Origin of the sequence: Fluviicoccus keumensis (genome assembly GCF_004217445.1) — a bacterium.
GTDB lineage: Bacteria > Pseudomonadota > Gammaproteobacteria > Pseudomonadales > Moraxellaceae > Fluviicoccus > Fluviicoccus keumensis.
In genome coordinates this window covers 1-457,898 of record NZ_SHKX01000013.1, presented here as the reverse complement: position 1 = coordinate 457,898, position 457,898 = coordinate 1, and the positions used below count along the sequence as shown (strand labels likewise).

The following is a 457,898-nucleotide window of genomic DNA, read 5'->3' as shown; positions in this document are numbered from 1 at the left end:
GGCGAACAGGTTTATGCGCGCGGCAAGGGATTGGCGGTTGGCGACAACTATGGCGTATACCGCCGCGGCAATCTCTATCTGGATCCGGACACCCAGGAAATCCTGGGCATCGAAGCCATGGACATCGGCGCCGGCAGCATCACGGCTGTGCAGGGCGATGTCGGCACCCTCTCCGTGGCCCGCACCACCCAGGAAGTTCGTATCGAGGATCGCCTGCTGCTGAGCGAAGCCATGCCGGTGACCCCGGTTTTCCACCCGACCAACCCCGAGAACGTGAAGCCCGGCCGCATCCTGCAGGTCATGAACTCGCTGGGTTCCGGCGGTCTGAACAGCATCATCGTCGTTAACCGCGGCGAGCGCGACGGCGTGGTTCAAGGACACACCTTCGCGGTTTACCAGCACGGGGGCGTTGTGCGCGACCGCACCAAGGATGAACTGGTGCAGCTGCCTTCCGAGCGTTCCGGTCTGGCGATGGTGTTCCGCACCTTCAACAAGGTCAGCTACGCCATTGTGCTGAAAGCCTCGACCGTGGTGAAACAGGGCGACGAGATCCGTCCTCCGGTCAGCGGCGACTAAGGCTCCAACCCTTTCAAACGGTTTTACCGTTTTCGGGCTGTCTGGATAGACAGCCCTTTTTTTCGGCCGGAAAACGCCGGGACGGCGTGCAGGGATGTTATGGATACAGGTTTTGCCGGGCGGGAGTCCTGGCTGTTGTTGTGGCGATTGCTGGAACAGTCGCATACCGCCTTCCTCAAATTGTGGCGCGTGGCCGATAACCCGGCGGTGTTGTTGCAGGCCGATCCGGCGTTGTGGCGGCAGGCGGGCCTGTCCGCCGCGCGGGTGCGGGCGCTGGAGCAGTGGCGCGGCGGCGATGACCGCGTGGTCCGTTCCGATGTCGAGCGCGCGCTGCAGCTGATTGAACGGCACGGCATTACCGTGCTGACCTTGGCCGATACGGCCTATCCCCCCTTGTTGCGTGAAATCGCCGACCCGCCGCCGTTGCTGTTCTGCCGTGGCGAGGCGGGCCATTTGTCGTGGCCGCAGGTGGCGATGGTGGGCAGCCGCCGCCCCAGCCAGAACGGGCTGGCGACGGCGCGCGAATTCGCCGGCGAGCTGGCGCGGCAGGGGCTGGGCATCACCAGCGGTCTGGCGGCGGGTATTGACGCCGCCGCGCATCAGGCGGCGGTGCAGGCGGACGGCATCACCGTGGCGGTGCTGGGTTCGGGCTTGTGCGATCTCTACCCGCGCGCGCATGCGGCGCTGGCGGAGTCGATCGTGGCGCGGGACGGCGTGCTGGTCAGCGAGTTCCTGCCGCAGACCGCGCCGCTGCAATACCACTTCCCGCGCCGCAACCGCGTCATCAGCGGTCTCAGCCTGGGCGTGCTGGTGGTGGAGGCGGCGCTGCAAAGCGGCACGCTGATTACCGCCCGCCAGGCGCTGGAACAGAACCGCGAGGTCTGGGCCATTCCCGGCTCCATCCACAATCCGCAGGTGAAGGGCTGCCACGCGCTGATTCGCGACGGCGCGCGGCTGGTGGACGAGCCGGTGCAGTTGCTGGAGGATGTGGGGCCGAAACTGGCGCAGGCGGCCTCCGGCTCGGGCCGGGTGCAGGCTGCACCGCCGCCGCTGGACCTGCCGCTGGACGAGCGCGCCCGCGCCGTGCTGACGGTGCTGGGCTGGCAGGTGCAGTCCTTTGATGCGCTGGTGGAACAGAGCGGGTATGATGCCGCCACCATGGCCGGCCTGCTCCTGGAGCTGGAACTGGCCGGATGTATTGCGACGGTGGCGGGCGGTTACGAGCAACTGGCCCCGTCACGCTGACTGCGGGTGAATCATGTCCTTTCCTTCCGATATCCAGCTGCGCCAGGCCGTCCGGGTTCTGGATAACGGCGGCGTCATCGCCTATCCCACCGAGGCCGTCTGGGGGCTGGGCTGCGACCCCTTCAACCGGGCGGCGGTGCTGCGGCTGCTGGAGATCAAGCAGAGACCGATGCACAAGGGCCTGATCATCATCGCCGCCGAAGTGGGTCAGGTGCTGCCCTGGCTGGGCGGCCTGACTGTTGGCCAATGCCGCCGCGTTATAGAAACCTGGCCCGGGCCGAACACCTGGGTGGTGCCGGTCGGCCATGATTTTCCCGAGTGGGTGCGCGGTGACCACGCCAGCGTCGCGGTGCGCGTGTCGGCGCATCCGGGCGTGCAGGCGCTGTGCCGCCGTTACGGCGGTGCGCTGGTGTCGACCAGCGCCAACCGCACCGGCCTGCCGCCCGCCCGCTCCGCCTTGCAGGTGCAGTGCGGTTTGCGGGGGCAGGTGGATTACCGGCTGCCGGGCCGCCTGGGCGGCCAGAACAAGCCAACCCTGATCCGCGACGCCCTGACCGGGCAAGTCCTGCGTCCTTCCTGATTCCCGCTACCGGAGAGCCTCCATGTCCGTTGAAATTGACCTGAACGCCGCCAAGCAGGCCCTGATGGCCTTGCAGGACCGCATTTGCCGCGAACTGGAGGCCGAGGATGGCGGCGGCCGCTTCCGCGAGGACAGCTGGGTGCGCGCCGAGGGCGGCGGCGGCCGGTCGCGGGTGCTGGAAGGAGGTACGGTGATCGAGAAGGGCGGCGTCAACTTTTCGCACGTGCACGGCAACAAGCTGCCGCCGTCCGCAACCGCGCACCGCCCCGAGCTGGCCGGGCGCAGTTTCCAGGCGATGGGCGTGTCGCTGGTGATCCATCCGCGCAACCCCTATGCGCCGACCAGCCACGCCAACGTGCGGCTGTTCGTGGCGGAAAAGGAGGGCGAAGCGCCGGTGTGGTGGGTGGGCGGCGGTTTCGACCTGACGCCGTACTACGGTTTCCCCGAAGACTGCCGTGACTGGCACCGCCATGCGCAGGCCGTGTGCGCGCCGTATGGTGAGGATGTCTATCCGCGCTACAAGCAATGGTGCGACGACTACTTCTTCATCAAGCACCGCAACGAGGCGCGCGGCGTCGGCGGGCTGTTCTTCGATGACCTGAACGAGTGGGGATTCGAGCGCTGTTTCGCCTTCATCCAGGCGGTGGGCAACGGCTACATTGACGCCTACCGGCCGATCCTGGCGCGGCGCAAGGACACGCCTTATGGCGAGCATGAGCGCAACTTCCAGCTGGTGCGGCGGGGTCGTTATGTGGAATTCAATCTGGTCTATGACCGGGGGACCATCTTCGGTTTGCAGACCGGCGGCCGCACCGAGTCGATCCTGATGTCGCTGCCGAACCTGGTGTCCTGGCAGTATGACTTCCAGCCGGAGCCGGGATCGGTGGAATCCCGGTTCGTGGAGGAATTCCTGCGGCCGCGCGATTGGGCCGCAGGCTGAAAGCGGTCAGTTGTAGTTCGACCAGCCGTAAACGGTGAAGGGCAACGGGCTCTTCGCCAGCATGTAGCGGTCCTGGCCCATCATCCGCTGCATGCCGAGGATGACGCTGTAGGGCGCGCTGCGCTGCACGAAGTTGGCCGCCCAGGCGGGGACGGTGCCGCCCGCGTCGAAATAACCCTCGGCTTCCACATGGATCTTGTTTGGCGCCACCGGCGAGAACTTGACGGTGATTTCCTCGGCGGGCATGCGCACCAGACCGCGCTTCTGCGGCATGTAGTCCGGCGCGGCGGTCACTCGCAGCATCACAAAGGGCTTGGTGCGGGTCTGCGGTTCCAGCACGCCGCGCAGCACGGTGTCGCGGTCGGGCAATCCGGCCGGGGCGTTATGCACCATGTAGACAATGAATTCGGTGGGTGAGACCTGCTTCACCAGCTTCGATTCCCGGGTTTCCCAAAACCACTTGGTGTAGTTCTCGAAATCCAGCAACACGTGCGCCAACGAGTCGACCGTGCCTTCCAGTTCCGCTTCCACCTTGAACGAGCGATAGCGCTTGCCGTCTTCCAGCCGCGACCAGGTCTTGATGTTGCGGCGCTGGTCGTGGCGGGTCAGCCGCCATTCGTTGCCCAGCGGCGTGCGCAGTTCGTCGAGGTCGTCGTCGCCGTTGGCGAAAGCGGGGAGGGTTGGCATCAGGACGGCCAAGATCAGACCGAGGGCAAACAGGCGTGACTTCATGCGCGGTGACTCCATGCGTGGCGGAAGGCCCGCACCGGCCGAAGCCGAAAATGTGAGGGCGTTCTCATTCTTTGTTGTGATGTCGCGCAGGTTTATAGTGGTTAAAACCTGCACAGGCCATGACCGGACTGACAGTGGATGCGGTCCCGGGAGTCAATCGGTCCGGAAGCCGTTGCCGGACAACGCCCGCCGTTTATCTGACAGTTGACGCTGTTTCCTTGACGGATGGCATTGTATAGCGGAAAAAGTCGGTTTTTGTTCAGTCCAGGCTGCGCCGCACACTGACGCGGTTGCGGCCGTCCTGCTTGGCCAGATAGAGGGCGGCATCGGCGGTCGCCAGCATGCGCACGTCGTCATCGGTATCTTCCGGCACCACGCTGACCGCCCCGATGCTGACCGTGATGCGTATCGGGCCTTGCGGACCCGGGATCAGGGTTTGTTCCAGCGTGGCCCGCAGTTTTTCGGCCACATGCGCCACCCCGTCGCCGTCGGTGGAGGGCAGCACCAGGCAGAATTCCTCGCCGCCAAACCGCGCCACCGTGTCGCATTCCCGGTGTATCTCTCCCTGCAATACCCGGGCAATGGCCTGCAGGCAGGCGTCGCCGGTCGGGTGGCCCCAGGTGTCGTTGATGCGCTTGAAGTGGTCGGCGTCGATGATCAGCAGTCCCAGATGGTCGCCGCTGCGCAAGGCCCGCTTGACTTCCTGCCGCAGGACTTCGTCAAAGTGCCGCCGGTTGTGAGCCCCCGTAAGCGCATCGGTGATGGTCAGCTCCTGCAGGCGGATGTTGGCCTCCATCAATTCCACGGTGCGCGCCTGCACCCGCAGTTCCAGGGCGGTATTGGCTTCCTGTTGCATCCGCAGCATGTCGATACGGGCGTCCTCGCGGCGGCGGCGTTCCTGCTGTACCCGGTCGGCTAGCGCGAAGGACAGCAGCAGTATCTGCATGGACGAACCGATCGGCACCGCCACCACCGTGAGCGCCGAATGCGCGATCAGGCCGTATTTGTCCAGCGCCAGCACGATGCCGCTGAACAGCACGAAAGACCAGGCGGCGATGTAGAAACGGGCGGGTTTGTAGCCCTGCCAGGCGCGATAGACGGCGAAACTGAAGATGACCGGGATGCAGACGATGGCGCAGCCTTCCACCAGATGGATGGAAATGGTGTAGTGCGTCAGGAAGGCCGCCGCCGCACTGGCCAGGCTGCCCGCCAGCGTCAGCCGCATGGCCAGCCGGATGCCGCGTCCGGCGCGTTCGATGTGCAGGAAACTGCCGGCGAACAGGGCCCCGAAGAACAGCGTCAGCGCCAGGCTGAACACGATCACCCGGTCGTTCCAGATAGTGGCGTTCGGCCACAGGTACTGGAAGCTGAGGCCGTCCAGGCTGGCCAGGAAGACGGTGATGGCGGCGACATAACCGACGTACCACGCGTACTGGCGCTCGCGCAGGGAGAAGCAGAGGAAGCTGTTGTAGAGCAGCATGCTGAGCATGATGCCGAAATACATGCCGAGGATGAGGCCGGTCTGTTCGTCATGCTGGCGGAAGGCATCGGGTTGCCACAGGTTGACCGGCACCTGCACGCTGCTGCCGGTTTCGACACGGATCAGCAGGTCGACGCTGCCGTTGGCGGGCAGGGTGAGCGGCACCAGGAAATGCCGGTGCAGGATGGGGCGGGTGGCGAAGGGCAACTTGTCGCCCAGCAGCCAGGCCTGCGACGGTCCGGCCGAGGGTTGCGCCCAGATCTGCAGCTTGTCCAGCACCGGATAACCGATTTCCAGCAGGCGGTTTTGCGGGTGCGGCGAAGGGTTCAGCAGCTTGGCGCGCAGCCACAGGGCGCTGTGACTGTAACCGAAATTGGCCGTTTCGCCGCGCACCGGCTGCCAGTCCGTGCGACGGCCGACCTCGGACGGACTGAGGCTGCGACCGGGGTCGGCCAGATAATCGAGGTGATGACCGGGGGTGAGTCGCGGCGCGGCCGGGTCGACCACCAGTGTTCCCGCCAGGGCGGCGTGACAGACGCAGGCGCAGCAGAGCGCCAGCATCAGCAGCCGGAGGGCTCGGTGGCGGGTATGCAGTAGCCTGGACGTTTTCAGCATATTCTTCTTTTTGTTGTCATGGCCTATCCGGAGCCTATAGCGCGGCCGTCTTTCGGGCAGGCGGCATTATGACCAGTCCGCTAATGATCGCCAATGACCGCCACCGGGGTTCCGACCGGCGGCGCGACCATGGCGCCCGCCAAAACCCGTGGCTTGTCCATCGGGCCTTCCACCTTGAAGCGGAAGGGCAGGCGTCCGTCGGCATCCAGCAGCGCCGCCAGCGATGGCGCGGCTTTCAGCAGTTGCTGCGACCGCGTCGCCGAGAGCCGTGCGCTGACATCCCAGCGCACGAACAACCGGTTCAGGTCGAAAGAACCGGTGAACAACGCATCGGTGACCGTGCCGTCGCTATCGGCCAGTCCTTCCGCCGCGAAATTGCGGAAGCTGACGAAGCCGGTGTCGTAATCCATGACGCCGCGCACGGCGGCGGCGGTGAGGCGGTTGCCCGGGCTGATCACGGCATCCAGCTGGCGGGCGGTGAGGCGGTTGCCCAGCGCCAGCTTCAGGCCGTCCCGGAACAGCCAGGCGTTGAGCAGCGTCAGTTCGCGCCCGGTAACGTTGGCGCGCGCCTTGATGGTGAATTCCTTCGGCACCAGCCGGGCGGTGAAGCCGACCTTGAGGCCGGCTCCCGGCTTCTTCTCGAAAACATCGGCCAGGAACAGGCTGAGCCCGCCGGCATCCAGTGTGCCGTCGGAACCCAGGCCATCCATGTCGCCCTTGGCGTGCGCATCCAGCGCCACCGCGCCCTTGAACACCAGCCCCTTGGGCAGGTAGGCGCGGAAGAAGGGATAGATCTCCTCCATCGACGGCAGATCGATCGCGGCCGCGCGCATGTCCACATCAATCACCGGCCGTCGGGGAATGCCGCGCACCACGCCGTCCACGGTCAGCCGGTTCTGGCCCATGCTCACCGCCATGTTGTTGAGCGCGATCTGCTGCTGCTTCAGGGTGACGATATTGCGGCCGATATCCAGCGCCAGCGTGAACGGCTTGCCGCGCAGTGTACCGTCGCGCGAGACCAGCACCAGGTTGTCGAGGCGGATGCCGCCCTGGCTGCTCATCCCGTCCCAGGCGTTGCCCTTCAGTTGCAGCTGCATCGACGCCGTGCCGGCGGCGGGATAGGCGGTCAGGCCCTCGGGGATATAGGCGGAGAAAGGCAGGATCGGCGCCTGGTCGACCGTCAGCACGCCATCCAGCGGCACCTGCTCGGAGCGCACGGTATCGAGGATCGGCCCGGCAATGCCGCTCAGGCTGACATTGCGGGCAGCCGCCCCAGGGGTGCGCAGGCCGACATTCAGGTTGAATTTGTCCTTCAGCGCGAAGCCGGTGAAGCGCACGTCGATATCGTCGAAGGTCAGCCGGGCCGGGCCGCGCGCCGCCGTGGCATCCACCACCCGCACCGCGCCGTTGGCGGCATGGAAATCCTTGATCCGCAGCCAGCTCATCAGCGGTCCGCGCTTTTGCTGCATCAGGTCGCCGACGTTGAGGGTGTAGTCGCGGTCGACCAGCACATTGGCCTGGAAGTCGCGGATGTCCAGCTGGGTCACGGAAATGCGGCCGATCAGCAGCGGCAGCAGGTCGGCGGTCAGGCTGATGTCCTTCGCCGTGTAGAAATGCGGCCAGTCGCGCAGCGGATGATGCGCGAAGCGCTCGTTCTCGGAAATGGTCAGGTCGCTGACCCGGGCGCTGAAGGGCAGGAAGCCCAGCTTCAGCTTCTTGTAAGCCATCTTGCGCGGAATCACCGTCTGCACGGCGGCCTCTCCGGCCTTGCGCGCCTGCGCCTCGTCCACGGCGGCATGCGCGGCGGACAGGGGCAGGGCCGCGCAAAGGCAGGCGGTCGGCAGGACGAAGCGACGGAACAGGGATGGCACGATGGCGGCGGCTTCCGGAAAGTCTGCGGGTAATACGGCCAGTCTGCCACAGCCCGCCGCCTTGTGCATTGGGGGATTCGGCCGGAAACCGTCGTCGCGGCGGCCAAGGACGGCCTGTCCTTCCGGAAGCCGTTTCCTGTCCGTTCGGCGAGGTGTAGGACAAGCGGGAGGAGGGCTAGATTCAATCATGGCGGGAACCGTGGTTCGGATTCCTGCTCTTTTCACGGATTTGCAGTCCGGGCCGAGCCGCCCGGCACGAGGTGCATGATCATGATTCCCGCTCCCGAAGTGCGCGCCACCATCCTGCGGCACCCGCTGTTCAATCATCTGGACGTCGCCGTGCAGGAGCGCCTGCTGGCGTCGACCCGGGAATTCCACCAGCCCGCCGCCGCGCTGCTGATCCGTCAGGGCCAGCCCGCCAGCCATTTCTTCCTGGTGCTGTCCGGCAAGGTGAAACTGTTCCGCATTTCCCCGGACGGGCAGGAAAAGGTGGTGGAAATCATCCATCCCGGCCAGACCTTTGCCGAGGCGGTGATGTTCATGCAGCGCTCGGAATACCCGGTCTGCGCCGAGGCGCTGGAGCCGGTGCATCTGGTGAGCGTGCCGAACCTGCCGATGATGCAGGCCCTGTCCGAGAATCCGAAGGCCTGCATGCACCTGCTGGGCCACCTGAGCGTGCGCCTGCACCAGCGGCTGGGCGAACTGGAAACCCTGACCCTGCAGAACGCCACCCAGCGCTTTGCGTTGTACCTGATCCAGCAGCTGGAGGACCGTTCCGCCGACCGCGCCGAAATCGACCTGATGCTGCCGAAGCGGCTGATTGCGGCCCGGCTGTCGATGCAGCCGGAGACCCTGTCGCGGATTATCGGCAAGCTGCGCGAAGACCATCTGGTGGAGGTTCAGGGCCGCCATGTCTGCATTCCCAGCGTCGAAGCCTTGCTGGGCCGTTTCAGCGAGCCGATGGTGCAGCGGGTCAGCCTGCGCTAGGCGATCGCCTTCCCTTATGAGCCCACTTAACCGGACCTTGCCGTCCGGTTTTTTGCATCCCTCACTGCAAATGCTATTGATAACGATTATCATTAAGTTTAGGATGCGATCATCTTGCGGAGATGACGAGGGTCAAGCCGGTGTTTTACGCGACAGGTGGGCAAGCGGTGCGGCCGCAGCAGTGGCTGCTGGCGTTCGGGCTGGCGCTGGTGCTGGAGGCGCTGCTGCTGTTGGCGCTGGGCTGGAAGGCGGCGTTGTTGTCTTCGCCGCTGGCGCCGGAAGCCGAGGCGGGCGACGGCGACGACATGTCGATGGCGTTGCTGGCGGCATCCGGTGAGCCGCTGCGCACCGCCCGTTTCCTGTCCCTGCCCGCGCCCTTGCCAGCGCCTGCCGCCCCAACACCCGCCGCGCAGCCGGCGACGCCCCAGGCGGTGCAGCCGGTGATCCCGTCGCCGGTGAATCGCTCGGTGGCTGTCGTTCCGGCGGCCTCGACGGAGGCCGCTTCGGCCGCCACCGCCCCGGCGGAAATCGCGGCGTCTTCGGGAGAGCCGACGGTTGCCGCTGTCGCCGGGGGTGGCGAGACGGGTGGCGCGGCTGCTACGACGGCCCCGGCGGCCGGAGTCAGCGGTGGAACCGGCCAGACGACCGGCGGGGCGACGGGCGGCCTTTCCGGCAGCGGCTCCGGTGTCGGTTCCCGCCACGCCCGCCATCCCTATTTTGGCAAGCTGAAAGCCTGGCTCAACGCCCACAAGACCTATCCCGCCGCCCTCAAGAAAGCCAAGACCCAGGGCACGGTGCTGCTCACCTTCACCATCAGCCGCAGCGGCGAGCTGCTGTCGGCGCGCATTGTCACCGGCTCCGGCGAGCCGGGGCTGGACCAGGCCGCGCTGGACATGCTGCAACGCGCCAGCCCGATGCCGCCGCTGCCCGATGACCTGGGTCTGGACAAGCTGACGCTGACCATCCCCGTCGAATATTCGCTGATTACCCGTTAACCCCAGATCGCTCACCTTCATTGCAGGAGTTCATGATGTCCGCCAGTCCGATCCGCAAGCCCGCCTCGCTGCGCGCCGCCGCCCCGTCCCGTCCCGCCGTGATCCTGGGGGTTTCCGCCGCGCTGCTGTCGCCGTCGGTGCTGGCGGACGAGGCGGCGGTCAGTCTGGACACCTTGCAGATTGAGGGTCGCGCCATCGACACCAATCCCTACGCCCAGCCCGGCGCGCCCTACAAGGCACGGGTATCCGGCGACGCCCGCCATGCCGAGCCGCTGGCCGAGACGCCGCAGACCATCAGCGTGCTGACCAAGACGCAGATCGAGGAGTCCGGCCGTACCGACCTGCGCGAGATTTTGCAGGCGCAGCCCGGTATTACCCTCGGCACCGGGGAAAACGGCAATGCCTTTGGCGACCGCTACATCATTCGCGGCTATGAAGCGCGCAGCGATGTCTTCGTTGACGGTCTGCGCGATCCCGGCATGACCATCCGCGAAAGCTTCGCCAGCGAGCAGGTGGAAATTTCCAAGGGCCCCAGCGCCACCTTTGCCGGGCGCGGCACCATCGGCGGCGCGGTCAACAGCGTCAGCAAGCAGGCCGGCACCGAGTACGATTTCACCAAGCTGAAGGCGGGCTTCGGTACCGACGACTACCGCCGCATCGAACTGGACGCCAACCACCGCCTCAGCGACACTGCCGCCTTCCGCGCCAACCTGCTGCAGGCCTACGAGCAGATTCCCGACCGCGCCCCGGCCGACCGCGACCGCACCGGCTATGCCTTTTCGTTGCTGCTGCAACCGCTGGAGAAGCTGGAACTGCTGGCCGATGTCTATCACCTCACCGCGAAGGACAAGCCGGATCTGGGCACCTACATCGCCCCGAACGGCGGCACGCCGCGCGCCGATATTCCGGTCTATTTGCAAAACCAGGACTTCCTGACCGCCGATGTCGACGTGGCGACGCTGCGCGCCACTTACCGCTTCAACGACGGCCTGCGCCTGAGCAACAGCCTGCGGCGCGGCAGTTCCGAGAACGCCTATGTCACCACCGGCGCGCGCGGCATGGTGCGCGGCGCCAACGACAGCGCGCCCGGCATCGACACCATCACCCTCAGCTCGCACAACGGCTGGCAGCAGGTCGATTATCTGGCCGACCAGCTCAACCTGTTCCTCGACACCACGCTGGCGGGCAAGCTGCACAAGTTCATCTTCGGCGCGGAATACACCGACTCGCAGGTGCTGAACGGCGTCTATAACGGACTGACCGCGCCCAACAACGCCAATGCCAACTGCATTACCGGCACGGGGACGGCCAAGAACGCCTATTGCATCCTCGACGCCAATGGCAATGCCATCGGCAACATCGGCGGGCTGATGGGCCGCAGCCCGAACAAGGGCTTGTGGGACTCCGACTGGCGGATCAAGACGGTATCGCTGTCGGTGATGGACACCGTCGCGCTGAGCGACCAGCTGGAAGTGTTCGGTGGCGCGCGTCTCGACCGCTTTGACTACCGCAACACGGTGCAGAACACCGGCACGCTGGCGCAAACCGTGTATGCCTACGATGACAACCTGTGGAATTTCCACCTCGGCACCGTCTACAAGCTGACCGGGGAAGGCAACGTCTACCTGAACTGGAGCACCGCTTCCGAAATCAACGGCGGCGAATCCGATTTGGGCGCGAACTGCGGCTACGGCGGCGTCTGCACCGTCAACGGCGATCCGACGCTGGTGACGCAAAGCCGTCCGGAAAAGACCACCAATATCGAACTGGGCACGAAGTGGAACCTGTTCGACGAGAAGTTGCTGGCTACCGCCGCCGTGTTCCGCATCACCAAGGATGACGTGATGGAAGGCCTGAGCGCCAACAGCTACACCACCACCGGCACCCTCAACAGCGGCCGGAACCGGGTGCAGGGCATTGAGCTGGGCCTGAGCGGCAACCTGACCGAGGCGCTGAGCACACAGTTCGGCGTGGCGGTGATGACCTCGGAAGTGCTGGCGTCCGTCGCCGACCCGACCGGCGTCGGTCATACCCTCAGCAACTTCGCCGAGAACAGCGCCTTCCTGCAATTGCACTACGACGTCACGCCGAAATTCGCCTTTGGCGGCACCGTCACCTACGCCAGCGAGCGCTATGCCGGTCAGCCCGACAGCGCCGCCGCGTGGAACGCGACGACCGGAACCTACGCCTATGAAGTCCCGGCCTATACCGTGCTCGACCTGTTCGCCAGCTACGCCTTCACGCCTAAGGCCAGCGTGCGCCTGAACGTGGCCAACGTCACCGACGAGGACTACTACCTGGCCGCCTACCGCAGCGGCGCGTTCACCTACATCGGCGATGCCCGCCATGCCAACGTGACGCTGAGCTATGAGTTCTAAATCCCTGACCGTGCTGCCGCCGGGCCTGTTGACGGCGGCCGATTACGAACGCCTCGCGCCGCAATTCCTGGACGCCGGGACGCTGGCTTACCTCAACGGCGGCAGCGGCGCGGAGATCACGCTGCGTGACAACCTGGCCGCCTTCGCTCGCCACCGCATCCTGCCGCGCCTGCTGCGTGACTGCGGCGGCGGTTCGACGGCGCTGAGCCTGCTCGGCCGTCCGTTCCATCACCCGCTGCTGCTGGCGCCGGTGGCCTTCCAGCAGCTGGCGCACCCGGACGGTGAGCGGGCGACGGCGCGGGCGGCCGCCGCCACCGATACCGGGCTGGTGCTGAGCACCCTGTCGTCGGTGACGCTGGAGGCGGTGGCGGCGGAGACGCCGGGGGAGAAGTGGTTCCAGCTGTACTTCCAGCCTGACCGCGCCGCCACCGCCGATCTGGTGCGGCGCGCCGAAGCGGCCGGGTACGGTGCGCTGATGGTGACGCTGGACACGCCGGTGCAGCCCGCTGGTGAGCGGGCGACACGGGCCGGGTTCGTGATGCCCGCGTCCGTCCGCGCCGCCAACCTGACGGGCTACGCCCCGCCGCCGCGCCGTGTGCTGAATGCCGGGGGAAGTCTGCTATTTCAAGGTGTCATGGCCGATGCGCCGGGCTGGAAGGATCTGGAATGGCTGCTGGGCCTGACCCGCCTGCCGGTGGTGGTGAAGGGCGTGGCGCATCCCGATGACGCCGCGCGCATGAAAGCGCTGGGCGTGGCCGGGCTGGTGGTGTCGAACCATGGCGGCCGGGCGCTGGACGGCATGCCCTCCGCGCTCGACCTGTTGCCCGCCATCCGCTGCGCGGTGGGAGCGGATTATCCGTTGCTGCTGGACGGCGGCGTCCGCAGCGGCCGCGACGCCTTCATCGCGCTGGCGATGGGCGCGAACGCGGTGATGATCGGCCGCCCGCAACTGCATGCGCTGGCGGTGGCCGGGGCGCTGGGCGTGGCGCATCTGTTGCGCCTGCTGCGGCAGGAACTGGAATTGTGCATGGCGCTGGCCGGCTGCGCGACGGTGTATGCCATTGGGCCGGAGGCGTTGCATTCCCCGCAGTTGTAGGTCGGGTTTCAACCCGACAACGGTCTCCGATCGAAGGGCATTGTCGGGCTGAAGCTCGACCTACAGACATTGACCGAATGGAGCATCAGTATGCTAACCATCATTGAAAACATCCTCGACGCCGCGACGGTCCGCCGTTTCCGCGACGGCCTCGACCGTGCCGACTGGGAAGACGGCCTGCGCTCGGCCGGGTCGCTGGCGGGGACGGTGAAGCAGAACCGGCAACTGCCGGAGGATTCGGCGACGGCGCGGGAACTGGGCAACCACATCCTGAGGGTGCTGGGCAACCATCCCCTGTTCCTGTCCGCCGCGCTGCCGGAAAAGATCTATCCGCCGCGCTTCAACCGCTACCGCGACCAGGAGCATTTCGGCACCCACATCGACAGCGCCATCATGACCTTCGGCCCGGACCGCCGCACCCTGCGCACCGACCTGTCGGCCACCCTGTTCCTGACCGATCCGGCCGATTATGACGGCGGCGAACTGACCATCGAGACCCGTTACGGCGCGCAGGCGGTGAAGCTGGCGGCCGGGGATCTGGTGTTGTATCCCGCTGACAGCCTGCACCGCGTTACCCCGGTCACGCGCGGCGCGCGCGTCTGCGCCTTTTTCTGGATTCAAAGCATGGTGCGCGACGAAGGCGAACGCACGCTGCTGTTCGATCTGGACCAGTCGATCCAGGCGCTGACCGCCGCCCAAACCCCGCCGGAGGCGCTGTTGCCGCTGACCGGCATTTACCACAACCTGCTCCGCCGTTGGGCGAGCGTTTGATTGACCCGGAGAATTGCCATGAAACACATCCTGACTGCTGCTGCATTGATGCTGGCTTCCGGCCTGGCCTCGGCCGCCGCCGATTGCCCGAAGGCCCCGCAAAACCAGTGGCTGCCGGTGTTGGAGATGCAGAAGAAAATCGTCAACGAGTACGGATTCGCCATCAAACGCTTTGTGACGGATGGCAACTGCTACGAAATCTACGGCTGGGGACTGAACGAGGCCAAGACCAAATTCGTCGAGGTGGAGGTCTATTTCAATCCAGTGACCGGCGCCATCGTCAAGAAGAAGGCGCGGGACTGAGCCATGACGCTGACGGTGTGGCCGCTGGCCGTCCGGCTGTTCCACTGGACGAACGCCGCGCTGTTCCTGGCGGCGTACGGGCTGCTGGAGGGCGGGGAGGACTGGCACGCCCGCGCCGGTTACGGCGTGGCGGCGCTGGTGCTGTGGCGCATCGCTTACGGGCTGTTTGGCCGCGGTCCGGCGGCGTTCCGCGCCTTCTGGCCGACCCCGTCGCGGTTGCGGCGCTACATCGCCGTGTTCCCCGACCGTGACGGCGAATTTCCCGGCCACAACCCGGCGGGGGCGCTGATGATCCTGTTCCTGCTGGCGGGCCTGCTGTTGACGGCGCTGACCGGCTGGCTGCAGGAAACCGACCGTTTCTGGGGCGAGGAGTGGGTGCAGCGGCTGCATGAAGTCGCGGCCGATGCGGTGATGGCCGCCGTGGCGCTGCATGTAGCGGCGGTGCTGCTGATGCAGCGGCTGAGCGGCAAGCCCTTGCTGCGGGCGATGTTCAGGGGCTAAGCGGCTGTCATCAAACCGCCATGATTCTGTCATGGGGCGGTCAACCCGGCGGCGCATCCTGCGCTGGATGAAAAATATCCAACCCACCCAGGGTCGCCGGGCTTCCAGTTCGTTCCGGCATGTTGGACCCTGCAGCCGGAGAACCGTCCGCATGAACAAGCACAATCCGCTGTCCTCCATCCCCGTCGCTGACTGGGACCTGGCCTGGTGCCTGCGCTTCAACCGCTATTCCGCCCACCGCGCCATCGCCGTTTTCTTCAAGCACATCAGCCGCCTCGGTAACGGCCGTTTCTGGTACGCGCTCATCGTGCTGATTGCCGTGACGGAAGGCTTGCCCGCGCTGCCGCTGCTGGGGCAGACGCTGCTGACCGCCGGGGTCGGGGTGCTGATCTACAAGCTGCTGAAGCAGCGCACGCTGCGGCCCCGGCCCTATCAGGTGCACCAGGCGGTGGTGCTGGGCGAGCGGCCGCTGGACCATTTCAGTTTTCCGTCGGGGCACACGCTGCATGCGGTGCTGTTCACGGTGATGCTGGGCGCGAACTTCCCGGCGCTGCTGCCCGTGCTGCTGGTGTTCACGCCGCTGGTGGCACTGTCGCGGATGGTGCTGGGCCTGCATTACCCCACCGATGTGCTGGCAGGGGCTTTTCTGGGTGGCGGGTTGGGGGTGATGGGGTTGTGGCTGTTCTGAATGGCTGCTTCAGGCCTGCCGGTGCGGGCTGCGGCGGGCGGCCCATTGGCTGCCAAGGATGGCCGGAACGGCAATCACGGCGAACATCATCATCCCCATGGGCCACAGGTTGCCGATTTCGCGGTTGTTGACGGCCATGGCCACAAACTGGGACTCAAACACCAGCAGGCTGAGCACGGCGGGTTGTTGCGGATAGCGATGGCTCAGCAGGATGGCGGCGGCGATGGCGAGTGGGTAGGTGAACAGCCAGTAGGCGCTGTTGTCCCAAGGCTCGCGTCTGTGCGTGATGAGGGTGGTCAGCCCCCAGAGGGCGATGCCGGCCAGGATGGCCAGACTGGCCGGGGCGAGGGGGTGGCGGTCCGTGTTCATGGCCGGGTCCGGGGCGGGGGGGTGATGGGGATGATGCGGGGGTTTTTGAGGGGTGTCCAGTCGGTTTAAGACCGGCATCCGCCTGCCGCGGGCCTTCCTTTTTGTCTTGGCAAAAAGGAAGCAAAAACCGTGTCCTTCGCCAAAACTCGCGGGCCGGGATGCCTCCGGGCGGCCTTTCCGATTCCTGTGCTTCGGTGTCCGGCGTGTTGGCTCAAACAGTTGGCTGCGGACGGCGGGGGCTATGTCCTGATGCGGTTCCAGTATCTTGTATTGGCATCTGTCAGGTCTTCGTAGCTCACATTTATCCCCGGTGATAATGCGATTAGTATGGATTCATAAATGAGCTCCATTGTGCCGTTGACGCAACTGATAACCAGTGGATCCTCGTTTGTCACATAGAGAATTTCAGGGCTGAGTTGTGCGATTTCCTGAAGGTCAAAGGTCGGCAATGAGCCAAATTCGGTATACTTGAATAGCGAGCAATTAACCAACGTAATCAAGAAGCTATCCCCTGGCTCGGAAAACATGTTTCGCAAGTAGGAGATGTCAATTTCAAGATTGACAGTCTTGTGAATGCTTCCCCAAATACGCGAGATAGCGCCATCGTGAAATACGCCCCAAATATCTGAATTCACTTCTCTTAACCCCAAAACCCAACAAAGTTGAATTTCATACTGTAGATGACTGGTCTTGTCGTCAACCTTCCCCCCGCCTTGTCCTCCGTCATTTTTCCCTTGTCCCCTCCCGCCTAAAATCCCCCGCACTTCCCCTACGTCCCGCGCCCTCATGGATCTCTCGCAGTACGTCCACACCTTCGGCCACGATCTGCAGGCCCGTCACGGCCGCCGCGTGCACAAGGTCGCGCTGAATGTCGGTTTTACCTGCCCCAACCGCGACGGTACCAAGGGGCGTGGCGGCTGTACTTTCTGCAATAACGAGTCCTTCGCCCCCGAACGCCAGCCTTCGCGCAGTGTCAGCGAGCAGATTGGCAGCGGGGCGCTGGCGGTGCAGCGCCTGACCGGGGCGCGCAAGCTGATGGCCTATTTCCAGGCCTATACCAATACCTACGCCGAGATCGATCGTCTGCGCCGCCTCTATGACGAGGCGCTGGCCCACCCGGATGTCATCGGCCTGTCCGTGGGCACCCGGCCGGACTGCGTGCCGCTGGAGGTGCTGGATCTGCTGGCCGGATACCGCGACCAGGGCTACGAGGTGTGGCTGGAACTGGGGCTGCAAAGCGCGTTCGACGAGACGCTGGCGAAGGTGAATCGCGGCCACGGTTTTGCCGAATACGCGGAAACCACGCGGCAGGCGCGGGCGCGCGGGCTGCCGGTGTGCACGCACCTGATCCTCGGCTTGCCGGGCGAGAACGCCGACCATGCGCGTGAGACGCTGCGGCAGGTGCTGGACGTTGGCACCGACGGCCTGAAGCTGCATCCGCTGCATGTGGTGAAGGCGACGATGCTGGCCTTCCAGTGGAAGCGCGGCGAGTACACGCCGATGCGGGAAAGCGATTATGTGGAGCAGTGCATCGACCTGATCGCCCAGACGCCGCCGGAGGTGGTGTTCCACCGCCTGACCGGCACGGCGAGCGCCGACATTTTGTTGGCCCCGGCCTGGTGCGAGCACAAGTGGCCGGTGATCAACGCCATTACCCGGGGGCTGGCGGCGCGCGGGTTATCGCAAGGCACGGCGCTGGGTCGTCCTTATCGTCAGGAGAGTGCGCATGACGGCATCGCCGCTTGAACTGGTGTGCCCGGCCGGGTCGCTGGCCGCGCTGAAGACGGCGGTGGATAACGGCGCGGACTGCGTCTATACCGGCTTCCGCGATGACACCAACGCCCGCAATTTTCCCGGCCTGAATTTCGACGAGGCGACGCTGCGGCAGGCGGTGGATTACGCCCATGCGCGCGGCAAGCAGGTCTTCACCGCGCTGAACACCTACCCGCAGGCGGGCGGCATGGGTCGCTGGCGGTCGTCGCTGGACCGGGCGATGGCGGCGGGGGTGGATGCGCTGATCATTGCCGATCTCGGTTTGCTGCAATACGCCCGCCGCCAGTATCCGGATGCACGGCTGCACCTGTCGGTGCAGGGCTCGGCCACCACCGCCGGGGCGCTGGACTTCTATTACCAGCAGTTCGGCATTGCCCGCGCGGTGCTGCCTCGCGTGCTGTCGCTGGGGCAGATTGCCGCCGTGCTGCGGCAGACGCCGGTGGAGATCGAGGTCTTCGGTTTCGGCAGCCTGTGCGTGATGGTGGAAGGACGCTGCCTGCTGTCGTCCTACGCCACCGGCGATTCGCCCAACAACCATGGCGCCTGCTCGCCCGCGCCTGCCGTGCGCTGGGACCACGGCCCCGCCGGGCTGGAAACGCGGCTGAACGGCGTGCTGATCGACCGTTTCGGCGAGGGCGAGAAGGCCGGGTACCCGACGCTGTGCAAGGGCCGTTTCAAGGTCCACGACGACACCTATTACGCCATTGAGGAACCCACCAGCCTGAACACGCTGGAATTGCTGCCGAAGCTGATCGGCATGGGGGTGAAGGCGATCAAGATCGAGGGCCGCCAGCGCAGTCCGGCCTACATCGCCACCGTCGCCCGCACCTGGCGGCAGGCCATGGATCACGCCTTGCGCGACCGCGAGCGCTACATCGTGCGCAGCGACTGGACCACGGATCTGGACCGGCTTTCGGAAGGCAGCCAGCACACGCTGGGGGCCTATCACCGTCCCTGGAAATAACCGGAGTATGACCATGACCGCATCCGCCCGCCTGTCGCTGGGCCCCTTGCTCTACTACTGGCCGCGACAACAGATTCTCGATTTCTATGACGAGATGGCCTTGGCCCCGGTGGACATCGTCTATCTCGGCGAAACCGTCTGCGCCCGCCGCCACGAGCTGGAACTGGACGACTGGATCGGCATTGGCCAGCGCCTGCGCGAGGCGGGGAAGGAAGTGGTGTTTTCCAGCCAGGTGCTGCTGGAATCGGAAAGCGACGTGCGGCGGCTGAAGGCGCTGCTGGCGGCCTCGTCAGGGCTGGAAGCCAACGACATGACCGCCGTCAACCTGGTGCAGCGGGCGGAGGGCGGCTTTGTCGCCGGGATGACGCTGAACCTCTACAACGAGGACTCGCTGGCATTGATGGCAAGTTTGGGCGCGCGGCGCTGGGTAGCTTCGGTGGAACTGGATGCGGATCAATTGGGCCTGCTGGCCGAGTCGGTGGCCGGGGGGATAGAAACCGAGGTCTTCGCCTTCGGCCGCATGCCGCTGGCCTATTCGGCGCGCTGCTTTACGGCCCGCCATTTCAACCGCCAGAAGGACGGCTGCCAGTTTGTCTGCCGCGACTACCCGGACGGGCTGGAAATGCGCACGCAGGAAGACGAGCCCTTCCTGGTGCTGAACGGCATCCAGACGCAATCGGTGAAGTCCTGCGATTTCCTCGCCGATATTCCCGAGTTGCTGCGGCTGGGCGTGAACGTACTGCGCATCAGCCCGCAGGCGGCGCATACGGCTGAAGTGATCCAGCTGTTCCGTGACGTGCTGGACGGCCTGCTGGCCCCGCATGACGCCTTCCGCCGCGCCGACCGCCTGCGCAGCGCCGAACCCTGCAACGGCTACCTGCACGGCAAGCCGGGGCTGGATCTGGTGTTCCACCGCAGCGCCCAGAGTGTCTACGGATGAACCGCCGCCCGCTGTCCGCGCGCGCCGTGCAGGCCGCCTCCGCCGTCAACGTGCCGCCGCCGCTGACCCGTTTCCTGTTCCGGCTGCCGCAGTTCCCGCCGTCGCTGGCGCTGGCCACGGCGCTGAACCTGGCGCTGGGTGAATCCGGGATGTCGGCCATTCCGCCGGAGCTGACCGGCCGTCAGGTGCGGCTGGTGGTGACCGACCTGGGCATGGAACTGGCGCTGCTGCTGACCGCCAAGGGTTTCGTGCCGCCGCATCTGCCGTCGGCGAATCCGGAAGTGACGATCCGCGCCGGCAAGGCGGACTTCCTGGCGATGGCGGCGCGCACCGAGGATTCGGACACGCTGTTCTTCAGCCGCCGGCTGGTGATGGAAGGGGATACCGCGCTGGGACTGCTGGTGCGCAACCTGCTGGACTCGGTGGATTTGTCGGCGTTGGGCGCGCGCGAGTTTTCGCCGTGGCGGGTGGCGGGGATGGTGGGGGGATTGTTGCGGGGGCGGAAGGGGGAAAGGTGGGTGGTGTGGTAGCTGAAATCCTTCCCCCCTGTGGAACAGGGGGGAGCCGCGAAGGCGGCAGGGGGGTTGCGGGAGGTGGTGGGAACATTACCTAAGTTTCGTAAGGGATGTTCAGCGGACCGCCGTTGACCCCCCCGGCCCCTGCGGGCCTCCCCCCTACTGCGTAGGAGGGAAAGACATCAGCGACCCCAAGGTGTCCCATCCCCCTCCAGCCCCACCTGCTTCAACACCCGGTCCACCACGAATGCCACCAGCCCGTCGAGATCCGTCGGGCGGTGATAAAAACTGGGGCAGGGCGGCATCACCGTCACGCCCAGCTTCGCCAGCGTCAGCATGTGTTGCAGGTGGATCGCGGAAAACGGCATCTCGCGCGGCAACAGCACCAGCCGGTGGCCTTCCTTGATCGCCACGTCGGCGGCGCGCTCGATCAGGTTGTTGCTGAGGCCGGTTGCCACCGCCGCCAGCGTGCCCATGCTGCACGGGCAGATCACCATGCGTCGCGGCGCGCCGGAACCGGACGCGGCGGCGCAGCTCCAGTCGTGATTGGCGTAGAGGCGGATCAAACCGTCGCGGTCGCCGGACAGGTCACGGAAGCGGGCTTCGGCAGCGGCGAGATCGGCGGGAATCACCAGATCGTGTTCCAGCCGCAGTACCTCACGAGCGGCGTCGGACAGCAGCAGTGTCACCGCCTGGCGTCGGGCCACCAGCGCCTTCAACAGGCCGAGGGCGTAGGGCATGCCGGAGGCGCCGGTAAGGGCGAGGGTGAGGCGGTGGGGCATGGGGCAAACTCCGTGACTTGTACTCCCTCTCCCCTTGGGGGAGAGGGCCGGGGAGAGGGGTGCGGAAAGTCGCCCGAACACAACGCCAGTTCAGGCACCACCGCCGCACCCCTCTCCCTAACCCTCTCCCCCAAGGGGAGAGGGGACTTCCATTAAGGGGCTGAAATCCATGAAATTCCACGACCTCCGTCAATTCCTCACCTTCCTCGAACAGCGCGGCGAGCTGCGCCGCATTACCCGCGAGATCGACCCGCATCTGGAAATGACCGAGATTGCCGACCGCGTGCTGCGCGCGCACGGTCCGGCGCTGCTGTTCGAGAAACCCAAGGGCTATGCACTGCCGGTGCTGGCCAACCTTTTCGGCACGTCGCAGCGCATTGCCTGGGGACTGGGGCTGGAAAGTCCGGCCGCCCTGCGCGGGCTGGGCGAGACGCTGGCGAAATTGAAGGACCCGCAACAGGTGAACGACGCGGCCAGCCTGTTCAGCCATTTGCCGATGGTGAAACAGGTGCTGAACATGTCGCCGAAGCAGACCGGGCGCGCGCCCTGTCAGGAACGGGTGCTGGCGGGGGCTGAGGTGGATCTGAACCTGCTGCCGATCCAGACCTGCTGGCCGGATGACGCCGCGCCGCTGGTGACCTGGCCGCTGGTGATCACGCGCGGGCCGGAGAAGCCGCGGCTGAACGTCGGCATCTACCGCATGCAATTGCTGGGGCGCAACCGGCTGATCATGCGCTGGCTGTCGCATCGCGGCGGCGCGCTGGATTATCAGGCGTGGCAGGCGCGACATCCCGGCAAGCCTTTCCCGGTGGCGGTGGCGATCGGAGCCGACCCGGCGACGATGCTGGCGGCGGTGACACCGATCCCGGACACCATGTCGGAATTCGCTTTCGCCGGATTGTTGCGCGGCGGCAAGACCGTGCTCAGCGACTGCCTGACCCACGACCTGCAAGTGCCCGCCCAGGCCGAGATCGTGCTCGAAGGCTTCATCCGTCCCGGCGACACCGCCCCGGAAGGCCCCTACGGCGACCATACCGGCTACTACAACGAGGTGGCGGAATTCCCGGTCTTCACGGTCGAGCGCATGACGATGCGCCGTGACGCCATCTACCACAGCACCTACACCGGCCGTCCGCCCGACGAGCCCTCGGTATTGGGCGCGGCGATGAACGAGCTGCTGGTGCCGCTGCTGCAGCAGCAGTTCCCGGAGATTGTCGATTTCTGGCTGCCGCCGGAGGGCTGTTCCTACCGGCTGGCGATCATCAGCATCCGCAAGCAGTACGCGGGCCACGCGCGGCGGGTGATGATGGGCATCTGGTCCTTCCTGCGCCAGTTCACCTACACCAAATTCCTGATCGTCACCGACGCCGACATCAACGTGCGCAGCTGGGATGACGTGATCTGGGCGATGACCACGCGCATGGACCCGGTGCGTGACACCATGAGTGTCACCGGCACGCCGATCGATTACCTGGATTTCGCCTCGCCGGTGGCCGGGCTGGGGTCGAAGATGGGTTTCGATGCGACGAACAAATGGCCGGGGGAAACGGAGCGCGACTGGGGACGGCCGATCGAGCGTTCGCCGGAGATTGTGCGCAAGGTGGATGCCTACTGGCGGGAACTGGGGCTGCCGGGCGCGCCGCGCCGTTGAGGCGGCGGCCCTGAGAAGACGGAGTCAGAGTCCGGCGGTCAGCCGTTCCACGCGACGCCGCTCGCGTTGCAGGATGAAGGCGCGGGCGGTGCGGAAGTAACCGGCTTCCATCAGCTGCTGTTCCACCATGTCCTGCACCTGCGCGGTGTCCAGTTCTTTCAGGTCGGCCAGATAGACTTCAACCGCGTGCGCTAGCATCCACGCCATCGCCGGGCCGAATTCGTCAATACCTTCCCCGGCGGCGGTGATGGCGCGTTCAATCTTGTTGAGGTCAAAAGCAGCGGTGTCGCCGTTGCGTTTGCGCAGCGTGCTGGGACCGAGGCGGATGGCGGGGGTGGTCATGATGTCTGCTCCTGAAGCCGTCATTGTTGTTTTGCCGGAGGCCGGTTCACTTTAGCGCAGCTGACGGTCGATCAACTTGATGATGGTCAAGGGTAGAACGGCGGCATCCCGGCACACTGGCAGGTCGAACGTCCCTGTCCCGGACGGTTGCGGAGGCTGTCATGACCGATCATCACCTGCCCCTGGTGTATTCCTGTTCCGGCTGCTCCAACGTGGCGCAGCTGGCCAATTCGCTGGCGTTGCGGCTGGACCGCGCGTCTCTGGCGGAAATGTCCTGCATTGCCGGTGTCGGCGGCCATGTGCCCGCGCTGGTCAACAAGGCGAAGTCGGGGCGCTTGATCGTGGCGCTGGACGGCTGCGCGCTGCATTGCGTCAAAGGCTGTCTGGCGCAGCACGGCCTGAAGCCGGATGTGCACCTGACGCTGAGTGAATATGGGGTGCGCAAGCGTTATGGCGAGGAATGCAACGAAAGCGTGGCCGATGCGGTGTTTGCGGAGATCCGGGATGTGCTGGGGGATGGGAAGCAGGCGGTGGCCTAATCACACATAAAAATTATGGATTTAGCCGCGATTGTCACTTACCCGACAGACCGTCCCGGCCGGGCAGGCGCACCATCCGTTCATGTCCGGGGGACACCGCCCCCATCCTGAACCCGGAGGCCCATCATGTCCGCCGCGCTGGAAACCGAGATCGTCATCGCCGGCGGCGGCATTGCCGGCATCACCACGGCGCTGGAACTGCTGGACCAGGGTCGCCGCGTCACCTTGCTGGAGCGCGCGCCGCGCGAGCGGCTGGGCGGGCTGGCGAACGAGGCCTTCGGCGGCATGCTGTTCGGCGGCACCGGCCTGCAGCGCCTCAACGGCATCCACGATTCCCCCGAACTGTTCCGCGACGACTGGTACCGCGCCGCCGAATTCGGCCCCGACGACCACTGGCCGAAACGCTGGGCCGACACCTACATCGAACGCTGCGTGCCGGATGTCCATGACTGGGTGCGTGGTCACGGCGTGCATTATTTCCCCATCGTGCATTGGGTCGAGCGCGGCGACCACCGCGCGCTGAATTCGCTGCCGCGCTACCACGTGCTGTGGGGCACCGGCCTGCACCTGACGCAAACGCTGATCCGCGCCCTGGAAAACCACCCCCATCGCGACAAGCTCGACCTGCGCTGCGGGCATTACGTTGAAGACTTCCTGACGGATAACGGCCGCATCAGCGGCGTGCGCGGCCGGGCCGGGGATGTCCCGTTCACCCTCACCGCCGGGGCGACGGTGGTAGCCAGCGGCGGCATCAACGGCAACCTGCAACGGGTGCGTCAGGTCTGGGACCGCGAGCGCTACGGCCCGCCGCCCGCGCTGCTGCTCAACGGCGCGCATCCCGACGGCGACGGCCACCTGCACGAGGTGGTCACCCGGTTTGACGGCCGGGTGGTGCGGCTGGGGCAGATGTGGAACTACGCCACCGGCATCCGCCATCCGCAACCGCAGTTTCCCGATCACGGCCTGTCGCTGATTCCGCCGCGCTCGGCGTTGTGGCTGGACAGCGCAGGCTGCCGCATCGGCCCCGACCCGATGATCAGCGGCTTCGACACCCACCGCCTCTGCCGCCGCCTGGGCAACCAGCCCGACCAGTACGGCTGGCTGGTGATGAACCGGCGCATCGTGCTCAAGGAAATGGCCATTTCCGGCTCGCACATCAACCCCGCCTTCTGCCGGCGCGACCTGCTGCGGCTGGTGAAGGAAATCCTGCTGGGCAACCACGAACAATACGAACTGCTGGCCGGTCAGTGCCCGGATGTGGTCACCGCCACGACGCCGGAGGAACTGGCGGCGAAGATGAACGCGGTGGCGGGCGGCGACAAGGTGACGGCGGCCAACCTGCGTTCCGGCATCGGCCCCTATGACGCCCAGATCGAACGCGGCCCGACCTTTCACGACGACGACCAGCTGCGCCGAATCGCCCAGCTGCGCCAGTATCGTGGCGACAAGGCGCGCACCCTGAAATTCCAGAAAATCCTCGACGGCAGCGCCTTGCCGCTGGTGGCGATCCGCGTCATGCTGCTGTCGCGCAAGAGCATGGGCGGTATCGAAACCGACCTGTCGTCGCGGGTGCTGGACACGCGCGGCGAACCCTTGCCGGGGCTGTACGCGGTGGGGGAATGCAGCGGTTTCGGCGGCGGCGGCATCAGCGGCATCCGCTCGCTGGAAGGCACCTTCCTCTCCGGCTGCATCCTGACGGCGCGGCGGGCGGCGCGGGCGCTGGCCTGAAAAAAGAACCATACCCTCCTGTGCAACAGGGGGGAGCCGCGAAGGCGGCAGGGGGGTTGCGGGCAGCGGCCTGAACACGGCTTGGCATGACGGCCTGTTTGGCGGTCTGCCCTGACCCCCCGACCCCTGCGGGTCGCCCCCCTGTTGCACAGGAGGGAAAGAATCAGCGACGGACAAAACAGAGGAAACCTCATCATGCGAAAAACCGGCGCCCAGCTGCTGCGCTACGCCCTCGAACAGGTCGGGGTCCGTTTCACCTTCGGCATTCCCGGCGTGCACACCACCGAGCTGTACGACGAGCTCAACGCCAGCGAACACATCACGCCGGTGCTGGTGACGCACGAGGGCGGCGGCGCCTTCATGGCCGACGCCATCAGCCGCACCACCGACGCCCCCGGCACGCTGCTGGTGGTGCCCGCCGCCGGGCTGACGCACGCCGCCAGCGGCATTGCCGAGGCCTTCCTTGACGGCATTCCGATGCTGGTGATTTCCGGCGGCATCCGCACTGATTCCGGCCACCGCTACCAGCTGCACGACATCGACCAAAGCGCGCTGATGAAGCCGATCACCAAGGCGCAGTTCCGTATCCTGCGCCATCAGGACGTGGTGCCGACGCTGTTCGAGGCGGTGCGCATCGCCTATGACGGCGAGCCGGGGCCGGTCTATGTGGAAATGCCGCTGAACATCGCCGCCTTCGCCGGGGAGGTGGAAGGCGAGCTGCCGGTGTTCCGCCGCGCCGTCGCGTCGTCGCTGCCGCCGGAAGTGCTGGCGCAGGTGCCGTCCGCCGTGGAACTGCTGAAGCGCGCCAAGCGCCCCGGCATCTTCGCCGGCTGGGGGGCGCGCTTCTGCGAGGAACAACTGACGACGCTGGCCGAACTGCTGAACGCACCGGTCTCCACCACCTTGCAGGGCTTGTCGGTGTTCCCCGGCAACCATCCGTTGTTCGCCGGTTTTTCCTTCGGCCCGCACGCCGTGCCCGCCGCCGCCCATGCCTTTCAGGACTGCGACTGCCTGATCGCCATCGGCACCCGTTTCGCCGAGATCCCCACCGGCAGCTATGGCCTGAAGGTGCCGGAAAACCTGATCCACATCGACATCAATCCCCAGGTCTTCGACGCCAATTACCCGGCCAAAGTGAAATTGCCCGGTGATGCGCGCACGGTGGTGAAGACGCTGCTGGCGGCGCTGCAGACCTCCGGCTTTGCCAGCACGGTCGATGGCGTGGCGCTGGAAGCGCAGCTGCGCCGCGACAAGATCGCCTATCACGACGAATGGTTCGGCCATGACTCCGGCCACCGCGTCAATCCGGCGCGCTTCTTCAGTCATTTGCGGCATGTGCTGGCCGAAGACGCCATCGTCGTCGCCGATGACGGCAACCATACCTTCCTCACCGCTGAACTGCTGCCGGTGCATCGCAGCCGTCACTTCCTCTCGCCCAGCGACTTCAACTGCATGGGCTACTGCGTGCCCGCCACCATCGGCGCCAAGCTGGCGCATCCGGAGCGGCAGGTGGTGGGCATTGTCGGCGACGGCGCTTTCCTGATGACCTGCATGGAGCTGGTGACGGCGGCCTCGAACGAACTGGGCGTGGTGCAGTTCGTGTTCAACGACGGCGAGCTGTCGCAGATTTCGCAGGCGCAGGAAATTCCCTACAACCGCAAGGTGTGCTCGGTGCTGGGCGCGGTCGATTTTGCGGGCGTGGCGCAGGCTACGGGCTGCGAATACCGGCTGATTCTGGGCAACGGCGATATTGCCCCGATGATTGATGAAGCCATGAAACTGGCGGCGCAGGGCAAGCCGGTGGTGGTGGATGTGCGTGTGGACTATTCGAAGCGTACGCGCTTCACCAAGGGCATTGTCGCCACCAACCTGAAGCGCTTTGATACGCGCACGCAACTGCGCTTTGTCGGGCGGGCGGTGTGGCGGCGGGTGACGGGGTGAAGGAAAAGCGCATGACCACTCCCCGCATCTACTGCTCCGGCCCGCTGTTCTGCGCCGAGGAAATCGGCGGCATGAGCGCCATCGCGCAACAACTGGAACAGGCCGGTTTCCACACCTTCCTGCCGCACCGCGACGGCCTGGAGCCCTATGTGATGCGGTTGGGCAACACGCCGTTGCCGGGGCCGCTGTCCGGCATCCGCACCCGCATCGACCACGCCATCTTCGCGCTGGATGTCTACGAGCTGATCGAGCGCTGCGATGCCGTCGTCTGCAACCTCAACGGCCGCGTGCCGGACGAGGGCATGATCGTCGAGGCGGCGCTGGCCTATGCGGCGGGCAAGCCGCTGGTGCTGTTCAAGGATGACGTGCGCGCGCCCTTCGGCGGTTTCGACAACGCCATGCTCACCAGTCTGGTGAAGGGGCGGATTGTCGGCACGCTGACGGAGATTCCGGCGGCGGTGCGGGCGGAACTGGCCGGCAAGAAAAAGTCGGCGGTGGATTTGTCGGCCGATCTGGTCGAGGCAGTCCGTCAGGGAAGAAACATCAGCCGTGCGCTGGAATCCTTGCCACGCCGTCTGGGCAAGCAGCAGTGGGATGAATCGGTGGTGCGGCAGGTGATTGAGGCGGGATTGGACTGAAGTTTTCCCGCAGTTACGCCCTCCTGTGGAACAGGGGGGCTGCCCGCAGGGCTGGGGGGTAACTCCGGTGTGCTGAACCCGGCCTTGGTTGAAGCCGGTATGTCCCGGACTTCTTCACGCCGTTCGTCGGAAAAGGGGTGATTCCTACAATTTGGCACGTTCGTGCTTGATCGAGGACAAGACAGCTCCGGAAATTCGGCGTATAAATTCAGTGAACGAATGTACACAATCAAGTGTGCCCGAATTCCCTGAATCACGCGCGGCCCGTGCGCCGCCCCGGAGCCTGTCATGCAAACCCTGACCAACCTCGACGCTTCCTTCCTGCATCTGGAAAAAGACAGCACGCCGATGCATGTCGGCGGCGTCATGCTTTTCAGCGCCCCGGCCGACGGCGCGATGACCTTTGACCGCTTCCGCCGCCATGTCGGCAACCGCCTGCAAACCGCGCGCGTCTTCCGCCAGCGCCTGCACATCCCGCCCGCGCTGCTGGCCAACCCGGTGTGGATTGAAGACCCGGATTTCCGTCTCGACAACCACCTGCGCCGTCGCACCATCAACGGCCCGCTGACGCATAAATCCCTGGAAAGTCTGTGCGGCAAGTTCTTCAGCGCGCCGCTGCGACGCGACCAGCCGCTGTGGGAAATGATGTTCGTGCGCACCGCCGATGCCGCCGATGGCTTTGCGGTGCTGTTGAAGGTGCATCATTGCGCGCTGGATGGGGTGTCCGCCGAAGCGGTGATTACCGGCCTGCTCGACTTTACGCCTGAACCGCGCCCGATGGGCCCCGATACCTGGCAACCGGAAACCGCCCCGACCGTCCGCGAAGTGGCGCGCCGCCAACTGGCTGCCGCCAAGGACGCCCCGGCCCGACTGACCACCCTGCTGCAATCGACGGCCGACATCGCCGGGCGCATCGCCTTGCGCACGCTGACCGGCAAGGACCAGGGCATTCCCCACTATTTCGGGGCCCCGCGCACCGACTTCAACCGCCCCATCGGGCCCGAGCGCCGCCATTTCAGTGTACAACTGTCACTGACCACGGTGAAGGAAATCAAGAACACCCAGCCCGGCTTTACCGTCAATGACGTGGTGCTGGCGATCTGCGCCGGAGCTACCCGCCGTTACCTGAAGGACGTGGGCAGCCTGCCCGAAACCTCGCTGGTGGCGATGGCCCCGGTGTCGCGCCGCGCGGAAACGGCCAAGGGGCAGGGTGGCAATCAGGTGTCGTCGATGCTGATCCGCCTCGGCACCGACATCGCCGATCCGGTGCAGCGTTTGCGCGCCATCCACGCTAATGCGCAGCGCGCCAAGGAGCATAACCGCGAGGTGCCGGTGGACCTGCTGATGAACCAGCTGCCGTCGGCCGGGCCGGGCGTGGCGCTGACCGCTTACTCCCGCCTGAACCTCAGCCGCCGCCTGCCGCCGATGTTCAACATGGTCATCACCAACGTGCCGGGCTCGCCGTTGCCACTGTATCTGGACGGCGCCATGATGCGCAGCATCGGCGGCATGGCCGGCATCTATGACAACACCGGCCTGACGCTGGTGGTGATGAGCTATCTCGACAAACTCAGCATCAGCGTTACCGCAGCCCCGGAATCGGTGCAGAAACCGGAGCGGCTGGCGCAGTATCTGGAAGAGGCGCTGGCGGAACTGGCGAAGGCCGTGCTGCCGGAGAAGGTGATCGCGAAGTCGGCCGCCCGGCAGGCGCAACCGGCCTGAACGACGGGCAAGAAAAACCCCGCCTAGGCGGGGTTTTTATCATCTCAGCAGGGAATCATCCGCCCGCCTTGGCGATGTAGTCGTTGATGGCGGCGTAGAACTCCAGTTCATCGAAGGTGTCGGGACCGACGCCGACCACATCCAGGTGATCCTGCGAGATCACGCCGGTATGCGAGGTCATCGCCACGGATGAGGGATTGTTGAGATCGTCCACGGCCGTCACGGTGGTTTCGGTAATGGTATCCAGCATGCCGAGGATCGAGTTGTACTGCAGGCGTCCGCCCATCTGTTGCGAGTTGATGCCGACCAGGCCGTCGTCGTCCATGTCATAGACCGAACCGTCGCCGGTGCCCGCCGCGCCGTCGTTGTCGCAGTCGCCGGCGCAATAGCCGTCGCCATCGGCGTTAAAGCCCAGCAGCGTATGCAGCGCGCTCAGCGCCGGGTTGCGGTTGCCGTCGTCCTGCGCGGTGATCAGCGAGCGGAAGCGCACGGCGACATAGGCTCCGGCGCTGTTCTTCAGGTTGTACTTGGCGTTGAAGGCCTTGGCGCCGGTAGTGACTCCGTCATTGGGATCAAAGTCGTTGTACACCAGTTGCTTGCCCGCCGCGATGATGTTGTTGCGGGTGGTGACACTCTGCTGGTTCACGGCGTCGAACAGCGCATCGGCGATCTTGGTGATCAGTACGCCGCAGGGGTCATTGGCGGGGGTGCCGTCCCAGGCCAGGTTCCAGCAGAACGACGAACCGTTCAGCGCGTACTTGTCCAGCAGCTTCTTGGCATAGGGCGAACCGCGATGCGGCGAGGAAATGCTGATCAGGTTGTTGACGACGGTGTAACCCTTGCGCGACTTCAGCAGGTGCGCCGCCTTGCGGATGTCGAAACCACCCTGCGAATGGCCCACCAGGTTGATGTAGCTGACGCCCTTGGTGGTCATGTAGCTCTGCACCTTGTCGGCCAGCTGCGTGCCCCGGGTTTCAGAGTCGGCCAGCGAGGTGACCTGGAAGGCCTCCGCCAGCTGGCTGCCGTTGACGTCGTCATTGCAGCCGTTGATCTCCAGGAATTGGCAGCCGTCCAGCGCGAAGACGCCCAGCTCGTTGCCGAAATAATCCAGGCCCGCGATTTCGTCCCAGCCGGCCATGCCGTGCGCCAGGATGATCGGGTACTTGGTTTTCTGCGCCTCGGCGTGCGCCTGTTGCGCCGGGAGCGACAGCCCCAGCGACAACAGCAGGGAAGCGGCGACCGCCGCCAGTTTCTTGAAGTGCATGATGCCCACCTTGTTGTGTTGTTATGTATGGTCAGGCAACACGTCTGGCGGCAGCTGCAACCGGGTCCGTCCCGACCCTGTCCAGCCATCCCGGAGGATTTGCCGTCCCGCGCTTCTGGCGGTTCAACGTGTTGTGGCGTCCAAGCGAAATCACGGATTGGTGATTTTTTTAGTCATCCTGTCCGGAAAAAGATAGTGATCGCTCCGGGCAATTGCTTGTAAGTTTTCCCGCCGTTTGTCGGGAAAACCGCGCCTGTATTGTCAATGGGCGAAAAACTTACAAGTCGGTTTGTCGTGAATTGACTAATCTTGATGATGCCGATTCCCGCGCAGGCGATGAACCGGCCTGAAAACGGGGACACACCCGTCATAACAAAAAGAACAGCCTGAACAGCAGGCAGGGGGCAACATTGGGCATGGCTATTCCGTCGGGCGCCGTCCACGATCGCATGCGCGAGGCCGCCGCATTACCGGGGCCGATCCACCTTCATCTCTGGCAAGACCGCTCCTTGTTTCTGGGCGTCATTCCCGACCCGGTCGAATTCACCCCGGCCTGCGCCTGTCTGCTGGTCGGGCTGGACCTGCCGTTCCACATCGCCGTTGATGACGGCCCGATGGTCAGCACGCCGCTGGCGCTGGTGCCGCCCGGAGCAGAGGTTCGCTACTACTCCGAGTCCGGTCTGCTGGGTTGCTGTTTCCTGGATGTGTTGTGCCGGGATTACCGGTTGCTCTCATCGCGTCTGCATCCCGTCAGCGATAACCTGCATGGCGATGACGGCCCGTTTGCCGCCGCCGTGGTGGAATCCTTCCGACGCCTGTACCTGGACCCGGTTGATCCCGCCGGGGTCTATGACCGCCTGGTGGAAAGCCTGGCCCTGCCGTCGGCCGCCCCGGAAGGACGTATCGAGCAGGCGGTGGCCGGTGTCGTCGCGTCTGTCCGGTTGACGGCGGCGGCCAATCTGCCCAACAGCTATTATGCAAACGAGGCCGGGCTGACCGAGGAAGTGCTGTCGCGCTGGTTCCGCCAGCAAACCGGTCTTACCCTGCGCCGTTACCGTAACTGGCACCGCCTGTTCCTGTCGGCGTGGATGATGCAGCAGGGCATTTCCCTGACCGATGCCGCGCAGGAAGCCGGGTTCTCCGACGCCGCCCATTTCACCCACGTCTTCCGCGAAATGGTCGGCCTGAAGCCGTCCTTCATCCAGCGCGCCATGGCCTACACCCGTATCTATCTTGCGGGCATGCTGGCGGTGGATGGCGCGGCGGCCGGTAACGATGATGGAAGGAGACTGTCATGAGCCGCCGCCATCCCGCCGCACCGGCTGCAGTCACGTCGCCGCGCCGCTACCGCCGATGGGTGATGCCCGCCTGCGCCTTGCTGATTATGGTCAGTCTGGGCGTGCTGGTCTGGCTGGGCGAGGGCGGAGGCCCCGTGCTTCCCGCCGCTTCCGGAACCGCCGCCGCAATCGGCCCGGCCCGGCCCGCCCACGCATCAGCCGAGATTGCCACCACCGTGTCCGCCTTGCCGCCTGAGGAACAGCGCCTGGGCGTCTGGCTGCAGGGCCGCTATGGCAGCAAATTGGCGCATCCCTACTGGCGGCTGCAGGTGATCGAGTCGCTGAAGCGCTACCTGATGGAGAAATACCCCAACGACTGGCTGGCGCGTTTGAAAGCCATGCTCAAGCTGTTCTTTCCCGCCGACTACGAGCAATTGACGGCGTCGCTGGATGCGCTGGAGAGCTATAACGCCTGGCTGGCCGAGATCAAGCAATCGATGACCTTCAGCAGCAAGGAAGAAAGGCTGCGCGCCACTTGGGACAAGCGGCTGCAACTGTTCGGCGAGGACGCCAAGGTGATCTGGCAGGCGCAGCTGAAGCAGGAAAAGGTGGAAGCCGCCCTGCAGCAGCTGGATACGCCCGGCCTGCCGCTATCGACCAAGGTGGATCGCTATGTGCAGACGCTGGTGGATATTTACGGCAACGCCGCCACCAATCCCGACAAGTCGCACCCGGTGCAGCAAATGGAAGGGCTGCTGGCGCTGAACACGGTGCAGGACCAGTTGCACAGCCTGCCGCCCGAACGCCGCCAGGAGGAGTTGCATCACCTGCGCTCCGCCTTGGGACTGGATGCCGAGGCGGTAAAGCGCTGGGATGAACTGGATGCCGAACGCGCGCAACGCGCGGCGGCGGGTGCTTCCTACATGCAGGAGCGGGCGGCGCTGGCGAAGCAGTATGAGGGCGAGGCGCTGCAATTGCAGATACAGGCCTTGCAGAACCGCAAGTTCGGGCCGGAGGAGGCGCAGTACATCCGCAACGAGGAGGAAACCGGGTTTTACCGCTATCAGGAGCGGCAGCAGATCGGGATTAACTGACGGGTCGCCGCAACTGGCTGTCGGGCGGGAAAGGCGGCCTGTCCTGAAGTACAGGCCGCCGTATCTTAGGCATAGTGTGTGACTTGAGTCACGTTGTCGGCGGGAAGCTCATGGGAGCCTGACGGGGTTGATTGAGATCAATCCACGATTTTTCAGGTAACCGGAGTCATGATCATGAACCTTACACGCCGGGAGTTGACCGCCAGACTGGGTGCCATCGGCCTGTTGTGGTTGACGGCATTCGCCGCCCAGGCCATTTCCACCGATGCCGAAGCCATCAACAAGGCGGGACGTCAGCGCATGCTCAGCCAGCGCATCGCCCTCAGCTATTTCATGATCGGCGTCAACGCCAATGCCGCCGAGGCTGCGCAGCGCATTGACGCCGCCGTGGCCGAATTCCACGGCAACCTCATGGAACTGCGCGATTACGCCAAGGACCCGGCGGTGCAGGCGGCGCTGGACAAGGAGGCGCAGGTCTGGGGCGCGTACAGCACGCTGGCCGTGGCCAAGCCTAACCCGGCCCAAGGCGCGCAAGTGCTGGCGCAAAGCGAGCAACTGCTGGCCGCCTGCGAGGATGTGGTGCAGAAGCTGGGGGTGAAGGCGGGAACGGGGGCGGCGCGACTGGTCGGTATTTCCGGACGGCAGCGCATGCTGAGCCAGAAATTGGGCAAGTACTACCTGGCGATGGCCTGGAAGCTGAATGCGCCGGATCTGGAGAGCGGTTTCCAGAAAACCTTGCAGGATTTTGACGGCAACCTGCAGCAGTTGCTGGCCGCGCCGCAGAATACCCCGGCCATCACCACCGGCCTGAACCGGGTCAAGGCGGACTGGGCGCTGTCGAAGTCGGTGTTCACGCAGTACAAGCAGGGCCGCTTTGCGCCGTTGATCGTGTCTTCCACGTCCGAGTCGATCCTGAAGCAGATGGATGCCATTACCGGGCTGTATGTGGCGCTGGCGGCGGGGAAGAAGTAGCCGGGAAGCGCCCAACAAAAAACCCCGCCAAGGCGGGGTTTTTTGCTTGAGTGTGCGACTCGCTTAACGCGGCAGCACGCTCGAACCCATCAGGAACGCATCGACTTCGCGCGCGCACTGACGGCCTTCACGGATCGCCCAGACCACCAGCGACTGACCGCGACGGATGTCGCCGGCGGCGAACACACCCTTGACGTTGGTGGCGTAGCAGCCCGGACCGTCAGTGGTGGCGGCGGCGTTGCCGCGCGCATCCTTGTTGACGCCAAAGGCTTCCAGCACGCCGCCCACCGGGTTGGTGAAGCCCATCGCCAGGAACACGGCATCGGCCGGGATCTCGAACTCGGAGCCGGGAATCTCGGCCATCTTGCCGCCTTCCCAGGACAGGCGAACGCCTTGCAGGGCCTTCACTCGGCCGTTGCCATCGCTGACAAAGCCCTTGGTCAGCACCGAGAAGTCGCGGTCGCAGCCTTCGTCGTGCGAGCTGGAGGTCCGCAGCTTGATCGGCCAGTACGGCCACACCAGCGGCTTGTTCTCCTGCACCGGCGGCATCGGCATCACTTCAAACTGGGTGATGGATGCGGCGCCATGACGGTTCGACGTGCCGACGCAGTCAGAGCCGGTGTCGCCGCCGCCGATGACGACGACGTGCTTGCCCTTGACGTTGATCGGGTTGGCGACGCCGGTTTCCACTTCCTTGTTCTGCGGAATCAGGAATTCCAGCGCGTAGTGCACGCCCGCCAGCTCGCGGCCGGGGACGGGCAGGTCACGCGGAATTTCCGAGCCGCCGGACAGGATCACGGCGTCAAATTGCGACTTCAGCGTCTCGGCGGAAATCACTTCCGTGGCATCGTTGCAGATACCGGCGGGAATGGAGTCCGGGCCGACCAGCACGTTGGTGCGGAACACCACGCCTTCGGCTTCCATCTGCGCCACGCGGCGCTGGACGATGGTTTTTTCCAGCTTGAAGTCCGGGATGCCGCGACGCAGCAGGCCGCCGATGTGGCTGTTCTTTTCGAACACGGTCACGTCGTGGCCGGCGCGCGCCAGCTGCTGGGCGGCGGCCAGGCCGGCGGGGCCGGAACCGACCACGGCGACCTTCTTGCCGGTCTTGACGCTGGCGGGTTGCGGCGCGATCCAGCCGTTTTCCCAGCCCTTGTCGATGATGTAGTGCTCGATGGACTTGATGCCGACCGGCTCGGCGTTGATGCCGAGCGTACAAGCCGTTTCACACGGGGCCGGGCAAATGCGGCCGGTGAAATCGGGGAAGTTGTTGGTCGAGTGCAGCACGTCCAGCGCTTGCCGGGCGTTGCCGCGATACACCAGGTCATTCCAGTCCGGAATGATGTTGTTCACCGGGCAGCCGTTGTTGCAGAACGGAATGCCGCAGTCCATGCAGCGGGCGCCCTGGGTCTTGGCGTCGCTGTCGGAGAGGCTGCTGACAAATTCCTTGTAATGCTTCACGCGGGTGTCGGCGGCTTCATAGCCTTCGGACAGACGCTGGAATTCGATGAAACCGGTTGGCTTACCCATGGCTCAGGCTACCTCTTTCTGTTGCTGCGCGGCCATTTCGGTCAGCGCGCGCTTGTACTCGTGCGGATACACCTTGACGAACTTGTCACGGCTTTCGTCCCAGTTGGCCAGAATGGCCTTGGCAGTGGCGCTGCCGGTGTATTCGGCGTGGCGGCTGATCAGGTCCTTCAGCTGCGCCTCGTCCTTCAGGCCGCGATGCAGCGGCGCACCGGCCGGAGCGTCGGCGTCGGCCACGACCTTTTCCAGGGCGACCTGGGCCAGGTTGCAGCGGTCCTTGAACGCGCCGTTGGCGTCATAGACGTAGGCGATGCCGCCGGACATGCCCGCCGCGAAGTTGCGGCCGGTGTTGCCCAGCACCACCACGGTGCCGCCGGTCATGTATTCGCAGCCGTGGTCACCCACGCCTTCCACCACGGCGGTGCCGCCGGAATTACGGACGGCGAAGCGTTCGCCGGCGACGCCGGTGAAGAAGCCTTCCCCTTCGGTGGCGCCGTACATGACGGTGTTGCCGAGGATGATGTTCTTCGAGGTGTCGCCGCGGAATTCGGCGTGCGGACGGATGATGATGCGGCCGCCCGACAGGCCCTTGCCGACGTAGTCATTGCCTTCGCCCACCAGTTCCAGCGTGATGCCCTTGGCGAGGAACGCGCCAAAGCTCTGACCGGCGGTGCCGTTCAGCTTCAGGTGGATGGTGTCGTCCGGCAGACCGGCGTGGCCGTAACGCTTGGCCACTTCGCCCGACAGCATGGTGCCGGCGGTGCGGTTGACGTTGCGGATCGGCAGCTCGATGGTCACCTTCTTGCCGTGTTGCAGGGCCGGTTGCGCCAGCTCGATGAACTGGTGATCCAGCGCCTTGGCGATGCCGTGATCCTGGATCTCGGTGTGCTTGCGCGGCACGGAGGCGGGGACGGACGGCTGGAAGAAGACCTTCGAGAAGTCCAGGCCCTGCGCCTTCCAGTGGGTGATGCCCGCCTTGGTGTCGAGCAGGTCGGCGCGGCCGACCAGTTCGTCAAAGGTGCGCACGCCCAGCGAGGCCATGATTTCCCGCACTTCCTCGGCGATGAAGAAGAAGAAGTTGACCACGTGCTCCGGCTGGCCGGTAAAGCGCTTGCGCAGCTCGGGGTCTTGCGTCGCGACGCCCACCGGGCAGGTGTTCAGGTGGCACTTGCGCATCATGATGCAGCCTTCCACCACCAGCGGGGCGGTGGCGAAGCCGAATTCGTCCGCGCCCAGCAGTGCGCCGATGACGACGTCGCGGCCGGTACGCAGCTGGCCGTCGACCTGCACGCGGATGCGGCTGCGCAGCTGGTTCAGCACCAGGGTCTGCTGGGTTTCGGCCAGGCCGAGTTCCCAAGGCGCACCGGCATGCTTGATCGAGGACAGCGGCGAAGCGCCGGTGCCGCCGTCATGGCCGGCGATGACCACGTGGTCGGCCTTGGCCTTGGACACGCCAGCGGCGACGGTGCCGACACCGACTTCGGAAACCAGCTTCACCGACACGGAAGCGGCCGGATTGGCGTTCTTCAGGTCGTGGATCAGCTGCGCCAGATCTTCGATGGAGTAGATGTCATGGTGCGGGGGCGGCGAGATCAGGCCGACGCCGGGCACGGAATGACGCAGGAAGCCGATGTACTCGGACACCTTGTGGCCGGGCAGCTGGCCGCCTTCGCCGGGCTTGGCGCCCTGGGCCATCTTGATCTGGATCTGGTCGGCGTTCACCAGGTATTCGGCGGTGACGCCGAAACGGCCGGAAGCCACCTGCTTGATCGCGGAACGCAGGCTGTCGCCGGCCTTCAGCGTCAGGTCGCGTTCGATGCGGCCCTTGCCCAGCACGTCGGACAGTTGCGTGTCCTGCGCCACGGGAATGAAGCGCTTGGCATCTTCGCCGCCTTCACCGGTGTTCGACTTGCCGCCGATACGGTTCATGGCGATGGCCAGCGTGCTGTGGGCTTCGGTGGAGATGGAGCCCAGCGACATGGCGCCGGTGGCGAAACGCTTGACGATTTCCTTGGCGGACTCGACTTCGTCCAGCGGCACCGGGGTGATGCCGTCGGTGCGGAACGCGAACAGGCCGCGCAGCGTCAGGTGGCGCTGGGACTGGTCGTTGATGATCCGCGAGTACTCCTTGAAGGTGGAGAACTGGTTGGAACGGGTCGAGTGCTGCAGTTTGGCGATGGCGTCCGGCGTCCACAGGTGGTCTTCGCCGCGGATGCGGAAGGCGTATTCGCCGCCCGCGTCGAGGGCGTTGGCCAGCACCGGGTCGGTGCCGAAGGCGGCCTGGTGCATGCGGATGGCTTCTTCCGCCACGTCGAACACGCCGATGCCTTCAATCTTGGAAGGGGTGCCGGTGAAGTACTTCTCGACAAAGGCGCTTTGCAGGCCGATGGCTTCGAAGATTTGCGCGCCGGTGTAGGACATGTAGGTGGAGATACCCATCTTCGACATGACCTTGCACAGGCCCTTGCTCACGGCCTTGGTGAAGTTGTAGACGGCCTTCTCGCGCTTGGCGGCATCATCACCGGCCAGCGATTGCAGGGTCTCCAGCGCCAGGTACGGGTGCACGGCTTCCGCGCCGTAGCCGCCCAGCAGCGCGAAGTGGTGGACTTCGCGGGCGGAGCCGGTTTCCACGACCAGACCGGCGCTGGTGCGCAGGCCCTTCTTCACCAGGTGCTGGTGGATGGCGGACGTGGCCAGCAGCGCCGGGATGGCGACATTGGCGCTGTCCATGCGGCGGTCGGACACGATCAGGATGTTCGCGCCGGAACGCACGGCGTCTTCGGCTTCGGCGCACAGCGAGGCGAGACGGGCTTCAACGCCGTCCTTGCCCCAGGCGACCGGGTAGCAGATGTCCAGTTCCTGCGAGCGGAACTTGCCGCCGGTGTACTTCTCGATGTGGCGGATCTTCTCGATGTCGCCGAAGTCCAGCACCGGCTGCGCCACTTCCAGGCGGATCGGCGGGTTGACGTCGGTGATGCCGAGCAGGTTCGGCTTCGGTCCGATGAAGGACACCACCGACATCACCAGCTCTTCGCGGATCGGGTCGATCGGCGGGTTGGTGACCTGGGCGAACAGCTGCTTGAAGTAGTTGTACAGCGGCTTCAGCTTGGACGACAGCACCGGCAGGGCGGCGTCGTTGCCCATGGAGCCGGTGGCTTCTTCACCGCTGGCGGCCATCGGTTCCAGGATGAACTTGATGTCTTCCTGGGTGTAGCCGAAGGCCTGCTGGCGGTCGAGCAGGGAAACGGCAGACGGCTCGCAGGCTTCTTCGGTGACCGGCAACTCGTCCAGCTTGATGCGGATCTTGTCGATCCACTCGCGGTAGGGCTTGGCGTTGGCCAGCGAATCCTTCAGCTCCTGGTCGTCGATGATGCGGCCGGCTTCGGTGTCGATGAGGAACATCTTGCCGGGCTGCAGACGCCATTTCTGGACGATGCGCTTGTCTTCGATCGGCAGCACGCCGGATTCGGAAGCCATGACCACCAGGTCGTCGTCGGTAACCAGATAGCGGGCCGGACGCAGGCCGTTACGGTCCAGCGTCGCGCCGATCTGGCGGCCGTCGGTGAAGGCCACGGCGGCGGGGCCGTCCCACGGCTCCATCATCGCGGCATGGTATTCGTAGAAGGCGCGGCGCTTCTCGTCCATCAGCGTGTGCTTTTCCCACGCTTCCGGAATCATCAGCATCATGGCCTGGGCCAGCGAGTAGCCGCCCATCACCAGCAGTTCCAGCGCGTTGTCGAAGGCGGCGGAGTCGGACTGGCCGGGATAGTGCAGCGGCCAGACCTTCTTCAGGTCGTCGCCGAGGATGGGCGAGGAGATCGCCTGTTCACGCGCCTTGAACCAGTTGACGTTGCCCTGTACGGTGTTGATTTCGCCGTTGTGGGCGATCATGCGGAACGGGTGCGCCAGGTCCCAGGTGGGGAAGGTGTTGGTCGAGAAGCGCTGGTGCACCAGCGCCAGAGCCGACACGCAGTCCGGGTTTTGCAGGTCGAGGTAGTACTCGCCGACCTGGTCGGCCAGCAGCAGGCCCTTGTAGACGATGGTGCGCGCCGAGAACGACGTGACGTAGAATTCCTGGCCGTGCACCAGCTCCAAGGCCTTGATGGCGTTGGCGGCGCGGCGGCGGATGATGTACAGCTTGCGCTCAAGGGCATCGGTGACGATGACGTCCGGGCCGCGGCCGACGAACACCTGGCGGATCACCGGCTCCTTGGCCTTGACGGTCGGGGACATCGGCATGGTGCGCGAGACGGGAACATCGCGCCAGCCGAGCAGCACCTGGCCTTCGGCGGCGATGGCGCGTTCGATTTCTTCCTGGCAGGCCATGCGGGACGCGCTTTCCTGCGGCAGGAAGCACATGCCGATACCGTATTCGCCGGCGGGCGGCAGGATGACGCCCTGCTTGGCCATTTCACCGCGCAGGAACGCGTCGGGAATCTGGATCAGGATGCCGGCGCCGTCGCCCATCAGCGGGTCTGCACCGACCGCGCCCCGGTGATCCAGGTTTTTCAGGATCAGCAGGCCTTGTTCAATGATGGAATGGCTTTTCTGGCCCTTGATGTGGGCGATGAAGCCGACGCCGCAGGCGTCGTGTTCGTTGGCGGGGTCGTACAAACCCTGCCGTTCAGGTACTGCAGTTGCCTTCACACTCTGATCCTCATTAAAGCACAAACCCCGGAGCGCACTGTTGCGTGCACGCCGGCGGTCAAAAAAAGCCAGCGCGATGCCAGAAAGGGACTTACCCAGAAAGGGAGTAACACGGGGAAACATTTCATTATACCGTGAAAACGCTGGCATTCAAGAGCGGCATGGCTCATGCTCGTTGACGGCTGTCAATAATAGCCGTGTGAATTTCGCCTATGCTGCCGGTTTCCGGGGGTGGCGGGCGTCGGTAGTGCGCCGCACGGACCGGGATGTTGAGCGGAGCGTTCATGTCGGAATTCCTGAAAAAGGCGTTGGGAGCGGTACTGACACCGGTGTTTCTGGTGGTTTGCCTGGTCTGGTTGTGCATATTCCATGCCGCCCAGATCGCGGCCCTGCGTCTGGGTGGCGCCCGCGCCCACCGTCGCACCGTCGATGCCCTCAACGGCTGCCTGATCCGGTCCCTGTGGCTGCTGGGCAATCGTCCAAGGTTGATCGGGGCATTGCCCGCGCCGTCCTCCCGCCCACTGATCGTGGTTGCCAACCACCAGAGTACGCTGGATGTGGTGGGGTTGGGCTGGTACCTGCGCCGCCTGTCGCCCTGTTTTGTGGCCAAGCGTGAGCTGGGACGGGGCATTCCCAGTGTTTCCTATAACCTCCGCCACAGCGGCGCGGCGCTGATTGACCGCAGTGACGCCCGGCAGTCGTTGTCGGAAATCGGCAAGCTGGGCGCGCGCCTGCGCGAACAGGGCGGGGCGGTGGTGATCTTTCCCGAAGGCACGCGCTCGAAGCGCGGCGGCCTGAAACCCTTTGCGGCGGCGGGGGTGAAGATCCTGCTGAAAAAGTGCCCGGAGGCGTGGGTGCTGCCGGTGTGCATCCATGACACCTGGCGGCTGAACCGCTTCGGCAAATTCCCGATGGGCGTGGGCGAGCGTTTCGTGTGGAGCGTGCTGCCGGCGATCGACCCGGCGGGGATGACGGCGGACGAGGCGGTGCAACGGGCGGAGGCGGTGATCCGGGCGGAGTATGAGCGGTTGGGGGGCTAAACCCCCTCGCCTCAGCCAAACACCGGAAACCGCCGCTTCGCCGCCAGCCGGTCCATGCCCGCCTGAATCCGCGCTTCCACCTCGTGGTACATCCGCTGCACATAGGCGTCGTCATCAGCCATCGCCGGGTCTTTCGACAGCCGGATCGGCTCCAGGAATTCGGTGCGGATCTTGGCGGGCAGCGGCAGGTGCTGCAACGGCGTCACATGCACCGCCAGCCCCAGCGGCCAGCTCAGCGTCACTGGCGCCACTTCCGAGCGCAGCCATTTCTTCAGGTTCAGCCGCTTCGCCAGCCCGCGCCCTTCCGACAGCACGAACAGCGTGTCATGCCCGCCCACCGTCGCCACCGGCACGATCGGCCGCCCCGTGCGGATCGCCAGCTTGATGAAGCCGGTGCGTCCGCCCAGTTCCACGGTATCGCGCTTGCGCCAGCTGCGGAAGGCATCCTTCTCGCCGCCCGGCCACAGAATCACGTCATCGCCTTTTTCAAACGCCGCCTGGATATTGTCGCGGCTGGGGCTGATGACGCCCATGCGCCGGAAATAGCGGCCCAGGCCGGGGGTCTTCATCAGCACATCGTGGGCGGTGGCGTGCAGCGTGCGCCCGGTGCCGAAGCGCCGGTACCAGGCAAAACCGATGGTCCAGGCGTCCATGGTCAACGGGCCGCCGGAATGGACGCCGATCAGCAGCGCCGGTTCGGCGGGCAGGTTGGCCCAGCCGTCCAGTTCCAGCCGGAAGTAGCGGTCGAGCAGGAAGTCGGTGAAGCCGCGCTGCGTTTTCATCAGCCGGGGGTCAGGGCCGTTCAGTCCTTCCGGTGTCCAGGAGGCGGGGGCGGGAGCGAGGTTATCCGGCGGCAACCGGGACGGCGTTTTGGCCGCCGGCGCGGGATTCTTGACCACGGAGAGTCGCGCGCGGCGGGCTATCGTCGGGGTCGGGGCAAAACGTTGTTCGGCGGTATTCATGGCGGGAGCCTCCGGGGCGTGACCATCTGAGGGAGGAAACGGCTGTCTCCTCATTTGTGCACAAGTGTACACTTATTGATGGATAAAGCAGCTGATATTAGTCAATTAAGGCCGTTTTTTAAGGCTATGCGCTTGATTTATATTGGTACGAGCGTGCACTGAATTGGCGAGACTCTCCCTCTCCCAAGGTCTGGGAGAGGGTGGCGCGCAGCGCCGGGAGAGGGTTCGGCGGTGGCGACTTGGAGGTTCTTGTTCGGGGGACTGTCTGTTCCCCCTCTCCCTAGCCCTCTCCCCTCGGGTAGAGGGAACTTCTAGTTAGGTAATTTGATAAAAATCAATAACATTACTCTTGTCCAATCCACCTCCCCGCAAATGGCGAAAATCGTCAATAACTCGGCGAACTATGTCAATACGCCCGGTAATCCCGGGCAGATACTCAGGTCATTCCCGCTGTCCCGAGGAACTGACCATGACCGCTTCCATTACCGCTTTCCCCACCGCCGCCAACGACCTGATCCCTCCGCCTGGCGCGCGCGCCCTGCGCCTGAAGGCCGCCCTGCACGACGCCGGTTACTCCATCTGCCTGGAGCGTCCGCGCCTGCTGAAGGCCTTCCGCAAGTCCGGCGCGGGAAAGGGCGAACATCCCTTGGTACAACGCGCGCTGGCCTTGGCTTACGTGATGAAGCACCGCCAGCCGCGTCTTTATGACGACGAACTGATCATCGGCAACGTCACCTCGAAGCGGGTGGCGGCGAACTTCTACCCGGAAGGCACCTCGGTCAACATCATCGAGGACCTGTTCACGCTGGAAGACCGCCCGATCAAGCTGAAGCTGAGCCGCAAGGAAAAGCTGGAGCTGGCGGCGCTGGCCGCCGACAACGTTTTCACCAACATGGGCGCGCGCGCCTTCGCCAAGCCGGGCTATACTGGCGAGCTGCTGGAAATCCTCAGCCCCAAGCGCTACATCGTCACCGAGGAAGCCGGGGTGGGGCATCAGGTGGGCGACTACCGGCGGCTGGTGGCGGAAGGGCTGGTGGAAACCGATCGCATTGCCGCCCGCTGCCTGGAAACCCGCACGCTGCCGGACGGTTCCCCAGCCGACGCTGACCAGCTGGCGTTCTACCGCTCGCTGCGCATCACCATCGACGGTATCCGCGGCATGGCCGCCAATCTGGCCGACGCTGCCGAATGTGAAGCCCTGCGGACCGACATTGCCGACAGCCGCCGCGCCGAACTTCTGGCCGCCGCCCAGGCCTGTCGTCGTGTTCCCTATTACCCGCCCGCCACCTTCCAGGAAGGGTTGCAGGCCTGCTGGCTGCTGCACATCGCCATGCTGTTGGAAGATTTCGAGCAGGGCATGTCCTTCGGGCGGCTGGACCAGGCGCTGATCCATCTCTATGACGCCGACCTGGCGTGCGGCGCGCTGACCCGCGAGCAGGCGCTGGAGCTGTGGGTGAGTTTCGAGGCCAAGACCGGCGAGACCATCCCGCTGTATTCCAACCGCATGGACGTCTATTTCAGCGGCAACTGCGTCGGCCAGTCGATCACCGTCGGTGGCGTTGATGCGGAGGGTCGCGATGTCAGCAACGAACTTTCCGAGCTGGTGCTGGAAGCCTTCGGCCAGCTGGGCACCCGCGAACCGGCGCTGCATGTGCGCGTGCATGCCGACACCCCGAAGCGCCTGCTGGACAAGGCGGTGGCGGTGATGCAGCGCACCGGCGGCCGTCCGACGCTGATGGGCGATGAGACGGTGATCAACAGCCTGCAGCACACCGGCATGACGCTGGAACACGCCCGCGATTACGCCATCATCGGCTGCGTGGAACTGGCCAGTCAGGGCCGTACCTACAACTCCGCCGACGCCGCGCTGTTCAACCTGCCGCTGTGCCTGGAACTGGCGCTGAACCGGGGGGAAAGCTTCCGGGGCGAAAGGCTGGGGCTGCTGACGCCGCCGCTGGCCGCGATGACCGGTTTCGAGGACGTGCTCGCCGCCTTCCGTTCGCAAGTCGCCTTTCAGGTGGGACGGATGCAGCGCGCCATCAACCGGCTGGAAGAAACGTATCGCATCCATCGCCCGACGCCGGTGAATTCGATCATGACGCAGGGCTGCCTGGCCAAGGGCAAGGACGTGACCTGGGGCGGTGGCATGTACGACTTCACCTCGGTGCAGGCCGTGGGGCTGGCCGATGCCGGGGATTCGCTCTACGCCTTGAACAAGCTGGTGTTTGAAGACAAACGCTTCACGCTGCCGCAACTGGTGGAAATCCTGAATGCCGATTTCGCCGGGCACGAGCCGTTGCGGGTGGAACTGAGCCGCCGCTTCCCGCGTTTCGGCAACGGCGACCAGGCCGCCGACACCATGACCCAGCGCGCCGCCGACGCCTTCACCGACGCAGTGACGCCGCGCCGCAACACCCGGGGCGGCCAGTGGATCGCCGGGTTCTATTCCATGTCCTGCGGGGTGGGTTTCGGTCGTCATACCGGGGCGCTGCCGAACGGCCGCAAGGCCGGGCAGCGGCTCTCAAACGGGGTGTCGCCCAGTGACGGTTCCGACCGCAAGGGCCCCACCGCCGCGCTGCGCAGCGTCGCCGGGCTGGACAAGACGCACTGGGGCAACGCCCATGTGCTCAACATCAAGTTCGACAAGAAGCTGGTGCATGGTGAGACCGGCATCCGCAATCTGGGCACGCTGTTCCGCGACTACCTGGTGCGGCAGGACGGCATGCAGGTGCAGGTAAACGTGCAGGACGCCGAGATACTGCGCGCCGCCAAGCTGAACCCGGAGGCCTACCCCGACCTGCTGGTGCGGGTGTCCGGCTACTGCTCCTACTTCAGCGACCTGCGCCCCGAGGTGCAGGACGAAATCATCGAGCGCATGAGCCATGGCCTTTGAACAGATGACGGCCGCCGCGCCGTCGCGCATTCCCGTCACGGCGCTGACCGCCCCGACCTGCGCGGTGCAGCATTTCTGCATCCATGACGGCCCCGGCATCCGCAGTACGGTGTTCTTCAAGGGCTGCCCGTTGAACTGCGCCTGGTGCCAGAACCCGGAATCGATCTCGCCGCAACCGCAGCTGGCGTTCAAGGCGCACCTGTGCGTGGACGGCTGCCGCGCCTGCGTCGAGGTCTGCCCGACCGGGGCGATGACCGCGCCGGGGCAGTGGTCGGCGGCGAACTGTGACCAGTGCCGGGCCTGTGTCGAGGTCTGTCCGTCGCAGGCGATGGTGGGCTATGGCGAGGAACGCACGGTGGAGGATTTGCTGGCGGAGCTGGAGCCGGAATTCGGGCTTCACCGCTCGTCCGGCGGCGGCGTTACCTTCAGCGGCGGCGAGGCGACGATGCATCCGGAGATGCTGGCGGCCATGACGGCGCGGCTGAAGGACCAAGGCCTGCACCTGACGCTGGAAACCAGCGGCCAGTTCCGGGTGAAGGGACTGACCGAGGCGATGGTGCAGCCGGGCGGGGAACCGGATGCGCGGGTTGAGGCGCAACCGCTGTGGCAGGCGCTGCGCCGGCTGGATCTGGTGCTGTTCGACCTGAAGCTGTTCACGCGGGATGACCATATCCGCTTTTGCGGCGCGACCAATGTGCATATCCACGACAACTTCTACTGGATGACGGCGCTGGCGGCGCAGGGGCGGGGGCCGAAGGTGTGGCCGCGCATCCCGCTGGTGCCGGGGGTGACGGATACGCCGGAGAACCTGCGCGGACTGGCCGGACTGATCCGCGCCGCCGGGCTGGACGGGGTGACGGTGCTGCCCTATCACCCGCTGGGCAACAGCAAGCGGGAATGGCTGGGCGAGGCGGAGTTTGAGCAGCAGAAGATGATGAGCGAGGAGGCGGTGCGGGTGGCGCGCGCTATTTTGGAAGCAGAGGGGTTGAGGACGTATTTGGCGGGGGAGGAGGACTTCATGTCTTGGCACGTCATTAGGTGTCGCTCAGGTGAGGCGGAGTGCTTCCCTACCGGAGGTAGCGTGTTATCCTCAAATCGTTGTTCTAAATGATTAAAAGGAGATTTTATGAGTACCGGCGGTTCGTTCTATGTTTTGTCTGATGAAGAGTTGGAGCAGCTTCTGGATGATGGCGAAGAAGGTTTTGAGGCGTTCATGCACGATAGTCATGAGCGGGAGTATTTCTCCGAGCAGGAATGGTACTGGTACGAATTGACGGAACTGCTGGATGATGAAGGCGTTCGCGGTGAGCTGGCCGACTTTGCGGAGGACGTGGGATGCGGCGTGGGATATGCGTTCGCTGAAGATGTCCGCATCATCGCGGAAGCGTTGAGTAGGCTTACGGATGAAGACATCGGGGAGCGTTTCGAGGATATGCGCGACATCATGGGCCGAATGACCCTGGAAGAAATGCTTGAGCTGGTCAAGGGCTTGTCCGCCTTCTACCAAAAGGCCTCCAAAAACGGTGCAGCCATTCTGTTTGTAGCGATGTCTTAAACTTCGGGAGTGGTCAGGCCGTTACCGTGACGGAGAGGCCGCTCCTTTCAATCCCCATACTCAAACACCGGAAACGGAATCTTCTGCTTGCCGAAGTCCCCGCTTTCCATTACCCGCTGTGAGCCCAGCACAATCATGTACGGCGCCGAGCGCTGGATGAAATTGATCGCCCAGTTCGGGGCCTTGCCGCCCGGATCGACATAGCCTTCCGCTTCCAGCCGCAAGGTTTCCCGGTCGATGGGCGTGACGCGGATGATCATGTCTTCCGCGCGCATGCGGATGAACGGCGGATGTTCCGGCACCAGATCGGGAATGGCGCGCACCGCGACGGTGAGGGTGCGGTTGGTGGCGGTTTGCGGCTCAATGCGCAGCAACGCCGGCACATCGCGGTTGGGCACGCTGTGTGGCGCGCGGTGCTTCATGTAGAGCTGGTACTCGGTGGGGGAAATGCGGCGCAGCAGCTTGACGTCCATTACTTCCCAATACCAGCGCGGATAATTCTCGAAGTCCAGCACGGTGCGCACGAAGTCGCTCAAACGGCCCTTCAGCGCTGCCTCCACCTTGAAGGATCGGTAACGCTTGCCGTCTTCCTGTTTGACCCAGGTCTTGATGCCGCGCCGCCGGTCGTTCTTCACCGGCACCCATTCATTGCCCAACTTGGGCTGCAGCTCGGCCAGATCGCTGTCGTCGTCATCGGCGGCCGCGAACACGGCGGTTGGCAGGGCCAGCGTCAGCGCGAGCAGGCACACCGTTAGTCCCGGGCGGCGGGTCTTGGTCATCGGCGGAATCCGTGGAAGTGAGCAGGGGTATCTCCGAACATACCAGCCGCCCCATGTTGGGGCAATCTCCGGGCGCGGCACTTGACTGTTCACAAGGCTGTGACCGGCCGCGCTGGCTGGAGTTCTGCCGGCAGGAACAAAGCGGTGCGTTGAGGCTGTTCGAGGCGGTGAAGGGCTGACGGACGGCGTGATCGGGCGGGTTAATCCAGCGCCAGCCGGAGCGGCCGCATCGGGGATACGATAAAGCCCTGCCGTTCGTAAAAGCGTCGGGCGCTGTGATTCTCGACGTCCGTCAACAAGGTAATCCGACGGCAACCGTGAATGCGAGCCGTGGCAATGGCGTGTTCCAGTAAACGGCTTCCCAAGCCGCCGCCACGGGCTTCCGATGCCACGACCATATCTTCCAGCAGGGCAACCGGCGCTCCCAGTGCGGTGGAAACGGTATATAACAGGTTCACCATGCCCAGCACCTCACCGTTCTCTCTGGCCACCAGGATTTCCCCAATCTCGGGAGCGGTGATAATGCGGGTTAGCCCCCGGACTTGAGCAACCGGGTCCGGGGCGAACTCCGCTTCCTGGGTGAACAACAGGGACAGCAGGCGGCACAGGGCCGGAATATCTTCCACGGTGGCCGGGACGATGGACATGTGATGCTCCTGCAAAAGTACGGACGGGTTAGCCGCATTATCCACGATGGGGATCGGCCCGGTCAGAGGGCTATTCCGTTTTTCGCAATGATCCCGTCGGCCAGCGTCCAGCCGCCCGGATTTCTGCTGCATTACGCCGAAAGCGTGGCACACGAGGGACTGGATACCTGTCTGGCGGGATGCGCGGTATTCGCCATTTCACAGCGTGCTACTCCTGCGTCATAACTTGACGTGATGTCACCTGGCATCAGTGATATCGCATTGACCGAGTCGATTCGTTGATGCAACCATGACATGCTTATCCTTGAGGATTGAGCTGACGGACATGAAGCGAAAAATCAGAAACGTGGCATGCGGCGTCGCCCAAAAGTTTGCCGTCTCCGCCGAGCATTTTGCCTTTTTGGCGAGGGAAAGCGGCAATCATGAGGTATTCGTAGACTTGCTAACCGGCGGCATTTCGCCAGAGTGTTTCGATATAGAAAGAAACCGGATCCATGTTCGCCGTTGTGTTGAGTTCATTAAGTGGCACTTGGACGAAATTCCGGGTTGCCACCCGGCAAGTGCAGGATTGGTCGTTACGTTTTCCAGTTCTGATTCACCCGGTTGGTGCTTCAAGGCAGATTTCCGGGTGATTATTACTTCGCATGATGGTACGACATGGCATGGCGAGTTCCATACGCCTGAACAAATGATAGCCTGTTGATCCTCAGCCAGCCCTCACCGATACCTCGCCACCTGTTGCCGAAACGGCTTCCCCCGCGCCAGCACGACCCCGGCGGCCAGATAGCCACCCGACCAGGCCACTGCCCCCGCCCACAGCAGCGCCGGCGTCTGTTCCGGCCATGCCACCACCAGCACCCGCAACAGCGCCGCCGCCGCGAAAGCCGTCACCGTCAACATCACGAACCCCCGCCCCGGCAGCGTATGGCCATGCCGCGAGCCGTGCCAGCGCGCGATCACCCCGGTGGACAACATGCCCAGCGCCCCCATCGTCACCAGATGCGCCAGCGCCGGTTGATATACCCCGGCCGCCAGCGCCGCGCCGATGATCATCAGTCCCGCCGCCAGCCAGCCGTAGCCCAGCCCCAGCCCGTGCAGGTCGTAACGCCCCGGACAGGCCCACAGCCGCCAGCGCAGGCAGCGCGCCAGCGTGCAGGCTCCGGCCGCGACGGCCAGCGGTCCGCCGAGTCGGGGCTGTTCCGCCAGCAGCAGCGCCACCGCGGGGGGCAGGGTCAGCAGGGTGGCGGCTTCCAGCCGGGGTTGCACCCGGTTGGCAAGGTCGTCGCCCCGGTTGTAGAACTCGCCCGCCGCCGCCGGGGCAATCAGCCGCCCGCCGATGAAGGCCATCAGCATCCCCAGCAGCAACACCCCCGCCGCTCCAACATAGTGGCCGCCGCCACCAAAGGCCTGATGCAGTCCCCACAAGCCCGGCAGCAATCCCACTGTCGCCAGCAGCGGCGGCAACACGCGGTTGCGCCAGCGCCGGGCGGGCAGGAAGCGGGGCACGGCGCGCGCGGCCAGCACCAGTCCGAAGACGGCCGTGGCTGCCGCCGTCCATCCCGGCGGCAGTCCCGCCAGCGTCGTTAGCCGCGCGGCCAGCCACAGCGTCAGCAGTCCGGTCGCCGCCTGTCGTGACAACGGCCCCAGGGTGTAGCCCGCCACCAGCGCCAGCGCGAAGCCGCCCAGCATTTCCCGGGCATGGCCCGCCCCGGCCAGCGCCGGGAACAGGTCGGCATGGCCGGTGTTGGCCAGCACCGTCAGCGGCGCGAACACCAGCGCATGGCCGATGGCGGCGGGAAAGAAAACGGCCTGCGCCGGAATGCGGCGGGGGTTTCCCGGCGGTCGGGGCGGGGCGGCGGTCATAGCTCCCGTCCGTCCACCCGCGCCTGCCATAACATCGGCGCCAGGCGAAGGCCGATGCCGAGGAAGCAGCCGCTCCAGGCCAGGGCCGACAGATCGATCCACAGTCCGTAGTGTTGCGGCCACAGTTGTGTCGCCACCAGCCGCAGTACCGCGCCCGCACCCATCAGGCTGATCGCCGCCTTGTCGGTGGCGGTGAAGACGATGCGGCGGCCGGTGTGCCCCTGGCTGATGCGCACCAGCATGCCCGGAATCACCAACCCCATGCAGACAAAGGTGAAGATATGCACCGACAGCGAGCCGATGGCGGGAAAAACGCCGCTCAGGCGCAGCGCCTCGGCGAACAGGTTGGCGCTCAGGCCCAGATAGCCGACATACATGATGCCGGTGTCGAAACGCCGTAACCCGGCCAGCGGATGCCAGCGGCCAAAGCGGTACAGCAGCAACAGCCCCGCCGCCGTCATCACGGCGGCCGCCACGGCGGGCGGCAGGAAACCCGCGAACGCCGCCAGCAGCATCAGCCCCTTGATCGGCCAGTCCAGCGCCGGATGGCGGAACAGCGTCACGCCCGCCGTGTTCTTCATGAACTGGGTCAGGGTGCGCTCGAACATCACCACGAAGGCCAGGCGGAACAGGCCGATGGCCAGCATCCGGCCTTCCGTCACCCACGGCGGCAGCAACAGCATCAGTTTCGCCGCCAGCAATAGCGGCAGCGCCGCGATGAAGAAGCCGTTGTCCTTGAAGCTGTCCTGGCGGCGGTAGCGCACCAGTGTCCACAGCACATAACCGCCCACGCCCAGCACCGGCAGGCTGGCGGCGGCCAATACCGCCGCCCGCAGCGGCCAGGGGGTCGAGTCTGTCAGCGCCGGGAAGTGAAAGATCAGCACCCGCTCGGCCAGCCACAGCGCCGCCGCCAGCGCCAGCGGCCCGCCGTGCAGGCCGCGCACCCCCACCCAGTTCTTGCTGGCGGTCAGCAGGAAGCCGCCCAGCACCGCCCAGCCGAAACCAAACAGCATCTCGTGCGCATGCCATTGCAGCGGTGTCAGCCCGGCGGCGGGCAGGGCCACCGCGCCGGAGAACACCAGCGCCCACAGCGGCGGATACACCGCCCCGGCGATCAGGGCGAGCAGGAAGAACGGCCGGAACCCCGCCAGCCACAGCGGCGCGGTGAAGAAGCCGCGAGGACTCATGGGGGAAGAAGGAGGCATGGCGCGCGTGTCAAACCCGGTGCAGCAAGATCGTCACCAGCAGCGAGGCGTCGGTCAGCGCGCTGACGGCATGCGGCTCGGCGTCGTCCAGATAGACCAGATCGCCTGCCACCAACGTCTGGCGGCGGCCGTGCGCGTCCAGCGCCACCTCGCCCTCCAGGCACTGGATCGTGATCAGCCCGGCGGCCTCGTGCATCGGCGTGGTCTTGCCGGCGGGCAGCACGAAGCGGAACACCTCGAAGTGCGGGGCGCGCACCAGGGTGACCGATTCGGACGCGCGCAAGGCGCTCCCGAGCGGTCGCACACTGACAATTTCTCCGGAAGCCGCGTGGGTCAGGGCCATGACCGTCTCCTCTGCTTGCTGGTTGAAGGCGGGCGCTTAGTGGCAGCCGCCGCCGCCCGCACCGCCACCACCACCACAGCCGCAACCCTTGCCGCCGGGCACCGGCGCGGGTTCGGCGTTCGCCGGACGGGCCGCCAGTCCTTCAAACAGGATGTTGTTTTCCAGATGGATATGCTGGATCAGGTCGTCGCGGAAGGCGGCCAGTCCCAGGTACAGCGCCCGCCAGGTGTTGCAGGCGTTGACCGGCGGCGTGATGTTGTCCGTCAGCCGTTCAAGCTCAGCCAGCGCGCCGCCGTGCTGCACATGCTCGGCGCGCATCACCGCAATCGGGCCTTCCGGCAGGCCGCCGTGGCTGTTGGCCAGCATCGGGAACAGGATCTGTTCTTCCTTGGCCATGTGACCTTCCAGCTCCATCTGCATCTCCGCCAGCAGGTTGGACAGCCCCACCGGACATTCCGGCTTGGCGCCGTGCACGTATTCCACCCGTTGCGCCAGCCGCAGCAGCTCCGGCAACTGGGCGCGATGCTTCTGGTGGAAATTCGTCAGCAGGTGGTCGATCAGCTTGGCGTTACCCGCGCCGCGCCAGTCACCGCTGGGGCTGGCGCCGGTTTGCAGGCTTTCCAGGCGGGCGGCCAGCGCCGCCGCGTCCAGACCGCGCGCGGCGGCGGCTTCGCCCAGGCTGCGCCGCCCCTCGCAGCAGAAGTCCAGCTTGTGTTCGCGGAACAGCGCGGTGGCGCCGGGAATGGAGGTGGCGAGCGCGCCGAGGGGTTGTTGAAGCAGGGTCATGACGGTTCTCCCGTAACGGGTTGGAGTGAAACAAGGGATTCAGGCCGCATCAGGATGCGGCGCAGGGCGGATTCCCGGCCCAGCAGGTCGCGCAGCGTGTAACGGTCGAGGACGGCGTACATCGCCTCCACCGCTTCCAGCAGCGCCGATTTCAGCGTGCACACCGCCGCGATGCGGCAATCGGAGCCGCCGCATTCCAGGCATTCCACCAGCGGAATGTCCGCCTCGCAGCGGCGCACCACCTCGCCGACATTGATGGCTTCAGCGTCGCGGGCCAGGCGGATGCCGCCGCCATGGCCCCGGAAGGCCTCGATGTAGCCCTCGCGCGCCAGCCAGCCCGTCACCTTCATCAGGTGGTTGTCGGAAATGCCGTAGGCCTGCGCGATTTCCGCCCGTGTCGACAGCGTGCCGGTCTCCTGCAGGCCGAGGTAGATCAGCGTACGCAGGCTGTAGTCGGTAAAGGTGTTCAGTCTCACGGCGGCTAGGTCTCGGGGCGGGCTGATAAGTAGTATCTGAAATACATATTATTTGGAATTCGTTGTCATTGCCACGAATCCCGCCTTCTGAAAGCGCGACCTGACCATCAGGACAGGGGCGTCCCAACCGTTCAGCTAAAAACCACATTTTTTGTAGCAGATTGACCCCAAATGATAATTCCTGACACCAAATAACCTACAAAGCGTATGGTAATTGCCTCTAGGATTACATCGAACAGTGTTACAGCTTTTGATGACACTGATGCGCCTGACGACACATGCAGGCGGCGAGTGAACCTGAACCGAGAGACTCACCATGACAGAGCCACGCAAACACGTTGATGTCGCCATTATCGGAGCCGGTTTCGCCGGGCTGGGCACCGGGATTGAACTGAAGAACGCCGGGATCCTCAATTTCGTGATTTTTGAAGGGGAAGAGGGCGTCGGCGGTTCCTGGCGCACCAACACCTATCCGGGTTGCGCCTGCGACGTCCCCTCGCACCTGTACAGCTACTCCTTCGCGCCCAACCCGAAATGGCCGGAAGCCTTTTCGCGGCAAGAAGACATCCGCCGCTATATCGAAGAGTGCGCCAACCAGTACGGCATGGAGCCCTACATCCGTTTCTCCACCCGCGTCACCGACGCCAGCTTTGACGAGAAGTCCGGCCGCTGGATCATCACCACCGACGACGGTCAGATCACCGAAGCCCGCGTGCTGGTGCCCGCCACCGGCGCGCTCAGCCACCCCAAGTATCCCGAGATCAAGGGCATGGACACCTTCCAGGGCAAGGCGCTGCACGCCGCGCGCTGGGACTCGTCCATCGACTTGCGCGGCAAGCGCGTCGGCGTCATCGGCTCGGGCGCGTCAGCCATCCAGGTGGTGCCGAACGTGGCCGGTGAAGTCGCCGACCTGAAGGTCTTCCAGCGCACGCCGTCCTGGGTGATGCCGAAGTTCAACCGCACCTTCACCGAGAAGCAGCAGCGTGACTGGGCGAAGCACCCGTGGAAGCAGAAGGCGCACCGGCTGGGCCTGTACTGGACGATGGAATCGGCGCTGCCCGCGATTTTGTGGTATCCGCAACTGCTGAAAGTGGGCGAGCTGATGCACAAGCGCGCGCTGCACAAGCACATTAAAGACCCGGTGCTGCGCCGCAAGCTGACCCCGGACTACAAGGTGGGCTGCAAGCGTACGCTGGTCTCTGACGACTGGTTTCCCGCTTTCGCGCGGCCGAACGTGCACCTGATTACCGAAGGCATTACCGAAATCACCCCGGCGGGCGTGCGCACCAGTGACGGCGTGGAACATCCGCTGGATGTCATCATCTACTGCACCGGCTACGAGATCGGCGCACCGGCCTTCCCCTTCGCCATCAAGGGCATCGGCGGCGTGTCGCTGAGCGATTACTGGGGCGGGCAGGCCAAGGCCTACTACGGCATGAACGTGAGCCGTTTCCCGAACATGCTGCTGACGATGGGGCCGAATTCCGGACCGGGCCATACCTCGGTACTGATCTACCAGGAGGCGCAATACAAGTACATCGCCAAGTACACCAAGACCCTGCTGAAGCAGAAGCTGCGTTATCTGGACGTGAAGGAAGACGTGATGCAGGCGCAATTCGACGGCTTCCAGGAGCGCATGCGCAACAGCTCGTGGCTGTCGGGTTGCCAGAGCTGGTACCTGAACGCCGACGGCACCAATTCGACGATGTGGCCGGGCTTCAGTTTTGAATATGTGTTGCGGACGAAGAAGCTGGATATGGGGGCGTACAACGCGGTGGCGTGAGCGCCGTTAGATCGGTGAACCCTCTTTGGCCGCCCGATACAGGGCGGCACTTTTTGGGGCTCTGTTCATTTCCCTTCCGCGCGCATCGGTGTCATCCTAGAAAAACAATCTTTCTATCCAGATGCAGAGCCACTGCACACCCCGGGAGTTTTCCTCCATGCGTTTCACTTCGTACCTGAGCATGCTGCTGCTGGTGGCCATGCTGCCTCTGACGTTTCCCGCCGTCGCCCACGCCGCTGAGGATGATGACCTGGATGTGTTGCAGGACAAGCTGACCAATGAATGGCGGCTGGTGCGCAACGACCGCCTGCGCAACATCAAGACCTGGGTGAAGCAGGAGGACGGCAAGCGTTTCCGCTCCTTTAAGGCCGAAGCCGCGCTGGACGGCACCGTGGAAGCCTATGTACGGGTGCTGCTGGATTTTGATAACTATCGCAAATGGTATTGGGAAGTGCTGGACGCCAGGATTTTGAAGAAAAAATCGGATACCGAATACTATTTCTACATCAAGCACCGCGCCCCGCACGGCGTGCCCAACCGTGATGTTCCCGGTGTGTTGACGCTGGAGCCGCAAACCCGTGACAACCGGACGCTGGTGGTGCGGGTCAAGGCCTATCCCGACCTGATTCCGGAAGAGCCGCCGCTGGTGCGGATGAAGGCGGAGGACATGACCATCCGCATTTCGCCGCTGGCGGGTAACCGGGTCTTCGTGGAGGCGGAGGGCTATGTCGATCCGGGCGGGCGGGTGCCGGGCTGGGCGAACAACTTCATCCAGCGCGCCGCGCCGTACAGCATTCTGGTGGGCTTTCAGCGCATGATGGATTACAAGGCGTATCTGGAGGACAAAACGCCGTTGCCGTTCCCGGTGTTCAATACGCCGTGAGGGGGAAAATGGCGCGTTTTACGCCCTCCTGTGGAACAGGGGGGCTGCCCACAGGGCTGGGGGGTAACAGCGGTTAGCTGAGCACGAAGCCTTTTGCGAAGGAAGTGTTCGGGCTCCTTTCCGCAACCCCCCTGTCACTGCGTGACATCCCCCCTACTCCGTAGGAGGGAAGGATTCATCATCGGGGGGCAGGGGATTGCTGGTCGCATAGCTGCTGCAATCGGGTTAGTACCGCCTCGGTTTCCCGTATCACCTCCTGATTGGTGAAACGAAGTACGGTCAGCCCCAGACTTTGCAGGTACAAGGTTCGTTCCGCGTCGTAGGCTTTTGCCGCTTCATCGGCATGCGAGTCGCCATCTATCTCGATCACCAGTTTGAGTTCCGGGCTGTAGAAGTCCGCGATAAAACGGCCAAAGGGTCGCTGCCGTCGGAATTTGTAGGGCAGTCGCCGCAAACAGCGATGCCAGACATGGCGCTCGCCGGGCGTCATGTCAGCGCGCATGAGGCGGGCGCGGGAAATCAACGCGGAATTGTAGGTTTTCATGAAATCCCTTTTCATCACAATGCTTTTACGCCCTCCTACGGAGTAGGGGGGCTGCCCGCAGGGCTGGGGGGTAACAGCGGTTGGCTGAGCAGAACTCCCGTTTTAGAGAGCTTGTTCAGTGTCCCACCGTTGACCCCCCTGCTGCCTTCGCGGCTCCCCCCTGCGTTGCAGGAGGGAAGAAGTCGTGTTTGGGGCTCACCCCCGCCGCGCCGCCTCAATCTTGGCCACGTCGATTTTCCCCATCTCCATCATCACCTCGAACACCCGCTTGGCGGCGGCTGCATCCGGCCCGGCGATGGCTTCGGTCAGCGCCACCGGGGTGATTTGCCAGGAGATCCCCCATTTGTCCTTGCACCAGCCGCAGGCGCTGGCTTCGCCGCCATTGCTGATGATGGCGTTCCAGTAGCGGTCGGTTTCTTCCTGATCGATCGTGGCGACCTGAAACGAGAAGGCCCAGTTGTGGGCGACGCCGGGGCCGCCGTTCAGGCCCAGGCAGGGAATGCCCATGACGGTGAATTCGACGGTCAGCACGTCGCCCTGCTTGCCGGAGGGATAGTCCGCCGGAGCGCGATGCACGGCGCGGACGGCGGAGTCGGGGAAGGTTTCGGCGTAGAAGCGGGCGGCGGTTTCGGCGTCGCGGTCGTACCAGAGGCAGATGGTGTTTTTGGCGGGGGTTGGCATGATGGACGTCCCTGTTTTTTCGTTAGAAACCATGTTGATACAGCGCGAATCCAACGGCCGTCAAGGTGAGAGTGCCGCCGCAGGCGCCTGACCAATAAAGCAGCCGCTTTTTCCCGGTCATCGCCACGGGCATTTCATCATTGGGATTGTCAAAGCCGCCGGGCAAGACATCTTCCCAAGCCGCAATGGAAGCATTCAGGAAGATGGCTGCCCAGATGAAGAAGGTGGTGGAGAGAAAAGCCGCTGATGTGAAGTGAGAAATCATGAGCGCCAGAGCGGCGCTTATTCCCAAGCCACTGACGATGACAATCAGCAAATTTTTCATCAATAGCGTTCCCTAATCGGTTTTGCCGGTGGGGCGGCCGCCCCGGCATTCAGACCCGGATGGCGGCGGCGAACCCGGCCAGAAAGTCGCCCAGCAGTTTCTTGGTCGCATCATCCTGAATTTCGCCGTCCGGGCCGATCAGCTGGTGCGCGCGTGAAACCAGCAGCCGCCCGCCCGCCCAGTGTTTCATGCCCAGCGTTCGCAGCACGGGCAGCCAGGCATTCTGCGCCATGATGGTGCCAAAGCCGCCCGGCGAAGCGCCGATCACCGCCACCGGACGGTTGGCGAACAGTTTGCCGCCCGCCGCAGCCGGACGGGACAGCCAGTCGATGCCGTTCTTGAACACGCCGGGAATGCCGTTGTTGTATTCCGGGGTGGCGAACAGCAGGCCGTCGCTGGCCTGAATGCGGGCGCATAGCGCCGCCACGGCTTCGGGTTGTCCCTGCTGTTCTTCCAGGTCGCCGTCATACAGCGGGATGCCATGCAGGGTGGCGATTTCCAGCGTGATGCCCGGCAGCGCCAGCGTCTGCGCGGCGCGCAGCAGGGCGGTGTTGAAGGATTGGCGGCGCAGGCTGCCGGAGATGGCGAGGATTTTGACGGGCGGGTTCATGGCGGGTGTCCTTGTCCGGGGATGGTCGTCTTAGTGTAGAGGAATCGTTGGGGAAAGCTCGGCCTTGGCTGTTGTCGTTTGCCCCCCTACCAATAATTCTCCACCGCAATATTCCCCACCCCCTTCCGGTTCATGGTCAGCCCCCGCGCCATCAACGCCTGCCGCGTGTCCTCCACCATCGCCGGATTGCCGCAGAGCATGATGTGCGAACGGTCCGGCCGCAGGCTGAGCGCCGCCGCCTGTTCCAGCCCGCCATCGGCCACCAGCGCCGGAAAACGCTGATGCAGCGCCGCCTCCGGGTCACGGGTAATGATCGGTAAAAACCGGAATTCCGCGCCATTTTCGCCGAACGTGGCGGCAATATCCGTGATCTCCGGTTTATAGGCCAGTTCGTCCGCCGTGCGCACGCTGTAGGCCAGCACGATGCGCCGGTACTGCTTCCATACGTCGAAGTCCTGCAGGATCGACAGGAACGGTGCCAGGCCGGTGCCGGTGGCCAGCAGCCACAGGTCGCGCGGGGCGGGTTGCTGGAAGCGGGCCAGCGTCAGGAAGCCGTAGGGAATCTTTTCGAGCAGCAGCGTGTCGCCGGGCTGCAGGTGTTGCAGGCGCGAGGTGAACGCGCCGTCCGGCACCACGATGGAGAAGAATTCGAGGGTGTCGGCAAAGGGCGAGGACACGATCGAGTAGGCGCGGAAGACATCGGCTGCCGGGGTGTCGAGGCCGATGCGCGCGAACTGTCCGGCGGTGAAGCGGTAGCCGGGCGGGCGGGTGAGGGTGAAGCTGAACAGCTTCGGGGTCCAGCGCCGCACCGAGAGCACGGTTTCGCGGGTGTATTTGGGTTCGGCCATGAGGCGCACCGGAGGTTAAGCGTGTGCCGCAAGCATACTCCCGTTTGACGGTCGGTGCTGTGTGACAGACCGCCAAGCCGCCGGGTCAATGTTGTTGGGAGAGGGAAAAGCCCTTTCCGCGATTAACGGCGACATAGCCTTCAAGAGTGGGTGTTAATGGGTGTAGTATTGGTTGCATGCTACGTACAGACACTCTCCGGATCACCCCTGAGATCCTGAGCCTGATTGCCCGGATCGACGAATTCAAAGGCGCATGGCGGGCCTTGGGAACGCTCGCGCCCGAGCGCCTTTCGGCGCTGCGACGGGTGGCGACCATCGAAAGCATCGGATCAAGCACCCGCATTGAGGGCAGCAAGCTGACTGACCGCGAGGTCGAGCGCTTGCTGTCCAATCTGGCCATCCAGTCCTTCGACACCCGCGACGAGCAGGAAGTGGCGGGTTACGCCGAACTGATGGACCTGGTGTTCAGCTCGTGGCAGGACATCCCGTTCAACGAAAACCACATCCAGCAACTGCACCAGATACTGTTGCGCCATAGCGAAAAGGATGTGCGTCACCGGGGGCGGTACAAGACAAACTCGAACAGCGTCGCCGCCTTCGATGAAAGTGGTGCGCAGATTGGCATCGTTTTCGAGACCGCCACGCCGTTTGACACACCACGGCTGATGGCCGAATTGGCGGCGTGGGTGAATGAGGAGCGGGAGAAGGGGTATCTGCACCCTTTGTTGATCATCGCGATCTTCGTAGTGGTGTTTCTGGAGATTCACCCCTTTCAGGATGGCAACGGCCGCTTGAGCCGGGTGCTGACAACCCTGCTGCTGATTCAGGCCGGTTATGCCTATGTGCCGTACAGCTCGTTGGAGAGTGTGATCGAGCTGAACAAGGAAGCCTATTACCTGGCCCTGCGACAGACCCAAGGCACCATCCGCACGGAGGCTCCCGATTGGCAGCCCTGGCTGATGTTCTTCTTACGCTCGCTGGCCGAGCAGGTGCGGCGTCTGGAGAAGAAGGTTGAGCGTGAAAGGATTGTGCTGGCTGCGCTGCCCGAGCTGTCATTGCAAATTGTGGAATTCGCCCGGGAGCACGGGCGCGTTACGATGATGGATGCCATCAAGCTGACCGGGGCCAGCCGCAATACGCTGAAGCAGCATTTCCGCGACCTGACCGCGCGTAATCATCTGGAGCAGTATGGCAGTGGACGCGGGGTTTGGTATGGGTTGAAGTGAGGGGGGAAATGTTGCTCTGAGCGTCTTTATCTCTCTATTCTGCTCTGACCCTCTTTTCCCTCTTTTCCGATTCGGCGGCTGATCTGACTTGGACTGAAGGGGCGGTATATCGTGCTTGACTCCTTCCGCCTTCCCCCGTCATCACATCGCGTAGTGTGCATTGGAAATGCACCGATGGTAGTGCTGGGAAGGGGGATTGTGGTGCATCCATTGCACCTTACTTGGGCTTCAAGGGCGCTTGGGCTTCGCTGTACGGATATAGCCAGCTTTGTCATGAATTTCTAGACCTTTGGCTGTAATGACATATTTTGCGCCAAAGCGATCGCCTACCTTGGAGTATTCACTCCCTATGCGCTTTAATCGGTAACGGCTACCGCTGCCGTCACCATTGCGTCGCAATACAAAGTATTTTTCCCCCTCTTTCTCGATGACAAGAGTCGAATCTCCATATTGTGGAGAACCAAGATCGTCATACCAAATTCCTACAGTAGAGTGCTTATTTTGTGCGTAAGCACTCAGCGACAAGCTGGAAATTAGGCAGCAAGAAAGTATGATTTTTTTCATATTATTCCCAATTGACGTCTAACGTTGATTTCAAAAAGTGTTCACTCTTCTTCGTTCCAAATTAACCACTTGCAACGCATTGAAGCATTGCTTGGCGAACCAAATCTACGGGCTGGAATGCTTGGAAACTAGCAGCATGGAACACCCCAGTCAACCTACACACCTTGAAGCCTGTATTCCCCCTGTCAGCTAGACAGGCCATCCAAAACAGAGATCACATTCAGTAAAAATGGCGCACATCGTGCGCCCTACGGCCCCAAAATCATCTGAGCCTAAACCGCCACCCCCTCATTCAACCTCGACTGGAAATCATGCGTCCAGCTCACCGCAAACGGCTCCGCCCCATCCAGCCCCAGCGCATGCAGCCGTTGCGCCATCGGCTGCGCATGGTCCGGCACGCTCAGTTTCAGCGTACCGGGCAACGCCATCTTCGCCGCGCCGCGCACGTTGACCGTGGCGCGCAGCATCGTCCCTTCCCGTAACGACAACAGTGTCAGACTCAGCGGCGCGGTGGGGAAGGACGGCCCCATCCGCCCGGTCAGCTGCATCAGCGTGCCGCCTTCCGGCGTCTTCACCGCACAGTCGAAGTGACGGCCGTGCAGCGTGAACGGAATCTCGGTGACGAACTTGGGATAACCCCAGATCTCGCGCCCGGCGGCGTTGGCGGCGGCCGTGGTCACCGGCAGGTCGAGGATGTGGAAGGCGACACGGCGTTCCTCCGGCTGACGCAAGGTGGCCAGCAGGTCGCGCCAGCCGCCCAGCGGCAGCGTTTCGCCGGTGCGGGTGACGGCGGCGGCCAGGCCGACTTCGTTGTACACGCCCACCGAGGTGTCGCGGTACTCGAAGCAGGCCAGCGCCACCAGCGCCTTGCCGCCGACGGTCAGCGCCGGAGTCAGGCCGGTGCCTTTCAGCACGGCCTCCACCTTGGCTTTATCCACCAGGAAGAAGGCGTTCAGCGTCGAGGTGTCGTAATAGAGAATCGGCAGCTCCACCGCGCCCTGCGAGGTTTGCACGCGCTGGCGCGGCACCTGGAAGAAGGGGGCGTTACGCAGCAGGATGGAGATCGGGGTGCGGGCGTTCATGGTCAGGCTCCGGTGAAGGCGCGTCCGGCGCGCCGGGCAATACGGTCGAGGAGTCCGGCTTGCTGGTCTTCAATGACCGCCAGCCGGTTGATCTGGTTCGTGCCTTCAAAAATGCGGGTGAGGCGGCAGTCGCGGAAGGTGCGCTCCAGCCGGTTGTCGTGCAGCAGGGCGGCGGAACCCAGCAGGTCCATCGCGGTTTCAATGACGACCTGGGCGCGGTCGGTCGCCTGGAATTTGCAGAGCGCGGCTCCGTCCTGGCGCGGCGTCCAGCCCTTGGCGTGCTGCCACACCAGGGCGCGGATGGCTCCGGTTTCGGCTTGAAGATCGGCAATGACGGCCTGAACTTGCTGGTAGTGGATCAGCGGTTTTCCGGCCAGGGTTTGCGCGCAGGCCCAGGCGGTGGCGATATCCACGGCCTGCTGCGCGAAACCGACCGCCATCGCCGCCACCGGCAGCCGTGACAGGTTGAGGGTGGCGCGCGCCAGTCCCCAGCCGTTGCGCAGACCGCCGACGACGCGGTTGTCGGGCACGAAGCAGTCGTCGAATTCCAGTTCCGCCGCGCCGGAAGCGCGCATGCCCATCTTCAGTTCGCAGCGGGCGACGCGGAAGCCGGGCGTGGCGGTATCGACCAGGAAGCAGGTCCAGCTGTCATAGCCTTCGCCGTCCAGCGCGGCAAACACCGCCACGTAACGCGCCACGTCGCCGCCGCTGATGAACACTTTCCGCCCGCGCAGCGACCAGCCGCCGGGAACGCGCCGCGCCTTGACTCCGGCCTTCTGGTGCAACGCGCCGTGGCCTTCCTCGGCATCCGATCCGGCAGCGGGTTCGGTGATGGCGAAGGCGAAGATTTGAGGATTTCCAGCCTGCGTGGCGCGGAAAGCGGGCAGCACCACTTCGCGCAGAATGGTCAGGTCGCCGGAGAGCAGCAGCGGGCACAGGCCGAGGTTGTGCGCGGAGAGCAGCAGCATCAGGCCGCCGTCGACGCGGGCCAGTTCCTCGACGCGGATGGCCTGTTGCAGCGCCAGCGAGTGTCGGAACTGGAAGGGCGATGCGCCGCCGATCGGGGCGGGCAGCAGGTCGGTGAGCAGCCCGGCCTTGCCGGCCTGGGCCAGCAGTTGCCGCAGTTCGGCCCCGGCGTGGTGGCCTTCGCGCTGTTCGCGGTCGGTGGCGTTGGCCAGCGGCAGGCAGTGTTGCAGGGCGAATTGGCGCACGCGGCGGCGCAGGCGGCCGAGTGTGGCGGGCAGGCGGTCGGTTTCCACCTCCCACGGGTCGCGGGCGCCATAGGCGGCGACGGCGCGCAGCAGCGGTCCCCGGCGCAGGGCGGCGAAGGGTGACAACGCATGCCGGGGGGACAGGTAGCCGGGCAGATGGTCCTGTCCGGCGGCTTCGGCTTCGGGCAAGGCGGCGTGGTCGCTGGCCAGCCCGGCGGCCACCAGCGCCAGTTCTGGCGGCGAGCCGCCCAGCAGCCGCAGCGCGTTGACGGCGCGCAGCCGGTGTTCGATGCCGGTGTCGCGCATGTAGCCGATGCCGCCGTGCACCTGCATGGCGGCGTTGGCGGCGCGGGTCAGCAGCGGGATGGCTTCGCGGCGCAGCGCCAGCGCGCCTTCGGCGGACAGGGCGTGCCCGGCGGCGTCGCGCAGCAGCGCATCGACGGTCTGGCAGGGGGTGTCGAGGTCGGCGAGCAGCAGCGCGACGCTGTCATGCTGTTCGATGGTGCGCGCACCCTGCACCCGGATTTCGGCATAGCGGTGGGCCAGCGCCGCGGCCGCTTCCACCGCACCGCGCGCCATCGCCGTTTGCGCCAGTTGTTGGGCGGCGAACAGGGTGTTTAGCTGGTCGAGCGTCAGCGGGCCGCGTGACGCGGGCTTGGCGACCGGAGTCCAGCGCAGCGCGTTGCAGCCGTCGGGGCCATGCGGGAATTCGTCGCGCTCCACGGTGATGGCCGCCAGCGCGTGCAGTTCCAGTTGCAGGGCGCGGCCGCGATAACGCAGCGCCGCCAGCCGCGTGACGACCGGCGCGGCCACGGTCACGCGCGGACTGTCGCCATGGACATCGGCCAGCAGTTCGTCATCGCGCCGGTGCAGGGGGCGTCCGGCCAACAGGCGGCCGAGGGCGCTGCGGCCGATACCATGCGCGCCGTCCAGGCAGAAAACGGTGTCGTGGTCGCTGTCCAGCCCGGCGAAGCGCGCGGCCAGCGCGGCCAGCGCCACGCCGTGCAGGTGCCAGGCGGCGGAGACATTGGCCAGCGCCAGTTGCCGCAGCGCCATCAGCGTGAAGCCGGGCGCTTCGCCGCGACCGCATTCGCTCCACAGCCCGTAGCCCTGCTCGCTGTTGTCGAGCAGCCCGGCGGCGTCGGCGGCGGCGGTGATGGCGCGGAAGTCGTCGGCGGTCAGCGCCTGTTCGGGGCGCGGCGCGCGCGTCAGGATTTCCTGCGCGGCGAAAGCCGATATACCGCCCAGCAGGGCGTCCAGTTCTTCCGCCAGCAGGGTGGAGGGCAGGGCTTGCGGCAGCATGAGGACATCTCCACGGTGGCGGGGTTTACCGGGAGATTAGGGGTAACTGGTACGATAGTACTTGATGAGGATCAGTTTTCAGGCAATGGCGGCGGCAGGGAATTGATCGTTCCGGCCAGTCAGTCCAGAACCGGGGCGGCGGCGTTGTTGAAGGCGGTGATGTTGGCGACCTGGAAGGTGCCTTGCAGCGAGCGCAGTTCCGCCTCGTGCAGCGCCGCCAATCGCGCCAGGATGGCTTCGCCCTTGGGCAGCAGGTGCACTTCCATCTGGCGGCGGTCGGTCTGGCTCTTGCGCCGTTCCACCAGCCCGGCCGTTTCGCAGCGGCCCAGCAGCGCCACCGCGCCGTGCGGCTTGACCTGCAGGCGTTCGGCCAGCTCGCCCACCGTGGCCCAGTCGCGGCCGGGGAAGCCGCGCACATGCAGCATCAGCTGGTATTGCAGCGGCGTGATGCCCTCGCGGTCGGCGGCCACTTCGCTGAAATGCAGGAATCGGCGCAGCTGGTAGCGGAATTCCGACAGCGCCTCGTACTGCTTTTTGTTCAGCCCGTCGGAAGCCGGGGGTAGGGCGGCCATGCCGTTCTCCTGATATTTGTCATGTTGTGATATATTTGTCCGCCCTCATTATAGGCTGCAACGGCGCAGCCACGGTAAGGTTCCATGACAACGGGTTTGGGGCGGCTTCGGGCATTCATACCGCAACCGCTGCACGCGGGCAACCGCGAAATCTGGACGGCCTGCCTGGGCGTGGTGCTCAGCCTGGCGGTCACGGAGGCGGTCTGCCGCCATCTGCCCGGCGGCGGTCCGGCGCTGGTGGCGTCGATGGGCGCGTCGGCGCTGCTGGCCTTCGCGTTGCCTTCCACCCCGCTGGCGCAGCCCTGGGCGATGATCGGCGGCAATGTGATTTCAGCGCTGGTCGGGCTGGGCTGCGCTGTCGTCTTCCCGCATACCGGGCTGGCGGCGGGCATGGCGGTGGCGCTGTCGATCGCCGCCATGTTCCTGCTGCGTTGCCTGCATCCGCCGGGCGGCGCGCTGGCCCTGGCGATGGTGCTGGCTCCCGCCGCCGATCACGGGCCGGGCTTCATCTTCGGGCCGGTGCTGGCCAACGCGCTGCTGCTGACGCTGCTGGCCGACGCCTTCAACCGCCGGCTGCGGCGCGGACGCTTCCAGCCGCATGCGCCCGCGCCGGTCGCGCATCATACCGCCGACCCGCTGCCCGGCGAGCGCGTCGGTTTCAGCGCCGAGGATCTGGACCGGGCGCTGGATGAACACGGCGAGTTGCTGGACATCCGCCGCGAGGACCTGCTGGACGTGTTCCGCAGCGCCGAATGGCATGCCTATCACCGCCGCTTCGGGCAGGTGCGCTGCCTGGACATCATGGCGCGCGACGTGGTGCGCGTGCAGGAACAGGCGCCGCTGACCGAAGTCTGGGCGCTGCTGGCGCGGCACAAGGTCAAGGCGCTGCCGGTGGTGGATGCCGAGAACCGCCTGCGCGGCATCGTCACCGCCCACGACATCCTGCTGGGACGGCAAGGCCACGCCTTTGCGCCCGGCCTGCCGGCGCGCCAAGGCCGCGAGCCGGTCCGCGAGGTGATGACCGCCGACGTGCGCGCCGTCACGCCCGCGCAATCCATTGCCGATCTGGCCGGACTGTTCAGCGACGGCGGCCTGCACCACCTGCCGGTGATCGACGGCGAACGTCGTGTCGTCGGCATGATCAGCCAGTCCGATCTGGTGGCGGCGCTGTTCAAGGTCCGCCTCTGACCTTCCGGCCTGCCGCGCCCCCGTCATCCGGCGAGTATCCGACTGCCATGCTCGGATATATGCTGGTTCCATCCTCCTCCGGTTCCGGCCTGAAGTCCGCCGGAACCGCTTTTTATTCCTGGGTGCCGCCATGCAAGTAATCGACCGCAACAAGGCGATGGCCATCCCGCCCCTGTTCCGGCTGGGGTTCCGTCCCTTCTTCCTGGGCGCGGCGCTGCTGGCGCTGTTCGCAATTCCCCTGTGGCTGGCCGCCTGGCACGGCCTGCTGTCCGGCTGGCAACCGGCGGGCGGCTGGCTGGCCTGGCACCGCCACGAAATGCTGTTCGGCTTCGGGCTGGCGGTGGTGGCCGGTTTCCTGTTGACGGCGGTGCAGAACTGGACCGGGCAGCCCGGCCTCAGCGGCAAGCCGGTGGCGGTGCTGGCCGGGGTGTGGCTGGCGGGCCGCATCGCCTGGCTGGCGGATGCGCCGTTGCCGCTGCTGATTCCGCTGGAGCTGGCCTTTCCGCTGCTGGCCGCCGTGGCGATGGGCAGGCAATTGTGGCGGGTGCGGCAAAAGCGCAATTACCCGATTGTGGGCGTGCTGACGCTGCTGGCGGCGGTGGACGCCGAGGTTCTGGCCGGTCTGGCCCGGGGGGACGACAGCCTGCAACGGCAGGGCGTCTGGGCCGGGCTGTGGCTGGTGGCCGCGATGATCACCATCATCGGCGGCCGTGTGATTCCGTTCTTCACCCGGCGCGGCCTGCGTCGGCCCGGCGATCCCCTCCCGATGGTCCGGGTCGATCAGGCGCTGCTGGGGGGAACGGTCCTGATCGCGGTGCTGCAGGCGGCCGGTCCCGGCCTGTCGCCGCACCCGGCGCTGGCCGCGTTGTTCGCGGCCCTGGGCGCGGGTCATGTCTGGCGGTTGGCGCGCTGGTTTGACCGCGACGTGCGCACCGTGCCGCTGCTGTGGTCGCTGCATCTGGCCTATGCCTGGCTGCCGGTGGCCTGTTTCGGGCTGGCGGGCTGGCATCTGGGGCTGTTTGCCTCGCCCAGTCCGTCGCTGCATGCGCTGACGGTGGGTGGCATGGGCGGGCTGATCCTGGCGATGATGGCGCGGGTGACGCTGGGGCATACCGGCCGCGACCTGGCGCCGCCGTCGGGCATGGCGCTGGGCTTCGGCTTGCTGCACGCCGGGGCGCTGGCGCGGGTGGGGGTTGCGCCGCTGTGGCCGCTGACCGGGTTATGCGTGGCGGCGGCCTGCTGGGCGCTGGCCTTCGGGATTTTTGTGTGGCGGTACGGGCCGATGCTGGCGAGGGCGCGGGTGGACGGGCATCCGGGGTAGGGGTGTCTTCGGGCCAAAAGCACGCAACCTCATTAAACCCGGGATGTAAGTTGGTCGGCTGTCGCTGGCCGGACGATAATCCGTGTTGACGGGAATTCCCGCCTTGGCTAAGCTTGCGCCCAATACACCCGCCAAGCCTAGATTCACTTCGGTGAAGCTGCTCAAATCGTGCGGGTTTTTTATTACCCGCCGTTCACACTGGTGCCCGGAACCCAAGAGGTTGCTTCACAAAGCAGCCCCTGCCGCTTACAGGATGTAGGCATGCGCCGCTTCGACAAACCCGCACTTTCCGTCCCCGAGCAACTGGAGCTCCTCAAGTCCCGTGGACTGACCATCCTCAACGAAGACCGCGCCCGTCAGTTCCTGGAAGTCGTCACCCTGTTCCGGCTCAGTCCCTATATGCGGCCCTTTCAAGTGCCGAGCGACTCTGAACACCACTTCCGCCCCGACAGCACCTTGCGCGAAATCGTCAACATCTATCGTTTTGACGGAGCCATGCGCCATCTGGTCATGGATGCCATTGAACGGGTAGAGGTCGCCATGCGAGCCTGCATCAGCAATCACATGGCAACGGCTTATGGCGCACACTGGTATCTGGATTCGGCCAATTTCAAAACCGGCTATGCCCATGCCCGCCTGCTGGAAGACCTGACCAGACAACTTAACGATGAACAAAAGCAGTTCACCAAAGAGCAGGACAGAATCAACCTCAGCCGTGCCGATGCCACACTCAAAGCCAAGCGGATTGAAAGCCGCAAACGCGACAATTACCCCCGCTATTATGGCGCTACCTATGATGACCCGGCGCTGCCGCCGAGTTGGGCCATGCTGGAAATGCTGAGTCTGGGGCAATTATCCCAACTGTACAAAGGCATAGCCCGTGATGCCGACCGCAAGGCGATTGCCCGCCGGGTCGAGTTGCCGCAAGACGTACTGGAGTCCTGGCTGCACACCCTGACCTTTGTCCGGAATATTTGCGCCCACCATGCCCGGCTTTGGAACCGGGAGTTGGCGGTTCCACCCCGACTGCCTGCTGGACAGGCATGGATAATTCCCAAGGCCGCAGGCCGACCAGCCCCAGAGCGTAGGTTGTTTGTTGTATTGTCGATGCTGATTTATCTGATGCAGCGCGTTAGTCCTGAAAGTGGTTGGCGGGGTAGGTTGCTGAAAGAGCTCGTGAATGTGCCAATAACGTTACTTATTGCCATGGGCTTTCCCGAAAAATGGGATGACATGGTGCTATGGCGCGATTAACCGGATTGATCCACTGCCATTCCCCCCGATTCATGCTAAAACAGGGCGCATCTCCCACCCCTCAAAGGACGCCCTCATGAAAACCCGCGCCGCCGTCGCCTGGAAAGCCGGACAACCCCTCACCATTGAAGAAGTCGATCTGGCCGGCCCGCGCGCCGGCGAAGTGCTGGTTGAAGTGAAAGCCACCGGCATCTGCCACACCGATTACTACACCCTGTCCGGCGCCGATCCCGAGGGCGCGTTCCCGGCCATCCTCGGTCACGAAGGCGCGGGCGTGGTGCTGGAAGTGGGCGCGGGCGTCACCACGCTGAAGCCGGGCGACCACGTGATTCCGCTGTACACCCCGGAATGCCGCCAGTGCAAATTCTGCCTGTCGCGCAAGACCAACCTCTGCCAGGCCATCCGCAGCACGCAGGGCCGCGGCCTGATGCCGGATGGCACCTCGCGCTTCTCGCTGAACGGCGAGCCGCTGCTGCACTATATGGGCACGTCCACCTTCTCCAACCACATCGTGGTGCCGGAAATCGCCCTCGCCAAGATCCGCGAGGACGCCCCCTTCGACAAGGTCTGCTACATCGGCTGCGGCGTCACCACCGGCGTCGGCGCGGTGGTGTTCACCGCCAAGGTGGAAGCGGGCGCGAACGTGGTGGTGTTCGGGCTGGGCGGCATCGGCCTGAACGTCATCCAGGGCGCGAAGATGGTGGGCGCGGACAAGATCATCGGCGTCGACATCAACCCGGCGCGGCAGGAACTGGCCCGCCAGTTCGGCATGACCCACTTCATCAACCCCAACGAAGTCGAGAACGTGGTCGACACCATCATCCAGCTCACCGACGGCGGCACCGATTACAGCTTCGAGTGCATCGGCAACACCAAGGTGATGCGGCAGGCGCTGGAGTGCTGCCACAAGGGCTGGGGTCAGTCGATCATCATCGGCGTGGCGGAAGCGGGCGCGGAAATTTCGACGCGGCCGTTCCAGCTGGTCACCGGCCGGGTGTGGAAGGGTTCCGCCTTTGGCGGCGCGCGCGGCCGCACCGATGTGCCGAAGATCGTCGACTGGTACATGGACGGCAAACTGAACATCGACAGCCTGATCACCCACAAGCTGCGGCTGGACCAGATCAACGAAGGCTTCGACCTGATGAAGCGCGGCGAGTCGATCCGCTCGGTGGTGATCTTCTGATGTCCGGCCTGCAATTGTTGAGCGAGCACCGCTGTTTCGGCGGGTTTCAGCGCTTTTACCGGCACGATAGCCGCGAGATCGGCCTGCCGATGCAGTTCGCCGTCTACCTGCCGCCGCAGGCGGAGCAGGGGGCGGTGCCGGTGCTGGTCTATCTGGCCGGGCTGACCTGCACCGAGGAAACCGCGACGATCAAGGCCGGGGCGCAGCAGTGGGCGGCGCAACACGGGCTGGCGCTGGTGATGCCGGACACCAGTCCGCGCGGCGCGAATTTGCCCGGCGACAGCGACAGCTGGGATTTCGGCGTGGGGGCGGGCTTTTATGTGGATGCGACGGAACAGCCGTGGGCGGCGCATTACCGCATGGAAAGCTATGTGGTGCGCGAACTGCCGGAGTTGCTGAAGACGCTGCCGCTGGATGTTTCACGGATGGGCATTTGCGGCCACTCGATGGGCGGTCACGGCGCGTTGACGCTGGCGCTGAAATACCCGGGTGTGTTCCGTTCGGTGTCGGCCTTCGCGCCGATCGCCGCGCCGGGGCGCTGTCCGTGGGGGCAGAAGGCGTTTGCCGGGTATCTGGGGGAAGACAGGGAGGTGTGGAAGCGGCATGACGCCAGCGAGTTGATGGCGCAGGCGCGGAATCCTTTCCCCGAAGGCATCCTGATCGACCAGGGGCTGGCCGACAAATTCCTGGCGGAGCAGCTGTATCCGGAGGCGTTCGAAGCAGCTTGTGCGAAAGCCGGGCAGCCGCTGACGCTGCGGCGGCATGCCGGGTATGACCACGGTTATTACTTCATCCAGAGTTTCATGGCGGACCATGTGGTGCATCATGCGGGGGTTTTAAGCAAGTAAACGCTTTTGATTAATGACGTGAGCATTGATCGTTTTATGGCGGATTCCGTCAAGGAATGAAGCAGTCTAAGCATTAGCCTTCGTGTTGTTCAAAAACCCGCCTAAAATAATGATAGCGGTATAACGCCTTAATAAGCCCCCGGTTTGGACCCGCAAGGTTCGGCGGGGCTTATGGTGACCACCATGAAGCCCTCACGCCCGCTGGACATGAATGTCTCCGACATTCCCACCTTTGTTGTTGCACTCGCCATCGCGCATGCGCAGGAGCACGGGGTGCCGCCTGAGCGGCTGTTGTCCGGCACCGGGCTCAACCTGGACGACATCAAGAATGCCGGGATACTGATTTCGTTCCGGCAAGCGGCCACCATCATCCGGCGGATGGTCCGCGCCATTCCGGACGAGCCCGCCGGGCTGGCGGTCGGCGCCAAGGGAGCGCTGGGGTCCTTCGGCATCCTCGGCCTGGCCATGCTGTCCAGCATCAACATCCGCGAAGCAGTCGCCATCGGCCTGACCCATCACAAGGAGGCGGGCAGCCTGATGGACTTCTCGTCCGAACTGCGCGGCGATGAATTCGCCTTCATCCTGCACGAGCGTTTTCCCCAGCCCGAGTTGCTGCCCTTCCTGTGTGAAGAAGCGCTGTCCAGCATCATCAGCCTGCTGAGGCTGGCTCTGGGCGAGCAGGTCGCCCCGCGCCGGGTGGAATTCAGCTATGCGCCGCCGTCCTATGCCGAAGCCTGCGGGCGCTTCTTCCAGTGTCCGGTGCATTTTGGCCGCGCCGCCAACCGCATGGTGCTGGACGCCGCCCTGCTCGACATCCCGCTGACCACGTCCAGCCCGGCCATCCTGGCCTCCTCGCTCAAGGCCAGCGTGCAGGCGCTGCCCGTCGCCGAACCGATGCCGGATCTGGTCACTTCCGTCGAAAGCGTGTTGCGGGGCAACCTGCGTGAACGCCCGACCATGACGCGCGTCGCCGCTGAACTCAATATCACCGAGCGTACCTTGCGGCGCGGGCTGGAGGCGGCCGGTCAAAGCTTCAGCGGCATTCGTGACCGCCTGCTGGAGCGGCAGGCGCGCCTGCTGCTGGAGCAGCCCGGACAACCGATCGCCGCCATCGCCGTCGAACTGGGCTTCAGCGATGCGCGCGAATTCCGCCGGGCGTTCCATCGCTGGACCGGCGAGGCGCCTTCGCGGTTTCGCCAGGAATTGCCCCGCGCGGATAGCGAATAACGCGATTCAGCCCATTGCCTCCGGTGGGAATAACCGGGGCTGAATGTCCGGAAACCCCCGCCTTTTGTCCGTCCCCGCCCTCATTGGCCGGTTGTGCCTTTTGCTTAAATGCATGGTAGAGCTGATCGAGTCATTCGTGGCGGCCGGGAAGAATGCCGATGGGGGGTCAGCCCTGACGTTTATAACTACAAACTCTTCAGTGAGACTGAGTCATGACCATTCATAAAGATGTGCAGTACCAACATCACGCCGCCGGGCAGGCCGTCCGGTCGTCTTCCGGGAGGCGCGGCCTCAAGGGCGCGCTGGCCGCCACGGCCGCCCTCTGGCTTTCCTTCCATGCGCCCCAGGCTCTGGCCGACGACACCTGCGCCAAGCCCTTCGAACTGTCCAACAGCGGCCGCTACCTGGTCGATGCCTGTCAGAACCGTTTCAAGCTGAAGTCCGTGAACTGGTTCGGCGGCAGCGATACATCCGAGGCTCCGCTAGGTCTGAACAAGCAGTCGATAGCCCACATTGTCGGCCTGATCAAACAGATGGGCTTCAACAGCGTGCGCCTGCCTTTCTCGAACCAGGCCATCCATAACACTAATCCGGTCGACCCCACTTGGGTGAGCGCCAATCCTGAACTGATCGGCAAAACGCCGCTGCAAGTCTACGATACGGTCGTCAAAGGCCTGACCGACGCCGGTATCGTGGTCATCCTCAATAACCACACGACCAGTTCGGAATGGTGCTGCAACTACGATAAGAACGGCCTGTGGTGGGGGGGCAGCGGTTACTGGCAAAGCACCGAGCAATGGCAAGCCGACTGGGTCTTCATGACCAACCGCTACAAGAATAACGGGCTGGTGGCGGGCGCCGACTTGCGCAATGAAGTGCGCACCATGAAGGGCAATACCGAAATCACCCCCGAAAGCCCGACTTGGGGTAACCACGGGGGCAACGACTGGCGTCAGGCCGCCACTGACGCCGGTAACGCCGTAATCAAGGCCAACCCGAAAATGCTGGTGATCATTGAAGGTACGAACTGGGCCGGTGTGCCCATGCTCGGCGGTTATCGGCCGCTGCTGAGCCCGGCCTATGACACCCCCGTCGTTTTGCAAAAGCCCGATAAGCTGATGTATGCCGCGCACAATTATTACTATATCGGCCCGGAAGCCACCGGCGGCGGCGGTGTTGTCGACAGCGGCAAGGCGACCTATTCCTCCATGGATAAGGCAACGCTCTACGATAATCTCAACAAGGGTTTCGGCTTTGTCGCCAACCCCAACCGCACGTATACCGCGCCGGTGTGGGTCAGCGAATTCGGCATCGGTTTTGACAATTCGTCGACTGCGGACAGAACCTGGCTTGCCAACCTGACCCAATACCTGATCGACTACGATCTGGATTTTGCTTACTGGGCCTTGAACGGCACCCAGACCAACAATGTGGAAGGTTTCGGCCTGCTGACCGAGGATTGGAGCGCGCCGCGTAACGACTGGCGTAAACCCTATATTGATGCTTTGGTCAATGCACCGGGTAAAACCGGCAAGATTGCCGACACCGAGCGTTTCACTGCGCCTGACTATGGTAACGGCGATGAAAACCAGTCCGCTTCCTTGGGGGATTGGGCCAATGGCGTCAACAAGGCAACCTGCCCGGACGGCTACCACATGGCTGGCGCTGCCCGTTATGACCGTACCTGGTCCAACGGTCGCTTCCGCATCCTCTGCAGCAACCAGAATTTTGGCAATCTGTGGTCTGCCGGTGATGCCACCGCCACTTTCGGCGTCTACGAAAATACATGGTATCGCGGCTATGACTGGGCCTCCGGCTACACCAAGTACGAATGTCCGCAGGGCTATTACGCGGCTGGCATGGGCAAGTTGTGGTGGGGCAGTTCACATGTGATGTGCGCCAAGGCCAATCGCCCGCTTGGCAACAACTGCCGCACGGTCTGGTTCAATGGCGGCAGCAATCGCGGCTCGGAAAAAGGCGGCAACTGGGCTACGGGTGCTTACAAGGGGCAGGTGGGCAGAACGGAATATGTAGCGGGCTTTGCTCAGTACAACGGCATGGCGGCGGCCCTGCTGGCGTGTAGCGATCCGGCTGATTCGCCATCTGCTCCCACGTTGGGCACCGATACACCCAGCGTGAAGCAGGGGGCGGACATCAACTTCAACTATGCGGTTCCGGCCAACAAGCGGGCCGACAAGAACTGGATCGGCATCTACAAGCCGGGCCAGACGCCGGGCAATACCGGTTCCATTACCTGGCAGTACACGGCCGCCCCGGTTGGCGATATCAATTTCTCCACCGCCAACCTGAGCCCCGGCACCTACGTGGCGCAGTTCCTCTACAACGACGGCTACTCGGTACTGGCTGCGCCGGTGACGTTCACGGTGCAGTAAGGGCCAAAGCTACATCCCCTTGGGGCATGACATCATGCCCCTTTTTTTGGGGGATAGAGCCACCACGAAGACGTTGACGGTTCTACCGGCATATCCACGACAGGGAATTTGAACCCTGCCCCGCGTAGCACCAACACCCCGAACCAACCCCACCCCGACAAAAATTCCGGGCATAAACACCGATCGCACCGCCCTACCGTCCCGGTAGCAGCCCCCGGCTGCGCGCGACGCGGAGCATGGCGCGATAAACAGGGCGTCAAAGCGGCATGGACTCACAGAACATCTTTCCCGACAGTCGACTCCGGGCCGCGCTGGGGCTGATCCTGCTCCTCGTTTCCGGCCACGCCGGGGCGGACAGCGGAACTGACTCGCTGCGCCTGCTGCGGGAACAACAGCAACAGCTGGATCAGATGCGCCGTCAGGAGCAGGCCCGGCCGAGCGGCGCGGCCGATATTGCAAGCCCTGTCCCGGCCAGCCCGCTGAATTTGCCGACCGCGCAGTGCCTGGATGTCAAAACCTTGCGCTGGGAAGGCAATGCACCGCTCGCCGAAACCGTGCGCAAGCATCTGGCGCAGCAATACACCCCGCGCTGCCTGGATGAGGCCGCCCTGAGCGCGTTACTGCGGGACGCCAATCTGGCGCTGCTGCGCGCGGGCTATGTCACCAGTCGTGTCCTGCTGCCCGACAACGCTTTTCAGGAGGGCGTACTGCGTTTGAGTCTGGTGACAGGCCGTATTGCCGAGATCAAGGCCGACGGATTGAAGCCGCGGGAATGGTCAGCCGCCTTTCCGGGCCTGCGTGACGGGGCCTTCCGGCTGCCCGACCTGGAGCAGGGACTGGATCAACTGAACCGGCTGGCGTCGAACCGGGTGCAGGCCGAACTGCGGCCGGGCGTCAGGCTGGGCGAAAGCGGGTTATGGCTGAGCAACCGCCCCGCATCGCGCTGGCATGGCCTGGCCGGTCTGGACAACAGCGGCAGCCCGGATACCGGCAGGGCCGTGGCCATCGTCGGCCTCGCCCGGGACAACCTGCTGGGCAGCGGCGACTACTGGAATCTGGCGCTGCGCCGCAGCTTTTCCGGTGATGACAGCGCCTGGAGCCAGGGGCTCAGCCTATATGCCAGCCAGCCCTTCGGCTACTGGACCGGCAGCGCCAGTCTGGCGCTTGCACAAAGCCAAACCCCGCTGGTTCTGCCCGGCGTCACCCTGCACAGCCGCACCGTCACCACCATGCCCGGCGTGCGTCTGGAACGGGTGCTGCACCGGGATGCCCATGCGATCTGGAGCGCGCAAGCCGGTATCGCCCGCCGCAAAACCGACAGTCGCCTTGATGATGAACGGCTGGACATCAGCAGCCCGACGCACAGCAGTGTGGAGCTGGCCCTGCAATACGACGGGTTGTCGCCCCTGCCGTGGAGCGCGCGTCTGAGCCGGACGCAGGGGGTGCGCTGGTTTGGCGCGGATCACGATACCGATGAAACGGCCGCCGCCGGACTGCCGCGCGCCCAGTTTGAGAAGTGGCGGCTCGACCTGCATGCGCGTTACCGCGCAGGCAATTGGCTGTATCTCGCCGACGCGGCCGGGCAATACAGCCCGAACCGCTTGCCGGGCGCGGAGGAATTGATGATCGCCGACGCCGGCAGCGTGCGCGGCTTTCAGGATACCGGCGTGAGTGTCCGGCGCGGCTGGTATCTGCGCCAGACGCTGATGCATTTCTTCAGCCCGGCGCTGCAGCCCTATGCCGGGCTGGACGCCGGTCACGGGCTGACGCGGGAAGGTTCGGAGTGGCTGGGCAGTACAAGCGTGGGTTTGCTGGTCAGTCTCCGGAAACAGACACTGGACATCGCGTTCAGTCCGGGTTGGCGGCAGGGCGGTGCATTGCCCTCGCCGCAGTTGCAGGCGCGCTACAGCGCGTCATTTTAGTGTTGAGGCACATCATCCTATGGAGAACTCCATGACAATCACAAAACATGCGGGCATCAAAAGCCAAACCCCTCAAAGCCGCTTTTATGCGGTTGTTGTTGCCGGGCTTCTGATTCCGGCCTTCCCGCTCAGCGCGCTGGCGGCCGGCATCGCGGCGGTTTCGGGCAGCGGCACCACCGTTAACACCCAGAACGGGGTGCCGGTGGTTGCCATCGCCACGCCGTCAGCCGGCGGGCTGTCGCATAACCGTTACACCGACTTCAACGTCGGTGCGCAAGGCGCCGTGCTCAACAATGCGCTGACGGCAGGGACTTCGCAACTTGCCGGTCAGGTTGGGGCCAACGTCAACCTGCAAGGCAGGAATGCAAGTGTCATCCTGAACGAGGTGGTCAGCGCCAACCCATCACAATTGCTGGGCCAGCAGGAAGTGTTCGGTCAGCGTGCCGAGCTGGTATTGGCCAATCCCAACGGCATCAGCTGCAACGGCTGCGGCTTTATTAACGTCAGCCAGGCCACCCTGGCCGTGGCCACGCCGACCGTCGAAGGCGGCATACTGAAGTCGCTGCAAACCAGCAAGGTTGACGCCACGCTGCAAGTGGATGGCGTAGTGAGCGCCACCGGCACCGATATGCTGCGCCTGATCGCCCCCAGCGCCCGTATCGGCGGTAACGTCAAAGGCGGCCAGCAAGTGAGCATGGTGCTCGGCAACAACACCGTCGACGCCGCCAGCGGCCAGGTCACGGCCGGTACAGCGCTGGTCAACACCGACCGCCGTTATGACTCCACGCTGTTCGGCGCCATGCAGGCCGGTCGCATTTCCCTGCTGTCCACGGCTGCGGGCGTCGGCGTCAATCTCGACGCCGCCCAGCTCAACGCCACCGACATCGACCTCACCGCGGATCAACTCACGGTTCGCGGCAAGGTCAGCGACAGCACCGCCAAGGACTACCACTCCCACAGCAACTGGTGGAACTGGGGTCGCGCCGGTCGCGAGTACCTCGACATTGATGAAACCGACAAGCGCCAGAGCATGGCCCGCAGCCAGCTCAACGCCTGCGGCACGCTCAGCGTCAACGCCAACGACAGTCTGAATATCAACGCCGCCGACCTTAATGGCACGGACGTGACCCTGGCCGGCAAGAACGTGAACCTGAACACCCAGGCCACCACCGACAGTTACCGCTACTACTACCGCGACGCCATCAACTGGTGGAGCTATCAAAAGACCGAGTCGCGCGACACCACCACCCAGCACGGTGCGCGTATCAACGCCAGCGGCCAGTTGAACCTGGACGCGGTACAGAATGCCAGCCTGACCGGCGCCCAGCTTGTCAGCACGCAAGGCAATATCCGTTTCAATGTCGGCAATGACCTGTTGCTGAACGCGGCGGTCAATCGTGACCTGCGCTCGTATTACGAGAACGAGGCCAACAACACCATCATCAATAACAGCACCACCACCAACAATTATGACAACCGCTCCCTGCTCGCCAGCCGGGTGGATGCCAACAAGAATCTGGCGCTGGGTGCCGGTCAAGACCTGACGCTGAACGCCGCCCGGCTCAAGAGCGGCAGCGACAGCCTGCTGTCAGCCAGCGGGGCGCTGAAGGTCGACGCCCAGTCCTATCAAACCTCGCAAGCCGCCAGCGCGGTATATTCCAATACCGGCGGCTTGTTTGGCGGTTCCGACACCGGCAGCGGCGACAGCAAGACCCTGTATCAGGGTAGTGACCTGCAGGCGGGCGGCAAAGCCTATCTGACCGCCGACGGGGACGTGCGCGTGCGCGGCAGCCGCGTCAAGGCGGCCACCGGGGTGTACGCCTACAGCCGTACCGGCGGTATCGGCATCGACGTGGCCACGGGCCAGACCCTGGCCCAGACCAGCGGCTCCACCCAGACCGTCTTCGGCATTACCACCAGTTCCGGCAGCACCCAGACCCAGCAGCAGATCATCACCGGCAGTGATTTACACTCCGAGGCGGACATTCAACTGATCAGCGCCACCGACACCGCCATCATCGGCAGCCTGCTCAAAGCCGCCGGTGACATCGGCATCACGGCGGCCGGCGGCCTGACCATTGCCAACTCCACGGGGCAGGCCACCACCGCCACCACCGGCAGCGTGACCTCCGGCTATACAACCGGCGCGACCACTGATACCCAGGCTCAGGGCAGCGTGGGTATTCAAACCGTGACCACGACGGACACCACCGTCACGGGCGAGGTTACCGGCAGTAGTTTGCAGTCCGGCGGCAGCACCACGCTGAGCGCGGAGCAAACCGTAGCCATTACCGGTAGCAGCGTAGAGAGTGGCGGCACGACCAGCGTCAGCGGCGCCGATGTAACCATCGCTGCGGCAGCCAATACCTCGACTACTCAAAGCACGACCACGACCAGCAGTGGCGGACTCACCGGCATCGCCAGTACCGGCTCGGTGGGTGTCGGTGTGGAAGCCGGCGGCAGCACAACAACCGCCACCTCCAGCACCAGCACCGCCGTCACATCAACCGTAGAGGCCGATAGTATCACCGTATCCACCAGCGGCAACCTGACGCTGGAAGGTACGCAACTGAATGCGACGGGTGATGTCAACCTGAGTGCGGGCACGCTGACGGCTGATGTTGCCCAAACCCAGACCGCAAGCCAGAGCAGCACCACGGCGGGCAACGGCACTTTGGGCGTGAGCGTCAACACTTCGGCGACCGTTACAGTGGGTGCAACGGTTGCCGTGACCACCACCGACAGCAGCCAGTCCCAGACCACCCAGCAAGGGGCCGGCATCAGCGGCGATAATGTCACGGTGACGGTCGCCGGGGATACCAGCCTGACCGGCACCCAGATCCAGAGCCAGGGCGACACCCAACTGAGCAGCGGCGGCACCACCCTGATAGTTGCCGCCACCAACACCCAATCCAGCGCCAGCAGCACGGAAGGCGGCAGCGGTAGCGTTAGCGTCAGTGGTCAGCCCGGCATCAGCCCCTTGCTGCAACCCACGTTCACCGTCACCGATGTCAGTGTCGGCGGCAGCTATCAGACAGGTCAAAGCAGCAGCCTGGACACCCAGGCCGTCAACAGCACCATCACCAGTGGCGGCGACCTGCAAATCAGCACCGGGGGTGATCTGGTGGCCACCGGCACCGTCAGCGTTACCGGCGATGCCTCGCTCAGCGCCGGTGGTGATCTGGTGCTGGCGACTACCGCCGACACCACCTATACCCGGAGCGAAACCGAAGCCGCTTCGGCAACGGTCGGTGTCAGTCTCAATGGCGGCGATTTGCAGAGCCTGAGCGCCGATTTGGGCTTGCAAGCGACCAGTTACGACCAACGCTCCACCACGGTCAGCGGTGGAACCGTCAGCGCGGGCGGAACGCTGAATTTCAGCGGCGGCGGCGATACGACCCTGAATGCGACCCAGGTACAGGCGGAGGCGCTGACACTGAGCACCGGAGGTGAGATGGTGTTACAGGATGCCCAGTCCACGACAACGCTGAATACCAGTAGCACCGATGCCGAGCTGAACGTCATTGTTCCGCTTCAGGCCGATATCGGCCTCATGGCCGGGGCTGTCACGGCGATTGCCGGGAGTGGGGTTTCGGTGGAACTCAGCCAAAATGGTGACAGCACGCCCGTCACCGGTACGATCGTGATCCAGTAGTCCGGCTTGTCAAAGCGGCAGACTCACCAAAGATCCGGTGCTGCTGCCTCAGACAGGAACGCCCCGATTTCGGGGCGTTTTCAGTCAGTCGCGGTCGCGTAGCGGCTCAGCTTTCCGCCACCGCCCCGCCTGTCGTCAACCTCGGTCCCACCGGCCGGATGTTCCCCTTCATCACATCCTTCAGCACCGGCAGCATCTTGAAGCCGCCCACCGTCAGCGCCGTCAGCACGCCGCCCATCATCGCGCCCACCACGCCGCAGGAGAGGATGTCCTGACCGGTCAGGTACAAACCGGGAATCTTCGTCTTCGGCGTCAGCCAGTTCTGGCTGAAACGTTGCGGGTCGTGGTCGATGCCGTACAGCTCGCCGCGGTCATAGGCGTTGAAGTATTCGGTGGACAGCGGCGTCGACACTTCGTAGTAATCAACCTTGCCGCGCAGCTGCGGCAGCTTTTCATACAAGGCTTCCATCAGCCGCTCGCCCATCGCATTCTTCAGCGCGTCGTAGTCCTCGCCGCGCTTGCCCCAGACGGTGTTCTTCCACGGCTCGAACCATTCGTACGGGGCCGGGGCCACGATCTCGATGGTGGAGGTGCCGGGATGACGGCGGGCGTAATCGGGGTCCTTCGCCGAGGGGAAGGAGATGTAGACCACCGGCATTGGCGCGTTCTTGTCGTTGAAGAAGCGCTGCAGGTCATGGTCGTAGTCGTTGCTGGGGTAGATCCAGAAGTTGGTCTTTGGCAGGCCCAGCTCCTCCGGCGTACCCTTCAGCCCGGCGTAGATGCCGAGGTGGGCGCAGCTCTGGGTGACCTTCTTCAGGTACTGGTCATACCCGGCCTTCTGCACCACCGGCTTCGGCAGAAGTTTCTCGAAGGTGTTCATCACCCCGGCGCAGGAGATGACGACCTTGGATTCGATGCGGGTGCCGTCGTCCATCAGCAGGCCGCGCGCCTTGCCGCCTTCGACAAGGATTTCCTTGACCTTGGCATAGGTGAAGACTTCGCCGCCCGCCGCCTGGATCTTGGGGATGATGGTGTCGGCGATCTTCCAGCTGCCGCCCACCGGATAGAAGCCGCCGAACATGTAGTGGCGGGCGATCATGGCGTGGATGATGAACGAGGAACGGCTGGGTGGCAGGCCGTTGTCGCCCCACTGGCCGGTCAGCACGGCGATCAGGTCGCGGTTCTGCGTCAATTCACTCAGCACTTCCAGGGTGGTGCGCTGGAAGGTCTTGGGCAGCAGCCGCGACAGCACCGGCTGCGCGAATTTCAGTTGCGTGGGGGAGAGCAGGCGGCCCATGGTGTGCAGACGCATCGCCTTGCCCACTTCCGACAGCAGTTCCAGGTAACGGTCGATGGCGGCGGCTTCCTGCGGGAAGTCCTTCAGCAGGTTGGCGCGGAATTCGGCCTTGCCCGCCACGGCGTTGAACACCTTGTCACCAATGAAAAAGCGGTCGTATTCCGGATCCATCGGCGCCCAGTCCAGCTTGCCGCCGGAGAGGTAGTCCATGAAGCGGCGGCTCATGGTGTCGGTGCCCATGTCGCCGATGTAGTGCACGCCCACGTCCCATTCGTAGCCGTTGCGCTCGTAGCTGTGGGTGTAGCCGCCCGCCGTGTAGTGCTGCTCGAACACCGCCACCTTCCAGCCGAGGTCGGAGAGCAGCGCAGCGGTGGTGAGGCCGCCGATGCCGGAGCCGACGATCAGCGCGTCGTAGGGGCCTTTCAGGCGCGAGGCGCGGTAACGGTTGCCGATGCGCAGGGTGCTGGGTTTCAGGGCGGCCATGGGTGCTCTCCGGTGCGGGGTGGTTTTTCGCCAGTATATGCAATTTTTTGCATATGACAAGTGTGCTAGACTGGCTCATCCGACAAACGGTCAGACCTTTCAAGAATAGGGGAAACTATGTCATTGCGCCTCGCGGTCCTGGCGATGCTGGACCTGGAACCGGCTTCCGGCTACGCCTTGCTGCGCCGCTTCCAGAATTCGGCGGGCTTCTTCTGGCATACCAGTCACCAGCAGCTCTACAAGGAACTGCACGCGCTGCACGCCGAGGGGCTGATTGATTGCGCCGAGGTGGAACAGGACGGCAAGCCGGACATGAAGGTGTATACGCTGAACGAGCGCGGCGGGCGGGAGCTGGATGCGCTGCTGGCGGCGGCGGCGACGCCGCTGAAGATTCGCGACCCCTTGCTGGTGAAACTGTTCGCCGGACGGCGGCTGCCGCCGTCGGAACTGCTGGCCGAACTGGAGCGCCACCGTGACCAGCACCGGCGGACGCTGGCAACCTACGAGGAGCTGGTGGCCTATTTCGCGGCGGCGCCGGCCGAGCGCCGCCAGCGGTATTTCTTCCCGCAGCAGACCCTGCGCATGGGCGTGCTGTACGAACAGGCCTGGCTGCAGTGGTGCGAGGAAGTGATTGCCGGCTTGCCCCGGGCGGCCGGATGACGGGTATCGGGATAATCCTGATTATAATATAGGGAAAACCCTGATTTCCCTTGCAGGGATAATGCGGTAACGGCCTAATGGTAATATCCCGTCCATCATTATTTGTGACGGGATCGACTCGATATTCCAATAATTTTTGATAAAAATCAATGACACATCCAGTCTGGATTAGCAGTCTGTACCTCCGTTGGCGGTTATTTCGCCGTAAATAAAAACAGAATGCAGGGCTGATAACATGAATATATCCGGACGTTGTCATTATTATGCGGTTTGCCTGTTGGTGATGGCGGGCCTGGGATTATCCTCGCCGGTCTGGGCGGTGCTGAGCGACGCGCAGGCGGTGAACAAGGCCGGGGCGCAGCGCATGCTGGCGCAGCGGATCGCGCGCAATTTCCTGATGGTCGGCACCGGCGTGGATGCCGCGATCGCCCAGCGCGACCTGGACCAGAATACCGCCGATTTCGAACAGGGCATCCAGGAACTGGAAGAGTACGCCGCCGGCAAGGACAAGGAGGTGAAGGCGCGGTTGCAGCGCGTGCAGCAGGCCTGGTCGATGTACCGCGTGCTGGCCATTTCCGCGCCCAGCCGCGAGTCGGCGCTGGAGATCATGCGCGCCAGCGACGAACTGATGACGCGCAGCGATGAACTGGTAACGCAGGTGCAGCGCGCCGCCGGGTCGCAGCCCGCCAAGCTGGTCAACCTGTCCGGACGGCAGCGCATGCTCAGCCAGCGCATCGCCAAGCTGTACCTGGCCATGTACTGGAAAGTGCCGACGCCGGGGCTGGAAGCAGATTTCAACAACACCATGCAGGAATTCGAGAACGGCCTCAACCTGCTGGAAGCGGAAAAGACCAATACCGCCCAGATCAACAGCAGCCTGCTGAAACTGCGCGCGCAGTGGGATTTTTCGAAGTCGGGATTCCGGCAGTACAAGGACGGGCGTTTCCTGCCCAACATCATCGCCCGCACGTCCGACACCATCCTGAAGATGATGCAGGACATCACCCTGCTGTATGTGCAGGAAGCGGGCAAACCGGCGTCGGTGACCAGCAAGCCACTGGCGCGGAACTAGCCGTCGACGGATCGGGGCGGCGGGGCGCTCAGGCCTTGTCGCCCAGATACTTGCGCTTGATGCGTTCCACCAGCGACGTGCTGTCGTGATCCCAGGGATGGAAATCGCGCCGGTAATACTTCAGGTAACCGGGAATCATCTTGCGGAACACGCCCTTGCGCCCCCAGAAATAATCCATGCCCTTCAGCCACAGGCCCAGGTCGCGGCCATAACCGGAGTCGCGCATCAGCCGCCAGAAGTCATAGCTGGTGTAGCCGACAAACATCGCCGAGGTCAGCGCCATCTGCGACAGCCGGATCCATTCATCGCCGCTGACCTGCTTGAACACGTCGAAGGCCACCGCCTTGTGCTCGGTTTCCTCGATGGCGTGCCAGGCCCACAGTTGCGCCAGGCGCGGGTCCATGTCCCCAAAGATGCTGTCATCCTTCATGAAGCCTTCGGCCATGATGGCGGTGAAATGCTCGACGGCGGCGGTGTGCGCCAGCTGCCGTTCCGGACTGAGGCGCTCGCGGAACATCTGCGTGCCGATGGTGACGCTGCGCTCGATGCGGCCGAGGTTGTAGCCGCGCTGCTTCATCAGCCGGTTCAGCACGTCGTGTTCCTTGGAGTGGTGCGCCTCCTGGCCGATGAAGGCGGAAATGGCCTTCTGCAGTTCCGGGTCGCTGATGCGGTCGCGGAAGTGGCGCACCGAGTCAATGAAGAAGCGTTCCCCCTCCGGAAACCCGGCCGACAGCGTCGACAGCAGCAGGGTGCGGAAGGGGTCGTTGCCGTACCAGAATTCGGGAATGTCATCGGGGAAATCGAAGTCCATGCGGCGGACTTTCAGGGCATGCGCGTGCGGCGGTTGCAGACGGACGGCGGCGGTCATGGCGGGACTCCTTCTTAGGCAGGGGGAGTGCTTGTTATGACCTGAGCGTAACCAAGCATTTGCTTGGGGCGTGAGGGCGCGCGCGGACAAGTCGCTTGTCATTCGCGGTCAGGGGCGGCAAATGCAAGTTTAATGCGAATAACCCTTTGCATTATGCTGGACGGAATTCCAGCCCTGCCTTCGCGGAGACCGCCCGATGTCCACCCCCGCTGACCGCTTCACCCCGGAAGCCCTGCAACGCATGCGCCAGGTTTGCGATCCGCTGGCCGACGCCGTCGCCGCCCGCATCGAACGCCAGCGCCCCACCGCCATGCTGGAGGAAGTGGAGCGCCGCGCCCGCGAGGAGGGCGGGCCGTTCCGGGCTTTCCTCGACACCGTCAACACCGTGCCCGACTGGGTGGATTGGGACAAGATCGAGCAGGCGCGGCGCGTCAGCCTGGCCTTCACCAACGTGCGCTCGCTGGCGCTGCTGACCGGCTCGCTGGTGGAAGGCTACATGGGCGGCAAGGCGGTGCATGTGCTGGTGGCCACCGGCCGTTTGCAGCAGGACGTGCTGCACCGCCTGAACGAAACCGCGCAGATGAGCCACAACATGCACCAGCCCGACGGCATGCGTCCAGGCGGCGCGGGGCACCGCATCACGCTGGAAGTACGGCTGCTGCACGCCATGGTGCGCAAGTACCTGCGGGCGCGCGGCTGGGACACCACCCTCTACGACGAACCGATCAACCAGGAAGACATGGCCTTCACCGTCATCGAATTCGATTATCTGTCGGTGCGCGGCATGGAGCGGCTGGGGGCGTCGCTGTCGCGGGAGGACCGCGAAGCGCTGCATCACTTCTGGCGCTACGCGGGCTGGCTGCACGGCGTCGATGAATTCTTCCTGACCGATTCGGTGGAAGAGGAAATCGAGTTGTACGAGCGCGTCTGCGCGCACCAGTACCACCCCACCGAAGAAAGCCGGATGATGGCGCGCACGGTGTTGTCGGCCGTGGCCGGGCAACCGCCGTTCTTCCTCAAGGAAGGCTTCCTGCACGCGCTGGCGCGGGTGTGCCTGGGGCAGGGCGCGGCTGATTTCTACAACCTGCCCGAAGACCGGCGCTGGCAACCGGCCATTCTGGCCCTGCAAGCCGCCAACCGCGCCGCCACGCTGGCGCACTACCGCCTGCCCGGTTATGCCGCCGCCAGCCGCGCGGTCAATTTCCGCTGGATCCGCCGCCTGCTGCAAAACGGGCTGGAAGCGGAGCCGCGCAAGCGCGCCTTCAAGGAAATCGCCTGAGGCCGGTTGTCCCTCCGGCCCGCGACTTTGTCGCCCGGAGCATTGCCGGGCGCGGGCATTCGTGACAGTCTCGGTAGACAAGCGGCTTGTCATGGGTGGTCAAGGTGAGTCAACTGCGCGACAGGATGGACTGGGTGCACAAACCGCACATGCCGGTCGCCTATCCCAAACTGTATCTGGAACGCGCCCGCGAGCGCGGCGTGCCGCCCGAGCGGGTGCTGCAGGACGCCGGGCTGGTGCCGGAAATGCTGGCCGACCCCGCCGCGCGGGTGTCTCCGCTGGAATTCACGCAACTGGTGGCGTCGGTGCTGCGGCTGGCGGGCGACGAGGGCGTGGGCTTTGAAGTGGGCGCGCAGCAACCGCTGACCGCGCACGGCAGCCTGGGCTACCTGCTGATGTGCTGCGGCACGCTGGACCAGGCCGCCCGCTACCTGCAACGGTTCTGGCTGCTGCGCGGGCGCGGCATCCAGCTGGCCTACAAGGATGAACCCGACGGGCTGGTGTTTGAACTGCACAGCGAGCTGCCGATGCCGGACGCGCTGCTGCAGGTGATGTACCAGTTGATCCTGACCAGTTGTTACCGGGGCCTGCTGTTCCTGCTGGGCGGACAGAACCCGGAAGCCGAATTCTGGTTCACCAGCCCGCCGCCGCCTTATTTTGAGCGCTTCCGCCAGCGCCTGCCGCTGGTGCGCTTCGAGATGCCGTCCACCCGCCTGCGCATTCCCCGCCGTTTCCGTGATCATGCCCTGGAGATGTCCAGCCCGGATGCGCTGGAACTGGCGGTTGCGCAGTGCGAGCGCGAGCTGGCGCTGCTGGGCGTGGGCGAGGCGGGGGATGATGTGCTGTCGCAGGTGCGGGCGGCGATGCTGCTGGGGCCGGGAGGGTATCCGGACCCGGAGGCGCTGGCGGAGCGCTTGCACCTGTCGCCGCGCACCTTGCGGCGGCGCTTGCAGGCGCAGGGCGGCAGTTATTTGCGGCTGCTGGAGGATGTGCGGCGACGCGATGCGGTGCAGCTGCTGGAGAATCCGGCGCTGGAGATACGGCAGGTGGCGGAGTTGCTGGGGTATGCGGATCCGGCGAATTTCACGCGGGCGTTCCGGCAATGGACGGGGAGGACGCCGAGTGAGTTCAGGGGGATGCGGTTGGGGAGGTGAGGTTTCGGCCCGTTTCCCGTAGGATGGGTTGACGCAGGAAACCCATCACGTTGATTGTGTTCGGAAATGATGGGTTTCGTGCCTCAACCCATCCTACGTTCTACTACAGGTCCGGTGGACATCCATGCATTACAGCGCTGCTACTGCTCCGTTATCCTTAGGTTTTCTATTTTTTACAACGCCACACTTGTTGGTGGGGCTTTTTCTTCTCCATGCCACCTATACACGCAAGTGCTGGTTTAAGCGGGTGCGGGGGGTGTCGGAGCGTTTCGGACTAGTCATTCAAGGTTTTTGTGGACTCGTTTTTTTTGGTATCGTTGCCGCTAGTAATATCAAAGGTCTGATTGATACCTACCGCTGCCGCAATGCGATTTACAGTAATGAGACGCAATCGTTAACCGGCCCACTAACCATAACCGATCGCTTCTATAAGCCGGGCTACGGCTATGTCGTGTTTAGCGTTGGAGGTAGATCATTTCGCACCCAAATCGCGGGTGGCTGCGATTGTGGTTTTATCACCCCCTTGGGACATGCACTACGCATCAGGGACGACCCAAATGTCACGGTGAAGGTCTTCGAAGGAAAAATTTTGTCTCTACAATCAAATCATTTGCCCTAAACGAAACATCCGTGCGGATAAATCAGCCCGCAGCCCGCAGGATGGGTTGACGCAGGAAACCCATCACGTTGATTGTGTTCGGAATGATGGGTTTCGTGCCTCAACCCATCCTACGGTTTAACCCCCTCAAGCCGCCTCCATCGGCGGCAAATACTTGATCGCCGACAACGGAAACCCCGGCACCGGCTCGAAATCCAGCGGCAGGCGCGCAATGCGCCGCGCTTCCTCCGGCGCAATCCCCAGCAGCGTCAGCGACTGCTCCGCCACATCCGGAATCGCATCGTCCTGCACCTGGCCCAGAAACAGGTCCAGCAGGATCGCCATCACCCCGCCCGCAATCATCGACGCCGTCACCGACTCGTGCGCCACGTGGAAACGGCCGCTGCGCAGGCCCAGCTGCATGTCGGCCATGAAGCCCTGACGGGTCTGGTAGACATAGCGCGTTAACGGCAGGCCGCTGACGAACAGCAGGCGGCCGAATTCGCCGCCCGGTTTCATCCACACCAGCGTCTGCCGGATCGAGGCGGAGACGATCTCGGCCGGGTCGGTCAGGCCGGCGGTGATGCGCGTCATTGACTGCAGGAAGGACTGGATCAGCAATTCCACCACGGCGTCCGCCACTTCTTCCCGCGTGCGGAAATAGTTGTAGATGGTGCCCAGCGCCACTTCGGCGCGCTCGGTCAGCTGCTGGATGCCCAGCGCGGCGAAGCCCCCTTCCAGCATCAGTTCCTGCGCGGCGCTGAGCAGTTTTTCCCGGGTTCGGTCCCGCTTGCGGATCGTCATGGCTTTCCTCCCGTTCATCGGAATTCGGGCGTGCGCCCAAAAAACATTTGAAAGTCTTTCAAAAATGAAATAGTTTCATAATCACATCATACACCCGGAGTCCGGATATGTCTTCCTCATCTTTCGACCAGGATTCCCTGGCCCGTCTCTGCGCGGTGCCGCCGCGCGCTGATAACCCCGTGTGCAAGGTCAGCGGCCTGGCGTCCATCCGCCTGTCGCGTCCCGACCTGCAGCGGGCGGTGGCCTTCTTCAGCGATTTCGGCCTCACCTGCATCCACAACGACGGCAACCTCGCGCTGCTGCGCGGCACCGGCGACCAGACCGCCGGCGTAGTGATCGAACGCGGTCCGGCCCGTTATCTCGGTTTCAGCCTGACCGTGGACGACGCGGCCGATCTGGACAAGCTGGCGGCGGCGCACGGCGTGGCGGTGACGGACAACCTGCCGCAGCGCGGCGGCCGCCTGGTAGCCCTGCGCGATCCCGACAACCTGCTGGTGGAAGTGATGCACGGCTGGACGCCGCTGCCGGAACTGATGCATGGCGAGGCCGTACCCGTCAACCGGCCCGGCCACACGCCGCGCATCAACCGCACCGTGCGCCTCGATTTCGAACATCCGCCGCGCATCCACAAGCTCGGCCACACGGTGATGGGCGTGACCAGCTTCGCCGCCAGCCTGGCATGGTACCAGCAAAACTTCGGCCTGATCGTGTCCGACTTCCAGATGCTGGACGATGACCCGGTGCCGGTGGTGGCCTTTATCCGTTGCGATCGCGGCGATACCCCCAGCGACCACCACACCATCGCCATGGGTTCGGCGGTGGAGATTGGTCACCTGCATACCGCCTTCGAGCTGCCCGACCTGGATGCGGTAGTGGCGGCGGGCGAGCTGCTGAAGCAGCGCCGGCATCACCATACCTGGGGCATCGGCCGCCACATCCTCGGCAGCCAGATTTTCGATTACTGGCGCGATGCCGAGGGCGACATGTTCGAGCACTACGCCGACGGCGACCTCTTCGATGCCTCGGTACCCACCGGCTACCACCGTTTCGATGGCGAGGCGCTGCACCAGTGGGGTCCGGCCGTGACCGCCGACATGGCGGGCAAGACGCCGTCGCTGCATCTGCTGCAGACCGTCATTTCCCGGCTGCGCGACCGCGCCGGCGATGACCTCAGCCTGCGTCGTCTCATCCATCTGGTCCGCGCCGCCGGTTGAGCGGCTTTTACCCCCTGTTCCGGAGTTTGCGCCATGTCCCTGTCGATTGTCCGATTTGCCGAACCGAACCAGTCCGCCCGCTGGGGCGTCCTCCACGAACAGCGGGTAACGCCGCTGGCGATTCCCTGCGAGACCACGGCGGCGCTGCTGGCCGTGGGCGTTCCCGCGCTGCGCGAGGCGGCGGCGGGGCAGCCGTCCGTGCCGCTGGCGGGGCTGACGCTGCTGTCGCCGGTCACCCGCGACGGCAAGGTGATGTGCCAGGGCGCCAATTACCGCCAGCACATGATCGATTCCGGCGTCGACCCGGACGCCAAGCGCTTCAACATGTTCTTCACCAAGTCCTCGGCGTCGATCCACGATCCGGTCGGCGCGATTGTCCGTCCGCGTCATGTGACGCTGCTGGACTATGAAGTCGAGCTGACGCTGGTGCTGGGCCAGCGCACCAGCTCGGCGGTGACGGTGACGCCCGCCAACCTGCACGAATTCGTGGCCGGGATCTGCATCGGCAACGATGTCTCCGCCCGCTGCGTGCAGATTCCGCAGATGCAGTTCCACAAGGGCAAGAGCTACCGCACCTTCTGTCCGCTGGGGCCGGTGCTGTGCCTGCTGGAAAAGGACGACATGCCGCTGCTGGACGACCTGCGCCTGAGCCTGAGCGTGAACGGGCAGGTGCGTCAGAACGATTCGACCCGCAACCTGGTGTTCAAGCCCGCCGAGACGCTGACTGAGTTCTCCCAGATTGCCGACTTTAACCCCGGCGATGTGCTGATGACCGGCACGCCGTCCGGCTGCGCGCTGGGCCTGCCGTCGCCCGCCGTGGTGCGCGCCACCGCGCTGCTGCCCGATCCCGTCCGCTTCAGCCTGTTCCTGAAGGCGCAGCAGCGCCGTCCGCAGTACCTGAAGGACGGCGATGTGGTGGAGGTGCGTATTGTCAGCGCCAACGGCCGTCTCGACCTCGGCGTCCAGCGTCATACCATCGTCGGGGAGAATTGAGCCATGACCGCTTCCGCGAAGAAAGTCCGCGTCACGAATGACGAGAAGATCGTTTCCATTGAACAGGGCCGCCTGCCCGCGCATGCCGACGTGGTCATTGTCGGTTTTGGTCCAGCGGGGGCGGCGCTGGCCAACCTGCTGGGCCGCTACGGCATCGATACGCTGGTGCTGGACAAGGCCGAGGATATCCTGCCGATGCCGCGCGCCATCGCCCTCGACAACGAGGCGTTGCGCATCCTGCAAATGGCCGGGCTGGCCGAGGATGCCTTCGAGAAGATCGCCATTCCCCGCGTGCGTCTGCAATCGCCCTATGCCGGGGAGTTCGGCCGGGTGAATACTGCCGGTTGCCTGGATGGCCATCCGAAGCTGGTGACGTTCTACCAGCCGGAGCTGGAGCGCGCGCTGCGCCGCTCGCTGGCGGGCTATCCGAATGTGCGCACCGTGGTGTCTGCGGAGATGACCGACTTCATCGACCAGGGGCATCATGTTGTCCTGCAACTGGCGGTGGCGGGCGGCGCGCCACAGACCCTGACCTGCCGTTATCTGGTCGCGGCGGACGGCGCCGGTTCCACCATCCGCACCCGGCTGGGCATCGCATTCGGCGGCGACACCTACCAGCAGGACTGGCTGATTGTCGATGCCCGCAACGTGCGCGCGCCGATCAACGATATCGAATTCACCTGCGACCCCGACCGGCCGGTGCCGCACATGACCGCCCCCGGCGGCCGCGAGCGCTGGGAGTTCATGCTGAAGCCGGGCGAGACCCGCGAGCAGGTGCTGCAACCCGCCTTCATCCGCGACCTGCTGAAACCCTGGGCCAATGCGGATGACCTGGAAATCGAGCGCACCGCCGTCTACCGCTTCCACGCGCGGGTGGCGGAGTCCTTCAGCAAGGGCAATGTCTTCATGGTCGGCGACGCCGCGCACATCACGCCGCCCTTTGTCGGGCAGGGCATGGTGGCGGGGCTGCGCGACGTGGCCAATCTGGGCTGGAAACTGGCCTGGGTGCTGCAGGGCCGCGCCGCGCCCGCCATCCTCGGCAGTTACGACCGTGAGCGCCGTCCGCACGCGCGGGCGATGATCGATCTGGCGCGCGCCATGGGGCTGCTGATCAAGCCGGTCAACCCGGCGGCGGGGGCCTTCTCCTCGCAGCTGGTGAAGAACCTGCGTCGCCTGCCGCCGGTGCGGCCGCTGTTCGATGAACTGAAGATCAAGCCGCGCAACCGCTTCAAGGAGGGGCTGTTCATGCCGCGCGTCCGCCATCCCCGGCTGGATCGCGGCAACCACCTGCCGCAGGCCTGGCTGCGCGGGGCTGACGGGCAGGGCGCGTGGAGCGATGACGCGATGGGCGAGCAGCTGACACTGATCGGTTTCGGGGTGGATCCGCAGCGCCTGCTGAGCCCGGCGCAACGCGCCGCCTGGGAAGTGGCGGGCGGCGGTTACCTGCAACTGCGCCATCGCGGTCAGGCGGGCGGTTCGGGCTGGGAAGACCTGACCGGGCAACTGGTGCCGGAGCTGGCCCCGGTGGGCTGGGCGGCGGTGGTGCGTCCCGACCGGGTGATCGTCCATGACGGCCCGGCCGACCGCATCGACCGGCTGGTGGGTGAAAGCCTGGCCCTGCTGGCCGGACGGGGGTAAGCCGATCATGCCGATCCGCCGTCTTGACGATATCCGCGCGCTGGAAGCGCAGCCCCTGGACCCGGCGGCGCTGCCCGCCAGCACCTACGACGCCCTGCGCGAGGCGGCGCGGCGCACGCCGTCCGCCACGGCGCTGAGCTTCTTCCTCGACGCCGACCGCTTCGAGCGCGCGCACCGCTGGACCTATGGCGAACTGTTCGCCGACATCACCCGCGCCGCCAACGCCTTCCATGCGCTGGGTGTGACCAAGGACGATGTGGTGGCCTTCGTGCTGCCGAACCTGCCGGAAACGCATTTCACCATCTGGGGCGGCGAGGCGGCCGGGATTGCCATGGCGGTGAACCCGCTGCTGGAAGGCCCGCAGATTGCCGAGCTGGTGCGCACCGCCCGCGCCAAGGTGCTGGTGACGGTGGCCCCGACGCCCGGCGTCGATCTGTGGCCGAAGCTGAAGGCGCAGTTGCGGCAGATGCCGGACGTGCGCACCGTGGTCTGGGTCAATATGGCTCCTTACGTCGGGGTGAAGGGGCCGGTGCTGCGCTATCTGGCGATGCACGAGCGGCACAGCGTCCGCAACCTGACCCTCGTCGATCTGGGCAGCCTGATGAAGCGCCAGCCCGCCGACCGGCTGCTCAGCGGCCGCGTGATCCGGGCGGAGGAGCCGTCTTCGTACTTCTGCACCGGCGGCACCACCGGCCTGCCCAAGATCGCCGTTCGAACCCACGGCAGCGAGGTTTTCGACGCCTGGGCGGTGAACCGGGTGATGGAGGGCGAGGGCGCGGAACGCACCCGCACCATTTTCTGCGGCCTGCCGCTGTTCCACGTCAATGGCCAGCTGGTGACCGGGCTGATGAGCTGGATGCGCGGCGACCATGTCGTGCTGGGCACGCCGCAGGGCTATCGCGGCAAGAACCTGATCCCGCGCTTCTGGGAGATCGTCGCGCATTACCGCATCAACCTCTTTTCCGGGGTGCCGACGCTGTACGCGGCGCTGTTGCAACAGCCGCACGACCGCCTCGACATCAGCTCGCTGGAATTCGCCATCTGCGGCGCGGCGCCGATGCCGGTGGAACTGTTCCGCGCCTTCGAGGCTTCCACCGGCGTGCGCATCCTGGAAGGCTACGGCCTGACGGAAGGGGCCTGCGTGTCGTCGATCAACCCGCCGCACGGCGAGTCGCGCATCGGCTCGATCGGCCTGCCGCTGCCCTGGCAGGCGATGAAGGCGGTGCTGCTGGACGAGGACGGACAGTACGCGCGCGATGCCGCGACCGACGAGGTCGGGGTGCTGGTGATCCGGGGGCCGAACGTGTTCGCCGGTTACCTGAATCCGCTGCACAACCGGGGGTTGTGGGTGGAGATGGGCGGTGAGCGCTGGCTGAACACCGGCGATCTGGGCCGTCAGGACGGCGACGGCTATTTCTGGCTGACCGGCCGCAAGAAGGAACTGATCATCCGCGGCGGCCACAACATCGACCCGAAAATGATCGAGGAGCCGCTGCACGCGCACCCGGCGGTGGCGATGGCGGCGGCGGTGGGCATGCCCGACGCCTATGCCGGGGAACTGCCGGTGGCCTATGTGCAGCTAAAACCGGGCCAGCAGGCCGACGAGGCGGAGTTGCTGGAATTCCTGTCCGCGCGCATCGCCGAGCGCGCCGCCCTGCCGAAGACGATCCGCTTCCTGGACGCCATGCCGGTGACGGCGGTGGGCAAGATCTTCAAGCCGACCCTGCAGATGCGGGAGATCGAGGGGGTAATCCGGCGGGAGTGCGAGGCGCTGGGGGTGGAGCCTGCCGGGTTGGAGGTGTTCCAGGACAGCAGGCGCGGGCTGGTGGCGCGGGTGGAGGTGCGGGGGGAAGCGGCGTCGCTGCGGGAGGTGCTGGGGGGGTATGCGTTTGCGGTGGAGTGGGGGGAGGGGTGATTCACCGTTGTGATTCAGCGCCATGGACAGCGGTGGTCCATGGCGCTTTCAGGTTTACTCTTAATCCCTGATCCGGTACGGGCAGCGTTGGTCTGTGAGGTTTAAGGTTCGGCAGGCTACAGCACGCAAATGAACTGGGGTCAGCCTTTGCGATGAAGAAGTAGGCTCGTTACGTTTTTCGCTTGGGCCTGCTTTGAAAGGTCGTAGCCTGTCAATTGGGCGATGATTTCTTCACTGACCCCAAGAGAGTCGGCTATATCGAAGATAGAAACCCCCATTTTGCTATAGATGATGTCTAAAGCTGCGCCAAGAATCTCCGGATTCTCATAGGGAATCTCATCATCGTACTCTTCCGTTCGCCCTCCTTTACTGAGAAAAACGTTTGCGGTGCGGTATTGCTGGGCAGTTAGAAGCCCCAGATAGTTAGCCCTATAGATAATTGCCCGAGCACTCATCATCCAACGGCGCTTGAGGGAGTAAATCCTTTCCCAGCGAATACGTGTTGGCCCAACGCACCCTTCAAACTCTTTTAGAAATGCACTTCTCGGGAACAGGAATGCGCTGGCAAAACAATCAGCTTCTTTCTCAGTCTGGTTACAACCCGTCTCAAGCCCTTGATGCAGGATCAGGTGCCCGCACTCGTGTGCGAGGTCAAAGCGAATCCGGCAAGAACTACCCTTGTTACGGTTCAGGACCACTATGGGCCTTTTCCTGTTGATGGATAAGGCATCCACTTTGTCAGAGACATCATCAAAACTCGTGATGACTGCTCCTGCGTTTTCCAGCACTCTGACCATGTTGCTTATGGGAGCCATCAGCCCCAGATTCCAATGTTTCCGACACGATTCGGCTTCTCTCTCCAGCGCTTCAGCATCTGGATTATCGACCTGTGCAGCAGGGAAATCTGGCTCGGGCAATTCGAGATGGTGGTCAAGAATATCTACCAGAAGTTCGAAAATTGTTCCAAGCGCCAAGACGCGGTTGGCTAAACCGACAGGAGTTGTCTTCCTTTTCCGGAAATGGCATTGCTCGTATTTAACATCGTTGACGATGCTGTGGTTGAAGAAGCTAGGTTTTACCTTGAGCACTTCCGCGAGAGCTGCAGACACATCCTCAGCTGGGCTTTTGTCTCCACTTTCCATTTGATGAACAAACTGTCTGGACACGCTAACCCAATGACCCAACTCTTGTTGGGTCATTCCAGACATCAGCCGGGCCAGCCGTAACCGGTCGCCATGGAAGTTGTTAGTCTCCATTTGCGGAGTCGTCTTGTTTTTTGGGTTTCTTGGGGGCCAAGCGAGTTGCAGCCGAGGGCAACTCAATAGCCTGAGGACGGGAGTCGCTGACGGGCGCTATCTTGCTAGGAACGCCATTCAGGTTTATGTCATGTCTGGCACAAATTTCCTCTGAGTGGTCGTATGCGACGAAATGGACACGGTCAATGGTCCGCTTATCATTCCGGCCGAGGACGCAATACCAAATCAGATCCTGAGTCTGATCGGGGGAGTCCAATAATCCTAGCTGGAGGAGGGCCTCTTCAGATCTGATTAGCTTGCCTGAAGGGAGCTTTTCTGGCGATTCGCCACTCCAAAAACGCATCGGCGTTGATCCAATGGTGAAAGTAAATCGACCGCCAGGAGTTAGAATGTTCAGCCAGTCATGTTTGCTGCTTAGCCAGATGATATTGGTTTTCAGGCATTCATAGATACGCATACCTAGGGAGGTGTTTGTATCTCCGATCGTTGGATCATGTCGATCCACAATATTAGCAGTGATGTCAGCTAAGAGACGTGCTAGAAAGGTCAACTTGTCAAGTTGTAGATCGACGCAAATTTCCCAAGGCTTTTTCATGAAGACCGCCACTGTAGGTTTAAGTCGTCATTTTTGGGTAAAAATAAATATTTGTCAAGCTGTGTTAATTTTGGAAAGCGACAGCTTATGACGTCATTTGTCGTCCAAGATGCTTGTGTTTCAAAAGGGTCTTGAGCGAATGGTTCGCCTTGGTTCACTCCTTCTGCCTGATCCGGTACGGACACCGTTCATCCGCCTTCGCATAGCGCACCATGTCGCGCCCCCGCGCCAGCGTGTTCGCATACGGCATCTGCCGCTGGAAATAATTCACCAGCCAGGCGGGAATGGTGTTTCCACCCGGCTCGACATAGCCCTCGGTCACTTCCGAGCTGCGGCCGTTTGGCAAGGGCGTGAGCCGCGTCACCACTTCCCAGGCCGGCAAGCGCAGCAGCGGCGGCCTGGCGGGGATCTGGTGCGGCACGCCGGTGAAGCGGATCGTCAGCGCGCCGCTTTTGCCGGAGTAAGGCATCAGTTCCACATGCAGCGGGATATCGCGGTCCGGAAGTCCGAAGGGAGCCTTGAAGCGGAGGTAGAAGTAAAACTCGGTATCCGAGATGCGCCGCAACAGCTTGCTTTCCGCCGCATTCATGAACCAGCGGGGGTAGTTCTCCGTATCCAGCAGCTGGCAGGCCGAGACGTCCAGCGGCTGGTCGAATTCGGCCTCGACCTTGAATGAGCGGAAAATCTTGTGGTCTTCACGTTTGTAGTAGGTGGTCACGGCATGCCGTTTGTCCGTTTTCAACAGCCGCCATTCATTCGTCCCTGGATACTGGAGCGCCGCGAATTCCTGGTCCTCTTCGTCAACGGCATGGGCCGCCGATATCGCACACACCGCCAGCACCCCCAGTAACCGCTTGATCCGCCTGTCTTTCATGTTCAACCCCCGCACTCCATCGTAAACAGGATCGGGTGCGATCGCGCGCCCGTTCTTGATCGCCGTCAAGGGTTTGGCGGCGTGGGCGAACTATATTTGAATAATTTTCATTTATGAAGTATTTTCATTATTGTTCGGGAATTAACCGACAAATGGCGTTGGGCCACGGGTGAACGGGTTGGAGGTGCGGCATGAACAGTGGGCAATACACCCCATATACGGATGAGGAACGCCTGAAGATCGGCGAACGCTGGCGGCGCTTCTATGCCGCCTGGGACTGGATCGTAACCCCGGAATTCTCCGGGCACGAGCACGTGGACGCTGATCGGCCGTCTCTGTGGGTCGGCAACCACTCGATCCTCGCCTTTGCCGACGCCTCGCTGATGATGCGCGAGCTGTACCTGCGGCACGGCATCGTCATGCGCTCGCTGGGCCTGCACGCCCATTTCCGCATTCCCGGTTGGGGACCGTGGCTGACGGCCAACGGCGCGGTGGACGGCACGCGCGAGAATTGCGCGGCGATGATGCGGGCGGGGGAACACATCCTGGTCTATCCCGGCGGCGGCGGGGAAGTGATGAAGCGGCAGGGCGAGCAGCACACCCTGCGCTGGAAGAACCGCACCGGCTTCGCGCGGATGGCGATCGAGAACAATTACCCGATCCAGCCTTTCGCCACCGTCGGCGCGGACGACTGCTGGGACATCCTCTACGACAACGGCCGCTTGCAGGACACCCGCCTGGGCCAGTGGCTGCTGGAACATACCGACCTCAAGGCCGACGAGCTGCCGCCGGTGCTCAAGGGCTTCGGGCCGACCCTGCTGCCCAAGCCGCAGCGCATGTATTTCCGCTTCTTCCCGCCGGTGTACCCGGCGGAGTTCCGCCGCCTGCCGATCGAGGAGGGGGCGCTGGCGCTGCGCAACCGTGTCGAGGCGATTGTCAGCGGCGGCCTGCGCGACCTGCTGGCCGAGCGTGAGCAGGATCCGAAGCGGGAGCTGCGGGCGCGGATGGCGGGCAGGTTGGGACGGTAGGGAAAAAACCGGCGCGGGCGCTCAGCCGAATTCCGGCAGCAGCGCCAGCGTCACCTCGGTATCCTTCGCAAACTTCAGCTGCAAATCCTCCGCCAGCAGCTTGGCCAGCTTGCCGCCCAGCAGCGGCACATCCACCCGGATCTCGAAATCCAGCGTTTCCACCATCGCCCCGTCCGTTTCCGCCAGCGTCAGTCCGCAATCAATGCGCACCGGCAGCCCCGTGAATTCAATTTCCACCGAGCCCGTGCCCGACCGCCGATCCCAGCGGTCGGTCTGCACCAGCGTGATTTCCCCCGGAAACCAGCCGCGCGCAAAGGCCGGCACCGGAATCTCCGCCGGGACGGTGCGGCTGACGCGGATATGGAAACGGCCGTCGTCGTTGTCGGTGTCCAGCACCCGGATGTCGCGGGCGTCGGTGGCGGCGTACTTGGCGGGGTAGAAGGCCGGGTTGGCGTAGGCGCTCAGCAAGCGCCCGGCGGGCAGGCAGTGACGGATGGTTTCACGGAATTTCATGGCGATTGCTCAGGCCCGGCGGCAAGGACATGAGCAATGATAACATTTATTCCGGCATGACTTCATACGTACTGCGGCAGCATCCCCATCGTCACCGCCGTGTCCTTGGTGAATTTCACTTTCAGGTCATCCGCCAGCAGCTTCTCCAGCTTGCCGCCAATCAGCGGCACATTCACCTTGATGTCGAAATGCAGGTCTTCCACCGCCTGGCCCGCCACATCCTTCAGCAGCAACTCGCAATGTACCCGCACCGGGATGCCCACGAATTCGATATCCAGCGAGCCCGTGCCTTTCTCCAGATCCCAGCTGTCGGTCTGGATCAGTGTGATGTCCTGCGGCACCAGGCTGCGCGCAAAGGACGGGATGGGCACGTCGGTGGGCACCTTGCGGCTGACCTTGATCTGGAAGCGGCCGTTGCCCTTTTTCATGTCCAGCACGCGGATGTCGTGCGCGCCGGTGGCGGCATACTTGGCTTCGAAGAAGGCGGGGTTGCTGAAGACGGGCAGCAATTGGGCGCTGGTCTGCGGGTAATCGATGCGCTCGCTGTATTTCATGGGGGGTGCTCCGGGGGTGGGGCGGCGCGCATCCGATGAACGGGGCTTGCGGGCCGGAAAAGAATCGCACAATATACGTAACAACAATGTATCGTTAAATTAGCAGCGCCGCGCCGATCCCGCAATAGCCGCCCGTCGAAACTTCCCCGGAAGCCGCGGCCGGAGCGGCCGGTTCCGCGGCGGCGTATCGCAAAGGGGAAACGAAATGGCGGCACCGCGTCGAATAGTGATTACCGGCGGTTCGTCCGGTCTGGGACTGGCGCTGGCCCGCGCCTGCGTGCGGCGGGGCGATCATGTGGCCTTGCTGGCCCGGGATCCGGTCAAGCTGGAACGCGCCGCCGAGGAGCTGCGCTTGCTGCGGTCGACCGCGCGCGTCGCGGTCAGCGCCACCGATGTCCAGAACCCGGCGGGGCTGCAGCAGGCGTTTGAACAGATCGCCAAGGCGCTGGGCGGCATCGACATTCTGGTGAACTCCGCCGGGGTCTTGCGCGAGGGCTATTTCGAGACCTTGCCGCTGCGGGTGCATCGCGAGGTGATGGACATCAATTACTTCGGCACGCTGAATACCATTCACGCCGCCTTGCCGCATCTCAAGCAATCCGCGCAGCCGCGCATCGTCAACATTGCCTCCATCGCCGGGCTGACCGGCGTGTTCGGCTACAGCGCCTACTGCGCTTCGAAGCATGCGCTGGTGGGCCTGTCGGAAGTGCTGCGTTACGAGTTGGCGCCGCAGGGCATCACCGTGCAGCTGGTCTGCCCGCCCGAATTCGATTCGCCGATGGTCGATGAACTCGACCGCACCCGCACCCCGGAAAACCGCGAACACACCCTGACCATTCCCAAGGTGGCGGTGGAGGTGATCGTCGCCGAGGTGCTGCGCGCCCTCGACCACCGCCAGTTCCTGACCGTGCCGGGCCGCCTGGCGCGCCTGACCTCGCTGGGCCTGCGCCATTTCCCGGCTATCAGCCGTTTCATCGGCGACACGCGGGTGCGCAAGGCCTACGTCGGCCCCACCCTATAACCGGAGATTAAACATGTATGCATTAAGCGGAAAAGTGGTTGCCATTACCGGCGCGGGCAACGGCATCGGCCGGGCGCTGGCGCTGGCCTGCGCCACGCGCGGCGCGCAACTGGCGCTGAGCGACATCAAGGAAGAGCCCCTGCAGGAAACGGCGCGGCTGGTGGAAAAGCTGGGTGGCCGGGCGGTGATCCGCGTGGTGGATGTGGCGAAGCGCGACGAGGTCGAGGCCTGGGCGGCCGCCACGGCAGCGGAGCTGGGCGGGGTGGACGTGATCATCAACAACGCCGGGGTGGCGCTGCTCGACACGCTGGAAGACGTGCCTTACGAGGAATTCCGCTGGGTGTTCGACATCCTGTTCTGGGGCGTGGTGCACGGCACCCGCGCCTTCCTGCCGCTGGTGCGGGCGCGTCAGGGCGTGGTGGTGAATCTGGGCAGCATCCATTCCTTCATCGCCGCGCCCAACAACGGCCCCTACTGTTCCGCCAAGAGCGCGGTGCGCGGCTTCTGCGATGCGCTGCGGGAAGAAGTGCGCGCCGACGGCGTGCAGGTACTGCTGGTGATGCCGGGCGGCATCAAGACCGAGATCGTGCGCAATTCCAAGGTGCGCAAATTCATCAATGCGGGGGCGTCTCAGGAAGACGTGCACCGCGCCCACAACGCCGCCTCGCTGACCTCGCCGGAACAGGCGGCGCGCATCATCCTCGACGCCGTGGAAGCGCGGAATCCCCGGCAACTGGTCGGCATCGACGCGGTGTTCTACGACGGCCTGACCCGGCTGATGCCGTCGCTGGCGCACCGCCTCTATGCCTGGGGCGCGCGCCGCCTCGCCGTGCAGCACTGACCGTTTTGGAGACCGCACCATGTCCGTCATTGATACCCGCATTTCCCTGACCGGCCTGAAGCAGCGCTTCGCCACCGCCACCCTGCCCACCGAGGCGCAGCGCAGCGGCTTCTGGAAGGCGCGCTTTATCGGTCCGCTGTGGCTGCGGCTGGGCGGCATGCCCAGCTGCTATCTGGGCGGCCTGTGGGGCTGGCTGGGCAAGAAATTCCTGACGGCGGACAGCGCCACCAATGTGCTGGCGCGCGGCGCGGGCACCATCGACGCGCTGTCGATGCAGGCGCGGGTGCAGCCCTCGCTGCTGGACGGCAAGCCGGTGGTGGCGCTGACCTACGGCGCGTCCGGCCCGGTGCCCTGGCGCTGGGTCACCGACGAATTGCGCGCCCTCGACGAGCGCACGCTGCTGGGCATGACCCGCCTCGACCTGCCGCTGCTGCGCCGTTTTGTCTTCCCCTTCCTGCTGGAGCGCGAACCGTCATGAATACTGAATTCGATTACGACGTGCTGATTGTCGGCTCCGGCTTCGGCGGCAGCGTCAGCGCGCTGCGGCTGGCCGAGAAGGGCTGGAAGGTCGGCGTGCTGGAAATGGGCCGCCGCCTGACCACCGAGGATTTCGAGGCGGCGGCGCACAGCAACCGCGCTCTGACCTGGATGCCCGCGCTGGGCATGACCGGCTTCTTCGCGCAGGAAGTGTTCCGTCATGTCGCCATTTTGCGCGGCATCGGCGTCGGCGGCGGCAGCAATGTCTACGGCGCAGTGTTGCTGGAACCGAAGGAGGCCTTCTACCGCGACCCGGCCTGGGTCGGGCTGAACGCCGACTGGCGCGCCGAACTGGCGCCGCATTATGAAACCGCCCGGCGCATGCTCGGCATTGGCGACAACCCCTATCGCGGCATCCAGGACCAGTGGCTGGAGCAGGCGGCCGAGCGCTTGGGCGCGGCCCACACCTTCGGTCCGGTGCCGCAGGGCATCTTCTTCGGTTCGCCGGAATGGAAATCCCCCGACCCCTATTTCAACGGCAAGGGCCCGGAGCGTCAGGGCTGCACCCAGTGCGGCCGCTGCTTCACCGGCTGCGCCTACGGGGCGAAGAACTCGCTGGACAAGAACTACCTGTATTTCGCCGAACAGGCCGGGGTGCGGGTGATGCCCGAGCGCAAGGTGACGCACATCGAACCGCTGGCGGCGGGCGGTTACCGGCTGCACCTGCAGCATCCCTGGGACAAGGGCCTGAGCTACGCGCCGCTGACGGCGCGGCAGGTGATCCTGGCCGCCGGGGCGCTGGGCACGCAGGAAATCCTCTTCGCCTCGCGCGACCTGTACCGGACTTTGCCGAACGTTTCCCCGGCGCTGGGCGAGCATGTGCGCACCAACAGCGAGGCGCTGGTGGGCATCCTGTCGCGCGACCCGGATGTCGATGTCACCAAGGGCGCGGCCATTTCCACCCATTTCTACGCCGACGACAAGACGCACCTGACCCAGAACCGGCTGCCGCCCAGCTACGGCCTGATGAAGTTCTACATGGTGCCGATGGTGGACGACAATAACCCGGCGCGGCGCGCCCTGCGGACGCTGTGGGCCTACCTGCGCCATCCCTTCAACGCCTTCCGCGTCTATTTCGCCCGCAACTGGTACAAGCGCACCACCTACCTGACGGTGATGCAGCACGCCGACAACGAGCTGCGTTTCAGCTTCGGCCGCACGCTGCTGCGCGGCTTCCGCCATGCCCTGAAGTCGGAACTGGCCAAGGGCGGCCGCACGCCGTCCTTCCTGCCGCAGGCCAACGCCGCCGCCCGCGCCGTGGCCGAGGCCAGCAACGGCATTCCGCAGAACATGATCGTGGAAAGCCTGGGCAACATGTCGGTAACGGCGCACATCCTGGGCGGCGCGGTGATCGCCGCCGCCCCGGCAGACGGCGTCATTGACAGCAACCATGAAGTCTTCGGCTACCCCGGCCTGTACGTGGTGGATGGCGCGGCTATTCCCGCCAATGTCGGGGTCAATCCCAGCCTGACGATCACGGCGATGGCGGAACGTTTCGCGGCGAAGTTTCCGGCGCGCGTTGACGCCATGGCCGCCGTCACGGCGGACGAGGAACGGAATCTCACCCGCTTCATGCCGGCGGTGACGCTATGACCCGGCCGGTTACCCTGAACAGCACACTCCCGTGAGGTTTGCATGACTGTATTTTTCCGAAAGCGGCCGCTGCTGGCCGTATTGGCGGTATCCCTCCTTGTCAACGCCCCGGCCCGCGCCGCCGATGACGACCTTGATGAATTGCGCGCCGCACCGGATAGTAATGAGTGGCAGTTGATCAAGAATGACCGGCGGCACCAGATCAAGCTTTATGCCAAGCGCGATCTGGGCAAGCGGCTGCGCTCCTTCAAGGTGGAATACGAGGCGGAAGGCACGCTGGACGCGCTGGCGCGGGTCTCCTTCGACCTGCCGAACTATCCGCGCTGGTTCTTCCAGATGAAGGAAGCGAAGCTGCTGAGGCGCGTCTCTGACCGCGAATTCTATTATTACGCGGTGCATGATGCACCCGCGCCGCTGCCGGACCGCGATGTGGTGCTGCACGTCACCATCCAGCCCTACAACCCGAAGACGGGTTACGCCATGCATGAGGTGGTGTCGGTGCCCGACTACCTGCCGTCCAAGCCGCCCTATGTGCGCATGGTGGCGGAAAACTACTCGGTGAAATGGACGCCCATCGGCAAGAACCGCTGGCGCAATGTCTCGGAAGGCTATGTTGATCCGGGCGGCGTGGCGCCGGACTGGGCGATCAATTTCGTGCAGCGCACCGCGCCCTACCAGACGGTGCTGGGCGTCTTGCGGATGGTGCGGCTGGAGGAATTCGCCGACGGCAAGGAGCAGCCGGCCTTTTCTTACGGTCGCTATCAGGAGTAAACCGGGGCGCGCAGGCGCCCCTTAGCCCAGCAAGTCCTTCACCGCCACCGACTCATCCGCCAACCGTTCCGCATCCACGGCCAGGTTGTCGAGGATGATCTTCTTGCTGAGCATGAACTCCTGCGGCCGGTTGATGCAATCCGCCGCCAGCAAGCGCGTTCCCTGGAAATAGAAGGCGGCAAAACTGCGGCTGTTTGCCTTGTCGCCGCGAATCACCACCCGGTCGTAGCCCTGACTCAACCCCGCAATTTGCAGCTTCAGGTCATACTGGTCCGACCAGAACCACGGCAGGCTCTGATAGGGTTTTTTCAACCCGCAGATCGACGCCGCCGCCGCCTTGGCCTGATCCCCGGCATTCGGCACCGACTCCAGGCGCATCCGGCGCTGGTAAATGGCGTTGAAGTGGTTGGCGCAATCGCCCGCCGCCACGATATTGGGATCGTTGGTGCAGGCGAATTCATCCACCGTGATGCCGTTATCCACCGCCAGCCCGGCGGTCTGCGCCAGTTCGACATTGGGCACCACCCCCACGCCGATGATCACCAGATCGGCCGGGAATTCGACGCCGTTGGCGCACACCACCCGCTCCACTCGTCCGTCACCCGCCAGCGCCGTCACCGAGATGCCGGTCTGGATCTGCACCCCTTCTTCACGGTGAATGCGGCTGTAGAATTCCGACAGTTCGGGGGCGGTGACCCGTTGCAGGATGCGGTCGGCCATTTCCAGCACCACCACCGCCATGCCCTGCTTGCGCAGCGAGGCGGCGGTTTCCAGGCCGATATAGCCGCCGCCGATGATCACCGCGCGCTTGCCCGCGATCACCTCCGGCTGGATGCCCTGCACATCGGCAATGGCGCGCAGGTAATGCACCCCGGCCAGTGCCTCGCCGGGCAGACCGGCCTTGCGCACGCGCGCACCCAGGCACAGCGCCAGCTTGTCATAGGCCAGTGAGGTGCCATCGTCCAGCGCCAGCAGTTGCCGCGCGCGGTCGATGGCCGTGACCCGGCCCTGACGGAAGCGGATGTTGTTCTTCTCATAGAAGGCGGCGGGCCGGATGTACAGGTCCGCCACGGTCTTGTCCCCCGACAGGAAGGTCTTCGACAGCGGCGGATGCTGGTAGGGCAGGTAGCCCTCATCGCCCACCACGACAATATCGCCGTCCCAGCCTTCCAGACGCAGGCTGGCGGAGAGCTGGGCGGCGGCATGGCTGGCGCCAATGATCACGGCGGTCCGGGCGGTCATGGCGGCTCAGCCCGCGGTCTTGGCGGTGAGCTTGACCATCATCCTGGCGTAGCCGCGCACAAAGTTGGACTGGACGAGCTCCGGCTCGCTGATCACTTCAATGTTGTCGAAACGGGCCAGCAGTTCTTCCCAGAGGATTTTCAACTGCAATTCCGCCAGCCGGTTGCCCATGCAGCGATGGACGCCGAAGCCGAAGGACAGGTGGTTGCGCGCGCCCTTGCGGTCAATGATGAATTCGTCCGGCTGCTCGATGGCGCGTTCATCGCGGTTGCCCGAGACATACCACATCACCACCTTGTCGCCCTTGCGGATCAGCTGGCCGCTCAGTTCCACGTCCTCCTTGGCGATGCGGCGCATGTAGGCCAGCGGCGTCTGCCAGCGGATGATTTCCGACACCATGTTGGGAATCAGGCTTGGCTTTTCCTTCAGCTTGACGAACTCGTTGGGGAACAGGTTCAGCGCATAGACGCCGCCGGACATGGAATTGCGCGTGGTGTCGTTGCCGCCGACAATCAGCAGCGCCAGGTTGCCCATGAATTCCATGGGCTTGCGGATCAGGTCCTCGGTGTCCTTGGAATAGACCAGCATGCTCATCACGTCGTAGCCCATCGGCACGCCCGCCGCTTTCTGCGCCGCTTTCTGGTGCCACAGCTCCGAGAACTGCTTGGTCATCTCGATCGCCGCGCGATAGAACTCGTCGTTGCTGCTGCCCGGACCGCCGGTGGCCTGCGGGCTGCCGGCAATGATGTCGGACCAGTACACCAGCTTGTGGCGCTGTTCATACGGAAAATCGAACAGGGTGGCCAGCATGCGCGTGGTCAGTTCGATGGATACGTTCTGCACCCAGTCAAACGGCCGGTCCAGCGGCAGCCCGTCCAGCACATCCTGCGTCCGGGAGCGGATCAGCGACTCCAGCTCCTTCAGGTTCTTGGGGGCCACCACATCCTGCACCGCCTGGCGCTGCTTGTCGTGCTTCGGCGGGTCCATGGCGATGAACATCTCCGCCGGCAGGCCTTCCGGGGTCTGGCCGATGATGATGGCCGGCTCGGCCGAGAACAACTGATGGTTCTTGTCGACAAAGACAATGTCTTCATAGCGGGTGACGGACCAGAACGGGCCGAAGGGGCTGCTCTTCCGGTAATGCACCGGGCACTCGTCGCGCAGGCGCTTGAAGTAGGACTGCCACTTCTTCTGCTTATAAAGGAAGGGATTGCTGACATCGATATCTTCGAGCTTCAGGCTCATGACATCGGGAATGGGCTTTTCCACGAACTCTTCAAACGCCTGCGTCTGCAACACCGCATGCTTGACGTTCTGGAAGGTCTGGATGCCCTTGATCAGGATCGGCATCGGCACGTTGGCCGAGACGGTTTCGACCACCAGGTCGGTGGCTTTCTGGATGGCGGGTACTTTTTCGTTCAGCTCGGCGAAGGTCGTGGACGCTTTGTCGAAGGCGGTTTTCAGCAGGCTCATGATGGTTCAACCCCGGCGGAATGTTGGCTTAGGGAAGCGGATCGCGGATGGCGATGCGCCCTTACATCTGGAATTCCGGCAGATGGACGACCATGCCGTCCATGGCGTCGGTGGCCTTGATCTGGCAGGACAGGCGCGAGGCCGGCTTGCGCTCCGGGGTCATTTCCAGCATCTGCAGTTCCTCGGCGCCGGCCTTGCCCGCCACGTCCAGCCAGGCACTGTCGACGATGACATGGCAGGTGCCGCAGGCGCATTCACCGCCGCAATCGGCGTCAATGCCGGGCACGCCGTTGTCCATCGCGATCTGCATCAGCGATTTGCCCGCTTCCAGCTCCACCTGATGTTCGGCGCCGTCATGTTCGATAAAGGTAATGTTGCCCATGAATCTGTCCCCAGCGTTGAATTGAACAGGGCGGGGGCGGAAAGGTCCCCCGGTATCCTGTGGTTTAAGCGTAGTCAAGAGGCTCCCCTTACACGCAGGTCTTTTCTTGACGGTCAGGGGTCATTTAAAGACATCGTGCTTCTCAGGGACGCATTTTGGCGAAAACTCACGCATTCCGGGCGTCTTTCCCCAAGGATCGTTTGATTTTCGACAGTCGGATTGTACTACAACATTTGCGTTTGGATAGCCCTTTCGGTCCCGGGGACGTTTCTTGCCGGTCGGGACGAGCATCGATATCGGGAACTATGGAGGATCGGGGATTGAAAGGGGCGTTTTGAGGGGGAGGCGTCGGGATTCGGGGGAATGTTGAGGCGGTCAGGCGGAGGCTGCCGGCCTGCGGGCGCAGGCCTTGGGTTTGCCGCCCCGGTCTTTCGGGGCGGCTGCTATCCGGAGCCGGCCGGACTTACAGCCTGGGCAAACCGTGTTCTTCCATGGCCATGCGCAGCGCGGCCAGGCACATGCGCGTGGTCAACGCACATTGTGCTTCCACATCGGCCGGATTGAGGGGGTAGTGCCGGAACACCACCGCGCCCGCCGTTTCAATCCAGCCGACCAGGGTTTCAATCAGGCGCGGCGGCAGGGCGGTGAGGCCCAAACCTTCCGCCTGTTGGTTGATCAGCAGGATGGCCACGTTCAGCGTTTGCTGCCGATAGCGCTGAGCGATGGAGCCTTCCGTGAAGCCTTCACGATAGATGCCGGTCACCACCGGTCCCAGTTCCAGTCCCCAGTCAAAATAGGCGCGCACCCCGGCGGTAATGCGCTCTTCGCCGGTGTTGCACCGGGATACCGCGGTCATCAATCGCAACACCAGATCCGAATTGGCCTTGGCGATCAGCTGGTCGAACACCTGCTCCATGCCGCCGGGGAACCAGCGGTAGAAAGACGGCCGCGACGCGCCGGTTTCCTGCAACAGCAGCTCGACGCTGATATCGCCGGAGGCGCGTCCGGCCAGCAGCCGTCCGGCGGCGGCGAGCAGGGGGGCCTGACGGGCGGTCAGTTCGTCCCCCGCGATGCGCGGACGGCCGCGCGCGCGGGGCGGGGATTCGGGAGGGGCGGATTCAGTCATGCGGAGATGATGCCACAGTCGTCATCGCGGAAAAAAGCCAAGACCGGACGCCCGGTCACGTTCACAGCCGCAGCCCGCCGTTGCCGATGCGGGCGAACAGTTCGGCGGTCAGCGGCTCGTAGCCGCGCTGCCGGTCCGCCAGCACATACAGCGGCTCGCCGACCACGGCCGGGTCAAAGCCTTCCTGCTTCAGCTCCACCTTGCGGTACTTGAAGGTGCCGGTGGTCTGCTGTTCGGTCTGCAGCCGGATGAACAGCGGTACCGCGTAGGCGGGCAAAGCCGCTTCCAGCGACCGCGCCAGCGCCTGACCGTCAAAGGCCGTGCCGGGCTTCAGGGTGATGGCCGCCATGCCCGCGCGACCGTCGCAGCCCGGCACGCTGACACCGTAGACCACGCCGTGTTCGATCGCCGCTTCCTTCGCCAGCACGCCTTCCACCTCGCCGGTGGCCACGTTCTCGCCCTTCCAGCGGAAGGTATCACCCACCCGGTCGACAAACTGGATGTGGCGCAGGCCCTGGTCGCGCACCAGGTCGCCGCTGTTGAACCAGACATCGCCGTCCTTGAAGACGTTGCGGAACAGCTTCTTTTCCCCGGCGGCGGGGTCGGTGTAGCCGTCGAAGGGCCGCCGCGCCGTGACCTCGCTGATCAGCAGCCCGACGCCGCCCTTGGCCACCCGTTGCATGCGGCCGCGCGCATCGCGCAGCGGCGTTTCACTTTCGGCATCGAATTCGACAATGGCGAAGGGCAGCGGCGTGAAGCCCGCCGTCTGCGACACGCCGAAGGCGTTGATGAAGGCGATGTTGGATTCGCTGGCGCCGTAGAATTCGAAAATGCGGGTGATGCCGAAGCGCTGCTCGAAGGCTTCCCAGATTTCCGGGCGCAGGCCGTTGCCGGTAATGGCGCGGATGCGGTGGTTACGGTCGCCCGCGCTTTCAGGCCGGTTCAGCAGGTAGCGCAGCAGCTCGCCGATGTAGCAGAAGACGGTGGCGTCGAAATGGCGGACGCGGTCCCAGAAGCGGCTGGCGCTGAACTTGCGGTCCAGCGCCAGTGTCGCCCCGGCAGAGAGGATGGCGCTGAAGCACACCGTCAGCGCGTTGTTGTGGTACAGCGGCAGGCAGCAATAGAACACGTCGTCGCGGCGCAGGCGCAGCGTCAGGCCGCCCACCCCGGCCATGGCGGCCAGCCAGCGGTAATGCGTCATCACCGAGGCCTTGGGCAGGCCGGTGGTGCCGGAAGTGAAGATGTAGAAGCAGGGCTGGCTGGCGCGCACCTGACCGGTGGTGGCGGGATTGCTGTCCGCGCAGTGGGCGCTGGCGTCGTCCAGATCGCGCCAGCCCTCGGGCGCGGGGGTGTTGTCGCTGTCGCGGCACCAGAAATAGTCCAGCTCCGGGGTTTGCGCCGGGGTGAAGGGCGTGCTTTCGATCGCCTCGCGGCATTCGCTGCCCGTCACCAGCAATTTGGCCCGCACCAGGTTGACGCTGTGCGTCAGCACCTCGGCGCGCTGGTGGTGGTTGAGCATGGCGGCGATGGCGCCCAGCTTCATCGCCGCGATCACGCAGGCCAGCACCTGCGGCCGGTTTTCTATCAGCAGGGCGACGGTATCGCCACTGCCGATGCCGCGCGCCGCCCACAGGTGGGCGATGCGGTTGGCCCAGGCATTGAGTTCCCGGTAGGTCCAGGCGCGGTCGTCAAAGCGCAGCGCCACCCGGTCCGGCGTCCAGCGCGCCCAGAACTCCACCACCTTGCCGATCGACTGGCGGCTGTCCGGGTTCAGCCCCGCCAGGCGCAACAGGTTGGCGCGGTTGGGGTCGAGCATTTCGGGGGCGGCTTGCAACAGGCCGCGCGCAATGTCGCGGACTCCGATCCGGTTGGCCATGGGGAAAGTCTCCGTGAAGGTGGGGTTCAGGATAGACGGTTGCGCGGGGAAGGGGGAGCGCTTATCCGGGGTTAAATATGTGTAACAATAATGTTACGCATATTATGCGGGAAAAGGGGACTGGGGGCAATCGTCGTTACCGGGTCGCTTGAGAGGATCGTAGGGGCGCACTGCGTGCGCCCTTTTCGCCGGGCATGATGGATGATGTGTTCGGTCACGAGGGCGCACGCAGTGCGCCCCTACGGGGGATTCAGGCTGCCGCTTTCAGCACCGCCTCGCGGTTGCGGAAATGCGCGTTCAATTCTCCCTGTGCGCCGAACAGCCGTTCGCGCCATTCCCGTTCCACCGCGTCCGTCTGTTGCTGGTCGGGGTGGAAGTCCCGGGCAAACCAGTCCGGCACATGCGCCAGCACCCGCGTCACGAAACCGTTCTTCCCCAGCAGCGCCTTCAGCCCGCGACGGTGTTCGCGGAGGCTCAGGGCTTCGCCCTGTTTCACCAGAATGGCCCCCCAACTGAAGGCAATGCCCGGCAGCAGCGCCCCCAGCACCAGCGGTCCGGCCAGCACCCGCTCGCGATAGGCGGCCGGGCTGACGCGGGCATGCACGTCAAACGCCACCGACTTGTGTTCCAGTTCCTCGATGGCATGCCACGACCACAGCTTCAGCACTTCCGCGTCGGTGCTGGTGCGGAATTCCGCGTGCGTCAGCCACTGCTCGGCCAAGTGCGCGGTGAAGTGTTCCATGAAGGCCGTGCAGGCCAGTTGCTGCGAGGGCGGCAGGCGTTCCAGCAGGCCCAGGCTGAAGCGGATATGGCGGTCGGCGAGGGCGATGTCATAGCCCTGCGCCGCCAGCCATGTGTTCAGGTGTTCATGCTCGCGGCCGTGAATGGCTTCCTGGCCGATGAAGCCGGAAATCTGCGCCTTCAGCGTCTCGTCGGTGATGGTGTCGCGGAAGCGCCTCACCGATTCCACAAAGAAACGCTCGCCCGGCGGAAAGATGGCCGAGAACACCGCGAACAGCGACGACGCCAGCGCATTGCCGCCGAAGAAGGGGAAACGCGGTCGGCCTTCCGGCAACGGAAAATCCATCAGCCGGGCGGGAATGCCCACGCTGGCGCCGTTGGTCTTGCGGGCTTCGCGCGACATCATCTCGCGCACGGTCTGTTCATGCATGGCGGTGCTCCCGGTGAGTTTGGCCCGAGCGGCGGTTGACGCCGCCGCCGGTATCACCGACCATAAACCGCATAATTACTCGGATTCAATCCGGATAACTTTTATGCCCCGCAAACCCCGACAGGCCCGTTCCCTCGCCACCGTCAACGCCATCGTTGACGCCGGTTTCCTTTGTCTGGCCCGTTACGGGCTGGTCGGCACCACCACCAATCACATTGCCGAGGTGGCGGGCATCAGCACCGGTTCGCTGTACGAATATTTCGCCAACAAGGAGGCGGTGTACGCGGCGATGAGCGAGCGCTTTCTGGCGGATATCGGCGAGATGGTGCGCGCCTATACGCCGCAGGTGTCGCGCATGGAGATCGGCGAGGCGATCCGCACGCTGGCGCAGGGCTTTGCCGAGTTGCTGTCGCGCAATGACGGGCGTTACCTGCATCTGGTGCGCTACATCCTGCTGGCGGATTCGCGGGATTTTTCGGAGCAGGTGAGCAAGCTGCTGATGGATTTCGTGGTGCAGTATTTGCTGAACCATCCGCAGTACATGCGGCTGAAGGATTTGCAGACGATGGTTTATATCGTCATCAATGCCGGGATCTTCAACATCATGCGGTTTTTGTCATCGGATAGTCCGCCGATGAGTTTTGAGGCGTTGATTGACGGGTTTGCGCGGTTGGTGAACCATCATGTGGTGATGGATTTGGCGGAGTGAGGGCCAAGGCAGTTGATCGGTTTGCTATCCCTGACGACTGTGATTATTGTTGGTAGGTGCAGGATTTGAGGGATGGGATGAAAGTCTTACGCTTGATTTTGGCTGGAAAATCCCAGCGCCTATTGGCACCTGCGCCATTCCGCCCAGCTTGCCAGATGTTAACGGCTAAACGCGGTGGGCAAGATTCGTTGTGCGTGCCGGTTGATGATCCGTGGCGAATGATGGAGACGGGGCTGGCGGAATTTGAGCCGGGATTTCGGATGCGGCGGGAAGACTCGATGGCTGAAGGAGTAGCATCATTTCACAATTGAATCAATGTGATGGGTTTCGTGCCTCAACCCATCCTACCGGCTACCGGCTACAGGCAAGGAAGGCTCGCGAATATGGTTTTGGATGTCAGAAATTATGAGTCAGCTACCAGACGCACTTCATAAAGAAATAGCTTCTCTTTGCCAGCAAGGTGATGAGCTTTCAAAAGCAGGAAAGCTTGAGGAAGCCAAAACTAGCTATGTCAATGCTCTCAGACTGCTTCCACAGGAGCATCGTGATTGGGAGGCATCCACGTGGATCTATGTAGCCATAGGAGACATCCACTTCCGTCTTGGAAATCATGAAAGGGCGTTCAGATGTTTTTACAATGCAATTCAGTGCCCCAAAGGGTTAGGAAACCCCTATATTCATCTTCGACTTGGTCAACTCTATTTTGAACAAGCTGATCTTGATAAGTCAGCTGATGAGCTGACAAGGGCGTATATGGGTGGGGGACTGGATTTGTTTCTAGAAGACGATCCGAAATATCTATCGTTCTTGGAAACGAGAATTGATGTTTGACTAGGCGGTGAGAATTCATCGCCGCCCCGTTTTGCGGGTGCTCAATCGGTAGGATGGGTTGAGGCACGAAACCCATCACCCTGATCCTATTGAGAATTCAGGCATTAACCTTAGAATCCCCCAACACCCCCCGACACATCTCCGTCAAAAAATCCCGCATCGCCATCACCCTCGCGCTGGCGCGCAAATCCCGGTGGTACAACAACCACAACTCCTGATGCGTATCCGCCTCCACAGCGGTCGCCCGCACCAGCCGCGCATCGCCATCCCCCATGAAATCCGGCAGCAGCGCCGCCGCCAGCCCGGTGGCGGCGGCCAGCAGATGCGTCTGCATGCTGTTGCCGCGCAGCACCGGCGCGCGGCCGGGAAAGAGCTCCTTCATCCAGTCCACCATCGGCAGCCGGAACCAGGCCGAATCCCACGACACATGCGGCAACTGCCGCCAGTCGCCGTCCACCCGCGCCAACGCCTCCGGGGTGCAATACAGCTCGAAGCGGAAACGGCCCATCGGCTGGGCGATGGTGTCCGGGTCATGGCTGTCGCGTTTCGGGTCCATGATCCGCAAGGCCAGCTCCGCCTCCCGTCGTGACAGATCCGCCAGATTGCGGTTCACCAGCAGTTCCACCTGCAACTGCGGATAGCGGGCGGTGAAGGCGGGCAGCGCCGGCATCAGCAGGTAATGGGCGATGGATTCAAACGTGGCCAGCCGCACCACGCCGGTCACGTCGCGCACCGCGTCGCCCTGACGTTCCACCGCGCGGATGCTGCGCTCCACCTCGGCAATATGCCCCAGCAGCGCCGACCCGGCGTCGGTCAGCAGGTAGCCCTGTTGCCGCCGCAGGAACAGCGTCACGCCCAGCGTTTCCTCCAGCGCGTCGATATGCCGTGAAACCGTCGAGACGCTGGTCGCCAGTTCCGTGGCGGCGGGCGTCAGGCCGCCCAGCCTGGCCACGGCCAGGAAGAATTTCAGGTTGTTCCAGTCCATGTTGTTTTCCATAGGCGGAAAATGCTTTCCCGGATATTGGCATTCTCTTCCATATCCGGCAATTGCTAAGGTGGAGCCCTGTACGAGGAGGGCGCCGACATGACCCGCACCACCTGGCTCACCCTGGGCCTGACCAGTTTTTTCTGGGCGCTGATGTTCTATCTGGGCAAGCACGCGCTGACGGTGATGACGCCGGAAGTGCTGAGCGCCTGGCGTTTCCTCCTGGGCGCGCTGGTGCTGCTGCCGTGGGTAGGCCAGCGCGAGGGCATCGACTGGCAAGGCCTGCGCCGCCATGCCCTGCCGCTGGGGGTGATGGCGGTGGTGGGCATCGGCGGTTTCAACCTGGCGCTGTTCCACGGTATGCGCCACACCTCGGCCATGAACGGGGCGCTGATCATGGCGCTGTGTCCGCTGCTGATCACGGTATTTGGCGCGCTGCTGACCCGTGAGGCGGTGAAGCCCCGGCAACTGGCCGGGCTGGCGTTCGGGTTGTCCGGGGTGTTGCTGGTGATCAGCGGCGGTTCGTGGGCGCGGTTGGCGTCGCTGTCCTTTGCCCCGGGCGATCTGCTGGTGCTGCTGGCGGCGGCCTGCTGGGCGCTGTACTCGGTGATTCCGCGCCGCTTCATCCCCGGCCTGCCGACCTTGCAGGTCACCACGGCCTCGGTGACGCTGGGCGGGGTGTTCCTGGGCCTGAATGCGCTACTGAGTCAGGGCTCGCTGCTGACACCCGCGCCGCTCAGCGTGCTGGCATCGGTGGCGGCGATGGGGCTGTTCGGTTCCGGCGTGGCCTATTTGTGGTGGAACGCCGGGGTGCGCGCGGCCGGGCCGGGCGCGGCGGCGGTGTTCATGAACCTGGTGCCGGTGTTCACGGCGCTGATCGGGGTGGCCTTGGGCCAGCCGCTGACGCCGGTGTATGTGGCGGGCACGGCGCTGGTGCTGGCCGGGGTGTGGCTGAGCACCTTCGCGCCGGGGCGCGTGGCGGTTCCGGCCGGGACAATGACGACGGAGGGGGCGAAATGAGCTGGCATTATGTGGAACGGGGACAGGGGCGGCCGCTGGTGCTGCTGCACGGCATCGGCATGTCGCACCGGGCGTGGTTGCCGGTGATGGACCGGCTGGCGCGGGAACGGCGGGTGCTGGCGTTCGATACCGCCGGGTTTGGCGACAGCCCCTGCCTGCCCGACGGGATTCCGCCCACCACCGGGAATCTGGCGCGGGAACTGGAACGGGTGCTGCGGCGGCTGGGGATCGAGGAGCCGGTGGATATCGCGGGCAATTCGATGGGCGGCTGGATGGCGCTGGAAGCGGCGCGGCTGGGGTTGGCGCGCTCGGTGGTGGCGATATCGCCCGCCGGCTTGTGGCGGCAGCCGCCGGCCCGGGCCAAGCATGTGTTCTTCGGCCTACGGCGGGTGGCGCGCACGGCGCCCTGGCTGGTGAAGGGCAGCCTGCGGGTGGCGCTGTTGCGCGAGCTGTTGATGGCGGTGCCGCTCTCTACTGGCGGCCGGGATATTCCCGCCGACATCGCGCTCGACCTGACCTGGGATTTTGTGAAAGCGCCGGGGTTTGAGGCGACCTTTGCCCACTCCGGCCGGTTTGCAGGCGGGCAGGGCATCACCGCGCCGGTGACGGTGGCCTTCGGCACGCATGACCTGCTGCTGGGCGCGGCGGCCCGCCTGCGCGGTGAGTTGCCCGCGCAGGCGCGTTGGCTGGAGCCCCAGGGCTGGGGGCATGTGCCGATGTGGAAGGACCCGGCGGGGGTGGCGACGCTGATTCTGGAAGGGACGGGGTGAGGGGCGTTAACGCCGCCGGATTGATCAATGATTATTAATGTGACATTATCGTTACGTTAATTAATGTCAGAGTCATCCCGCACATGCCTTCTTCCCTTGGTGCTTACGTTTCCCAGATCGCCTTCAGCGTCCGCAACCTGGAACACGCGGTGCGCTTCTACCGCGACACCTTCCGGCTGCGCGACAGCGGCGGCACCACGGCTTTTCGCGGTCCGGGCGCTGCGTATGTGCAGGGCGTCGAGGGCATCGCCTCGCGCACCCACTGGTTGCAGGACGACCGCAGCACGCTGCAATTGGAGTTCTTACAGTTCGAATACCCGCCCCTGGTGCCGATCCCCGACTCGCGGCGCGTCTGCGATATCGGCATGAGCCGCATCGCCTTTACCGTGCCCGACCTCGATGCCTGCCTCGCGCGGGCGGCGGCCTTGGGTGCGAGAGCGGTTGGCAGCATCATGACGGTGGCGGGCGGACGGCGCGCCGTGATCACCGACCCGGACGGCGTCTGGATCGAAATCACGGAGGACCGCCGGAGCGGCCAGTCCCGCGTTGCCGGCGTTGCCTTGTCGGTCCGGTCCCTGTCCCGCGCGCTTGAGACTTACACCACGGGCATGGGCCTGACCGCCGGTGATCATGCGGATGATGGCCTGGACGCCCAGCTGGGTCTGGCCGGGGCCGAACGCGCGGCGGTGCGCATTGACGGCGGCCCGGTCTGGATCGAGTTGTCGGAATACCGCTCGCCCGCGCCGCAGCCATGGCGCGAGGGCCATCAGCTCACCGATATCGGGCTTAGCCATGTGGCGGTGACCGCGCCGTCGGCGGAACAGGCCGAGGGGCTTTTTCAGCGGCTGTATGACGGCGGATGGGTGCGGCCCAACCAGCCCAAGCCCTTGCGATTGGGCAAGCTGGTCAGCCTGATGTATGGCCGTGATGCGGAGGGATTTACGCTGGAAATGATGCATGTCGCGCCGGTGGCGCACGGCATCCTCGGCTTCCGGCCGCCGCGCGCGGCGGATCGCTGGTTGCTGGCGACGCTGAACGCCGGGGCGGCGCTGCTGTACGGCTGACCGCCAACAGCGGCTGCCAGCCCGGTGTGAGGGAAACGGGTCGCCGATAGCCCTTATCGACGGCCCGCCGCCGTTACCGCCTGTTCAATCTCGCTGTCCTTGAACCCCAGCAACTCCACCGCCTTGCGGAACACGCCCGGCGCACGGGCGATCAGCTCGATCCGCTTCGGCGCCACGATCATGTCGCGGCGATGTTCAATCCCGTCGACGATCGCCGCCACCACCGACTCCAGCGTCACCATCTTCCAGATGCCGCCCTTGTTGCCGTCCCAGATCCGGTTGCCCGCCGCGTCGGCGAACACGCCGTCCATCATCGGTGTCGGGAAGAAGGTCGGGTGCACGCTGCCGACGCCGACCCCGAGATGCCGCAGTTCCAGCCGGACGCTGTCGCACATCGCCCACACGCCCGCCTTGCTGGCGGCATAGGACGACTGCAGCGGCGAGTGGATGAAGGCCGCCATGGACGAGATCGCCAGCAGGTAGCCCTGGCGTTGCCGCACATGCGGAATGGCGGCCTTGAAGGTGCGCCACACGCCATTGAGGTTGATGTCGATGACGCGGGTGAAGGCGGCCTCGCTGCCGTTGACCAGCGCTTCCATTTCGGTAATGCCCGCGTTGGCGATCACCATATCCAGACCGCCGAAATGCGCGGCGGCGGCATCGATCGCCTGTTGCAGGCTTTCCATCGCGCGCACGTTCACCGCCCAGCCCTGGGCGCGGGTCGGGCCGCCCAGTGCTGCTGCCTGCTGTTGCGCCGCCGCGCCGTCCAGGTCCAGCAGCGCCAGCTTCGCGCCCTTGGCGTGCAGGGCTTTTGCCAGCGCGGAACCCAAGCCGCCGGTGGAGCCGGTGATGGCGATGGTCAGTTGGGAAATGTCGTATTTGGCCATGAAGGCATCCTCGGGGGAAACGGTTGAATGGCGGAGCAGTGAATCTTTCCCTCCTGTGGAACAGGGGGGTTGCGGAAAGTGGCCCGAACACGTTCTCGGCAAAGGGCATCGTGTTCAGCGTTCCGCCGTTGACCCCCCCGGCCCCTTCGGGCCTCCCCCCTGCCTTGCAGGGGGGAATGTCCCCGTATTACACCGGCACGTGCCGACGCAGGAATTCAATCTGGTCCTTCACCACATGCTCGAACGCCTCGCCGACGTAGATGTCGAAATGGCCGTCCGGGTAACGCTTGATTTCCCCCTTGGGCGCGCGACGGGCATGGAACAGCGTCGGCTTGGCCGGGGCGACCGAGTCGGTGTCGCAGACGCAGAACAGCACCGGGCAGGCAATCTTCGGCGTCTTCAGGCCGGGGAAATAGCGGATGATCTGCAAGCCGAAACGCGCGGCGACTTCATTGCGGAACCCTTGGGCATCCGGGGGCAGCAGGCCCAGATAGCCGGAGACCACGTCCGGCGCGGTCATCAGCGCCGCTTCACCCTGATGACCGGCGGCCTGGACCATCACCGGCTCCGCCCCCAGCCAACTGCCGACCTGGTCGCGCAGCGCCAGCGCCGTCACTTTCAGCGAGCTGACCGGGTTCAGCGCCAGCCCGGAGGCCAGGCCGTTGGTGAACGGGCATTGCGAGATCACCGCCGTGATGCCGGACAGGTCGGCGGCGGTGCTCAGCACGTGGCCGCCGCTGAACGAGGTGCCCCAGAGCACGACCCGGCGGCCATCGACTTGCGGACAGGCGCGGGCGTAAGCCACGGCCGCCTTCCAGTCCTCCAACTGCTTGCTGACATCCAGCAGCTGGCGCGGCTGGCCGTCGCTGTCGCCGAAATGGCGGTAATCGAAGACCAGGCAGGCATAGCCCGCTGCGCTGAAACGTTCGGCGAAGGCGTCCAGCCGCATCACCCGCGTACCGCCGAGGCCGTGCGCCATCACCACCACCGGACGCGGCGTGTCGGAGGCGGGCAGGTACAGCCAGGCGCGGCAGGTGATGCCGCCGGATTGGAATTCCACATCAAGTCGTTGGGTCATGGTCGTCTCGCAAAGCCGGGAAGGGCTGGAATCTGGAATCAAGTGTTATCAGATTATATCTGATAACTGATGTTGTCAAATTTTGGTTTTGACGGTCCCTTCCGGTATAGTGGCGGAATGACTTTACCGCCAGCCGATGCCATGACACTCCCGCTTGCTTCCCCGACGCTTTCCGAACGCCCTTATGGCGGCATCGACCATGAGGCGCGGGTCAGCGAGCGGCGGGAGCGTTTCATCGCGGCGGGCATCCGGGTGATCGGTTCGGCCGGGTATCGCGCCGCCACCGTGCGCGTGCTGTGCGCCGAGGCCGGGCTCAGCAACCGTTACTTCTACGAATCCTTCGACAGCACCGAGGCCTTGCTGATGGCGGTTTACCGCCGCTTGATGGGCGACTGCCAGGCGGCGATCCTGACGGCCATGCAGCAGGCCCCGCGTCAGGTCGAGGCAATCACCGCCGCCGGGGTGCGGGTGTTCTTCGAACATGCCCGCGACCCGCTGTTCGCCCGCGCCACCCTGCTGGAAGTGATGGGCGTCAGCGCGGCGGTGGACGCGATGTATCAGGAAAACATCCGCGTCTTTGGCCGGATGATCATGGGCGGCGCGCGCGCGGTGCTGGTGGATGACGACCTGCCCGAGGAAGAGGCGGACATGCTGGGACTGTCGCTGGTGGGGGCGCTGGCCTACGCCGCCATGCACTGGATGCAGGGCGGCTACCGGCTGTCGGTGGATCAGATGGTGAGCAACGCGGTGCGCATTATCGGCGGCACGGCGTTGGGAATTCAGCAATCACGGGGGAAATGAACATGTCCGACATCCACGAAGGCGGTTGCCTGTGCGGCGCGGTTCGCTACCGGGTTACCGGCCAGCCGGTGGCGGCCTATGTCTGCCACTGCAACTATTGCCAGAAGTCGTCCGGCACGGCTTTCCAGATGCCGGTGTTCTTCAAGCACCGGCAAGTGGAATTCAGCGGCGAGACTATGCAGACCTTCGACTATGTGTCCCCCACGCACGGGCGCACGGTCACCACCCAGTTTTGCGGCCGTTGCGGCACGCGGGTGGGGTCGCGCATCACCCGTGCGCCCGGCATCCAGATCCTTTCGGCGGGGTCGTTTGATGTGCGGGATGAATTTGCGGTGACCTGTCACCTGTTCACGGAGACGAAGGTGCCCTGGGTGCGCTTGCCCGCCGAGACGCCGTGCTATGAACAGCATTTCATTACGGAGGCGGGGGAGAAGGTGGAGCCGTTGGCGATAGAGGGCTGAAGCCGCCATGAGCCGTTTGCAGGAGGCCGCCCGTCGCATCAAGCGCGATGCCCTGACCGTGTATTTCGCCGCGCGCGACCCGCGCACGCCGCTGCCGGTGCGTCTGCTCGCCCTGATGATTGCGGCCTATGCCTTCAGCCCCATCGACCTGATTCCCGACTTCATCCCGGTGCTGGGCTATCTGGATGACCTGATCCTGCTGCCGCTGGGCATCCTGCTGGTCATCCGCCTGACGCCGGAGGTAGTGATCGCCGACAGCCGGGCCAAGGCGCAGCTGGCGGCCGACCGGCCGGTCAGTCCGGCGGCGGCGGTGGTGATCGTGCTGATCTGGCTGTTGTGCGCGGCCGGGCTTGGCTACTGGTGGCTGGCCGCCTGATCCCGGAGGGGCGCACGGCGTGCGCCCTCTCAACCAAACACGTTGTTATCCCCGGAGTTGCCGTCCTGTTCGGCGACGAAGGGCGCAGGCACTGCGCCCCTACGGGTCAATCAATACCCCTTCGGTTTCACAAACCCGCCCATTACCCCCGCCAGCAACCCGGCAAACTTGATCGTCGTCCGGTCCTGGAAGCGGTTGCCGACAATCTGCACGTTCACCGGCACTCCGCCCGGCGTCACCCCCAGCGGTGCGCTGGTGGCGGGCAGGCCCATCAGCGTCGCCGGGGCAATCCACATGAACATGTCGGTGTAGTTGCGCTTGACGCCGTTGATGGTGATCTTGCGCTGCACCATCTCCGGTTTCTGCTGGTGCGGAAGCGCCGTGGTGGCGGCGGGCGGCATCAGGATCACGTCGTAATCGGCAAATACACGCTGGAATTTCTCGGTCAGGCGGCAGCTGCGCTCGTTCGCGACCTTCCAGTCGGCAAAGCTCTGGCCTGCGCCCGCCATGAAATGCTCGAAACGTTCCGCAAAGCCCACGTACTTGCCCAGCTTCGTCACCACCGGCGCGGCCAGGTTCATCGCCATGCGCGCCGCCTTCGGCTGGCCCAGCGCAATCACGCTGCCCAGCTGGTTCAGGTACAGCGGGTAGAAGGTGTCCAGCGTCATGCCCAGCGGCGCGCCGGTATCCACCTTCACCCCGGCGGCTTCCAGCTTGCGCTTCATCTCTTCGTACAGCGCCTTCATGTCGTGGTCGATGGGGCACAGCGGGTCGTCAATCCACAGCAGCACGCGGAAGTCGGCCAGCTTCTTTTGTTTGGGCGCGGGCAGTTTCAGCTGCCAGCCCGGCTGCATGCGGGGGGAAGGCCCGGCCACCACGTCCAGCAGCAGTTGCAGGTCCTCGGCGGTGCGCGCCATCGGCCCGGCCACGGCCAGGTCGGGGTCGGCGGCGGTGCCGGGAGGGCCGGGAATGTGGCCGCGCAGCGGCACGATGCCCTGGGTGGACTTGTGGCCGTAGACGCCACAGAAATGCGCCGGGGTGCGGATGGAGCCGCCGATGTCGCTGCCCAGTTCCAGCGGCGTGAAGCCGGCCGCCAGCGCCGCCGCCGCGCCGCCGGAGGAGCCGCCGGGCGTCAGGTCGGCGTTCCACGGGTTGTGGGTGGTGCCGTGCAGCTTGTTGTAGCTCTGGATGTCGCTGGCGAACAGCGGCACGTTGGTCTTGCCCAGCACGATGGCCCCGGCGTCCAGCAGCGACTGCACGGGCGTGGCGGCCTTCTTCGGCACATGGCTTTTCAGGCTGGGCGAGCCGGCGGTGCAGGGCAGGCCGGGCACTTCCCAGGTGTCCTTGAGCGTCATCGGCAGGCCGTGCAGCGGGCCCCAGCTTTCGCCGCGCGCGGTGGCGGCATCGGCCTCGTCGGCGCGGCGGCGGGCGGCCTCGCGATCCTGTGCTACTACGGCGTTGACCAGCGGGTTGCGGGCGTCGATCTGCGCGTAGCAGGCGTCCACCAGCGCGCGGCTGGAGATTTCGCCTTTCTTCAGGCGGGCAATGAGGGTCTTGGCGTCAAGGTACAGCCAGTCTTGGGACATGGGGCGGCCTTCCGGTGGGAGTCGGGATGATGAGGGGAGGATAGCGGGTTTGCGGGGGGAAAGGTGAGGGTCGGGAGGGACAAGGGGGTTGTCATTGGAGGCCATGCCCTTAGGGCCTGATCTCGATCGGCGTCCCCGGCTCTACCGCCTCCCACACGACTGCCATGTCTTCATTACGCAGGGCAATGCAGCCATTGGTCCAGTTTAAGCGCTGGGTGATGAACGACGCCCAGCCAAAACCGTTGCGCTGGCCGTGGATCATCACAAAGCCTCCCGGAGAAACGCCGCGCGCCCTGGCCTGCGCGAGGTCGGCGGCATTCGGGTAGGAAATGTGGATGGCGCGGTAATAGCCGCTGTCGGCCTTTTTGAAGTCCAGCCGGTAGCTGCCTTCCGGCGTGCGTTCGTCGCCTTCCTGCTGCTTGTGTCCCTGCGGGTTGGCGCCGAAGGCGACGGGGAAAGTGGCGAGGACAGTTTCACCGTGCAGCAGGCTCAGGGTTTTCCGGGTCTTGCTGACAAGCACATGGTCGGCCTTGGGGAGGGCGTGCGCCAGGCTCATGGCTAACGCCAGTATGAGTACGATGCCGCCCCGCATGATCAAAGCTCCACCCCCATAAACACCCGGATATCCCCGCACGCCTCATCCGCCTGCGCCTTGACATGCGGATCGGGATCCATACGCCCGGCGGCCAGCAACGGCCCGACCACCGCCATGTCCAGCGCGCCGCAGGTCCGGGCAATATGCCCGAAGCCCATCAGCGCATTGCCGCGCACCTGCGGATCGGCATGCGCCGCCAGCCGCACGCAGATGCCCTCCGCCCAGCCCGGCGGGCAGTCGGCGGCGTTCAGGCTGGCCACGATCGGGACATACAGCAGCTCGTGCGGCTCCCTGCGCGCAATCACGGCTTCCACGTCGTCCGTAGTCCAGCCGTCGTGGAAAGGCCCCATGCTCATGACGATCATCCCCTTCATTAACCGGCGAGTCCGGGTCAGCGCCACCCGTTAATCCGATTCGACCAGATGCGAGATCGGCTCGTTGCCGTGCTGCTTCACCCACATGCAATAACTGTCTTTCTGGTGGGTCCGGTAAGTCCGGCATGCGCGCGCAATGCCCGGACAGGCTTTCACGAAGGCTTCGGATTTGGCTTTGCTGTCCGGTCCCGGTTTGGAGTTGTTCACGGCGTCGATCAGGGACAGGCATTGCGGCGGCACCTGGCTGTCCGGCACCTGCGTCTGGTTTTCGGGCAGTTCCGGCCCTCGCGGGTTCATACGGCGCGTCCGCGCCGCGTTTTCCTCAGCCATGAGTTTGGCCTTGGCGGCGATCTCCTCAACGGATTGCGTTGGACCGCCCGCGGACGCCTTGAGGCCGATGGTCTCGCCCGCGGCGCCCGCCGGCTGCCGGTCGCCAAAGTGAATCTGTCCCTGCTCGTCCTTCCATTTATAAACCTCTCCCGCATGACTGGCCGCGCATAGCCAAAGCAGGGATATGAGATATTTTTTCACCAATGCGTCCCCTGATAATAATGAACGTTCATGGACGTATCCCGCCGTCTGCGATCGCCCGGGTGACGTCCGGGATCTGCCTGGCAGACGCGTCCGGCGGCGTCAGGTCCACTGGGTCAACTTGTTGCCGTTGGCGTCCGTGAACGCGCCCACCAGGATCATGATCATGTCGATAAACGCCCAGATACCCAGTCCGCCCAGGGTAAAGATCATCAGGATGCCGGTGCCGTTCTTGCCGACATAGAAGCGGTGAACTCCGAAAACGCCGAAGAAAAAGCACAGCAGGAAAGCGGGAAGGATGCGTTTGTCGCTCATGATCAACTCCATGTCTGTTGTTGTGATGGCCGGATCAAGGCCGGAACCGATGATGCCTCAGCCCGGAATGCCTTGGCAACCGCCTGTCCGCGTCGCCAGGACCGCCGGCTTCCGATAAAATGGCGGTCCCGCTTCCCCGCTTTTCCTATCGCGAGCGCATCATGTCCCGTGCTTTGACACCTTCGCCGTGGTTTTCCGGAGTTATCGGCCTGCTGCTGTGGCCGCTGGATGCCACGGCGGCGGTGACGCCGCTGTCCAGCGGGGAGATCGGCCTGAAGTTTTCGCTGAGCCAGGCCGGCTATGTCAGCCGCCATTTTGCCCTTGACGGCAATGCCACCCGCGTTCTCTCCAATGGCGAGATCAGCGGCGAACTGCACGCCAGCAAGGAATATATCCGGCTGGAGAACCAGCCTTCCGAGGTCAACCTGAATATTTATGACGCCAACCTGAAATGGCTGTCCCTGATGAAGGATCCCGCCGGTTACTTCTATGTGTCGCCGCGTATCCGCCACAACCGGGAAAGCTACTACCAGTCCGCCGTCGCCTTGCGCCTTGGGGTTGGCCGGAAGCTGAATCCGTCCCCCAAATTCGCCATGCGGGTGGAACTGGGGTCCGGGTATCGCGAGGTATCGGTGCGTGACGGCAGCGAGCTGACCGAGCCGCTGGTGACCCTGACGGGCAAGGTGAACTGGACGGTTTCGGACAGCGTGGGCGCGCGTTTCGAAATGGTGGAGGAACAAACCCGGCGTGAAACCTACCGCACCATCCAGACCAGCATCCGCAACAAGCTGACGGACCAGTTCGCCCTGAAATACGAGCTTTCCTACAAGCGCGGCTATCCTTTCGACGCCAACCCCGGCACCAATGAAACCACCGCCGATGTCGGCCTGACCTACAGCTTCTGATCCGGCCGCCGCGCCGTTTTCACACTCCCAGCATCGCCAGCATCAGGAAAGTGGCGAACAGCACGAAGTGCGTCAGGCCTTCAATGACGTTGGTTTCGCCGTCATTGAGGTTGATGGACGCCACCAGCAGCGTCAGCAGCACCATCGCGGTCTGCACCGGCGTCAGCGCCATGTCGATGGGCGTACCGGTGAACAGCGCGATGCCTTCGATGACCGGTACGGTCAGGATGACCGTGGACAGCGACGCCCCCAACGCGATATTCACCACCGACTGCATGCGGTTGTTCAGCGCCGCGCGCAGGGCGGTCAGGATTTCCGGGCTGGCCGGAATCAGCGCCACGATCAGCGCCGGGACGATGGCGGGTACGCCGGTGCCGGCCAGTCCCGCTCCCAGCGTTTTCGCCATGACTTCCGACAGCAGGCCGATCAGGACAATGCCCGACAGCAGCAGCAGGGCGTGCCGCAGCACGGGAATGGGCGCCTGGTCATGGCCTTCCTCGCGCTTGTCGTGCGCCGGGCCGTAGGCGTAGTTGAAGAAGTAGCTGTGCTGGCCGGTCTGCACGCGCAGGAACAGGCCGTACAGCACCACCATGATGATGATGGTAAACACCGAATAAGCCTGCCAGTGCGCGGCGGGCAGGAACTGCGGCACCACCATCGATACCCCCAGCGCGGTCATGATCATCACCACGAAGGAATTGCCCGAGTCGACGTTGTAGGCCTGCTCGCCGTATTTGAGACCGCCGAGGATGGCCGCCAGGCCAAGGATGCCGTTCAGGTCCAGCATCACCGCCGAATAGATGGTGTCGCGCACCAGCGTCGGCGAGGCGGAGTTCAGCAACATCATCGCCAGGATCACCACCTCCACCAGCACGGCGCTGATGGTCAGCAGCATGGTGCCGTAGGGTTCGCCGAAACGGATGGCCAGCAGTTCGGCATGGTGGGCGACGCGTTGCGAGGTCACCAGGATGGCGGCGATCAGCAGGGCCGCGGCGGCCAGCGAGGCGGGTTGGCCGGCGGTCAGGATGGCGTGTTCCAGCGGGAAAGCGGCGAGGGTCAGGGCGATGACCGGCAACAGGGATTTTTCATCCCGGATCAGGGTGCTCATGCAATTTGGAATGAAGGACGGGCGGCCATTCTAGCAAAGTCAGGCCCTGTGCAGGAATCGACCGCCTTCCCGACGGCGGCGCGAGTGCGTCCGGCCTGATCATGATGACAATACTATTATCATGCTATTATAATAAAGTTGTCATTCCTCCCTCTCTGCCGGAGCCCGCCATGCGTCCCTCGTTCGACAAGCCCTTGCTGATGGATGACGGCGAAACCCGCTCGCTGCATTTCAGCTTCATGCATGTGCAAAGCGAGATGCGCGTGGACAAGCCGCTGGAGCTGGTGTTCGGCTACACCCAGGCGATGATGGCCTTCCTGCTGGTGCAGCCGGAGCCGCAAGACATCCTGCTGGTGGGCCTGGGCGGCGGCTCGCTGTCGAAATACTGCCACTACCTGCTGCCGCAAAGCACAGTGACCACGGTCGAGATCAATCCCGAGGTCATCGCCCTGCGCGAGACTTTCTGCGTTCCGGCGGACAGCGCGCGTTTCCGGGTGGTGCAGGATGACGCCACGCGTTACATGCCCCGGCACCGCGATACCGCCGATGTGCTGCTGCTGGACGGCTATGACGAGGACGGCCTGCCGGACGCGCTGACCACGCCGCTGTATTACCGGCATTGTTTCGAGGCATTGCGCGAGGGCGGGGTGCTGGTGGCGAATTTCAATTGCGGCAATGAACAGCTGGCGGTCAGCCTGGGGCGGCTGGGGAAGATTTTTGCGGGGCGGGTGCTGATCATCAAGTCGCAGACCAGCGGCAACAAGGTGGTGTTCGCCTTCAAGGATCGCGGCGCGCTGCCGCATGCGCGGATGCACGAGCGCGCCGAGCGCCTGAAACACCGCACCGGCCTGCCGATGCCGCATTTCTGCAGCCAGCTGGAGGCGGGCAGCCGCTCGTGGAAAGCGGCGGTGGAGGCTTGAGGCGTCAGGCTTCGCCGGTCTTGTCGCGGGCGACGGCGTGCGGGCTGCGGGTGCTGTAGTCGACGCCGTGCTTGTCGAGGTATTCGCGGATCAGTTGCCGCACCACCTGCGAGGGCGTCAGGTCCTGGGCGCTGCACAGGGTTTCCAGGGCCTGCTTCTTGACCGGGTCGATCAGGATCGTGAGGCGGGCGGTCTTGTTTTCCATGGCGGCGGCTCGGTGCGGAATATGTTAATCAAATTATAACGATTTGGCCGGAAGGTGTCATGCCTGCCGTCCGGCCGGGCTATGCACAGGCATTCGCGCGCTTCGCAACGGTGGAGGGTGAAATCATGATGGCACTGCTGGAGGCCCGGCGTCACGGGCTGTGGAAACGGCAACACTGGCTGCCGAATATCGTCGCCGGGATCATTGTCGGGGTGGTGGCGCTGCCGCTGGCGATGGCCTTCGCCATTGCGTCCGGGGTGAAGCCGGAGCAGGGGCTGTACACGGCGATCATCGCCGGGTTCCTGGTGTCGGCGCTGGGCGGCAGCCGCCTGCAGATCGCCGGGCCGACCGGGGCGTTCATCGTCATCCTCTCCGGCATCACCGCCAAGTACGGCGTTGACGGCCTGCAGATTGCCACGCTGATGGCCGGGGTGATGCTGTTGCTGCTGGGGCTGGCGCGGCTGGGCAGCATCATCCGCTTCATTCCCGATCCGGTCATTGTCGGTTTCACCGCCGGTATCGGCGTCATCATCTGGGTGGGGCAGTGGAAGGATTTCTTCGGGCTGCCCGCCGTCAGCGGCGAGCATTTCCACCAGAAACTGTGGCATCTGCTGCAGGCGTTGCCGCAGCTGCATCCGGTGACTACCGCGCTGGCGCTGCTGTCGCTGGCGCTGGTGATCTTCACGCCGCGCCTGCCGGGGCTGAAGAAGGTGCCGGGACCGCTGGTGGCGCTGGTGACGGCGACGCTGTTGCAGTCGCTGTGCGGTTTTGACGGCGTCGTCACCATCGGCAGCGCCTTCGGCGGCATTCCGCAGGGCCTGCCGTCCTTCCACCTGCCGGACATCACCGCGTCGCGGCTGATCGAACTGGTCGGTCCGGCGTTCACCATCGCCATGCTGGGGGCCATCGAGTCGCTGCTGTCGGCGGTGGTGGCCGACGGCATGGCGGGGACCCGCCACGATTCCAACCAGGAGCTGGTGGGGCAGGGCGTCGCCAATATGGTCGCGCCGCTGTTCGGTGGTTTTGCCGCCACCGGCGCCATCGCCCGCACCGCCACCAACATCCGCAACGGCGGCACCTCGCCGCTGGCCGGGATGGTGCACGCGCTGACGCTGGTGATGATCATCCTCTTCCTGGCCCCGCTGGCGGCGAACATTCCGCTGGCGGCGCTGGCGGCCATCCTGTTCGTGGTGGCGTGGAACATGAGCGAGATTCCGCACTTCCTGCAGATGGTCCGCCGCGCGCCCCGCGCCGATGTGGCGATCCTGCTGGTCACCTTCGTCCTGACCGTGTTCACCGACCTGGTGGTGGCGGTGAACATTGGCGTCATCCTGGCGATGCTGCAGTTCCTGCGGCGCATGGCGGCCAGCGTGGAAGTGGCGCAGATGAGCGAAGAGGCGCTGCAACAGGAACTGGCGGCGCAAGGCCTGACCCGGCTGCCGCCGGGCGTGCTGGTCTACAGCGTCGAGGGGCCGTTCTTTTTCGGGGCGGTGGAGAATTTCGAGCGGGCGCTGGCCAGCACCCATACCGATCCGGCGGTGCTGGTGTTCCGGCTGACGCGGGTGCCGTTCATGGACATCACCGGCCTGCAGACGCTGGAGGAAGTGATCCGCGACCTGCAACGACGGGGCGTGCGGGTGATGCTGGCCGGGGCCAATCCGTCGGTGACCGCCAAGCTGGAAAAGGCGGGGCTGGTGGATCTGGTGGGGAAGGACAACGTGACGCCGGAGCTGGCGGCCGCCATCGCCCGTTGTTGAGCGGCGGCCGCGCGGCGGCTCAGCCGCGCCAGGCCAGCTTCCCGTGCAGCTTCACCACGTCGCCGATGATCAGCAGCGCCGGCGGCTTGATGCCGGCGGTTGCGATCACCTCGCCCAGCGTGCCCAGCGTGCCGACATGCACCTTCTGCTGCGGTGTCGTCGCCTTCTCGATGATGGCCACCGGCGTGTCGGCGCGGCGGCCGTTGGCCACCAGCTCCGCCGCGATGGACGGCGCCTGGGTAATGCCCATGTACACCACCAGTGTTTCGCAGGGATTGGTCAGCTTGGTCCAGTCCAGCGTCTGCTCGCCCTCGCGGCGGTGGCCGGTGACGAAGGTGACGCCCTGCGCGTAGTCGCGGTGCGTCAACGGAATGCCGGCGTAGCAGCTGGCGCCCGCCGCCGAGGTGATGCCCGGCACCACCTGGAAGGGAATGCCGTATTCCGCCAGCGTTTCGAGTTCCTCGCCGCCGCGCCCGAAGATGAACGGGTCGCCGCCCTTCAGCCGCAACACCTTCTTCCCTTCCTGCGCCAGCTTCACCAGCAACAGGTTCAGGTCGTCCTGCGGCACGGCGTGGTCGGCGCGCTTCTTGCCGACGTAGATGCGGTCAGCGTCGCGCCGGGTCAGGTCGAGGATGGCGTCGGAGACGAGGTTGTCGTAGAGCACCACGTCGGCCATCTGCATCAGCCGTAGCGCGCGGAAGGTCAGCAGGTCGGGATCGCCCGGGCCCGCGCCCACCAGGAACACTTCCCCTTTGGTCAGCGTTGCGGCATCGGCGGCATCCAGCGCCTGTTGCGCCAGCGCGCGGGCGGCGTCGGCCTGGCCGTTCATGGCGCGCTCGGCGAAGGGGCCGGACAGCAGCTCTTCCCAGAACAGGCGGCGCGAGGTGGTGTCGGGCAGGGCGGCCTTGACGGCGAGGCGGAATTCCCCGGCGATGCGCGCCATGTCGCCATAACCGGCGGGAATCAGCGTTTCCAGCCGGGCGCGCAGGTGGCGGGCCAGTACCGGCACCGCGCCGCCGGTGCTGGCGGCGATGATCACCGGCGAACGATCGACAATGGACGGGGTGATGAAGCGGCAGATTTCCGGTTGGTCGACGGCGTTGATCAGGATGCCGCGCGCCTCGCAGTCGCGGTAGACGGCCTGGTTGACGGCTTCGTCGTCGGTGGCGGCGTAGACCAGGCGCATGCCGTCCAGGCAGCGCGGGCTGTAGGGCTCGGCGCGGTGGTGCAGGCCCTCGGCGGCCACATAGGCGGCCATCGCGGGCGACAGCTCGGGCGAGACGACGGTGACATGCGCCCCGGCGGCGCGCAGCAGCCGGGCCTTGCGCAGGCCGACATCGCCGCCGCCGACCACCAGGCAGGTCTGGTCATTGAGCTTCAGGAAAATCGGGAAAAAGTCCATCAAAGAGGTTCCGGTAAGGTCGCGTTAAATCGGATTCCGGCCACGATAAACCGGAACAGGCGCAGCGTCCATCGGCGGCGGCCCCGACGGCCCGCGAACTGACCAACCGGCCGCGCCTCTCCCCGCCATTCGGACAGGTTGGCTCATTCTCACGGTGAGTTATTGATCAATGTCAAGCAGGCTAAGCTGTGCAAGGTTCTAGGATCAAGAGTGGCCGTTCCGGCCGGCAAACACCCAGGAGGACCTATGAGCAGCGGATTTACCAAAGCCATGGCTCGCAACATCTTCTACGGAGGCGCGGTTTTTTGCTTCCTGCTTTTTCTCGGACTCGCGTTCGACACGCATCAGGTCCTGCCCAAACGGGATAACCGGGAAGGCCTGACGGATTCGGCCATTCGCGGCAAGCGTATCTGGGAAACCCACGACTGCATCGGCTGCCATACCTTGCTGGGCGAGGGCGCGTACTTTGCGCCGGAACTGGGCAATGTCTATGCGCGGCGCGGTCCGGATTTCATCAAGGCCTGGATCAAGGCGCAGCCGACGCATGTTCCCGGTCGCCGTCAGATGCCCCAGTTCAACTTCACCGACCAGCAGCTGGATGATCTCGTGGAATTCCTGAAGTACACGAACGGGATCAACACCAATCACTGGCCGCCCAACATTGAAGGCTGAGGCAAGGAGAACCCTTATGAAATATCCGTCGCAAGCCGTCAGCAAACTCTACTTTACCGCCGCCATCGGCCTGTTCGCGGGCCAGATCCTGTTCGGCCTGATCATGGGCCTGCAGTATGTGATCGGCGATTTCCTGTTTCCCGCCATTCCCTTCAACGTCGCCCGCATGGTGCACACCAATCTGCTGATCGTGTGGATCCTGTTCGGCTTCATGGGCGCGGGCTATTACCTGGTGCCGGAGGAATCCGAGCGTGAGCTGTACAGCCCCAAGCTGGCGAAAATCCTGTTCTGGGTTTTCCTGGTGGCGGGCGCGCTGACCATTCTCGGCTACCTGCTGGTGCCTTACGCCGAACTGGCGCGCCTGACCGGCAATGATCTGCTGGCGACCATGGGACGCGAGTTCCTGGAGCAGCCGCTGATCACCAAGGTGGGCATCGTCGTCGTCTGCCTTGGCTTCCTGTTCAACCTGACCATGACCATGCTGGGCGGCCGCAAGACCAGCATCAGCCTGATCATGCTGATGGGCCTGTGGGGGCTGGCGCTGTTCTTCCTGTTCTCGTTCGTCAACCCGGACAACCTGGTCAAGGACAAGTTCTGGTGGTGGTGGGTGGTGCACCTGTGGGTGGAAGGCGTGTGGGAACTGATCCTCGGGGCGATGCTGGCCTTCGTGCTGATCAAGGTGACCGGCGTCGACCGCGAAGTGATCGAGAAGTGGCTGTACGTGATCATCGCCTTCACCCTGATGACCGGCATCATCGGCACCGGCCACCATTACTTCTGGATCGGTACGCCGGAATACTGGCAAGTCTGGGGCTCGGTGTTCTCGGCCATGGAACCGATTCCGTTCTTCATGATGACCGTGTTCGCCTTCAACATGGTGAACCGCCGCAAGCGTGAACATCCCAACAAGGTTGCCACCCTGTGGGCGATGGGCACCGGCGTCATGGCCTTCCTGGGCGCGGGCGTGTGGGGCTTCCTGCACACCCTGGCGCCGGTGAACTACTACACCCACGGCACGCAGATCACCGCCGCCCACGGTCACATGGCGTTCTACGGCGCCTATGCGATGGTGGTGCTGACCATGATCAGCTACACCATGCCGCTGATGCGCGGCCGCGAGGCCAACAGCAACAAGGCGCAGGTGGTGGAAATGTGGTCGTTCTGGCTGATGACCATCGCCATGGTGTTCATCACCCTGTTCCTGACCGGCGCGGGCATCCTGCAGGTGTGGCTGCAACGCTACTCCAGCACCCCGATGTCGTTCATGGCCACCCAGGACCAGGTGATGGTGTTCTACTGGCTGCGCGAGATTACCGGCCTCGTGTTCCTGCTCGGCTTCATGCTGTATGTCGCCAGTTTCTTCATCAAAGGGGAAACGAAGGCGGCGTGACCCCCCGTGTGATCCGTAGGGGCGCACTGCGTGCGCCCTTTACGCCGAACACATTCTGATAGCCCATCTTGTCCGTATACGTGGGCGCACGCAGTGCGCCCCTACGGCCGGACAAGGCAGATACCGGATTCCCCCATGAACACGCCCTTCACTCCCGCCATTCCCTACTACCGCGCCGTCGGTGACGAGTGCGAGCTGTTCACCCATGCCTACAAGAATCACTTGCCGTTGCTGATCAAGGGCCCCACCGGTTGCGGCAAGACCCGCTTCGTGGCGCACATGGCGGCGCGGCTGGGCCTGCCGCTGACCACGGTCGCCTGTCATGACGACCTGTCCGCCGCCGATCTGGTCGGGCGCTTCCTGATTACCGGCGGCGAGACGCGCTGGAGCGACGGGCCGCTGACCCGCGCCGTGCGCGACGGCGGCATCTGCTATCTGGACGAGATCGTCGAGGCGCGCAAGGACACCACCGTGGTGCTGCACCCGCTGACCGACGACCGCCGCATCCTGCCCATCGAGCGCACCGGCGAGACGCTGGAAGCACCGCCCGGCTTCATGCTGGTGGTGTCGTACAACCCCGGCTACCAGAACGCGCTGAAAAGCCTGAAGCCGTCGACGCGCCAGCGTTTCCTGGCCCTGCAGTTCGGCTTTCCGCCGCCGTCGGTGGAAACCGAGATCCTGATCGCGGAAAGCGATGTCGACCCCGCCACCGCCAAGCGGCTGGTGGCGCTGGGCGAGCGCCTGCGCCTGCTGGCGCGGCAGGATCTGGAAGAAGCGGTCAGCACCCGGCTGCTGGTCTACGCCGCCAAGCTGGCGGTGGGCGGGCTGCCGCTGGCCGCCGCCTGCGAGGCGGCGCTGGTCGAGCCGCTGAGTGATGACCCTGCTGTCCAGTCCGCCCTGCGCGAAGTGGTTCGCGCCCAGTTCGGCTAAGGCCATGAACGAGCCGTTCGAGCTTCCCCCGCTGGCGGTGCAGGCGGCGGCGCTGTATTTGCTGAACCTGTTGCTGCTGCCCGGGCTGGCCTTCGCCGCGCTGCTGGTCCTGTGGTGGCGAAACCGGCTGTCCGCCTCGCTGCTGGATCGCGGTCATCTGGCCAACGCCGTGCGCGGCAGCCTGCTGGCCGGGGCGATGCTGGTGGGGGTGACGCTGCTGATCCTGCTGCTGGGCGGTTTCGGCCAGGCTTCGACCTGGGTGGTGCTGATTCTCTACGCGGTGACGGTGCATGCCGCCTTTGTCCTGATCGGGGTGCTGATGCTGGTGCGGGCGCTGGCCGGTCAGCCGTTCCATTTTCCGCTGGTGGGGGTGAAAGATGAGTCGTGACCAGCCGCCGTTTGCGCCGCCACCGTCGACGGTGCAGGTGCAGCGCCTGCGCCGCCTGACGCAGGCCGGTTTTTTCCTGATATTCGTGTTTGCGCCCTTGCTGAACCTGTTCCGTTTCGACCTCGACGCCGGGCATTTCATCGTGCTGGGCATGCCGTGGACGCTGGGCATCGACGATTTCACCGCCCACCGCATTTCCGGCGCGCATCTGGCGCTGAACCTGCTGCTGCGCGGCGCGCTGCCGATCGTGCTGGGCGTGCTGGCGGTGCTCTACATTTCGTGGCGCTACGGCCGCATCTATTGCGGCTGGCTGTGTCCGCATTTCTCGGTGGTGGAAACCATCAACCAGACCATGCGCCGCGCCATCGGCCGCCAGAGCGTCTGGGAGAAGCAGCCGCAACCGGCGCGCAATCCCGACGGCACGGTCACCGAACGCGACGCGATCTGGTGGCTGGCGGTGCTGCCGCTGGCGGTGGGCTTCGCCTTCCTGTGGGTGATCAGCTTCATGAGCTATGTCTGGGCGCCGTGGCCGATCTGGCACGGGCTGTTCCACGGCGGGTTGCCGCGTTTCCAGCAGATCATCCTGACGGTGGGCACCCTGGCGTTCTCGCTGGAATTCCTGTTCGCCCGACACCTCTTTTGCCGTTTCGCCTGCGCCGCCGGGCTGTTCCAGAGCCTGGCGTGGATGGGCAACCGCAAGGCGATGGTGGTGGGTTTTGAACGCGGCCGCGCCCCGGAATGCGCCGGGTGCGAGTCGGAATGCGACAACGCCTGCCCGATGCGGCTGAAGCCGCGCAACGTCAAGCGCATGATGTTCAGCTGCGTGCAATGCGGGCAGTGCCTGAACGCCTGCGCCCATGTGCACAAGGACAATCCCGACGGCCCGCTGCTGCATTGGGTGCACGAAGACCGCGCCGGCGACGAGGCGTCCTTCAACACACGGACGGCCAAGCAGGGTGAGCGCAACCGCATCCCCGTGACGCCGGTGCGGGAGGACTGAACCATGGAAGAATGGATCGGCGGGATCTGGGACAAGGTGGTGCGCCGCGCCGCCCATCGCGGTTTCCCCGAGGCGGCGGTGACCCTGGAATCGATGCGCGAGGTGGTGGGGCCCTATTTCCGGGCGGTGGGCGGCGATGCCGGGGTGGCGCTGAAGTCCGGCTCGGCGGCGGCGCACGGCGCGCGGCGGCGCTGGCTGGAACGGCTGGCGGGCACCGGCGAACGGGTCGATCTGGCCTGGCAGGACGCCGAGGCGCTCTACCTGCCCGACACCGTCGACACCTTCGCCGAGCCGGAACTGAACCGCGAACTGTATTTGTGGCTGGCGACGCTGGCCGCCTTCAGCGTCGGCGATGACGAACCTGATGGCTGGATACGGAATGTCCGCGCTACCCGCGCCGTGCTGGACGCCCTGCCGGGCTGGCAAGGCCGTTATCGCCGGTTGGTCGATGCTTGCCTGACGCTGCGCACGCCGTCGGCGTCGCTGCCGCCCGATGAGGCCGCGCTGGAGCGCGCCGTGCGCGAACAACTTCAACATCCCGAATGCAACGTGCCGCGCCCGGCGACGAAGCGCCCGCACTGGCCGGTGCCGCTGTGGCTGCGGCCGGACAGGCCGCCGGTGGTGCGTGAAGCCGCCGGGACGCCGCCCGGTGAGCGCGAGACCGGCGGCGACGGCCCGCGCGAGGACGATGACAACCGCCGCCGTTTCGCCGCCGAGCGCGTCGACATGCCGAAGACGGAGAACGGCATGCTGCTGCTGTTCCGCGCCGAGAGCATCTTCACCTGGAGCGAATACGTGCGCGTCAACCGTCCCACCGAGGACGACGAGGACGGCGACAACGCCCTGATGCGCGCCAAGGACATGGACAAGCTGTCCGTCGCCCGCGACGGCAAGTCCGGCAAGAGCCGCGTCCGTTTTGACCTCGATCTGCCCGCCGCCGACATCGACGACACGCCGCTGGGACCGGGCATTCCCTTGCCGGAATGGGACTGGCGCAAGCAGCAGCTGCTGCCGGATTACTGCCGCCTGGAACCGCTGCTGCCCAAGGCCGAACCCTTGGCCGCGCTGCCGCCGGAATTGCGCGCGCCCGCCGCCTCGTTGCGCCGCCAGTTCGAGGCGTTGGCGCCGCTGCCCGCCTGGCGCGGCAGTTCGCTGCAAGGCGAGGAGCTGGATCTGGACGCCTGCCTGCGTTTCGCCGCCGATCGCCTGGCCGGGACGGTGGCCGAGCCGGGTCTGTGGCGCGAGCGCGTTCCCGCCAACCGTTCGCTGGCCTGCCTGCTGCTGGCCGACCTGTCGCTGTCCACCGATACCTGGGTAGGGCAGCGCCGCGTCATCGACGTCATCCGCGACAGCCTGTTCCTGTTCGCCGAGGCCATGTCCGCCACCCGCGACAGTTTCGGCCTGTACGGCTTTTCCTCGGTGAAGCGCCAGCATGTGCGCTTCCAGCTGCTGAAGGATTTCTCCGAACGCTACGACGCCACCGTGCGCGGCCGCATCGCCGCCATCAAGCCCGGTTTCTACACCCGCATGGGCGCGGCCATCCGCCACAGCACCGCCATCCTCAAGGAACAACCGGCCGAGCGCCGCCTGCTGCTGGTGTTGACCGACGGCAAGCCCAACGACGTCGACCACTACGAGGGCCGTTACGGCATCGAGGACACCCGCCACGCTGTGCGCGCCGCCCGCGAGGCCGGGCTGACGGTGTTCTGCGTCACCGTCGACCGTGATGCGGCGGATTACCTGCCGCACCTGTTCGGCGCGCAGGGCTGCGTGGTGGTGAAAGATGCCAACGAGCTGCCGCGATTGTTGCCGCGTCTGTACGTGCAAATGACTAAACGCTTCTAAAACAATAAGTTGTGGATTTCCTTGAGGGTTACCCCGCCATTCGGCTAGGTAGCTCCCCCTCCACGGAGGAGGCCTGTTTCTTGAGCGGAATTGATATTAATCAAGTGTCGGGCGGGGGTACGGGTTTATAAATGCTTATAAGAAAGGCCATACGGCCCGTAATGAAATAACGAACCCCGACGATGCGGGCTGATGCTTGCCGTGACGCCGGGACCGAGTTGCCCGGCATGGGGCCGGGCAGTTCGATTCGCTAGTCAGCAATGAGGGATCCCGATGAAAACCACACGCAAACTTCTGGCCGGACTCGCCGTGGCAGCCCTGCCATTCGCCATCCAGACCGCCTTTGCCGCCGATGAGGCCGCCGCCGACGCCAAGGCCGCCCACGGCTCCGCCGCCGCCGCCAATTATGAGGGCGCGCCCTCGCCGCTGGCCGACGTGCCCATGCACCAGAACATCAACCCCAAGGCTCCGTCGATGACCGAAGCGGAGTTCCAGCAGGGCAAGCAGATCTTCTTCGAACGCTGCGCCGGTTGCCACGGCGTGCTGCGCAAGGGCGCCACCGGCAAGCCGCTGACCCCGGACATCACGCTGGAGAAGGGCACTGACTACCTGAAAGCCTTCATCACCTACGGCTCGCCCGCCGGCATGCCGAACTGGGGCACCAGCGGCGAGCTGACCGACGCCCAGGTTGACCTGATGGCGCGCTACATCCAGCAGGAGCCGCCGCAACCGCCCGAATTCAGCATGGCCGACATGAAGAATACCTGGAAGGTGCTGATCCCGGCGGACAAGCGTCCGAAGAAAAAGATGAACAAGATCAACATCGACAACCTGTTCTCGGTGACGCTGCGCGACGCCGGACAGATTGCGCTGATTGACGGCGATACCAAGAAGATCGTCAACATCATCAAGACCGGCTACGCCGTGCACATCTCGCGCTTGTCGAAGTCGGGCCGCTACCTGTACGTGATCGGCCGCGACGCCCGCATCAACCTGATCGACCTGTGGATGGAAAAGCCGGATAACGTCGCCGAAATCAAGATCGGCCTGGAAGCGCGTTCGGTGGACACGTCCAAGTACAAGGGTTTCGAGGACAAGCTGGCCGTGGCCGGTTCCTACTGGCCACCGCAATTCGTGGTGATGAAGGGTGAAACCCTGGAGCCGCTGAAGATCGTCTCCACCCGCGGCATGACCGTCGATCCGCAGGAATACCACCCGGAACCGCGCGTCGCCTCGATTGTGGCCAGCGAGTTCAGGCCGGAGTGGATCATCAACGTCAAGGAAACCGGCAAGATCATGATGGTCGATTACTCCGACCTGACCAACCTGAAGACCACCACCATCGATGCCGCCCGCTTCCTGCATGACGGCGGCTGGGACTCCACCAAGCGCTACTTCCTGGTGGCCGCCAACAAGTCGAACAAGATCGCCGTCGTCGACTCCAAGACCGACAAGCTGGCGAAACTGGTGGATGTCGGTGCGATTCCCCATCCGGGTCGCGGCGCCAACTTCGTGCATCCGGTCTTCGGTCCGGTGTGGTCCACCGGTCACCTGGGCGATGACTCGATCGCGCTGATCGGCACCGACCCCGCGGGCCACAAGGCGAATGCCTGGAAGATGGTGCAGAAACTGACCGGTCAGGGCGGCGGTTCGCTGTTCATCAAGACCCATCCCAAGTCGCACAACCTGTGGGTGGACACCACGCTGAATCCGGACGCGGCCACCAGCCAGTCGATCGCGGTGTATGACATCAACAAGATGGACGGCAAGAAGGAAAGCCCGCTGAAGCCGGAAGTGCTGCCGATTGCCCAATGGGCGAATCTGGGTGATGGCGCGAAGCGCGTGGTGCAACCGGAATACAACGCCAAGGGCGATGAAGTCTGGTTCTCGGTGTGGAGCGCGAAAGACAAGGAATCCGCCATCGTGGTGGTGGATGACAAGACCCGCAAGCTGAAAGCCGTGATCAAGGACCCGCGCCTGATCACCCCGACCGGCAAGTTCAACGTCCACAACACCCAGCATGACGTGTATTGATTGAGGAGTGACACCATGAAAACCATTCTGATCGCCGCATCGCTCGCCCTGGCCCTGCCGGTGCTGTCCGCTCCGGCGCTGGCCGCCGACGCCGCCGCGCTGGCCGCCTCCAAGAGCTGCCTGGCCTGCCACGCTGTCGACAAGAAGCTGATGGGCCCGGCCTACAAGGACGTGGCCAAGAAGTACGCCGGTGACAAGACGGCCGAAGCCAAGCTGATCGACAAGGTCATGAAGGGCGGCGGCGGTGTCTGGGGTCCCATCCCCATGCCTGCCAACAAGGTAACGCACGAAGAAGCGGAAACCCTGGTCAAGTGGGTGTTGTCCCAGAAGTAAGCTGACGGCAAAAGGGGCAGGGCATGCGCCAGTGGGCGGTAGGTCTGATGGTGTTGCTGGCGGCGGGGACGGTTTCGGCCGACCCCGTCCCGGCCCGGCAACAGCAGTTGCTGCACCTGTTGCGTGACGACTGCGGCGCTTGCCACGGCATGACCCTGAAGGGCGGCCTCGGCCTGCCCCTGACCCCCGAAGCCCTGCGCGACAAGGATGACGCCGGGCTTCTCCACACCATTCTCGACGGCCGCCCCGGCACTCCGATGCCACCCTGGCGGCCGTTTTTGTCCGAGGACGAAGCCCGCTGGCTCGTCTCGCAACTGAAGCGCGGCCTGCCCGCGCCAGGCAAGTGAACCTTATGTCCGAGACTCGCTTGCACCATAAATTTCTGACGATGGCCGTCGTGCTGCTGGCCGGTTGTGCCGCCACCCCGGCTGTCCCGCCGGCTTCCGCTCCCGCAACACCGGTTCCTCCCCCGTCGGTGTTGCGTGGCACGGGTGATCTCGGCCTGATCATCGAACGCGCCACCGGCAGCGTGCAAATCGTCGAGCATTCCGGCGACAGTGCGCTGGGCCGGGTGACAGGCTTGGGTGACCTGTCCCACGCCGCCGCCGTGTTCTCGCGCGACGGCCGTTACGCCTATGTCTTCGGTCGTGACGGCGGTTTGACCAAGATCGACCTGCTCACCCGCGTCATCGTGAAACGTGTCATCCAGGCCGGGAACTCCATCGGCGGCGCGATCTCCACCGACGGCCGCATCGTTGCCGCGCAGAACTACGAGCCGGGCGGCGTGAAGCTGTTTGACGCCGACACGCTGGAACTGCTCTCCGAAGTCTCGACCAAGGATGAAGCCACCGGCACCGCCTCCAAGGTGGTGGGTCTGGCCGACCTGCCGGGCAACCGTTTCGCCTTCTCGCTGTTTGAGGCGGGCGCGATCTGGGTAATGGACGCGTCCGACCCGCGCGCGCCGAAAGTCACCCAATACCCCAACATCGGCAAGCAGCCCTACGACGGTTTGGGCAGCATGAACGGCCGCTATTACATCGCCGGACTGTACGGCGAGGACGGCCTGGCGTTGCTGGACCTGTGGAAGCCGGAGCAGGGCGTGCGCCGCATCCTCAACGGTTACGGCCGCGGCGCCGACCCGCTGCCGGTCTACAAGATGCCGCACCTGCGCGGCTGGGCGGTCAGCGACGGCCGCGCCTTCTTCCCCGCCATCGGCCATAACAGCGTCGTGGTCGCCGACACGCAAACGTGGAAGGAAGTGACGCAGGTGCCGGTGGCCGGGCAGCCGGTGTTCGCCATGGTCTCGCCGGACGGTCGCCGCGTCTGGGTCAACTTCGCCTTCCCCAACAACGACACCGTGCAGGTGATCGACGTGCCGACGCTGGCGGTGGTGCAGACGATGAAGCCTTGCAAGGGCGTGCTGCACTTCGAATTCGCGCCGCGCGGTGAGGAGGTCTGGCTGTCCTGCCGTGACGAAAACCGCGTCGAGGTCTACGACACGCAGACCTTCGTCCGCAAGACGACCCTGCCCGCTGACTCGCCCAGCGGCATCTTCTTCACCTGGCGCGCCGCGCGCATCGGGCTCTAGGAGCACGATCATGAACAGCGCCCTCGACCCGCTCCGCCTGTTACTCGACCGCAGCCAGCGCGATCTGCCGCTGGTGTCGCACCCCTTCGCGGAACTGGCCCGGCAACTGGCCGTGGAACCCGGCGGTGACTGGACGGAAAGCGGCGTGCTGGCGCTGTTCCGGCAAGCGCGTGACAACGGTTCGCTGTCGCGGCTGGGGCCGGTGTTTGCCGCCCACGGCATCGGCGCCAGCACGCTGGCGGCGCTGGCCGTGCCGGAGGCTGACCTGCCCGCCGTCATTGACTGGATCAACGCGCTGCCGCAGGTGAACCACAACTACCGCCGCAGCCACGCTTACAACCTCTGGTTTGTCGTCACCGGCCGCGACGAGGCCGATGTGCAGGCGACGCTGGCCGCCATCCGCGCCGCCTGGCCGGAGTTGCCGCTGCTCGACCTGCCGCTGGTCAACGCCTACTACATCGACCTGGGTTTCGGCATGGACGACAACGCCCACAAGCCCTTGTGCGGCGTCGCCCGCGCCGAGCGCCGCCACACGCTGACCCCGCGCGAGTGGGCCTTGGTGGCCCTGATCCAGGACGGCCTGCCGCTGGTGGAAACGCCGTTTGCGGCGCTGGCCCGCGACTGGGGCGGCAGCGAGGCCGAAGTCATCGCCACGCTGGCGCGCTGGCGGGACGAGGGCATCGTCAAGCGTTACGGCGCGGTGGTGCGGCATCGCGAGCTGGGCTATCGCGCCAACGCCATGTGCGTCTTCGACATTCCGCCCGAGCAGTTGGACGAAGTAGCCGCGAAGCTGGCCGCCGCGCCGGAAGTGCGGTTGTGCTACGAGCGCCCGCGTCGCGGTGAAGCCTGGCCGTATAACCTGTTCTGCATGGTGCACGGCAAGGACCGGGACGGGGTGCTGGGCATGGTGGAAGGGTTGGTGGAACGGCTGGGATTGATGGAGTTCCGGCGCGATGTGTTGATCGGGGAACAGCGGTACAAGCAGCGCGGGGCGTGGTATGCGGCGCCGGCGGTGGCGGCAAGGAGCGCGGCATGACCTCCGCCGAAACCCTCCTCGACCCCACTGACCGCCGCCTGATCAACCGCCTGCAGCGCGGCCTGCCGATCGTGCCGCAACCCTATGCCGCCGTCGCCGACGAACTCGGCCTGAGCGAAGCCGAGCTGCTGGCCCGCCTGCAACACCTGCTCGACACCGGCATCCTCTCCCGTTTCGGCCCGATGTTCCAGATCGAACGCGCGGGTGGTCGCTTCACGCTGGCCGCCATCGCCGTGCCGCCGGAGCGTTTTGACGAAGTGGCCGCCATCGTCAATGCTTTTCCCGAAGTGGCGCACAACTACCAGCGCACGCATACGCTGAACATGTGGTTCGTGGTCGCCACCGCCACGCCGGAGCAATGCGCCGACACCCTGCGCCGCATCGAGGCCGCCACCGGCCTGCCGGTGCGCGACATGCCCAAGGAACGCGAGTTCCGGGTGCAACTGTATTTCGAGGCCTGAGATGACCGCCGCCCCGCTGGACGACCTCGACCGCGCGCTGATGCGCGCCACCCAGACCGGCCTGCCGCTGGTGTCCGAACCCTTCAAGGCGCTGGCCGAACAACTGGGCACGACCCAAGACGACATCCTGGCCCGTTTCCGCCGCTGGGACGGCAACGGCGTGCTGCGCCGCATCGCCGCCGTGCCCAACCATTACAAGCTGGGCTATATCCACAACGGCATGACCGTCTGGGACGTGGCCGACGACCGCGTCGATGCCCTCGGCGAGCAAGTGGCGGCGCTGGGATTTGTCAGCCATTGTTATCGTCGGCCGCGCCATCTGCCGGACTGGCCCTACAACCTCTTCGCCATGGTGCACGGCCGCGACCGCGCCGACACCGACGCGCAGGTCGCCGCCATTGCCGCCGTGCTGGGTGACGCCTGCCGCGCCCGCGACGTGCTGTGGAGCACGCGCATCCTCAAGAAAACCGGCCTCAGAATCAGCGAGTAACCATCATGTTCCGGATGACCCAGTTTTTGCAGGAACTGATCACGCCTACCCCGGTCGGCCCGCGGCGCAACCCGCCCGGCCCGGTGGTGATCTGGAACCTGATCCGCCGCTGCAACCTCACCTGCAAGCATTGCTATTCGATCTCCGCCGACATCGACTTCCCCAACGAGTTGACCACCCCGGAAATCTTCACGGTGATGGACGACCTCAAGCAGTTCCGCGTGCCGGCATTGATCCTCTCCGGCGGCGAACCGCTGCTGCGTCCGGACATCTTCGACATCGCCGCCCGCGCCAAGGCGCTGGGGTTCTACATCGGCCTGTCCAGCAACGGCACGCTGATTGACGAGAGCAATATCGACGCCATCGCCGCCGCCGGATTTGATTACGTCGGCGTCAGCCTTGATGGCATCGGCGCCACGCATGACAAGTTCCGCCGTAAGGAAGGTGCCTTTGACGCCTCGATGCGCGGCATCCGCCTCTGCCACGAACGCGGCATCAAGGTCGGCCTGCGCTTCACCATGACCCAGGACAACAACCGCGAATTGCCGCAGATGCTGGACTTGCTGGAGCGCGAGGACGTCGACAAGTTCTACTTCTCGCACCTGAATTACGCCGGGCGCGGCCACCGCAACCGCAAGCACGACACCGTGCACCGCCAGACCCGCGAGGCGATGGACCTGCTGATTGAACGTTGCTGGGAGATGGTGCAGCGCGGCACGCCCAAGGAATTCGTCACCGGCAACAACGACGCCGACGGCCCCTACCTGCTGCAATGGGTGGAACGGCATTTCCCCGACAAGGCGGAACACATTCGCGGCAAGCTGGTGCAGTGGGGCGGCAACGCCTCCGGCGTCAACATTTCCAACATCGACAACACCGGCACCGTCCATCCCGACACCATGTGGTGGCACTACCCGCTGGGCAATGTGCGGCAGCGGCCGTTCTCGGAAATCTGGAAGGATGTCTCCGACCCGGTGATGGCCGGGCTGAAGCAGCACCCGCGCCCGGTGACCGGGCGTTGCGGGTCGTGCCAGCATCTGGCGATCTGCAACTGCAACACCCGTGTGCGGGCGATGCAGACCACGGGCGATGTCTGGGCGGAAGATCCGGCGTGCTATCTGTCGGATGAGGAGATCGGGTTGGCGGGGCAGGGGATTCAGGTGGTGGAGGTGGCGTGATGCAGAAAATGACGCTCAAAATCCCTTATCTCGCCGCAATCTCCCTGTTTCCAGCCATGACAACGGCCTGGGCCTCCGATCCGACCCCCGTCACTGCGCCCGTGGCCACGCCACCCGCCCCCGACGCCTCCGCCCTCTACCAGACCCACTGCGCCGCCTGCCACAGCGACGACCGCTTCGGCATGATGGGTCCGGCGCTGTTGCCGGAAAACCTCGAACGCCTGAAACGCAAGGACGCCGCCGCGACCATCCGCGACGGCCGCGTCGCCACGCAGATGCCAGCCTTCGCCGACCAGCTGTCCGAAGCCGACATCAACGCGCTGGTGGACTTCATCTACACGCCACCGGCCAAGCCGCCGCTGTGGACGGACCAGGACATCACCGCCTCCCGCGTGGTCAACGCCGATGCCCTGAAACTGCCCGCCAAGCCGGTGTTCAGCGCTGACCCGAAAAACCTGTTCGTGGTGGTGGAAGCCGGGGATCACCATGTCTCGGTGCTGGACGGCGACAAGCTGGAGCCAATCCACCGTTTCGCCAGCCGCTACGCGCTGCACGGCGGCCCCAAGTTCACGGCGGACGGCCGCTTCGTCTACTTCGCCTCCCGCGATGGCTGGATCACCAAGTACGACCTGTGGAACCTGACGGTGGTGGCGGAAGTGCGCGCCGGCATCAACACCCGTAACCTGGCGGTGTCCAGCGACGGCAAGTGGGTGATGGTGGGCAACTACCTGCCGAAGACGCTGGTGCTGCTGGACGCCAAGGATCTGGCGCTGAAACGGGTCTATGACGTCAAGGACGAGGCGGGAACGCTGTCGCGGGTGTCCGCCGTCTATGACGCCGCGCCGCGCCAGAGTTTCGTGGTGGCGCTGAAGGATGTGCCGCAGATCTGGGAAATCAGTTACGACCCCAAGGCCGAGCCTATCTACAAGGGCTATGTGCATGACTACAAGATGGGCGAGGGCGTCGCCGCGCCCGGCCCGTTCACCCCGCGCGTGACGGTGCTCGACACCACACTCGACGATTTCTATTTCGACCCGTCGTACAACCGCGTGCTGGGCGCGTCGCGTGACGGCAAGGCGGAAGTGATCGACCTGCGCGTGCGCCGCAAGATCGCCGACCTCGATCTGGGCGGCATGCCGCATCTGGGTTCCGGCATCACCTTTGATTATCAGGGCCATCCGGTCATGGCCACCACCGACCTCAAGGCGGCGAAGGTGACGGTGATCGACATGCAGGACTGGAAGAAGGTGGCTGACATCCCGGTCAACGGCACCGGTTTCTTCCTGCGCAGCCATGACAAGACGCCCTATATGTGGGTGGATTCGATGATGGACCCGAAGTTCCGCGACACCCTGCAGATCATCGACAAGACGACGCTGAAGGTGGTGGGCAGCGTCACGCCCGCGCCGGGCAAGACCAGCGCGCATGTGGAATTCACCCGCGACGGCAAGTATGCGCTGGTGAGCCTGTCGGAGAAGGACGGCGCGATCGTGGTCTATGACGCCGCCACTTTCAAGGAAGTGAAGCGCCTGCCGATGGTGAAACCGGTGGGGAAATACAATGTGTGGAACAAGACGACGAGGGATCGGGGGACGAGTCACTGATCGCCACCCCATAATCAAGTAGGGGCGCACTGCGTGCGCCCTCGCTAACGAACACGACGGTTTCTCTCGGCACAGACAGCCTGTCCGGCGGAGAAGGGCGCACGCAGTGCGCCCCTACGCCGACATCAAACCGCCAGAGCCACCCCATGATCCTTCCGATCCGTCAGAATCTCGAACGCTGCTCCATTGGCGCTGTGCAACTCCCGCACCCGTCCTCCTTCCGTCACCTTCACCGTACACCGGGCAATCTTGCTGTTCAGGCAGGTCTTGCTGCCCTTGGGCGGGTTGAAATAGGTCAGCGCCGTGAAGTGCGAGACCGGGGCGTGGATATGCACTTGCACCCGCGTCTGTTTATCCCCGGTTTCCAGCGTCCAGTCAAAGAATTCGTATTTTCCGTCCGCCTTCACTGATTGACGGATGCTGTTGAAACGGTATTCCTTGCCGTCCAGCCGCAGCGTCAGCAGCGTCATCCACGGCGTTTGCAGCGGCCCCACTTTCACCCGCGCGGTGGCGCATTCCAGGAAGGCGTCGGGGGCGTCGTCGAAACCGGCCACCTGGCCCCAGGCGTACTGGTCGGTGTGCTTGCTGCCCCAGTTGTGGCTTTCACTGCCGTGCCAGTCGTCAATCACATGGGTTTCGCCGTCCACCGTGAACTGGCCGTGGAAATGCAGCAGCGGCCGGCTGATCACCGATTTGGCCTTGGGGAAGGGTCCGGCATAGAGGTTTTCCGGCAGGAACAGCAGCGGCGGGGCGTCGCCCTCGAAGTCGAGGTTCCAGTCCAGCGTGTGGCCGTTGTGCGCGGCCGTGCCTTCCAGATGCTGTCCGGCCAGCGTCGCCACCGGCAGCCTCACCTCGCGGGTGTCATGGCGGAACAGGCAGTCGGCCAGCGGGAATTCCTGCTTGACCGCCGTCACCGTGTTCTTCTCGCCGTCAAACCAGATGCCCCAGACCTCGCCCAGCGCGGCGCGCTTGTCGGCGGGGATAAACTGGGTGTAGCGCACCCAGAAGGCCAGCGGCCGGTCGGGGTGGTTGGCGCGCAGGAACCAGCTTTCGTAGTGGCCGCCCTGGCCGCCGTACTGGTTGCCGTAATAGGGAATGCTGCCCGCCGGGAACACCGGCCCCACCAGCTCCAGCCGCAGCGCGGTGAAGGGGAAGGCCAGCATCGGCTCACGGTAGGTGACTTCCGCCGTGCCGATGGGTTCGCCGTGGCGGTACACCGTCAGCGGGCAGGTGATCAGCGATTGCAGCAGGCCATTCTTGCCGTAGGTCTTCTGGCCTTCCACCCGCAGCGGCCCCAGTTGGTCATGGGTGAAATCCAGCCAGTAATGTGGGCCGGTCAGGCGGATGGTCATCTCGCCTTCGCAGGGATAGTCGCGGCCGTCCAGCGTCACGGTGCCGGTGAAGGGGCGCGGTGCCGTCAGCGCGAACAGCTTCTCGCCCACGGCGCGGATGGTGAAGGCGAAGGGCTGCTCGCGGCCGTCGGCGTCCAGTTTCAGCCAGCCGCTCATGGTTTCGCGGATGATGAGGGCGGTGGTCATGCGGCGTTCTCCTGCAATAGACGGTCGGCAAGGCGGGCGGCGGCGCGCCCGGCCAGGGCCATGATGGTGACTTGGGGATTGGCGCCCAAGCTGGAAGGTACCACGCTGCCGTCCATGACGCTCAGGCCGTTCCAGCCGAACACGCGCAGGTCGCTGTCGCAGACGCCGTCAGCAATCGTGGAGGCCATGCGCGCGGTGCCCAGCGGGTGGTAGGCGCTCATCAGGAAATCGGTGGGTTTGTGGTCGCGGCAGAGGAAGGCGGACAGTTCGGCGTCGCTGCGGATGACCGTTTGGCGCTGCGGGCCGGGGATGATCACTTCCTTCGCGCCTGCTGCCAGATAGATCTTCGCCAGCGTCTCGATGCCGCGCAGGAAGCGGGCGAAATCGAGGTCGTTCATGTGGTAGCGGATGATCGGCGAGTCGGGATGCGGCCCGGCGCGGACGCAGCCGCGACTGGTGTCCTGCAGCATGAAGCCGAAGTAGGCGGTCTGCTGGTAGCGTTCGGCATGTTGCACGAAGTCATCGCCGTATACATTGGCGGTGAGGCCGTGCCCGGCGAAGGGAATGGTGCCGCCCTCGAACATCAGGCCGTCGTCGGCGAGGTCGTCCAGCCCGTAGCCCTGCGAGATGGTTTGCGAGTTGCGGAAGTCACGGTCGGGAAACCAGGCGTTGACGACACCGGCCGGATGCAGGCTGAGGTTACGGCCCAGGTTGGGGTTGGCGACGCCGTTGGCCTGCAGGAACAGAGGGGTGAAGAAGGTGCCCATGGCCACCACCACCTCGCGGGCACGGAGGGTCAGGCGCACGGTCATGCCGTGGCGGTTGCGGCCGCGCGCTTCGATGCCGGTGACGGTGTTGCCCTGCCGCCGCAGTTTCTCCGCCTTGAAGCCGTTGTAGAGGAACGCGCCGCGATTCAGCGCGGCCGGTACATAGCTGACGTTGGTGGAGCGCTTGGCGTCGGTGGGGCAGCCCATCTGGCACAGGCCCTGGCCGTCGCAGCCGCTGGCGTTGCGTTGCAGGGGATGGTGGCCGTGAAGGCCCAGTTTGTCTGCGCCCTCGGCAATCACCTCGCCGATGGGACCGATGTATTTCATCTCGGCAGCCTGCACCGCCAGCATTTCTTCCACGCGGTCGAACCACAGCTCCATGTCGTCATCGCGCAGGGCGTGCAGGCCGAATTCCTCGCGCCAGCGCTTCAGCGTGCGCGGTGGCGTGCGCAGGCAGGTGCCGCTGTTGATGGTGGTGGTGCCGCCCACGGAGCGCCCCACCGGCACCGGGATCATCACATTGCCGGTGGCGACGGTGGCGCCCAGGCGGTACAGCGTGGGGATCACCTTCATCAGGTCGCCGTCGAAGTCGCGGCGGTCGTGGTACGCGCCTTCCTCCACCATCACTACCGCCAGGCCGCGACAGGCCAGTTCGTAGGCCGCCGCCGCGCCGCCCGCGCCGGTGCCGATCACCACCACGTCGGCATCCAGCACCTGGTCCTCCTGGAGGTCGGCGGCGTCGGTGACTTGCGACTGCCAGCGGAAGCGTTCGATCTGCGACGGGGCGTCCAGTTTCAGGCGGCTGCCAGCGCCGCTCTGGCGTTCTTCGTCCAGCAGGTACGCCAGCTTGAAGGGCAGGGTGGCGGCGCGCAGCAGCGGGCTTTCCAGGGGGTGGGAAGCGATGGTGTCGAGGAAGGCGCGGCGTTCGCTGACGCTGGCCTTGGGGAAGGCGCGGAAGTGGCGCAGGCGGTAGCGGGTGTCCAGCCAGGCGAGGCCCGCCAGCAGGCCGCGACGCAGCCAAGGCTGGCGGTCGGCCTGTTCTTCGACGGCGCGGACCAGGGCTTCGCGGTTGATGGCGGCGGTGTGGCGTCCGGCCGGGAACAGGGCTTCCGCCAGCGCCAGAGCGGTGGCGTGCTGTGATGCGGATAAAGCCTGGGCCATGCAAGGGTCCTCGGGGTGTTCTATCTGGTACGAAAGTACCAACTTGAATGGGTTTATTACTCCTCTTAGTGAAGTTGCGCAAATGATGGGCGTCAAATTGGCGTGGAAGGTTAAGTAAATGGCGGGATAGGTCGAAAAGGCTGGTTTGAGGGGGTTGTGGTTACGTCGGGCATCCGCCTGCCGCGGGCCCTACTTTTGGTCTTGGCCAAAAGTAGGCACAAGCCGTGTCCTTCGCCAAAACTCGCTCGCCGGGAGGTCGCTGCACGACCGCTGCGATTTCAGGGCTTCGCTGGCGGGTGTGGGGCTCGGACAGTTGGCTGCGGACGGCGTTCAGGTTAAACGGAGCTTATACGGTTCCAATCCAATACGTCTACAGACTCTTCTGCCCAGACATTCTCCAGCGCCATGCCTTTGTTCAGCATCGCAAGGTTGCTCTCTGCCTCGGAGACAGGAATAGCTAGTAATGGGTATATCGTGATATCGGATAACTGAACTTTGGACATGCCCTTCCATTGATAAGGTGATGTAAACAGGATGTGGGGGAGTTTCGTCTCTGGGAAGTACATTTGAACAATGCTTTCGAAGACCACACCGGGTGCAACTTTCCATCCGTTTTTCATGACATAAAATGCGATGGCGGATAGAACGCTAGAAACCCGAGGGTCAAAGCCGCGCTTGTCCATGATAATTTCTGTGTTGACTGAGAAATTTTGATGCGTGCGTTGATCAAACTCCATGAGGCCAACTGTCGCTGCAACTATGCCTTCTGGCGTCTCGCTTTCAAAAATGTACGCTTGGTGAGATTCAGTCTCATCATGGTACGTGGTCACTTTACAATGTCCACCGACGAGTGCTCGCATGTGTTTTGCCCATTCTTTGTGGGCATTGGGTGTTGGTATTTGCATGTTCACTCCATAGATACGGTATACGTCGGGGCGTCTGAATTGTAAATTCAAGCCGCCTCCATCCCCCTGGGCCTCACTTGCTCCGCAATCCTCTCCCCGGCCTCCAACTCCGCCACCCGCAGCTCATACGCGCTTTGCAGGTTGAGCCAGCTGATCGCATCCGTGCCGAAGTAACGGGCCAGCCGCAGTGCGGTGTCGCCGGTGATGCCGCGTCGTTCACGGACGATCTCGTTAATGCGGGCCGCTGTGACGCCGAGGGCGTTGGCCAGTGCGTTGGCGCTCAGGTTCAGGGGCTTCATGTACTCCTCGCGGAGTACTTCGCCGGGATGAACGGGGCGCATGCCGTTTTGATACATGGCGATCTCTCCAGAAGTCTCTTAGTGGTAGTCCACGATTTCAACATGCTCCGGGCCATCCGCTGTCCAGACGAAGCATAAACGCCATTGGTCGTTGATGCGGATGCTGTGCTGTCCGGCGCGATCCCCTCTCAGCGCTTCCAGGCGGTTGCCGGGCGGTGAACGCAGGAAAGCCAGCGACTGGGCGGCGTCCAGCATGGCCAGCTTGCGTTCCGCGACGCTCTGGCAGGATGACCAGCGATGCGTTTCACCGGTTTCAAAGAGGAGCTGAGTGTCCCTGCACTTGAAGCTTTTGATCATGGATCTTCCTTGATTTATCGTATATCGATATTAGATAAATTTCAATCTCTGGTGACATTCGTTACCAAGGCGGGTAAGCATCTATGGTAGGCGGATTCATTAGCGGCCGATACCAATTATGCTATGTCCTGTCCCAACCGAGCCTCCCCCTCCATGAAAACCTTCCTGCTGTATGTCGCCACCGCGCTGGCGGAAATCATCGGTTGTTACCTGCCCTGGTTGTGGCTGAAGGGCGGCAAGCCGGTCTGGTTGCTGTTGCCCGCTGCGCTAAGTCTGGCGTTGTTTGCGTGGCTGCTGACCCTGCACGAGGCCGCCGCCGGGCGCGTGTATGCGGCTTACGGCGGGGTTTATATCGCGGTTGCCATTGTGTGGCTGTGGGGCGTGGATGGTATCAAGCCGAATGCCTGGGATGTGACCGGCGTGGCGGTGGCCTTGGCGGGCATGGCGATCATTGCGTTCCAGCCGCGTTAATCGTCCATAAAGCGCCGCCTGGCGGCAGGGGGGCAGTCCCGTTGCTACAGCGCCTCAGGCGCCTTGCCTCAACGCCTTCGCCGCCGCGACCATCCGTTTCAGCGCCGGAATCACCTCCGCCCACTGCCGGGTCTTCAGGCCGCAATCCGGGTTAACCCACAACCGTTCAGCGGGAATGCGTTCGGCAGCCTTCCGCATCAGTTGCTCCATATGTTGCTGCGTCGGGATATTGGGGGAGTGTATGTCATACACGCCAGGTCCGATCTGATTCGGATAGCTGAACGCGTCGAATGCATCCAGTAGCTCCATGTCCGACCGTGAGGTTTCGATGGTGATGACATCGGCATCCATTTCGGCAATGGAGGCGATGATGTCGTTGAACTCGGAATAGCACATATGGGTATGAATCTGCGTCTCATCCGCCACGCCATTGGCCGCCAAGCGAAAGGATTCCACAGCCCAGTCCAGATAAGTCCGCCATTGCGATTTGCGTAAGGGCAGGCCTTCGCGCAAGGCGGCCTCGTCGATCTGGATGACCCGCACTCCGGCTTTTTCCAGATCAAGCACTTCTTCGCGGATGGCCAGCGCCAACTGGTAGCAGGAGACCGAGCGCGGCTGATCGTCGCGCACAAAGGACCAGTTCAGGATCGTCACCGGACCGGTCAGCATGCCCTTCATTGGCCGTTGGGTTTGTGACTGGGCGTATTGTGTCCAAGTCACGGTCATCGGTTGCGGGCGGCAGATATCGCCGAACAGGATGGGCGGCTTCACGCAGCGTGAGCCGTAGGATTGCACCCAGCCGAACCGGCTGAAGGCATAGCCGTCCAGTTGTTCGCCGAAGTATTCGACCATATCGTTGCGCTCTGCCTCGCCATGCACCAGTACGTCCAGATCCAGCGCTTCCTGCTCCCGGACACAGCGAGTGATTTCGGCCTGCATGGCGGCGCGGTAACCGGCTTCATCCAGCCGCCCGGCCTTGTAGTCGCTGCGCGCCTGACGGATTTCCGTTGTCTGCGGGAAGGAACCGATGGTGGTGGTGGGATAAGCGGGTAGCTTCAGCCAGGCGGCCTGCTTTTCAATACGCCGGGCGTAGGCGCTGTGACGGTGGCCCAGCTCGGGGGTGATGGCGGCTACGGCCGCTTTGACCGCCGGGTTGTTGACGCGCGGCGACTGGTAACGGGCGTCAATGGCCGCCCGGTTGGCTTCCAGTGCGGACTGTACCGAAGCCCTGCCGTTGTTCAGGGCTTGCGCCAGTACTGCCAGTTCCTCCATCTTTTGCCGGGCGAAAGACAGCCAGGATTTAACGTCCGCCTCCATGGCGTCTTCTCGGTCCAGATCCACCGGGACATGCAGCAGCGAGCACGATGGCGCAATCCACAACCGTTCACCCAATCGCTTCGCCACAGGTTCCAGCCAGTCGAGCACGCCGTTCAGATCGGTCTTCCAGATGTTGCGGCCGCTGATCACGCCCAGCGACAGCACCTTGTGTTCCGGCAGCAGGTCGAGCAGCAGCGTCAGGTCTTCCCGGCCGCCGGTCACATCAATATGCAGTCCGGCCACCGGAAGGTGCGTGGCAAGATGCCGGTTTTCCAGCAGCTGACCGAAGTAAGTCGCCAGCAGCAGCTTGACCCGGCAATTCTTGAGGTGGTGGTACGCCTGCTCGAAAGCCTGCTGCCACTCCGGCGCCAGCTCGGTGACCAGGATCGGTTCGTCAATCTGCACCCATTCCACGCCCTGATCGGCCAGGATTTTCAGAAGCTGCCCGTATACCGGCAGCAGGCGCGGCAGCAGCGCCAGACGATTGGAGTCATCCTTGGCCTTGCCGATAGCCAGATAGGTTACCGGTCCGATCAGGACCGGTTTGGCGTTTACGCCCAGCGCCCTTGCTTCCGCCAACTGCGCCAGCAGGCGCGTGGCGTCCAGCACAAAGGTGGTATCGGTTGTGAATTCGGGCACGATGTAGTGATAGTTGGTGTCGAACCACTTGGTCATTTCTCCGGCCGCCACACCGCCGCAACAGGACGCGTGCCCCTCGGCGGATTGTGCCGAGCGGCCGCGCGCTACCCGGAAGTAATTGTCGAGAGCATCGCCGTGAAAGCCGTGCACCCGCTCCGGCAGGTTGCCCAGCGTCTCGCTCATGTCCAGAACCTGGTCGTAAAAGGAAAAATCGCCGACGGGCGTCAGGTCAAGCACGGCCTGATCCTGCCAGTGACGACGGCGCAAGGCGATGCCGACCGCCAGTAGTTCGTCGCGGGAGGATTGACCTTTCCAGTAGGACTCCAGGGCGAACTTGAGCTCGCGCGCCCCGCCGATGCGGGGAAAACCGAGATTATGCGTAAGGACCATGATTGCAGCTGCCTGTTGGGTTGAACATGCCGCCATGCTAGTAGGTCGAATCAATGAAATATAATGGTATTATTTCAGCTTTCGATTAATAAAATTCATGATTTTGAGTTGGGGATATAGCCGTGCTCGAACGTGTTCATCTGGAAATCCTTCGCCAAGTGGCGCGAGAAGGCACACTGACTGCCGCCGCCGCACGCTTGCACCTCACCCAGTCCGCGCTCAGCCACGCCATGCGCAAGCTGGAAGAGCAACTGGGCGTGGCGATATGGCATCGCGAGGGGCGCGGCCTGCGCCCGACCCAGGCCGGGGAGTACCTGCTGGCCCTGGCGAACCGCCTGGCACCGCAGTTCGAGGACGCGGAAACGCGCCTGCGCCAGTTTGCGCGCGGCGAACGCGGCACCCTTCGTATCGGCATGGAATGCCATCCTTGCTACCAGTGGTTGCTGAAGGTGGTCGCGCCGTATCTGGGCGCTTGGCCCGACGTGGATGTGGATGTGAAACAGAAGTTCCAGTTCGGCGGCATCGGAGCGCTGTTCGGCCACGAGATTGACCTGTTGGTGACGCCGGACCCGCTGTACCGCGCCGGGCTGCATTTCGAGCCGGTGTTCGATTACGAGCAGGTGCTGGTGGTAGGGCCAGGACATGGCTTGCGTAATGCCGCTTTTGTACGGCCCGAGCAGTTGGCGGAAGAAACCATGATCACCTATCCGGTGTCTCCGGACCGCCTGGACATCTATACCCGCTTCCTGACGCCGGCGGGCATCAGTCCGAAGCGCCACAAGCCGATTGAAACCACCGATATCATGCTGCAGATGGTGGTCAGCGGGCGCGGCGTTGCCGCGTTGCCGCGCTGGCTGGTCGCGGAATACGCCGACAAGCTGGACATCCGCCCGGTTCGTTTGGGAGAGGCCGGGGTGGATAAGCAGATCTTTTTGGGTATGCGCGAGGCGGATGCCGGCAGTGAGTATCTGCAGGCGTTCGTGGAACAGGCGCGCCGCCATCGCGACAGGCAGTTTTCTTAGCGCAGGGTTTCGGGTGACAGCCGGTAAAATTTCGCGGCATTGGCATAAAACACCTGCTCGGCGCCCTTTAGCCCCAGCGTCTCGATAACCAGCCCGAAATCCGCGTCTTCATAGGGTTTTGGCGCACGCGTGGACGGCAGGTCGGTGCCGAACATCAGCGCTTCCGGGTTGGCGTGATACAGGTCTTTCAGGGCTTGTGCCACGTCGAAACCGACACGGCTGAAACCGGTGGCCTTCACCCGTGCGCCATGTTCCGCCAGCCGCAGCAGGGTGGGGAAGCCTTCCCCGGAAAGCCCGAGATGATCAATGCTGAGGGCGGGCAAGGCACGCAGCAGCGGGTAGATCGGGGCCAGTTCCCGCGAGTCCGCATACAGCTCCACATGCCAGCCGGCCAGTTCATGCACGCGCCGCGCCAGCCGGTCCAGATGCCGGATGTCTTCCGAGCCGCCGCGTTTCAGGTTGAAGCGCATGGCGCGGATGCCGGCGCGGTCCAGCGCCAGGATTTCGTCATCCGTCGTCGAGGCGGGAATTTGCGTGACGCCGACAAATCCCGGCCCGAGTTCTGTCAACGCCGCCAGCAGGTAGCTTTGGCCGAAGGCCTGGAAGGAGCCGGAGACTATCGCGCCGCCGGTCAGACGGTAGGCCTGCATCCGGTGGAGATAGTCGCGGCAGGTGAAGGGGGCGGGCAGGTAGCCGTTGTTGGCGGCCAGACGCACTCCTGTTTCCATCACCAGCGAACACCCCAAAACCATTCCGCCCGGGCCAACTTTCCCTCCCCCCGTTGACATAGTTCCAAAAAAGAACCTACTATCCTTCCCGTCAACCGGAAGCGGCATTACCCATGTCAAAAATGTGGTCATGCGTGCTAAGATATACCCCGTGGGGTGTACGGCCAAAACCGCTACACCCGGCGCCGCCGCAGGAGTCGTCATGACCTTCGTCGTTCTTGAAGATTGCATCCGCTGCAAGCACACCGATTGTGTGGAAGTCTGCCCCGTCGATTGTTTCTACGAAGGCCCCAACTTCCTCGTCATCAACCCCGACGAGTGCATTGACTGCGCCCTGTGCGAACCCGAGTGCCCCATCGACGCCATCCGCGCCGAGGACGAAGTGCCCGCCGAGCAGCAGCACATGACCGCCCTCAATGCCGAACTGGCCCGGCACCCGAACTGGACGCAGATCAGGGAAGCCCGCGAGCCGCTGCCCGACCACGAACAGTGGCGCGGCAAGCCCGGCAAGCTGGCCTTCCTCGATCGCAACGGCGCCTGAGTCTTACCTCATCCTTCCGGAGCCTTACCGATGTCCTTCGCCAAAGAAACCGTGCAGACCGTCCATCACTGGAACGACACCCTGTTCAGCTTCACCACCAGCCGCGACCCGTCCATGCGCTTCCGCACCGGCCAGTTCGTCATGATCGGGCTGGAAGTGGAAGGGCGGCCGCTGATGCGCGCCTACAGCGTCGCCAGCCCCACCTATGCCGACAACCTGGAGTTCTACAGCATCAAGGTGCAGGACGGCCCGCTCACCTCGCGGCTGCAACACCTGCAACCGGGCGACACGCTGCTGATCTCGAAGAAGCCCACCGGTTCGCTGGTGATCGAAAACCTTAAACCGGGCGGCAACCTCTACCTGCTGTCCACCGGCACCGGGCTGGCGCCGTTCCTCAGCGTCATCCACGACCCCGATTTCTACGAAGCCTTCGACCGCATCATCCTCACCCACGGTGTGCGCGAGGTCAGCGAGCTGGGCTACCACGACGACATCCTCAACGAGCTGCCGGAAAACGAGTACATCGGCGAGCTGGTGAAGGAAAAGCTGATGTATTACCCGACGGTGACGCGCGAGCCCTTCCGCAATCAGGGCCGCCTCACCGACCTGATCCGCAGCGGCAAGCTGGCCGATGACCTGGGCCTGCCGGAACTGAACCCGCAAACCGACCGGGTGATGATCTGCGGCAGCCCGGCGATGCTGGCCGAGCTGGTGGAAATTCTGAAGGAACGCGGTTTTACCGAAGGCACCAGCCGCGACCCCGGTGAATACGTGATTGAACGGGCGTTCGTGGAGAAATGAGCGCCTGATGCTCAAGAAATGGCTTTTCCCTCTCCCAAGGTCTGGGAGAGGGTGGCGCGAAGCGCCGGGAGAGGGTTCGGTGGCGGCCGCTTGAAGGAGTGTGTTTGGGCCACGGTGCGTCCCCCCTCTCCCCGGCCCTCTCCCCCAATGGGAGAGGGGGACTTACAGCGTCAACAGTTAATGCCCATACCCACCAGAGCCGGAGACACCTGATGACCGCCATCGCCCACGTTCAAACCGGCCCTGCCGCCGTGCCCGCCACCGCCGACAACCTCGCCACCGCCTGTGCGCTGTGTTCGCACAACTGCGGCCTGCGGGTGGACGTGAAGGACAACGTCATCGTCGAGGTCCGCGCCGATGACAGCCATCCCGCCACGCAGGGCTATTCCTGCAACAAGGCCTACGCCATCGCCCATTATGTCGGGCACAAACAGCGCGTCACTCACCCCCTGAAAAAGCAGCCGGACGGCAGCTTCGCCCGCATCAGCTGGGATCAGGCCATTAGCGAAATCGCCGCCAAGCTGAACGCCATCCGCGCCGCGCACGCGCCCCGGTCCATCGCCTTCGCCGGGCTGGGCGGGCAGGGTAACCATTCCGCCGGGCTGGGCGGCATTCCCTTGATGCTCGGCCTCGGCACGCCGATGGTGTTCACCGCGCTGGCGCAGGAAAAGTCGCAGCACTGGCTGAACGACCGCCGCATGATCCGCGGCCGCAACGACATCTACCTCGTCCCCGACAAGCACCACACGAAATTCCTGCTGCTGATGGGTTCCAACCCGCATATCAGCAATCAGGGCGCGAACCCGAAGGAGGCGATGAAGGACATCTTCCGCGATCCCGAGCGGCGCATGGTGGCGGTTGATCCCCGCATCACCGAAACCACGCGGCTGGCCGATCGCCACCTGCGCATCAAGCCGTCCGGCGATGTCTTCCTGCTGCTGGCGCTGGCCGGGGTGATCGTGCAGGAAAACCTGCAGGACCATGCGTTCCTTCAGGCCAAGGCCAAGGATTTCGAACGGCTGGAGGCCATGTTCTCGCGCATCGACATCGCCCGCATGGCGCTGCTAAGCGGGCTGGACGAAGCCGATATCCGCGCCACCGCCCGCGAGCTGGCGACGATCAAGCCCGCCGCCATTTCCATTGACCTGGGGCTGGAGCACGGCGAGCACAATACCCTGACATCCTTCCTGGTGCGGGTGCTGTCGCTGATGACCGGCAATTTCGGGCGCAAGGGCGGCAACATCTTCGTACAGCTGTTCGGCCCGCCCATGCCGTTCCTGGAGAACATGACGCAGGCGCTGGCCTCCTCCATCGAGGCCATCCCGGCGCTGCTGCCCATCCCGCAGTTTCCGCCCGCCATCCTGCCGGAAGAAATCACCACGTCGCATCCCGACCGCATCCGCGCGCTGGTCTCCGACGGCGCCAATCCGTTGTCCAGTTACCCGGACACGTACCGCTTCCGCGAAGCCTTCGCGCAGCTGGAGCTGCTGGTGGTGATCGACCCGGCGATGAGCGAAACCGCGTGGATGGCTGATTACGTGCTGCCCGCGCCCACCGGTTACGAGAAGTGGGAAATGTCGATCTTCCCCAAGGATGTGATCGCGCCGCAGGTGCGGCCGCCGGTGGTCAGCGGTCCGGAAGAAGCCTTGCCGGAAGTGGAAATCTATTACCGGCTGGCGCGCGCCCTGGGCATCGCCCCGGCCGCGCCCGCCTTCCTGTACACCTTGGCGCGCAAGGCGGATACGCCGCTGGGCATGGCCGCGTATCTGGCCGCCGTCAACAGCGTGGCGGCGGCGGGCATTACCGGCGGCGTCGGCAGCGTGGTGGCGCGCTCCGCCTACCTGACCTACGAAACCCTCGGTCCGACCCTGCCCAACCCGATGCTGGCCTATGTCTGGCTGGCGGTGCTGGGCTATGCCGCCACCCGCCGCGACCAGATTATCCGCGCGCTGCCGGAACTGAAGGGCGTGCGCAACCCGCTGGCGCTGGCGCTGATGTTGTTCCGCAAGCTGGTGGATCACCCCGAGGGCGCGCTGCTGGGCCATTACGAATTCGAGCGCAACCTGGAGTATTACAACGGCTTCAAGGACGGCAAGGTGCGCGTCTGGTTCGCCGATTACGCCCGCGATCTGGAGCGGCTGATGGGCGCGGAACCGGAGAAGGTCGACCCGGCCTATCCCTTCGTGCTGAACGGCGGCCTGCGCACCGGCTTCACCGCCAACACCATCATGCAGGACCCGGCCTGGCGCAAGGGCAAGGGGCCGCATGCGGCGCTGTACATGGCGAAGGAAGATGCCGAGGCGCTGGGCGTGCAGGCGGGGGAACGGGTGAAGATCCGCTCGCGGCGCGGCGAGGTGTTCGCCCCGGTGAAGATCGACGCCGGCACCCAGCCCGGCCACCTGCACCTGCCGAACATGCTGGGGCAGCGCTATCCCGACCCGGTGACCGGTGAGCTGAAGCAGACCGGGGTGCCGATCAATGAGCTGGTGGATTTGATGGATCGCGATCCGTATACCGCGTGCCCGCATACCCGGCGGATTCGGGTGCGGGTGGAAAAGGTGACTGAAGAGGCGGCCTGACACTTTTCATTCCACCGGCCATCAGCGATGATGGCCATCTCCCGGTTGTGGGGGCGGACTGTTCCCGCTGCACGTGTTTTTTGCCGTACCGACCCTAACGCCAAATACAGAAGCTTTCCCGTCAGTCAGTTCATGTGAATACCCATTCCAGCCCTAAAACCGCCTTGTCCCCACAGGAACGACGAGCGTGGCTCACTTGCCGGCTGTTTTTGCTGGGGTTGGCCTATCTGTGTCTGGATGTTTTGAACGATGGTGAGCCTTTCCGTGGCCAGTTACTGCTAATGGGCTGGTGCTTTACGCCATTCCTGACCGGTTGGGCTTTCTACGGAAAGCCGCCGGGCAAGATGCATGAGTCCGGTTCTGGTGTTGGCGGTTTGAAATGGCTGGCTGCGTTTGTCACGATGCTGATGTTGTTGTGTTTGGGAGTGGCGGCCGCCGCATCTTTCCGCATGGGAATTTCTGGTGTCGGGCTGGTATTACTCATTGTGGCGGTGTTGCCCGGCGTCGCGGTGTTGCGAGCGGTATCGTCATTAAAACATCGCGAGCCCTTGGAGGATGAAGATTCTGTCAGGGAGCGGATGTCCTCTAAGTTCCTGCGGTGGCCAGGCTTGTGGCACGTTCTGGCAGTGTCGGCGTTGACGCTGCCTTATTTTGCGATGATGTATCTTCAGATGGCCACGATAGCGATTGGTACGAAGTATGAGCCAGGCATACTGTTACTGAAGCCGTTTTCACCCATGTGGGTGGTCGCAGGTGTTATGTTGCTGGGAGCCCTGCCCTTCAGGTGGAGCATTCGGGTTGCGCGGAACATTTGCCGGAGTGCGATCCTGCTGACTGGATTGATGTGTTTATTGATCCTGAACTGGATTCCCGCATTGCTGGTACGCCTGATCGGCGAGGTTTCAGGTTATCGTCCTGCGATGGGGTTTGCCGACACAGTCTGGCATTCGCTGACGGTTCCCCAGTTCGGCTGGAGTTCCTTGGCGATCGGTTGGGGCGCATTGATGTGGCTATGGCTGGTTAAGGACTTTTGTCCGGATGTTGATGAATAGGCGCTTTCAGCGGGATGAGCCGCTTTGTAGATAGCCCCTGTCCGCGCACCCAAGTCATCTTGCGGCGGCTGGAGAAAATCGGATCGGAGGCCGCCGGTCAGTTTACGATTGAACCGACTTTGTCCGTCTGGGCATTCGCCCTTTCTTGCGCCATGATGGGCCTTTCCTGCTTGCGGAAGGCCCCTCATGTCCCGTCTGGTCAAACTCTTCCTGATCCTCTGCGCGCTGGCCTTCATCTACATTGGCCTTGCCACCTTCCATAACCCCGTGGCCGCGCTGGCTCCGGTGGAAATCCTGCCGCTGACCGTCAGCGCCTTCAACGAGTTGCGCGCCAGCTACGGCGGCCTGCAAGTCGGCATCGGCCTGCTGTTGCTGGCGGGCGCGCTGCTGCCGTCACTGACCCGCCCGGCGCTGCTGGCGCAGGCGCTGATGGTGGGCGGCCTGGCGGCGGGGCGGCTGGTCAGCATCGGGCTGGACGGCCTGCCCAACGGCTTCGTGCTGATGCTGCTGGCGCTGGAAAGCACCATCGCCCTGCTGTCGGCGGTGTTCCTGGTCTGGGGGAAGGACCCGGCACGGCCGCAGGGTCAAAGCAGGACGTAATCCACCGGCTCCATCGCGGGCGGCAAATCCTCGCCGCCCAGCATCTCGCGTAGCGTCGTCTCGATCATCACGCACATCGCCGCCAGCGGCAGGTCATTCGCGCTGGTGCCGAAGGGCTCTTCCAGTTCGTCGCTCAACGCCTCCAGCGCAAAGAAGGTATAGGCGATGAAGGCGACCATCAGCGGCGTGGTCCAGCCGATGGCGTCGACCAGTCCGAATGGCAGCAGGAAGCAGTACAGGTAGGTGGTGCGGTGCATGATCACCGAGTAGGGGTAGGGCAGCGGCGTGCTGTTCAGGCGCTCGCAGCCGCAAATGGCGTCGGTCAGCCGCGCCAGCGGCGGTTCCATTTCCGTGGCGGGCAGGGCGTCCAGCCGCTGCTGTTGCCGCCAGCCCTGCAGCTGCCGCGCCACCTTCAGCACCAGCAGGTTCGGGGCGAAGCGCGCCGCCCGCACCTCCTCAAACACGTCCGGCGGCAGCAACCGTTGCAGGTCGGGCGCGGCGTCGCTGCGGCGCAACTGATGACGCAGCGCGTAGGCGATGGCGGCCAGCGTCAGCACCGCCTGCCGCTGCTCTGGCGCGTCGACGGCATGCGGCAGGGTCAGGATCTGCCGCGCCAGCGTGCGGCTTTCCCCCAGCACCACGCCCCACAGCTTGCGGCCTTCCCAATAGCGGTCATAGCTGGCGCTGTTGCGGAAGCCCAGGAACACCGCCAGCGCGATGCCGATCAGGGTGAAGGGCACGAAGGTGAGCGGCACTTTCAGGTGATAGAGTTGGCCATGCACCACCGTGACCAGACAGGCAATGCCGGTGACGGCGGCCAGTTGCGGCAGGATGCGCGGCAGCACGGAGCCGCGCCAGATGAACAGCATGCGCAGCCAGTGCTCGCGGGGACGGACAATCATGGTTCAGGGTCGGTCAGGCGGGAGATATCCGGATTTTTAACGTGATATTCGTCAAGTTGCCAGTCATGGCGCGGAAATATCCGCGGGATGCAAGACGACCGTTTTTGGTGTAGCGTCAACCGGTACCCGTCTTTCAGGGAAGACCGCCATGAGCCTCACGCTGTACATCGATTCGAACTACCTGTCCCCCTATGCCCTGTCTGCCTTTGTCGCGCTGCGCGAGAAGGGCTTGGCCTTCACCCCCGTTCCCGTGGACCTGCAAGCCGGTGCGCACCGGACCGGCGCGATGTCGGTCCTGTCCGCCACCCTGCGCGTGCCGACGCTGAGCGACGGTGAATTCCATCTCTCCGAATCGTCGGCCATTGCCGAGTATCTGGAGGACACCTGTCCGGGGCCGCGCCTGTATCCCGCCGATCCGAAACAGCGGGCGAAAGCGCGCGAGATCCAGGCCTGGATTCGCAGCGACCTGCTGCCGTTGCGGATGGAGCGTTCCACGGAAGTCGTGTTCCGCGAGGTGACGCCGCCGCCGTTGTCGGATGCGGCGCAGGCGGCGGCGGACAAGTTGCTGCGGGCGGCGGAACGCCTGCTGCCGCCGGGCGCGGCGCATCTGTTTGGCGAATGGTGCGTGGCCGATACCGATCTGGCGCTGATGCTGCAGCGCCTGTTGCGCGCCGGGGACAAGGTGCCGGAGCGGCTGGCGGTCTATGCGAACGCGCAGTGGCAACGGGCCGCCGTGCAGGAGTGGGTTGCGCTGGGGCGGAAGTCACGGGGGGATCAGTGATGCAGGGCTTTCAATTGACGTTCTTCACCCAGCAGGACAAGCGGCATCACGGCAAGCCGTTGACCGAGTGGCTGCTGGACGAGGCGAAACGGCTGGGGGTGGGCGGCGCGACGGTGCTGGCGGCGGCGGAGGGCTTCGGGCATGGCGGGCGGCGGCATTCGGCGCATTTCTTCGAGTTGGCCGACCAGCCGGTGGAGGTGACGATGGCGGTGAGCGCGGAGGCTTCCGATCGGTTGTTCGCGCGGTTGCGGGAGGAGGGGGTGAAGGTGTTTTATGTGAAGGCGCCGATTGAGTTTGGGGTGACGGGGGAGTAGCCCAAGGGCGGGGCGGCAGACGACAAAACATCCCGTTCTGAAGTGAAATAAATGTTGCTCTCTGGTTTTAGGTTCTCGGCAGGCATGCGCCAGGTCCTTTTCGTTGGGATTCACGTTGCCAGTTGTCGGGGCACTTCTTCGCATACGCCGCGATTTCGGTATCAGAAGATTGTGCCAGGTGCTCTAGGTGACGCTGCGCCTCCGGCGATCCAATGTCCGCGAGAGCCCAGATGCATTTTCGAGCGAGGGCATGGCTATCGTTGTAGGCGAGGTAATCGTGCTTAACCAAGGCGGCCTCCGCCAGCGCATCGGCAGTGGCAGGGACGCGAAAACCCTGGAGAGTGGATGCGATTCCTCATGTTCGTGATGCCAGGTTTGCAGAAGAAACCTGGCCAGTATTGGCGCAAGCTCGGTCGTAAGGAGCTGGTAGTGATGGGCGAGAAGGAGGGCGCACTCCAAGGAGTCTGCATCCTGGGAAACTATCGCGTCCTGCAGTGCTGCTTCGACAAAACCTGCTTGGGCAACTGGGTCGAGGCCTGATCTACGAACAAACTCCTCGTGTGAAATTCGTCCGAGGACGTGATCCAGGACAATCTTCTGTTGCTCTGAAGTCATTGAATTTTCCAGCCCGCGTAGGGCGCAATAAAATTGCGCCGGATTGATGAGTCTGAAGCAAATTTCTGTGTGATTGCGCCGCCCCCTCAAACCTCCCCTTCCCCTGCGCCGCCTGCACCCGGCTGGTCAGGTGCAGCTTGCGCAGAATGCTAAGGATTGGTTTGACTTAGTATGCTACAGACAATGTGCTCTCACCGGAGATACTTGGTACAGCGCAGACTATGCGCTCCTCCAGAGTTTGAAAGGGTTGTCAAAGATGTTCAGGCGGCCGGCTGCATCCAGACAAAAATCCATGCATAATGAAGGCCATTATCAATACTAAAATAGGATAGTGTTTTCAAGGGACGATTTTCCATAGTACCTCGTTGACCTTCCTGTCAGATACCCTATGACACAAGATCAAGTCCTGCATATCCTCTTCTTAACGTTGGTCACAGCTGCCAAGCTTGCGGCTCCCATCTTGTTGGCTGTTCTGATCATCGGCTTGCTTGTCAGCATTTTTCAAGTTGCTACTCAGATTCAGGAAATGACACTGACATTCATTCCCAAGCTTGCGGTTGCTGTGCTGATCCTGATCGTGCTGGGAGACTGGATGTTGGGAACCCTCAAGGCATTTGCCTTGGAAATCATCGAAATTTCCATCAGTCGATAGGAGCGGCCAAGGCGGGCACCATGGAAAGTTTATTGGCCTCGGTCTTGTTGATCGGATTCAGGTTACTGCCGTTGCTGGTGGTAGCGCCTGTCTTTCCGTTCAATAAGGCACCGCTGATGGTCAGGGTCGTGCTCTGTTTCTGTCTGGCAACCGTGCTGTCGTCTTCTGCAACCGCCCAGGTCGCCTTGTCCGATCTTTGGTCTCATGCTGGCAACGAGATATTCCTGGGAGTCATCTTCGCTTTTGGTTTTCATGCGATCGTTGCCGCCCTGGATATGGTCGGAAAATTACTGGATACCCAGATGGGGTTCACGGCGGCGAATATTTTTGATCCGGCCGGGGATCATGCCGGTGGCCTATTGTCGTCGTTGCTGATCATGTTGTTCGGTTTGCTGCTTTTGTCCCGGGATCTTCATCTCCAACTCCTTAAGGGTGCAGCGGTCTGGTTTCACTTGCTTCCGCCCGGAGTGTCGCTCTGGGAGCGGTTTGATGCCATGGTGATGGCGGGCATCTTGTCACGGCAGTTGATGATCGCTTTCGTGATGGTGTTTCCGGTCTTTCTGGGGCTTTGGCTGACGGATATCGCCTTTGCCTTCCTGTCGCGTTCCATGCCCCAGGCCAACATTTACTTCGTGGCCCTTCCGGTCAAGATCGTAATGGGAGGATTCCTGCTGATCCTGACATTACCGATGATGTCCGAGGGCTTGGTCCGGATGTTCTCGGAGGCGCTGCGGCCGATCGGTCTGGCTGGGGGCTATCCATGAATGATGGTCAGGAAAAAACAGAAGAGGCCAGCCAGTACAAGCTGGATGAGGCCCGAAAAAAAGGACAGGTTCCCCATAGCCAGGAGCTGGTTTCGCTCGTAGTCGTTTTGACCTTTCTGTTGATGGTTGCGGTGCTTTCTGGCGACGTGGCGCGTTTTATCGGGGACCTGACCCGTAGCTGGATTGGAAATGCGGATCGCATTGCTGCATCGGGCGTTACGGCCATGGCTGCCCCCGGCCTGCAGGCCCTGGTGCATCAGTTGCTTCCCCTGTTCCTGGGCTTGATCCTGGTAGTCATTCTCATGAACCTGGTTTTCAAGGGGCCGGTCTTTTCCCTGACGGCCGTCAAGCCCGATTTCCGGCGGCTGGATCCGGTAGCCGGGTTAAAGAAGCTGTTTTCGCGGCGGATGATCGTGGAACTGCTGAAACTGCTGGTCAAGCTGTTCATCTCCGGCCTGGTGCTATTCAAACTGGTTGAGCTTGGGGTGGGCCGGCTGCTGTCTGCGACGGGCCTCGAGGTGCAGCGTCTGCCGGTTGAAATGAAGCGGCAATTCCTGGTTGTGGGCTTTGCCTTGGCTATGGTCATGTTGCTGTCCGCCTTGTTTGATATGTGGTACTCTCGAAAGGAGTTTGCACGTCAAATGAGGATGAGCCGCCGTGAGGTCAAGGATGAATACAAGCGAAGGGAAGGCGACCCCGAAATCAAAAATAAACGCCGCCGCATTCAGCAGGAACTGTTAAGGAAGCTTGCCTCATTGCGCAAGGTCAAGGATGCAGACGTGATCCTTTCCAACCCCACGCATGTTGCCATTGCACTCCAGTACCGGCCGTTGACCATGCAGGCTCCGGTCATTATTGCCTCAGGGCGCGGTTTCATGGCCAGGATGATTTTTCAAGTGGCGCGCAATAACGGTGTTCCTATAATTCGTCGCCCTCCATTGGCACGCAGCCTGGCATCTCTTCGCCTGGAAAGCGAGATTCCACCGGAGACGCAGAGGCAGGTGGCTGAAGTGTACCGCTGGATTATCAGTTTGCCGGGAAACAAGGTTTTACCCTGATGAAGTCATTCAAATCCTTGCTCCTGTCCGAGTTCAACGACCTGCTTCTGGCCGTGGGCATGATAGGCATCTTGTTGGTGCTTTTCACCCCCATATCGCCCGGTGTGCTTGACTTCCTGTTGCTGGCAAATTGTACGGTTGCTTTGTTAATCCTGCTGGTGACGTTCTATACCGAGAAGCCTCTGAGCTTTTCAACGTTTCCCTCATTGCTGCTGATTACCACGCTTTTTCGCCTGGCGTTGAATATTTCAGCAACCCGGCTGATTCTGGATAGCGGTAATCCCGGCAAGGTCATTAATGCCATCGGGGCACATGTGGTTGGCGGGAATTATGTCATCGGCTTTGTCGTATTCCTGATCCTGATAGTTGTGCAATACGTGGTCGTTACGAACGGTGCCCAGCGCGTGGCGGAAGTGGCAGCGCGCTTCACGCTGGATTCCTTGCCGGGCAAGCAAATGAGTATCGATGCCGATCTCAATATGGGCATTATCGATCAGGACGAAGCCAAGCGCCGCCGTTCCCAGCTTGAACGGGAGTCCAGTTTCTATGGCGCCATGGATGGGGCATCCAAATTCGTCAAGGGTGATGCAATTGCCGGAATCATCATCATTCTGATCAATATTATTGGCGGAATATCGGTCGGTATGTTGCAAAAAGGCATGAGTTGGGCTGATACGCTGCATCATTATACGTTGCTGACGGTAGGCGACGGTATTGTCACCCAGATTCCCTCCCTGATCATTTCGGTAGCGGCAGGTATTATCATTACCCGGGCGGCCACCGATGCCAAACTGGGACAGGAAGTGGCGCGCCAGGTTTCGAGTCATCCGAAAATCCTGGTGATGATCGCCCTGATTACCGCGATCCTGATGGTATTGCCCGGTCTGCCCGTGGCGCCGTTGCTGATCCTGTTCTGCTTTTTTTCCGGTTTGGCCTGGTTGTCCCTGAGGCGGCTGAAAAAAGACAGACGTTCTGAGGAGAAAGAGGACAAAGGAAGTCCGGCGGGGGACAAGGCAGTTTACGAAGCCATGGAAATTCAGTCGTTCGAGCTGAGATTAGGGGCATCACTGGCTTCGGAATTCCTGGCAGCGGCCAGTGTCCTGGAATCCCGGATTGACAATCTTCGCAAGCAGTTTGCCAAGGATTATGGCTTTGCCTTGCCTACCCTGCATGTCCGGCTCGAAAAGAAACTGGGTGGAAACAGCTATCAGATCGCCATTCATGGTGCGGTGATAGCCTCTGGCGAACTGATGCTTGACCGGATACTGGCCATCAATCCGGGTGGTGACCGTATGGAGTTGGCCGGTATTGAAACCCGTGAACCCACGTATGGGTTGAGTGCCCGGTGGATAGAGCCGGGAATTCGCAATCAGGCCAAATCGGCAGGCTACACCCTGGTGGATCCGGAGACCGTGTTACTGACTCACTTGTCCGAGATTTCCCGGAAATTCGCGCCGGATTTCATGACCCGGGCGGAAACCGAAAACCTGGTGGAACGTAAGCGATCTGCCTTGGGCTCATTGCTGGATGAGCTGGTTCCCCAAATCCTCAGTTATTCGGACATACAGCGTGTTTTGCAGAACTTGCTGAGGGAACAGGTGCCGATCAAGAACCTTTCCCTGATCCTGGATGTGCTGGTGGATGCCGGCCGCACCCAGAAGAATCCCGAGGAGCTGGCCGAGAGAGTCAGGGAGCGGTTAGGGGCCGGTCTTTACGAGCGTTTTGTGGATGACCGGGGGGAGCTGCATGTGCTTACCCTGGCTCCGCAGCTTGAGGGCTACATGCTGGCGACTAGCCGCAAGGAAGGAGTGGGGGCGATCTTGCCTGCCGGGGAACTGGAACGTTTCCTCACGGCGCTGGCCCGTAAGGCCGAGCAGGAGTTGGGGCAGAACAGGCATCCCGTGTTGTTGTGCGCCCCGTCCCTGCGCCGTGTGCTGCGCTCGCTGGTGCAGCGGGCGGTTCCGCACCTTGCCGTACTGGCGGTGACCGAGATTGGTCATCATGCGCGCATCACTTCATCAGGCATTGTGGAGCTGCCGGGCTTTACCGGTATGGAGGGAGCATGAGCGATGTGATCATGCAACTGGCGGATGTGATGCAGCGCGAGGTTGACAGCGTCGCCCGCATTGCCCAGAACGCCGCCAATGTCGCCACGGCGGGTTATAAGGCTCGCATCGACTTCAGCCGGTTGCTGACGGCCACGGGTAACGATGCATCCTCGGGCGCGCAGGTAATCCAGGAGTGGGGGGCAAGTGACGCGGGCTACATCGACCTGACGGACGGAGTCTTAAAGGTGACCGGTCAGGATACCGATCTGGCAGCCAGCGGAAAGGGCTGGTTCGTGGTGTCGGGGGGAGGGCAGCAGTGGCTTACCCGTGATGGGCGGTTCCGGATTGATGCAAACGGTTTTTTGCAGACCCGGGATGGCTTGGCGGTCATGGGAGAGGAGGGGCCATTAAGGCCGGGGACCTCGGGCTTTCAGATCACGACGGATGGCCGGCTGATCGTTCATGGCCAGGAAACGGGGCGTATTCGCATGGCCCGGGTGGAAGATGCACGGCAGTTGGTCGGTAACGGCAATGGCCTCTACCGGTTACCGGCGGCGCCCGCCTGGATGGCGGCCGAAGGAATTCATCAAGGCATGCTGGAGGGGTCCAATGTCAGTGTCAGCACGGACATGGTTCGCCTGCTGGAAAAGACCCGTCACATTGAGAGTGTGCAGCGGGCGCTGCAGTCGTATGACGCCATCCTGAACAGTGGCATTAACCAGATAGGCAAAGAATGACGGAGGAATCACATGATTGATGCGCTGACCATTGCCGGTTCGGGCCTTGAGGCCAACCAGGCCTGGATCGACTCAATTTCCAACAATATCGCCAATATGCAGACTCCTGGGTTCAAGAAGTCGCGGGTAGCTTTCCAGGATCTGGTCCAGCAAACCGTGAACGCTCAGGAGATGCAGCAGGGCAATACGGCCCACGCTCCGGCGGGTGCCGGAGTTGTCATGGCCCGGTCGGGTATCAGTCTGGAAGGGGGGGCAATTAGTCAGACCGGGAGTCCCTTGGATGTTGCCATTCAGGGTGGAGGATTCCTGGAAGTCTTGTTGCCGGGCGGGGAGTTGGCGTATACCCGGGCGGGCCGGTTACATCGCGATCAGGATGGACGGATGGTCACCATAGACGGACTTGAACTGAGTGGTGACATCAGTATCCCGCCTGATGCCGAGGATGTCCGGATTTCTCCGGACGGGCATGTCAGGGCACGGATTGCCGGTGCGGTGGAAAGTACCGACCTGGGGCAGATCCGGTTGGCCCGGTTCGATAATCCTGAAGGATTGCAGCGCTCAGGTAACGGGCTCTTGATGAAGAGCGGCGACAGCGGTGAACCGGTTTATGCGCTTCCCGGTAGCAATGGCACCGGCACCTTGCTGCAGGGGCATCTGGAGCTGTCGAATGTCAATCTGGTCGAAGAAATGACCAGCCTGGTCATGGCCCAGCGTGCGTATCAGTTGAATGCCCGTCTGCTGCAGGCCAGTGACCAGATTCTTGAAACCTTGAATAACCTGAGGCGCTGATGCGTTTAGCCGGGTGGTCGGCCTGCTGTCTCCTTGCCGGTATGGCGCTGGCGGATGAAAAGCCGCCTTGCAAGCCCTCAACCGCTGAGGAGGTGGAGGCCCGACTGGCGGACGCCGCTCAGGCTTGGCCGGAAGGCCCCTTCGAGCAGGTAACATGGGCCCCGGTGTCACCCTGGCCGTCGCTGATGTTTCAGCGTGCGGACTTTCCGGAGAACCATGTCCGCAGCCGGTTACCGGTGGGGTTGACGGGCATCGACTGCGTGAGCGGTCACGAAATCAGCAGGGCCGTGTGGTTCCGGCTGTCGTTGTACAGGCCGGTCTGGGTGTACGGACAAGCAACAGGCGTGGACGAGCCACTGGCCGTGGCGAAACCGGAAAAGCAGACGCGTGACCTGGCGGCCTTGACCTACCCGGTCCGGGAGCTGGTCGGTGATAGCGCTTCCTTCGCCAGCCTGTGGCTTGCCAAGCCGGTAGACCGGGGACAGCCGGTGCTTGTCAGCCATTTGCAACCGGAGCCTTTTGTCTTCCGTAACCGGGAGGTCAATGTGGTTGTCAAAGCGGATGGACTGCGGCTGCGCGTCCGGGGTAAGGCACTGCAAAGTGGCCAGCCCGGAGAGACGGTGCCGGTAATGATTGAAGGGGCGACGGCCAGTTCCATGGCCGTGGTCAGCGGAAAAGGGGAGGTGCTAATTGAACCGTAAGTGGGTGAAGGGGCTGCTGCTGGTGCTGGGTCTGGCCGGCCTGGCGGGGGCGGGCGATGTTTCGCTGATCAATCCGGATAGTTATCGGGGTCTCACCAGTGACCGCCATGCGTACCACGTCGGCGATATCCTGACCGTGCTGGTCGTGGAGTCGACATCGGCAGAGTCGGCTGCGGGAACGGGAGCCAACAGCAATACCTCTTTTTCAGCATTCTCGGGCGGCGGGCAGACCGGGACCGACACGGTTTCGGCGGGTGTTCGTGGTGATACGGCAGGAAACGGTCAGACCAGCCGCCGGGGTCTGGTCCGGGCCAATGTTTCTGTCCGCATCACCGAGATGCTGCCGGACGGGGTATTCCGTGTTGCAGGCCAGCAAGCCCTGACCGTTAATGATGAGCGTCAGGTCATCCGTATTGCCGGGCTGGTCCGGTCGGACGATATCAGTTACGAGAATGCCGTCTTTTCGTACCGGTTGGCTGATGCCGTGATCGATATCAAGGGGGATGGCGTGGTGGCGGATGCGCAGAAGCAGAACGTGCTCTACCGCTTTTTCAAATGGCTGAGGATTCTATGAAGCGCCAGCTATTGGTGGTGTGCACCCTGTTGACGATGGCTCAGGGATCATTGGCATGGGTGGGCACGGAATCGGGTGTCCGCATCAAGGAAATCGCCCGGATCCAGGGAGTCCGTGATTTCCCCTTGGTGGGATATGGTCTGGTGGTTGGCTTGGCCGGCAGCGGGGATTCGGACAAGAACCGGTTGACCCGGCAGTCCATGGTCAATGTGCTCAAGAATTTTCATGTCAGCCTGTCTGAGTCGGATCTGAATGCCCGCAATTCCGCGGCAGTCATGGTGACGTCACGCCTTAGCGCCTACGGTGAAACCGGAGACAGCCTGGATGTTGAGGTTGCTTCCCTGGGGGATGCCCGCAGTCTGTTGGGCGGCGCCTTGCTGATGACACCCCTGTATGGACCGGACCAGAAAATCTATGCCCTGGCTCAGGGCTCCCTGGCGGTGGGCGGTTATGACTTCGAGTCGAACGAAAACAGCCTGCGCAAGAACCATCCCACAGCAGGGCGGATACCCCGGGGAGCCACCGTGGAGCGTCATCCTGATCCGCAAGGAGAGCAGGAAAAGTCCGGGCAGGTGGTCCTGATCCTGAACGAGCCGGACTTTACGACGGCTAAGCGGGTAGCGGAGGCGCTGGAACGCGATCTGGGGATCCAGGGTGTCAGGATCGCGCACGCGGCCCGGATTGAAGTACCGGTGAGCAGTACTGCCTCGGTTCCACAGTTGATCGCGGGCATCGAAAATGTCAGGGTTGCGCCAGATCATGTGGCCCGGGTGATTGTCAATGAAAAGACCGGCACGGTGGTCTCGGGGGGAAACGTCCGTATAGGCGAGGTCACGATAACGCAGGGCAATCTCAATCTGGAAATCAGCACCCGCTACCAGGTGTCCCAACCTGACTGGACGGTAAAGCCCGGGGCCGGGGTCAGGACAGTGACGGTTCCGGATACCCGACTGTCCGTGACCGAGCCGGCGACAGGAGCCTTGAAGATGCAGGAAGGAACGACTGTCGGGGATCTGGTGCAGGCCATGTACCGCATCCATCTCGGCCCACGTGACGTGATCTCTGTATTGCAGGCGATCAGCCAGGCCGGCGCTTTGCATGCCGAATTGATGGTGCAGTAGGAGTGACGAAATGAATGATGCGATAACCGGCATTGATGCGGTCTCCCTGGCCATGAAGCTTGAGGAGGCACGCGCCAGGGTAGCGGCCAGAAATATTGCCCTGGCCAGTGTTCCCGGCAGCACCGCCTTGCGGTTTGACAGCCTGGGGGCTCAAAAGATCTTGCAAGCGGCCCTTGCCGACCCGGAGGGCTTCGCGTCAGCGGTACATGCCCTGGCGCGGCAGGATCTCCAGGGCCGGATCCGCCAGGCCCCGGAGCCATCCGGCATCAGCCTTGATGCGGAAGTGGCTGAGGTTTCTGCCGCCAGTGGCCGCTATCAAGCCCTGGCGGATGTGGTTTCCCGGCAGTTTGCGATCATGCAGATGGCCATCAAGGGGGCAAAGTGAGATGAAGCTGGAAAATATCCAGGATCTGGTCAAGTCGGCCATGACCTATGAGCGGCAGCGTGTCGAGGTGGCAGGATTCAACCTGTCGATTGCCAATGTCGCGCTGGACGGGCAGGCGGTATCCAGCCCCCTGCGGCAGGCGGCGGTTCCTTCACAATTCTGGAACTACCTGGATCACCCGCCGATCCAGACATCCGTGGAGAGCGGCTTCCGTGAAGTCCATGACCCTGCCCACCCGTTGGCGGATGACAGGGGCATGGTGCGTTACCCCAAAGTGGATACCGCACGGGAAATGGCGACACTGGTCTCGGCCAACCGGGCCTACGAAGCGGACATCCGGGCCTACAACGCTCTCCGCGCCATGAATCTGAAAGCATTTGACATAGGTAAGCAATGATGAGTCCTGTAATGCCAGTCATGCCGGTGCTCCCGGAGGCTCCGGGCATCAGCGCCATGGACAACGCGCCACGTTCCGTGCCGGGGTTTGGGCAACTGTTGATGTCAGGCCTTCATGAGGTTGACGCCAGTTCCCGTGCGGCTACCTCCGCCATGACCGCTTTTGCCGCCGGCGAGCAAATATCCCCTCATGAACTGGTAATTGGCATGGAGCAGGCCCGCCTGTCCATGCAACTGGCTGTCGAAGTCCGCAACCGGATGGTCGAGGCTTATCAGGAATTGACCCGGATGCAGATCTGAGAAGGCGAAAATCTTGGAAAAACTTGGTTTCACGTTGCCCGAAAACAACCGTCGTCTCGGACTGGTTGCTGGAATACTGCTCATAGCAGTCATGTTTGCCACCGCTGTCTGGTGGCTCTGGACGCCCTCCTATGTGGCGCTCTACAAGGACAGCCCGGAGGCTTCCCAGGCCGAAATCCTCGCCGGTCTTACCGCCGCTGGTATTCCTTTCCGACTGAACAGCAAGGACAACAGCATTGAAGTCTCGGAGAGTCAGGTCGGACAGGCAAGAATGCACCTTGCCGAGGCCGGTATTCCCGCAGTGGGCGGGGCCGGTTTCGAGCTGTTTGATCACGCCGATTACGGGATGTCCGAATTTGCCCAGCGAATCAATTATCAGCGTGCGTTGGAAGGAGAACTGGGAAGAACCATCCAGGGCATGCGTGAGGTTCGTCAGGCGCGGGTCCACATTACCTTGAAGCGTACGGGGGCATTCCTCGCCGCTCCGGAGCAGCCCAAGGCCTCGGTAGTGATCCAGCTGACGCCCGGCTCGGTCCTGAGCCAAGATCAGTCCCGGGGTATTCGCGAGTTGGTGGCGTCCGCGGTGGAGGGTATGAAACCGGAAAGTGTTGTCGTGATGAACGAGTACGGCCAAGTACTGGGTGGGGCAGACGCACTCAACCAGTTGCCAGACCGGTTGCAGGCCGTGTCCCGGGTGGAGGCCGACCTGAGGGAGAAGGCCGAGAGTTTGCTCCGGCATGCCCTGGGTAATGACGGTGCGTATGTGACCGTTCATGTCCAGATGAATTTCGACAAGGCGACAGCCGTTCGTGAGCGCCCCTTGCCAATACCCGGAACCGAGGAGGGGCTGGTTGTCCGCCAGAAGGAGAACCACTCCAGCACGGATCTGGGTGAAAAAGAACAGGCGGCCGGCAGCGAGGCGAACTCCCAGGACAGTTCCGAGACTGAATACGCCGTCGGCAAGGAACATTCCGAGATCGAGTTTGCCACCGGCAAGCTGGAGCAGATCAGTATCGGTGTCGTTCTGTCGGGGCCGGTAGACGGTATTTCACCCGCCCAGCTTCACGAGCTGCTTGCAGGCGGGCTGGGGCTGAATACCGCACGGGGCGACCGGATATCTGTGGTCTATGCGGCGCCGGGGGGCAAGACCGTGAAGTCAGAGCAGGCAACGGTTCCTCCGGTGGTGGCACCCGCCAGCCAGGACAAAGCCCTGCCTGCCCTGCTGGTCTGGGCCGGGTTGGGGCTGCTCATGCTGGTCGGCCTGGTGGCTTTCATGCTGGCCCGTTCCGGTCGTCGTTCGCCTGTGTCCGGTCAGCAAGGGGGGCCCCTGTCGCAGGAAGAGCGTCAGGTCTTGCTGGAAGAACTGCGTCGCTGGCTCAAGGAGCCTCAATCGTGAGGGATGGTGTATGACTGCTGAGCTCGCCTTGCGGCGTCTGGCCCTGAGGATGGCCTTGCTGAACGAATCGGACAGGCAATGGATTCTGGAGCAGCTTGAAGTTGCCGAGCGCTCCCGAGTCCTCTCCCTGATGGAGGAAGTGGTACGTCGTGGCTTCGTGAACACTCCGGAGCTGGTCGGTGTGGCCTTGAGCGAGACTTCCCAGTCGCTTTTCCCTTCGGCAGTCAGCCTGAATGGTCCGGAGATTCAGCAATCCTGTCATCCGGCATGGCGCGCGCTGTTGGTGTCGGCACGCAGCGGACCGGAATTTTCCGATCGTCTATTCGAGCCGGACGTGGCTGCTTGGGCCGACCGGTTCGAAGGTGAGCGGCTTCCTCCGGCATGGGGGGGCCTGCTTGAGGCCCGGTTGGCCAGCAAGGGGCGTCCGTCATGAATGATACCGTACCGGCGAAGGGCGCAGCCTCCGTCTTGCGGCAGCCCGCCATTGCCTCGACCGCCAGACAGTTGCGGCCCTTGCCAGCTGCTACAGTATTGCCGAAAGCGACTCCCTGGCCTGCAGGCCAGAAGCCCGGTGAGGGTAACGAACAGCCTGCTCCGTCACTTATTGAGGAGGTGCTCAAGGATCAGTACCGCGAGTACTTTCAAAGGCTTGAGGAGGAGGCCCGCGCGCGTGGGCTCAAGAGCGCCGCTGAGGAAGCTGTCTCGGCCCTGAAGCAGGCGCGTGACAAGGTAGTCAGTGACTGGAAGCGGGAAGAAGCGTCAATCCGCGCGTCGCTCAAGGCCGATGCCGACCGCCTGGCGGCATTGCTGGCATCCCTCGGGGCCGAACAGGAAACGTTGTCACAGCGCATGGAGCCTGTTCTGGCCCGCCTCCTGTTCGAAAGCCTGGTTCGTATGCTGGGCCATCATGCGGTGGAGGGTGCCCTGATCCATGATGTGGCGCATCAGGCGATCAAGGAGTACCGGATCGCCGCCCCCTGGAAGGTTTGGCTTAGCCAGTCAGACTTCAACTACCTTCATGCCCAAGGGCTTTACGGAGAGTTCCTCCAGGCCTGCCATGTGGATGAGTCTGCCGGGCCTGGTTCGTGCCGTATCGAAACGGATGAGGGTTCACTGGATGCCGGTTTGGACCAGCAGTTGCTGGCCCTGCACCGTTTGCTGACGCAGGAAGGCCGAAATGCTGGAGGCAGTTGAGCACTCTTGGACTGACCGTATCGGATCCGCGCGGTTGTGTCGGCGGGTTGGCCGTCTGACGGCCATTCACGGGCTCGTTCTGGAGGCAACCGGTCTGGATGTGCAGTTGGGGGAGCTGGTCAGAATCCTGCCTGCCCGCAGCCAGGAGCCGGTCATGGCGGAAGTGGTCGGTCTCCGCAATCGTCATGCACTGCTGATGCCTCATGCCTCGGTGGATGGGTTGTGCCTCGCGAGCGAAGTCGAAGCATTCGGAGCGTCCAATGGCATCCCGGTGGGTTTTGAATTGCTTGGGCGGGTCATTGATGCGTCCGGCAAGCCTCTGGATGAAGGGCCCTCACTGGAAGGGCTGGAGCGCCAGCACCGCTTCCGTGCGCCGATCAACCCCCTGCATCGACGGCCCATCCGGGAAAAATTGTCCACGGGTGTCAGGGCCGTGGATCTTTTCACCCCTTTGGGGCGTGGCCAGCGAATCGGGATCCTGGCGGGTAGCGGGGTAGGCAAGAGTACCCTTCTGGGCATGATGAGTCGGCACGCTGAGGCGGATGTGGCGGTGATAGCCCTGATTGGAGAGCGCGGCCGTGAGGTTGGGGATTTCATTCGCGACAGCCTGGGTGCCAAGGGCATGAAGTCGTCAGTCGTGGTGGTGGCCTCTGCCGAACAACCGGCCGTCATGCGCCGTCAGGCGGCGTATACCGCCACGGGCATCGCCGAATGGTTCCGCGCCCGTGGCAAGCATGTCCTGCTCATTATGGACTCCATTACGCGGTTCGCGTTTGCCCAGCGTGAAATCGGTTTGGCAACCGGCGAGCCCATGGGCAGCCGGGGGTACCCGCCTTCCGTCTTTGGTCTCCTGCCACCCCTGATGGAGCGGGCAGGCTCCCTGGAGGGGCAGGGATCCATAACCGGCGTGTACACGGTCCTGGTCGAGGGAGATGATATGAACGAACCGGTGGCAGACCATATGCGGGCCGTTCTGGACGGGCACATCGTTTTGAGCCGTGATCTTGCCGCGCGCGGACATTATCCCGCCATCGATATTCAGGGCAGCATCAGCCGGTTGTCCGGCGCCTTGTACCATACCGGGCAGCGCGAGACGGCCGACCAGATCCGTCATGCATTGGCGGAATACCGTAACTCTGAGGATCTGATCCGGCTGGGCGCCTATGAAGCGGGATCGAATGCTACCCTGGATGCGGTGATCGCACTGGAGTCTGACATGAGCGCCCTGCTTCGCCAGCCGTCCGGCCAGCATGCCGCTCCGGAGACATCATGGAGCCTGGCGCGTGATTTGGCGGGCAAACTCAAGCGGGGATCGTCCCATGTCGGATGAGCGTCGCAAGCTTCGCCAGCTCCAGGCCTTGCAACGACTAAGAGAGTTGCAGCGTGATCAGGCGGCCAGGGCTCATGCTATGGCCGGACAGGTATTGAAACAGACCGGGCAGGCAGCCCGTCGATCAGAACAGAATTATCAGGCGCTCATGGTGGATTATGCCCAAAGGCAGCAATCCGGATGTGAACTGGATCCCGGTCTGCATGAAGAGCGCCTGCTGGGGTTATTGGGCTCCCGCGAGCAGGTGCTCCAGCATCAGCAGCAGGAATCTGACTGCCGGGTGAATGTCCGATTGCGTCGTGAGGAGCTGCTACTGGCACAAGCCAACGCGGGTGTCATGGACGAACTGGAAAAACAATCCGCTCAGGCATGGTTACGCCTTCGGGCCGTGCAGGAGCAGCAGGACATATTCGAGGCACAGTCACGGGGAGCGGGTGATGATGGTCAGGGTTGAGACGGGCAACGGGATTCCCGGTCACGAAGCTCTGGGGCCCCGGCGGCATTCAGAGGGCAAATTTGCCGATCAGATTGGTCTGGGCAGACCGGGTGCGGCGGATGACAACAAGGCCCCCGATCCTGCCAAGCCAACTAAGAACGATCTCTCTGACCTGAAAGATGTCACTGCAGCAGCGGATCGTCTCCGGGTAGAGCCGGGTCTTCCGGTTAAAGAACCTGTGGAATTGCCCGCATCCATCCTGCTGGAGAGAGGCGTCCTGCAGTCTGTGCCGTGGGGTGTGATCGCAAACGGTCATCTGTCCAGTGTCCTTGCCGGAGTTAATGAGGTTGAAGCGGCAGGCTTAATCCCGTCCTGCCGGACATCGGCCCCAGTATCCTCCGGGGCGGATGTATTGCCAGCGGGGGCGTCAGGAGTGCTTTCAGCTGCCTTTTCCGCCCATGACAGTACAGCTCAGGGTTATCCACTCAGGTCTGTATCCTCGCCGGTTAACACGGCTGATCCAGGAGACCCGGTGGCAGGGCAACCTGAAGGTTTGGCCGGCTTGCCCTTGTTCTGGAACAAGCGCCGACTCCAGGTTGTCCGGCAAGGGCAAGGGGTGGAAATCCTGATACGTGACTACAGCCTGGAAGAGCGTGATCTGAGGACCCTGGCCGGGGATGTGCGGCAAGCCCTGAAGGAAGCCGGCGTAATGCCGAACAGTATCCGGGTGAACGGAAAAATATATTGGGAAGCGCTTAATCCGCTCCCGGGAGTAAGGCATGGCGGTTGATGCAATTGGTAGTGTTCTGGCGGCGCAGTCCGCCGATGTCACGGAGTCACGTCTGAATCAGGAAGACTTCATCAAGCTGTTCATGACAGAGCTGAGCTTCCAGGATCCGCTTGAACCGATCAATAACCGCGAGTTCCTGGCACAGATGGCGCAGTTTGCCAATCTGGAACAGGCGCGGGTTACGAATGAAAGCATGGACAGCCTGGTGACCTTGAATGCAACAGCACAATCCCTGAGCCTTCTGGGAAAACAGGTCGAAGCCACGGGGAGCACTGGCGTTTCCTTCATCGGGACAGTCACGGCAATCAATTTTTCGACAGGTGCTCCGGTCATTTCGGTCAAGCAGTCCGATGGAGCGGTACAGACGGATGTGCGCTTGTCCCAGGTCCGCCTGGTTCGCTAAAGGAGGCTGGTTATGTTGCAGGCATTTTTTAATGGTTTGAGCGGGCTGTTCTCTTTTTCCAAGGGGCTCGACAACGTCTCGAATAACGTTTCTAACATGAATACTCCCGGGTTCAGGGGCACCAGTACCTTCTACCGCAGCGTGGGCGGAGGGACTCAGGATGGCGGAGGCTATGGCTCCGAGATCGCCGGAGTAACGTTGAGAACGGCAGCTGGCGAGCTGCGGCAGACCGGCAATGAAACCGATCTGGCCATCAAGGGCAGGGGATACTTTATCCTGAAGGATGCGGACGGGAACATGCATTTCACCCGCTCCGGCCAGTTCATGCTGGATAAGGATAATGTGCTGGTTGAAAGCGTCTCCGGCTACAAGTTGAACGGTTACGATTCCGCCGGAAATCTGACGTCCATCGACATGACCGCCCTTAAGACCATGGCGCCCAAACCGACCACCAAGATTGACCTGAGCGGCAATCTGGTCATTGGCAGTGCGACTCATAACATTGCGGCCGTGCAGTTCTATGACGCAACGGGAGCTCAGTTGAATCTGAGCCTGACCTTTACCAATACGTCCACCACCACATCGACCAACACCTGGAAGGTCGAGGTGGGTTATCAGGGGACTACGGTTTCCCAGGGCGAAATCCGTTTCAGCCCTGATGGCTCTCCCATGGCGGGATTCAATACCTTGACCACCATATTAACCAGCAATGGCCAGTCGCAAAACATTGTCCTGGATTTCGGAACGCCGGGAAGCCTTTCGAAGGCAACCCAGTTGACGGGCACTGGGTCCAATCTGACCGCCAGGGCTACCGATGGGGCGCCCTTGGCCGGCCTGACCACCTTCAGTTTCGATGAGTCCGGAGTCATGAAGCTGACGTACTCAACCGGAGAAAAGAAGGATGGCCAACAAGTCGTCCTTGCCGATTTTGCCGATGAGTCCGCTTTGCTGCAGGGGGAAAAATCCTTGTACGATGCCCCCAAGAACATGTCGGCCCAGATCGGCAAGCCCAACTCCGTGCAATTCGGCAAGATCCAGGGCGGCTATATCGAACTGTCGAATGTGGACTTGTCCCAGGAGTTCGGTGACATTCTGATCATCCAGCGGGGTTATCAGGCCAGCTCCCGGGTCATGACGGTAGCCAACGAAATGCTCGACCAGCTTTACAATACAACGCGAGGGGGTTGAATGCGGCCTTTTATCCTTCTCGGAGCCAGCCGTCGCGTCGCCCTGGAGGCAAGACTGGCCGAAGCGCTAGAGCAGTGGAGCGAGTTATGGTGTCTGAAATCCCAAGATGGACAGCGTGCCTCACCGACGGTCTGCAAGATGACTGAAGGTGCAGCCGATCCGGTCTGGCTGTCCGAGCATGGTCTAAGCTGGCTGGGAGTTTCGGGGCCAACCGGAGGGGCATGGGTTCGCGAGCCTGAGAAGGGGGCTTGGCGCAACATCGTCTTCGGTACATGGGCGGATACATTGCCGGATGACGAGGTTGCGGATGACCTCTTGCGAGCCGCTGGATCGGACCTGATCAAGCGGGTTGCATCGGCGGCAGAAATTACTGGCGCGGAGGAACCCTCCAGTAAGGCCCCGCAACCAGGGCGGCAGGGTACCGGTTCGGGACGGCAGATTCTGGAGTGTGATGGGGGCGCATTCCGTTGGCGCTTCGTTCTGGATCTGCCGCCCGTGAAACCGTCCTCCGGGAGAGGCCGGCTGGAACACCGACGTGACTGTCTTTCTCAGGCGGCCGTTGACGTAACGATCCAGTTGCCGGTGGCGATCCTGCCGTTGATGGAGGTACGCCAGCTGGAGAAGGGGGACGTCATTCGCGGCCTGGCCTCCCTGGAGGCCTTATTTCAGGTTTGTAGTGACAACGGTGAAATCCTGGCCTTGGGTCGTCTGGGCAAACGTGGCGATTCCAAGGCGCTGATCCTTACCGGATCGGCCAAGCAAAATATGTCGGAGGCAGTTACCTTGAATCAGGTGGTTGAGCAAATCGGGTTGGGAGAAGTCTCACCGGCCCCTGCGGGCAGGCCCTTGCTGGAAAAGGATCTGAAACTGGTGGGCCATGTTGCCGTAGAACTAGTGGCGGAAATCGGCACGGCGTCCCTGAGCCTTGATGAGCTGTTTGCCCTCAAGAACGGGGATGTGGTAACGCTCCGGCAACGGGTTGAAGATCCCGTCATCCTAAGGCTCAACGGTAAACAGGTCGCCAAAGGACAGTTGGTTGCCGTCGAGGATAATTTCGGCATCCAGATCACGGAAATCCTGTGAGCAGTCCGGTTACGCCGTCTACGGGGGGCGGATTGCCACTCCGGGCTGCCGAGGCCGGAGTGGGGTGGGATCTGCTGGTCAAGGAAATGCTGATTACAGCGGTCCTGTTGCTGGTGGTATATGCAGGTTTGCGTCTGCTGGCCCGCAAGGGTTGGTTGACGCAGTTGCCGGGCGCCCCCTTGAAACGGATGCAAGCCCTGCAGTCCTTGCGGCTTTCCGCCCGCACAACGGCTTTTCTGATCAAGGTCGACGAAACCGAAGTATTGATCGTAGAGGGGGCATCTGGTGTGGAAACCACCATTCTGCCTACCGTGCCCGGTAAGACACCCCCGGAAAAGGAAGCATGAAAAAGACCGGATTCCGTTACCTGCCGCATTTGGCAAAGATAATGGCGCTGCTGGTCGTGGCACTTCCGGCCATGGCTGCCGTCCCCGGTGCATCCGAGTGGTCAACCATGAAGGCGGGGCAGATGGGGTCGCCGGTTGGCATGTTCGTCATGCTGACAGCCTTGTCCTTCCTGATGTTCATGCTGATTGCGATGACCACCTTCACCCGCAATATCGTGGTGCTGTCGATGGTGCGTCAGGCGCTGGGCCTGCAGCAGACCCCGCCCAATCTGGTGCTGTTGCTGTTGGCCTTCTTCCTGACGGTCTTCGTGATGTCCCCCACGCTGGAGCGCTCCTATGAGGCTGGTGTAAAGCCATTTCTGGCTAACCAGATGACGCTGGAGGAAGCGGGAAAGGCTTCCTGGACGCCGCTGCGGGATTTCATGGTGCACCAGACCCGGGAGGCGGATCTAGCCCTCGTCCACGACATGGCCGGGAAGCCGCTGCCCGCTACCGTTGATGAGCTTTCGCCCGTCAATCTGGTGCCTGCCTTCATGCTGAGCGAACTCAGGTTGGCCTTCCAGATCGGCTTCGTGATTTTCCTGCCCTTTCTGGTCATCGATCTGGTGGTGTCTTCCATCCTGATGTCCCTGGGCATGATCATGGTTCCACCGGTCACCATCTCGCTTCCCCTCAAGATCATGCTGTTCCTGATGATAGACGGATGGGGCCTGGTGGCGCAGGTTCTGGTGCGAAGTGCAACCGGATCCTGAAGTGGTGGCTGTTGATGGTCCGGGGGCAGAACACGAGCAGTTGGCGGCCTGGTGGACTGACTGGGCCCAGCACCGTGATGCCCGGGCAAGAACCTCCCTTTTTTTTCACTATGGTGGCTGGATCAGGATACTGACTGCCCGGCTGCTGGCTGTTTATCCTCATCCTCTTGCCGAGTGGGGGGACTATATCCATTTTGCCTCGTTGGGCTTGCTGCAGGCTTTGGAGCGTTTCGAACCCGAGCGCGGGGTCCGTTTCCAGACGTTCGCCGAGCCTTTCATCAAGGGTGCAGTATTGAAGGGTTTGTCCTGTTATGTTCAGGATGCCCGGTCAAGACATCCTGATCGTTCCAATCAAGTGGCGTATGATGAAGAGGCCAGCTTTGAGGTATTGGTCAACGCAGCCGTGGATCTGGCGTTCGGATTTTTTCTGGAAATGGGAATTGCCGAGCCGATGATGCAGGAAGGGCCGCAGGATATCTATGCCCGCGCCGCCAACAGGAATTTGTTGCAGGATTATGTTTCGGCGCTTCCCCCCCGGGAACGCCAGATCATTGAAGGTCACTATTATCAGCAACTGGACTTCGCGGTGCTGGGAGAGTTGATGGGGATATCCCGGGCAAGGGTCTCTCAACTCCACCGGCAAGCCTTGCAGCGAATCCGCGCCGGATATGAGCAGGCGGACGATCTGGATTTGAAGTGGTGAATCAATCGGTGCGGGACAAGCCCATCTCATTTATCAGGCGTGTCAATGCCTTGGCAATGGGAGGTTGCTGCATCAGGACTTCGGTCACTTGTTTGACAACCCTGCTGAAATCCGGGTTTTCCAGGACGGACTCCCCGAATTCCCAGATCAGGACTTCCCTGATGGTGATTTCAGCCATCTGTTCTTCATAACAGCCAGACACCTTTAGGGCGCTGATTCGCGCCTCCAAGCGGGTCCTGAGCAACGACAGGCTTCTGCGGGATGGTCGTTTCGGTGTAGGGGCCGAACCTGCTTGAGGAACGGCTTCAGGCCGTTCTGTTGCTGGTCCGATTGCTAGTCCCTTCAGGATACTGGACAAACGGGCAGGATTAATGGGGGTCATTTTCGTCTTTCAGGGAGTCCCGATACGCACCCAAGAACAGCACGGAAGCGGGCAAGCCCTTTTCAGGGTCGGTGTTTTCCGGTGATGTGGTAAGCGATTCAGCCGGGGCCGGTTCAAGCTTCTGCCTGACAGAGTCCAGTACGCGATTCATGTCGGCTTTTAAGGAGGGATTGTTGTCACATTGAGCGATCCCTTGCTCCAGCCACGGCACCGCTTCCGCCGGCAGGTCGCTGATAAGGGCCAGATAGGCCCGTGCGAAGGCCAGCAAGGCCGAGTCGGTTGCCATGCTCTCCAGCGCTTGGAATGCAGTGCTTGCCTGCTGAGTGCGATTGCCTTGCAGGTGTAGCAATCCCAGTTGAAAACGGGCGATCTCCAGGTCCGGACGCAGTGCAAGCGCTTCCTCCATGCCCTGTATCGCCCTGTCAAATAATCCCAGTTCGGCATGTTCCGCTGCCATCAGGTAATGCGCGGCGGCATTGTCCGGCTCCAGGGCCAGTACCTGCTTCAGGTATTGTAATGCCGCGTGATGGTCGTTTTGCCTGACCGCATGCAGAGCTAGGTGAAAGTATTCGCCAGCGTCCAGAGTCATCATGCTGCATTCCTGATTGATTGATAGGGCAATGTATTCCGGTCACCCTGAAGCAACGTGAACGGCAGGCTATGAATTGTAGTGGATTGCGGGTGGCGATCGTCTTGGAAGGGCAATAAAAAAATTTCGTTTTTACCCTTAACAATTTTCAAAATCCGGGAATAAGACATATATAGAGCGCACTTTATGCTGGTTGCGCCGCGATTTAGCTTGCCGGAGATTCGGGAATGGTTGCCATTGTTACGGGAAACGGACTGGGTTTGTTCAATACCTCGCTCAACACGCTGGGTGGAAACGGCGTCAGTGGTCAGACCGGTTTTGGGCAGGCTAACGGCCGGGCGGCGGTCAATACGGCAACAGGCAACCTGATTCTGCAATTTACCGACGAGCAGTTGTCCGGCCTGGGTCAGGATCTCCCGGCATTGCGCACCTACAATGTGCTTGGCCAGTCCAATGATGCCGATGCCGATGGCTGGCGCTGGGATGGCGAGCGCCGTTTGATCCTGACCGGTACGGTCAACACCGCAGGCAGCACTGTGACCCGTATCAATGGCGACGGGCATGAAACGCTTTTTACCTGGAGCGGGGGGCGATACCAGTCCGCTGAAGGTCCTGGTGCTCATGACTCCCTGAGCTGGTCGGCGTCCGATTCCACCTGGTCATGGGTCGATGGGGATACCCGGGCCACCGAAGTCTATGAAGCGGTCCCGGGGCTGCCCGGGCAAAGCCGTCTTAAAAGTGTCACGGACTCCGGCGGTACCAGCCTCACCTACAGTTACGATGCCGCGGGACGTCTGGCCGGTGTTCGGGACAGTTCCGGCTCGGAGCTGATTTACAACTATAATGCAGGCGGTCAACTGGAGCGTCTGGATACCCGCTTGACCGGCAGCGATGCCCCGACGAAGCAGGTTTACTACTATTACGATACCCAGGGCCGTTTGAAACGGGTCCTCACGGACCTGACGGTTGACAACAGCATTGCTGACGCGGGCGCCACCCCGGCCGGAACCTTGCCGGCGGGAGCCAAGGTCTATGTCACCGACTTTGCGTATGAGGATTTGAACGGCGTTTACAGCCGACGGATTTCCTTGATCAGTCAGAGCGACGGCACCAGTGTCAGCTTCAAGTACCAGCAGGTGACGGTCGGAGGCGAGTATCGCGTATGGCAGGTTACGGATGCTTCCGGAGTGACCACATTTGACTATGGTACTGGTTTGGATCGTACGACCACGGTCAGTAACGGATTGGGGCAAGCGTGGGCCTACCGCTATGACGAATCTCAACGGCTGGTTGAAATCCGTAGCCCATCCAGCGGGGGACAACCGCTGACAACCACCGCCTTCGGTTATGACTCTGACAGCAATCTGGTCAGCATCAGTTCTGGCAGTCATTCGATCAGCTACGGTTATGACACCAATGGCAACCGGATCCTTGAGCGTGAGTACCTGGACAATGTGTCGGCCAATACCCTGTGCAGGACTTACAGTGCAACCAACAAGTTGCTGACCGAGACTCGCTATACCACTGCCTCGACATACGATAGCGTGGCGGCGGTCTGGACGGATCCCGCCACCGGACAGATTACGCGTTATTCCTATGACGCTTCCGACCGTCTGCATTACACCGTCAGCGCCGAGGGCCGCGTCACGGAGTACCGGTACAGTGCTCAGGGGCTGCCCGAACGGGTCATCCAGTACGGTGGTGCCGTGTATGCCGGCACCGTCAGTGAGTCGGCGCTCAATACCTGGGTTGTCGCCCAGGACAAGACCCGCACCACCTTGAGCGTGACGCAGTACGATGTCCGCGGCAATCTCAGCAAGCGGACAGACTACGCCACGGTTGACAGTAGCGGTAACGGCGTTCTGGATAGCGCGGCGGTGGTGACGGAGTATGCCTATAGCGGGCATGGACAGTTGCTGCAGACGATTGTCGTGCGCGGATCAGATCGCAGCAGCAGGACCACGCTGGCCAGCAATGTGTATGACGGTCTGGGCCGCCTGCAAAGCCAGATTGATGCCGAGGGCAGCCATACCACGGTTTATGACGGCGCCGCCCGGACCCTGACGGTCACGCATGGCAGCGGGCGCAACGTGACCAGCACGTATGATGTGGCAGGCCGCTTGCTGACGGTCGTGGAGGGCGGCACAGGCGTATCGTCACGGGTGACCACCTATACCTACGATGATGCCGGCCGTCTGGTTGCCGAGCAAGACGCATTTGGACAACGCAGCTTTACTTTTTATGATGAGGCGGGGCGTATCAGCGCCCGGGTCGACAAACTTGGGGTTGTCACCGAGTACACCTATACGGCGACCGGCCGCTTGTCTGTTGAAGCGCGGTATGTCACCCGGGTTGATACAGCGGGCTGGATCAGCAGCGCGGGGGTGATGACGAAAACCCGGATTGAGCAGATTCGCCCGACTGCGGTGGCAAAGGATCGCCGGACAAGCTATGGCTATGATGCCGCCGACCGGCTCTGGACGGTAACGGATGCAGCCGGAGTTGTTACGACGCACAGTTATGACGCTCGGGACCAGCTGGTTCAGACCCAGTGCGGTGACCGGACCAGCCGCTATTTTTATGACAAGGACGGTCGGCCGCAGGCAACCCTTGATGGCGAAGGGTATCTGACCGAGAACCTCTACAACGCGGCGGGTCAGTTGTTTCAGGTCAAACGTTATGCGGTAGTGACCACCCCTGCGCAGCAGGCCGGTGCCACTCTGGCGGATGTCCGTCCTTCCGGCACCGGTGCCCTGAGCACCTATTATTTCTACGATGCCTCCGGCCGCCGCACCGGCGTGCTGGATGAGCAGCAGTTCCTGACCGAGACGGCCTATGATGCGGCCGGCAACACTCAGCAGACAGTCCGTTATGCCACCCCCTATACGGTGTCGGTCACGGCTTTGACCTTGTTGGGTACGGTGAAGGCAGCCTTGCTGGGCGGCACCAGCCAGACCACCACCACCGCCTATGACAGCCTCGGCCGGATATTGACGGTGACGGATGCCGCCGGCACCGTGACGGCGTATGAGTATGATGCGTATGGCCGCGTTGTCCGTGAAACGGCCGCCCAAGGTACCAGTGAGGAGCGCGCCACCCGCAACCGCTACGATGTCCTGGGACAACGGGTGGCACAGTTGGGAGGAGAGGCCTCGACCCGTATTACGAACGGGATGTCAGATGCCTCACAAGCGGCGGTCTACCGTCAGTTCGGTTCCGGCTACGAATACGATATGTTGGGCCGTAAATCCGCCTTTACCGACGCAGCGGGCAACCGCACTGTGTATTACTACGACGCCGAGGGCCGCCTGACGCATACGATCAATGCGGAAGGAGAAGTCAGCGAGACCGTCTACAACAACTTTGGCGAGATTCAGGAGACCACTCGCTACACGACAAAACTGGCGTCCAACCAGAATGATAGGGCCACGGACAGCACGCATGGCGGCAACCAGGCGGCGCGCATCTGGTACAAGGCAGGGACCAATAATAGTATTTCGCGTAGCTTAGGCAGCTTCAATGCAGGTGATGTGGTGACTGCAACCGTCTGGTTCAAGGCGGATGCGGACACGCAGGGGGCGCTCTATGTCGGGCCCGCTAGCGCCGGAGCGTCCGTCAAAGTCTATGGTAATGGCCAGTGGCAGCAGATTACGGTCAGTTACAAGGCGACGGCGAATGGCCCATTATTTGTATATCTCTACGGAGATCGCGAAGGTGCCAACCATATTCAGGGGCATCAGGTTGTTTATGATGACCTAGAGGTCAGCTGCGCCGCACGGGAGTTCCGTTATGTGGATGGCTTCGAGTCTGGTCTGACCGGATGGAGCGGAGCCGGACAGCCGAATGATCTGGTGACGGCGACGACCGCCTCCACCTATAGCGGCAGTGGGGCCGCCCGGTTGTGGTACCAGAGCGGAACACCCAGCACATTGAGCCGTAATCTGGGCAGTGTGGCGGCTGGTGATGTTGTCACCGCCACCGTCTGGCTGAAGGCGGGCGCGGATACCCGGGCCGCCGTCTATCTGGGCAACAGCGCCGGAGCCGCTGTCCAGGCGAACTGGATCGAGTCGGTTGGCACACAGGGCTGGAAAAAGGTCACGATCACGGCAACCGCGACGGCAGCCGAAGATTATTACCTCTATCTGAATGCCGATGCCTTCAATCCCGCCGCAGCCCAGACGCACGCGGTGACTTACGACGATGTGGTGGTTCTGAAAAATGGCCAGTTCTGGTTCACGGACAGCTTTGACAGCGGAGTAAACCAGGCGTCGGCGCTGACGGCGACGACGGGCTGGTTCCTGCAGGCGGCACGGGTGGATTCGGTCAGGCAAAGTACGGTCAGCAGCTTTGACGGCAGCCAGGCGTTGCAGGTTGCCTACAAGCCAGGCACCAGCAGCTTTGCCTTGCTCTCGCTGGGAAGCTTCGCCGTTGGCGAGGTTATTACTGCGACGGTCTGGTTTAAGACAACTGCGGATACCCGGGCGCGTGTGAGTTTAGGTGCCAGTGGCGGGTCCGCTATCAACACGGCGGCACTGGATGCCTATGGTGTTGGTGATTGGCAGCCGTTGACGGTAACTGGCACAGTGACTACTGCGGGTGCGTTTTATGTATACCTGTTTGCCGATTATAACGGAGCATATAAGCAGGAAGGTCATACGGTACTTTTTGACAATCTGGAGGTGGTGAGTTCGACACGGGGCCGGATTTACAACCATGACTTTGAAAGCCTGACCAACATCAATGTCGGTGGGGGCTTGAGCCGCCTGACCGGTGCTGAGGGCCGGGAATCGTTGCAGGGCGGGGTGCTGACGACTGGCCTGCGGGCGCTGGTGCAGGGGATCCGTAATTCGGCAACAGACAGCAGGACCCAGTACGATTATGACAATCGTGGCTTGCTGGTCAAACAGACTGATGGTGAAGGTTTTGAAACAGGATTCACTTATACCGACTTCGGGCAGTTATACCAAACTACCCGCCAGCTAAAGAAGGGCGCCACTCCCGAATCCACAGTCATGGAGGCTCGTTACAACAAGCGCGGAGAGCGCGTGGGGGTAACGGAGGACCTGGGCGGCCTGAACCGGGTGACATCGACCAAGTATGATGCGTTTGGACGCATCATCGAGCAAACCGATGCCTTGGGAAAGCTGACCACTACTAAGTATGACTCCAACGGCCGTCAGGTGACCGTGACCGACCCGTTAAGCCATGTCCGTAAGAGCATTTATGATGCCTATGGACGCATGCTGACTCAGGTCGACGGAATGGGGAACAGTACGGTCTATGCCTATGATGATACTAACCGCACGGTTACCGTCACCACCCCGGAAGGAATTGCGCTCAGTACCTGGAAGACCCGGCACGGTGAAACCCTGAAGGTAGTAGACGGCCGCAATAATATCACGACGTATGAGTACAACCGTGACGGCCAGCTGACCCGAACTGTTGACGCCCAAGGCAACGACAACCTGAATGTGTACGACGTTTCCGGCCGGATGATCCAAAGCACGGATGTCCAAGGTCGTCAGGTTCACCTGGAATATGACGCCGCCAACCGGATCATCCGGCGCCTGGATGAGGCCACGAACGGGAATGCCACCCGTTATGCCTTCGACGGCCAAGGCCGCCAGATACGAGTCACGGAAGGCGAGGGCAGTACGGCGCAACGGATTACGGAATACAGTTATGACCGTAATGGGCAAACGCTAACAGTGACGGTTGATCCAGCGGGATTGAAACTGACCACCAGTTACGCCTATGACGGCGCGGGCCGGCAGCTGCGCATCAGCCGTGGCGATGCCGCCAATCCGTCGCAACAGGTCACCGCATATGCTTACGATGACCTGGGCCGCCGCATCAGTGAAAGCCAGGATCCGGACGGTCTGAACCTGACGACCTTGTACAAATATGACCTGGAGGGTCGGCTGACCCGCAAGATCGATGCGTTGGGTAACAGCACCTGGTATGTGAATGATGTGGCCGGGCTGCTCATGTACACGGTGGACAGCGAGGGCCAGGTCACCCGTTACTACTACGATGCAAATGACCGGGTCATCAGCACCTTGAAGTATGCCAACGTCATCGCCAAGGCCGCGCGCGACACTTATGGGGATGTGGTCAGCTCGGTCACAACGGCGGGAACTGTCACTTTTTCTCCGCCCGCCGCCGATACGGTGCGCGATCAGCGGACATATACCGTATATGACCGCGATGGTCGTGCGCGCTATCAGATCAATGCTTTGCGGCAGGTGACGGAAACTCGTTATGATGCCGCCGGTAATGTCACTGAAACCATCACGCATGAGCGTGAACTACCAACGGACACTCTGAGCTGGCCAGCCGCTACAAATACGCCGGACACCGGTTTGACGGCGCTAACGTCTTCCTCCCAGAACCTCCTGAATACCTACCCGGGCCTTTTCCGTTACGACGCAGTCAGCCGCCGTTTAGTCCTGTGCTCTGTGAGTAACGCAACAACAAGTCTCACTCAGACGCTAGTAGGGGCTTCACGGCCTTTTGAGCCGGGCCAGCAATATCGGATGGAAATTACTTTGGGCGCTACCCTGCCGAGCAGGTTAATCGTCGGGCTTTCCAATGAGGGCCTTGGCTCGGCAGCGGGGCTTTCCGCAAATAATTACCGCCGCCATGCTCTTTATTTAACCGGGGGCAAGTGGTACAGCGCTGTCAATGATAACAGCATCAGCGCCACGCCGCTTTTGGGCGTGGCGAATGCATCCACCACCTATGTGCTGGAAATTGAGACCCGTGCCGGTGGAACCACGCTGTATGTTTATGAAAAGGGAAAAACCCGGGCCGATGGTTATAAGGACGAGTTTGACACCAGTGGCTGGGATGAGGCGCGCTTTACGCTTTACGGTCTGCAGTCACCGTCCGATACGAATGGTGAAGCCTATATTGATAATCTGTCAATCTCCACACGCACGGCGACCACAGTGGTGGGAAACCGCACCCGTTATGTGTACGACAGCCTGAACCATCAGCGTTTTGTGATCGACCCCCTGGGCAATGTAACTGAGAAGCGTTACGACGCTGCCGGTCATGTCACGGAAGTGAAACGCTATGACCAGCCGATTCCACGGGAGACTGCGGCAACAGAGACGGATATACAAAATGCCCTGAGTCTGGCCGGAGCCGGTACCCAGCGGACGGGTTATGTCTACGACAACGCCGGCCGGTTGCGGTTCACCGTGGATGCGCTGAATCAAGTGACGGAAACGCGCTATGACGCTCTGGGCCGCGTCACGGAAACCATCCGCCATGCGAAGGTTTTGGCGGCTGGGACAGTATTGAGTGAGGCGGTGGTAGCCGCGCAACTATATCCGGTCTGGTCGGATGACCTGGATGATAATGCTGTCTCTGGGATGACAGTTCAGAGCTACCCGGATGTCCTTTCACTGAGCGGTGGAAAGATAACCCTGACCAACGCAATTGGGGCAGATGTCGAGCCATCTATCTATGAGAGTGCGTTCAAGGCGTTCAGTTCAGGGATGGTGTACCAGGCTGAGTTCACGCTGGGAGCCACCCTGCCGAAAAGCTTCAAGATAGGGCTGGATAACAGCAAAAACTCCTACGGCGCTGCATTCCGCCGCCATATCCTGTTCTTTGATAACGGTAACCTGCGTTCAGTAGCCTATTCAGATACGGAAGAAAAGTCGGTCTTGCTGGGTGTGGCGAAGATCAATACCACCTATGTGATAGAGCTGGAAACTCGCGCGGAAGGCACGACCCTGTATGTCTATGAAAAGGGCATGGGTCGTGACAGCGGCTTCAGCCAGAGCGCCGATGCCGGCGCCTGGACAGATATGCGCTTCCGCATCTGGGGGCGTCGCAATCCGGCGTATGACAACTCAACGGTGAGCATTGATAACCTGAAGGAGTGGCGTCTGAACGGTACGCCGACCACCCAGGCAGCCTGGTCACGGACAGTCTATGACGCGGCGGGCCGAACCAAGTTCGTGCTGGACCCCTTGAATGCCGTGACGGAATACATTTACGACGATGCCGGGCGTGTCATCCAGGAAAAGCGTTACACCGAAGCATTGGCAACACTGCCATCGACGCTGACCGAAAGCACCGTGTCCGCGGCGTTGCAGAACAAGGCATCCGTTTCCACCCGGCGGGAGTATGACAGCGCCGGTCGCGAGCGTTACAGCGTGGATGCCCTGGGTTATGTGACAGAAAAGCGGTTTGATGCCCAAGGGCGAGTGATTGAGAGCCTGAGCTATGCCCGTGCCATCGGTGCCGACACACCGGTGGTGGTGAGCGAGGCGGATGGCGTCATGCAGCGCAACCAGTACCGTTATGACCTGGATGGCCGCCTGGTATACATCATTGATGCCCTGGGGAACGTGACCGAGAACCGCTATGACGGTTTGGACCGGGTGACCCGGACGATTCAGTATGCCCAGAAAATCAGCGTGCCGGCCAGTCTGGTGCTTCAGGATATCCAGGCGGCCGTGACGGCGACCAACGGCGCCAGCCCAACGGATACCTCTACGACGAACAAGGTTTATGACCGACTGAACAGGGAGGTCTTCAATTTTGATGCTCTGGGCTACGTGACGGGGCGAGAGTATGACGTTCTGGGCAGGCTGGTTAAGGAAACCCGCTATGTGCAGAAGCCGGTTGGTACGATCAGTTATACCGAAGCGTGGCTGTCAAATGCCCTGAATCTAAGTCCCGCTGATGCTCAAGTAACACGTTACGTGTATGACGCTGACGATCACCTGCGTTTTACGGTAGATGCATTGGGGCATGTTTCGGAGCGTGCTTACGACAGCTTGGGCCGTGTAGTCAAGGAGGTCCGTTATGTGAGGACCCCGGTAAGCACAGTCAGTTATACCGAAGCGTGGCTGTCGGATGTGGGCAACCTGAGTGCAGAAGATGCGCAGATAACGCGGTACGTATATGACGCAGTCGGCCACGTGCGTTTCACCGTGGATGCTTTGGGTTATGTTTCGGAGCGTGCCTACGACGCTTTGGGGCGTGTGGTCAAAGAAATCCGCTATGCAGGGAATTCGGATACCGAGGCGTGGCTGTCGGGTGCGGTCAACCTGAGCGGTGCGGGCGCGCAGGTGACGCGTTACGGGTATGACGCCGGTGGCCGGTTGCTTTTCACTGTGGATGCGATGGGTTATGTGACGGAGCAGCGTTATGACAGTCTTGGCCGGGTCAGTTCCACGCTCCGTCATGCCAAGGCTATCAACGTTGATGCCGTGGTTACGGCGGCGGATATTGATCTGGCGGTGCACAGCATCCTGAACGAGAGCTTCACGGGATTGTTGTCGGCGGACTTGACGCTAACCACCAACACGGCGCAGGCCAGTATCGTTGATAACCATCTGACGGTGCGTTCCCAGGCTGATGGTGGAGTGGGTTGGCCCCGAGTGCTATATGAAACGAATGGCACTATTGCTTATGAAGTGGGCAAGGTCTACCGGGGCGAATTACGCACCGGAGCCAGCCTGGCGGGCATCTACACTGGCTTCAGCATTAATAACGGGCAGAGCGGCACGGCAAAGCGGAAGCACAGTATCGAGTTTGTGAATGGCAAGGCGGTCATCGTCTCGAACGGTTTGAATGGTGTGTCAGGCGGTGCGGAGCTTGGGTTGCTGCGCACGGATACCACCTATGTTGTGGAAATAGAAACGGATGTGACCGGGACTACTGCATACGTTTACGAGAAGGGACTTGAGCGAAGCGCGGGCTGGAAGCACCGTTTAGATGCGACGGGGTGGAATACGGCCTCACTGTCGGTATTTACCGGGACGGGCACCGGAGCCAGTGGTGAATTGTCACTGGATAACGTGATGATCTCGAGGCGGGGCAGCCAGCCTGATGCAGTCGCCCAGCAAACGCGATATGTCTATGACGCAGCTGGCCACGCGCGTTTCACCGTGGATGCTTTAGGTTATGTTTCGGAGCGTGCCTACGACGGTCTGGGGCGCGTGGTCAAGGAAGTCCGTTATGCTGATAAGCCGGTGGGCACGGTCAGTTATACCGAGGCGTGGCTGTCTGACGCGGTCAACCTGAGCGGTGCGGGCGCGCAGGTGACGCGTTACGGGTATGACGCCGGTGGCCGGTTGCTTTTCACTGTGGATGCGATGGGTTATGTGACGGAGCAGCGTTATGACAGTCTTGGCCGGGTCAGTTCCACGCTCCGTCATGCCAAGGCTATCAACGTTGATGCCGTGGTTACGGCGGCGGATATTGATCTGGCGGTGCACAGCATCCTGAACGAGAGCTTCACGGGATTGTTGTCGGCGGACTTGACGCTAACCACCAACACGGCGCAGGCCAGTATCGTTGATAACCATCTGACGGTGCGTTCCCAGGCTGATGGTGGAGTGGGTTGGCCCCGAGTGCTATATGAAACGAATGGCACTATTGCTTATGAAGTGGGCAAGGTCTACCGGGGCGAATTACGCACCGGAGCCAGCCTGGCGGGCATCTACACTGGCTTCAGCATTAATAACGGGCAGAGCGGCACGGCAAAGCGGAAGCACAGTATCGAGTTTGTGAATGGCAAGGCGGTCATCGTCTCGAACGGTTTGAATGGTGTGTCAGGCGGTGCGGAGCTTGGGTTGCTGCGCACGGATACCACCTATGTTGTGGAAATAGAAACGGATGTGACCGGGACTACTGCATACGTTTACGAGAAGGGACTTGAGCGAAGCGCGGGCTGGAAGCACCGTTTAGATGCGACGGGGTGGAATACGGCCTCACTGTCGGTATTTACCGGGACGGGCACCGGAGCCAGTGGTGAATTGTCACTGGATAACGTGATGATCTCGAGGCGGGGCAGCCAGCCTGATGCAGTCGCCCAGCAAACGCGATATGTCTATGACGCAGCTGGCCACGCGCGTTTCACCGTGGATGCTTTAGGTTATGTTTCGGAGCGTGCCTACGACGGTCTGGGGCGCGTGGTCAAGGAAGTCCGTTATGCTGATAAGCCGGTGGGCACGGTCAGTTATACCGAGGCGTGGCTGTCTGACGCGGTCAACCTGAGCGGTGCGGGCGCGCAAGTGAAGCGTTATGTGTATGACGCCGACAATCAGTTGCGTTTTACCGTAGATGCAATGGGTTATGTGACAGAACAGCGCTATGACGCGCTGGGCCATGTATCGGAAACCCTGCGTTACCCTGGCGCTATCAATGGGGCGGCTGTTGCAACTGAGGCGGATGTAGCGACAGCATTGCGAGCCATCCAGGTGGTGGACTTCAACGGTGGTGCATTGCCTTCGTCCTGGACCCTCAATGCTGCGGTAACGTCGGCGACGCTGATGCAGGATCAACTCAGCATCAAGACAGCCAACGCAGGCACAACGAATCAGTGGCCGAACGTATTAAGCGGGAATCTGCTGGCCTATGAAACGGGCATGGTTTACCGCACGGAGGTCAGCACCGGTAACAGTCTGACGGGCAGTTCGGTCTGGGTCAGTGTTGATAACGGTTTATCGCCGTCCGAGGCAACGGGAACCAGCTATCGCAAGCATCGGGTGCTGTTCAGCTCTGCCGGGATCACCATCAGCGGGGTGAATGGTCAGAGCGTCGCTCAACTGACAGGAACACTGAAGACCAATGCGACCTACGTGGTCGAGTACGTGACGGAAGCCACGGGAACCAAGGTCTACGTTTATGAAAAGGGTAGCCGTCGTGAAACGGGCTTGCAGCATCAGTTGACAGGTGGTGGATGGACCAACATCAAGGGATTCATCCAGACGCTTAAGGGCCCGAATGTGACGCCGGGAGCGGCAATCAGTATTGACAACATCAGCGTGTCGAAGGAATCTCAGAACCCTGAGGTGGATGTCCAGCGGACTCGATATGTATATGATGTATTAGGGCGAGTCCGAATTTCTGTTGATGGTCAAGGGAATGTTGATGAGAAAGATTACGACAGCGCCGGCAACTTGAAAAAGGAATCGACATTTAGAAATAGTGTTGTTCTGTCAGATGCAGATCTGACTATGCCAATCGAGTCATTACATGCCAAGATTTCAGCATCTAATATGCTGAATATTGATGTACGCACCGTACGCTATGTGTATGACAGCAATGGTTTGATGCGCTTTGAAATTAATGCTGATGGATATGTTGCGGAGAAAATATATGATGCATTCGGTCAAGTTGTTCTGACTCGAAAATACAACAAGTCTATTGATTTACCCGCTGATGACTCCAAGATTAAAGAGCTTTGGCTTGATGAGGAGATCAGGCGTGTAAATACAGGGCCAAATGATATTGTAGGAACTCGAGTCATTTATGATGTTCTTGGGCGAAAAAGAGAGACTGTTGGTGCACTTGGTAACGTCATTGAGCATATTTATGATGGTTTTGGCAGGGTTATAGGTGAGCTGAATTTCGAGAATGCTATTTCATCGGGCGAATTGGCTAAAGGTATTAATGATCTTGATCTTCATGTGATGGTCAGTGCATTAAATACGGGCTCGGGTAATGTGAAAACTACTCGCCATATATATGATCTGATGGGGCGTGAAAGATACACCATCGACACATTGGGTTATGTGTCTGAAAAGATATATGACGATCAAGGACGGCTTGCAGAGACCAAGGCTTATGACCGGAGGATTGCCGGTGCGGTAGGGATATCTGAGGCTGACGTTGCAGTGGGTCTTGGCAAACCTCTCTTTTCTCAGGAAAAAGGAGGGGGAGTAGCGGGCCAATCTTCGCTGGCTGCAAATACTGTAACGATGATGTCTACATCAATAGCAGGGGAGCCAAATGTTCTGCTCGGATATTGGGCAGATAAAATTCCACAAAAAAACAAGACCGGTGTTCTGGAGTATTTTGAGGTAAAGGCTGATCAAACAGGGAGTTTTCAGTTGGGTGTGCAATCTGGTGATTATAAACACTGGATTGAAATTAGAAATGGTGTGCTCTGGATTGGTTATGGTCTGGATCAAACACCTTTGAAGGCCTCAAATGTCAGTGCAAATAAAACGCAAGTTGGTACTATCGAGGCCAATGCGGTTTATATTCTTGAGGTGGAGACATATGATGCCGGAACAACTCTGCGATGGTATAAAAAGGGAGAGCAGGCTGATAGCGGGATTGTAGATGCACGAGTTGGAATAATTGATGGTGACTTCACGGTATTTGGAGCTGCATTATCATTTGACTCTATTCTGGGCGGTGCCTCAAATGCAGGGTCTTTGCAAATCCTGCAAGTATTACGATCCGGGCCGGCGGTTCTTGCTCGGGAAAAGTACTATTATGATAGCCTGAATCGCATTAAGAATGTTACCGATGCGATCGGAGGAACGGAGTCTTATGAATATGATGCATTTGGAAATTCGATTTCTAAGACCGACAAGGCTGGGAAAGTATGGAGATACCGATATGATGCAAATGGTCGGATAAGTGAAGAGATTACACCCGAAGTAACCGTTCAAGGCGACTTCTGGTCGCTAGTGAAAACAGGCTACATAGTTACGCATAATTACTATGATGCTTTTGGCTATTTGACGGCACGAAAAGAGGGCATAATCAGGATAGGAAGTAGTCCAATAATTGACGGTCAATTCATAGATGATTTTTCACAGGCTCGACTCACCCGTTATGGCTATGATGTGGTTGGTAATCAGATTCTGAAACGGGAGGCTGGGTATTATAATACAGGTAGCCACCGCTTTGAATCGGCGGATGAAGATTCCTTGATGAGTGATGCTGATCTTTGTAGAGGTCTTAGCCTGGGCGAAGTTCAACAGTCTCGTTCTAATGGGTTTTATGTATATACACAAAAAAACTTTAACGGATTCGGTGAGGTGACACGTGTGCGTTGTCGTGTCAGCAATACGGGCATTGATACGGTTGACTATAATGATGATTACTACTTCTACACTCGTGGTGGATTGCTTGATGCGTCTATTGATGCTATGGGGTATGTAACAAAGTATGACTACGATGGCTTTGGGAATCAGAAGTTAGTAACACGATTCAGTACTGCTCTATCAGATGCTGTGATTAATAATGTCAGTGGGCGATTGACACTAAGCGATATCATTCGAGATAGTGAAAATGATCGAACGGTTAGAACTGAATATGACTTGTTAGGCCGAAAAACAAAGGTTATTCAGGACCGAGTTGATCTTTTTGATTCTGTGGCTGGAAAAATCGCAGGTTCTTCGGCGATTATTTACAGTTATGATGGCTTTGGAAATGTTGTGCAAGAGACGCGTTGTGCTCTGGATGAAAATGATCAGTCGATTAGTATGCTCGGTGCTACAAATGCACGGTATTTCTTTGATGGTAATGGGCGCAAAACTGGCGAAGTCAATGCACTAGGCTATTATACTGCTTATGAATATGATGCTCTTGGACATGTTGTTGCCCAAAAGGAGTACAAGAACGCCTTCGTTTCAGATCCTTTGCAGTTGACACGGTCGATGATTGATGCAAAAACACAGATCGATAGTGGTGCTGATCGGTTTACGTACTTTGAATATGATGCCTTGGGGCGGATTATTAGAAGCGAACTTGATCAGAGGCATTATGAATTTGGTAGTACTGCAGTTGTTATGTCTACAGTTGAATATGATGCAGTTGGGCATATCAAGAGCCAAACAGACAAGGCAGGAAATAAAACTGAAAATGCATATGACGATGCCGGAAACTTGGTTCAGGTTATTGATCCAGCAAAAATAGCGGCCAAAGCTGGATATCTGAAGCTCACGGATGCAGATCAAATTCTCGCATCTAATGTTCGATCATATATGCGTAATGCATTCGGTGATGTTGTTGTTGAAACACTTAAGGCTGGCTATGTTTCATACTCTTGGACCCATATTGCGCAGCAAGGTGAAACCCGCCAAACCCGCTATGCATATGACAATAATGGCCATCTTGTGGCGGAGGTTTCGGCAGATGTTGTTTTGCCACAAATAACGGGTCTGCAGGATCTTGCTGATAGACTTGGTGTTTTAAAGTATGGGGTAGACGCTTCTGGAAATATTATTAGCCAGAAGCAGAAAGTGAAAGCGGTATTTGATGCTTGGGTGGTTGGTGGAATCACCCAGGAATATGAGCATACAATTGAACGGTCATATGTTTTTGATAAGCTGGGGCGACAGCAGTCAACTTATGATTCTGGTTATTCGGTAACGACGAATCCTTCTACTGCCTTTTATGTTATTGCACCGCTTGCTGCTGATGCAAAAACGTTAACGCTTACTAAAAATACTGTTTCATTCAATGCTTTTGGTGAGATAGTTTCAAAGACACTTAACTCCAGGCCTCAAGAGTCGTATGTTTATGATAAAACAGGGGTTGTAGTTTCTACGTATGATGCAGCCGGATGGACAACTACTGAACATGATTATCTTGGAAATATAACTCGGGTTATCCAGAGCGGAGGTGTTTCTCTGCATGATCTAAATGTGGCTGGTCGTAATAGTGAGGCGATTGCTGGTTATTATGCGATTAATGCATTGAATCTGTCTGATCCGGCGACCACCAGGACGACAGTGACTTCATTTGACTTACTGGGTAGACAGTTGTCAAGGCAATTGCCAAGTTATTCAGCATTGATTTCGGGATCTTTGCAAACTTTTACACCCAGTACTAGCCGCGTTTTGGATCGTTGGGGTAATGAACTTTCGACGACCATCGGCAATATAACGACACAAAAAAGTTATGACCGATTTAATCGATTGACTCGAGAAGAGGGTGCTGTATCCACCATTGTTGACGAGCATGGTAAAGCTTATCAGGCAGCTATGATCAAAAGTTATCAATACGATGACATGGATAACGTGGTACAAATAAGTGACAGCGTCGGATCTCATCTTGAGAATGGGTTTGCCATTAATGAGGCGGTTAAACGGGTTAAAAAAACCAGCTATTTCGCAGGGACCAACCTGATAAGTCTGGATTATCAGGCATATTATAACACTGCTGACACCCCCATTCCGGTTGTTTTGAATCGATATTACTATGATGCCTTTGGCAATCAAATTGTTAAGGTCAATGGCGCTGGTGATTATCAGTTTTATAACTACGACGCGATGAATCGCGTGACATCACATGGTACGGACATCGGCGTTGCTGGTCAGATTGAACGTGTTGTCGAGGACACATATAGATATGATTATGCTGGCCGACAATATGCCAAGATTCGAGGCAGTGTTGAATTGGCGGAGACCTTGGGTTTTGATTATGATAATCCGCCCGCTTCAGCCTCCATGGGTTATTACTCTGCCAAAGGCGTTACGGGAATGGCTGGGACGGCGAGCTATACTATCTTCGATGAGCGTGGAAATATTATTCAAACTCATAATGAGTCTGGGGTTGATGAGTATTTTATTTATGATAACTTCAACCGAAAGGTTGAAGAGCGTGACGGTTTGTATGATGGACGAAGTAGAACACAGAAATGGTACTACGATGATTTTGGAAGGCTGTTGATTTCCTTGGATAATGGCGTTTACTCCGCGTACGCGTATAATCGATTTGGTCAGCTTTCCAAGGTTGGGGTGGATCTGGGTGATTCGCTTTTTCTTCAGGATTTGTTGTTCCCGTCATATGGTTACCCTGGGTATGATTATGCTGTGCGGCCGGTCTCAAAATATTATGAGTATTATGAGAATGGTCTGATTAAGAAGATTAGCCAGGGGCAGACATTCACATCGTATATTTATGATGCCAATGGGAAGTCTGCCCAGGAAACAAATGGCTATGTTTCGTCTGGTGGTGTTGTTAGTCAACAGATTGTCAATTACTCACATGACGAATTGGGTCGGTTATCTAACGCCAGCTCCCCGGCGGGTAAGTTGGTGTTTTCAAATCCATTGGGGAATGGTTCGATTACTATTGCTGATTCTGCGGCTATTACCTCATTGAGAGTCTCCTATGATGAGTTTGGGAATCGTCGGTCAGTTCTATTAGAGCCTTCAGGAGGTAGTGATACGGGTGTAGTTGATGGATCTGGCTGGTTCAAATACGATGCAGAAAATCGAGTGCTGGTTGCTAATGGTGTGCTTGGGCTGGACTATGGAGGGCTTTATAATTATAATATTGGTATACTTGGCAATTATAGTTACAACACCAACTTTAGCTTGACATATGACTCTGATGCTGAAATCCGCTACGTACGTGGGCAAGGTACCCTGATTAAGTACGATGCGGCCGGGCGGAGATATAGTGAACTCACTGCAAATGGTGATGGAAATAGTTTCACGGAAAAGGCTTTTAGTTATGATCGCATGGGCGCGCTTACAACTATCCAGCAGCGTGATTGTGTAAAGAGTGTTGGGCTTTTAAGCATCAAATTGGTTACCGGTTCAACTGTCTTTGATTCTGTTGGAGCTTATCAGACAAGCTATTCGCAGGTTAATGATCTTCAGGGGGTAAGTGTAGGCCGTAGTTATTCATCTGGGGCTATTAGTGAGATTAATAATTATCACTATCGGGGTGATGGCAAGCTTTTTCTGCAGGTCACTACCAATAGTTCGGGAGGTATCAAGTATGACACTATGTTTGGTGGTGGCTACCAAAAGTCTGTTGTGAATGGCGCAGTGGTCTACACACCCCGTATGGATGCGGCAGGTCTTCAGCGGCAGTATCAGACAAACTATCGTTCTATCGGCGGCTCCCGATCGTATGCAATCAAGTATACCAAACATGACTATGATGCTATCAATGGTTCTTACAAAGACATGGGTAGTGATGCGGTTATGACGTTGGACGGTTCTTCGGCTGGTGCGTCGTATATGAATTATTCTATTGACGGGGAGCTTCTTCAGGCCAAAGCTCCGTCGGGAAGCTTGATTTTTGATAGGCGTTTTAGTAACAGTCTGGATGGGCGTATTATCGGACGAGCTGATTTTACATCCTCTGGAGCCTTATCTAAGGCACAAACTTACTTCTATTATGAAGGAAAGCCGATTGCTTCTTTGGGCCTGATTTCTGGAAACTCAATTGGTGTCGATTTTGATCCGGTCTCTGATCATTACCCGGGTAAGACCCCAACGACGTATACCATCAACCAAGGCGACACCCTTCCCAAGATTGCACAAATGGTTTGGGGTGATGCCAGTCTGTGGTACCTGATTGCCGATGCCAATGGTCTTAGCGCTGATGATGATCTGTCCACAATGCTGGGGCGTGTTCTGGATATCCCCAACCGTGTCACGAATATTCATAACGATGCGGATGTCTATAGTGTCTACGATCCATCCGAAATCATTGGCGATACCACTCCCCAGCCCAAAGCACCACCTCCTCCAAAGCCGAAGAAACGCAAGTGGCGGAAGTTCTCAAATCTGATTCGGATGATAGTCTCTGCCATCGTGACTGTCATGACGGGCTCTCCCACTTTGGGTGCCGGTGCAGGTGACTTTGCAGGCCAGGTAGTTTCTCAGATTGGAAACGGAGAGTTTAACTGGTTCAAGGGGTTGGCGAGTATCTGGTGGGGAGCTTCCGAGCATTATGACTATAAGCAGACCGGTAAGGCGATGGCTGCTGGCGCTTTAACAGGAGGGCTAACGCAGGGACTGATGTCCGGTGTCAGTCAGCTTGGCACGGCGGCGGCAAATCTAATAGCAGAAGCTAACCCGCTTATGATGGGCAGCATTAATTACAGCGCCAGTTATATGGGTGGCCGGCTTATGGGCAATCACCCTGAGTTTGGTTTTGGCGGTTGGGCAGGATCGGTGCTGTCTGCGAGTGTTGGAAATTATACGAAGGATGCTTCTGTTAACTTGTTCGGTTCCAGCCCCTTGGGCGATGTCCTGAATGCTGCCGCACCTCAGTTTTTGGGTGATTCAGCGGTTGGTTATCTGCAAGACAAGTGGTTTGGCGGTGGTGCGCCGGATTATTTGGCGATAGGTGCGAGTGCAATAGCCCGTACATATGCAAAGCAGACATTTGGTGAGCGTAAGGACAGCCTGTTGATTGATATGAGCAAGAAGGCCTGGGCTGATACATCTGCTTATTTCTTTGGGCAGAATGATTCGCCAGTTCTTCCATCGCGTATGCCCGGAAGCGCACCACTGGGAGACCCGTTTGAGCCGCCACTGAGTTCGTCGGAGATTGCATCGAAACCATCCCCGGGTATGGTATCTCCGGCCGCTATGTATGGTGCGCCAGTCCCAAATGGATGGCGTTCGCCGTTACTGACACCTGCGCAGATTGCTGAAAACAGGCATCTGAATATTGATTCTGAAGGGATTTACCAAGCGCTGACTGCCAGGAATTATACGGTTCAATCAGGTGATCAGGTTTCTGACTTGAGTAAGCAGTGGTACGACGACCCACATGTACTGGAGGGATACTTTGCGTTGAATGGTCGTAATCCGAATGTGTTAAGGGCGGGGGAAGTCATCACTGCTCCGTATTACTATGACCTATCCAGCAAAGACTTAAGCATATTGCGCACAGGAGGTGTTGAGTGGGCAAGGAGTGATGATGACCGAAAATTATATGCTCAGCTTGAGTCCGCGAAGAGTGCTGCATTAGGTGGTTCTGACACAAGCTCCAGTGCTATTTGTGTTCCCAGTGATGCTAAATACGCCACGATGCGTATTTTAGGTGAAGATGTATATGTAGGCGGAGCACAGTCGGGCCGCATACAAAATATCACTGCTACTCCGATGATGCATGGATTATTTGAGGGGACTTCAGTTGGTAGGTTCGCGTATTCAGCATCATCCACTGCGGCTAGCTTTTTTAAGGAGGCTGGTTATCTATATGCTGATACCGTGGGAACTATTTCCTATAAGGCGCTGAACGGGCTGTCTGGTAATGACTTTAAATATCAACCACTGGGGGCAGTTTATTCATCTCTGCAAAACTTCGAGGGTTCGTTAAATACCATTGGTTTAGCTGGGACTCTCCAAAATTCGGCTGCTAGCACGGTTGAAGGATTAAGATCTGCATATACTAGGTTATATCGAGGTGATGCTGAAGCTTGGGGTGTGGTTGCTGGTGGTGTTTTAACGCCATCTATTAAATTTGCGCCTGGTCTTGCAATGGATGCTGGAGCTGGATTAGGGCGGATTTATCGTGTCATGGATACAACTTCGATCAATGTTAGCCTTACGCCAAGTTATGCGACATTTGGCATGAACCCTATTCCATTGAAGGTGGAGTTCAATCGTGTTAATGTTGCAAACAATACAACGGCTGCCGACTTAATTGCTTCTAGAACAATGAGCAAGGCGGAGTGGCAGGATTTTTATGGCGATTTACGCCTCCAAACCCGAGAGGCTGCAGCGACATATAGAGGTCGCTATAGAGGGCCTGTGGTTTCCGGGGTCAAAGATGCTAGAACAGGTGAGTTCTTTTCAGGTAAGAACGAGCTGTTTTTGCCACAAGACTTGCACCCATTATTAGCTGATAGGGTTTCAACTCTTCCGAATACGATGAATATCACTGCTTTGCGCGAGGAGGCTGCTGGGTTAGGTGTTCGCTGGCCGTATAGCACCCCTGGCGCACATGCAGAAATTCATGCGCTGAATAAAGCCTTACAGGCGAGAGAGTCAGCAGGTATTCCTATTGATTTAAGTGAGATGTTTATGGTTAATCGTTGGCTCACTAAATCGGCTGGCCCAGCTCAGCGTTGTGGTTATTGCTCAAATTTGTCAAATGGCGTGAATGCCCTAACGGATAAATGATAATGGCTCAGCTGATTGTTAATGCGGATGATTTGTCATATGCGGATGACCAGACGTGTATTTATTCTGGTCAACCATTTACTGGTACAGCAACTTTCTATCGGGGAAATGGATCGATTGAAAGTACTGTTGATTATATTGACGGTGTGCAATGTGGGTACGTCAGAGACTGGAATGAACAGGGAAAGCTTGTTATGGATGCGCAAGTTAAAAATGGAGCCTTTCACGGTCTTGTAAAACACTACTCGGCTACAGGAAAAATTGATCGTGAGGAGACTTTCGAGTTTGGCATTTGCACGCTGAGACAGGAGTTGGTTGGAGGCGATGTGTTGGCTACAACTTACTCTCTAGAAGCGAATGATCCAAATTACAAAGTGTTAAAGGCGATGAGGGAGAGTCTCCTGAACACCTGATCTTCATTTGCTTGCGGACTTCGTGATCAGTCTTTCTGGTTGTCTCAGGTAGTCTATATTTAATGCAAAGCTTTAACACCCATTGGCAGGCTGTTGCTAAAGAAATGCGGTGGCCAGTTGAGACATAAACTGGCCTGATGCCATCTTGGGTTCTCAGCACACTGCCAATCACTTCACCATTATCCAGTAGGGGCACAGTAGAGCCTCTAGCATTATCTGGTTCGCAATGCTCGCCAATTAAGCGGGTCTTACCACAGCCGATGGTCGGAATATCAAAAATAACTCCCAAATGGCACGCCAGGCCAAAGCGTCTTGGATGTGCAATTCCTTGCCCATCACACACAATCAAATCTGGTGTGACTTGGAGCTTTTTTAAAGCTTCGATAATCGGAGGGAGTTCTCGAAATGAAAATAGGCCGGGAATATAAGGGAATTGAGCCACGTCTTCCGCGCTGGATTGCTCAATAACTTCCAGTGTTGTTGCATCAAGCACAACGACAGCGGCGATGAGTTTGTCACTGTCTTTATCATAGGCAACATCAACGCCCGCAATGCTTTTAACCTCACCAAGCCTATCTTCTTTAATGACTTTGGCAGCCAGCTCTTGTTGAAGCTGTAGGGCTTGCTCTTCGCTCAGACTCCAGGGGTGCGTAATTACTTGCGGCTTCATGCGGCTATCCTTAGCGGCTAAATGGCTTGTGGGTTATTGGCCGCCGTTCTGGCCGAATCCCAACGCCGTGCCTGGTACTTGATAATCAGGCTCTCCAACACTTCCTTCACCACCGACTGCTCGGCGGGCGGCAAGTCACTGACCGCCTCGAACTGCAAGCGCAGATCATCGTCCGGCCCACGTTCATGTTCATTAAACAGCAAGAAGTCCGTACTGACATGCAGGGCCACGGCGATCTTCTTCAACACGTCCAGCGACGGCTGCGCTTGGCCGGTCTCGTACTTCTTCCAACTGTTGGCGTGAATGCCAATGGCATCCGCCATTGCCTGTTGCGACAGGCCGCGCTCTTTACGCAAGGCGATCAAACGGGCAGGCAGGGACATGGTTAACCACACGGTCAGGGAACTGCGCATGATTCTAAGCCCTCCTCAAATCGTCTCTTGACGTTAGCACACAACTATGTGCCATAATAAAACATATACGTGGTATTGACAAGATTTTAGGAGAACCGGCTATGGCGCGCATCCCGGAAGAACAGATCGAGCGGCTAAAACAGGACGTGTCGCTGGTGCGGCTGGTTGAAGCGAAGGGCATCGCCTTGAAACGGCAGGGCAAGGACTGGCTGGGCCGGTGCCCGTTCCACGACGACCGCACCCCGTCGCTGGTGGTCAGCCCGGCCACGAACCTGTGGCACTGCCTGGGCGCGTGCAATGTCGGCGGCTCGGTGATCGACTGGGTGATGAAAAGCGAGGGCGTCAGCTTCCGGCACGCCGTCGAGTTACTGCGCCACGAACTTCCTCACTTAGCCGCTGAATCCGCTGCGCCTGCCACCGAACCGGCCATCATCAAACGGGCCACGGTGCCGAAACTGGCGTCGCCGCTGGCCTTGAGCGGTGACGACACCGACCTGCTGGGTCAGGTTGCCGACTTCTACCATGAGACGCTAACCCAATCCCCCGAAGCCTTGGCCTATCTCGCCAAACGCGGCCTGAACCATCCCGACCTGATCGACACCTTCAAGCTCGGTTACGCCAACCGCACCCTGGCCTACCGCCTGCCCAATAAAAACCGGCAGGCCGGAGCCGAACAGCGCGGCCGTCTGCAAGCCCTGGGCGTGTTGCGTGACAGCGGCCACGAACACCTGAACGGCTCGCTGGTCGTGCCCCTGTTCGATGACGCCGGACAGGTGGTGCAACTCTACGGCCGCAAGCTTCTGGACAACCTGCGGGCGGGCACGCCCTTGCACCTGTACCTGGCCGGGCCGCAGCGCGGAGTCTGGAACCGCGACGGTCTGCGCGGCGCGACCGAGGTCATCCTCTGCGAAGCCCTGATCGACGCCATGACCTTCTGGTGCGCCGGGTTCAAGAGCGTCACCACGGCTTACGGCGTCAACGGCTTCACCGACGAACTGCTGGCGGCCCTGCAGGCGGAAGGGGTGGAGCGGGTCAAGATCGCCTTCGACCGCGACAGCGCCGGAGAGGCGGGCGCGGAGCGGGTCGCCGCCCAGCTCAACGCCGTCGGCATCGACGCCTACCGGGTGCGCTTCCCGAAAGGCATGGACGCCAATGAGTACGCCTTGAAAGTCAGTCCGGCGCAGCAGAGTCTGGGCATGGTGTTGAGAACCGCCGAATGGATGAGCAACGGGCAGCGCGCACGGCCGGAGCCTGTTCCTGAACCTTCTTCTTTAGCCGCTGAAATCGCCGCCGAGCCTTCCCCCTCAACCTCGCCCGAAGCCCCGGCCGTCACTGTGGTGGACATCCCGACCGACGCCAGCGAACACGAAATCACGCTGCGCTTCGACGACCGCCACTACCGGGTGCGCGGGCTGGCGAAAAACCTCAGCCCGGAACTGCTTAAGGTCAATGTGTTGGTCAAACAGGGCGCTGGCGTTGCTGTGCAGGGATGCACGAATGACGCGGGAGGCAGGATGCCGGGAGCGTTCCACGTCGACACGCTCGACCTGTACAGCGCCCGCGCGCGGGCGGCGTACCTGAAGCAGGCGTCGCAGGAACTGGCGCTGCCGGAAAACATCCTCAAGGCCGACCTGGGCGCGGTGCTGCTGAAACTGGAAGAACTGCAAGACCAGTTGATACGCGGCACGCTGGCCAAGGACGACAAAGCCCCGACGATGACCGACCTTGAGCTGAAAGCCGCGCTGGCCTTGCTGAAAGCCCCCGACCTGATGGCGCGGGTGCTGGCCGACTTCGGGCGCTGCGGCGTGGTCGGCGAGGAAGCCAACAAGCAAGTGGCCTACCTGGCCGCCGTCTCGCGCAAGCTCGACCGGCCGCTGGCGGTGCTGGTGCAAAGCTCCAGCGCGGCGGGCAAGTCGTCGCTGATGGACGCCGTGCTGCGCTTCATGCCGGAGGAAGAACGGGTGCAATACTCAGCGATGACCGGGCAAAGCCTGTACTACCTTGGCGACAAGGATTTAAAGCACAAGATCCTCGCCATCAGCGAAGAAGAGGGCGCGCACAACGCCAGCTACGCGCTGAAGCTGCTGCAATCGGAAGGCGAAGTCAGCATCGCCAGCACCGGCAAGAACGCCGTCACCGGCAACCTGGAAACGCAGGAGTATCGGGTGGAAGGGCCGGTGATGCTGTTCAGCACCACCACCGCCATCGACCTGGACGAAGAACTGCTGAACCGCTGTCTGGTGCTGTCGGTGGACGAAAGCCGGGAACAGACGCAGGCGATCCACGCCGAGCAGCGCCGCCGGCGCACGCTGGACGGGCTGCGCGCCGGTGCGGAACGCGAGCAACTGACCCGCCTGCACCAGAACGCCCAGCGCCTGCTGCGACCGCTGAAAGTGGTCAACCCGTGGGCGGAACGGCTGACCTTCCTCAGCGACAAGACGCGCACCCGGCGCGACCATGAAAAATACCTCGCCCTGATCGACGCCATCGCCCTGTTGCACCAGCACCAGCGGCCGGTGAAACGGGAACTGTGCCCGGGCGGGGTGGTGGTCGAATACGTCGAAGTGACGCTGGCCGACCTGGCGCTGGCGAACCGGCTGGCGCACGCGGTGCTGGGGCGGACGCTGGACGAGTTGCCGCCGCAGACACGCAAGCTGCTGACGCAGATCAGCGAACAGGTGCGGGCCGAATGCCGACGGCAGAACCTGGCCCCGAAGGATTACCGCTTTAGCCGCAAGGAGGTGCGCGACGGCACGGGCTGGGGCAATACCCAGCTCAAGGTGCATCTGGGGCGACTGGAGGAAATGGAATACCTGCTGGTGCATCGCGGCAAACGCGGGCAGAGCATGGAATACGAACTGCTGTACCAGGGCGAAGGGCAACAGGGCGACGCCTTCCTGCTCGGGCTGATCGACGTGGACAGCCTGCGGGCGGAGTACGACGCCAAGAAGTCGGGGCCGGTCGCCCACCTGTCGGGGTCGGGTCGGCCCCAAGTCGGCACGGAGTCGGCCACGGGTCGGGAGGTGGAAATCACCGTCAAAGCATTGGGTGGCAAGCCATCACGTCAACAAGCCGACGATGACACTGAAAACGCGCCTCACGTCCACCGCAACGGCGCGTCGTACCGTACCGTGCTTCACCCCGCGCCGGAGGCCTGACCATGCCCGCCCCGAAACAGACCTTGGCGGAGCAGTTCCCGCACATCCCCGACCTGGCCGACCCGCTGGGCCTGTACGCGCTGATGCAGGCATACTTGGCCTGGCTGCGCGAACGCAACTACTCGGAGCAAACGCTGGTCGGCCGCGAACTGTTCCTGTGCTCGCTGCTCGACTGGTGCGGCCAGCGCGGCGTGCTGCGCCCGACCGAGATCACCAAACCGATGCTGGAACGCTACCAGCGGCACCTGTACCACACCCGCAAGAAAAACGGCGACCCGCTGAGCTTCCGCAGCCAGTACAACCGCATTGTGGCTATCCGCACCTGGTTCAAATGGCTGGCGCGGCGCAACCACATCCTGACCAACCCGGCCAGCGACCTGGAACTGCCGAAACTGGAAAAGCGGCTGCCGAAAGCCATCCTCAGTGAACGCGAAGCCGAAACCGTGCTCAACCAGCCGGACACCGGCGAAGCGCTGGGCCTGCGTGACCGCGCCATCCTGGAAGTGCTGTACAGCACCGGCATCCGCCGCAGCGAACTGGTCAACCTCAAGGTGCAGGATATTGACCCGGAGCGCGGCACGCTGATCGTGCGGCAGGGCAAGGGCAAGAAAGACCGGATGATCCCGATCGGCGAGCGCGCCGCCGCCTGGGTGGAGAAATACCGCGCCGACGTGCGCCCGGCCTTCGTCGCCGGGCGGGACGAGGGCGTGCTGTTCCTGACGCGTACCGGCGAGGGTATGAGCCCGAACAACCTGACGACGCTGGCGCGGGGCTACATCGAGCAATCGAAGATCGGCAAGAAAGGCGCGTGCCACCTGTTCCGGCACACGATGGCGACGCTGATGCTGGAGAACGGCGCGGACATCCGCTTCATCCAGGCGATGCTCGGGCACGTGTGCCTGAGCACCACCGAGATGTACACGCAGGTAAGCATTGCCAAGCTGAAGGAGATCCACACACTGACGCACCCGGCACGGCTGAGCCGCCTGGCCATGCCCCGGAGCCTGGACCCGGACGAGCCCGAGGCCACGGAAAGCGCGCTGTTTACCGCCTTAGCCGCTGAAGCGGCTGAGGAAGGCTGACCCTCGACAGCCAGCCACCCCGACTCCCGCCGACCTCTCCAGCGCCGACACCGATAAAGAGCAATAAGGCGGCGCGGTTGCGCGTCAAGGCCGTTCACGGGTCTTGCATCGCCCCGCACGGGTTGCGCCCGTATCCCGCCGTTCACACCCCGTGCAAGGCCTGAGGCAAGCCCCGCGCCCGTCCTTCACGCGCCCCCTTGCACCATGCTTCCCAACCCCGCTCCCACGTGCGCTTGTGGCGCACTCGTCGCCGCCCCGGGCTGCGGGGCTTCACCGCGCCCCCGCAATCGCGCTGACCGCGCGCGCTTCGCGTTAACATAATGCGGGAATTATGCGCATCGTTGGGGGCACGTTGCCAAAAAGCGCAACGTCCCCCCAACGCTGTCCGCTTCGCCGCATAATGGGCATTATCTTAAATAGCGTGGGCGCTCTAGGGCTGCGGCTCCGCCGCGTCTTTAAAAGCTTTACCGGGAAAGAGCCAAAGCAAAGGCGGAAGGTGCTGGCCCGTGTCGGCGCCGGGCGGCTTCGGCCCTTGGGGGCCTGCGTTCCCGCCCGTCACCGCCCCGGGCTTCTACCGGGGAAAAGCCCCTCCGTCAGCACCATCATCACCTTACGCGCGGAACCCAGCCGGGGTTCTGCCGCCATCGCGGCCGCGCGTGGACGCCGTGCCGGCCGGGACGAGGCGGGGAGAGTCCGGCCGGCCGGCGGGCGGGACCGCCTCGCCCCGTCCGTCCCGTCGTCGCCGGAAAAGCACTGGTCAAAAAGCGCGTCTGGGGGCACAATAGGCGGCAGTCGTAACGGGGTGGGAAAAGCGTCTAAAAGGCGATGACTATCAAGGGGTTGGGTGCGTCTGGAGGGTGAGGTGCGTCGGGCGGAGTTGATGTTGCAAACAATACAACGGCTGCCGACTTAATTGCTTCTAGAACAATGAGCAAGGCGGAGTGGCAGGATTTTTATGGCGATTTACGCCTCCAAACCCGAGAGGCTGCAGCGACATATAGAGGTCGCTATAGAGGGCCTGTGGTTTCCGGGGTCAAAGATGCTAGAACAGGTGAGTTCTTTTCAGGTAAGAACGAGCTGTTTTTGCCACAAGACTTGCACCCATTATTAGCTGATAGGGTTTCAACTCTTCCGAATACGATGAATATCACTGCTTTGCGCGAGGAGGCTGCTGGGTTAGGTGTTCGCTGGCCGTATAGCACCCCTGGCGCACATGCAGAAATTCATGCGCTGAATAAAGCCTTACAGGCGAGAGAGTCAGCAGGTATTCCTATTGATTTAAGTGAGATGTTTATGGTTAATCGTTGGCTCACTAAATCGGCTGGCCCAGCTCAGCGTTGTGGTTATTGCTCAAATTTGTCACATGGCGTGAATGCCCTAACGGATAAATGATAATGGCTCAGCTGATTGTTAATGCGGATGATTTGTCATATGCGGATGACCAGACGTGTATTTATTCTGGTCAACCATTTACTGGTACAGCAACTTTCTATCGGGGAAATGGATCGATTGAAAGTACTGTTGATTATATTGACGGTGTGCAATGTGGGTACGTCAGAGACTGGAATGAACAGGGAAAGCTTGTTATGGATGCGCAAGTTAAAAATGGAGCCTTTCACGGTCTTGTAAAACACTACTCGGCTACAGGAAAAATTGATCGTGAGGAGACTTTCGAGTTTGGCATTTGCACGCTGAGACAGGAGTTGGTTGGAGGCGATGTGTTGGCTACAACTTACTCTCTAGAAGCGAATGATCCAAATTACAAAGTGTTAAAGGCGATGAGGGAGAGTCTCCTGAACACCTGATCTTCATTTGCTTGCGGACTTCGTGATCAGTCTTTCTGGTTGTCTCAGGTAGTCTATATTTAATGCAAAGCTTTAACACCCATTGGCAGGCTGTTGCTAAAGAAATGCGGTGGCCAGTTGAGACATAAACTGGCCTGATGCCATCTTGGGTTCTCAGCACACTGCCAATCACTTCACCATTATCCAGTAGGGGCACAGTAGAGCCTCTAGCATTATCTGGTTCGCAATGCTCGCCAATTAAGCGGGTCTTACCACAGCCGATGGTCGGAATATCAAAAATAACTCCCAAATGGCACGCCAGGCCAAAGCGTCTTGGATGTGCAATTCCTTGCCCATCACACACAATCAAATCTGGTGTGACTTGGAGCTTTTTTAAAGCTTCGATAATCGGAGGGAGTTCTCGAAATGAAAATAGGCCGGGAATATAAGGGAATTGAGCCACGTCTTCCGCGCTGGATTGCTCAATAACTTCCAGTGTTGTTGCATCAAGCACAACGACAGCGGCGATGAGTTTGTCACTGTCTTTATCATAGGCAACATCAACGCCCGCAATGCTTTTAACCTCACCAAGCCTATCTTCTTTAATGACTTTGGCAGCCAGCTCTTGTTGAAGCTGTAGGGCTTGCTCTTCGCTCAGACTCCAGGGGTGCGTAATTACTTGCGGCTTCATGCGGCTATCCTTAGCGGCTAAATGGCTTGTGGGTTATTGGCCGCCGTTCTGGCCGAATCCCAACGCCGTGCCTGGTACTTGATAATCAGGCTCTCCAACACTTCCTTCACCACCGACTGCTCGGCGGGCGGCAAGTCACTGACCGCCTCGAACTGCAAGCGCAGATCATCGTCCGGCCCACGTTCATGTTCATTAAACAGCAAGAAGTCCGTACTGACATGCAGGGCCACGGCGATCTTCTTCAACACGTCCAGCGACGGCTGCGCTTGGCCGGTCTCGTACTTCTTCCAACTGTTGGCGTGAATGCCAATGGCATCCGCCATTGCCTGTTGCGACAGGCCGCGCTCTTTACGCAAGGCGATCAAACGGGCAGGCAGGGACATGGTTAACCACACGGTCAGGGAACTGCGCATGATTCTAAGCCCTCCTCAAATCGTCTCTTGACGTTAGCACACAACTATGTGCCATAATAAAACATATACGTGGTATTGACAAGATTTTAGGAGAACCGGCTATGGCGCGCATCCCGGAAGAACAGATCGAGCGGCTAAAACAGGACGTGTCGCTGGTGCGGCTGGTTGAAGCGAAGGGCATCGCCTTGAAACGGCAGGGCAAGGACTGGCTGGGCCGGTGCCCGTTCCACGACGACCGCACCCCGTCGCTGGTGGTCAGCCCGGCCACGAACCTGTGGCACTGCCTGGGCGCGTGCAATGTCGGCGGCTCGGTGATCGACTGGGTGATGAAAAGCGAGGGCGTCAGCTTCCGGCACGCCGTCGAGTTACTGCGCCACGAACTTCCTCACTTAGCCGCTGAATCCGCTGCGCCTGCCACCGAACCGGCCATCATCAAACGGGCCACGGTGCCGAAACTGGCGTCGCCGCTGGCCTTGAGCGGTGACGACACCGACCTGCTGGGTCAGGTTGCCGACTTCTACCATGAGACGCTAACCCAATCCCCCGAAGCCTTGGCCTATCTCGCCAAACGCGGCCTGAACCATCCCGACCTGATCGACACCTTCAAGCTCGGTTACGCCAACCGCACCCTGGCCTACCGCCTGCCCAATAAAAACCGGCAGGCCGGAGCCGAACAGCGCGGCCGTCTGCAAGCCCTGGGCGTGTTGCGTGACAGCGGCCACGAACACCTGAACGGCTCGCTGGTCGTGCCCCTGTTCGATGACGCCGGACAGGTGGTGCAACTCTACGGCCGCAAGCTTCTGGACAACCTGCGGGCGGGCACGCCCTTGCACCTGTACCTGGCCGGGCCGCAGCGCGGAGTCTGGAACCGCGACGGTCTGCGCGGCGCGACCGAGGTCATCCTCTGCGAAGCCCTGATCGACGCCATGACCTTCTGGTGCGCCGGGTTCAAGAGCGTCACCACGGCTTACGGCGTCAACGGCTTCACCGACGAACTGCTGGCGGCCCTGCAGGCGGAAGGGGTGGAGCGGGTCAAGATCGCCTTCGACCGCGACAGCGCCGGAGAGGCGGGCGCGGAGCGGGTCGCCGCCCAGCTCAACGCCGTCGGCATCGACGCCTACCGGGTGCGCTTCCCGAAAGGCATGGACGCCAATGAGTACGCCTTGAAAGTCAGTCCGGCGCAGCAGAGTCTGGGCATGGTGTTGAGAACCGCCGAATGGATGAGCAACGGGCAGCGCGCACGGCCGGAGCCTGTTCCTGAACCTTCTTCTTTAGCCGCTGAAATCGCCGCCGAGCCTTCCCCCTCAACCTCGCCCGAAGCCCCGGCCGTCACTGTGGTGGACATCCCGACCGACGCCAGCGAACACGAAATCACGCTGCGCTTCGACGACCGCCACTACCGGGTGCGCGGGCTGGCGAAAAACCTCAGCCCGGAACTGCTTAAGGTCAATGTGTTGGTCAAACAGGGCGCTGGCGTTGCTGTGCAGGGATGCACGAATGACGCGGGAGGCAGGATGCCGGGAGCGTTCCACGTCGACACGCTCGACCTGTACAGCGCCCGCGCGCGGGCGGCGTACCTGAAGCAGGCGTCGCAGGAACTGGCGCTGCCGGAAAACATCCTCAAGGCCGACCTGGGCGCGGTGCTGCTGAAACTGGAAGAACTGCAAGACCAGTTGATACGCGGCACGCTGGCCAAGGACGACAAAGCCCCGACGATGACCGACCTTGAGCTGAAAGCCGCGCTGGCCTTGCTGAAAGCCCCCGACCTGATGGCGCGGGTGCTGGCCGACTTCGGGCGCTGCGGCGTGGTCGGCGAGGAAGCCAACAAGCAAGTGGCCTACCTGGCCGCCGTCTCGCGCAAGCTCGACCGGCCGCTGGCGGTGCTGGTGCAAAGCTCCAGCGCGGCGGGCAAGTCGTCGCTGATGGACGCCGTGCTGCGCTTCATGCCGGAGGAAGAACGGGTGCAATACTCAGCGATGACCGGGCAAAGCCTGTACTACCTTGGCGACAAGGATTTAAAGCACAAGATCCTCGCCATCAGCGAAGAAGAGGGCGCGCACAACGCCAGCTACGCGCTGAAGCTGCTGCAATCGGAAGGCGAAGTCAGCATCGCCAGCACCGGCAAGAACGCCGTCACCGGCAACCTGGAAACGCAGGAGTATCGGGTGGAAGGGCCGGTGATGCTGTTCAGCACCACCACCGCCATCGACCTGGACGAAGAACTGCTGAACCGCTGTCTGGTGCTGTCGGTGGACGAAAGCCGGGAACAGACGCAGGCGATCCACGCCGAGCAGCGCCGCCGGCGCACGCTGGACGGGCTGCGCGCCGGTGCGGAACGCGAGCAACTGACCCGCCTGCACCAGAACGCCCAGCGCCTGCTGCGACCGCTGAAAGTGGTCAACCCGTGGGCGGAACGGCTGACCTTCCTCAGCGACAAGACGCGCACCCGGCGCGACCATGAAAAATACCTCGCCCTGATCGACGCCATCGCCCTGTTGCACCAGCACCAGCGGCCGGTGAAACGGGAACTGTGCCCGGGCGGGGTGGTGGTCGAATACGTCGAAGTGACGCTGGCCGACCTGGCGCTGGCGAACCGGCTGGCGCACGCGGTGCTGGGGCGGACGCTGGACGAGTTGCCGCCGCAGACACGCAAGCTGCTGACGCAGATCAGCGAACAGGTGCGGGCCGAATGCCGACGGCAGAACCTGGCCCCGAAGGATTACCGCTTTAGCCGCAAGGAGGTGCGCGACGGCACGGGCTGGGGCAATACCCAGCTCAAGGTGCATCTGGGGCGACTGGAGGAAATGGAATACCTGCTGGTGCATCGCGGCAAACGCGGGCAGAGCATGGAATACGAACTGCTGTACCAGGGCGAAGGGCAACAGGGCGACGCCTTCCTGCTCGGGCTGATCGACGTGGACAGCCTGCGGGCGGAGTACGACGCCAAGAAGTCGGGGCCGGTCGCCCACCTGTCGGGGTCGGGTCGGCCCCAAGTCGGCACGGAGTCGGCCACGGGTCGGGAGGTGGAAATCACCGTCAAAGCATTGGGTGGCAAGCCATCACGTCAACAAGCCGACGATGACACTGAAAACGCGCCTCACGTCCACCGCAACGGCGCGTCGTACCGTACCGTGCTTCACCCCGCGCCGGAGGCCTGACCATGCCCGCCCCGAAACAGACCTTGGCGGAGCAGTTCCCGCACATCCCCGACCTGGCCGACCCGCTGGGCCTGTACGCGCTGATGCAGGCATACTTGGCCTGGCTGCGCGAACGCAACTACTCGGAGCAAACGCTGGTCGGCCGCGAACTGTTCCTGTGCTCGCTGCTCGACTGGTGCGGCCAGCGCGGCGTGCTGCGCCCGACCGAGATCACCAAACCGATGCTGGAACGCTACCAGCGGCACCTGTACCACACCCGCAAGAAAAACGGCGACCCGCTGAGCTTCCGCAGCCAGTACAACCGCATTGTGGCTATCCGCACCTGGTTCAAATGGCTGGCGCGGCGCAACCACATCCTGACCAACCCGGCCAGCGACCTGGAACTGCCGAAACTGGAAAAGCGGCTGCCGAAAGCCATCCTCAGTGAACGCGAAGCCGAAACCGTGCTCAACCAGCCGGACACCGGCGAAGCGCTGGGCCTGCGTGACCGCGCCATCCTGGAAGTGCTGTACAGCACCGGCATCCGCCGCAGCGAACTGGTCAACCTCAAGGTGCAGGATATTGACCCGGAGCGCGGCACGCTGATCGTGCGGCAGGGCAAGGGCAAGAAAGACCGGATGATCCCGATCGGCGAGCGCGCCGCCGCCTGGGTGGAGAAATACCGCGCCGACGTGCGCCCGGCCTTCGTCGCCGGGCGGGACGAGGGCGTGCTGTTCCTGACGCGTACCGGCGAGGGTATGAGCCCGAACAACCTGACGACGCTGGCGCGGGGCTACATCGAGCAATCGAAGATCGGCAAGAAAGGCGCGTGCCACCTGTTCCGGCACACGATGGCGACGCTGATGCTGGAGAACGGCGCGGACATCCGCTTCATCCAGGCGATGCTCGGGCACGTGTGCCTGAGCACCACCGAGATGTACACGCAGGTAAGCATTGCCAAGCTGAAGGAGATCCACACACTGACGCACCCGGCACGGCTGAGCCGCCTGGCCATGCCCCGGAGCCTGGACCCGGACGAGCCCGAGGCCACGGAAAGCGCGCTGTTTACCGCCTTAGCCGCTGAAGCGGCTGAGGAAGGCTGACCCTCGACAGCCAGCCACCCCGACTCCCGCCGACCTCTCCAGCGCCGACACCGATAAAGAGCAATAAGGCGGCGCGGTTGCGCGTCAAGGCCGTTCACGGGTCTTGCATCGCCCCGCACGGGTTGCGCCCGTATCCCGCCGTTCACACCCCGTGCAAGGCCTGAGGCAAGCCCCGCGCCCGTCCTTCACGCGCCCCCTTGCACCATGCTTCCCAACCCCGCTCCCACGTGCGCTTGTGGCGCACTCGTCGCCGCCCCGGGCTGCGGGGCTTCACCGCGCCCCCGCAATCGCGCTGACCGCGCGCGCTTCGCGTTAACATAATGCGGGAATTATGCGCATCGTTGGGGGCACGTTGCCAAAAAGCGCAACGTCCCCCCAACGCTGTCCGCTTCGCCGCATAATGGGCATTATCTTAAATAGCGTGGGCGCTCTAGGGCTGCGGCTCCGCCGCGTCTTTAAAAGCTTTACCGGGAAAGAGCCAAAGCAAAGGCGGAAGGTGCTGGCCCGTGTCGGCGCCGGGCGGCTTCGGCCCTTGGGGGCCTGCGTTCCCGCCCGTCACCGCCCCGGGCTTCTACCGGGGAAAAGCCCCTCCGTCAGCACCATCATCACCTTACGCGCGGAACCCAGCCGGGGTTCTGCCGCCATCGCGGCCGCGCGTGGACGCCGTGCCGGCCGGGACGAGGCGGGGAGAGTCCGGCCGGCCGGCGGGCGGGACCGCCTCGCCCCGTCCGTCCCGTCGTCGCCGGAAAAGCACTGGTCAAAAAGCGCGTCTGGGGGCACAATAGGCGGCAGTCGTAACGGGGTGGGAAAAGCGTCTAAAAGGCGATGACTATCAAGGGGTTGGGTGCGTCTGGAGGGTGAGGTGCGTCGGGCGGAGTTGATGTTGCAAACAATGAAACGGTGTTGAATGGGCAGTTCACACCTATTCGCCTTGGTCCGAATGGCGAGATATATGCCAAACTTCCCGCCCCATCCAATCCTGATGTTTTACGCTGGCAGCGCATGAACAGTGATGGCCTATCCAATCGTGACCGATTTATGGGAGGAACACCTGGCAAAGATTCCGGCGTAGGCCTGCAGGTTCAGGACAGAATGCGCCTTGAGGGCTCCTTGCGAGGTGATGGTGCTAACAGACAAGTCTTGGGACAGGATGGTCAATGGCATCCGATTAACCAGACTGATATGGGGCATATAGAGGCTGCTGTAGATTACTGGAATAAAACTGGTAGATATTACGGTCCTCGTGCTCCAGAGGTGCGCTCATTCATGAATGATCCTAAGAACTATGTCTTGGAGCCTTCAGGGATTAATAGAAGTAATGGGGCCTCTATGGGCAAAACTTACCTTCCTCCGGCTACCGAAGCTGAGAAGAATACTTTCTTCAATATTAATGATATTGATTAGGATGCCCGATATTATGAAGCAGTTGCCAGATGATATTCATAAAGAGATTACATCTTTATGCAAAAATGGTGATGAGCTTGCCAAGGAAGGAAAGCTTGAGGAAGCCAAAAAGAGCTATGTGGATGCTCTCAGGCTACTTCCGCAAGAGCATCGAGAGTGGGAGGCAGCAACATGGATATATGTTGCCATAGGAGACATTCATTTTAGCCTTGGAAACAATGAGCGAGCATTCAAGTGTTTTTATAACGCGGTTCAGTGCCCTAAAGGTTTAGGTAATCCCTATATTCACCTTCGGCTTGGCCAACTTTATTTTGAGCAAGGTAATCTTGATAAAGCGGCTGATGAGTTAACTAGGGCTTATATGGGTGGGGGAATGGATATTTTTATGGAAGACGATCCAAAGTATTTAGAGTTCTTGGAGACAAGAATTGAGATTTGATTAACTGGTTTATAAAAGCACGCGTAGGTTGGGCTGGAAAGCCCAACACATTCCCTTCGCTATTGTGTCGATGGCCGCCTAACACCTTGAAAACGTTGGGCTTCGTGCCTCAGCCCAACCTACGGATCACTCACCGGCGTTGCCCACCTCATCCCACACCCCGCCACCCCAATCCCCCGGCAACACCCCCTCCCGCACAAACCGGTGAAACGACGAAAACGGCCAATCCGTCACACTCCGAACATACCCATGCTTCACCGGATTAAAATGAATATAATCCACATGCCGCCGCCAATCTTCTGCATCCCGAATCTGGTGTTCCCAATACCGCCGCTGCCATATTCCCCGCTCACGCTTGGCCAACCGGCTGTCACTCACCCATTCCCCCGCCGGAATGGCCCGGGAAAACCGCGACTTGATTAACGACCAACGGCCCGCATAATCCGTTTCCCCCTCCGGCAAACGCCAGATCGCATGCAAATGATCCGGCAAAACCACCATCGCCTCAATATGAAAGGGGTATTTATCCCGCGTCTTCCGGAAGGCTTCACGCAAATCCTGAACATACCGGATCAGATAATCCTGCCGGCGGTCCGCCAGATTTACCGTAAAGAAAAAAGAGCCGCCCGCCGCGCGGGCTCGGCGATAATGCATCATGTCATCCCTGAAAATGTTGGGCTTCGTGCCTCAGCCCAACCTACGGTTGTTTCCCGGCCCTCAATGCCGCGTTTTCCCCTCCGACAAACGCCGCACCTGTCGCGCCAGCAAGTCCAGTCCGCTCTCGCCCGATTCGTCAACCGGCCTGCCCAGCATCTCCCGCACCAAAGCCTCCACCTCCACGTCATTCCCTTCCTGCCGCAACAACACCAGCTCCGCCACCTGCGCCGCCATGCACGCCGCGTCCAGCGCCAACGCCCGGCGGATACCCTGTTCCGCCTTGGCCCTATGCCCCTCCAGGGCATCCACCGCCGCCAGACCGCCCAGCGTCTCGGCATAATCCGGGTCCAACGCATACGACGCCTGGAACGCCTGCCGCGCCTCCGGCAGTTCCCCCCGCATCAAATACACCCAGGCCAGCAAATGCCAGGTGCCAATATGGTCCGGCATCAAACTCACCGCCAGCCGCCCGCAACGCTCCACTTCCGCCAAGTCCAGATCCTGAAAGGCACACAAGGCCAGATCCGACCACGCGCGCCCGCATGACGGATGCCGCTCCACCAGATGCGCCAGCACCTGCCCCGCCATCTCGTAACGCTCTGCCTCCAGCAGCACTTCCCCCTTGGCCAGCAAGGCATCCAGCTGGTCCGGATTCAAGGTTAGCGCATGTTCGGCGCAGAACAGCGCCTCGGCATTGTCGTCGGCTTCATACAGCAGCAGGGCCTTGACCCCCAGGGCCTCGGCATTGTCCGGCTCGGCTTCCAGCGCCTGTAAAACCCGCTCCAGTGCTTCCTCTTCACGGTCGGCATGGTGCAGGGCGCGCGCCGCCAGTACGTTCGCCGCGGCATGGCCTTCCTGCTCCCGGCAATAGGGCAGCAACAGTTCCAGGCATTGCGGGTACTGCTGCAGGTAAAAACGGGCAAAGGCGGTGTTGAAGACCACCGCCGAATGCCGCAGGCCCTGCGCCAGTGCGCTGTCGCCATAGGCTGCCGCCGATTCGTAATCGGTTTTCAGCAGGCAGAAATGCAGGGCCCGCGCCTGGAATGCCGCCGCATTCACACCCGCCCGGGCCGCCCGGGAAAGAATGTCGCTGCCGGCGGCCAGATCGCCTTCCTGGATGGCTTCCTGCAGGGTATCGGTCAGCAGGGTGGCATTGGCGGGGTCGTGCGACAGGAAACCCAGCAGGCGGTCCAGACGGCGGGTGGGCGGGGCAGGAGGGGTAACGGGGTCCATGCGGGTTCTCGGTGGGATACGGCAGCGTGCAGCATACGGCAGCGGGGCGGGGGAGGGAAGACGGGAAAGGGAACCCTCAAACCTCCCCCTTCCCCTGCGCCGCATACACCGCCGCCTGCACCCGGCTGGTCAGGTTCAGCTTGCGCAAAATACTCTGGATATGGAACTTCACCGTGCTCTCGCCAATATCCAGCGCCCGGGCAATTTCCTTGTTGCTCTGGCCCGCCGCCACCAGCTTCAGCACTTCCTTCTCCCGCGCTGTCAGATGCTCCTTCTCCTCCGGCTCCTGTTCTTCTTTACGCATCTGCCGCAGCCCCGCCGCCAGTGATCCGGCCATTTCCGGCTGGATGGCGGTGCCGCCGGTGGCGACCATGCGGATGGCGTTGACCAGATAATCGACGTTACTGTTCTTCAGCAGATAGCCGCGCGCGCCGGTCTGCAAGGCCACCATCAGGTCGCGCGAGTCTTCCGACAGCGTCAGCATGATGATCGCCTGTTGCGGGTTTTCCTCCAGCGCCAGCTTCAGCACTTCCAGCCCGGACAGGCCCGGCATGTTCAGGTCCAGCAGCACCAGGTCGGGTTTCAGCGAGCGGATCAGCTTCAGCGCCTCCGAGCCTTCGCCGGCTTCCCCGGCAATCTCGATATCCGTCTGGCGTTGCAGCAGGGCGCGCACACCGCTGCGGAACAGGGTGTGGTCATCGACCAGCAGGATGCGGATGGGGCTCATGGGGTGTCCTCAGGCTTTTTGTCGTTGTTCGCGCGGCAGGTGCAGGCTCAGCGTGGTGCCTTGACCCGGCGTTGAGTCTAGCAGGAACTCGGCATGGGCGCGGCTGGCGCGCTCGCGCATGATCTTCAGGCCGATGTGAGTGTGCAGGCTGGACAATACCGCCTCGGGGTTGAAGCCGATGCCGTTGTCGGTGATGGTCAGGTCGAAGTCGGCGCGATTGATGACCCGCACGCTGACCACGGTGGCTTGGGCGTGCTTGCGGATGTTCGACAGCGCCTCCTGCAAGATGAACAGTAGTTGCAAGCGTTCTTCATTGGCCAGCGGCGCGCCGGTGTTGTCGATCTTCAAGTCGACCGGAATGGCGGTCTGTTCGGTGAAGCGGCGGATCACCGCGCCGATGGCGGCTTCCAGCTGGGTTTCGTCGTGGCGGGTGCGGAAGTTGCCCATCAGTTCGCGCAGGTCTTCATAACCCTGCTGCACGCCGGTTTGCAGCAGCGGGATGGTTTCCGCCACCTGCGAGAAGTCGCCCTGACCGACCGCTTCCTTCAGCAGTTGCAGGTGCAGGTTCAGGAAGCTCAGGCTTTGCACCACGCTGTCGTGCAGGCCCTGCGCCACCAGGTTGCGTTCTTCCACAATGGCCAGTTCCTTGGCGTGTACCGCCAGCCGCTGGTTATCGATGGCGATGCCCAGGTGCTGGCCCATGGCTTCCAGCAACTGCACTTCTTCCGGCCCCAGGTGGCGGTCTTCCATGAAGTGCAGGTTGAAGATGCCCAGTTTCTTGTCCGAGGAGCAAATGGGGATGGCCATGACCACGGCAAAGCCCGCCTCCAGGCAATGCGAGAAGTTGGGTGCGCAGCGGTTGTTGAGGTGGTTGACCGAGGTGCGGCCGCGCTGGGCGGCGATGGTGCAGAAACAACTGCCCAGTTTCTGGCACTGCATCTGCTGCGACAGGGTTGGGGGAATGCCTTCTTCCACCACCAGGTAGACGCGGTCGGCGCTGCGGTCGATCAGGCGCACGGTACCGCCTGCCGCACCGAATTCCGGGACGATGCGGCGCATGAACAGCGCGCACATGTCTTCCAGGCTCTGTGTGCGGTTGAAGTCCTTGCTGATGTCGTACAGCACGGACAGGTGACGGTTCTTCTCGGCCAGCCGCAAGGTTTTTTCCCGCACTCGCTCTTCCAGCCCGGCGTAAACCTGCTGCAGTTCGTCCGCCATGGTGTTGAAGCCTTGGGCGAGCTGGGCGAATTCATCCTGCCCCTCCACCGGCAGGCGCACGCCGAAGTCGCCCGCGCTCATGCGCTGCAAGCCTTGGTGCAGGCGGGTGACCGGGGTGACGATCATCAGGTACAGCAGGATGATCATGATCAGCGAGCCGCACATGGCCAGCGCGATCAGCGCCATTTGCGAGGAGCGCAGCCAGAAGGTCTGGCGGGCGTATTCCTGCTCGATCAGGCCGACGGTGGCGTGGATCTGGGCGACGAAGTGGCGGGTGGCCAACTCATGGCGGGCGGCGGTGTCGGCGCTGATGCGCCGTTCGCGCAGCATGCGGTCCAGCGAAGGGGCGAAGCTGTCGCGCCAGTAGGATTGCAGCGCCTGGATGTTGCCGCGGATGTGGTTATCGCGCGGCAGGAACAGCGGCCGCTGCGGGTCGCCCGCGCGCAGGCCGTTCAGGGTCTGTTCGAACTCGTTGCGGGTTTGCTGCAGTTCGGCGGCCTGGCTGTCGCTGAGCCCGTCGCCGCCTTCCGCCTGGTTGATGATCGCCGCCATTTTCCAGGCGCGCATGCGCAGGCTGCCGCTGTCATTGATGGCGGCGGCTGCGCCTTCCAGTTCCCAGGACAGCAGCAGCGTATAGCCGATCGCCACCAGCGCGAAAACCAGCGCGCCCAGCAGCATGCCGGTGATCTTGGCGGTGAGCCGGGTTTTGAGGGTGTCGATAAGGGTGGCCATGGCCGTCATTTAAACACACTTTGGTATAGCTCCGACCTAGCCGTTCGGCGAGGCGGCGGCCCCTCTTCCGGAAGCCCTTGACTGCGCCGACGACCGATAAATTCCCTTGCGATTTGTACGTATTCTGGCGGTAACCTCCCGAGGAGCATTTCCTTATGGCTACTTCCCGAAACGCCCAGAAATATTCGGTGCTGGCCAGCAGTACGCTGGCCTTCACCGTCTGCTTCATGGTGTGGATGATGTTCGGCGTCATCGGCATCCCGATCAAGAAGATGCTGGATCTCAACGCTACCGAATTCGGCCTGCTGACGGCAACGCCGGTGCTGACCGGTTCACTGTCCCGCATCTTCCTGGGCGCGTGGACGGACAAGTACGGCGGCCGCATCGTGCTGTTCCTGATCATGCTCACCTGCGTCATTCCCATCTGGATGATCGGCTACGCCACCCAATACTGGCAATTCCTGGTGCTGGGCCTGTTTGTCGGTCTGGCCGGCGGTTCGTTCTCGGTGGGTACGCCCTATGTGGCGCGCTGGTTCGAGGTCAAGCAGCGCGGCATGGCCATGGGCATCTTCGGGGCCGGCAATTCCGGCGCGGCGGTGAACAAGTTCGTGGCTCCGGCCATTATTGCCGCTTTCGGCTGGACGGCGGTGCCGCACGTGTATGCCGGGGTGATGCTGGTGATGGCCATCCTGTTCTGGTTCTTCAGCTACAGCGATGAATCCCATCTGGTCGGCAAGTCCGTCACCCTGCGCGAGCAGCTGGTGGTGTTGAAGGATCCGCGTGTCTGGAAGTACTGCCAGTACTACTCCATCGTCTTTGGCGGCTATGTGGCGCTGTCGTTGTGGATGGTGCAGTACTACGTCGGCGAATACGGCTTCAACATGAAGACTGCGGCCTTGCTGGCCGCCTGTTTCTCGCTGCCCGGCGGCGTGCTGCGCGCCGTGGGCGGTTTTCTGTCCGACAAGTTCGGCGCGCACAACGTCACCTGGTGGGTGCTGTGGGTGTCGTGGGTCTGCCTGTTCCTGCTGTCCTATCCGCAAACCGATTTCACCATCAAGACCGTCGACGGTTTCACCACCTTCCACCTCGGCCTCAATGTCTACCTGTTTACCGCCTTGATGTTCGTCATGGGCGTGGCCTGGGCTTTCGGCAAGGCTTCCGTCTTCAAGTACATCGGCGACGAGTTCAGCCACAACATCGGCGCGGTGTCCGGCGTGGTCGGGCTGGCGGGCGGCCTGGGCGGCTTTGTGCTGCCGATCATGTTCGGCGCGCTGCAGGACATCACCGGCGTCCGCACCTCCTGCTTCATGTTGATGTACGGGATTGTCTGGGTGTCGCTGACCTGGAACTACCTCACCGAAGTCCGCCGCATCGATGTGATGAAAACGGCCGACCAGCTTTCGCAAGCCACTGCCTGATTTCTAAATAACGGAGAAGCCTTATGTCTTCTGTCCTGAAGAAGTGGGAGCCGGAAAATCCGGCTTTCTGGAACGATACCGGCAAGTCCATTGCCAACCGCAACCTGTGGATTTCCATTCCCTGCCTGCTGCTGGCCTTCGCCGTGTGGATGGTGTGGAGCATGGTGGTGGTGAAGCTGCCGGATGTCGGCTTCAAGTACGACAAGAACCAGCTGTTCTGGCTGACCGCGCTGCCGGCGCTGTCGGGCGCGACGCTGCGGATCTTCTATTCCTTCCTGGTGCCCGTGTTCGGCGGCCGCCGCTGGACCGCCATCTCCACCGCTTCGCTGCTGCTGCCCGCCATCGGCATCGGCTACGCGGTGCAGGATCCGACCACGTCCTACCCGACCATGATGATGCTGGCGCTGCTTTGCGGTTTCGGCGGCGGCAACTTCTCCTCGTCGATGTCCAACATCAACTTCTTCTTCCCCAAGGCGCAGAAGGGGTACGCCCTCGGCATGAACGCCGGTCTGGGCAACCTGGGCGTGTCGGCCATGCAGTTCATCGTGCCGATCGTCATCACCATGGGCGTCTTTGGCGCGCTGGGCGGTGATCCGCAAACCATCGTCAAGGACGGCGTGTCGAAGTCGGTCTTCCTGCAAAACGCCGGTTTCATCTGGGTGCCGTTCATTGCCTTGTCGGCCATTGCCGCCTGGTTCGGCATGAATGACATCGCTTCCGCCAAGGCCTCCTTCGCCGAGCAGTCGGTCATCTTCAAGCGCAAGCACAACTGGCTGATGTGCTGGCTGTACCTGGGCACCTTCGGTTCCTTCATCGGGTTCTCGGCCGGTTTCCCGCTGCTGATCAAGGGCCTGTTCCCGGACGTGGACCCCACCAAGATCGCCTTCCTCGGCCCGCTGGTCGGCGCCATCGCCCGTCCCATCGGCGGCGTCATCGCCGACAAGCTGGGCGGTGCGCGCGTCACCTTCTGGGTGTTTGTCGCCATGGTGCTGGCGGTGTTCGCGGTCATCAGCTTCATGCCGGTGAAAGTGGACGGCGCACTGACCGGCGGCAACTTCCAGGGCTTCTTCGCCGCCTTCCTCTGCCTGTTCGCGCTGACCGGCATCGGCAACGCCTCCACTTTCCGCATGATTCCGGTGATCTTCCTCACCCAGCACGAGCGCATGGCCAAGGGCAACAAGGCCGTGACCCGTGACCAGGTGTTGCAGAACGCCAACAAGGAAGCGGCGGCGGTGCTGGGCTTTTCCGGAGCCATCGGCGCCTACGGCGGTTTCTTCATCCCCAAGAGCTACGGCACCTCCATCGCCATCATGGGTTCGCCCGTGGGCGCGCTGTATGCCTTCATCCTGTTCTATGCGACCTGCCTGATCGTCACCTGGTGGTTCTACAGCCGCAAGAACGCCGAAATGCCCTGCTAAGGAGTCAGACCCATGAGCCATTTCCTCGACCGGCTGATGTTCTTCCGCCAACCCAAGGAAGAATTCAGCCACGGCCACGGCATCAAGACCCACGAGAACCGTCGTTGGGAAGATGCCTACCGTAACCGCTGGTCGCACGACAAGATCGTGCGCTCCACCCACGGCGTGAACTGTACCGGCTCCTGCAGCTGGAAGATCTACGTCAAGAACGGCCTGGTGACCTGGGAAACCCAGCAGACCGACTATCCGCGCACCCGTCCGGACCTGCCCAACCACGAACCGCGCGGCTGCGCCCGCGGCGCGTCCTACAGCTGGTACCTGTACAGCGCCAACCGGGTGAAATACCCGATGGCGCGCGGCAAGCTGGTCAAGGCCTGGCGGGAAGTGCGCCAGCGTGAAAAGGACCCGGTCAAGGCCTGGGCGCTGCTGCAGCAGGACAAGGCCGCCGTGCGCGACTACCAGTCGCATCGCGGCCTGGGCGGCTTTGTCCGCACCAGCTGGGAGGAAGTGAACGAGATCATCGCCGCCGCCAACGTCTACACCGCCAAGACCCACGGCCCGGACCGCATCGCCGGTTTCTCGCCGATCCCGGCGATGTCGATGGTGTCCTACGCCGCCGGCGCGCGTTACCTGTCGCTGATCGGCGGCAACTGCCTCAGCTTCTATGACTGGTACTGCGACCTGCCGCCGTCCAGCCCGCAGACCTGGGGCGAACAGACCGACGTGCCCGAGTCCGCCGACTGGTACAACTCGGCCTACATCATCGCCTGGGGTTCCAACGTGCCGCAAACGCGGACGCCGGATGCCCACTTCTTCACCGAAGTCCGCTACAAGGGCACCAAGACGGTTTCCGTCACCCCCGACTATTCGGAAGTGGCGAAGCTGACCGACCTGTGGATGAACCCGAAGCAGGGCACCGACGCCGCCATGGGCATGGCCATGGGCCACGTGGTGCTGACCGAACACTTCGTCAAGCAGCAGACCCCGTACTTCCAGGATTACGCCCGCAAGTACAGCGACATGCCGATGCTGGTGCGCCTGGTGCAGAAGGACGGCCTGTGGGTCGCCGAGCGCCAGATCCGCGCTTCCGACCTGCCGGACAACCTGGGTGCGACCAACAATCCCGAGTGGAAGACCGTCGCCATCGACAGCCTCACCGAAAAGCTGGTGCTGCCCAACGGCTCCATCGGTTCGCGCTGGGGCGAGAAGGGCCGCTGGAACCTGGAAGAAAAGGCGCTGTCCGGTGAAGACACCAAGCTGCGCCTCAGCCTGAAGGACGCGCCGGGCCGCGAAGTGGCGCTGGTCGGTTTCCCGTATTTCGGCAACATTCAGCACGAGCACTTCCAGCACACCGACCACGGCGACATCATCCCGCGCGCCGTGCCCGCCTTGCGCCTGAAGGACAAGGACGGCCAGGACATGCTGGTCGCCACCGTCTATGACCTGTTCCTGGCCAACTACGGCGTCGACAACGGCATGGGCGGCGACAACACCGCCATCAGCTACGACGATGATGTGCCGTACACCCCGGCCTGGCAGGAAAAGATTACCGGCGTGCCGCGTGCGCAAGTGATCCAGGTGGCCCGCGAATTCGCGGAAACCGCCGCGTTGACCAACGGTCGCGCCATGATCATCGTCGGCGCCGCGCTGAACCACTGGTACCACATGGACATGACCTACCGCAGCATCATCAACCTGCTGGTGATGTGCGGTTGCGTCGGTCAGAGCGGCGGCGGCTGGTCGCACTATGTCGGCCAGGAAAAGCTGCGTCCGCAAACCGGCTGGGTGCCGCTGGCCTTCGCCACCGACTGGGTGCGTCCGCCGCGCCACATGAACGGCACTTCGTTCTTCTACGCGCACAGCGACCAATGGCGCTACGAGAAGCTGCAGGTCAACGAGATCCTGTCGCCGCTGGCCAACGAGAAGGAATGGGCCAACGTCAGCCTGATCGACTGCAACGTCAAGGCCGAGCGCATGGGCTGGCTGCCGTCCGCGCCGCAACTGAACCTGAACCCGCTGACCATCGCCGCGCTGGCGGAGAAGGCCGGCAAGCCGGTGGCCGAGTATCTGGTCGGTGCGCTGAAGAGCGGTTCCGCCGTGTTCTCCTGCGAAGACCCGGACAATCCCGTCAACTGGCCGCGCAACATGTTCGTCTGGCGTTCCAACATCCTCGGTTCCTCCGGCAAGGGCCACGAGTACTTCCTCAAGCACCTGCTGGGCACGCAAAACGGCGTGATGAACAAGGACCTGGGCCAGGAAGGCGGCGTCAAGCCGTCGGAAGTGACCTGGCATGACAAGGGACCGGAAGGCAAGCTCGACCTGCTGGTGACGCTGGACTTCCGCATGTCCACCACCTGCCTGTACTCCGACATCGTGCTGCCCACCGCCACCTGGTACGAAAAGCACGACCTCAACACCTCGGACATGCACCCGTTCATCCACCCGCTGTCGGCCGCCGTCGATCCCGCCTGGGAATCGCGCACCGACTGGGAAATCTACAAGGGCATCGCCAAGCGCTTCTCGGAACTGTGCCCCGGCCATCTGGGCGTGGAAAAGGACGTGGTGCTGACGCCGATCCAGCACGATACGCCGCTGGAACTGGCGCAGGGCATTGACGTCAAGGAATGGAAGAAGGGCGAGTGCGAACCGATTCCCGGCAAGACCCTGCCCAGCATCGTCGTCGTCGAGCGCGATTACCCCAACACCTACGCCCGTTTCACTTCCATCGGTCCCAATCTGGAAAAAACCGGCAACGGCGGCAAGGGCATCAACTGGGATACCAAGAAGGAAGTGCACCTGCTGGGTGAACTGAACCATCTGGTGGCCGACGGTGTCGCCAAGGGTCGTCCGCGTCTGGATACCGCCATTGACGCCGCTGAAATGATCCTGACGCTGGCCCCGGAAACCAACGGCCATGTCGCGGTGAAGGCCTGGGCGGCGCTGTCGGAATTCACCGGCCGCGACCACAGCCATCTGGCCGTGCCGCGTGAAGATGACGCCATCCGCTACCGCGACGTGCAGGCGCAGCCGCGCAAGATCATCTCGTCGCCGACCTGGTCGGGCATCGAGTCCGAGCATGTCAGCTACAACGCCGGTTACACCAACGTTCACGAGCTGATCCCCTGGCGCACCCTCAGCGGCCGTCAGCAGCTGTACCAGGATCACCCGTGGATGCGCGCCTTCGGTGAGGAACTGTGCGTCTACAAGCCGCCGGTCGACCTGAAGACGATCAAGCCGGCGCTGGACGCCCATGCGGACAGCCGCAAGCAGGTGGTGCTGAACTGGATCACCCCGCACCAGAAGTGGGGCATCCACTCCACCTACACCGACAACCTGATCATGCTGACGCTGTCGCGCGGCGGCCCGATTGTCTGGGTCAGCGAAATCGACGCCAAGAAGATCGGCATTGTCGATAACGACTGGATCGAAGCCTACAACGTCAACGGCGCACTGGTGGCGCGGGCGGTGGTGTCGCAGCGGATTCCCGAAGGCGCGATCTTCATGTACCACGCCCAGGAAAAGCTGACCAACGTGCCGCTGTCCGAGATCACCCAGAAGCGCGGCGGCATGCACAACTCGGTCACCCGCACCGTCACCAAGCCCACGCACATGATCGGCGGCTACGCGCAGCAGGCCTACGGTTTCAACTACTACGGCACCGTCGGCGCCAACCGCGACGAGTTCATCATCCTGCGCAAGATGAACAAGGTCGAATGGGGCAATGAAGGCGACCTCGCCAGCCGTCAGGGTCAGGAGTAAACACCATGAAAATTCGCGCACAAATCGGCATGGTCCTGAATCTGGACAAGTGCATCGGCTGCCACACCTGTTCCGTCACCTGCAAGAACGTCTGGACGTCGCGGCAGGGCATGGAATACGCGTGGTTCAACAACGTCGAAACCAAGCCCGGCATCGGCTACCCCGATGACTGGGAAAACCAGGAACGCTGGAACGGCGGCTGGGAACGGCTGGCCAACGGCAGCATCCGGCCGAAGCTGGGGGCGAAGTGGCGCATCCTCGCCAACATCTTCGCCAACCCCGACCTGCCCACCATTGACGACTACTACGAGCCGTTCACCTTCGACTACACGCATTTGCAGAATGCGCCCACCTCGAAAGTGACGCCGACGGCCCGCCCGGTCAGCACCATCACCGGCAAGGTCATGGAAAAGATCGAGAAAGGCCCGAACTGGGAAGAAATCCTCGGCGGCGAATTCAGCAAGCGCAGCAAGGACTACAACTTCGAAGCTGTGGAAAAGGATATCTACGGCCAGTTCGAAAACACCTTCATGATGTACCTGCCGCGCCTGTGCGAGCACTGCCTCAACCCCGCCTGCGTCGCCAGCTGCCCCAGCGGCGCCATCTACAAGCGCGAGGAAGACGGCATTGTGCTGATCGACCAGGACAAGTGCCGCGGCTGGCGCATGTGCGTCTCCGCCTGCCCCTACAAGAAGATCTACTTCAACTGGGAATCCGGCAAGTCGGAGAAGTGCGTGTTCTGCTACCCGCGCATCGAGATGGGCGAACCCACCGTCTGCTCGGAAACCTGTGTCGGCCGCATCCGCTACCTCGGCGTGCTGCTGTATGACGCCGACAGGATCGAACAGGCCGCCGCCACCGAGAACGAGGGCGACCTCTACCAGGCGCAGCTGGACATCTTCCTCAACCCCAACGACCCCGCCGTGATCGAAGCCGCCCGCAAGGAAGGCATTCCCGATTCGTGGATGGACGCCGCCCGCCGTTCGCCCGTCTACAAGATGGCGATGGAGTGGAAGATCGCCTTCCCGCTGCACCCGGAATACCGCACGCTGCCGATGGTCTGGTACATCCCGCCGCTGTCGCCGATCCAGAACGCCCACGCCAAGGGCCAGATGGGCAGCAACGGCGTCATCCCCGACGTCAACTCGCTGCGCATTCCGCTGCGTTACCTGGCCAACCTGCTGACCGGCGGCAACGAAGCGCCGGTGAAGCTGGCGCTGGAGCGGATGCTGGCGATGCGCGTCTACAAGCGCGAGCAGCAACTGCATGGCGAAGGCAATGTCGCCGTCCTCAAGCAGACCGGCATCAACGCTGCGATGGTCGAGGAGATGTACCGCTACATGGCCATCGCCAACTACGAAGACCGCTACGTCATCCCCAGCGCCCACCGCGAATACGCCGGTCGCGCCTTTGACGTGCGTTCCGGTTGCGGTTTCACCTTCGGCAACGGCTGCACCAACGGCGACAACGACGCCGACCTGTTCGGCAAGCAGCGCAAGCCCAACCTGTGGGGAGGCACTCATGAGTAATCCGCTGACTTTCCGGGCGCTCAGCCACCTGCTGATGTATCCCGATGACGCGATGCGCAAGGAACTGCCCGCCGTGATCGATGTGCTGCGCGAAGAGCGCAGCCTGTCGGAAGGCACCCGCCGCGCCCTGATGGGCTTTGCCCAGGACATCCACGCCGGTGACGGCTGGGATGTGCAGGAAACCTACGTCAACCTGTTCGACCGCACCCGTTCGTTGTCGCTGCACCTGTTCGAACACGTGCACGGCGAATCCCGCGACCGCGGCCCGGCCATGGTCGACCTGATCAACGTCTACGCCAGGCACGGCCTGGAGCTGAGCGACGGCCACGAGCTGCCGGACTACCTGCCGCTGTTCCTGGAATTCCTGTCGGTGCTGCCGCTGGACGAAGCGCTGGAACTGCTGAAGGAACCGCTGCACGTGATCCAGGCGCTGGGCGCGCGCTTGCGCAACCACGACTCCGCCTACGGGCTGGTGTTCTCCGCGCTGGAAGAACTGGCGGGCGTACGTCCGCTGATCGCCAGCGAACCGGCCCGGGAAGAAGACATCGACGCCGCCTGGCAGGACGCCGAAGTCCGCTTCCTGGACAACACCGCCCCCTGCAGCAGCGCCGCCGGCCGGCCCTGACACGAGGATATGATTATGGATTCCATGGCAACCTGGCTGAACACCCTGGTGTTCGGCATTTATCCCTACATCGCCTTCGCGGTGTTCATCATCGGCTGCGTCATCCGCTTTGACCGCGACCAGTACACCTGGAAGGCCAGTTCCTCCCAGTTGCTGGACCGCAGCAGCTTGCGGCTGGGCAGCAATCTTTTCCACGTCGGCGTGCTGCTGATCATTGTCGGCCACCTGGTCGGCCTGCTGACCCCGCACGCGCTGTACGTGCAGGTCATCAGCGTCGAGAACAAGCAGTTGCTGGCGATGGTCGCGGGCGGCATCTTCGGCACGCTGTGCTTCCTTGGCCTGTTCCTGCTGATCACCCGCCGCCTGAACAGCCCGCGCCTGCGCGCCCACACCCGCTTCAGCGACTGGCTGGTGCTGTGGATGCTGTTCATCCAGGTCACGCTCGGCCTCAGCACCATCTTCGTTTCCGCCCAGCACATGGACGGCAGCAGCATGATGAAGCTGGCGGAATGGGCGCAGCACATCGTCACCTTCCGGGGCGGCGCGGCTGACTTCATCCTGGACGAAAGCATCATCTTCAAGGTGCACATCTGGCTGGGCCTCAGCCTGTTCGTGGTGGCCCCGTTCACCCGCCTGGTGCACGTCATCAGCGCGCCGGTGTGGTACCTGCTGCGTCCGGGGTATCAGATTGTGCGCAGTCGGGATGCCCGTTGAAATCCGTGTCCGATCACTGCGTAGGGGCGCACTGCGTGCGCCCTCGCGGACGGACATGCCCTGATTCAGAACCCTGTTCGGCTACCAGGGCGCACGCAGTGCGCCCCTACGAGGGTATGTAGCAGGGGTGAACATTGATTGCGGAGAAAACCATGACCCCCATCACCGTCAACCATAAAGAAATCCCTGAAGCCATCATCGGCCAGGAAATGCAGTACCATCCCGCCGCCAGCCGTCAGGAAGCCTGGCAACGCGCCGCCGAGGCGCTGGTGCTGCGCGAATTGCTGTTGCAGGAGGCCCATCGCGAGGCCGTCGCCCAGGTGGATAACGACGAAGCCGAGCTGATCGACCTGCTGCTGGCGCGCGTGCTGCGCGTGGAAGAACCGCAAACCGAAGCCTGCGAGGCCTTCTACGCTGCCCAGCGCCACCGCTTTGTCGGGCCGGACAACGCACCGCTGACCTTTGAGCAGGTGGATGCGCTGATCCGCGCCGAACTGCAGGCCCGCGCGCTGCGCCAGGCCCTGACCGACTACCTGAAAGGGCTGGTGGCCAAGGCCGACATTCGCGGTATCCGTCTGGGGCAGGCGGTGCTGCCGGTGTTCAGCCTCAACTGATCCCCACACGTTTACGGAGGTTCCCATGGATTACCTGAATTCGCCGGTCGGACAGATTGCCGCGCAATTACCGGGCGCCACCGGAGTCTTCCAGAAATACGGCATCGACTTCTGCTGCGGCGGCAAGAACTCGCTGCAGCAGCTGGTGCAGAAGCAACAGCTGGACGGCGCCATGATCGTGCGCGACCTGATCGCGCTGGAGAAGGACCCGCTGGCGGAAAAGGACTGGAACACCATCGACCTGCTGACGCTGGTGGATCACATCTACCGGGATTTCCACGAGCGCCACCGCGAGCAACTGCCGGAACTGATCCGCCTGGCCCAGCGCGTGGAGTCCGTGCATGGCGACCGCGCCGATTGCCCGGACGGCCTGTCGGCGATGCTCAAGGAAATGCGCGACGAACTGGAATTGCACATGCAGAAGGAAGAGTGCGTGCTGTTCCCGCTGATCCGCAGCGGTCGCGGCCCCGACCCGGAAAGGGTCATGGGCGCGATGGAGTGCGAGCACGAGGAACAGGGCCGCCGCCTGGACCGCCTGCGCGCCGCCATCCACAACGGCGCGCCGCCCGCCGACGCCTGCAATACCTGGCGCGCGCTCTACCGTGGCACCAAGGCCTTCATCGATGATGTGATGGAGCATATCCATCTGGAAAACAACGTGCTCTTTCCCAGGGTGCGAGCGGGGTAAGAACATGATCCGGCGTAATCCGCGCGGCGACATCCCGATAGTGCATGAAAGCGCTTTCGTCGATCCGACCGCCATCCTGATCGGTCAGGTGATTGTCCACGAGAACGTCTTCATCGGCCCCTACGCCGTGATCCGCGCCGATGAGGTCACCGATAACGGCCAGATGGAACCGATCGTCATCGGCGCGCATTCCAATATCCAGGACGGGGTGGTGATCCATTCCAAGGCGGGCGGGCTGGTGGTGATCGGCGAGCATACGTCCATCGCGCACCGCTCCATCATTCACGGGCCGTGCTGGATCGGTAATCACGTCTTCATCGGCTTCAATTCGGTGGTGTACAACGCGACGGTGCAGGATTATGCGGTGGTGCGGCATAACTGTGTCATCGACAGCCGTGAAATTCCGCCGGGGGTGTATGTGCCGTCGTGCTGGAAGGTGAATCATGAAACCGATACCAGTCAGTTGCAGCCGGTGTCGAACCACGCGCAGGATTTTTCAGAAAGCGTGGCGCGGGTGAATCTGGATCTGGTGCACGGGTATCGGGCCATCAGGAATGAGTTTTGAGAGGGGCTGAGAGCATCAGAAGCCTCCCCTCATGGGCGCTAACTTGGAGGTGCGTGGCTAAGCAGCCTTTCCAGGCCATCCCATTTGCTTTTTACGGGTGGGAAGTCTCTCGGGTCTTGGAGTCCCAACTCCACAAGTTGATACGACATTTTCCCAAAATTGCAGCCAGCACATGTAACCACCAGATTTTCTAGATCGTTTGTGCCACCACAGGAGTGTGGAGTTACATGATCGTATTGTGCCCACAACGTTTGGAAAGCAGCGTGCTGGGATGCATTTGTACGCCCCCACTTGACTGTTGCCGGATAAAGCTTAACAAGCATTTTCCGGATCTCTGCGCGAATAACGGGGATGCCGCAGAAGCGGCAATGGAATCCATCTCTTTTGTGCAGGTCGGCTATCTGGGAAGCGGTTGGCATTCGAGCCTCGACTTTGACAGCGGGCTCGATAAGTGGAAGTTTATTGATAATCACGTAGGGGCTTTCTTTGCCCCAAATTGATTCAAGCCAGTCTCTAACTTTCGGGCTATCAGCGAGAGCAAAAAGCTTTGAAGCAATCTCATGCTCACCCTCAAGATGGGCTGATACGGCAGCATCCAAATAACGCGCAGCATCCAGTATCTCGGGTATTGGTTCTCGGAAGCAACGCTTCAAGATACTTACTCCTTTGAACGCAAGAACACCGTTCGCTTGAACCTAATTCACCCCAAAGAGCGTTGCACCCCCAAGAAGCCAACCGGAAGCAGGTTACTCCTTGCCTTTTTCCTGCATCGTCTCCGCCCCCACCAATATCATCCGCACCATCGTGGCGGTCTGCTCGATCACCTGCGAATGACGTTCCTTGGGCGTGTCGATGGCGGACGCACCCATCGCGAACACCAGCCGGGTAATGGCCTTGGCCGCCAGTCGCGGTTCGTACAGCGAACTGCCGTGCAGCGCCGACAGGCGGATCAGGTCGTCGGTCAGCTCTTCCTCGAAGTAATGCAGCTGCCGCTCCACAGCCTCCTTGAAGGCAGGCGAACCCACCGACCCCTCGCGCAACAGCAATGACAGGTAGCCTTCGTCCGCCGTCAGTTGCGCCAGGAAGACTTCCACCGACAGCCGGGTGACGCTGCTTTCGCGGTTGGCGCGGCGGCGCACCTCGCCGATGATCTGCCGCAGCGAACTGCCCGCCAGATCAATCAGCGCGATCGCCAGTTCGTCGGTGTCGCGGAAATGCCGGTAGAAACTGTTGGGGGCGATGCCCGCCTCGCGCGCCACTTCGCGCAGGCTGATGGTCGAGACGCTGCGGTTCGGCCCCACCAGCTTCATCGCCGCCTGGATCAGGTCATCGCGGGAAATCACGGCGCGGCGGCCGGGGCCGGTATAGACTTCGGGCGCGGCATCCGCCGGGGCGGCGGCTGATTCGTCAGAGGGCGGCAGCGGCTGGGACATGTTGGCCTGTCTTCAGATAAAGTAAGAAATATCCCTCTGATTATACACAGCCCGGCCCGGAGCGTCGAAAGCGCGTTTCGCGGCACAGGCAATTAATATACAAGTGTATAGACATATGTATTTCTGTATGTATAATGACCGGCATTCCCCTTGTGTGCCGGATTCGCCATGTCTGCCGAAAGCTCCTCCCGCATCGCCCGCCTGCTCAGTCCGTTGCTGCCGTCCCCGGTACTGGAGTTCTGGGCAGAGCGCCTGAACCCGCTGCTCTCGCTGGAACGGGTGCGGGCGGAAGTGGTGGAGCGCCGTGTCGAAGCGCGCGACACGGTGACGCTGGTGTTGCAGCCGAACCGCCTGTTCCGGAGCTTCCGTCCCGGCCAGCACGTCAATGTCACGGTGGAAGTCAACGGCGCGCGCCTGACCCGCAGCTACAGCCTCAGCGACATTCCCCGCGCCGACGGCCGCCTGGCCATCACCGTGCGTCAGGAAGAGGGCGGGGCGGTCAGCACGCAGCTGTGCCGGAACACCCGCCCTGGCGACATTCTCGAACTGGGCCAGGCTTTCGGCGAGATGACCCTCCCGGACGCACCGGAAGGCGATTACCTGCTGCTGGCGGCGGGCAGCGGCATCACCCCGCTGATGAGCCTGACCCGCGCCCTGCTGGCGGGCGACGCCCCGGTGCGCGTCACGCTGGCCTACTGGGCGCAAACCCGTGCCGAACTGTGTTTCCTCAACGAGTTGCAGGCGCTGGCGCGCAACGACCACCGCTTCCGCCTGCTGACCGTACTCACCCGCGAACCGGCCTTGATGCCCGGTGAGCTGAGCGGCCGTCTCTCCGCCGAATTCCTCGCCGCGCAACTGCCGACGCTGGCCACGCAACAAGTGATGGCCTGCGGCCCCTTCGGCTTTGCCGACAGCGCCCGCCAACTGCTACAAGGCCGGGTGCGCAGCTTCGCCGCGGAAGCCTTCACCCTGCCGCAAACCCCGGATGCCGAAACCGAACGCGCCGTCACCGTCACCCTGACGCGCAGCGCCCGCACCGTCACGCTGTCTTCTGCACAGACGCTGCTGGAAGGGCTGGAAGCGCAGGGTATCCGCCCGGAATCGGGATGCCGCATGGGCATCTGCCACACCTGCAGTTGCAAGCAGCAGACCGGCAGCAGCCGCAACCGCCTCACCGGCGAATGGCAGGACGAAGCGGGCAGCCAGGTACGCCTGTGCGTCAGCCGCCCGCAAACCGACCTGACGCTCGACCTCTGACCCTTTTGATTTGACCCGGACACCGCCATGACCGCCGCCCTGCCATATGCCCTGAATTCCCAGCTCAGCGAAGCCCAGCTCACCGCCCTGGCCGCCGAACTTGACGCCCTGCGCGACCGCGTCCTTGCCGACATCGGCCAGCGCGACGCCGACTACATCCGCAACATCCACAAGGCCGTGCGCTACACCGGCCTCGCCGGGCGCGGCCTGCTGATGGCCGGCATCTTTCCCCCAGCCTGGCTGGCGGGCACCGCGCTGCTGGGCATCTCCAAGATCCTCGACAACATGGAGCTGGGCCACAACGTCATGCACGGCCAGTTCGACTGGATGCGCGACCCCGCCTTCAACGGCAAGACCTTTGAATGGGACATCGTCGGCACCAGCGATAACTGGCGCTACACCCACAACTTCCGCCACCACACCTACACCAACGTACGCGGCATGGACGACGACGTCGGCTACGGCCTGCTGCGCCTGTTCCCCGAACAGCGCTGGAAGTCCATGTACCTGTTCCAGCCGGTCTACGCCGTGCTGTTTGCCCTGCTGTTCCAGTGGGGCGTCGCCATCCAGAACCTGGAACTGGGCCGCGTCGCCAAGGGCAAGAAATCCTGGGCCGAACTCAAGGAACAGTGGATCCCGCTGCAAAAGAAGATCCGCAGCCAGTTGCTCAAGGACTACGTCCTGTTCCCGCTGCTCGCCGGCCCCTTCTTCCTGCCGGTGCTGCTCGGCAACCTCGCCGCCAACGGCATCCGCAACCTGTGGACCTTCACCATCATCTTCTGCGGCCACTTCACCACCGACGCCGAAGTCTTCCCCAAGGAATGCGTCGACAACGAAACGCGCGGCCACTGGTACTGGCGGCAAATCCGCGGCTCATCCAACCTCACCGGCGGCAAACTGTTCCACATCCTGAGCGGCAACCTCAGCCACCAGATCGAACACCACCTCTACCCGGACATTCCCGCCTGCCGCTACGCCGAAATCGCCCCTGAAGTGCAAGCCATCTGCGCCCGCTACGGCATCCGCTACAACAAGGGCTCGCTCCTCACCCAATTCGGCCAAGTCACCAAACGGATCGTCAAATACGCGTTTCCGTGGACCGGCAAGGGCAAGGCGATTACTGCTCAACCCCAAACGGCTTGAAGCGCAGCACCCAAACGCCTCTGCCTTTCGTCCGAAGCCACTGTTTGAGCCACAAGCCGGTTAGCGAAGGGATGGAAGCGGGGTGGCCAAGCAGAGAGTTAACCACGCGCGAGTTTGGCGAAGGACAGGCGGTTTTGCTTACTTTTGCCAAGACAAAAGTGAGGCCCGCGGCAGGCGGATGAAAGTACTAAAGTGGAGGAGCGGGGTGTTCGGACTAGAACCCCCCAGCCCTGCGGGCAGCCCCCCTGTTCCACAGGAGGGCGTAAACGCAGAGGTTGGCTGCAAGCCCCGACTGCGCTAGTCTTCCCCCCAAATCCCCTTAACCGAATTCCCCTCATGACCGACCGCTACGCCGTCATCGGCAACCCCATCGCCCACAGCCGCTCCCCGCTCATCCACCGCGCCTTCGCCGACCAGACCGGCCAGGACCTGAGCTACGAAGCCCTGCTCGGCCCGCTGGACACCTTCACCCCCTTCGTCCGCGATTTCTTCGCCGCCGGCGGCCGCGGCCTCAACGTCACCCTGCCGTTCAAGGAACAGGCCTACGCCCTTTGCGACGTGTTGTCCAAACGCGCCCAACAGGCCGGAGCCGTCAACACCCTGATGCGCGGCAAGGACGACCGCATCTACGGCGACAACACCGACGGCGTCGGCATCGTCCGCGACATGACGCAAAACCACGGCTGGACGCTGGCAGGAAAGCGGGTGCTGATCATCGGCGCGGGCGGCGCGGTGCGCGGGGTGATGGGACCGTTGCTGGCGGCGGGCATTGCCTCGCTGCGTATCGTCAACCGCACGCCCGAGAAGGCTGAAACGCTGGCGGCATTGTTCAAGGGCGAGGGCGATGTCGCGGCAGTCCGCTACGAAGATCTGGAGCCGGGCAGCGTCGACATCCTCATCAACGGCTCCTCCGCCTCGCTCAGCGGCGAGCTGCCGCCGCTGCCCGCCGGTATCCTGGCTGACGGGGCCTGCGCTTATGATATGGCCTACGGCAAGGGCGAACTGCCGTTCATGGCCTGGGCGCGCGGGCAGGGCGCGGCGCGGGTCAGCGACGGGCTGGGCATGCTGGCGGAGCAGGCGGCGGAAAGCTTCTACATCTGGCGGCATGTGCGCCCGGAGACGGCGCCGGTGCTGGCGATGCTGCGGGAGCTGGTGGCGAAGGGCTAAGAGCCGTCACCCGGCGCCCGCCGGACCAGCCAGTCCAGCACCTGCTCGCGCTGCCGGGGCGATTGCGGGTGCGACAGCAGGCCTTCCACCACAAAGGTGCCGGCCGTGGCCGTGACCCGCGCCTCTTCCGCCGTCATCCCCCGCGCCGTCAGTTGCGCCACCACCAGTCCTTCCACCAGGCGGTGAAAGCCGTCGTGCCATTCCCGCAGCGCGGGCGAGTTTTCCAGCCGCGCATGTACCGTCATGACCAACCGGTGCGCCTGTTCGAATTGCGCGATCAGCCAGATCAACTGTTGCTTCATGGGCAACGCCTGCAGCCCGGCATGGGCGGCCACCCCATCCAGCACCAGCCCGTTCAGCACGGCAATCAGCAGCGCATCCTTATCCGCGAAATACCAGTAGAGCGTGTTGGCCGCCACCCCGGCTTCCCGCGCCACCCGCGCCATCGACGCCGCCTCGTAGCCTTCCTGCAGAAACAGCCGCCGGGCCACGGCCACGATCTCGTCCTGCTTGGACTGACGGTCGATATCGCGCTTGTTGCGGGCCATGAAGAAATTCCGGAAAAGGGATGGATGGTTCTTGAATTGTATTCAAGATATGCTAGTCTTTCAATCTTGAATGGCAATCAAGATATACGGAATCCCGCCCATGCTGACTTCGTTCACCCCGGAAAGCCTGCGCCGCATGACCACCGCCGAGCTGCTGGCGGTTTTCCAGACCCTGCCCGCGCCGTCCCTGGCCGAGATGCACGGGGAATACGCCGCCGAACTGCTGCGGCAGCCGTCCTGGCCGGACGAGATCGGCGGCCGTCTCGCCGTCAACAATCCGCTGCTGCCCGGCCGCTGGCTGTGCAAGGCCTTCCGCCCGGTCAATGAAAGCGAAGGGCGCGGCTACAACAGCTTCCGCCATGCCGGTCGGGTCGTGCAGCGCTTCCCCATGCAGACGCTGATCGCCCCGTCGCGCTATGACGGCCGCCCGGCCTACACGCTGGTCTACCGCGCCTTTCATTCGCTGTGCGGCGACATCCACATGGTGGATGAAGTGCGGCGCGCCGGGGAGGGCGTTTATCTGGGTATCGGCACCTGGGGGTTTAGCGACCGCCAGCGCCAAAAGCCGCTGCCGTTCTTGCTGACCGGCCCCGCTGCGCCGTATCGTGGCGACATCGGCCGCTCGCGATCCTTTTCCCTGGCGCAGGAAGTGCCCGGTCTGCGCTGAATCCCCGTTGTCCCATCCGTCCCAGGAGTTGACCATGTCCAACCGCACCGCCCTCATCACCGGCGCTTCCGCCGGCATCGGCGCCACTTTTGCCCGCCACCTGGCCGCCGAAGGCTACGACCTGCTGCTGGTGGCCCGCCGCGCCGAGCGCCTCAGCGCGCTGGCCGCCGAGTTGTCCGCCGCGCACGGCATCCGCTGCGAGGTTTTCGCCGCCGACCTGACCGACCCCGCCGCGCCGCAGGCCATCATCGAGCATGCCGAGGAACAGCTGGGCATGACCATCGATTTCCTGGTCAACAACGCCGGGCTGTCGGGCAAGAGCAAGTTCGTCGATGCGCCGTGGCAGGAACTGGCCGGGGAAATCCAGCTGATGATCACCGCCGTCACCGAGCTGGCGCGCCGCGTCGCGCCGGGCATGAAGGCGCGGGGCTGGGGCCGCATCATCAACCTGTCGTCGCTGGCCGCCTTTTCCCCGCCCGGCGAGAGCCTGCTTTACACCGCCATCAAGAGCTATGTGCTGAACGTGTCCGAGTCGCTGGACATGGAGCTGAAGCCGCACGGCGTGCACGTTACCGCGCTGTGCCCCGGCTTCACCTGGAGCGAGTTCCACGATGTCATGGGCACCCGCGACACCACCAACAAATTCCCCGATTTCCTGTGGCAGCAGCCGGAAGACGTGGTGAAGGAAGGCTATGAGGCGGTGATGAAGGGCAAGCCGGTCTGCGTGCCGGGCATGGTCAACAAGGCCATTGCCGCCAGCATGCGTCCGGTGCCGGAATCGCTGCGCTACGTGCTCGGCAAGACCTTCAATCCCTTCAAGTAAGGTGTGGCAAACGGCCACGGATTGGCCGACTCTCCCATTTGCATTCCGCCCGGCGTCGGCAACACTGTTTAAAGACAGGCCGACCCCGCCGACGGGTGATCCGGCCGTTGCCGTCCCTCACCCGCCCGGAGCCGGATCATGGCCTGCTGCGTCGCCCTTGGCCTGTTCATCACCCTCCTGCGCTGGCTGTGGCTGCGCCTGACCTTTCGTAAGGCGCAGCCGCCGGTGCTGTTCGCCCCCGTCGCCCGTCGCAGCGAGCCGGGGCAGATGCCATTGCCGCTGCCGGTTCCCGCGCCGGTCGCGCCGCCGCTGCCGCTTTACCGCACCCCGGACGGCGGCCTGCTGATCGGCCTCGGCGTCTATCTCGCGGCCGTGTTCCTGCTGGTGCAGGCGGGCTTCATCGTCAGCATCGCCGATAGCGGTGACTGGCTGCTGCGCACGCTGGTCTATGGCGCGGCGGCGCTGTGGCTGCTGCGGCCCCGTCCCGCCGACACCGGGAACGGGATTGCCCATCCCGTGGCCGCCACCCTCTATTTCACCGGTCTGGTCTGGGTGGTGCTGGGCGTCGCCGACATGCACCTCTTCGACCTGTTCGTGATGCAGGGCCAGGACGTTGTGCTCGCCGGTCGCCCGCATCCGCATCACGACCACCAGCACCTGCGCCTCGCCCTCGACCCGCAACTGCTGTTCCACGGCGGCGGCCTGCTGGCGCTGGCCGCCGGACTGCTCACCGTCTGGGCTGTCCAGCCCGAACCCGCCCTGCAACCCCTGCCCCTGGAAGACCAAGCCGATGACAAACGCCTCCCTGCCGCCCGTGGTTGAAGCCTCCGATGATGACCTCGGCATCATGCGTTACCTGCTGGACCTGTCGCTGCAGCCGCTGGACCAGTGGGAGGGCTATGACCACATCGAGCAGCTGGGCGGCTCGGCGCTGCGCTACCAGCTGAACAGCCTCAGCTATGCGCTGGCGCTGTCGCAGCTGACGCGCACCCCGGCCTTCACCGGCTATCTGGCGGAAGCGCAGCGCAACGTCATCCTGAAGATGTGCGACCGCAAGGTGTGGCGCTACTGGGCCTATGAAAACCTGGTCGGCTACGGCCGCTGGAACCCGGACCCGATCGCGCTCAACAATGTCATGTATTCGGCCTATTTCGGGGTGATGGTCGGCCTCTATGAAACGCTGAACGACGACCGCCGTTTCAGCGAACCCGGCGCGCTGACGCTGTGCTGGAATGACCGGCAGCGTTACGAATACGATTTCGGGCGGCTGGCCGGGGCCATCGAATTCAACATGCGCGTGCGCCCGGACAGCCCGCAGTACCCCTGCGAACCGCACCTGATCTACCCGATGTGCAACACCTTCGCCTTCAACTCGCTGATCATGCACGACCGCCTGCATGGCACCGCCATGACCGGCGACCTGGTGCAGCGGGTGCGCGAGGTCTATGACCGTGACGGCTGGCTGCGCACCGACGGCCGTTTTGTGGCGGGCCGGGTGGAGAACACGAAGATTCCCATCCTGCCGACCTCGATCGCCTACGACGCGGTGATGGCCTTCTGGCTGAGCCCGGCCATGCCCGAGCTGGCGCGCGACACCTGGCATGTGGTGCGCGACTGCCACATCCACTTCGATCACAAGCATCCGCAGTTGAAGGGGCAGTTGTGGGACCGCATCGACTTCGGCAACTACAACCTGGCGCGCGGTGACACCTTCACCCGCGCCATGCTCACCCACACCGCCCGCGAGATGGGCGATGAGGACGTGGCGCTGGCCTTCCAGCGCTCGCTGGAGGAACTGAAGGAAGTGACCTGGAAGGGCGGCGCGCGCCGTTTCCACGGCATCTCGGTGATGGGCAACGGCATCTACGCCATGGCGCGCTTCGGCCGGGCGCAGGGCATGAGCGACCTGGTCAACGGCAACATTCCCGAGGCGTGGCGGCAGGGTCCGCTGCTGACCGAAGCGGCATATCCGGCGGTGCTGGTGGCGCGGGCGGTCAGCGACGGCTCCGGGCTGGAGCTGGTGCTGCGCGCCGGGGAAGGGCCGCAGCGGACGACTCTGGCGCTGGGCCGCCTGCAGCCTGGGCGGACGTACCGGGTGGAAGGGGCGTGCGTGGAACGGCTGGTGGCGGGGCCGGACGGCAAGGCCTTGCTGGCGGTCGACTTGCAGGACCGGAGCGTGGTCAGGGTGACGGCCGAGTAGCTCTGGTGACAGGCAGGGCGTGAATTCCGGTCCTTGCACTGTGCGCCGGGAAAGACGTTTAATCCGGTGAACTGAATTCCGGAGAGCGTCATGAAAGCGGTCGTGTGCAAGGACAAGGTGCTGTCGGTGGCGGAGCGGCCCGAGCCGGTGCCCGCCAAGGGCCAGTTGCTGGTGAAAGTGATCCGTTGCGGCATCTGCGGCAGCGACCTGCATGTGCGCCAGCACTGCGACCACTGGGGCAAGCTGATGGTGCGCAGCGGCTATACCGCGCTGCAAAGCTCGTCGCAGGAAGTCGTGTTCGGCCATGAATTCAGCGCCGAGGTGCTGGACACCGGCCCGCGCACCCGCACCTCGCTGAAACCCGGCACGCCGATCGTGGCGGTGCCGATGCTGCGGCGCGGCAAGGAAATCGACCTGGTCGGGCTGTCGGCGTACACCCCCGGCGCCTATGCCGAACGCACGCTGGTGGAAGCTTCGCTGGCGATGGCCATTCCCAACGGCCTGTCGCCGGTGGACGCCGCGCTGACCGAGCCGCTGGCGGTGGCCTGGCACGCCGTGCTGCGCGGGGAAGTGAAAAGCAGCGATGTCGCCATTGTCATCGGCTGCGGCCCGGTCGGGCTGGCCATCATCTGCCTGCTGAAGGCGCGCGGTGTGCGCGAGATTGTCGCCAGCGACTTTTCACCGGTGCGCCGCGCCATGGCCGAGCGTTGCGGCGCTACGCGCATCATCGACCCCTCCCAGGAATCCCCGTTCACCAGCCGCCGCAAGTCCGGCTTCATCCACGACGCGCAGGACCTGTTCGAACTGGCGGTCGGCACCAAGGAGAAACTGGACCTGCTGCCGGTGCCGTGGTGGCCGTTGTGGGCGGCAGGCGAGCGCATCGTCGGCCGCAAGCATCCGGTGGTGTTCGAGTGCGTGGGTGCGCCGGGCATCCTGCAGTCGATCATCGACGGCGCGCCGATGTTCACCCGCGTGGTGGTGGTCGGCGTCTGCATGCAGCCGGACACCATCGAACCGGCGGTCGGCATCAACAAGGAACTGGATATCCGGTTCGCGCTGGGCTACACGCCGCTGGAATTCCGGCAGGCGCTGCACATGCTGGCCGAAGGCGAGGTGGACGCCTCGCCGCTGGTGACCGCCACCGTCGGGCTGGGCGGGGTGGATGCCGCGTTCACGGCGCTGGGGCAGGCGGGCGGGCACGCCAAGATACTGATTGATCCGGCGTCGGCGGTGAGTGAAGTGGCTTGAGTTGTAGGGCCGGGCGCTTGAAAGTCCGGCCAGTTAATGCTTCCACCACCAATCCAGCCATTTTTTTTCTGAAACGGTGGTTTCATATTGAGCACCGTTGTAATGCAGCGTTTGTGTATAGGCTGTTTTCTTCGAGGGCGAAACGCGAGTCGAGATAATCAGGTCGTGATAACCGTTTGCCTGTTTCTTCCCGATGCGGATAGACCGGTGGGCTTCCTTCTCTCCAACAATTTCGCATGAGGAGTCCAGCTTGGTTAGCCGAAATGACAGGGGAAAATCGGCTAATACCTTGTGCAGTTTGGCACCATCGGAAGTGAAAAGATCCAGGTAATCGTTCTCCCTGCCCTCCGCGCAATGCGAGCTGTTTACCCCTATATGCTTGAGGATGCCGAAGGCGCGCAACTGATTGCTCAAGCGGTAGGGCGCGGTATCAATCCATAAGCTGTTCTCATGGATACCAATGGCGGCATCTTCCTCAATCACTTGGCTGAAATGGGAGGTGATGGCCTTGGAGTGCAAGTTGACCAACAGGATTTCATAACGTTTTTGATCTTGAACAGGATTGCCTTTTTTATCTGGTTCATCTCTGAAATAGGTGGCAATCATTAAATCCGGTATATCCGGATATGCCTTACAGGCGGAGGAAATTACATTGCCCGTGTCGGGACGAATATTAATATTCAGGGTATCTTCGATAATGCCGGATATTTCAGTATTACAAGTCTGATCGACTTCTAGACCGTATGCCTTGATGCAGAAATTAGCGAATAGAATGATGGGAATGGTCAGCAAGTTTTTCATGGTTCACGTCCTGTTCGATCCAGCAGGGTCATGGAGTGAAGGCTCTACGGTCATTGGGCTCATTCCGGTCGAAATGATAATCAACAGGAGGCTTATGTAGGAATTGGCATAGTCGCGTCAGCCGTTCGTCCACCCCGGCGGGCGGGCGAATCCTGATGTCCCGCCGCGACACGTGCATGTCAGATGCCCTGCAAGATATACGTTATAGAATAAGTATATCCAGCGTTTGCTTAGACAGCCTGGGCGATGGCCTCCGGGTTTCTCACGGATTCACCGGATGTGTCTGGTGACAGCCCGCACAGGTATTGAACCCCGCCTCGCTGGCGGCGTTCAGTCCGGCGGCATCGCGAGCCTTGGCTGCCTTGGCCGCAGCAGTGGCGTTCTCCATCAACAATCCCGCCTGTCGCCGCCATACCGCATCGGCGGCGGGCGTCAGCTTCTTTAGTGTCTTGCCCGCGCTGACCAGCGTCAGGGCATGCTTTTCAACAGCCAGCCAAGCCTCATCATCGGCGGGAGCCGCCCGCGCTACCGCGAACACCGCTTCCGAGGCCGGGCCGACGGTGTTGGCCATCAGGGGTTTCACTTTCGGGGAGACCGCCGGACCGGCAACCACCGCCGGTGACAGGATAAGGGCGAGCAGGGCGCAGCAAAGACGGGTGACGTGAGTCATGAATCGCATCCGGCAATCAGGGAAGTCAGTTCTTATTATACGGCCGCCGCCGTCTTCTCCGCCGCCCCTTGTTCCACCTTCCAGTGGCTCGCCCCGACAAAAATCAGCCGCAACTGCTTCACCGCGCGCATGCTCAGCTCGTATTGCAGCCGCACCTGGTCCGAGGTCAGCGCCAGGATCTCGCCGCACCAGTTGATGGCGGTGTTGATCACCAGGTCGGCGATCATTTCCAGGTCGTCGCTGGGCAGGTTCTGCATCTCCGGGAACATACGGAAATCGTTGGCCAGGTCGGTGACAAAATGCCGCACCTCGCGCTGGATCGCCTCGCGCACCTTGGTCGAGCCGCCCATGCGCTCGCGCACCAGGAATTCAAAGCTTTGCGCCTCCTGCCGCACATAGAGCAGGAACATCATCACCGAGCTTTGCAGGGCGATATGCCCCGCGCCCTTCGCCTTCACCCGTTCGTCGCGCAGCATCTTGCGCAAGCTCAGTGACACATCATCCACCAGCGCCAGCCCCAGTTCGTCCATGTCGCGGAAATGGCGATAGAAGGCGGTCGGCACCACCCCGGCCTCGCGGGTCACTTCGCGCAGGCTGATGCTGACAAAGCCGCGGCCTTCCTTCATCAGCTTGAGGGTGGCTTCCAGCAACGACTGCCGGGTTTGCTGCTTGCGTTCGTCACGAGCGGTCATGGTCGTCAAATGAGCTAACAATTGTTCACCATATCCTAGCAAAAAAGTCGGTTTTTGGGGAGGCGGGAAGGGTGAACGGAGCGGTCAGCCGACAGGTGGTCACTGGTGTACACGTGGCTTCTCGCCGGAATGATTCATGATAATTTTAAAAATCAAATAATAAACAACAAGTTGCTATTCGCGCGTGCAACACGCGTAAGTGAAGGCGACGAATGGCGGAAAAATTTAGTGAACACGTGTTGACTCAAATCAAGAAACCGCTATTATGAGTGTACAGACGTTCACCAAGGCACACAGGAGCCTGACCATGACCACTTTCAACCCCATCGCCAAGAAGCTCGCCGGTAAATTCGTTCGTGAAGACTGGCTGGATTTCGTGTTCTCGCATGTCGACCCGATGCTGGCCGTCAACCGCGTGCTGGCGGAAGTGGTCTCGATCTCGCAGGAAACCCCGGACATCAAGCGCTTCGTGTTCCGCCCGAACGCCAACTGGAAAGGCTTTGTCGCCGGCCAGTTCATGCCGGTGCGCGTCCAGATCGACGGCATCTTCCACGAGCGCTGCTACAGCCTGGTGAGCGAGCCGACCGACGGCCTGCTGGAAATCGGCGTCAAGCGCCAGCCCAACGGCAAGGTGTCGAACTGGCTGCATGACCACCTGCAAGTCGGCGACGTGATCGAGCTGGGTGACGCTTCCGGTGAGTTCGTCCTGCCGCAAACCCTGCCCGCCAAGCTGTTGCTGATTGCCGGCGGCAGCGGCGTCACCCCCATCTACAGCATCCTGGTCGAAGCCCTGAAGCAGAAGCCGGCGCTGGACATCGCGGTGGTCTACTACGCCAACAGCGAAAAGGATCTGGCCTTCGCCAAGGAAATGGTGGAACTGGCGGTGCAGCATCCCGGCCTGAAACTGAACTACGCGCTGTTCAGCGCCGGTGAAGGCGGCAAGTTCAGCGAAGCGCAATTGACCAACGTCTGCGCCGATTATGCCGAGCGCTCCGCCTTCATCTGCGGCCCGCAAGGCCTGATGAAAGCCGCCGCCGACCTGTGGGCCGCCAAGGGCATCAGCGCCCAGCTGAAGCAGGAATTGTTCGGCCCGGTGGGCCTGGACAGCGACGCGGTCGGCAACGCCATGCCGATCACGCTGCGCCGCAGCCAGCAGGCCATGCTGCACACCAAGGCCACGCTGCTGGAAAGCGCCGAAGCCGGTGGCGCCCGTCCCGCCTACGGTTGCCGCATGGGTGTCTGCAAGCAGTGCAGCTGCACCAAGGTTTCCGGCGTGGTGCGCGACAAGGTGACCGGCGCCATCGACAGCAGCCCCAACACCCAGGTCCGCATCTGCGTCACCGAGCCGCTGAGCGCCGTGGTGCTCGATATCTGAATTGAATAACCCTCCCCGCACCGGCGGGGAGGGACTTGAAACCTAATTGAACACCGAGGAAGACACCATGGGCACCATCAGCAAAAGCCGTGAACTGAGCTACGACGAAATCCAGGCCTTTGGCGCGGAACTCGACGCGCTGCGCAAGGAAACGATTGCGAAGCTGGGCAAGGAAGACGCCGACTACATCTACAAGATCCGCAACTTTGTGCGCTACAGCGAAATCGGCAGCCGCGCCGCGCTGATGACCCTGGGCTGGTTGCCCCCGGTCTGGCTGGCCGCCACCGCCACCCTTGGCGTCTCCAAGATTGTCGAGAACATGGAGCTGGGCCACAACGTGATGCACGGCCAGTATGACTGGATGAACGAACCCAGCCTGCGCGGCAGCACCTACGAGTGGGACACCGTCTGCACCGCTGACAACTGGCGTCACACCCACAACTACATGCACCACACCTACACCAATGTCGACGGCGTCGACCACGACATCGGCTACGGCGTGCTGCGCATTTTCCCGGAACAGAAGTGGGAGCCGCGCTTCCTGCTGAACCCGATCATGGCCGGTTTCCTGGCGGTGACCTTCGAATGGACGCTGGCGCTGCAATCGCTGGAACTGGAGAAGGTGCAGGCCGGTGAGAAGACCTGGGCGGACGTCCGCAAGCAGTTGCCGCCGATCTTCGCCAAGATGCGCAAGCAGTTCGCCAAGGACTACGTGTTCTTCCCGCTGATCGCCGGTCCGATGTTCCTGCCGGTCATCGCCGGTAACTTCACCGCCAACATCATCCGCAACCTGTGGGCGTTCGGCATCATCTTCTGCGGCCACTTCACCGAAGATGCCGAGATGTTCCCCAAGGAAGTGCTGGAGAACGAAACCCGCGGCCACTGGTACCTGCGCCAGCTGCGCGGTTCCAGCAACCTGAGCGGCGGCCCGATCATGCACATCATGAGCGGCAACCTCAGCCACCAGATCGAGCACCACATGTTCCCGGACATCCCCGGCATGCGTTACGCCGAAATGTCGGTGAAGGTGCGCGAGATTTGCGAGAAGTACGGCCAGCATTACAACACCGGCTCCTTCGCCAAGCAGTTCTCCACCGTTGTCGGCCGCATCTTCAAGGGCGCGCTGCCGAACTTTGGTCGGAAAGTCGAAGCTTCCGCCGAAACAGCGGTTGCGCGCCTGGCCGACGTCGTGCCAGTGTCAAAGCCGGCACGCCGCAAAACGCGCGAGGCGGTTGCGGCCTGATCTCACGGCCCCCGTTACCGGGGGCTTTCGGCTTTGGAACCGGAGAAACCATCATGAACAAAACCTTGACCCGCCTGGAAGCCCTGAAGGATCTGGTGCAGGACGCCATCGATCAGGGAGCGACCACCGTCGAGCAGATCCACAAGCGCATTGTCGACCTGCCGCTGTCGGTGCTGGAAAAGAACGGCTTGCTGGATGTGGACAGCGACAAGCGCGACGAGATGTGGAACAAGAGCATCGGCCACGTTTACGAGGCCATCCGCCGCGTCAACCAGGAAATCGGCGATCTGGCCAGCCAGGCCTTCGAGGCCGTGGATGACCAGCTGATCATCCAGCAGAACATCCGCGAGGCCGCGGAGCTGGAAGAGCTGGAGCGCGCCGGTCGTGCGAAGGTGATTGAATCGTCGACCGCCGTCGAACCGCAGGTGCGGGTGGCGGATGCCGCGCCGGTGGAACAGAAGCCGGTTGCCTGATTTACCGTATTCCGGAGCCGGCTTCCCCCTCTACCGCCGGTCCCGGATTTTCAGCCACCCTGTCCGGCAGACGGCAGGGTGGCTTTTTTATTCCTCGATCAACCCCACCCGCATGGCGTAACGCACCAGACTGGCGACTTCACGGATGCCCAGCCGCTGCATCAGCTGGCTGCGGTGCGCCTCAATCGTCTTCACCGACAGGCTCAACTCGTCCGCCATCGCCTTGCTGGAGTAGCCCAGTGCAATCAGCTTCAGTATCTGCACCTGACGTCCGGTCAGGTTGTTGACCACGGTTTCCTTCTCGTTGCGTTTTTGCAGCAGGGTCATGATCTGTTTCGAGACGGACGGGCTGAGATAGATCTCGTCGCGCATGATGGTGTCGATGGCGTTGAACAACTCGGTGGGGGCGGCGTCCTTCACCACATAGCCCTGGATGCCAAGCTTCAGCGCCTCGCTTATGTACTCGGCGATATGGCACATCGTCAGCAGCAGTATCTTCGGCGCGCAGGGCCGCCGCACGATCTCGGCGGCAACTTCCAGGCCGTTCTTCTCCGGCATCATGATGTCCAGCAGCACCAGATCGGGCCGAAGGCTGTCAATCAGCAGCAGGGCGTCGCGGCCATTGCTGGCCTCGGCAATGACCTGATAACCCTCATGGCTTTCCAACAGGGCTTTTAATCCCTTGCGCACCAGTTGGTGGTCGTCGACGAGCAGGATGTTGACCATGAAATTGTCTCAGGCTAGGGGCCAGATGGCCGTAATGGTCGTGCCCTCGCCGGGGGCGGAGGCGATATTGAGTTTGCCGCCGGACAGGTAAGCGCGTTCCCGCATGCTGATGGTGCCCAGCCCGGCGTCGTGTTCGCGGGATTCCTGCGGGCAAAAGCCGCGACCGTTGTCGCGCACGGTCAACGTCATCAGGCCGTCGTTGTGCTCCAGCGTCACTTCCAGCCGCGAGGCCTTGGCGTGGCGCAGGCAGTTGGTGACGGCTTCCTGGGCGATGCGCAGACAGGCGTGCTTGATCTCCGGGGTGAGTGCGGGCAGTGCTTCGTCGATGCGGACGCGCATGTCCAGCGCCGAATGATTGGCGATCTGCTGCAACCAGGCGCGCAACGCCCGTTTCAGACCGAATTCCTGCAAATGGCGGGGATGCAGACTGCCGGAAAAATTGCGCACGAAATCGATGCATTCATCCAGCAGCACCATCCAGTATTGCATGGCTTCGCCCAGGCCCTGCGTCAGGTCGCGGTTGCCCAGCCGGTTGTGGATGGCCAGCTTCAGTCCGATCAGGGTCTGGCCCAGCACGTCGTGCAGCTCCCGCGCCAGCGAGGCGTGGTGATTGTCGAGATAGGTCAGCAGGTGCCGCGCCAGCCGTCGGTAGCGGATTTCGGTTTCCTGGAAGCTGGGCATGTCGGTGCGCAGCCGTTCCATTTCCTCGGCGACGGAGAACACCGCCCGCGTGCCGTCCGGCAGGGTGCAGGGGCATTGCATCACCATATAGTGCCCGGTGGCGCAGAAGCGGTCGCTGCAGATGTATTCGAAGATGACGCCCTGGTCCATGGCCAGCGCGTAGCGGTCCGCCTCCAGGGTCTTTTGCGCGTCCTCCGGGCACAGGACGTCGCTGACAGGCTTGCCGACCACGCAGCTTCCGGCGGGAGCGAACTGGCGGGTGAAGCGTTGGTTGGCCCAGACAAAGCATCCTTCGGCATCACGCAGCGAGACCGGCACCGGCAGGCTTTCCAGCCAGTCCTGCCAATCGGAGTCCGCCACCACCGGACGTAACCGCAGCAGGTGATGACGAACGCCGCCCCCGAGATCGACGGCATGGACCCGGATGTCGCAAGGCTGTCCGGCGACCGGGCAAAGCACGCCGGTATCGAGCAGGGCGATGGCGGCCGGAGTCGCGGGCAGTCCCAGCCGGTCAATGTGGTCGCCCGCCGCGACCGGAGCGGCCGCAAAGGCCCGGCCGGGGCTGGCGAACAGCACACGGCCGTCACCGTCACAGACGAGAATGCCGTCGTCGCCGGTGGCGGCCAGGGTGGTGAACAGCGGGGACAGCAAAGGTTCGCAGGTCATGAAATATACAGAGGAGGGTATGTAGAAGGATTAAAGCCATTTTCAGGGCCGTGGGCAATAACCATGTCAGTGATATGGGTATAAATTCGCATTTATGCCGGTGCGTGAAGGTTCAGACCAGGATCCGCAAGGCCTGGTTCAGCATCTCGCCCGCGCGTTGCCGGGTCCGGCGCAGGCGGTCGGCTCCCGCCGTTCCGGCCGAGGCGACCAGCAGGATGTAATCGCCCGCCAGCAAGCTGACATTCCACAAGGTGTTGTCCGCGCCCCAGATCAGCATTTCCGTGGGGCCTTGCGCCGCCAGCTGCCCCAGGCTGGCGGCGGTATTCACCATCAGCCCCGAAGCGCAGGCGGCAGATTCGTCGGCGTCGAATTTCCCCGAGGAAGCCAGCACCAGCCCGTCCGGTGTCGACAGCACCGCGCCATGGAATCCGGGGCATTCGCCGCATTGTTCCAGCGCCTTGCGGATGTAGAGCATGGTGGTGCGTGACATGGCCATGATCAGGGTGCTCCATCCGCCGCAGCCGAGGCGGTGCAGGCCTCGCAGCCCAGTCGGCCGATGCGTTTGTGGTAACGCACCATCGTGTTGGCGGCAATTTCGTCGCCGCAATAGTCACAGACCGTCGCCTCTTCCAGCAGGCAGGTTTCGTACTGCTCGGTGTCCACCAGCAGGTCGCCAACCCGTTTCAGCCACGGCTTGTACTTGACGATGTCGGGCCGGAACTGTTCTTCGTAACGCGACCAGCGGGCGATCAGGTCATCAGGGATGCCGTGTTCACGCATGGCTTGCAGCATCAGGTTCTGGCGGTGGTCGAACAGGACGTCGGTAATCACCATCCAGTTGTGCGAGTTGCGCGGCTGTTCGCCCAGGAACACCGGCTGGTCCTGGATGCTTTCCTTGAGGAAGGCGAACTGCTTGCCGATGATCCGGTCGATGGTGACGCGCTCGAAGAAGGGCCGCAGTTCCGGGTCGGCGTAGACCTTGGTGTAGAAGGTGGTCAGCACCGCCCGCACCATGCTGTCGCCGCCCAGTTCATCCCACAGGCCCGGTTCGGGCGGCAGCGGCGTGACCGGTTCCGCCGGTTCCACCGGCAACGGGCCGCGCAGACAGAATTCCAGCCCTTCGCGCGGCGTTGCCCGCAGCCATTCGGGCAGGCGGGTGCTGTCTTCCAGTTCGACCGTGACCAGCGTCTCGTCCTCCGGCGCGCTGATGAAGAGGGCGGTGCACTCGCCGTCCAGACGTTCGCTCATCAGCTTGGCCAGTTGTCCGGGTCGGTAGGTCAGCCGGGTGAAGGGATCGAAGACCAATTGCCAGCGGTTGTCGCCGGAGTAGTTCATGGCTTCCAGACGGCAGCGGGTGACGCTGTCTTCCGCCGACAGCGGCGCCAGCAGCATCGGTCCGGTGGGGCGGCACTGGCAGGCCAGCAGGCAACCGCGCGCCTGCTGGTGTTCCGGCAGCTTGCGCCGGGCGGCTTCCGGCACGTCGCCGTCAATGCAGCGCACCATGCAGCGGTGGCAAATGCCGCTTTTGCAGGAAAAGGGAATCGGCGCGCCGGCGCGCAGCAGGGCGTCGAGGGCGGTTTCGTGGTCGCGGCAGACCACGGCGTGTCCCTGGTAATGGAGCACGCGGGAATTCTTGTCAGAGCACACTGCCGATCTCACCCAGTTTGTTGGCGGCGTTACGGGTCTCCATGATCAGGCGTCCCAGGTTGGCCTTCGGGCGGGCCGCGACCGCCAGTACCGCCACCAGTCCGGCGTGGGTCAGCAGCACCGGACCCTTGGTGCCGTCCAGGATCACCTGCCGCAGTTGTCCGCGCTCCACTTCCTGCGCCGCCTTCGAGGCCAGCGCCAGCAGCGAGGCGCACATCGCGCCGAAACGGTCGGCGTCGGCGCTATCCGCCAGTTGCGAGGCGACGATCAGGCCGTCGCGCGAGACGACCGCTGACGCTTCAATATGCTCCTCGTCGGCATGCATCTGCCGCAGGATGGAACGGGCTTTCCGGGCGAACTCCGCCTTGTTGTCATGATTCATGGTTGCGTGCCTCGTGTGCTTCGTCCTGAAGCCCGGCGGCGGGCGGCCGCCGGGGATTACGCCGGTTTACCGGTCAGAGCGCCTGTTCTACGCTGGGCATGCCGGCGCGGGCCTTGGTCAGCACCATGCCCAGGTTGGCGCCCTTGCGGCAGACAAAGCACAGCACTTGCTGCTGTTTCTTGCCGCGGATGAAGACGTGGATCAGGTTGTCGCTGTTGACGATGATTTCCTGGAAGTAGTGATGCTCGGTGGATTCCGGCAGGCCGCGCGCCTTTTTGAAGATGTTTTCGATGGCGACGACGTTGGGGCCCTGAAAGAGGTCGGTGGTCGCGGCCGCGAGGAAGTCGAACACTTCCGACGGGTGCGAATCCACGGTCTTGATGCTGAGCACCATGCCGGAACTGAGATCGACAAAACCGGCGGCGACACAGTCGGGAACGCTGGTCATGGCGCGTTGCAGGGCGTCATCAAGCTTGCTCATAAGAAACTCCAGGTATTGTGGTTATGGGGGTGGTCAGAGGCGCTTCTCCCGGCCTCGTTCGGGGTGTTGCAAGCAGCGCGGCGGCCTCGGGGCCGCTGGCCAGCAGGTCGGCGAAGGCGCTGAGGAAATCGACTTGCGCCTGTGACTGGATCATTCCCGACTCCAGCCGCCGCACGTATTCAATGGCGTGCAGCGCGCTGTATTCCCCGTGGCCGCTCCACAGCCAGTAGGCGGCCAGCAGCGTGCCGGTGCGGCCCAGTCCGGCGCGGCAGTGCAGGGCAACGGCGTCGCCCTCGCCGATCCAGCCGTCGATGTCGCGGCAGATGGCGATCGCCTGGGTCAGGGAAGGCGCGTGCATGTCGGGAATCGGCTCGCTGGCGCAGGCGATGCCGAAGCGCCCGGCCTGGATCGGGTCAAAGGGGACTTCGGTCAGCGACACCAACCGGGTGATGCCGACATTGCGCAGCGCGTCCAGGTCGTCGTCGGTGTCATGGACAATGCCCGGCCAGGGCGTGCCCGCCAGCCGCCCCGGAATCAGCCAGACAAACCCGCGCGGCCCCATGAAGCGGCTTTTCGCGGTGGGAACGGGCGAGCGGTCGGGGATTACGGGCGGCCGGGCCGGGGCGTTGTCGTAGGACAGGCTTTCCTCAGGTTCAGGGCTATCCATGGCGTCCTCCGCACACGATCCGCTGACCAGAAATTGCTGCCCGGCCTGGCTGCATGGGGCGCGGAAAAAAGAAGTGGCGTCACCGGTTTCCTGTACCTGGCCGCTGGCCATCAGCACCAGATGTTCGGCCAGCGCGCGCGCCTGCCCCAGATGGTGCGACACCAGCAGCACCGGCCGTTGCGTGGCGGCGGCGCGGATCAGGCGGCCGACGCGCGCGGCGTCGCCGTCGTTCATGGTCGCCGTCGGCTCGTCCAGCATCAGCAGGGCGGGGCGGCCCAGGATTTCGCGCAGGATCGACACCAGCCGCTGTTCGGGGAAGTCCAGCTTCACCACCGGCCAGTCAAGCCGTTCGATGATCCAGTCCTGATCCAGCTCGCGGCATAGGGCGGTGACGCGGCCCAGCTGTTCCGGCCGGGTCAGCCGCGAGCGGTCGGCCAGGCCGGAGATCAGGTTTTCCAGCACCGACGACACCATCAGCGCCGCCTTCTGCATTACCAGCGCCGGTTTGTCGGCCGGGCCGTGACCGCGATACTCCGCGCGGCCCCAGGTGCGCAGCGCCGGGTTGTTGTCGTTGAAACCCGCCAAGGTGCGCACCAGCGACGACTTGCCGGTGCCGGACGGGCCGAGGATCACCGTCAGGCCGCGCGCGGGCACCGCCAGATCCATCGCCCGCAACACGACGCGGTCGTTGTAGGCCAGGCCGAAACCCTCCAGCGTCAGGATGGCGTCCATCAGGCGCGCACCGGCTGCGCCAGCCGCTCGTGCATTTCCAGCATCGCCGCCAGCGCCACCATCAGCGCGCTGGCGTCATGGCGGCGGCGGGCGTCAACCCGGAACAGCGGAATCTTGCCCGCCGCGAACGGCACGGGGTTCCGGCGCAGATAGTCCTGATAGACCGCCAGCGAGGTGTCCGGCCGCTCGTCGGTGTGGGTGACGCCGATTACCAACGGCAACGTCTTGCCCATCAGCAGCCCTTTCAGGCGGCCGGTATAGAAGGCCAGGTCCTGCAAGGGGTCGGGATTGGCGTGGTTGAGCATGATCACCAGTCCCCTGGCGTGCTCGATCAGGATTTCCCACATGAAGTCGAAGCGTCCCTGGCCGGGCGCACCGTACAGGCGCAGCTTGTCGCCGCCGCCCAGGTGCATCACGCCCACATCCATCGATACAGTGGTCTTTTCCTTCAGCAGCGCCGTTTCATCGGTGGCGGCGACATCGGTATCCAGCACGTCGATATCGGACAGCGAGCGGATCGCTTCGGTCTTGCCCGCGCCAACCGGGCCCATGAACAGGATGCTCCATTCCATGATCAGGCGGCTCCCTTCAGGCGGTTCCAGATTTTTGACAGGAATGAGGACGGCTTGCCCGACGGCGTCTGCTCGTGCAGCGGAATGACATTGGCGGCTTCGGCGGCGTCCTGCTGCCGGTGCAGGACCTCGACGCCGTCAACCGGCGGGCAGGCGGCGATGGCCTGCAGCACCTGGTCGACGATGACGGGGTCAATGTCCAGAAAGCGGCTGACGGTGGCGGGCGAACAGCGGCGGACGGCCAGCAGGGCGCAGATGCGCGCGGCATGATGCAGTTGATCGTCCGGCAGCTGCGGCAGGTCCGGCCATGCCAGCAGGCTCAGCAGCGGCGCAGGGTCCGGCATCGCCGCGTCGGCGGGCCGGGGCGCGGGTGTCGCAGCTTCGGTTGCGGTGACAGCCGTTGCCGGGTGGGTCAGGTTGTCGAAACAGGCGGCCTCGATCGCTTGCAGCAATTGCAGGAATTCACTGCCGCGAATCGGTTTCGACAGGCTGAAAGGGCGGTCGGTCAGGCGGTGGGGGTGGGTGCTGAAGGCGACGACAACCTCCGCGCCGGAGGCAGGCAGCGGATCCGGATGGATGCCGTCGTCCAGGTCAAAAATGGTGACGTCATACGGGCCGACTTCGCTGAATGACCACTGGTGCTTCAGGTTGGCAGTCGAACCCTGATTCAGAACCCGGATCATGGAACGAAAGATGAGGTGCTGACGCGTCTCGCTGGACACGCAACCAATGACGCGAACCGTCTTTGTCATGAAACTGATCCTCGTTTCCCAACCGCGCACCAGGGCGCTTTTTATAATTTTCGTTGGGAAAACAATATCGTCTCGCGGTCTGTCCGAGTATTCGTGGATTCCCTTGTTCGCCCGGCAGGGAAACCCTAGGCTGAGTAGGGTCTTTCCGGATTGACATTTGACAAAAACCTGATCAAGCGTCAGTCCGGGTTTTCATCGGCGGACGACCGCCAGGATTCCGGGCAGTCACCGGCGGCCAGCGCCAGCAGGAAGAGGCGGGTGTCGTGGCTGAAGCTTTTCAGCAGACGGTGCAGGGTGGACATGAGGCGGTGACTCCATTGTTGTTATTGGAATTTGCCGGTGCGGGAGGCCGTCCGTCCGATCATAGACAGCCCGTTGCGGGCCAGCTATTAGGGTTTCCCCTAGAAAGGACGGGCGGCCTGTCGTCGCGAAAACCCGCCATTTCTTATCTTTCGCCGCCAGTGCTGTTAAAATACCCGCCTCTTTCCGCAGCACCGAGTCCGGCCTTCCATGCGTAAACCCCACGTCCTCATCATCCTTGACGGCTTCGGCCATCGTGAAGCCTCCGATTCCAATGCCATCAAGGCCGCCCGCACGCCGCACTGGAACCGCATTCTTGCCGAGAACCCGCACGGGCTGATCTCCGGCTCCGGGGAAGACGTGGGCCTGCCCGACGGGCAGATGGGCAATTCGGAAGTGGGGCACATGAACCTGGGCGCGGGCCGCATCGTCTATCAGGATTTCACCCGCATCACCAAGGCCGTCCGCGACGGCGACTTCTTCCGGAATCCGGTGATCACCGCCGCCGTCGACCAGGCGGTGGCGGCGGGCAAGGCGGTGCACGTGCTGGGCCTGCTGTCCGAAGGCGGCGTCCATTCCCATGAAGACCACCTGCACGCCATGGTGAAACTGGCGGTTGATCGCGGCGCGCAGCACGTCTATGTGCACGCCTTCCTTGACGGTCGCGACACGCCGCCCAAGAGCGCGCTGCCCTCGCTGCAGAAAATGGAAGCCGCCGTGCGCGCCACCGGCAAGGGCCGGGTCGCCTCGATCATCGGCCGCTATTTCGCCATGGACCGCGACAACCGCTGGGATCGCGTCGAACAGGCCTACCGCCTGCTGACCGAAGGCGTGGCCGTGCGCACCGCGCCCACGGCGATGGCCGGTCTGGACGCCGCCTATGCCGTCGGCGAAACCGATGAATTCGTCAAGGCCACCGTCATTGCCGCCGAGGGCGAGTCGCCCGCCGTGCTCGCCGACGGTGACGCCGTGGTGTTCATGAATTTCCGCGCCGACCGCGCCCGCGAAATCACCCGCGCCTTTGTCGACGAGGAATTCAGCGGCTTCACCCGCGCCGTGCGCCCGCAGCTGGCCGACTGGGTGATGCTGACGCAATATGCCGCCAGCATCCGGGCACCGGTCGCGTACGCGCCGGAAAGCCTGCACAACACGCTGGGCGAATACCTGGCGGCGCTGGGCAAGACGCAGCTGCGCATCGCCGAAACCGAAAAGTACGCGCACGTCACCTTCTTCTTCAGCGGCGGCCGCGAAGACCTTTATCCCGGCGAACAGCGCATCCTGGTGCCGTCGCCGCAGGTGGCCACCTACGACCTGCAGCCGGAAATGAGCGCCTTCGAAGTCACCGACAAGCTGGTGGCCGCCATCCGGTCCGGGGAGTTCGATGTACTGGTCTGCAACTACGCCAACGGCGACATGGTCGGTCATACCGGCGTCTTCGAAGCGGCGGTGAAGGCGGTGGAAGCGCTCGATGTCTGCCTGGGCCGCCTGTACGAGGCCGTGAAGGAGACCGGCGGCGAGATGCTGATCACCGCCGACCACGGCAACGTCGAGCAGATGGTGGACTATGAAAACCATCAGCCGCATACCGCGCATACCTGCGAATTCGTGCCGTTCGTGTACGTCGGCACGCGCCCGGCGACCATTCGCGGCGGCGGCGTGCTCTCCGATGTCGCCCCGACGCTGCTGACGCTGATGGGCGTGCCGGTGCCGCCGGAAATGACCGGCAAGGTGCTGGTGCAAACCGCCTGAGCGGCGATCAATAACAATAACCCTACATGCGCTTGCACCGGTGATTCCAACAGCCGGGGCAAGCCTGCTACTCTCTCCCTCACGTTTTGCCAACCATCGCATTTTCACCATGCCCATGAAGAAACTGAGCGCCCTGGCGCTGGCCCTGCTGGCTTTCAATAGCGCCGCCATGGCCGGGGATGAAACCGCCGCCGCGCCCGTCCCGACGCCGGCCGCCGCCACGGCGGCGGAGGCTGCCCCGAGCCTGCCGCTGGATGATCTCCGCACCTTTGTCGATGTGTTTGAACGCATCCGCGCCAGCTATGTGGAGCCGGTGGACGACCGCACGATGTTCGAGAATGCCATTCGCGGCATGCTGACCGCGCTGGACCCGCATTCCGCCTATCTCAATGAAAACGACTATGACGACCTGAAGGCCGCCACCACCGGCGAATTCGGCGGCATCGGCGTCGAGATCGGCATGGATGACGGCATGCTGCGGGTGATTTCGCCGATTGACGACACGCCCGCCGCCAAGGCCGGGGTGCAAGCCGGGGACTACATCCTGAAGCTGGAAGGCAAACTGGTGAAAGGTCTCAGCCTGAACCAGGCGGTGGACCTGATGCGCGGCCCGATCGGCCAGCCGCTGCACATGACCCTGCAGCGCAAGGGCCGCGACCCGTGGGATGTCAGCATCGTCCGCAACCGCATTGAAGTCACCAGCGTCAAGGTGCGCGAACTGGAACCCGGCTTCGCCGCCATCCGCATCAGCCAGTTCCAGACCCGGACCGGCCGCGACCTGGTGAAGGAGCTGATCAAGCTCAAGAACAACACGGCCTCTCCGCTGAAAGGCCTGGTGCTGGACCTGCGCAACAACCCCGGCGGCGTCCTGCCCGCCGCCATTGACGTTGCCGACGCCTTTCTCGACAAGGCGCTGGTGGTCTATACCAAAGGCCGGACGGAAGAGTCGATCCAGCGCTACGAGGCGCAGGATGGCCAGGTCATTCCCGGCATCCCGCTGGTGGTGCTGGTCAACGGCGGCTCGGCCTCGGCGTCCGAGATTGTGGCCGGCGCCCTGCAAGACCAGCATCGCGCCCTGATCGCCGGAACGACCACCTTCGGCAAGGGTTCGGTGCAGACGGTATTGCCGATCAGCGACAAGAAAGGCATCAAGCTGACCACGGCCCGCTACTACACCCCCAGCGGCCGCTCCATCCAGGCGGAAGGCATCCGTCCGGACGTGGTGCTGGAACCGGCCAAGCACACACTGATTCCGTCCAACGACAATTTCAAGGAAGCGGATCTGGTCGGTCATCTGGCCAATCCCAATGGCGCGGCGGTTGATAAGCCGTCCCCGGCGGCGACGCCAACGTCGGAAGCCGCTGCTCCGGCGGCGGAACCGGCGGCGGCCAAGCCGGTTTCCGGCAAGAAATCCCGCAAGGCGAAGCCTGGTCCGGCATCGGCCCCAACCCCGGCTCCCGCGCCTGCCGCCGCCCCGGCGGTTGACAGTGAGGAGGTTGTGGATGGCGTCGGCGATGCCAAGCCGACCGACAAGGCCACGCCGAAGCCATTGGCGGAAAGTGATTTCGTGATGTACGGCGCGCTGAACCTGCTGAAAGGGGCGCTGTTCTGGCAACCTTCGGCCGCTGCCACAGTCCCTGCCGCTGCGGTTCCGGCTTCGGCTCCCGTGAATGCGAAGCCCTGACGACAGGCCGCCCAAGGCGGTCAGCATCCGGCAAGCCACGCCCGCCGATCGCGAAGCGCTGATCGACACGCTGGTGCGCGCCTTCGCTGACGACCCGATGTACACCTGGCTGACCCATCGCGGCCGGCATTTCGACCGGCGCTACCGCCAGCTGTTCGGCGCGTATCTGGATCACCTGGCCTTTCCGCACGGGCAGGTCTGGACGACAGAAGACCTGAAGGCCACCGCGCTGTGGGCGCCGCCGGGGTGTTGGGAACTGGGGTTATGGCAGCAACTGCGCTTCGCCCCGGACTGGGTGCAGGTGCTGGGATTGAAGAATCTCTGGTCGCGCTGGCGGGCGGTGGATCACATCCAGTCGCGGCATCCGCACACGCCGCACTGGTACCTGATGGTGATCGGGGCCGATCCGGACGTGCAGGGGCAGGGCAGGGCGTCGGCGCTGATGAAGCCGGTGCTGGAAGTAGCCGACCAGATGCAGGTCGGCGCATTCCTGGAGACGCCGAAGGCAAGCAACATTCCGATTTACGAGCGCTTCGGCTTCCGGGTGACGGAGGAAATCCGCATCAAGAACGGGCCGACGCTGTGGCTGATGTGGCGCGACCCGCAAGCTCTGTAGAAACTCAGATTTCCCGCATCACGATGCCTTTCCCGGCCAGATACGCCTTGGCCTGCGGCACAGTGTATTCTCCGAAGTGGAAGATGCTGGCGGCCAGCACCGCGTCGGCGTGACCCTTGAGGATGCCGTCGGCCAGATGGTCGAGGTTGCCGACGCCGCCGGACGCGATCACCGGCACGTTCACCGCATCGCTCACCGCGCGCACCACGCCCAGGTCGTAACCGGCCTTGGTGCCGTCGGCGTCCATGCTGGTCAGCAAAATCTCGCCCGCGCCGTATTCCGCCATCTTCGCCGCCCAGGCCACCGCATCAATGCCGGTGTCCTTGCGGCCGCCGTGGGTAAAGATATCCCAGCGGCCTTCCGCCACCTTCTTGGCGTCAATCGCCACGACGATGCACTGCGAGCCGAATTTGTCCGCCGCCGCCCGCACGAAATCGGGGTCGTAGACCGCCGCCGAATTGATGCTGACCTTGTCCGCGCCCGCGTTGAGCAGGTTGCGGATGTCCTCCAGCTTGCGGATGCCGCCACCGACGGTCAGCGGCACGAACACTTCCGAGGCCATGCGCTCCACCGTCTTCAGCGTGGTGTCGCGGCCCTCGTGGCTGGCGGTGATGTCCAGGAAGGTGATCTCGTCCGCGCCCTGCGCGTCATAGCGCTTGGCGATTTCCACCGGGTCGCCGGCGTCGCGGATATCGAGGAATTTCACGCCCTTGACGACACGGCCTTTGTCCACGTCCAGGCAGGGGATGATGCGTTTGGCGAGGGTCATGGCTTACTCCGCGTCCGCCAGCGCCTGCGCTTCCGCCAGGTTGATGGTGCCTTCATAGATCGCCCGGCCGGTAATGGCGCCGATGATGCCGTCCGCCGCCACCGTCTTCAGGCGCTTTACGTCGTCGATGTTGGTGACGCCGCCGGAAGCGATGACCGGCAGGCCGCAGGCGCGGGCGAGGGCGGCGGTGGCTTCCACATTCACACCCTGCATCATGCCGTCGCGGGCGATGTCGGTGTAGACGATGGCGCTGACCCCGGCGGCGGCGAACTGCTTCGCCAGGTCTTCGGCCTTCACCTGCGACACTTCCGCCCAGCCGTCGGTAGCCACCCAGCCGTCCTTCGCGTCGATGCCGACGATGATGCGGCCGTGGAAGGCCTTGCAGGCGTCAATCACGAACTGTGGATCCTTCACCGCCTTGGTGCCGATGATGGCCCAGGTCACTCCGGCGCTGACATAGGCTTCAATGGTGTCCAGCGAACGGATGCCGCCGCCGATCTGGATCGGCAGGCTGGGGTGCTTCTTGGCGATGGCCTTCACCACCTCGCCGTGGATGGGCGTGCCGGCGAACGCGCCGTTCAGGTCCACCAGATGCAGGCGGCGCGCGCCCTGGGCCACCCAGTGGCTGCCCATGCTGACGGGGTCGTCGGAGAAGACGGTGTCGTCCTCCATGCGGCCCTGTTTCAGGCGGACGCACTTGCCGTCCTTGAGGTCAATGGCGGGGATGATCAGCATGGTTGTCTCGCAATAATTCAGGTAATCAGGCCTTCCAGCCCACAAAATTCTTCAGCAGCTGCAGGCCCCACTTCTGGCTTTTTTCCGGGTGGAACTGCACGGCGAAGAGGTTGTCGCGGCTGATGGCGGTGGTGAAGTCGAGGCCGTAATGGCTGCGCCCGGCGACCAGGCTGTCGTCTTCCACCGCCACGTAATAGCTGTGCACGAAGTAGAAGCGGCTGTCCTGCGGGATGTCGGCCCACAGCGGGTGCTCGATGGTCTGGTTGACGTTGTTCCAGCCCATGTGCGGCACCTTCAGGCGCTCGCCGTTTTCCACCAGGTCGTTGCCAAAGAACTTCACCTGACCGGCAAACATGCCCAGGCAGTCGACGCCGCCGTTCTCCTCGGAGCGGTCGAGCAGCGCCTGCATGCCGACGCAAATGGCCAGTACCGGCTTTTGCAGTGCGGCTTCGCGCACTTCCGCATCCACGCCCACCGCCTTCATGCCCGCCATGCAGTCGCGCATGGCGCCGACGCCGGGGAAGACCACGCGGTCGGCGGCGCGCACCTTGGCCGGGTCATGGGTGATGATCACTTCCGAGGCGCCGACATGCTCCAGCGCCTTCGCCACCGAGTGCAGGTTGCCCATGCCATAGTCAAGAACAGCAACACGGGTCATTTACAGGCTTCCCTTGGTGGACGGGGTCTGGCCGGCCATGCGCGCATCGACCTCGACCGCCATGCGCAGGGCGCGGGCGAAGGCCTTGAACACGCTTTCCACCTGGTGGTGGGTGTTGCGGCCGCGCAGGTTGTCGATGTGCAGCGTGACGTTGGCGTGGTTGACGAAGCCCTGGAAGAATTCGTAGAACAGGTCGACATCGAAACCGCCGACGCTGGCGCGGGTGAACGGCACGTGGAATTCCAGCCCCGGACGGCCGGAGATGTCGACCACGACGCGGGACAGCGCCTCATCCAGCGGCGTGTAGGCATGGCCGTAGCGGCGGATGCCCTTCTTGTCGCCGATGGCCTGCGCGAAGGCCTGGCCGAGGGTGATGCCGCAATCCTCGGCGCTGTGGTGGTCGTCGATCTCGGTGTCGCCGGTGCAGGTGATGCTGATGTCGATCAGGCCGTGGCGCACGATTTGGTCCAGCATGTGGTCCAGAAAGGGCATGCCGGTTTTCAGGTGGCCGATGCCGGTGCCGTCGAGGTTGACGGTGGCGGTGATCTGGGTTTCCTTGGTGTTGCGGACGACTTCAGCGCGGCGCGCAGTCATGGCGGGTCGGTCTCTGGCCGGGGAAAGAGCGTAATTATAGCGGATATTGGGCAACGGGGGCATTACGCTTGGCAGGTTGCCGATACCCCTGCTATCGTCAGGGGATTCGCTGTGTCTTTCGTCCCGTCCTTATTCCGGAGTTTTCCGCCATGCCTGTTTCCGTCACCGCCGAGAAGTCCCTTACGCCCGAGCTGAGCGCCGGGTTGTCGAAGCTGTATGCCTCCAGCCCAGAGTTTGGCAGCGGCCAGGAAGCCGTGGACGAGGCGGAGCGGGTGCTGGCGGCGGGCGGAACGGTCTATGTCGGCTGGTTCAACGGCAAGGCGGTCAGCAGCATCATGGCCTGGGGGCCAGACGATGCTCGCACCCTGCGCTGGATTGTGGTGCATGCCGCCAATCGCGGCCGGGGCATCGCCGACCGGCTGGTGGCCGAGGCCAGCCGTCTGGAGCGGGAGCAGGGCCGCAGCCATTTCGAGCCGGGCTGCACGGCCATTGCGCGGCTGCTGAAGATTGACGCGGCGCGGCTGGCGAAAGCCTAGTCCTTACTTGCAGTATTCGCGCACGCGGCGCTGGGCGCTTTCCAGCTGGTCGCGGGCGTATTCATCCACATTCTTGAGCGGTTCGCGGGCGCCGGTCTGCTGGTTGTAGGTGACGGGCTGTTCCCGTCTCCAGTAGGCGACGTCATCGCGGGCGCTGAGGCAGGCGCTGGCGTTGCGGCTGTTGTCCTGGGGTGGACGGTAATTACCGGGGTTGGTAACCGGGGCGACCTGGCCGCCGGTTTTGGGGGCGACGGGTTTGGCCATCACCTGCGCCTTGGCGTTGACGGGTTCGTGATCCGAGAAATGCACTTTGCCGTCGGCGTCGGTCCATTTGTAGAGTCCGGCGTGGGCGGTGAGGGTGAAGAGGCCCAGCAGCAGGATGCCGAGGGTGGAGCGGGCGCTGTTCATGCCGGTAATCTCTCGTGTTTTGCAGGGAATTGTAGCCTGCGGCAAGGGATGTGTTCGAGTCCTGAAAGTGCTTGACACTCAAAAGGCTTTTGGCTTTAATACGCGCCTGCCGTGGCCCGGTAGCTCAGTTGGTAGAGCAGCGGATTGAAAATCCGCGTGTCGACAGTTCGATTCTGTCCCAGGCCACCATCTCATTCAAAAGACCCCTGCATGTGAAAACGTGCGGGGGTTTTTGTTTTTGGTGCTTTTGCTTAGGCGGCTCTGACGGACTCTCTCTGATGCAAGAAGCCATTGTTAGGTTGGAACGCCTTGGAAGCGGTGCTCCCGATGCCATTGCACAAACTCCGGTGATGGCAGGAACCGTTCCGGTAGCTCAATGGGCTGGTCTTGCAGCCCCCAAAATGCCGTTTGCAGGAATAGGTTCCCAGTGCTCAGGAGGCTCTCCGATAGCAAAACGCGGTAATTGCTGTCCAGTGTTAGCAGACCTTGGTCAAAAGCCCGATCATGAAGTGTGGACAGGCAAAGGCCATTGCGCGGGTTCAATCGGTTCGCCTTGTCCTGACTCCAAGGCACAATATGGCTGGCGACCAGCAAGACATTGTCGCTGACGCCTGTCATGCAGCATCGCCCGCGATAGCTGCTTAATACCGCTTTACGGAAAAATTGCTGTTTGATTCTTTGCTGAATAATAACTGCGCGTGTCTCACCACTAAAGTCGGCATCGATTTCATCGGCAACAACGAGATTTGGCATTGCTTTGGTGGTGTTCAGAAGTTGACGCTGTTGCTCGCACTCAACGGCCAACTGCTCCCAATTAGCATTGAATTCGTCCCAGACTTCTTGATCCAGTTTGGACGAATTTTTCATGCCTACCCGACCGGAGCCTGTGATCGAAGGATCAAGACTAGCCAAATTGACCAGTTTATATGCCAAGGCAGAAGGCGTTCGGCCGATCAGGCCAGCCAGTTCGATGATTTCAGGATTACGGCTGTGCAGTTTTCCAAAAGGGAGTTGGCAGTATAGATGAAATGCCAATTTCACTTGGTCCCGGGTCCAAAGTTTGGAATTTGAGCTAGTCATCTCTCGCCTCGGCCATGCTCGCTGAAAATTCTCACAGTTATGTTACCTATCAATCCATGCTCTTGAGATTCGTTTTTCTTCCACTACCGTCTTTGTCCGATGTGCACGTGGGCTGACTATTTAGGTTGAGATTATGCCGCCTGTCTCGCTACATCGGCCAAAACTTGCTTGATACGGCGGGCGCGCCCAGCCGGTGTGAGGCAATGCTCTTTGTGAGTCCAGCGAAACTGGAGAAATGCACCGTTGTGAGGCTTCCTTGTGACGATAAAACCCAAACTGTTTACGAAGTGAAGGTTGCTGACAACATAGAGTTCATCGCCATCACCTTGAATCAGTGTCCACAAATAGTTATTGCCAGCTTCTTTGGCGGCTTTCCAGTCTTCGCCATACTTCCCCAAGATATGGTTGTCGCGATGGCCCAGCCCGGCTGGAGTATAGGGAATGAAAATGTCAAAGATGTCGCAGTGAATTGTGGTATTCATAACCGGATTCGGGATAGAAGGGGCGGGAAATAGCAGTGCAGTGAGCATAGCCCTCATCAGGCTATCTTACCGCGCCTGATTACCTCGTCTATGATTTATTTAGGATTTTTGGCTCTGGCGAAAATGCAAAAATTGCTGACTTGGTGGGCGACGGTTAATCGTCATTTCTTTTATGTCGCACTGATAACTACTGCCGTGAATTGGGGACTGAGAGGCACTCAGGTGATTCAGGAAAACCAATGATCACATCCAGAATTCTTTCCGCCATCACCGAAGTCCCTCCTGCCGGCTGGAATTTTCTGACCAACAACCCATTCCTCTCCCACCCCTTCCTCCTCACCCTCGAAACCTCCCACAGCATCGGCCCCGGCACCGGCTGGGAACCCCGCTACCTGCTGCTGGAAGACGAAGGCCGCCTGCTCGCCGCCATGCCCCTTTGGATCAAGACCCACAGCTGGGGCGAATACGTCTTCGACCAGGAATGGGCCCGGGCCTACGCCCGCCACGGCCTGTCCTACTACCCCAAGCTGGTCGCCGCCGTCCCCTTCACCCCGGCAACCGGCCCGCGCGTCCTCATCCACCCCGACGCCGATCCCGCCGAAATCCATCCGGCCCTGATCCAGACGCTGCACCATTACCGGCACGAAACCGGGGCCAGCGGCTGGCACCTGCTGTTTCCCGACGAAACCACCGTGACGCACTGGCAGGGCAGCGGCGCGCATCACCGCTTGGGCTGCCAGTTCCACTGGCGCAACCGCGACTACACCCGCTTCGACGACTTCCTGGACTGCATGACCGCCAAGCGCCGCAAGGAAATCCGCCGCGAGCGCCGTCGCGTCGCCGAGCAGGGTGTCAGCCTGCAACGCCTCAGCGGCGCTGACCTGCGCCCCGAGCACGCCGACCTCTTCATCCCCTTCTACCAGGACACTTACCGCCGCCGCAGCGGTCACGACGGCTACCTGACGCCCGCGTTCTTCCACCAGCTGTTCCGCCGCATGCCGGAGCGCTTGCTGCTGGTGCTGGCCTGGCAGGACGGCGAGGCCATTGGCGGTGCGCTCAGTCTGATCGGTGACGACACCCTCTATGGCCGTTACTGGGGTGCGCTGCGCGACGTGGAATGCCTGCATTTCGAAGCCTGCCTATATCAGGGCATCGAATTCTGCATCGAGCGCGGGCTGCAACACTTCGACCCCGGCGCGCAGGGCGAGCACAAGATTCCGCGCGGTTTCGAGCCGGTGCTGACGCATTCCCTCCACTATCTGGCGCATCCGGGTTTTCACGAGGCGGTGGGGGAATTCGTGGCGGAAGAGGCGGAGATGGTGCGGCGCTATGCGCAAGAGGCGCGGGGATTGTTGCCGTTCAGGGAGGGGTGATTTTCTCTTCCGCCCGCGCCAACACTTCCCGCGCATGCTCATGCCCGATCTTCACCAGCGCGTCAAAGAAATTCCAGCCCAGCAATTCAAAGCGCCGCAGGTCGGGACTGAACAGCACATCGGCCTCGGCGCGCGCCAGTTCGCTGCGCTGCGAGCTGGCCAGCAGCGAGCTTTGCACGATGCTCGACAGCAGCGTCGGCACCCGATACAGCCGCTGCCGCCCGTTCAGGAAGCGGTCCATCAGGAAATCCACCGGGCCGGGAATGTCGTCGAATTCCGGCTTGCTGCCGGGCAGCCACGAAAAGTCCACGGCCAGGATTTTCTTCACCGCCATGTCCGCCATCACGTCCACCGGCAGCGAGTTCATGAACGCGCCGTCCACATGCAGGCCGTCGCCCAGTCGCACCACCGGAAAAATGCCGGGCAGGGCGGCCGAGGCGCGCACCGCCTTCCACAGCGACCCGCGCCGGTGCACCACCTCGCCGTTGGTGGCCATGTCGCTGCTGATGCAATAGAAGTTGATCCACAGGTCTTCAATGTGCAGGTGGTCGGGAAACACCGACTGCAACAAGGTGTTCAGCCGCTTGCCCTGGAAGACCGACAGGATCGGCAGCGGACTCAGGTCATTCAGGTGGGTGGGGTTCTGGCGGAAGGAGTGGCGCACCTTGTCGGCCAGCCGTTCCACCGGATGGTCCAGCGCCACGCCCGCCGCCATGATCGCGCCGATGCTGGTGCCGCCGACGCGGTCAACGGGGATGCCCGCTTCCTCCAGCGCGCGGATGATGCCCACCGCCGCCAGCCCGCGCGCGCCGCCGCTGCCCAGCACCAGCCCCACGGCGTTGCCGGTCAGCAGCCGCGCCAGCCGCGCCATGTGGCGCGGGGTGCTGCGCCGCACATGGATCACTTCGCGCACCCACGGCCGGGCGTCCAGCCAGCGGGCGGTGCCCACCGGCATCAGCGTTTCGGGGTCGTGCCACAGCATCAGCTGCGTGTCGGCCTGCAGGCGGTGGCCGCCGTCGTTGCCGTTCATCAGCGCCTTCTCAAAATCGGGCGGCATGGCGCTGTCGGCGGCGTCGGCCAGCAACAGCACGCGGTCGGCCTGGCGCAGGCAGCGCTGCGTCCAGGCGTCGTCGCAAGGATTGGCCAGATACACCACGTAGTCGTTGCGGCTCTCCAGCTTGTCCAGCCAGGCGCTCAGGTGGCGGTAGCGGTCGGGGTTTTCCTTGCCGACAAAGGCGACGCCGGGCGAGCCCAGTTCCTGGTCCACAATGGCGGGGTCCAGCAGCACGGTCTTGCCGCAGGCGGCCATGCCGTGGGCCAGTTCCACCCGGAAGCGGGTCAGGTCGATATGCGGTGACAGCGGCAGAATGGTGATGTTGCTGACCTGGTCGACGCGCCGCCGCCGCACCTGCTGGCTGCGGTTGCGGCGGATCACCAGCTTGGCGGTTTGCAGCAGCAGTTGCGGGTACTGCATGAACCACTGTTGCAGGCGGTCGGTGGAAATGCGCACCACCACGCTGTCGCGGGTGGCCAGCACCGTCGCGCCGCGCACGTCGTCAGAGAGCACGGCAATCTCGCCGACGGTTTCGCCGGGTTTGATGTCGCCCAGCACGTGGCGCAGGCCGTCGGGGGCGGTGCGGATGGCGCGCAGGCGGCCGGAAATGACGAAGTAGGCGGCGTCGCCGGGATCGCCCTGGCGGAACAGGGTGTCGCCGCCTTCGCACTCCCGCCATTCGCACTGGGCGAGGATTTCCTCCAGCACCCCCGGCTCCAGTTGGCCGAAATAGCCGGTCAGGATGCGCCGGAAGCGCGCGGTCTGCTGGCGGGTGGCGTGCGGGGGCAGCGGGGTGGAGTCCATGCGGGCGGGTCCGGTGGCCGGCGGGCCCGCCGGTGCCGGTCAGGGTGGATGCGGTAGCGGGGCCTGACTTCAGTCTAGTTGCTGCGCCCCGGCCTGCAACTCAGTCCTCGAATTCGCGCAGCAGCGGCTGCAGCTCCACCCACAGCGTGGCGAAGGCCTTGGCGCCCTTGCCGTTCGGCGCGAACAGCATCACCGGCGTCTGGTGCTCGCCCATCTTCTCGATATCGGAAGTGAAGGGGATGGCGGAGTAGAGGAAACGGTCGCTGCGGGCGCGCAGGGTTTCCATGGTGTGGCGGTGCAGCGCCTTCTGCGCCTGCACCATCGAGAAGAACGGCACCAGCTTCTGCTTCGGGTAGTCGTGCTCTTCAAAAAAGGCGTTCAGCTGGTCGAAGGTGCGTTCGGACAGGGTGGTGGGAATCACCGGCGCCAGGATGTAGTCCGAGGCGTTGAAGATGCTTTCCGCCAGGTTGCCGATGGTGGGCGGGCAGTCCAGGATTACCAGCTCGTATTCGTCCTTCAGGCCTTTCAGGATGTTGTCCAGCCGCGACTTGCGCTTGCCCAGCGCGTCCAGCAGCACGTCGAACTGGCGGAAGCCGAGGTGGGCGGGAATCACGTCCAGTCCATCGAATTCCGAGTGCTTGATGTGTTCCAGCAGGTGTTCGTAGGCCTTGAAGAAACGCTCGCTCCAGTCCTTCTTGGCGGGCTTGACCTTGAAGTAGTACGACGAGGCTCCCTGCGGGTCGAGGTCGATCAGCAGTGTCTTCATTCCGGCGTTGGCCGCCATCCACGCGACGTTGACGGCGGTGGCGGTCTTGCCGACGCCGCCCTTCATGCTGTAACACGCCAGAACCTTCATGCCTTGCCCTCCGGAAGCCTTGTTGTTGTCAGGGTTAATCTTCCATTGGAAACCATCGCGGCGGTCGTGGCCAGAGGGAATTCGATGAATTTTTCATGAACGGGGGCGGAGCCGGGGGAAATATCCGCCAAAAGGGGCTGGGGCGGCCCGGGCGGTCATGGCACTATAGTCCAAACGCCGGGTTGTCCCGTCCGGCCCCTGCGGTTGTCCCGGAGAACAAGAACAATCATGAACGCCATCAATGCATCCGTTTATACCGAATCCGATCCCGTGAAAATGCGCGCCGTGTTCGAGGCGCAGCAGGAAACCGCGATCCGCTGGCGGCAATCCACCGCCGCCGAGCGCATTGAGCGCATCAAGCGCCTGCGCGAGGCGATGCTGGCCCGCCGCGACGATTTCTACGCCGCCTTCGCCAGCGATTACCGCAAGCCCGAGGCCGAGGTCGATGTCACCGAGCTGATGCCGGTGCTGGATGAGATGCGTCACGCCATCGGCCGGGTGAAGCGCTGGATGAAGCCGAACCGTGTGTGGCCCACCAGCCTGATGATCATGACCAAGGCCTGGGTGCAGTACCAGCCGCGCGGCCGGGTGCTGATCATCGCGCCGTGGAACTATCCGCTGAACCTCTGCTTCGGGCCGCTGGTGTCGGCGCTGGCGGCGGGCAATACCGTCATCCTCAAGCCGTCGGAAATGATGCCCGCCGTGTCGAAGGTGATGGCCGAAATCATCCGCGAGGTGTTCCCGGAAAACGAGGTGGCGCTGTTCGAGGGCAGCCTGCCGACTTCGCAGGCGCTGCTGGATCTGCCCTTCGACCATATCTTCTTCACCGGCTCGCCGATGGTGGGCAAGATCGTCATGGCGGCGGCGGCGAAGCACCTGACCAGCGTGACGCTGGAGCTGGGCGGCAAGTCGCCGACCATTGTCGATGAAACGGCCGACCTGAAGACGGCGGCGGAAACGCTGATGTGGGGCAAGTTCCTCAACGCCGGGCAAACCTGCGTCGCCCCGGATTACCTGTACGTGCACGACTCGGTGAAGGACGCGTTCGTCCGGGAATGCCGCACCATTCTCGAAGCGCGTTACGGCAAGTCGGCTGGCGAGCAGAAGGCCAGCCCCGACCTGACCCGCATCGTCAATCCGCGTCATGCCGGGCGCGTGGCCGGGCTGTTGCAGGAAGCGGTGGACAACGGCGCGCGGCTGCTGACCGGCGGCGATGTCGATGTCGACAGCTGCTGGATTTCCCCGACCCTGCTGGATCAGGTGCCGCCGAACGCCAAGGTGATGGAGGAAGAGATTTTCGGGCCGGTGCTGCCGATCATTGCATATGATGATCTGAATCAGGTCATTGCCGACATCAACGCCCGTCCCAAGCCGCTGGCGCTGTACCTGTGGAGCAAGAACCAGGGCAACATCGACTTCGTGATGCAGAACACCACCTCCGGCGGCGCCTGCATCAACCACTGCATGATGCAGTTCGTGCACGGCAACCTGCCCTTCGGCGGCGTCAACAATTCCGGCATCGGCCACGCCCACGGCCATTACGGCTTCAAGGCCTTCTCGCACGAGCGGGCGGTGGTGCGGTCGTCGTTCATCATGCTGGTGAAGCTGTTCTTCTCGCCCTATGACGCGACGCGGCTGAAGGTGATCAAGGCCTCGCTGGCGTCGTTGAAGTTGCCGATGCCCTGACCGGCGGCGGGGGCGGGTTCAGACCCGCTCCCACACCGTCACTTCCGCCACCGAGTGCTGGAATTTCCGCTTCGTCTCGCGGATCACGAACGGCACGTCCACCGCCTCGCCCACCCGCCGGAAATGCCGGCCCAGCAAGGCCTGCAGACCGTCCAGCGTCGTTACCGTCTCGCCGTCGCGCTTGAAACCGCCGATCCATGCCTCGCGCGGGGTGTGCTCGGTCAGCCAGGTGTAGGGCGAGGTCAGCACCAGCAGGCCGCCGGGATTGATCCGCTCGTGGATCTGGCCCAGGAACAGCGCCGGGTTGTACAGCCGGTCGATCAGATTGGCGGCCAGCACCAGATCATAGCCGCTGAACTGCGGTTTCAGGTTGCAGGCGTCGCCCTGGAAAAACTCCACTCTGGATCGCGTTTCCTCCAGCCCGTGTTCGGCCAGCGTGCGGGTGCAGTAGCTCACCAGTTCGCCCTCGTCGGTGCGGGTGTAGCGCAGCCGGCCCTGTTCGGCCATCTGCACGCCCAGTCCAATGAAGCGCGCCGAGAAATCAATGCCGGTCACCCGCTCGAAATGCGTCGCCAGCTCGAAGGTGGCGCGTCCGGCGGCGCAGCCCAGGTCCAGCGCGCGGCGGGCCGGACGGTCGCCCATCGCCGCCACGCACAGTTTCGCCAGGCTTTGCGAAAAGTTCGCCACGCCGTAATGCAGGTCGCCGTAATGGAATTCGGCGTATTCCGACAGCAGCCGGTCGGTTTCGTACAACGACCCCGGCACCTGCGCCGGTGCGGCGGAGACGATGTAGCGGAAGCCCGCGTGCTGGAAGAAATGACGGCGGAAGGCGTAGCGCGAATCGGCGCGTGACTCGTTGCCGCAGGCAATCCACGAGCCGCCCTTCATCAGGTTGTGGCGGTCGTCGAAAGTGGGCGTGGAAAAATCGTCATACCACGGGTGCACCGCGAAACCGTCGAAGGGGTAGATCGGCGTTTCCGTCCATTGCCAGACGTTGCCGGTGACGTCGTAAAATTCGCCGTGCGCGAAACGGTTGACCGGGCACGACGAGGCGCCGTGATCGAGATGCAGGTTGGCGGCGGCGGGGCGGTCTGCCGGGATATCGGCCAGACCGCAGGCGTCATACAGGCGCCGCCATTCGTCCTCGGTGGGCAGGCGCACCGGCAGGCCGGTCTTCGCCGCCTTCCAGCGACAGAAGGCGCGCGCCTCCAGGCAGTTCACTTCCACCGGCCAGTCCCAGGGCATCGGCACTTCTTCGGTCATCAGCCGCAAGCGCCATTCCCCGTCGCGGCGACGCCAGAAGGTCGGGTGCGCGGCGGCGGTGAAGCCCAGCCAGCCGCGCCCTTCCTCATCCCAGAATTCCGGGCGGCTGTAGCCGTTGTCCTCGACGAATTCGCGGAATTCGCCGTTGCTGGTCAGGTAACGGGCGGCCTCGAAGGCGGGCACGGCGGCTTCATGGCGGCCGTATTCATTGTCCCAGCCATACACCGGGTCGGCGACATCCCGGCCCAGACGCACGACCCCGGCGGCTACCGGCTGCAGGCGGTTTTCCGGGGCGGGGCCGCTGTCCCGGCCGGGCTGCCAGTCGGGGTGCGGTTTCACAAAGGACAGCTCATGCTGGCGGATCAGCACTGACGAGGTTTCCAGATGGATGCGCTCGTGCTCGATGCCCATCACGATCGCCCACCACGGATGTTCCCAGCCGATCGGCAGCGTCAGCGGCGCATGGTCGATGACGGCGCAGACCAGTTCGCGCACCTGGCGGCGGTAGTCGCGCACCTCGGCCACCGACGGCCAGTCGTAGTGGGCGTCATTCAGGTCATCCCAGCTCATTTCATCGACGCCGACGGCGAACATCGACTCGAAGCGCGGGTTCAGACGCTCCTGCACCAGCCGCGCCAGCAGCAGCTTGTTGATGAAGAAGGTGGCGGTGTGCCCGAAATAGAAAATCAGCGGATGGCGCAGCGGAATCGGTTTGCGCACATAGGTTTCTTCACTCGCCAGGGTTTCGAACAGGCTTTCATAGCGATCGAAAGTGGCCGTGAAATAATCACGCAGCGTGCGGCGGACCGTGGCGGCATCGGGGCCGTCCAGGCGCGGCGTGCGGGGGAAAAGGCGTGACGTCATCGGCGGATCTCGCGTCGGGAGCGGACAGGCCGCAGGCGGAATACCGTTAGATACCACAGGAAGCGCGACAATTGAAAGTCAACGAAAAATAACAGATGGAAGGACTGTTATCGGGACACACAAACGGGGAAGATGCAACCGGAGGGGCGGAAGGATTAAGAGAGGGGGTGTCGACAGTAGCAACCCCGAGTGGGGAAGAGAACCAGACAGACGACAAACTGTCTTTCCGAAGCTGCTACTGTCAACACCCAGAACCTCGCCGCACGTTTATAATAAGCCGGTCAAGCTTTCACCAACCTTTCAAAAAATAGCCATATGCGAATTCTTCTGGTCGAAGACGATCTGCCCATTGCCGAAGGGCTGCGTCATGCGCTGCGTCGTGAAGGCAACAGCGTCGATGTCGCCCATGACGGGCTGGTGGCGCGCGAGGCCTTGCGGCAGGAAGCTCCGTATGAGGTGATCATCCTCGATCTGGGCCTGCCGCGGCTGGACGGCCTGACGCTGCTCCGCGAATGGCGCGGACGCGGTATCACCACGCCGGTGATCATCCTGACCGCCCGCGACGAGTCCGGCGACCGCATCCAGGGTCTGGACAGCGGCGCGGACGATTATGTCACCAAGCCCTTCGATGTGAACGAGTTGCTGGCGCGCCTGCGCGCCGTCACCCGCCGTTCAACGGGCGGCGCGGTCAACGAACTGGCGCTGGGCGGCCTGCGCATGGACCGCACCGCCCGGCGCGTCTATGCCGGTGACGAGGAAATGGGTCTGTCGCCGCGCGAGTACAACCTGCTGGAGCTGCTGCTGACGCGCGCGGGCAAGGTGGTCAGCAAGCCGCAGATCCAGGAGCACCTCAGCGACTGGGATACCGACCTGAGCGACTCCGCCATCGACCTGTACATGCACCGGCTGCGCAAGCGGCTGGAAGGCACCGGCGTGCAGTTGCGCACCATCCGCGGCTTCGGAGTCATGTTGCAGGCCGGAGCCGCCGGTGGCTGAGCCGGTCGTCTCGCGCCGCGAGCGCCGCTTGCGCGGGAAGGTGCCCCGGCTACGCCGGGTTTACAGCCTGCGCGGCCGTTTGCTGCTCTGGATGCTGATTCCGTTGCTGCTGGTGCTGTCCTGCTCTGGCGTCATCGCCTACTACCAGGCCATGTACTACGCCAACAGCGAGTACGACCAGACGCTGTACAAGCATGTGCATTCGCTGGCGCAGCTGGTGGAAAGGCGCGGCAACCGCATCGTGTTGAACATGCCCAAGCAGGCGAAGCGCATGTTCCTGTGGAATGCCTTCGACACCACGTATTACCAGATTCGCACCGAGAAGCGCGTCATCGCCGGGGAGAAGGTCTTCCCCGTTCCTCAGGGCAGGGTGCTGAAGTACGACGACACCATGATCTACGATGGCGACTTCAAGGGAACGCCGGTGCGGGCCGCGCAGCTGCTGCTGGACCTGCCTGAACTGGAGGAAACCGTCCAGATCAAGGTAGCGCAGACCCAGTTCCGCCGGCAGAAGCTGACCAGCAAGATTTTGCTGAGTGTGGTGGCGCCGCAATTGGCGCTGATTTTTATTGTCTTCCTGGTGGTCAGCGTCGGGGTGAATCGCAGCCTGCGGCCCTTGTCCGCGATTACCCGGGCGCTGGAAAAGCAGACGCACCAACGGATTTCCCCGGTGCCCGACGAGGGCGTGCCGCGCGAGGTGCAGCCCCTGGCGCAGGCGATCAATGACTTGTTGCAGCGGCTGGATGAGGCGCTGGGAGCGCAGCGGCGGTTCATTGCCAATGCCGCCCACCAGTTGCGCACGCCGCTCACCGCCATCCGCTTGAACATGGAGCGGCAGGAGAATGCCGACTCTCCCGCCGACCGCGACGAGGCCGGCAGACATCTCCGTACATCCGTGGAGCGGACTATCCGCCTGTCCCGGCAATTACTGACATTGGCGCGGGCCGAGCCCGAAAGCCTGCGTCAGTCGGCACTGGAGTCGATCGATCTGGTGGCGCTGATGCGGGAAGAAGGCAGCGAATGGGTGCCGGTGGTGCTCGATGCCGGCGGCGAGTTGAGCCTGGAAGCGCCGGAAACGCCGATCCGCATTCTGGGTCATGCGGTCCTGTTGCGCGAGTGTGTCAGTAACCTGATTGACAACGCGCTCAAATACGGGGGGCCGGGCGTGCGGATCGCCTTGCAGGTCGAAGCGCAGCCGCAGCCGTCCTTCACGGTTCTCGATAACGGGCCGGGTATTGATCCGGAAGTTGGCGACCGGATTTTTGAACGCTTCTTCCGCAATGACGAAGGCGGCGAAGGCGCCGGGCTGGGATTGTCGATCGTCAAGGAAATCGCCCAGCTGCATGGCGCCCGCATCGTGCTCGGGCCGGGCCTGGAAGGCCGCGGCCTGCGGGTATCGCTGGTGCTGCCGCTACCGGAAGCCGCCATTGTCCCGGCAGGGCAGCGGGCCGGTTAGCGGCATTTGGCCAGGGCGCGGTTTACCTGTTCCTGCTGTTTGGCGATTTCCTCATCGGTGTGATACTTCCGTTCGCCCTTGTCATCCAGCGAGTAAAAGCGTCCGCCCTCGTTGTACTGGCGCTGCTGATCGCGCAGCGTGGCGCAGTTCTGCTGCTGGGCGTTCCGTTGCGCGGTCGCCTTGCGCTCGGCCTCCGCTTTCACCGCTTTTTCTTCGTCCAGGGTTTTCAGCATGCGCCGCTGACGCGCTAAGGCGTCGTCATTGCCGGAGGTGCTGGCGGGCGCGGCGCTGGGCGAAGGGGCTGTCCCTCCCGGGGTGCGGATGTCCACAGTCCGTGATTTCTGGTTGGCGGGCGGCTTGTCGGTGAAGTGCACCTTGCCGTCGGCGTCGGTCCACTGGAAGATTTCGGCGTGACAAGGCAGGGCCAGGCAAAGCAGTGTCAGGCAGGCTGGGATGATGCGGGACATGTAACCTCCGGTGTTGACGGCCAGTAAATGAAAACGGAGGCCGAAGCCTCCGTTCCATTGTAGCTGACCGAACCGGAATCGGTTAGTCGTTGTAGGCGCGCTCGCCGTGAGAGGTAACGTCCAGACCGATACGCTCGTTCTCTTCGTCAACCCGCAGGCCGATGGTCATGTCAACCAGCTTGTAGGCGATGAAGGAGACCACGCCGGACCACACGATGGTGGTGCCGACGGCAATCGCCTGGATCTTCACTTGGCCGAGAATGTCATAGCCCGGAGCCACGCCGTTGGCGACATAGTCCCAGATGCCCACGCCGCCCAGCGAAGGAGCCGCGAACACGCCGGTCAGCAGCGCACCGAGGATACCGCCGACGCCGTGCACACCGAACACATCCAGCGCATCATCCGCACCCAGCAGCTTCTTCAGGCCATGCACGCCCCACAGGCAGATGATACCGGCCAGCAGGCCCAGGGCCAGCGCACCGCTCACACCCACGAAGCCGCAAGCCGGGGTAATGGCGACCAGACCGGCCACCGCGCCCGAGATGCCGCCCAGCAGGGAGGGCTTGCCCTTGAAGATCCATTCCGCGAACGACCAGGACACAGCAGCGGCAGCGGTCGCGACCCAGGTGTTGATGAAGGCGAGACCGGCGATGCCGTTGGCTTCCAGAGCGGACCCGGCGTTGAAGCCGAACCAGCCGAACCACAGCAGCGAGGCGCCGATCATGGCCATCACCATGTTGTGGGGAGACATGGATTCCTTGCCGTAGCCGACACGCTTGCCGATCACATACGCACCCACCAGACCGGCGACAGCGGCGTTGATGTGCACCACGGTGCCGCCCGCGAAGTCCAGCGCACCCTTCTGGAACAACAATCCGGCCGTTGCAGTAGCGGCGGCGGCGGCGTCAGCCGTCGTGTAGGCATCCGGACCGGCCCAGTACCACACCATGTGGGCGATAGGCAGGTAGGAGAAGGTGAACCACAGTACGGTGAAGGCCAGCACACCGGCGAACTTGGCGCGTTCGGCAAAAGCGCCGACGATCAGGCCGCAGGTGATGGCGGCGAATGCGCCTTGGAACACGATATAGATCATTTCGTGGATCGTGGTCGCCTTGCTCCAGGTCGCCGCCAGCGAATCGGCGGTGACGCCGTTCAGGAACACCTTCGACAGCGAGCCGAAGAAGGCGTTGCCCTCGGTGAAGGCGATACTGTAGCCGTAAATCATCCACAGGACGGTGATCAGCGAGAAGATGGTGAAGACCTGCATCAGCACCGACAACATGTTCTTCTTGCGCACCAGGCCGCCGTAGAACAGGGCCAGGCCGGGGATGGACATCAGGATGACGAAGGCGGCCGACATCATCAGGAAGCCGTCATCCGCCTTGTTGGTGGTAGCGGGAGCCGGCGCGGCAGCGGCGGGAGCCGCCTCAGCCGCCGCCGGAGCGGGAGCAGCAGCCGCAGCGGGCGCCGGAGCGGCAGCCGTCACGGCAGGGGTAGCCGCAGCAGGCGCGGCGGCCTCTTCGGCATAGAGCGGGGCGGCGCTGAACAGGGCGCTGCTCAAACTCAGGGCAATAAGGAACTTTTTCACGGTGGTTCTCCACGTGATAGCCTGAAAGGACAAAGGGTTTGGGGCTGGGGTCAGACGGCGTCGACGCCGGTTTCGCCGGTGCGGATGCGGATCACCTGCTCCAGGCTGCTGACAAAGATCTTGCCGTCGCCGATCTTGCCGGTATTCGCGGCCTTGGTGATGGCCTCGATCACCTGATCCAGCAGGTCGTCGCCGATGGCGACTTCGATCTTGACCTTGGGCAGGAAGTCCACGACGTACTCTGCGCCACGGTAGAGTTCGGTGTGGCCTTTCTGGCGGCCGAAACCCTTCACTTCGGTGACGGTGATGCCCTGCACGCCGATATCGGAGAGGGCTTCGCGAACGTCATCCAGCTTGAACGGCTTGATGATGGCGGTAACCAGTTTCATCATGATGCTCCTGAGAAAGGGGCCCCTCCCGAAAGGGGAAGGGAGGTGGCCCAAAACGGTTAGAACTTGTACAGGCCTTCCACCGCAAAGTACTGTTGCTTGTCGGTCGCGGCGCTGTCCTTGGTGTAGCCCTTCTGGTTCGACTTGTCCTGACGCAGCTCGCCGCGCAGTTCGAAGTTATCCGCCATGGCGTAGCCCACGGTAGCGGTGTAGCTCTTCACCTTCTGCGCCATGCCGCCGACGGTGCCCAGCTTCAGGCCGCCCTTGTCGTCAAACTGTTCCAGGCGCAGCGAGCCGCGCAGCTTGTCGGTGAACTGGTAGTTGGTGTACAGGTTGATGGCGGTCCACTTGGCCTTGTCGCCCGCGACCACGGCGCTGGCGCCGTCACGGCTGCCCTGGTCGTAGTTGATGACGAAGGCCAGCGGCTTGATCGGCTTGATCGTCACCACCACGTCCACCAGGGTCTGCTTCTGCGAGGGCGAACCTTCGCCGCCGGTATAGCCGTAAATGGCGCCGCTGATCAGGTCAGAGGGAGCGAAGCTCACGCCCAGTTCCGTGGTCTTGCCCTTGTTGCCGTCCTGCAGCTGGTCCCAGCCGTTGTTGCTGCCCAGATACACGGTCAGGTTGCTGGCCACGGCATAGGACAGGCGCACGCCGGTATGGGTGAACGGCAGGGCGTTCAGGAACGCCACCGAGCGCGAAATGTTGGTGTTGCCGGTGGGGGCAATCACTTCGGCGCCGGCCAGCGTGTTGAACTTGCCGCCAATCACCGTCAGCGCACCGCTGGTGTACTGCACGAAGCCTTGGGTAACATCAAAGTCGTCAGCGCTGGCGCCGGCCGAATGGATCGACTTGGCGTCGGTGCCGGTGGTGACGTTCAGCAGGGCGCCGAAGCCTTCGGTCGGTTGCTTGGCGATGGTGACCGAGGCCTGCTTCAGCGTGAAGGTGCTGGGCGAGGCGCTGTCGAAATAGTTGGCGCTGGCGCTGCCGGCGTCGGTATCAAAGTGGGTGTAAGCGCCATCGACATAGCCGGAGGCGGTGATACCGGAGGCGCCGAGCACGTCGCCCAGGGTTGGCGCGGCGGCGGCGTGTGCAACGGCGGCACCCATGGATAACTGACCCAGGACAATCGCGCAGCTAAGTTTGGAAAGCTTCATTCTGTGACTCCTTAAACAGCGTTGTGTTCAGACTGGAAAACGTCTTAAAGTGGGTTGCCAGTTATGCTTTGCAGAAGCCGTGCCAACTTGTGGCAATACCTTGTCACAAAGGGTTTACAGGCCGAAACAAACTGCAATACTTGCCGTTGATGCCGCCTTTTGGCCCCGAACTGCCGGCGGCGTGCGCAAAACTGGTGCGCATGTGGGGAAAATTCCTTCTATTGGTGCAATTTTTGGGCGGAGAAGAGCATGGCCCTGGATAATTTGGTGCAAACGGTGCGTGAGCAGTTGCGGGCGCGCTTGAATCAGGCGGATCAGACCGGCCTGTGGCAAGAGGTCGACCGCAACCTGAACGCGGTGCTGACCGAGGTTTTCGCCAAGATGGACCTGGTGACGCGCGAGGAATTCGACCGCCAAAGCGCGTTGCTGAGTGAAGCGCGCGTCAAGCTGCAGACGCTGGAGACGCAGCTGAAGGCCTTGGAGGCCCTGGCAAAACCGGTATAATCCGCGCCCCGGCGTCCGACGGATGGACGCCCGCTTCATTACAAGGAATGTGCATCATGTCGCTCGCCCTCGTCCGGACCCGCGCCGCTATCGGCCTGTCCGCTCCCCTCGTGACGGTGGAAGTCCACCAGAGCAATGGTCTGCCTGCCCTGACCATTGTCGGTTTGCCGGAAGCCGCCGTGCGCGAAAGCAAGGATCGGGTCCGTTCCGCCTTGCTCAACGCCGGTTTTGAATTTCCGCAGCGCCGCCTCACCATCAATCTCGCGCCCGCCGACCTGCCCAAGGAGGGCGGCCGCTATGACCTGCCGATTGCCTTGGGCATCCTTGCCGCCAGCGGCCAGATTCCGGCGGAGGCGCTGGAGGACCGGGAGTTCGTGGGTGAACTGGCGCTGGCGGGCGAATTGCGCGGCGTGCCGGGCGTGCTGTCGGCCAGCCTGGCGGCGGGACGGGAAAACCGCGCTCTGTTTGTGCCTGCCGAAAACGCCGGGGAAGCGGCGAGGCCGCCGCAATCGCGGGTGTTCGGCGCGGCTTGCCTCGGCAGCCTGTGCGCGCACTTGCAGGGCGACACGATGCTGCCGCGCGCCACCCCCTCGCGCCCGCTGAATCCGGTTCGCCCCGCCGATCTGGCCGACGTCAAGGGCCAGCACCGCGCCCGCCGGGCGCTGGAGATCGCGGCGGCGGGCGGGCATTCGCTGCTGATGATGGGGCCGCCCGGCACCGGCAAGACGCTGCTGGCCTCGCGCCTGCCCGGCATTCTGCCGGAGCTGGACGAGGCCGCCAGCCTGGAAGTTGCCACCATCCATTCCGTCGCGGGCCAGCCGGATCACCCCTTGGGCCTGCCGCCGTTTCGCGCTCCGCACCATACCGCCTCGGCGGCGGCGCTGGTGGGCGGCGGTTCCAATCCGCGTCCGGGGGAAATCACGCTGGCGCATCACGGCGTGCTGTTTCTGGATGAACTGCCCGAATTCGACCGCAAGGTGCTGGAAGTGCTGCGCGAACCGCTGGAGTCCGGGCATGTGGTGATCTCGCGCGCGGCGCGGCAGACCACCTTTCCCGCCGGATTCCAGCTGGTGGCGGCGATGAATCCCTGTCCCTGCGGCTATCTGGGCGACGGCAGCCCGCGCTGCCGCTGCACGCCGGAGCAGGTGGGGCGTTACCGCGGCAAGTTGTCCGGGCCGTTGCTGGATCGCATCGACCTGCATATTGAAGTGCCCGCCCTGCCGGCGGCGGCCTTGCGGGACGCGAAACCGGGCGAGGATTCGGCGGCGGTGCGGGAACGGGTGCTGGCGGCGCGGGCGAGGCAGCAGGCGCGACAGGGCGCGACCAACCGGACATTGAGTCCGGCGGAACTGGATCGCCATTGCGTGATGGGGGAAAAGGAAGCGCGGTTACTGGAGCAGGCGATGCAGCGCTTGAGGCTGTCGGCGCGCGCCTATCACCGCGTGTTGCGGGTGGCGCGCACCATTGCCGATCTGGCCGGTTCCGAGTCGCTGCAGACGGCGCATCTGACCGAAGCCATTACTTTCCGTCTGCTGGACCGGCAGTAGCCTCAGCTGACCGTCAGCGCCGTCGAGTCCTTGTTGACGGTGACGGTCTTCACCAGGGTCACCACTTCTTCCGTTTTCGGCGGCGTCCGGGTGCCGCCGCTCACCACCATCGGCATGGTGTGATGGAACTTGGTGACCACCTGTGTTGGCGTGACCTTGACCGTGGCAAAGCCCTGGGTGCTGGTCTGCACGTACTTGATCCACGGATTCTGCACGGGTGGCGCGCCGGCGCCGCCGGTATAGGGATTGGGAATGGTCAGCCCGGCGGCGGCGGCCATCGCCTGCAGCGTCTGGCCCATGTTCCCGGCCAGGGTCTCGTTCAGGGTGTTGACCGGGGTGTAACCGGCCGCCGTGGCGCGCTTCAGGTATTCCTCGAAGGCGAAGCGGTTGATGTCGTTCTGCTGCTTGGGGGACAGGGTAGCGAAGGCGATCTGTCCGGCCGGGGTGCCGACATCCAGCGAACCGGTGGGTAGCAGCGTCGTCAGCTGTTTCACCACTTCGGTACGCACGCCCTGGTACAGCAGCATGTTGCCTGAGGAATAGACCAGCGGCCGCAACGCCCGGAACGGATTGGTGCTGGTTTCCAGCGTATTCACATAGCCCAGCGGATCGGCCTTGCGCGCTTCCAGCACGGCTTTGACTTCATCCTCGAAGCTGCCCACCACCCCGGCAAGATAGCTCCAGAAGCTGGAGGAGCTGATCCCGGCGGTGACCAAGTCAACCAGCGCCGAGTCACCCTCGGTGTAGGCACCGTAATTGGCCGGGACTTCCCCGGCGTAGAAGGCGTGGATGTCGCCGGTGATCGCCACCACATTCTTGACGCCCGCACCCTTCAGGAAGCCGGTCAGGGCGGTGCGTTCGGCGGCATAGCCATCCCATTGGTCGGCGTTGACCAGATAAGTATTGAGCAGGTTCTTCAGCGTGCTGCTGCCCGCCGCCGCCAGCGCATTGGCCTGGGCGACGATGGCGGGCAGGGCGTTCAGGTTCAGCGCCATGCGCAGCAGCGAGACTTCGTTGCCCCAGAATTTCCAGGTTGAGGGGCTGGTGGCCATCTTGGTTTTCCACCAGTCACGCTGGGTCTTGCCCATGACGGAGACCAGCGCCAGCCCGTCGTCATAGAGCGTACCGGCTTCGGCGGCTGTCAGGGTCGAGCCCGAGGGGTCCATCTGCAACTTGCCCAGGATGCCCTTCAGGTAGTTCTCGACGGGTGTGTTGCCGGCTGCGTTGGCGGCATCGGCTCCCGCCTGCAGTGCAGCCATCATCTTGCCGCCCTGAACTTGCAGGAAGGTAGGCTCCGGCACGAAGTAGCGCGCGCCGATGCTGCCCAAAGGCTGGCCGCTGGCCGGGTTGGGCGTGGCTTCGGGCAGTACGTGGTCGGCGCGGTACAGGCGTTCGTCAGTCATGACGAAATGGGCCAGGGTGCCGAATTGCAGGTCGCGGTAAATCTTCACCGTGGCGAAGTTGCTGGCCACCGATTCGTCCAGGTCGGGCACGTCGGCGGGCATGAATTCGAACCAGGCGCGGTTGGCGGCGCGACGGCGTGTGGTCTGACGGGTGTCGGTTGCGGCGGAGGTGGAGGGCGCACCCAGTTGCTCATTGGAAACCGGGAGCACGCCGTTGACTAGCGTGACCGAGCCGTTGTCATAGGTCTCGTTGTTCTGCCAGCAGTCATCCGAGAATTCGTGGTCGTCCCAGATGGCGATGATGGCGCAGCGGGCGTGCAGCTCCTGCAGGCGGGAGTCGGTGCGGTACCGCTTGTACAGGTAGCGGTAGTCTTCCAGCGTGGTGGCCACGTGCGCGGTGGTGCTGCCGGGTTTCAGGGTCTGGCTGGGCAGCATCAGTTTGGTGTGGCTGCTTTCCGGGCTTTCGGACTGATAGCTGTCGCCGGCGGCTTCATAGATGTAGTCGCCCAGGTGCACCAGGAAATCGATGTCCTGCTGCATCAGCGCGTTCAGGCCCACCCAGTGGTTGACGCTCCAGTCCTGGCAGGAAACGAAGGCGAAATTCAGTTCGGCCGGGCTGGCGGCGGCGGCCGGGGCAGTCTTGAAGCGACCGATGCGGCTGACGCCGGTGCCGGCCTTGAAACGATAGAAATAGGTGGTGGCCGGGTTCAGGCCGGTCAGCTTGTGGCGGAGGGAGTTGTCATGCGCGGCCTGGGCGCTCAGGGCGATCGCCGGGATCAGCAGCGTGGTGAAGTCGGTGCTGGCGGAAATTTCCAGTGTCACGGCAATGTTCGCCTCGCCGCTGCCAACCTGGGCGACATCATCGGCCGCCGCCATGACCACGCGCGTCCAGAGGATGATCGAATCCGGCTTGGGATCGGCGGACATGACGCCCTGCGGGAATTTATGGCTGCCGGTGGTGCCCGGACGGCTGAGCGGGTCGCCGGAAGGGGCGGGCGCCGGAGCCGGATCGTTACTGCTTCCTCCGCAGCCGGGCAGGCCGAAGACAGCGACCGAAGTGGTCAGGAAGCCCATGTTCTTGAGTAAATCACGGCGTTTCATGAGTGCCATTCTCCCGAGGGTTATTCTTTGTTTGAGGTTCTTGTTTTATAGACAACGAATGTGAAGCCCGTATTCAAGCCTAGCGCATTTTTGGCGGCGGGCTGCATTTTTTTCCTGTGTGCTTGTGTTGCTCTCCCGTTCCGCCGCATTTGGACTAGGCTTGATGGAAAGTCTGGGCATTCCGGGGCGTGCAGGTACGGGCATGAATACAGAGCTGGCGCTGTTCCCATTGAATCAGGTGCTGTTTCCCGGCGGAGGGACGCCGCTGCGGGTGTTCGAGCTGCGTTACCGGCGCTTGCTGGAAGAGTGCGGCAAGACCCATCCTTTCGGGCTGGTGCGCATCCGCTTCGGTCAGGAAGTGGGCGATGCCGCCTTTCCCTTTGATATCGGTTGCGCCGCTTACGTGGTGCAGCGCATTGCGCTGGCGGACGGCAGCCTGGCCATCGAGGTGGTGGGCGACCGGCGCTTCCGCATCCTGTCCTTGCGCGTGGAGGAAGACGGCCTGACCCGGGCGTCCGTGGAGTGGCTGCCGCCGGATCCGCGGGTGGCCATCCCGGCGCACCTGAAGCCGGTGGCCGATTCCTTCAGCGAATGCGGGGAGCGTCTGGAGGATGCCGGGGCGCTGGCCTGGAGGCTGGCGGAGGCGCTGCCGATGTCGCTGGACGAACAGCAGGACCTGCTGGAGGAGAATGACCCTTCGCAGCGTCTGCACCGGGTCAAGGACTGGCTGCTGCGCCATCCGGATGATTTTGTCGCGTGATCAGGAGCGGTCCGCGTCTTTCCGGCGCGAGGCCAGCCAGCGCCAGATCAGTCCGTCCGGGCGGTTGACGCCGTCCAGCACATAGGCCAGCACCTGTTCGTCCCGCAGGGTCAGCGACAGCCAATAGTGGGCGCCCGGCTTGCCCGCCAGCAGCAGCGTATCGTTCGGCCGCAAGGTCAGCGTATCTTCATCCGGCCCGGCCAGGAACTCCCGGCCGCGCAACAGGGCCACCACATGCAGGTTCAGGCGTTCCGCGCGGTTGCGGTTGTCGCGCAGCAATTCACCCAGGCGTATTTCCCGATGGGCGCCGAACCAGGCAAATATGGCGGGCGACTCGGCATGGTTCAGGCGTACTTCCCAGACCCGGGTGTCCTCATGCGGTAAATGTTCCAGCAGCCGCTGCACCGTCACGGAAGGCATATCGCGCAGGTGCTCCTGCAAACGAGGCAGCATCGCCGAGGTCATCGCCGCCAGACACTGTCGCGCCACCATGACGCTGGGCACCATCAGCATGTCCGGTTTCAGCGCCTGGAACAGCAGGGCACTGTGGTCATCGTTCTGGCGCAGGATGACATAGATGTCCGGGTTGATCTGCCGCGCCAGCGCCACGATCGCCAGGTTGCGGGTGTCGTTGTCGGTGCCGACGACAATGCCCGCCGCGTGCGGCAGATAGGCCTCCTTCAATTCGTTCAGTTCATTCTGCCAGACGCCCTCGAACTCCTTCGGTGAGGCATTGAGCAGGGTCGGGTCGACCGGCGTGCAGGGACGACCCGCCTCCGTCAGTGCATCCACCACCAACCGTCCGAAACGCCCGTAGCCGCTGATGATCCATTGCCCTTCGGGGCAGGGGCGGTCGCTGAGACGGCCGGTGCCGTGGGTCGGGGTCAGGCGGGTAAACAGCGTATGCGCTTCCGGATTGGCCAGCAGCAGCCGCAATTCGTCGGCGAAGGCGGTGAAGGGGTTAACCAGCATGTCGGTGCCGAAGGCCAGCACGCTTTCGGCGATGCTGGGGGTTTCCGAGCGGCAATAAACGGGCACATAGGGGTTCAGCACCCGCGCGGCGGCGGCGATGCCGAGATTGGTCGGGTCGTCGGAGGTCAATGCCAGCACGCCCGCCAGTTGCGGGTGCGACAGACCGGCCGACATCAGCACCTCGGCGTCGCGCGCGTCGGCCAGCAGCGCCGGGATGCTCAGCCCGTGGTCATGCAGCTCCAGCTCGAAGATTTCCTGTTCGCGCTTTTCCAGCACCACCACCCGCTGCCCTTCATGGCCCAACCGGTCGCACAGCAGCGCCCCGGTCTGGCCGTAGCCGCACAGCAGCCAGAACGGTTCGCGGATCAGCCGCACCTGACGGCTGAAACGCCCGCGTTTCATTGCTTCCAGAAAGGTGCGGTCCTGTACCAGCGCCATGATGGCCGCCAGCAGCCAGGCCCACACCACCACCGACAGGTAAATGCAGAACGTCACCCACATCCGCTGGCCGTTGGTGAAGGCGTAGGGAATTTCCCCGAAACCGATGGTGGTGGCGGTATAGCTCATGAAGTAGAAGGCGTGGAACCAGCTCATCGCCACCGGCTGACCGTTGTTGTCCGCGCCGGGAATCAGCACCAGCCCGGTGACGCTGATCGCGTAACTGAGGATCACGGCGATGATCGGCAGCCGCAGCCGCCGCAGGGCGATGAAAAGCGCCGTGTTCATCAGCGGCGGAACATCACGGTTTCGGCAATCAGCAGGATCAGCGACACGAAGTTGGCCAGCATGGCGCCGCCGGACAGCGAAACAATGCTGGCCATGGCGCTGACATTCATCTCCCCGACCACCTGTGTCTGGTAGCCCCACAACATGGCGGCGGCCAGCAGTTGCAGCACCGCCACCAGGCTGGTGGCCAGCTGGGTGGCGCCCATGTGCGAGCGGTCGCCGAATTTCAGCGAGGTGGCGATCAGGTTCACCACCAGGGCGGCGGCGAATTCCCCGACATGATGCAGCTCGGGCCGGTCGATGTCGCCAATGAAAAATCCGAAATTCAGCGTGGCAGCCAGCACGATGAAGAAGGCGAAGATGACTTTTTCCAGATTCATGGCGTTATCCGTAGCAAGGGTAAAGGCGCGGGCATCAAAACGGGCTCATTCCGGCAGGCGGCGCAGGGCCTCCCGGACTTCCGAGGCCTGTCGCTCCAGCTGTTCGCGGCGGGTTCCGCCGCGCAGCAACTGCACCGGCTTGCCAAAGATGCCGCCGACAAAGGCCAGCACATCGCCGTCATAGCGCGGCAGTACGTGCAGGTGCACATGCGGCACGGTCTGGTGCGCCGCCTTGCCGTCGTTGATGTTGAAATGCAGTGCTGACGGCTTCAGTGAGGTGGCGCGCAAGGCCTGCCCGATGCGGCTGCCGGTTTCCAGCAGGTGCGCCCGTTCGGCGGCGGTCAACTGGTGCACGAACTGGGCATGGCGCTTGTTCACCACCAGGATATGACCGGGGCGCATGGGGAAGAGATCCATGAAAGCCAGGCAAAGCGCATCTTCATAGACGAGCGAAGCCTCGGCCTCCCGGGCGGCGATGGCGCAAAAGATACAGTTTTTCATTCAGGATCCCCGGTAAGGCTCGAACCAGCCCAACGACTCCAGCGTATGACCGGTCGGATGGTATTCCGCGCCGCAATAGCCATGGTAGCCCAGCCGGTCCAGCTGGTTGAACAGTGCGGGATAATCAATCTTGCCGGTGCCCGGCTGGCCGCGGCCCGGCACATCCGCAAACTGGATATGGCCGATACCGTCCAGGTTTTCCCGCAGCGCTGTCATCAGGTCTTCGCCCATGCGCGTCATGTGGTAGCAATCAAACTGCATTTTCAGGGTCGGATGATCCACGGCTTCGCGCATTTCCTGCATATGCGCCATCGTGTTGATCATGAAGCGGGGCATGTCCCAGGTGTTGATGGCTTCAAAGGTCGTGGTGACGCCGATGGACTGGAAGGCTTCCGCCGCATAGCGCAGGTTTTGCGACAAGGTCTGCAGGCACTCCAGCAACTCCTTGTCCTGCGGCTGGCGTCCGGCCAGCACATTGACACAACTGACATCCAGCGCCTCGGCGTAGCGCAGCGCCTCCATAACGCCCAACCGGAACAGTTGCTCGCGGCCGGGCACGCAGGCCAGCCCGTCGCCGCCCTGCATCAGATCGCCGGCGGGCACATTGATCAGCACCAGGTCCAGCTCGTTGATATCCAGCTCGCGACGAATGTCGTCGATGGACAGCTCATAGGGAAACTGGATCTCCACCGCCTCAAAACCGGCGGCGCGCGCGGCGCCGAAGCGGTCAAGCAGCGGATATTCACGAAACAGCAGGGACAGGTTGGCGGCAAAGTGCGGCATGGTCAGATTTCCGGGCCGGAAGTAACGACGGCCATGGCGGCTCCGTTGTTTTATGGGAAGTAATCAAGGTCATAGACGGGGAACGGCAGGCGCTTGCCCTTGTCATATTCGCCGGACTGCAGCTGCCGCTGCATCGCCAGCACAATGGTATACGGTGCGCTGCGCTGCACAAAGTTGGCGGCCCAGACCGGCACCTTGCCGCCCGGATCGACATAGCCTTCCGTTTCCATCAATACCTTGCCGTTCCCCATCGGTGTGAACTTGGTGTACATCTCCTGGGCGGGCAGCCGCACCAGCGGCGGCTTTTCGGGCAGGTAGTCCGGTTCGGCGGAAATCCGCACCACCACGTATTTCTGGCCCTTGTTCTGCGGAACAACCACGCCGCGCAATACGGCATCCCGGTCGGGGAGTCCGGCGGGCGCGCGATGCACCAGATACACCAGGTATTCGGTCGGGGATACCTGCTTCAGCAGTTTCGATTCCTTGACCTGCCAGTACCATTTGTCGTAGTTGGCGAAGTCCAGCATCAGCCGCGCCACGGCCTCGACGGAAGTGTTCAGTTCAGCCTCCACCTTGAAGGAGCGGTAGCGCTTGCCGTCTTCCTGGCGCATCCAGGTCTTGATGTTGCGCTTGCGATCGAAACGCACCAGCCGCCATTCATTGGTCAGCTGCGTTTGCAGTTCATCCAGATCGTTGTCATCGTTGGATTGAGCCAGGGCGGGCAGGCATGACCACGCCAGTGCGGCCAGCAGAAGCCAGGAAAGCAGTCTTTTCATGAGCTCTCTCGCAGGGATATCGGGCATCCGCTCAGGGCGCCGGCGCTTCTCCGTGGCGAAAGACCGGGAAGGGGAGCGGCGCGTTGCTGCGCACATATTCTTCTTTTTCCACCATGCGCTGGATGTTGACGATGATACCGTAGGGCGCACTGCGCTGCACAAAATTCGAGGCCCATGACGGCACCTTGCCGCCCGGATCCACATAGCCTTCGGACTCGATCAGGATGCGGTCATCCGGCTGCGGCGTGAAGCGGATATTCATGTCCTCGGCGGGCATCCGCACCAGCGGCGGCTGCAGCGGCATGTAATCCGGTTCTGCGCGAACCCGCAGCAGGACATGGGGCTGCGTAGCGGTCTGCGGTTCTACCACGGCGTGCAGGATCACGTCCCGGTCGGGCATGCCGTAGGGAGCGTTATGCACCAGGTACAGGAAGTATTCGGTCGGCGACACCTGTTTCAGCAATCGGGATTCGCGCACCGACCAATACCAGCGGGGATAGCTGCTGAAATCCAGCATTAGCCGGGCCAGTGTTTCCGGCGAAGCGGAGACCATCGCCTCCACCTTGAAGGAACGGAAGCGTTTGCCAGGTTCCAGCCTGGCGAAAGTGCGGATATTACGCAGCCGGTCATCCTTGACCAGTTGCCATTCCGCCGTCATCGGCATTTGCAGTTCACGGAGCTCTTCCTGGGCGAAAGATACGCCGGGCGCCAGGCCGACATCCGCCAGAAGGAGGGCCGCACAAAGGGTGTTAAGCCCCCGGCGAGGGGAGGTGTGGGGCAGCGTGGTCATGCGAAATGGATCACCTGAACGGCGTTGAATCTTGAACCTAACGCACTTGCCGCCCGCCTGCAACCGTGAGCGCGGTTAAAGTCGACTCAGGGATGGGCCGTTGTCTGTTCGTAATCCTGAACCGCGAAGGGAATCGGCGTGTTGCTGTTGCGGTATTCCTCGCGCAAGACCATGCGCTGGAATCCCATGATGACCGTGTACGGCGCGTTGCGTTGGATCAGGTTTGCATCCCAGGAAGGCACTTTGCCGCCCGGATCAATGAAGCCTTCCGCTTCCACCATGACCCGCTGCCCCGGCAGCGGCGTGAAGCGGATGGTCATGTCTTCAGCGGGCATCCGGACCAGTTTCGGGACTTCGGGCATGTAATCCGGATCGGCCTTGACTTTCAAAACTACGAAATTCCGGTCACGGTTTTGCAGTTCCAGCGTGGCGCGCAGGATCACGTCGCGGTTGGGCAGGCCATAGGGTGCGCGGTGAATAATATAGATGTGGTAGTCGGTCGGGGAGGTTTGCTTCAACTGGCGCGATTCCATGACCTCCCAATACCACTTGTTGTAATTCGGGAAGTCCAGCAGGACCCGTGCGATGGTTTCCATCCGGGTATTGAGAATGCCTTCCACCTTGAATGAACGGATATTCTTGTTGTCTTCCAGCTTGGCATAGGTGCGTATCTGCCGCTGGCGATCCTGCTTTATCAGCCGCCAGTCATTGCCAAGACGTGACTGCACTTCCTGCCATTCCTGTTCCGCGAGTGCCGGGGCGGCCAGGATCGCCAGCAGACCGGACAATGCCAGGGTTTTCAGGGTGGAGCGTAAAAGCATGCGGGGCAATTTCCTTGAACCGGGTTCCAGCGCGATATTGTGTGAAATTTTGCCGATTAAAGGGCTGGTTGACGGATGAGCGGTTGGCAGGAGGCGATGAGTGGTACGAGGCGGCCCTGACAGGCCGCCCCCGTATTGACGTCAAGGATTGTTGTTGACGTAGAACGGCAAGGGTTTCTTGTCGTTGACGTAGTCGTCCTGCGCCATCTGGCGGCGCATCCCCAGCAGGGTGATGTAAGGGGCGTTACGCGAAACGAAGTTGATGGCCCACGGCGCCATCTTGCCGCCCGGATCCACATACCCTTCGTTGGTTACCAGGAATTTGTTGTTGCCCATCGGCGTAAACCGGGCGACCATGTCTTCCGCCAGCATGCGCACATAGGGCGGCTTTTCCGGGATATAGTCAGGCAGGGCGTTAAAACGGAACTGCACATAATTCTTGGACGGGGTCTGCGGTTCAATGGTCATGCGCAGCACGATGTCGCGATCCGGAACGCCGTAGGGAGAGTCATGCACGACATAGATGATATATTCGGTCGGCGACACTTTCTTCAGCATTTTTGACTCGATCACATTCCAGGACCAGCGGCCGTAGTGGTCGAAATCGAGCACGACACGCATCAGGCTTTCAATGGTGCCGTCAAAAACCGCTTCCACCTTGAAGGAGCGGAAGCGCTTGCCGTCCTCCTGTTTTACAAAGGTCTTCATATTGTGCAAGCGGTCATTCTTGACCTGCACCCACTCATTACCCAACTTGGTCCGGAATTCATCAAGGTCATCGTCCGCAGCGAGGGCGGATCCGGACAGAAGGGCTGCGCAAAGCATGACGGACAGTTTGTTTAGCCGTATTTTCATGATTCAGCTCCAGCGGAGATTCTTGTTATCTAAAAGCTTTCCTTGAGTAAGGGTAGGCGCATATCCGGTAAAGGCAAGCGCCCTTTCATGGCTTCGCTCCGGAAGTCAGTTGTTCGGATCCAGAATGGTAAAAGGCAGGGGTGTCCTGGCCTTGGCGTACTCATCCAGCCGAATCATCCGTTGCAGCCCCACCATGACGCTGTACGGGGCGCTGCGCTGAATGAAGTTGATGGCCCAGGTCGGCACCTTGCCGCCCGGATCAATATACCCTTCGGCCTCGACTTGCACCTTGTTGCCGGGCAACGGGGTGAATTTGACCGTCATGTCCTCCGCCGGCATCCGCACCAGTGGCGGCTTGGGTTCGGTAAAGTCCGGAACCGCCTTGACGCGCAACGTCAGCGACTTCTGGGTCTTGCTCTGCGGCTCCACGGAAGCGTGCAGGATGACGTCGCGATTGGGCAGGCCGCCCGGCGCGCGATGCACCATATACATGTAATATTCGGTGGCGGAGACTTTGCGCAGCAGTTTGGAGTCGAGGACTTCCCAATACCATTTACGGTAGTTCTCGAAGTCCAGCAGAACCCGGGCTCCGGCCTCGGCGGTGCCTTCCAGTTCGGCCTCCACCTTGAACGAGCGATAGCGCTTGCCGTCTTCCTGCTTGGCGAAGGTCTTGATATTACGCAGGCGGTCGTTCTTGACCTGAACCCATTCGTTGCCCAGCTTGCCTTGAAGCTCGTCCAGTTCATTTTCATCGTTGGCGGCATGAGCCATGGGTATGGCCGAGACCAGCAGTGAAGCCGCCAAGAGAGTCCGTATTGCGCGCCGCATAATGCCTCCAACGGAATTTGTTATTTTTATGCCGGAGTGGTTCCGACGTATTGATCAAAGTCAGATTAACCCACTTCGTAAGCAATAATCGTGATTATTTATAGTGCGCTTGAAACATTTTGACAATATTTCGTCACGGCGAGGGAGGGTAGGGGATTCGTCGGGGAATGAACGCCATCCATCCGGATGGCGTCGATTATCGAATGATTAGCGACCAACCAGGGAGCGGGCGATCACTTCCTTCATGATTTCATTGGTGCCGCCATAGATGCGCTGGATACGGGCATCGACATAGGCGCGGGCCGCCGGGTACTCCAGCATGTAACCGTAGCCGCCGAACAATTGCAGGCAGGCGTCGGCGACGCGGCCCTGCATGTCGGTGCTGGCCATCTTGGCGGTGGCGGCCTGGGTGGCGTCCAGCTTGCCTTCCATGTACTGACGCACGCACTGGTCGACAAAGGCGCGGTTGATGGCGATGTCGGTGTGGCAGGTCGCCAGCACGAAGCGGGTGTTCTGCAGCTGGCTGATCGGCTTGCCGAAGGCCTTGCGTTCCTGGGTGTAGGCGATGGTGGCGGCCAGCAGGCCCTCGGCGGACGCCACGGCGCAGGCCGACAGGTTCAGGCGTTCGCGTGGCAGCTCGTTCATCATGATCGCGAAACCGCGGCCTTCACCGCCCAGCAGGCTGTCGGCGGGCAGGCGCACGTTGTCGAAGAACAGTTCCGACGTGTCCTGGGCATGCAGGCCCATCTTTTCCAGGTTGCGGCCGCGCGCGCAGCCGGGCAGGCTCATGTCCACCAGGAACAGGCTGACGCCCTTGGCGCCGGCGGTCGGATCGGTCTTGGCGGCGACAATGACCATGCCCGCGTGCTGGCCGTTGGTGATGAAGGTCTTGGAGCCGTTCAGCACGTAGTGATCGCCGTCGCGGACGGCGGAGGTGCGGATGGCCTGCAGGTCAGAACCGGCGCCGGGTTCGGTCATGGCAATCGCCCCGACCACTTCGCCGGAGGCCATTTTCGGCAGCCATTGCTTGCGCTGGGCGTCGGTGCCGATGTGCAGTACGTACGGGGCGACGATATCGGAGTGCACGGACAGGCCGGTGGCCAGCGAGGCGAAGTTGGCGCGCGAGGCTTCTTCCAGCACCACCATCGAATACAGGTAGGACACGCCCGAACCGCCCAGGTCTTCCGGTTGGTCCACGCACAGCAGGCCGTTTTCACCCATCTTCAGCCAGACATCCTTGGGGATGATGCCTTCCTTTTCCCACAGGTCGTAGTGCGGCTTGATTTCCTTGTCCAGGAAACGGCGAACCATGTCGCGGAATTGTTCGAGTTCGGAGTTGTGGTCGGTCATGGTCGGGCCTCGTGAGCGCGTTGGGAAAGTGCCGGATTATTTCCAGGCGGTGAACAGGGCGGCCATGCCGTCCTGATGGATTTCGTAGCGGCTGAAGGACGCGGCCAGCGCGGCTTCCAGCGCGGCGGGGGAGTCTTCGCGGTTGCCGAAGATGCCCCGGCGGTTGTAGAGGGCCATCACGCCCCGCGCCAGCAGGTTTTGCGGCACGCCCCGGCCCAGCAGGGTGGAGCCGAACAGCACGCCGCCGGGATTGAGCAGTCCGGCCAGATTGGCAAAAGCCTGTTGCTTGCTCGCGGGCGGGCCGGGCAGGCAATGCCAGACATAATTGAAACCAATCGAATCAAAGCCCGGCAGCGACGGCATCCGGTCGGAGAGGATATCGGCGATGACGCCGGCCGGCTGCACGGCGGCCATGGCGGCGGAGGCGACTTCCAGCGTGTTCGGATTCAGGTCCATGAAAACCAGGCGCGGCCTCAGCACCGGGAAACGCACCTGCTTCAGGAAAAAGCCGGTGCCCGCCCCGACTTCCAGATGGTTGGCGGACGTGTATCGGGCGTAGTGGGCGTGCAGGCGTTCGGTCGAGCACTCCCAGAACCAGCGGTTGGAGACGCCGTGCACCCAGAAATCATAGAGCCGGAGCGCGTTCTTGCTGTAGACGGCCGCGCCGGCGGCGGTATCGGAACGGGGGGCGGAGGAAGGGTTCATCGGGATCTCCGGTCGGTGTGCGGACCGGCCTGCGGCAATGCGGGTCGGGAGGACGAATGTATAGTCGGCGTGACAAAAAGGAAAGTCCACAGGCCAGCCCTGACATTGCTATGACAAAATCTGGCCCGAATTCACCAAAATGCCCGCCGGTTTGCCGTGTTGTGTCAATGCCGGGGCGTATCATTTCAGTACAATAGCCCGCACATTGGTATATCCGAGGTCAAAACCATGCCGACTTACAAGGCCCCCCTGCGCGATACGCGCTTCCTGATGAACGAAGTGTTCGACTTTCCCGCCCACTATGCCGGTCTGAGCAACGGCGGTGACGCCACGCCCGACATGGTCGATGCCATCCTTGGCGAGTGCGGCCGTTTCTGCGAGGAAGTGCTGGCCCCGATCAACCTGTCCGGCGATCTGGAAGGCTGCACCTTCGAAAACGGCGAAGTCACTACGCCCAAGGGTTTCAAGGAAGCCTACGAACAATTCGTCGCGGGCGGCTGGCAGGGTCTGTCGCACCCGGCGGAATACGGCGGCCAGGGCATGCCGATGTCGCTGGGCCTGATCAAGTCGGAAATGATGGGCACCGCCAACTGGTCGTTCACTATGTATCCCGGTCTGTCCCTGGGCTGCATGAACACCATCATGCAGCATGGCGATGACACCCAGAAGAACCTGTACATGCCGCCGCTGGTTGAAGGCCGCTGGACCGGCACCATGTGCCTGACCGAGCCGCAGTGCGGCACCGACCTGGGCCAGGTCAAGACCAAGGCCGAACCGCAATCTGACGGCAGCTTCAAGCTGACCGGCACCAAGATCTTCATCTCCGCCGGTGAACACGACCTGGCCGAGAACATCATCCACATCGTGCTGGCCCGCCTGCCCGATGCGCCCGCCGGCACCCGCGGCATCTCGCTGTTCATCGTGCCGAAGTTCCTGGTCAACGCCGATGGTTCGATGGGCGAACGCAACCCCGTCACCTGCGGCTCGATCGAGCACAAGATGGGCATCCGCGCTTCGGCCACCGCCGTGCTCAACTTCGACGGCGCGGTCGGCTACATGATCGCCAAGCCCAACAAGGGCCTGGAAGCCATGTTCACCTTCATGAACACCGCCCGCATCGGCACCGCCGTGCAGGGTGTGGCGCACGCCGAGCTGTCCTACCAGGGTTCGCTGCCGTACGCGCTGGAGCGCCGCTCCATGCGTTCGCTGTCGGGCAAGAAAGAGCCGGACAAGGTCGCCGACGCGCTGATCTGGCACCCGGATGTCCGCCGCATGCTGCTGACCCAGAAGGCTTTTGCCGAGGGCGGCCGCGCGATGATCTACTTCGCCGCGCAGTATGCCGACCACATGACCAACGGCATCATCGAGAACGACCAGAAGAAGTACGAGTACTGGGATGACAAGCTGGGCTTCTTCACCCCGATCCTGAAGGGCTTCCTCACGGAAATGGGTCTGGAAGCGGCCAATATCGGCATGCAGGTGTTCGGCGGCCACGGCTACATCAAGGAACACGGCATGGAGCAGATCGCCCGTGACGCCCGTATTGCCACCCTGTACGAAGGCACCACCGGCATCCAGGCGCTGGACCTGCTGGGCCGCAAGGTGTTGCTGACCACGCGCGGCAAGTGCGTGCGCGACTTCACCGGCGACGTGCTGAAGTTCTGCGGTCGTCATGCCCGCAACAAGAAGATGCGCCGTTATGTCTGGGACCTGACCAAGCTCTGCGCCCAGTGGAACTACCTGACTACCCGCATCATGCTGGCCGCCCGCAAGGAGCGCGACATGGTGGGAGCGGCCAGCGCCGACTTCCTGATGTACTCCGGTTATGTGACCATGGCCTATTTCTGGGCCCTGCAAGCTGCCGTCGCCCAGGAAAAGCTGGAGAATGGCGGCGCCGAGCAGCCCGAGTTCTACCAGGCCAAGCTCCAGACCGCCGAGTTCTACTTCGAGCGTCTGTTGCCGCGCGCCCAGGCCCACGCCACCAGCATGCTGGCCCCGGTGAAGAGCCTGATGCAGATGGACAAGGACCACTTCGCGTTCTTCTGATCGCGATGACCATGAAAAAGGGGAGCTTCGGCTCCCCTTTTTCATGGTCGGGATTCGCTGCTGTCAGGCGGGAGGAGCGCTGTCTTCCTCGCCGGGGTTTGCCTCCGGGATGGCCTCGCCTTCCTGGGGCGGATAGTGCAGCCACTCGCCCAGCTTGTCCGCCGCTTCTTCCATGCCGATGCCGCGCAAGGCGGAAAACAGCGAGATGGTGGCGGTCAGCCCCTGTTCCTTCAGCTTTTTGGCTACTTCCTGCACGGTGGTCATGGCCGGGCCGCGATTCAGCTTGTCGCACTTGGTCAGCAGGATATGCACGGGCAGCTTGCCCGCCTGCGCCCACTTCAGCATTTCCACGTCGTAGTTCAGCATCGGATGGCGAATGTCCATCAGCAGCATCAGGCCGCGCAGGCTGTCACGCTTCAGCAGGTAGTTCTGCAATTCTTTCTGCCACGCGATTTTCATGGCTTCGGGCACGGCGGCATAACCGTAGCCGGGCAGATCGACCAGTCGCCGCTCTTCGCCATCCAGCCCGAAAAAGTTCAGCAATTGCGTGCGGCCGGGAGTCTTGGAGGCGCGCGCCAGCTGCCGCTGCCGGGTCAGGGCGTTGATGGCGCTGGACTTGCCGGCGTTGGAACGGCCGACAAAAGCGACTTCGTGGCCGATGCCGGGCGGGCAGGAAGACAGGCGGGGAGCGCTGGTCATGAACTGTGCCTTGGACAGCAGCACCAATACCGGATGTTGTTCGGCCATGTTCAGTCGCCTTGGTTTGAAAGTCGGGCATTGTATAAGGGTATTACCGTGATGGCCAGTTAAGGGTATAATCGCGGCAATTTTGGTTCATTTACGGCCGTGCTCCGGGTTTTTGGCGGAGCGCTCCCTACCCGGCGGGTACGTATGTCCATGTCTCGTGTGTTCAGGACGGCGGTTTTGACAGGCTTGCTGCTGGCGTCAGCCAGCGGTTTTGCCGCGCCCCCCGAGCTTGAAGCGAAGTATGGCAAGTCCTGCGCAACCTGTCATGGCAGCGGTGTGCTGAACGCCCCCCGCAAGGGTGACCGCGAGGCCTGGGGCCCCCGCCTCAAGCAGGGGATGCCCGTGCTGGTCGGCCATGTGAAGGCCGGGTTCAGGAACATGCCGGCCAAGGGGCTGTGCAATGATTGCACCGATGCCGATTATGAAGCCCTGATCCAATTCATGTCTCAATAAGTGTCTGGAACCTGTCGTTATGAAGAAGTCTCTTGCTGCCCTCGTTGCCGGACTGGTTGTCGGTCTGGCCCATGCCGGTCCCATGCCCAAGGGTGATCCCGCCGCCGGCCAGATGATGGCCGCCCAGTGCGCCGCCTGCCATGGCGCCGACGGCAACAGCGTTGCGCCCACTTTTCCCCGTCTGGCTGGCCAGAACGCCCGCTATATCTACAAGCAGCTGACCGATTTCCGTGATGGCCGCCGCCTTAATGCGCTGATGCAGCCCATGGCCATGGGCAAGTCCGATCAGGATATCGCCAACCTGGCCGCCTACTTCTCCACGCAGAAGGCCGGTGTTGACATGGCTGACCCCGCCACGGTCGCCGCCGGTGAGCATCTGTATCGCGGCGGTGACGCCAAGCGCGGTGTGACGCCCTGCGCCGGTTGCCATGGTCCTGCCGGTCGCGGCAATTCCCTCGCGGGCTTCCCCAAGCTGGGCGGCCAGCATGCCGATTATGTGAAGGCGCAGCTGACCGCCTTCCGCGCCGCCGGTCGTGACGACAGCGTGCCGCCGGAACAGAAGCGCATGAATGACGCCGCCAAGGCCGGTGACCTCGGCATCATGCAAATGGTTGCCGCCAAGCTCTCCGACAAGGATATCGAAAAGCTGGCCAACTTCGTTTCCGGTCTGCACTGATCGGACGCGTGAGGAAAACGCCCCGCTACTGGGGCGTTTTCTTTGGCTGCACAGAAGCAACAATTTATGCACAGAGCAGGCCTGCCTCGGTCAGAGGCGCTGGGATATGCTTTGAGCCAGTTTAGTTTTGCCCGCATCCGGAGTAATCATGAAAAAACTGTTGGCGTTGGTGATGTTGTGGGTGGCCATGCCGATGCTGGCCTCGGCGGCGGCTTTCGAAGAGGGTAAGGATTACAAGCGCCTGGCCTCACCCGGCGCGGTCGAAAAACCCGGCATGATCGAGGTCCGCGAGTTTTTCTGGTACGGCTGCCCGCATTGCTACCGGCTCGATCCGCACATCAACAACTGGCTGAAGGCCAAACCGGCGGATGTTAATTTCCTGCGCACCCCAGCCGCCTTGAATCCGGTGTGGGAAGGCAGCGCTCGCGGATATTACACGCTGGAATTGATGGGGGCCGGGCTGGTTGAGAAAACGCATACACCCTTGTTCAACATGATTCAGGAAAACAAGGCGCGTGTGTTTGACGAGAACTCGCTGGCGACTTTTTACGCCCGCTATGGCGTTGATGAGGCCAAATTCCACAGCATGTTCAACTCGTTCGCCGTGACCGGCAAGGTGATGCAGTCCAAGTCGCTGGCCCAGAAGTACCAGCTGGATGGTGTTCCGGCGATTGTGGTCAACGGCAAGTACGTGGTCTCCGGTGAGGATGCCAAGGTGCTGCAGGTGGTCAATTACCTGCTGACCAAGGAACGCAGCCTGAAGAAGTAACGGTTCGATGAACTGTGTGTACCCCGGCCCGCTTTTGTGCGGGCTTTTTTTTGGAGTCATGAAATGAAGCTGATCGCCTCCCTGACCAGTCCCTTTGCCCGCAAGATACGCATTCTGCTGCATGAAAAGCAGCTGCCTTTCGAGCTGGTCGTGGACATTCCCTGGAACGATGATACGCAGGTTCCGACATACAACCCCTTGGGCAAAATCCCGGTTCTTTTGACGGACGACGGAGAGTGCATCTATGACTCACGTGTGATTGCCGAATATCTGGAGGGATTGCCGGGAGCATCATTCATTCCGGAGGACTGGCGCGAGCGCGTTACGGTGCGCCGCCTCGAAGCCCTGGCGGACGGAATCGCGGATGCCGCAGCAACGGTTTTCCTGGAGCATAAGCGGCCCCCCGCACAGGTGAGCGAGACATGGGTGGCGAGACAGCGGGGCAAAATTGATCAAGGCCTGTCGGCGTTGGCGGCGGCATTGCCGGAAGCGGGCGGCTATCTGTCGGGGCCGCGGTTGACGCTGGCGGATATGGCGGCGGTCAGCACGCTGGGGTATCTGGATCTTCGCTTTCCGGAGCTGGAATGGCGGGATCGTTACCCGGGTCTGAAGGCATACCAGACGATGATGTCCTGCCGGAGCAGTGTGGCGGAGACCATGCCACCGCAATGACTGCAATGAAAAAGCGCCCCGAAGGGCGCTTTTTCATTGTCGGAGGATCACAGTGGCGGGGTAGTGGTTTCAAAGGCTGCAACACCCGACACCACATCCGGTGTCGCTCCTGTCTGGGCATCCAGCGTCAGACGATAGCCAACCCCGGCCATTTCGGCGCGGCTGCCGGCCAGGAAGCCGCCCGCCTGCCAGGTGCAGCTGGCGGTGGGGCATTTCGCAATATCGGTGGTGTTGAAATTGGCGAAGCTGAGGGCACTGCCGGTGAGCGTGCCGGTAGTCGCCATGCTGGCGATGGCCGGAGACTGGTTGTTCAACGTCAGGCTGACCTGCATGGCCAGTGAGGCCGTGCCGGTGCCAAAGTTGATGTTCAGGCTGCCGGAGTCAAGGCTGCCGACCGGCAGGGTGGACTTGTTGAGCGTGGTGGGGCTGGTTCCGCCCACCAGGTTGTAAGTAACCGTCGTGGTTGCGCCTGCCAGTGAAGCCGTGGTGGGGGTGCCGACAATGTAGTGCAGGCTGTTGCCTGCCATGATCAGGTCGGAGTTGGGCGAGCCGTCGGTATTGAAACTGGCAATCCCCGTTCCGGTTAACCGGCCCCAGCTCAAGGTGTTTTTGTAGTGGGTAACGTCCGTGCTGTTCATCGGTGTGGGCGCGGTGGGCTGGCCATAGCTGAAAGTGACCCCCAGGTTGTCCGTGTGCTGTGACGCCAGCAGGCTGCCGTTGGATTGGTTGAAGATGGCGGTGATGGCGCCTTCATAGGTCAAATCGCCACGCCCCGTCTTGTGATCGCTGACAAACATGCCGCTGAACGAAGGCGTGACGGAGTCCCCAGCCAGTAGCCCCTGTATGTTGTTGGTAATGACGGTCGAGCCGGATTGTCCGAGCCCGGCGACGCCGTACAGGCGGTTATTGCCTTTGCCATCAATATCTTCAATCGCATACGAGACGCCCAGCAACTCCCCGGCGCTGCCCATGAGGAAGGCGGACAGGCGTGTGTCACATCCGCCACCCGCCTGGCTGTTGCAACTGGTATCGGCCCCGGAGGCTGTCGCCAGCAGTTCGCGGTTTTCCAGCTGGAAAGCCCCGCCATTGACCAGCGTCGGCAGGCTGTAGCCGCTGCGCGAGGCTGTATAGGTGGTTTTGCCGGTTCCGGTTCCGGTGCTGGCTTGCAGGGCAACATCCAGCAGCCCTTCGCCAAGGTTCAGGGTCAGGGACAATTTGTCCAGCGAGGTCGCCAGCGTGGAGGGCTGGGCGAAGCGTGGTGTGGATGCCTGGCTGCCTGAGGCGGCCAGATCGTAGGTGACCTTGGCGTTATAAGCCGGCAGTGTTGCGGGGCTCAGGCCGATGACATAACTGAACGGACTACTGATGTTCTGGGTACCATAGGCGTCATAGGTGATGGTGCCCAGGTTGTATTCCCCCAAGCTATAGCGCAGTTGCGGGTCGGTATAGAGCGAGACGGCCTGAGCGGTTCCCAGGCTGAAGAGCAGGGCGTCGCCTTCGTGCAGGTCGAGCAGCTTGCCTTGGGCAACGCCGTAATTGCCGTCAAAGGTGGCGAAAACATTCAGCGTGTGGAAAAGGCCGTCAGAGCGTTGCAGCGGACTGGAGAAGGTATATGCGCTGGCGGCATCCAGCACCGGGCGGATATTGAATGACGCGGACTGGTCCAGGACGGCGACGCCCTGGATGCCCGAGCCTTGAGCGCCATTGATGACATACGCCGCCCCCAGGGTATCGCCCTCGGTGCCGCTAAAGAAGGCATCGATGGAGGTGAGGCAACTGGTGGAGCAGGCGCTGTCTTCACGACTGGTGGTTTGCAGATTGTTGAAACTCAGGCCGTTTCCGCTGACGGTAGCCGTAACCCCCCGCGCGGTTGTGGTGTAGTTGGCCAGATTTCCCGCCGCGCTGCTGCCCAGCGAAAGCCCCATGTCGATGTCGGCCAGGAAGGTGCTGCTCAGATCCAGACCGATCGTCAATTGTGTCAATTGTCCGCCCAGGCTGCTGCCGGCCAAAACGCGCGGCGTCGTGGCGTCCGTCAGCGTGTATCGCACATAGGTGTTGCTGCCCGGCGTGGGCATGGAGCCGGTCGTGGTGCCGATGATGTAGGGCATGAACTGGTTGGCGGCCAGCTTCAAGACGGACGGGGATCCGAAAGCGGTGTAACCCAGATCGCCGTTCGTCCATTCACCGAAGCTGATGCCGTCGCCGTCCGCATCAATGCGGGTCTTGACGTTGACGATCTGCGCCGTCCCGGCATTGATTCCGGAACTGCTGGCGCTGACCCCGCCGATCGTCGCGTTTTGCAATCCGCCGCGATAGGAGGTTGCATTGAAGGTTGCGGATACATTCGACGTTTGTGACGGGCCGCCATCTGAAAGATTGGGCAGCATCGGGCTGGCCAAGGAATACAGGGGGGCGGTGGTTGTATTGCCATTGCTGGTGGTGGTGACGGTATCTTTCAGCACGGGGCCGGAGCCGAGAATGTCATCCGCGAGGACGGTGTTGCCGTTACCGGTGGTCTGTTCGCCGGCGACGAGCGGGTTGTCCGTGCCGCCTTGGGCGCCGGTGTTGTCGGCCACCTGGTTATCCTGCCCGTCATCGCCGTTGTCCTGGCTGTCATCCCCGCCGGACCGGTCGGATTGGGGCTGGTCGGCCCGTCCGCCCGCCGTGGTGTTCTCGGGGGCCGGAGCCGGGGCTTCGCCGGTGCGCACCTGGAAGGTCTGGCCGGGACTGACGTTGCTGTTGCCCTGGTCGTTGGCGACGTTCACCATGCCCTTGCTGACGCTGACCAGCAGCACACCGTTGACGAAGCGGCTGGAGTAGCCGGTGCCCCGGATGCCGATGGTGGCGACCGGTGTCTTCACCCGGTAATTGGCGCGGTTGACCTTGCCGATGGCGCCGCTGACGGTGCGCATGCTGCCGCGCACGAAGTTGAACAGCAGCGACCCGCTTTCCGGCTGGGCTTTCGAGAAGGTGTAGTTGTCGACACCGAAGACCGTTTCGGGCTGCAGCGACAGGAAGCTGCCGTCAGTAAAGCGGATCTGCACCCGGCCCTTGTTGGTCTCGATGCGTTCGCCGCTGTTGATGAAGTCCCCGCGGGTCAGCGTGCGCTTGCTGCCGTCGGATTTGACGGCGACCACTTCGCCGGTCACGAAGTTGACCCGCCCGGCGGTATCCGCCAGCGCGGCCCCCGACAACGCCATGGCCACCATTGCAGCCAGCAGTCCTTGCGGATTCAGAAGATTCGGTCTGATATTCATGTTCTTGACTCCCTGTTACATGTCATAGCGGAGGTCGACACTGACGACATGCCGGTCGTAGTCGAAAAGGGCAACATTCGAAGAGTTCTGGGTGAAGCTGTAGGTCGGCTGCAACGTCAGGGCCGGACGCAACTTGAATGCGGCGCCAAGGCTGAAGTCGATCTGGTTCTCGTCGCGGGTCTTGAAGAACAGCGGATAATCGGCGTCGTACTTCCGCGACTCGTAGCTGAGGGAACTGTTCAGGCGCAGCGTGTTGCTGAGCGTCAGTGATCCGCCGGCGCGCACCCCGTAGAAATCGTTGCCGAAATGCTTGGCCAGTGCCGAACTGTCCTTCATTTTCTCCGATCCGCCGTACAGGCTGGCGAAGGCGACCGGGCTGTAGCGGATATCAAGCCCCTGCGACCATGCGCCGCCCACGGTGTAGCGGGTGGAGTCGCGATTGGACTGGCTGTCGTAGCGTTGCTGGTTGATCTGGCCGAAAACAGCCGCCTGGCCGGTCATGCCGATATCTTTCTGGAATTGGCCGCCCAGACCGATGACGCTGCGGTAATTGGTGTTGTCCAGCCACATGTTCTGCAAGCTGATCTTGCCGCTGATCAGGCCCGCGGCCAACCGGCGCGCGGCGCCAAGGTTGCCGTCGATCGTCATGTTGCTGTAGTTGTTTTCGTCGGTATATTGCCGCGTCGCCAGGCTGAGGTCGCCGAAGGTGGTGACCGCCGGGGTGTTGCGGTACTGGAAGCTGCCGCCGGCCTGCAGGTTCAGCAGAGTGCTGTCGAGGGCTTGTGAACTGGCGGGGATGGAGAACAGCGCGTTGTTGAAGAAGGGGATGGCAATCTGGCTGGAGCCGGGACCGCCGTTGACGTTGCTGTCGTAGCCCGCGCCAGCCTGTACAAAGGCCGTCAGCACACGCTTTTCCTGCTTCTCCTGCGTTGCGACAACACCCAGGAAGCGGTTGACCATGTCTTTGACTTGCGGCGGCGGGTTATGCGACTGGATGGTTTCCAGCTCGGACCGGGCATTGGCGGTTTCGCCCATGGCCAGATGGGTGCGGGCCATCTGTACGCGGCAGGGGCCGTCATCCGGCGCGACGCTCAGGCAGCGTTCGAAGGCGAAGACGGCATTGCTGGCGTCGCCGCTTTCCAGATAGGCCTGGCCCAACAGATAATCATAGTCGGGGGTTCCCGCGCGCTCTTCTTCCAGCGGCGTCAGAAGTTTCAGGGCGTCGGCGGGCTTTTGCTGGGCCAGCAGCCCGGCGGCCTGGTTCAGCACATCATCGGCCAGCGCCGGAAGGGACAAGGCCGCCAACAAGGCAGCGGTAAAAGGTTTCAGTCGCATGTTGTCGTTCCCTGAGAGGGGTTTCTGTCAATATCAGTCTAGTGTTCAGCCTGTGCGCCGCCAGTCATTCACCCGCGGTGGCCAGGTCAAACGGATACAAAAAACCATTGTTCATGTTTTACCCTGTCGGCAGGGTGGACTGCAACTCTCGCAACAGTGCGTTCATGGCTTTTCCCCGGTGGCTGGCGCGATTCTTGACGCCAGGCGCCAGTTCGGCGCTGGAGGCATGCAATTCAGGCACCCAGAACAGGGGGTCGTAGCCAAACCCGTCGGCGCCGCGCGGCGCGGACAGGATTTCCCCCTCCCAGATGCCTTGGCAGATCAGCGGCAGGGGGTCTTCGGCGTGGCGGACCATGACCAGCACGCAGACAAAACGGGCGGTCAGCGGAAGGCCGTCAGCACGGAACGGCAGCAGGTTTTGCAGCAGGAGGTGATTGTTGTCGGCATCGTTCGCGCCGACGCCCGCGTAGCGCGCCGAATAAATGCCGGGCGCACCGTGCAGGACATCGACGCACAGCCCGGAATCGTCCGCCAGGGCGGGCAGGCCGGAAATCGCAGCGGCATGGCGGGCCTTGATCAGGGCGTTTTCCACAAAGCTGAGGCCGGTTTCATCCGCGTCGGGGATATCCAGGCTTTTCTGGCTGATGACTTCAATGGCCAAGGGCGCCAGCAGGGACTGCAATTCGCGTAATTTACCGGCATTGCCGGTCGCGATGACAAGTTTGTTCATGGGCGGGCTTTTCAGGCTGTTTTGCGGATTCTAATCTTCGTCGCCGGCTTTGGCGACCCGGACTGCGGTAGGGTACAGTTGCTGTCAGTGGCTGTGGATAATTCTGTGGATAAGCTGGGTCTTGAGTCGGTTTTGGTTTTTCTGTGGATAACTTTGTGGATAAGGCGTGGCTTGCCGGGATGAAAACAACGATGCGTGAACGCTGGTTTTGGGGAAGCGGTGTGGCTCTGATGCTGGGGCTGGCGGTGGCCGGGGTGTACACGGGCAGCCTGGCCTGGACGGACCGGCCGTTTCCGGCCACGGTCAAGGCGGTCCTTTACTACGAAAGCTGGTTGATGCCGTGGTTGCTGGCGGCGTTGCTGCGCCTGTGGCGGCAGGGACGGATTTCCGGGGTGTTCGCCGGGGCGGTGGGACTGCTGTTGCTGATAGGTGTTTATGCCCGCTTTGTGGAGCCCAACCTGTTGCTGGAGCGCCATACGGCCATCCATACGGGATACCGGTTGAAGCTGGCGCTGGTCAGTGATCTGCATTACGGTCAGTTTTCAACGGACTTTCAGCAGCGCCAATTGGTGTCGCGCCTGAATGCGCTGGATGTGGATGCGGTGCTGGTGGCGGGGGACTGGACCTACGATCCACCGCGAAATGTGGCGTTGGAAACGTTACTGGCGTCATTCCGCCAGATTCGCCATCCGGTGTATTCCGTACCGGGCAACCATGACGAGCAGCAACCGGGACCGCCGCTGCAACAGGCGCTGAAGGCCGCCCTGATTCACAACGGCGTTATGCCCGTCGAAGGCCGGAGCGTGACGTTGGGACCGGTGCGGCTAGTGGGGTTGAACGAGCTGTGGTCCTGCCTGAACGGCAGTGGTTTGCCTCGGGACTTCCAGCCCGATAACCGTCCGGTGCTGTTGCTGGGTCATCACCCCGAGGCGGCGGACGGCTTGCCGCCCTTGCCGGAAGGCAGTTTGCTGCTGGCGGGCCATACCCATGGCGGGCAGGTCAACCTGCCGTTCCTGACCAACTGGGTATTGCAGAACGGTCACTTCTCGACATTCCGGCAGGGCCTGTACCGCAAAGGCCACCTCCAGGTTTTTGTCACGTCCGGCGTCGGCATGATCGGCCTGCCGCTGCGCTTCGCCGTGCCGCCGGTGATCGACGTGCTGGAACTGTACTAGGCCGTTGCCCGCGTGACGCGGTAGATGGCCACTTCGCCGAACATGTTGGGGAACTTCTGCATCAGCAGGCTGCCCTGCTGGTCGCCGTCGACGGCGCGGCGGTTGAGGATGGCGACGCCTTTCTCGGCGCACAGCGCCTCGAAGTCGCGGAAGGTGCAGAGGTGGATGTTCGGGGTGTTGTACCAGGAATAGGGCAGCGCCTCGGACACCGGCATCATGCCGCGCCAGAACAGGTAGCCGCGCGTTTTCCAGTGCGCGAAGTTGGGGAAGGTGATGATGGCTTCCTTGGCGACGCGCAGCATGTCTTCCAGCAGTTCGTCGGGCTTGGCGACGGCTTGCAGTGCCTGGGTCATGATGACGCTGTCAAAGGTGGCGTCGCCGAAGTTGCCCAGTCCTTCATTCAGGTTCTGCTGGATCACGTTGACGCCGCGCGCTACGCCGGCGCTGATCTTGTCCTCGTCGATTTCCAGACCGTAGCCGTGCACGTTGAACTGGTCGCGCAGGTGCGCCAGCAATTCGCCGTCGCCGCAACCGAGGTCGAGCACCCGGCTGCCGGGCTGGATCCATTGTTCCGCCAGTCGCAGGTCAAGACGCATGATTGGCCTCGGGAATCCGGTTGAGGAAGTTTTTCAGCAGGGTTATGTAGCGCGGGATGGGGAACAGGAAGGAGTCATGCCCTTGCGGCGCGTCAATGTCGGCGTAGGAGACATCCTTGCGCTCGGCGATCAGGGCATTGACGATTTCCTGCGAGCGCGACGGCGCGAACCGCCAGTCCGTGGTGAAGGAAATCACCAGGAAACGGCAAGTGGCGCGGGCCAGCGCGGCGCGCAGGTTGTCGTTGTAATCCCGCGCCGGATCGAAATAGTCCAGCGCCTTGGTCATCAGCAGGTAGGTGTTGGCGTCGAAATAGCGCGAAAAGGCTTCGCCCTGATAACGCAGGTACGACTCCACCTGGAATTCAACGTCATAGCCGAAGGCGAACTGGCCGGTCTTGAGGTCGCGGCCGAACTTCTGCTTCATGGCGTCGTCGGACAGATAGGTGATGTGGCCGACCATGCGCGCCAGGATCAGGCCGCGCTTGGGATAGGTGTCATGCTCGTAGTAGTGGCCGCCGTGGAAATCCGGGTCGGACAGGATGGCCTGTCGCGCCACTTCGTTGAAGGCGATGTTCTGCGCCGACAGCTTGGGCGCGCTGGCGATGATGACGGCGTTCTTCAGGCGTTCCGGGTAGTCCACCGCCCATTGCATGACCTGCATGCCGCCCAGCGAGCCGCCGACGATGGCTGCCCAGCAGTCGATGCCAAGGTGGTCGGAGAGGCGCGCCTGCACTTGCACCCAGTCCTTGACGGTAACCAGCGGAAAGTCCGGGCCGTAATTCTTGCCGGTCGCGGGATTGATCGAGGACGGGCCGGTGGAGCCGTGACAGCCGCCCAGATTGTTCAGCGCCACCACGAAGAAGCGGTTGGTGTCGATGGCCTTGCCGGGGCCGATGCAGGTGTCCCACCAGCCGGGCTTGCTGTCATCCGGACTGTGGTAACCGGCGGCATGATGGTGGCCGGACAGCGCGTGGCAGATCAGCAGCGCGTTCGATCGGTCGGCATTGAGGACGCCGTAGGTTTCATAGACGAGGTCGTAACTTTCCAGCACGCGGGCGCAGGCCAGCGTCAGGGGCGTGTCGACATGCAGGGTCTGTGGCGTCACCAGCCCGACGGAATCGGGGGGCAGGGTCTGTGGCATTGGCGGCAAACCGGCAGGGCACAAGGGGAACCAAGTCTAAAGAGAGTGGCGGGGGTGTGCAAGACAACGGTGGCGATGCCGGGGGTACAGCGACGGGCCGGCGGCGGGTGCCGGCCCGGTTTGGCAGGGTCAGGCCAGGTTCAGGGCAGGCATTGACGGAATGGTCAGGTCATTCTTGTGCGCCAGATGTTCTTCCAGCATGGTCAGCAGCGCGATGAATTCCTTGGGGCGCGCGGGCTTCTTCAGGGAAAACACGGATTTCCGCGCTTTCTCGATATCCGTGCTGTAACCCACCACGACCGAGAGCGGCTTGCCCGGTTCCGATTTCGGATACACCGGCGTTGCTTCGTCCATGTCTACAAAGACCACGTCGGCGTAGCCCTCCGCCAGATAATCCCAGCGCGCCTGACCCGGGCGGGCGGTCTGCGCCAGAATGCCCAGCAGCGATTTGAACACCAGGCGGTCCTGTTCCTTGGCGGAGGTGCAAGCGAGGGTGAGCGTGGGTGAGGTCATAATGAGGCTCTTGTATAGTTGACGGTGGCCATTCGGGAATTTTTATTGACCATTATAAGACTGCGAATCCGGTCACAAAGCCAGTTCCAGCCGGGCCAGGCAGATGAAAGGCCGAATTTGTGCGATGAAGTGTTAGGTTTTCGTTAACGTTCGAGTGGTTTTAATCGTTGCACAGGGTGGCCTTTACCGGCCCGGTGACCGGGAATTCTCGAACTTGACCGGCGAGTCGTTTATAATACGCGGTTCAGTTCCCAGCCGATCCCCGGCACTTTCGACGGCCCGGCCCGCAGCGGTGGTGTTATGCGTTATCCCAAATCCTACGATGTCATTGTCATTGGCGGCGGCCATGCCGGTACCGAAGCGGCGCTGGCGGCGGCGCGCATGGGCTGCCAGACCCTGCTGCTGACCCACAATGTCGAGACGCTGGGGCAGATGAGCTGTAACCCGGCCATCGGCGGCATCGGCAAGAGCCACCTGGTGAAGGAAATCGACGCCTTGGGCGGCGCCATGGCGCTGGCTACCGATCTGGGCGGCATCCAGTTCCGGGTGCTGAACGGCAGCAAGGGCCCGGCGGTGCGCGCCACCCGCGCCCAGGCCGACCGCGCGCTGTACAAGGCCGCTATCCGCAGCATCCTGGAAAACCAGCCCAACCTCGACATCTTCCAGCAGGCCGCCGATGACCTGATCGTGGAAGGGGAAACGGTCAAGGGCGTGGTGACGCAGACCGGCATCCGCTTTGATGCGAAAACCGTGGTGCTGACCACCGGCACCTTCCTCGGCGGCGTCATCCACATCGGGCTGGAAAACCACAAGGGCGGCCGCGCCGGTGATCAGCCCTCCATCGCGCTGGCCAACCGCCTGCGCGAACTGCCGCTGCGCGTCGGCCGCCTGAAGACCGGCACGCCGCCGCGCATCGACGCCAAGTCGGTCGATTTCAGCGTGATGATGCCGCAACCGGGCGACACGCCGATTCCGGTGATGTCGTTCATGGGCAACGCCGCCATGCACCCGGAACAGGTCAACTGCTGGATCACCCACACCAACGAGCAGACCCACGACATCATCCGCGGCGGCCTTGACCGCTCGCCGATGTACACCGGCGTCATCGAAGGCGTCGGCCCGCGCTACTGCCCGTCGATCGAGGACAAGATCCACCGCTTCGCCGACAAGAATTCGCACCAGGTGTTCATCGAGCCGGAAGGCCTGAAGACCCACGAACTCTACCCCAACGGCATTTCCACCAGCCTGCCGTTTGATGTGCAATTGTCTCTGGTACGCTCCATTCGTGGCATGGAAAACGCGCACATCACCCGTCCCGGTTACGCCATCGAATACGATTTCTTCGACCCGCGCGACCTGAAGCACACGCTGGAGACCCGCGTCATCCACAACCTGTACTTTGCCGGGCAGATCAACGGCACCACCGGCTATGAAGAAGCCGGGGCGCAGGGCCTGCTGGCCGGGATCAACGCCGGTCTGCGCGCGCAGGACAAGGACGGCTGGTATCCCACCCGTGATGTGGCCTACCTCGGCGTGCTGGTCGATGACCTGATCACGCTGGGCACCAAGGAACCGTACCGCATGTTCACCTCGCGCGCCGAATACCGGCTGTTGCTGCGCGAGGACAACGCCGACCAGCGCCTGACCGAAACCGGCCGCAAGCTGGGATTGGTGGATGACGCCCGCTGGGCCGCCTACTGCGAGAAGCAGGAAGCCATCGCCCGCGAAAGCCAGCGCCTGAAGTCGGTGCTGGCGCATCCCGGCAGCGCGCTGGGCCATCGTTTCGCCGAGCTGACCGGCCAGGAACTGAGCAAGGAAAACACCCTGCTGGAGCTGCTGAAGCGGCCGCAGGTGAATTTCGCCCATGTCGCCGAACTGGCGGGCATCGAGGTCGCGCCGGAAGTGGGCGAGCAGATCGAGATCAACGCCAAGTACGCCGGTTACATCGACCGCCAGCAGGAAGAAATCGACAAGCTGCGCGCCCATGAGGAAATGACGCTGCCCGAGGACTTTGACTATGACCGCGTGTCCGGCCTGTCGAACGAGGTGAAGGCGAAGCTGAAGGCGACGCGCCCGGCGACGCTGGCGCAGGCGGGCCGCATTCCCGGCCTGACTCCGGCGGCGGTATCGCTGCTGATGATCTACCTGAAGAAGCACGGCATGGCCAACCTGCGGCTGGCGGGGTGAAGACAGCCATGACCGACGCCCAACTCCTCGCCCTGCTCGACAACGGCCTCCGCCAGCTGCAATTACAACTGCCGGAAGGCAGTAATGAGCGCCTCCTGTCCTACGTGACGGCGTTGCAAAAGTGGAACAGCGCTTATAATCTGACGGCCATTCGTGACCCGAAAGACATGGTGGTCAAGCATTTGCTGGATTCGCTGGCGGTGTCGCCGCTGGTGCGTTCCGGCAGCCTGCTGGACGTCGGCACCGGCGCTGGCCTGCCCGGTCTGGTGCTGGCGATGGTGCGCCCGGACCTGCAGGTGGACCTGCTGGACAGCAACAGCAAGAAGACCCGCTTCCTGGTGCAGATGACCGCGCAGTTCGGCCTGAAGAACGTCAGGGTGCATCATGCCCGTGTCGAACAGGCCCAGTTGCCGCCGCAGTCCCAGATCATCAGCCGAGCCTTCGCCAGCCTCAGCGACTTCGCCCACTGGTGCGGTCATTTGCTGGCCGGGGACGGCGTGCTGCTGGCGATGAAGGGTCTGTACCCGCAAGACGAAATCGCCGCTTTGCCCGCGCCCTTTGTCGTGCGTGAGTCGCATGCGCTGACGGTGCCGTTCCTGGACGAAGCGCGGCATTTGCTGGTGATCGGCAAGCAAGCAGCCTGACACGGCGCGCCCGACGGGGTGCGCCACGGAGCGGGTGGTCCGCCCCTCCCGACCCTCCCGGTGTTTCCGGGGAGGGAACCTGAATAGTGAAGGAAACCTGACATGACGCAAATTCTCGCCATCGCCAACCAGAAGGGCGGAGTCGGCAAGACCACCACCTCGGTGAACCTCGCCGCCTCGCTGGCCGCCGTCAAGCGCAAGGTGCTGCTGGTGGACCTGGACCCGCAGGGCAACGCCACCATGGGCTCCGGGCTGGAAAAGCACAGCCTGCCGTACTCGGTGTACGAGGTGCTGCTGGGCAATGCGTCGATCAACGTCGCCGTGCAGCCGACGCCCAAGGCCGGTTACGACGTGCTCGGTTCCAATCGCGAGCTGAGCGGTGCGGAACTGGAACTGATGGACATGGAAGGCCGCGAAACCCGTCTCAAGGACGCGCTGGCTTCCCTCACCAAGAAATACGACTTCATCGTCATCGACTGCGCGCCGTCGCTGAGTCTGCTGACGCTGAACGCGCTGGTGGCGGCCGACGGCGTCATCATCCCCATGCAGTGCGAATACTATGCGCTGGAAGGGCTGGCCGACCTGACCAACACCATCGAGCGCATGACCCAGCGCCTGAACCCGAACCTGCGCATTCGCGGCATCCTGCGCACCATGTTCGACCCGCGCAACACGCTGGCCAACGATGTCTCCGCCGAACTGACCAACCATTTCGGCGACCAGGTGTTCGAAACCGTGATCCCGCGCAACGTGCGGCTGGCCGAAGCGCCTGCGCACGGGCTGCCGGTGATGTACTATGACAAGGGGTCGCGCGGGGCGTTTGCCTACCTGACGCTGGCCGCCGAATTGCTGAAGAAAGAAAAGAAAAGAAAAACGGCCTGACGGCATATTTTCCGGGAATTGACCATGAGTACGAAAAAACGCGGTTTGGGTGGTGGACGCGGTCTGGATTCCCTGTTGGGCGCGCGCAAGGTCAAGGAAGATGTCGACGCGATCGAAGCCAACCCCTCGTCCCCGGCGGTGACCAGCGCCCTGCAAACCCTGCCGATCGAGCAGTTGCAGCGCGGCCGTTACCAGCCGCGCCGCGACATGAATCCCGCCGCCTTGCAGGAGCTGTCCGACTCGATCAAGGCGCAGGGCGTGATGCAGCCGGTGGTGGTGCGCGCCATCGGGCCGAAGCAGTACGAGATCATTGCCGGTGAACGCCGCTGGCGCGCCGCGCAGATGGCCGGGCTGGACACCATTCCCGCCATTGTCCGCGACATTCCCGATGAGACCGCCATTGCCTGGGCGCTGATCGAGAACATCCAGCGCGAAGACCTGAACCCGATGGAGCAGGCGGTGGCGATGCAGCGTTTCGCCGACGAATTCGAGATGACGCACCAGCAGATCGCTGATGCCGTCGGCAAGGCCCGCGCCACTGTCACCAACCTGCTGCGCCTGACGCAGCTGCCGCGCGACGTGAAGACGCTGCTGGAACACGGCGACCTGGAAATGGGCCATGCCCGCACGCTGCTGGCGCTGCCGGAAGCGCAGCAGACCGAAGCGGCCCGCACCATTGTCGCCAAGGGACTGTCCGTGCGCCAGACCGAGGCGCTGGTGCGCAGCCTGCTGGCCGCCAAGGACAAGGGCGCGCAAAAGCCCGCCAAGCTCGACCCGAATGTCGCCGAACTGCAAACATGGCTGGCCGAGCGCCTGGGCGCCGGGGTGGACATCCAGTACAACAAGAAGGGCAAGGGCAAGGTCGTGATCAGTTACAACTCTTTTGAGGAACTGGACGGCATTCTGGCGCATATTCAATAAATTGAAGGCCGCCGGAGCCCCGCCATGATCGAGTTGTACCAGTTCCATCCGTCGTTGGGGCTGCCGAACATGAGCCCCTTCTGCCTGAAGCTGGAAACCTGGCTGCGCATGGCCGCACTGCCCTACGAGAACCGCTACACCAACGATCCGCGTGAAGCGCCGCTGGGCAAGCTGCCCTCCATTCGCGTTGATAACCGGATGATTCCGGATTCCACGCTCTGCATCGACTACCTCAAGCACAAGCACGACCTGGATTTTGACCGGCACCTGACGCCGGAACAGAAGGCGCAGTCGCATGCGCTGAAGGCGCTGCTGGAAGACCGTCTGTACTTCTTCGCCCTCTACAGCCGCTGGGTGGATGCCCGCTACTGGCCGCAAATCCGGGAAGCGCTGTTCGGTAAGCTGCCGTTCCCGGTGCGCAAGGTGCTGCCGCAGGTGATTCAGCAGAAGATGAAGCGCGACCTGCTGGGGCAGGGCACGGCCAAGCACAGCCAGGAGCAGATCTACGCCTTTGCCGCGCAGGACATCGCGACGCTGTCGACGCTGCTCGGTGACAAGCCGTATTTCTTCGGGGACGAGCCGACCGAGATTGACGCCTCCGCCTTCGGCTTCATCGCCCAGCTGACGCTGATCAGCGACAACTCACCGTGGCCGCCGATCGTGGCGCCATACCCCAACCTGCGCGCGTATGCCGAGCGCATGCTGCAACGTTATTTCCGCTGAGCGTGCGCGTGCTACTGCCCTGGATGCCCGGCCTGATCGCGGCTTGCCTGATGACGGCGGCGCTGGCGGATGGCGGCTGGGAGCTGGCGCGCGAGGATGCCTCCCGCCAGATCCGGGTCTTTACCCGCTCGCAGGCCGATAGCGATTACGACGAATTCCGTTCGGAAATGCTGGCGCCGCAGTCGATTGACACCGTGGTGGCCGTGTTGCGCGACATTCCCGCCTGGCCGGAATGGATTGCCCGTATCCGCAAGGTGAAGTTGCTGCGGCACGACGGTGAGTCGAACTGGGTCTATGTGGTTTACAAACTGCCTTATCCGTTCAAGGATCGTGACACCGTGTTGCAGTCGGTGTTGCAGCGTGAGGCAAAAGGCGGGGTGGTGACCATCCGCAGTCAGGCCGTGCGCACCTTGCCGATGCCGGAACAGGACAGCCGGCGGGTGCATCTGTATGAGCTGCAAAGCACCTGGCGACTGACGCCGCTGCCGGGCGGCGGCACCCGTATTGAATTGTCGGGGCGGGGCCAGCCCGGCGGCTACCTGCCGTCACTGATTTTCAACTACAACCTGGCGGATGAGCCGCAGCAGACCTTGCGCCTGTTGCGGTTGATGCTGGCGCGACCGAAGTATCAGCCGCGCAAATAAGCTTCAGGCTTCGGCCTTTTCCCCTTCCAGCCATTGCCGCCACACCGCCACCAGCACCGCCAGGATCACCGGCCCCAGGAACAGCCCCACCATGCCGAAGGCGTTCAGCCCGCCCAGCACGCCGAACATGACCAGCAGGAAAGGGATGTGGGTTTTGCCGGAAATGACGAACGGCCGGATGATGTTGTCTACCCAGCTGATGACGAAGGTGCCCCAGGCCGCCAGCCCCAAGGCTGCCGCCACATCCCCCTGTGCAAACAGCCAGATGGCGACACTGCCCCAGGCAAAGGGCGTACCGAAGGGAATCAGGGCAATCAGCGTGGTGATCGCCGCCAGGAACACCGGGCTGTCCATCCCCGCCACCGCATAGCCCACCCCCGCCAGGAACCCCTGCGCCAGCGCCGTCAGCACGATGCCGATCACCACGGCGCGCGTCATGTCCGCCGCCGCCTGCACATAGCCGTTGGTGCGGCGGCCGATCAGGTGTTGCAGCGCGGTGCGGATCTGCGCCATCAGCACTTCGCCGTCGCGATAGAAGAAGAACAGCGTCACCAGCGTCATGCCCAGCTTGGCGGCGTTGCGGCTGATGCCGCCGGCAATGGCCCCGGCCGATCCCCAGACATGTTGCGTGACCCGCTCCAGTTGCGCGCGTAATGCGCCCGGTTCGTGCAGTAGCCGATCGAGGAAGCCTTCCAGTTCATGGCCGATACCCGGCAGGGTGCGGATGAATCCCGGAGTTTGCAGCGTGCCGGACGAGAGTTGCGCGGTCAGCCGCCCCATGACCTTCCCGGCTTCGTCCTGAAGCACATAGATTCCCCAAGCCATCGGCAGCACCAGCACCAACGCCAGCAGCACGGTCATCAGTGCGGCGCTGCGGTTGGGGCCGCCGGTGGCGCGTTTCAGGCGCTGGTAGCCCGGCCAGGTGACATAGGCCAGGATGCCCGCCCAGACCATCGGTACGATAAAGGCGGACAACACCCGGTAACCCAGGAACATCAGCAGGGCGATGACGACGATCAGCAGGGCGCGGTGAATGGCGGAGGCCTGGGGTGTGGACATGCATTCCTCGAACAGTGGGGAGGGGAAATGAAAACGGCCCGTTGAGGGCCGTTTTCATGCAGCGAGCCTGTGTCCTTCTTACTGCAATTGCGAAATATCCGCAATTGCCAGGAAGAGGGCGCGCAGGTTGGCCAGCAGCGTCAGGCGGTTGCGGCGCACAGCGGCGTCTTCCGCGTTCACCATCACTTCGGTGAAGAAGCGGTCGACGACCTCGCGCAGCGAGGCCAGCTTGGCCAGCGCGGCGGTGTAGTCGCCGGCGGCGAACAGCGGCGCCAGCTCGGCCTGCAGTCCGGCCACCTGTTGCGCCAGCGCCTGTTCGGCGGCGTCGGCCAGCAGGGCGTTGTCGACGGTGCCGGTGGTGACCGATTCGTCCTTGGCCAGGATGTTGGCGACGCGCTTGTTGGCGGCGGCGAGGGCGGCGGCTTCCGGCAGGGCGCGGAAGGCCTGCACTGCCAGCACCCGGCGCGAGAAGTCCAGCGGCTTGCCCGGCTTCAGCGCCTGCACCGACTGGATCACGTCGACGCTGACGCCCTGTTCTTCATACATGGCGCGGTAACGGCCCAGCAGGAATTCGAAGACATCGCCGACGGTGTTGGCGTTGGACAGCTTGGTGCCGTAGGCGTTGACTGCCTGTTGCGCCAGCACGGTCAGGTCCAGCGGCAGTTGCTGTTCGATGATGATGCGCAGCAGGCCGATGGCGGCGCGACGCAGCGCGAACGGGTCCTTGGAGCCGGTGGGCGGCTGGTTGATGCCGAAGATGCCGACCAGGGTGTCGAGCTTGTCGGCCAGCGCCACGCTCAGGCCCGCCTTGGTGATCGGCAGGCTGTCGCCCGCGAACTTCGGCAGGTACTGCTCGTTCAGCGCCAGCGCCACTTCTTCGGCTTCGCCGTCGTGCAGCGCATAGTGATACCCGGCAATGCCTTGCAGTTCCGGGAATTCACCGACCATTTCCGAGGCCAGGTCGCACTTCGACAGGATGCCGGCGCGCTGAGCCAGCGCTACGTCGCCGCCAATCTGTGCGGCGATGAACGCCGCCAGTTCGCTGATGCGCTCGGCCTTCTCATACACTGTGCCGAGCTGGGCCTGGAAGACCACCGTCTTCAGGCGTTCGTTGCGGCTTTCCAGCTTGACCTTCTTGTCCTGCTTGAAGAAGAACTCGGCGTCGGTGAGACGCGGGCGCACCACCTTCTCGTTACCGGCAATGATGAATTCCGGGTTCGGGCTCTTCACATTGGCGACGGTGATGAAGCGCGGCAACAGCTTGCCGTTGCCGTCGACCAAGCAGAAATACTTCTGGTTATCCTGCATGGTGGAGATCAGGGCCTCCTGCGGCACGTGCAGGAAACGCTCCTCGAAGGAACAGACCAGCGGCACCGGGTATTCCACCAGCGCGGTTACTTCGTCCAGCAGCGCTTCGGGGATGACAGCCTTGCCGCCTTCCTTCGCGGCCAGCGCCTGTACCTTTTCCAGGATGGCTTCACGGCGCTTGGCGAAGCAGGGCATCACGTACAGGGTTTCCAGCGCGGTTTCGTAGCCGTGTTCCAGCCCTGCCGGGTAGTTGCCCAGGTTCTTGACGGTGAAGGTTTCGTTGTTGGCCATGAAGCGGTGGCCGCGGCTTTCGTTGCCGGCGGTCTGGCCGAGGATCGTGCAGGGCACGACCGAGTTGCCGAGCAGCATCACCAGCCACTGCGTCGGGCGCACGAACTCGACCTTGGAGGCGGCCCAGCGCATGCGCTTGGCGATCGGCAGCGCGTCGAGCGCGGCCTGGACGATGCCGGGCAGCAGCGTTACCGCGTCAGCACCGGCAATGGACTTGCTGTAGCGCAGCTTCTCGCCGCTGCGGTCGATCTCGCTGATATCGACGCCGTTCTTCTTGGCGAAGCCCAGCGCGGCCTGCGTCGGGTTGCCGTTGGCGTCAAACGCGGCCTTCACGGGCGGGCCGTCGACGTTCAGCGTGCGGTCGGGCTGGCGGGTTTCCAGACCCTGGATGCTCACCGCCAGACGGCGCGGTGCGGCGAAATGGCAGGCGTGGGTGTAGGTCAGTCCGGCCTGCTTCAGGCCGTTTTCGATACCGGCCAGGAAGTTGTCGGCCAGCGTCTTCAGGGATTTCGGGGGCAGTTCTTCGCAGCCCAGTTCCACCAGGAAGGGTTGAGTGGTCATTGTGCAGCCTCCGCAGCCAGTTTCGCCAATACTTCATCCCGCAGGTTGTCGGGGGCCATGGGGAAGCCCAGGCGGGCGCGGGCGTGCAGGTAGCTGGAAGCCACGGCACGGGCCAGTTGCCGCACGCGCAGGATGTACTGCTGGCGGGCGGTGACGGAGATGGCGCGGCGGGCGTCCAGCAGGTTGAAGCTGTGCGAGGCCTTGATCACCATTTCGTAGGCGGGCAGCGGCAGCGGTTGCGGCAGCGCCATCAGGCGGTTGGCTTCGCTTTCGTAGAAGTCAAACAGCTCGAACAGCTTGTCGACGTTGGCGTGCTCGAAGTTGAAGGTGGATTGTTCCACTTCGTTCTGGTGGAAGACATCGCCGTAGGTGACCTTGCCGAAGGGGCCGTCGGTCCAGGTGAGGTCATAGACCGAATCGACGCCCTGCAGGTACATGGCCAGCCGTTCCAGACCGTAGGTGATTTCGCCGGTGACCGGGTAGCACTCGACGCCGCCCACTTGCTGGAAGTAGGTGAACTGGGTGACTTCCATGCCGTTCAGCCAGACTTCCCAGCCCAGGCCCCACGCGCCCAGCGTCGGCGACTCCCAGTTATCTTCCACGAAGCGGATGTCGTGGACGGCGGGGTCGATGCCGATGGTGCGCAGCGAGTTCAGGTACAGTTCCTGGATGTTGGCGGGGTTCGGCTTCAGGACGACCTGGAACTGGTAGTAGTGCTGCAGGCGGTTGGGGTTTTCGCCGTAGCGGCCGTCGGCGGGACGGCGGGAAGGCTGCACGTAGGCAGCGTTCCACGTTTCCGGGCCGAGGGCGCGCAGGAAGGTGGCGGTATGGAAGGTGCCGGCGCCCATTTCCATGTCGTAGGGTTGCAGGATGACGCAGCCCTGTTCGGCCCAGTAGTTCTGCAGGGCCAGGATCAGCCCCTGGAAGGTGCCGATGGCTTGGGGAATGCTGTTGGTGGTCATTGTTATGCCCGGAAGGGGGGTCGAAAAAAGAGGGCTAGTATAGAGCCCCTCACCCCACCTTCGCCACAATGTCATGCAGCACTTCCGCCGCCCGCGCCACGCGGTCGGCGCCGTTCGACATGTGCCGGTAAACCTCGCGCCGTTTCAGGATTTCCAGCATGAAACCGACGGCCGGGGTGATGCCCGCGCTTTCCGCCGCGCTCATCGCCGTGGTCAGCACGCCCAGCGCCTCCGCGTCCTGCTTCTGCTGCGCGGTCAGGGTCAGCAGGTAGTGCTCGGGGTTGAACAGTTCCGCCAGCGCCTTGCGGTAGACCTTCTCGGTGTTGCGCTCGGTCTTGTGGGCGGCGCTGGCGTCGGCCTCGGCGGCCAGCGGCGTCTTTTCCAGCTTGGCGAAGCCGCTTTCCAGCGCCAGCGCGCCCTGATGCATCAGCACCGCCATGGCCAGCGTATGCTCGTCCGGACCCAGGTGCAGCACCTGCATTTCGCGGACGGTGGTCTTGGCGTAGTTGAGGATGTCGTCGATGGCGGCGACGGCCTGGTAGATATCCTCGCGGTCGATGGGCGTGGCGAAGGCGTGGTGCAGGATCGACATGTTGCGGTTTTTCATCCGGTCGCCGCGATGTTCCAGCTCGCTGACATGGCTGGCGTGCTCATCCAGCCCGGACTGCATGTAGGTGACCAGCGCCGCCGTACATTCGACGGCCAGATGCGCCTGTTCGTTGATCAGCCGGTAAAAGTCGGGAATTTCGGGGAAAATGCGGGCTTTCAGCCGGGTGAGGAAGCTTGGGCGGGGCGCGGTCATGACAGTCTCCCGAAGTCAGTGGAAAAAGGCGTGCGTCAGCCCGAACAGCAGGCAGGCCAGCAGGGCGGAGCCGGGCAGCGTCAGCAGCCAGGTCAGGGCGATTTCCCCGGCGACCGACCAGCGTACCGCGCGGGGGCGCTCGGACGCGCCAATACCCATGATCGCGGTGGTGACGACATGGGTGGTGGACACCGGGCCGCCCACCAGCGACGCGCCGAGGATGACGCCCGATGACGCCAGTTGCGCATCCAGCCCGTGCAGCGGCCGCAGCTTGTAGATGCCGAAGCCGAGCGTGCGCACGATGCGCCAGCCGCCCAGCAGCGTCCCGGCGGTGATGACGGCGGCGCTGAGGCACATCACCCACAGCGGCACCTGGAAATGCGTCAGCTGCCCGCCCAGCACCAGCACCAGCGTAATGATACCCATGCCTTTCTGGGCGTCGTTGGCACCGTGCGAGAAGGCCAGCGCGGCGGCGGTGACCCACTGGCCGCGCCGCAGGCGGCGGTTGACCTTGGGGCGGGCGGCGCGCAGCAGGAAATTCATCAGGCGGTGCAGGGCGAACCCGGCGGCAAAGCCGACCACCGGGGAAATCAGCAATGCCGCCAGCACCTTGGTGACGCCGGTCAGGTATCCATGCGCCAGTTCGGCAAAGCCCCACGCCACGTGCTCGGCCCCCGGTCCGGCCATGACCACGCCGGTCAGCCCGCCCACCAGTGCGTGCGACGAAGACGAGGGAATGCCCAGCCGCCAGGTCAGCAGGTTCCAGCCGACCGCGCCGCCGACCGCGCAAAGCACGATGCGCAAGGCCTCCGGCGGCGGCAGCGTTTCGACCGACACCAGCCCGCCGATGGTGTTGGCGACGGCGGTGCCGCCAAGGATGGGGCCGAGCAGCGTGAAGCAGGCGACCAGTAGCGCCGCCTGCGCCGGGGTCATGGCGCGCGAGGCCACCAGCGTCGCCAGCATGTTGGAGGCGTCATGGAAGCCGTTGGTGAAGTCGAAAGCGAGAACCGCCACGATGGTCAGCACGACCAGCAGGAACACGGTGTCCAGAAGGAAAGTCTCCGTCAGCATTTTTCGGTGTGTTTTCCGCGAGCATAGGCGCAATGGCGGCGTCCGTCATGTGCTTTGATGTGGCGGGACCGGGAAAATAAACTGGCGCAAAAGGTCAAATGAAACTTGATAGTGTACGTTCGTGCCAATAGATTCGCAGCCTGTTCCGGCGCGCGCGCCGTCCCTTTCCGCCTCACGGGAGTCTTCGCATGGCCTGGCACTACAAACAACGCGGCACCGGACGCCCCCTGATCCTGCTGCACGGCATCGGCATGTCCAGCAATGCCTGGAAGCCGGTGATGCCGATCCTCGCCGCGCAACGTCGCGTGATCGCCTTTGACCTGCCGGGATTCGGCCGCACGCCGCCGCTGCCTGCCGGGACGCCGCCGACGGCGGAAAACATCATCCGCTCCCTGCAGGACAGCCTGCATGAAATGGGCATTGATGAACCGGTGGATTTCGCCGGGAACTCGCTGGGCGGTTATTTCGCCATGGAAGCGGCACGGCGCGGACTGGCGCGCAGCGTCGTGGCGCTGTCGCCGGGCGGGTTGTGGGAACGGGATGCGTCGGCGCACGTGAAGCCGCTGTTCAGGATCATGCGCAAGGGTCTGCAGACCTTTCCGCTGCTGGGCGAGGCGCTGGTGCTGCTGCCGCCGTTGCGCATGATGCTGATGGCGGTGCCGATGACCTCGCAGGGCTGGAAGATTCCGGCGCGCGACGCCATCGTGTCGCTGCGCAACTTTGCCCGCGCCCCCGGTTTCGACGACACGCTGGAAGCGGTGGAGCCGTTCCGTGACGGCCGCAAGATCACCGTGCCGCTGACCGTGGCCTTCGGCGACCGCGACTGGCTGCTGACCGCCGCTTCGCAGAACCGGGGCGAGCTGCCCGCCCATACGCGCTGGCTGAAGCCGCGCGGCTGGGGGCATGTGCCGATGTGGGATGATCCCAAGGGCGTGGCGCAGCTGATCATTGAAGGCACCCGCTAGGCGGGGCCGGAATCAGTTGGCGAACAGCTTGTAGGGCAAGGGTTTGTCGGAATTGAGGTATTCGGGCAACTGCACCATGCGCAGCATGCCCACCACGGCGGCGTAGGGCGCCTGCCGTTGTACGAAATTGACGGTCCACACCGGCGCGTTTCCGCCCGGGTCGATATAGCCTTCATTCTCGAACAGGGTCTTGTTCTTGCCCAGCGGCGTGTATTTCACCACCATGTCCTCGGCCTGCATGCGCACCAGCGGCGGCTTGGGCGGCAGGTAGTCGGGCAGGGCGCTGATGCGCACTTGCGCATAGCCTTTCTGGGCGGTGTAGGGTTCCACCACCGCACGCAGGATGACATCACGGTCGGGGTTGCCCACCGGCGCGTTATGCACCAGATAGTAGATGTACTCGCGGTCCGAGACCTTCTTCAGCAGCTTGGCGTCCAGCAGTTGCCAGTACCAGCGCTGGTAGCTGTCGATGTCGAAACCGACGCGCGCCACCGCTTCCATCGGCGCGTCAATCACCGCTTCAATGCGGAACGAACGGATCTTCTTGCCGTCCTCCAGCTTGGCGTAGGCCTTGATGTTGCGCAGCTTGTCGTGCTTCACCAGCTTCCATTCGTTGGTGAGGCGGTCGCTGCCGCGCAGTTCCTCCAGGTCGCTTTCGGCGTGCGCGGCAACCGGCAGGGCGGCGGCCAGCGTCAGGGCCAGCAGGGCTTTCTTGATCATGGTGTGTGCCGTGTCACATTTTTGGGGTGGACAAAAATGCAACAAGACGCGTTCAGCAGCTTGACCCGGCGCGCCAATCGCCGGGTAAATCCTAGGGCGGAGTCAGAAAGCAGCGCCGTTGTTCTTCGTCGCCCGCATCAAAGCCGATAAACAGCTCCGGCCGCGCCGAGTCCGGGTGCGCCAGCGACTCGGGCGCCGCCAGCGGCAGTTGCAGCGCCGCCTGCTGGTCGGCCAGCCATTCATCGCGTCCGGCGTGACGCCAGCGCAGCGCCCGGAATGCCGGGTCGGCGCGGAAGCTGGTCCAGTCCCGCCATTGCCCGCGCAGATGTCCGGCGGACAGGCAATCCAGCGTTTCCTCCGTCAGTCCCGGCGGATAGAACAATTGCCCTTTCATCACCAGGCAGCGTTGTTCGATGACGTGGTCTTCAAAGGCGTCGAAGCGGAACTGCTGCCGCGCCAGATGCGTCAGCTTCGCGCCCAGCGTGTCGTGGCTGTTCGGGCCGATCCAGTGTCCGGCGACGGTCAGCGGCGGATGGCCCAGATAGAATTTCACCGCCGCCTCCCAGTGTTCCACCTTGCCGGAGTCGGTGTTGCGGAGCAGGAAGTCGAGTTCGCCGACGGTGATCTTGCCCGCCATGATCGTGGCGCGGTGGCGGATCAGCCGGAAGGGGTGGAAGGCCTCGTCCTGCAGCCAGAACAGCAGCAGGTATTCGAAGTAGTAGCCCAGCCGGTGGTTCTTGTGCGCGGCGAGGAATTCGACCAGCGGTGAAGGATCGCGTTCGAGGGCGTCCAGCCGGGGGCGGTAGGCGGCAAACAGCGGCAGCCAGAAACGGTCATCCAGGATGCGCACCGGATGCGCGCTGTCCGGCAATTCCCGCAGCAGGGCGGGGGAGGCCAGCGCCCAGGCGAGGTTGCGGACATCGGGGTGACGCCAGAGGCGCAGGCTTTCTTGGAGGTTGGGCGTCATGCCTTGTTACATCTGCATAATCGTGATGGATTTATCAAAATGAAACAGGCGTAGACTTCCGTCTTCAGGCTAACCTGTTGGTTGCGCACCCGAATGGTGCGTGCCGTGAATCACTCAAGGATACCGAATCATGCTCCCCAATGCCCTGAATTCCAAGCTCAAGCTTCTCCCACTGGCCGCGGTATTGCTGCTGGCTGCCTGCGGCGGCGGTGGCGGCTCCAGCTCGCCCGCTCCGGTGTCTACCACGATTTCCGGAACGGCCAGCAAAGGCACGTTCAAGAATGCGATTGTCACAGCCTTCCAGGTCAAGGCAGACGGCACGAAAGGGGACCTGATCAAGACGGTTCGCACCGGAGCGGACGGAAAATACAGCATTGTGGTGAGCGGCTATACCGGGCCGGTGCTGCTGGAAATGAGCGGTGACGCCGATACCAAGATGACCTGTGATATTCCCGCCGGTTGTGGCGGCGGTGTGGGCTTCGGGCAGGATGTTGCGAATCCGGGGTTGACCCTGACGTCGGTGCTGTCAGGCCTGCCGGGCGGCGTCATCAACAGCGCGATCACGCCGTTCACGCATCTGGCGGCGCAATTCGCGCTGAACAAGCCGGGACATCTGACCGCCACCAACATTGATGCGGCGCTGACACAGATCCAGGACTTGTTCGACCTGCCCGCCCTGAACGCGACCCAGCCCGCCGACGCCTCGCTGGATTTGTCCACCAAGGGGCTGGATGCGCAGCGTTATGCCCTGCTGAATGCGGCCATCGGTCAGTTGGCCGGGTCGGTCGGCGGTATCGGCACGAAGCTGGACGGGCTGGTGGCGCTGCTGAACGCCAATGGCGGCCAATTGCCCAGCAGCGGCTCGGCCGGTCTGGATCTGGCTGATGTGCTGCGTGCGGCGCAGGATGTGGTCAATTCCGGCAAGGTGGCGGGTATCAACAGCCTGATTTCGACCGCGCTGGCCGAAAATATCCAGGTGGCCGAACTGACGACCGGCAATACCACGGCGACGCCTTCGGATACGTCGGGCGCCGCCGATCTGGCGAAGGCCAAGGCTTTTGTGACATCGGCGGGGCAACTGGCGGCGCAACTGCGGACGCTGGATGACCAGAGCGCCGTCGACGGTTTCCGGGCGAAAATCCATACCATTGACACCATGGCGACGGAAAACGGCCTGATTTCCCAGGCAACCGTCGCGGCCTTTAACCTGTTGCTGCAAGCCGCCGAAGCCGGTACGGCCAGCAAGACGTTCACCGTTCCTGAAGTGCAGGCCATGCTGGATGCCACTAGGAATCCTCGTTTTCCAGTTACCGCCCAGAATGATGTCCGGCTTGTAGTCAATACGGCTGACAATTCCGTCAGCCTCAGTGGGGAGCTGGTGGTGAAACCCACGACTTCATCATGGAACGGCACGACTTGGGTGCTGGACACTCCAAAAGGGTTTACCGTCACCAACCTGAAGCTGAGCTATCCGGGTGATGCGGTATCGACGAATACCTACACCCTGTCCTTGCTGGCCAACGCTTCGATCAAGAGCGGCGATGTAGCTCTAACCATTCCGGCGCTGACGTCCAGTCATATCCAAGTGACCTTCCCGACCGCGAAGACCTTCGCTGACCGGCAGCTAGATATGGACGGTCTGAATCCGGAGTTGCCGACCGCGATAACCGCGAAATTGGATCAGATGATGTTGACCGCGTTGAATGCGCCAGCGACCGAATTTTCCCGCTTCAGCGGCACGATGAGCCTGAATGTGGTGCAGGGCATGCTGGATGTCTCGCACGGCGGCGGCCAGCGGGCGTGGCCTTTGCCGACCCTGGCGCAGATGAAGGGGATATTCACCAGCAATGACGGCCTCAACAGCATGGACGCCAGCGCTTCCATCGACCTGACCGGTTCCAATCCCAAGGTGTCGCCGTTGCCGGGGCATGTGCGCAGCAACCTGTTCACCTATCAGTACAACACGCTTGCCAACCAGGCGACCCTGACGGCCTCGACCGGCTTGTTTGTCTCGGATAACGCCTGGGGCGGCTCTCCCACGCTGACGTTGAAAATGGCGGCATTAAGCCCGACCTGCCTGATCGCTTCTTACCCGAATGCGCCTTTCGGCGACTGGTTGCTGGGCTGCTTTGGCAAGACCACCGTTTCCGAATCGCTGAGCGCCCTCCTGAGCTTGGGTTACACCCCTTACCAACTGCAAGTGTTTGTGACCGGCGAAGGCTATTACCAGCCGGTGCTGACCGGTCTGACCGCCAACACAACCGCGACCGCCGCCAACGGGACGTTGCTTGAAGGCAACGAGCTGTTTGAAGACGCCACCCATTTCGGCAAGGGCACGATCAGCCTGACCACCAAGGTGAAGCTGTCCGGCGCTACTCCGGTGGATCTGGATGCAACGATCACGGCCAAGCGTACGGCGATTGACGGCGGCGGTTTGACCGCGGCATTCCGTCTGGGCGCTGACCAGATGACCCTGACCGCGCCAGTCATCGGCGGCAAGGCGGTTTATACCCTGACCAACAAGGATGGCGTCAGCGTCGAAGTCAGTGCGGTCGATACTCAGGACAAGATTGCCATCAAGCTGAACGGCAAGGAATACGGTTGGCTTTACACCCTCAACGGTCTGCCGGTGGCCAAGTTCACCGACAACAGCCTGATGGCGCTGTAATCCTCCCCGGCCCTCACAGGAAGGACGGTAGCAATACCGTCCTTTTTCCGTTTATGCATATGGCTTTGGCGGGTTTGCTGTTGGCTGTTCCGCTGTCGGCGGCTGCGGCGGATCTCTCTCTGCATATCGACGCGGACGGCTATGCCGAGCCCGTTTCCATCCAGGACTTCACGCATCACTGGCAGGGCCGTTTCTCCGGCGGTCGTCACGCCTTCCTGCAAGGTCGTGCGGAGTTGACCCGGCGTGATGTGGGGCAAGAGGTCAGCCTGTTGTGGCGTTACGACTACCTGCTGGATTTCACCCCGGATACCGCCGAGCTTTACAACGCCTATGCCAAGGGTCTGGCCCCCGATACCGGGCGCGCCTATGGCCTGGGAGTCACCGCCCGTTATTCCGAGGCGCTGGGCGTGCGCTGGAGCCCGGTTTTCCAGTGGCGGCCGGGGCTGACCGTGACGCCAGGCTTCAACCTGTTGCAAGGCTACAAGCTGACCGACGGCGGTCTGGGCGGCAGCGCCCGCTTCCGCCAGCCCGGGTTCAGCGGCGCTGACTTTCAGGGCGCGGATCTGGCGGTGGACTATCACTATGACGAGCCTCAGCTCTACGAAGAAAAGCTGGGCTGGCATCCCCGTAATCCCGATGGCTGGGGATACAGCCTCGACCTGCGCGCCGACTGGCGGCCCGATGACCGGCGCAGCCTGACGCTGCAGCTGTATGATGTGTATGGCCGCCTGCACTGGCGGCAGGCACCGCGGACACAGTATCAATTCGACTACCAGGCGGTGCCGGCCGCGCATCAGCTGACCGGTCAATTGGCGACGGACACCCATTACACGCAGGTATTGCCGATGCGCGGCCGCTTGTCGGGCGATTATCGGCTGAATGAGCGCTGGCAGGCCGGCTGGCAACTGGACGCCAACCGTTATGTCCGTCTGGGGCAAGTGTCGGCGGGGTACAGCGTCGGCGCATGGACGGGTTCGCTGCTGTGGGAGCCGCAGACCGGCGCGTTGGGCGTGGCGCTGGCGCATCCCGGTTTCCGCTGCCGGTGGCTGGCCGACAGCCTGAATACCAACCGCGCCCGGCGTCTGGGGATTTCGCTGGCGGCGGAAACGTCGTGGTAGACAGTGGCAGGTCTTGCTGAGACCCCCCATCCGGCCAAGGGACAGAATCCGCCGAACCCGCTAGTATCCCGTTATCACTGCCCATCCCGACCGGGAGTTGCCATGCGCCGCCGTTTGACCCTGGCTGTTGTTCTGACCTGCACCGCCTTAACCGCCCGCGCCGCCGAGGTACAGGTGGCCGTCGCCGCCAATTTCGCCGGACCGATGCAGAAAATCGCCGCCGCCTTCCAGGCGGATACCGGCCACACCGCCGTGCTGTCCAGCGGCGCCACCGGCAAGTTCTACGCCCAGATCAGCAACGGCGCGCCCTTTGCCGTCTTCCTCTCCGCCGACGACAGCACGCCCGCGCGGCTGGAGCAGGAAGGCCAGGCCGTCAAGGGCAGCCGCTTCACCTACGCCATCGGCAAGCTGGTGCTGTGGTCGCCGCAAGCCGGCATGGTGGATGAGCGCGGCGAGGTGCTGAAGCTGGGCCGTTTCGCGCATCTGGCCCTCGCCAATCCCAAGACCGCGCCTTACGGGCTGGCGGCGCAGCAAACCCTGACCGCCCTGAAGCTGTGGGAGCCGTTGTCGCCGAAGCTGGTGACCGGCGAAAACATCGCCCAGGCCTTCCAGTTCGTCAGCACCGGCAACGCCGAGCTGGGCTTCGTGGCGCTGTCGCAGGTCTGGCAGGACGGCAAGATCAGCGGCTCATCCTGGCTGGTGCCGCCGTCGCTGTACGAGCCGCTGCGGCAGGACGCGGTGCTGCTGAATCCCGGCAAGGACAATGCCGCCGCCCGCGCCTTGCTGGATTACCTGAAAGGCGACAAGGCCAAGGCGATCATCCGTGCTTCCGGATACACGCTGTGACCGCTGAGGATCTGGCCGCTGTCTGGCTGACGCTGAAACTGGCGTCGGTGGTGACGCTGCTGTTGCTGTTGCTGGGTACGCCGCTGGCCTGGTGGCTGGCGCGCACGCGTTCGTGGCTGAAGACGCCTGTGGGCGCGCTGGTGGCGGTACCGCTGGTGCTGCCGCCGACGGTGCTGGGCTTCTACCTGCTGCTGGCAATGGGGCCGCACGGGCCGGTGGGCCGGTTCACCGAGGCGCTGGGGCTGGGGTTGCTGCCCTTTACCTTCGCCGGGCTGGTGGTGGCGTCGGTGTTCTACTCGCTGCCCTTTGTGGTGCAACCCTTGCAGAACGCCTTCGAGGCGATCGGGCCGCGCACGCTGGAAGTGGCAGCGACGTTGCGCGCCGGGCCGTGGGACACCTTCCGCTCGGTGGTGCTGCCGCTGGCGCGGCCGGGCTTCATCACCGCCGCCATTCTCGGTTTTGCCCATACGGTCGGTGAGTTCGGCGTGGTGCTGATGATCGGCGGCAATATTCCCGGCGCGACGCGGGTTGTCTCCGTGCAGATGTACGATCATGTCGAAGCGCTGGAGTACGCGCAGGCGCACGCGCTGGCGGGCGGCATGCTGGTCTTCAGCTTCACGGTGCTGCTGCTGGTGTACCGGCAACGGCAGGGGGTGCGGCTTGTCTGAACGCCTCGTTGCCGCCTTCCGCCTGGCCCGGCCGGAGTTCACGCTGGAGGTGGCGCTGGACCTGCCCGCGCGCGGCATCACGGTTATTTTCGGCCGTTCCGGATGCGGCAAGACGACGCTGTTGCGCTGTCTGGCCGGGCTGGAGCCGCAGGCCGCCGGGCATTGCCGCGTGGGAGAGGAAGTCTGGCAGGATGATCGTCAATTCCTGCCGCCGCACCGCCGGTCGCTGGGTTATGTCTTTCAGGAACCCGGACTGTTTCCGCACCTGACCGTGCGCGGCAACCTGGAATTCGGCTACCGGCGCGTGCCGGCCGGGCAGCGCCGCGTGCCCTTCGACGACGCGGTGCGATTGATGGGGCTGGAAGAGCTGCTGGCGCGGCGGCCGGAACAGCTGTCGGGCGGCCAGCGCCAGCGCGTGGCGGTGGCCCGTGCGCTGCTGGCCAGTCCGTGCCTGCTGCTGCTGGACGAGCCGCTGGCGGCGCTGGACGCCGAAAGCAAGGCGGCGATCCTGCCCTACCTGGAGCGCCTGCACGACGAGCTGGCCATCCCGATGGTGTACGTGACCCACGCCGTGGATGAAATGGCGCGGCTGGCCGACACGCTGGTGCTGATGGAAGACGGCCGGGTGCGCGCCTGCGGCGAGCCGAATACGTTGCTGACCGATCCGGCGTTGCCGCTGGCGCATCTGGACGAGGCCGGGGTCGTGCTGGCGGGCAAGGTGTTGCGCCATGATGATGCCTATCACCTGAGCGAGGTCGCGGTGGGGGAGCACGCTCTCGTGGTGGGGCGCAGCCCCTTGCCGCCCGGCGCGCCCGCACGGGTGCGGGTGCTGGCGCGCGATGTCAGCCTGACGCTGCAACGCGCCACCGGCAGCAGCATCGTCAATATCCTGCCGGTGCGCATCGAGGAGCTGGGACCGGATCGTGATGCGGCGCGGGTGCTGCTGCGGCTGTCGCTGGACGGCGCGCCGCTGCTGGCGCGGGTGACCCGGCGCTCGGCCGACGAGCTGGGCCTGCGGCCGGGCATGACTGTCTATGCGCAGGTGAAAGCCGTCGCTTTGATGCGTTGACCCCAGAAAAAGAGGACATGCTCGCTAACTTGGCCTATGCTGAAAAGTGATGCGTCTGAATTTCCGGGGAATGGAATGCACCGAATCCTGAAAACAACCGCCAGCGGCATGATTCTGCTGGCGGTCTGCACCGCCTGGGCCGAACCGGCCTGGGAGCCGGTCACCCAGGCCCGCCATCGCGGCGAGGTCAGCAGCTATGTGCGGGAAGTTCCCGGGCACGACGTCAAATCCTTCAAGGGTGTGGTGGATGCGCCGTTCCCGATGACGGCGATCCTGGCCGTGCTGGCGGATATCAACAACCTGCCGAACTGGGTGTTCCAGTGCGAGCGCGCCCGTCACGATCCGGCCTGGCCGGACGTGGTCTACTACATGGAATTCCACACGCCGTGGCCGGTCAACAACCGCGAGGCCGTGTTGCGCAATACCGCCAGCCAGGATCCGCAAACCCTCACTGTCACCATCAACACCGTGGCGATACCCGGCTATGTCGGACCGTCGCGCGGGCGGGTGCGGGTGCCCGAACTCAACAACCGTTTCGTGATCGAGCCGCTGAAGGACGGCGGCACCCGCGTCAGTTTTGAAACCCTGGTCGATCCCGGCGGGGCCATTCCGGCCTGGATGTCAAACTGGATCGCCACCAGTGCGCCGAAAGACACCCTCAACGCCCTGTTGAAACAGGCCGCCTTGCCGCAATACCGCAACCGCAGCGTCGAGGCGGTGCGCTTGCCGGGATTACCCGATCTGAAAGCGCCGTCCTCCGCGACCGGCAAATAATGCCGCGCCAACCGTCACCGAATGCCGCCGTTTAGGGCGGCATTCTTGTTTTCTGACGATAGGTTGTTGATTTGACGAGGGAACGCGGCTGGCATGGCCTCTGCAATGATCCGTGCATGATGGATTTCTTGCCGGGAAAACAACAATCATGAACATGCGCAAGCCATGGTGGCTGCTGACCGTCGTTGCTCTGGGCGGGGCGTTGCCGCCCGACGCCGCGATGGCCTGGTCGCACCTGTACACCACCACCTACCTGATGGGAGACAACGACAGTCGCCTGACGGCCCGCCAGCATGCGGTCGAGCGCATCCAGCAGCAGGCCGCCCAGGAATCGGGGTCGTATATCCACGGTCGTTCGCAACTGGTCAATGACCGGCTGGATGAGGAGATGACCCGTGAAAGCCTGGCGGTGGTTCAGGTGGAGGTGGTGTATGAGCGCTTTGAAATGACGGCGTCCGGGCAGCTGCAGTTGTCGTTGCAGGCCAAGGCCAGCGTTGATGACGCCCTGTTGCGCGAGCGGGTCGCCGCCATGAGCGCTCCGTCCGCCGCGCCGTCGTCAACCGTGCTGGCGCCGCCCGCCGTGGTTAACGTCCTGGGGTCTATCCGGGAACAGCAGCAGCGGCTGGAACAGGATAACCGCCAGTTGCGCGAGCAACTGGAAACGCTGGCCCGGCGACCGGTCGTGGTGGAGGCGAAAAGGGGCGCGCTTGCCGCCCCGGTTGCTGCCGGTGAGGGGCCCGATTGGCTGGCGCCGTTGCTGGATTCGCTACAGGGCCTGCCGGTGAAGGCGCAGATAGTGACTTCCGCCACGGATGCCGGGGCTGGCGTGATGACCTTGGGGGTGCGTACCGGCTGGCGGCTCAGCCTGGCCAAGGACAGTCCGCTGGAGCGCCTGTGCCAGGACTGGCAGTGCGCGGTCGGTTATGCCTACCGGGATGATATCGATGATCGTGATGTGCCGCCGCTGCACCAGCAGTTGTACCGGCCGATCAGCCGCCCGGCGAAGATGGAAGATAAACTGCTGAATCACTGGCGCTTGCTGACCCTGCAGGCGACGCCGCGCCATGAGCTGGCGGCGGGTGAATTGCGCGCGGTGCAGGCGCGGCTGATGTCCTCGCCGTGGTATGTGCAGACGCGGGTGGCGGACCGCAGCTGGCGGCTGCCGCTGCTGACCTGGAACGAGGCCATGGGCGGGCTGGTCATTTCCCTGCAAGGCACCGTGGATGTCGCCGATACGCCCGCTTATGACAGCCAGACTGGTCAGGGGCGTTACCTGTGCACGCCCGCCTACAAGGGCGGTAACTGCTATGACCGCCTGCCCGCGCAGTTCGCGCTGCAAACTGTGGCCGTCAGTCATGCGGCGCTGAAACAGAATCCGGTGCTGGAGGCGAAAGTGATCAGCCCCTGAGACGCCGGCATTCCCCGGAGCGCCGGTTCGTGCGAAGCTTGGCGTCTTTCTGACCGGGAGCGCAGGCATGGGCAAGAACCGTCTCGAAGCCTTCAGCGATGGCGTGCTCGCCATCATCATCACCATCATGGTGCTGGAGATCAAGGTTCCGCATGAGGCCGGCCTGGGGGCGTTGGCGGAGCTGTTGCCGGTGTTCCTCAGCTATATCCTCAGTTTTGTGTATGTGGGCATCTACTGGAACAACCATCACCATCTGTTGCATACGGTGTCGCGGGTTTCCGGGGGCATCCTCTGGGCCAACCTGCACCTGCTGTTCTGGCTGTCGCTGATTCCGTTCGCCACCGGCTGGATGGGGGAAAACCATTTTGCCGCCGCGCCCTCGGCGTTGTATGGCGTGGTGCTGCTGATGGCGGCGGTGGCGTATTACATCCTGCAGCAGACGATCATGAGGGCCGACCGCAGCGGCGCGGTGCTGAAGCGTGCTCTGGGCCGCGACCTGAAAGGCCGGGGATCCATCGTGCTGTATGCGGCGGCCATTCCGCTGGCGTTCCAGTTGACGGCGTTGTCGCAGGCCTTGTATGTGGCGGTGGCGCTGATGTGGCTGGTGCCGGACACGCGCATCGCGCGCGCACTGGGGGACGAGGCTCAGTAAGTGCCCGGCAGGCTGCGGGTGGAGCGCAGCCCCGGCGCTGCTTTTCCCGGGGCTCCCTTGTCCTTCTTGTCCTTGCCGTACAACCGGGCGGCGCTTTCCATCACGGTTTTGCCGCAGCCATCCGTAAACTCGCCAATCTGATCGGCGGTGGGATTGGGCACGGCGCGCGCCAGCATCCACAGCGATCGTGAAACCGCCGCGACACTGGTCTCCAGATAGGGGTTCCGGCGGGCGACCTGACCGTAGTTGGCGATGCGGTCGCGGATGTAGCGATGGATGCCCTCGATGGCCGCGCGCTCCTGATAGGTGGTGCTGTCGTAGGCGCTGCGGTTGGTCACCGTGGCCTTGTCCCAGGCCTTGGCGGCCAGGGTGCAGATATTCCGCGCGTATTCCTCGTCAATTTCGTCGGGAATGGTGATCTTCTGCACTTCATTGTCCAGCGTCAGGCTTTGCGCATTGCGGCCGCAGGGCTGCTGGCTGAAAATCTTGTGGCCGTTCTCTTCGCACATGAAGACTTCCGCGTGGGCGGTCAGGGAGCATAGCAGCGTCAAGGCGATCAGGTAGCGCATCGGGAATGTCCCCGTCAGGTGAGCGTGTGGCGTATGCCTTACGCTAGTGCCGTCGGCCGAAACCTGTCAAGCGGCCTTGCCGGTGTCGTCGCCGATTTTCAGGCGAAAAGTCCCGCCGCATGCCCGGACGCCCAGGCCCACTGGAAATTGAAGCCCCCCAGCCAGCCGGTCACGTCCATCACTTCGCCGACGAAATAGAAGCCGGGCTGCTTCTTGCTTTCCATGGTTTTCGACGACAGTTCCGTGGTGTCGACGCCGCCCAGCGTCACCTCGGCGGTGCGGTAGCCCTCGGTGCCGGACGGCTTCAGCGTCCAGCCGTTCAGCTGGCCGCCCAGTTGCTCCAGCGCCGCGTCGGTCCATTGCGCCAGCGGCGTTTCCGCCAGCTCCGGCCATAGCAGCGCCTGCAGTTCCGTTACCAGGCTTTTCGCCAACCGCTCGTGCAGCAGCGTCCGCAACAGTGATTTCGGGTGTGCTTTCTTCTGCGCCTTCAGCCAGTCCGCCATATTCTCCTGCGGGAACAGGTCGACACGGATGCTTTCGCCCGGCAGCCAGTAATTCGACAGTTGCAGCGCCGCCGGGCCGCTGACGCCGCGATGGGTGAAAAGGATGTTCTCGGTGAAGGCCGCCAGTTCGTTGCTCAGCGCCACTTCCACCGCCAGCCCGGACAGCCGTTCCGTCACCGCCTTGAAGCCGTCGCTGAACATGAACGGCACCAGCCCGGCGCGCGTGGGCAGCACGTGGTGGCCGAACTGCTTCGCCAGCGTGTAGCCGAAGCCGCTGCCGCCCAAAGTCGGAATCGACAGGCCGCCGGTGGCGACGATCAGCGATTCGCAGCGGAATTCGCCCAGCGTCGTTTGCAGGTGGAACCGTTCGCTCGGCCTGGCGTCGGTGGGCGCGCTGACGGCGGTGATCTCGCAGGCGGCCTTGATCGTCACTTTCGCCCGTTCGCATTCCGCCAGCAGCAGGTCGAGGATGTCCTTGGCGGAGTCATCGCAGAACAGCTCGCCGTGCTTGCGCTCGTGGTAGGGGATGCGGTGCTTCTCGACCAGGCTGATGAAGTCCCACTGCGTGTAGCGGTTGAGGGCGCTGATGCAGAAATGCGGGTTGGCGGACAGGTAGTTGCCCGGTTCCACGAAGAGGTTGGTGAAGTTGCAGCGGCCGCCGCCGGACATCAGGATCTTCTTGCCGACCTTGTTGCTGCGGTCCAGCACCAGCACGCGGCGGCCGCGTTGTCCGGCGGTGAGCGCGGCCATCAGGCCGGAAGCGCCTGCGCCGAGGATGATGAGGTCGTAGTGGTTCAAGACGTGCGCCGGTGGTGGAAAAACCGGCGCACGATAGCAGATGGGGGAGGGAAAGCAAGCGCGGCCGTTACTCCGTCTCCAGCACCATCGCCGCGCCAATGCCGCCTGCCGCGCAGGCGGTGGTCAGGCCGATGCCGCCGCCGCGCCGTTGCAGTTCGTACAGCATCTGCATGATCACCCGCGCGCCGGTCGCTCCAAACGGATGGCCGTAGGCCAGCGAGCCGCCGTTGACGTTCAGCTTGTGGCGATCCACCTCGCCCAGCGCCTGCTCCCGACCAATCATGTCCTTCAGGTAGGCGGCATCGTTCAGCCCGCGCAGGTTGCAGGCCACCTGCCCGGCAAAGGCTTCGTGCATGTCGACCAGCGTCAGGTCACCCAGCGCCAGACCGGCGCGGTCCATGGCGATGGGCGCTGCCAGCACCGGCCCCATCAGCAGGTCGTCGCGCGGGTCGCGGGCGGCAAAGGCGTAGGAGCGGATATAGCCCAGCGGCTTGTAGCCCAGCGCCTTGGCGCGTTCCTCGCTCATCAGCAGCAGCGCGCCCGCGCCGTCGGTCAGCGGGCTGCTGTTGCCTGCCGTCACCGTGCCCTTGCCGGAGGTGTCGTAGACCGGCTTCAGCTTGTCATAACTCGCGCGGTCGGAATTCATGCGGATCAGGTTGTCTTCCTTCACCGTGCGGCCGTCGGGCAGGCGCACGCCCATCACCTGACGGTCGAGGCGGCCTTCCTGCCAGGCGCGGGCGGCGTTGCTGTGCGAGGCATGGGCCAGGTCGTCCTGCTCGGCGCGGCCGACGCCCCATTTCTTCACCATCTTCTCGGTGCTTTCGCCCATGGTCTCGCCCACCGAGTATTCGGTGATGGACGGCCGTTGCGGCAGCAGGTCCTTCACCTTCAGCCCGGCCAGCAGGCGGATCTTGTCCTGGGTGGTCTTGGCGAAGTTGATGTCGCGCAGGGTGGCGCTGAGCTGTCCGGACAGCGGGATGCGCACGCTGCTCGTGGAATCGGTGCCGCCGGCGATGCCGAGGTCGGTGTAGCCGCTCAGGATGTTGTCGGCCAGGCTGGCGGTGGTCTGGAAGCTGGTGGCGCAGGCGCGGGTGATCGAGTACGCATCCAGCTTGTGGTAACCGCAGGCGAGGGCGATTTCGCGAGCGATGAAGGGCGCTTCCGGGATCATCACTGTCATGCCGAACACCAGTTGCTGCAGATCGGCCGGGTTCAGGTTGTTACGGCTGACCAGTTCCTTGACCACCAGCACGCCCAGGTCGATGGCGTTGAGGTCGCGGTAGTGGGTGGCGATGCGGGCGAAGGGGGTGCGCACGCCGTCGACGATGGCGACGCGGCCGTGCTTGCCGGTGTAGGGGATGGCGGGGGGCATGGGGTCGTCCTCGGGCGGGTGGCTAAGTAATTGGACGATCGTATGGCGAGTGGGGAGGGGCGGCTATGGCCGGGCTGACGGCGAGATCGGGCATATCGGTTATCGGGATGAATGCGCGGGATGACAGCGTCCCGGCGGGGACGGCCTCCGCTCTTGACTCCCGTGGAAAAAAGCCTAATCTCAGCCAGACAATCATAAAAAAAAACGGGCGGAACCATGCTCAACGCACCATCCCTCTTGCGTCACTTGCTTTGTGTCTCCCTGCTGACGTCAGGCATCGCCTGGGCGGCCAACGAAGAACTGGACGAACTGCGCGCCAGCGACAGCAACGAATGGCAGCAAGTCAAGAACGACAAGTATCACCACATCAAGACCTGGTCCAAGCGCGAGGACGGCAAGCGTATCCGCTCGTTCAAGGTTGAGGCCGTGATGGACTCCTCGCTGGAAGCCATCGCCCGCGCCACCTTCGATTTTGAAAACTACCCGCGCTGGTACTTCAAGATGAAGCAGTCGAAGGTGCTGAAGCAGGTCTCGCCGACGGAAGTGTACTTTTATCAGGTCTTTTCCGCTCCGCCCGGACTGCCGGACCGGGATGTGGTTGTGCACCTGAACATCGACCCCTACAGCCCCCGTCGCGGTTATTTCCGGCTCAATATCGCGGCCGCACCCGATTACCTGCCGCCGCAGCCGGGCCTGGTGCGCATGCCGGGTTTCAACATGACCACCACCTATACGCCGCTGCCGGAAAGCAAATGGAAACTGGATGTGGAAGGGTATATCGATCCGGGTGGAACGGCGCCGACCTGGGCGACCAATTACGTTCAGCGTAACGCGCCTTATCAGGTCTTGCTGGGCCTGCAACGGGTCAGCAGCAGCGAGGAATACACCCAGAGCAAGAAACCGATGTCGCTGAAGTATATGGAGTAAATGCGCTCCGATCGAAGGACAGGGTCGGGCTGAAGCCCGACCTGCAGTGGTGACGGGGAGGCTTACACCCCCGACCGGATCAAATGGTCAAACGCCCCCAGCGCCGCATTCGACCCAGCGCCCATGGCAATGATGATCTGCTTGTACGGCGCGGTGGTTACGTCGCCCGCCGCGAACACGCCCGGCAGCGAAGTCTGGCCGCGCGCATCTACCTCGATCTCGCCGCGCGGCGTCAGCGCCAGCGTGCCCTTGAGCCAGTCGGAATTGGGCAGCAGGCCGATCTGCACGAACACGCCCGCCACGTCGAGCTTGCGGCTTTCCTGGGTGACGCGGTCGGTGTAGCTGAGGCCGGTCATCTTCTGGCCGTCGCCATGCACTTCCGTGGTCAGCGCCGAGACGACGATGCTCACGTTCGGCAGGCTGCGCAGCTTGGTCTGCAGCACGGCATCGGCGCGCAGCTGGCTGTCGAATTCAATCAGCGTCACGTGCTCGACGATGCCCGCCAGGTCAATGGCCGCTTCCACGCCGGAGTTGCCGCCGCCGATCACCGCCACGCGCTTGCCCTTGAACAGCGGGCCGTCGCAGTGCGGGCAGTAGGCGACGCCACGGCCGCGGTACTCCTTCTCGCCCGGCACGTTCATCTCGCGCCAGCGCGCGCCGGTGGCGATCAGCACCGTCTTTCCACGCAGCGTCGCGCCGTTAGCCAGTTCCACCGTCACCAGGTCGCCGCCAGTCAGCTTGACCGCGCGCTGGGTGTTCATGATGTCGACGTCATAGCTCTTGACGTGTTCTTCCAGCGCCGCCGCCAGCTTCGGGCCCTGGGTTTCCTTCACCGAGATGAAGTTCTCTATGCCCATCGTATCCATCACCTGGCCGCCGAAACGCTCGGCGACCACGCCGGTGCGGATGCCCTTGCGCGCGGCGTAGATGGCTGCCGCCGCGCCCGCCGGGCCGCCGCCGACGATCAGCATGTCGTACGGGGCCTTCTCGCTCAGTTGCTTCGCCGCCCGTGCTTCCGCGCCGGTATCGGCCTTGGCGAGGATTTCCTCCAGCGTCATGCGGCCGGAGCCGAAGTTGCCGCCGTTCAGGTGCACGGCAGGCACGGCCATGATGTTCTTGGCCTCGACTTCCGCCTGGAACAGCGCGCCGTCGACCATGGTGTGGGTGACCTTCGGGTTCAGCGCCGCCATCAGGTTCAGCGCCTGCACCACGTCCGGGCAGTTGTGGCAGCTCAGCGAGACATAGGTGACGAAGTTCAGTTCGGTGTCCATCGCCTTGACCTGTTCGATCAGTTCCGCTTCCACCTTGGGCGGGTAGCCGCTGACCTGCAGCAGCGCCAGCACCAGCGAAGTGAATTCGTGACCCAGCGGTATGCCGGCGAAGCGGACGCGGGCGGTTTCACCGGCCTTGCCGACGCTGAAGGACGGGACGCGCTCATCCGCGCCGTCGGTGCGGACGGTGATGCGCGTCGTCAGTTCGGCGATTTCGTTCAGCAGTTCCAACATCTCGGCGGCGGCCGGGCTGTCGTTGAGGGAGGCGACCAGCTCGATCGGGCCGGCCAGCCGTTCCAGGTAGCCTTGCAGTTGGGCTTTGAGGGTTGCGTCGAGCATGATCGTCTCCGGGAAATTCGGGTAATACCTCCCCGTAGGGGCGCACTGCGTGCGCCCTTGGGGCAAAACACATCGGTTATTGCGTCGTGTCTGTAGGTCAGGCTTCAGCCCGACAACCGTCCTTCGATCGGAGGGTGTTGTCGGGTTGAAACCCGACCTACAGGAGTGGGGATCAGCGGGGTGTTCGTATGAGAGGGCGCACGCCGTGCGCCCCTACAGAGTCCCGATCAGATCTTGCCCACCAGATCCAGCGACGGAGCCAAGGTCTTGGCGCCTTCCTTCCACTTGGCCGGGCAGACCTGACCGGGGTTGGCGGCGGTGTACTGGGCGGCCTTCAGCTTGCGCAGGGTCTCGGACACGTCGCGGGCGATTTCGTTGCTGTGCACTTCGGCGGTCTTGATGACGCCGTCCGGGTTGATGACGAAGGTGCCGCGCAGGGCCAGGCCTTCGGAGTCAATGTGCACGCCGAAGGCGCGGGTCAGGGTGTGGGTGGGGTCGCCGACCAGCGGGAAGGTCGCCTTGCCCACGGCCGGGGAGGTTTCGTGCCAGACCTTGTGCGAGAAGTGGGTGTCGGTGGTGACGATGTAGACTTCCGCGCCCGCCTTCTGGAATTCGGCGTAGTTGTTGGCGGCGTCTTCGATTTCGGTCGGGCAGTTGAAAGTGAAGGCGGCCGGCATGAAGATCAGGACCGACCACTTGCCCTTCAGGCTTTCGTCGGAGACAGTGATGAACTCACCCTTGCCGTTACGGCTGACGAAGGCTTGGGTCTTGAACGGTTGAACCTGGGTGTTGATAAGGCTGCTCATGAAGTTGCTCCTTGGCATGGATGGTTGTTTCGACAGGCCTAGCATAGGGCAGGCCCGGCTCGGAGTGAAATTAATTATTTGTTATATGTCGATAGTTAAAAGCTATTGATGGTGCAGGAATGTTTCTTGCAAATAGCCGTTGAAGGCGGCGGGCCAACCTTCTACTCTAGGGCGCGCCATCCCCCTGTCTTAACCATAAAAATATACCGGGAGCGATTCACTCCAGGGAGAGAATCCATGATCGAAAACGGCGACCTTATTCTTCATTACCTGCAACGCCTGGGCGTCAAATACGTCTTCGGCGTGCCTGGCGGCAGCATCGAGCCCTTCTATAATGCCCTGGCGCGCAGCGAGCGGCGTGGCGGTCCCCGCGCCATTATCGCCCGTCACGAGACCGGGGCCGCGTTCATGGCCGACGGCTATGCCCGCGAAACCGGCCGCATTGGCGTCTGCTGCGCCACGGCGGGGCCGGGAGCGACCAATCTGGTGACCGGCGTCGCCTGCGCCTATGCCGACGGCATCCCGCTGCTGGTGCTGTCCGGCCAGCCCGCCATCGAGAAATTCGGGCGCGGCGCGTTGCAGGACGGCTCCTGCACCGGCATCAACACCGTGGAAATCTTTACGCATTGCACCCGCTTCAACACCCTGGTGTCGCACACCGCGCAGCTGGAGCCGAAGCTGCTGCAGGCCATCAGCTACGCCATCAGCAACCGCCCCGGTCCGGTGCATCTCAGCATTCCGCTGGATGTAATGCGCGAGGCGATTGACCCGAGTGAGGATAAGGGCCAGTTGCGCGCCTTTATCAACCACGAGGTGACGCCCAGCCAGGAGGCCATGCATCTGGTGCTGAAGGAGCTGGCGGACAAGGAAAAAGTGACCGTCGTGATTGGCGAGGGGGCGGCGGGGGCCATCGACGAGATTCTGGCCGTGGTCGAGTCGCGTAACTGGTTGTTCGTAACGACGCCGCGCGCCAAGGGCTTGGTGAACTGCTTCCATCACCGTTATCGCGGCGTGTTCGGATTTGCCGGGCATGAAAGCGCACGCGAAGCACTGTTGCCGGAAAACGCCGAGCGGGTGGTGGTGATCGGTACCGCGCTGGATGAAGTTTCCACCAGCGGCTGGGATACCAGCGCCATCATGTCTCGCCGCCTGATCCATTTGTCCAGTAATGCCGAGCACCTCAGCCGTTCTTTCCTGGCGCGCCTGTGCATCCTCGGCTCCATCGAGCTGATGCTGAAACCCTTCGCCGCGCTGCTGGAACGCAGTCCGATGCGCAAGGACCAGGTCTTGCTGCAGGATGATGACGGCCTGCCCGCCATGATCGATCTGGCCAACCGGGCCAAATGCCTGGCGGACAGCGGCCCGGTCAAACCGCAGGCGTTGATGACCAAAGTCAGCGCGCTCTGCCCCGACGACACCCGCGTGCTGATGGACAGCGGCAACAGCTTCCTGTGGGGCATCCATTACTGGAACTGCAAGCGGCCGAAGGGCTTCAACCGCCATCGCAGCCTGTTCCACATCGGTATCGGCTTTTCGTCGATGGGCTGGGCGATCGGTGCATCGGTAGGCGTGGCGGCCGGGGCCAAGGGCGCGCCTGTGGTCTGTTTCACCGGCGACGGCAGCATGCTGATGAGCGGGCAGGAGATCACGGTCGCCCTGCAGGAAAACCTGAATGTGCTGTTCATCGTGCTGAACGACAGCTCACTGGGTATGGTCAAGCATGGCCAGCAGATCGGCGGCGCGGAGCGCATCGGCCATGCCTTGCCGAAGATTGATTTCGCATTGATGGCGCAGGCGATGGGAATCGAGTCCTACCGCATCGAGCGGTTGTCCGACCTCGACCGAATTGATATCCCCGGCATTGTGTCGCGTCCCGGCCCCTGCCTGCTGGATGTGATTGTGGACCCTGAGGAAGTGCCGCCGATGGGCGCGCGCATGAAAGTGCTGACCGGAGCGCAGTAATGAGTGATGTCGAACCAGGATTCCAGAGCAAAATCTGGCAGGAAGAAGCGGAGGCGGATAATCCTTTCGCCGCCCATGCTTGTTATTGTCATGGCTATGATGTCTATGGCGACGTGCTTGGCAAAGCCGGTTGGGCCGAATACCTCTATCTGCTTTTTCGTGGTGAACGCCCTTCGCCTTCACAGGCCAGGATGCTGGATGCCCTGATGGTGGCGCTGGCCAATCGAGGCCCGCGCGACCCGGCCGTCAGGGCCGCCATGAACGGCGGTGTTGGCGGCAGTACGGCGGCAGGTTCACTGATGGCCGCCCTCGCGGTTGGCGCAGGACAGTATGGTGGTGCGCATGAGGTTTGCCTCGCCATGCAGCTTTGGGCAAAGGGCGGTTTGCAACTGGAAGCGTGGGAAACGGCCCTGGGCCAGTTATCCGACAACCGTAACGTTGATATCTGGCTGCCGGTCGAGCATGCGCCCGGCTTTGACCCGAACGGCGAGTCTTGCCCGACCCCGGTCCGGCAAACATTGGCTTACCTGGCTCATCTCGAGACCGCTGGCCCGCTCGGTTGGCTGATGCGGGAGCGGGAAGCGCTGGAGGCTCTGGCCGGCGCACCGTTGGCCATGACCGGTGTGGTGGCGGCCGCCCTGTTTTCTCTGGGCTTTTCGCCGGAACAGGGCGAAATGCTGTTCCTGTTTTCCGGCTTGCCCGGAGCCGCGGTTCATGCCTTGGAACAACAGGAAACCGGTTGGCGGAAATTTCCCTTTGTCGGCAATCGTATTCATTTGCAGGATGATCCCGGCCCGATGGGCATGCCGGATATTTCGGAGTTCGGTCTATGAGCCACCAACCCTTACTCGATCATGAGCATGTTTGGAACACCCGTATCGGTAAGGCCTTCCTCTGCGAGCGAACGGTGATGCGGGGCAAGGATCTTCACCATGAGCTTGGCGATTGGGACTGGTTCAAGCTGTACCTTTATGGCATTACCGGTCGGGAACTGGCCGATAACCAGATCCGGATGCTGAGTTACTTCTGGGTAGCCACAAGTTATGCCGATCCCAGTATCTGGCCGAACCATGTGGCGGCACTGGGCGGCTCGGTTCGCAGTACGGCGTCGTTGTCCTGCATGGCGGGCCTGGCGATCAGCGAGGCTTCAATCTATGGGCGTCGCCCGGAAAAACGGGCGCTGGATTTCTTTTATCGGACTGCCGCCGCCCTTGATAAAGGGGACACGTTGGCCGCCGTGGTGGAACGGGAAATCCGGGAACGAAAGACGATTTATGGCTATGGCCGTCCGTTGGCCAAAATGGATGAACGCATCCCGCACACCCTGCAGAAGGCCAAGCAGTTGGGATTGGCCGAGGGCCGCTATTTAAGGCTGGCCCTCGACGTCTATCGCTACCTGAAGGCCGAGAAAGGTTTGTCGATGAACATTTCTGCCGTCAATACCGCCATTGTGGCTGACATTGGCCTGAGTCCCGAAGAATACCAGTTGTTCCTGACACCCTGTTTCATCACCGGCATTGCCCCGTGTTACATCGACGCCCGGGACAAGCCGGAAGGAGCATTTTTCCCCATGCGCTGTGAAAGTCTTTCAGGGGAGACCCGCCCGAAGAGGGTGTGGGACTGATACGGGAAAATCCGGGGAGTGAAAGCACCGGGCCGGATTAGATCTCCGGCCCGCTTTTCCTAGAACTTGTAGGTCGCTTCGAGATAGGCGCTGCGCCCGGCCATCGGGAAGTCATGAAGTATCGGCGGCACCGGGAGGGTGGCGCTGGGGCCGGGGCTCGGTTCGCGGACATCCTCATCCAGCAGGTTGCGCACCGACAGGGCCAGATCCAGACTCTTCCAGGCCTCCCGTTTACGCAAGGTCAGGTCAACCGTGGTGTAGGCATCACTCGCCGCCCGGGTGTCACCCGCCGCCCGCTTCTGCGGGCCAACCCACGTTACCTGGGTATCCAGATGCCAGCTTGGCAGGAACAGCCACTCATTACGGACATAGATTTCTTGATTGGGTGCGCCACCCACATCCTGGCCTGAATTCTGGTCTTTCGACTGCTGATAGGAATAGTTCACCAGGAAACGCAGGCTGAAGTTCGGTGTGTAATCAGCTTCCACCTCAAAACCTTGCCCTTTGCGGTGGCCGACATTTTGCGCCTGGATGCGGCCGGTGCCATCCGGGACAAAGGTGATGAAGTCGTGAATCTGGTAGTTGTAGATGTTGGCGGTGTAGGACAAGTTCTGCATGACCTGATGTGACAGGGCTACTTCGTAGGTGTCGATGGTTTCCGGTTTCAGGTTCGGATTGCCAAGATTGATCGGGTTACTGGTGACAAACAGTTCCGCCAGCGTGGGTGCCCGAAAAGCACGGCCATACAGCCATTTCACCGTCATGTTGTTTTGCGCCGCCCAGACCAGCGCCAGGCGAGGGTTGACCGTATTGCCGAAGTCCGAGTAGTGGTCGTAGCGAACCCCGGAAGTCATCTGCCATTTTGGCGTCAGTTTCCATTCATCCTGTGCGTACAGGTAGGAGCTGGTGCGGTCTTTTTCCGGCAGGTAGGTTTCGGCGGTATCACTCACATCCACGATGCCGCCCCGGGGTGACGTGTCGGGGTTGAAGTTCTTGGTTTCCGTAACCTCGAACATGTCGCCCCAGTAGAAACCGGCGCCCAAGCGGATGTAGTGATCGTCAAGGCCTTTGAAAAGGGTGTTGAAGTCGAAGCGTGCGTTTTCTTCCTTGTTGCCGGGGTTGCCAATCAGACCGTCGGGATAATTGAAGACAATTGGCGGATTGTTGACGGGGTCAACCGGATCCGGATAGACCAGCTTCGCACCTGGCGGCAACAGCCAGATATCCTTTTTGATCACTTGGGTGCCACGATAAAAGCTGACCCGTTGCTCCAGCTCCCAATGAGGGGACAGATCCTTGGCGGAGTAGGTGTAGTCCAGATTGAAGCGTTCTCCTTCGGCTCGGGAATTCGGGTCGAGCGCCTCAAAGTAGCCCGGTCCTGAACCGACATTGAAGCGGGCCTGGTAGCCCGTCCGTAACCGGTGGTGATTATTGGCAATGTCCAAGCGGGCCTCGACCAGCTTTTTCATGGTATTGACGGAGCCGGGGGCCAGGCTGGCCTTGCTGCCGGTGAAGCTGTCGAGGACCGTTTGGCGGTCTGAGTCAATGGTTTCCTTCCAGCCGTCTGTGGTTTCGGCCTCCAGTGAGAAGGCGAGATCGATACCGTCGCGGGTGCCTCCGTACTGCATCCAGCCGGAACGGGTATTGAAACTGCCGACACGCGCGCCGGCGTTCAGGCCTCTTAACTCGTTGGCGGACTTGGTAATGATATTGATGACCCCGGCGAAGGCATCCGCACCATACAGGGCCGAACCCGGACCGCGGATCACTTCGATGCGGGCAATCGACTTGACGGGCATACCCCCCCAGACCTGACCGCGACTGCCGACAAACATGCTGGTAATCGGCACGCCATTGATGAGCATCAGGGTTTGCGGGTTATAGGTCGAAGTAATGCCCCGGAAATAGTAATTGGGATTGAAGGACTGGTCCGAGCGACCCACGTGCAGGCCCGGCACGGTTTCCAGCACCTGGTCGATATCGGTCGCACCAATCGCTTCAATATCTTCCGCCGTGATGACCGTGGCGATGGCGGCCGCCTTGTCGAGCGGCGTCTGTGTGCCGGAGGCAATGGAAGTAACGCGGATGCTGCCGAGATCGGCGAGGGAAAGGTCCCAGAGGTTGTCGGCGTAAAGATCCGCGCCATGCAGGGCGGCCACGGTCAGGCACAGGGCCTGTACGGAACGACGGCGCGGTGCAGCGGTTCTTGTTGTTGTGCGTATTTGCATGGTGTCGCCTTGATCCTTGCGCCGACGGAACAACCGCCGGCCGGCAGACCGGATAATATAAGGAATTCGTTAACGTTCTAGCATAACCTGGCCATACGGATTGTGACCGGGTTCTCACAAAAAACCGGGCTTGGTTCAAAGCCCATTTAGTGTGATGCGATTCGCAATTTATCCTAGAGTATAGGGGGTTGTATAGAAAGTGCCGGTCTTTTTTCCAGATGCCTGTCAAGTCGGCGTAACATAGTGACTGCATGCTTTCCAAGGAATCCGAGGCCATGACGCCGATGCTGATCGATGCCCTGCGCAACAAGGCGCTTTATCCGCATCCGGTGCGGAATTTCCGGATGATCGAGACGCACATCTCCTGGGTGCTGTTGACCGGGGAGTATGCCTACAAGATCAAGAAGCCGGTTCGTTTCCCCTTCCTGGACTTCACCACGCTGGAGTCGCGCAAACGCTGCTGCGAGGAGGAGTTGCGCCTGAACCGGCGTCTGTCGGGCGACCTCTATTGCGATGTCGTGCCGATTTTCGGTTCAGTGTCCTCGCCGCGTCTGGACGGCGGCGGCCCGGTCATTGAATACGCGGTGCGGATGCGCCAGTTTCCGCAGGAGTGCCTGCTGGACCGCCTGGCGGCCGCCGGTGAGCTGACGCCCGACCTGCTGGAGGCGCTGGCGCTGGTCATCGCCGACTTCCACCGGCAAACCCCGGCTGCGCCGCCGGGGCATCCCCAATGCCATCCGGAGGCGCTGTATGCGCCGATGCAGCAGAATTTCCGGCTGATCCGTCCGTGGTTGACCGACGCGGACGATCTGCAACGTCTGGATCGTCTGGAGGTCCGGGCAGGGGAGGAGTACGCCCGCCTGCAACCGCTGCTGGCGCGGCGCATTGCCGCCGGGTGTGTCCGCGAGTGCCACGGCGACCTGCATCTGGGCAACATCGCGCTGATTGACGGCAGGCCGGTGCCGTTTGACTGCATTGAATTCAACGACGCCTTCCGCCTCATTGATATCGCCTCCGACGCCGCCTTCCTGGTGATGGATTTGCAAAGCCGGGGACTGGACGGTCTGGCGGAGCGCTTCCTGAACGGCTGGCGCGAGCGCAGCGGCGATGACGGGGCGCTGGCGGTGATGCGTTTCTATCAGGCTTACCGGGCGCTGGTGCGGGCGAAGGTGAACGTGCTGCGGCTGGGCCAGCAGCCCGATGAAGCGACGCGGACACTGATACTGGCCGAATACCGGCGCTATGCAGCGCTGGCCGAACGCTACGGGTCGCCGCCGCCACGCTTCCTGGCAATCACCCACGGCGTCTCCGGTTCGGGCAAGAGCCATGTGGCGCAGCAACTGGTGGACGGTTGGCAGGCGCAGCGCTTCCGTTCCGATGTCGAGCGCAAGCGGATGTTCGGGGCCGAAGAGGGGCTTTACGGTCCCGACGCCACCCGCCGCACCTACGAACGCCTGCTGGCGCTGGGCCGCGAGGCGCTGGCGGCAGGGTATCCGGCGGTGCTGGACGCCACCTTCCTGGACGCCGCGTGGCGGCAGGCGGCGCGGCGGCTGGCGGAGGCGGCCGGGGTTCCGTTCCTGATCCTGGATTGTGATCCGCCGGAAGCGGTGCTACGCGAACGCATAGAGCGGCGGCAGGCGGCAGGGCGCGATCCCTCGGATGCCACGGTGGATGTCATGCTGGCGCAGCGGGCGGCGCGCGAACCGCTGACGGCGGCGGAACGGGAACATGCTGTCCGCATCGAAGCCGAGGTTCCCGCCGATCTGCTGGCGCGTGTCCGGGACTTGATTTCCCCCTGATCAGCCGCATTTGTGCCGGGTAATTGCAGTACAATTGTTCACAATCCGCCGCGCCCGCCGCGCGGCATCCCTTCCCTCTGAGGATATGTCATGTTTTACCAGATGCTGGTGCGGTTGATGCTGAGCGCTTGCGGTCTCGGACTGGCGGACTATCTGATGGACGGGGTGCGTTTCGAGCATTACGGCACGCTGTTCTGGGCAGCCTTGCTGCTGGGCGTCGCCAATACCGTGGTGCGGCCGCTGCTGATCATCCTGACGCTGCCGATCACGGTGATCACGCTGGGCCTGTTCCTGTTCGTGGTCAACGCCGCCACGCTGGGCGTGGTGGCCTGGTTCCTGCCCGGTTTCCATCTGGACGGTTTCTGGCCCGCGCTGGGGGCGTGGTTCCTGGTAGCGATGATGCAGGGGCTGGGCAACGCCCTGACCGCCCGCACCACCATCATCATCCGCGACTGATTCAGCCCAGGAACCGGCGGATGTCCGCCGGGTTCAGCACCTTGCCCGCCGACACCACCTTGCCGTCCACCACCAGCGCCGGCGTCGACATCACGCCGTGCGCCGCGATTTCCGCAAAGCCCGTCACCTTGACGATCTCCGCCTCGCGTCCGCTTTCCGCCAGCGCCTTGCGCGTGTTTTCGGTGAGGGCTTGGCACTTGCTGCAGCCTGAACCCAGAATCTTGATGATCATGCCTGTTTCTCCCGGTAAAAATGACTAGAGGAAATAGCTGCTGAAGGCGTTGAAAGCGTAGCCGATGATCAGGATGCCGGTGATGACGATGCCGAGGAAGGTGGCCAGCAGGCGCATCTTCACCACTTTCTTCAGCATCACCAGCGACGGCAGCGACAGCGCCGTAACCGCCATCATGAACGCCAGCGCCGTGCCCAGTCCCACGCCCTTGGCCACCAGCGCTTCCGCGACCGGCAACGTGCCGAAGATGTCGGCATACATCGGGGCGCCGATCAGTACCGCCAGCGGCACCGACCACGGCTTGTCCTGCCCCAGCACCGCCAGTATCCAGTCGCGGGGAATGACGTTGTGGATCAGCGCGCCGAGGCCGACGCCGATCAGGATATAGGGCCACACCCGGCGCACGATGTCACGGACTTGTTCCAGGCTGTAGCGCAGCCGGTCGCGGCGGGTCAGTTCATCCTGCGGGATGTCCACCACCGGGCTGTGGAACACAAAGCTTTCGACCTGGCTTTCCAGTTTCAAGCGGCCGATGATCGTGCCGCCGATCACCGCCAGCACCACGCCGGTCAGCACATAGGCGATGGCGATCTTCCAGTTGAAGATGCCGGCGAGCAGGATCACCGACGCCAGGTCGACCAGCGGCGAGGAAATCAGGAAGGAAAAGGTGACCCCCAGCGGCAGCCCGGCGCTGGTGAAGCCGATGAACAGCGGGATGGACGAGCAGGAACAGAAGGGCGTCAGCGTGCCCAGCAGCGCCCCGGCGAGGTTGGCCGGAATGCCGGTCAGTCCGCCAAGGATGCGGCGGGTGCGTTCCGGCGGAAAGTAGCTCTGGATCCACGAGACGCTGAAGATCAGCACCCCCAGCAGGATGAAGATCTTGATCACATCGTAGATGAAGAAATGCAGGCTGCCGCCCAGCCGGGTCGTGGTGTCGAGGCCGCCGCTTTCCAGCAGCCAGCGCACCCCCGCGGCCAGCCAGTCCATGCGCAGCAGTTGGTTGTTCAGCCATTCAAACATGGGCAGGCTCCTGCCGGGGCAATCCGGCCGAAATGGCGGCCGCCAACAGCACGAACAGGCTCGATACCCACAGGCAGGCCTCCAGCCCCCACTGCTGGAACACCCACCCGGACAAGATAGTCCCGATCAGCCGTCCCAGTGCATTCGACATGTAATAAAAACCCACGTCCAGCGACACCCCGTCCGCCTTGGCCCAGGACACGATCAGAAAGCTGTGCAGCGAGGAATTCACCGCGAACAGCGCCCCGAACAGCAGCAGGCCGCCTGGCACCATCAACCACGGCGACACGCCCGCCGCCAGCCCCAGCGCAATCAGCGCCGGAACTCCCGCCAGCGCCGCCGCCCAGGCGAAGGCGGCGCGGCCGTCCGGCACCCGGCCCTGACGCTTGCCGGTCAGGTAAGGCGCGAAGGATTGCACCACCCCGTAGCCGATCACCCACGCCGCCAGGAAGGCTCCCACCTGCGACACATTCCAGCCGAACACTGTACTCAGGTACACCGGCAGCGCCACCACGAACCAGACATCGCGGGCGCCGAACAGGAACAGCCGCGCTCCGGACAGCCGGTTGATCGCCGGGCTCTTCGACAGCAACTCGCGGAATTTCGGCTTGGCGGCCTTCTTGCCCAGGTCCTGCTTCAGGCCGATCAGGCTGCCGATCCAGACCAGCGCCAGCACCGCCGCCATGCCCAGCACCGCGCCGGTGAAGCCGACCGCCGCCAGCAACGCCCCGCCCAGGAAGAAGCCCGCGCCCTTCAGTGCGTTCTTCGAGCCGGTCAGCACCGCCACCCAGTGATAGAGCTTGCCTTGTTCGCCCTCCGGCACCAGCAGCTTGATGGTGCTCTTGGCGCTCATCTTGTTCAGGTCCTTGGCGATGCCGGACAGCGCCTGCGCCGCCATCACCCATGGCACCGTCAGCCAGGCGGCGGGCGCGGTCAGCATCAGCAGCGCCCCCACCTGCAGGCTCAGCCCCAGGTTCATGGTGCGGTTCAGCCCCAGCCGCGCCCCCAGATACCCGCCCAGCAGGTTGGTGACCACGCCGAAGAATTCGTAGAACAGGAACAGTGCCGCGATCTGCAGGGGCGAGTAGCCCAGCGCATGGAAATGCAGCACCACCAGCATGCGCAGCGCGCCGTCGGTGAGGGTGAAGGCCCAGTAATTGCCGGTGACCAGCAGGTACTGGCGGACCGCCGGGGTCATGCCGCGCCCACCAGTTTCACCAGTTCGACGGTGCGGTTGGCGTAGCCCCATTCGTTGTCGTACCAGGCGTAGATTTTCACCTGTGTGCCGTTCACCACCAGCGTCGACAGCGCGTCGATGATCGACGAGCGCGGGTCGGTACGGTAGTCGATCGACACCAGCGGGCGTTCCTCGTAGCCGAGGATGCCTTTCAGTTCCTTTTCGGAGGCAGCCTTCAGCAGGGAGTTCACTTCCATTGCCGTGGTCGGGCGCTCCACCTCGAACACGCAATCGGTCAGTGAGGCGTTGGCCAGCGGTACTCGCACGGCGTGGCCGTTCAGGCGGCCCTTCAATTCGGGGAAGATTTCCGCAATCGCGGTGGCCGAGCCGGTGGTGGTGGGAATCAGGCTCATGCCGCTGGCGCGGGCGCGGCGCAGGTCCTTGTGCGGCTGGTCGAGCAGGCTCTGGGTGTTGGTCAGGTCGTGGATGGTGGTGATGGAGCCGTGGCGGATGCCCAGGTGCTCGTGGATGACCTTGACCACCGGCGCCAGGCAGTTGGTGGTGCAGGAAGCGGCGGTGACAATGCGGTGTGCGGCCGGGTCGAAGAGGTGCTGGTTGACGCCCATCACCACATTCAGCACCCCGGCTTCCTTCACCGGCGCGGAGACGACGACGCGCTTCACGCCCTGCTTCAGGTAGTCCTGGAGGATGGCGACGGTCTTCATCTTGCCGCTGGCCTCGATCACCACGTCGCAGCCTGACCAGTCGGTGTCGGCGATGGCCTTGTTCGCGGTTACCGTCAGCCGGCGGCCGTTGATGACGATCGCGTCGCCGTCGGCGGCGGCTTCATGACGCCAGCGCCCGTGCACGGAGTCGAAATTCAGCAGATGGGCATGGGTGGCGGCATCACCGGCGGGGTCGTTGATCTGCACGAATTCCAGTTCCGGCCAGTCCCAGGCGGCGCGTAGCGCCAGGCGTCCGATGCGGCCGAAACCGTTGATGCCGACTTTGATGCTCATGGGGGATTCTCCTTGCAGGGTGGGGTTCAGCAGCAGGCGGCGGATTCGCCGGAAGTCAGTTCACAGGTCTCGCCGCCGCAGCAGTTGGCGGTGAGGAAGCCGATCAGCTCGTTCATGGCCGGGTAATGGGCGCTGTAAATCACCGAGCGGCCTTCCTGCCGCGAGCGCACCAGTCCGGCATGCTGCAATTCCTTGAGGTGGAAGGACAGCGTCGAGCCGGGCAGTCCGTCCAGCCCATCACTGATGCGACTGACGGGCAAGCCTTCCGGTCCTTGCTGCACCAGCAGGCGGAAGATGGCGAGACGGGTTTCCTGGGCCAGGGCGGCAAGTCGGGTGACGGCGTCGGGCGCGTTCAGGGGCATGGCGGAGGCCTTATGTTCGATATTTCCGGAATTATGGAAATATAGCATGACAGGCAGGTGACAACGTCCTGTCCCTTGGTGTTTCGGGTTCAGAATTTCAGGGCGATGCCGACGGCGGTTTGTCCGGTGGAAACCTCCAGACTGCCGTTATCGCCCAGATCCTCGAAATCCAGATCCAGCGACAGCGAGCGTTTTTCCAGTTGCAATGACAGCCGCCGGTAGTCCACGGAGATTCCGGCCATCACGGCGGTGCCGTTGCCTTTCACCCGCCCTGAAACCGACCGGGAGAATTCCGGGAAAGTCACACTCGCGCTTCCTCCGGCCACCAGACACAGCGATACCCCGGCATAAAGGCCCAGCGTGACGCCATGTTGCGCGAGCGAGGAGAAGGGGGTAAGCCGCAGCATCGGCGACACGGTAAAAACATCGTAGCTGACATCGGCATTGCTGCTGGTATGACTGCCATGCAGGAATTCCATGGACATCCCGGGCTGCAGGCGGTCGCCCCGTTTCCAGAAGCCGCCGCGAACTCCGGCCATATTGCCGCCTTCGAATTGCACCGGATGGCTGGCGCTGATCGGAACGCAGAAGAAACACTGGCTGGTGGCGGAGACCGTGGTTTCGAACGAGCCGCCGGGGCCGGTGAACAGCCCAAGGTAGCTGTCGGCCGCCATGCCCGCGGTGGTCGCCGGGCGCGGTGCGGTCGCCTGCGTGGGCGTAGCGACCACATCGGTGTCCATTTCCGCCTGCGCGACCGTGGCGGCAGACAGCCAAATCGCAATCATCGCTAAGTGCCGGGCGACCGCTTTCATAGGGGCGTTCCATTCAGGGCTTTTTTTCAGTATAGGCCTATTTTATGTGTGGCAATAGACGGGCTGATCGCCAATGTTGACAATGTCAAAATAAGGCCGCATGATGCCGCAATAATGATCAAAACTCTCGAGGGAATGCCCATGTCCACCGTCGAAGCCTTTGCCGAGCGCGGCACCGCCTGGCTGATCCGCAACCTGCAGAAACGGGTTCCCTATAACCCGGAAAACCCCTATCTGGCGGGCGCACTGGCCCCAGTCAATGTTGAAAGCACCGTCACCGACCTGAAGGTGACGGGCAAGATCCCCAAGGAACTGAACGGCCTGCTGGCGCGCATCGGCCCCAACCCGCTGAACGTGGCCAACCCCGGCGCTTACCATTGGTTCCTGGGCGACGGCATGGTGCACGGCCTGCACCTGCGTGACGGCAAGGCGCAGTGGTACCGCAACCGCTGGGTGGGTGTCGACGGCGTCAACAAGGCGCTGGGACGACCAAAAGCGCCCGGTCCGCGTCGCGGCGCCATCGAGGTGGTGAACACCAACATCATCGGTCATGCCGGGCGGCTGTGGGCGCTGGTGGAAGCGGGCGCGCTGCCGGTGGAGATGGACGGCGAGCTGAACACGGTGAAGCACGGCCTGTTCGACAGCGCTGTCCGCACCGCCTTTTCCGCCCATCCGCATCGGGACCCGCAATCCGGCTGCCTGCATGCGGTCTGCTATGACCCGCTGTACCAGAACCGGGTGCAGCATGTCGTCATCGACGCCGCCGGACAGGTGGTGCGGCGGGTGAACGTGCCGGTCAGCCACGGCCCGATGATCCACGATTGCGCCATCACCCAAAGTCAGGTGGTGATCCTCGACCTGCCGGTGACCTTCTCGGTGAAGTCGATGCTGCAAGGTTCCGGCCTGCCCTATGCCTGGAATCCGAAGCATCAGGCGCGTGTCGGGCTGCTGCCGAAGCAGGGCGGGGCGGAGGAGGTGCGCTGGTTCAGCGTCGATCCCTGTTATGTATTCCATCCCTGCAATGCCTACGACCTGCCGGACGGCAGCGCCATTCTCGACGTGGTGGTGCACGAGCGCATGTTCGACCGTTCGCTGCACGGCCCGGAAAGCCAGAAGGTCACGTTCGAGCGCTGGAAACTGGATAACGCCACGCGGCGGGTGCAACGCACGGTGCTGTCGGAGATGGGCCAGGAATTCCCGCGTTTTGACGAGCGGCTGACGGGTCAGCCTTACCGCTACGCCTATTCGGCGGGCATCGACATCGACAACCAGTTGCCGCAGCCGCTGATCCGCCATGACCTGCACACCGGCAAGATCGACTTCCACCATTATGGGCCCAGCCATGCCACCGGGGAAGTGGTGTTCGTGCCGCGTTCCGCCGACAGCGCCGAGGATGACGGCTGGCTGCTGTCCTATGTCTACGATCTGGCGCGGGCGCGCAGCCAGGTGGTGATTGTCAATGCGGGCGATCTGGGCGGGGAGCCGCAGGCGGTGATCGAGCTGGGGGTGCGGGTGCCGATGGGCTTCCACGGCAACTGGATTGCGGATTGATGCGGCGCTTGCCTTCGCGGGTGCCGCCTTCTACAATCGTCGCTCGATGCGGGCGTCGTATAGTGGTAATACCCTAGCTTCCCAAGCTAGAGCTGAGGGTTCGATTCCCTTCGCCCGCTCCAGATTCTGAAAAAAGCCCCGTTCCCTCCGGAACGGGGCTTTTTTCATGCCGACGGTTCATTCCCCCTCGCACCCATGCCCGCATCCGCCGCCGGCTTCCCCCGCCAGTTCCTGCAAGATCGGACAATCCGGCCGGTCATCCCCCTGACACCCCGCCACCAGTTGCTTCAGCGTCGCCTTCATCGCCTGCAACTCCGCCAGTTTGCGCTCCAGTTCCGCCAGATGCGTTTGCGCCAGCGCCTTCACCTCGCGGCTGGAACGCTCACGGTTTTCCCACAGGTCCAGCAACCCCCGGATTTCCTCCAGCGAGAATCCCAGATCGCGTGAGCGGCGGATGAAGCGCAGCAGGTGGATATCCTTTTCGGCATAGCGCCGGTAGCCGTTGTCGCCGCGCCAGGCCGGGGCCAGCAGCCCGGCGCTTTCGTAATGGCGGATCATCTTGGCCGTGACCCCGGAGGCCTTGGCCGCTTCACCGATATTCATGGCGTTTTCCTCCCTTCGCTGCCGCTATCCGATGCCCCGCGCCAGCGCTTCAGCAGCAGGGCGTTGGTGACGACGCTGACGCTGCTGAAGGCCATGGCCGCCCCGGCCACCACCGGACTGAGCAGGCCCAGCGCCGCCAGCGGGATGCCCAGCACGTTGTAGGCGAAGGCCCAGAACAGCCCCTGCCGGATCTTGCCGTAGGTGCGGCGCGAGATGTCGAAGGCGTCCGCCACCAGGCGCGGGTCGCCGCGCATCAGGGTAATGCCCGCCGATTCCATGGCGACATCGGTGCCGGTGGACAGCCCGAGGCCGACATCCGCCGCCGTCAGCGCCGGGGCGTCGTTGAGACCGTCGCCGACCATCGCCACCACCCTGCCCCCGGCGCGCAGGGCGCGGATGATCCCGGCCTTGTCGCCGGGCAGCAGTCCGGCATGCACTTCGTCGATGTGCAGTTCGCGGGCCACCACACGAGCGCTGCCGGGGTTGTCGCCGGTCAGCATCACCGTGCGCACGCCCAGCGCCTGCAGGCGCGCCACGGCGGAACGCGATTCCGGCTTGAGGGTGTCGCCGAAGGCCAGCAGCCCGGCCACGACCGCCCCATGGGCATCTTCGCGCAGCAGCCAGGACAGGCTGCGGCCGTCGCCTTCCAGCCGTTGCGCCTCGGCCAGCAGGGCCTCCGGGGCGTCGGCATGCTCTTCCCGCAGGCGGGTGCTGCCCAGCATCCAGACCGTGCCGTCCACCTCGCCGCGCACACCGCGTCCGGGCAGGGCGGCCGCGCCGGTGGCGGGGGGGATGTCGAGTCCGGCAGCGGCCACGGCCGTCATCACCGCGTGCGCCAGCGGGTGGTCGCTGAACTGTTGCAGGGCGGCGGCGTGGCGCAACACTTCGTCGCGGTCGAAGCCGTCGGCCGGGAGGAGGTCGGTGAGGGCGGGCTTGCCCTCGGTGAGGGTGCCGGTCTTGTCGAAGGCGACGGCCGTGACGGCATGGGCGATCTCCAGCGCCTCGGCGTCCTTGATCAGGATGCCGTGCCGCGCGGCGACGCCGGTGCCGACCATGATCGCGGTCGGCGTGGCCAGCCCCAGCGCGCAGGGGCAGGCGATCACCAGCACCGCCACGGCGTTGATCAGTGCCTGTTCCCAGGCCGCACCTGCCAGCATCCATCCGGCGAACGTCAGCAGGGCGATCGCCAGCACCACGGGGACGAACACGGCGCTGACCCGGTCGACCAGCCGCTGGATCGGTGCTTTCGCCGCCTGCGCCGATTCCACCAGACGGATGATGCGCGCCAGCGTGGTTTCCGCGCCGACGGCGTCGGTCAGCACCCGCAGCACCCCTTCGCCGTTGACCGAGCCGCCGGTGACGCGGTCGCCGGGCTGCTTGGAGACGGGCAGGCTTTCGCCGGTAATCAGGGCTTCGTCAACATGGCTGTGGCCCTCGGTGATGCGGCCGTCCACCGGCAGGCGCTCGCCGGGACGGACGATGACGGTATCGCCCACCGCCACCTGCGCCACCGGCACTTCCACTTCCTGCGCGCCCACCTGCACCCACGCCACGGTGGGCCGCAGGGCGTTGAGGGCGCGGATGGCGTCGGTGGTCTGGCGCTTGGCGCGGGTTTCCAGCCACTTGCCCAGCAGCACCAGCGTGATCACCACCGCCGAGCCTTCGAAATAGAGGTGCGGCATGCCGTGTTCGCCATGCTCCAGCAGCAGGTACAGCGACATGCCGTAGGCGGCCGAGGTGCCGATCGCCACCAGCAGGTCCATGTTGCCGGACAGCGCCCGCGCCGCCTTCCAGCCGCCCCGGTAGAAGCGCGCGCCCAGCCAGAACTGCACCGGCGTCGCCAGCGCCAGTTGCCACCAGCCGTCCAGCATGAAGTCGATCCTGACCAGCGCCAGCAGCATCGGCGCGGTCAGCGGCAGGGTGAGCAGGGCGGCGACGGCCACCGGCCACCATTCCGGCAGGCGGCGGGTTGGCGGCGCGGCTTCCACGCCATCATCGCTGACAGCGGCGACGCTGTATCCGGCCTTGACCACGGCGGCCGCCAGTTGCGCGAAGGACACGGCCGGGCCGGCGGCGATGGTGGCTTTCTCGGTGGCGAGGTTGACGGAGGCATCCTTGACGCCGGGGACTTTCCGTAGCGCCTTTTCCACTCGCGCCACGCAGGAGGCGCAGGTCATGCCGTCGATTTTCAGTTCCAGCGAACCGGTTCCCGTCTTGTCATCAGCGGTTGAGGTATTCATGGTCTTCTCCGGAAGGGCCCTTGCAGATGACGGTCACTTTGAACCTTCCCATTATGGCAAGGTCAAGCCCGAAAATAAAAAACCTTTGCACGCGTCAACGGGGGTTGACCTTCCCACCGTGGCAAGCTTCAGGCTTGATCCTGCCAGGCTTAACGCCATTTACAGGAGAGCACCATGATTGTTTTCAACGTCCATGACATGACCTGCGGCCACTGCGCCGGGCTCATCAACAAAGCGGTTCATGATATTGATCCAGCGGCGCGGGTGGAAATCGACCTGACGACGCACCGGGTGACGATTGCGTCGGCAACGGCGGAGGCCGGGGAATTGCGGCAGGCGATTCAGGAGGCGGGCTATACGCCGGAGGTCGTCAGCTGACGCCCTGTGCGTGAACCGGGCGCGGTTGAAATTGCCGGGTCCTTCCGTCACCATGCCGTCCGCTCAATCCCCCCTGAGCCGGGCGCAAGCCGTGGCCGATGCGCTGGCCAAGGGGTACGGGATTGATCCGTCGCGGTTGCTGGCCAAGGGCGTGGCCAACCTGTCGCCGGTGGCTTCCAACAGCGCCGAGAGCGGACGGGCGAAGAACCGGCGGGTGGAGCTGGTGCTGCCGTGATGACCGTCTGACCGGGCAGGCTAAGCTTCAATCAGCTGTCCTGCCCGGTCAGGTTGTGGCTTACTTCAGGTCAAACCGGTCCAGCTCCATCACCTTCGCCCACGCCGCCGCGAAGTCGCGCACGAACTTCGCTTCCGCATCGCGCTGGGCATACACCTCCGCCAGCGCCCGCAGTTGCGAGTTCGACCCGAACACCAGGTCGATGCGTGTGCCGGTCCACTTCACCGCGCCGGTCTTGCGGTCGCGGCCTTCGAACAGATCGGTCTTGTCCGAGGTCGGGTTCCAGGCGGTGCCCATGTCCAGCAGGTTGACGAAGAAGTCGTTGCTCAGCGTACCCGGCCGCGCCGTGAACACGCCGTGCGCCGAGTCGTCGGCATTGGCTCCCAGCACCCGCAGGCCGCCCACCAGCACCGTCATTTCCGGCGCGCTCAGCGTCAGCAGTTGCGCCTTGTCCACCAGCAGCGCCTCGGCCGGTGCGGTGAAGGCCGTTTTCTGGTAGTTGCGGAAACCGTCGGCCTGTGGCTCCAGCACCGCGAAAGAGTCCACATCGGTCTGTTCCGCCGAGGCGTCCATCCGGCCCGGCGTGAAGCGCACGTCGACCGCCTGACCGGCCGCCCGCGCCGCTGCTTCCACCGCCGCGTTACCGCCCAGTACGATCAGGTCGGCCAGCGACACCCGCTTGCCGCCGGTCTGCGCGGCATTGAAGTGACGCTGGATGCCTTCCAGCACCGCCAGCACCTTCGCCAGTTGCGCAGGCCGATTCACCGCCCAGTCCTTCTGCGGGGCCAGCCGGATGCGCGCGCCGTTGGCGCCGCCGCGCTTGTCGGAGCCCCGGAAGGTCGAGGCCGAGGCCCAGGCCGTCGATACCAGTTCGGCGATGCTCAACCCGGAGGCGAGGATCTTCGCCTTGAGCTCGGCAATATCCGCCACATCCACCACCGGATGATCCAGCGCCGGAACCGGGTCCTGCCACACCAGCGTTTCCGCCGGGACTTCCGGACCGAGGTAACGGGCTTTCGGGCCGAGGTCGCGATGGGTCAGCTTGAACCAGGCGCGGGCGAAGGCGTCGGCAAAGGCCTGCGGGTCCTGATGGAAACGCCTGGAAATCTTCTCGTAGGCCGGGTCGAAGCGCAGCGACAGGTCGGCGGTGGTCATCATCGGCGGATGCTTCTTCGACGGGTCATGCGCGTCCGGGATCAGGTGCTCCGGCTTGCAGTGCTTGGAGACCCACTGGTGCGCGCCCGCCGGGCTCTTGGTCAGTTCCCATTCGTAGCCGAACAGCATGTCGAAGTAGCCGTTGTCCCAGGTGGTCGGGTTCGGTTTCCACGCACCCTCGATACCGCTGGTGGTGGTATGCACGCCCTTGCCGGAACCGAGTTTGTTGATCCAGCCCAGGCCCTGCGCCTCGATCGGCGCGGCTTCCGGCTCTGGCCCCACCAGCGCCGGATCGCCCGCGCCGTGCGCCTTGCCGAAGGTGTGGCCGCCCGCCACCAGCGCCACGGTTTCCTCATCGTTCATCGCCATGCGCGCGAAGGTTTCACGCACATCGCGGCCGGAGGCGACCGGATCGGGATTGCCATCCGGGCCTTCCGGGTTGACGTAGATCAGGCCCATCTGGACGGCGGCCAGCGGGTTTTCCAGCTGGCGGTCGCCGCTGTAGCGGCTGTCGGGCTTGTCGCTGGTGGCCAGCCACTGCTTTTCGTTACCCCAGTAAATGTCTTCTTCCGGCTGCCAGATGTCGGCGCGGCCCCCGGCAAAGCCGAAGGTCCGGAAGCCCATGCTTTCCAGCGCCACGTTGCCCGCTAGGATCATCAGGTCGGCCCAGGAGATGCGGTTGCCGTATTTCTGCTTGACCGGCCACAACAGGCGACGGGCCTTGTCGAGGTTGCCGTTGTCCGGCCAGCTGTTGACCGGGGCGAAACGCTGGTTGCCGGTGCCCGCACCGCCGCGCCCGTCGGCGGTGCGGTAGGTGCCGGCGCTGTGCCAGGCCATGCGGATGAAGAGGCCGCCGTAGTGACCCCAGTCGGCGGGCCACCAGTCCTGCGACGTAGTCATCAGGGCGGTGAGGTCCTGTTTCAGGGCGGCGTAATCCAACTGATTGAATTCGGCGGCGTAGTCAAAGCCGTCGCCCAGCGGGTTCGAGGCCCGGGCGTGCTGGTGCAGGATGGCGAGGTTGAGCTGGTTGGGCCACCAGTCGCGGTTGGAACGGGCCTTGGCGACGGCGTTACCGCCATGCAGGGCGGCGAAGGGGCATTTGGGTTCAGTATTCATGATTTTGCCTTCCTTTGGATGAATCCGGGGTGTACAGGAAGACTAGACAGGCCGTTCGTTAGAGGCCAATGAATTAATGCAATGGTATTGATAAGGCCAGACTATTGTCATTCGGCGACATGGAAGATAGCGGAGACCATTCCCGGTCTCCGCTGCCTGTGCTCATTCCTCCGGAATCAGGTTGAACGGCAATGGTCCCTTGCCATCCTTGTATTGCGGCAGCAACACCATCCGCTGCAGGCCCAGCACCGTAAAGTAGGGGGCTTGCCGTTGCACTGCGTTGATCGCCCAGGCCGGCGCCAGTCCGCCCGGATCAATGAAGCCTTCCACTTCCACCCGCACCTTGTCCTTGTCGATCGGGGAGAACTTGACCACCATGTCCTCGGCGTCCATCCGCACCAGCGGCGGTTTCGGCGGAATGAACTGTGGCGCGGCTTTCAGGCGCAGCGCGCCATAACCCTTTTTCGGATTATAGGGTTCCACGTTCACATGAATGACGGCGTCGCGGTCGGGCAGGGTCACCGGCGCGTCGTGCTGCACGTAGTAGTAAAACTCGGTGGGAGAAACCTTTTTCAGGATGCGGGCTTCGCGCACCGTCCAGAACCAGCGGGTGTAGTTTTCAATGTCCAGATAGACGCGCGCCACGGTCAGGAACGGCGCATCGACGATGTAATCCAGCTTGAAGGAACGCACCCCCTTGCCGTCCTCGTGCTTGGTCCAGGCGCGGATGTTGCGTCGGGTATCGTTCTTCACCAGCTGCCATTCGTTATAGGCGCTGGTGCCGCGCAGTTCGTCCAGGTCATCGTCCACGTCGGCGTGGGATATCGCCGGTAGTCCTCCGGTCAGGGCCAGGGCGGCCAGCGCGGCGGACAGGGATTTTTTGATAGTCATGAAACCCTCTTCTTATGGCCAGTGTCAGGGTCCGGCGAGGTCTTGTTATGCTGTACCGGAGCCTCCACCGATAGAAACAGATGAAGCGTCCGGCGTGCAAGCCGGCGCCTGACAAATTTGTTGTTACAAATTGAAATAACCTTTTATTTATTACGGGAATTGATTATTATCAGTACTGAGGATCATTGCCAAAAGGCAATCATTCTCACTTGCAATCCGTTATCGCTTGCGTGATAATGCAATTGTTTCTCATTTAGAGATTGTGTGAACGCCATGACCGCGAACGTCGCACTGAACCCGCTGCACCGCCTGGCCACCGGCCGCAAGGCCACCATCGCCGGTATTTCCGTCTCGCCGGAATTCTCCCACCGCCTGAGCGCCCTTGGCCTGCGTGTGGGTGAAATGATTGAAGTCGTCCGCCGCGCCCCCTTTGCCGGGCCCCTCCATCTGAGAATTGGAACGACCGATGTCATCATGCGCCGCCAAGATGCCGCCGGCATCACCGTCGTCTTCGCCTGAACCGGGAACACGCCGCCGGGTAGCCATCATCGGCATGCCCAACACCGGAAAATCCACTTTCTTCAACCGTCTCACCGGCGCTTCGGCCCGCATCGGCAATTGGCCGGGGGTGACGGTTGACCTGCTGTCGGCCCGGCTGATTGTCGGCGACAGCGTCGTTGAAGTTGTCGACCTGCCCGGCATCTACGACATGCGCGGCTTCTCCGATGACGAAGCTGTCGTCCGTGAATTCCTGACCCGTAATCCCGTCGACCTGGTGGCGCTGGTGGTGAATGCCGTCCAGATCGAGCGCCAGCTGCATATCGCCCTGCAAATCAAGGCGCTGGGCCTGCCCGCCGTGCTGTTCGTCAACATGAAGGACGAAGCCGACCAGATGGGCATCCGCATCCAGACCGAGGTGCTGTCGCAAAAACTGGGCATGCCGGTAGCGGCCATCAGCGCCAAGCTGGGGCAGGGCATGAACCAGGTGATCCCGACCTTCCAGCAGGCTCTGGCGAAATCCGCCCCGGTGCAGGTGCCGGACAGCGCCTTCGCCGCGCTGCCGGAAGACAGCGCCTTGCGCCTGCAGACCGCTTCGCTGGCGCAGGCCGCCGTCGACGTTCCGGCGCTGGCCTCCGACAAGCTTTCCAACCGTCTTGACCATTGGCTGCTGCACCCCTGGCTGGGGCTGCCGCTGTTCTTCGGCATCCTCTTCTTGCTGTTCGAGGCCGTTTACCTGCTGGGCGCGCCTTTGCAGGACGGCGTCGACTTTGCGCAGGGCTGGCTGAAGGCCGACGTGCTGACGCCGCTGTTGTCGTGGGCACCGCCGCTGCTGTCCGGCTTCCTGCTGGACGGCCTGTGGGACGGTCTCGCTACCGTCGCCACCTTCGTGCCGATCATCATCATCTTCTTCCTGTTTATGGCGGTGGTCGAAGACACCGGCTATTTCTCGCGCGCCGCCTACCTGATGGACGCCTTCATGGCGCGCATGGGGCTGGACGGCCGCAGTTTTGTCATGATCCTGATGGGTTTCGGCTGCAACGTGCCGGCGCTGATGGGCACGCGGGTGATGCGCTCGCGCAAGCTGCGCTTGCTGACCATGCTGATCATTCCCTTCTCGCTGTGCTCGGCGCGGTTGCAGGTGTTCCTGTTCCTCACCACCATCCTGTTTACCGGCAAGCAGGCACCGCTGGTGCTGTTCAGCCTGTATTTCCTCAGCGTATTCACGGCGGTGGTCACGGCGTTCATTTTCAAGAGCCAGTTCAAGGATCGCGAACCGTTTGTGCTGGAGTTGCCGCCGTACCGCCTGCCCACCGTGCGCATGCTGTGGCTGCGCGCCTGGCAAGAGGCCCGGCACTTCCTGAACCGCGCCACCAAATTCATCACGCTGGGCGTGGCCTTGGTGTGGGCGATGACGCATCTGCCGCCGGGCGTGCCGGTCGCCGGAGCGCATAGTCTGGCGGGCATGGTCGGGGCGTTCTTCGAGCCGATCCTGTCGCCGATCGGCATTGACGGCCAGATGGCCATCGCACTGATCTTCGGCTTCGTGGCCAAGGAAATCGTGGTCGGTTCGCTGGCGGTGATCTACGGGCTGGAAGGCGATGCCCTCAGCCACCAGATCGCGCAGAGCATGGACTGGGTGCAGTGCTACAGCTTCATGATCTTCACGCTGGTGTACACGCCCTGCCTGTCCACCGTGGCGACGCTGCTGGCCGAATCGAAAAGCAAGGCCTATACCGCGTTTGCCGTGGCCTGGCCATTGGGGCTGGCGTGGGTGGCTTCGTTTGTGTTTTACCAAGGGGCGAGGGCGCTGGGGTTCTAGACGCGCTCCAGCCGCACCGGCAGCTTGTCCGCCGGCGTCGGCAGCGACGTGAAATTCACCGGCATCACATAGTCCTTTGGCACGCTCCAGCGGTATTTCAGCACCACCTGATGCAAGATCGCCTTCACCTGCATTTCCGCGAAATGCAGGCCGATGCACATGTGCGCGCCACCGCCGAAGGGCAGGTACTGGTACATGTGCTTCTTGTGCTCGTTGCGCTCCTTGCTGAAGCGTTCCGGGTCGAATTTCTCCGGGTCCCGCCACCAGTCCGCCAGATGATGCGTGACGATCGGGCTGATGATGACGTAGGTATCGGCCGGAATGGTGAAGCCCTTGAAATGCACCTCCTTCACCGTCTTGCGCGGAATACCGTGCACCGGCGCCAGCAGTCGCATCGACTCCTTCATCACCATGTCCGCCGCGTTCAGCTTCGGCAAGTCCTCGTGGTCGATGAATTCCTTGCCCAGCGCCAGGCTTTCGGCGCGGATCTTCTCCTGCCATTCCGGGTGTTTCGCCAGGTAATAGAACATGGCGGTCAGGGTGATGGTGGACGTGTCGTGCGCCGCCATCATCACGAAGATCATGTGGTTGACGACATCGTCGTCGGTGAATTTCTGGCCGTTCTCGTCTTCCGCCAGACAGAGGCGGCTGAACAGGTCGTCGCCGGGGTGGGCGCGCTTGGCCGCTACCCGTGAGCGGAAGAATTCCTCCAGCACCGCCCGCGCCTTCAGTCCGCGATACCAGCGACCGCCCGGCACCGGGTAGCGCACCAGCGCCGTGCCCGCCAGCACGCAGTCGATGAAGGCGCGGGTGACGCGGTCGGCTTCCGGGCCCAGCTTTTCCCCCATGAAGATCTCGGTGGCGATGTCCAGCGTCAGCTTCTTCAGGTGCAGCAGCACCTTGAAGTCCGGACCGGGCTGCCAGCGGGCGATGCCCTGGCGGATGGCCGGGTTCATGCCGCTGAGGTAGCGCACCAGCGCCGGTTTCTTGAAGGCGGCCTGCATGATGCCGCGATGGAAACGGTGTTCCTCGAAGTCGAGCAGCATGATGCCGCGCTTGAAGAATTTGCCGATGAAGAAGTCCCAGCCCAGATGGTTGGAAAAGGCGTTTTCCTCGTTGCGCAGCACCAGTTGGTTGGCTTCCGGGCTGATCATGAACACGCCGTGGATGCCCAGCGACTGCGTCCAGAACACGTCTCCGTACTGTTCGCGCATCGCCAGCATCGCGCCGATGGGGTCGTAGAGGAAATCGAAGCTGCGGCCGAAGAAGGGCAGGATGCCCGCATCGCCGGGCATGCTCTGTTGCAGCTGGCGGACGGCGGCGGTGGGCGCAAAGGGCAGCATGGCGGACTCCGGAATGGCGAAATATTGTTCTTTTCAGGGCGATTCCGACCATAAAGTGAAACCGGATTCGCATTCAATTCGCATCGGCTTCTTGTTGGGCTCATGACCGGGATGCGCGGAATTTATTGGATATTCGTCCGGTAAAGCTCTTGAAATCGAGCGGCTTCGGGCGGAATATCGGTGCCCATCTTAACCCCGTGAAGGAGCATCCTTTCCATGCAAATCGCAAACAGCGTCTTTCTGGTGACCGGCGGCGCGTCCGGTCTGGGCGAAGCCACCGTGCGCCGCATCGTGGCCGATGGCGGCAAGGCCGTGATCATGGACGTGAACGAAGCTTCCGGCGCGGCGCTGGTGGCCGAACTGGGCGCGGCCGTGCGTTTCGTGAAGACGGATGTGTGTTCGGAAGCCGACGTGCAGAAGGCCGTCGACGTGGCGCTGAACGAACTGGGCGGCCTGCACGGCGCCATCAACTGCGCCGGTATCGGCACCCCCGAGAAGGCGCTGGGCAAGGAAGGTCCGGCTTCGCTGGAGCGTTTCAACCGCGTTATCCAGGTCAATCTGGTCGGCACCTTCAACGTCATCCGCCTGGCCGCCGCCGCCATGTCGAAGCTGGCCCCGAACGGTGAAGGCGAGCGCGGCGTGATCATCAACACCGCCTCCGTCGCCGCCTTTGACGGCCAGATCGGCCAGCCCGCGTACTCCGCTTCCAAGGCCGGTGTTGTCGGCATGACCCTGCCGTTGGCCCGCGAATTCTCGCGCTACGGCATCCGCGTCGTCACCATCGCCCCCGGCCTGTTCGAAACCCCGATGCTGATGGCGCTGCCGCAGGAAGCCCGTGACTCGTTGGGCGCTTCCGTACCGTTCCCGGCCCGTCTGGGTCGTCCGGTGGAATTCGCCAGCCTCGCCGCCGCCATTATCGGCAACCCGATGCTGAACGGTGAGACGATCCGGTTGGATGGCTCGCTGCGGATGGCGCCGAAGTAAGTTGTTTGTCAGGCCGGGCTGCGCCCGGCCTGATTCCCGACCCGAAACTGCCCCGGCGTCACCCCGTACCACTGCCGGAAGGCCGTCGAAAAGGCGCTGTGCTCCGCATAGCCCAGCAACAACGCAATATCCAGCAGCCCCAGCCGTTCATTGCGCAGATAGTGGCAGGCCAGTTGCCGCCGCTGTTCCTGCAACAACTCCTGAAAGCTTTCCCCTTCCTCCGCCAGCCGCCGCCGCAGGCTGCGTTCGCTGACGTCCAGCCGCGTCGCCACTTCCGGCATGGTGGCCTGCTGCCGGGGCAGCAAGTCGGGCAGCACCGCCAGCACCCGACGGCTCCAGACGCCGGTCACCGGTTGCGCCGCCTGCAAGACGCGGGCGCGGTCCAGCATCAACGCGTGCAGGTCGGGGTCGGCGTGCAGCACCGGTAAGTCCAGCCAGGCGGCGGGAAAGCGCATGCCCGCCTGCAGTTGTCGGTAATCCTGACGGCAGGGGAAATAGCGGCGGTAGGGAGCCGGGTCGGCGGGGACATCGTGGGTGAAGGCGACGGCGTCCGGCGTCAGGTCGCGGCCCACCAGCCAGCGGCCCAGGCTGAGCCAGGACGCCAGGATGAAATCCTCCAGCACCGGATGCGGCCGCCGGTCGCGCAGGCCCCAGGTCAGCTGTACCGTGTCGCCGTCGCGGGTCAGCGTCGTCAGGCCCACATCCATCACCACGCTTTCATAGGACGGCATCAGGCTGACCGCTTCCCCCAGCGTGCGACTGCTCATGGCCAGATAGCCCAAGGCGCTGAAGGTGGCGGGCCGCGCCTGCGCGCCCAGCGCCAGGCCGCATGCCGGACCGGCGCGATCGGCATAGGCGTCCAGCAGGTCTTCCAGTTTTTCGAGCGGAATCGGCGTGGAGGCATCGGCCAGCAGGCGTTGCAGGGACTCGGCCTGCGGCAGGGGTGTGTCCCGCACCGCGTCCAGCACGGTCTGCACCAGCGCGCGGCTGACGCTGCCGTGGCCGTTTTGCGCAAGGGGGTGTCCGGGATTCATAAGCGGGCCGTGAGTGTTTTTTCCATACTGCAGTCTAGCGGATTGCGCCGCCGGGGAAACCGGGTCGGCATCAATCCGGTCTTTCGATTACAGGGGTCTGATCATGGTCAGTGAAGCTTCCGCCCGGTCGCTGGCGGTATTGCGGGACACCTCGCACGTGTCGTGGATGGTGATCCCGATGCTGCTGGTGGTGCTGTACGTGTATTTCATGGAACTGGACCGGGGCAACACCGGCCGGGTGCTGGCGGGGCTGGCGTTCTGGGGCATGGACTGGTTCAACGAGATCTGGAACGGGTTGGTGTTCCATTTTTCCGGCTACGCGCCGGTGTGGGGCATTGCCGGGGATACCTCGTTGCTGCTGCTGATGGGGCTGACGATCGAGATCACTTTCATGTTCGCCATTACCGGCATCATGGCGACGATGGGGTTGCCGAAGGACAAGAAGCTGAAGTGGCTGGGGGTGAATAACCGCTGGTGGTTCGCGGCGGTGTTCTCGGCGTTGAGCGTGTGCGTGGAGATGATGCTGAACGCGGCGGGCATGCTGGTGTGGGACTGGGCGTGGTGGGGGCGCAGCGCGCCGTGGGGGATCTTTTTCCTGGGTTACCTGCCGTTTTATGTGGTGTGTTACTGGGTGTATGACATGGAGTCGACCCGAAAGCGGGTGGTGACGGTGGGGAGCCTGTTTGCGGGGTTGGGGACGGCGTTGCTGGTGTTCGGGGTGGGGTTGGGGTGGCTTTGATGTGCGATGGACCTTCAGGGGGTGGCGGGTCTGGCCTATGATAGGGAGGCGGGGGATAGACCCTGCCTTGGGGTAAAGCCCCTGATTTCAGACGGCCAAAGAGAGTCCGCCCCCAATGCTCGATCCCACAGACCTGTTCGACCTCCCGAAGAGCATCCTCGTCGGCATACTGCGCGCCCTGTGGTGGCTGGCCTGGGATTTCTGCGTAGAGACCATCGGCTGGTCAATCGGCTGGGTGGCGCTCCGCGTGGTCACGATTGACCGGTTTCCCAAGGAAGCGTTGGGCGGGCTTGATCAGGCTAACGGCTTTGTGGCGTCATTCGTTGAAGTGGTGGGGCTGGTCATTCTGGCCACTACGATCTGGCTGCTTTCAGGCCTCTGGCCCTAGCGTTAAGAGCGAGCCGGTTGAACGACCGCCTGCGGCAGCCCCGAAGGGCCTGATCAGCCGAAGGCGCGGCCCAAACCAGACTCAGCGATCTAGCAGGTTTTCGCGCCAGGGATTGCGTGGCAATGGCATGGGAGGAGGTGCGGTCGTCGGACTCCTCATGCGTGCCGCCGCCGCGTTGGGACAGCTTCCGTTTGCCTGCATGGTCAGGGCCGCCGACAACAGCGGTTCATGCTCGTCCCCCAAGGGCGTTTGCAAGTCATCCCGGACTGGGCAATCCATGGTAAAACCGGTCTCGGGAACCGAATCCCCCGATTGATTGGCCATTTTGAGGCGCACGGCAAAATACGCCTTGTCACAATAATCGGTTTGCCGGAATCCGTAGGGCTTACCGCAAGTGGAGGCGCCGACCAGGACGACATTCATGAACGGCCGCAAGCCATTGATCACGCTTTCGCTGGCGGAACAGGTGCGGCTGTCGGTGAGTACATACACCCGATTCAGATTCAGGCGAGGCAGATCGACCCCCTGGTTATCATAGGGGATAAAAGGAACAACCGAGTTCTCGGCCGTATGCTTGTCATTGTAAGACAGCCGGCCGAAAACCTGACCGCTGGTATTCGGACCACTGAGCATGTATGCCAATTGCGATGCCACGGACAGATAACCGCCGCCGTTGTAGCGGAGATCCAGGACGACATCCGATACCCCCGCAGCCTTGAGCTGGGCAATGGCTTTAGCCAGCCCGTCAGTGGCCGTGCGGATATGGTCATTGAAAAGCACATAGCCGACCCGGCTTCCGTCCGGACGGTTCAGTACGGAAACCCGGGGCACGGGCTGGTGTATGAACTCACTGGCATACAGGGTGACGTACCGAAAATTCAGACCGCTGCGATCATTCAGGATCAGCTCGACTCTTTCCCTGGGCAGTGGGTTCAGGGACCGGACCAGCTCCCGATTGGGGATGTACCCAATGGATACACCGTTCACTCCCACGAGGATATCGCCTCTGTGCACCCCCCCGGCATCAGCCGGTGAGCCGGGCTCGATGAATTCCGCCCTCAGGGCATTGCCCAAGGAGGGATCGTACGACCAGAGAACGCCATAATCGACACTTGCACCGGTTTCATGAAAAGCATCAAAGGCGGCCTTACCGGTTACGAAGCTGAAACGGTCACGCGGTTTTACCAGCAGGGCGGAAAAATAATCCTCGACCCGTTTGTAATTGGTCGGCGGAACATCAATGATGTCCTTGTACCACAGGTAGACATCATCCAGATGGGCATGCGCCCACGCCTTCTCGGCGGCGGGCGTGCAAACCTCGCCACCGTCGACGCCATCTCCTCCGCCACAAGCTGACAACGCCAGCGCCAGCGCCGTTGTGACCGCCCAGCGGCCTTTTCCCTCAGGCATCCTCATCGGTTGCTTTCCTGATCCTTCACGCCAAAAAAGCCAGTTTAACACCGGGCAACCCGCCTTGTGCCGCCATTTTCCCCCGGCAGCCACTCGGGGGTGGCTTAGACTGACGGAGGGTGCCAGCCCCCCATCCGGCCAGCTGTCCCGATCACCCCTGCGACCTATACTGCTCAGGACTGACCCTCCTGAGCCCCGCCATGAACATCAACAATTTTGACGACCTGCTGACCGCCGCCCGGCAACAGCCGGAACCGCAGCGCCTGTTGCTGGTTTTCGCCCGCGCCGAAATGCCGGAAAAGGCCTCGCCCGAGCAGGTTGAGCGTTTCGAATCCCGTTCCGGCGGCTATCTGCTGCCTGCCGTTTGCGTTGACAAGCTGCCGGAAGAACTCAGCGGCTTTCCGGCGTTGCTGGAAGAGTCGAAGGCTACCGGGCAGGACTGGGACATGCTGTTCGTGGCGGGGATGTCCGGCAAGGCCGGTTTCGCCCCGTCCGGCGACGAGGCGGTACAGCCGTTGAAGATGATGGTCGAGGCCATCGAGCAGGGACGGGTCAGCCAGTTCCTGGCCTTCAACAAGGCCGGGGAGCCGGTGCGTTTCCGCTGATCAGGCGTTGCGCGCCAGTTTCACCCGCAGCGGCGTCAGGTTCAGCGCCGCCGCTTCCTGCGGGGCGAATACCGCCCGTTCCCGGAAGTAATCGGCTACCGCGCGCGTCAGCGCCCGGTTGACGCGCGCTGCTTCGGCTTCCGGCAATCCGGGCAGCGTCTGTTGGCCGATAGCCGGATTGTTCAGAAAAAACCGCGTGGTGCCTTCCTGCAGGCGCGGTTCCCCCGAGACCGAGACCGTACCCGCCACCGCCGCCTGTCCGGGCAGGCGCACCGTCAGCGCCAGCTGCGCTTCCAGCACGCCTTTTTCCACGTTCATCGTCACCACCGGGTTGCCCAGCAGCAATTCGCCTTCCACGGCGGCCTCTGCCGGGGCGGCGATCGGCCGCACGGCGGGAACCGACGTGGCGGGGATGCCGGCGGGCGTGTCCGCCGTCCGGGTTTCAGGGTCGGCGCCCAGATAGAGCAGGCCGCCGGTCAGCGCCGCCAGCAGGGCGGAGAGGGCCAGTACCTTGAGACGAAAGGCGGTGGGGGAAGCGTTCATGTCGGTTTCCTAGAGTCGGTGGCCGCTTTCGGCGCGGCTGACGGCGGCCATGGCCGAGGTGCGGTTGCCCACCTGCAGCTTGGCGAAGATGTTCTTCAGGTGCCACTTGGTGGTGGACAGGGAAATGTTCAGTTCGCGGCTGATTTCCTTGTTGGCCAGCCCCTGCCGCACCAGTTCCAGCACTTCCAGTTCCTTGGCGGTCAAGGCCTCCGGGGTATGGGTGGCGACCGGGGCGGCGGTGACCGGCGGGTAGAGCACGTTGGCGTAGAGTTGCAGGTAGATGTCGGGCAGGCGTATCAGGCCCTGGTCATGCGCCTGGCGCAGCAGCTCGCCGAAGCCGGGGGCCTCATCAAAGACGGTGCGGATGGCGCATTGCAGCCCGACACGGGCGAACAGTTCCACCACGCCCTGCATGGCGGCGTCGCTTTGCCCGCGCAGGTGCAGGATGACGATGCGGTTGGCGTCCACCACGACGCGGCGGGTCTTCATTTCCGTGCGGGTCAGCGTTGCGTCCAGCGCCTGCAACACCTCCAGGGCTCGGTCGTACTGCTTGCGGCTGCGCAGGTACAGCGCGGCGGCGATGCCGCCGTACACCCAGTCTTCCCGGTAATCCTGTCGCGGCTGCGCCCACAGGCCCTGCGTCACGGCGGCGGGCAGGTCGTATTCGGCGGCGATGCCCTTGATGGCGTTGGGCTGGCCGGAGCGCAGCGCCTGCGCCAGTTCTTCGGCCAGCAGCTGGTTGAGCAGGCGGCGGTAACGGCCGTGGCGCAGGATGCGGCGCAGTTGCAGCAGCAGTTGCGCGCTGCGGCTGTGATGTCCGGCGATGTACTGCAAGCGCGCCAGCGTCACATAGACATGGAAGACGATCTCGGTGGCGCAGGCGGAATCGACGTGCTGGATCAGCGCTTCGCCCAGCTCGCGGGCTTCCGTCACCCGGTTCTGCTCGTAAAGGCTGACCACCATGCACGCCCCGGCGTTGACCCAGGTCGGGGTGCGGGCGCGGTTGCTGTAGCGGTCCCAGAAGTCCTGCGTCATCTGCCGCGCGGCGAGGATATGTCCCAGTTCGCGCTCGGCCAGGATCTGGATGACATCGGCGAAGCTGCCCAGATAGTCATGGCCGATCTGGCTGAGCAACAGCCGCGCCTGTCCGGCCAGGCGGATGGCGTCCTCGCAATGGCCGTTCAGCATGTGGTGGCGGGCCGCCAGCGCCACGGCGGAGTCGCGCAGGTCGTGGAATGGCAGGGCTTCGGTGCGGAAGGCCTGATCGTCGTGCCACAGTTCGTCGTCGTTCTGGAACAGCGTCAGCATCCGGGCCATGTAGTTCAGGGTGTCGGGAATCTGTTGCGGGCAGTCGCCGCAATCGCGGCAGTGCCGGATTTCATCCAGGCAGAGGCGCGCCTGTTCAAAGCGGCGGGAAAAGATCAGCGCCGCCAGTTGCGGCAGGAACAGGCCGGGATCGCGGCGGACCAGCGCCGGATCCTGATCCTCCAGATACTTGAGAATGCTGATCAGCTTGCCCTGGCGCAGCCAGTGTTCGCAGGCGCGACGCAGGTAGTCCGGATACGCGTCCGGACGACCGGCGCGGCGGGCGTGGAACAGCGCCGATTCCTCGTCGCCCAGCCCGGCGAAATGGCGGGCGGCTGCCAGGTGCAGTTCGGCAAGCCGGTCCGGGGTTTCCTGGCGCAGCCGCGCCTGCAGCACGTGCTGTAACAGCGGGTGATAGCGGAACCAGCCGGGATGCTCCTCGATCGGTTGCAGGAACAGGCCTTTCTGCAACAGCCCTTCCAGCCGCGCGCCGGTGTCGCTGAGGCCGGGCAAGGTGGCGCACAGCGCCGGGTCGAAGCGCTCGAAAATGGCGGTGGCCAGCAGGAATTCGCGTTCTTCCGGCGGCAGCTCCGCCAGCACGACATTGGCGAAATAGTCCACCAGTTCCGGCTGGCCGCCATGGAATTCCTCGGGCATGAAACGGCCGGTGCGGCTGCGCGCCATCAGCGCCAGCCGGATGCCCGCCAGCCAGCCTTCGGTGATGCGCATCAGCTCGCCGGTTTCCGCCTCGTTCAGCGGCGGCACTTGCAGCGTTTCGCACAGGGCGGGCAGCTGCTCCACCGGCAGCCTCAGGTCGTGGCCGTCCAGCACCAGCAGCCGGTCCTCCAGTTTCAGGCGGCTGAGCGAGAAGCCGGGATGGTTGCGGCTGGACAGCACCAGATGCACATGCTCGGGCAGGTCTTCCAGCAGGCGGGCGAAAATGGCCTGCACCAGCGGCGCGGAGGCGTAATGGAAATCGTCGATCAGCAGATAGAGGTCGTCCGGGCAGGCGGCCAGCGAGTCGACCAGTGACGCCGCCAGCAGGTCGGCCTGGTCCAGACCGGCGCTGAGCGCGTTGCAGGACAGCGGCACGAAGTCCGGCAGCACCTGCCGCAGGCAGTCGTTCAGGCGTTGCAGGAAATGCAGGGGATCGCTGTCGCGGCGGTTCAGGCTCAGCCGCGCCTGTTGCCGGGGCTCCAGCTGCGCCCATTGCCCCAGCAGCGTCGACTTGCCGGAACCGGCGGGCGCCAGCAGCAGCGTCAGGGCAAAGTCGCGGCTGCGACCGAGCAGGTCGAGCAGGTCGGGGCGGGGCAGTCGGGCGGTGGGTCCGCCGGTCCGGGCATTCATCATGGTCCCTGTTTGTTGTTGTGTCAGGGGGCGGGTCAGACGTCTGCCGTTATAGCGCAACGCCGGTCGTACGTCTGCCCGTGCCGTCATAGCGGATTATCCGCGGGATAGCCGCTGTTCGTCATGGTTCCGGTCAACCACACCGGACTCAGTTTCTGCTGCACCACCGCCCGGTTCAGGTCGGCCTGCAGCTGCTGCAACTGCACGCTGGTCCAGCTGTCGCCGTTGTTGCGGCGGAACACCAGCGCATAATGCCAGCTGTCGGCGGTTTCGTCGCTGTCGGCGTCATCCCAGACCAGCAGGCGGCGGCCCGATGCGTTTGGATTGCGGCGGGCGTTGTCGGCCAGCAGCACCGCTTCGTTCGCCAGCTGCGTCAGGCCGCTGTCGGTCTGGCTCAGCACCCGGATCTGCTTCTCCGTCACCACCGTCAACCCGGCCGGGTCCAGCAGGCCGGGCAGGTACAGCTCGGTGGGGGCCTCGCTGCGGCGGCCCTGCCAGACCAGCAGCGCAAAGCGGTGGTTGCGCAGGTATTCGCGGCCGCTGCCCTGCGGACGCAGGCTGGCCCAGGCCATGACATTGCCGCCCTTGTCGCTGGCGCGGTTGCTGTCGGTGAAGCTGATGATGTCGCCCTGCACCCGGCGCGGATAGGCGCGCTGCACCACTTCCGGCTTCAGGTTGTAGCCCAGCGCGCCGTTCACCATCCCGATCGCGGAGAAATTCTCGCCGTTCCAGGCATCGGTGGCGGTCTGCAGCGTGTTCGAGAAGTTCTTGTATTCGGCGTGGCGGTTCCAGTAGGTGTCCCAGTGCCATTGGGTGCCGGAGATCAACGGCGTGTACGGGTCGAGGTAGCGGCTCTTGGTCGCCTGCGCGGCGTCGCCCGCTTCCATGGCCTGATGTACGGCGTTCATCACCCGGTTCGGGTCGCGGCCGCCGGTGCCGTCCAGCGGGAAACCGAACTCACTGAGGAAGGGGGCCGATCCCCAATAGCGCGAGACATCGCGCACTTCCTGCAAGTTCTTGAAATAGGTGCCGTTGTTCACCACCGCCGTGCTGGTGCCCAGCCGTTCCTGATCGTAGAAATGCGCGTTGAACACATAGCGGGTGCCGGGTACGGGGCTCAGGTTGAAGCCGCCGGTCGCCGGGGCGACGATGGGCACCTTGCTGTTCCAGTACACCAGCAGCTCGGCGAAGGACGGCTTGTCACTCCAGCCGTTGTTGTCCATCACCGTGCGCACGCGCTGGTGGAAGGCCCACAGGTACTGGTTTTCCCAGTCCTTGGCCGACAGGCCGTTCATTCCGCCGTCAAAGGGTTCGTTCCACGGGTCGAGACCGATCACGTAGTTGAATTCCGCCGCCGTCAGTTGCGACTTGAGGTAGGCCAGCGTCTGCCCCAGCTGCCACAGGTAGGCGTCCTGCACCGCCGTGCCGTTGACGGTGGCGTTGGTCCAGAAATCGTTCATCGACTGCCGCATCGGCGCGTCGGTCTGTTGGTGCTGCGCCCAGCTGGCGCAGATGATGCCGCAGTATTCCTTGTCGAGATTGCCGTTGCGGATCACGTAGCGCGGCGCGCCGTTGCCGGTGTGCCACGAGCCGGTATTGAAGAAGTGGCGGGAATAGAGGTCCTGGTGGAAGTCGACCAGCACGTACATGCGGTTGCGGATGGCTTCGCGCATCTGCGCCACCATCTGTTGCAGGTAGGCGGTGTTGATCTGCCCGGCGGCGGGATTGACCCCCTCCCAGGCAAACAGCAGGCGCACCACGTTCGAACCGGTGGCTTCGCCCATTGTGTCAAAGGTGTCGGCGGCGTCGGCGGTCGTGCGGAAGGGCTTGAAGCCGGTTTCGACATGCTTGGCCGCGCCGGACACGTTCCAGCCGCGCAGGTGCGCTTCGCGGCCGAGACCGTCGCGGAACACGCGGTCGACGCGCACGCCGGACGCGGTGTTCACCGTCTTGACGCCGATGCTGAGCCGGGCGGCCTGCGGGTCGTTGTCGAAAGCGAGGTCATGGGCGGACGCGGCTGCAGCCGTCAGCAGTGCGGCCAGTAACAGTGTGAATCGGGGCTTGTTCATGTTGTTGTACCCGTTTTTCTGAAAAAGAGAGTAACCACTCTTCGGGAGGGTTTCCCCCTACCAAAGGAGGGGGGTGGGTCAGGGTCTGGATATTGGCACCGCTGTCATGGCGGCCGGAATCGATCAGCTGTGGTCGGCAAGGCGGAGCACGGTGCGTGGTTTTCTTCATGTGATGTCACCCGACGAAAGCGGCCCGCACGGTTTGAAAGAGGGGTTGTCAGCACGGGCCGTTTTTTCAGGATAGGAAGCGTCCTCCGGTTTTCACCCACCCTTAGGTGTGGGTAAAAAATGATCTTGGCGTGCTAGGTTAAAAATGTGATCAATGATCGTATTTTGACCGGAGGGATCATAGCATGACCAAAACAACAATCAATCGTCCCGCTGCCGCCATGCCCTGGGGACTGCTGCTGGCGGCGCTGTCCGGCGTGGCGCAGGCGGCTTCCACCGTGCCGACGCCACCCGCGCCGCCGTCCACCGCCTCGGCGGCGATTCAGGCCTGCCGGGGCAGCAGCCAGTGGCTGGCCGGCGCGGCGAAATCGGACATTACCGGCCCGATGGTCGACAGCAGCACCGGCTACACCGAGCCGGGCATCACCATGAACGGCCTGCAAACCCGGCTCTATGCGCGCGGCTTCGTGCTGGAAAGCCCGTGCAGCGGCCAGCGCGTCGCCTACGTCAACGCCGAGCTGCTGCACACTTACCAGAGCATCAAGACCGGCGTCATCAGGAAGCTGGCGGCGAAGCTGCCCGGCGTCTACAGCGACGCCAACGTGATGATCGTCGGCACCCACGACCATTCCGCGCCCAGCAACACCTCGTTCCGCACCCTGTACAACCTCGCCAACGGCGTCATCGGCTTTGACGACCTGAACTACAACATTGTCGTTGACGGCATTGTCGACACCATCGTCCGCGCCCATAACGCCCGCCGCCCGGCCACGCTGGCGCTGGCCAAAGGTACGGTGGCCAACGCCGCCTTCAACCGCTCGCTGCCCGCCTATCAGGCCAACCCCGACGCCGCTGACTACAGCAGCAACGTCGACACCACCATGACCCTGCTGAAGATGACCGGCGCGGACGGCCAGCCGATCGGCGCGATCAGCTGGTTCGGCGTGCATGGCACCTCGCTGGACAAGGATGCGCATGTCGTCGACGGCGACAACAAGGGCCAGGCCGCGCTGCGGTTGGAAAAGACCGTCGGCGGCAACTTTGTCGCTGCGTTCTCGAACGCGCCGCTGGGCGATGTCAGCCCCAACCAGCCCGACCCGGCCAATCCCGGCGGCGACTTCCTGCGGCCGCACAACCTCGACAGCAGCCTCTCCGCCTATGATGACGCCCGCGTCCATGGCGAGCGCCAGTACGCGGTAGCGCTGAACCTGTTTAATACCGCGACCAGCGCCATCACCGGCGGCCTGTTCTACAAGCACCAGTTCGTCGAATTCCAGAACATCCCGGTCAGCCCGGCCTACACCGGCGGCGCGACCGGGGCCGCCACCTGCACCGCCGCCATCGGCGCGGCCTTCGTGTCCGGCACCGAGGAGGGCGGCACCAAGCTGATCGCCAGCCTCAAGGAAGGATCACTGACCTATCAGGGCATTCCCATCAACCCGCTGATTCCGCCCGCGCTGCAAAAGTGCCAGGCGGAAAAGCAGGTGCTGCTGCCGGTGGGCGATGTCTCCGGGTTCTGGGTCAGCAACATTCCCTGGGTGGATACCATCGTCCCGTTCCAGGTGTTCGCCATCGGCAACCTCGGGCTGGTCGCCTCGTCCTTCGAGCAGACCACCATGAGCGGCCGCCGCCTGCGCAACGCGCTGAAGCCGACGCTGGCGGTGATGGGCGTGAACGACATCGTTGTGCCGACCATTGCCAACGCCTATCACCAGTACCTCACCACCCGCGAGGAATACGCCGTCCAGAACTACGAGGGCGGTTTCACCCATTTCGGGCCGTGGAGTTCCGCCGCCTTTATTGAGCATGCCGACATCGTCGCGCGGGCGCTGGTGACCGGCGGCAGCCTCTCGGCCGGACCGACCCCGCCCGACCTGCTGTCGGCGCAGGTGGTGCATACCCCGATCGAGACCTGGGGCGTGGTCAACGACGAGCCGCCCTCCGGCAAGAACTTCGGCGATGTCGTCACTGACGCCGCCGCCAGCTATGCGATGGGCAACAACCGCGTCAGCGTCACCTTCTGGAGCGCCCATCCGCGCACCGCACAGATCCGCCAGCGCGAGGGCGCGGTGCCCGCCGGTTTCAGCTATCTGGAAGTGCAGCGTTGGAACGGCTCGGCCTGGGAACGCTTCGCCACCGACGGCGACCCCTATACCCGTTTCCTGTGGCAGCGGGTGGGGGGCAGCCTGTCGGCGCAATCGCAGGTGACGGTGCAGTGGGACCTCGATCTGGCCCCGCCCGGCACCTACCGCCTGGTGCATAACGGCGTGGCGAAGAAGTGGGGGCTGCTCGGCCCGACCTACGTCAACTTCAGCGGCGCCAGCCGCAGCTTCAAGGTGCAATGAAAGGAGGGGTGACCCCTCCCAAGGAAGGGGGGATTTCACGGTGTTTTTAACTACGATCGCGACCGGAGCGCCCGTTTAATGTACAGGCGTGCGGTAACAACAGGAGAACTAGAATGAAAAAGATCAGCAGGGGATGGCCGGCATGGCTGGCGCTGGCGGCCGGCGGGGCCGCCATGGCCGCGCCCAGTTTCCCAGATCAGGAAAAAGTCTGCAGCTTTGATGCGAACCGCGAGGCGGCCCGTACCGCCTCCGCGGCCAACTTCCCGAACCCGGTCGTCACCGAAATGCTGGTGAACGGCGTCAGCGCCTGGAAGTCCACCACCGGCGGCACGCCCACCCTGAAACCGGGTGACGTGGTGACGCTGAAGGGCAGCGGCTTCGGTCAGGGACCGGACGTCGATTTCAGCAAGATCATGATCGGCAACAGCCGCGTGCTGGAAACCGACCTGAAGATGTTCACGCAACAGCTCGACCTCATCGCCGAGGTCAACTACGAAACCATCTTCACCCAAAGCACCTGGGACAAGGATATTGTCGGCTGGACCGACAACCAGGTGCAGTTCAAGGTGCCGGTGACGGTCAGCAAGGGGCCGCTGGTGCTGCAGGTGCAGAAGCGTAACGGCTACCTGCCGTCCTACCTGCGTCCGGGCCAGCCGCACAACGTCATCGACGCCCAGACCGCCCGCGTGACCGACACCGTGATCATGAAGCAGAAATGCGACGTGGTGTCGAAGCTGGGGGCCGAGACCAAGGCCATCACCCCGATCGCCGTCAATGTCGTCAACAGCAACTTCAACAACCTGGTCGCTCTGGGCCGCAAGATCTTCTGGTCCTACGACTACAACCTGGGGCTGTCGCACAAGCTGCGCGACCTGGACTGGAGCAAAATCCTGAGTTATCAGGCCACCGACCCGATCACCCGCGAAAAGGCCGATCCGCTGAAGCTGTTCGGGGCCTACAAGACGGTGCGCGGCGAAGTGCCGGATGAGGCCATCGATGATGTCTATTTCGACCCGTACCCGATGAAGAACCCGACGCCGGGCTTCCTGCTGGTGACGCCGCAAAAGACCAAGGGCAATACCAAAAATACCGGCTGGGTGGGCTATCGCACCGCCGAGTCCAGCCATCCCTATACCGGCAGCGGCGCATGGGCGGGCTTCAACTGCGCCTCCTGCCACGGCTACCGCATCAGTTATGAAAAGGCCCCCGGCCAGACCGTCACCAAGGTCATTCCCGGCCTGCCGAACCCGCTGTGGTCGATGAAGTGGGCGGTGCTGGGCGACAAGACCGGCGCCACCACCGCCACGATGAAGACGATCGACACCAGCGAACCCGGTCCGTCCTGGGCGCCGGGCGACGCCAACGTCGACAAGACCACGCTGGTCTATTACATGCCGGCGGGGGCGGGGGAACATACCCTGATCCGCAACAAGGGCGAGGGCAGCCTCACTGACAACGACTACCAGTTCTCGCCGATCGCCATTCCCAACGTTACCAACCACATGCCAATCCGGCGCTCGCTGTCGCACACCGAGTCCTATGTCGGCTTTGAAGGTTCCTACATCCATTCGGAAGAACCGGACGGGGCGATGGGGTCGATGGACGCGGGCAACCTGAAGGCGCTGACCACCTACATGACCACCCTCGACGCCAACGACAAGGACCTGATCAACACCGGCCTTTACCGCTGGCTGAAGGCCAACAACAAGCTGGCCGCGCAGACCGGCAACGCCGCCCTGACCGAGGGGCAGTTCGTGCAGGCCGGCTGGAAGTCCTATCCCGGCGTGGTGAGCGCGGTGAACACCGGCAAGGCGGCCTTCGACCGGGATTGCGGCAGCTGTCACAACGACAAGGTCGGCGCCAACAGCAATGAGCGCATGTTCAGCCTGAGTGAAGTGGGCCGCTTCTTCGCGCCCACCATCTATCAGCGCGAGCAGCAGTCGATCCGCGCCACCTACCTGCGCGACATGTATTGGGTGGAATCGCGCGGCCTGTTGTCCGACGGCCACGTCCGCAACCTGGAAGACCTGGTCAACCCGGATCGCTGCACCGAAGGCACGGCGCTCTACAACCAGTACTACACGCTGCATGCGCCGGTCCGACCCGCCCTGGGCACCCCGGACCAGCCCGCCGCCTGGCCGGACCTGAACCGCAAGGGCGACGTATTCCGCGTCTACAAGAACGTGGAGTACAGCGCGGATGATCCTTCCACCCGCCGCAACCGCTTCACCACGCGCCACAAGTACTTCGTGCCGGTGTCGTGGGATCCCGACAACTACTATTGGGATTACCAGAAGATGCGTCGTGAATACGGTGTCGGCGAGATGGGCACGTCCGCCCCGATCGGCCTGCCCGCCGCCCCGCACCCCTGGTGCGCCGGCAGCAGCGGCGACATCGCCACCCTCACGCAGTATGTGCTGACCCTGTAACCACCCCCAAAGCCGGAGGAGCCGCCGCGGAACAAGGCGGCCATCCGACAACCTCCGTGTGCCACCTCGCCCCGGCTTGCCGGGGTCTTTTTTTGCCTGCGGTTTGATCGCGCCGGTAACACCCCGTTGTGTAACCCGCCTGTTACCGCACGTATCCTGATGTTACCGGCTAACTCAGAAGTGTTACCTTTACGCTGTCAAGATGTTACCGGGAACACATTTTGCGGTGGTTGTTAATTGATCTTGAAAATTAAGTTGTTGTTTTTTAATGGGTAAAAATTAGTTTTTGAAGTTGGCACGGCAAATGCATTATTACTGGTGCGCAACCAACAAAAACCAAGGCGCACACAAAAAGAAAAACAACCGACAAAAACAACAAGAACGGTGCATGTGAAGGTGTTGGGAAGGAATCGCAGCAACCTGTCACGAGACGGACAAGAAAAACGATAACCGTCACACAATGGATGGCAACTATAACGACAAGGCCATCGCTGGTTAGCGGAACGACGAACAACAAGAATAAGTGATGCGTCGGCACGTTGACATACGACAACAACAAAAACGACTGCGAACAACAACAATAAGAGGTAATACTCAGCGCACGCGGGGACTCCGGTCCCCGCGCACTCTGTGAAGTCACTCCCGCTTTGCCCAACCCATTCCGCTGTTACCGAAAAACTCCTTGCCCGCACACGCCCCAGACGCTAGTTTTGTCACACAACTTTATGGACGAGTCCTTATATGTCCCGCGCCCTCAAATCCCTTGGCATTGTCGCCGCCGCCCTGATCGGCCTCGTCGTGCTGCTGGTCACCTACATCCTGTTCTTCATCAATCCCAATGACTACAAGGGCGAAATCGCCAAGGTGGTCAAGGACAAGACCGACATGGACCTGGTGATGGCCGACACCCTCAGCTGGCAACTGTGGCCGCGCATCAGCCTGCATCTGGGCAAGACCACCCTGACCGATACCCAGGCGGGCAAGACGCTGGTGGCGATCAACCAGGCCGATGTCAGCGTGCAGGTAATGCCGCTGCTGGCCAAGAAGATCGCCATTGACCAGGTGATCCTGGACGGCGCGAATCTGGACTTCGTGCAATACGCCAACGGCGCCACCAGTTGGGACCGCATGCTGGCCAAGCTGAAAAGCGCCCCGGAAGAGAAGTCCGACAAGATCGACTTCAATGTCAGCGTCCTCAACATCAGCAACAGCGCCCTGCATTTCAGCGATGAAAAGAGCAAGCTGGACGGCAAGCTCGACAAGCTGCTGGTGCAGGCCACCAATATCGACCTGAAAAAGGCCTTCCCGGTGCGCCTGAAGTTCGTCTGGTCGCAGACCGACGCCCAGGGCAAGACGCTGGTGGCCGACAATGACCTCAACGCCACGGTGCAACTGGATCAGGACGCCGAGAAATACCTGCTGAAAGGCCTGACCGCGCGCAGCCATCTCAGCGGCAGTCTGCTGCCCGCCCCGGTGGTGGTGGATGTGGAAAGCGACATTACCGCCGACCTGAAACAGCAGCAGCACCAGATTGACGGCCTGAAACTGGCGGTGGAGTACCAGGACCCCAAGCTGACCAAGCCCGCGCACGTGGATCTGAGCGGCGCGATCAATGCCGACATGAAGGCGCAGAAAGTCACCGTCACCGGCCTGAAGCTGGCCGCCGCTTATCCGCAGGCGGGCCTGAAGTCTCCGGCCACCGTCAAGGTCAGCGGCGACGTGCAGGCCGACCTGGCCGCGCAAACGGTCAGCCTGCCCGCGCTGGCGATCGACGCCGCCTATCCGGCCGCCAACCTCTCCGCGCCCGCCACCTTCAAGCTGACCGCCGCCATTGCCGCCGACCTGAAGCAGCAACTGGTCAACCTCAACAACATCCAGGGAAGCGCCAGCTATCCCGAAACCGGCCGTCCCGCGCCCATCACCGCGGATCTGAGCGGAGCGCTGGCCGCCAACCTCGCCACCGGCGCGGTCAACTTCGCCCCGCTGGATGTGAAGGCCAATATCAGTGACAAGGCCTTCCCCAAGGTGATGCCGGTGCATCTGGTCGCCCCGATCACCGCCAACTGGAAGGAAGGCAAGATCGCCCTGAACGGCTTCACCCTCGACGCGCTCAGCATCCAGACCAAGGGCCAGCTCAGCGCCAGCCTGCCGGGCATTGCCGCCACCGCCAAGCCGGGCACCCCGGCCACGCAGGGCATGACCCTCAGCGGCAACATCGCCACCAGCCCCTTCAACCTGCGCCAACTGATGCAGACCCTGGGCATGGCCGCACCGGTCATGGCCGACAGCAGCACCCTGCAACGCGTCAGCGTCAGCACGCAGATTACCGGCAACGAAAACAGCATCCTGCTGAAAGGCCTGAATGCCAGGCTGGATGACAGCACCCTCACCGGCGAGGCCGGCCTGACCGACCTGAAGACCGGCAAGATCTATGCCCGCCTGAATGTCGACAAGATCAATGTGGACCGTTACCTGCCGCCGGTGGATCCCAACGCCAAGCCCGCGCCCGCCGCCAAGACCGCCGAAGGGCTGTTGCCGGTGGAGCTGCTGAAGAAACAGAACCTGGATGTCGGCCTGACCGTGGGCTCGCTGACGGCGATGAAGTATCCGGTGCAGAAGCTGCAGGTGACCGCCACCGCGAAGGACGGCGTGGTCAACGTCAGCCAATTGGGCGGCAGCGTCATGGGCGGGCGTTTCAGCTTCCCCACCACCATAGACGTGCGCGGCGCGAAGCCGGTGCTGTCGGTCACCCCCAGCGTCGAGCAGATGCAGGTGGAGAACGTGGTGCAGCAGTTCACCAAGAAGGATTTGCTGGCCGGTATCGCCGCCTTCAACGGTACGCTGAAGATGAGCGGCAACTCGGTGGACGAATGGCTGGGTTCGGTAAACGGCGCCAGCAAGCTGAGCTTCAACAACGGCCTGCTGAAGGGCGTGAACATGATGCAGCTGGTGACGACGGAGATGGGCAAGTATCAGGCCCTGCTGCCGTTCATTACCGGCAAGGATGCAGCCACGCTGGTCAGCAAGCAGAACAATACCGAGATTGCCAATTTCCTGGGTGAGGCGTCCATTACCAACGGCGTGGTGCAGAACAAGGGGCTGAATGCCGACCTGAAGAAGGCGAAGGTGAGCGGCACCGGTACGTTCAGCCTGGTGACGCAGCAGGTGGATTACAGTTTCAATCTGTTGCTGGACAAGTCGATTGTGGGTGAGGGGCTGGCGGGCTATGCCTTCCCGATCCGTTGCAAGGGCAAGGTGACGGATGTGGCGTCGCTGTGTTCGGTGGACGGCAAGGCGGTGAAGGATATGGCGACGAAGGCGCTGCTGAACAGCAAGGAAGTGCAGAAGGTGAAGGCTGATCTGGCGGCGAAGGAGGATGCGGCGAAGGCGGAGCTGGCGAAGAAGCAGGCGGAGGCTGAGGCGGCGGCGAAGGCGAAGGTTGAGGAGGAGAAGAAGAAGGCGCAGGAGAAGGTGAATCAGAAGCTGAATGAGGGGTTGCAGAAGCTTTTCAATCGGTGAGGGGGAGGGCTGATTGACCTGACCTGTAGGGGCGCACGCAGTGCGCCCCTACTTTTTGGGGTGAAAGGGGGCTTAGCTCTTAGTTTCTTATGGGGGAGGGATGGTCGGAAACTTCAACTTCGTCCGCCATCGAGATTTCACCAAACATGCAGCCAAATACGAAACGATTGCGTTGTTGGCCAGCGTCAAGTGTTATCAGCCATGGCGATTGGTTTGACGGACTTTCTGATCGTAAAGTTTTCGCATTGAGTCGAACACACAACACCAGTCCCCCAAATAGTCACACAAGAAAATTTGGCTATTCCCTTTTTCTTTCTTTCGCTTAATTTCTATATTAGGCTGCGGTGCTATGGCCTACGGCCTCTTGGTGGAAGTCCAAACTGCGAATTTTTCTGTTCTTGAATGCTGATTAAGTGATCTCTATATGCCGGGCCAATTTCCCAAACAATCGCTTGCATTTCGTTCCATCGTGACTTTGAGACCAAAGTTGGATCTTCAGATGGATAAATATGTCTAAATCCATCCTTCTCACGTGAATCAGCGATGCGGGCATTGAGAAGGCCTACATCATATAGAAAACGCCACAATTCAAAAAGATGATCTTCTTTTGTCAATTTTAAGGTTCTGCCAAACAGGGTTACCGAGAATGCAGACCCTAAAGATGATAGGTGCTTCTTTATTACTTCGGCAGTTGCTTTAAATGATGAATGGTCATAATGAATCTCCGCAAGAGATCTTATTATTTGTTCCATTTGCGGGCATTCAAATTCAACTTCTTGCTCAAGAAGTCTTGCTCTGACTTTAGAGAATTCACGCATCTCTACTGAGAATATGTCTTCAGTGATTTTGTCACTATTGCTGCTAATGGCTCTCTGGCAGCAGCCATTAATTAGCTGTACTGCATCACGAGGCCGCTCGCGTGATCTAACAATAATCATGTCAGGCCAGCCGGTCCTTATTTCAGAATAAGGCATACGGGGCATATCACCCTCGAAGAAGACGCTCCAGTGGTTTGTATAACTGCCGCCAATTTCACCAGCAGCCAGAGAAATTCTTCGGTCAACAATCTTGCGGATATGGTCTCTAGTTGGGCTCAGATATCGAATCAGGCCAGAAAAATGATCGGTCTGGTCGCGCTGACCTGCACGATCACTGGTCAGTCTTCTCCATATTTCTTCACGTAGAGATATTATGCAGCGAATCTCACCAATTCGACTTGATAGCTCTCTTGCTGCAAGAAGAAACGCCCAAATTCTATTTAGGTGGCCTGGTTTGTCAGGTGCAGCAATTTGATCTGTGTCATCTATGAAAAGATAAAACCCGCGCGTGGATTGTTCTAAATTGTTAGATATAGCCTTCTCTAATGCTTTAACAGTCACGGGTTGGCTGCTTGGAAGAAGATCAGTTAAATCAGTTTGGGTGAATGATTTTGCCAGTTTAGGTAGAAAAAGTGCTAGTCTCTCAATAGTATCTCTATTGATTTCACCACTACTAACGGCTGTTTCATAAAGGATTTTATCGTCACCAGTTATTAGCCCAGATGTTGTTGATCCAAGCTTCATTGCTACTCCGTTAAGGATTGCTTTGAATGCTGCCCCTGTGAGTTCTCCAACTGACGCATCTTCCCGGAATGTTGAATAATCAATATCCATTGGCTTCAGAACTAAAGCAGGAACCTTGGCTCGTTCTAGCAAGGTCATTGAGAACTCAATTAATGCGCTCTTGCCACTCCCCTTTTTTCCTACTAAGAGGCGAGGGCTATAAGGTGGCGGAGTAATAAGATCGGCAAACTCTTCTGCTTGTACAAAAGCCCGACGAAGGATGTGGCGCTCACCCTCAGTGGTTCCTGTTGGAAAATATTTAATAAGTATTTCTAGTTGTTTCATTTCTGTCTCCCTACATAAAAATTTTGCGCGGTCTAGCGTGGAAGTAAGCGGCCTTCGCACATATCCACTAAATCCTCAGCTGTAGCACTTTCCGCTTCTCCTAAGGAGCGCATTGCGTCAGGGGAGAAATCGTGCCAAAAGAGCTTGGCGGACGATGGATCAAATACCCACGGATGATCAAGAGCATCGAACTTGCCCAGTTGGCGGCCGCGGAGGTAGATTCGCTGATGTTCAGTTGGCAAATTCGGGGGCCAATAAACGCCAAGGTGTCTTTGACTCATATGTTGATAGACCTTGGCTACCTGAGGAGCACCACCAATTTCTGTAAAGCGCTTAGAGGAGAGAACTGCGAAGAATGCTTCCGCTGGAGCCATGCCAAGTCTCGGTAGACCATCAGTCTTTACTCTCTCGGATAGGCGACGAGCCATCGCATTCACAGGACCTCTGTCTCCAATGAGCGCGATGGACTCTCCCCCGATGTCACGTGCAAGCCTATTCTCGAATTTGCGGCGTTGAGGGTGAAAAACGATTCGGCGAATAAAAAAGTCCTTTCGGCGTGCCGAGTATCCAGCCAGGATGAATGAGCACTCAGGTATTTCGAGTGATGGATGTGCTGGTTCAGAAACGAAACTTACTGATTCATTCAGCATCTGAAGAATTTGATCGTATGCATCGCAAAGATCTATGGCGCGTTCTCGAAGGTTTACAAATGACTCTACATACGACGAAATTTGTGCGATTAGTGGGTAGGTCCATGAAGTATCTCCCGCGAACGCTATCAAAGCATCGCTGCGACCAATTCCAAATATCTTGGGTCCGTAGTCCCAGAATTTTCCGCCACTAAGTCTACTATCCGACATCACCCATAACTCGCGGCCAGTTCTGGTTGTTCTCGTCCAAGCGGTAACAAGTGTCATGTGGGGTTTCTTCGATAGATAGTGGGTTACATCTACAGCGCGCCCTAACTATATTTAAACGACAAACTTCGCATAACACTTTGTCGCCTTAAAAAGACTGTTCATGCAAAAAGCTTTTCTATTTTAAGCGCTTACGAGGCCGATGTCCGTCGTACACGACCAAAATCATCAGCTCCGAAACTATCACCCCCATTCCCCCCAGTCAACCACCCAACTCCCTCTCCACCATCTCCCCAAACGCCCGGACCAACGCCTCCCGGCTTACCAGCGGCGACGGCTGGCTGATGTACCGCACCAGCGTAAACAACACACTGTTGATCAAAATATAAATCCGCGCCGGCAAATCCGCCCGGCCCGCCACCGCCGCCTGCTGCAAGGCATGCAGGCTCAGCACCCCCAGCAGCTTCTGCTCCAGCGCATCAATGCCGCGCATGAAGTCCAGCTGCGACCAGTTGCGCAACACCTTCAGGTGCAGCCCCTGGTCCGCCTCCAGATAATCCCACACCTCATCCAGCAAACCCCGCACCCACTCGTGCAAGGGCTGCCGCGCCAGCGCCGCACTGCGCCGGTCCACCACCGCCATCAGCTCGGCCACAATGCGGTCCAGCAGCGCCGCGTACAGCTGCTCCTTGCTGTCGAAATACTGGTACAGCGAGCCGATGCTGATGCCCGCCGTTTCCGCAATGCGAGCGGTGGTGGCGCTGGCCAGGCCGTGTTCGGCAATGGTCAGCGCGGTGGCGTCAATCAGGCTGTCCACCATCAGCCGCGACCGGGCCTGCCGGGGTTGCTTGCGCATGCGGATGCTCCTTCAAATGCGAGAATTAAGCGATTTGTATGCGACTAAATAATCGCATTATAGTGCGCTTGTCAAACAAACAAGCACGGGAGTCCCACATGCGCGACCTGTTCTGGGCCAGAAAAGAGCTGGCAACCCTCGACCCGGTGCAGGATGCCCGCCGTTACGCCCAACTCACCTTCGAAACCCGCTACGGGCTGCCCATCTTCATTCATGCGCTGTTCTCGGTGGCCTTCGCCTACAACATGGGCGATCCGCGCATCGCCAATGTGCTGTACCGCGAGGGCACCGGCACCATCATCAAGAACACCCGCCAGCGCAATTTCGAGACACTGGTGTTCTTCGGTCTCATCTATGAACACGGCGACGGGCCGGAAGGGCAGCGCATCATCCAGCGCATGCAGCGGATCCATACCCATTTCCGCATTCCCAACGAGCTGTACCTGTACACGCTGGCGACACTGGCCTGCCTGCCGCGCCGCCTGTCCGACCGCTTCGCCGGGGCGGACGGTCTCAGCCGCGACGAGCTGGAGTCACAGTTCCAGCTGTGGCTGCGCGTCGGCAAGATGATGGGCATCCAGGACATTCCGCCAACGCAAGAGGCCTATCTGGCGTGGATGCTGGATTACGAGCAGAAGAACTTCGCCTATACGCCAGGCGGCGAGGCAGTGGTGCGGGCGCTGGCGGCTGAGTGGGCGGACTACTGGTTCCCGAAACCCTTGCAGGGCGTGGCGGAGAACCTGTTCTACGCGCTGATCGACCCGGAGCTGCACGAGGTCTTGGGCATTCCCAAGCCGCCCCGCTGGCAGTCCGCGTTGGCCGGGCAGCTGGTCAAGGGCTTCATCAAGGCGGTGCGGGTGCTGCCGGATGTGCCGGAGCGCAGCCTGATCAAGACCTTCAGCCGCAACATTGATGAACTCAAGCTGAAGGCGAAGCTGGCCTGACCGCTGTGCAGTGGATTTGACGGGGCAATCCCGTCAGAATCCGGGATTTGCAGTTGCAGGCAGACCCCGTCCATGTCCCATTCCCCCGATTTCGCGCTGGCCGTGCTCGACTGGTTCGACCGGCACGGCCGCCACGACCTGCCCTGGCAACAGGCGGTGACGCCTTACCGGGTCTGGGTGTCGGAAATCATGCTGCAGCAGACGCAGGTCTCCACCGTCATGCCGTATTACGAACGGTTCATGGCGCGTTTCCCCACCGTGGCCGATCTGGCCGCCGCTTCGCAGGACGAGGTGCTGCAGCACTGGGCCGGGCTGGGCTATTACGCGCGCGGCCGCAACCTGCACAAGGCGGCGCAGGCGGTCATGGCGCAGGGCGGTGAATTTCCCGATACGCTGGCGGGGCTGGAAGCCTTGTCCGGTGTCGGCCGCTCCACCGCCGGGGCCATTCTGGCGCTGGGCTTCGGCCAGCGCGGCATCATCCTCGACGGCAACGTCAAGCGCGTGCTGGCGCGCTGTTTCGCGGTGGAGGGCGATCCGGCCGGGACGGCGGCGCTGGCGCGGCTGTGGGCGCTGGCGGAGGAATTGACGCCGCACCAGCGCTCCGGCCCCTATGTCCAGGCGATGATGGACCTGGGCGCGACGCTGTGCACGCGCAGCAAGCCGATGTGCCTCTATTGTCCCTTGCAGTCGCGTTGCCAGGCCTTTGCCCTGGGCACGCCTACGGCCTTTCCGCACAAGAAGGCGGCGAAGGCGCAGCCGGTCAAGTCGGCTTTCTTCCTGATCTTTGACAATCCGCGCGGTGAGCAACTGTGGGTGCGGCGGCCGTCGTCGGGCATCTGGGGCGGGCTGTGGTGTCTGCCGGAAGTGGCGGTGGAGTCGGAGGCGGAGTTGCGCGCGGTGCTGGCTGAACGCTTTGGCCTCGCGCAGGCGGATCTGCAATACCTGCCGCCCTTCCGCCATACCTTCAGCCATTACCATCTGGAGTTGCGGCCGGTGCGGGTCAGCGGCGCGCCGAATGTGGCGGGGGAGGGGGAATGCGGCTGGTTCAGCCCGGAACGCGCCCGTGACTTGGGCCTGCCCGCGCCCTTACTGCGGCTGAGCGGCGAACTCGGTTGATTCCGGGGTCAGCGCCAGATAGCGGTGCCGTCCCGCGCCCTTGGCGGCGTAGAGGGCTTCGTCGGCCTGTTTTACCACGCCCTTCAGCGTCTGTTGCTTGTCCGGTATCAGGGTGTAGATGCCGATGCTGACCGTCACGTGTTGCGCGACGCTGGAAGTTTCGTGGGGAATCTGTCCGGCGTCCACCCAGCGCAGGATGCGCTCCGCTACCTTGGCGGCCCCTTCCGGCGGGGTATTGGGCAACAGCAGGATGAATTCCTCGCCGCCATAGCGCGCCACCATGTCGGCCGGGCGCATCAGCGCTTCCTGCAGCGTGCGGGCAATCAGTTGCAGGCATTTGTCGCCGGCGGCATGGCCGTAGGTGTCGTTGTAACGCTTGAAGTAGTCCACATCCAGCAGCAGGATCGACAGCGGCTGGCGGTCGCGGGTGGCGCGCTCGAATTCCTTCTCGGCGGTTTCGTCAAAGCTGCGGCGGTTGGGAATGCCGGTCAGCGCGTCTTCATGCGCAATCTTTTCCAGCGTCCGGTTCAGCCGGGTCAATTCTTCACCTTGCAGGCGCGCCAGCAGCTCTTGCAGGAAGCCGAAGCGTTCCTGGCGTTCGGCGATGGCGGCCAGCACCAGGATGACCGTACCGAAGATCACGTAGTAATAGAAAAACGACAGCGGATTGACGGGCAGCCCGAACAGCATGGCCGACAGCAGGCTGACCGCGCCGCTAAGCAGGTACAGACCCAACAGCACCGGTGTGGCGAAGCGCAGCCCCAGCGCCACCAGCAGCAGCGTGATCATCAGGTTATAGGTGGCGTATTCGTAGTAGCTGTTGCCGGTAGCCTGGAATACATGCTGCTGGATCAGAACGATCTGGATCAAACTGACCGGGAACATGACGGCGTGGAAGCGGCGGTGCACCCACGGCAGACGGTTGCCGAAGATGATGAACAGGATCAGCGCGCCGACGGGAGCATAGATGGTCTTGATCAGCAGGTAGTCGTGTGCGGCCATCAATGGTCGGTAATTGAACCAGGCAATGGCGACAATCAGGGTGAACATCAGCAGCAGCAGCCACTGGCCGGAACGGATATAGAACAGGCTGGACGCCACCCGCTTGCGCTGGAAATCCTGTTCCATGGCGGCGGGGAAGGTGAAAAAGATCGGCCGCCGTGAGGTGATCAGGCGGATATACGCCAGCGTGTGCCGGCGTTCGGCGACTTCTTCAGCGGTCGGACGGTTCTTTGCCATACGCGCCACGAATCATCTCGGGGGTCCGGAGCCGTGTGCGCGGGGCGGCGCACTGGCGGAATTTACTTGTTGTCCTTTGCCGGCAGATGATCCTTCACAATATCCATCAGGATGATGTCATCGACATTATACGTCGGCGTTGCCACCGGTTGCAGACAGGCCATGCGGTGCCGTCCGCGGCTCTTGGCTTCGTACAGCGCCCGGTCCGCTTCTTCCAGCAGGTTGCGCGCGCCGTTGCGTTCGGTCGGCACCATGCAGGCGATGCCGATGCTGATGGTGACGTGGAACGCGGCGTCGGAGGAGTGGTGCGGAATCGCCAGCGCATCCACCGCCGCCAGCAACCGGTCGCCTACTTCCATCGCGCCCTGCACATCGGTGTTGGGCAGCAGCACCACGAATTCCTCGCCGCCATAGCGGGCAACAATATCGCCCGGACGCAGCAGCGCCTGGTTCATGGCGCGGGCCACCTGCTTCAGGCATTCGTCGCCGGCGGCATGGCCATAGGTATCGTTATACCGCTTGAAGAAGTCCACGTCCATGAACAGGATGGACAGCGGCTGCTCTTCACGGCGGCCGCGTTCCCATTCCCGGTTCAGGAACTCATCAAAGGCGCGGCGGTTGGACAAGCCGCTGAGGGCGTCCTTGCTGGCCATGGCCGAGAGGTGGTCGTTCAGTTGCGCCAGTTCTTCCGACTTGATCGCCACCAGCACTTCCTGCAGGAAGCCCAAGCGCTCGCGGCGCTCCACGAAGAAGGCGATCACCGACAGCACGATGCCGACCAGCAAATAGGCGTGCCCGGCCTGCAGCCAGGAGGTTTTCCAGCCGGCCGCCAGCGCGGTCAGGATGGCCATGACGCCGGCCGCCATCAGCACGCTGCCGCTGACCTGCCAGCGCAGGCGCATGCTGTAGCTGATCAACACCATGATGATGATGGCGTTGTAGGAGGCATGGATGTTGAACGTCTGGTCGGGATAGGCCGCGCCGCCCAGCAGCAGCAGGTAAAGCAGCAGGCCCGAAACCGGTGCGATGACGTAATGATAGATGCCGTTATGCAGCGAGGGCAGATAGGCCGTGATATTGGCCAGCACGACAATGCCGCCGACCAGCCAGCAGGTGTTTTGCCACAAGGCGAAGCGTCCGGAAGACAGCAGTTCCGGGAAAAACAGGTGCGTGAAACCCATCAGCACCGCGAACAGCAACGCCCAGAAAGCCGCGGAAATACGGAAGATGGCGCTGAATTCATGCAGGCGCTTCAACCGGAAGCAACTTTCCAGTCCGGGGCTGAAGGCCAGCAGCAGCGGGTTGTCGCGCAGCAGGCCGTTCACGGTCATGGGCAGGGACGGGGTTTCCCGGATCAGCTGGCTGAGCGCATCTTCCAGGCGGCTGACGGGTAAGGCGTTTCCGGGCATGGCCTGCCTGCTCCTAGCGTGTTGACAGGAAGTATTGGTGACGGCCGCGCTCCTTGGCCTCGTAGAGCGCATCATCCGCCCGCTTGAGGAATTCCTTCAGGGAGTTGCCGTTACCCGGGACCAGTTGCGAGATGCCGATACTGAGCGTGACATGGCTGGCCGCTTTCGAGCGGCTGTGCGGCAGCGCCAGCGCGTCCACATGCTTCAGGATGCGTATCGCCACATCCACCGCACCTTCGCGGTCGGTATTGGGCAACAGCACCACGAATTCCTCGCCGCCATAGCGGCCCGCCAGGTCCGCCGGGCGACGCAGCGCACCCTTGACGGTCTGGGCGACGCGGCGCAGGCAGACATCGCCGATATTATGGCCGTACGTGTCGTTATAGAGCTTGAAGAAGTCGATGTCCATGTAGAGCAGGGCCAGGGACTGGTTGTCGCGGCGGGCGCGGTCCCACTCGATCTGCATGGTTTCGTCGAAGCCGCGGCGGTTGACGAGCCCGGTCAGCGGGTCTTCGCGCGCCATGCGGTCCAGGGCGCGGTTCAAGCGGTCCAGTTCCACGGTCTGGTGCGACACCAGCAGTTCCTGCAGGAAGGCCAGCCGTTCCTGTCGCTCCATCAGCCCCACAATCACCAGCGTCGTCATCGAACCCAGCCCGTAATAGTGGGAAAGCTTCAGGATGTCGAAGCTCCAGTTCAGCATGACCGTCGCCAGCATGGTGATCGAACCGGCGATGATCACAATCATCACGCAGACCGGAAACAGCACCCGGATGCCGAAGCAGACAATGGTGGTGATGATGATGACGTCGTAGGCGGCGTGCTGCGAGAAATGCTTGTCGTAATTGCTGAGGCTGGCCAGCAGGATACAGGTCAGGATGATGGTGCTGGTCGGGGCCGCCATCCACTGGAAGTTACGGACAAAAAAGGGCTTTTCCGCAAACACCATCACGCACATCAGGGTGAGGGCGATGGGCAGGAAGCAGAATTTGACCAGGAAGAGATCGTTGGCGAACAGGGCGTTGGGGAATTGGCTGACGGCGAAATAGGCGATGAGGCCGAACAGCATCAGCAGCATGGATTTGCCGGCCATCAGGATGCGCAGGTATTCATCCGCCCGCTTGGCGTAGAACATCGTTTCGATGTCGTTTTCGAAATACAGGAAGAACGGCCGGTGTTTCAGCGTGTCCTGGATATACTCCAGCTTCTTGGCATTGAAGAGCTGGGGCAGGGCAACGCCTTGGGGTTCGGCCTTTATTGTCTCTGCATTGTCCACGTTTTTACCTTATGACCCTGGCTCGTGATGGGGGTTGCGAGATCTTTTTTCTTATTCGGCCACAAGCCCGGCTTGTTGCGGCAATCCTATCCGACGAACGGCGTTCTTTTTGCGACTGGTTTTGGGTTTGCTTAAATATCATGCAGCACCAGGCCGGTCAATCCTTTTCGGTCCGGACTGAGGTACAATGCGCTGCTGAAATTTTGAGTAGTTCCCGCATGTCCGCTGTACGACCCGCCGCTCCGGCCTCTTCCTCGCCCACTCCGCTTTTCGGCCACGACAAATACTGGGCCGAATGCTTCGGCAATGCGCCGTTCCTGCCCATGAGCCGGGCGGAAATGGACCAGTTGGGCTGGGATGCCTGCGACATCATTATTGTCACCGGCGACGCCTATGTCGATCACCCCAGCTTCGGCATGGCCATCATCGGCCGCCTGCTGGAGGCGCAGGGCTTCCGCGTCGGCATCATCGCGCAGCCGGACTGGAATTCCGCCGAGCCGTTCAAGGCGCTGGGCGAACCGACGCTGTTCTTCGGCGTGGCGGCGGGCAACATGGACTCCATGATCAACCGTTACACCGCCGACCGCAAGATCCGTTCCGATGACGCGTATTCGCCGGGCGGCGAGGGCGGGCGCCGTCCGGATCGCTGCTCCATCGTCTACGCCCAGCGCACCCGCGAAGCCTACCCGCACGTGCCGATCGTCATGGGCGGCATCGAGGCCAGCCTGCGCCGCATCGCCCACTATGATTACTGGCAGGACAAGGTGCGCCGTTCGCTGCTGCTGGACGCCAAGGCCGACATCCTGGTCTACGGCAACGCCGAGCGCGCCATTGTCGAGGTGGCGCACCGGCTGGCGAAAGGCGAGAACATCCGCGACATCACCGACCTGCGCGGCACCGCCTTCCTGCGCCGCGACACGCCGGAGGGCTGGTTCGAGCTGGAGTCGACCGATGTCGACCACCCCGGCCGTGTTGACCCGATCATCAATCCGTATGTGAATACCCAGGACACCGCGTCCTGCGAGGTGGAAAAGCAGAAGGCCGACGCGTCTCCGGTGACTGTGGACGGTGTCCAGATCGTGACGCTGCGTCCCGGCAACGCCATGAAGCACCGCCTGCCGCCGCGTGACAAGACCGTCATCCGCCTGCCGTCCTTCGAACAGGTGCGCAGCGATCCGGTCTACTACGCCCATGCCAACCGCGTGCTGCACCTGGAAACCAATCCCGGCAACGCCCGCGCGCTGGTGCAGCGCCACGGCGACCAGGAAGTGTGGATCAACCCGCCGCCCATTCCGCTCAGCACCGAGGAAATGGACTACGTCTTCGACCTGCCGTATGCGCGGGTGCCGCACCCGGCCTATGGCGACGCGCGCATTCCCGCCTACGAGATGATCCGCTTCTCGGTGAACATCATGCGCGGCTGCTTCGGCGGCTGCACCTTCTGCTCCATCACCGAGCACGAAGGCCGCATCATCCAGAACCGCTCCGAGGACTCGATCATCCGCGAGATCGAGCAGATGCGCGGCGTGCCCGGCTTCACCGGCATCGTCTCCGACCTCGGCGGGCCAACTGCCAACATGTACCGCCTGGCCTGCAAGTCGCCGAAGATCGAGGCGGCCTGCCGCAAGCCATCCTGCGTCTACCCGGACATTTGCGACAACCTCGGTACCGACCACTCGCATCTGGTGGAACTGTACCGCCGCGCCCGCAAGCTGCCGGGGGTGAAGAAGATCCTGATCGGCTCCGGCCTGCGCTACGACCTGGCGGTGCGTTCGCCGGAATACGTGCGCGAACTGGTGACGCACCATGTCGGCGGTTACCTGAAGATTGCCCCGGAGCACACCGAAGGCGGTCCGCTGTCGAAGATGATGAAGCCCGGTATCGGCGCTTACGACCGCTTCAAGCAGATGTTCGACCGTTTCTCCAAGGAAGCGGGCAAGGAACAGTACCTGATTCCCTACTTCATCGCCGCGCATCCGGGAACGACGGATTTCGACATGATGAACCTGGCGGTCTGGCTGAAGAAGAACGGTTTCCGCGCCGACCAGGTGCAGACCTTCTACCCCTCGCCGATGGCCACCGCCACCGCCATGTACCATTCCGGCAAGAACCCGCTGCGCAAGGTGACGCGCGACAGCGAGACGGTGGACATCGTCAAGGGCGACCGTCGCCGTCGCCTGCACAAGGCCTTCCTGCGCTACCACGACCCGAACAACTGGCCGCTGCTGCGCGAGGCGCTGAAGGCGATGGGCCGCGCCGACCTGATCGGTAACGGCAAGCATCACCTGATCCCGACCTACCAGCCCGCCACGGACGGAACCTACCAGACGGCGCGCAAGAAGAATTCGTCGGTGGAGCAGGGCAAGTCGCAGAAGGTGACGGCGAAGAAGGGCCGCGTGCTGACCCAGCACACCGGCCTGCCGCCGCGCGAGACCGGCGCGGGCAAGACCGCGCCCGCCGTCCCGAAACGGCCGGTGAAGAAACGCACCAGCCGCTAGCGGGCAGAAGGGCGCGTTAATCGCGCCCTTTTTGTACGTGTAATCGCCGGGTTAAAAACGTAGCGCTTTTGTTCTGTACAGCTTGCCGCCCGGCCCGATCCCGTTATAGTCCGTTCATCTCCATGGGGAGTAGCTTCCCTGGTGCGACATCGTCAATACGTTGCCTTTCGGCAGCCGGTGTCGCCGCAGCCTGATTCCTCTCGCTGCAAGCAAGACCGTGGATGGCGTTTGCCATCGGTCCTGCTTGTCATTCCTGACCTTTCCGGTGGCATTCCTTTTCAACTTGAACAGGGGTTTACCATAATGGAAACCATTGCCACACCGTTGTTATGGGGCGCTTTCGCGCTCAGTGTCGTTGTTGCTCTCTGGGTCGACTTCGCCGGACTGAAAAGTCGCGGTAAGGAGGGCGTGACCTTTCGCAGCGCCCTAAATTGGTCATTGGTCTGGTTCACGCTGGCGCTGGCCTTCGGCGGCCTGCTGTGGTGGGAATTGTCCGGCACCCTGGGGCGCGAGCTGGCCAACGAACGCGCGCTGGAATACTTCACCGGCTATCTGGTGGAAAAATCTCTGGCGGTGGATAACGTCTTTGTCTTCCTGCTGATCTTCAGCTATTTCGCGCTGCCGGTGCACTTGCAGCGCCGGGTGCTGTTGTACGGGGTGTTGGGCGCCATCATCCTGCGCGCCATCATGATCTTCATCGGCGGCTGGCTGATCAGTGAATTCCACTGGATCCTCTATGTGTTCGGCGCCTTTCTGGTGCTGACCGGCTACAAGATGTGGAAGGCGGCGCATGAGGAGCCGTCGCTGGAAGACAACGTTCTGCTGAAGTGGCTGAAGAACCATATCTCGATGTCGAAAGATTACGACGGCGAGAAGTTCATTTCCTGGGAAAACGGCAAGCGCGTAGCGACGCCGTTGCTACTGGTGCTGATCTTCGTGGAATTGAGTGATGTGATGTTTGCCGTGGACAGCATCCCGGCCATCTTCGCCATCACCAGCGATCCGTTCATCGTGCTGGCGTCGAACATCTACGCCATCATGGGCCTGCGCGCCATGTACTTCATGCTGGCGGGCGTGGCTGACCGTTTCAGCTTGCTGAACTATGGGCTGGCGGTGATCCTGGTGTTCATTGGCACGAAGATGCTGCTGATTGATGTGGTGAAGGTGCCGGCGCTGGTGTCGCTGGGAGTCATCCTGACCATCCTGGCGGTGACCGTTTACCTGAGTCTGCGCAAAACGCGGAAAGCTGCCGGAGTCTGACGATCGGGAGCCAATCGTCATGTAGGGGCGCACTGCGTGCGCCCTTTTCTTTAGGACTTGAACAACCGCACCACCGAACTCAAATCCTCCAACCCCGCCCCTTTCCCCGCATGCAACCTGAGCAGCTGCGACGCCAGCGCCGACACCGGCGTACCGCTCAGATGTTCCTTCGCCAGCGCCACCGCGTTATCCAGATCTTTCAGCAGCGTATTCACCTTCCATTGCACCGGCTCGAAGCTGTCGGTTGCCATGCGCGGGGCCAGAATCTGCAAGGGCAGCGAGTCGGCAAAGCCGCCCGCCAGCGCCGGGGCCAGTTGTGCGGCATCTACCCCGGCCCGGGCGGCCAGCGCCACGGTTTCGGCGATCAGCACGGCATTGCTGGCGACAATCATCTGGTTGCAGATCTTGGTGATCTGGCCGCTGCCGGACGGCCCCATGTGCGTCAGCCGTTGCGACAGGTGCGCGGCGATCGGGCGCAGCCGTTCCACGGCCGCTGTTTCCCCGCCCGCCATCACGATCAGCTTGCCGCTTTCCGCACCGCCGACGCCGCCGGAGACCGGCGCGTCCACCCAGTGGATGTTGCGCGCGGCCAGGCTGTCGGCGAAGTCGCGGGTGGCGTCGGGAGTGATGCTGGAGAAGTCGACCAGCAACTGGCCCTGCCGCAGGTGGTCGGACAGGCCGTCCTCGCCGAAGACCACGGACTCGACGGCGTCGGTATCGGACAGGCACAGCAGCAGCACGTCGCATTGTTCGGCCATCTCGGCGAGGCTGGCGGCAGGCACGGCCCCCAGCGCGGCCAGCGGCGCGCATTTTTCCGGGGAACGGTTCCACACCCGCACCGGATAGCCGGCGGCCAGCAGGCGGGTGGTCATGCGGCTGCCCATCAGGCCGATGCCGATAAATCCCAGACGTTCCATAGCTTGCTCCGGTGCGGTTTGAGCGGCGATTCTACCTGCCTTGCAGCGGTCATCACAAAGGGCGATGATGGAAAGATAACCACCGGATTCCCGAGGATCGACATGCTGAAAAAATGGCTGGGCCTGACCGCACCCCAGGCTTCCCTGTACAGCGCGCCGCTGCCGGCCGCTGAGGGCGGGCTGGAGATGACCTATCTGGGCACGTCCGGTTTCGTGCTGAAGACGCCGCAACGCACCGTGGTGCTGGATCCGTATCTCAGCCGCGCCAATATCCTGGATACGCTGACCAAGCCATTGCATGTGCAGCCGGGCTTGATCCGGAAGCATATTCCTCATGCGGATGATGTGCTGATCGGGCATGCGCATTACGACCACATTCTGGATGCGCCCGCGCTGTGCAAGCTGACCGGCGCGCGGCTGATCGGCTCGGTGGCGGCCTGCAATGTCGGGCGGGCGGCGGGCTTGCCGGAGTCGCAATTGGTGGAGACGCACGGGCGTGAGGACATCGCCTGTGGCGAGTGGACGGTGCGCGGCTTGCCATCGATCCACGGCAAGGCGATTTTCGGGCGGGTGCCGCTGCCGGGCGACATGCTGACGCCGCCGCCCTGGCCGCCGCGCTTTCATCAGTTGAAGCACGGGCAGGTGCTGAACTGGCTGGTGGATACCGGGTCGCTGAAGATTGTGCATATCGATTCGGCGGATTTCATCCCGGCGGAGTTGCAGGGCATTCAGGCCGATGTGGTGTGCCTGTGTGCGATCGGGCGCAAGCACCGGCCGGATTACGTCAAGGAAGTGGTGGCCTTGCTGAAGCCGAAGTGGATTGTGCCTTGCCATTGGGACACGATGTTTACCCCGTTCGAGGCGGAGCCGGAGCAGATTCCGGGGGTGGATCTGGCGGGGATGGTGCGGGAGATCGAGGCGGAGGGGGTGAGGGCGGTGGTGATGCCGATGCGGGGGAAGCAGGTATTTTCACGCTGAGGCGGTTACGCCCTCCTGTGGAACAGGGGGGCTGCCCGCAGGGCTGGGGGGTTATTCGCCGAACACGTTCTTTCCCAATGCCGAATGTAGGTTGGGCTTGAGCTCGACAAGCTGTTCTTGTTATAGAGATCATCCGCCTGCCGCGGGCCTTCCTTTTGTCTTGGCAAAAGGAAGCAAAACCGCGTCCTTCGCCAAAACTCGCGGGCCGCCAGTTCGCTGTCCAATGTTCTCCGCTTACGTCTCTTCGTTGTCCGGTCCGCTGCTCAGACAGTTGGCTGCGGACCGCCTTCAGTGGGGGCGTTAGTCAAACTGCCTCTCCACATACCCCAATTCCGGTTGCTTCGCGCGTTTGCCGGCAATGCGGAAGTTCTTGCCCAGCAGTAGCCGCCGTTGCCATTTCTTTTCCAGCGCCAGGGTTTCGGCGTCGCTTTCGCTGACCATGGCGTTGAGGACGCGTTTGGCGGCGACGACGGCGTCAGGGGAGCGGCTGCCGATTTCGGCGGCGAGGTCGAGGGCTTTGCCCATGGGGTCGTCGCTGGTGTGGCTGATCAGGCCGATGTTCTTGGCGTCGATGCCGTTGATGATGCGGGCGGTCATGGTCAGCTCTTTGGCCATGTCCAGGCCGATCAGGCCGCGCAGGGTGACGCTGGCGGCCATGTCGGGCACCAGGCCCCAGCGGGCTTCCATGATGGCCAGTTGCGCGTCGGGAGTGGCGATGCGGAAGTCGGCGCCGAGGGCGAGTTGCATGCCCGCGCCGAAGCAGTGGCCGTGGATGACGGCGATGACCGGCACCGGCAGGTCGCGCCAGACCAGGAAGACGCGCTGGAAGAGGTTGGGGCCGGGACGGCTCAGTTCCCACATCGCGGTCAGGGAGTTCTTGGGGCTTTGCAGGTCGTTCAGGTCGATGCCGGCGCTGAAGCTGGTGCCTTCGCCGGTCAGCAGCACGGCGCGGACGTCGCGTTGTTCCTTCAGTTCCTCGCCCACGCGCAGCAGTTCGCGCAGCAGGGCGAAGCTCATGGCGTTGCGCTTGTCGGGGCGGTTGAGGCGGACTTCCACCACGTGGCCGGGGTGGGTGATGATCTGGACGAGGTCGGTCATGGCTGTCTCGCGGGGGAGAACGGGAAGTGGGCTGAGATTGCACGGATTCGCGTGGGCTGACAATGCGCCTGACCGGGCGGTCACGGTCACGGCGGTCAATGCACCATGAAAAACGGACGCCGAAGCGTCCGTTTTTCATGGCTGACGGCAATCAGCCGCCGATCTTCTTGTACTTGATCCGGTGCGGACCCGCGTCCTTGCCCAGCTTGGAACGCCGCCAGGCTTCGAACTCGGTGTAGTTGCCATCAAACCATTCCACTTCATCGCCTTCAAAGGCGAGGATGTGGGTGGCGATTCGGTCGAGGAACCAGCGATCGTGGGACACGCACATGACCACGCCGGGGAAGGTGAGGATGGCGTCTTCCAGGGCGCGCAGGGTTTCCACGTCCAGGTCGTTGGACGGTTCGTCGAGCAGGATGACGTTGGCACCGGCCTGCAGGATCTTCGCCAGTTGCAGACGGTTGCGCTCACCGCCGGACAGTTCGCCGACGCGCTTCTGCTGGTCGCTGCCCTTGAAGTTGAAGCGGCCGATATAGGCGCGCGACGGCATTTCAAAGTCGCCGACCTTGAGGATGTCGAGGCCGCCGGAGACCTCTTCCCAGACGGTCTTGTTGTTGTCGAGGTTGTCGCGGATCTGGCCGATGTAGGCGATCTTGACGGTCTCGCCGACAATGACTTCGCCGGTATCGGGCTTCTGTTCGCCGGTGATCATGCGGAACAGCGTGGTCTTGCCCGCGCCGTTGGGGCCGACGATGCCGACAATGGCGCCCTTGGGCACGGTGAAGCTGACGTTTTCGTACAGCAGGCGGTCTTCAAAGCCCTTGCTGATGCCGCGCACGTCCACCACCAGGTCGCCTAGACGCGGTCCGGGCGGAATGTACAGTTCCTGCGTTTCGTTACGCTTCTGGAACTCCTTGCTGGACAGCTCTTCATAGGCCGCCAGACGCGCCTTGCTCTTGGCCTGGCGGGCCTTCGCGTTCTGTTGAACCCATTCGGTTTCGCGCTTCAGGGCCTTGTAGTGGGCTTCTTCCTGCTTCTCTTCCAGTTCCAGGCGGGCGGTCTTCTGCTTCAGCCAGGAGGAGTAGTTGCCTTCATAGGGAATGCCGTAGCCGCGGTCGAGCTCCAGGATCCAGTCCGCGACGTTGTCGAGGAAGTAGCGGTCGTGGGTGATGGCGACGATGGTGCCGGGGAAGTCCTTCAGGAAGCGTTCCAGCCAGGACACGGATTCGGCGTCCAAGTGGTTGGTCGGCTCGTCCAGCAGCAGCATGTCGGGCTTGGACAGCAGCAGGCGGCACAGGGCGACACGGCGACGCTCACCGCCGGACAGCTTGGTGACGTCGGCATCCCATTCCGGCAGGCGCAGCGCGTCGGCGGCCTGTTCCAGCTGGTTGTCGAGGTTGTGGGCGTCCCAGGCCTGGATGATGCCTTCCAGCTTTTCCTGTTCGGCGGCCAGCTTGTCGAAGTCGGCGTCTTCCATGGCGTATTCGGCGAACACTTCGTCCAGGCGCTTCAGGGCGTCCAGCGCTTCGCGCACGCCGTCTTCCACGTTGCCGCGCACGTCCTTGTTGGGATCGAGTTGCGGCTCCTGTTCCAGATAGCCGATCTTGATGCCGGTCTGGGCGCGGGCTTCGCCCTGGAAGTCCTTGTCGACGCCGGCCATGATGCGCAGCAGCGTCGACTTGCCCGCGCCGTTCAGGCCGAGCACGCCGATCTTGGCGCCGGGGAAGAAGGAAAGGGAGATGTCCTTGAGGATTTCACGTTTCGGCGGCACGAGCTTGGAAACGCGGTTCATCGTGTAGATGTATTGCGCCATGGGGAATACGACCTGTGGTGGTGCTGTAAAAATGGCGCACAGTATACTCCTAACCGTTCTCAATCCGCAGTTTTCCGACGGGGATTCCCGGCGTTTGTGACATGTTTGCTTACAGTCGGAGGGCGCCAACGGGTTAACTTCCCGTCTGTCAATCCGGTAGTTTCAGGGCAGACGAACGAAAAAGTGACGATTTCCCGATGAATTTCCACCGGATGACCCCCCGATTTGCCGTGCTGCTGCTGACGGTCCTGACCCTGTTCGGCTGCGCCACCACCCGCGCTAGCATGCCGCATGCCGCGCTGTTGCATGTGACCGGTGAGGAGATGCTGATCTCCGCTTACGGCTTGATGGGTACGCCGTACACCCCCGGCGGCACTTCGCCGTCTGAAGGTTTTGATTGCAGCGGTTTTGTGCGTTATGTGCTGCTGGAGAACGGTTTATCCCTGCCGGAGCGTTCCTCGGACGAGATGTACCGTGCGGGCTGGCAACCGGTCTCGCGGGAAGCGCTGAAGCCCGGCGACCTGGTGTTCTTCCAGATCGGGCGGCAGTCGCGGGTCAATCATGTCGGCATTTATGTCGGCGACGGCCAGTTCATCCATGCCCCGGCGCGCGGCGGCGCGGTGCGGGTGGAAAACCTGTCGCTGCCGTACTGGCAGGCGGCCTGGAGCGGCGCCCGCCGCGTGGCGGCCGGGGGCTGAGGGCTAATCCAGTTTTTCGCGGCAATCGGGGGTGGCCACCTGATACTGCCGCGCCAGATCGGCTTGCGCGCCGCTGCGCCGCAGCCGGTCCAGAATCTTCTTCACATTCGCGAACAGCACTGTGGCGTTGTCGGCCTGCCGCGACACCGCCAGCCGGTACGACTTGCTCATCCCGCCCAGTTCCACGCAGCCCAACGGCGCGGACTTGTACAATCCCATCGCCTTGCCGCGCTCCATCACCGACGCCTCGATCAGCAGGAAGTCGCATTCCTTGCGCTGCAGCTTGTTTAGCGCATCCTGGATGGAATCGGCGCGTTGCAGCGTCAGTTGCGCGGGCAGGTTGCCGTAGTTGTAGTCCTTGACGCCGCAGGTCTTCCAGCCTTTCAGATCAGTCATTTGCCGGATCGGTGCGCTGCGCGGGAAGCGGGTTTGTGCGTACATCAGCGTGTAGTGCAGCTTGTAGATCGGGTCGGTGAAGTAGAGGTATTCCTCGCGCTCGGGAGTGGCGCTGATGTCCCAGATCATGTCGCAGCGCTCGTCGGCGGAGGTGATGCGCGCGCGGCGATGCACTTCCGCCCACGGCAGCCGGGCGATGGTGAACGGTTGCCCCAGGGATTGCAGCGCGGTGGAGGCCAGGTCGACCGTGAAGCCCTTGAGTACGGGCGGCGAACCGGGCGCGGTTTCCTGGAGAAAGGAGTAGGGCGGCCAAGGATTCTCGTCAATGCAGACATGCAGCGGCGCTTCGCCGGCGCACGCCACCGACGCCAGCGCCCACAGGGCGGCGGCGATCAGGCCGTGGAGTCGTCGGAAGAGGCGCATGACAGGAGTCCTGCCGAATTCATGCACAAAGTATAGGCTTTTGACCGGCCCGATGTGACGGCTTTTTCCGGATTGGCGCGAGATGTCGCGGGCGGGGGTGAAAACGCGCTCGCAGATACGTTTCATCATGGTAAAATGTGCGCCTTCTGTCCGCCAGCCCCCGTCGTGAGAGCCTTCATGTTCAGTAATACTCCCCTTTCGCAGTTCGATCCGCAGCTTGCCCAGGCCATCGCCAACGAAGACGCCCGCCAGGAAGCGCACATCGAGTTGATCGCCTCTGAAAACTACTGCTCGCCGATGGTGATGGCGGCGCAGGGTTCGAAGCTGACCAACAAGTATGCGGAAGGCTATCCCGGCAAGCGCTACTACGGCGGTTGCGAATTCGCGGATGTGGTGGAAACGCTGGCCATCGAGCGCGCCAAGGAGCTGTTCGGCGCCGACTACGCCAACGTGCAGCCGCACTCCGGCTCACAAGCCAACGGCGCCGTGTTCCTGGCGCTGCTGAACGCCGGCGACACCGTGCTGGGCATGAGCCTGGCCCACGGCGGCCACCTGACCCACGGCGCCAAGGTCAACTTCTCCGGCAAGACCTACAACGCCATCCAGTACGGCCTGAACCCGGTCACCGGCGAAGTCGACTATGACGAAGTCGAGCGCCTGGCCGTCGAGAACAAGCCGAAGATGATCATCGCCGGTTTCTCCGCCTATTCCCGCGTGCTGGACTGGAACCGTTTCCGCGAAATCGCCGACAAGGTGGGCGCGTACCTGATGGTCGACATGGCGCACGTGGCCGGTCTGGTTGCCGCCGGTGTCTACCCCAACCCGGTGCAGATTGCCGACGTCACCACCACCACCACTCACAAGACCCTGCGCGGTCCCCGTTCCGGCCTGATCCTGGCGCGCAAGAACGAGGAGATCGAGAAGAAGCTGAATTCCGCCGTGTTCCCCGGCAACCAGGGCGGCCCGCTGATGCACGTCATCGCCGCCAAGGCTGTCTGCTTCCTCGAAGCCATGCAGCCCGGCTTCAAGGAATACCAGAAGCAGGTCGTCACCAACGCCCGCACCATGGCCGCCGTGTTCATGAACCGCGGCTATGACGTGGTCTCCGAAGGTACCGACAACCACCTGTTTCTGGTGTCGCTGATCGGTCGTGAAATCACCGGCAAGGACGCGGACGCTGCGCTGGGCAAGGCCGGCATCACCGTCAACAAGAACGCCGTGCCCAACGACCCGCGTTCGCCGTTCGTTACCTCCGGCATCCGTATCGGCACCCCGGCCGTCACCACCCGCGGCTTCGGCGAGGCGGAAGTGGCGCAGCTGGCGCACTGGATGTGCGACATCCTCGACGCCCACACCGATGAAGCTGTCATCGAGCGCGTGGCCAAGCAGGTGCACACCATTTGCCAGCAATTCCCGGTCTACCCGGCCTGATCGGCGGGCGGAATGTGGTAAAAGAAAAGGCGCACTCCGGTGCGCCTTTTTTCATGCATTCAGGGCGGAAGCGGCGCGATGACCAAGCACCAGTTGTCCGGTATCTACCGCCGCGAAGGCGAGTGGACGCTGATCGAGATCAAGCTCAGCGAGACCAACCAGCTGTTCAATTCGATGGACCCGTCGCCGTTCCGCGAACGTGATCTGGATCCGGACGCGGCCTCCTACATCATGTCCGCCGTGCGCGAGCTGCACGACCATTCGCATGTCAAGCTGGTGGTGTACTTTCCCGGCCCGCACGAGGAAGGGCTGGAAGGCATGATCCATCAGTCGATCCGCAACTATTTCAGCTACCGCGAACGCGCAGCCCGGTTCGGGGTGCGGCAGAAGCTGCGTCTGGGCCGCAGCAGCCTGCTGGTGGGGCTGGTGTTCCTGGCGGTCTGCAACGTCTTCCGCCTGCTGCTGCCGGATGAAGGCGTCAGCACCAAGACCCTCAGCGAAGGCCTGCTGATTGTCGGCTGGGTGGCGATGTGGAAGCCGCTGGAAATCCTGCTGTACGAGTGGTGGCCGCTGCTGGCCGATGCCCGGCTGGACGCCCGTATCCGCGAACTGCCGGTGGAGGTGCGGGTCGGCTGACAGAACTCCACTGGTAATCCCGTGCCGGGACGGCGACATTAGCCGTCAATGACTGTTCCGGAGCCCGCCATGAGCTTGCACGATACTGTCCGCCGTTTTGTGGACGCCTTTTCCCATGAAGATCTTGACGCCGCGATGGCCATGTTTGCCGACGACGCGGAGTACCACACCTTTGACGGCAAAATCTGCCGCGGCAAGCCCGCGATTTGGCAGGAGCTGGAGCCACAGTTCCGCCGGGCCTGGGGCCGCATCGAATTTATCGGTGACAAACTGATTGTGGATGAAGCGCAGCAAACGGCCGTGGTGACCTGGTGGTGCCAGCATTATTTTGATGAAACGGGTGCCGATCTGTTCAGCAAGCTGCGCAGCCGGGCCATGCGTGTGGCGCTGGGCCGCACCCCGGCCTGGTACGGCGCGGATATCCTGGAGTTTGAAAACGGTCTGGTGAGGGTGAAGCGGACGTTTGCGCAGTCGCCGATCCCGCTGTTCCGCCGACAGCACGGGTAGCTGGTATTCTGTCCATTCGATGTCGACTGGTTCACAAATTCCCGGCTGCGAATTGACATTACTCATGATGTGGATTTAGATATCCCACAATCTTTATACGCCTATGAGGCCCGTCATGAGCACCGCAACGGCTGAAGACCTGTTCCATTGGTCTGACGATTTCAACGTCAACATCCAGGAAGTCGACGAACAGCACAAGGTTCTGGTGGATCTGCTCAACCAACTGCATCACGCCATCCGCGAGCATCGCGGCAAGGCCGCCTCGCGCGTGATCCTTGACCAGCTGGCCGACTACACCCGCACCCACTTCCTGCTGGAAGAAAGCCTGATGCGGGTGCTGCACTATCCCGGCCTGGAAATCCACAAGCAGCAGCACGAAGACCTGATCAAGCAGATTCATGACCTGCAGCACAAGCTGGATTATGAAAATGTGACGATCACGTTCGAGTTGCTGCATTTCCTGAAAAACTGGCTGATTCACCACATCAACGAAAGCGACAAGCGCTTCGGCCAATTCTTCGCCAAGTCGCAGAACCTGCAGCAATACCAGACCTGGAACAAGGAAGTGGAACAGACCATGACCAAGAAGAAATGGTGGTGGAAGTTCTGGTAAGCCGTGCTTCACGCACCATGAAAAACGGGCCTTCACGGCCCGTTTTTCATGGGCGGTCGGCGGGAACGGCGGGCTTGCGGGCGTCGCGCCAGGCTTCATAACCGCGGGCATAGGTGCCCCAGAAGCGGTCCAGGTAGGGCAGGAAACCCGCGTAATTGCCCTGATACTGCGAGTGGTGGAAGTCGTGATAGCCCGCGCCTTGGTACAGCGGGAAAATGTGGCCGGGATTCCACGGAAAAACGTAGCCGCAATGCCCGTCGGCCGCCTCGAACTGGCGGATGACGATCCAGATCCAAAGCACGTAGAGGTGCGCGCCCACCAGCCACGGCCCCACCAGCGCCAGGGTGCTGATGATGATGAATTCCAGCAGGTGGAAGTAGTTGCCATTGATGGCGCTGGTCTGGCGGATGCGGTGATGGACGCTGTGCACGTGCTTCAGCAACCAGCCCTTGTGCATGGCGCGATGCACCCAGTAGTACAGGAAGTCGTCCAGGAAGATGAAGAACAACAGTTGCGCGAGGATGATGTACCACGCGGGCAATTCGCCCAGATGGATCGGCGTCAGGCGCATCCACGGCCAGCTCAGCACCAGGATCACCGCCATGGCGGCATTGTTGAACAGCAGGCGGCCCAGGGTGGGACCCAGCCATTTCCGGACGTCGAAGGGTTTGTCCTGCACCTTGTACTTGGCCAGCGACGGTGGGTCGATCCACGCCAATAGCGTATAGGGGAGGGCGAACAGCAGGAAGGTGCCGAGACTGATGGCCAGCGTCGCCATCGGGTACAGCCAGAACATCGGCTCGTGGTACCAGCCGGTGATGGTGGCGATCAGGTCGGACGTCATGCGGATCTCTTGTTGTTTTTCGGGTGTTGAAACCAGTGTAGTCCGGGGATACTGGCCGGACTTGTCCTTTTACGCCATCGCCACTCAGGGCGGTGCGACCGGACGCTCCAGAAAATACAGATTCGCCCCCGCCTTGCGGTTGCCGGGATCCAGTCGCCAGGCTTCGGTGAAGGCGGCGCGGGCGCAGTCGGGACGGCCTTCACGCTGACAGGCGATACCCAGATTATTCCATACCCGGCTTTTGCTCGGCGACTGCTCGGCGGTACGCGCCCACAGGGCGGTGGCGCTGCGGTAGTCCTCGTTGCGGATCAGCAGCGCGACGGCCAGCAGCGGCAGCATCAGCCACAGCAGGACCCGCCCGCCGCGCCATGGTTGAAGCAGGACGGCGGCAGACCAAGCCAGACCGATCAGCGCCGGATACAGGTGGCGGTCGCTGGCCACGTCCAGTCGGGGCATCAGGCTGTTGGTGGGAACCAGCAGCAGCAAAAACCACAGCACGCCGCCCGCCGCCCACGACCGCCGCGCCAGCGTACCCCAGACGGCGAGACCGGCGCTGAGCAGCCAACCGGCGCCCCACCACAGGTGCGCCGCTGTGGCCGTCACCGGTACGGGCAGGTCGGGGTCGATATTGGGCGTCAGCCGCAGCGGGCCGGTGACAAAATAGCGCCAGGCCTCGATCTGGGCGAGCCATTGTTCACCGGGCGTACGGGTAGCCAGGCTGACGTCGATCAGCCGCCGGAAGTGCGGTTCGCTGACGAAGACGATGGCCGCCAGCCCAACCACGATCAGCGTCGGCGTCAGTAGTCGGGCGATGTCGCGTCGTTCATGCCCCTGCAGCCACAGCGTCAGAGCAAAGGTGGCAGGGAAAATCCAAGCGGTTTCGCGCACCGCCAGGCCTGCCAGCGTGCAGACCGCCGCCAGCGCGGCGCGATGCGGATGATGGCCCGTCAGCAGCACCAGCCCCGCCAACAGGGCGGTGGCGGACAGCGATACCGAACGTCCGGCAATGTAGGTGACGGCCTCGGTTTGCGCCGGATGCAGGAACCACAACAGTGTGATGATCAGGCTCAGCGGGGGGGCGAACCGGCCGGTTCGCCCCAGCCAGGCATAAAGCAACAGGCCGTTCAGGGCATGGATCAGCAGATTGGCCAGATGGAAGCCGAAGGCCGCCGGAGACATCACCCAGTTCAGGCTGTAGCTGAGCTTCAGCAGCGGACGGATACCCGGCAGCGATCGCCGCCAGGCGTCCAGGCTGTGTACGGCCGGTTGGTCGACAATGACGTTGTAATCATCAAACTGGAAGGGGCCGCTCAAGGCGGGCAGCCACAGCAGCAGCGCGGCAAGAGGCATCAGCCAAAGCCATGCTGCCGGCTGCCGGGGGGCGGCGGTGATCAATGACCGAACATGCCCCGCAGTTTGTTCAAGCCCTCCACCGCTTTCATCCCCTTGTCGAGGGTTCCGCCGGAAGAGGCTGACGGGCGCTTCGGCATGTAGCGGCTGCACAGGTCACGCAGGCTGCGGCGGGGGTCTTCCGACAGCATGGCGGTGAAATTCAGCCCGCCGCATTCTTTTTGGGCGACAGCAGCCAGTTCAGCATCTTCACCGCAGAGGGCGTTGGCGGCGTCCCAGCGCTTCTTGGTTTTGGCGGCGGCGCAGGCCTTCTGCTGCATGGCGGCGGTATCCTGGCCGCAATACCCGGCCACGCCTTCCAGCTGGCCTTCCTGCTGCAGGGTCATGAAGGCGACCGGATCATCCGCGCGCTGCGCCAGCGACTTGCAGATATTCGTTTTCAGGTTGGGGCAGGTCTGGCCCATGTATTCGCTGCCCTGATAGGCCAGGTTTTCCACCATCTGCTGGCACATCTGGTTGGTGTAGGCGGCCTGGTTGGCCTGTGCGGTTTGCGCCTGTGCCTGGATGGCGCGGACATTGACGCTGTCGCCGGTGCAGGGACCGGTCTTGCGACCGTTATAGGCCAGTTTCATGGCGGTGGTCTGGCCGTTCATTTTGGTTTGGGCGTTGAACTTGCCCTGATAGCTGTTGCCGCTCCAGGTGATCTGGCCGTCGCCGGACATGGCGTGCTCGCCGCTGCATTCCATGTGGAAGCTGCTGGTGTTGCCGCTGGTCTTGAAGTTGCTGACCTTGCAGTTCTTGTCGGCGGGCACCATTTTCTGCTTCGACTGCTCGCCCGGCGGCACGCAGACCTTGTTTGTGGTGGGCGGCATCTGGAAGGGCATGCCGGTCATTTCGAAGGAGGTGGTGACTTCCCACTGTTCATCGGCGAGAACCGGGGCGGCAAGCAGGGCAAGGATCAGTGCCGGGGCAAGGCGGATATTCATGGCTGTTCCCCTCCTGGGGCGAGCGTGGTTGTTATTTGTTTGATTGTATGCCCGCCTCAGGGAGGCGGCAATCACTCGGGGCTTCCGTGACGCGGCCAAGAAAAAGCCCGCCGGAGCGGGCTTTCGGACTTATTCTCGAACCTTGAAGGGCATCGGGTCCTTGGGATTCTTGAAGCGTTCGGTCTGCACCACCCGTTGCAGGCCCATGACCGTGTAGTAAGGCGCCTGGCGCTGTACGGCATTGATGGCCCACACCGGGACGCTTCCGCCCGGATCGATGTAGCCTTCCACTTCTTCGCGGGTCGTGCCGTCCGGCTGTGGCGTCCATTTGATGACCATGTCTTCGGCGTTCATGCGCACATGACCGTCGCGCGGCGGCAGGTAAGCGGGCTTCGCTTCCAGAATGAACAGGGCATAGCCCTTGGCCTTCGTCCACGGTTCGATTTTGGCGTGGATGATGGCGTCGCGCGGCGGCAGCCCGACCGGGGCGCGGTGCACCACGTAATAGTAAAATTCAGTATCCGACACCTTTTTCAGGACGCGGCTTTCCTGTACTTCCCAGAACCAGCGCGGGTAGTAGTCGATATCGGTATAGGCGCGGGCAACCGCTTCCAGCGGCGCGTCGATGATCAGATCCAGCTTGAACGAGCGGTATTTCTTGTCGTCGTCACGCTTGTCCCAGGCCTTGATGTTCTTGCGGGTGTCATTCTTGATCAACCGCCATTCGCTACCCAGGCCGGGACCGCGAAGTTCATCCAGATCCTTGTCGGCGAAGGCTGGGGAGGCATTCAGCAGCAACAGCGCCGGCAGCAGCGCTGCGGCTTTTCGTAGATTTCTGACCATGAGAATAGCCTTGTAATTATAGGGGTTATTGTGGCTCATCCTAAGCAGGCTGTCTTGTGAAGGCAAGACAGCCTGTCCCTCGTCCGGGGCGCTTGGTCGATTCCGGGGAATCAGGCCAGCGCCGGGTAGTCGGTGTAACCTTCCTCGCCGCCGCCATAGAGCGTGGCCGGATTCAGCATCGCCAGCGCCGCACCGGTGCGGAAACGCTCGGCCAGGTCGGGATTGCTGATATAGGGGCGACCGAAGGCGGCGGCATCGATGTAGCCCTTGGCCAGCAAGGCCTCCGCCTTTTCCACCGTGTAGTTGCCCGCGCCGATGATGACGCCGGGGAAGCGGTCGCGCAGCGCCTGGCGGAACTCGTCGGAGTGCGCCGGGCCGCCCGCCCAGTCCGGTTCGGACAGGTGCAGGTAGGCAATGTTGCGCTTGGCCAGTTGTTCGGCCAGATACAGGCCCATTTCCAGACCGGCCGAGTCATCCAGCCCGTTGAAGGTGCCCAGCGGCGAGATGCGGATGCCGACGTGGGCGGCATCCCAGGCGGCGATGCAGGCGTCGACCACTTCCAGCGTCAGGCGGGCGCGGTTTTCCAGGCAGCCGCCGTAGGCGTCGTCGCGGTGGTTGCTGACGGCGGACTGGAACTGGTGCAGCAGATAGCCGTGGGCGGCGTGCACTTCCACCAGGTCGAAACCGGCCTCGCGGGCGTTAATCGTGGCCTGGCGGTAGGTTTCGATCAGGCCGGGAATTTCATCTGTGCGCAGCGCGCGGGGCGTGTCGCAGGCGACGCGCTGCGGCTTGCTGTCCTCGCCACGGATGGTGGTCTTGTTTTCGTAGGGGATGGCCGAAGCGGACACCGGCAATTGCCGGTCCGGTTGCAGCGAGTGGTGCGAAACCCGGCCGACATGCCACAACTGGATGGCGATATGGCCGCCCTCATCGTGCACGGCGCGGGTGATGTCCCGCCAGGCCTCAACCTGTTCGGCGCTGTGGATGCCCGGCGTGCCCATGTAGCCCTTGCCCTGCGGCGACACTTGCGTAGCCTCGCTGATGATCAGCCCCGCATTGGCGCGCTGGCGATAGTATTCGGCCATCAGCGGCAGCACCGGCACATCACCGGGCTCACGGCTGCGCATGCGCGTCAGCGGCGCCATGAAGATGCGGTTGGGCAGGGACAGCGGGCCGACGGAAATCGGGGAAAAGAGTTTGCCGGTCATGGAACGGTTCTCGGAATCGGGACAGGAAGGCCCCGACTATACGAGCAACCGCCACGGGTGGGTAGTGGTCAAACGGACATGCGGTTGCCTTCGCCGCCCGAAACCGTTTGAGCGGGCGACAGCCGTCAGAAGCGTTCGTAGCCCAGCAGGTAACGCCATTGCCCGGTCGGCAGTCCGCCCAGCGACAGGCGGCCGATGCGCAGCCGTTTCATCGCCGTCACTTCCAGCCCCACCTGCTCGCACATCCAGGCGATCTGGCCGGGCTGGCTGTCCTTGAGCGCGAAACGCAAGCGGGTATCGCTGGCGCGGCTGACCTTGGCGGCGGGCAGGGGCCAGCCGTCAAACACCAGTCCGTGGTTCAGCAACTTCAGGCCTTCCGGCGTCAGTTCGCCCTCGAACGCCACGGTGTATTCCTGTTCCAGCGTGGCGGCATCCTCGGTCATCAGCCGCACCACCTGCCAGTCCTGGGTGTAGACCATCAGACCTTCGGCGTCGGTTTCCAGCGGCAGGCCGGGTGTCAGGCGGGCGAAGTGCCGTTTCAGCAGCGTCAGGCCGGAACGATCCTCGGCCGCCAGCGATTCGGGCGTGATCAGCGCCAGCGCCGGGTTGTCGCCCTCACCGCTGCGATAGCCGGCGGGTTTGTTCAGCAGCAGCGTGACCGGCGGCAGCGGCTTGGCCTGCGCGCCGGGCTTCAGGCTGACGGTCTGGTGCTGCACCCGGAAGTGCGGCTCGTCCACGACCTCGCCGTCCACCAGCACCCAGCCTCCCTCAATGTAGAGTTCCGCCTCGCGGCGGGAGCAGGGCAGTTGTTCGGCCAGCTTTTTCGACAGGCGTACAGGTTCGGTCATGGCGGTATTCCGGGAGTCAGGCTTTGGGAGACAGCACGGGGCCGTCGAAGGCGATACCGGCCCAGCCGTCGCGCATGAAACGGCGGATGTTGCCATGCGAGCTGCCGTCGGGATCGGCCAGCACGTCGCGGTAATGGCGGCCGAAACAGCGCAGCGTGTCCTCGGCGCTCAGTCCGTTCAGTTGCCCGAAGGCGAAAATGCGGCAGGAGCCTTCGTTCTGTCCGGCTTCGCTGACCAGGGTGTCGGTCAGGCCGTTGCTGAAACGGGTGGGGCGGTATTCGTACAGGGCGTTGATCAGGGCGATCGTGTCTTCAAAATCGGTCTCACCGGCGCGCAGGCGGGTCAGGAAGGCGGTCAGCATGGGGCTCTCTTTCATCAAACGGACAGGAAACTGTCACGAACCGGTTATCTGGGGCCGCTAGTGTAACGCTTGCAGGACCAACGGCAACCGCACACGGATGGAAACAGGGATGAAGTGAAGCGGGTCAAGCAGTGACAGGGAAACCGTTGGAGCCAGAGTGGGAGTTTTGAATTCCCGGTTGAGACGGGGTTGCGCCTTGCAATCCCGTTTTTTTTCGCCGGTGCTGTGGCAGAATCGGACGCACTTTTTCTGACCGGACCGGAGAGTCATCGTGGGCAAGAACGTCATCATTACCGGCGCATCGAGCGGCATCGGCGAGGCGCTGGCGCGCGCCTTCGCGGCCGAGGGCCACAATCTCGGCCTGGCCGCCCGCCGCACCGAGCGGCTGGAGGCCCTGGCCCGCGAGCTGGAGGATGCCCATCACATCAAAGTCGTGGTGACCGCGCTGGATGTGCAGCGTGACGATACCGTGGCCGCGGCCCTCGGGGTGCTGGCGCAGGACCTGGGGCCGGTGGACATTGTCGTGGCCAATGCCGGCATCACCGGCGTGCGCCGCAGCGGCAGCGGCGACATCAGCACCGACAAGGCGGTATTCCAGACCAACCTGATCGGTGCGGTGGCGACACTGGACGCCGCGACGCGCATTTTCAATGCACAAGGGTTCGGCCATCTGGTCGGCATTTCCTCGGTGTCGGCCTTCTTCCCCATTCCCGGCAGCGCGGCCTATTCCGCCAGCAAGGCGGCGCTGACCAACTACATGAACGCCATGCGCTTGGAACTGGCCAAGAAGAAGATTGATGTGACGGTGATCCACCCCGGTTTCATCAAGACCGATATCGCTCCGGGCATGGAGAAATACCCCTTTGTGATCGAGGCGGACGCGGCGGCGAAGCAGATGCTGGCGGCGATTGCGGCGAAGAAGGCCAACGCCATTGTCCCGGCGCTGCCGTGGAAGCCGGTGAAGGGGCTGATGAGCCTGATGCCGGACTCGGTGATGACGCTGCTGTTCACTAAATTCATGAAGTGAGCGCCGGAACCGCCCCGGCTCTGTTGCGGGATTTAGCGCGCGGGCGGGAACAGCACCGGCTTGATCGCCTGTTCGCAGTGTTCGGCGGCCGCGCCGTCGTCCAGTTTGACACTGAACTGGCGGGCGGAGGCGACTTTGCCGTCGTAGAACATGACCACGGCGAATTCATGGGCGGTCTTGCTGCTGCGGCAATAGTGCCAGGCGTCGGCGCGGCTGTTGAACTCGGCTTTGGCCGGTTCGCCCAGCATGCGGCGCACGGTTTCCTTGCTCATACCGGGCTCCAGGCGCGAGACCTGGGTAATGGGATCGACGGCGGGTGACTGGAAGACGGAACAGCCGGTGAGGGCGATCAGGGTCAGTCCGAGGGACAGTTTCTTCATGGGGGAAGTCCTTGGCCGGGTGGGGTTGCGCCATGCTAGGGTGACGCCGACCGGAATGCAATTGTCCGCTTGCCGCAGCCCCCTGGCGGCGGGACAGGGCGCGGTCTTATTCGTCTTCCGGCATCACCGTCACCCGCACTTCCAGGTCATGGTCGCCGCCGCCCAGGATGACGCCGCGCAACGGCGACACGTCGCTGAAGTCGCGGCCCCAGGCCAGCGTAATGTGCTCCACGCCGGGGACAACGTTGTTGGTGGGGTCGAAGTCGGTCCAGCCCGCCTGCGGACACCACACCGATATCCAGGCATGCGAGGCGTCGGCGCCAATCAGGCGCGGCTGGCCGGGCGGCGGCTGCGTCAGCAGGTAGCCGCTGATGTAACGGGCGGGAATGCCCAGCGCGCGCAGGCAGGCCAGCATCAGGTGCGCGAAGTCCTGGCAGACGCCGCGCTTGCGTTCCAGCACTTCCGTCAGCGGCGTGGCGACGTGGGTGGCTTCGGGGTCGAAGGTGAATTCCGCGTGGATGCGCGACATCAGCGCATCCACGGCTTCCAGCAGCGGCCGCCCGGGGGTGAAGCTTTTCCGGGCGTAGTCGGCGAAGACATGCTTGATGCGGATGTACGGCGACTCCTGCCGGTAGCGCAGCGCCTCCAGCTGCTCATCGTCCACCGGGCCGCTGTGGTAGCGGCAGGACTCCACCACGGACTCCCAGGCCGGGGAATCCTCGAAGGCGAGGAGTCGCGGGCGCGGCAGCACTTCCAGATGCATCGCGGCGCTGACGCGCAGCACGGTGTGCGGCTGGTTGATTTCCAGCCGCGTACAGGGATTGCCGAAACTGTCCGTCCCCGGTTGCATCTGCACCGGCTGCGGTTCGACGGTGAGCGAGCGGGCATGGACACGCTGCCAGGGCATGTCGCGCGGCTGCAGGTGCAGCAACTGCTGCGACAGCGACACCGGCCAGCGGTAGCGGTATTCGGTTTCGTGGATCACGTGGTAGGCGGGCATGTCAGGTCGATACCGTCGGCTGGCTGATGCTGTCGACATGCGCGAAATAGCGCAGCGTCAGCTGGTCGGAAAGGCCAAGCCCGGCGGCGGCGATGTCGCGCAACAGGCGCGCCAGGATCGCCAGCGCCTTGGGCAGGCGGGCGGGGTACTGCATCTCGCTTTCCAGCACGCCCAGGTCCAGCGTCGCCAGCTGGTCGCGGATGGCGGCCAGTCCGTAATCCTCGTCATCGCCCACCTGTCTCAGCGAGCTGACCAGCTTGTCCAGCTGGTAGATCAGCGCGTGCGGGTTGGCCGGGTCAAGCAGGATCAGGTCCAGCACCGGAATCAGCTGCGCGGTCGAGAGATAGCGGCTGCGGTAGGTAATGGTGCTGTCGGCCAGTTCCAGCAGCCAGTCCAGACCGGTCCGGCCGGTCGCCGCCGGGGTTTCCAGCAGCCGGGCGATGGCCGAAGCCAGGAATTGCAGCCGTTCCAGCCGTCGCCCGATCATCAGGAAGCGCCAGCTGTTGTCCTGGGTCATGTCGTCCATGGCGAAACCGGCCAGTGACGACAGCGACATCAGCAGCCGGTCGAGGAAGACCAGCGAATCACCGATCGCCATCACCCCCGGCTGTAGCCGGTCGGCTTCCTGTTCCAGGTCGACAATGGCGATCCAGTTTTCATGCGACAGGCGGCTGCGCACCTGCGAGGCGCACCAGATCAGCGAGCCCAGCGAGCCGCGCAGGCTGCCGCCTTCGCTTTCACACAGGGACGCGGTCAGCTTCAGCGCCGGATCGTCGTCTTCCTCCAGCAGGCCGAGAAAGCGGCAGGTATCCAGCGCCACTTCCAGCCCGGAGTCGTCGTCGCCGGCCACTTCCACCAGCCGCGACAGCGCCGAACGCAGCAGCCGGGCATTGTTGTCGCAGCGTTCGGCATAGCGGCCCAACCAGAACATGTTTTCCGCCACCCGCGACGGCAGGTAGGGGTCCTGGCGCAGCAGGTCGCTGACGCCCAGCGGCCGCACCGCCGGGGTTTCGCGACGGGTGCTGGGGCTGAAGCAGACCCAGGTATCCTTGCTGATGCCGCCGCGCTGCATCGACACCACTTCCTGCGCTTCCTTGCCCGCCACGCGGGTCAGGCCGCCGGGCATCACCAGCCAGCCTTTTTCGGTGGCGACGGCGTAGACGCGCATTGCGGCCGAGCGGGCGGTGAAACGACCCTCGCGGCTTTGCCACACTGGTGCCAGCGACAGCTTTTTCAGTTCCTGCGCCACATAGGCGTACGGGCGGCGGGCGATGCGCCGCCGCATCTCCGCCAGCCCCGCCTTGTCCAGCGACTTGCCGAACACCGGATCGAAGCGCTGCGAGGGGAAGGTGGGTTTGATCACCAGTTCCGGCAATCGCTCCAGTGCTTCTTCCAGCGCCGGGGCCTCGCCGCACCACCAGGTGTCCAGCGACGGCATTTCCAGCGCCTCGCCCAGCAGGAATTCGGCGATGCGCGGCAGGAAGCCGTGCAGGCCGGGCGTTTCCAGTACCCCGGAGCCCAGCGCGTTGGCGATCAGCACGGTGCCGGCGCGCGCCGCTTCCAGCAGGCCGGGCACGCCCAGGGCCGAGTCGCTGCGCAGTTCCAGCGGGTCGCAAAAATCGTCATCCAAACGGCGCAGGATGGCGTGGACGCGCTTCAGCCCGTTCAGCGTCTTCAGGTAGACCACCGACTGGCGCACGGTCAGGTCGCTGCCTTCCACCAGCGGCATCGCCAGCTGGCGTGCCAGGTAGACATGCTCGAAATAGGTTTCGTTGTAGCGGCCGGGCGTCAGCAGCACGATCAGCGGCGGCTCGCCGCGCGTCGGGGCCAGCCGGGCCAGCGTCTGTTGCAGCGCCTGGAAGAAGCCGGTCAGCGACTGCACCTGCAACTGCTTGTACAACTCGGGGAAGGCGCGCGCGACGATCTGCCGGTTTTCCAGCGCATAGCCCATGCCGGAAGGCGCCTGGGTGCGGTCGGCCATGACCGACCAGTGCCCGTCCGGCCCGCGGGCCAGGTCAGCGGCGTAGACATGCAGGAACAGGCCGCCCGGCGGCTGCATGCCCCGGCACGGCCACAGGAAATTATTGTGGCCGAAGACCAGTTCCGGCGGCAGCAGGCCTTCCGCCAGCAGCGTTTGCGGGCCGTAGAGATCGGCCAGCACCCGGTTCAGCAGGTCGGCGCGCTGGGCGATGCCCGCCGCGATTTCCTGCCATTCCGCCGCCGGGATGAGGTTCGGCACCGAACCCAGCCGCCAGGGACGGCTGGTGTCGGTGGCGGTGCTGTAAATGTTGTAGGTAATGCCGTTTTCCTGCACCAGCCGCTCCACCAGTTCGGTGCGGTGCTGCATCTGCTCCGGTGTCATCGCCGCCAGCAGGGCGTGGAAATCCCGCCAGTGCGGATGCACCTCGCCCTCGGCCGTGAAGATCTCGTGATAACGGTCGGGCTCGTCGGGCAGGGCGGCAAACAGGTCGGTCATGGCTCGCGTGGTTTCCGGGACGCCCGGCCGCGCGCGCTGGCGGGCCAGGGCGCGGGCATGATGGATCAGGACGTCGTTCAAAGTCGGTTGGCGCGCAAGTCTAGCACGAAGGGGAAATCCCCCGGGCGTTCGGCGGTCGGCACGTCCAGGCGGCCCGGCGTGTGGCCCAGCCGGAAGAAGCGCGCCAGCCGGCGGCTTTCCGCCTCGAAGGCGTTGACCGGGAAACTGTCGTAATTGCGCCCGCCCGGATGCATCACGTGATACTGGCAGCCACCCAGCGAGCGCTTCTGCCACGAGTCGACCAGATCAAAGGTCAGCGGCGAGTCGACGCCGATGGTCGGATGCAGACAGGACGGCGGCTGCCAGGCGCGGTAACGCACGCCACCGACGAACTCCCCGACCGTGCCCGTCGGCTGTAGCGGCACCGGCCGACCGTTGCAGAGCAGCGTGTAGCGGTCCGGCGCCATGCCGGTCACCTTCACCTGTACCCGTTCCACCGACGAATCGACAAAGCGCACCGTGCCGCCGGGCGCGCCTTCCTCACCCATCACATGCCACGGCTCCAGCGCATGCCGCACTTCCAGCGCCATGCCTTTCACCGCGAAATCACCGTATTTGGGGAAGCGGAATTCGAAATGGGCGTCGAACCATTCCGGATGGAAGGCATAGCCCGCTTCCTGCAAGTCGCCGATGACATCGGCAAAGTCCTGCTTGACGAAGTGCGGCAGCAGGAAGCGGTCGTGCAGCTCGGTGCCCCAGCGGGTCAGGCGTTCCGGGGCGTAGGGTTCTTCCCAGAAATGCGCCAGCAGCGCCCGCAGCAGCAGTTGCTGCGCCAGGCTCATCCGCGCGTGCGGCGGCATTTCGAAGGCGCGCAGTTCCAGCAGGCCCAAGCGGCCGGTCGGGCCATCCGGCGAATACAGCTTGTCGATGCAGAATTCGGCGCGATGGGTGTTGCCGGTGACGTCGATCAGCAGGTTGCGCAGCAGCCTGTCCACCAGCCAAGGCGGGCAAGTGGAGCCGGGTTGCGGGAACTGCTTGAAGGCGATTTCCAGTTCATACAGCGAGTCGTTGCGGGCTTCGTCCACGCGCGGCGCCTGCGAGGTCGGGCCGATGAACAGCCCCGAGAACAGGTAGGACAGCGACGGATGGTTGTGCCAGTAGCTGATCAGGCTGCGCAGCAGGTCGGGACGGCGCAGGAACGGCGAGTCGCCGGGCGTCGCGCCGCCCAGCACGAAATGGTTGCCGCCGCCGGTGCCGGTATGGCGGCCGTCGACCATGAATTTCTCCGTGGTCAGGCGGCACTGGTGCGCGGCCTCGTAGAGGTGGGTGGTGCGCTCGACCAGGTCGTCCCAGCCTGCTGACGGGTGGATATTGACCTCGATGACGCCCGGATCGGGGGTAATGCGGAAATGGGTCAGGCGCGGGTCGGAGGGCGGTTCGTAGCCTTCCATGATCACCGGCATGCCCAGTGCCCCGGCGGTCGCCTCGATCGCGGCCACCAGTTCCAGATAGTCGTCCAGTTGCGTCAGCGGCGGCATGAACAGGTACAGCTTGCCGTCGCGCGGTTCGGCGCACAGCGCGGTTCGCGTCAGCTGCGCGGCGGATTTTTTCTGCTCCGGCAACGTTTTCAAGACTTCACCGGGATGCACGCTATGCTGCAACTGATAACGCAGGGCGGCATGCGGCTTCAGGCGGCCGAAGGGCTGCGCCGGATCGGGCTGATGGATATAGGGGTAATCCGCCTCGCTGACCCAGGGCTGGCCGTCCAGCGGCAAGCGGTAGCCGATCGGGGAGTCGCCGGGAATCAGGAAACAGTGTTCCCCGCGCAGGAACCACGGCCCGGTCTGCCAGGCGGCGCTGCGCGGATTGCGTGCCAGCGGCAACACATGGCCGATTACCTTGTCGAGACCTTGGCTGAAGACCTTCGCCATCCGCGCCCGCTCCAGCGGATCGCTCAGGCGCGAATCCAGCGGATCAACGTTCACCGGCAGCTTGCGCTCCTTCCACAGGTAATAGAACGCATCCTCATAAGCGGGAAAGACATACTGGCTGTCCAGGCCAAGGCGGGCGGCCAGGCCGTGCAGGAATTCGGCGGCCAGCGCCGTGTCCGCGCCATAGTGCTTGCGCTCGTCGGCGTAGAGGCTGTTGTCCAGCCACACCGGCTCGCCGTCCTTGCGCCAGAAGCAGTTCAGCGACCAGCGCGGCAGCTGCTCGCCGGGATACCACTTGCCCTGGCCAAAGTGGCAGAGGCCTTGCGGCGCATACTTGTCACGCAGGCGCTTGAACAGCTCTAACGCCCGGTAGCGCTTGGTTGGACCGAGCGCGGCGGTATTCCATTCCTCGCCGTCGGGATCATCCACGGCCACGAAGGTCGGCTCGCCGCCCATGGTCAGGCGCACATCGCGCTCGCGCAGGTGACGGTCGATCTCGTGACCCAGCGCCTCGATCGCCGCCCATTGTTCCTCGGTATAAGGCTTGGTGACGCGCGGCGCTTCCCAGATGCGCTCCACCTTCATGTGGTGCTGGAATTCCACCTCGCACTGGTCGGTCAGACCGGTGATCGGCGCGGCGGAAGATGGCTCCGGACTGCATGCCAGCGGCAGATGGCCTTCGCCGGCAAACAGGCCCGAGGTCGGGTCCAGCCCCACCCAGCCCGCGCCGGGCAGGTAGACTTCGCACCAGGCGTGCAGGTCAGTAAAGTCGGCGGACGGACCGGACGGGCCGTCCAGCGCCTTCACATCCGGCGTCAGCTGGATCAGGTAGCCCGAGACAAAGCGCGCCGCCAGCCCCAGATGCCGCAGCAACTGCACCAGCAGCCAGGCCGAATCGCGGCAGGAGCCCGAGCCCTTCTCCAGCGTTTCCTCCGGCGATTGCACCCCCGGTTCCAGCCGGATCAGGTAATTCACATCCTGATAGACGCGCTGGTTCAGTTCCACCAGGAAATTGACGGTCGCCTTCGGCTCGCGCGGCACTTTCGCCAGATATTCGCGGAAGAGGGGCGACAGCGGCAGCGTCACCAGATACGGCGCCAGTTCGTGCAGCAGCGTCGGGTCGCGGTAATCGAAGGGAATCTTTTCAGCGTGCGGTTCCAGAAAGAAGTCGAAGGGATTGATCACCGACATTTCGGCGACCAGATCGACCTCGATACGCAGCTCTTCCGTCTTTTCCGGAAACACCAGCCGCGCCAGATAGTTGGACTGCGGATCCTGCTGCCAGTTGATGAAATGCTTTTCGGGCGTGACTTTCAGCGAGTAGGAGAGAATGCGGGTGCGGCAATGCGGCGCAGGGCGCAGGCGCACCACTTGCGGGCCGACGTTGATGGCGCGGTCATAGCGATAATGCGTGACATGGTTCAGGGCGACATGGATGGACACGGCAGGCTCCCGTCTGCGGAAAACGTGGCAGGTCCAGCCACCGGAGCAAGAGTTGTGCCATGCTTTTCTGACGGGAATATGTCGTTCGCAACGGGTCTCGCGCACCGGCGTGGTGCATGTGCACCAGTGTAGTGAAATTCCTGCCCCGGAGCCGCCCGTTTATCCGGCGGCGTCAGGGTTGCTCGTCATAATCGTAAACGGGAAAGGGCAGGGGAGACGTGCCTTGGCGGTACTCGGGCAAATCGGTGCGTTGCTGCATGGCCAGCACCACGGCGTAAGGCGCGGTGCGTTGCACCAGGTTGGCGGCCCACGGCGGAATCACGCCGCCCGGATCAAAGTATCCCTCCACTTCCAATTGCACCTGCTGGTTGGGCAACGGCATGAAGCGGACGGAGATTTCTTCCGACACCACCCGCACCAGCGGCGGTTTGGGCGGCAGCATGTCGGGAACGGCAGTGGTCCTGAGCAGCACATACGGATGGTTTTTCGTTTGCGGTTCAATCACCGCCTTGAGAATGGTGTCGCGGTCAGGCAGGCCGTACGGCGCATCATGAATCATGTAGACATAATATTCGGTGGCGGACTCCTTCCGCAGCAGGCGCGACTCCAGGGTTTTCCAGAACCAGCGCGTGTAGTTTTCGAAATCCAGCATCACCCGCGCCAGCGGTTCCATGCGCACATCCAGCGTCGCTTCCACCTTGAACGAGCGATAGCGCTTGCCGTCTTCCAGCCGGGCATAGGTCTTGATGCGGTGCAGGCGATCGTTGCGCACCAGCAGCCAGTCCGTGCTCAGGCGGGAACGCAGCGCATCCAGGTCATTGCCGTTGGCGGCCGGCTGGGCGAATACCGGGGCGGTTGCCAGGCACAGCAGCGTAAGCGACAGCCAAAGGCGGATCATGGTGTGGGATATCCCGTGTTGTTCTTGTCAGTATGGGACGGCGGCAGTGCGGTCATGCCGCCAGTTATCGGCCAGCGCCGCCGGGCTGTCAATCGGGCCCGACGGGCGACGGCCCGGTCAACCGGCGGAATGGCGCAGGACGTTTGACAACTTCGGGTGCGGATTCTTCGCCGCGCGGTACAGCAGCACGATCTTGCCGATGATCTGCACCGCTTCGCTGCGGGTTTGGGCGGCGATCGCTTCAATCGCCTCGCGGCGCGCTTCGCGATCTTCACCGCCGATGCGGACCTTGATCAGCTCATGATCCTCCAGGGCGCGTTCGATCTCCGCCAGCACGGCTTCGGACAGGCCTTGCCCCCCCAGCAGGACGACAGGATTCAGCTGGTGGCCGATCTGGCGGAAGCGTTTTTTCTCGGTAATGGACAAAGGCATGGCGAAAAGGCTCGAAACTTGATAAAAAGAGCGGTTATTTTAACCCAAGTTCAGGTTTCACGCATTGTGGCGGTACGCATCAACAACCGGAATCTCAGCAAAAGCAGCAAGGATTGGCTGAAAGAGCATTTCGAAGACCCTTATGTGCAGCGGGCCCACAAGGATGGCTATCGTGCGCGTGCGGCCTACAAGCTGCTGGAAATCCAGGAAAAGGACAAGATCATCCGTCCCGGCATGACCGTGGTTGACCTGGGCGCGGCCCCGGGTAGCTGGTCGCAGATTGTCGCCCGCCTGGTCGGTGACAACGGCGTCACCATCGCCTCCGACATTCTTGACATGGACCCGTTGCCCGGCGTCACCTTCCTGCAGGGCGACTTTCGCGAGGAGGAAGTGTTCTCGCGGCTGCTGGAGATACTCAACGGCCGTCCGGTCGACCTTGTAATTTCAGATATGGCCCCCAATACTTCCGGTAATGCCGCGGTGGACCAGCCGCGCGCCTTTTATCTGTGTGAGCTGGCGCTGGATTTCGCGATCCGGGTGCTTAAGCCGGGCGGTCAATTCCTGGTCAAGGTTTTTCAGGGCGAAGGCTATGACGAGTACCGCAAGGCCGTCCAGACTAATTTCACCACCCTGAAGAGCCGCAAGCCGGATGCATCGCGGTCGCGTTCACGAGAAATGTACTTGTTGGCCGGGGGCTTCAAGGCACAATAGTGTCTTGGCCCGCGAGTGGCGCCTGCCCCGATCCGGGGACAAGAGGCTTCCGAGCAGTTGAAACGCCTAAAGGATCCTGACCCTTGAACGACATGATGAAAAACTTGCTGTTGTGGCTGGCTATCGCCGGTATCCTCGTGTTTGTGTTCAGCAACTTCAATCACCAGACACCGCCCAGAAGCCTCAACTATTCCGAATTCGTTTCGTCGGTCAATAACGGCGAAGTGAAGCGGGTGCGCATTGACGGCCTCAATATTTCCGGTGAACTGACGAAAAACGGGCAAAAATTCGAGACCGTTCGTCCGTCCATCGCCGACCCCGAATTGATGGGCAAGCTGCTGGACAAGAATGTCACCGTGGAAGGCGCGGCTCCCGAGCAGCAGAGCGTCTGGATGCAGTTGCTGGTCGCCAGTTTCCCGGTGGTGCTGATCGTGCTGCTGTTCATGTTCTTCATGCGCCAGATGCAGGGTGGTGGTGGCGGTCGCGGCGGCCCGATGACTTTCGGCAAGTCGCGCGCCCGCATGTTGTCCGAAGATCAGATCAAAACCAACTTTACGGATGTCGCCGGTTGTGATGAAGCCAAGGAAGACGTCAAGGAAATCGTGGAGTTCCTGCGTGATCCCTCCAAATTCCAGCGTCTGGGCGGCAAGATTCCGCGCGGCGTGCTGATGGTCGGTCCTCCCGGTACCGGCAAAACCTTGCTGGCCAAGGCCATTGCCGGCGAAGCCAAAGTCCCGTTCTTCACCATTTCCGGTTCCGATTTCGTGGAAATGTTCGTCGGTGTCGGCGCTTCCCGCGTCCGTGACATGTTCGAACAGGCCAAAAAACAGGCCCCGTGCATTATTTTCATTGATGAAATCGACGCGGTCGGCCGCCAGCGCGGCGCCGGCCTGGGCGGCGGTCATGACGAGCGCGAGCAGACCCTGAACCAGTTGCTGGTGGAAATGGATGGCTTCGAAGGTAACGAAGGCATCATCATTATCGCCGCCACCAACCGTCCCGATGTGCTGGATGCAGCCCTGTTGCGACCGGGCCGCTTCGACCGCCAGGTGGTGGTGGGGTTGCCGGATATCCGTGGTCGCGAGCAAATCCTGAGCGTGCATCTGCGCAAGGTGCCGCTGGGCGACGATGTCGATCCGGCCGTGATTGCCCGCGGCACGCCGGGGTTCTCCGGTGCCGATCTGGCCAACCTGGTCAATGAGGCGGCCCTGTTTGCCGCCCGCAGCGACCTGAAGGCGGTCGGCATGCGCGAAATGGAGTTGGCCAAGGACAAGATCCTGATGGGCGCGGAGCGCAAATCGATGGTCATGTCCGAAGAGGAAAAGCGTAACACGGCCTACCACGAAGCCGGCCACGCCATCGTCGGCCGGATGTTGCCGGACCATGATCCGGTCTATAAAGTGTCCATCATTCCCCGTGGTCGGGCGCTCGGCGTCACCATGTTCCTGCCGGAGGCCGACCGCTATTCCCGTTCCAAGCGAGGCATCGAATCCATGATCTGCTCGCTGTTTGGCGGCCGTATTGCCGAGGAGCTGACGTTGGGTTTCGACGGCGTCACCACCGGCGCCTCCAACGATATCCAGCGCGCCACCGAGTTGGCCCGGAATATGGTGACCAAGTGGGGCTTGTCCGAAAAGCTGGGTCCGCTGCTGTACGATGAAGACGAGGGCGAGGTGTTCCTCGGTCGCTCCGTGACGCAACGCAAGAATGTGTCGGCCCAGACGGCGATGGATATCGATAACGAAATTCGCGCCGTGATTGATCGCTGCTACAACAAGGCCAAGGATATCCTGGTGACGCATCGCGCCATCCTGGATGCCATGGCGGATGCCCTGATCAAGTTTGAAACCATCGACGCCGGGCAGATTGATGACATCATGGATGGCCGTCCGCCCCGTCCGCCGCAGGGAACGGCTCCGGTCGGTCCCGTCGCGGCGGTCACTCCGACGCCGGAAGAGTTGAAAGTGCAGGTCAATTTGCCGAATCTCGGCCCGGTCAGTTGATGTCTGCGGTGCTTTCCTGCGGCAGCCGTCATCTGGACCTGTCGCAGCCGGTAGTCATGGGGGTGCTCAATGTCACCCCCGATTCCTTTTCTGATGGCGGTCGTTTTTTGCGTCTGGATGACGCCCTTCGGCATGCGTCGCAGATGTTGGCGGAAGGCGCAGCCATTATTGATCTTGGGGCGGAATCCACCCGTCCCGGCGCGCCGCCCGTTTCCGACCAGGAAGAGCTTGATCGCCTGTTGCCGGTGCTTGAGGCGATCGCGTCCCGGTTTGATATTATAGTTTCTATCGATACCTCTTCCCCCGTGGTCATGACCGAATCTGCCGCGCGCGGCGCGGGATTGATCAACGACGTCCGCTCCCTGACCCGTCCCGGCGCCATGCAGGCTGCCCGTGATTCCGGACTGCCGGTCTGCATCATGCACATGCAGGGGCAGCCGCAGACCATGCAGCAGGCGCCCGCCTACGACAATGTGGTTGACGAGGTGCGGGGCTGGCTGGCGGATCGGGTGGAGGCCTGTGTCGCCGCCGGCATTACGGCCGACCGGTTGATCCTGGATCCGGGTTTTGGTTTCGGCAAGACACTGACGCATAATCTGGAACTGTTGGCCCGCCTTCGCGAAATTCGTGTCGGTGACCTGCCGCTGCTGGTGGGCATGTCCCGTAAAAGCATGTTGGGCGGCATTCTGGGCGGCGCTGCGGTGGATCAGCGGCTGTATGCCGGTGTCACCGCCGCCGCATTGGCCGTGGAGCGCGGCGCGGCCATCGTCCGCACGCATGATGTCAGGGCCACACGTGAAGCGGTGGCTGTAGCGGCCGCCTTGTTACCTTGGAGATAAGAAAATGAGCCGACAGTATTTCGGAACGGATGGTGTGCGCGGCAGAGTGGGTGAGATGCCGATCGTGCCGGAGTTTGCGCTGAAGCTGGGGTGGGCGGCGGGCAAGGTGCTGGCCGCCAGCGGCAAGCCTTCGGTGGTGATTGGCAAGGATACGCGCCTGTCGGGTTATTTGCTGGAATCGGCCCTGCAGTCGGGGTTATCCGCCGCCGGAGTCGATGTACGCCTGCTCGGCCCCATGCCGACCCCGGCGGTCGCCCATCTGGCCCGCGCCTTTCATGCCAGCGCCGGTGTCGTGATTTCGGCATCCCATAACCCTTATTTTGATAACGGCATCAAATTCTTTTCCGCGGATGGCAAAAAATTGCCGGACTCGGTCGAGCAGGAAATCGAGTCCTGGCTGGACAAGCCGATGACCATTGATAATCCCGATGCCTTGGGTAAAACCTTGCGTCAGGAAGACGCCAAGGGTCGTTACATCGAATTTTGCAAGGCCAGCTTTCCGTATCACCTCAGCTTGCGCGGGCTCAAGATCGTGGTGGACTGCGCCAACGGTGCCACGTATCAGGTCGGTCCGGCGGTGTTCCGGGAGCTGGGTGCGGAAGTCATCACCGTGGGTTGCGAACCCAACGGCTTCAATATCAATGCGGATTGCGGGTCAACCCATCCCCAGGCGCTGCAAGCGGCCGTCCTGATTAACAAGGCGGATCTGGGCATCGCTTTTGATGGCGACGGCGACCGGATTGTCATGGTGGATCACACCGGTTCGGTGGTGGACGGCGACGAGATAATCTACATCATCGCCCGTTCGCGACTGGATGACGGCATTCCGCTTCAGGGAGTGGTTGGCACCCTGATGAGCAATATGGGCATGGAAGTCGCCTTGCGTGACCTGGGTCTGGAATTCATTCGCGCCAAGGTCGGCGACCGTTATGTCATGGAGCAGTTGACCCAGCGCGGCTGGACACTGGGTGGTGAAGGCTCCGGGCATGTGGTTTGTCTCGACAAGACCACCACCGGCGACGCCATCATCGCCAGTCTGCAGGTGCTCACCGCTATCGTGCGCGCGGGCCACTCACTGCATGACCTGCGTCAGGGAATGAGCAAATTCCCGCAGCAGTTGATCAATGTAAAGATCGGACAGAAATCCGATCCCATGAAGAACACGCTGGTGCGCGAGGCGGTCGAGCAAGCCGAGTCAGAGCTGGGTGCCCGCGGTCGCGTGCTGTTGCGCGCTTCCGGCACGGAACCGGTCATCCGTGTCATGGTGGAGGGTGAGCATCAGGCGCAGATATCCCGTCTTTGCCAGCATTTGGCGGACGTGGTTCGCACGGCGCTGGCCTGATGCGCGCGCCTATTTCGAATGAGGAAAACATGAGTCATTCCCGTCAGAAGCTGGTTATTGGGAACTGGAAAATGAATGGCGGCTACCGCAGTGCGCAGGCATTGCTTCAGCCGTTGGTCACCGCGGGCGTCTCGGCCGTGGTTGCGCCGCCGTTTGTGTATCTTTCGGAGTCGGCGCGTCAGTTGGCGGGATCGTCGGTATCGCTGGCGGCCCAGGATGTGGCGGCGGAGGCGGGCTACGGCGCGTTTACCGGCGAGGTATCGGCGCGCATGTTGGCCGAAGCCGGAGTCCGGTACGTCATCGTGGGGCATTCCGAGCGCCGCCAGTATTACGGCGAAACCGATGCGCAGGTGGCGGAAAAGAGCCTCCGCACGGTGGAGGAGGGCATGATTCCGGTGATCTGTGTCGGGGAGACCCTGGCGCAGCGCGAAGCGGGTCAGGCTTTCGCCGTGGTGTCGGCGCAGTTGATGGCCATAGCGGATTGTTGCGGTGTGGACTTTCTGGCCGGCGCGGTCGTTGCCTATGAGCCGGTCTGGGCGATCGGCACCGGTCGCACCGCTACGCCTGACGATGCGCAGGCCATGCATGCCCATCTGCGCGGCGTGATTGCCGGACGTAACCCCGGCATCGCCGCCGGTCTGCGCATTCTTTACGGCGGCAGTGTAAAAGCAGATAATGCCGCCTCGCTTTTTGCCATGCCGGACATTGACGGAGCCCTCGTGGGCGGTGCGTCCCTGCTGGCCAACGATTTCCTAGCTATCTGCCGTGCGGCAGGGCTGTAACCGCGGATACCCTCATGGAACAATTCATTCTGATTCTGCACGTGCTGATTGCTATCGTGATGACCTTCTTCATCCTGATGCAGCAGGGCAAGGGCGCTGAAATGGGCGCCTCGTTCGGCGCCGGTTCTTCACAAACCGTTTTCGGTAGCGCCGGTTCCGCAGGATTCCTGACCAAGATGACCGGTGGTCTGGCAATCGCATTTTTCATCACCAGTATCACGCTCGCCTTTTTTGCCAAGAAGAAAGTGGAGCAGCCGGTTGCTCCGATTGTTCCGGCAGTGGTTGAGAAGGCGCCGGTTGCCCCGGCCAATCCCGATGTCCCGGCCAGCGCCGCCAGCCAGCCGGTTATTCCGGCCGCTGCGCCTGCTGCGGCCCCGGCGGTTCAGGTGACCCCGGTTCCGGCGCAGGCGGCTCCCGCCCCCGTTCCGGCCGCCCCTGCGGCGCCCAAGGCAGTCATCAAGCCAGTCAAGGCTGCCAAGGAGGCTGCTCCGGCGGAGCCGGCGCCGGTCGCGGCGGTTCCTGCTCCGGCGGTTGCCCCGGCGCCTGAAACTCCGGCGGATGCGCCAGCCGGGTCTAGCAATCCCTGATTGAATGCTGTAAAGTTGTCGCCCTGTCCGCGGGGGTGGTGGAATTGGTAGACACGCTACCTTGAGGTGGTAGTGGCGCAAGCCGTGGGGGTTCAAGTCCCCCCTTCCGCACCAAGTTATTCTTGGGAAGGGCAGAAAAATGAAGTCAGTTGAAATAAGTGATTGACTTTACTGGGGTGAGAGGTTACATTCTCGCTCCTGTTGTTGCGGGGTGGAGCAGTCTGGTAGCTCGTCGGGCTCATAACCCGAAGGTCGTTGGTTCAAATCCAGCCCCCGCTACCATATTCCGAGGTATGAAAAAGCCCACTTCCAGTGGGTTTTTTTTCAGCTGGCATCCGGTGCTTTTGTCGGATGCATGAAATGGGCCTTGGTGCCCATTTTTTGTTTTTGAGGTTTGTGCATGGCGGTTTCGCAAAAAGTCCAGGCATTGACAGATATGCTGTCGCCCGCGGTGGCGGTCTGTGGATATGAACTGTGGGGGTTGGAGTTCTTTCCTCAGGGGAAGCGCTCCTGTCTGCGTATCTATATTGATGGCCCTGAAGGGGTGTCGGTCGATGGCTGCGCCCAGGTCAGTCATCAGGTAAGCGGTGTGCTGGACGTCGAGGATCCGATCGCGGGTGAGTACACTCTCGAGGTTTCTTCTCCCGGCTGGGACCGTCCGCTGTTCACGCTTTCCCAATATGAGCGTTTTGTTGGCGGCGAGGTGCTGGTGCGGCTTCTGGCGCCTCTGGATGGTCGTCGTCGTTACAAGGGTGTCCTGCAGCAGATTCAGGGTGAAGTCCTGGATTTGCTGGTTGAGGGCAAGGTGGTGCAGGTGCCGTTCGCGCAGATCGACAAAGGCAATGTGGTTCCCAATGTTTAAGCGTTCTTGTTTCAGGGCAGCAGCATGAGCAAAGAAATCCTGTTGGTGGTTGAGTCCGTCAGTAACGAAAAGGGTGTACCGCGCGAGGCGATTTTCCAGGCGCTGGAACAGGCTTTGGTGGCGGCGACCAAGAAGAAATACAATATCGACGAGATGGATGTCCGTGTTGTCATCAATCGCAAGACTGGCGAGTATGACACTTACCGTCGTTGGACTGTCACGGCGGACGAGGATCATGAGATGCCCGCCCAGCAGCTGGCAATCAGCGATGTGGAAGAGCGTGGTCTGAAGATCGGTGATGTGGTTGAAGAGCAGATTCCGTCCATCGAGTTTGGCCGTATTGCGGCGCAGACAGCCAAGCAGGTGATGGTGCAGAAAGTGCGTGAAGCCGAGCGTGCGCTGGTGGTGGACGCCTATCGCCAGCGTATCGGTGAAATGCTGACCGGTGAAGTCAAGAAGATTACTCGCGACGGCGTTATCGTGGACTTGGGGAACAATGCGGAAGGTTATCTGGCCCGTGACCAGATGCTGCCGAAGGAAAACTTCCGCCTCAAGGAGCGTGTCAGCAGTATTCTGGATGCGGTGAATGGGGAAATGCGCGGTGCCCAACTGCTGCTCTCGCGTACCTGTCCCGAAATGCTGATTTCCCTGTTCCGCAAGGAAGTCCCGGAAATCGGCGAAGAAATTATTGAAATCAAGGGTGCTGCCCGTGACCCGGGTGTGCGCGCCAAGATTGCCGTCAAGACCAATGATCACCGGATTGATCCGGTGGGCGCCTGTGTCGGCATGCGCGGCACTCGCGTGCAGGCAGTGACCGGTGAGTTGGGCGGCGAACGCGTGGATATCGTGTTGTGGGATGATAATCCTGCCCAGTTCGTCATCAATGCGCTGCAGCCGGCTGAGGTTGTCTCTATCATTATGGATGAAGACGCGCATGCCATGGATGTGGCGGTCGAGGCGGATCAGCTGGCGCAAACGATCGGGCGTTCCGGCCAGAACGTTCGCCTGGCATCTGAGTTGACCGGCTGGCGTCTGAACGTGATGACGGTTGAGGATGCCAATGCCAAGCAGGCGTCCGAGACGCGTCAGTTTGCCGAGGCCTTTGTCCGTGATCTCGGGGTTGATGAGGATATTGCGAATATCCTGGTCAGCGAAGGGTTCACCACGCTCGAAGAAGTGGCGTATGTTCCGATCGAGGAAATGCTAGCCATTGTTGATTTTGATGAAGATATCGTGGCTACCTTGCGCCAGCGCGCCAAGGATGCCCTGCTGACCCAGGCGCTGGTCTCCGAGGAAAAGGCCGAACCGGCCGAAGACCTGCTGTCGATGGAAGGCATGACCCGTCAATTGGCTTACGCCCTGGCGGCTCGCGGCGTGATCAGCATGGAAGACCTTGCTGAGCAAGCTATTGATGATATTGCGGATATTGAGGGTTTGGGGGCTGACAAGGCTGCCCGCCTGATCATGAAAGCCCGCGAACCCTGGTTCAAGTAAGAACACTTGCCGGTAATCCTGTTTTGGAGCGACGCGCCACATGGCTGATACAACTGTCAAACAACTTGCGCAACTCATTGATCGTTCAGTAGAGACGCTTGTGTCCCAGATGCAGGAGGCCGGCTTGTCCGGTCGTGGTCCTGATGATCTGGTGACTGACGCCGAAAAGCAGCAACTGCTTGCGCATCTGAAGCGCAGTCATGGCGGTGCGGCCGGCGACGCGCAACAAATTACATTGAAGCGGAAGACGGTCAGTACGATCAAGACGACTGCTTCGACCAGCGGCAAGCCGAAGACGGTTAGCGTGGAAGTGCGCAAGACCCGTACCTTCGTGAAACCGTCGGATGAGGCAGCAGCCCAAGAGGCGGCCCGCAAGGCGGCTGAGGAAGAAGCGGCGCGTTTGGCGGCGGAAGAAGCGGCTCGTCGCACGGCGGAAGCCGCGGCAGCACGTCAGGCGGCGGAAGAGGCGGCGCGTCAGGCTGAGGATGAGGCGATTGCCGCGCACCCGACCGAGGAAGGGCGCAAGTCTGCTGAAGCGGCCCGCGACAAGAAGCTGGCGGTCATGAAGCCGGCGGCTGCCGCGCCGAAAAAGGCTGAGTCACCTGAGGAAAAGTCCCGTCGCGAAGCGGAAGAAGCTCGTCGCAAGGCGGCTGATGAAGCGCGCAAGGCGCAGGAGTCGGCGGCTCGCAAGGCTGCTGAAGAAAAGGCCCGCCTACGAACGCTGGAGCAGGCGGCCAAAATTGCGGCCGATCTCGCGGCTCGCCCGGATTCCGGTTCTTCCGCTGAAGACGTGCCCTTGGCTCGTGGTCTGGTAGGTCGCGCCTTTGAGGATTCGTTTGCGAAGGAAGACCGCGAGATTCGTCGTGGCGGCAACAATACCCGCGGCGGCAAGAACAAGGGCGGCAAGAAGCGTGAGGAAGAGCAGAATTATCGCCCGGCCCAGCGTGCGCTCAGTTCCGCGCTGTCGAAGCAGCATGGCTTCGAGAAGCCCGTCGAGAAACAAGTGTATAAAGTCAAAATCGGTGAAACCATTCTGGTGGCGGATCTCGCCCAGCAGATGGCTGTCAAGGCCAAGGAAGTCACCCGCGTCCTGATGAAGATGGGCGAAGTGGTTACCCAGAACCAGCCGATTGACCAGGCGACTGCCGCGTTGGTGGTTGAGGAAATGGGGCATCAACCCGAATACGTCAGCTCCACGGCGATGGAAGACTCCCTCAAGGAATCGATGGCGCATGATGGCGAAGCCACGACCCGTCCGCCAGTCGTGACGATCATGGGTCACGTTGATCATGGCAAGACCTCATTGCTCGACTACATCCGTCGCGCCAAAGTGGCGGCCGGTGAAGCCGGCGGCATTACCCAGCATATCGGGGCTTATCATGTGAGCACGCCGCGCGGCGTGATCACCTTCTTGGATACGCCGGGCCACGCTGCCTTTACCTCGATGCGTGCTCGCGGAGCCAAGGCCACCGATATCGTCGTGTTGGTGGTGGCGGCTGATGACGGCGTGATGCCGCAAACAGCAGAAGCCATTGATCATGCTCGGGCGGCTGGCGTGCCTCTGATTGTTGCCATCAACAAGATGGATAAGGAATCCGCGGATCCGGATCGCGTGCTTAACGAGCTGACCGTGAAGCAGGTGGTGCCCGAAGAGTGGGGTGGGGATACCCCGATTGCCAAGGTTTCCGCCCATACCGGTCAAGGTGTGGACGAGTTGCTGGAAATCATCCTCATCCAGGCAGAGTTGCTGGAGCTGACAGCCGTGGAAGACGGCACGGCCCAGGGCGTCGTGATCGAAGCCCGTGTCGACAAGGGCCGCGGCGCTGTCGCTACCCTGCTGGTGCAGAAGGGTACGTTGCGCACGGGTGACCTGGTGTTGGCGGGCCAGCATTACGGCCGCGTCCGCGCCATGATTGACGAGAACGGCCAGCCGACCAAGTCGGCGGGTCCGTCGATACCGGTGGAAATCCTCGGCCTGCCGGAAGCACCGGGTGCCGGTGATGAATTCATGGTTGTTGACGATGAGCGCAAGGCCCGTGAAGTGGCCGAGTTCCGCGCCAACAAGGAACGTCAGGCCAAGATGGAACTGTCGCAGGGCATGAAGCTGGAAAACCTGTTCGCCACGATGGGCAAGCAGGAAGTTCCGTCGGTCAATATTGTCCTGAAGACCGATGTGCGCGGCTCGCTGGAAGCAATTACCCAGGCTCTGAACGACCTGAGTGTTGCGGATGTCCGGGTCAAGATTGTCAGCTCCGGTGTCGGTGCGATCACGGAGTCCGACGTTTCTCTGGCGGAGTCCACCGGGGCGGTTATCCTTGGTTTCAACGTTCGCGCCGACAATGCCGCGCGCCTGAAGTGCCAGCAGGACGAAATCGACCTGCGCTACTACAGCGTCATCTATGAAATGATCGATGACGTCAAGGCGGCCATGTCTGGCCTGCTGTCGCCGGAACATCGTGAGCACATTCTAGGCGTCGCCCAGGTGCGTAACGTCTTCCGCTCGTCACGCTTTGGCGCCGCTGCCGGTTGCATGGTGCTGGAAGGCATTGCCTACCGTAACAAGCCGATCCGCGTGCTGCGTGACGAAGTGGTGGTCTTCCAGGGCGAGCTCGAATCGTTGCGCCGCTTCAAGGACGACGTCCACGAAGTTCGTAACGGTATGGAGTGCGGTATGGCTGTGAAGGGCTATAACGACATTCGTGAAGGCGACAAGATCGAAATCTACGAAGTGCACGAAATCAAGCGTACGCTTTAACTGCAGCATCCAGGACGGCCATGACCCCGCAGGGGTCATGGCCGTTTTTGCCGGAGACACCCTTGAGCCAGCGTATTCAGCGTATTGCCGACCAGATCCAGCGTGAAATGGCCGACCTTATCCGCAACGAACTGAAAGACCCCCGTCTGGGTATGGTCACGGTTTCCGCTGTCCGTGTCAGCAAGGACATGGGCTATGCCGATGTCTATGTCACGGTCATGGGGAGAACGCTGGATGAGGATTTTTCGCCCAGTATCGAGGTGCTGAACAATGCCGCCGGCTTCCTGCGCGGTGAGTTGGGTCGTCGTCTGATGGTGCGGATGATTCCGCGCCTGCGCTTCCATTACGACGAGGCGACATCGCGCGGTAATCGTATGTCCGCCCTGATCAATCAGGCGATTGCCGAGGATGAAGCCCATCACCCTGCCGGGGCTGACGAAGCCTGAGTCCTGTTTTGTCGATGCCTTCCGTGAACAAACAAATCAAACGCCCGCGTCGTCCGCTGGACGGCATACTCCTGCTCGACAAGCCGGAAGGCATGTCCTCCAATCAGGCCATGATGAAGGTACGCTGGCTGTTCCAGGCTGAAAAGGCGGGACATACCGGCAGTCTGGACCCGTTGGCAACGGGGCTGTTGCCTATCGGATTCGGCGAGGCTACCAAGTTTTCCCAGCATTTGCTGGATGCCGACAAGGTCTATCGGGCGCGCATGCGCCTAGGGCAGAAAACCACCACGGCGGATGCCGAGGGTGAGGTTGTTGCCGAGCGGCCGGTGCCACGGCTGACCCGAGACGAAATTGAAGCCGTACTGACCCGTTTCCGAGGTCATATTACCCAGATACCCTCCATGTTCTCTGCCTTGAAAAAGGATGGGCGGCCGCTCTATGAGTTGGCGCGCAAGGGAATCGAGGTCGAGCGCGAAGCTCGTCCGATCCGGATAGATCGCCTCGAACTATTGCAGGTCGAGCCGAAGTTCTGGGAAATCGAGGTGGCTTGCAGCAAGGGAACCTACATCCGAAATCTGGTTGAGGATATTGGTGAGGCGTTGGGCTGCGGCGCGCATGTCGTTGCCTTGCGGCGCTTGGCCAGTGGCCCGTTCCGCTTGCAGGAAGGCATTACCATTGCGAATCTGGAGCGGCTGGTGGAGGAGGGGGGGCTGGAGGCCCTGGATAAGCTGCTGTTGCCGCCCTGGGCAGCGCTCGAGCACTACCCCAAACTGGATTTGTCGGAAACGGCGTCCTTTTATCTGATGCGGGGCCAGCCGGTTCAAGTCCGGGGCCTGCCGCCTTCCGGAGAGGAAGTGCTTGTTTTCGGCCCTGAGAAGCGCTTCCTCGGGCTGGGCGTCGTCAATGCCGACGGGCTGTTGGCGCCGCGTCGTCTGCTGCGTACACAATAGGCATGGCAATCGCCGGAACGAATATATAAAATACCCCGCACGCTGGCTGTAGAGATGCACGGCCAGACGCATTTCCTTTCGCATCTCGTGGAGAAAGTACCATGGCTCTTACCGTAGCCCAAAAAGCTGAAATTATCGCCAAATTCGCCCGTTGCGAGAATGACACCGGCTCCCCCGAAGTTCAGGTTGCCCTGTTGTCGGCCCAGATCGATGACCTGCAATCCCACTTCAAGGCCCACAAGCACGATCACCACTCCCGTCGTGGCCTGATCCGCATGGTCAACCAGCGTCGCAAGCTGCTGGACTACCTGAACGGTAAGGACAACGGGCGTTACGTCGCCCTGATCCAGACACTGGGTCTGCGTCGCTAAGGAAACCCGCAACGGGGAGCGCAAGCTCCCCGTTGTGCTAATCACCCCTGATGACTATGGATGAGGCTGCTAAGGCCTGGGCTGCTTGCAGTTCAGGCCTTAGTGGCCTCCATAGAGAAAAAAGTAAAACCGGAGACTCTCTCGTATGTTCAATATTGTTCGCAAGGAATTCCAGTACGGCCGTGACACCGTGGTGCTCGAAACCGGTCGTGTGGCCCGTCAGGCCAACTCCGTGGTCGTGACCATGGGCGGTGTTACCGTGCTGGTGGCTGTGGTTGCCAACAAATCCGTCAAGGCTGGTCAGGATTTCTTCCCGCTGACCGTCAACTATCAGGAAAAGGCGTACGCTGCCGGTCGCATTCCTGGTGGTTATGGCAAGCGCGAAGGCCGGATGACCGAGAAGGAAACCCTGACGTCCCGCCTGATCGACCGTCCTGTGCGTCCCCTGTTTCCGGAAGGCTTCTACAACGAAGTGCAAGTGACGGCGACCGTGATCTCCACCGATCGTGTGGCTGACACCGATATTGCCGCCATGATCGGCGCTTCGGCCGCCCTGACTATTGCCGGCATCCCCTTCAAGGGACCGATCGGCGCTGCCCGCGTGGCCTACATCAACGGCGAGTACCGCCTGAACCCGAATTATGCCGAACAGGAAACTTCAGACCTGGATCTGGTCGTTGCCGGTACCGACAAGGCTGTGCTGATGGTTGAGTCCGAGGCCAAGGAACTCAGCGAAGACGAAATGCTGGGCGCCGTGCTGTTCGGTCACGAAGAAATGCAAGTGGCTATTGCTGCGATCAAGGCGTTTGCCGCCGAAGTCGGCACCCCCGCCTGGGACTGGCAGGCTCCGGTTGCCAACCAACCGTTGAAGGATGCCCTGAAGGCCGCCTTTGAAGCCGCCATTTCCGAAGCTTATACCATCAGCGAAAAGCAGCAGCGTTACAGCCGTCTGGACGCCATCCAGGCTGAGGCCATCGCCCGCTTCGCGCCGGAAGGCTCCGACGTGTCGGCGGATGAAGTGTTGACCTGCTTCGAAGACCTGAAGTACCGCACCGTGCGCGACAATATCCTGAGCGGCAAGCCGCGTATCGACGGCCGCGACACCAAGACCGTTCGCGCCCTGGATGTGCAGGTCGGCGTGCTGCCGAACGCCCACGGCTCCGCCCTGTTCACCCGCGGCGAAACCCAGGCGCTGGTCACCGCCACCCTTGGTAGCGCCCGCGACTCGCTGATGGTGGACGCGCTGGAAGGCACCTACACCGACCCGTTCATGCTGCACTACAACTTCCCGGCCTACTCCGTAGGCGAAACCGGCCGCGAAACCGGCCCGAAGCGTCGTGAAATCGGCCATGGCCGCCTGGCGCGTCGCGGTGTCGCCCCGATGCTGCCCGCCAACGACAAGTTCCCCTACGCCATTCGTGTTGTGTCCGACATCACCGAATCCAACGGTTCCTCGTCCATGGCGTCCGTTTGCGGTGCTTCGCTGGCGCTGATGGATGCCGGTGTTCCGGTGCGGGCCCCGGTGGCCGGTATCGCCATGGGTCTGGTCAAGGAAGGCGACCGTTTCGCCGTCCTGTCCGATATTCTGGGCGATGAAGACCATCTCGGCGACATGGACTTCAAGGTGGCTGGCAGTTCGAAGGGCATCACCGCCCTGCAGATGGACATCAAGATCGAAGGCATTACCGAAGAAATCATGGAAATTGCACTGGGTCAGGCGCAGGCCGGTCGCTTGCATATCCTTGAGGCCATGAATGCCGTGCTGCCCGCCGCCCGTCCGGAAGTCAGCGGCAACGCTCCGACTTACGCTACCCTGCAAATCAATCCGGATAAGATTCGTGACGTGATCGGCAAGGGCGGCGCTACCATTCGCGCCATTTGCGAGGAAACCAAGGCCAGCATCGATATCGAAGATAGCGGCATGGTGCGCATCTATGGTGAAACCAAGGCGGCCACACAGGCTGCCCTGGCCAAGGTGCAGTCGATTACCGCGGAAGTGGAAGTCGGCACCATCTATGAAGGCACGGTTGCCCGCATTGTCGAGTTTGGCGCTTTTGTGACCATCATGCCCGGCACCGACGGTCTGGTCCATATCTCGCAGATCGCCAGCCAGCGCGTCGAGAATGTTGGTGACTTCCTCAAGGAAGGCCAGAAGGTCAAGGTGCGGGTACTGGATATCGATCAGCGCGGCCGCATCAAGCTGTCGATGAAAGAAGTGTAATCCGGACCAGTCCGTGACGGGCCACCCCAGGGGTTGGCCCGTCAACCAGAATAAAAGACAGTTCGGCCAATGATGCCGTCGGCTGCTTGGTGATGATAGCAGTTGATGGTATCTTTGCTTGTCAAATGGAAACCCCCTGAAAAACAACAAGGCAGGAGATAGAGGGCATGAAATTTCCGCGTGCATTACGTATTGGCGCCATTGCTTCCCTGATGGGCATGACAGCCCTGTTTTCAGGGTGTTCGCAGGTCGTCAAGACAGGCGCCATCGTCGCTATTAAATTCAGTGAAAACAATATTGTTCCTCCCATCATGGCGCTTGATGACGCCCAGATGGCGTGCGCGTCCGGCGAAGCCCTGACGCCGCTCATTCTGGCGACAGAGGGCATGGGGGCCGATCCCGCCAAGATGGCGGTGCTGATGTATGTGTCAGCCGGCCTGTGCGCGGAAGATCGCGCGCTGGAGCACGAATTGCGTTACGTTCGCTCTTCCCGGGCCAACCTGATTGAAGATGCCCAGGATGCGCGTATTGCCCAGAAGCGTTGGTCCGCCTTGGCGGCTCGTCGCCAGCAAGAGGCATATCGCCGTTTTGTGGAACACTACGAGAAAAATTACAACTTCAAACTGGGCGAGAGCTGCCCGGCCATGCATACCGACTTTGAAAAGATGGTTTACCTGATTGGTCTGGCCTCAGGCATGCAGGCGGTGGTGAATGACATCGCTTCGCAAGGTGCGGTGGGTGTGCCGAAGGATATCGCCGGTATTGTGGACCGCGCCATGACTTGCCTCGATAACGCCGAATGGTGGGGGGTGCCGATGGCGACCCGCGCCGCTGTCTGGGCTTTGCTGCCCGGCGCCAGCGAGGGCAAGCCGGACCCGTTCACCACCATGAAGGACGCGACCCGCATCGGTGAGCGCAAGGGTGTGCGTCTGGCGCATGCCATTTATGCCCTGTCCGCTCAGGCGACCGGTAAGGAAGAGTTGCTGCGCGATGCGCTTCGTACCTATGGCAACTCCTCCAACATGGCGGTCAACACGAAATTCCGTTTGTTTGACGTCATGGGCGGCCTGATGGTGCAGACCATTGCTGACCGTTACTGGACGGAAAAAACCGGTACGCGGATGCCGGATGGCGGATTCACCAAGTTCTGGGATGACAAGCCTTCGAGCGAAAGCTCCGGCATTTCGATTGACGATTTGCTCTGATACGGCGGAGAGTCTCCCAGCATGACGCGGTATTCCTTCAAGCTGCTGTTCACGGTTTTTGCTTTGTTCTGGACTGCGGCCGCTTCGGCGGCAACAGTCCAGAAGAGCCTCTGCATCTGGGATCTGATGGGAGCTAACGGCGAAACCTACAATCTGATGAAGGATTATCGCGTCGCCGCTCGCGCATGGGGCGTGGATTTCACGCTCCGCTCTTACAGCGAGGAGAAGATCGCGGCCGAGGATTTTCGCGTTGGCCAATGCGATGCGGTAGTAATGACCGGTTTGCGGACGAAACCCTTCAATGGGTTTACCGGGAGTCTCGAATCCATCGGCACGATCCCGTCTTATGAGCATTTGCGTTACGTTATCGCAACGCTGAGTTCGCCGAAGGCGGCCAAGCTCATGCTGAATGGCGATTATGAGATCGCCGGCGTCATGCCTTTTGGCGGCATTTATTTTTATGTCAACGATCGCGATATCAACGAAGTTGGCAAGCTTGCCGGTAAAAAAGTGGCCTTTTTTGACTACGACAAGTCTCAGGCCAAACTGTTGCAGCAAGTTGGCGCGCAGGCGGTGCCGTCAGATGTGACCAACTTTGCGCCGAAGTTCAATAATGGATCCGTGGATATTATCTTTGCACCGGCGGCGGCATACCGGCCGTTGGAGTTGTACCGCGGTTTGGGCAGAAAAGGGGGAATCCCGGATTTCTTGCTCGCCCAGTCCTCCTTGCAGATCGTTATTCGCGCTAACGAGTTTCCCGCGGGTTTCGGGCAAAATTCGAGAACCTATATCAATAGCCAGTATGACCGGATACTGACGGTCATCAAAAAATATGAAAAAGATATCGACCCGCGGTACTGGTTTCATATCCCGGATGTCGACAGGGCGAGATATACGGCAATGATGCGGGAGTCACGGATCAATCTGGCCAAGGAGGGCTTGTACGACAAACGCTTGATGGCTTTGTTGAAGCGCGTGCGTTGCCAGTTGGATCCGACCAATGGGGAATGTTCCGACTCACAGGAATAGCGCGGTGTAAAACGCGCTTTGTCAGGTTTTATTGATACGAACGCCAACGTGAATAACAGAATAAGGCGTTCATCCGATCAGGATTTTGAGGACGAGGTAGGGGAAATACATGGCGACAAATCTTCATAAGCCGGCTTTTTTGAATCGCTCATTTATTGAGTGGTTGATCAGCCTGCCGGTATTCATCCTGTTGATCATGACGCTGGTGATTGGCGCCGGTGAAATGGTGCATGGTCAGTTGTTGCGCATGGGAGAAAAACTCTTCGGGGATCCTTCCGTGGGCGTGCAGTACTACATGCTGCGTAATGATCCGGTGAAGCCTGACTGTAACCCCAATCCCGACATTGAAGCGGAAGTGCAGAAAAAGATGGCCGCTTCATCTTCCTCAGGAGCAGGGAGCGATGTTGATGCCTTGTTTGCGGATGATGTGGTCGATCCTGAAGGTATTCGCCAGTCCCTGATCACCGCCAGTAATGAATGCAAGCAGCAGCATGCCGATTATGCCCGTAACAAGAAGATGGTTACGCCCTTCCTGGCGGCATATCGTTCCGTTGAAGCCACCTTTTTCGATATCTTTCACTTTGGGACCGAGAATCGCTCCGTCATCCTGATCATCATGGTTGTGCTGGCCGGTACGCTGACTACCCTCACCCACCATCACATTACCTTGCGGCCGGCCCGTACACGGCTGGACTTCAAGGTCAGCTCCGGCGCCTTGATTGTTGCCAATTCCTTGCTGCTCTGCTCGGTGATTGCCAACTGGCGGCTGGAGCAAAGCACCGGAATTCCTGTTGAGCATCCCAGTATCGATTACCTGTGGGGTGGCTTCTTTACCGCCATGCTGGCGCTGAATATCTGGCAGTTTTTCAAGGTGCCTGAAACGGCTGAGCCGGGTGGCAAATTCAGTACAGCGCTGTTGTCGGTTCCCATTTATGCCTCCATGGGCATGACTGCCGGCACCTTCTTCCTGACGCAGCATCATTACTCTGGTCTGGCCATTTATCTGGGCCAGATGAAGGAGCTTTCCGGCATTTTCCTGAACCTGTCTTTGTATATCTGGTGCGGGATGTTGCTGAAGCAGACACGTGTTGTGGACATGTTCCTGAGCATTCTTCGCCCCTGGAACTTTTCCCCTGAAATCCTGACGTACCTGATCCTGCTGGCAGCAGCCATTCCGACGGCGTATACGGGTGCCTCCGGTATCTTCGTGATTGCAGCCGGTGGTATTGTCTTTCGTGAGGTGCTGAATTCCGGCGCCAGTCGCCAGTATTCGCTGGCTGCTGCGGCAATGTCCGGCTCCATGGGGGTCGTGCTGAGCCCTTGCCTGCTGGTGGTGGTGATCGCGGCTCTGAACAAGGAAGTGACAACCACTCAGTTGTATGGGTGGGGTCAGGATGTCTTCTTCCTGACGTCGACATTGTTCCTGGCCTTCTCGCTGGCCTTCGCCAAGGAGAAGATACGCCTGGCACCTCCGAAGTATGCCATCCCCGGCATGCTTAAGGGCTTCGGCAACGTTTCGCCCTATATTGTCATCACCATCATGGTGATCGGCTTCTACCGCGTCGTGCTGGATACCAAACTCGATGAGTTTACGGCATCCATGATTCTCCCATTCATCCTGATCGCCATTGTGGCCTTTGACAAGATGCGTCGGGAACCCAAGGGTGAGGCCGTAGCGGCCCCGGTTGTAGCCGAACCGGCCGTAATCGAGCCGGGTTCGGATCGTCGTGTCGGATTCGAACAGGCCATTCGCAATGCCACTACAGAAGCGATTGGCCACATTGGTGCACTGATTATCCTGATGGCTCTGTCGCTGTGTGTGGGCGGGATGGTGGAGCGTTCCGGAATCATGGATTACGCGCCCAAGGAATTCTCCAATATCTATATGGCCATGACCTTCTTGGTTGTGACCAAGGTGCTGCTTGGCATGATCATGGATCCGTTCGGGGCCATCATTCTGGTGTCCGGAACCTTGGCGCCGATTGCCTACCACAATGGCATTGACCCGGTTCATTTCTGGATGATGGTGCTGGTGGCTTTTGAACTCGGCTATCTGCTGCCGCCTGTTGCGCTGAACCAGATTCTGACCCGTCAGGTGATTGGTGAGGCGGAAATGGACAAGGCGGATGCCGAGGTGCGCCATCTCGGCTTCTTCCGGCGCTATGAGCGTTGGAATCTGCCTGTGATTGTCATGACGATCGGGATGCTGATCGTTGCTTACGGACCGTTGTTCTTCTACGCCAAGTAAGAGCTATATCTGCCCGCCAGCCGCAGTCAGGTCAACCTGACTGCGGCTGCATTATTTTGGTGAGCGGGCTAAGCAAGAATGAAGAGCATATGCCTGAAGAGGGGCTGTGAATGAACGACAAACCTGTATTTCTGAGCAGATCATCGAATGAATGGCTGTTCAGCCTTCCTGTCTTCTGCTTGCTATTGCTGACGCTGATTATTGGTACGGGAGAAATGATCCACGGCCAGTTATTGCGGGTAGGTGAGCGCATCTTTGGCGATCCGGCAACCGGCGTCCAGTATTTCATGCTGCGGGCGGACCCGACCAAACCGGAATGTAATCCACACCCTGATGTGGACGCAGAGGTTCAAAAACAAGTCAGCGCCAAAACCAATCCCGGAAATGACATTGACTCCCTTTTTGCCGATGAACCGCTGGATCCGGTAGCTGTCCGTGAGTCTGTAATCACTGCAGCTCAGCTGTGTCAGGAAAAGCATAACGGTTATACGGTTGTATCCCAGCACATCACGCCGGCCTTGAAGGCTTATCGTCTTTTTGAAACAGCATTCTTTGCCGTTTTCCGCTTCGGTACCGAAAATCGTTCGGTTATTCTGGTGTTGATGGTGGTGCTGGCAGCTACGCTAACAACTATTTCGCGGCATCATATTACGCTGCGCCCGCCTCACTCCCGATTGGATTACCGGTTCAGTGCTGCCGCACTGGCCATTGCGAACGGCTTCCTGCTGGCATCAACCATTGCCTACATGTCGCTGGAGAGTAGTTCCAATATTCCGGTTGAACACCCCGCCATTGATTATCTCTGGCTGATTTTCTTTGCGGCCATGCTGATCATGAGTGTGGTCCATTTCATCAAACCCCCGCAGGACGCCGTGCCAGGGGGCAAGGTGGCAAAGGCGTTGTTGGCGGTACCGATCTACGCCGTGATGGCCATTATCTGCGGTGTCTTTTTCCTTTCTCGCGGGCATTATGCCGGATTGGCCATTTACCTCGGCAAAATGAACGAGCTGTCGGGTATTTTCCTGAATCTGTCCTTGTATATCTGGTGCGGGATGCTGCTGAAGCAGACCAGGGTTGTTGATATGTTCCTTAACATTCTGCGCCCATGGAATTTTTCTCCTGAAATCCTGACATATTTGATCCTGTTGGCGGCTGCCATCCCTACTGCGTATACGGGCGCCTCGGGTATTTTTGTGATTGCCGCCGGTGGAATCGTATTCCGCGAAGTTCTGGCCTCGGGAGCCAGCCGTCAATACGCCTTGGCGGCGACGGCGATGTCCGGCTCCTTGGGGGTAGTGATTAATCCTTGCTTGCTGGTTGTCGTTATTGCCGCCATGAATAAGGAAGTCACCACCTCTCAACTGTATGGTTGGGGGGATGATGTCTTTTTCCTCACTTCGACGCTGTTTCTGATTGTTTCGTTGCTTGTCGCCAGGACAAAACTGCGCCTGGCTCCCCCGCGAGAGGCAATTCCGGGCATGATGAAGGGATTCGCCAACGTTTCGCCATATATTGTGATCACGATAGGTGTAGTGGCGTTTTACCAGTATCTGCTTAACACCAAGCTGGATGAATTTACGGCCTCCATGATTATGCCGTTCATTATGTTGGCGATTGTGGCGTTTGATAAGCTTCGCCGGGATGCCAAAACATCCGTGAACGTAAATCCCCAGTTGGCCGATGATCGCCGTGTGGGATTCGAGCAGGCGGTACGTTTCGCCACGACCGAAACTATCGGGCACATGGGAGCGCTTATCATCCTGATGGGACTCTCCCTCTGTGTCGGCGGCATGGTGGAGCGCTCCGAAATCATGGATTACGCCCCCAAGGAATTCTCGAGCATCTGGATGGCCATGACTTTCCTTGTGATTACCAAAGTGCTCTTGGGGATGATCATGGATCCGTTTGGCGCCGTCATTCTGGTGTCGGGCACGCTGGCTCCCATCGCATATCACAACGGCATTCATCCGGCGCATTTCTGGATGATGGTGCTGGTGGCATTTGAGTTGGGCTATCTGCTGCCGCCGGTCGCATTGAATCAGATTCTCACCAGACAAGTGATGGGTGAGGCTGAAATGGAGAAGGCTGATGCTGAAGTAAGGGGAGAAGGGTTTTTCCGGCGCTATGAGCGTTGGAACCTGCCCGTGATTGTCATGACAATTGGCATGTTGATTGTGGCGTACGGTCCGTTATTCTTCTACAGCAAATAACCATCGTGATTTATCCGGGGCAGGGCAGGAGCCTTGCCCCGGCTTCAGCATGAAAGTCGGAGGTCTAGTAATGAAAGGGCAGATAACGGGCGGAGATATCCATGAACAATAAACCCTTTTTCCTGAACCGGTCATTACATGAGTGGTTGTTCAGCCTGCCGATATTTTGTTTATTGCTGCTGACCCTGATTATCGGCACCGGTGAAATGATTCACGGGCAGTTGCTTCGTGGCGGTGAAAAACTCTTTGGCGACCCGAATACCGGCGTGCAGTATTTCATGTTGCGGGCGGACCCGACCAAACCGGATTGTAATCCTGATCCGGATGTGGACGCCGAGGTTCAAAAGCAGCTTGCGGAACGCGCAAACCCCGAGAATGCCATTGACTCCCTGTTTGCGGATGAGCCGGTGGATCCTGATGCGATCCGGCAATCCGTGGTTACGGCCAGTCATCTTTGTCAGGACAAAATGAAGGGCTATGTGGCGATTTCCAAGCAAATCACCCCGGCCGTCAAGGCCTATCGGACATTCGAAACGGCTTTCTTTACGATATTCCGTTTTGGTACCGAAAACCGTTCCGTCATTCTCATCCTGATGGTGGTGATCGCGGCTACCCTGACAACCATGGGTGCGCACCATATTTCCTTGCGCCCACCAACCACCAAGGTGGATTTCAAGGTTTATTCGGTCGCCATGGTTGTGGCTAATCTGCTGTTGCTGGCGTCGACCATCGCCTACTGGAAATTGCAGGTCGACTCCGGCATCCCGATTGACCACCCCATTGTCAATTATCTGTGGACGGGTTTCTTTGCCATCCTGACGCTGATCAGCTTCAAGCAACTGATCAAGCCGCCCGCGAATGCGGTTGAAGGCGGCTCCTTTGGCATGGCGTTGTTATCCATTCCCTTGTACGCGTTCATGGCGCTGAATGCCGGTCTGACCTTCCTGAGCCAGAAACACTACTCCGGCTTGGCTATCTATCTGGGGCAGATGGTTGAACTGTCCGGTGTGTTCCTCAATCTTTCCCTGTACCTCTGGGCCGGGATGTTGTTGAAACAAACCCGCGTCGTCGACCTGTTCCTGAATATTGTTCGTCCGTGGGGCTTCTCGCCGGAAGTGTTGACCTACATTATTCTGGTGGCCGCAGCGGTTCCAACGGCCTATACCGGAGCCTCCGGTATTTTTGTGATTGCCGCCGGTGCAGTGATTTACCGTGAAATTCTCAACTCGGGCGCCCGCCGTCAATATGCCCTGGCCGCCACGGCCATGTCCGGTTCTTTGGGCGTTGTGCTGAGCCCTTGCCTGTTGGTGGTCGTTATTGCCGCCCTGAACAAGCAGGTTACGACGTCTCAGTTGTACGGTTGGGGGGCATACGTTTTCTTGCTGAGCTCCACCCTGTTCCTCGTGGCATCATTGATTCTGGCGAAAGAAAAGTTCAAGTTGACACGACCCTCGATTGCTCTCCCGCAATCAGCCCGCGCATTTGTGCCGGTCTCACCCTATATTGTCATCACTATTCTGGTAGTGGGTACCTACGCATACATTCTCAATACCAAGCTTGATGAGTTTACGGCGCCGATGATTCTGCCATTCATCATGCTGGCTGTGGTCTGGTTTGATAAGGTGCGCCGCGAGCCGGTGGCGGTGGTCTCACCCGAGAATGGCGAGCGTCGCCACGGTTTCGAAGCGGCCGTGCGAGAAGCGACGAATGACACCATCGGTCATATTGGCGCCTTGATCATGCTGATGGCGTTGTCTGTCAGTATTGGCGGGGTGATCGAGCGTTCCGGCGTCATGGATGCCGTTCCGGCCTCGTTCGGCAATATCTGGCTGGCTGTTTCGTTGTTGCTGGGGCTGCTGGTGTTTATCGGCATGGTGATGGATCCGTTCGGGGCCGTTATCCTGGTATCCGCGACGATTGCGCCGATCGCCTACAATAACGGGATCCAGCCGGTTCACTTCTGGATGATCGTGCTGACCGCGTTTGAACTGGGATACTTGTCGCCGCCCGTGGCGTTGAATCAGTTGCTGACGCGCCAAGTGGTTGGAGAGCCGGAAATGGATGCCGCAGATGCGGAGGTCAGCCATCTCAGCTTCTATTACAAGTACGAGCGGTGGATATTGCCTTGCATCGTGATGGCTACCGCGCTGTTACTGGTCGCGTTTGTTCCCTTGTTCTTCTATGCAAAATGAGAAATGAGTCCATAAAGAGCCGACCTTGTGTCGGCTTTTTATTGGAGGCGGGTAACGATGCTGCGTGATCACAAACCCAAATGGGCGTTAGCAGGATTGGTTGTCATGATGTTCGCCATGCAAGCGCATGGCCTGGCGCACTGGAGCTGGTCCCGCCCGGAGATTGCGGCGGGTGAGTGGTGGCGGTGGTTCACGGGTCATTATGTGCACTTGGGCCTACGGCATCTGTTGATCAATGTTCTCGGGTTGCTGGTCCTCACGAAGCTGTTTGAGGGCGTCCTGCATCCGCGTCACTGGGTATGCTTGCTGGTGCTCTTGCCGATGATGATCAGCAGTGCGTTCTGGTGGAGGTTGCCAGGGTTGTCCACTTATGTCGGTTTGTCGGGAGTGCTGCACGGCGCTTACGTTTCCGGAGCGATCCTGATGGCTGCAGGGCGCACGGAGCGATGGACGGGGCTGTTGCTGCTGGGACTGGGGCTCGCGAAGTTGGGTACAGAAGGCATTTCCGGGGAGTCAGCCGCGACTGGCGTCTGGATCGGCGGGCCGGTGCTGATGGAGTCCCACCAGTTGGGAGCCTTGGCAGGAGGGGGTCTTGCCCTGTTCTGGCTGCTGTTTGGCCTGACAAGAGCCCGGCAGGCTACAAAACTGGTACCATAATGCCAGTAGAAAGCATGCCCCTCTGGCCGGATTCGATTATTATCGCCGGTGCCTGATATTGTGACCGAAAACATGCTTCTTTTTGCCCGACTTCTCGTCCTCGTATCCCTCTTTTCCGGTGCGGCCTTCGCGTACGATCCGCCCGCCGAAGATTCCCGTCTGGTGCTTGACCGCCAAGGCGTGCGGATCTGGTCCTATCAGGTTCCGAACAGTCCGCTCTACGGGTTCAAGGCAGTTAGCACCGTCAAAAGCTCGCTGTCAGGCTTGGTTGCGCTCATTGCCGATACGGAAAATGCCCGCAAATGGATCTACCGGACCAAGTCCGTTGAGCCTCTGGAGCGCAACGATGCGGATCTTTCGTTTTCGGTGCGGGTAATTACCGACTTTCCTTGGCCGTTCCGGGATCGGGAGGCGGTGGTCTCTGGGCATATTGTTCAGGATCCGCAGACGCTGAAGGTGCGGATTGACAGCAACAGCATCAATACCCAGCCGCCCCGCGCCTGTTGTGTGCGCATGCCCATGGTTGAGGGTTCCTGGATTTTCCGGCCGATCGGTAATGGCATGGTTGAAATAACCATGACCGGTCATGCAGACCCTGGCGGTTATATCCCTGCCAGTGCCGTTAACCTGTTGATTCAGGAGTATCCCTATAACACGCTGAAAGGCCTGCGCAAGCTGATTGGGGATGACCGCTATCAGAAGTCGCACTTCCCCAACATTCACGAGCCGACCGCCACGCACGGCCCGTGATCATAATTTGTCAGTTGCGGGGCTTCCTGTTAAATTCGGGCTCTAGGTTTTTCCAGAACAATAATCAGAGAACGAGCCGGAATCATGTGGATTTCACGGGGAGCCGCTGTATTTCTGCAGCTGGCAGTCTTGCTGCTGCAAGCTGGTCTTACGTATGCCGGCAACCTGCCCGAACGCCCCCGTCTTGAAGATTACCGCGAATACACCCATTTCCTGCAGGCGATGACCGCCTATCGCAAAGCGATCCGCAATACCGTGATCCAGCCCCCGCTGACCATGACCGGTCAGGCGACAGCCTCTCCGACGTTGCAGGAACTTTCTTCGTCGTCTTCTGAAATGAACGATCCTTTGTCTGAAAGCTATCCCGCGCCGTTGAACATCACCGGACCCGAGGATTTGGCCGAGGCCGTTGAGAAGGCCAAATCCTTTATTCATCCCCGATATACCGCCAAGCTGCGTTATCACCGGACGACATCGTTCAGCTTTCCGCTTGCAAATGCCGGGAATGAACTGTTGGAAAAGTCAGCAGTTGGCACTTTGTGGCTCGATGCCGCGGGTTTTTCGGATGCGAGCCTTTTGGATAACCTGCTGTATGGTGATGAAATGCTGTCGGCGGAACGTGCAGGCACCAGCCATGAGCGTTGGAGCGATCTGGCGACCTTGGCCGTGCCTGATGATTTCTCGATGCTGTCGGGATCTGCTGCATTTATGCACCCCGGTACAGCGGATGTCATGATTGAAAGTGTCAGCCGCTGAGAAGTTCGGCTCCCAGGTTGACTGACGCTGTCACTGCAGTCTCCGTGCGCCCTGTGTCGGCTTTCTCTTTATTCGTATTTCGGCCCTGAGGTGAACTGGTGAGTGGACGCACCCTGACGTTGCGAATCCTGCTGGCGATTGCCGGTTTTGTGATGCTTTACCAATTATGGTTGTTGGGCCATGTCTGGTGGTGGGTGGATCATAATCCGGAAAGCAGTGCGTTCATGGAGGAAAGGCTGGAGGTCCTGCAGCAGGATAACCCGGATGCGGAGTTGCGCCATCGCTGGGTAGCCTACAACCAGATTTCCCCGAACCTGAAGCGGGCGCTGATTGTTTCCGAGGATGCCAAATTCCTGGATCACGATGGCTTTGATTGGGAGGGCATCCAGACGGCTTGGGAAAAAAACCTCAAGAAGGGCAAGATCGTCGCCGGCGGTTCAACCATTTCCCAGCAACTGGCCAAGAACCTGTTTCTGTCGGGCAAGCGGACGCCCTGGCGCAAAATGGAGGAGGCGCTAATCACCGTCATGATGGAACAGATGATGAGCAAGCGCCGTATCTTCGAAATTTATCTGAATGTCATTGAGTGGGGAAACGGCGTGTTTGGCGCCGAGGCGGCCTCCCGCCATTATTTCCGGAAGTCCGTACGTAACCTGAGTGTGGATGAAGCGGCCCGTTTGGCCGCCATGGTGCCCAACCCCCGCTATTTTGATGACCATCGTCAGGACCGCAAGCTGCTGCGCAAGGCCCGTATCATCCAGCGGCGCATGTATTATGCGGAATATCCCTGATGTTCACATGCCGGTCATCTGGCAGGCGTATACTGGAAAGAGACATTAGCGGACATTGATCATGATCCAGGAAAATATCGTGGACCTTAACCAGCCCGATTTATACATCAATCGTGAAATCAGCATTCTGGACTTCAACCTGCGGGTGCTGGAGCAGGCGGTTGACCCCTTGCATCCGCTGCTGGAGCGACTGAACTTTCTGCTGATTTTCAGTCGGAATCTGGATGAATTCTTTGAAATCCGCGTCGCCGGTCTTTTGCAGCAATTATCCTGGGAGCGGGCGGTGGGACCGGACGGTATGCGCGCCCAGGAGGTCCTCGAGCGAATATCGGTCGTTTGTCATGCGGCTGTCGAGCGGCAATACCGTATCCTGAATGAGGATTTGCTGCCGGCGCTGGCGGCTGAAAATATTCGTTTTTTGAAGCGCGACGAGCTGACTGCCCCGCAGTCCGCCTGGGTCAAACAGTATTTCCGTGAGCAGGTCCTGCCGGTGTTGACGCCGATCGGGCTGGATCCGGCGCATCCGTTTCCCCGGTTGGTTAACAAAAGCCTGAACTTCATTGTTTCGCTCGAAGGCAAGGATGCCTTCGGACGGCAGATGTCCCTGGCCGTGGTGCCGGCGCCGCGCTCGCTGCCGCGTGTGGTGCGTCTGCCGGATGAGTTGACCGGGCAGGGTGATCATCATGTGATGTTGTCGGCCATTATCCACGAGCATGTCAGCGAGTTATTCCCCGGCATGACCGCGACCGGCTGTTATCAGTTCAGGGTGACCCGTAATGCCGACCTGACGCTGGATGAAGATGTGGATGATATTGCGTCGGCCTTGAAGGGCGAGCTTTTTTCCCGGCGATTCGGGGAGGCTGTGCGGCTCGAGGTGGCGGACAACTGTCCGCGGCACATCATTGATTATCTGTTGAAAAAGTTCGATCTACGCGAGTATTCGCTGTATCAGGTCAACGGCCCGGTCAATCTGGCGCGCCTGTTGTCCGATTTCAATCGTCCGCGTCTGCGCTATACGCCGTTCACGCCGACGTTGCCGGCGATCCTGCAAAAAACGGAAAGTATGTTCGATGCGCTGCGCGTACAGGATATCCTGCTGCATCATCCCTTCGAGTCGTTCGCCCCGGTCATTAATTTGCTGCGAGAGTCGGCGCGTGATCCGCAGGTGCTGGCGATCAAGCAGACGCTGTACCGAACCGGCGCAGACTCCGAGATTGTGAATGTGCTGGCCGAGGCCGCCCGTAACGGCAAGGAAGTCACGGCAGTCATTGAGTTGCGCGCGCGTTTCGACGAAGAGTCCAACATTGCGGTGGCCAACAAGTTGCAGGAGGCCGGTGCAATCGTGGTTTACGGCATTGTCGGTTATAAAACGCACGCCAAGATGATTCTGGTGGTTCGGCGTGAAGAAAATCGCCTTGTGCGCTATGTGCATCTGGGTACCGGCAATTACCATGCCGGGACGGCGCGGGTTTACACCGATTACGGCTTGCTCAGCGCAAACCCTGAGTTGAGCGAGGATGTGCACAAGATATTCCATGAGCTCACCGGCATGGGAAAGGCGGCCAAGCTTAAGAAACTGCTGCATGCGCCGTTTACCCTGCATTCAACACTGTTGACGCTGATTGAACAGGAAATCCTGCATGCGCAGGCGGGGAAAACCGCTCATATCATCATCAAGGTCAACGCCATTACCGAAAAGCAGTTGCTGCAGGCGCTTTTCCGGGCGGCGATGGCGGGCGTCAAGGTGGATCTGATCGTTCGTTCGATCTGCTGCCTGCGTCCCGGCATTGCCGGTATTTCCGAGAATATTCATGTGCGTTCGATTGTCGGGCGTTTCCTGGAGCATACCCGTGTTTATTATTTCGCCAATGATGGCGATGCCAAGGTGTATTGCGCCAGCGCCGACTGGATGGATCGGAATCTGTTCTCGCGGGTTGAAGTCTGCTTCCCGATTGATGATCCGGTCTTGAAGAAGCGGATTCTCAAGGATGGACTTCTGAACTACCTGCAGGACAACCAGCTGGCTTGGCAATTGTTGCCTGATGGCCGCTGGGAGCGCATTCAGGCACAGGACAAATTGCCGCATATGGCCCAGAGCATCCTGCTGGAAAAATTGGCCAAGACCTGAGCGGTTTTGAGGGGAAACCACAAAGGTGCCGAAGGCGCCTTTGTTATTTGCGGGGGATTTGTAGGGAGATTGTTTGCTAATCTAAATGATAACGTTTATCATTGGCTTTAATGGGTTGGCTGATGAGTGCGTCATGCGTCTTTCTGTATTGTTGGCGGTGCCATGGATTCTGGTGATCACCGCCTGCGTTCCTGATCAGGAACCTGCCGTCAAGGCCGAGCCGGTGGCCAGTGTCGCCATGACGGACTTGGGCAACGCCCTGTTTCACGATGTGACGTTGTCCAGCGAGGGAAACCAGGCTTGCGCCACCTGCCATGACAGTGCGCATGGCTTTGCTGATCCTGATGCCTCCCTGCCAGTCTCAAAAGGATCGTTGGCTGGCCGGTTCGGCCGTCGAAATACGCCTTCGATCGCTTATGCTTCCCTGATTCCGCCCTTGCACGCGGAAATGGAAGAGGGGGAAGTATTGTGGGTTGGCGGACTGTTTCTGGATGGCCGCGCCGACTCCCTGGAGGAGCAGGCGACCAAGCCCTTCTTTGAAGCCAATGAAATGAACCTCGCCGATGCTCCGGCGCTGCGCGCGAAGCTGCGCGCCAGTCCTAACGCCGCGATGTTCCGGACGGTGTTCGGCCCCGGGGCGCTGGATGATGCGGAGGCGGCGGAGTTTCTGCCCCGAGTCGGCGAAGCCATTGCGGCGTTTGAACGTTCCAGCGCCTTTCACGCGTTTTCTTCCAAATTTGATGCATATCGTCAGGGCAGGGCGCAACTTTCATCCCAGGAGCTGGAAGGGCTGAGTCTTTTTGTCCGTCAGGACAAAGGGAACTGTGCCGCCTGCCATACGCTCACGGCGGGTCCTAACGGCGAGCCGCCGGCCTTGACGGACTTCACCTACGACAATCTTGGCGTACCCGCGAATACCGCGATTGCCATACCCGATATTGAGGGATTGGCCGCGACCCCGCGTACCGGAGGCAGTCCTGCCCTTCGCGGCAAATTCCGGGTGCCGACCCTGCGCAATGTCGCGATCACCGCCCCCTATATGCATAACGGCGTCTTCAGGGATCTGCGTACGGTTCTGGAGTTCTATAACACCCGGGATACGGATCCATCCCGTTGGCAGGCAATCGGCGCCACCGAAGTTCCTGACACCGTCAACCGGAGCGAGTTGGGCGATCTGCGCCTCAACGACCGGGAGCTGAGCGCCCTGGAGGCCTTCCTGCGAACGCTTACCGATGGTTATACCCCCTGATTTCAGTCTCTGGAGTTAATGAAATGATGCGTTTCCCTCGCTCGTTGTTGCCCTTGGCGGCCGCCATGATGATCACTCCAGTCCACGCTGACGATACAGGTCTGGATGGTCTGCGCGCGGAACTGGCGCGCCAGAAAAGCCTGATCGCCGCTCAGCAACAACAACTGGATGCCTTGGCCGGAAGTCTGGAAAAGCAGCAGGCGCCGTCAGCCAGCGCCACGCATGTCGGCTTCTATGGCGAAGTGCACTACAACGCTTTCCGTGAAGAAGATCCGGTGATTGGCAAGAGTAACTTTCATGCACACCGAGCGGTCATCCTGCTTAGCCATGAGTTTGCCGATAACCTGCATTTCTACAGCGAAGTCGAGTTCGAAGGGGCTCCGGACTCCTCGGATATCGAAACGGAGCTTGAGCAGCTGTTTATTGACTGGAAGATCAATCCCGCGCTTTCCCTCAACATCGGGCAGTTCCTGTTGCCGGTAGGTTTGATGAATGAGAGCCATGAACCGAATGTGTTCTACGGTGTCGAGCGCAATCCGGTGGAGGAAAAGATCATTCCGGCCACGTGGTGGGAAAAAGGCGTCATGGCGCGCTTCCTGCCGGCTGACGGTGTGGCTGTCGACCTTGCCGTGCATAACGGTTTGCGGGGTGATGTCGCGGGATTGGGCGGCGCTGACGGCCTGCGTGAATTCCGTCAGGAGTTTGGCGGTTCCCGGGCCCAGGACATGGGTTACACCTTGCGTGTGAAGTACCAGCGCATCCAGGGTCTGGAGCTGGGCGCCACGATCCAGCGCCAGGACAACATCAATGACCGCGCCACGGCAACCGACCATGCCCCCGCTACCTTGCTGGAAGCACATGCCGACTGGCAGGTCAGTGATTTCCGGCTGCGCGCCTTGCTGGCTCGCTGGGCCATCGACGGGAATATGGCCAAAGCCCTGGGGGCGGACCGGATGGAGGGGGGCTATCTTGAACCGTCATGGAAAGTGACCGCTCAGACCGGCGTTTTTGCCCGCTATAACCGCTGGAACACCGCTGCGAACGCCATCGGGCAAAAGGATGAGGCGCAGGTGAATGTGGGGCTGAACTACTGGGTGCATCCGCAAGTCGTGCTGAAGGCCGATATCCAGAGCACCAATCGTCCCGGCGGGCAGGGCGACGGCTTCAATCTGGGCGCCGGCCTCAGCTTCTGATCAGGCCAGCACATCATTGAGAATGGCGGCCACTTGCTCCGGAACTTCCAGTTGCGGGTAGTGGCCGACACCCTCCAGCCAGATCAGTTCCGCGCCGGGGACTTCCCCGGCCACCGTCTCGGCGATGGCGGCAACCGCGACCGGATCTTCCTTGCCCCAGAGTACGGTCGTTGGAATGTCCAACCTTGTCAACGGTTCAATCCAGCGCTCCCGGAAGCGCACACGCTCCCGGATGTAATTGATGATCTTGGCCAGGCGATGCTTGCCATCGCCGTAAACCATCAACGCCCACATGGCATCCAGTTCCTCGTCCGGCAGCTCCTTGCCAAGAATCTTCTGCAACTGCAACCGGAAAATGGTGCGCGACGAAACCTGGGCAAACAAGGGGCCGGCCGGGGTCAGCAGCACTTTCTGTGACGGCGTCAGATGCGCCATATCGATGTGGATACTGCTGTTCATCAGAACCAGCGACGGGGTTTCAAAAGCCAGCAGCCCCCGCTCGCGTCGGGCCATCAGCTCGCACAAGACACTTGCGCCCATGTCATGCGCCACCAGTCGTGCCTCGCGAACTCCCAAACTGGCCAGCAGCATCTGCACGATATCCGCTTGTTCCATCAGCGAGTAGCTATAACCCGCCGGCTTTGCCGAAAGGCCATAGCCCGGAAAGTCGAAGGTGATGACGCGTTGACCGGGATTATCGAGCAGCGGTAAAACCCGATGCCAGTCATAGCTGCTGGATGGAAATCCATGCAGGAATACCACCGCTTTGGGCAGGCGAGGGCCTGTATCCCGGTAAAAAATTTCCATGCCGGCCAATTGGCAGGTATGGCCGCGTTGTTGCCAGGCCTGCACATTCAAGGGCAGCGGAGTAGGAGACGAGAACATGTTGATTCCAGTTTCAGTGAATATGCAATTCGATGCCCCAATGCCTTAGCTGTTCGGTTTCGCCCGCCAGGTCGGCAACGGTCAAGGGGTGCGTCTGTAGCCAATCGGTCGGAAACTCCAGCGCGAAATGTATGCCGTCGCTTTCCAGGGTAATGGCGGGCAGCGGGTCGCGGCTGCGGCTGTGATGCAGCAGTGCCGATAGCCTTAACAACACGCAGACATAGAGCAGCGACAGGGAACCGCTGCGAATCAGCAGCATTTTCTGTTCTTCGCGAATTTTTCGCCGGTGATTGCCGACCACCAGCGCCAGCTTCTCCTGATCGACTTGCGAGAAGCCGGGAACGTCGGAGTATTGCAGCAAGTAAGCGCTATGTTTATGGAAGCTGCTGTGCGAAATGGCCAGACCGATTTCATGCAGCAGGCTGGCGCGCCGCAGCAGGTCACGATCCTCATCGTCAAGGCGCAGTGCGGGGGCGACTTGATCGAACAGTCGTTCGGCCGTAGCAGTCACGCGCTCGGCCTGGGCAGCATCGACGTGATAGCGGCGCATCATGGCCTGGGCGCTGCGGTCGCGGATATCTTCGTGGCGTATCCGGCCCAGCATGTCGTAGAGGACGCCTTCGCGCAGGGCGCCGTCGGAGTAGCCCATTTCCGCCAGATCCAGTTCGTCAAAAATACCCTGGAGGATGGCATAACCGGCTGGCAGGATCGCGCGGCGGTCTTCCTTGAGGCCGGGAATATCCAGTTCACTGACGTGTTTGCAGGCCAGTAACCGCTCTCGCACCTTGGCCAGGCCTTCGTGGCTGATGCCGCCGGAAGCGGAGGCCCAGCCGTTCTGCAGCAGGATTTGCCGTGCGGCCTTGATGGTGCCGCTGGAGCCGATGACGGAGTCCCAGCCCATGTCCCGGTACGATTCGGCAATCGCCATGACCTCCTGACGCGCCGACATGATCGCGCGATCCAGTGACTTGGCGTGGATCTGGCCATCAGCAAAAAAGCGCTGGGTGTATGCCACACAGCCCATTTGCAAAGATTCGGTCAGCAAAGGCTCAAAATTCTCGCCGATAATGAATTCGGTGGAGCCGCCGCCAATATCGACGACCAGTTGTCGCCCTTCCGTCACCATCGTTTGGGAGACGCCCAGATAAATCAAGCGGGCTTCTTCGCGGCCGGCGATGATTTCAATCCGCTGCCGCAAAATCTGCTCAGCCTGATCCATCAGATGCTGGGCGTTATTGGCCTGTCGCAGCGCATTCGTCGCCACAATACGCAGGCGCTTGGCTGGAATCGCTTGCAGGCGCTGGGCGAATCGCGCCAGACAGGCCAGCGCGCGTTCCTGGGAGCCGCGGGTCAAATTGTTATGCTCATCCAGCCCCGCCGCCAGCTGTACCTTCTCGGAAAGGCTGTCGATGCGTCGGACTTCTCCATGGTCGAGACGGGCAATAGCCAGGTGAAAACTGTTCGAGCCGAGGTCGATGGCGGCAACGAGATGGTCGTCAGAGTGGTGACGGTTCATGATGATCCTTTCGATAGCATTGCCGCGGCATCACGGCGGCATTGGCGTTAATGTCTGTGCATGGTGGTGGTATAACAGCTTTACCCACCGGAAAAAAGCCCGGAAAGCATGCTATCATCTGGCCCGATCGTCTTTTAATTCCCGGAGAAGTTCATGGGTAGCCCGCTGATTATCAACACCACCGATGGCCAGTTCGAGGCCGATGTCATCCAGTCCGATACCCCGGTTCTGGTTGATTACTGGGCCCCTTGGTGCGGCCCCTGCAAGATGATTGCACCCATTCTGGATGAAATCGCCGCCGAGTATGATGGCAAGGTCAAGATCGTCAAGGTGAACGTGGATGATAACCAGGCGACTGCCGCCAAGTACGGTGTTCGCGGCATCCCGACCCTCACCTTGTTCAAGAACGGCCAGATTGCCGCAACAAAAGTCGGCGCGCTGGCGAAATCGCAATTGACAGCCTTCCTCGATTCCAATATATAATTGGCCATTGGTCGCGGCGGGTTACCTGCCTGCCGCGTCTGTCGTCCGACGCAAGCCACCGCATCAGGCATATCACTCCCATAATCTGCCTGAACCGCAACTGAAAGTTCCCGCATTATCTACACTTTGGTTGACGACGACGGTACGCGCGCGTTATTGCTATCCCCTTCTTTTGCAGCACCTCTATGAACCTTACCGAACTCAAAAAGAAACCGATCGCCGAACTGGTCAACATTGCTGAGCAAATGGGCCTGGAAAACATGGCCCGTAATCGCAAGCAGGACATCATCTTTGCGATTCTCAAACGCCACGCCATGAATGGCGAGGAAATCTTCGGCGACGGCGTGCTGGAAATACTGAGTGACGGATTTGGCTTCCTGCGGTCATCGGAAGGCTCCTATTTGGCAGGCCCGGATGACATTTACGTCAGCCCGTCCCAGATTCGCCGCTTCAATCTGCGTACTGGCGATACCATTGCGGGCACCATTCGGCCTCCCAAGGAAGGCGAGCGCTATTTCGCATTGCTGAAGGTCAATCATATTAACTATGACTCTCCCGAAAGCGCCCGCAATAAGATCCTTTTCGAAAACCTGACGCCGTTGTTCCCGACATCCCGCATGGTGATGGAGTTGGGTAACGGTTCAACGGAAGACCTCACCGGGCGTACGATCGACTTGATCTCGCCGATTGGCAAGGGGCAGCGCTCCCTGATCGTCGCGCCGCCGAAGGCCGGCAAGACGATGTTGCTGCAGAACATTGCCCATTCGATCACGCGCAACAATCCCGAGGCGCATCTGATTGTGCTGCTGATTGATGAGCGCCCGGAAGAAGTCACGGAAATGCAGCGTACGGTTCGGGGCGAGGTGGTGGCTTCCACGTTCGATGAGCCGCCGGCCCGCCACGTCCAGGTCGCTGAAATGGTTATCGAGAAAGCCAAGCGTCTGGTTGAGCACAAAAAGGACGTCATTATCCTTCTGGATTCCATTACGCGTTTGGCGCGTGCTTACAACACGGTTATTCCCAGTTCCGGCAAGGTGCTGACCGGCGGCGTAGATGCGCATGCCTTGGAGCGCCCAAAGCGCTTCTTCGGCGCTGCCCGCAATATTGAGGAAGGCGGTTCCCTGACGATCATCGCGACGGCGCTCATCGAAACGGGTTCGAAAATGGATGAAGTGATCTTTGAGGAATTCAAGGGCACGGGTAACCAGGAAATCAACTTGGAGCGGAAGATTGCTGAAAAGCGCGTTTTCCCGGCCATCAACATCAAGAAGTCAGGTACTCGTCGTGAAGAGCGCTTGATGAGTGATGATGAGTTGAAGCGTGTCTGGATCCTCCGCAAGATCCTGCACCCCATGGATGAGATTGCGGCGATCGAGTTTCTGCTGGACCGCATGAAGGATACCAAGACGAACGATGAGTTCTTTGAGGCCATGAAGCGGAAGACGCAGTAAGGTCTGTCGGGCTCCGAAAACTGTTTGATTGGCTTTCGGAGCAAAACTTGAGCGTTCGGCGGCCGGGCTTGTGAAATGCGTTGACAGGATATTCTGGGGGCCTATAATGCGCCCCACGCTGACGCGCTGCTGGCTGAATAGGCCTAGCAAAAACAACAACTTGCTTGAGTGTGGGTGTTGTTTTCGGGTCTTGAGGTTCTGGTTCGTTACGAACGAACAAGAGGCTTGACACGGTGCGAAGATGCAGTAGAATGCGCGGCCTGCTGTCA

The 457,898-nt window shown here is 62.4% G+C and carries 408 protein-coding genes and 4 tRNA genes (1 of these 412 running past the window's edge); 239 read left to right on the top strand and 173 right to left on the bottom strand.

Annotation, left to right across the window (positions count from 1 at the left end):
* From EV700_RS12960 to hemF, 4 genes are all read left to right on the top strand, one after another.
* Nucleotides 1-576: the 3' portion of a LysM peptidoglycan-binding domain-containing protein gene (locus EV700_RS12960; RefSeq protein ID WP_130414427.1), read on the top strand. Its footprint begins 522 nt before the window's first position; 576 of the gene's 1,098 nt are visible here — the last part of the coding sequence; the start codon falls outside the window, past its left edge; it ends in the stop codon at nt 574-576.
* A gap of 99 nt (nt 577-675) precedes the next feature.
* On the top strand, nt 676-1,821 hold the full coding sequence (gene dprA, locus EV700_RS12955; protein ID WP_130414425.1) for a DNA-processing protein DprA: 1,146 nt from the start codon (nt 676-678) through the stop codon (nt 1,819-1,821).
* Nucleotides 1,822-1,834: 13 nt separating this feature from the next.
* Nucleotides 1,835-2,401 carry an L-threonylcarbamoyladenylate synthase type 1 TsaC gene (gene tsaC, locus EV700_RS12950; protein WP_130414423.1) on the top strand — a complete coding sequence of 189 codons (567 nt, stop codon included), beginning with the start codon at nt 1,835-1,837 and terminating at the stop codon, nt 2,399-2,401.
* A gap of 22 nt (nt 2,402-2,423) precedes the next feature.
* Complete coding sequence (hemF, locus tag EV700_RS12945; protein ID WP_130414421.1) at nt 2,424-3,341, top strand: oxygen-dependent coproporphyrinogen oxidase; 918 nt, start codon at nt 2,424-2,426, stop codon at nt 3,339-3,341.
* Between the two features lie 6 nt (nt 3,342-3,347).
* Here the strand turns inward: hemF and EV700_RS12940 are convergent, their stop codons facing one another.
* The 3 genes from EV700_RS12940 to EV700_RS12930 form a co-directional block, all read right to left on the bottom strand.
* Nucleotides 3,348-4,073: an SRPBCC family protein gene (locus EV700_RS12940; protein ID WP_130414419.1), complete on the bottom strand. Its 726-nt coding sequence runs from the start codon at nt 4,071-4,073 to the stop codon at nt 3,348-3,350.
* A 259-nt stretch (nt 4,074-4,332) separates the two neighbouring features.
* Entirely contained in the window at nt 4,333-6,168 is a 1,836-nt protein-coding gene (locus tag EV700_RS12935; RefSeq protein ID WP_130414417.1) for a sensor domain-containing diguanylate cyclase, read from the bottom strand.
* Between the two features lie 80 nt (nt 6,169-6,248).
* On the bottom strand, nt 6,249-8,108 hold the full coding sequence (locus EV700_RS12930) for an AsmA family protein (RefSeq protein WP_165391473.1): 1,860 nt from the start codon (nt 8,106-8,108) through the stop codon (nt 6,249-6,251).
* A 201-nt stretch (nt 8,109-8,309) separates the two neighbouring features.
* On the opposite strand from EV700_RS12930, the gene EV700_RS12925 reads away from it, so the two are divergent.
* From EV700_RS12925 to EV700_RS12890, 8 genes are all read left to right on the top strand, one after another.
* The gene (locus EV700_RS12925) at nt 8,310-9,026 is read left to right on the top strand and encodes a Crp/Fnr family transcriptional regulator (RefSeq protein ID WP_165391472.1); all 717 of its coding nucleotides are present in this window, start codon (nt 8,310-8,312) and stop codon (nt 9,024-9,026) included.
* A 140-nt stretch (nt 9,027-9,166) separates the two neighbouring features.
* Entirely contained in the window at nt 9,167-10,021 is an 855-nt protein-coding gene (locus tag EV700_RS12920; protein WP_130414411.1) for an energy transducer TonB, read from the top strand.
* Between the two features lie 35 nt (nt 10,022-10,056).
* Nucleotides 10,057-12,399, top strand: coding sequence for a TonB-dependent receptor (locus EV700_RS12915; RefSeq protein ID WP_207224672.1), 2,343 nt, complete (start codon nt 10,057-10,059; stop codon nt 12,397-12,399).
* A complete protein-coding gene (locus EV700_RS12910) occupies nt 12,389-13,495 on the top strand; it encodes an alpha-hydroxy acid oxidase (RefSeq protein ID WP_130414407.1) in 1,107 nt (368 codons plus the stop codon). Before EV700_RS12915 ends, EV700_RS12910 begins: the two co-directional genes overlap by 11 nt.
* A 90-nt stretch (nt 13,496-13,585) precedes the next feature.
* A complete protein-coding gene (locus EV700_RS12905; protein WP_130414405.1) occupies nt 13,586-14,266 on the top strand; it encodes a Fe2+-dependent dioxygenase in 681 nt (226 codons plus the stop codon).
* 18 nt (nt 14,267-14,284) lie between these two features.
* Nucleotides 14,285-14,569, top strand: coding sequence for a PepSY domain-containing protein (locus EV700_RS12900; RefSeq protein ID WP_130414403.1), 285 nt, complete (start codon nt 14,285-14,287; stop codon nt 14,567-14,569).
* Nucleotides 14,570-14,572: 3 nt separating this feature from the next.
* Nucleotides 14,573-15,070: a cytochrome b/b6 domain-containing protein gene (locus tag EV700_RS12895; protein ID WP_130414401.1), complete on the top strand. Its 498-nt coding sequence runs from the start codon at nt 14,573-14,575 to the stop codon at nt 15,068-15,070.
* Between the two features lie 151 nt (nt 15,071-15,221).
* Nucleotides 15,222-15,758 carry a phosphatase PAP2 family protein gene (locus tag EV700_RS12890; RefSeq protein WP_130414399.1) on the top strand — a complete coding sequence of 179 codons (537 nt, stop codon included), beginning with the start codon at nt 15,222-15,224 and terminating at the stop codon, nt 15,756-15,758.
* A gap of 9 nt (nt 15,759-15,767) precedes the next feature.
* Here EV700_RS12890 and EV700_RS12885 read toward each other — a convergent pair whose 3' ends face one another.
* Both EV700_RS12885 and EV700_RS12880 read right to left on the bottom strand, forming a co-directional pair.
* Nucleotides 15,768-16,127, bottom strand: a complete 360-nt coding sequence (locus EV700_RS12885) for a hypothetical protein (protein ID WP_130414397.1) — start codon at nt 16,125-16,127, stop codon at nt 15,768-15,770.
* A gap of 239 nt (nt 16,128-16,366) precedes the next feature.
* Nucleotides 16,367-16,915, bottom strand: a complete 549-nt coding sequence (locus EV700_RS12880) for a hypothetical protein (RefSeq protein WP_130414395.1) — start codon at nt 16,913-16,915, stop codon at nt 16,367-16,369.
* Between EV700_RS12880 and mnmL the strand changes: the two genes are divergently transcribed.
* Genes mnmL through ubiT form a run of 4 tightly spaced genes read left to right on the top strand, consistent with a single transcriptional unit; the run spans nt 16,914 to nt 20,334 of the window.
* On the top strand, nt 16,914-17,873 hold the full coding sequence (mnmL, locus tag EV700_RS12875; protein ID WP_130414393.1) for a tRNA modification radical SAM protein MnmL/YtqA: 960 nt from the start codon (nt 16,914-16,916) through the stop codon (nt 17,871-17,873). The genes EV700_RS12880 and mnmL overlap by 2 nt on opposite strands.
* Nucleotides 17,854-18,864, top strand: a complete 1,011-nt coding sequence (gene ubiU, locus EV700_RS12870) for a ubiquinone anaerobic biosynthesis protein UbiU (protein WP_130414391.1) — start codon at nt 17,854-17,856, stop codon at nt 18,862-18,864. Before mnmL ends, ubiU begins: the two co-directional genes overlap by 20 nt.
* Before the next feature lie 13 nt (nt 18,865-18,877).
* On the top strand, nt 18,878-19,804 hold the full coding sequence (gene ubiV / locus EV700_RS12865) for a ubiquinone anaerobic biosynthesis protein UbiV (RefSeq protein WP_130414389.1): 927 nt from the start codon (nt 18,878-18,880) through the stop codon (nt 19,802-19,804).
* Nucleotides 19,801-20,334 (top strand): ubiquinone anaerobic biosynthesis accessory factor UbiT, encoded by a 534-nt coding sequence (ubiT, locus tag EV700_RS12860; protein ID WP_130414387.1) that lies wholly within the window; start codon nt 19,801-19,803, stop codon nt 20,332-20,334. Before ubiV ends, ubiT begins: the two co-directional genes overlap by 4 nt.
* A 167-nt stretch (nt 20,335-20,501) precedes the next feature.
* Here the strand turns inward: ubiT and EV700_RS12855 are convergent, their stop codons facing one another.
* Nucleotides 20,502-21,101, bottom strand: coding sequence for a flavin prenyltransferase UbiX (locus tag EV700_RS12855; RefSeq protein ID WP_130414385.1), 600 nt, complete (start codon nt 21,099-21,101; stop codon nt 20,502-20,504).
* 169 nt (nt 21,102-21,270) lie between these two features.
* Here EV700_RS12855 and ubiD point away from each other — a divergent pair, with 169 nt between their 5' ends.
* Nucleotides 21,271-22,752 (top strand): 4-hydroxy-3-polyprenylbenzoate decarboxylase, encoded by a 1,482-nt coding sequence (gene ubiD / locus EV700_RS12850; RefSeq protein ID WP_207224671.1) that lies wholly within the window; start codon nt 21,271-21,273, stop codon nt 22,750-22,752.
* 24 nt (nt 22,753-22,776) lie between these two features.
* Here ubiD and EV700_RS12845 read toward each other — a convergent pair whose 3' ends face one another.
* Nucleotides 22,777-23,094 carry an ATP cone domain-containing protein gene (locus EV700_RS12845; RefSeq protein ID WP_165391471.1) on the bottom strand — a complete coding sequence of 106 codons (318 nt, stop codon included), beginning with the start codon at nt 23,092-23,094 and terminating at the stop codon, nt 22,777-22,779.
* 161 nt (nt 23,095-23,255) lie between these two features.
* On the opposite strand from EV700_RS12845, the gene EV700_RS12840 reads away from it, so the two are divergent.
* The 5 genes from EV700_RS12840 to EV700_RS12820 all read left to right on the top strand — a co-directional run bounded on the left by EV700_RS12840 (nt 23,256) and on the right by EV700_RS12820 (nt 29,662).
* The gene (locus tag EV700_RS12840; protein ID WP_130414379.1) at nt 23,256-23,633 is read left to right on the top strand and encodes a putative zinc-binding protein; all 378 of its coding nucleotides are present in this window, start codon (nt 23,256-23,258) and stop codon (nt 23,631-23,633) included.
* Nucleotides 23,634-23,759: 126 nt separating this feature from the next.
* Nucleotides 23,760-25,361 (top strand): FAD-dependent oxidoreductase, encoded by a 1,602-nt coding sequence (locus tag EV700_RS12835; RefSeq protein WP_130414377.1) that lies wholly within the window; start codon nt 23,760-23,762, stop codon nt 25,359-25,361.
* A gap of 195 nt (nt 25,362-25,556) precedes the next feature.
* Nucleotides 25,557-27,302, top strand: coding sequence for a thiamine pyrophosphate-binding protein (locus tag EV700_RS12830; protein WP_130414375.1), 1,746 nt, complete (start codon nt 25,557-25,559; stop codon nt 27,300-27,302).
* 11 nt (nt 27,303-27,313) lie between these two features.
* Complete coding sequence (locus EV700_RS12825) at nt 27,314-27,940, top strand: nucleoside 2-deoxyribosyltransferase (protein WP_130414373.1); 627 nt, start codon at nt 27,314-27,316, stop codon at nt 27,938-27,940.
* Between the two features lie 288 nt (nt 27,941-28,228).
* On the top strand, nt 28,229-29,662 hold the full coding sequence (locus EV700_RS12820) for a WS/DGAT/MGAT family O-acyltransferase (protein ID WP_130414371.1): 1,434 nt from the start codon (nt 28,229-28,231) through the stop codon (nt 29,660-29,662).
* Between the two features lie 55 nt (nt 29,663-29,717).
* On the opposite strand, the gene EV700_RS12815 is transcribed toward EV700_RS12820, so the two are convergent.
* On the bottom strand, nt 29,718-30,926 hold the full coding sequence (locus EV700_RS12815; RefSeq protein ID WP_130414369.1) for an esterase/lipase family protein: 1,209 nt from the start codon (nt 30,924-30,926) through the stop codon (nt 29,718-29,720).
* 416 nt (nt 30,927-31,342) lie between these two features.
* Here EV700_RS12815 and EV700_RS12810 point away from each other — a divergent pair, with 416 nt between their 5' ends.
* The 3 genes from EV700_RS12810 to EV700_RS12800 all read left to right on the top strand — a co-directional run bounded on the left by EV700_RS12810 (nt 31,343) and on the right by EV700_RS12800 (nt 34,269).
* Nucleotides 31,343-32,224 carry an AraC family transcriptional regulator gene (locus tag EV700_RS12810; protein ID WP_130414367.1) on the top strand — a complete coding sequence of 294 codons (882 nt, stop codon included), beginning with the start codon at nt 31,343-31,345 and terminating at the stop codon, nt 32,222-32,224.
* Nucleotides 32,221-33,297 carry a hypothetical protein gene (locus EV700_RS12805; protein ID WP_130414365.1) on the top strand — a complete coding sequence of 359 codons (1,077 nt, stop codon included), beginning with the start codon at nt 32,221-32,223 and terminating at the stop codon, nt 33,295-33,297. The genes EV700_RS12810 and EV700_RS12805 overlap by 4 nt, the downstream gene beginning before the upstream one ends.
* Before the next feature lie 174 nt (nt 33,298-33,471).
* Nucleotides 33,472-34,269 carry a type IV pili methyl-accepting chemotaxis transducer N-terminal domain-containing protein gene (locus EV700_RS12800; protein WP_165391470.1) on the top strand — a complete coding sequence of 266 codons (798 nt, stop codon included), beginning with the start codon at nt 33,472-33,474 and terminating at the stop codon, nt 34,267-34,269.
* Between the two features lie 63 nt (nt 34,270-34,332).
* On the opposite strand, the gene EV700_RS12795 is transcribed toward EV700_RS12800, so the two are convergent.
* Both EV700_RS12795 and gltB read right to left on the bottom strand, forming a co-directional pair.
* Nucleotides 34,333-35,799 carry a glutamate synthase subunit beta gene (locus tag EV700_RS12795; RefSeq protein ID WP_130414361.1) on the bottom strand — a complete coding sequence of 489 codons (1,467 nt, stop codon included), beginning with the start codon at nt 35,797-35,799 and terminating at the stop codon, nt 34,333-34,335.
* A gap of 3 nt (nt 35,800-35,802) precedes the next feature.
* Nucleotides 35,803-40,443, bottom strand: coding sequence for a glutamate synthase large subunit (gene gltB / locus EV700_RS12790; protein WP_242610262.1), 4,641 nt, complete (start codon nt 40,441-40,443; stop codon nt 35,803-35,805).
* 284 nt (nt 40,444-40,727) lie between these two features.
* On the opposite strand from gltB, the gene EV700_RS12785 reads away from it, so the two are divergent.
* Nucleotides 40,728-41,483, top strand: coding sequence for a lysophospholipid acyltransferase family protein (locus tag EV700_RS12785; protein ID WP_207224670.1), 756 nt, complete (start codon nt 40,728-40,730; stop codon nt 41,481-41,483).
* 11 nt (nt 41,484-41,494) lie between these two features.
* On the opposite strand, the gene EV700_RS12780 is transcribed toward EV700_RS12785, so the two are convergent.
* A complete protein-coding gene (locus EV700_RS12780; RefSeq protein ID WP_207224669.1) occupies nt 41,495-42,445 on the bottom strand; it encodes a lysophospholipid acyltransferase family protein in 951 nt (316 codons plus the stop codon).
* Nucleotides 42,446-42,914: 469 nt separating this feature from the next.
* On the opposite strand from EV700_RS12780, the gene EV700_RS12775 reads away from it, so the two are divergent.
* The 3 genes from EV700_RS12775 to EV700_RS12765 are packed head-to-tail and all read left to right on the top strand — an operon-like array spanning nt 42,915 to nt 46,893.
* The gene (locus tag EV700_RS12775; protein ID WP_165391469.1) at nt 42,915-45,338 is read left to right on the top strand and encodes a pyruvate formate lyase family protein; all 2,424 of its coding nucleotides are present in this window, start codon (nt 42,915-42,917) and stop codon (nt 45,336-45,338) included.
* Nucleotides 45,328-46,449: a glycyl-radical enzyme activating protein gene (locus tag EV700_RS12770; protein WP_130414355.1), complete on the top strand. Its 1,122-nt coding sequence runs from the start codon at nt 45,328-45,330 to the stop codon at nt 46,447-46,449. The genes EV700_RS12775 and EV700_RS12770 overlap by 11 nt, the downstream gene beginning before the upstream one ends.
* A 15-nt stretch (nt 46,450-46,464) precedes the next feature.
* Nucleotides 46,465-46,893 (top strand): DUF1877 family protein, encoded by a 429-nt coding sequence (locus tag EV700_RS12765; RefSeq protein WP_130414353.1) that lies wholly within the window; start codon nt 46,465-46,467, stop codon nt 46,891-46,893.
* Nucleotides 46,894-46,940: 47 nt separating this feature from the next.
* Here EV700_RS12765 and EV700_RS12760 read toward each other — a convergent pair whose 3' ends face one another.
* Together EV700_RS12760 and EV700_RS12755 are read right to left on the bottom strand one after the other, a co-directional pair.
* A complete protein-coding gene (locus tag EV700_RS12760) occupies nt 46,941-47,672 on the bottom strand; it encodes an SRPBCC family protein (RefSeq protein WP_130414351.1) in 732 nt (243 codons plus the stop codon).
* Between the two features lie 200 nt (nt 47,673-47,872).
* Complete coding sequence (locus EV700_RS12755; RefSeq protein WP_130414349.1) at nt 47,873-48,319, bottom strand: GNAT family N-acetyltransferase; 447 nt, start codon at nt 48,317-48,319, stop codon at nt 47,873-47,875.
* Between the two features lie 325 nt (nt 48,320-48,644).
* On the opposite strand from EV700_RS12755, the gene EV700_RS12750 reads away from it, so the two are divergent.
* Complete coding sequence (locus tag EV700_RS12750; RefSeq protein WP_130414347.1) at nt 48,645-49,022, top strand: hypothetical protein; 378 nt, start codon at nt 48,645-48,647, stop codon at nt 49,020-49,022.
* A 14-nt stretch (nt 49,023-49,036) separates the two neighbouring features.
* Here the strand turns inward: EV700_RS12750 and EV700_RS12745 are convergent, their stop codons facing one another.
* From EV700_RS12745 to EV700_RS12725, 5 genes are read right to left on the bottom strand one after another with little or no spacing between them, the layout of a single operon-like run.
* A complete protein-coding gene (locus EV700_RS12745; RefSeq protein ID WP_165391468.1) occupies nt 49,037-50,182 on the bottom strand; it encodes an NnrS family protein in 1,146 nt (381 codons plus the stop codon).
* Nucleotides 50,179-51,387, bottom strand: coding sequence for an NnrS family protein (locus tag EV700_RS12740; RefSeq protein ID WP_207224668.1), 1,209 nt, complete (start codon nt 51,385-51,387; stop codon nt 50,179-50,181). The genes EV700_RS12745 and EV700_RS12740 overlap by 4 nt, the downstream gene beginning before the upstream one ends.
* Before the next feature lie 10 nt (nt 51,388-51,397).
* Complete coding sequence (locus EV700_RS12735) at nt 51,398-51,730, bottom strand: cupin domain-containing protein (protein ID WP_130414343.1); 333 nt, start codon at nt 51,728-51,730, stop codon at nt 51,398-51,400.
* Nucleotides 51,731-51,766: 36 nt separating this feature from the next.
* Complete coding sequence (gene ytfE / locus EV700_RS12730; protein ID WP_130414341.1) at nt 51,767-52,516, bottom strand: iron-sulfur cluster repair protein YtfE; 750 nt, start codon at nt 52,514-52,516, stop codon at nt 51,767-51,769.
* Nucleotides 52,513-52,992, bottom strand: a complete 480-nt coding sequence (locus EV700_RS12725) for an RrF2 family transcriptional regulator (protein WP_130414339.1) — start codon at nt 52,990-52,992, stop codon at nt 52,513-52,515. The genes ytfE (EV700_RS12730) and EV700_RS12725 overlap by 4 nt, the downstream gene beginning before the upstream one ends.
* Nucleotides 52,993-53,308: 316 nt before the next feature.
* On the opposite strand from EV700_RS12725, the gene EV700_RS12720 reads away from it, so the two are divergent.
* Both EV700_RS12720 and EV700_RS12715 read left to right on the top strand, forming a co-directional pair.
* Entirely contained in the window at nt 53,309-54,775 is a 1,467-nt protein-coding gene (locus EV700_RS12720) for a flavin-containing monooxygenase (RefSeq protein ID WP_130414337.1), read from the top strand.
* A 157-nt stretch (nt 54,776-54,932) separates the two neighbouring features.
* Nucleotides 54,933-55,658 (top strand): SRPBCC family protein, encoded by a 726-nt coding sequence (locus EV700_RS12715; protein ID WP_130414335.1) that lies wholly within the window; start codon nt 54,933-54,935, stop codon nt 55,656-55,658.
* A gap of 178 nt (nt 55,659-55,836) precedes the next feature.
* Here the strand turns inward: EV700_RS12715 and EV700_RS12710 are convergent, their stop codons facing one another.
* From EV700_RS12710 to EV700_RS12690, 5 genes are all read right to left on the bottom strand, one after another.
* Nucleotides 55,837-56,202 carry an endonuclease domain-containing protein gene (locus tag EV700_RS12710; RefSeq protein WP_130414333.1) on the bottom strand — a complete coding sequence of 122 codons (366 nt, stop codon included), beginning with the start codon at nt 56,200-56,202 and terminating at the stop codon, nt 55,837-55,839.
* 195 nt (nt 56,203-56,397) lie between these two features.
* A complete protein-coding gene (locus EV700_RS12705; RefSeq protein ID WP_130414331.1) occupies nt 56,398-56,883 on the bottom strand; it encodes a VOC family protein in 486 nt (161 codons plus the stop codon).
* Between the two features lie 22 nt (nt 56,884-56,905).
* Complete coding sequence (locus EV700_RS12700; RefSeq protein WP_130414329.1) at nt 56,906-57,208, bottom strand: hypothetical protein; 303 nt, start codon at nt 57,206-57,208, stop codon at nt 56,906-56,908.
* 49 nt (nt 57,209-57,257) lie between these two features.
* A complete protein-coding gene (locus EV700_RS12695) occupies nt 57,258-57,818 on the bottom strand; it encodes an NADPH-dependent FMN reductase (protein WP_130414327.1) in 561 nt (186 codons plus the stop codon).
* Between the two features lie 86 nt (nt 57,819-57,904).
* Nucleotides 57,905-58,666: a ferredoxin--NADP reductase gene (locus EV700_RS12690; protein ID WP_130414325.1), complete on the bottom strand. Its 762-nt coding sequence runs from the start codon at nt 58,664-58,666 to the stop codon at nt 57,905-57,907.
* A gap of 176 nt (nt 58,667-58,842) precedes the next feature.
* On the opposite strand from EV700_RS12690, the gene EV700_RS12685 reads away from it, so the two are divergent.
* Nucleotides 58,843-59,892, top strand: coding sequence for a Fic family protein (locus tag EV700_RS12685; protein ID WP_130414323.1), 1,050 nt, complete (start codon nt 58,843-58,845; stop codon nt 59,890-59,892).
* A 228-nt stretch (nt 59,893-60,120) separates the two neighbouring features.
* Here the strand turns inward: EV700_RS12685 and EV700_RS12680 are convergent, their stop codons facing one another.
* The 4 genes from EV700_RS12680 to EV700_RS12665 form a co-directional block, all read right to left on the bottom strand.
* Entirely contained in the window at nt 60,121-60,456 is a 336-nt protein-coding gene (locus EV700_RS12680) for a DUF2147 domain-containing protein (RefSeq protein ID WP_130414321.1), read from the bottom strand.
* A 272-nt stretch (nt 60,457-60,728) separates the two neighbouring features.
* Nucleotides 60,729-61,538, bottom strand: coding sequence for an acetoacetate decarboxylase family protein (locus EV700_RS12675; protein WP_130414319.1), 810 nt, complete (start codon nt 61,536-61,538; stop codon nt 60,729-60,731).
* Between the two features lie 2 nt (nt 61,539-61,540).
* Nucleotides 61,541-64,051: an acyl-CoA dehydrogenase family protein gene (locus tag EV700_RS16935; protein ID WP_130414317.1), complete on the bottom strand. Its 2,511-nt coding sequence runs from the start codon at nt 64,049-64,051 to the stop codon at nt 61,541-61,543.
* A 119-nt stretch (nt 64,052-64,170) separates the two neighbouring features.
* Nucleotides 64,171-64,623, bottom strand: coding sequence for a MarR family winged helix-turn-helix transcriptional regulator (locus EV700_RS12665; protein WP_130414315.1), 453 nt, complete (start codon nt 64,621-64,623; stop codon nt 64,171-64,173).
* An 84-nt stretch (nt 64,624-64,707) separates the two neighbouring features.
* Here EV700_RS12665 and EV700_RS12660 point away from each other — a divergent pair, with 84 nt between their 5' ends.
* The 9 genes from EV700_RS12660 (at nt 64,708) to EV700_RS12620 (ending at nt 79,614) form a co-directional block, all read left to right on the top strand.
* Nucleotides 64,708-65,811: an HPP family protein gene (locus EV700_RS12660; protein WP_130414313.1), complete on the top strand. Its 1,104-nt coding sequence runs from the start codon at nt 64,708-64,710 to the stop codon at nt 65,809-65,811.
* A gap of 130 nt (nt 65,812-65,941) precedes the next feature.
* The gene (locus EV700_RS12655) at nt 65,942-67,132 is read left to right on the top strand and encodes an NnrS family protein (RefSeq protein WP_130414311.1); all 1,191 of its coding nucleotides are present in this window, start codon (nt 65,942-65,944) and stop codon (nt 67,130-67,132) included.
* Nucleotides 67,133-67,393: 261 nt separating this feature from the next.
* Entirely contained in the window at nt 67,394-68,386 is a 993-nt protein-coding gene (locus EV700_RS12650) for an Abi family protein (protein WP_130414309.1), read from the top strand.
* Nucleotides 68,387-68,462: 76 nt separating this feature from the next.
* Nucleotides 68,463-69,569 (top strand): S-(hydroxymethyl)glutathione dehydrogenase/class III alcohol dehydrogenase, encoded by a 1,107-nt coding sequence (locus EV700_RS12645; RefSeq protein WP_130414307.1) that lies wholly within the window; start codon nt 68,463-68,465, stop codon nt 69,567-69,569.
* 8 nt (nt 69,570-69,577) lie between these two features.
* On the top strand, nt 69,578-70,417 hold the full coding sequence (gene fghA / locus EV700_RS12640) for an S-formylglutathione hydrolase (protein ID WP_207224681.1): 840 nt from the start codon (nt 69,578-69,580) through the stop codon (nt 70,415-70,417).
* A gap of 183 nt (nt 70,418-70,600) precedes the next feature.
* Nucleotides 70,601-71,644 (top strand): AraC family transcriptional regulator, encoded by a 1,044-nt coding sequence (locus EV700_RS12635; RefSeq protein WP_165391467.1) that lies wholly within the window; start codon nt 70,601-70,603, stop codon nt 71,642-71,644.
* 212 nt (nt 71,645-71,856) lie between these two features.
* Nucleotides 71,857-74,037, top strand: coding sequence for a glycoside hydrolase family 5 protein (locus EV700_RS12630; protein ID WP_130414301.1), 2,181 nt, complete (start codon nt 71,857-71,859; stop codon nt 74,035-74,037).
* A 266-nt stretch (nt 74,038-74,303) separates the two neighbouring features.
* The gene (locus tag EV700_RS12625) at nt 74,304-75,959 is read left to right on the top strand and encodes a ShlB/FhaC/HecB family hemolysin secretion/activation protein (RefSeq protein WP_130414299.1); all 1,656 of its coding nucleotides are present in this window, start codon (nt 74,304-74,306) and stop codon (nt 75,957-75,959) included.
* Nucleotides 75,960-75,990: 31 nt separating this feature from the next.
* The gene (locus EV700_RS12620; protein ID WP_165391466.1) at nt 75,991-79,614 is read left to right on the top strand and encodes a two-partner secretion domain-containing protein; all 3,624 of its coding nucleotides are present in this window, start codon (nt 75,991-75,993) and stop codon (nt 79,612-79,614) included.
* A gap of 106 nt (nt 79,615-79,720) precedes the next feature.
* On the opposite strand, the gene EV700_RS12615 is transcribed toward EV700_RS12620, so the two are convergent.
* Nucleotides 79,721-81,394 (bottom strand): phytoene desaturase family protein, encoded by a 1,674-nt coding sequence (locus EV700_RS12615; RefSeq protein WP_130414295.1) that lies wholly within the window; start codon nt 81,392-81,394, stop codon nt 79,721-79,723.
* A gap of 117 nt (nt 81,395-81,511) precedes the next feature.
* Between EV700_RS12615 and EV700_RS12610 the strand changes: the two genes are divergently transcribed.
* Together EV700_RS12610 and EV700_RS12605 are read left to right on the top strand one after the other, a co-directional pair.
* On the top strand, nt 81,512-82,054 hold the full coding sequence (locus EV700_RS12610) for a PadR family transcriptional regulator (protein WP_130414293.1): 543 nt from the start codon (nt 81,512-81,514) through the stop codon (nt 82,052-82,054).
* A gap of 235 nt (nt 82,055-82,289) precedes the next feature.
* A complete protein-coding gene (locus EV700_RS12605) occupies nt 82,290-83,126 on the top strand; it encodes a type IV pili methyl-accepting chemotaxis transducer N-terminal domain-containing protein (protein ID WP_130414291.1) in 837 nt (278 codons plus the stop codon).
* A gap of 28 nt (nt 83,127-83,154) precedes the next feature.
* On the opposite strand, the gene EV700_RS12600 is transcribed toward EV700_RS12605, so the two are convergent.
* Nucleotides 83,155-83,994 carry a metal-dependent hydrolase gene (locus tag EV700_RS12600; protein WP_130414289.1) on the bottom strand — a complete coding sequence of 280 codons (840 nt, stop codon included), beginning with the start codon at nt 83,992-83,994 and terminating at the stop codon, nt 83,155-83,157.
* A gap of 196 nt (nt 83,995-84,190) precedes the next feature.
* Here EV700_RS12600 and EV700_RS12595 point away from each other — a divergent pair, with 196 nt between their 5' ends.
* The 3 genes from EV700_RS12595 (at nt 84,191) to EV700_RS12585 (ending at nt 87,046) form a co-directional block, all read left to right on the top strand.
* A complete protein-coding gene (locus EV700_RS12595; protein ID WP_130414287.1) occupies nt 84,191-85,273 on the top strand; it encodes an oxygenase MpaB family protein in 1,083 nt (360 codons plus the stop codon).
* A gap of 104 nt (nt 85,274-85,377) precedes the next feature.
* Nucleotides 85,378-86,427: an AraC family transcriptional regulator gene (locus tag EV700_RS12590; RefSeq protein ID WP_130414285.1), complete on the top strand. Its 1,050-nt coding sequence runs from the start codon at nt 85,378-85,380 to the stop codon at nt 86,425-86,427.
* Between the two features lie 124 nt (nt 86,428-86,551).
* On the top strand, nt 86,552-87,046 hold the full coding sequence (locus tag EV700_RS12585) for a hypothetical protein (protein ID WP_130414283.1): 495 nt from the start codon (nt 86,552-86,554) through the stop codon (nt 87,044-87,046).
* 126 nt (nt 87,047-87,172) lie between these two features.
* On the opposite strand, the gene EV700_RS12580 is transcribed toward EV700_RS12585, so the two are convergent.
* Nucleotides 87,173-87,829, bottom strand: coding sequence for a TetR/AcrR family transcriptional regulator (locus EV700_RS12580; RefSeq protein WP_165391465.1), 657 nt, complete (start codon nt 87,827-87,829; stop codon nt 87,173-87,175).
* A 107-nt stretch (nt 87,830-87,936) separates the two neighbouring features.
* On the opposite strand from EV700_RS12580, the gene EV700_RS12575 reads away from it, so the two are divergent.
* Genes EV700_RS12575 through EV700_RS12560 form a run of 4 tightly spaced genes read left to right on the top strand, consistent with a single transcriptional unit; the run spans nt 87,937 to nt 93,589 of the window.
* Nucleotides 87,937-89,043 carry a VOC family protein gene (locus EV700_RS12575; RefSeq protein WP_130414279.1) on the top strand — a complete coding sequence of 369 codons (1,107 nt, stop codon included), beginning with the start codon at nt 87,937-87,939 and terminating at the stop codon, nt 89,041-89,043.
* Nucleotides 89,044-89,076: 33 nt separating this feature from the next.
* Nucleotides 89,077-90,036: a fumarylacetoacetate hydrolase family protein gene (locus EV700_RS12570; protein ID WP_130414277.1), complete on the top strand. Its 960-nt coding sequence runs from the start codon at nt 89,077-89,079 to the stop codon at nt 90,034-90,036.
* 3 nt (nt 90,037-90,039) lie between these two features.
* Nucleotides 90,040-91,674, top strand: a complete 1,635-nt coding sequence (locus EV700_RS12565) for a bifunctional 3-(3-hydroxy-phenyl)propionate/3-hydroxycinnamic acid hydroxylase (RefSeq protein WP_130414275.1) — start codon at nt 90,040-90,042, stop codon at nt 91,672-91,674.
* Nucleotides 91,604-93,589 (top strand): acyl-CoA synthetase, encoded by a 1,986-nt coding sequence (locus tag EV700_RS12560; protein WP_242610261.1) that lies wholly within the window; start codon nt 91,604-91,606, stop codon nt 93,587-93,589. Before EV700_RS12565 ends, EV700_RS12560 begins: the two co-directional genes overlap by 71 nt.
* A 140-nt stretch (nt 93,590-93,729) precedes the next feature.
* Here the strand turns inward: EV700_RS12560 and EV700_RS12555 are convergent, their stop codons facing one another.
* From EV700_RS12555 to EV700_RS12545, 3 genes are all read right to left on the bottom strand, one after another.
* The gene (locus tag EV700_RS12555) at nt 93,730-94,845 is read right to left on the bottom strand and encodes a helix-turn-helix domain-containing protein (protein ID WP_130414273.1); all 1,116 of its coding nucleotides are present in this window, start codon (nt 94,843-94,845) and stop codon (nt 93,730-93,732) included.
* The gene (locus tag EV700_RS12550) at nt 94,835-95,440 is read right to left on the bottom strand and encodes a hypothetical protein (RefSeq protein ID WP_130414271.1); all 606 of its coding nucleotides are present in this window, start codon (nt 95,438-95,440) and stop codon (nt 94,835-94,837) included. The genes EV700_RS12555 and EV700_RS12550 overlap by 11 nt, the downstream gene beginning before the upstream one ends.
* Nucleotides 95,441-95,594: 154 nt before the next feature.
* Nucleotides 95,595-96,314 carry an SRPBCC family protein gene (locus tag EV700_RS12545; RefSeq protein ID WP_130414269.1) on the bottom strand — a complete coding sequence of 240 codons (720 nt, stop codon included), beginning with the start codon at nt 96,312-96,314 and terminating at the stop codon, nt 95,595-95,597.
* A gap of 191 nt (nt 96,315-96,505) precedes the next feature.
* On the opposite strand from EV700_RS12545, the gene EV700_RS12540 reads away from it, so the two are divergent.
* Entirely contained in the window at nt 96,506-97,342 is an 837-nt protein-coding gene (locus EV700_RS12540; protein WP_130414268.1) for a lysophospholipid acyltransferase family protein, read from the top strand.
* A 21-nt stretch (nt 97,343-97,363) separates the two neighbouring features.
* On the opposite strand, the gene EV700_RS12535 is transcribed toward EV700_RS12540, so the two are convergent.
* Both EV700_RS12535 and EV700_RS12530 read right to left on the bottom strand, forming a co-directional pair.
* Nucleotides 97,364-97,855, bottom strand: a complete 492-nt coding sequence (locus tag EV700_RS12535; RefSeq protein WP_130414266.1) for a DUF2505 domain-containing protein — start codon at nt 97,853-97,855, stop codon at nt 97,364-97,366.
* Nucleotides 97,856-97,917: 62 nt separating this feature from the next.
* Nucleotides 97,918-98,409, bottom strand: a complete 492-nt coding sequence (locus EV700_RS12530) for a DUF2505 domain-containing protein (RefSeq protein ID WP_130414264.1) — start codon at nt 98,407-98,409, stop codon at nt 97,918-97,920.
* Between the two features lie 205 nt (nt 98,410-98,614).
* On the opposite strand from EV700_RS12530, the gene EV700_RS12525 reads away from it, so the two are divergent.
* Genes EV700_RS12525 through EV700_RS12505 form a run of 5 tightly spaced genes read left to right on the top strand, consistent with a single transcriptional unit; the run spans nt 98,615 to nt 103,172 of the window.
* Nucleotides 98,615-99,430 (top strand): SDR family NAD(P)-dependent oxidoreductase, encoded by an 816-nt coding sequence (locus EV700_RS12525; RefSeq protein ID WP_130414262.1) that lies wholly within the window; start codon nt 98,615-98,617, stop codon nt 99,428-99,430.
* A gap of 13 nt (nt 99,431-99,443) precedes the next feature.
* A complete protein-coding gene (locus tag EV700_RS12520; RefSeq protein ID WP_130414260.1) occupies nt 99,444-100,271 on the top strand; it encodes an SDR family NAD(P)-dependent oxidoreductase in 828 nt (275 codons plus the stop codon).
* Between the two features lie 19 nt (nt 100,272-100,290).
* Nucleotides 100,291-100,749 (top strand): hypothetical protein, encoded by a 459-nt coding sequence (locus EV700_RS12515; protein WP_130414258.1) that lies wholly within the window; start codon nt 100,291-100,293, stop codon nt 100,747-100,749.
* Nucleotides 100,746-102,401, top strand: a complete 1,656-nt coding sequence (locus EV700_RS12510) for a GMC oxidoreductase (RefSeq protein ID WP_130414256.1) — start codon at nt 100,746-100,748, stop codon at nt 102,399-102,401. The genes EV700_RS12515 and EV700_RS12510 overlap by 4 nt, the downstream gene beginning before the upstream one ends.
* A gap of 42 nt (nt 102,402-102,443) precedes the next feature.
* A complete protein-coding gene (locus tag EV700_RS12505) occupies nt 102,444-103,172 on the top strand; it encodes an SRPBCC family protein (RefSeq protein WP_130414254.1) in 729 nt (242 codons plus the stop codon).
* Between the two features lie 21 nt (nt 103,173-103,193).
* Here EV700_RS12505 and EV700_RS12500 read toward each other — a convergent pair whose 3' ends face one another.
* From EV700_RS12500 to EV700_RS12475, 6 genes are all read right to left on the bottom strand, one after another.
* Complete coding sequence (locus tag EV700_RS12500) at nt 103,194-104,414, bottom strand: NAD(P)/FAD-dependent oxidoreductase (protein WP_130414252.1); 1,221 nt, start codon at nt 104,412-104,414, stop codon at nt 103,194-103,196.
* A 6-nt stretch (nt 104,415-104,420) separates the two neighbouring features.
* Entirely contained in the window at nt 104,421-105,764 is a 1,344-nt protein-coding gene (locus EV700_RS12495; protein ID WP_242610269.1) for a cytochrome P450, read from the bottom strand.
* 184 nt (nt 105,765-105,948) lie between these two features.
* Nucleotides 105,949-106,269 (bottom strand): 2Fe-2S iron-sulfur cluster-binding protein, encoded by a 321-nt coding sequence (locus EV700_RS12490; protein ID WP_130414248.1) that lies wholly within the window; start codon nt 106,267-106,269, stop codon nt 105,949-105,951.
* 463 nt (nt 106,270-106,732) lie between these two features.
* Nucleotides 106,733-107,395 carry a TetR/AcrR family transcriptional regulator gene (locus EV700_RS12485; RefSeq protein WP_130414246.1) on the bottom strand — a complete coding sequence of 221 codons (663 nt, stop codon included), beginning with the start codon at nt 107,393-107,395 and terminating at the stop codon, nt 106,733-106,735.
* A 61-nt stretch (nt 107,396-107,456) separates the two neighbouring features.
* Nucleotides 107,457-109,271, bottom strand: a complete 1,815-nt coding sequence (locus EV700_RS12480) for a long-chain-acyl-CoA synthetase (protein WP_130414244.1) — start codon at nt 109,269-109,271, stop codon at nt 107,457-107,459.
* A gap of 250 nt (nt 109,272-109,521) precedes the next feature.
* Nucleotides 109,522-110,442, bottom strand: a complete 921-nt coding sequence (locus EV700_RS12475) for a metal-dependent hydrolase (RefSeq protein ID WP_207224667.1) — start codon at nt 110,440-110,442, stop codon at nt 109,522-109,524.
* 103 nt (nt 110,443-110,545) lie between these two features.
* Here EV700_RS12475 and EV700_RS12470 point away from each other — a divergent pair, with 103 nt between their 5' ends.
* Both EV700_RS12470 and EV700_RS12465 read left to right on the top strand, forming a co-directional pair.
* Entirely contained in the window at nt 110,546-111,151 is a 606-nt protein-coding gene (locus EV700_RS12470; protein WP_165391464.1) for a TetR/AcrR family transcriptional regulator, read from the top strand.
* A gap of 393 nt (nt 111,152-111,544) precedes the next feature.
* Complete coding sequence (locus EV700_RS12465) at nt 111,545-111,982, top strand: hypothetical protein (protein ID WP_242610260.1); 438 nt, start codon at nt 111,545-111,547, stop codon at nt 111,980-111,982.
* Between the two features lie 97 nt (nt 111,983-112,079).
* Here EV700_RS12465 and EV700_RS12460 read toward each other — a convergent pair whose 3' ends face one another.
* Entirely contained in the window at nt 112,080-112,967 is an 888-nt protein-coding gene (locus tag EV700_RS12460) for a LysR family transcriptional regulator (RefSeq protein ID WP_165391463.1), read from the bottom strand.
* Between the two features lie 99 nt (nt 112,968-113,066).
* On the opposite strand from EV700_RS12460, the gene EV700_RS12455 reads away from it, so the two are divergent.
* The 3 genes from EV700_RS12455 to EV700_RS12445 all read left to right on the top strand — a co-directional run bounded on the left by EV700_RS12455 (nt 113,067) and on the right by EV700_RS12445 (nt 115,821).
* Complete coding sequence (locus tag EV700_RS12455; RefSeq protein ID WP_130414238.1) at nt 113,067-113,987, top strand: DMT family transporter; 921 nt, start codon at nt 113,067-113,069, stop codon at nt 113,985-113,987.
* On the top strand, nt 113,984-114,757 hold the full coding sequence (locus tag EV700_RS12450; RefSeq protein ID WP_130414236.1) for an alpha/beta fold hydrolase: 774 nt from the start codon (nt 113,984-113,986) through the stop codon (nt 114,755-114,757). The genes EV700_RS12455 and EV700_RS12450 overlap by 4 nt, the downstream gene beginning before the upstream one ends.
* 83 nt (nt 114,758-114,840) lie before the next feature.
* A complete protein-coding gene (locus tag EV700_RS12445) occupies nt 114,841-115,821 on the top strand; it encodes a VOC family protein (protein ID WP_130414234.1) in 981 nt (326 codons plus the stop codon).
* A gap of 53 nt (nt 115,822-115,874) precedes the next feature.
* On the opposite strand, the gene EV700_RS12440 is transcribed toward EV700_RS12445, so the two are convergent.
* Together EV700_RS12440 and EV700_RS12435 are read right to left on the bottom strand one after the other, a co-directional pair.
* A complete protein-coding gene (locus EV700_RS12440; RefSeq protein ID WP_130414232.1) occupies nt 115,875-116,708 on the bottom strand; it encodes an SDR family NAD(P)-dependent oxidoreductase in 834 nt (277 codons plus the stop codon).
* 187 nt (nt 116,709-116,895) lie between these two features.
* Nucleotides 116,896-117,786 (bottom strand): alpha/beta hydrolase, encoded by an 891-nt coding sequence (locus EV700_RS12435; RefSeq protein WP_130414230.1) that lies wholly within the window; start codon nt 117,784-117,786, stop codon nt 116,896-116,898.
* Nucleotides 117,787-117,927: 141 nt separating this feature from the next.
* Here EV700_RS12435 and EV700_RS12430 point away from each other — a divergent pair, with 141 nt between their 5' ends.
* The 3 genes from EV700_RS12430 to EV700_RS12420 are packed head-to-tail and all read left to right on the top strand — an operon-like array spanning nt 117,928 to nt 119,424.
* The gene (locus tag EV700_RS12430; RefSeq protein WP_165391462.1) at nt 117,928-118,587 is read left to right on the top strand and encodes a TetR/AcrR family transcriptional regulator; all 660 of its coding nucleotides are present in this window, start codon (nt 117,928-117,930) and stop codon (nt 118,585-118,587) included.
* Nucleotides 118,588-118,589: 2 nt separating this feature from the next.
* Entirely contained in the window at nt 118,590-119,048 is a 459-nt protein-coding gene (locus EV700_RS12425) for a GFA family protein (protein WP_165391461.1), read from the top strand.
* Between the two features lie 7 nt (nt 119,049-119,055).
* Complete coding sequence (locus EV700_RS12420; protein WP_130414224.1) at nt 119,056-119,424, top strand: YkvA family protein; 369 nt, start codon at nt 119,056-119,058, stop codon at nt 119,422-119,424.
* 110 nt (nt 119,425-119,534) lie between these two features.
* On the opposite strand, the gene EV700_RS12415 is transcribed toward EV700_RS12420, so the two are convergent.
* From EV700_RS12415 to EV700_RS12395, 5 genes are all read right to left on the bottom strand, one after another.
* Complete coding sequence (locus EV700_RS12415) at nt 119,535-121,010, bottom strand: amidase (protein WP_130414222.1); 1,476 nt, start codon at nt 121,008-121,010, stop codon at nt 119,535-119,537.
* A 109-nt stretch (nt 121,011-121,119) separates the two neighbouring features.
* Nucleotides 121,120-121,602: a L,D-transpeptidase family protein gene (locus tag EV700_RS12410; protein ID WP_130414220.1), complete on the bottom strand. Its 483-nt coding sequence runs from the start codon at nt 121,600-121,602 to the stop codon at nt 121,120-121,122.
* A 2-nt stretch (nt 121,603-121,604) separates the two neighbouring features.
* The gene (locus tag EV700_RS12405; RefSeq protein ID WP_130414218.1) at nt 121,605-121,961 is read right to left on the bottom strand and encodes a HEAT repeat domain-containing protein; all 357 of its coding nucleotides are present in this window, start codon (nt 121,959-121,961) and stop codon (nt 121,605-121,607) included.
* Nucleotides 121,962-122,009: 48 nt separating this feature from the next.
* On the bottom strand, nt 122,010-122,510 hold the full coding sequence (locus EV700_RS12400; protein WP_165391460.1) for a DUF4124 domain-containing protein: 501 nt from the start codon (nt 122,508-122,510) through the stop codon (nt 122,010-122,012).
* A gap of 102 nt (nt 122,511-122,612) precedes the next feature.
* Nucleotides 122,613-122,825 carry a TM2 domain-containing protein gene (locus tag EV700_RS12395; RefSeq protein ID WP_130414213.1) on the bottom strand — a complete coding sequence of 71 codons (213 nt, stop codon included), beginning with the start codon at nt 122,823-122,825 and terminating at the stop codon, nt 122,613-122,615.
* Between the two features lie 161 nt (nt 122,826-122,986).
* On the opposite strand from EV700_RS12395, the gene EV700_RS12390 reads away from it, so the two are divergent.
* Nucleotides 122,987-123,730, top strand: a complete 744-nt coding sequence (locus tag EV700_RS12390) for a DUF481 domain-containing protein (protein WP_165391459.1) — start codon at nt 122,987-122,989, stop codon at nt 123,728-123,730.
* Between the two features lie 19 nt (nt 123,731-123,749).
* Here EV700_RS12390 and EV700_RS12385 read toward each other — a convergent pair whose 3' ends face one another.
* A complete protein-coding gene (locus EV700_RS12385) occupies nt 123,750-124,838 on the bottom strand; it encodes a calcium:cation antiporter (protein WP_130414209.1) in 1,089 nt (362 codons plus the stop codon).
* Between the two features lie 170 nt (nt 124,839-125,008).
* On the opposite strand from EV700_RS12385, the gene EV700_RS12380 reads away from it, so the two are divergent.
* On the top strand, nt 125,009-125,758 hold the full coding sequence (locus tag EV700_RS12380; protein WP_165391458.1) for a spermine/spermidine synthase domain-containing protein: 750 nt from the start codon (nt 125,009-125,011) through the stop codon (nt 125,756-125,758).
* A gap of 4 nt (nt 125,759-125,762) precedes the next feature.
* Here the strand turns inward: EV700_RS12380 and EV700_RS12375 are convergent, their stop codons facing one another.
* On the bottom strand, nt 125,763-125,963 hold the full coding sequence (locus tag EV700_RS12375; RefSeq protein WP_130414205.1) for a CopG family transcriptional regulator: 201 nt from the start codon (nt 125,961-125,963) through the stop codon (nt 125,763-125,765).
* 59 nt (nt 125,964-126,022) lie between these two features.
* Between EV700_RS12375 and EV700_RS12370 the strand changes: the two genes are divergently transcribed.
* Nucleotides 126,023-127,720 carry a SulP family inorganic anion transporter gene (locus EV700_RS12370; RefSeq protein ID WP_242610259.1) on the top strand — a complete coding sequence of 566 codons (1,698 nt, stop codon included), beginning with the start codon at nt 126,023-126,025 and terminating at the stop codon, nt 127,718-127,720.
* Nucleotides 127,721-127,739: 19 nt separating this feature from the next.
* Here the strand turns inward: EV700_RS12370 and cysG are convergent, their stop codons facing one another.
* The gene (gene cysG / locus EV700_RS12365; protein ID WP_130414203.1) at nt 127,740-129,122 is read right to left on the bottom strand and encodes a siroheme synthase CysG; all 1,383 of its coding nucleotides are present in this window, start codon (nt 129,120-129,122) and stop codon (nt 127,740-127,742) included.
* 246 nt (nt 129,123-129,368) lie between these two features.
* Between cysG and EV700_RS12360 the strand changes: the two genes are divergently transcribed.
* The 15 genes from EV700_RS12360 to EV700_RS12290 all read left to right on the top strand — a co-directional run bounded on the left by EV700_RS12360 (nt 129,369) and on the right by EV700_RS12290 (nt 144,071).
* On the top strand, nt 129,369-129,794 hold the full coding sequence (locus EV700_RS12360; protein ID WP_130414201.1) for a c-type cytochrome: 426 nt from the start codon (nt 129,369-129,371) through the stop codon (nt 129,792-129,794).
* 16 nt (nt 129,795-129,810) lie between these two features.
* Nucleotides 129,811-131,184, top strand: coding sequence for a cbb3-type cytochrome c oxidase subunit I (locus EV700_RS12355; protein ID WP_130414199.1), 1,374 nt, complete (start codon nt 129,811-129,813; stop codon nt 131,182-131,184).
* 135 nt (nt 131,185-131,319) lie between these two features.
* Nucleotides 131,320-132,114: a CbbQ/NirQ/NorQ/GpvN family protein gene (locus EV700_RS12350; protein WP_130414197.1), complete on the top strand. Its 795-nt coding sequence runs from the start codon at nt 131,320-131,322 to the stop codon at nt 132,112-132,114.
* A gap of 4 nt (nt 132,115-132,118) precedes the next feature.
* On the top strand, nt 132,119-132,502 hold the full coding sequence (locus EV700_RS12345) for a hypothetical protein (RefSeq protein WP_130414195.1): 384 nt from the start codon (nt 132,119-132,121) through the stop codon (nt 132,500-132,502).
* The gene (locus EV700_RS12340) at nt 132,492-133,502 is read left to right on the top strand and encodes a 4Fe-4S binding protein (RefSeq protein WP_130414193.1); all 1,011 of its coding nucleotides are present in this window, start codon (nt 132,492-132,494) and stop codon (nt 133,500-133,502) included. The genes EV700_RS12345 and EV700_RS12340 overlap by 11 nt, the downstream gene beginning before the upstream one ends.
* Nucleotides 133,503-133,505: 3 nt before the next feature.
* Nucleotides 133,506-135,347, top strand: a complete 1,842-nt coding sequence (locus tag EV700_RS12335; RefSeq protein ID WP_130414191.1) for a nitric oxide reductase activation protein NorD — start codon at nt 133,506-133,508, stop codon at nt 135,345-135,347.
* A gap of 273 nt (nt 135,348-135,620) precedes the next feature.
* Nucleotides 135,621-137,381 carry a nitrite reductase gene (locus EV700_RS12330; protein WP_130414189.1) on the top strand — a complete coding sequence of 587 codons (1,761 nt, stop codon included), beginning with the start codon at nt 135,621-135,623 and terminating at the stop codon, nt 137,379-137,381.
* A 15-nt stretch (nt 137,382-137,396) separates the two neighbouring features.
* On the top strand, nt 137,397-137,714 hold the full coding sequence (locus tag EV700_RS12325; protein WP_130414187.1) for a c-type cytochrome: 318 nt from the start codon (nt 137,397-137,399) through the stop codon (nt 137,712-137,714).
* 23 nt (nt 137,715-137,737) lie between these two features.
* A complete protein-coding gene (locus EV700_RS12320; RefSeq protein WP_130414185.1) occupies nt 137,738-138,061 on the top strand; it encodes a c-type cytochrome in 324 nt (107 codons plus the stop codon).
* Nucleotides 138,062-138,081: 20 nt separating this feature from the next.
* Complete coding sequence (locus EV700_RS12315; RefSeq protein WP_278044913.1) at nt 138,082-139,302, top strand: cytochrome D1 domain-containing protein; 1,221 nt, start codon at nt 138,082-138,084, stop codon at nt 139,300-139,302.
* Nucleotides 139,303-139,312: 10 nt separating this feature from the next.
* Nucleotides 139,313-140,338, top strand: coding sequence for a siroheme decarboxylase subunit beta (gene ahbB, locus EV700_RS12310; protein WP_207224665.1), 1,026 nt, complete (start codon nt 139,313-139,315; stop codon nt 140,336-140,338).
* On the top strand, nt 140,335-140,799 hold the full coding sequence (locus EV700_RS12305; protein WP_130414183.1) for an Lrp/AsnC family transcriptional regulator: 465 nt from the start codon (nt 140,335-140,337) through the stop codon (nt 140,797-140,799). Before ahbB (EV700_RS12310) ends, EV700_RS12305 begins: the two co-directional genes overlap by 4 nt.
* Before the next feature lies 1 nt (nt 140,800).
* Nucleotides 140,801-141,289, top strand: a complete 489-nt coding sequence (gene ahbB / locus EV700_RS12300) for a siroheme decarboxylase subunit beta (protein ID WP_130414181.1) — start codon at nt 140,801-140,803, stop codon at nt 141,287-141,289.
* Between the two features lie 5 nt (nt 141,290-141,294).
* Entirely contained in the window at nt 141,295-142,467 is a 1,173-nt protein-coding gene (gene nirJ, locus EV700_RS12295; RefSeq protein ID WP_130414179.1) for a heme d1 biosynthesis radical SAM protein NirJ, read from the top strand.
* Between the two features lie 56 nt (nt 142,468-142,523).
* Nucleotides 142,524-144,071 carry a nitrite reductase gene (locus EV700_RS12290; protein WP_207224664.1) on the top strand — a complete coding sequence of 516 codons (1,548 nt, stop codon included), beginning with the start codon at nt 142,524-142,526 and terminating at the stop codon, nt 144,069-144,071.
* Between the two features lie 125 nt (nt 144,072-144,196).
* On the opposite strand, the gene EV700_RS12285 is transcribed toward EV700_RS12290, so the two are convergent.
* From EV700_RS12285 to EV700_RS12260, 5 genes are all read right to left on the bottom strand, one after another.
* Complete coding sequence (locus EV700_RS12285) at nt 144,197-145,609, bottom strand: hypothetical protein (protein ID WP_207224663.1); 1,413 nt, start codon at nt 145,607-145,609, stop codon at nt 144,197-144,199.
* Nucleotides 145,606-147,537 (bottom strand): GMC family oxidoreductase N-terminal domain-containing protein, encoded by a 1,932-nt coding sequence (locus tag EV700_RS12275; RefSeq protein WP_130414177.1) that lies wholly within the window; start codon nt 147,535-147,537, stop codon nt 145,606-145,608. The genes EV700_RS12285 and EV700_RS12275 overlap by 4 nt, the downstream gene beginning before the upstream one ends.
* A gap of 335 nt (nt 147,538-147,872) precedes the next feature.
* The gene (locus EV700_RS12270; RefSeq protein WP_130414175.1) at nt 147,873-148,442 is read right to left on the bottom strand and encodes a suppressor of fused domain protein; all 570 of its coding nucleotides are present in this window, start codon (nt 148,440-148,442) and stop codon (nt 147,873-147,875) included.
* A 47-nt stretch (nt 148,443-148,489) separates the two neighbouring features.
* Nucleotides 148,490-148,798, bottom strand: coding sequence for a HigA family addiction module antitoxin (locus EV700_RS12265; RefSeq protein WP_130414173.1), 309 nt, complete (start codon nt 148,796-148,798; stop codon nt 148,490-148,492).
* A gap of 21 nt (nt 148,799-148,819) precedes the next feature.
* Entirely contained in the window at nt 148,820-149,098 is a 279-nt protein-coding gene (locus EV700_RS12260; RefSeq protein ID WP_130414171.1) for a type II toxin-antitoxin system RelE/ParE family toxin, read from the bottom strand.
* Between the two features lie 153 nt (nt 149,099-149,251).
* On the opposite strand from EV700_RS12260, the gene EV700_RS12255 reads away from it, so the two are divergent.
* Nucleotides 149,252-149,569 (top strand): YnfA family protein, encoded by a 318-nt coding sequence (locus EV700_RS12255; RefSeq protein ID WP_130414169.1) that lies wholly within the window; start codon nt 149,252-149,254, stop codon nt 149,567-149,569.
* 54 nt (nt 149,570-149,623) lie between these two features.
* Here EV700_RS12255 and metE read toward each other — a convergent pair whose 3' ends face one another.
* A complete protein-coding gene (gene metE / locus EV700_RS12250; RefSeq protein ID WP_130414167.1) occupies nt 149,624-151,915 on the bottom strand; it encodes a 5-methyltetrahydropteroyltriglutamate--homocysteine S-methyltransferase in 2,292 nt (763 codons plus the stop codon).
* 122 nt (nt 151,916-152,037) lie between these two features.
* Here metE and EV700_RS12245 point away from each other — a divergent pair, with 122 nt between their 5' ends.
* Nucleotides 152,038-152,937 (top strand): LysR family transcriptional regulator, encoded by a 900-nt coding sequence (locus EV700_RS12245; protein ID WP_207224662.1) that lies wholly within the window; start codon nt 152,038-152,040, stop codon nt 152,935-152,937.
* On the opposite strand, the gene EV700_RS12240 is transcribed toward EV700_RS12245, so the two are convergent.
* The gene (locus EV700_RS12240; protein ID WP_242610267.1) at nt 152,934-153,665 is read right to left on the bottom strand and encodes an amidohydrolase family protein; all 732 of its coding nucleotides are present in this window, start codon (nt 153,663-153,665) and stop codon (nt 152,934-152,936) included. The two genes, EV700_RS12245 and EV700_RS12240, sit on opposite strands and share 4 nt — an antisense overlap.
* 202 nt (nt 153,666-153,867) lie before the next feature.
* On the opposite strand from EV700_RS12240, the gene fdxA reads away from it, so the two are divergent.
* The 5 genes from fdxA to EV700_RS12215 all read left to right on the top strand — a co-directional run bounded on the left by fdxA (nt 153,868) and on the right by EV700_RS12215 (nt 159,238).
* Nucleotides 153,868-154,206, top strand: coding sequence for a ferredoxin FdxA (gene fdxA / locus EV700_RS12235; RefSeq protein ID WP_130414161.1), 339 nt, complete (start codon nt 153,868-153,870; stop codon nt 154,204-154,206).
* 30 nt (nt 154,207-154,236) lie between these two features.
* Nucleotides 154,237-155,007 (top strand): ferredoxin--NADP reductase, encoded by a 771-nt coding sequence (locus tag EV700_RS12230; RefSeq protein ID WP_130414159.1) that lies wholly within the window; start codon nt 154,237-154,239, stop codon nt 155,005-155,007.
* A gap of 212 nt (nt 155,008-155,219) precedes the next feature.
* On the top strand, nt 155,220-157,586 hold the full coding sequence (locus EV700_RS12225; protein ID WP_130414157.1) for a molybdopterin-containing oxidoreductase family protein: 2,367 nt from the start codon (nt 155,220-155,222) through the stop codon (nt 157,584-157,586).
* 134 nt (nt 157,587-157,720) lie between these two features.
* On the top strand, nt 157,721-158,638 hold the full coding sequence (locus EV700_RS12220) for a hypothetical protein (protein ID WP_130414155.1): 918 nt from the start codon (nt 157,721-157,723) through the stop codon (nt 158,636-158,638).
* 186 nt (nt 158,639-158,824) lie between these two features.
* Nucleotides 158,825-159,238 (top strand): DUF4345 domain-containing protein, encoded by a 414-nt coding sequence (locus EV700_RS12215; RefSeq protein WP_130414153.1) that lies wholly within the window; start codon nt 158,825-158,827, stop codon nt 159,236-159,238.
* On the opposite strand, the gene EV700_RS12210 is transcribed toward EV700_RS12215, so the two are convergent.
* On the bottom strand, nt 159,223-160,140 hold the full coding sequence (locus EV700_RS12210) for a bestrophin family protein (protein ID WP_130414151.1): 918 nt from the start codon (nt 160,138-160,140) through the stop codon (nt 159,223-159,225). The two genes, EV700_RS12215 and EV700_RS12210, sit on opposite strands and share 16 nt — an antisense overlap.
* A gap of 148 nt (nt 160,141-160,288) precedes the next feature.
* Here EV700_RS12210 and yfcF point away from each other — a divergent pair, with 148 nt between their 5' ends.
* The 27 genes from yfcF to EV700_RS12075 all read left to right on the top strand — a co-directional run bounded on the left by yfcF (nt 160,289) and on the right by EV700_RS12075 (nt 180,997).
* Nucleotides 160,289-160,921: a glutathione transferase gene (yfcF, locus tag EV700_RS12205; protein ID WP_130414149.1), complete on the top strand. Its 633-nt coding sequence runs from the start codon at nt 160,289-160,291 to the stop codon at nt 160,919-160,921.
* Entirely contained in the window at nt 160,921-161,235 is a 315-nt protein-coding gene (locus EV700_RS12200) for a DUF190 domain-containing protein (protein ID WP_130414147.1), read from the top strand. The genes yfcF and EV700_RS12200 overlap by 1 nt, the downstream gene beginning before the upstream one ends.
* 345 nt (nt 161,236-161,580) lie before the next feature.
* Nucleotides 161,581-161,775, top strand: a complete 195-nt coding sequence (locus EV700_RS12195) for a hypothetical protein (RefSeq protein ID WP_130414145.1) — start codon at nt 161,581-161,583, stop codon at nt 161,773-161,775.
* 463 nt (nt 161,776-162,238) lie between these two features.
* Nucleotides 162,239-162,502 carry a flagellar biosynthetic protein FliQ gene (locus EV700_RS12190; protein ID WP_130414143.1) on the top strand — a complete coding sequence of 88 codons (264 nt, stop codon included), beginning with the start codon at nt 162,239-162,241 and terminating at the stop codon, nt 162,500-162,502.
* Between the two features lie 20 nt (nt 162,503-162,522).
* Nucleotides 162,523-163,266, top strand: a complete 744-nt coding sequence (locus EV700_RS12185) for a flagellar biosynthetic protein FliR (protein WP_130414141.1) — start codon at nt 162,523-162,525, stop codon at nt 163,264-163,266.
* Nucleotides 163,263-164,324, top strand: a complete 1,062-nt coding sequence (locus EV700_RS12180; protein WP_130414139.1) for an EscU/YscU/HrcU family type III secretion system export apparatus switch protein — start codon at nt 163,263-163,265, stop codon at nt 164,322-164,324. Before EV700_RS12185 ends, EV700_RS12180 begins: the two co-directional genes overlap by 4 nt.
* A complete protein-coding gene (locus tag EV700_RS12175; protein WP_130414137.1) occupies nt 164,324-166,390 on the top strand; it encodes a flagellar biosynthesis protein FlhA in 2,067 nt (688 codons plus the stop codon). Before EV700_RS12180 ends, EV700_RS12175 begins: the two co-directional genes overlap by 1 nt.
* The gene (locus EV700_RS12170; RefSeq protein WP_130414135.1) at nt 166,387-167,109 is read left to right on the top strand and encodes a flagellar hook-basal body protein; all 723 of its coding nucleotides are present in this window, start codon (nt 166,387-166,389) and stop codon (nt 167,107-167,109) included. The genes EV700_RS12175 and EV700_RS12170 overlap by 4 nt, the downstream gene beginning before the upstream one ends.
* A 12-nt stretch (nt 167,110-167,121) precedes the next feature.
* On the top strand, nt 167,122-167,898 hold the full coding sequence (flgG, locus tag EV700_RS12165; protein ID WP_130414133.1) for a flagellar basal-body rod protein FlgG: 777 nt from the start codon (nt 167,122-167,124) through the stop codon (nt 167,896-167,898).
* Nucleotides 167,898-168,599 (top strand): flagellar basal body P-ring formation chaperone FlgA, encoded by a 702-nt coding sequence (flgA, locus tag EV700_RS12160; protein ID WP_130414131.1) that lies wholly within the window; start codon nt 167,898-167,900, stop codon nt 168,597-168,599. Before flgG ends, flgA begins: the two co-directional genes overlap by 1 nt.
* The gene (locus EV700_RS12155) at nt 168,589-169,173 is read left to right on the top strand and encodes a flagellar basal body L-ring protein FlgH (RefSeq protein WP_130414129.1); all 585 of its coding nucleotides are present in this window, start codon (nt 168,589-168,591) and stop codon (nt 169,171-169,173) included. The genes flgA and EV700_RS12155 overlap by 11 nt, the downstream gene beginning before the upstream one ends.
* Nucleotides 169,155-170,294 carry a flagellar basal body P-ring protein FlgI gene (locus EV700_RS12150; protein ID WP_242610258.1) on the top strand — a complete coding sequence of 380 codons (1,140 nt, stop codon included), beginning with the start codon at nt 169,155-169,157 and terminating at the stop codon, nt 170,292-170,294. Before EV700_RS12155 ends, EV700_RS12150 begins: the two co-directional genes overlap by 19 nt.
* A 10-nt stretch (nt 170,295-170,304) precedes the next feature.
* Nucleotides 170,305-170,679: a flagellar biosynthesis protein FlgB gene (locus tag EV700_RS12145; protein WP_130414125.1), complete on the top strand. Its 375-nt coding sequence runs from the start codon at nt 170,305-170,307 to the stop codon at nt 170,677-170,679.
* Nucleotide 170,680: 1 nt separating this feature from the next.
* Nucleotides 170,681-171,076: a flagellar basal body rod C-terminal domain-containing protein gene (locus EV700_RS12140; protein WP_130414123.1), complete on the top strand. Its 396-nt coding sequence runs from the start codon at nt 170,681-170,683 to the stop codon at nt 171,074-171,076.
* Between the two features lie 11 nt (nt 171,077-171,087).
* The gene (fliE, locus tag EV700_RS12135; protein ID WP_165391457.1) at nt 171,088-171,375 is read left to right on the top strand and encodes a flagellar hook-basal body complex protein FliE; all 288 of its coding nucleotides are present in this window, start codon (nt 171,088-171,090) and stop codon (nt 171,373-171,375) included.
* 13 nt (nt 171,376-171,388) lie between these two features.
* Entirely contained in the window at nt 171,389-172,771 is a 1,383-nt protein-coding gene (gene fliF / locus EV700_RS12130) for a flagellar basal-body MS-ring/collar protein FliF (protein WP_341272943.1), read from the top strand.
* A gap of 10 nt (nt 172,772-172,781) precedes the next feature.
* The gene (locus tag EV700_RS12125; RefSeq protein ID WP_130414117.1) at nt 172,782-173,204 is read left to right on the top strand and encodes a hypothetical protein; all 423 of its coding nucleotides are present in this window, start codon (nt 172,782-172,784) and stop codon (nt 173,202-173,204) included.
* The gene (locus tag EV700_RS12120; RefSeq protein WP_130414115.1) at nt 173,201-173,965 is read left to right on the top strand and encodes a FliH/SctL family protein; all 765 of its coding nucleotides are present in this window, start codon (nt 173,201-173,203) and stop codon (nt 173,963-173,965) included. Before EV700_RS12125 ends, EV700_RS12120 begins: the two co-directional genes overlap by 4 nt.
* Entirely contained in the window at nt 173,949-175,295 is a 1,347-nt protein-coding gene (locus EV700_RS12115) for a FliI/YscN family ATPase (RefSeq protein WP_130414113.1), read from the top strand. Before EV700_RS12120 ends, EV700_RS12115 begins: the two co-directional genes overlap by 17 nt.
* Nucleotides 175,285-175,749, top strand: a complete 465-nt coding sequence (locus EV700_RS12110) for a hypothetical protein (protein ID WP_130414111.1) — start codon at nt 175,285-175,287, stop codon at nt 175,747-175,749. The genes EV700_RS12115 and EV700_RS12110 overlap by 11 nt, the downstream gene beginning before the upstream one ends.
* Nucleotides 175,733-176,521: a hypothetical protein gene (locus EV700_RS12105; protein ID WP_130414109.1), complete on the top strand. Its 789-nt coding sequence runs from the start codon at nt 175,733-175,735 to the stop codon at nt 176,519-176,521. Before EV700_RS12110 ends, EV700_RS12105 begins: the two co-directional genes overlap by 17 nt.
* On the top strand, nt 176,511-176,924 hold the full coding sequence (locus EV700_RS12100) for a flagellar hook assembly protein FlgD (RefSeq protein ID WP_130414107.1): 414 nt from the start codon (nt 176,511-176,513) through the stop codon (nt 176,922-176,924). Before EV700_RS12105 ends, EV700_RS12100 begins: the two co-directional genes overlap by 11 nt.
* Before the next feature lie 12 nt (nt 176,925-176,936).
* Entirely contained in the window at nt 176,937-178,112 is a 1,176-nt protein-coding gene (gene flgF, locus EV700_RS12095) for a flagellar basal-body rod protein FlgF (protein ID WP_130414105.1), read from the top strand.
* Nucleotides 178,113-179,195: a FliM/FliN family flagellar motor switch protein gene (locus EV700_RS17095; protein ID WP_242610257.1), complete on the top strand. Its 1,083-nt coding sequence runs from the start codon at nt 178,113-178,115 to the stop codon at nt 179,193-179,195.
* Nucleotides 179,192-179,542 carry a hypothetical protein gene (locus tag EV700_RS12085; protein ID WP_130414103.1) on the top strand — a complete coding sequence of 117 codons (351 nt, stop codon included), beginning with the start codon at nt 179,192-179,194 and terminating at the stop codon, nt 179,540-179,542. Before EV700_RS17095 ends, EV700_RS12085 begins: the two co-directional genes overlap by 4 nt.
* Nucleotides 179,539-180,294: a flagellar type III secretion system pore protein FliP gene (fliP, locus tag EV700_RS12080; protein WP_242610256.1), complete on the top strand. Its 756-nt coding sequence runs from the start codon at nt 179,539-179,541 to the stop codon at nt 180,292-180,294. Before EV700_RS12085 ends, fliP begins: the two co-directional genes overlap by 4 nt.
* Before the next feature lies 1 nt (nt 180,295).
* Entirely contained in the window at nt 180,296-180,997 is a 702-nt protein-coding gene (locus EV700_RS12075; protein ID WP_165391456.1) for a sigma-70 family RNA polymerase sigma factor, read from the top strand.
* A gap of 1 nt (nt 180,998) precedes the next feature.
* Here EV700_RS12075 and EV700_RS16865 read toward each other — a convergent pair whose 3' ends face one another.
* Complete coding sequence (locus EV700_RS16865) at nt 180,999-181,175, bottom strand: hypothetical protein (protein WP_165391455.1); 177 nt, start codon at nt 181,173-181,175, stop codon at nt 180,999-181,001.
* Nucleotides 181,176-181,365: 190 nt separating this feature from the next.
* Complete coding sequence (locus tag EV700_RS12070; protein ID WP_207224661.1) at nt 181,366-181,971, bottom strand: tetratricopeptide repeat protein; 606 nt, start codon at nt 181,969-181,971, stop codon at nt 181,366-181,368.
* 224 nt (nt 181,972-182,195) lie between these two features.
* Here EV700_RS12070 and EV700_RS12065 point away from each other — a divergent pair, with 224 nt between their 5' ends.
* Both EV700_RS12065 and EV700_RS12060 read left to right on the top strand, forming a co-directional pair.
* A complete protein-coding gene (locus EV700_RS12065) occupies nt 182,196-202,619 on the top strand; it encodes a YwqJ-related putative deaminase (protein WP_130414099.1) in 20,424 nt (6,807 codons plus the stop codon).
* Between the two features lie 2 nt (nt 202,620-202,621).
* Nucleotides 202,622-203,032, top strand: a complete 411-nt coding sequence (locus EV700_RS12060) for a toxin-antitoxin system YwqK family antitoxin (RefSeq protein WP_130414095.1) — start codon at nt 202,622-202,624, stop codon at nt 203,030-203,032.
* Here EV700_RS12060 and nfi (EV700_RS12055) read toward each other — a convergent pair.
* Together nfi (EV700_RS12055) and EV700_RS12050 are read right to left on the bottom strand one after the other, a co-directional pair.
* Nucleotides 202,953-203,702 (bottom strand): deoxyribonuclease V, encoded by a 750-nt coding sequence (gene nfi, locus EV700_RS12055; RefSeq protein WP_130414093.1) that lies wholly within the window; start codon nt 203,700-203,702, stop codon nt 202,953-202,955. The genes EV700_RS12060 and nfi (EV700_RS12055) overlap by 80 nt on opposite strands.
* Nucleotides 203,703-203,719: 17 nt before the next feature.
* Nucleotides 203,720-204,115, bottom strand: a complete 396-nt coding sequence (locus tag EV700_RS12050; RefSeq protein WP_207224660.1) for a helix-turn-helix domain-containing protein — start codon at nt 204,113-204,115, stop codon at nt 203,720-203,722.
* A gap of 101 nt (nt 204,116-204,216) precedes the next feature.
* Between EV700_RS12050 and EV700_RS12045 the strand changes: the two genes are divergently transcribed.
* The 4 genes from EV700_RS12045 (at nt 204,217) to EV700_RS12030 (ending at nt 210,160) form a co-directional block, all read left to right on the top strand.
* Nucleotides 204,217-207,273: a CHC2 zinc finger domain-containing protein gene (locus EV700_RS12045; RefSeq protein ID WP_130414091.1), complete on the top strand. Its 3,057-nt coding sequence runs from the start codon at nt 204,217-204,219 to the stop codon at nt 207,271-207,273.
* Nucleotides 207,274-207,275: 2 nt separating this feature from the next.
* Nucleotides 207,276-208,355, top strand: coding sequence for a site-specific tyrosine recombinase XerC (gene xerC, locus EV700_RS12040; protein ID WP_130414089.1), 1,080 nt, complete (start codon nt 207,276-207,278; stop codon nt 208,353-208,355).
* Between the two features lie 927 nt (nt 208,356-209,282).
* Entirely contained in the window at nt 209,283-209,747 is a 465-nt protein-coding gene (locus EV700_RS12035; RefSeq protein WP_130414097.1) for a YwqJ-related putative deaminase, read from the top strand.
* Between the two features lie 2 nt (nt 209,748-209,749).
* Complete coding sequence (locus EV700_RS12030; RefSeq protein ID WP_130414095.1) at nt 209,750-210,160, top strand: toxin-antitoxin system YwqK family antitoxin; 411 nt, start codon at nt 209,750-209,752, stop codon at nt 210,158-210,160.
* On the opposite strand, the gene nfi (EV700_RS12025) is transcribed toward EV700_RS12030, so the two are convergent.
* Both nfi (EV700_RS12025) and EV700_RS12020 read right to left on the bottom strand, forming a co-directional pair.
* A complete protein-coding gene (gene nfi / locus EV700_RS12025; RefSeq protein WP_130414093.1) occupies nt 210,081-210,830 on the bottom strand; it encodes a deoxyribonuclease V in 750 nt (249 codons plus the stop codon). The genes EV700_RS12030 and nfi (EV700_RS12025) overlap by 80 nt on opposite strands.
* Nucleotides 210,831-210,847: 17 nt before the next feature.
* Nucleotides 210,848-211,243 carry a helix-turn-helix domain-containing protein gene (locus tag EV700_RS12020; RefSeq protein ID WP_207224660.1) on the bottom strand — a complete coding sequence of 132 codons (396 nt, stop codon included), beginning with the start codon at nt 211,241-211,243 and terminating at the stop codon, nt 210,848-210,850.
* A gap of 101 nt (nt 211,244-211,344) precedes the next feature.
* Between EV700_RS12020 and EV700_RS12015 the strand changes: the two genes are divergently transcribed.
* From EV700_RS12015 to EV700_RS12000, 4 genes are all read left to right on the top strand, one after another.
* Entirely contained in the window at nt 211,345-214,401 is a 3,057-nt protein-coding gene (locus EV700_RS12015) for a CHC2 zinc finger domain-containing protein (RefSeq protein WP_130414091.1), read from the top strand.
* A gap of 2 nt (nt 214,402-214,403) precedes the next feature.
* Nucleotides 214,404-215,483: a site-specific tyrosine recombinase XerC gene (xerC, locus tag EV700_RS12010; protein ID WP_130414089.1), complete on the top strand. Its 1,080-nt coding sequence runs from the start codon at nt 214,404-214,406 to the stop codon at nt 215,481-215,483.
* Between the two features lie 903 nt (nt 215,484-216,386).
* Nucleotides 216,387-216,887 (top strand): GH-E family nuclease, encoded by a 501-nt coding sequence (locus EV700_RS12005; protein ID WP_207224659.1) that lies wholly within the window; start codon nt 216,387-216,389, stop codon nt 216,885-216,887.
* Between the two features lies 1 nt (nt 216,888).
* The gene (locus EV700_RS12000; protein WP_242610255.1) at nt 216,889-217,326 is read left to right on the top strand and encodes a tetratricopeptide repeat protein; all 438 of its coding nucleotides are present in this window, start codon (nt 216,889-216,891) and stop codon (nt 217,324-217,326) included.
* Nucleotides 217,327-217,452: 126 nt separating this feature from the next.
* Here EV700_RS12000 and EV700_RS11995 read toward each other — a convergent pair whose 3' ends face one another.
* From EV700_RS11995 to EV700_RS11980, 4 genes are all read right to left on the bottom strand, one after another.
* The gene (locus tag EV700_RS11995) at nt 217,453-217,980 is read right to left on the bottom strand and encodes an REP-associated tyrosine transposase (protein ID WP_242610254.1); all 528 of its coding nucleotides are present in this window, start codon (nt 217,978-217,980) and stop codon (nt 217,453-217,455) included.
* Nucleotides 217,981-218,043: 63 nt separating this feature from the next.
* Complete coding sequence (locus EV700_RS11990; protein WP_165391454.1) at nt 218,044-219,216, bottom strand: tetratricopeptide repeat protein; 1,173 nt, start codon at nt 219,214-219,216, stop codon at nt 218,044-218,046.
* A 76-nt stretch (nt 219,217-219,292) separates the two neighbouring features.
* The gene (locus tag EV700_RS11985; RefSeq protein WP_130414081.1) at nt 219,293-219,943 is read right to left on the bottom strand and encodes a response regulator; all 651 of its coding nucleotides are present in this window, start codon (nt 219,941-219,943) and stop codon (nt 219,293-219,295) included.
* Nucleotides 219,944-219,952: 9 nt separating this feature from the next.
* Nucleotides 219,953-221,902 (bottom strand): type IV pili methyl-accepting chemotaxis transducer N-terminal domain-containing protein, encoded by a 1,950-nt coding sequence (locus EV700_RS11980; RefSeq protein ID WP_130414079.1) that lies wholly within the window; start codon nt 221,900-221,902, stop codon nt 219,953-219,955.
* 146 nt (nt 221,903-222,048) lie between these two features.
* Here EV700_RS11980 and EV700_RS11975 point away from each other — a divergent pair, with 146 nt between their 5' ends.
* From EV700_RS11975 to EV700_RS11935, 9 genes are all read left to right on the top strand, one after another.
* Complete coding sequence (locus EV700_RS11975; RefSeq protein WP_130414077.1) at nt 222,049-223,311, top strand: MFS transporter; 1,263 nt, start codon at nt 222,049-222,051, stop codon at nt 223,309-223,311.
* Between the two features lie 23 nt (nt 223,312-223,334).
* Nucleotides 223,335-224,729: a NarK family nitrate/nitrite MFS transporter gene (locus EV700_RS11970; RefSeq protein ID WP_130414075.1), complete on the top strand. Its 1,395-nt coding sequence runs from the start codon at nt 223,335-223,337 to the stop codon at nt 224,727-224,729.
* 12 nt (nt 224,730-224,741) lie between these two features.
* Complete coding sequence (locus EV700_RS11965; protein ID WP_130414073.1) at nt 224,742-228,488, top strand: nitrate reductase subunit alpha; 3,747 nt, start codon at nt 224,742-224,744, stop codon at nt 228,486-228,488.
* Between the two features lie 5 nt (nt 228,489-228,493).
* On the top strand, nt 228,494-230,017 hold the full coding sequence (gene narH, locus EV700_RS11960) for a nitrate reductase subunit beta (RefSeq protein WP_130414071.1): 1,524 nt from the start codon (nt 228,494-228,496) through the stop codon (nt 230,015-230,017).
* Nucleotides 230,010-230,642, top strand: a complete 633-nt coding sequence (gene narJ, locus EV700_RS11955) for a nitrate reductase molybdenum cofactor assembly chaperone (protein WP_130414069.1) — start codon at nt 230,010-230,012, stop codon at nt 230,640-230,642. Before narH ends, narJ begins: the two co-directional genes overlap by 8 nt.
* Nucleotides 230,643-230,657: 15 nt before the next feature.
* The gene (gene narI / locus EV700_RS11950; RefSeq protein ID WP_242610253.1) at nt 230,658-231,356 is read left to right on the top strand and encodes a respiratory nitrate reductase subunit gamma; all 699 of its coding nucleotides are present in this window, start codon (nt 230,658-230,660) and stop codon (nt 231,354-231,356) included.
* 152 nt (nt 231,357-231,508) lie between these two features.
* Nucleotides 231,509-231,970 (top strand): hypothetical protein, encoded by a 462-nt coding sequence (locus tag EV700_RS11945; RefSeq protein ID WP_130414067.1) that lies wholly within the window; start codon nt 231,509-231,511, stop codon nt 231,968-231,970.
* A gap of 25 nt (nt 231,971-231,995) precedes the next feature.
* Nucleotides 231,996-232,658 carry an iron-sulfur cluster repair protein YtfE gene (gene ytfE, locus EV700_RS11940; protein WP_130414065.1) on the top strand — a complete coding sequence of 221 codons (663 nt, stop codon included), beginning with the start codon at nt 231,996-231,998 and terminating at the stop codon, nt 232,656-232,658.
* A gap of 4 nt (nt 232,659-232,662) precedes the next feature.
* Nucleotides 232,663-233,223 carry an LbetaH domain-containing protein gene (locus EV700_RS11935; protein WP_130414063.1) on the top strand — a complete coding sequence of 187 codons (561 nt, stop codon included), beginning with the start codon at nt 232,663-232,665 and terminating at the stop codon, nt 233,221-233,223.
* A 38-nt stretch (nt 233,224-233,261) separates the two neighbouring features.
* On the opposite strand, the gene EV700_RS11930 is transcribed toward EV700_RS11935, so the two are convergent.
* Together EV700_RS11930 and fabR (EV700_RS11925) are read right to left on the bottom strand one after the other, a co-directional pair.
* Nucleotides 233,262-233,876, bottom strand: a complete 615-nt coding sequence (locus tag EV700_RS11930; protein WP_242610252.1) for an HNH endonuclease — start codon at nt 233,874-233,876, stop codon at nt 233,262-233,264.
* Nucleotides 233,877-233,969: 93 nt separating this feature from the next.
* Nucleotides 233,970-234,656, bottom strand: a complete 687-nt coding sequence (gene fabR / locus EV700_RS11925; protein WP_130414060.1) for an HTH-type transcriptional repressor FabR — start codon at nt 234,654-234,656, stop codon at nt 233,970-233,972.
* A gap of 168 nt (nt 234,657-234,824) precedes the next feature.
* On the opposite strand from fabR (EV700_RS11925), the gene EV700_RS11920 reads away from it, so the two are divergent.
* The 3 genes from EV700_RS11920 to aroE all read left to right on the top strand — a co-directional run bounded on the left by EV700_RS11920 (nt 234,825) and on the right by aroE (nt 238,223).
* Complete coding sequence (locus tag EV700_RS11920) at nt 234,825-235,913, top strand: ferredoxin reductase (RefSeq protein ID WP_130414058.1); 1,089 nt, start codon at nt 234,825-234,827, stop codon at nt 235,911-235,913.
* Between the two features lie 27 nt (nt 235,914-235,940).
* Entirely contained in the window at nt 235,941-237,056 is a 1,116-nt protein-coding gene (locus tag EV700_RS11915; protein ID WP_130414056.1) for a fatty acid desaturase family protein, read from the top strand.
* Between the two features lie 336 nt (nt 237,057-237,392).
* Nucleotides 237,393-238,223 (top strand): shikimate dehydrogenase, encoded by an 831-nt coding sequence (aroE, locus tag EV700_RS11910; protein WP_130414054.1) that lies wholly within the window; start codon nt 237,393-237,395, stop codon nt 238,221-238,223.
* On the opposite strand, the gene EV700_RS11905 is transcribed toward aroE, so the two are convergent.
* Nucleotides 238,220-238,771 (bottom strand): TetR/AcrR family transcriptional regulator, encoded by a 552-nt coding sequence (locus EV700_RS11905; RefSeq protein WP_130414052.1) that lies wholly within the window; start codon nt 238,769-238,771, stop codon nt 238,220-238,222. The two genes, aroE and EV700_RS11905, sit on opposite strands and share 4 nt — an antisense overlap.
* Nucleotides 238,772-238,871: 100 nt before the next feature.
* Between EV700_RS11905 and EV700_RS11900 the strand changes: the two genes are divergently transcribed.
* The 5 genes from EV700_RS11900 (at nt 238,872) to EV700_RS11880 (ending at nt 243,709) form a co-directional block, all read left to right on the top strand.
* Complete coding sequence (locus EV700_RS11900) at nt 238,872-239,438, top strand: hypothetical protein (protein WP_130414050.1); 567 nt, start codon at nt 238,872-238,874, stop codon at nt 239,436-239,438.
* Nucleotides 239,439-239,472: 34 nt separating this feature from the next.
* Nucleotides 239,473-240,261, top strand: coding sequence for an SDR family NAD(P)-dependent oxidoreductase (locus EV700_RS11895; protein WP_207224658.1), 789 nt, complete (start codon nt 239,473-239,475; stop codon nt 240,259-240,261).
* Between the two features lie 138 nt (nt 240,262-240,399).
* The gene (locus tag EV700_RS11890) at nt 240,400-241,083 is read left to right on the top strand and encodes a hypothetical protein (protein ID WP_130414048.1); all 684 of its coding nucleotides are present in this window, start codon (nt 240,400-240,402) and stop codon (nt 241,081-241,083) included.
* On the top strand, nt 241,052-242,461 hold the full coding sequence (locus tag EV700_RS11885) for a linalool dehydratase/isomerase domain-containing protein (protein ID WP_130414046.1): 1,410 nt from the start codon (nt 241,052-241,054) through the stop codon (nt 242,459-242,461). The genes EV700_RS11890 and EV700_RS11885 overlap by 32 nt, the downstream gene beginning before the upstream one ends.
* 90 nt (nt 242,462-242,551) lie before the next feature.
* Complete coding sequence (locus tag EV700_RS11880) at nt 242,552-243,709, top strand: zinc-binding dehydrogenase (protein WP_130414044.1); 1,158 nt, start codon at nt 242,552-242,554, stop codon at nt 243,707-243,709.
* Nucleotides 243,710-243,742: 33 nt separating this feature from the next.
* Here the strand turns inward: EV700_RS11880 and EV700_RS11875 are convergent, their stop codons facing one another.
* From EV700_RS11875 to fabR (EV700_RS11865), 3 genes are all read right to left on the bottom strand, one after another.
* On the bottom strand, nt 243,743-244,510 hold the full coding sequence (locus EV700_RS11875) for a PA3715 family protein (RefSeq protein ID WP_130414042.1): 768 nt from the start codon (nt 244,508-244,510) through the stop codon (nt 243,743-243,745).
* A gap of 262 nt (nt 244,511-244,772) precedes the next feature.
* Nucleotides 244,773-245,180 (bottom strand): hypothetical protein, encoded by a 408-nt coding sequence (locus EV700_RS11870; protein ID WP_130414040.1) that lies wholly within the window; start codon nt 245,178-245,180, stop codon nt 244,773-244,775.
* Between the two features lie 35 nt (nt 245,181-245,215).
* The gene (fabR, locus tag EV700_RS11865) at nt 245,216-245,893 is read right to left on the bottom strand and encodes an HTH-type transcriptional repressor FabR (protein ID WP_130414038.1); all 678 of its coding nucleotides are present in this window, start codon (nt 245,891-245,893) and stop codon (nt 245,216-245,218) included.
* A gap of 286 nt (nt 245,894-246,179) precedes the next feature.
* On the opposite strand from fabR (EV700_RS11865), the gene EV700_RS11860 reads away from it, so the two are divergent.
* The 3 genes from EV700_RS11860 to EV700_RS11850 all read left to right on the top strand — a co-directional run bounded on the left by EV700_RS11860 (nt 246,180) and on the right by EV700_RS11850 (nt 248,963).
* A complete protein-coding gene (locus EV700_RS11860; RefSeq protein WP_165391453.1) occupies nt 246,180-247,247 on the top strand; it encodes a ferredoxin reductase in 1,068 nt (355 codons plus the stop codon).
* A gap of 67 nt (nt 247,248-247,314) precedes the next feature.
* Nucleotides 247,315-248,490 (top strand): fatty acid desaturase family protein, encoded by a 1,176-nt coding sequence (locus EV700_RS11855; RefSeq protein ID WP_130414034.1) that lies wholly within the window; start codon nt 247,315-247,317, stop codon nt 248,488-248,490.
* Nucleotides 248,491-248,543: 53 nt separating this feature from the next.
* A complete protein-coding gene (locus EV700_RS11850) occupies nt 248,544-248,963 on the top strand; it encodes a hypothetical protein (RefSeq protein WP_130414032.1) in 420 nt (139 codons plus the stop codon).
* A gap of 87 nt (nt 248,964-249,050) precedes the next feature.
* Here EV700_RS11850 and EV700_RS11845 read toward each other — a convergent pair whose 3' ends face one another.
* From EV700_RS11845 to EV700_RS17235, 10 genes are all read right to left on the bottom strand, one after another.
* A complete protein-coding gene (locus tag EV700_RS11845; protein ID WP_130414030.1) occupies nt 249,051-249,689 on the bottom strand; it encodes a response regulator in 639 nt (212 codons plus the stop codon).
* A gap of 9 nt (nt 249,690-249,698) precedes the next feature.
* The gene (locus EV700_RS11840) at nt 249,699-251,036 is read right to left on the bottom strand and encodes a sensor histidine kinase (protein ID WP_130414028.1); all 1,338 of its coding nucleotides are present in this window, start codon (nt 251,034-251,036) and stop codon (nt 249,699-249,701) included.
* Nucleotides 251,037-251,148: 112 nt separating this feature from the next.
* Complete coding sequence (locus EV700_RS11835) at nt 251,149-251,532, bottom strand: roadblock/LC7 domain-containing protein (protein ID WP_130414026.1); 384 nt, start codon at nt 251,530-251,532, stop codon at nt 251,149-251,151.
* 2 nt (nt 251,533-251,534) lie between these two features.
* The gene (locus EV700_RS16860; RefSeq protein WP_165391452.1) at nt 251,535-252,659 is read right to left on the bottom strand and encodes a 2Fe-2S iron-sulfur cluster-binding protein; all 1,125 of its coding nucleotides are present in this window, start codon (nt 252,657-252,659) and stop codon (nt 251,535-251,537) included.
* A 13-nt stretch (nt 252,660-252,672) separates the two neighbouring features.
* Nucleotides 252,673-253,065 (bottom strand): roadblock/LC7 domain-containing protein, encoded by a 393-nt coding sequence (locus EV700_RS11825; RefSeq protein WP_130414024.1) that lies wholly within the window; start codon nt 253,063-253,065, stop codon nt 252,673-252,675.
* Nucleotides 253,066-253,138: 73 nt separating this feature from the next.
* Entirely contained in the window at nt 253,139-253,546 is a 408-nt protein-coding gene (locus EV700_RS11820; RefSeq protein ID WP_130414022.1) for a hypothetical protein, read from the bottom strand.
* Entirely contained in the window at nt 253,533-254,945 is a 1,413-nt protein-coding gene (locus tag EV700_RS11815; RefSeq protein WP_130414020.1) for a phosphatase domain-containing putative toxin, read from the bottom strand. The genes EV700_RS11820 and EV700_RS11815 overlap by 14 nt, the downstream gene beginning before the upstream one ends.
* Entirely contained in the window at nt 254,945-255,517 is a 573-nt protein-coding gene (locus EV700_RS11810) for a GTP-binding protein (RefSeq protein WP_130414018.1), read from the bottom strand. The genes EV700_RS11815 and EV700_RS11810 overlap by 1 nt, the downstream gene beginning before the upstream one ends.
* 2 nt (nt 255,518-255,519) lie before the next feature.
* Nucleotides 255,520-256,269, bottom strand: coding sequence for a hypothetical protein (locus EV700_RS11805; protein WP_130414016.1), 750 nt, complete (start codon nt 256,267-256,269; stop codon nt 255,520-255,522).
* A gap of 179 nt (nt 256,270-256,448) precedes the next feature.
* Nucleotides 256,449-256,571, bottom strand: coding sequence for a hypothetical protein (locus EV700_RS17235; RefSeq protein ID WP_278044912.1), 123 nt, complete (start codon nt 256,569-256,571; stop codon nt 256,449-256,451).
* Between the two features lie 208 nt (nt 256,572-256,779).
* Between EV700_RS17235 and gpmI the strand changes: the two genes are divergently transcribed.
* From gpmI to EV700_RS11790, 3 genes are all read left to right on the top strand, one after another.
* Nucleotides 256,780-258,318, top strand: a complete 1,539-nt coding sequence (gpmI, locus tag EV700_RS11800) for a 2,3-bisphosphoglycerate-independent phosphoglycerate mutase (protein ID WP_130414014.1) — start codon at nt 256,780-256,782, stop codon at nt 258,316-258,318.
* Between the two features lie 109 nt (nt 258,319-258,427).
* Nucleotides 258,428-260,002: a S41 family peptidase gene (locus EV700_RS11795; protein ID WP_242610251.1), complete on the top strand. Its 1,575-nt coding sequence runs from the start codon at nt 258,428-258,430 to the stop codon at nt 260,000-260,002.
* Nucleotides 259,989-260,618 (top strand): GNAT family N-acetyltransferase, encoded by a 630-nt coding sequence (locus tag EV700_RS11790; protein ID WP_130414012.1) that lies wholly within the window; start codon nt 259,989-259,991, stop codon nt 260,616-260,618. The genes EV700_RS11795 and EV700_RS11790 overlap by 14 nt, the downstream gene beginning before the upstream one ends.
* Nucleotides 260,619-260,622: 4 nt before the next feature.
* Here the strand turns inward: EV700_RS11790 and hisF are convergent, their stop codons facing one another.
* From hisF to hisB, 4 genes are read right to left on the bottom strand one after another with little or no spacing between them, the layout of a single operon-like run.
* Nucleotides 260,623-261,387 carry an imidazole glycerol phosphate synthase subunit HisF gene (gene hisF, locus EV700_RS11785; RefSeq protein WP_130414010.1) on the bottom strand — a complete coding sequence of 255 codons (765 nt, stop codon included), beginning with the start codon at nt 261,385-261,387 and terminating at the stop codon, nt 260,623-260,625.
* Between the two features lie 3 nt (nt 261,388-261,390).
* Complete coding sequence (hisA, locus tag EV700_RS11780; RefSeq protein WP_130414007.1) at nt 261,391-262,122, bottom strand: 1-(5-phosphoribosyl)-5-[(5-phosphoribosylamino)methylideneamino]imidazole-4-carboxamide isomerase; 732 nt, start codon at nt 262,120-262,122, stop codon at nt 261,391-261,393.
* A gap of 25 nt (nt 262,123-262,147) precedes the next feature.
* Nucleotides 262,148-262,780 carry an imidazole glycerol phosphate synthase subunit HisH gene (gene hisH, locus EV700_RS11775; RefSeq protein WP_130414005.1) on the bottom strand — a complete coding sequence of 211 codons (633 nt, stop codon included), beginning with the start codon at nt 262,778-262,780 and terminating at the stop codon, nt 262,148-262,150.
* On the bottom strand, nt 262,781-263,374 hold the full coding sequence (hisB, locus tag EV700_RS11770) for an imidazoleglycerol-phosphate dehydratase HisB (RefSeq protein WP_130414003.1): 594 nt from the start codon (nt 263,372-263,374) through the stop codon (nt 262,781-262,783).
* 149 nt (nt 263,375-263,523) lie between these two features.
* Here hisB and EV700_RS11765 point away from each other — a divergent pair, with 149 nt between their 5' ends.
* Nucleotides 263,524-263,910 carry a GNAT family N-acetyltransferase gene (locus EV700_RS11765; RefSeq protein WP_130414001.1) on the top strand — a complete coding sequence of 129 codons (387 nt, stop codon included), beginning with the start codon at nt 263,524-263,526 and terminating at the stop codon, nt 263,908-263,910.
* A gap of 3 nt (nt 263,911-263,913) precedes the next feature.
* Here the strand turns inward: EV700_RS11765 and EV700_RS11760 are convergent, their stop codons facing one another.
* Nucleotides 263,914-264,318: a DUF4124 domain-containing protein gene (locus tag EV700_RS11760; RefSeq protein ID WP_130413999.1), complete on the bottom strand. Its 405-nt coding sequence runs from the start codon at nt 264,316-264,318 to the stop codon at nt 263,914-263,916.
* Nucleotides 264,319-264,431: 113 nt separating this feature from the next.
* Here EV700_RS11760 and EV700_RS11755 point away from each other — a divergent pair.
* Nucleotides 264,432-264,507 (top strand) — tRNA-Phe (locus EV700_RS11755).
* A 105-nt stretch (nt 264,508-264,612) separates the two neighbouring features.
* On the opposite strand, the gene EV700_RS11750 is transcribed toward EV700_RS11755, so the two are convergent.
* Both EV700_RS11750 and EV700_RS11745 read right to left on the bottom strand, forming a co-directional pair.
* Complete coding sequence (locus EV700_RS11750; RefSeq protein WP_130413997.1) at nt 264,613-265,398, bottom strand: HNH endonuclease; 786 nt, start codon at nt 265,396-265,398, stop codon at nt 264,613-264,615.
* Nucleotides 265,399-265,529: 131 nt separating this feature from the next.
* Nucleotides 265,530-265,880 (bottom strand): hypothetical protein, encoded by a 351-nt coding sequence (locus EV700_RS11745; protein ID WP_130413995.1) that lies wholly within the window; start codon nt 265,878-265,880, stop codon nt 265,530-265,532.
* 239 nt (nt 265,881-266,119) lie between these two features.
* Here EV700_RS11745 and EV700_RS11740 point away from each other — a divergent pair, with 239 nt between their 5' ends.
* Entirely contained in the window at nt 266,120-267,253 is a 1,134-nt protein-coding gene (locus EV700_RS11740) for a GNAT family N-acetyltransferase (RefSeq protein WP_207224657.1), read from the top strand.
* On the opposite strand, the gene EV700_RS11735 is transcribed toward EV700_RS11740, so the two are convergent.
* Both EV700_RS11735 and EV700_RS11730 read right to left on the bottom strand, forming a co-directional pair.
* Nucleotides 267,240-269,111 carry a patatin-like phospholipase family protein gene (locus EV700_RS11735; RefSeq protein WP_130413993.1) on the bottom strand — a complete coding sequence of 624 codons (1,872 nt, stop codon included), beginning with the start codon at nt 269,109-269,111 and terminating at the stop codon, nt 267,240-267,242. The genes EV700_RS11740 and EV700_RS11735 overlap by 14 nt on opposite strands.
* 100 nt (nt 269,112-269,211) lie before the next feature.
* Nucleotides 269,212-269,967: a ParA family protein gene (locus EV700_RS11730; RefSeq protein ID WP_130413991.1), complete on the bottom strand. Its 756-nt coding sequence runs from the start codon at nt 269,965-269,967 to the stop codon at nt 269,212-269,214.
* Nucleotides 269,968-270,195: 228 nt separating this feature from the next.
* Between EV700_RS11730 and EV700_RS11725 the strand changes: the two genes are divergently transcribed.
* Nucleotides 270,196-271,653, top strand: coding sequence for an aldehyde dehydrogenase family protein (locus EV700_RS11725; protein WP_130413989.1), 1,458 nt, complete (start codon nt 270,196-270,198; stop codon nt 271,651-271,653).
* 18 nt (nt 271,654-271,671) lie between these two features.
* Here the strand turns inward: EV700_RS11725 and ovoA are convergent, their stop codons facing one another.
* A complete protein-coding gene (gene ovoA, locus EV700_RS11720; RefSeq protein WP_130413987.1) occupies nt 271,672-273,780 on the bottom strand; it encodes a 5-histidylcysteine sulfoxide synthase in 2,109 nt (702 codons plus the stop codon).
* 315 nt (nt 273,781-274,095) lie between these two features.
* Between ovoA and EV700_RS11715 the strand changes: the two genes are divergently transcribed.
* Both EV700_RS11715 and EV700_RS11710 read left to right on the top strand, forming a co-directional pair.
* Nucleotides 274,096-274,776, top strand: a complete 681-nt coding sequence (locus tag EV700_RS11715; protein WP_130413985.1) for a response regulator transcription factor — start codon at nt 274,096-274,098, stop codon at nt 274,774-274,776.
* Entirely contained in the window at nt 274,769-276,232 is a 1,464-nt protein-coding gene (locus EV700_RS11710; protein ID WP_130413983.1) for a sensor histidine kinase, read from the top strand. The genes EV700_RS11715 and EV700_RS11710 overlap by 8 nt, the downstream gene beginning before the upstream one ends.
* Here EV700_RS11710 and EV700_RS11705 read toward each other — a convergent pair.
* From EV700_RS11705 to EV700_RS11690, 4 genes are all read right to left on the bottom strand, one after another.
* The gene (locus EV700_RS11705) at nt 276,229-276,699 is read right to left on the bottom strand and encodes a DUF4124 domain-containing protein (protein WP_130413981.1); all 471 of its coding nucleotides are present in this window, start codon (nt 276,697-276,699) and stop codon (nt 276,229-276,231) included. The genes EV700_RS11710 and EV700_RS11705 overlap by 4 nt on opposite strands.
* Before the next feature lie 82 nt (nt 276,700-276,781).
* Nucleotides 276,782-278,287 carry an ammonium transporter gene (gene amt / locus EV700_RS11700; RefSeq protein ID WP_165391451.1) on the bottom strand — a complete coding sequence of 502 codons (1,506 nt, stop codon included), beginning with the start codon at nt 278,285-278,287 and terminating at the stop codon, nt 276,782-276,784.
* 50 nt (nt 278,288-278,337) lie between these two features.
* Nucleotides 278,338-278,676, bottom strand: coding sequence for a P-II family nitrogen regulator (gene glnK / locus EV700_RS11695; protein ID WP_130414574.1), 339 nt, complete (start codon nt 278,674-278,676; stop codon nt 278,338-278,340).
* A 59-nt stretch (nt 278,677-278,735) separates the two neighbouring features.
* Entirely contained in the window at nt 278,736-279,833 is a 1,098-nt protein-coding gene (locus EV700_RS11690; RefSeq protein WP_130413977.1) for an outer membrane beta-barrel protein, read from the bottom strand.
* A 249-nt stretch (nt 279,834-280,082) separates the two neighbouring features.
* Here EV700_RS11690 and EV700_RS11685 point away from each other — a divergent pair, with 249 nt between their 5' ends.
* The gene (locus EV700_RS11685) at nt 280,083-280,337 is read left to right on the top strand and encodes an accessory factor UbiK family protein (protein ID WP_130413975.1); all 255 of its coding nucleotides are present in this window, start codon (nt 280,083-280,085) and stop codon (nt 280,335-280,337) included.
* A gap of 56 nt (nt 280,338-280,393) precedes the next feature.
* Complete coding sequence (locus EV700_RS11680) at nt 280,394-281,884, top strand: YifB family Mg chelatase-like AAA ATPase (protein ID WP_130413973.1); 1,491 nt, start codon at nt 280,394-280,396, stop codon at nt 281,882-281,884.
* Between the two features lie 2 nt (nt 281,885-281,886).
* Here EV700_RS11680 and EV700_RS11675 read toward each other — a convergent pair whose 3' ends face one another.
* A complete protein-coding gene (locus EV700_RS11675) occupies nt 281,887-284,388 on the bottom strand; it encodes an alkaline phosphatase D family protein (RefSeq protein ID WP_165391450.1) in 2,502 nt (833 codons plus the stop codon).
* A gap of 202 nt (nt 284,389-284,590) precedes the next feature.
* Between EV700_RS11675 and EV700_RS11670 the strand changes: the two genes are divergently transcribed.
* Nucleotides 284,591-285,148 (top strand): LON peptidase substrate-binding domain-containing protein, encoded by a 558-nt coding sequence (locus EV700_RS11670; RefSeq protein WP_165391449.1) that lies wholly within the window; start codon nt 284,591-284,593, stop codon nt 285,146-285,148.
* On the opposite strand, the gene EV700_RS11665 is transcribed toward EV700_RS11670, so the two are convergent.
* The 11 genes from EV700_RS11665 to EV700_RS11620 all read right to left on the bottom strand — a co-directional run bounded on the left by EV700_RS11665 (nt 285,149) and on the right by EV700_RS11620 (nt 294,635).
* Nucleotides 285,149-286,846 (bottom strand): potassium channel family protein, encoded by a 1,698-nt coding sequence (locus tag EV700_RS11665; RefSeq protein WP_130413967.1) that lies wholly within the window; start codon nt 286,844-286,846, stop codon nt 285,149-285,151.
* Nucleotides 286,846-287,226, bottom strand: a complete 381-nt coding sequence (locus EV700_RS11660) for a DUF6394 family protein (protein ID WP_130413965.1) — start codon at nt 287,224-287,226, stop codon at nt 286,846-286,848. Before EV700_RS11660 ends, EV700_RS11665 begins: the two co-directional genes overlap by 1 nt.
* 45 nt (nt 287,227-287,271) lie before the next feature.
* On the bottom strand, nt 287,272-287,727 hold the full coding sequence (locus EV700_RS11655) for an HIT family protein (protein ID WP_130413963.1): 456 nt from the start codon (nt 287,725-287,727) through the stop codon (nt 287,272-287,274).
* Complete coding sequence (locus EV700_RS11650; RefSeq protein ID WP_130413961.1) at nt 287,728-288,510, bottom strand: hydroxypyruvate isomerase family protein; 783 nt, start codon at nt 288,508-288,510, stop codon at nt 287,728-287,730.
* A gap of 50 nt (nt 288,511-288,560) precedes the next feature.
* On the bottom strand, nt 288,561-289,286 hold the full coding sequence (locus tag EV700_RS11645; protein WP_165391448.1) for an START domain-containing protein: 726 nt from the start codon (nt 289,284-289,286) through the stop codon (nt 288,561-288,563).
* 31 nt (nt 289,287-289,317) lie between these two features.
* The gene (locus EV700_RS16855) at nt 289,318-290,076 is read right to left on the bottom strand and encodes an SRPBCC family protein (protein WP_165391447.1); all 759 of its coding nucleotides are present in this window, start codon (nt 290,074-290,076) and stop codon (nt 289,318-289,320) included.
* An 86-nt stretch (nt 290,077-290,162) separates the two neighbouring features.
* Entirely contained in the window at nt 290,163-290,897 is a 735-nt protein-coding gene (locus EV700_RS11640; protein WP_130413957.1) for an START domain-containing protein, read from the bottom strand.
* Nucleotides 290,898-291,038: 141 nt separating this feature from the next.
* The gene (locus EV700_RS11635) at nt 291,039-291,752 is read right to left on the bottom strand and encodes an START domain-containing protein (RefSeq protein WP_130413955.1); all 714 of its coding nucleotides are present in this window, start codon (nt 291,750-291,752) and stop codon (nt 291,039-291,041) included.
* A 105-nt stretch (nt 291,753-291,857) separates the two neighbouring features.
* Nucleotides 291,858-292,523: an START domain-containing protein gene (locus EV700_RS11630; protein WP_130413953.1), complete on the bottom strand. Its 666-nt coding sequence runs from the start codon at nt 292,521-292,523 to the stop codon at nt 291,858-291,860.
* 264 nt (nt 292,524-292,787) lie between these two features.
* A complete protein-coding gene (locus EV700_RS11625; RefSeq protein WP_130413951.1) occupies nt 292,788-293,930 on the bottom strand; it encodes an acyl-CoA dehydrogenase family protein in 1,143 nt (380 codons plus the stop codon).
* A gap of 36 nt (nt 293,931-293,966) precedes the next feature.
* A complete protein-coding gene (locus tag EV700_RS11620; protein ID WP_130413949.1) occupies nt 293,967-294,635 on the bottom strand; it encodes a class I SAM-dependent methyltransferase in 669 nt (222 codons plus the stop codon).
* A gap of 228 nt (nt 294,636-294,863) precedes the next feature.
* Between EV700_RS11620 and EV700_RS11615 the strand changes: the two genes are divergently transcribed.
* Nucleotides 294,864-296,681: an acyl-CoA dehydrogenase C-terminal domain-containing protein gene (locus EV700_RS11615; protein ID WP_130413947.1), complete on the top strand. Its 1,818-nt coding sequence runs from the start codon at nt 294,864-294,866 to the stop codon at nt 296,679-296,681.
* Between the two features lie 63 nt (nt 296,682-296,744).
* On the opposite strand, the gene yihA is transcribed toward EV700_RS11615, so the two are convergent.
* Nucleotides 296,745-297,428 carry a ribosome biogenesis GTP-binding protein YihA/YsxC gene (yihA, locus tag EV700_RS11610; protein WP_130413945.1) on the bottom strand — a complete coding sequence of 228 codons (684 nt, stop codon included), beginning with the start codon at nt 297,426-297,428 and terminating at the stop codon, nt 296,745-296,747.
* A gap of 144 nt (nt 297,429-297,572) precedes the next feature.
* Between yihA and EV700_RS11605 the strand changes: the two genes are divergently transcribed.
* The 4 genes from EV700_RS11605 to EV700_RS11590 all read left to right on the top strand — a co-directional run bounded on the left by EV700_RS11605 (nt 297,573) and on the right by EV700_RS11590 (nt 299,998).
* The gene (locus EV700_RS11605; protein WP_242610250.1) at nt 297,573-297,881 is read left to right on the top strand and encodes a c-type cytochrome; all 309 of its coding nucleotides are present in this window, start codon (nt 297,573-297,575) and stop codon (nt 297,879-297,881) included.
* Nucleotides 297,882-297,900: 19 nt separating this feature from the next.
* A complete protein-coding gene (locus EV700_RS11600) occupies nt 297,901-298,557 on the top strand; it encodes a c-type cytochrome (RefSeq protein WP_130413943.1) in 657 nt (218 codons plus the stop codon).
* 148 nt (nt 298,558-298,705) lie between these two features.
* Nucleotides 298,706-299,326 carry a thiol:disulfide interchange protein DsbA/DsbL gene (locus EV700_RS11595; protein ID WP_130413941.1) on the top strand — a complete coding sequence of 207 codons (621 nt, stop codon included), beginning with the start codon at nt 298,706-298,708 and terminating at the stop codon, nt 299,324-299,326.
* A 63-nt stretch (nt 299,327-299,389) separates the two neighbouring features.
* Nucleotides 299,390-299,998 carry a glutathione S-transferase gene (locus EV700_RS11590; RefSeq protein ID WP_130413939.1) on the top strand — a complete coding sequence of 203 codons (609 nt, stop codon included), beginning with the start codon at nt 299,390-299,392 and terminating at the stop codon, nt 299,996-299,998.
* Nucleotides 299,999-300,045: 47 nt separating this feature from the next.
* Here EV700_RS11590 and EV700_RS11585 read toward each other — a convergent pair whose 3' ends face one another.
* The 3 genes from EV700_RS11585 to rdgB all read right to left on the bottom strand — a co-directional run bounded on the left by EV700_RS11585 (nt 300,046) and on the right by rdgB (nt 305,320).
* The gene (locus tag EV700_RS11585; RefSeq protein ID WP_130413937.1) at nt 300,046-303,255 is read right to left on the bottom strand and encodes a FecR family protein; all 3,210 of its coding nucleotides are present in this window, start codon (nt 303,253-303,255) and stop codon (nt 300,046-300,048) included.
* Between the two features lie 15 nt (nt 303,256-303,270).
* Entirely contained in the window at nt 303,271-304,590 is a 1,320-nt protein-coding gene (locus EV700_RS11580) for a surface lipoprotein assembly modifier (RefSeq protein ID WP_130413935.1), read from the bottom strand.
* A gap of 118 nt (nt 304,591-304,708) precedes the next feature.
* Nucleotides 304,709-305,320: an RdgB/HAM1 family non-canonical purine NTP pyrophosphatase gene (gene rdgB / locus EV700_RS11575; protein WP_130413933.1), complete on the bottom strand. Its 612-nt coding sequence runs from the start codon at nt 305,318-305,320 to the stop codon at nt 304,709-304,711.
* Nucleotides 305,321-305,511: 191 nt separating this feature from the next.
* Between rdgB and EV700_RS11570 the strand changes: the two genes are divergently transcribed.
* Nucleotides 305,512-306,495 (top strand): metallophosphoesterase, encoded by a 984-nt coding sequence (locus tag EV700_RS11570; RefSeq protein ID WP_165391446.1) that lies wholly within the window; start codon nt 305,512-305,514, stop codon nt 306,493-306,495.
* Here the strand turns inward: EV700_RS11570 and metW are convergent.
* The 3 genes from metW to EV700_RS11555 form a co-directional block, all read right to left on the bottom strand.
* Nucleotides 306,492-307,091 (bottom strand): methionine biosynthesis protein MetW, encoded by a 600-nt coding sequence (gene metW / locus EV700_RS11565; protein WP_130413929.1) that lies wholly within the window; start codon nt 307,089-307,091, stop codon nt 306,492-306,494. The genes EV700_RS11570 and metW overlap by 4 nt on opposite strands.
* Nucleotides 307,081-308,232 (bottom strand): homoserine O-succinyltransferase MetX, encoded by a 1,152-nt coding sequence (metX, locus tag EV700_RS11560; protein WP_130413927.1) that lies wholly within the window; start codon nt 308,230-308,232, stop codon nt 307,081-307,083. The genes metW and metX overlap by 11 nt, the downstream gene beginning before the upstream one ends.
* Before the next feature lie 129 nt (nt 308,233-308,361).
* Nucleotides 308,362-308,745 (bottom strand): hypothetical protein, encoded by a 384-nt coding sequence (locus EV700_RS11555; protein ID WP_130413925.1) that lies wholly within the window; start codon nt 308,743-308,745, stop codon nt 308,362-308,364.
* 300 nt (nt 308,746-309,045) lie between these two features.
* Between EV700_RS11555 and mnmG the strand changes: the two genes are divergently transcribed.
* The 6 genes from mnmG (at nt 309,046) to EV700_RS11525 (ending at nt 314,746) form a co-directional block, all read left to right on the top strand.
* Nucleotides 309,046-310,932 carry a tRNA uridine-5-carboxymethylaminomethyl(34) synthesis enzyme MnmG gene (gene mnmG, locus EV700_RS11550; protein ID WP_130413923.1) on the top strand — a complete coding sequence of 629 codons (1,887 nt, stop codon included), beginning with the start codon at nt 309,046-309,048 and terminating at the stop codon, nt 310,930-310,932.
* Between the two features lie 8 nt (nt 310,933-310,940).
* On the top strand, nt 310,941-311,576 hold the full coding sequence (rsmG, locus tag EV700_RS11545; protein WP_130413921.1) for a 16S rRNA (guanine(527)-N(7))-methyltransferase RsmG: 636 nt from the start codon (nt 310,941-310,943) through the stop codon (nt 311,574-311,576).
* Nucleotides 311,577-311,678: 102 nt separating this feature from the next.
* Complete coding sequence (locus EV700_RS11540) at nt 311,679-312,458, top strand: ParA family protein (RefSeq protein WP_130413919.1); 780 nt, start codon at nt 311,679-311,681, stop codon at nt 312,456-312,458.
* 24 nt (nt 312,459-312,482) lie between these two features.
* Complete coding sequence (locus EV700_RS11535; RefSeq protein ID WP_130413917.1) at nt 312,483-313,379, top strand: ParB/RepB/Spo0J family partition protein; 897 nt, start codon at nt 312,483-312,485, stop codon at nt 313,377-313,379.
* 24 nt (nt 313,380-313,403) lie between these two features.
* Nucleotides 313,404-314,102, top strand: coding sequence for a glutathione S-transferase family protein (locus EV700_RS11530; protein WP_130413915.1), 699 nt, complete (start codon nt 313,404-313,406; stop codon nt 314,100-314,102).
* A gap of 8 nt (nt 314,103-314,110) precedes the next feature.
* Complete coding sequence (locus EV700_RS11525; protein WP_130413913.1) at nt 314,111-314,746, top strand: START domain-containing protein; 636 nt, start codon at nt 314,111-314,113, stop codon at nt 314,744-314,746.
* 3 nt (nt 314,747-314,749) lie between these two features.
* Here the strand turns inward: EV700_RS11525 and EV700_RS11520 are convergent, their stop codons facing one another.
* From EV700_RS11520 to EV700_RS11500, 5 genes are all read right to left on the bottom strand, one after another.
* A complete protein-coding gene (locus tag EV700_RS11520; protein ID WP_130413911.1) occupies nt 314,750-315,805 on the bottom strand; it encodes an AI-2E family transporter in 1,056 nt (351 codons plus the stop codon).
* 78 nt (nt 315,806-315,883) lie between these two features.
* Nucleotides 315,884-317,965, bottom strand: a complete 2,082-nt coding sequence (glyS, locus tag EV700_RS11515) for a glycine--tRNA ligase subunit beta (RefSeq protein ID WP_130413909.1) — start codon at nt 317,963-317,965, stop codon at nt 315,884-315,886.
* Nucleotides 317,962-318,927, bottom strand: coding sequence for a glycine--tRNA ligase subunit alpha (gene glyQ / locus EV700_RS11510; RefSeq protein ID WP_130413907.1), 966 nt, complete (start codon nt 318,925-318,927; stop codon nt 317,962-317,964). Before glyQ ends, glyS begins: the two co-directional genes overlap by 4 nt.
* 49 nt (nt 318,928-318,976) lie before the next feature.
* Nucleotides 318,977-319,729, bottom strand: coding sequence for a DUF47 domain-containing protein (locus tag EV700_RS11505; protein ID WP_130413905.1), 753 nt, complete (start codon nt 319,727-319,729; stop codon nt 318,977-318,979).
* A gap of 15 nt (nt 319,730-319,744) precedes the next feature.
* Nucleotides 319,745-320,800: an inorganic phosphate transporter gene (locus tag EV700_RS11500; protein WP_207224656.1), complete on the bottom strand. Its 1,056-nt coding sequence runs from the start codon at nt 320,798-320,800 to the stop codon at nt 319,745-319,747.
* A 188-nt stretch (nt 320,801-320,988) separates the two neighbouring features.
* Here EV700_RS11500 and EV700_RS11495 point away from each other — a divergent pair, with 188 nt between their 5' ends.
* Complete coding sequence (locus EV700_RS11495; protein WP_130413903.1) at nt 320,989-321,765, top strand: alpha/beta fold hydrolase; 777 nt, start codon at nt 320,989-320,991, stop codon at nt 321,763-321,765.
* A gap of 12 nt (nt 321,766-321,777) precedes the next feature.
* On the opposite strand, the gene EV700_RS11490 is transcribed toward EV700_RS11495, so the two are convergent.
* Nucleotides 321,778-322,485, bottom strand: a complete 708-nt coding sequence (locus tag EV700_RS11490; RefSeq protein WP_130413901.1) for an START domain-containing protein — start codon at nt 322,483-322,485, stop codon at nt 321,778-321,780.
* 91 nt (nt 322,486-322,576) lie between these two features.
* Complete coding sequence (locus EV700_RS11485) at nt 322,577-323,452, bottom strand: DUF1853 family protein (protein ID WP_130413899.1); 876 nt, start codon at nt 323,450-323,452, stop codon at nt 322,577-322,579.
* 130 nt (nt 323,453-323,582) lie between these two features.
* Here EV700_RS11485 and EV700_RS11480 point away from each other — a divergent pair, with 130 nt between their 5' ends.
* The 8 genes from EV700_RS11480 (at nt 323,583) to EV700_RS11445 (ending at nt 332,655) form a co-directional block, all read left to right on the top strand.
* Complete coding sequence (locus EV700_RS11480; RefSeq protein ID WP_130413897.1) at nt 323,583-326,120, top strand: hypothetical protein; 2,538 nt, start codon at nt 323,583-323,585, stop codon at nt 326,118-326,120.
* 59 nt (nt 326,121-326,179) lie between these two features.
* On the top strand, nt 326,180-327,238 hold the full coding sequence (locus EV700_RS11475; RefSeq protein ID WP_130413895.1) for a hypothetical protein: 1,059 nt from the start codon (nt 326,180-326,182) through the stop codon (nt 327,236-327,238).
* Nucleotides 327,239-327,340: 102 nt separating this feature from the next.
* A complete protein-coding gene (gene modA / locus EV700_RS11470) occupies nt 327,341-328,084 on the top strand; it encodes a molybdate ABC transporter substrate-binding protein (protein ID WP_130413893.1) in 744 nt (247 codons plus the stop codon).
* Nucleotides 328,081-328,752 (top strand): molybdate ABC transporter permease subunit, encoded by a 672-nt coding sequence (gene modB, locus EV700_RS11465; RefSeq protein WP_242610249.1) that lies wholly within the window; start codon nt 328,081-328,083, stop codon nt 328,750-328,752. The genes modA and modB overlap by 4 nt, the downstream gene beginning before the upstream one ends.
* Entirely contained in the window at nt 328,745-329,821 is a 1,077-nt protein-coding gene (modC, locus tag EV700_RS11460; protein ID WP_207224655.1) for a molybdenum ABC transporter ATP-binding protein, read from the top strand. Before modB ends, modC begins: the two co-directional genes overlap by 8 nt.
* 75 nt (nt 329,822-329,896) lie before the next feature.
* A complete protein-coding gene (locus EV700_RS11455; RefSeq protein WP_165391445.1) occupies nt 329,897-330,595 on the top strand; it encodes an START domain-containing protein in 699 nt (232 codons plus the stop codon).
* 148 nt (nt 330,596-330,743) lie between these two features.
* Nucleotides 330,744-332,003 (top strand): hypothetical protein, encoded by a 1,260-nt coding sequence (locus EV700_RS11450; RefSeq protein ID WP_130413887.1) that lies wholly within the window; start codon nt 330,744-330,746, stop codon nt 332,001-332,003.
* Nucleotides 332,004-332,070: 67 nt separating this feature from the next.
* On the top strand, nt 332,071-332,655 hold the full coding sequence (locus EV700_RS11445; RefSeq protein WP_130413885.1) for a TMEM175 family protein: 585 nt from the start codon (nt 332,071-332,073) through the stop codon (nt 332,653-332,655).
* Here the strand turns inward: EV700_RS11445 and EV700_RS11440 are convergent.
* From EV700_RS11440 to fadI, 3 genes are all read right to left on the bottom strand, one after another.
* Entirely contained in the window at nt 332,649-333,224 is a 576-nt protein-coding gene (locus tag EV700_RS11440; RefSeq protein ID WP_130413883.1) for a DUF4124 domain-containing protein, read from the bottom strand. The genes EV700_RS11445 and EV700_RS11440 overlap by 7 nt on opposite strands.
* Before the next feature lie 98 nt (nt 333,225-333,322).
* Entirely contained in the window at nt 333,323-334,525 is a 1,203-nt protein-coding gene (locus tag EV700_RS11435; protein ID WP_130413881.1) for a BaiN/RdsA family NAD(P)/FAD-dependent oxidoreductase, read from the bottom strand.
* 67 nt (nt 334,526-334,592) lie between these two features.
* Entirely contained in the window at nt 334,593-335,897 is a 1,305-nt protein-coding gene (gene fadI, locus EV700_RS11430) for an acetyl-CoA C-acyltransferase FadI (protein ID WP_130413879.1), read from the bottom strand.
* A gap of 216 nt (nt 335,898-336,113) precedes the next feature.
* On the opposite strand from fadI, the gene EV700_RS11425 reads away from it, so the two are divergent.
* Nucleotides 336,114-336,824, top strand: coding sequence for an SRPBCC family protein (locus EV700_RS11425; RefSeq protein WP_130413877.1), 711 nt, complete (start codon nt 336,114-336,116; stop codon nt 336,822-336,824).
* Between the two features lie 62 nt (nt 336,825-336,886).
* On the opposite strand, the gene ahpF is transcribed toward EV700_RS11425, so the two are convergent.
* Both ahpF and ahpC read right to left on the bottom strand, forming a co-directional pair.
* Nucleotides 336,887-338,434, bottom strand: a complete 1,548-nt coding sequence (gene ahpF / locus EV700_RS11420; RefSeq protein ID WP_130413875.1) for an alkyl hydroperoxide reductase subunit F — start codon at nt 338,432-338,434, stop codon at nt 336,887-336,889.
* A 227-nt stretch (nt 338,435-338,661) separates the two neighbouring features.
* Nucleotides 338,662-339,240: an alkyl hydroperoxide reductase subunit C gene (ahpC, locus tag EV700_RS11415; RefSeq protein WP_130413873.1), complete on the bottom strand. Its 579-nt coding sequence runs from the start codon at nt 339,238-339,240 to the stop codon at nt 338,662-338,664.
* Nucleotides 339,241-339,477: 237 nt separating this feature from the next.
* Between ahpC and EV700_RS11410 the strand changes: the two genes are divergently transcribed.
* The 3 genes from EV700_RS11410 to EV700_RS11400 are packed head-to-tail and all read left to right on the top strand — an operon-like array spanning nt 339,478 to nt 342,826.
* Nucleotides 339,478-341,202 carry a thiamine pyrophosphate-binding protein gene (locus EV700_RS11410; protein ID WP_130413871.1) on the top strand — a complete coding sequence of 575 codons (1,725 nt, stop codon included), beginning with the start codon at nt 339,478-339,480 and terminating at the stop codon, nt 341,200-341,202.
* Nucleotides 341,202-342,035, top strand: coding sequence for a citryl-CoA lyase (locus tag EV700_RS11405; protein ID WP_130413869.1), 834 nt, complete (start codon nt 341,202-341,204; stop codon nt 342,033-342,035). Before EV700_RS11410 ends, EV700_RS11405 begins: the two co-directional genes overlap by 1 nt.
* Nucleotides 342,032-342,826: a citrate synthase family protein gene (locus EV700_RS11400; protein ID WP_130413867.1), complete on the top strand. Its 795-nt coding sequence runs from the start codon at nt 342,032-342,034 to the stop codon at nt 342,824-342,826. Before EV700_RS11405 ends, EV700_RS11400 begins: the two co-directional genes overlap by 4 nt.
* A gap of 59 nt (nt 342,827-342,885) precedes the next feature.
* Here EV700_RS11400 and EV700_RS11395 read toward each other — a convergent pair whose 3' ends face one another.
* Complete coding sequence (locus tag EV700_RS11395; protein ID WP_130413865.1) at nt 342,886-345,054, bottom strand: TonB-dependent receptor plug domain-containing protein; 2,169 nt, start codon at nt 345,052-345,054, stop codon at nt 342,886-342,888.
* A 275-nt stretch (nt 345,055-345,329) separates the two neighbouring features.
* On the opposite strand from EV700_RS11395, the gene EV700_RS11390 reads away from it, so the two are divergent.
* Complete coding sequence (locus EV700_RS11390) at nt 345,330-346,853, top strand: bifunctional aminoglycoside phosphotransferase/ATP-binding protein (protein WP_130413863.1); 1,524 nt, start codon at nt 345,330-345,332, stop codon at nt 346,851-346,853.
* 90 nt (nt 346,854-346,943) lie between these two features.
* A complete protein-coding gene (locus tag EV700_RS11385) occupies nt 346,944-347,309 on the top strand; it encodes a phage holin family protein (RefSeq protein ID WP_130413861.1) in 366 nt (121 codons plus the stop codon).
* Between the two features lies 1 nt (nt 347,310).
* On the opposite strand, the gene EV700_RS11380 is transcribed toward EV700_RS11385, so the two are convergent.
* The 6 genes from EV700_RS11380 to EV700_RS11355 form a co-directional block, all read right to left on the bottom strand.
* Entirely contained in the window at nt 347,311-347,541 is a 231-nt protein-coding gene (locus tag EV700_RS11380) for a thioredoxin family protein (protein ID WP_130413859.1), read from the bottom strand.
* A gap of 24 nt (nt 347,542-347,565) precedes the next feature.
* Nucleotides 347,566-348,561, bottom strand: a complete 996-nt coding sequence (locus EV700_RS11375) for a permease (protein ID WP_207224654.1) — start codon at nt 348,559-348,561, stop codon at nt 347,566-347,568.
* Nucleotides 348,554-349,759: an organoarsenical effux MFS transporter ArsJ gene (gene arsJ / locus EV700_RS11370; protein ID WP_130413855.1), complete on the bottom strand. Its 1,206-nt coding sequence runs from the start codon at nt 349,757-349,759 to the stop codon at nt 348,554-348,556. The genes EV700_RS11375 and arsJ overlap by 8 nt, the downstream gene beginning before the upstream one ends.
* Nucleotides 349,756-350,757 carry an ArsJ-associated glyceraldehyde-3-phosphate dehydrogenase gene (locus EV700_RS11365; protein WP_130413853.1) on the bottom strand — a complete coding sequence of 334 codons (1,002 nt, stop codon included), beginning with the start codon at nt 350,755-350,757 and terminating at the stop codon, nt 349,756-349,758. The genes arsJ and EV700_RS11365 overlap by 4 nt, the downstream gene beginning before the upstream one ends.
* Before the next feature lie 26 nt (nt 350,758-350,783).
* Nucleotides 350,784-351,119: an ArsR/SmtB family transcription factor gene (locus EV700_RS11360; protein WP_130413851.1), complete on the bottom strand. Its 336-nt coding sequence runs from the start codon at nt 351,117-351,119 to the stop codon at nt 350,784-350,786.
* A gap of 89 nt (nt 351,120-351,208) precedes the next feature.
* On the bottom strand, nt 351,209-351,904 hold the full coding sequence (locus EV700_RS11355; RefSeq protein WP_165391444.1) for a hypothetical protein: 696 nt from the start codon (nt 351,902-351,904) through the stop codon (nt 351,209-351,211).
* A 168-nt stretch (nt 351,905-352,072) separates the two neighbouring features.
* Here EV700_RS11355 and EV700_RS11350 point away from each other — a divergent pair, with 168 nt between their 5' ends.
* Together EV700_RS11350 and EV700_RS11345 are read left to right on the top strand one after the other, a co-directional pair.
* Nucleotides 352,073-353,482 carry a carotenoid oxygenase family protein gene (locus EV700_RS11350; RefSeq protein WP_130413847.1) on the top strand — a complete coding sequence of 470 codons (1,410 nt, stop codon included), beginning with the start codon at nt 352,073-352,075 and terminating at the stop codon, nt 353,480-353,482.
* Between the two features lie 48 nt (nt 353,483-353,530).
* Nucleotides 353,531-353,604: transfer RNA gene (locus tag EV700_RS11345), tRNA-Gly, on the top strand.
* A 55-nt stretch (nt 353,605-353,659) separates the two neighbouring features.
* On the opposite strand, the gene cueR is transcribed toward EV700_RS11345, so the two are convergent.
* Together cueR and EV700_RS11335 are read right to left on the bottom strand one after the other, a co-directional pair.
* A complete protein-coding gene (gene cueR / locus EV700_RS11340) occupies nt 353,660-354,085 on the bottom strand; it encodes a Cu(I)-responsive transcriptional regulator (protein ID WP_130413845.1) in 426 nt (141 codons plus the stop codon).
* Nucleotides 354,082-356,325 carry a heavy metal translocating P-type ATPase gene (locus tag EV700_RS11335; protein ID WP_130413843.1) on the bottom strand — a complete coding sequence of 748 codons (2,244 nt, stop codon included), beginning with the start codon at nt 356,323-356,325 and terminating at the stop codon, nt 354,082-354,084. The genes cueR and EV700_RS11335 overlap by 4 nt, the downstream gene beginning before the upstream one ends.
* Before the next feature lie 174 nt (nt 356,326-356,499).
* Between EV700_RS11335 and EV700_RS11330 the strand changes: the two genes are divergently transcribed.
* Together EV700_RS11330 and EV700_RS11325 are read left to right on the top strand one after the other, a co-directional pair.
* Nucleotides 356,500-356,703 carry a heavy-metal-associated domain-containing protein gene (locus EV700_RS11330; RefSeq protein ID WP_130413841.1) on the top strand — a complete coding sequence of 68 codons (204 nt, stop codon included), beginning with the start codon at nt 356,500-356,502 and terminating at the stop codon, nt 356,701-356,703.
* Nucleotides 356,704-356,755: 52 nt separating this feature from the next.
* Nucleotides 356,756-356,938 carry an OmpA family protein gene (locus EV700_RS11325; RefSeq protein WP_130413839.1) on the top strand — a complete coding sequence of 61 codons (183 nt, stop codon included), beginning with the start codon at nt 356,756-356,758 and terminating at the stop codon, nt 356,936-356,938.
* A gap of 60 nt (nt 356,939-356,998) precedes the next feature.
* Here EV700_RS11325 and katG read toward each other — a convergent pair whose 3' ends face one another.
* Together katG and EV700_RS11315 are read right to left on the bottom strand one after the other, a co-directional pair.
* Nucleotides 356,999-359,209: a catalase/peroxidase HPI gene (gene katG / locus EV700_RS11320; RefSeq protein ID WP_130413837.1), complete on the bottom strand. Its 2,211-nt coding sequence runs from the start codon at nt 359,207-359,209 to the stop codon at nt 356,999-357,001.
* Nucleotides 359,210-359,371: 162 nt separating this feature from the next.
* Nucleotides 359,372-360,100: an SRPBCC family protein gene (locus tag EV700_RS11315; protein WP_130413835.1), complete on the bottom strand. Its 729-nt coding sequence runs from the start codon at nt 360,098-360,100 to the stop codon at nt 359,372-359,374.
* A 273-nt stretch (nt 360,101-360,373) separates the two neighbouring features.
* Between EV700_RS11315 and EV700_RS11310 the strand changes: the two genes are divergently transcribed.
* Both EV700_RS11310 and feoB read left to right on the top strand, forming a co-directional pair.
* Entirely contained in the window at nt 360,374-360,619 is a 246-nt protein-coding gene (locus EV700_RS11310; protein ID WP_130413833.1) for a FeoA family protein, read from the top strand.
* Entirely contained in the window at nt 360,567-362,420 is a 1,854-nt protein-coding gene (feoB, locus tag EV700_RS11305; protein ID WP_207224653.1) for a ferrous iron transport protein B, read from the top strand. The genes EV700_RS11310 and feoB overlap by 53 nt, the downstream gene beginning before the upstream one ends.
* Here the strand turns inward: feoB and EV700_RS11300 are convergent.
* Nucleotides 362,417-363,763 (bottom strand): cytochrome P450, encoded by a 1,347-nt coding sequence (locus EV700_RS11300; protein WP_130413824.1) that lies wholly within the window; start codon nt 363,761-363,763, stop codon nt 362,417-362,419. The two genes, feoB and EV700_RS11300, sit on opposite strands and share 4 nt — an antisense overlap.
* Before the next feature lie 216 nt (nt 363,764-363,979).
* On the opposite strand from EV700_RS11300, the gene EV700_RS11295 reads away from it, so the two are divergent.
* Nucleotides 363,980-364,747: a 3-hydroxyacyl-CoA dehydrogenase gene (locus tag EV700_RS11295; RefSeq protein ID WP_130413822.1), complete on the top strand. Its 768-nt coding sequence runs from the start codon at nt 363,980-363,982 to the stop codon at nt 364,745-364,747.
* An 8-nt stretch (nt 364,748-364,755) separates the two neighbouring features.
* Here the strand turns inward: EV700_RS11295 and EV700_RS11290 are convergent, their stop codons facing one another.
* The gene (locus EV700_RS11290; protein WP_130413820.1) at nt 364,756-365,781 is read right to left on the bottom strand and encodes an AraC family transcriptional regulator; all 1,026 of its coding nucleotides are present in this window, start codon (nt 365,779-365,781) and stop codon (nt 364,756-364,758) included.
* 103 nt (nt 365,782-365,884) lie between these two features.
* Between EV700_RS11290 and EV700_RS17230 the strand changes: the two genes are divergently transcribed.
* Together EV700_RS17230 and EV700_RS11280 are read left to right on the top strand one after the other, a co-directional pair.
* Nucleotides 365,885-366,520: a hypothetical protein gene (locus tag EV700_RS17230; protein WP_130413818.1), complete on the top strand. Its 636-nt coding sequence runs from the start codon at nt 365,885-365,887 to the stop codon at nt 366,518-366,520.
* A 115-nt stretch (nt 366,521-366,635) separates the two neighbouring features.
* A complete protein-coding gene (locus EV700_RS11280) occupies nt 366,636-366,908 on the top strand; it encodes a hypothetical protein (RefSeq protein ID WP_130413816.1) in 273 nt (90 codons plus the stop codon).
* Nucleotides 366,909-366,989: 81 nt separating this feature from the next.
* Here the strand turns inward: EV700_RS11280 and EV700_RS11275 are convergent, their stop codons facing one another.
* On the bottom strand, nt 366,990-368,324 hold the full coding sequence (locus tag EV700_RS11275) for a S41 family peptidase (protein ID WP_130413814.1): 1,335 nt from the start codon (nt 368,322-368,324) through the stop codon (nt 366,990-366,992).
* A gap of 194 nt (nt 368,325-368,518) precedes the next feature.
* Between EV700_RS11275 and EV700_RS11270 the strand changes: the two genes are divergently transcribed.
* The gene (locus tag EV700_RS11270; protein WP_130413812.1) at nt 368,519-368,923 is read left to right on the top strand and encodes a ribonucleotide reductase subunit alpha; all 405 of its coding nucleotides are present in this window, start codon (nt 368,519-368,521) and stop codon (nt 368,921-368,923) included.
* Here the strand turns inward: EV700_RS11270 and EV700_RS11265 are convergent, their stop codons facing one another.
* From EV700_RS11265 to EV700_RS11255, 3 genes are all read right to left on the bottom strand, one after another.
* Nucleotides 368,924-369,466, bottom strand: a complete 543-nt coding sequence (locus EV700_RS11265) for a hypothetical protein (RefSeq protein ID WP_130413810.1) — start codon at nt 369,464-369,466, stop codon at nt 368,924-368,926.
* A 9-nt stretch (nt 369,467-369,475) separates the two neighbouring features.
* A complete protein-coding gene (locus tag EV700_RS11260) occupies nt 369,476-372,121 on the bottom strand; it encodes a winged helix-turn-helix domain-containing protein (protein ID WP_165391443.1) in 2,646 nt (881 codons plus the stop codon).
* Between the two features lie 83 nt (nt 372,122-372,204).
* Complete coding sequence (locus tag EV700_RS11255; protein WP_130413806.1) at nt 372,205-374,187, bottom strand: cellulase family glycosylhydrolase; 1,983 nt, start codon at nt 374,185-374,187, stop codon at nt 372,205-372,207.
* A 353-nt stretch (nt 374,188-374,540) separates the two neighbouring features.
* Here EV700_RS11255 and EV700_RS11250 point away from each other — a divergent pair, with 353 nt between their 5' ends.
* From EV700_RS11250 to EV700_RS11240, 3 genes are all read left to right on the top strand, one after another.
* Nucleotides 374,541-376,700: a neutral/alkaline non-lysosomal ceramidase N-terminal domain-containing protein gene (locus EV700_RS11250; protein WP_130413804.1), complete on the top strand. Its 2,160-nt coding sequence runs from the start codon at nt 374,541-374,543 to the stop codon at nt 376,698-376,700.
* Between the two features lie 113 nt (nt 376,701-376,813).
* Nucleotides 376,814-379,129, top strand: coding sequence for a hypothetical protein (locus EV700_RS11245; protein ID WP_207224652.1), 2,316 nt, complete (start codon nt 376,814-376,816; stop codon nt 379,127-379,129).
* A gap of 741 nt (nt 379,130-379,870) precedes the next feature.
* Nucleotides 379,871-382,648: an AsmA family protein gene (locus EV700_RS11240; RefSeq protein WP_130413802.1), complete on the top strand. Its 2,778-nt coding sequence runs from the start codon at nt 379,871-379,873 to the stop codon at nt 382,646-382,648.
* A 347-nt stretch (nt 382,649-382,995) separates the two neighbouring features.
* On the opposite strand, the gene EV700_RS11235 is transcribed toward EV700_RS11240, so the two are convergent.
* The 3 genes from EV700_RS11235 to EV700_RS11225 form a co-directional block, all read right to left on the bottom strand.
* Nucleotides 382,996-384,534, bottom strand: coding sequence for a P-loop ATPase, Sll1717 family (locus tag EV700_RS11235; protein ID WP_130413800.1), 1,539 nt, complete (start codon nt 384,532-384,534; stop codon nt 382,996-382,998).
* A 32-nt stretch (nt 384,535-384,566) separates the two neighbouring features.
* On the bottom strand, nt 384,567-385,451 hold the full coding sequence (locus EV700_RS11230; protein WP_207224651.1) for a hypothetical protein: 885 nt from the start codon (nt 385,449-385,451) through the stop codon (nt 384,567-384,569).
* A 202-nt stretch (nt 385,452-385,653) separates the two neighbouring features.
* A complete protein-coding gene (locus EV700_RS11225; protein WP_130413798.1) occupies nt 385,654-386,247 on the bottom strand; it encodes a TetR/AcrR family transcriptional regulator in 594 nt (197 codons plus the stop codon).
* 98 nt (nt 386,248-386,345) lie between these two features.
* Here EV700_RS11225 and EV700_RS11220 point away from each other — a divergent pair, with 98 nt between their 5' ends.
* Nucleotides 386,346-387,191 carry an oxygenase MpaB family protein gene (locus EV700_RS11220; RefSeq protein WP_165391442.1) on the top strand — a complete coding sequence of 282 codons (846 nt, stop codon included), beginning with the start codon at nt 386,346-386,348 and terminating at the stop codon, nt 387,189-387,191.
* A gap of 72 nt (nt 387,192-387,263) precedes the next feature.
* Nucleotides 387,264-388,307 carry an A/G-specific adenine glycosylase gene (gene mutY / locus EV700_RS11215; protein WP_130413794.1) on the top strand — a complete coding sequence of 348 codons (1,044 nt, stop codon included), beginning with the start codon at nt 387,264-387,266 and terminating at the stop codon, nt 388,305-388,307.
* Here mutY and EV700_RS16930 read toward each other — a convergent pair.
* The 3 genes from EV700_RS16930 to EV700_RS11200 form a co-directional block, all read right to left on the bottom strand.
* Entirely contained in the window at nt 388,278-389,546 is a 1,269-nt protein-coding gene (locus EV700_RS16930) for a GGDEF domain-containing protein (RefSeq protein WP_242610266.1), read from the bottom strand. The two genes, mutY and EV700_RS16930, sit on opposite strands and share 30 nt — an antisense overlap.
* 62 nt (nt 389,547-389,608) lie before the next feature.
* Nucleotides 389,609-390,955 carry a GGDEF domain-containing protein gene (locus tag EV700_RS11205; RefSeq protein ID WP_165391441.1) on the bottom strand — a complete coding sequence of 449 codons (1,347 nt, stop codon included), beginning with the start codon at nt 390,953-390,955 and terminating at the stop codon, nt 389,609-389,611.
* A gap of 13 nt (nt 390,956-390,968) precedes the next feature.
* Complete coding sequence (locus EV700_RS11200; RefSeq protein ID WP_130413790.1) at nt 390,969-392,228, bottom strand: GGDEF domain-containing protein; 1,260 nt, start codon at nt 392,226-392,228, stop codon at nt 390,969-390,971.
* A gap of 218 nt (nt 392,229-392,446) precedes the next feature.
* Here EV700_RS11200 and EV700_RS11195 point away from each other — a divergent pair, with 218 nt between their 5' ends.
* Both EV700_RS11195 and EV700_RS11190 read left to right on the top strand, forming a co-directional pair.
* Nucleotides 392,447-394,726 (top strand): YgiQ family radical SAM protein, encoded by a 2,280-nt coding sequence (locus tag EV700_RS11195; protein WP_130413788.1) that lies wholly within the window; start codon nt 392,447-392,449, stop codon nt 394,724-394,726.
* Between the two features lie 303 nt (nt 394,727-395,029).
* Nucleotides 395,030-395,986: a TerC family protein gene (locus tag EV700_RS11190; RefSeq protein WP_130413786.1), complete on the top strand. Its 957-nt coding sequence runs from the start codon at nt 395,030-395,032 to the stop codon at nt 395,984-395,986.
* A 50-nt stretch (nt 395,987-396,036) separates the two neighbouring features.
* Here EV700_RS11190 and EV700_RS11185 read toward each other — a convergent pair whose 3' ends face one another.
* The gene (locus EV700_RS11185) at nt 396,037-396,969 is read right to left on the bottom strand and encodes an NAD(P)-dependent oxidoreductase (RefSeq protein ID WP_278044914.1); all 933 of its coding nucleotides are present in this window, start codon (nt 396,967-396,969) and stop codon (nt 396,037-396,039) included.
* A gap of 39 nt (nt 396,970-397,008) precedes the next feature.
* Here EV700_RS11185 and EV700_RS11180 point away from each other — a divergent pair, with 39 nt between their 5' ends.
* On the top strand, nt 397,009-397,881 hold the full coding sequence (locus EV700_RS11180; RefSeq protein WP_242610265.1) for an MBL fold metallo-hydrolase: 873 nt from the start codon (nt 397,009-397,011) through the stop codon (nt 397,879-397,881).
* Nucleotides 397,882-398,181: 300 nt separating this feature from the next.
* Here EV700_RS11180 and EV700_RS11175 read toward each other — a convergent pair whose 3' ends face one another.
* Nucleotides 398,182-398,979 carry a crotonase/enoyl-CoA hydratase family protein gene (locus tag EV700_RS11175; RefSeq protein ID WP_130413780.1) on the bottom strand — a complete coding sequence of 266 codons (798 nt, stop codon included), beginning with the start codon at nt 398,977-398,979 and terminating at the stop codon, nt 398,182-398,184.
* A gap of 151 nt (nt 398,980-399,130) precedes the next feature.
* Nucleotides 399,131-400,792, bottom strand: coding sequence for an energy-dependent translational throttle protein EttA (ettA, locus tag EV700_RS11170; RefSeq protein WP_130413778.1), 1,662 nt, complete (start codon nt 400,790-400,792; stop codon nt 399,131-399,133).
* A gap of 212 nt (nt 400,793-401,004) precedes the next feature.
* On the opposite strand from ettA, the gene EV700_RS11165 reads away from it, so the two are divergent.
* A complete protein-coding gene (locus EV700_RS11165; protein WP_165391440.1) occupies nt 401,005-401,490 on the top strand; it encodes a C40 family peptidase in 486 nt (161 codons plus the stop codon).
* A gap of 3 nt (nt 401,491-401,493) precedes the next feature.
* Here the strand turns inward: EV700_RS11165 and EV700_RS11160 are convergent, their stop codons facing one another.
* Nucleotides 401,494-402,309 carry a substrate-binding periplasmic protein gene (locus EV700_RS11160; protein ID WP_165391439.1) on the bottom strand — a complete coding sequence of 272 codons (816 nt, stop codon included), beginning with the start codon at nt 402,307-402,309 and terminating at the stop codon, nt 401,494-401,496.
* Between the two features lie 177 nt (nt 402,310-402,486).
* On the opposite strand from EV700_RS11160, the gene glyA reads away from it, so the two are divergent.
* The 4 genes from glyA to EV700_RS11140 all read left to right on the top strand — a co-directional run bounded on the left by glyA (nt 402,487) and on the right by EV700_RS11140 (nt 405,496).
* The gene (glyA, locus tag EV700_RS11155; RefSeq protein WP_130413772.1) at nt 402,487-403,740 is read left to right on the top strand and encodes a serine hydroxymethyltransferase; all 1,254 of its coding nucleotides are present in this window, start codon (nt 402,487-402,489) and stop codon (nt 403,738-403,740) included.
* A 78-nt stretch (nt 403,741-403,818) separates the two neighbouring features.
* A complete protein-coding gene (locus EV700_RS11150) occupies nt 403,819-404,376 on the top strand; it encodes a hypothetical protein (RefSeq protein ID WP_130413770.1) in 558 nt (185 codons plus the stop codon).
* 69 nt (nt 404,377-404,445) lie between these two features.
* Nucleotides 404,446-404,883 carry a nuclear transport factor 2 family protein gene (locus EV700_RS11145; RefSeq protein ID WP_165391438.1) on the top strand — a complete coding sequence of 146 codons (438 nt, stop codon included), beginning with the start codon at nt 404,446-404,448 and terminating at the stop codon, nt 404,881-404,883.
* Nucleotides 404,884-404,998: 115 nt separating this feature from the next.
* Nucleotides 404,999-405,496, top strand: coding sequence for a bacteriohemerythrin (locus tag EV700_RS11140; RefSeq protein WP_130413766.1), 498 nt, complete (start codon nt 404,999-405,001; stop codon nt 405,494-405,496).
* Between the two features lie 46 nt (nt 405,497-405,542).
* On the opposite strand, the gene EV700_RS11135 is transcribed toward EV700_RS11140, so the two are convergent.
* From EV700_RS11135 to EV700_RS11105, 7 genes are all read right to left on the bottom strand, one after another.
* Nucleotides 405,543-406,340, bottom strand: coding sequence for a sterol desaturase family protein (locus tag EV700_RS11135; protein ID WP_130413764.1), 798 nt, complete (start codon nt 406,338-406,340; stop codon nt 405,543-405,545).
* An 84-nt stretch (nt 406,341-406,424) separates the two neighbouring features.
* Nucleotides 406,425-407,690 carry a tetratricopeptide repeat protein gene (locus EV700_RS11130; protein ID WP_130413762.1) on the bottom strand — a complete coding sequence of 422 codons (1,266 nt, stop codon included), beginning with the start codon at nt 407,688-407,690 and terminating at the stop codon, nt 406,425-406,427.
* Between the two features lie 41 nt (nt 407,691-407,731).
* Entirely contained in the window at nt 407,732-408,676 is a 945-nt protein-coding gene (locus EV700_RS11125; RefSeq protein WP_130413760.1) for a DUF3617 domain-containing protein, read from the bottom strand.
* Between the two features lie 129 nt (nt 408,677-408,805).
* A complete protein-coding gene (locus EV700_RS11120; RefSeq protein WP_130413759.1) occupies nt 408,806-409,519 on the bottom strand; it encodes an SRPBCC family protein in 714 nt (237 codons plus the stop codon).
* A 110-nt stretch (nt 409,520-409,629) separates the two neighbouring features.
* Nucleotides 409,630-410,727 (bottom strand): N-ethylmaleimide reductase, encoded by a 1,098-nt coding sequence (gene nemA / locus EV700_RS11115; protein ID WP_130413757.1) that lies wholly within the window; start codon nt 410,725-410,727, stop codon nt 409,630-409,632.
* Nucleotides 410,728-410,852: 125 nt separating this feature from the next.
* Nucleotides 410,853-411,575 (bottom strand): rRNA pseudouridine synthase, encoded by a 723-nt coding sequence (locus tag EV700_RS11110; RefSeq protein WP_130413755.1) that lies wholly within the window; start codon nt 411,573-411,575, stop codon nt 410,853-410,855.
* A 16-nt stretch (nt 411,576-411,591) separates the two neighbouring features.
* Nucleotides 411,592-411,936 carry a HopJ type III effector protein gene (locus EV700_RS11105; protein ID WP_207224649.1) on the bottom strand — a complete coding sequence of 115 codons (345 nt, stop codon included), beginning with the start codon at nt 411,934-411,936 and terminating at the stop codon, nt 411,592-411,594.
* A gap of 271 nt (nt 411,937-412,207) precedes the next feature.
* On the opposite strand from EV700_RS11105, the gene EV700_RS11100 reads away from it, so the two are divergent.
* A complete protein-coding gene (locus EV700_RS11100) occupies nt 412,208-412,963 on the top strand; it encodes an SDR family oxidoreductase (RefSeq protein WP_130413751.1) in 756 nt (251 codons plus the stop codon).
* 32 nt (nt 412,964-412,995) lie between these two features.
* Here the strand turns inward: EV700_RS11100 and bamE are convergent, their stop codons facing one another.
* The 6 genes from bamE to yhbY all read right to left on the bottom strand — a co-directional run bounded on the left by bamE (nt 412,996) and on the right by yhbY (nt 421,523).
* Nucleotides 412,996-413,343, bottom strand: coding sequence for an outer membrane protein assembly factor BamE domain-containing protein (gene bamE, locus EV700_RS11095; protein WP_130413749.1), 348 nt, complete (start codon nt 413,341-413,343; stop codon nt 412,996-412,998).
* Nucleotides 413,344-413,449: 106 nt separating this feature from the next.
* Nucleotides 413,450-414,343: a transglutaminase family protein gene (locus EV700_RS11090; protein ID WP_130413747.1), complete on the bottom strand. Its 894-nt coding sequence runs from the start codon at nt 414,341-414,343 to the stop codon at nt 413,450-413,452.
* Nucleotide 414,344: 1 nt separating this feature from the next.
* Nucleotides 414,345-416,900 (bottom strand): circularly permuted type 2 ATP-grasp protein, encoded by a 2,556-nt coding sequence (locus EV700_RS11085; protein WP_242610248.1) that lies wholly within the window; start codon nt 416,898-416,900, stop codon nt 414,345-414,347.
* The gene (locus EV700_RS11080; RefSeq protein ID WP_130413745.1) at nt 416,897-420,193 is read right to left on the bottom strand and encodes a transglutaminase family protein; all 3,297 of its coding nucleotides are present in this window, start codon (nt 420,191-420,193) and stop codon (nt 416,897-416,899) included. Before EV700_RS11080 ends, EV700_RS11085 begins: the two co-directional genes overlap by 4 nt.
* 172 nt (nt 420,194-420,365) lie before the next feature.
* Complete coding sequence (locus EV700_RS11075) at nt 420,366-421,091, bottom strand: SRPBCC family protein (protein WP_130413743.1); 726 nt, start codon at nt 421,089-421,091, stop codon at nt 420,366-420,368.
* Between the two features lie 117 nt (nt 421,092-421,208).
* On the bottom strand, nt 421,209-421,523 hold the full coding sequence (yhbY, locus tag EV700_RS11070) for a ribosome assembly RNA-binding protein YhbY (RefSeq protein WP_130413741.1): 315 nt from the start codon (nt 421,521-421,523) through the stop codon (nt 421,209-421,211).
* Between the two features lie 66 nt (nt 421,524-421,589).
* Here yhbY and rlmE point away from each other — a divergent pair, with 66 nt between their 5' ends.
* From rlmE to EV700_RS10935, 27 genes are all read left to right on the top strand, one after another.
* Nucleotides 421,590-422,234 carry a 23S rRNA (uridine(2552)-2'-O)-methyltransferase RlmE gene (gene rlmE, locus EV700_RS11065; protein WP_130413739.1) on the top strand — a complete coding sequence of 215 codons (645 nt, stop codon included), beginning with the start codon at nt 421,590-421,592 and terminating at the stop codon, nt 422,232-422,234.
* 83 nt (nt 422,235-422,317) lie between these two features.
* Complete coding sequence (gene ftsH / locus EV700_RS11060) at nt 422,318-424,237, top strand: ATP-dependent zinc metalloprotease FtsH (RefSeq protein WP_341272942.1); 1,920 nt, start codon at nt 422,318-422,320, stop codon at nt 424,235-424,237.
* Nucleotides 424,237-425,076 (top strand): dihydropteroate synthase, encoded by an 840-nt coding sequence (folP, locus tag EV700_RS11055; RefSeq protein ID WP_130413737.1) that lies wholly within the window; start codon nt 424,237-424,239, stop codon nt 425,074-425,076. The genes ftsH and folP overlap by 1 nt, the downstream gene beginning before the upstream one ends.
* 4 nt (nt 425,077-425,080) lie before the next feature.
* On the top strand, nt 425,081-426,418 hold the full coding sequence (gene glmM, locus EV700_RS11050) for a phosphoglucosamine mutase (protein ID WP_130413735.1): 1,338 nt from the start codon (nt 425,081-425,083) through the stop codon (nt 426,416-426,418).
* Nucleotides 426,419-426,447: 29 nt separating this feature from the next.
* On the top strand, nt 426,448-427,200 hold the full coding sequence (gene tpiA, locus EV700_RS11045) for a triose-phosphate isomerase (protein ID WP_130413733.1): 753 nt from the start codon (nt 426,448-426,450) through the stop codon (nt 427,198-427,200).
* Between the two features lie 14 nt (nt 427,201-427,214).
* Nucleotides 427,215-427,787: a preprotein translocase subunit SecG gene (gene secG, locus EV700_RS11040; protein WP_130413731.1), complete on the top strand. Its 573-nt coding sequence runs from the start codon at nt 427,215-427,217 to the stop codon at nt 427,785-427,787.
* Nucleotides 427,788-427,816: 29 nt separating this feature from the next.
* Nucleotides 427,817-427,901, top strand: a tRNA-Leu gene (locus tag EV700_RS11035).
* Between the two features lie 91 nt (nt 427,902-427,992).
* Nucleotides 427,993-428,069: transfer RNA gene (locus EV700_RS11030), tRNA-Met, on the top strand.
* Between the two features lie 118 nt (nt 428,070-428,187).
* Nucleotides 428,188-428,649: a ribosome maturation factor RimP gene (rimP, locus tag EV700_RS11025; RefSeq protein ID WP_130413729.1), complete on the top strand. Its 462-nt coding sequence runs from the start codon at nt 428,188-428,190 to the stop codon at nt 428,647-428,649.
* Nucleotides 428,650-428,673: 24 nt separating this feature from the next.
* A complete protein-coding gene (nusA, locus tag EV700_RS11020) occupies nt 428,674-430,143 on the top strand; it encodes a transcription termination factor NusA (protein WP_130413727.1) in 1,470 nt (489 codons plus the stop codon).
* Nucleotides 430,144-430,183: 40 nt separating this feature from the next.
* On the top strand, nt 430,184-432,898 hold the full coding sequence (infB, locus tag EV700_RS11015; RefSeq protein ID WP_130413725.1) for a translation initiation factor IF-2: 2,715 nt from the start codon (nt 430,184-430,186) through the stop codon (nt 432,896-432,898).
* Nucleotides 432,899-432,960: 62 nt separating this feature from the next.
* Nucleotides 432,961-433,344: a 30S ribosome-binding factor RbfA gene (rbfA, locus tag EV700_RS11010; RefSeq protein ID WP_278044910.1), complete on the top strand. Its 384-nt coding sequence runs from the start codon at nt 432,961-432,963 to the stop codon at nt 433,342-433,344.
* Nucleotides 433,345-433,358: 14 nt separating this feature from the next.
* Entirely contained in the window at nt 433,359-434,294 is a 936-nt protein-coding gene (gene truB / locus EV700_RS11005) for a tRNA pseudouridine(55) synthase TruB (protein WP_130414557.1), read from the top strand.
* 101 nt (nt 434,295-434,395) lie between these two features.
* Nucleotides 434,396-434,665 carry a 30S ribosomal protein S15 gene (gene rpsO / locus EV700_RS11000; RefSeq protein WP_130413721.1) on the top strand — a complete coding sequence of 90 codons (270 nt, stop codon included), beginning with the start codon at nt 434,396-434,398 and terminating at the stop codon, nt 434,663-434,665.
* A 145-nt stretch (nt 434,666-434,810) separates the two neighbouring features.
* Complete coding sequence (gene pnp, locus EV700_RS10995; protein ID WP_130413719.1) at nt 434,811-436,886, top strand: polyribonucleotide nucleotidyltransferase; 2,076 nt, start codon at nt 434,811-434,813, stop codon at nt 436,884-436,886.
* Between the two features lie 167 nt (nt 436,887-437,053).
* Nucleotides 437,054-438,091, top strand: coding sequence for a hypothetical protein (locus tag EV700_RS10990; RefSeq protein WP_130413717.1), 1,038 nt, complete (start codon nt 437,054-437,056; stop codon nt 438,089-438,091).
* Nucleotides 438,092-438,112: 21 nt separating this feature from the next.
* Nucleotides 438,113-439,120, top strand: a complete 1,008-nt coding sequence (locus tag EV700_RS10985; protein WP_130413715.1) for a putative solute-binding protein — start codon at nt 438,113-438,115, stop codon at nt 439,118-439,120.
* A gap of 109 nt (nt 439,121-439,229) precedes the next feature.
* On the top strand, nt 439,230-441,368 hold the full coding sequence (locus tag EV700_RS10980; RefSeq protein WP_130413713.1) for a TRAP transporter large permease subunit: 2,139 nt from the start codon (nt 439,230-439,232) through the stop codon (nt 441,366-441,368).
* Nucleotides 441,369-441,478: 110 nt separating this feature from the next.
* Nucleotides 441,479-443,578: a TRAP transporter large permease subunit gene (locus EV700_RS10975; protein ID WP_130413711.1), complete on the top strand. Its 2,100-nt coding sequence runs from the start codon at nt 441,479-441,481 to the stop codon at nt 443,576-443,578.
* A gap of 101 nt (nt 443,579-443,679) precedes the next feature.
* Nucleotides 443,680-445,770, top strand: coding sequence for a TRAP transporter large permease subunit (locus tag EV700_RS10970; RefSeq protein WP_130413709.1), 2,091 nt, complete (start codon nt 443,680-443,682; stop codon nt 445,768-445,770).
* Nucleotides 445,771-445,875: 105 nt separating this feature from the next.
* A complete protein-coding gene (gene rrtA / locus EV700_RS10965) occupies nt 445,876-446,427 on the top strand; it encodes a rhombosortase (protein WP_165391437.1) in 552 nt (183 codons plus the stop codon).
* Between the two features lie 60 nt (nt 446,428-446,487).
* Entirely contained in the window at nt 446,488-447,177 is a 690-nt protein-coding gene (locus tag EV700_RS10960) for an START domain-containing protein (RefSeq protein WP_130413705.1), read from the top strand.
* An 84-nt stretch (nt 447,178-447,261) separates the two neighbouring features.
* The gene (locus tag EV700_RS10955; RefSeq protein ID WP_130413703.1) at nt 447,262-447,933 is read left to right on the top strand and encodes a hypothetical protein; all 672 of its coding nucleotides are present in this window, start codon (nt 447,262-447,264) and stop codon (nt 447,931-447,933) included.
* Between the two features lie 98 nt (nt 447,934-448,031).
* Nucleotides 448,032-448,724, top strand: a complete 693-nt coding sequence (gene mtgA, locus EV700_RS10950) for a monofunctional biosynthetic peptidoglycan transglycosylase (RefSeq protein WP_278044909.1) — start codon at nt 448,032-448,034, stop codon at nt 448,722-448,724.
* Nucleotides 448,725-448,785: 61 nt separating this feature from the next.
* Entirely contained in the window at nt 448,786-450,852 is a 2,067-nt protein-coding gene (gene ppk1, locus EV700_RS10945; RefSeq protein ID WP_130413701.1) for a polyphosphate kinase 1, read from the top strand.
* 133 nt (nt 450,853-450,985) lie between these two features.
* Nucleotides 450,986-452,101, top strand: coding sequence for a cytochrome-c peroxidase (locus EV700_RS10940; RefSeq protein WP_165391436.1), 1,116 nt, complete (start codon nt 450,986-450,988; stop codon nt 452,099-452,101).
* A gap of 23 nt (nt 452,102-452,124) precedes the next feature.
* Nucleotides 452,125-453,294: a porin gene (locus EV700_RS10935; RefSeq protein ID WP_130413697.1), complete on the top strand. Its 1,170-nt coding sequence runs from the start codon at nt 452,125-452,127 to the stop codon at nt 453,292-453,294.
* On the opposite strand, the gene EV700_RS10930 is transcribed toward EV700_RS10935, so the two are convergent.
* Both EV700_RS10930 and ppx read right to left on the bottom strand, forming a co-directional pair.
* Nucleotides 453,295-454,179: an alpha/beta fold hydrolase gene (locus EV700_RS10930; RefSeq protein WP_130413695.1), complete on the bottom strand. Its 885-nt coding sequence runs from the start codon at nt 454,177-454,179 to the stop codon at nt 453,295-453,297.
* Nucleotides 454,180-454,192: 13 nt separating this feature from the next.
* Nucleotides 454,193-455,695: an exopolyphosphatase gene (ppx, locus tag EV700_RS10925; protein ID WP_130413693.1), complete on the bottom strand. Its 1,503-nt coding sequence runs from the start codon at nt 455,693-455,695 to the stop codon at nt 454,193-454,195.
* A 153-nt stretch (nt 455,696-455,848) separates the two neighbouring features.
* On the opposite strand from ppx, the gene trxA reads away from it, so the two are divergent.
* Together trxA and rho are read left to right on the top strand one after the other, a co-directional pair.
* Complete coding sequence (gene trxA / locus EV700_RS10920; protein WP_130413691.1) at nt 455,849-456,178, top strand: thioredoxin TrxA; 330 nt, start codon at nt 455,849-455,851, stop codon at nt 456,176-456,178.
* A 185-nt stretch (nt 456,179-456,363) separates the two neighbouring features.
* Nucleotides 456,364-457,629, top strand: coding sequence for a transcription termination factor Rho (gene rho / locus EV700_RS10915; protein WP_130413689.1), 1,266 nt, complete (start codon nt 456,364-456,366; stop codon nt 457,627-457,629).
* The last annotated feature ends 269 nt before the right edge of the window (nt 457,630-457,898 follow it).

Coding starts and splice junctions, on each gene's coding strand:
- dprA (WP_130414425.1), top strand. CDS start 676: ATGGATACAGGTTTTGCCGGGCGGGAGTCCTGGCTGTTGTTGTGGCGA.
- tsaC (WP_130414423.1), top strand. CDS start 1,835: ATGTCCTTTCCTTCCGATATCCAGCTGCGCCAGGCCGTCCGGGTTCTG.
- hemF (WP_130414421.1), top strand. CDS start 2,424: ATGTCCGTTGAAATTGACCTGAACGCCGCCAAGCAGGCCCTGATGGCC.
- EV700_RS12940 (WP_130414419.1), bottom strand. CDS start 4,073: ATGAAGTCACGCCTGTTTGCCCTCGGTCTGATCTTGGCCGTCCTGATG.
- EV700_RS12935 (WP_130414417.1), bottom strand. CDS start 6,168: ATGCTGAAAACGTCCAGGCTACTGCATACCCGCCACCGAGCCCTCCGG.
- EV700_RS12930 (WP_165391473.1), bottom strand. CDS start 8,108: ATGCACAAGGCGGCGGGCTGTGGCAGACTGGCCGTATTACCCGCAGAC.
- EV700_RS12925 (WP_165391472.1), top strand. CDS start 8,310: ATGATTCCCGCTCCCGAAGTGCGCGCCACCATCCTGCGGCACCCGCTG.
- EV700_RS12915 (WP_207224672.1), top strand. CDS start 10,057: ATGTCCGCCAGTCCGATCCGCAAGCCCGCCTCGCTGCGCGCCGCCGCC.
- EV700_RS12910 (WP_130414407.1), top strand. CDS start 12,389: ATGAGTTCTAAATCCCTGACCGTGCTGCCGCCGGGCCTGTTGACGGCG.
- EV700_RS12905 (WP_130414405.1), top strand. CDS start 13,586: ATGCTAACCATCATTGAAAACATCCTCGACGCCGCGACGGTCCGCCGT.
- EV700_RS12900 (WP_130414403.1), top strand. CDS start 14,285: ATGAAACACATCCTGACTGCTGCTGCATTGATGCTGGCTTCCGGCCTG.
- EV700_RS12895 (WP_130414401.1), top strand. CDS start 14,573: ATGACGCTGACGGTGTGGCCGCTGGCCGTCCGGCTGTTCCACTGGACG.
- EV700_RS12890 (WP_130414399.1), top strand. CDS start 15,222: ATGAACAAGCACAATCCGCTGTCCTCCATCCCCGTCGCTGACTGGGAC.
- EV700_RS12885 (WP_130414397.1), bottom strand. CDS start 16,127: ATGAACACGGACCGCCACCCCCTCGCCCCGGCCAGTCTGGCCATCCTG.
- mnmL (WP_130414393.1), top strand. CDS start 16,914: ATGGATCTCTCGCAGTACGTCCACACCTTCGGCCACGATCTGCAGGCC.
- EV700_RS12880 (WP_130414395.1), bottom strand. CDS start 16,915: ATGAGGGCGCGGGACGTAGGGGAAGTGCGGGGGATTTTAGGCGGGAGG.
- ubiU (WP_130414391.1), top strand. CDS start 17,854: ATGACGGCATCGCCGCTTGAACTGGTGTGCCCGGCCGGGTCGCTGGCC.
- ubiV (WP_130414389.1), top strand. CDS start 18,878: ATGACCGCATCCGCCCGCCTGTCGCTGGGCCCCTTGCTCTACTACTGG.
- ubiT (WP_130414387.1), top strand. CDS start 19,801: ATGAACCGCCGCCCGCTGTCCGCGCGCGCCGTGCAGGCCGCCTCCGCC.
- EV700_RS12855 (WP_130414385.1), bottom strand. CDS start 21,101: ATGCCCCACCGCCTCACCCTCGCCCTTACCGGCGCCTCCGGCATGCCC.
- ubiD (WP_207224671.1), top strand. CDS start 21,271: ATGAAATTCCACGACCTCCGTCAATTCCTCACCTTCCTCGAACAGCGC.
- EV700_RS12845 (WP_165391471.1), bottom strand. CDS start 23,094: ATGACCACCCCCGCCATCCGCCTCGGTCCCAGCACGCTGCGCAAACGC.
- EV700_RS12840 (WP_130414379.1), top strand. CDS start 23,256: ATGACCGATCATCACCTGCCCCTGGTGTATTCCTGTTCCGGCTGCTCC.
- EV700_RS12835 (WP_130414377.1), top strand. CDS start 23,760: ATGTCCGCCGCGCTGGAAACCGAGATCGTCATCGCCGGCGGCGGCATT.
- EV700_RS12830 (WP_130414375.1), top strand. CDS start 25,557: ATGCGAAAAACCGGCGCCCAGCTGCTGCGCTACGCCCTCGAACAGGTC.
- EV700_RS12825 (WP_130414373.1), top strand. CDS start 27,314: ATGACCACTCCCCGCATCTACTGCTCCGGCCCGCTGTTCTGCGCCGAG.
- EV700_RS12820 (WP_130414371.1), top strand. CDS start 28,229: ATGCAAACCCTGACCAACCTCGACGCTTCCTTCCTGCATCTGGAAAAA.
- EV700_RS12815 (WP_130414369.1), bottom strand. CDS start 30,926: ATGCACTTCAAGAAACTGGCGGCGGTCGCCGCTTCCCTGCTGTTGTCG.
- EV700_RS12810 (WP_130414367.1), top strand. CDS start 31,343: ATGGCTATTCCGTCGGGCGCCGTCCACGATCGCATGCGCGAGGCCGCC.
- EV700_RS12805 (WP_130414365.1), top strand. CDS start 32,221: ATGAGCCGCCGCCATCCCGCCGCACCGGCTGCAGTCACGTCGCCGCGC.
- EV700_RS12800 (WP_165391470.1), top strand. CDS start 33,472: ATGAACCTTACACGCCGGGAGTTGACCGCCAGACTGGGTGCCATCGGC.
- EV700_RS12795 (WP_130414361.1), bottom strand. CDS start 35,799: ATGGGTAAGCCAACCGGTTTCATCGAATTCCAGCGTCTGTCCGAAGGC.
- EV700_RS12785 (WP_207224670.1), top strand. CDS start 40,728: ATGTCGGAATTCCTGAAAAAGGCGTTGGGAGCGGTACTGACACCGGTG.
- EV700_RS12780 (WP_207224669.1), bottom strand. CDS start 42,445: ATGAATACCGCCGAACAACGTTTTGCCCCGACCCCGACGATAGCCCGC.
- EV700_RS12775 (WP_165391469.1), top strand. CDS start 42,915: ATGACCGCTTCCATTACCGCTTTCCCCACCGCCGCCAACGACCTGATC.
- EV700_RS12770 (WP_130414355.1), top strand. CDS start 45,328: ATGGCCTTTGAACAGATGACGGCCGCCGCGCCGTCGCGCATTCCCGTC.
- EV700_RS12765 (WP_130414353.1), top strand. CDS start 46,465: ATGAGTACCGGCGGTTCGTTCTATGTTTTGTCTGATGAAGAGTTGGAG.
- EV700_RS12760 (WP_130414351.1), bottom strand. CDS start 47,672: ATGACCAAGACCCGCCGCCCGGGACTAACGGTGTGCCTGCTCGCGCTG.
- EV700_RS12755 (WP_130414349.1), bottom strand. CDS start 48,319: ATGTCCATCGTCCCGGCCACCGTGGAAGATATTCCGGCCCTGTGCCGC.
- EV700_RS12750 (WP_130414347.1), top strand. CDS start 48,645: ATGAAGCGAAAAATCAGAAACGTGGCATGCGGCGTCGCCCAAAAGTTT.
- EV700_RS12745 (WP_165391468.1), bottom strand. CDS start 50,182: ATGACCGCCGCCCCGCCCCGACCGCCGGGAAACCCCCGCCGCATTCCG.
- EV700_RS12740 (WP_207224668.1), bottom strand. CDS start 51,387: ATGCCTCCTTCTTCCCCCATGAGTCCTCGCGGCTTCTTCACCGCGCCG.
- EV700_RS12735 (WP_130414343.1), bottom strand. CDS start 51,730: ATGGCCCTGACCCACGCGGCTTCCGGAGAAATTGTCAGTGTGCGACCG.
- ytfE (WP_130414341.1), bottom strand. CDS start 52,516: ATGACCCTGCTTCAACAACCCCTCGGCGCGCTCGCCACCTCCATTCCC.
- EV700_RS12720 (WP_130414337.1), top strand. CDS start 53,309: ATGACAGAGCCACGCAAACACGTTGATGTCGCCATTATCGGAGCCGGT.
- EV700_RS12715 (WP_130414335.1), top strand. CDS start 54,933: ATGCGTTTCACTTCGTACCTGAGCATGCTGCTGCTGGTGGCCATGCTG.
- EV700_RS12710 (WP_130414333.1), bottom strand. CDS start 56,202: ATGAAAACCTACAATTCCGCGTTGATTTCCCGCGCCCGCCTCATGCGC.
- EV700_RS12705 (WP_130414331.1), bottom strand. CDS start 56,883: ATGCCAACCCCCGCCAAAAACACCATCTGCCTCTGGTACGACCGCGAC.
- EV700_RS12700 (WP_130414329.1), bottom strand. CDS start 57,208: ATGAAAAATTTGCTGATTGTCATCGTCAGTGGCTTGGGAATAAGCGCC.
- EV700_RS12695 (WP_130414327.1), bottom strand. CDS start 57,818: ATGAACCCGCCCGTCAAAATCCTCGCCATCTCCGGCAGCCTGCGCCGC.
- EV700_RS12690 (WP_130414325.1), bottom strand. CDS start 58,666: ATGGCCGAACCCAAATACACCCGCGAAACCGTGCTCTCGGTGCGGCGC.
- EV700_RS12685 (WP_130414323.1), top strand. CDS start 58,843: ATGCTACGTACAGACACTCTCCGGATCACCCCTGAGATCCTGAGCCTG.
- EV700_RS12680 (WP_130414321.1), bottom strand. CDS start 60,456: ATGAAAAAAATCATACTTTCTTGCTGCCTAATTTCCAGCTTGTCGCTG.
- EV700_RS12675 (WP_130414319.1), bottom strand. CDS start 61,538: ATGAACGCCCGCACCCCGATCTCCATCCTGCTGCGTAACGCCCCCTTC.
- EV700_RS16935 (WP_130414317.1), bottom strand. CDS start 64,051: ATGCTGCCGCAAGCCCTGCCCTCCACCCTGCTGGCGGAAGAACTGGAC.
- EV700_RS12665 (WP_130414315.1), bottom strand. CDS start 64,623: ATGGCCGCCCTACCCCCGGCTTCCGACGGGCTGAACAAAAAGCAGTAC.
- EV700_RS12660 (WP_130414313.1), top strand. CDS start 64,708: ATGACAACGGGTTTGGGGCGGCTTCGGGCATTCATACCGCAACCGCTG.
- EV700_RS12655 (WP_130414311.1), top strand. CDS start 65,942: ATGCAAGTAATCGACCGCAACAAGGCGATGGCCATCCCGCCCCTGTTC.
- EV700_RS12650 (WP_130414309.1), top strand. CDS start 67,394: ATGCGCCGCTTCGACAAACCCGCACTTTCCGTCCCCGAGCAACTGGAG.
- EV700_RS12645 (WP_130414307.1), top strand. CDS start 68,463: ATGAAAACCCGCGCCGCCGTCGCCTGGAAAGCCGGACAACCCCTCACC.
- EV700_RS12635 (WP_165391467.1), top strand. CDS start 70,601: ATGAAGCCCTCACGCCCGCTGGACATGAATGTCTCCGACATTCCCACC.
- EV700_RS12630 (WP_130414301.1), top strand. CDS start 71,857: ATGACCATTCATAAAGATGTGCAGTACCAACATCACGCCGCCGGGCAG.
- EV700_RS12625 (WP_130414299.1), top strand. CDS start 74,304: ATGGACTCACAGAACATCTTTCCCGACAGTCGACTCCGGGCCGCGCTG.
- EV700_RS12620 (WP_165391466.1), top strand. CDS start 75,991: ATGACAATCACAAAACATGCGGGCATCAAAAGCCAAACCCCTCAAAGC.
- EV700_RS12615 (WP_130414295.1), bottom strand. CDS start 81,394: ATGGCCGCCCTGAAACCCAGCACCCTGCGCATCGGCAACCGTTACCGC.
- EV700_RS12610 (WP_130414293.1), top strand. CDS start 81,512: ATGTCATTGCGCCTCGCGGTCCTGGCGATGCTGGACCTGGAACCGGCT.
- EV700_RS12605 (WP_130414291.1), top strand. CDS start 82,290: ATGAATATATCCGGACGTTGTCATTATTATGCGGTTTGCCTGTTGGTG.
- EV700_RS12600 (WP_130414289.1), bottom strand. CDS start 83,994: ATGACCGCCGCCGTCCGTCTGCAACCGCCGCACGCGCATGCCCTGAAA.
- EV700_RS12595 (WP_130414287.1), top strand. CDS start 84,191: ATGTCCACCCCCGCTGACCGCTTCACCCCGGAAGCCCTGCAACGCATG.
- EV700_RS12585 (WP_130414283.1), top strand. CDS start 86,552: ATGCATTACAGCGCTGCTACTGCTCCGTTATCCTTAGGTTTTCTATTT.
- EV700_RS12580 (WP_165391465.1), bottom strand. CDS start 87,829: ATGACGATCCGCAAGCGGGACCGAACCCGGGAAAAACTGCTCAGCGCC.
- EV700_RS12575 (WP_130414279.1), top strand. CDS start 87,937: ATGTCTTCCTCATCTTTCGACCAGGATTCCCTGGCCCGTCTCTGCGCG.
- EV700_RS12570 (WP_130414277.1), top strand. CDS start 89,077: ATGTCCCTGTCGATTGTCCGATTTGCCGAACCGAACCAGTCCGCCCGC.
- EV700_RS12565 (WP_130414275.1), top strand. CDS start 90,040: ATGACCGCTTCCGCGAAGAAAGTCCGCGTCACGAATGACGAGAAGATC.
- EV700_RS12560 (WP_242610261.1), top strand. CDS start 91,604: ATGACGGCCCGGCCGACCGCATCGACCGGCTGGTGGGTGAAAGCCTGG.
- EV700_RS12555 (WP_130414273.1), bottom strand. CDS start 94,845: ATGGAGACTAACAACTTCCATGGCGACCGGTTACGGCTGGCCCGGCTG.
- EV700_RS12550 (WP_130414271.1), bottom strand. CDS start 95,440: ATGAAAAAGCCTTGGGAAATTTGCGTCGATCTACAACTTGACAAGTTG.
- EV700_RS12545 (WP_130414269.1), bottom strand. CDS start 96,314: ATGAAAGACAGGCGGATCAAGCGGTTACTGGGGGTGCTGGCGGTGTGT.
- EV700_RS12540 (WP_130414268.1), top strand. CDS start 96,506: ATGAACAGTGGGCAATACACCCCATATACGGATGAGGAACGCCTGAAG.
- EV700_RS12535 (WP_130414266.1), bottom strand. CDS start 97,855: ATGAAATTCCGTGAAACCATCCGTCACTGCCTGCCCGCCGGGCGCTTG.
- EV700_RS12530 (WP_130414264.1), bottom strand. CDS start 98,409: ATGAAATACAGCGAGCGCATCGATTACCCGCAGACCAGCGCCCAATTG.
- EV700_RS12525 (WP_130414262.1), top strand. CDS start 98,615: ATGGCGGCACCGCGTCGAATAGTGATTACCGGCGGTTCGTCCGGTCTG.
- EV700_RS12520 (WP_130414260.1), top strand. CDS start 99,444: ATGTATGCATTAAGCGGAAAAGTGGTTGCCATTACCGGCGCGGGCAAC.
- EV700_RS12515 (WP_130414258.1), top strand. CDS start 100,291: ATGTCCGTCATTGATACCCGCATTTCCCTGACCGGCCTGAAGCAGCGC.
- EV700_RS12510 (WP_130414256.1), top strand. CDS start 100,746: ATGAATACTGAATTCGATTACGACGTGCTGATTGTCGGCTCCGGCTTC.
- EV700_RS12505 (WP_130414254.1), top strand. CDS start 102,444: ATGACTGTATTTTTCCGAAAGCGGCCGCTGCTGGCCGTATTGGCGGTA.
- EV700_RS12500 (WP_130414252.1), bottom strand. CDS start 104,414: ATGACCGCCCGGACCGCCGTGATCATTGGCGCCAGCCATGCCGCCGCC.
- EV700_RS12495 (WP_242610269.1), bottom strand. CDS start 105,764: ATGCCGATCCTGATCAAGGGCATCCAGACCTTCCAGAACGTCAAGCAT.
- EV700_RS12490 (WP_130414248.1), bottom strand. CDS start 106,269: ATGGGCAACATTACCTTTATCGAACATGACGGCGCCGAACATCAGGTG.
- EV700_RS12485 (WP_130414246.1), bottom strand. CDS start 107,395: ATGACTGAATCCGCCCCTCCCGAATCCCCGCCCCGCGCGCGCGGCCGT.
- EV700_RS12480 (WP_130414244.1), bottom strand. CDS start 109,271: ATGGCCAACCGGATCGGAGTCCGCGACATTGCGCGCGGCCTGTTGCAA.
- EV700_RS12475 (WP_207224667.1), bottom strand. CDS start 110,442: ATGCATGAACAGACCGTGCGCGAGATGATGTCGCGCGAAGCCCGCAAG.
- EV700_RS12470 (WP_165391464.1), top strand. CDS start 110,546: ATGCCCCGCAAACCCCGACAGGCCCGTTCCCTCGCCACCGTCAACGCC.
- EV700_RS12465 (WP_242610260.1), top strand. CDS start 111,545: ATGTCAGAAATTATGAGTCAGCTACCAGACGCACTTCATAAAGAAATA.
- EV700_RS12460 (WP_165391463.1), bottom strand. CDS start 112,967: ATGGACTGGAACAACCTGAAATTCTTCCTGGCCGTGGCCAGGCTGGGC.
- EV700_RS12455 (WP_130414238.1), top strand. CDS start 113,067: ATGACCCGCACCACCTGGCTCACCCTGGGCCTGACCAGTTTTTTCTGG.
- EV700_RS12450 (WP_130414236.1), top strand. CDS start 113,984: ATGAGCTGGCATTATGTGGAACGGGGACAGGGGCGGCCGCTGGTGCTG.
- EV700_RS12445 (WP_130414234.1), top strand. CDS start 114,841: ATGCCTTCTTCCCTTGGTGCTTACGTTTCCCAGATCGCCTTCAGCGTC.
- EV700_RS12440 (WP_130414232.1), bottom strand. CDS start 116,708: ATGGCCAAATACGACATTTCCCAACTGACCATCGCCATCACCGGCTCC.
- EV700_RS12435 (WP_130414230.1), bottom strand. CDS start 117,786: ATGACCCAACGACTTGATGTGGAATTCCAATCCGGCGGCATCACCTGC.
- EV700_RS12430 (WP_165391462.1), top strand. CDS start 117,928: ATGACACTCCCGCTTGCTTCCCCGACGCTTTCCGAACGCCCTTATGGC.
- EV700_RS12425 (WP_165391461.1), top strand. CDS start 118,590: ATGTCCGACATCCACGAAGGCGGTTGCCTGTGCGGCGCGGTTCGCTAC.
- EV700_RS12420 (WP_130414224.1), top strand. CDS start 119,056: ATGAGCCGTTTGCAGGAGGCCGCCCGTCGCATCAAGCGCGATGCCCTG.
- EV700_RS12415 (WP_130414222.1), bottom strand. CDS start 121,010: ATGTCCCAAGACTGGCTGTACCTTGACGCCAAGACCCTCATTGCCCGC.
- EV700_RS12410 (WP_130414220.1), bottom strand. CDS start 121,602: ATGCGGGGCGGCATCGTACTCATACTGGCGTTAGCCATGAGCCTGGCG.
- EV700_RS12405 (WP_130414218.1), bottom strand. CDS start 121,961: ATGAGCATGGGGCCTTTCCACGACGGCTGGACTACGGACGACGTGGAA.
- EV700_RS12395 (WP_130414213.1), bottom strand. CDS start 122,825: ATGAGCGACAAACGCATCCTTCCCGCTTTCCTGCTGTGCTTTTTCTTC.
- EV700_RS12390 (WP_165391459.1), top strand. CDS start 122,987: ATGTCCCGTGCTTTGACACCTTCGCCGTGGTTTTCCGGAGTTATCGGC.
- EV700_RS12385 (WP_130414209.1), bottom strand. CDS start 124,838: ATGAGCACCCTGATCCGGGATGAAAAATCCCTGTTGCCGGTCATCGCC.
- EV700_RS12380 (WP_165391458.1), top strand. CDS start 125,009: ATGCGTCCCTCGTTCGACAAGCCCTTGCTGATGGATGACGGCGAAACC.
- EV700_RS12375 (WP_130414205.1), bottom strand. CDS start 125,963: ATGGAAAACAAGACCGCCCGCCTCACGATCCTGATCGACCCGGTCAAG.
- EV700_RS12370 (WP_242610259.1), top strand. CDS start 126,023: ATGCCTGCCGTCCGGCCGGGCTATGCACAGGCATTCGCGCGCTTCGCA.
- cysG (WP_130414203.1), bottom strand. CDS start 129,122: ATGGACTTTTTCCCGATTTTCCTGAAGCTCAATGACCAGACCTGCCTG.
- EV700_RS12360 (WP_130414201.1), top strand. CDS start 129,369: ATGAGCAGCGGATTTACCAAAGCCATGGCTCGCAACATCTTCTACGGA.
- EV700_RS12355 (WP_130414199.1), top strand. CDS start 129,811: ATGAAATATCCGTCGCAAGCCGTCAGCAAACTCTACTTTACCGCCGCC.
- EV700_RS12350 (WP_130414197.1), top strand. CDS start 131,320: ATGAACACGCCCTTCACTCCCGCCATTCCCTACTACCGCGCCGTCGGT.
- EV700_RS12345 (WP_130414195.1), top strand. CDS start 132,119: ATGAACGAGCCGTTCGAGCTTCCCCCGCTGGCGGTGCAGGCGGCGGCG.
- EV700_RS12340 (WP_130414193.1), top strand. CDS start 132,492: ATGAGTCGTGACCAGCCGCCGTTTGCGCCGCCACCGTCGACGGTGCAG.
- EV700_RS12335 (WP_130414191.1), top strand. CDS start 133,506: ATGGAAGAATGGATCGGCGGGATCTGGGACAAGGTGGTGCGCCGCGCC.
- EV700_RS12330 (WP_130414189.1), top strand. CDS start 135,621: ATGAAAACCACACGCAAACTTCTGGCCGGACTCGCCGTGGCAGCCCTG.
- EV700_RS12325 (WP_130414187.1), top strand. CDS start 137,397: ATGAAAACCATTCTGATCGCCGCATCGCTCGCCCTGGCCCTGCCGGTG.
- EV700_RS12320 (WP_130414185.1), top strand. CDS start 137,738: ATGCGCCAGTGGGCGGTAGGTCTGATGGTGTTGCTGGCGGCGGGGACG.
- ahbB (WP_207224665.1), top strand. CDS start 139,313: ATGAACAGCGCCCTCGACCCGCTCCGCCTGTTACTCGACCGCAGCCAG.
- EV700_RS12305 (WP_130414183.1), top strand. CDS start 140,335: ATGACCTCCGCCGAAACCCTCCTCGACCCCACTGACCGCCGCCTGATC.
- ahbB (WP_130414181.1), top strand. CDS start 140,801: ATGACCGCCGCCCCGCTGGACGACCTCGACCGCGCGCTGATGCGCGCC.
- nirJ (WP_130414179.1), top strand. CDS start 141,295: ATGTTCCGGATGACCCAGTTTTTGCAGGAACTGATCACGCCTACCCCG.
- EV700_RS12290 (WP_207224664.1), top strand. CDS start 142,524: ATGACAACGGCCTGGGCCTCCGATCCGACCCCCGTCACTGCGCCCGTG.
- EV700_RS12285 (WP_207224663.1), bottom strand. CDS start 145,609: ATGACCACCGCCCTCATCATCCGCGAAACCATGAGCGGCTGGCTGAAA.
- EV700_RS12275 (WP_130414177.1), bottom strand. CDS start 147,537: ATGGCCCAGGCTTTATCCGCATCACAGCACGCCACCGCTCTGGCGCTG.
- EV700_RS12270 (WP_130414175.1), bottom strand. CDS start 148,442: ATGCAAATACCAACACCCAATGCCCACAAAGAATGGGCAAAACACATG.
- EV700_RS12265 (WP_130414173.1), bottom strand. CDS start 148,798: ATGTATCAAAACGGCATGCGCCCCGTTCATCCCGGCGAAGTACTCCGC.
- EV700_RS12260 (WP_130414171.1), bottom strand. CDS start 149,098: ATGATCAAAAGCTTCAAGTGCAGGGACACTCAGCTCCTCTTTGAAACC.
- EV700_RS12255 (WP_130414169.1), top strand. CDS start 149,252: ATGAAAACCTTCCTGCTGTATGTCGCCACCGCGCTGGCGGAAATCATC.
- metE (WP_130414167.1), bottom strand. CDS start 151,915: ATGGTCCTTACGCATAATCTCGGTTTTCCCCGCATCGGCGGGGCGCGC.
- EV700_RS12240 (WP_242610267.1), bottom strand. CDS start 153,665: ATGGAAACAGGAGTGCGTCTGGCCGCCAACAACGGCTACCTGCCCGCC.
- fdxA (WP_130414161.1), top strand. CDS start 153,868: ATGACCTTCGTCGTTCTTGAAGATTGCATCCGCTGCAAGCACACCGAT.
- EV700_RS12230 (WP_130414159.1), top strand. CDS start 154,237: ATGTCCTTCGCCAAAGAAACCGTGCAGACCGTCCATCACTGGAACGAC.
- EV700_RS12225 (WP_130414157.1), top strand. CDS start 155,220: ATGACCGCCATCGCCCACGTTCAAACCGGCCCTGCCGCCGTGCCCGCC.
- EV700_RS12215 (WP_130414153.1), top strand. CDS start 158,825: ATGTCCCGTCTGGTCAAACTCTTCCTGATCCTCTGCGCGCTGGCCTTC.
- EV700_RS12210 (WP_130414151.1), bottom strand. CDS start 160,140: ATGATTGTCCGTCCCCGCGAGCACTGGCTGCGCATGCTGTTCATCTGG.
- yfcF (WP_130414149.1), top strand. CDS start 160,289: ATGAGCCTCACGCTGTACATCGATTCGAACTACCTGTCCCCCTATGCC.
- EV700_RS12200 (WP_130414147.1), top strand. CDS start 160,921: ATGCAGGGCTTTCAATTGACGTTCTTCACCCAGCAGGACAAGCGGCAT.
- EV700_RS12195 (WP_130414145.1), top strand. CDS start 161,581: ATGCGATTCCTCATGTTCGTGATGCCAGGTTTGCAGAAGAAACCTGGC.
- EV700_RS12190 (WP_130414143.1), top strand. CDS start 162,239: ATGACACAAGATCAAGTCCTGCATATCCTCTTCTTAACGTTGGTCACA.
- EV700_RS12185 (WP_130414141.1), top strand. CDS start 162,523: ATGGAAAGTTTATTGGCCTCGGTCTTGTTGATCGGATTCAGGTTACTG.
- EV700_RS12180 (WP_130414139.1), top strand. CDS start 163,263: ATGAATGATGGTCAGGAAAAAACAGAAGAGGCCAGCCAGTACAAGCTG.
- EV700_RS12175 (WP_130414137.1), top strand. CDS start 164,324: ATGAAGTCATTCAAATCCTTGCTCCTGTCCGAGTTCAACGACCTGCTT.
- EV700_RS12170 (WP_130414135.1), top strand. CDS start 166,387: ATGAGCGATGTGATCATGCAACTGGCGGATGTGATGCAGCGCGAGGTT.
- flgG (WP_130414133.1), top strand. CDS start 167,122: ATGATTGATGCGCTGACCATTGCCGGTTCGGGCCTTGAGGCCAACCAG.
- flgA (WP_130414131.1), top strand. CDS start 167,898: ATGCGTTTAGCCGGGTGGTCGGCCTGCTGTCTCCTTGCCGGTATGGCG.
- EV700_RS12150 (WP_242610258.1), top strand. CDS start 169,155: ATGGCTGAGGATTCTATGAAGCGCCAGCTATTGGTGGTGTGCACCCTG.
- EV700_RS12145 (WP_130414125.1), top strand. CDS start 170,305: ATGAATGATGCGATAACCGGCATTGATGCGGTCTCCCTGGCCATGAAG.
- EV700_RS12140 (WP_130414123.1), top strand. CDS start 170,681: ATGAAGCTGGAAAATATCCAGGATCTGGTCAAGTCGGCCATGACCTAT.
- fliE (WP_165391457.1), top strand. CDS start 171,088: ATGCCAGTCATGCCGGTGCTCCCGGAGGCTCCGGGCATCAGCGCCATG.
- EV700_RS12125 (WP_130414117.1), top strand. CDS start 172,782: ATGACTGCTGAGCTCGCCTTGCGGCGTCTGGCCCTGAGGATGGCCTTG.
- EV700_RS12120 (WP_130414115.1), top strand. CDS start 173,201: ATGAATGATACCGTACCGGCGAAGGGCGCAGCCTCCGTCTTGCGGCAG.
- EV700_RS12115 (WP_130414113.1), top strand. CDS start 173,949: ATGCTGGAGGCAGTTGAGCACTCTTGGACTGACCGTATCGGATCCGCG.
- EV700_RS12110 (WP_130414111.1), top strand. CDS start 175,285: ATGTCGGATGAGCGTCGCAAGCTTCGCCAGCTCCAGGCCTTGCAACGA.
- EV700_RS12105 (WP_130414109.1), top strand. CDS start 175,733: ATGATGGTCAGGGTTGAGACGGGCAACGGGATTCCCGGTCACGAAGCT.
- EV700_RS12100 (WP_130414107.1), top strand. CDS start 176,511: ATGGCGGTTGATGCAATTGGTAGTGTTCTGGCGGCGCAGTCCGCCGAT.
- flgF (WP_130414105.1), top strand. CDS start 176,937: ATGTTGCAGGCATTTTTTAATGGTTTGAGCGGGCTGTTCTCTTTTTCC.
- EV700_RS17095 (WP_242610257.1), top strand. CDS start 178,113: ATGCGGCCTTTTATCCTTCTCGGAGCCAGCCGTCGCGTCGCCCTGGAG.
- fliP (WP_242610256.1), top strand. CDS start 179,539: ATGAAAAAGACCGGATTCCGTTACCTGCCGCATTTGGCAAAGATAATG.
- EV700_RS16865 (WP_165391455.1), bottom strand. CDS start 181,175: ATGGCTGAAATCACCATCAGGGAAGTCCTGATCTGGGAATTCGGGGAG.
- EV700_RS12070 (WP_207224661.1), bottom strand. CDS start 181,971: ATGATGACTCTGGACGCTGGCGAATACTTTCACCTAGCTCTGCATGCG.
- EV700_RS12065 (WP_130414099.1), top strand. CDS start 182,196: ATGGTTGCCATTGTTACGGGAAACGGACTGGGTTTGTTCAATACCTCG.
- EV700_RS12060 (WP_130414095.1), top strand. CDS start 202,622: ATGGCTCAGCTGATTGTTAATGCGGATGATTTGTCATATGCGGATGAC.
- nfi (WP_130414093.1), bottom strand. CDS start 203,702: ATGAAGCCGCAAGTAATTACGCACCCCTGGAGTCTGAGCGAAGAGCAA.
- EV700_RS12050 (WP_207224660.1), bottom strand. CDS start 204,115: ATGCGCAGTTCCCTGACCGTGTGGTTAACCATGTCCCTGCCTGCCCGT.
- EV700_RS12045 (WP_130414091.1), top strand. CDS start 204,217: ATGGCGCGCATCCCGGAAGAACAGATCGAGCGGCTAAAACAGGACGTG.
- xerC (WP_130414089.1), top strand. CDS start 207,276: ATGCCCGCCCCGAAACAGACCTTGGCGGAGCAGTTCCCGCACATCCCC.
- EV700_RS12035 (WP_130414097.1), top strand. CDS start 209,283: ATGAGCAAGGCGGAGTGGCAGGATTTTTATGGCGATTTACGCCTCCAA.
- EV700_RS12030 (WP_130414095.1), top strand. CDS start 209,750: ATGGCTCAGCTGATTGTTAATGCGGATGATTTGTCATATGCGGATGAC.
- nfi (WP_130414093.1), bottom strand. CDS start 210,830: ATGAAGCCGCAAGTAATTACGCACCCCTGGAGTCTGAGCGAAGAGCAA.
- EV700_RS12020 (WP_207224660.1), bottom strand. CDS start 211,243: ATGCGCAGTTCCCTGACCGTGTGGTTAACCATGTCCCTGCCTGCCCGT.
- EV700_RS12015 (WP_130414091.1), top strand. CDS start 211,345: ATGGCGCGCATCCCGGAAGAACAGATCGAGCGGCTAAAACAGGACGTG.
- xerC (WP_130414089.1), top strand. CDS start 214,404: ATGCCCGCCCCGAAACAGACCTTGGCGGAGCAGTTCCCGCACATCCCC.
- EV700_RS12000 (WP_242610255.1), top strand. CDS start 216,889: ATGCCCGATATTATGAAGCAGTTGCCAGATGATATTCATAAAGAGATT.
- EV700_RS11995 (WP_242610254.1), bottom strand. CDS start 217,980: ATGCATTATCGCCGAGCCCGCGCGGCGGGCGGCTCTTTTTTCTTTACG.
- EV700_RS11990 (WP_165391454.1), bottom strand. CDS start 219,216: ATGGACCCCGTTACCCCTCCTGCCCCGCCCACCCGCCGTCTGGACCGC.
- EV700_RS11985 (WP_130414081.1), bottom strand. CDS start 219,943: ATGAGCCCCATCCGCATCCTGCTGGTCGATGACCACACCCTGTTCCGC.
- EV700_RS11980 (WP_130414079.1), bottom strand. CDS start 221,902: ATGACGGCCATGGCCACCCTTATCGACACCCTCAAAACCCGGCTCACC.
- EV700_RS11975 (WP_130414077.1), top strand. CDS start 222,049: ATGGCTACTTCCCGAAACGCCCAGAAATATTCGGTGCTGGCCAGCAGT.
- EV700_RS11970 (WP_130414075.1), top strand. CDS start 223,335: ATGTCTTCTGTCCTGAAGAAGTGGGAGCCGGAAAATCCGGCTTTCTGG.
- EV700_RS11965 (WP_130414073.1), top strand. CDS start 224,742: ATGAGCCATTTCCTCGACCGGCTGATGTTCTTCCGCCAACCCAAGGAA.
- narH (WP_130414071.1), top strand. CDS start 228,494: ATGAAAATTCGCGCACAAATCGGCATGGTCCTGAATCTGGACAAGTGC.
- narJ (WP_130414069.1), top strand. CDS start 230,010: ATGAGTAATCCGCTGACTTTCCGGGCGCTCAGCCACCTGCTGATGTAT.
- narI (WP_242610253.1), top strand. CDS start 230,658: ATGGATTCCATGGCAACCTGGCTGAACACCCTGGTGTTCGGCATTTAT.
- EV700_RS11945 (WP_130414067.1), top strand. CDS start 231,509: ATGACCCCCATCACCGTCAACCATAAAGAAATCCCTGAAGCCATCATC.
- ytfE (WP_130414065.1), top strand. CDS start 231,996: ATGGATTACCTGAATTCGCCGGTCGGACAGATTGCCGCGCAATTACCG.
- EV700_RS11935 (WP_130414063.1), top strand. CDS start 232,663: ATGATCCGGCGTAATCCGCGCGGCGACATCCCGATAGTGCATGAAAGC.
- fabR (WP_130414060.1), bottom strand. CDS start 234,656: ATGTCCCAGCCGCTGCCGCCCTCTGACGAATCAGCCGCCGCCCCGGCG.
- EV700_RS11920 (WP_130414058.1), top strand. CDS start 234,825: ATGTCTGCCGAAAGCTCCTCCCGCATCGCCCGCCTGCTCAGTCCGTTG.
- EV700_RS11915 (WP_130414056.1), top strand. CDS start 235,941: ATGACCGCCGCCCTGCCATATGCCCTGAATTCCCAGCTCAGCGAAGCC.
- aroE (WP_130414054.1), top strand. CDS start 237,393: ATGACCGACCGCTACGCCGTCATCGGCAACCCCATCGCCCACAGCCGC.
- EV700_RS11905 (WP_130414052.1), bottom strand. CDS start 238,771: ATGGCCCGCAACAAGCGCGATATCGACCGTCAGTCCAAGCAGGACGAG.
- EV700_RS11900 (WP_130414050.1), top strand. CDS start 238,872: ATGCTGACTTCGTTCACCCCGGAAAGCCTGCGCCGCATGACCACCGCC.
- EV700_RS11895 (WP_207224658.1), top strand. CDS start 239,473: ATGTCCAACCGCACCGCCCTCATCACCGGCGCTTCCGCCGGCATCGGC.
- EV700_RS11890 (WP_130414048.1), top strand. CDS start 240,400: ATGGCCTGCTGCGTCGCCCTTGGCCTGTTCATCACCCTCCTGCGCTGG.
- EV700_RS11885 (WP_130414046.1), top strand. CDS start 241,052: ATGACAAACGCCTCCCTGCCGCCCGTGGTTGAAGCCTCCGATGATGAC.
- EV700_RS11880 (WP_130414044.1), top strand. CDS start 242,552: ATGAAAGCGGTCGTGTGCAAGGACAAGGTGCTGTCGGTGGCGGAGCGG.
- EV700_RS11875 (WP_130414042.1), bottom strand. CDS start 244,510: ATGAAAAACTTGCTGACCATTCCCATCATTCTATTCGCTAATTTCTGC.
- EV700_RS11870 (WP_130414040.1), bottom strand. CDS start 245,180: ATGACTCACGTCACCCGTCTTTGCTGCGCCCTGCTCGCCCTTATCCTG.
- EV700_RS11860 (WP_165391453.1), top strand. CDS start 246,180: ATGACCACTTTCAACCCCATCGCCAAGAAGCTCGCCGGTAAATTCGTT.
- EV700_RS11855 (WP_130414034.1), top strand. CDS start 247,315: ATGGGCACCATCAGCAAAAGCCGTGAACTGAGCTACGACGAAATCCAG.
- EV700_RS11850 (WP_130414032.1), top strand. CDS start 248,544: ATGAACAAAACCTTGACCCGCCTGGAAGCCCTGAAGGATCTGGTGCAG.
- EV700_RS11845 (WP_130414030.1), bottom strand. CDS start 249,689: ATGGTCAACATCCTGCTCGTCGACGACCACCAACTGGTGCGCAAGGGA.
- EV700_RS11840 (WP_130414028.1), bottom strand. CDS start 251,036: ATGACCTGCGAACCTTTGCTGTCCCCGCTGTTCACCACCCTGGCCGCC.
- EV700_RS11835 (WP_130414026.1), bottom strand. CDS start 251,532: ATGGCCATGTCACGCACCACCATGCTCTACATCCGCAAGGCGCTGGAA.
- EV700_RS11825 (WP_130414024.1), bottom strand. CDS start 253,065: ATGAATCATGACAACAAGGCGGAGTTCGCCCGGAAAGCCCGTTCCATC.
- EV700_RS11820 (WP_130414022.1), bottom strand. CDS start 253,546: ATGAGCAAGCTTGATGACGCCCTGCAACGCGCCATGACCAGCGTTCCC.
- EV700_RS11815 (WP_130414020.1), bottom strand. CDS start 254,945: ATGGACGCCATCCTGACGCTGGAGGGTTTCGGCCTGGCCTACAACGAC.
- EV700_RS11810 (WP_130414018.1), bottom strand. CDS start 255,517: ATGGAATGGAGCATCCTGTTCATGGGCCCGGTTGGCGCGGGCAAGACC.
- EV700_RS11805 (WP_130414016.1), bottom strand. CDS start 256,269: ATGACAAAGACGGTTCGCGTCATTGGTTGCGTGTCCAGCGAGACGCGT.
- EV700_RS17235 (WP_278044912.1), bottom strand. CDS start 256,571: ATGTCCACCCTGCACCGTCTGCTGAAAAGCTTCAGCCACGACACCCGC.
- gpmI (WP_130414014.1), top strand. CDS start 256,780: ATGCGTAAACCCCACGTCCTCATCATCCTTGACGGCTTCGGCCATCGT.
- EV700_RS11795 (WP_242610251.1), top strand. CDS start 258,428: ATGCCCATGAAGAAACTGAGCGCCCTGGCGCTGGCCCTGCTGGCTTTC.
- EV700_RS11790 (WP_130414012.1), top strand. CDS start 259,989: ATGCGAAGCCCTGACGACAGGCCGCCCAAGGCGGTCAGCATCCGGCAA.
- hisF (WP_130414010.1), bottom strand. CDS start 261,387: ATGACCCTCGCCAAACGCATCATCCCCTGCCTGGACGTGGACAAAGGC.
- hisA (WP_130414007.1), bottom strand. CDS start 262,122: ATGCTGATCATCCCCGCCATTGACCTCAAGGACGGCAAGTGCGTCCGC.
- hisH (WP_130414005.1), bottom strand. CDS start 262,780: ATGACCCGTGTTGCTGTTCTTGACTATGGCATGGGCAACCTGCACTCG.
- hisB (WP_130414003.1), bottom strand. CDS start 263,374: ATGACTGCGCGCCGCGCTGAAGTCGTCCGCAACACCAAGGAAACCCAG.
- EV700_RS11765 (WP_130414001.1), top strand. CDS start 263,524: ATGCCTGTTTCCGTCACCGCCGAGAAGTCCCTTACGCCCGAGCTGAGC.
- EV700_RS11760 (WP_130413999.1), bottom strand. CDS start 264,318: ATGAACAGCGCCCGCTCCACCCTCGGCATCCTGCTGCTGGGCCTCTTC.
- EV700_RS11750 (WP_130413997.1), bottom strand. CDS start 265,398: ATGACTAGCTCAAATTCCAAACTTTGGACCCGGGACCAAGTGAAATTG.
- EV700_RS11745 (WP_130413995.1), bottom strand. CDS start 265,880: ATGAATACCACAATTCACTGCGACATCTTTGACATTTTCATTCCCTAT.
- EV700_RS11740 (WP_207224657.1), top strand. CDS start 266,120: ATGATCACATCCAGAATTCTTTCCGCCATCACCGAAGTCCCTCCTGCC.
- EV700_RS11735 (WP_130413993.1), bottom strand. CDS start 269,111: ATGGACTCCACCCCGCTGCCCCCGCACGCCACCCGCCAGCAGACCGCG.
- EV700_RS11730 (WP_130413991.1), bottom strand. CDS start 269,967: ATGAAGGTTCTGGCGTGTTACAGCATGAAGGGCGGCGTCGGCAAGACC.
- EV700_RS11725 (WP_130413989.1), top strand. CDS start 270,196: ATGAACGCCATCAATGCATCCGTTTATACCGAATCCGATCCCGTGAAA.
- ovoA (WP_130413987.1), bottom strand. CDS start 273,780: ATGACGTCACGCCTTTTCCCCCGCACGCCGCGCCTGGACGGCCCCGAT.
- EV700_RS11715 (WP_130413985.1), top strand. CDS start 274,096: ATGCGAATTCTTCTGGTCGAAGACGATCTGCCCATTGCCGAAGGGCTG.
- EV700_RS11705 (WP_130413981.1), bottom strand. CDS start 276,699: ATGTCCCGCATCATCCCAGCCTGCCTGACACTGCTTTGCCTGGCCCTG.
- glnK (WP_130414574.1), bottom strand. CDS start 278,676: ATGAAACTGGTTACCGCCATCATCAAGCCGTTCAAGCTGGATGACGTT.
- EV700_RS11690 (WP_130413977.1), bottom strand. CDS start 279,833: ATGAAGCTTTCCAAACTTAGCTGCGCGATTGTCCTGGGTCAGTTATCC.
- EV700_RS11685 (WP_130413975.1), top strand. CDS start 280,083: ATGGCCCTGGATAATTTGGTGCAAACGGTGCGTGAGCAGTTGCGGGCG.
- EV700_RS11680 (WP_130413973.1), top strand. CDS start 280,394: ATGTCGCTCGCCCTCGTCCGGACCCGCGCCGCTATCGGCCTGTCCGCT.
- EV700_RS11675 (WP_165391450.1), bottom strand. CDS start 284,388: ATGAAACGCCGTGATTTACTCAAGAACATGGGCTTCCTGACCACTTCG.
- EV700_RS11670 (WP_165391449.1), top strand. CDS start 284,591: ATGAATACAGAGCTGGCGCTGTTCCCATTGAATCAGGTGCTGTTTCCC.
- EV700_RS11665 (WP_130413967.1), bottom strand. CDS start 286,846: ATGAACACGGCGCTTTTCATCGCCCTGCGGCGGCTGCGGCTGCCGATC.
- EV700_RS11660 (WP_130413965.1), bottom strand. CDS start 287,226: ATGAATCTGGAAAAAGTCATCTTCGCCTTCTTCATCGTGCTGGCTGCC.
- EV700_RS11655 (WP_130413963.1), bottom strand. CDS start 287,727: ATGAAAAACTGTATCTTTTGCGCCATCGCCGCCCGGGAGGCCGAGGCT.
- EV700_RS11650 (WP_130413961.1), bottom strand. CDS start 288,510: ATGCCGCACTTTGCCGCCAACCTGTCCCTGCTGTTTCGTGAATATCCG.
- EV700_RS11645 (WP_165391448.1), bottom strand. CDS start 289,286: ATGAAAAGACTGCTTTCCTGGCTTCTGCTGGCCGCACTGGCGTGGTCA.
- EV700_RS16855 (WP_165391447.1), bottom strand. CDS start 290,076: ATGACCACGCTGCCCCACACCTCCCCTCGCCGGGGGCTTAACACCCTT.
- EV700_RS11640 (WP_130413957.1), bottom strand. CDS start 290,897: ATGCTTTTACGCTCCACCCTGAAAACCCTGGCATTGTCCGGTCTGCTG.
- EV700_RS11635 (WP_130413955.1), bottom strand. CDS start 291,752: ATGAAAATACGGCTAAACAAACTGTCCGTCATGCTTTGCGCAGCCCTT.
- EV700_RS11630 (WP_130413953.1), bottom strand. CDS start 292,523: ATGGCTCATGCCGCCAACGATGAAAATGAACTGGACGAGCTTCAAGGC.
- EV700_RS11625 (WP_130413951.1), bottom strand. CDS start 293,930: ATGACCGACCACAACTCCGAACTCGAACAATTCCGCGACATGGTTCGC.
- EV700_RS11620 (WP_130413949.1), bottom strand. CDS start 294,635: ATGAACCCTTCCTCCGCCCCCCGTTCCGATACCGCCGCCGGCGCGGCC.
- EV700_RS11615 (WP_130413947.1), top strand. CDS start 294,864: ATGCCGACTTACAAGGCCCCCCTGCGCGATACGCGCTTCCTGATGAAC.
- yihA (WP_130413945.1), bottom strand. CDS start 297,428: ATGGCCGAACAACATCCGGTATTGGTGCTGCTGTCCAAGGCACAGTTC.
- EV700_RS11605 (WP_242610250.1), top strand. CDS start 297,573: ATGTCCATGTCTCGTGTGTTCAGGACGGCGGTTTTGACAGGCTTGCTG.
- EV700_RS11600 (WP_130413943.1), top strand. CDS start 297,901: ATGAAGAAGTCTCTTGCTGCCCTCGTTGCCGGACTGGTTGTCGGTCTG.
- EV700_RS11595 (WP_130413941.1), top strand. CDS start 298,706: ATGAAAAAACTGTTGGCGTTGGTGATGTTGTGGGTGGCCATGCCGATG.
- EV700_RS11590 (WP_130413939.1), top strand. CDS start 299,390: ATGAAGCTGATCGCCTCCCTGACCAGTCCCTTTGCCCGCAAGATACGC.
- EV700_RS11585 (WP_130413937.1), bottom strand. CDS start 303,255: ATGAATATCAGACCGAATCTTCTGAATCCGCAAGGACTGCTGGCTGCA.
- EV700_RS11580 (WP_130413935.1), bottom strand. CDS start 304,590: ATGCGACTGAAACCTTTTACCGCTGCCTTGTTGGCGGCCTTGTCCCTT.
- rdgB (WP_130413933.1), bottom strand. CDS start 305,320: ATGAACAAACTTGTCATCGCGACCGGCAATGCCGGTAAATTACGCGAA.
- EV700_RS11570 (WP_165391446.1), top strand. CDS start 305,512: ATGCGTGAACGCTGGTTTTGGGGAAGCGGTGTGGCTCTGATGCTGGGG.
- metW (WP_130413929.1), bottom strand. CDS start 307,091: ATGCGTCTTGACCTGCGACTGGCGGAACAATGGATCCAGCCCGGCAGC.
- metX (WP_130413927.1), bottom strand. CDS start 308,232: ATGCCACAGACCCTGCCCCCCGATTCCGTCGGGCTGGTGACGCCACAG.
- EV700_RS11555 (WP_130413925.1), bottom strand. CDS start 308,745: ATGACCTCACCCACGCTCACCCTCGCTTGCACCTCCGCCAAGGAACAG.
- mnmG (WP_130413923.1), top strand. CDS start 309,046: ATGCGTTATCCCAAATCCTACGATGTCATTGTCATTGGCGGCGGCCAT.
- rsmG (WP_130413921.1), top strand. CDS start 310,941: ATGACCGACGCCCAACTCCTCGCCCTGCTCGACAACGGCCTCCGCCAG.
- EV700_RS11540 (WP_130413919.1), top strand. CDS start 311,679: ATGACGCAAATTCTCGCCATCGCCAACCAGAAGGGCGGAGTCGGCAAG.
- EV700_RS11535 (WP_130413917.1), top strand. CDS start 312,483: ATGAGTACGAAAAAACGCGGTTTGGGTGGTGGACGCGGTCTGGATTCC.
- EV700_RS11530 (WP_130413915.1), top strand. CDS start 313,404: ATGATCGAGTTGTACCAGTTCCATCCGTCGTTGGGGCTGCCGAACATG.
- EV700_RS11520 (WP_130413911.1), bottom strand. CDS start 315,805: ATGTCCACACCCCAGGCCTCCGCCATTCACCGCGCCCTGCTGATCGTC.
- glyS (WP_130413909.1), bottom strand. CDS start 317,965: ATGACCACTCAACCCTTCCTGGTGGAACTGGGCTGCGAAGAACTGCCC.
- glyQ (WP_130413907.1), bottom strand. CDS start 318,927: ATGACCACCAACAGCATTCCCCAAGCCATCGGCACCTTCCAGGGGCTG.
- EV700_RS11505 (WP_130413905.1), bottom strand. CDS start 319,729: ATGACCGCGCCCCGCCCAAGCTTCCTCACCCGGCTGAAAGCCCGCATT.
- EV700_RS11500 (WP_207224656.1), bottom strand. CDS start 320,800: ATGCTGACGGAGACTTTCCTTCTGGACACCGTGTTCCTGCTGGTCGTG.
- EV700_RS11495 (WP_130413903.1), top strand. CDS start 320,989: ATGGCCTGGCACTACAAACAACGCGGCACCGGACGCCCCCTGATCCTG.
- EV700_RS11490 (WP_130413901.1), bottom strand. CDS start 322,485: ATGATCAAGAAAGCCCTGCTGGCCCTGACGCTGGCCGCCGCCCTGCCG.
- EV700_RS11485 (WP_130413899.1), bottom strand. CDS start 323,452: ATGACGCCCAACCTCCAAGAAAGCCTGCGCCTCTGGCGTCACCCCGAT.
- EV700_RS11480 (WP_130413897.1), top strand. CDS start 323,583: ATGCTCCCCAATGCCCTGAATTCCAAGCTCAAGCTTCTCCCACTGGCC.
- EV700_RS11475 (WP_130413895.1), top strand. CDS start 326,180: ATGGCTTTGGCGGGTTTGCTGTTGGCTGTTCCGCTGTCGGCGGCTGCG.
- modA (WP_130413893.1), top strand. CDS start 327,341: ATGCGCCGCCGTTTGACCCTGGCTGTTGTTCTGACCTGCACCGCCTTA.
- EV700_RS11455 (WP_165391445.1), top strand. CDS start 329,897: ATGCACCGAATCCTGAAAACAACCGCCAGCGGCATGATTCTGCTGGCG.
- EV700_RS11450 (WP_130413887.1), top strand. CDS start 330,744: ATGAACATGCGCAAGCCATGGTGGCTGCTGACCGTCGTTGCTCTGGGC.
- EV700_RS11445 (WP_130413885.1), top strand. CDS start 332,071: ATGGGCAAGAACCGTCTCGAAGCCTTCAGCGATGGCGTGCTCGCCATC.
- EV700_RS11440 (WP_130413883.1), bottom strand. CDS start 333,224: ATGCGCTACCTGATCGCCTTGACGCTGCTATGCTCCCTGACCGCCCAC.
- fadI (WP_130413879.1), bottom strand. CDS start 335,897: ATGCCCCCCGCCATCCCCTACACCGGCAAGCACGGCCGCGTCGCCATC.
- EV700_RS11425 (WP_130413877.1), top strand. CDS start 336,114: ATGCTCAACGCACCATCCCTCTTGCGTCACTTGCTTTGTGTCTCCCTG.
- ahpF (WP_130413875.1), bottom strand. CDS start 338,434: ATGCTCGACGCAACCCTCAAAGCCCAACTGCAAGGCTACCTGGAACGG.
- ahpC (WP_130413873.1), bottom strand. CDS start 339,240: ATGAGCAGCCTTATCAACACCCAGGTTCAACCGTTCAAGACCCAAGCC.
- EV700_RS11410 (WP_130413871.1), top strand. CDS start 339,478: ATGATCGAAAACGGCGACCTTATTCTTCATTACCTGCAACGCCTGGGC.
- EV700_RS11405 (WP_130413869.1), top strand. CDS start 341,202: ATGAGTGATGTCGAACCAGGATTCCAGAGCAAAATCTGGCAGGAAGAA.
- EV700_RS11400 (WP_130413867.1), top strand. CDS start 342,032: ATGAGCCACCAACCCTTACTCGATCATGAGCATGTTTGGAACACCCGT.
- EV700_RS11395 (WP_130413865.1), bottom strand. CDS start 345,054: ATGCAAATACGCACAACAACAAGAACCGCTGCACCGCGCCGTCGTTCC.
- EV700_RS11390 (WP_130413863.1), top strand. CDS start 345,330: ATGACGCCGATGCTGATCGATGCCCTGCGCAACAAGGCGCTTTATCCG.
- EV700_RS11385 (WP_130413861.1), top strand. CDS start 346,944: ATGTTTTACCAGATGCTGGTGCGGTTGATGCTGAGCGCTTGCGGTCTC.
- EV700_RS11380 (WP_130413859.1), bottom strand. CDS start 347,541: ATGATCATCAAGATTCTGGGTTCAGGCTGCAGCAAGTGCCAAGCCCTC.
- EV700_RS11375 (WP_207224654.1), bottom strand. CDS start 348,561: ATGTTTGAATGGCTGAACAACCAACTGCTGCGCATGGACTGGCTGGCC.
- arsJ (WP_130413855.1), bottom strand. CDS start 349,759: ATGACCCCGGCGGTCCGCCAGTACCTGCTGGTCACCGGCAATTACTGG.
- EV700_RS11365 (WP_130413853.1), bottom strand. CDS start 350,757: ATGAGCATCAAAGTCGGCATCAACGGTTTCGGCCGCATCGGACGCCTG.
- EV700_RS11360 (WP_130413851.1), bottom strand. CDS start 351,119: ATGCCCCTGAACGCGCCCGACGCCGTCACCCGACTTGCCGCCCTGGCC.
- EV700_RS11355 (WP_165391444.1), bottom strand. CDS start 351,904: ATGATTGCGATTTGGCTGTCTGCCGCCACGGTCGCGCAGGCGGAAATG.
- EV700_RS11350 (WP_130413847.1), top strand. CDS start 352,073: ATGTCCACCGTCGAAGCCTTTGCCGAGCGCGGCACCGCCTGGCTGATC.
- cueR (WP_130413845.1), bottom strand. CDS start 354,085: ATGAATATCGGTGAAGCGGCCAAGGCCTCCGGGGTCACGGCCAAGATG.
- EV700_RS11335 (WP_130413843.1), bottom strand. CDS start 356,325: ATGAATACCTCAACCGCTGATGACAAGACGGGAACCGGTTCGCTGGAA.
- EV700_RS11330 (WP_130413841.1), top strand. CDS start 356,500: ATGATTGTTTTCAACGTCCATGACATGACCTGCGGCCACTGCGCCGGG.
- EV700_RS11325 (WP_130413839.1), top strand. CDS start 356,756: ATGCCGTCCGCTCAATCCCCCCTGAGCCGGGCGCAAGCCGTGGCCGAT.
- katG (WP_130413837.1), bottom strand. CDS start 359,209: ATGAATACTGAACCCAAATGCCCCTTCGCCGCCCTGCATGGCGGTAAC.
- EV700_RS11315 (WP_130413835.1), bottom strand. CDS start 360,100: ATGACTATCAAAAAATCCCTGTCCGCCGCGCTGGCCGCCCTGGCCCTG.
- EV700_RS11310 (WP_130413833.1), top strand. CDS start 360,374: ATGACCGCGAACGTCGCACTGAACCCGCTGCACCGCCTGGCCACCGGC.
- feoB (WP_207224653.1), top strand. CDS start 360,567: ATGTCATCATGCGCCGCCAAGATGCCGCCGGCATCACCGTCGTCTTCG.
- EV700_RS11300 (WP_130413824.1), bottom strand. CDS start 363,763: ATGCTGCCCTTTGCGCCCACCGCCGCCGTCCGCCAGCTGCAACAGAGC.
- EV700_RS11295 (WP_130413822.1), top strand. CDS start 363,980: ATGCAAATCGCAAACAGCGTCTTTCTGGTGACCGGCGGCGCGTCCGGT.
- EV700_RS11290 (WP_130413820.1), bottom strand. CDS start 365,781: ATGAATCCCGGACACCCCCTTGCGCAAAACGGCCACGGCAGCGTCAGC.
- EV700_RS17230 (WP_130413818.1), top strand. CDS start 365,885: ATGGTCAGTGAAGCTTCCGCCCGGTCGCTGGCGGTATTGCGGGACACC.
- EV700_RS11280 (WP_130413816.1), top strand. CDS start 366,636: ATGCTCGATCCCACAGACCTGTTCGACCTCCCGAAGAGCATCCTCGTC.
- EV700_RS11275 (WP_130413814.1), bottom strand. CDS start 368,324: ATGAGGATGCCTGAGGGAAAAGGCCGCTGGGCGGTCACAACGGCGCTG.
- EV700_RS11270 (WP_130413812.1), top strand. CDS start 368,519: ATGAACATCAACAATTTTGACGACCTGCTGACCGCCGCCCGGCAACAG.
- EV700_RS11265 (WP_130413810.1), bottom strand. CDS start 369,466: ATGAACGCTTCCCCCACCGCCTTTCGTCTCAAGGTACTGGCCCTCTCC.
- EV700_RS11260 (WP_165391443.1), bottom strand. CDS start 372,121: ATGATGAATGCCCGGACCGGCGGACCCACCGCCCGACTGCCCCGCCCC.
- EV700_RS11255 (WP_130413806.1), bottom strand. CDS start 374,187: ATGAACAAGCCCCGATTCACACTGTTACTGGCCGCACTGCTGACGGCT.
- EV700_RS11250 (WP_130413804.1), top strand. CDS start 374,541: ATGACCAAAACAACAATCAATCGTCCCGCTGCCGCCATGCCCTGGGGA.
- EV700_RS11245 (WP_207224652.1), top strand. CDS start 376,814: ATGAAAAAGATCAGCAGGGGATGGCCGGCATGGCTGGCGCTGGCGGCC.
- EV700_RS11240 (WP_130413802.1), top strand. CDS start 379,871: ATGTCCCGCGCCCTCAAATCCCTTGGCATTGTCGCCGCCGCCCTGATC.
- EV700_RS11235 (WP_130413800.1), bottom strand. CDS start 384,534: ATGAAACAACTAGAAATACTTATTAAATATTTTCCAACAGGAACCACT.
- EV700_RS11230 (WP_207224651.1), bottom strand. CDS start 385,451: ATGACACTTGTTACCGCTTGGACGAGAACAACCAGAACTGGCCGCGAG.
- EV700_RS11225 (WP_130413798.1), bottom strand. CDS start 386,247: ATGCGCAAGCAACCCCGGCAGGCCCGGTCGCGGCTGATGGTGGACAGC.
- EV700_RS11220 (WP_165391442.1), top strand. CDS start 386,346: ATGCGCGACCTGTTCTGGGCCAGAAAAGAGCTGGCAACCCTCGACCCG.
- mutY (WP_130413794.1), top strand. CDS start 387,264: ATGTCCCATTCCCCCGATTTCGCGCTGGCCGTGCTCGACTGGTTCGAC.
- EV700_RS16930 (WP_242610266.1), bottom strand. CDS start 389,546: ATGGCAAAGAACCGTCCGACCGCTGAAGAAGTCGCCGAACGCCGGCAC.
- EV700_RS11205 (WP_165391441.1), bottom strand. CDS start 390,955: ATGCCCGGAAACGCCTTACCCGTCAGCCGCCTGGAAGATGCGCTCAGC.
- EV700_RS11195 (WP_130413788.1), top strand. CDS start 392,447: ATGTCCGCTGTACGACCCGCCGCTCCGGCCTCTTCCTCGCCCACTCCG.
- EV700_RS11190 (WP_130413786.1), top strand. CDS start 395,030: ATGGAAACCATTGCCACACCGTTGTTATGGGGCGCTTTCGCGCTCAGT.
- EV700_RS11175 (WP_130413780.1), bottom strand. CDS start 398,979: ATGACCGACCTCGTCCAGATCATCACCCACCCCGGCCACGTGGTGGAA.
- ettA (WP_130413778.1), bottom strand. CDS start 400,792: ATGGCGCAATACATCTACACGATGAACCGCGTTTCCAAGCTCGTGCCG.
- EV700_RS11165 (WP_165391440.1), top strand. CDS start 401,005: ATGACCCCCCGATTTGCCGTGCTGCTGCTGACGGTCCTGACCCTGTTC.
- EV700_RS11160 (WP_165391439.1), bottom strand. CDS start 402,309: ATGCGCCTCTTCCGACGACTCCACGGCCTGATCGCCGCCGCCCTGTGG.
- glyA (WP_130413772.1), top strand. CDS start 402,487: ATGTTCAGTAATACTCCCCTTTCGCAGTTCGATCCGCAGCTTGCCCAG.
- EV700_RS11150 (WP_130413770.1), top strand. CDS start 403,819: ATGACCAAGCACCAGTTGTCCGGTATCTACCGCCGCGAAGGCGAGTGG.
- EV700_RS11145 (WP_165391438.1), top strand. CDS start 404,446: ATGAGCTTGCACGATACTGTCCGCCGTTTTGTGGACGCCTTTTCCCAT.
- EV700_RS11140 (WP_130413766.1), top strand. CDS start 404,999: ATGAGCACCGCAACGGCTGAAGACCTGTTCCATTGGTCTGACGATTTC.
- EV700_RS11135 (WP_130413764.1), bottom strand. CDS start 406,340: ATGACGTCCGACCTGATCGCCACCATCACCGGCTGGTACCACGAGCCG.
- EV700_RS11130 (WP_130413762.1), bottom strand. CDS start 407,690: ATGCCTCTTGCCGCGCTGCTGCTGTGGCTGCCCGCCTTGAGCGGCCCC.
- EV700_RS11125 (WP_130413760.1), bottom strand. CDS start 408,676: ATGAATATCCGCCTTGCCCCGGCACTGATCCTTGCCCTGCTTGCCGCC.
- EV700_RS11120 (WP_130413759.1), bottom strand. CDS start 409,519: ATGGTCAGAAATCTACGAAAAGCCGCAGCGCTGCTGCCGGCGCTGTTG.
- nemA (WP_130413757.1), bottom strand. CDS start 410,727: ATGACCGGCAAACTCTTTTCCCCGATTTCCGTCGGCCCGCTGTCCCTG.
- EV700_RS11110 (WP_130413755.1), bottom strand. CDS start 411,575: ATGACCGAACCTGTACGCCTGTCGAAAAAGCTGGCCGAACAACTGCCC.
- EV700_RS11105 (WP_207224649.1), bottom strand. CDS start 411,936: ATGCTGACCGCCTTCCTGACCCGCCTGCGCGCCGGTGAGACCGATTTT.
- bamE (WP_130413749.1), bottom strand. CDS start 413,343: ATGAAGAAACTGTCCCTCGGACTGACCCTGATCGCCCTCACCGGCTGT.
- EV700_RS11090 (WP_130413747.1), bottom strand. CDS start 414,343: ATGCCCGCCTACCACGTGATCCACGAAACCGAATACCGCTACCGCTGG.
- EV700_RS11075 (WP_130413743.1), bottom strand. CDS start 421,091: ATGATCCGCCTTTGGCTGTCGCTTACGCTGCTGTGCCTGGCAACCGCC.
- yhbY (WP_130413741.1), bottom strand. CDS start 421,523: ATGCCTTTGTCCATTACCGAGAAAAAACGCTTCCGCCAGATCGGCCAC.
- folP (WP_130413737.1), top strand. CDS start 424,237: ATGTCTGCGGTGCTTTCCTGCGGCAGCCGTCATCTGGACCTGTCGCAG.
- glmM (WP_130413735.1), top strand. CDS start 425,081: ATGAGCCGACAGTATTTCGGAACGGATGGTGTGCGCGGCAGAGTGGGT.
- tpiA (WP_130413733.1), top strand. CDS start 426,448: ATGAGTCATTCCCGTCAGAAGCTGGTTATTGGGAACTGGAAAATGAAT.
- secG (WP_130413731.1), top strand. CDS start 427,215: ATGGAACAATTCATTCTGATTCTGCACGTGCTGATTGCTATCGTGATG.
- rimP (WP_130413729.1), top strand. CDS start 428,188: ATGGCGGTTTCGCAAAAAGTCCAGGCATTGACAGATATGCTGTCGCCC.
- nusA (WP_130413727.1), top strand. CDS start 428,674: ATGAGCAAAGAAATCCTGTTGGTGGTTGAGTCCGTCAGTAACGAAAAG.
- infB (WP_130413725.1), top strand. CDS start 430,184: ATGGCTGATACAACTGTCAAACAACTTGCGCAACTCATTGATCGTTCA.
- truB (WP_130414557.1), top strand. CDS start 433,359: ATGCCTTCCGTGAACAAACAAATCAAACGCCCGCGTCGTCCGCTGGAC.
- rpsO (WP_130413721.1), top strand. CDS start 434,396: ATGGCTCTTACCGTAGCCCAAAAAGCTGAAATTATCGCCAAATTCGCC.
- pnp (WP_130413719.1), top strand. CDS start 434,811: ATGTTCAATATTGTTCGCAAGGAATTCCAGTACGGCCGTGACACCGTG.
- EV700_RS10990 (WP_130413717.1), top strand. CDS start 437,054: ATGAAATTTCCGCGTGCATTACGTATTGGCGCCATTGCTTCCCTGATG.
- EV700_RS10985 (WP_130413715.1), top strand. CDS start 438,113: ATGACGCGGTATTCCTTCAAGCTGCTGTTCACGGTTTTTGCTTTGTTC.
- EV700_RS10980 (WP_130413713.1), top strand. CDS start 439,230: ATGGCGACAAATCTTCATAAGCCGGCTTTTTTGAATCGCTCATTTATT.
- EV700_RS10975 (WP_130413711.1), top strand. CDS start 441,479: ATGAACGACAAACCTGTATTTCTGAGCAGATCATCGAATGAATGGCTG.
- EV700_RS10970 (WP_130413709.1), top strand. CDS start 443,680: ATGAACAATAAACCCTTTTTCCTGAACCGGTCATTACATGAGTGGTTG.
- rrtA (WP_165391437.1), top strand. CDS start 445,876: ATGATGTTCGCCATGCAAGCGCATGGCCTGGCGCACTGGAGCTGGTCC.
- EV700_RS10955 (WP_130413703.1), top strand. CDS start 447,262: ATGTGGATTTCACGGGGAGCCGCTGTATTTCTGCAGCTGGCAGTCTTG.
- ppk1 (WP_130413701.1), top strand. CDS start 448,786: ATGATCCAGGAAAATATCGTGGACCTTAACCAGCCCGATTTATACATC.
- EV700_RS10940 (WP_165391436.1), top strand. CDS start 450,986: ATGCGTCTTTCTGTATTGTTGGCGGTGCCATGGATTCTGGTGATCACC.
- EV700_RS10935 (WP_130413697.1), top strand. CDS start 452,125: ATGATGCGTTTCCCTCGCTCGTTGTTGCCCTTGGCGGCCGCCATGATG.
- EV700_RS10930 (WP_130413695.1), bottom strand. CDS start 454,179: ATGTTCTCGTCTCCTACTCCGCTGCCCTTGAATGTGCAGGCCTGGCAA.
- ppx (WP_130413693.1), bottom strand. CDS start 455,695: ATGAACCGTCACCACTCTGACGACCATCTCGTTGCCGCCATCGACCTC.
- trxA (WP_130413691.1), top strand. CDS start 455,849: ATGGGTAGCCCGCTGATTATCAACACCACCGATGGCCAGTTCGAGGCC.
- rho (WP_130413689.1), top strand. CDS start 456,364: ATGAACCTTACCGAACTCAAAAAGAAACCGATCGCCGAACTGGTCAAC.